A 408,868-nucleotide genomic window follows, 5' to 3' on the forward strand; every position below is an offset into this window, starting at 1 on the left:
CGACCTGTCGTCGGTGGAGGGGTGGCGGGCGGGAATCTTCTCCTACAACCACGACGACGCCTACGTCGACTCGGTGGCTGCCGCCGCCAATGGATACGCCCGCCTGAGCTGACCAGACCGCGCCGGGCGATTCGCGGCGTCGGAACCACGAGGCCGCGAGGATCCTGAGATAATTGTTTAGGGTTTCGGGCGGGACGATCGCCACCCGTACGACGCGCCCGGTTGATGTGCGCATGAAGAGGAATGGCATTTCATGTCCGAGGCACACCAGGACGTCGATGGACGTAGGAGGCACTACTCGCAGTTCTACGGACTGACGGATCTGCCCACGGGAGGATACGGGGTAGTGGCCGGCAACTGCCAGGCCGAGAGCCTGCGCATCTTCTTGGAAGGCGGCGACATGCCGTGGGTGCGGATGCCAGCGATCCACGAACTGGTTGCCGACGACATCCACCGTTTGACCATCGTGTTGGGGCAGGCCGCGGTGCTGGTTTCCCAGCCGATTCAGGACAACTACCGGGGGTTGCCGATCGGCACACGGAATCTTGTGGCGGCGTTGCGCCCGGCTGCCCAGACCGTCACCGTGCCGATCATCCGTTTCGCCGGCCTGTATCCGGCGCAGGTTCTCATCCGCCCCCCTGTCAACCCTTCGCTCTCTCCGCCGATCGTCGCGTACCACGACCTGCGCACGCTCGCCGAGGCTGCCGACCGGCTTCACGGGCTCTCGACACCCGTGCGGCCGATCACCGTGGCTTCTGTTCGCGCGGTCGGGGACCGTTCGCTGCAGGAGCTGCGCTCTCGCGAAGCCCGGCATGACACGGTGGTGGTGTCCGACCTGTTCGAACGCCCCAGCTTCGGACAGATGCGCACCATCAATCACCCCGGTAACCCCGTCTGGACGGACCTAGCTGCTCGGGTCCGCAGCGCACTCGGCCACGAGCCGCACACGGTTGACCCGGGGCGGGAGGTGCTCAACAACGTGCACGCGCCGCGACTGCCGGAAGTGGCTGAGGCCTACGATCTGGCCGCGCCGTCCACCCCGCATTGGGTCGTCGATGAGGTGGATGTCGCAGACGAGGTCGTGCGCGACGCGCACCTCCGCTGGTACGAGAAACACCCGGAGGTCATCGACGCCGGAATCCTCCGTCATCGTGGGGCGCTGGAGTCGATGGGGTTCACCCGATGACGACGCTGCCCTGGTGGGGTGAGGTCGGTGACAAGAACCACGGCGTAGCGCGCTACTCGACCCAGCTCGCTTTCCATCTTGCGCGCGCGGTGGGCATGGACCGCACCATCGGGATCGACGCGGTTTCGGAGTCGGGAGTGGAACGCGTGCACGTGCACTTCACTGACCGCCTCTGGGCTACATCGCCGGAGCGGGCGGCGGAGCGGTTCGAGCGGCTCGCAGCAACCACCGCGGTGACCGTAACGCTCCACGACATCCCCCAAGCGTCTGACGGGCCGGTGAACCAGAGGCGACGGGCGGACTCTTACCAGCGGGTGATAGCCGCAGCCGCAGGGATGTCCTGCAACAGCGAGCACGAGGCATCCCTGCTCGCAGACCTTACCGACACCGCACCCGAGGTGATCCCGCTCCCCGTCGACATGCAGCCCTTGTCGCTTCGCGCGGATCTGCTCGACGGTGACGTAGCGATCGTCGGATACTTCTACCCCGGTAAAGGGCACGCGGAGGCGGTGGATGCCGTAGCCCAACTTGGCCGTGCGTCCACTGGCGTGACGGCGCTCGGGACAGCCTCCGCCGGTCACGAGGCCGACCTCACTGATCTCATCGCCCGTGCCCGCGCACTCGGCGTGGAATTTACGGCCACCGGATTTCTCAGCGACGAGGCGCTCCTGAGCGCCTGCCGGTCAGCGAGCGTGCCGCTGGCGGCCCACCAGCACGTCTCGGCATCAGGATCACTGGCGACCTGGATCTCCGCCGGCCGCAAACCGCTCATTCCCAACACGCGGTATTCCCGCGAGATGCTCACCCTTCGACCCGGCACCGCGACCCTATACGAGCCGCCGCTGCTGAGCGCCGCGATCGACGCAGCGCTGGACGATCCGGAATCCACCTGGCTGGCCAGCGACGCGGTAACCGGCCCCGACAGTGCCGCGACCGCACGCCGCTACCTCGCCTGGTGGGAGACCGTCGTATGGTGACGGGCCAGCCCCTCGTCGGTAACCGCTGGGACACCCTCGATGGCCAGTGGCCGCGCGAACTGCCGACGGTGTCTGTGGTGATCATTCACTATGACCAGCAGCGGCAGCTTGACCGCACCCTGGCCTCACTGGCCGTGCAGGACTACCCGCGCGACCTGATTGAAATCATCGTGGTGGATGACGGAACTCTGCTGGTTCCGACCGTACCGGCGGGGGTGCGGCTGGTACGGCAGGAGGACCGCGGATTCCGCGCGGCGGCCGCCCGCAACCTGGGCGCGCGTCAGTCGAGCGGCGCCATCATCTGCTTCCTCGACGCGGACACCGCCCCAGAGCCGCAGTACGTGCGGGAGAGTACCCGACTTCCCGCGCTTGCGCCCGATGTCGTCACTGTCGGTCACCGTCGGCACGCCGACTTCAGCTCCAGCGAAGCGCCCGATGTCTCTGACGCGGCGAAGTGGGCACTTCCTTCTCCGCAATGGCTCGACGATGCCTACCGCGGCAGTCGGAACTTGCTCGACTCAGACAACCGCTCGTATCGCTACATCATCAGCGCCGTCCTCACCTGCAGCAGGGCACTGTTCGAGGAGACGGGTGGGTTCGACGAGACCTTCCAGGACTATGGAGGAGAGGACTGGGAGTGGGCGCACCGCGCCTGGCTCGCTGGGGGCCTTCTCGCGCACGTGCCGACCGCCGTCGCGTGGCACGACGGCCCCGACTGGGGAAGCCGGGAACTCGATGATCCCGACAAGCGCGCCGCGAAGAACAACGAGATGCTCGTGCTATCGCGCGCGATCCCTCTCACGGGCTCCCGGGGTCGGGCAGTGCGCGGTCCCATCGCCGATGTGGTGGCGGTACTCGACTCAGCGCCCTCCGCTGCCGCTGCATTCATCTGTGTCGACTCGATCCTCGCGGTGCTGCCGCACGCAACGTGCGTCGTCCCACCCGAGTACGGAACCGTATTCGCGTTCGACGACCGTGTGCTCGAGACGGGGACACCACGGGCGAACGAGGTAGCCAACAAGGCACGAGTGGTCATCACTCTTGAGGCGGCGGTGAGAGTGGACAGCCTTCAGGTCGACGCTTCTGTATCCACGTCGGATCTGCTGTCCGCGGTGGAGCGGGTGGGGAGCGGGAGCGAAGGAGCGATCGTCTACGAAAACGCGGGCGCGTCGATAACGATCCAGGCGAGCCGTGCCGTCGCCCGGGGTGCCCGGTGGGGTCGGGATGACCTGTTTACGACATCCGCCATTGATGCCCCGTGGTTGACGTCTCTTGAGAACGAACCTCGTCTCGGTCCCTATCTGGGCGGATGGGGCTAAGCAGAACGCTCTAAACGCGAGCTGCCTGCCGGTAAGCGTGGAGCCGCCGCGATGTGTTCCATTCGCCGCCGCAACCCCTTGCCCCGCGGCACCGCGTGAAATGAGGTTAAGTACCGCGGAAAAAGTCGTGGTCGCGACGGCGGCGAAGGGAGCGGCATGGATGAGCACATGGCGGGTGTGCCCACGAAAGACGCGCACCCCGGTGTGTCCGTCAAAATGCAGCCGCAAACCGGCCCACCGGCGCCTGCCGATCCACCCGCCCCGATGCCGAGCGAACGGCGGGCCCGGAGAGAAGGCGCTCGCGTTCCAGGACGTCAGCGGGCGGAGTGGGGCGGCACCCTGTTGGGTGCCGCGTGTCTCGGCTGGCTTGCCGCCGCGGGCGCCTCGATTTTCATGACAGACTTCGTCGTCGCCGCAGGAACCGCCGTGCGAATAGGAACGGCCACCGCGGTTACCACCCCGGGCGGCATCGGCGAGCTGACCACCAACGGACCGATGGGGATCACGGGCGCCGTGTCCCTATTCGGCATACATTTCCTCGCCTACTGCATGGGCGGCTACGTCGCCGGGAGAATATCCCGGTTCAGCGGCGCAACCCAGGGTTTCCTGGTCTGGGTGGTTTCGCTTGTCGTGGCTGTGCTTATCGCTGCCCTGACGACCACTGCCGGCGGCCAGTACAACGTGCTCGCCGAGCTCAGCGTTTTTCCCCGGCTACCCGTCGGCGAGGGGGTGCTTTCGCCAGCCACCGCGATCACGGTGGTGCTCGTCACCATCGTGAGTCTCGTGGGTGCGGTCATCGGGGGAGCGCTCGGTAACGAGTTCTACCGCCGTGCCGCTCGCCGCGGCGTTCAGTACTGAGCCAGCACCGCGGCGTTCGGTGCTGAGCCAGCACCGCGGCGTTCAGTGCTGAGCCAGCGCTGCACCGCCGCGGCTGCCGTGGCTAGCTGCGTGTGAATTGTGCGTGCAGGCGCCTCGTGTGGTCGACAGTGCGGGTCGCCCCGACGAAGGTGACGGAGCGGGTGAGGCGGATGTCGGCGCTCGACGCCCCGATCCCCAGCACAATCTCTCCTGCCTCCACGATGCGCTGTCCCTTGCGCGACGTGAACGACGCAACATCGGTCGGCACCTCGACCGTGAGCAGCACTGCCTCGCCCGCGGCAAGTTCGACGCGGTGGTAACCCACGAGCCTCTGCACCGGGCGCACCACAGACGCCACCGGATCGTGCAGGTACAGCTGAACAACCTCAACCCCGAAGCGTCCGCTGGTATTGCGCACTGTCAGCTGGATCGTGACGACCCCGTCGGTGGCGACCGTGGCGGCTGCCCTGTCCGCGGCGGCGCCGTCCTCGACCGCGCTGTACTCAAACGTGCTGTACCCGATGCCGTGCCCGAACGCGAACGCCGCAGTCGGGTCGATGTTGGATACACCCGTGGCACGGGCGAGGGGAGCGGCGAGGTAGCTCGAGGGCTGGGCGCCCGGGTGGGATGGAACGCTCACGGGTAGTCGGCCCGACGGGTTGACCCGTCCGCTCAGCACGCCCGCGATTGCTGGTGTGCCCTCCTCGCCCGGGAAGAAGGTCTGCACGATGGCCGCAGCCTCCGTGGTGGCCCGGCCGAGCGCGTAGGGCCGACCGGAGAGCAGCGTCACCACTGTCGGAGTTCCGGCTGCGAGGATCGCGTCGAGAAGCTCTTGCTGCGATCCCGGAAGCTGCAGGGAGGGCGCGTCGCAGCCCTCACCACTGGTGCCGCGGCCAAAGAGGCCGGCGCGGTCCCCGAGCACAACGATGACCACGTCCGCGTCGGCCGCGATCGCTACCGCGTCCGCGAAGCCCTCCGTCTCGCCCCCGTCAACGCTCGTGCCCGCCGCGTACACAACCTCGCTGTCGCCGAACTCGGCGGAAAGCGAAGCGAGAAGGGTGGGCAGCTTGAGCCCGAGAGGAATCTCCGGGTGCTGCACGCCGACGTGCGCGGGGAAGGAATAGCAGCCGAGGACGGCCATGGGGTTGTCGGCGTTGGGGCCGACCACGGCGATGCGGCGCGGGCGCTGCAGGGGGAGGGTGCCGTCGTTCGACAGCAAAATCACCGACTGCTCGGCGAGGGCGCGGGCGACTGCACGGTTGGCGTCGCTGTCGAGATCCACCGTGCCGCGGAGCGCTTCGGCGTCGTGCAGGTCTGCCCCCTCCAGGGCCGACGGAACGGCAGACCAGTCCGCGTCGAGCAAGCCCAGCTCCGCTTTCTGCGAGAGAACGCGCGTCAGGGCCCGGTCGATGACCGATTCGTCGAGGCGACCGTCTGCGATCGCCTCGAGCAGAGGCTCCCCGAAGGTTTTCACTGTCGGAAGCTCGACGTCGACGCCCGCGGTGAGGGCAGCGGCCGCAGCATCCGCCCAGGTCCCGGCAATGCCGTGCAGTGATCGCAAGAACGCAATGCCAAAGTAATCGGCGACAACGGTGCCCGTGAACCCCCATGTGTCGCGCAACAGGGTGGTGAGGAGGCTCTCGTCTGCAGCGGAGGGGACACCGTCGATGTCGGTGTAGGCGTGCATCACCGACCGGGCACCGCCCTCGCGGATAGCCATCTCGAAAGGCGGAAGCAGCACATCCGCCAGCTCCCGCGCGCCGACCGACACCGGTGCGAGGTTGCGTCCCGCCTTCGAAGCCGAGTACCCCACGAAATGTTTGAGCGTCGCGACGATCCCGGCGGCCTCCAGCCCCCGAACGTAGGCGGTTGCGACCGTTCCCACGAGGTACGGGTCCTCGCCAATGGTTTCCTCCACCCGACCCCAGCGGGCGTCGCGAACCACGTCGAGCACGGGCGCGAGGCCTTGGTGTACGCCGACCGCGCGCATATCTGCGCCAATGCGGTTGGCCATCGATTCGACCAGGGCGGGGTTGAAGGTCGCGCCCCACGACAGCGGAACCGGGTAGGCGGTCGCACCCCAGGCGGCAAACCCGGCGAGGCACTCCTCGTGCGCCACCGCGGGAATTCCGAACCGATTCGCCGCGACGATTCGCTGCTGGGTCCGCAGCAAGGACAACGCGCCGAGCGCGGCATCGACGGGTGCGCTGCCGAACGGACGGGTCAGCTGGCCGAGACCCTTCGGAAGGAGCAGATCCAGATCGATCTGCTCGTCCATGTCGTGCTGGTAGGGAGCGACTTCTTCACCGTCGCTGTCGGCGCCGACCCAGACGCCGTACAGCTGGGCGACCTTCTCCTCCAGGGTGAGGACGTCGATCAATGCTGCGACGCGGGCTGCGATCGGCAGGGCGGTGTTGTGCCAGGGACGGGTGTCGGATGACATGGCTACTTTCCTCCCATGCCCATGAGGCCCTGAACAAGGGTCCGACGGGCAAAAAGATAGACGAGGAGCACGGGCAGCATGGAGAGCATGACCGCCGCGAGCAGGGCGGGGACGTTGACCCCGTACTGGGTCTGAAAATTAAAGAGGCCGAGCGTGATCATTCGCGTCGATTCAGACTGGGTAAGGATGAGGGGGAACAGGAAGCCGTTCCACGCCTGCAGCGCCGAAAACACCACGATCGTCGAGATCCCGCCCTTGGACAGGGGGACGACCAGGCGGAAGAAGGTGCGCAGCGGTGAGGCGCCATCCACGGCCATGGCCTCGTACAGCTCTGGGGTGATGTCGCGCATCGACCCGCTCAGGATCAGGGTGCACACCGGCAGCGCGAAGGCCGCGGTGGGCAGGATGACTCCGAGCAGGTTGTCGTAGAGTCCGGCGCTGCTGATCAGGTAAAAGATCGGCACGATCACCGCGGTCGATGGAACAGCGAGGCCGAGAAGGAAGAGCTGGAATACGCCCCGGGTCATGCGGGACTGGCCACGCACGATCGCGTAACTCAGCGGGGGCACGAGCAGCAGCACGATTGCGATCACGCTGAACGTGACGACAAGGGTGTTGATGAAGTACAGACCGAATCCGCTGCGGAACGCGTTCGCGTAGTTGTCGAGCGTGAAGGTCGTGGGCAGCGCAAGCGGCCCGCCCGCGCTGTACCCCTGCTGGGTCTGGAAGCTCGCCGAGACGAGCACGTAGACAGGGATCGCCACCACGAGCAGCCAGAGAGCGGAGCCGAAACCGGCGAAGTAGTTAGTGCGGGTTCTCATCAGATTCCGTCCTGTGCGCTCTGCATCTTGCCGTACCCGGACACCCGCACCAGCACCAGCGAAATCGCGGTCGCCGCGAGCACGAGTACCACGGCGATGGCGCTGGCCTGGCCGAAGTCAAACGCGCGGAATGCTTTCTGATACATGTAGAACGGTGTGACCGTCGTGTCGGTGCCGGGACCGCCGTTGGTGAGGATCAGCACCGTGTCAAACGCGGTTAGCCCACCGACGACCATCAGGATCACCGAAGTGACGATGCTGTTCTTAAGCTGCGGCAGCGTGACATTGAAAAATTGGCTCACGGTGCCTGCCCCGTCGATCTGGGCTGCCTGATAGAGGACCGGGGGGATGGCGCGGGCCGCACCCTGGAAGATGAGCGTGTAGAACGGGGTGAACTGCCACATCGCCACGAAGGTCAGAACGCCGATCGCACTGGACTGCTTGCCGAACAGGTTTCCGTCGCCAAACAGCCAGGGCAATTGCCCCGGGATCCCAAAGTTCGGGTCGAGCAGCGCGCGCCACAGTACCGAGATCGCCGCTGAGGACAACAGCAGTGGAATGAAGTAGATCGCCGAAAGCACGGCGCGGTTTCTCTGGAACCCGGCGGCCCACACCCCGAGCAGGATGCTCAGGGGGATCTGGGTGATCAGCGCGAGCACCACAAACAACACGGTCAGCCCGAGGCTTTTGATCAGGATGGGGTCGTCGAAGATGGCGACCCAGTTGTCGAGGCCAGTGAATTTCGGGTCGCCCAGACCGCTCCACGTTGTGAAGGAGAGGACGACCACAAATACGAGGGGCACGAGGGCGAACAGCCCGAAGAACAGGGTGGCGGGTGCGGCCCAGACGAAGCCCGGGCGGCCCACGGAGGGGCCGCCCTTCAGTCTCGACCGCCTGCGGGGAGCACGCGAATACAAGATCCCGACCCCTAAAGAGCCTGCATGGCGCTGATGAATCCGTCAGCGTCGATCTGGCCATTGAAGAACTGCTGAACAGCTACCTTCAGGGGGGTACCAGCGGACGGCGGGTAAGCCTGGTCCCAGGAGAGCTGGAAGGACGGGGCATCCTGCACAAGCTCGAACTGGAACGTCGAGTAGTCCGGGTTTGCGGCAGTGTCGAGGAATTCTTCGGTGTTTGTGGTCGTCGGCAGGTTGCCGATGGCCAGCTGAGCCTGGACAAACTCGTCGGAGTACATGAGCTTCAGGAAGTCACGCGCGGTGTCGGGGTAGCGGGTCGCTTTGATGACCGAATAAAAGTTGTTGGTGTTTCCCGCGATGTTTGCGGGGTCACCCTTTCCTCCTTCGATCGCGGGGAAAGCCGTGTACCCGAGCGAGGTGGCGGCGAACTCGGGGTCGGCGTCCTGCTGGGTCGCGTATGCCCACGACCCCATCAGTTCGAACGCGGCCTTGCCACTGCGCAATAGGGCGGGCGAGCCACCGTCGGTGAACTTCACCGAATCGAAGTTCGTGCCGAATGCGCCGGCGTCGATGAGGTCGCTGAGCATGCCCAGGGCCTCCCGGCTCTCGTCGCTCTCCCAGACCTCGGTGTCGCCGGCGAGCGCGGTGGCGAAGAGCTCGGGACCGGCGACCCGGTCGTAGACGTACTGGTACCACATCTGGGTGGGCCACTGGTCGGCGCCGCCCAGAGCGATGGGAGTGATTCCCTTGGCGCTGAGTACCTCGACGGCGTCGAGGAGTTCATCCCAGGTCGTCGGGGCTTCGATGCCTGCCTCCGCGAGGACGGTCTTGTTGTGGAACAACATCACCGGCTGGGTTCCGCGCATCGGGACGCCGTAGGGCTTGTCGTCGATGACCGCGGTGTCGAACACGGAGCTGAGGAAGTTGTCTTGGAGGCCCGGATCTTCCTCAATGAAATCGTCGAGGGGGAGCAGCAGGTCGGCGTCAACAAATTCCTGGATGCTTCCGCCGCCCCAGTTGAAGAATACGTCGGGTGCCGAGCTGGTGCTGATCACGGTCTGGAGCTTCTGCTGGTAGTCGGCCCCGGGGATCTTGTCGAGTACGACCTTGACGTCGCTGGTCTCGTTGAACGTCGCGACGATCTGCTCTTCGACCTTGTTCGTCGCGTCGCCGTAAACGGCGACGTGGATCTCGTTTTCCGGGCGGCTCTCGGCGCTCGCCCCACCTGAACATCCGGCCATCGTCACGGCGACCGCGATCGCGGCTCCACCCGCCACAGATCGTTTCAGCCACATACGCTGTTTGTTCTTCATCGAACGCCTCTCGAAAGTTTCGACATCGCTGTCGAAAGTTATTAGGATGGTTGGAGCATACGACGGGAATGATTTGCGGTCAAGCGCAACAAATACGTTCGTGGGCAGAATGTTCGTATGGGTCGTAGTTCCCTGGGTTCCGGGAGACCCTAAATATCTGGTTGTGGATGGAGTTGGTGCGGATGTCGCTCAGCAATGGTGTGTCGCGCGTCACTCTTTCGGAGATCGCCACGGAGGCTTCGGTTTCGTTGTCCACCATCTCGAAGGTGTTGAACGCCCGGAGCGATGTCGCCCCGGCGACGCGCGAACGGGTGGAGTCGCTGCTCGAGCACCACGGGTATCGGCGCCGCGGGGGCGAGAAGAATGACTCCTCGCTGCTGGAGCTGGTGTTTCCCGAACTCGAGAGCGCATGGTCGATGGAGATCATCAAGGGTGTCGAAAGTATCGCCCGCCAGCACGGCCTCAGCGTGGTTCTGACCGAGAGCGGAAGTCGCCATGCCCCCGGTGCGGAGTGGATCGCTGGCGTTCTCCGACGGCGGCCCGCCGGTGTGGTGCTCGTTTTCTCCGATTTGGCGCCGCACTATCGAGAGCAGCTGCGCTCGCGCGTCATTCCGTTCGTCATCATCGATCCGGCGGGCGACCCATCCCCGGGTGTGCCGTCCGTGGGCTCCGCGAACTGGTCGGGGGGAGTGCAGGCGACGCGTCACCTACTCGAGCTCGGGCACCGGCGTATTGCCGCGATCACCGGACCGGAAGACATGATGTGCTCGCTCGCGCGCCTCGATGGATTCCGCTCTGCGATGAACTCGGCCGGAGTGCCGGTCGACCCCGACCTGATCCGTATCGGCGATTTCCACGTCGACGGCGGGCGGCGTGCGGCCATGGAGTTGCTGCAGCTGCAGCATCCACCCACCGCCATTTTTGCCGGGAGCGACCTGCAGGCGCTCGGCGTGATCGAGGCGGCCCGCACCCTGGGAGTGCGGGTTCCGGAGGACGTCTCGGTCGTCGGGTATGACGATGTGCCGCTGGCTAAGTGGGCTAGTCCGCAGCTCACAACGGTGCACCAGCCGCTCCGCGAGATGGCGGAGGAGGCTTCGCGCCTCGTGCTGCGCCTGCGCGACGGGGACTCCGCGGCGGGACAAACCAGGATGGACCTCGCCACCACCCTCGTGGTGCGCGACAGCACGGCGCCGTTCGCGGGCAGCGCTGCTCGCTAACCCCTCGCCTCCGCGTCGCCGTCGGCGTAGCGTGAGCGAAGAGGAGGTTGGCGACGATGCAGGCACAGGTGGGCGAACGAATTCTCATTCACAGCAGACAGGTGGGACTCCCCGCGCACGGCGGCGAGATCACGGAAATCCGCGGCGACGCAGGTGGGCCTCCGTACTACGTGCACTTTGATGACGGCCACGACGCGCTCGTGTTTCCGGGGCCAGATTGTGAAATCGTGCACGAGGGCGCACAGCGCTGAGGTGACACAGATCCAAGGCGACAGACACTCTAGGTGACAGAATCTCTGGGTGACAGAATCTCTGGGTGACAGAATCTCTGGGTGACAGAATCTGCGGGTGACAGTTGAGCGGGCTCCGGCCGCCATGCGGGTGAAGCCCGCGGTATTCATGGTGCTGGCCGCCGCGTTCTGGGCGGGAAACTACGTCCTGGGGTCCGTCGCGGTCGCCACAATGACGCCTTTCGACCTCACCTACCTGCGCTGGCTTATCGCCGTGGTGCCGTTGCTGGTGATCGCGCAGATTGTAGAGCGACCACGCTGGCGCACCGTCCTCCGGGCCTGGCCTCTGCTCACCGGACTCGCCGTGCTCGGGATGCTCGCCTACAACCTGTTTCTCTACGAGGCGCTCAACTTCACGTCGGCCGCCGGGGCCTCCCTGATCAACGCGGCGAACCCGGCGGTGATGGCGCTCCTCGCAGTTCTGCTGGTCAGGGACAGGCTCAGCGGTCAGGCCGTCGTCGGAATCGGATTGAGCCTGCTGGGGGTGCTGGTCATCCTCAGCGGGGGATCCTGGCAGAACCTCACCGCCCTTGACATGAACTTTGGCCAGCTGCTGATGCTCGGGGCGGTCCTGGTTTTCAGCCTGTACTCGATCTGGGGGAGGGTACTGCGTTCGGTTCCGCCGATCACCGCGACTGCTGCTCAAGCCGTCATCGTTCTGGTCGTCATGACCCCGTTCGCGATCACCTTCGGCGTGACGTGGCCCACCGCCGTCGAGCCGCTGTCGGCCCTGCTCTACATCGGGCTCTTCCCGTCGGTCGGGTCGTACGTGCTGTGGAATCTCGCCCTGCGCGACACCCGCGCGAGCGTTGCAGGCATCTACCTCAACCTGATCACCGTGTTCACGGTCGCCGCGGCCATTCTGCTGGGCGAAACGGTGCCGCCGGCCGAGCTGGTCGGAGGAGTTGTCGTGATCTTCGGCGTTGTCCTGACGAGCATTCCGCGAATCACCCTGCGCGCCCGGCGCTCCCCGCTAACCCCGCGCACCCCGCGCTTTCGGCGCCTCCGACGCGGCACCGGAAATACGGAGGCCTCCGCGGTGGTTGTCCCCTCTGACCCTCCACAGAACGGACCCCATGACTGATGTCGACACCACGCTGCCCGCCGCGACCGAGCTGGCACGGTTCCACGAGCGGCGGGAGACCACTGTCGCCGGACCCACCGGTAGCCTCGCGCTGGTGAATACCCAGTGGATCGACTCGGAGCAACCGATCTACGGGGTCCCCGGCATCTGGGCGCCGCTGTCGGCGGGCGAATCGGGCCTGCGCGTAACCGCGACGGCCGCAGACAACATCGTCGTCGACGGAACGCTCGTTGACGGCAGCGCTGTCGTTCGCGGCAAAGACAGCGACAATCCGAGCGAGGTCGTCTTCAGCGACACCGTGCGCGGATTCGTGATCGCGAGCGAGCAGGGCAATTACGCCCTGAGGGTGTGGGATGCCGCGTCCGAAGCAATCCGCGACTTCGGCAGCATTGACCGGTTCGACTACAACCCCGACTGGGTGATTCAGGCCACTTTCACCGAAATCCCCGGCGGCACCACCGTCGGATTCGAGCACCTCCAGGAGAACGGCGCGATCCGCGATCTCGTTGTGCCCGGCATCATCGGGTTCGAGCGCGATGGCCACAGCTATGAGCTCGCGGCATTCTGGTTCGGCCAGCTGTTGCAACTCGTCTACGCGGACGCCACGAACGGCGACAGCACCTACAGCGTCGGGCGCTTCCTCTACGTGACCCCGGAAGCCGACGGCACCATCATCCTCGACTTCAACCGCGGCGTTCTGCCGCCCTGCGCCTTCAGCTACAACTTCAACTGCCCGCTGCCGCCGAAGCAGAACCGCTTTCCCGTGGCGATCGAAGCCGGAGAAAAGAACGTGCTGAAGCAGGACGGCACGCTCCTGCACTGACCTTCCTGCGCTGACCCTCCTTCATTGACGCCGGTGTCGGTCGGGTGCGACAGACTGGAGCGGTGCATGTTGTTCTTCGCCGCGACTCCCAGGGAATTTCCCTCATCCCCCTCGCCGACGACGGAACTGACCTCCCCGGATCGCGCACGATCGTCGCGGCACACCTGCCCGGCGTCGTCGCAGAATACGAGGCCGAGCATCGCCCGCGGTGGGTGTGGGATGACACGTCCCGCTGGTATCCGGCGCTGCTGGCAGCGCGGGTGCGCGTGGAGCGCTGTGTCGACCTCAGGCTCAGCCACACGATCCTCCGCAACTCCGCGCTCACTCGCGACTCCGACCTCGCGCGCTCCCCGCCCAGCGACTGGGACGCGCCGGCGGTAGTACCCCGCGCCGATCCCGACGCCACCCTGTTCGACCTTGCATTCGGCTCTGGCACATCCTTGCGCCCGGCCTCGACTGTCGGAGCGGTTGTTTCGCCCGGTGCGACGCCGGTGGCTCCGTCCGCCGCTGGTTCGGCGGGGCCAGGTAGGGCAGACCCCGACGTGGACCCCGCGACCGATCCGGTGCTGGAGTTCCGAAACCAGAGGGCTGCGATCGCTGGCTCCGGGGCATCCGGCAGTCTCGGGCTGTTGCTGGCAGCGGAGTCCGCCGGGGCTCTGATTGCGGCCGAGATGCGGTTCGCCGGGCTGCCCTGGAGTGTAGAGCGCCACAACACGCTGCTGACGGACCTGCTGGGGGCGCGTCCGGCGCCGGGGCGCCGACCCGCCAACCTTGAGGCGCTGCTGGCCCGGGTGCGTGCGGAGCTGGACAGCCCCGAACTCAACCCCGACTCGCCGACCGAACTGTTGCGGGCGCTGCGACGAGCCGGCCTCGTGGTGACGTCGACCCGATCGTGGGACCTCCAGCGCATCAACCATCCCGCGATACCCCCGTTGCTGGAATTCAAGAAGCTTTCCAGACTCCTCTCCGCGAACGGGTGGCACTGGGTCGATACCTGGGTTGCGGACGGACGATTCCGGCCGGACTACGTGCCCGGCGGCGTCGTGACCGGCCGCTGGGCAACCAGCGGTGGTGGCGCTCTCCAGCTGCCCAAACAGGTTCGCGGGGCGGTTGTGCCCGATGCCGGCTGGAAGCTGATCGTGGCGGACGCCGCACAACTGGAACCCCGCATCCTCACCGGCCTCGCGGGCGACCAGAGGATGGCGGAAGCGGGCAGGGGCGACCTGTACGAGGGCATCGTCGCGAGCGGCGCGGTGGCCACGCGAGCTGAGGCGAAGGTCGCGATGCTCGGCGCGATGTACGGAGCAACGACGGGGGAGAGCGGGCGGCTGCTTCCCCGGTTGGCGCGGGCGTACCCGAAGGCGCTGGCGCTGGTCGAGGCGGCGGCGCGCGCGGGCGAACGCGGGGAGATTGTCTCCACGAGGCTCGGACGCAGTTCCCCGCTTCCCGGAGCGGATTGGCGCCTCGCCCAGCGCGACGCTGCCGATGTGGGCGCGTCAGAAGCTGACCGCAAACGTGCGCTCAGTCACGCGCGCAGCTGGGGGCGCTTCACCCGCAACTTCATCGTGCAGGGAACTGCCGCGGAGTGGGCGCTGTGCTGGATGGGTGCCCTCCGAAACAGGCTGTGGGCGCTGGAGGATGGCAGCGCGACGCTTGTCGAGCGACCGCACCTGGTGTTCTTCCTGCACGACGAGGTCATGGTGCATGCGCCCGCGCACCTCGCCGAGGCCGTGGCGACCGAGGTTCGCGCGGCCGCGGAGGACGCCGGGAGACTGCTGTTCGGCGCGATGCCCGTCAGCTTTCCGGTCACCGTCGCGATAGTCGACAGCTACGCGGACGCGAAATGACTCGCCGAGGGGGCGCGACAGACCTAATGCTGCGGGGGACGTCCGCGCCTAATGCTGCGGGGGACGTCCGCGGCGGGGCGGTTCCGTCTCCAGCGGGATGACGCCGCTGGCGGGCGAAGACTGCCGCATGCGTTGTTCCGCGAGGTCGAGCCAGAGCGCCTCGGCGGTGACCGCGCCGATTTGGGCTTCGACGATCAGCTGGGAAGCGAGCTCGTCACCCGCCTCAAGCGTGGCCCGTCGGGCACGCAGTGCGGCAAGACGATGCTGGGTGGACAGGCGCTGCCGCTCGATTACGTCGATGGCATCGACATCCGCGAGCGTCACCGCAAGCGCAATTTTGGTGGCGAGCTCGTCCCGCGCCGGGGCATCGTCGAGCGGGCGGGCAAACCACTGCGCGGCCTCGGTGCGGCCCTGTTCCGTCAGATCATAGACGCGCTGGCCCTGATCGTTGGGCGCAGCAGCGCTGACCAGGTTGTCCCGCTCGAGGCGGTCAAGGGTCGTGTAGATCTGCCCCACGTTGAGTGGCCAGGCTCCACCGGTGCGGCGATCGTACTCGTGCTTCAGCTGGTTGCCGTAGCAGGGCCCCTGCGCAAGGATCGCGAGGAGCGCGTCACGGATAGCCATGGGCTCAGCCTGCCACGAGTGCGGTCAGTTGCGAGGAGCACTCACGGGCGCACGCGACATCCACCTTCTCGCCAAAAAATCACGGAGATTCGGGCTTCACCCGCCCGAACGGGGTGATGGTGCTGCGGTATTGTCAATTCGCAGATTCGTGGGTCATAATGCAATTCACACGAGATAGTCCGTTCGTCAGGTCGATGGGGAAGTCGCACCTACGGAATGGAGAAATCAGTGGCCGTACCAACCGCACGCGGAGTGCTTTATATTCACTCGGCGCCACGTGCTCTGTGCCCTCACGTTGAATGGGCGGCAGGGCGCGCTCTAGAACGCGCCGTAAATTTTTCCTGGTCAGAACAGCCCGTGCTGCGGGGGTCGCACCGCGCGGAATTCTACTGGGAGGGTGCGCAGGGCACCGGCGCGCGCATCGCTTCGGCGCTACGCGGCTGGGAACACCTGCGTTATGAAGTCACGGAAGATCCCGGCCCCGGTTCCGACGGAGGCCGCTGGATGCACACTCCTGATCTCGGCGTCTTCTACGCCCAGACCGACTCGTCTGGCAACGTGGTGATCCCGGAAGACCGGCTGCGGTACGCCATGGAACTCGCGGGATCGAACACGCTGGAGCTGCACCGCGAGTTGCGGCTCGCCCTGGGGCAGGCATGGGATGACGAGCTCGAGGTGTTCCGTCATGCAAGCGACGACAACCAGGTGATCTGGCTCCACAAGGTCGGGTAATTGCGGGAGGATCGAGTTGATTGGGGGTGGGCCGATCGAGCCTGAACGAGGGTCGGAACATCCAGCCAAAGAACGAGGCCTCCAGCACTGCATTCCCTGGTACGGGAGCGCGGGCGGGAGGCCTCGTTTAGTTCAGATCCTTGTCGTTCAGATCTCTGTAGTTCAGATCTCTGTAGTTCAGATCCCTGTAGTTCAGGTTTCGGCCGCTCAGTTGTAGCTGCGGAACGCTGCGACCGCGTTGTGGCCGCCGAATCCGAACGAGTTGCTGAGGGCCAGGAGCGGCCCGTCGCGCAGCGGCCGTGCTGTGGTGACGACATCCAGCTTGATCGCGGGGTCCTGGTCGGTCAGGTTGATTGTCGGCGGTGCCATGCGCTCATGCAGGGCGAGGATCGTGAAGATGGCTTCCAACGCTCCCGTGCCGCCGAGGAGGTGCCCGGTCGCCGCCTTGGTCGCGGAAACGGCGATGTTGGGCAGGTGGTCTCCGAAGACCCGAAGCAGCGAGTTGTACTCGGCGATATCGCCCACCGGGGTCGACGTGGCGTGCGCGTTGACATGGTCGACGTCAGACGGCACAGCGCCGGCCTGCGCCAGCGCCGCGAGCATCGCGCGGGCGGCAGCGGAGCCCTCGGGGTCGGGTGCGGTGATGTGATACGAGTCGCTCGTGACGGAGCCGCCCGCGAGTTCGCCGTAAATCCTCGCGCCGCGAGCAAGCGCGTGCTCCTCGGTCTCGAGAACCAGGGTTCCGGCGCCCTCTCCGAGAACAAATCCATCCCGCGTCGAGTCGAACGGGCGGGATGCCGTTGCGGGGGAGTCGTTGCGCTTCGACAGAGCCTGCATCGCCGCGAACGAGGCGATGGGCATCGGATGGATGACCGCCTCGGTGCCGCCCGCAATCACAACATCCGCGATCCCAGCCTGAAGGTGGTCATACGCGTTGACGAGTGCTTCGGTGCTAGACGCACACGCGGATACGTCGGTGCGAGCGAAGGCACGTGACGGAATGGTCATGCTGATCGCGGCTGCTGCGGCGTTGGGCATCAGCATCGGGATCGTCATGGGAAGGACACGACGAGGGCCTTTTTCCTTGAGGGTGTCCCACGCGTCGAGGAGCGTCCACAATCCGCCGATGCCGGTGGAGTAGTCGACACCGACGCGCAGCGGGTCAACGTCGGGGGATCCAGCGTCTGCCCAGGCCTCGCGGGCAGAGATAACGGCAAACTGGCTCGAGGGGTCGAGGCGCTTCCACTCCACGCGCTCGAGAACTTCGTGGCCCTGCACCTTGGCCTGACCGGCGAACTTGACCGGAAGGTCGTACTTCTCGACCCAGTCGTGCTCGATGGTGGAAATGCCGGACTCTCCAGCGAGCAGCGCCTTCCACGACTCCGGCGCGGTGCCGCCGAGGGGGGAGGTGGCGCCAATGCCGGTGACAACGATCTTTTTGGTCATATCAACGTCTTCCTGATGGATCTCGGGACACGCGCGGGCGGGCCGACCAGGCTCGAGAACTTAGCCGGCCGCCGCGAATGCTGGTACTAGCCCTGAGCTGCGGTGATGAAGCGGACTGCGTCCCCGACGGTCTTGAGGTTCTTGACCTCTTCGTCCGGGATCTTCACGTCAAACTTCTCTTCAGCATTCACGACGATCGTCATCATCGAAATGGAATCGATGTCGAGGTCGTCGGTGAAGGACTTGTCCAGCTCGACCGTGTCTGCCGCGATTCCGGTCTCATCGTTGATGAGCTCCGCCAGTCCGGCGAGTACTTCTTCCGTGGACAATGCCATTGTGTTATCTCCTTGAGGTGTCGTATGACCGTTGAACAGCTTATTAGGGCAGGACTACTACCTGCGCGCCAAACACGAGGCCAGCACCAAACCCGATCTGCAGGGCGAGTCCGCCGCTGAGCTCGGGATGCTCTTCGAGCAGGCGATGGGTTGCCAGCGGGATGGATGCCGCGGAGGTGTTGCCAGTGGTCGCAATGTCGCGGGCGATCATGACGGACTCGGGCAGCTTCAGCTGCTTCGCGAACTCGTCGATGATGCGCATATTGGCCTGGTGCGGGATGAATGCGGCGAGGTCGTCGGCCGTGATGCCCGCGGCCTCGAGTGCGCGCTTGGCGACCTTTGCCATGTCCCACACTGCCCAACGGAAAACCGTCTGGCCTTCCTGGCGGAGGGTGGGCCATTCGGCAACGCCCTCTCGGAAATCAGCGAGGGTGGCGTTCATCCCGACGGCGTCTGCTCTCGATCCGTCAGACCCCCACACCGCGGCTGCGATTCCGGGGGTCTCGCTCGGCCCGATAACTACCGCGCCCGCGCCATCGCCCAAGAGAAATGAGATGGAACGGTCTGTCGGATCCACCATGTCGGACAGTTTCTCAGCGCCGATCACCAACGCGTAGTGCGCGGCGCCCGAACGAATGAGCGCGTCGGCCTGGGTGACTCCGTAGCTGAATCCGGCACACGCGGCGTTCTGGTCGTAGGCCGCAGCGGGGTTCGAGCCCACCCGGTCCGCGACGACGGCGGCCATGGACGGGGTCTGGCGACCGTTGCTGATGGTGGCCACAATGACTAGGTCGATGAGTTCGGGGGCGACACCGGACTTCGCGATGGCTTCCTGCGCAGCATCCGTCGCCAGATCCACCGCGAGAACGTCGTGAGAGGCGCGGGTGCGGGTCACGATGCCCGTACGCTGCTGGATCCATTCGTCGCTGGAGTTGATCGGACCGACGAGCTCCTCGTTCGGCACGATGAGGTCGCCGCGGGCCGCGCCGTAGCTGTAGATGCGCGTGAACTGGGCGCCATGAGACTGCTGGAGAGTGGGGGTGGTCATTTCGTCTCGTTCATCATGTCGAAAGCGGCGGCCAGATCGTCTGGGGTCTTGACCGTGACCGTGGGGATGCCCTTCAGCCCGCGCTTGGCAAGGCCGGCGAGTGCTCCCGCTGGTGCCAGCTCGATCAGACCGGTAACCCCCGCCTCCGCGAGGGAGGCCATGGTCTTGTCCCACCGTACCGGGGACGATACCTGGCCGACGAGCAGATCGACAAAACGGCGTCCGTCGGTGACGGGGGAGCCGTCGTTGTTCGTCCAGATGGGAAGCGTGGGGTCGCTGGCGGTCACCGTCGTAGCGAAGGCCCGGAGCCGGTCGATCGCTGGCGCCATGTATCGGGTGTGGAAAGCCCCGGCGACCTTGAGCGGAACGACCCGGGTGCCGGGCACGGGGTCGGCCCGGAGGGCAGCGAGGGCATCTGGTGCACCCGCGACCACAATCTGGCCGCCGCCGTTGAAGTTTGCTGGCTCGAGTCCCAACTCATTGAATCGGGCGAGCAGCGCCTCCTCGTCCCCGCCGAGGACCGCGCTCATGGCGGTGGGAGTTAGGGCTGCAGCGTCGGCCATGGCGCGGCTGCGTTCCCGGACGAACGCCATCGCATCGGACTCCGTGAGGATCCCCGCTGCTGCTGCCGCAGTGATCTCACCGACCGAGTGGCCGGCGACCCCCGCGATCTTCGCACGGCCGCCGCCGGCGGTCTGGTCGAACAGCGCCGAAAGCGTGATCAATCCGGAGGCGACGATCAGCGGTTGCGCCACCGCGGTGTCGCGGATGGTGTCTTCGTCACTAGTGGTGCCGTGGGCGACCAGATCGATACCGGCCGTGTCCGACAAGCGAAGGAGCTGGTCCCGGAATCGGTCTTCGGTGAGCCATGGTTCGAGGAAGCCGGGGGTCTGGGACCCCTGGCCTGGGGCGACGACAACAATCATCCGTCTAGTCTGTCAACACTCGGGCCGGAATCCCTGTTGCAACTGACCTAAACATCGGGCGATTCGTTGTTCTGGTCCTCTAAGTCCGTCGCGGGAGCGTGGGGACGCTCCGAACGCGCGCACGAGACGCGCCCATGAGACGCGCGCTGGAGACGCGCGCTGGCCGTTGGCCCGCCGACCGGCGCGCCATTGCGCCATTGCGCTTGGCGCTCGCAAAATTCGAACGCCAGACGCGTGACGCCCGACGCCAGACGCGTGACGCCAGACGCGTGACGCCCGACGAGCCGGAACCTGCACCTTTCGGAAATTCAGGACTTGACGACGAGGGTAGGCCAGCGCGCCGAGAACTTCCGCGGTATCCCGGGCCCCGCCCCGCCGGGCTGACCCGAGGACTTCCGCATCTCCTGAGTTTCCGAAGGGTCTGTCGCGCGTGGCGTGTTTCGCAGGCGTGCGAACGCCCCGGTAGAGCCGCGGTGTTCGCTTGGCCCCTGCGCCGTGCTGAAACTCACGAGATCGCACCCTGAGCTTCCCCTGTCTTTCGGAAACTCAGGACTTCAGGACGCGGCCCAGCAATTTCGGCGCGGACCGCCGCGGTTTCTCGGGTCGGACACCTTCGGGCGCGCTAACGTGCTTACGCATGTCCTGAGTTTCCGGAGGTAAGCGTCGAGGCTGCGCCGCGCGAGGCGTCGGCGCGGCCGTGGCAGCGCTCGTTCTATCCGGCAGGCTCGACCAAGCATTCGGCAGGGCAAACCCGCCTCCGGCAGGCTCGCCCAAGCATTCGGCAGGGCAAACCCGCTTCCCGGCAGGCTCGCCCAAGCATCCAGGAGGGCAAACCCGCTTCCCGGCAGGCCACGCGCCGATGTGCCTACCGCTTACGGGTGGGGTCCGGCTCCGTCATCGAGCCCACAATGAGCGCGGACTGAAGGATGAGTGCTTCGCGCGCGCCGGTCGCGTCCCAGCCGATGACCTCGCTGATGCGCTTGAGGCGGTAGCGGACGGTGTTGGGGTGCACGAACAGCTCACGCGCCGTCGCTTCGAGCGAACGACCGTTGTCGAGGTAGCACCACAGCGTCCCGAGGAGCTCGGTGGAGTGGGCCTGCAGGGGTTTGTAGATGCGGTTGATGAGGGTGGCACGGGCAAGCGCGTCGCCAGCGAATGCCCGCTCCGGGAGCAGGTCGTCGGCCATGACAGGGCGGGTTGCGTTGCGCCAGGCGCGGGCGACGGCGAAGCCGGCGAGGGCGGCCTTCGCGCTGCGGGACGCTCCGACCAGGGACGGGACCTCATGCCCCAGAACGAGGTGGCCAGGACCGAAGCCGGGTTCGAGCTTTCGTGCGATCTCGATGAATGCCAGGGGGACCTTGGATGTCTCGTCGCCGTCGAGCGGCGCGGGCTCTGCTCGGCCGATGACAAGCACGAGCCGGTTGCCCTGCACTCCGATCAGAACGTCTGCATCGAGGTGCCGGGCCGTACGCCGTAGCTGGTCCACATCGAGAACCCTCGGTGTGGTGCCCACCAGGACGCAGACCTCGCCGTGGCCGTTCCAGCCAAGCGCGGCGATCCGGCTGGGAAGCTCATTGTCGTGCTCCCCGCTGAGAATGGAGTCGACCACGAGTGCTTCCAGCCGCGCGTCCCACAGCCCGCGGGCCTCGGCGGCACGGGCGTAGACATCGGCAGAGGCGAACGCGATCTCCCGCGAGTAGAGCAGAATCGCTTCGCGCAGCACGTCATCGCCGTCTTTGACGCGTTGCTCGACTACTTCCACCGTGATGCGGATCAGCTGGAGCGTCTGCTGCAGGCTGACCGACCGCAATAATTCACGCGGCGCGGCACCGAAGACGTCCGCGGCTATCCACGGAGTCGCCTTGGGATCCTCGAACCAGGAGATGAACGAGGTGATTCCCGCCTGGGCGACGAGGCCGACCGCGGACCGCCGCCCCGGTGGCATATCGCCATACCAGGGCAGCGTGTCCTCGAGCCGTTTCAACGTTGCCGTGGCCAGCTCACCAGAAATGGTGCGCAGCCACGCCAGCGTTTGTTCCTTCGTCTTTGGTGCCACGGGCTGCCTAGCTTTCGCCGCCGGCCGATCCCGTCGTTCCTGCGTTCACATCGTGCAGTTGGTACATTTCGATGGCACGAGCGGGAACACCCGGATCCATCTTGCCCTGCTTCACCAGCGCCTCAAGGGTGCGGACCACGAGCGACGGTCCATCAATCTTGAAGAAGCGACGGGCGGCAGCGCGGGTGTCTGAGAAGCCAAAGTCGTCGGCTCCCAGGGTCGCGAAGTCGCCGGGCACGAACTGGCGGATCTGGTCGGGCACAGCGTGCATGAAGTCCGTGACCGCGATGAACGGCCCCTGGGCATCCTGCAATTTGCGCGTCACGTAGGGCACGTGGGCGTCCTCGTTGGGGTAGAGGAAGTTGTGCTCGTCGGCGGCAAGGCCGTCCCGGCGCAACTCCGTCCACGACGTCACCGACCAGACGTCGGCTGAGACGCCCCAGTCGTTCTCGAGCAGCTGCTGAGCCTCGAGAGCCCACGGAACCGCGACACCGGAGGCCAACAGCTGAGCCTTCGGGCCCGGGTTGTAGGCCTCTGAGACGCGGTGGATTCCGCGCAACACGCCCTCTACGTCCAGGTTCTCCGGCTCGGCCGGCTGGATGATCGGCTCGTTGTACACGGTGATGTAGTACATGACGTTCGGGTCGGGGTGCTCACCGCTGTACATGCGCTCAAGACCGGCTCGCACGATCTGGCCCATTTCGTAGCCGAACGCGGGGTCGTAAGACACCACGGCCGGGTTCGTCGAGGCAAGCAAAAGCGAGTGGCCGTCAGCGTGCTGCAGGCCCTCGCCGGTCAGCGTGGTGCGACCGGCGGTCGCCCCGATGATGAACCCGCGGGCCATCTGGTCTCCCGCGGCCCACATGGCGTCACCCGTGCGCTGGAATCCGAACATCGAGTAGAAGACGTACACCGGGATCAGCGCTTCGCCGTGCGTCGAGTACGACGTGCCGGCCGCGGTGAACGCGGCAAACGCTCCTGCCTCGTTGATGCCCACGTGCACGATCTGGCCCTGCGGGCTCTCCTTGTACGCAAGGAGCTGCTCGCGGTCAACGGCCGTGTAGTTCTGGCCGTTCGGGTTGTAGATCTTCGCCGACGGGAAGTACGCGTCCATGCCGAACGTGCGTGCCTCGTCAGGGATGACCGGAACGATGCGGTGGCCGAAGCCCTTGGCTCGCAAGAGGTCCTTGAGCAGACGGGCGAACGCCATGGTGGTGGCGATCTCCTGCTTGCCGGAGCCCTTCTTCGCGATCGCGTACGCCGAGTCGTCGGGCAGGTCGACCTGGGTGTACTTCGAGCGACGTTCCGGAACGTACCCACCGAGCGCACGACGACGCTCGTGCAGGTACTGGATCGCCTCGTCGTTCTCACCGGGGTTGAAGTACGGCGGCTGGTACGGGTTCTCCTCGAGCACGGCGTCGGTGATCGGGATTCGCATCTCGTCACGGAACAGCTTGAGGTTGTCCAGCGTCAGCTTCTTCATCTGGTGGGTGGCGTTGCGTCCCTCGAACGACGGTCCAAGGCCATAGCCCTTGACCGTCTTCGCAAGAATCACGGTCGGCTGGCCGGTGTGCTCCTGAGCTGCCTTGAACGCGGCGTACACCTTGCGGTAGTCGTGTCCACCTCGCTTGAGGTTCCAGATCTGCTCGTCGCTGTAGTCCTTGACGAGCTCAAGCGCACGGGGATCGCGACCGAAGAAGTTCTCGCGAATGTACGCGCCACTTTCGGCCTTGTAGGTCTGATAGTCACCATCGGGCGTGACGTTCATCAGGTCGCGCAGAGCGCCCTCGGTGTCGCGCGCCAGAAGCTCGTCCCACTCGCGTCCCCAGACGACCTTGATGACGTTCCATCCGGCCCCACGGAAGAAGCTCTCGAGCTCCTGGATGATCTTGCCATTTCCCCGCACCGGGCCGTCGAGGCGCTGCAGGTTGCAGTTGATGACGAAGTTGAGGTTGTCGAGCTTCTCGTTGGCGGCCCACTGCAGGGCGCCACGGCTCTCGACCTCGTCCATTTCGCCGTCACCGAGGAACGCCCAGACCTGCTGGTCGGAGGTGTCCTTGATGCCGCGGTTCTGGAGGTATTTGTTGGACTGCGCCTGGTAGATCGCGTTGATTGGGCCGAGACCCATCGACACGGTCGGGAACTGCCAGAAGTCCTTCATCAGGCGAGGGTGCGGGTAGGACGACAGTCCACCGCCCTCGTGTGACTTCTCCTGGCGGAAACCGTCGAGCTGGTGCTCGCTCAGGCGACCCTCGAGGAAGGCGCGGGCGTACATACCGGGGGAGGCGTGACCCTGGTAGAAGATGTGGTCGCCGCCGCCCGGGTGATCCTGGCCGCGGAAGAAGTGGTTGTGTCCCACCTCGTAGAGTGCGGCGGAGGAAGCGTAGGTCGCGATGTGTCCACCGACGCCGATTCCTGGCCGCTGCGCACGGTGCACCGTGATCGCTGCGTTCCAGCGGATCCAGGCGCGGTATCGACGTTCGATATCCTCGTTGCCCGGAAAATCTGGCTCCTCATTCGTGGCGATCGTGTTGAGGTAGTCGGTCGTGGGCACCATCGGAACTCCGAGGTGCAGCTCCTTCGACCGCTTGAGCAAGCTCAACATGATTTCGCGACCGCGTTCGTGGCCCTGCGCTGCGACAAGTGCGTCGAGCGATTCTTGCCACTCTGCAGTTTCTTCCGGATCCTTGTCGGTGTTATTCACCGAGTACGGGTCCTGATCGTTCACCGTCACCCTTGACCTCTTCCTGGTAGAGACAGATCTCGCCTAGCCGCCACAGCGTCGGGGTGCGTCTTTGTGGCATAACGACTAAACATCTCAATTCTAGGTGTCGGTTTCGTTCCCGTGTGCGCACGCGGCTGGCGGGCGTAGTATTACCCCTCGTGTTTGTGCGACCTAAACGGGTCGAATGCGAGAGGATTCCAGCATGGCTTTGGAAAATGACACCCGAGCTCCCGATTTCGAGTTGCCCAACCAGTTCGGCGAGCACGTTCGTCTCAAGGACTTTGCTGGCAAGAAGCCGGTAGCGCTCGTGTTTTTCCCGCTCGCATTTTCGGGAACCTGCACGACCGAGCTGTGTTCGCTGCGCGATAACCTCGCCATGTTCAAGCAGAGCGGCGTCGAACTGATCGGAATTTCCGTCGATTCGAAGGCAACGCTGCGCGCGTGGGCCGAGCACGAGGGCTACGACTTCACTCTTCTCGCCGACTTCTGGCCGCACGGTGCCGTGTCCAAGGAGTACGGGGTCTTCCTCGACCACAAGGGGTTCGCCAACCGGGCGACGTTCATCATCGACACCCGCGGAATCATCCGGGCCAGCTTCATCACCGCGCCGGGCGAGGCTCGCTCGATTCACGAGTACCGCGCTGCCCTCGAAAGCGTCCTGCCGACCCACGTCTAGCTGTACTGCCCAAGCAGGCCGCAGGCCAGGTGTGCACCCGCAGGTGGGATTTTCAGACAGGCCGGGGTTTCCCGATAGCCGGCATTTCTAGACAGGTCGGGATTCCAGATAGCCGGGATATCCGACGGTGGGATTTTCAGGCGGTGGGATGCTGCGGCGCCGGCGCACTGGCGAACCGGTACCCCATCCCCGCCTCGGTGATCAGGTGGCGCGGTTTTGCGGGCTCCGCCTCAAGCTTCTTGCGGAGCTGGGACAGGTAGAGGCGCAAGTATCCAGTGTCCGTCGTGTACTGCGGTCCCCACACCTCGTGCAGGAGCACTTCCTTCGACACGAGCCGGTCGTGGTTGCGCAGCAGCACCTCGAGCAGGCGCCATTCGGTCGGGGTGAGACGCACGGCGACTCCTGCCCGCGTGATGAGGTGCGCGGCGAGGTCGACCGTCACGTCGCCAAAGGTGATCGCCGCCTCTTCGTTCGGGGTGCTGGGCGTGCGCCGCGTCAGCGCACGGATCCGCGCGAGAAGCTCGTCTGCCGCAAATGGCTTGGTGACGTAGTCATCCGCCCCCGCATCCAACGCCTCAACTTTGTCCCAGGATTCGCTGCGACCGGAGACAACCAGAATCGGCACGGTCGTCCAGCCGCGAAGGGCAGTGATCACCTCGAGTCCGGTCAGGCCCGGCATGCCGAGGTCGAGGACGACGGCGTCAGGGTGCTCCGCGATCGCGGCATCGAGAGCGGCCCGGCCGTCGTGGGCGGTGATCACGGCGTAGCCGCGCGCGCTGAGCGTGATCCGCAGCGCTCGAAGGATCTGCGGGTCGTCGTCGGCGATCAGGATCTTCATTCAGCGTGCCTCCGGCAGTTCGACGACCATGGTGAGACCGCCCCCCGGGGTGTCTTCCACCTCGAGTGTGCCATTCATTGCCTCGGTGAATCCCTTCGCGAGGGCGAGGCCGAGCCCGACACCCGAGGTGTTGTCGGTGTCGCCGAGCCGCTGGAAGGGTTCGAACACTTCGCGACGCCGTGCCACCGGAATCCCCGGTCCGGAGTCGACCACACGCAATTGCACCTTTCCGCCGAACTCGCTCGTCGCAATGGTCGGTGCCGTGTCGCTCGGTGAGAACCGAATCGCGTTGGTCAGCAGGTTCACCACTACGCGCTGCAGAAGGGCTGGGTCTGCGTACACCGGTGCAACCGGCTCCAGCCGCAAGGTGACCTCGCCCGGCGCGAGCCCCAGCTCGTCGAGCGCCCCGAGGACTATCTCTTCGCACTCGGTGGCACGGGACGACAGCCCGAGCACCCCAGCCTGGAGCCGGCTGGCGTCGAGGAGGTCAATGACGAGGGTGCTGAGCGATGCGAGGCTTTGTTCGGCCGTCTCGAGCAGTTCGTCGCGGTCGTCCTCCGACAGCCGCACGTCCGTCGCCCGCAGCGCGGTGACTGCTGTCGTCGCGGAGGCGAGCGGGCGCCGAAGGTCGTGTCCGACAGCGGCGAGCAGGGCGCTGCGCAGGCGGTCTGCCGCGGCGATGGGCCGCGCGGCTGCCACCTCGGAGGCGAGCCTGCGCTGCTCGAGCGCGGTCTCCAGCTGCGCTACAAAAACGTCGAGGATCCTGCGGTCCTTGGGAGCCAGGGGCCTGCCTCGCAGCTGGAGGGTCGCCTCGGTGCCCACGGAGATGGATGTCTCCTCGTCCGTGTCATCGAGCGTGCCGGCATCGGTGGAGAGGTACAGAATTTGCCCGTCTTGCCGGAGCATCACGCTGGCCATCCCGAACGCCTCGCGGAGGCGGGACACCAGCTCCTGCAGGGCATCCTCCCCGCCGATCACGCTTCCGGCGATCGTCACCAGCAGGTCCGCCTCGGTGGTGGAGCGGGTGGCAAGGGTGGACCGGCGGGCGGCCTGGTCGACTACCACACTGACGAGCGTCGCGACGAGAACGAATATGGCCAGCGCGATCAGGTGCAGCGGATTGGACACGGTGACGGTGTGCAGCGGCGCGACAAAAAAGAAGTCGAGCACGAGAGCGGACGCGGCTGCTGCAAGCAACGCGGGCCAGAGGCCGCCGACCAGCGCGACGATCACGACGAGCAACTGGTAGCCGAGCACGTCGCTCGTCATGGAGTCGTCGCTGCGCAGGGTGACCAGCAGCAGGGTCAGCAGAGGCAGGCCAAGGAAGAGGGTGGCGAGCCCTGCGAGTTGTCGTCTCCGCGACAGCGCGCCGGCGCTTCGCGGGAGGCGCCGGGCGCCGGCCCGGGGGTGCGACACGATGTGCACATCGATGTCTGCGGCCAGGCGGATGATTGTGGCGCCGGTTCCCGCCCCGCCGACGAGCGCGCCCCACCGGCTCCTCCGGCTCACCCCTATGACGAGTTGCGTGGCGCCTACCCCTCGGGCGAAGTCGACGAGCGCCGCGGGAACGTCTTCGGCCACCACCTGGTGATAGCTGCCTCCGAGGGTTTCGACAAGCGCACGCTGGGAGGTGAGGGCGGCCGGATCGCGCTCGGCCAACCCATCGGAGCGGCTGACGTACACGGCGAAGAGCTGGCCGCCGCTGGTGCGGGCAGCAATGCGGGCGCCGCGCCGCAGCAGCGTTTCGCCCTCTGGCCCGCCCGTCAGGGCCACCACTATTCGTTCCCGAGCCTCCCACAGGGCGTCGATGCCGTGTTCGCTGCGATACGCCTGCAGCGCGACATCCACCTCATCGGCAAGCCACAACAGCGCAAGTTCCCGAAGCGCGGTCAGATTGCCGAGCCGAAAGTAATTGCTCAGGGCGGCGTCGACGCGGGCGGCGGGATAAATGAAGCCCTCCGCGAGGCGGTCGCGGAGGCTTTGCGGTGCAAGGTCGACGAGCTCGATCTGGTCGGCGCGCCGCAGGGCCGCATCCGGAATCGTCTCGCGCTGGGGCACCCCGGTGATCTGTTCGACGACGTCGTTCAGGGACTCGATGTGCTGAACATTGACCGTGGACAGCACGTCGATGCCCGCGTCAAGGAGCGCGGCGACATCCTCCCAGCGTTTGGCGTTCGCCGACCCGGGAGCGTTGGTGTGGGCAAGTTCGTCCACCAACACCAGGTCGGGATTCCGGACGAGCACCGCGGCCAGGTCCAGCTCGTCCAGGCTGACCCCGCGGTGGAGCAGGTGTCTGCGGGGGATCACCTCGAGGTCGCCCACCAGGGCCGCGGTGGCGGCGCGGCCATGGGTTTCAAGCACCCCGATGACGACGTCCTTGCCCGCGTCGCGGAGTCGCCGACCCTCCTCGAGCATCGCGTACGTCTTGCCGACGCCCGGGGCCGCGCCGAGCATCACTCGCAGGCTGCCCCTGGTCATCTGGGTTTTCTGCGCTGGGGGAGAGAAACGGTTGTGGGTCGCCGACGCTCAGCGCACCGCGAGGGCGGCCGCGCCAAGGATTCCGGCGTTGTTGCGCAGCGCCGCGGGCACGATCGGCGCGCGCAGCTCGAGCAGGGGCAAAAACTCGTCGTAGTGCTTCGAGACGCCGCCACCCACGATGAAGAGGTCGGGGCTGAAGAGCATCTCGACGTGGGAGTAGTACCGCTGCAGACGCTTGGCCCAGCGGGGATAGCTGAGTTCGCCGCGCTCCTTTGCGGCGTACGACGCCCGGGACTCGGCATCCTTGCCGTCAATTTCGAGGTGGCCGAGCTCCGAGTTCGGAACCAGCACGCCGTCGTAAATGACCGCGCTGCCGATACCGGTGCCCAGGGTGGTGAGGATCACGAGACCCTTTTCGCCTTTCGCCGCGCCGAACAACACCTCGGCGATGCCAGCTGCGTCGGCGTCATTAACGAAGTGGATGTCCCGGCCGAGAGCCTTCTCGAACAGGGCTTCCGCTTCCAGACCGATCCACTTATCCGACACATTCGCCGCCGACATGGTCGTGCCGTGGATCACTACCGCCGGGAAGCACACGCCAACGGGAACGGTCGGGTCGACATCCAGAGTGGTAATGATTTCGAGTACTGTCGCGACGATGTCCGCTGGCTCCCCGCCTTCGGGAGTGGAAAGCTTTATCCGTTCACTGAGGAGCTCCCCGGTGTCGGTATCGACTACCGCGCCCTTGATTCCCGTGCCGCCGATGTCGATTCCCACTGCCCTAGTCATGTGTCCATCCTAGGCAACTACGGGAGGCCCGACTCTCCGTTGAGTACCCACGCTAGACAACCTCTCCAATGATGAGGCTCGCGAGAAGCGCGACGATCGGCCCAGCCGCCAGGACGATCCCGCCGGCAACGGCGAGTTTGCGTCCGCGGGGTGTTTTGATGCCGGCGACGAGGCAGAAAGCTATGCCGAACAAAATGACAAACGGCAGCAGCGGTAGCACCGTGTCGATCGAGCTGGTGTCTAGCGAACTGGTCTGGCCGGCCGCGAGAACGCAGGCTATTTGGTAGCCGAACGCGGCGACGCAATAGACCAGGGCCGCAAGTCCGAGCCCCCGGCCCTGCGGTTGGACGATCGTTGTCGGTCGTGTCACGGGCGAGGTCATGCGCTCATCCTAGGTAATGCTCAGCACCAAGGCTGCGATACCCAGCCCTATCCCACGGGAAGTGCGCGACGATGTTTCGGGCGGAGCGGATGCGAGGGGGACCGTCATGGCCCCGCCCTACGCAAGAGTGAGGATTTCTACACCTCGCTCGGTCACAACCATGGTGTGTTCGAACTGCGCGGTGAGGCTCTTGTCGCGCGTGGTTACCGTCCAGTCGTCTGCCCACTGGTCCCAGGTGATCCCGCCGAGGGTCAGCATGGGCTCGATGGTGAAGACCATTCCGACCTCGATGACGTCATCGAACCGCGGTGCCGCGTCGTAGTGAGGGATGATCAGGCCGGAGTGAAAGGCCCGGCCGACGCCGTGTCCGGTGAAGTCGCGCACCACGCCGTACCCGAAGCGTTTGGCGTAAGACTCGATGGCCCGACCGATCACGTTGATCTGGCGACCGGGTGCCACGGCCTTGATGCCTCGGTTGAGCGCTTCCTTCGTGCGGTCGACGAGGTCGATTGCTTCCTGGCTGGCGTTTCCGACGACGAAAGTCTTATTGAGGTCGCCGTGCATACCGTTCTTGTAGGCGGTGACATCAATGTTGAGGATGTCGCCGTCTGCGAGTGTTGTCGTGTCGGGGATGCCGTGGCAGATGACCTCGTTGACGGAGGTGCACGACGACTTGGGGAACCCTCGGTAGCCCAGCGTCGACGGGTAGGCGCCGTTCGCGATCATAAAGTCGTGAGCGATTGCGTCGAGCTCGTCGGTGGTGACGCCCGGGCGAATGTGCTCGGCGGCGGCGTCGATGGCGCCGGCGGCGATGGCACCAGACTCACGAATGAGTTCGACCTCAGCCGGGGTGTAGAGGTCATTGCCCGTGTATGGTCGCGGACCCGTCTTGCCGACGTATTCCGGGCGGGGGATCGAACCCGGAACGGAGCGGAGTGGGGAGACGAACCCCGAGGTGAGGTGACCGTGAGAATCGCGAGGCATAGGATCGATTTTATCGATTGCAGGAGGTGGCCATGACCGCATGGTGGTTCAACAACAAGACCGGCGAGGTCGAAGAAGGCCCCAAGTCTCTCGGATCTGACCGGGACGGTCCTTTTGCCTCCCGTGCTGAAGCGGAACGCGCGCCCGAGATCATCGCGGAGCGCGCGCGCAAGTGGGCAGAGGAAGAAGCCGCTGCCGACGCAGACGACCGCTAGCGCCCGCAGAGCACCCGGACGAAGTCATTTAAGAACGTTGTGCGGTCGACATCCAATACAACGTACGTGTCGGGTGCGGGCTCGGTGGGCCAGCTGACCGGGAGTCCCTCTGAGGTTTGCATCAGGTGTGCGCGGGTGGCGAAACCGTCTGTCGTGATGTTCACGGGACCAGAGACTGACTTGGTGACCAGCTCGGGGTACACGAGAATCGCTGCGGCCAATCCGTCGTGCGCGGGGGAGACCCGGCGCCCCCAGGCCACCTGGTAGAAGTCCATGTACGCCTCGAGGATCTGCGCCGAGAAGGTGCCGACCGCGGTACCTGCCCGGTGCATTGCTTGCACGGCCTGTTCGTCCACGATGGTTCCCGCTGTGACGTTGACCCCCACCATCACCAAGTGCTCGCGGGGAGCCGCAAACATGAGCGCGGCGGCGGTCGGGTCGTTGTGGATGTTCGCGTCCACCATCTGCGCCACTCCGAGCGGCGGGAACGGGCCCGAGCCACCCATAATGACGACAGAGCGAAACATCGTCAGCAGGTTGGGTTCGATCTGGAGTGCCAGTCCGATGTTGGTGAGCGGTCCGATGGGAAGCAGGTCGTAGTAGCCGGGCTTGGACCTTGCCATTTCGACAATGAGTTCCGCTGAGCTGAGCGCAGACGCGTTCTTCGGAGCGATCGGCGTCGACCAGACGTCGCCAAGGCCATCGGCTCCGTGGACGTGAGCGGCGATCCGCGGTTCGCCCACCATCGGTCCGGCGGCGCCCTTGGCGACGAGGATATCGTCGCGGTCGAGGAGTTCGAGTACCCGGGCGGCGTTGGTGTACGCCGCCTCGACGGGGGTGTTTCCGAAGACGGTGGTGATTGCGGAGACCTCGACGTTGTCGATGCCGACGAGGTAGATCAGCGCGAGGGCGTCGTCGATGCCGATGTCGGTGTCAAGGATGATGTGGCGCACGGGGTCGGGAAGGTCGTTGGTCACGAGGTACTTTCTGGTTGGGAGGGAAGCGGAACCGGCTGAGCCGAGAGTGAGGGGCGACGGTTGCGAGCGGTGACCCACATGCGCATACCGACAAGCACCGCGATGGTGATCGCGTAGGGCGCCGCGTCGGTGAGCTGCTGAGGAGCGCCGATACCCTGCAGGCGGAATCCGAGCGCCTCTGCTGCGCCGAAGCCAAGGCAGGCGACGGGTAACCAGAGTGGGCGGCCCATGACGAGCATCACCGCGGCGACCGCGATCCAGCCGCGTCCCGCCGTCATGTTTTCGGTGAACACGGTGACGTTGCCGAGCGAGAGCTGCGCGCCGGCGATGCCGCACAATGCACCTCCGGCGATGGTCACCCACATCTGGTAGCTGGCGACCTTGATACCGAGGCTCGACGCGGCTTCGGGGTGTTCACCCACCCCACGGAGCCGAAGCCCCGAGGGAGTGAGTTTAAGCCACAGGCCGATGACCACGATGAACACAAAGGCGAGAGGAACGAGCGCAGTCTGGCCGGCGAATACCGGTCCGAGAACCGGGATTTCGGCGAGAAAGCTCATCTTGTCGAGGCCCTGCAGCCCACGCGGCGAGAACGTCCCCGACACATCGAACAGCACGCGCATCAGGAACCCCGTGATACCCAGCGCAAACAGGTTGGTGCCGATCGCGATCACAATAGGGTCTGCACCCCAGCGGGCCGAGCCCACGGCGAGGGTCACCGAGAAGAGCGCGGTCGTGACGACGGCAATGAGAACACCCGCCCAGGCGCTTCCGGTGTAGAAACTGCCGGCGACGGCAGCGAAGGCTCCCCAGAGCATCTGGCCCTCGAGCGCGATATTGAAGACGCCGACCTGTGACGACAGCGCGCCGGCCAGAGACGAGTAGAGGATCGGGGTAGCAGCCAGGAGGACGGCGGCGACAAAGCCCCATTCGAAGACGTTCATGAGGTTGCACTCCGTCCGGTGCGACGCGAGTCGACGATAGTTCGCAGCGCGAGAACGATGATCACTACACCCTGCAGTACGTCGGAGAGCTGCCGGGGCACGTCGGCGGAGCGTTCCATGCCGCCGCCACCCACCTGGAGGATCGTGAACAACGCCGCGGTCAGCGGCACAAACGCGGGTCGTCCTCCGGCGAGTAGCGCGGCGGCAAGCCCGGCAAAGGTGTAACCGGGCGAGAGCAGCGCGCCGTCGACAAGGCGGTACGGCGGCGACAGAACGATGATCGCGCCGACGACTCCCGCCACTGCACCGGATGCGGCCATGGCGCCGAAAGCCAGTCGCCCCACCCGCACACCGCCGTAGGAAGCAAACCGACGGTTCGCCCCGATGACGCGGAGTTCGAAACCAACCGCGCTGCGGGAGTCGACGAGCCAGAACAGCGCCATCAAGACGATGATCAAGATCAGCCCCATATTGCTATAGGAAAGCGAACCCAGAGCCCACATGTGCGCAGAATCCGGGAACCGTTCGGTCTGCGCCACAGCGGAACCCGCCTCGCCGAGCTGGAACCGCAGCAGGTACGAGACGATCGCGACGGCAACAGGAGACAGGAGCAGGGTACTGATGATGATCGGGATGCCGTACCTGGTAGACAGTGGCGCCGAAATCGCGCCAAATGCACCGGCGACAACACCCGCTGCAACGACCGCGAGGGGAATCAACAGGATCGACGGCAGGTCGAGCTGGCCGGCAATAAACGCTGCGGCCAGACCGCCCAGCACCATCTGACCGTTTCCGCCCAGGTTGAATTCGCCCATCCTCAGCGGGATGGCAGCGGCCAGAGCCATGCCACAGATGAGAGCCCAGACAGAGAAGGTGTAGTCGAGGTTCTCAAGGTCGAGAGCGCCGGCGAGTACCGCCGAGTAGGCACTGATGGGGTTGAGCCCGGCCGCCAGCACGATTGCCGCGCCAATGAGCACCGCAAGAACGACCGCGCCGGTGGGAACTACGGCGGGGTGCCGCACGGCGAGGGTGAGCAGAGCTGACGCGCGGGAGCGTCGCGATAACGGTTCGGGTGCGCGCGGAGCGACGGTGCCCGGTCCGCCGGGTACGGGTTCTATGTTCATAGCCTGCTGGCCTCTGTTGGGATGTCTGTCTCGGCCTGCGCGCCCGCCATGGCTGCGCCGATCCGGGCTGTGGTCGCCTCGCTCCGGGAGAATTCAGCGAAAATCCGGCCCGCGTACATCACCAGGATTCGGTCGGCGAGAGCGAGAAGTTCGGTGATTTCGTGGGAGACCAGGAGGATGGCCCCGCCCGTGGCGCGGTAGTCGAGCAGGCGACCGTGGATCGCTTCGATTGCCCCGACATCGACACCCTGCGTGGGTTGTTCGGCGATAAGGAGGGGAGCGTTGTGCGAGAGTTCCCGCGCGATAACAACCTTTTGTGCGTTGCCGCCTGACAGCGAACCTACGGGGAGTTGTTCCCCCGAGGTGCGCACGTCGTACTCGGCGATGAGATCGCGGGCTCGTGCACGCTCGGCGCGGAGTGAGATCCATCCGCGTCGAAGGCCGCGGCTTGCGCCGACCGGAGCTGTGCGGTGATGGCCGAGGGTCAGATTCTCCGCCGTCGACAGCTGAACCGCACTTCCCTCGCCCCGTCGGTCTTCCGGGATCACGGCGAGGCCGAGCGCACGGCGATCGCGCACGCTGGCGGCGCCGATGTCGCGGCCCAGCAGCTCGATCGTGCCGGACAGCGCCCGCCGGGTGCCGAGTATCGCCTCGACGAGTTCGTGCTGACCGTTGCCCGAGACGCCGGCGATGCCGACGATTTCGCCCGCGCGAACGTCGACCGATACGTCGGTGACCCGAACGGTGTGATGGTCGACCACTGTGAGGTTGTTGACTCGCAGCACGGCGGCACCGACGCTGCCGGACCCGCTGTTGGCCACCGGGGTCACCTCGCGGCCCGTCATAGCGTGCACCAGCTTGGCGCTGGTTGCGTCGGCCCTCTGGAAGCGTCCGGTGACGCGTCCATCGCGCAGCACGGTCACTTCATCGCTCACGGACAGCACTTCGTTGATCTTGTGGGTCACCAGCACAACGGTGGTGCCGGCATCGGCGGCACGCCTGATCACTGCAAACAGCGACGTCACCTCGCCGGGAGTGAGGACGGCGGTGGGTTCGTCGAGGATGAGAATGCGGGCGTCGCGGTGCAACGCTTTGAAAATCTCGACCCGCTGCTGCGTCCCGACCGACAAGGTGCCCACCACTGCGCCGGGATCGACGTCGAGGCCGTATCGCGCGCTGAGTTCGCGAACACGGTCGTGCGCCGCCTTGCGGTTCACTAAGCCGTTGCGGCGAGGCTCTGCGCCGTAGACGACGTTTTCGGCGACGGTCATCGACTCGAACAGTCGGAAGTGCTGGTGCACCATCCCGAGGCCCGAACTGATTGCGTCAAGCGGACCCGAGAAAGTGGTGGGTTTTCCGTCGACGAAGATATTGCCGCTGTCGGGGGACACCAGTCCGAAGAGAATAGACATCAGCGTGGACTTGCCTGCGCCGTTTTCTCCCATTACCGCGTGAACGGTACCCCGCGAAAGCACGAGATCGACGCCATCGTTAGCCACGATGGCGCCGAACCTCTTGCTGATCCCGACCAGGGCTACGGCCGGAACGGTGGTCATCCGGCGGTCAGGGGATCAGCAACGGTGATTTCGCCGGACACGATCTGGTCACGAACCGCTGCGACCTGCTCGAGCACGTCGGGGAAGCCGGCAATGAGGCATTCAGAGTCGGCTACGCCCTCCTCGAGCCCGGTCAGTGACACGCCGCCCTCGGCGAGACCGTAGGACGAGAACCCGCCGGCGTTACCGTCGAGGATCTCTCCGACTGTGTTCACCAACGCGACATCCACCCGCTTGATCGCGTTATCCACCACGGTTCCCGGTGCGTCGAGGCACTGGTTGGTGTCAACGCCGAAGGTGAAGGCACCGGATTCGGTGGCTGCCTCGAAGACACCGAGGTTTCCACCCGAGGAGGCCGCCTGGATGTAGTCCGAGCCACCGTCGACGAGAATCTGGGCCTGCGCCTTGGCGCGGGCCTGGTCTCCGAAGGGGTTGTCGCCGCCGACGTATTGCACGCCCGTAGCAACCCCTGGGTTGACGCTGGCAGCGCCTGCGAAGAATGGATCGATCCAACGGTGAAGGAACGGGGTGTCCAGCGATGCAACAACACCGACGGTGTTTGCCTCGGTGAGCAGGCCGGCTTCGACGCCGGTGAGGTAGGTCGCCTCGTACTCCTTGAAGACCGCGGCCGTCAGGTTCGGGGTGGGCTCTTCCGCCGAGGTGTCGATGAGCAGGAACTGCTGGTCCGGGTAGTCGATGGCGGCCTGGGTGAACTGGTCGAGCACGCTGAACGACACTCCGATGATCACGCTGGGTGCCTCGCGAATGGCGGCGTCCAGGTTTTGCTGGATGCTGGTCGGGTCTTCGCTCTCGTATACATCCACCGACGCGTTGTACTTTTCGCCTGCCTCGTCGGCGCCGTCCACGGCGAGCTGCAGGAAGTTGTTCGAACCGATGGGGGTCGGGGTGATCACGATGAGCGACTCATCGGTCGAGGCGGAGCCCGCATCGTCGCCGGACTGCGCGGAGCAGCCGGACACGGTCGCGAAGAGGCCGACGGCAAGGGCCGCGGTGCCTGCACGGCGCGCGAAATTGTTCATTGGTGGTTCCTATCGGGTGTGATTGCTGCGGGAGTCCGCGCCCGGGCGCGGTCGTGCGGCGCCCTCACCGAACACCGTACCAATCCCGGCAGTGGCGCGCTCGATTCGGAAACACTAGTTAACACAACGGCGTTTTTCAGACTCGCTGGCGCAGTCATCAAGCCCGCCCGGTGACTCACCCGCGCGTGCTCAGTCGTCGTAGGAGTGTTCGGGGCCGGGGTAGATTCCGCCTTCGACGTCGGCGCGGAACGCCAGCGCGGCCTCGCCGAGCACGGCAGCGAGATTCGCGTACTGCTTGACGAACTTCGGAATCCGACCCGTGGTGAGCCCCGCCCAGTCCGTCCAGACCAAAAGCTGGCCATCGGTGTGCGGGCCGGCTCCAACACTGATGGTCGGAATCTCGAGCTCAGCGGTCACCCGTCTGGCGGCTTCCGCCGGAATCATTTCGAGCACCACGGCGAAGGCTCCGGCGTCCTCGACGGCGTGCGCATCCGCGAGGAGCTGCTCAAGCTGCGTTCCGCGGCCCTGGATGACGTGGCCGCCGAGGCCGTGCTCACTCTGTGGGGTGAATCCAACGTGACCCATGACCGGGATGCCCGCGGAAACTATCCGACGGATCTGCTCGGCACTGCGTACGCCGCCCTCGAGCTTCACCGCTTGCGCGCCGGTCTCCTTCATAAAACGGAAAGCGGTGTGCAGCGCCTGGTCGGCGCCGGATTCGTAGGACCCAAAGGGCATGTCGGCAATGACGAAGGCTCGCTTGGCGGCGCTGGCGACGGCGCGGGTCAGGGGGATGAGTTCGTCCACCGTCACCGGCAACGTCGTGCCGTACCCGAGGACGGTATTGCCGGCGGAGTCGCCAACGAGTAAGAAGTCAATGCCCGCCGCGTCGAAAATGGCCGCGCTGAGCTGATCGTAGCTGGTGAGGCCGGTGATCTTGATGCCCTGTCGTTTCGCGTTGTGGAAGTGTCGCGTCCGGACCTTTTTCGGAACGGGGACAGCGTCAGATTGCTCAGCCATGCGTTTAACCCTAGTGCGCGTTGGAGGGTCGGTACGTGATGGGCAGGCGGCGATCGCGCCCGAACGCCATCCCGCTGATCTTCGGGCCGATCGCGCCCTGGCGCCGCTTCCACTCCGAGCGGTCGACCAGGCGGGTGATGAAGTCCACCGTCTCCGGGTCGAACCCGAGAGCAACAACATCGTCGCGACCGAGCGCCCGCGTGACGTACGCGTCGAGAATCGCATCGAGTATCTCGTAGGGCGGCAGGGTGTCCTGATCGGTCTGGTCCGGGCGCAGTTCCGCGCTCGGTGCCTTGTCGATGGAGTTTGCCGGAATCGGCGGCACTTCCCCGCGCGACAGAGCGAACTCGTTGCGCCACCGCGCCAACTCCCAGACGAGGAGCTTCGGCACATCCTTGATCGGTGCAAAACCTCCGGCGGAGTCACCGTAAATGGTCGAATACCCCACGGAAAGCTCGGTCTTATTGCCGGTCGTGAGTACCAGGTGGCCGTCCAGGTTCGATAATCCCATCAGGATGATGCCCCGAATGCGAGCCTGCACATTTTCGGCAGCTGTGCCAGTCAGCTCCAGCTGCGATTCGATGGGCATAACCAGATCCGCAATCGGCTCCGTGGAGTAGTGGAAGCCGATTGCTTCGGCCAACACGTCCGCGTCGGTGCGTGAGTGGTCGGAGCTGTACCGGCTCGGCATGCTGACCCCCCACACGCGATCGGCACCGATGGCGTCGGCGGCGATCGCAGCGCAGACAGCGGAGTCGATGCCTCCGGAAACCCCCAAGATCACGGAGGGAAAACCATTCTTCTCGACGTAGTCGCGCGTTCCGAGCACGAGAGCGTTCCAGACCTGTTCGCGGTCATCCGGCAGTTCCGCAATAGTGGGTGTCTCTACACCGCGTTCTTCGTCCGGCGCGTCCCCGCCCCGCGCCGACAGCGTGACGCGGTGCACGGCATCCGGCAGCGTGACATCTGTTGCCGACGCCGCATCGACGTCCACCACGAGGAGGTGCTCGTCGAACTGGGGCGCTCGCGCCAGAATGGCACCCCTGCCATCGACGACAACGCTGTCGCCGTCGAAGACCAGGTCGTCCTGACCGCCAACGAGGTTGACGTAGGCGACGATGGTGTCGGTCTCGACCGCGCGCCGGGTGACCAGCGGCAGGCGTACTTCATCTTTGTCCCGCTCAAAGGGGGACGCGTTGATAACGATGAGCACCCCGGCATCCGCTTCAAGGACACGGCCAACCGGACCGCCATCACGCCAGAGGTCCTCGCAGATGATCAGGGCGACGTCGACGTCCTTGATTCGCATCACCAGCAGTTCGTCGCCGGGGAGGAACACGCGGTACTCGTCGAAGACGGAGTAGTTGGGGAGGTGATGCTTGGCGTAGCGGGCCTGCACCCGTCCGTGCTGAAGGACACTCGCGCTGTTTTGGGCGATCGCCGTCGGGGCATTGCTCGTGCCGAGCAGCCGAGGCTCGAACGGTCCGTCCGGGTGGCCCACGATCACCACGAGCTCGCCGAGTCCCGCTGCCTCCAGCTCAAGGGCGAGGCTCTCGACGGCGGTGCGCGACGCCGCGAGGAAGCTCGGGCGCGACGCCAGGTCCTCGATGGGGTAGCCACTCAGCGCCATCTCTCCGAGCGCGAGGATGTCGGCACCGCGGGCGGAAGCTGTCGTTGCGGCAGCGAGAATCTGCCGGGAATTGCCGGTGAGATCCCCGACTACAGGATTGGTCTGGGCGAGCGCCAAGCGAAGACGGGGCATAGCCACTAGCCTAATAGCGCGGCGGGATACCCCCTGGTCGCGGCACTACCTGAGGAGCTTGATGGACAAGCAGCGTGACTTCGTTCTTCGTACGATTGAAGAGCGGGGCATCAAGTTTATTCGACTGTGGTTCACAGACGTCGTTGGCACTCTCAAGTCTGTCGCCATTGCGCCCGCCGAAGTGGAGGGCGCATTCGCGGAGGGCCTCGGTTTCGACGGCTCCGCCATCCAGGGCCTGACCCGGTCGTACGAAGCGGATGTGCTCGCCCATCCTGACCCCACCACCTTCCAGACGCTGCCCTGGCGCGGCGAGGTCGACCCGACCGCGCGCATGTTCTGCGACATCACCACGCCGGACGGCCAGCCCGCCGTGGCAGACCCGCGCAACGTGCTCAAGCGCACGCTCGCGAAGGCTGCCGACCGCGGCTTCACCTTCTACACTCACCCGGAAATCGAGTTCTACCTGCTCAAATCGAGCAAGTTCGGGCCGAACGGCCCCGAGCCCGTCGACTCGGCCGGATATTTCGACAATGTGCCCGGCGGTACAGCCCACGACTTCCGCCGCCGCTCCGTGCGAATGCTGGAAGACCTCGGAATCTCCGTCGAATTCAGCCACCACGAGGCCGGCCCCGGCCAGAACGAGATCGACCTGCGCTATGCAGACGCCCTCACCACCGCGGACAACATCATGACCTTCCGTACGGTGATCAAGGAGGTCGCGATCGAGCAGGGTGTCTACGCGACATTTATGCCGAAGCCGCTCTCCGGTCACCCCGGGTCGGGAATGCACACCCACCTCTCGCTCTTCGAGGGCGACGTGAACGCGTTCTACGACGCGAGCGCCCAGTACCAGCTGTCGAAGATCGGCCGTCACTTTGCCGCGGGTCTGCTGCGCCACGCGCCCGAGATCACGGCCGTCACCAACCAGTTCGTGAACTCCTATAAGCGTCTCTGGGGCGGCGACGAAGCGCCGAGCTTTGTGACCTGGGGCCACAACAACCGGTCCGCACTCGTGCGCGTGCCGCTGTACAAGCCGAACAAGGGACAGAGCTCGCGCGTCGAGTACCGTGCCATCGACTCCGCCGCCAACCCGTACCTCGCCTATTCCCTCCTGCTCGCCGCCGGGCTCAAGGGCATCGAAGAGGAATACGAGCTGCCGCCGGAGGCCGAGGACAACGTCTGGACGCTGTCCGATGCCGAACGCCGCGCGCTGGGCTACAACCAGCTGCCCGCGAGCCTCGACCACGCGCTCTCGCTGATGGAGGACTCGGAACTGGTTGCGGAGACCCTTGGCGAGCAAGTGTTCAACTACGTGCTGTCGAACAAGCGCCGCGACTGGGCTGACTACCGCGCCCAGGTCACCCCCTACGAGTTGGCAAGCAACCTGGAGATCCTCTAGGTCAGCTCATGCCCCCTCGCCACCGGACGATGTTGACCGAACTGGCGCGGCTCGGGTTCACCGAGTTGGCGTCAGCGCGGGACCTGCTCGATACCCTTTCCGAGTATCTGGTGCCGCATTTTGCTGCGGCACCGGACCCGGACCAGGCGCTGCGGATGCTCATCCGGTTGCGGGAGGGTGCGGCGGAAGAGACTGAGGCGCTTCTCGCCGACCCCGCGGCCGCGGCGCGCCTGATTCGCGTGCTGGGCGCGTCCGAGGGGCTGGCGGAGTACTTCGTTCGCCGTCCGGCACAGCTTTCGGCGCTCCAAGAACCTCTCGCCGAGCTGCCCTCCGCGGATGAGCTGCGCGCCGACCTCCTCGCGAGCGTCGCAGGGCTCACCGATGACGCCGCCTACACCGCGCTGCGCGTGCGCTACCGGTGCCATCTCGCGCAGCTGGCCGCCTGGGATTTGAAGCACTATGACCCCCTCGACGCCGTCGACTCGGTCACCGCCATGCTCTCCGATTTGGCCGGGGCGGCCCTTGATGCTTCGGTGGATGTCGCGCGGCGAACGGTTCGGTTTCCCCCGGACGACATCGCCCGCACCCGCCTCGCAATTATAGGAATGGGCAAGGCAGGGGCGCGCGAACTCAACTACGTCAGCGACGTGGACGTGATTTTTGTCGCGGAGGCTGCCGACGGTCTGTCCACCGACCGTGCGGTGGAGATTGCGACCCGGATCGCGATGCTCACCTCCCGCGGCATCCAGGAGCTGGCATCGGAGCCCGGCCTCTGGGAGGTCGACGCCAACCTCCGGCCAGAGGGCAAGGATGGCGCCCTCGTGCGCACCCTCGAATCCCACTTGGCGTATTACGACCGGTGGGCCAAGAGCTGGGAGTTCCAGGCGCTGCTGAAGGCACGCCCGCTGGCGGGAGATCTCGAGCTTGGCGAGCGCTACGTGGCAGCGGTGAGCCCTCTGGTCTGGTCGAGCGCATCGCGCGACAACTTCGTCGAGTCCGTGCAGCGAATGCGCGAACGCGTGACCGAACACATTCCCGCCGACGAGCGAGACGTGCAGGTCAAGCTCGGACCCGGCGGGTTGCGCGACATCGAATTCACCATTCAGCTGCTGCAGCTCGTGCACGGCCAGCACGACCATCTGGTGCGCCAGAGCGCGACCCTGCCAGCCCTCGTCGCACTCGCCAGCCAGGGCTACATCGGGCGGGCGGAGTCCGCGGAGTTCTCGCGCGACTACCGGCTTCTGCGCCTGATCGAGCATCGCCTGCAACTCACCAAACTCTCCCGTACCCACCTGATGCCGCGCGATCCGGAGGCGATCCGGGTTCTCGCCCGCTCCACCGGGCTGTACACAGGCGGCAGCGATCTCACCGAGGCATGGCAACGCACCAAGCTTGCGGTGCGGCGCCTCCACGAGCGCCTGTTCTACCGGCCACTGCTGTCGGCCGTGGCGGCCCTGCCGGATGACGACTTCGCACTCACGAGCGACCAGGCAACGGCGCGACTTGCGGCGATCGGTTTCCGTGACCCCAAGGGCGCTCTGAGCCACATCGCGGCGCTCACCGGGGGAGTGTCGCGGCGGGCAACCATCCAGAGCACCCTGCTGCCGGTGATGCTGCAGTGGTTCTCCGAGGGCGCGAACCCCGACTATGGTCTGCTGTCCTTCCGGCGCCTCAGCGACCGTTTGGGGGAGGCGTACTGGTTCCTCCGGATGCTGCGCGACTCGTCCGGAGCCGCCCAGCGACTCACCCATGTGCTCTCCAGCTCGGTGTACGCGGCCGATCTCCTCGAGCGCATACCCGAGGCCGCCGCGTGGCTCGAAAACGACGAACAGCTCCGTCCGCGCACGCGGGACGAGCTGATCGAGGAGTCCCGGGCGACCGTGGCGCGCCACCGCGATGATGCGCAGGCCGCTGCGTCGGTACTGCGTGCCGCGCGACGACGCGAGGTGCTTCGCCTGTCGATCGCCGCGATCGTCGGGGAGATCTCCGTGGAGGAACTTGGGCAGGGGCTCAGTGACATCACAGGGGCGCTGTTGGCCGGTGTCCTCGCGCTCGCCCGGCCAGTGCCGGATGGCATCGAGTTCGCGATTATCGCGATGGGTCGCTATGGAGGCGAGGAGCTGGGCTTCGGTTCTGACGCCGACATCATGTACGTGTACCGGCCGAGTGTCGGCGAGAACACGCCCGTGCTCACCGTCGAGCAGTCTCAGGTTCGGGCAACGCAGATCGTGCAGGCTCTCGGACGTTTCACCGACGACATCCGCCTGCCCCTCGATCTAGACGCAGGATTGCGCCCCGAGGGCAAGAACGGCGCCATGGTGCGCTCGCTCGACAGCTATCGCGCCTACTACGCCCGGTGGTCGCTCACCTGGGAAGCGCAGGCCCTCCTGAGAGCGCGCGGTGCTGCTGGGGACGATGCCCTGATTCGCGACTTTGAGTCTCTCGCCGACACCATCCGATTTCCCACCGCCATCAGCGAGCAGGACGTGCGCGAGGTGAAGAGGATAAAGGCGCGGGTCGAATCCGAGCGTCTGCCCCAGGGCGCCGACCCGGCCCGGCACCTCAAGCTCGGCAGGGGATCGCTCAGCGACGTCGAGTGGTTTGTGCAGTTGCTTCAGCTGCAGCATGCCGCGACCGTTCCCGGATTGCGCACCACCTCGACGCTGAAGGCTCTCGCCGCGGCGACCGCGGAGGGTTTTGTGGACCGCCACGAATCGGCACGCCTCCGGGACGCCTGGATCATCGCGTCACGCGCGCGTTCGGCGCTCACCCTGTGGACAGCGAAGACCAGCGACGTTCTTCCCACCGACCGGCAGCAGCTGGAAGGCGTTGCGCGGCTACTCGAATACCCTCCCGGTTCGGCGTCGCAGCTTGACGATGACTACCTGCGAATGACGCGGCTGGCGCGGCAGGTGTTCGAGCGCCGTTTCTACGGCGTCGCCAAGAAACCCACGCCGAGCACGGGCTAACGCGTTAGCGGTCTCAGTTTCGCGAATACAGCTGCGGCGCCGTGGGGCGATGCAGGCGCCGTAGTGTAGCCCGCCCATCGCCAACTTTCGAAAGCTCGTGGATCTCGCACTTTTACGGCCGAGCGGATACGCGTTTCGATGAATGCAAGTTGAGCATTCTGCGTACTGGCTGCCTTGTCGTCATTCGTGTCAGCGTGACCGGGTATACGGACAGCGCCGGCGAATTGAGCAGGTTTCAGCTCGAGGAAAGATTTCGAGATGTCCTCGTTCTTTCCCCTTTTGCAGGCGCCAGCACAGTATGCTGCGGATACGTTCTGAAAACGTGAATTCCTCGCTTACGAAAGCAGTTCACGTCCCAACGGCACTTTGGGGTTAAGGGAAACCTCGTGTGTCGTCCCGTGTGCCACGGGCAGTGCGACATTGAGGGGGTTTTTTGCCAATGACATTCATGCTCGGACGTGGACCAAGGCGCCGCTGGAGATTTGCTGGAGCACTGCTATCGGGGGTGCTGGTAGCTGGGGTGACGTTCGTCGGCAGCGCACCTGCCCAGGCTGCATTACCCGGCCAAGACTATGCCGCTCGCATGGTCAACAGTGGCCGGGTGACCGGCAATGCTGAGCCGATGGCTCAGCTACGGGCATGGGCAAATGGAGCCCCGCGCGTGGTCGGTGGGCGAACGTGCAACGTAAATGCAGTGCTGTTGCAGGCGCTCGACTACCTCGTCATAACGAAGGGGCATTCGATCGCCATTTCTTCCCTCAATCGATACTGTACTGGCGAGACTCTGGGTGCAGGCGCCGCAAGCTCTCACAATCGTGACGGTGGCGGATACGCGATTGACCTCTACCGAATCGATGGTGTCACATCGACTGGTGCGACTGCCCAAGATCGCGTTCTGATCCAACAATTCGCTTCCTTCATCACAAAGCCAGCTCGAGTTGGCCAATCACAATGCAGGGCAAGCTCGCCGCTCGCCTTGCCGGCCGGGGTATCTCAGTTCCCCGACACATGCAACCACGTGCATCTCGACTATCAGGGCAACCTGACGTCGACGTCCAGTCCTCGTCCAGTTTATGAAGCCGCCAGCAACAACAGCTGGATAAATCTACCGCCGGGCATGTACGGGACCAAGATCTCAGCTATTTCGATGGACGGCGTGAAGTACATCTACACAATCAACGACGGGCTCGTGTATGAGGCTGCCAGCAACAACGGTTGGACTAACCTCTCACCGGGGATATCAGGGAGCGAAGTATCTGCGCTGGCGATGAATGGTGTGAAGTACATCTACACGATTAATAACGGTCAGGTCTATGAGGCTGCCAGCAACAACGGCTGGATGAACCAACCGGTGGGCATCGCCGCGACTGATATATCTGTCATCGCGATGAATGGTGTGAAGTACATCTACACCATCAACAACGGTCAGGTGTACGAGGCTGCCAGCAACAACGGCTGGATGAACCAACCGGTGGGCATCGCCGCGACCGACGTCTCCGCGACCAGCATGAACGGGGTTAAATACGTTTACACCCTGCACGGCGGTCAGGTATACGAGGCTGCCAGCAACAACAGCTGGATTAACCAGCCGGCGGGCATTCAGGGCACAGCGGTCGCCGCGACCAGCATGAACGGGGTGAAATACATCTATACCCTGCACGGCGGTCAGGTGTACGAGGCTGCCAGCAACAACAGCTGGATCAATCAACCTGCTGGGATCCAGGGTACGGTCCTCTCTGCGACTGTGATGAACAACGTCAAGTACATCTACACAATCAACTAGCCGCTGACACCGAGGAATAACGCCTGCCCCGGCATGCGCCCCGTTCAAGCTCGCTCGAGCTTCAGCGGGGCGTTTCAGTGGGTACGGTTATCACGGGCGCAATGATGGCGGCCGGTGCAAAGTCGAGGCAAGATTCGACGTTATGAACGAGGCATGCATCGATAGCTTCGGCGATTCATAGTCGTGAGTCCTAGGCTCGTCGGCCGTTGACGTAGCGGCGTGAGCAGCTGAGAGATAGGCCTCGTGTGCTGCATAATTTCGATCTGTAGCTTGTCTGTCGACACGGAGTGATCGAAGCGTCGGCAAACACTGACCGGCGGGCGGGCAGATTTAACATCCGTCGGCTGAGGATTCGCGCTGGTCGTCTTTATAGGGTGTATCTGCGATCCCGCGAGCGGTTCGGGTAGCGCCGCACGTCACCTCAATTGTTTGCGCGCCGTGGGAACATAGTGCGGCATCGGTGCAGCACGCGTTCACGACGACGAGCACGGGTGGCTCAGCAACGAGAAATCCGCACGAGCGGCGATTGGATCTGTTTTCGCTGCTCGTGCGGACTCGTTGCGGACTAACCCCGCGGGATCCCTGCTATCTAACTAGACCCCGAAGTACAGCTCGTACTCGAAGGGAGTCGGGCGCTGTGCGGCCGGGATGATCTCGTTCTCTCGCTTGTACGAGATCCACGTCGAAATCAGGTCCGGTGTGAAGACGCCACCGGCGATGAGGAACTCGTTGTCGGCTTCGAGGGCGCGGAGGGCCTCCTCAAGCGACGCGGGAACCTGCGGGATCAGCTTCGCTTCCTCGGGGGGAAGCTCGTACAGGTCCTTGTCGACGGGCTCGTGCGGCTCGATCTTGTTCTTGATTCCGTCGAGGCCGGCCATGAGCTGGGCCGCAAACGCCAGGTACGGGTTTCCGGAGGCGTCGGGCGCGCGGAACTCGATGCGCTTGGCCTTGGGGTTGGTACCCGTGATCGGGATGCGGATCGAAGCCGAGCGGTTACCAGCGGAGTACACCAGGTTGACGGGGGCCTCGAAGCCGGGGATCAGGCGACGGTAGCTGTTGAGCGTCGGGTTGGTGAAGGCGAGCACAGCCGGGGCGTGCTTGAGCAGGCCACCGATGTACCAGCGCGCGATGTCGCTGAGTCCGCCATAACCGCTTTCGTCGTAGAACAACGGCGTGCTGCCGTTCCACAGCGACTGGTGGGTGTGCATGCCAGAACCATTGTCACCGAACAGCGGCTTGGGCATAAACGTCGCCGTCTTGCCCCACTGCTCTGCGGTGTTCTTGACGATGTACTTGAACTTGAGGATGTCGTCCGCGGCGTGAACCATGGTGTCGAAGCGGTAGTTGATCTCCGCCTGTCCGCCGGATCCGACTTCGTGGTGAGCGCGCTCCAGGATGAGGCCAGCGTCGATCAGCTTGAGGCTGATGTCGTCGCGAAGGTCAGCCTGCTTGTCGACGGGGCTAACCGGGAAGTAGCCACCCTTGTACGGGGTCTTGTTGGCGAGGTTTCCGCCTTCTTCCTCGCGGCCGCTGTTCCAGGCTCCCTCTTCGGAGTCCACGGAGTAGAAGCTCGTGTTCTGCTTGACCTCGTAGCGGACGTCATCGAAGATGTAGAACTCCGCTTCGGGGGCGAAGTATGCGATGTCGGCGATGCCGGTGGACGCGAGGTACTTCTCGGCCTTCTTCGCAACCTGGCGCGGGTCACGGGCGTAGATCTCGCCGTTGCGCGGGTTGTAGATGTCGAAGATCATGATGAGCGTGCGCTCTGCGCGGAACGGGTCAACGTACGCCGTTGTAACGTCGGGGATGAGCTGCATGTCCGACTCGTGGATCGAGGCGAAGCCGCGGATGGACGAGCCATCGAACAGCTGCCCGACGGAGAAGAACTCTTCATCGACGGTCGAGGCGGGAATGTTGAAGTGCTGCTGCACACCGGGAAGATCGGTGAAGCGAATATCAAGGAACTTGACGTCGGTGTCCTTGATGAACTTGAGCACCTCGGAAGAATCACTGAACATGGAAAGGACTCCAATGAGCTTGGTACCGGGTGGCTGCGAACGCAGCCGTAGTTGAGGCTACGCGGTCGGGATTTCGCGTCGGTGACGCGAATGTTTCCGGGATGTTACGGCTGGCTACACGGCTAGGATTGCGGAATGCCTGATGCCGCCGCCTCGCCCGTCCAATGGCCGGGCCAACGGCTCGGTCTTCCCCGTGCCGGGTCTGGTTCGATCGCACGAGCAGGGCGCAGGATCGCAGCGATCGCGATCGACTGGGCACTGAGCGTTCTCGTGTCGTCAGCGTTCTTCGCCTACGACCCGATCGCAACTCTGCTCGTGTTCGTGTCGATCCAGATCATCTTTGTGGCTTTCACCGGCGCCAGCATCGGCCATCGGCTTCTTGGCCTTCGCGTGGCGGTCCTGGGCGGCGCGGCGCTCGGTTTCTGGCGTCCCATCGTGCGGGCGTTGCTCATCGCACTCCTGATCCCCGCGGTGATCTGGGACCTCGACCAGCGAGGCATGCACGACCGGCTGGTGGGCACGGTGCTGTTGCGCCGCTAGCCTTGCAGGCTAGCGCGGACGCGGCGCGCGGGCCTTGAACGGGTCGACGCCCTTCGGAATCGGAAGGCCGCTCTTGCCCTTGCTGAGTGAGTTCAAGCGCGAGCTCACGGCGACGATCTCGGGCTTGCGCAGCACGGGCTTCAGCTTGCGCAGCGATCCGGCAAGCTTGTGCAGCGGCACGGAATCGGGGTCCGGTCCGACATAGAGGAAGTTCACGGGCACGTTCGGCAGGATGCGGCTCACGTTGCGGCGCTCGTCCTCAAGCATGCGCTTCGTGCGCGACTGGGGGCCTTCGCCGATCAGCGCGACGCCGCCGCGACCGACCGCGCGGTAAACGGCGTCCTGCGTACGCGGGCTAACGGCGATCGGCATCTCGCTGGCCTGCCATCCCCGGCGCAACGAGCTCTTCAGCACCGCGCCCACAGCGCCGGGCTGCCCAGCGATCTGCGAGTATGCGGCTCGCTCAGCACGACGACCCAGGATGATGATGAACGCGAGAACACCGGCAAGAACACCGAGGACGATGTACAGCACCATTCCGAAGATGCTGTCCGACGACAGAACGATGGCGAGACCGACAGCGATGATGATCGGCAGCAGTAGCCCGAGGAGGAGGTACCAGATTGCGAGCGAGTCGTATCGCCGGGTCATCTGGAAGACGTTCCACATCTGACTGATGCGACCGGGTTCTTTATTGGGGTTCTTCGTGCGTGCCATGCTGTCTAGGATACGGCCCCGGCGGGGTAGCGATCGGCATCTTCCTCCCTGACGCGGCGTTCGCTCCACACAGGGCCCGTCGAGGGCGCATCTGTCCACGACCTGGCCCGCTGTCCGTCCGAAGATTCGAGGCGCCCGCGACGATGACCGGATGACCTTTTCAGCTGGCGCGTCCCGTCAGGCGACGGATACTCTCGTAGGCTTCCGTCTGGTGCGCAAGCTCGGGTCAGGGACCCGCGCGGATGTTTTCCTGGCTGTGTCGGATGCCCCGGGGCCGACTGAATCCGTAGCCCTCAAGCTCTTTCACCCCGCGACAGACGCTTCGAGTATCGCGGCGGAAGTCGACGCGCTGGCCCGCGTGGACCACGCGCACTGCGTTCGCCTGAAGGACTTCGCCACCGTGGATGACGGACGTTCGATTCTCGTTCTCTCGCGCGTACCCCGGGGAAGCGTCGCGCGCCTGATTGGACTTCGCGGGCAGCTAAATCCTGGAGAAGCCGTCACCATTGTCGCTCCGATCGCGGGCGCCCTGGCGCACCTGCACGCGCAAGGGGTCGTCCACACGCGTCTCAGTGCGGCGACGGTCCACTTCGGCGAATCGGGCGAGCCGATTCTGCTGGGGTTCGGGCACAGCCGGGTTCTCGCTGCCCCCTCGGCCGGCCGGCCGGACGGTGCGGTCGCGGGGGATCGTGAGGCGCTTGCGGTATTCGCGAAGTTTGTGCTCGCTTCTACCCGGGTGGCGGTGGCGGATGTCGACGTCGTCACCCACTGGATCGACTCCGAGCCGCGCCCGCTCCACCAGAATTTCGCTGTCGACTTGCAAACGCGCCTGTTCGACTTCAGTCCCGGGTCTGCCGTGTCTTTCGACCGCCCCCGGCCCGGCGCCGGCAGCGGCGAGCTCAGGACCTACGCCCACGGTGCGGCGGCTGTCGCAGATCGGTCGGCGGCGAACCCGGCGAGCCGGAAGGTGACAAAATCCCGGGGGACGTGGGTGGATGCCGCGCTCGGGGCGGCCCCGTTCGCCCCCGTCTCGGCGCGCTTACGACTGCTGCTCCGATCGCGAGTTGGTCCCCTGCTGCGGTCAGTCAGGCGCCGGTTCTGGGTGGCCGGGGTCGTGGCAATATTCGCGGTCGGCGGAGCAGTGGTTCTCATGGCGAGTCCAGGCGACGAGTCGATCGAAGCAGCGCCCCGGGAGGCCGCGGAGAAACCCGGCGCCACGCCGCCAGACACGGATCCCGACGGCCTCCCTGGCGGTCCTACCGACGGGACACCTGCAGCAGGCCCTGACGCACCAGTGGACCAGGAAAGCGGGCTCCCGGAGGATCCGGTCGCTGCCCTGCCGTTGCTTCTTGCCGAACGTGCGCGGTGTTTTGAGGACCTGTCGGTGCTGTGCCTGCGCAGTGTGGACCAGGAGGAGGGTGCGCTTCGCGCTGAAGATGGCGCGCACATCCTGGGCGCCGACGAGGGCAGCGCCGACGAGGGCAGCACCGACGAGGGCAGCACCGACGAGGGCAGCACCGAAGTGGGAGGAAGGGCGTTGGGGGAGCCGTTCGCGGTGTCCGCCGACGCACTCGTCGAACGCCTGGGAGACGCAGCGCTGGTGCAGTTCACCGCAAACGAGAAACCGGCCTCGGTCCTGATGATCAGGACCGAGGCCGGTTGGCGTCTCCGCGAACTGTACGGAGAGTGAAGCAGATCTTGCGTTACCTCAGGTGTTGCTGGAGCTTAGATGCCCAGGTTTCCGGCGAAGTCTGCACCCTCGAGGCGCTTCTTCATCGAGACCAGGAATCCGGCGGCATCCGCACCATCAACGATGCGGTGGTCGTACGAGAGGGCCAGGTAGACCATCGATCGAACCGCGATCGCGTCGGCACCGTCAACGGTGACAACGACGGGACGCTTCACGACGACACCGGTGCCGAGGATGGCCACCTGTGGCAGGAACACCACCGGGGTATCGAACAGCGCGCCGCGCGATCCGGTGTTCGTCAGCGTGAAAGTTCCACCGGACAGCTCGTCGGGCTTCAGCTTGTTGTCGCGGGTGCGGGCAGCGAGGTCGGCGATCTCCTGGGCCAGGCCCGCGAGCGACAGGTCGCCCGCGTTCTTGACAACGGGGGTGAGCAGACCGCGCTCCGTCTCCACGGCGATGCTGATGCTCTCGTGGTCCGGGTAGACGATCGTGTCGCCATCGATCGTCGCGTTGACGATCGGGTGCGACTTCAACGCCTCGGCGGCGGCAAGAGCGAAGAACGGGAGGAAAGAGAGCTTGACGCCCGACTTCTCCTGGAACTCGGCCATCACCTTTTTGCGGAAGGCGGCGACGAGCGTGACATCCACCTCAACGACCGAAGTCAGCTGCGCGGACGTCTGCATGGAGACGACGGCACGATCGGCGATGACCTTACGCAGGCGCGACATCTTCACCGTGGTCCCGCGCAGCGGAGACACCTCGACGGCGACAGCCTCGGCGGCCGGAGCGGACGTCTCGGTGACGACAGGGGTGGCCTCGAGAACATCCTGCTTGCGGATGCGCCCACCGATTCCGGTACCGGTCACGGTTGAGAGGTCAACACCGCGGTCGTGTGCAAGCTTGCGCACGAGCGGGGTGACGTAGCCCGCGTTGGAGTTGTCCACCGGTGCGGCTGCCTCTGCGGGCACGGCGGCGGGAGCTGGTGCTGCGGCCGGAGCGGCAGGTGCGGGGGCTGCAGCCGGTGCGGGTGCTGCCGCAACCGGGGCCGGTGCGGCTGCGGGGGCAGCAGCAGGCACGGGAGCGGGGGCGGGGGCCGGCTCGGGAGCGGCGGCGGGTGCTGCCTCTTCCGGCGCGGGTGCCTCGGTCGACGGCACTTCGGCGGCAGGCGCCTCCTCTGCCTGTGCTTCGGCGGGTGCCTCTGCGTCCGGCGCGTCTTCTGCCGGTGCTGGCGCGGAGCCATCACCGATGGTCACGAGCGGCGTGCCCACTTCGACGGTCTCGTCCTCGGCGACGAGGATGGCCTCGATCACACCGGCGATTGGCGAAGGGATCTCGGTGTCGACCTTGTCGGTGGAGACCTCGAGCAGTGGCTCGTCGACCTCTACCCGGTCACCCACGTTCTTTAGCCAGCGGGTCACCGTACCCTCGGTGACACTCTCACCGAGTGCCGGGAGGTTGACGGATTCACTCATCAGTGTTGCTCCTTATTCAAATGCTATTTACGAAACTGAGTTCCGGGAAGGTTTCTCCCGGGGGTGTGATGCCCGGCGCCCGGCGCGAACGCCGGGCGGGCTGTCACATTGCGTGAAGTGGTTTTCCTGCCAGCGCAAGGAATGCTTCTCCGAGTGCTTCGTTCTGGGTTGGGTGAGCGTGGATGAGGGGTGCCACATCTTCCGGGTACGCCTCCCAGCTCACGGCGAGCTGTGCTTCGCCGATGAGCTCGCCTACGCGGGCACCGATCATGTGCACACCGACAACGGGGCCATCCTTGACTCGGACCAGCTTGATCGAGCCGGAGGTTCCGATGATGTGGCTCTTGCCGTTGCCCGCGAGGTTGTAGTCGTAGGAGCTGATCTGATCTGCCCCGTACTTTTCCGCGGCGCGGGCCTCGGTGAGGCCGACCGATGCGACCTCCGGGTCACTGTACGTGACCTTGGGAATGTTGACGTCTTCGATGATGACCGGGTTCAGCCCGGCGAGCTCTTCTGCGACGAAGATGCCCTGCTGGAAGCCGCGGTGCGCGAGCTGGAGTCCGGGGACGATGTCGCCGACGGCGTACAGTCCCGGAATGTTCGTCTCGAGGCGCTCGTTGGTGATGACAAACCCGCGGTCCATCGTGACACCAACTTCTTCAAAACCCAGTCCGGCTGTCGACGGACCGCGGCCGACAGCTACGAGCAGCAGTTCCGCCTCGACGGTCTCGCCGTTCTCGAGAGTGACGACAACACCCTCGTCGTTCTGCGTGACGCTCGAGAAACGGGTTCCCAGCTTGAAGTTGATTCCGCGCTTGCGGAACGCGCGCTCAAACTGCTTGCTGATCGATTCGTCCTCGTTCGGGACGAGGTGGGGCAGCGCCTCGATGATGGTGACGTCTGAGCCCCAGGACTTCCAGACGCTCGAGAACTCGACGCCGATCACGCCGCCGCCAAGCACAGCGACCTTCTTCGGCACGAAGTCGAGCTCGAGTGCCTGCTCCGACGTGATGACCCGGCCGCCGATTTCGAGACCGGGGAGCGAGCGAGAGTAGGAACCGGTCGCCAGAATCACGTTCTTACCCGTGATTGTCTGGTCGCCGACCTGAACGGTGGTGGGGGAGGTGAGTCGGCCGGCGCCCTCGATGGTGGTGATGCCGCGGGCCTTGATCAGCCCCTGCAGTCCCTTGTACTTACTGGTGACGATGCCTTCTCGATAGGCGGTAACGCCCTCGATGTTGATGCCCTCCAGGGATGCGGTGACACCGTACTTCGCTGAGTCGCGCGTTGCGTCGGCAATCTCGGCCGAGTGCAGCAGTGCCTTCGTCGGAATACAACCAACGTGGAGGCAGGTACCTCCGACCTTGCCCTTTTCGATCAGGCCGACCGATAGGCCCAACTGGCTTGCTCGGAGGGCTGCGGCATATCCGCCACTGCCTGCTCCGAGAACTACGAGGTCAAAATTCTGTTCCGACACCCAGCAACTCCTTGTGCATCAGGATTGTGCGACCGACCAACGGGATCTGTCGGCGGTCGATGGACGAGTCTTCCTCGTCGTAAAAACCTTACTACGCGAGGGAAAATTCCTCGGCCAAAGCGAACAATGCGCGCACCGTGACTCCGGTGGGGCCGTGCGGGGTGAACCCGTAGCCGCCGCCGGAGTTTTCTGCGGGGCCGGCGATATCGAGGTGGGCCCACGGAATCGTGCGGGCCGCGTCTCCCTCGCCGACGCTTCCGACGAAGTCCTGCAGGAACACTCCGGCGAGCAGCATCCCGCTGGCAGTGTTTCCGGGTTTGATATTGGCGATGTCCGCGACATCCGAATTCAACAGCGCCCGGAGGTAGGCGGGAAGCGGCATCGGCCACAGCGTTTCACCCACCCGCGTTGCGGTCGCGACGATCTGGGTGACAAGAGCCTCATCACCCATCGCGCCGACGTAGCGGTTGCCCAGGGCAACAACCTGCGCTCCCGTCAGTGTGGCGATGTCGATGATTGCGTCGGGTTGTTCTTCGCTCGCGGCGATCAGGCCGTCGGCGAGAACGAGGCGACCCTCGGCGTCGGTGTTGAGGACCTCGACAGTTTTTCCGCCGCGAAGCGTGAGGACGTCATTCGGGCGGGCGGCGGTGCCCGACGGCATGTTCTCGGCGATGCACAGCCAGGCCGTCACACGCACGGGCAGCGCGGCTTTGGCCACCGCGAGCGTCACTGCGAGTGCGGTCGCAGCACCGGTCATGTCGTACTTCATGCCGATCATCGATGCCGGCGGCTTCAGCGAAAGTCCGCCGGAGTCGAACGTGATTCCTTTTCCGACCAATGCAAGGTGGCGCTCGGCGCCTGCTGGGGAGTAGCTCACCTTGACCAGGCGGGGCCCACGGCTGGAACCGAGTCCGACCCCGAGGATGCCACCGAAACCACCAGCGGCGAGCTCTGCCTCGGCGAGCACCTCCACCTCGACCGGAAGTCCCTCGGCGAGATCGATGCTCGCCTGCGCGAGTGTCTCGGGGTAGAGGTGCGACGGTGGGGCGTTCACCAGGTCGCGCACGGTGTGCACCGCGACCGCGGTCACCGCGGCGCGCGCCACGAGTGCGTCGCTGTCGTCGACGCCGCTCGCCACGACGATGCTGGTTGCTGCCGTCTTGGTGGACTTCAGGGAACTGACGCGGTAGGCGGTGTAGTCATACGCGCCGAGTGCCGCTCCCTCGAGGACCGCGAGGAGGTCGTCCGCGGTTTCGGTGGGAAGCGCGATTGCGATGGAGTCGATGCCGCGAAGTTGCCGAGCCGCGGCACCTGCGGCGTAGCGCAGGTCGTCGGGGGAGACGGTACTGCCGACGCCCACGAGAGCGATGCTGCGTGCCGCGCCGGATGCGGAGGGAAGACGTCGCAGCTCATCCACGGCGCCGGTCACCCCGATCAGGGCCAGCTGGTCCTGAAGTCCCGCCATTCCGGGGTCGTCCAGAAGCAGACGCGGACCGTCCTCCGTCTTCCTCACTCCCACCACAAGCACGTCGACGTCGATGGTTGTGGCGGGCAGAGCGGAAACAGTAAGTACGGGGACAGTCATGGAGCCATGTTACCGAGATGGCATTGGAGGGCTGTTCGCTCTGGGCACCAACGCGGCTGCCCGCGAAGCAGGTTGCCGTGTGCCGGCCGCGATTAGAGTTGAAGGATGCGAGATCCTGCAGGCCTATACGACCTCACCACCGATGTGGCGGAGGTTCCCTCTGGCCTGCACTTGGTTGCCGGACTCACCGGCTTCGCTGACGCGGGCGGCGCGGTTACCCAGTTCAGCGAGTACCTGCTCGACACGCTCGACCACAGCACCGTCGCAGAGTTCGACACAGACGCCCTCCTCGACTACCGCGCACGTCGACCTGTGATCTCGTTTGACCATGATCACCTCACCGACTACCGACCGTCGCGGCTCAACCTTTACCTGGTCCATGACGAACTCGGGCAACCGTTTTTGCTGTTGACGGGTTTCGAGCCTGATTTCCAGTGGGAGCGGTTCACCGCCGCGGTAACGCAGCTGGTCGACCGGTTTGACGTCAAGGCCACGACCTGGGTGCACGCCATACCGATGCCCGTGCCGCACACCCGACCGATGGGTGTCACGGTCAGTGGCAATCGGTCCGACCTCGTCGAGTCTCTGTCTGTCTGGCGCCCGCGCACCCAGGTGGCGGCGAACGCGTTGCACCTGGTCGAGTACCGGCTCCAGGAAACGGGACATTCCACCGCGGGATTCGTTCTGCTCGTGCCCCACTACCTCGCCGAGACCGAATACCCCCTCGCGGCGGTCACCGCGCTGGAGAGCATCAGCGCTGCCACCGGGCTGATCTTCCCGACCGACACCCTCCGCGAACAGGGGCGGGAGTTCGTCACCAAAATCGACGATCAGGTCGAAAGCAACCCGGAGTTGGCCCGCCTGGTGACGACGCTCGAGGAGCGCCACGACAACTACATGCTCGACAACCCGATGCGGTCGCCGCTGACCGATGAAGACGGGGAGCTTCCGTCCGCAGACGCCATCGCGGCTGAGCTCGAGAATTTCCTTGCTATCCGCAGGGATGACGACACCTCTTCGTCCTGAGCCGCGGCCCGCAGCATCCGACCAAAATAAAGGGTGAACCGGGGCCGGTAGACTTCACCGGTGAATTCTCGACGATCGTGGCTTATTTTTTCGTTCGCCACTTTCGCCTACGTAATCGCTGTGATGCAACGCAGCTCGCTAGGCATCGCTGGCGTTGACTCTATCGAGCGTTTCGACGTCTCCGCGGCGGTGCTGTCCACACTGGCCGTCGTGCAGCTGGTCGTGTACGCGGGGCTGCAGATCCCGGTTGGGCTCGCTCTCGACCGCGTCGGCCCCCGGTTTCTCATCACCCTCGGTGCCACGCTCATGGTGCTTGGCCAGGCCAGCCTCGCGCTGGCCCCAGGCATTGGTGTGGCAATCGTTGGGCGCGTTTTGGTCGGCGCTGGTGACGCGATGACGTTCATTTCGATTCTGCGGTTGCTGTCCAACTGGTTCTCGGGCCGGTCGCTCCCGCTGGTGTCGCAGCTTCTCGGCACGATCGGCACGCTCGGTCAGGTGCTTTCGGCGATTCCGCTCTCCGCACTCCTTCACCAGGCGGGATGGTCGACGACGTACCTCGTCGCTTCCGGCGCCTCACTGCTTGGCCTCCTCGGCGTGCTGGCCTTTGTGCGAAACGGGATACCGCCCTCGACGCGGTCCATCGACCTTCCGGGACACCGCGTGTCGATTGTTGCGCAACTCCGGTCCAGCCTGAGTCGGCCAGGCACCCGCCTCGGATTCTGGTCTCACTTCGTGACCCAGTCGTCTGGGACCGTGTTCACGTTGCTCTGGGGCTTTCCGTTTCTTTCTGTCGGGCTCGGGTACGGGCCGGCGGTCGCCTCGGTGCTGCTCACGGTCATCGTGGCGAGCGCGATGGTGACGGGCCCCGTGCTCGGCATGCTCTCCGCACGGTTTCCATCCCGCCGCAGTAATGCCGTGATCGGCATCGTCTGTGCCCTTGCGGTGTCGTGGGGTCTGGTGCTCGGCTGGCCCGGCCAGCCGCCGTTCTGGTGCGCCGTGCTGTTGGTGGTGGTGATCGGCGCGGGTGGTCCCGGGTCGCTGATCGGGTTTGACTTTGCCCGCACCTTCAATCCGCTGCGCAGTCTGGGCTCGGCGACGGGCATCGTGAACGTGGGCGGCTTCCTGGCCGCCTTCTCGATGATGTTCCTCATCGGGATCGTGCTCGACCTGCTCGACAGCGCGCGCGGCGGCACCGGCAACCCGGCGGAGCTCTACTCGCTTGACTCCTTCCGGATCGCCTTTCTCGTGCAGTATCTCGTCGTGGGGACCGGCATGATATTCCTTTTCCGGTCCCGGCGACAGACCCGAAAGCGGATGCACGAGCAAGAGGGAATACAAGTGGCCCCGTTGTGGGTTGCACTAACCAGGGCAATAAAGCACAACACAGGCCGGTAGACAGGCTTGTCGGTGGCGGAAATGCCCGCAAAACCGTGCAATAATTGAAATAAGACCCGGTCAGTTCCTCCCGTGGCATGTGACACCCTCTGGTGTTGCTGCTGAGGACTTGACATGGGTCTTAGTACTGCCCAAAAACCCCGGAAAGGTGTTCGAATGGCAACCCGAACCAAGACCGAGACGCGCGAAACGTCGGCTATCGACGAGGTCACTGTCGACCAGACCACCGCAGCGTCCACCGCAACAGCGAAGGCACCTGCGAAGGCGAAGGCTGCCGTAAAGGCACCCGCAAAGGTAGCTGCGAAGGCACCCGCGAAGGCGAAGCGCGCCACCAAGGCGTCCGATGACGAGACCGAGACCGAAGACGACGCTGAGCCCGAAGTGGTTGTCGTTGAGGTTGAGGCGGATGACACCGTCAAGGAGGTTCCCACCGAGGAGACCGACGATGACGACAGCAAGGCGAAGCCGGTAGAAGAGCTTCCCAAGGGCGCTCTCGTGCTCTCCATCGTGGACGACGACGATGATGTTCCCGTCTACTCTTCAGCGATCACCGGTGCAACCGCTGACCCGGTCAAGGACTACCTGAAGCAGATCGGTAAGGTCGCGCTTCTGAACGCGGCTGAAGAAGTCGAGCTCGCAATGCGTATCGAGGCGGGTCTGTTCGCCGAGGACAAGCTCTCTGAGATGTCTGACGCCGAGCGTAAGACCCCGCTCGGTCGCGAGCTGCAGTGGGTGTCGAAGGACGGCCAGCGTGCGAAGAGCCACCTGCTCGGGGCCAACCTTCGCCTCGTTGTCTCCCTCGCGAAGCGATACACCGGCCGCGGGATGCAGTTCCTTGACCTGATCCAGGAGGGCAACCTCGGTCTGATTCGTGCCGTCGAGAAGTTCGACTACACCAAGGGATTCAAGTTCTCCACCTACGCGACCTGGTGGATCCGCCAGGCGATCACCCGCGCCATGGCAGACCAGGCCCGCACCATCCGTATTCCGGTGCACATGGTCGAGGTCATCAACAAGCTTGCCCGGGTACAGCGCCAGATGCTTCAGGACCTTGGCCGGGAGCCCACCCCCGAAGAGCTGAGCCGCGAGCTCGACATGACCCCCGAAAAGGTCATTGAGGTGCAGAAGTACGGTCGCGAACCGATTTCTCTTCACACCCCGCTTGGCGAGGACGGCGACAGCGAATTCGGAGACCTCATCGAGGACACCGAAGCTGTTGTGCCTGCAGACGCGGTGGGATTCACCATGCTGCAGAAGCAACTCGAAAGCCTGCTCGACTCGCTGTCCGAGCGCGAAGCCGGAGTCATCCGGATGCGCTTCGGCCTCGGCGACGGCATGCCCAAGACGCTCGACCAGATCGGCGACACCTTCGGCGTGACGCGCGAGCGCATTCGCCAGATTGAGTCGAAGACGATGGCGAAGCTTCGCCACCCGTCGCGGTCTCAGTCGCTGCGCGACTACCTCGAGTAGGCCCGCTCTGGCTCTGTACGCGCCGGCCATCCTGGCCGGCCGACTCATTCGAGTGGCCGCCAGGATGCGCAAGCGCGGAGGCGGTTCGGCCGTGCCCGGTCTCGTCGTCAATCGAATTGCACCAGGTTTCCTCGCTGCAACCCTTGGTGGCTTTCCCGACGGACTCGTGGTCGTCACGGGTTCCAGCGGAAAGTCGACGACCACCAAGATGCTCGTCGCCATCCTCGAGGCGCACGGAAAGAGCATCTTCACGAACCCCTCGACCGCGAACATCGCGCAGGGTTTGACCAGTGCTCTGCTTGAGCGCGTCGACCTGCGCGGGCGAATCGATGCTCAAATCGGGGTTCTCGAGATGGACGAGGGCCACGGAGCCCAGATCGCTCCCTCCCTCGCGCCACGGGTGGTTCTTCTCACCAACGTGATGACCGACCAGATCGATCGGTTCCACGATTCGGAGAAGGTCGCCGCGATGCTCGCCACAATCGCGGGTCGCGCCACGCAGAGCGTTGTGGTGAATGCGGATGATGGGATGCTCCTCGATATCGTCGCGGGCCAGCACACCGCCACCGAAGTGGTGCGGTTCGGTGTCAGTCGGAGCGTTCTCGACGCCAACCCGCGAGGGCTCGGGTACACGCGAACCGCTTCCGGCCGGATCGATCCGACGGAGGGGACCGTAGTAACTGGCGTGAACGGGCGCTCCGCCACGGTCAGCATTGCGGGCGAGAGTGTCGAAATCGCGCTTCCCGCCCGCGGCACGCACTACGCGGTCGACGCCGCCGGGGCGCTGAGCGCAGCGGAGGCCGTGCTGGGAAACAGCTTCGACCCCGCGACCGCCGCTGCCGCCGTGAGCGCGGTGGAGCCCGTGTTCGGCCGCGGTGAAGTCGTCACCGTTCGTGGTCAGCGGGTCGAGTTCGTGTTGGTGCAGAATCCCGCGAGCTTCCAGCTCAACATCGACAGCCTCGAACGGGGCCTCGACCAGATCTTCGTTGCCGTCGGATCCGACGTGCGCGATCCCTCCTACCTGTGGCCGGTGGACAGCTCGCCGCTCGGACGGGTGACGATCGTGAGCGGGTCAAAAGCGTACGAGATGGCGTTGCAGCTGAGCTACCAGGGGGTCATGATCGGCACGGTCAATCCCGATCTGCCCGCGGCCCTCGACGAGTTCCTCGCGCTCCCCGCCCCCGAGAAGGGAATCAAGACCGTGGTCTTCACCGCCGATTCGATGCGCCGCAGCCGCGCGCACCTGGGGCTGGCATGAGTCCCGTGTTAGGCATTCTCAGCGTCTTCCCCGAGCTGTTCAACGTCAACGGCGACGCAGAGAATGCCGCCGTGCTGGCTGCCCGTTCCCGCTGGTCGGGGCGCTCCGCGCGCGTCATCCGCCTCGCCCTCGGGGAAAAGGCACCCGAGAGTGCTCCGGGCATGATCGTGATTGGTTCAACGACCGACGCGGTGCTCCCCGAGGCAATTGCAGCGCTCCGGCTGCTTCGCGCGAGCCTGGCCGAGTGGATCGCTGCCGGCGTTCCGCTGCTTGCCGTGGGCACCGGGTGGGAGTTGCTCAGCGACAGCATCGAGCTCCCGTCCGGCACCGTCGACGGGCTCGGGTTGGTTCCTGGGCGTGCCGTCGCTGCCGATACTCGGGTCGCAGACGACCTGGTCATCGCGTCAGCGTTCGGGCGCCTCACCGGATTCGAAAATCATGCGCGCAACTACGAGTTGCCTGCGCAGACCCAGGGACTCGGCTCCATCATCTACGGCAGGGGCAATGGCGGCGGCGTCGGTGCCTCGGAGGGCCTGGTCCTCGGAAGCGTCATAGGCACTCATCTGCACGGACCGGTTCTCGCCAAGAATCCGGCACTGGCAGATCACCTGCTGTCGATTGCGCTGCCCGGGTATGACTCGCGCACCGTTCCGAGCGGTCGTGTGGACGATTTCGCGCGGGCGGCCCGCAACGTCATCGCTACCCGGCTGGAACTCGCGCTCGAAACCGCCTGATCCTCAATCGCCTGGCCGGAGACACAAATAGCCCGGGACTCGAGGTCCCGGGCTATTTGTGGGCAACCGCAAGGTTGCTCGTGACGATCTAGGCGCGTGCGCCTTCGAGGAGCTTGCTCGACTCGTCGTGCCATTCGAGGGCGGTGGCGGAGAGCTTCTCCTTGAACTTCGCTCCGTGGTGCGCGCAGAAGAAGAGCTGGCCGCTGGCCATCGTGACGCGAACGTAGGCCTGTGCACCGCAGCTGTCGCAGCGATCGAGAGCGCTCAGCTCGTTCGGGGCGGCAAGCTCTACGTTCTGCTCGTTGGTGATCTGAGACATGTGTGCTGCTCCTTCGGGCTGAGGTGAATTTTCCCGTTCATCTATACAAGCATGCACTCGTTACAGACGTACGACTTTTGGCGGTATTTCGCTGTACGCGTACGCTGCCGGGTTGCGGGAGTGTTGGTGAACGTCGTGGCGCTTCCGCGTCACTATTCTAGAAAAGCCGTGTTTGGCGCATTTCATTCCCTAAAAGGAGTTTCGTGGCGAGTTCCGACTACTCCGCACGGCATCTGTCGGTTCTCGAAGGCCTCGAGGCGGTGCGCAAGCGCCCGGGCATGTACATCGGGTCGACGGATGCCCGCGGGCTGATGCACTGCCTGTGGGAGATCATTGACAATTCAGTGGATGAAGCGCTGAGCGGTCACGGCTCCCAGATCAGTGTCATCCTCCACGCCGATGACTCCGTCGAGGTGCACGACCGCGCCCGGGGCATCCCCGTTGACATCGAACCAAAGACCGGCCTCAGCGGGGTTGAAGTGGTCTTCACCAAGCTCCACGCGGGCGGCAAGTTCGGCTCCGGCTCGTATGCCGCGTCCGGGGGACTCCACGGGGTGGGCGCCTCGGTGGTCAACGCCCTCTCCGAGCGGCTCGACGTCGAAGTCGACCGCAACGGAAAAACGTACGCGATGTCGTTCCACCGGGGTGAGCCTGGCAACTTTGACGACAAGGGCGGCGAGAAGACACCCGATGCCCCCTTCGCGCCCTTCATCTCGGGCAGCGAACTGCGCATCGCGGGCAAGGCCGCGCGCGGGGTGACGGGTACGCGCATCCGGTACTGGGCAGACCGGCAGATCTTCACCAAGGGCGCCGAGTTTCAGACCGAGGAACTTCTCTCCCGCGCACGCCAGACCGCGTTCCTTGTGCCCGGTCTCACGATCGACATCCTCGATCTGCGCGGCGAGGAGCCGGTGACGGAGACCTTCAGCTTCGCCGGCGGCATCTCGGAATTCGTCGACTACCTCAGCCCCGACGCGCCCATCACCGACACGTGGCGCCTCCAGGGCTCGGGAACATTCACGGAAACCGTGCCCGTGCTGCAGCCGACCGGCGCCATGGTTCCCACCGAATTGACCCGCGACTGTGAGGTCGATATCGCTCTGCGCTGGGGCACGGGGTACGAAACCGTCTTCCGCAGTTTTGTGAACATCATCGCGACCCCGAAGGGCGGAACCCATCAGAACGGTTTCGAGCAGGGGCTGATGAAGTTCCTGCGGGCCCAGGTCGAGGCGAATTCCCGGCGGCTCAAGGTGGGCAACGACAAGCTCGACAAGGACGACATCCTCGCGGGGCTGACCGCGGTACTGACAGTGCGGGTGCCCGAGCCGCAGTTCGAGGGACAGACCAAAGAGATTCTCGGCACGCCCGCCGTGCGCGCCATCGTGGCATCGGTGGTCACCAAAGCTCTCGCCGAACGTTTCGCATCGACGAAACGGGACGACAAGTCACAGACCGCGCTCGTACTCGACAAGATCGTCTCGGAGATGAAATCCCGTATCTCCGCTCGCTCCCACAAGGAGACCCAGCGAAGGAAGAACGCGTTGGAGAGTTCGTCGCTGCCGGCGAAGCTCGTCGACTGCCGTTCCAACGATGTGCTCAATAGCGAGCTCATGATCGTCGAGGGGGACTCGGCGCTCGGGACGGCGAAGCTTGCCCGCGACAGCGAGTATCAGGCGCTGCTGCCTATCCGAGGCAAGATCCTGAACGTGCAGAAGGCGTCGGTGTCGGACATGCTGTCCAACCTCGAGTGTGCTTCGATCATCCAGGTGATCGGTGCGGGGTCTGGCCGTTCTTTCGATATTGACCAGGCTCGCTACGGCAAGGTGATCATGATGGCCGATGCGGATGTCGATGGCGCCCACATCCGCACCTTGCTACTCACCCTGTTCTTCCGATACATGAGACCGATGATTGAGGCGGGTCGGGTGTATTCCGCAGTTCCGCCGCTGCACCGTGTCATCGTCAAGCACGCGGGGAAGAAGCCCAACGAGACTATTTACACGTACTCCGAGCGGGAGCTGGAGGGAGTACTTGCGACTCTCAAGAGGCAGAACAAGGTGTACGAGAATCCGATCCAGCGCTACAAGGGGCTCGGGGAAATGGACGCGGACCAGCTGGCGACCACCACTATGGACCGCCGCCACCGCACGCTGCGCCGGGTGAACGTCAACGACGCGGAGGATGCCGCCCGTGTGTTCGAACTCTTGATGGGCAACGACGTCGCCCCGCGCAAGGAGTTCATCATCGCCGGTGACGGCTTCGACCGGGGCCGCATCGACGTCTGACCTCCCCGCGCCGGCTGCCCGTCCCCACGACGTCTGCCCTGCGGACAGCCTCCGGTCAGAGGCTCTCACCGATGGAGGCCACGACGGCCTCCAGGGGCGTGCCGGAGGCGTCACGCTTGGCGACCGCCTCCGGGAGCTGGCGCAGCGCGCCGTCGGCCCCGAGCGCGTGTGCGGGCGCGGGTCCGGCCCACGCAAGCAGCAGCTGGTCTTCGCCTTTCAGGAACGCGTGCGCACGCACCCCACCCGTTGCCCGCCCCTTTGCCGGGAACTCGTCGAGCGCCGACACCTTGGCCCGGCCGGAGTCAGCCCCGGCAAGAGCGCCGGAGGCGCCGGAAATCGTGGCGACCACAACATCACTCGCCGCGTCCACCGCTCCGAAGAACAACACCTCTGCGCCCGACGACAGGTTGATGCCGGCCATCCCACCCGCGGAGGCGCCCTGCGGACGAACCGTCGAGGCGAAAAACCTCAGGAGCTGGGCATCGCTGGTGACGAACACGAACTCCGTACCGTCAGGAGCCGGCGCGACCCCGACAACCGCATCGCCGGGCTTGAGCGCAATCACCTCGAATTCGGGACGATTGGGATAGTTGCCCGCGGACACGCGCTTCACGATTCCCTGTCGGGTTCCGAGCGCAAAGGGCTCAGTCGTGGTGAGTGAAACCAGACCGATCACCCGCTCCTTGGGGTTACCGAGCGGGATGTAGTCGGTGACTCGAACACCTGCGCCGAGCTGGATCGAGTTTCCGGGCACACTGGGCAGGTCGATCGGTGAGAAACGCACGAGGCGCCCGAGGCTGGTGATGGCACCGACCTCGGTGCGGCTCGTGGTGACCACGAGGGAACGGATCGCGTCGTGCTTCGTGCGTCGCCGCGGTGGCGCTCCCGGGGCGGGCAGCGCGAGGCCGAGCTCGTCCTCAGGTTCCGCGGTCAGGTCGACCCGGAGCATGCGTCCGGTGGTCGACAGATAGACGCGGCAGGGAATGTCCGCAAGCTCGAGCACTGGCGCGTTTTTGCGGGCGGACGCGGTAGCGACCGACGGGCGCGCCTCGGTCAACAGGGTGCGCCTCGGTGTGCCGAAGCGTTCTGCGACGGCGTCGAGTTCGTCTGAGACCACACCGCGCACCCGCGCGGGGTCGGCGAGGATGGCCTCGAGGGCCGCGATTTCCTGGTGCAGTTTGTCCCGCTCGGCCTCGAGCTCGATGAGGCTGAACCGGGTAAGCCTGCGCAGCCGCAGTTCGAGGATGTACTCGGCCTGGATTTCAGTGAGGTCGAACACGTCCATGAGGCGCGTGCGGGCCGTTTCGCTGTCCTCGCTGGCCCGGATGACCTGGATGACCTCGTCGATGTCGAGAATGGCGAGCAGCAGGCCCTCGACCAGGTGCAGGCGCTCCTTCTTGCGCGCGAGCCGGTACTGGCTGCGGCGGGTGACCACCGAGAGCCGGTGGTCGAGGTACACCTGCAGCAGCTCGCGCAGGCCGAGGGTGCGCGGTCCTCCGCCCACCAACGCCACATTGTTGATGTTGAAGCTGTCTTCGAGGGGAGTGAACCGATAGAGCTGTTCCAGAACGGCATCCGGGCTGAAGCCGGTCTTGATGCCGATCACCAGGCGCAACCCATGCGTGCGGTCGGTCAGGTCGGTCACGTCGGAGATGCCGCTCAGTTTTTTGGACGTGACACCGTCCTTGATCTTCTCGATGACCTTCTCCGGCCCCACCAGATAGGGAAGCTCGGTCACCACCAGGCCTGCTTTGCGGGCGGAAATCGCCTCCACCGACACCTTCGCCCGGGTCTTGAACTGCCCCCGGCCGGTCGCATAGGCGTCGCGGATGCCCGCGAGACCACTGATCGTTCCGCCGGTCGGCAGGTCGGGGCCCGGTACGAACGCCATCAGGTCGTCGAGCGTCGCTTCCGGGTGCGCGAGAAGATGCCGCGCTGCACCGATGACCTCGATGAGATTGTGGGGAGCCATGTTGGTGGCCATGCCGACCGCGATGCCGCTCGCACCGTTCACGAGCAGGTTCGGGAACGCTGCAGGCAGCACCTCGGGCTGGGTCAGCTGGTTGTCGTAGTTCGGAACGAAGTTGACGACGTCTTCGTCGAGGCCGTCGGTCATCGCCAGCGCGGCGGCGTCCAGTCGGGCCTCCGTGTACCGGGGAGCCGCAGGCCCATCATCCAACGAACCAAAATTGCCGTGCCCGTCGACCAGGGGAACCCGCTGGATGAAGTCCTGGGTCAGGCGCACCATCGCGTCGTAGATCGAGGCGTCGCCGTGCGGATGGAGCTTGCCCATGACCTCGCCGACGACGCGCGCGGACTTGACGTGGCCGCGGTCGGGCCGCAGCCCCATTTCGGTCATCTGGTACAGAATTCGGCGCTGAACCGGCTTCAGCCCGTCGCGCGCGTCGGGGAGGGCGCGTGAGTAGATGACGGAATACGCGTATTCGAGGAATGAGCCCTGCATCTCGGCGGAGACATCGACATCTTCGATGCGTTCGCCCGCGGCCTCGGCGGTGGGGTTTCGGGGAGTAGTCATAGGATTGCCCCTATGTTACCGGCGCCCAAAACAGACCGGATCAGCCTTGCCGACGTGTTGCCCAGTTGTGTGGCCGCTCTCACAGGCTCGTCCAACCGGCTCGGCCTCCCTCCCGTAAAACGTGCGGTGGTGCTGCTGGTTGACGGCCTGGGGGTCGAGCAGCTGCGCGCACGCGCTGGCCACGCCCGCACACTCACTGCGGCGCTGACCGGTACCTCCGTTATCGACTCGGGATTTCCGACCACAACGGCGGCCGCGCTTGCGACGCTGACGACGGGTGTGCTGCCCGGGCAGCACGGCCTCGTGGGCTACACCGCGCTGGACGCCACTCACGACCGGGTGATCAACCAGCTCACCGGGTGGGATGACCGGCTCGACCCCGCCAGCTGGCAGCGCGTGCAAACGATCTTCGAAAGCAGCGCCGCGCAGGGAGTGCGCTCGGTCGCCATCGGGCCGGAACGTTACCGCGACTCCGGGTTCAGCCGGGCGGTTCTGCGGGGTGCGGAATACATCGCGGCACGAAGCATCCATGACCGTCTCGACGCGGCGCAGGAGTGGATGCGGTCGCCCGGCGACCCGGGCCTGCTCTACGTCTACGTTCCCGAGCTGGACATGGCCGCACACAACCGAGGGTGGGAGTCGCCGGAGTGGACGGACAAGCTGGAGACTCTGGACGGCGCGGTGCGGACGTTCAGCGCGGGCCTGCGAGCGACCGATGGCCTGATCGTGACCGCCGATCACGGCATGGTCGACGTGCCGCAACACGCGCACGTGCTCATCGACTCCGATCCCTCGCTTCTGGATGGGGTGCGGCACGTAGCGGGCGACCCCCGCTGCCTCCAGCTGCACTTTGAGCCTGATCTGGACGCAGGCCAGCGCGAGCTGCTCGTCGAGCGGTGGAGGGTCGCGGAATCGGGCAGGGCCTGGATCGCCACCCGCGCCGAGGCCATCGCGGCCGGATGGTTCGGCGCCGTGGCGCCGGAAGTGGAACCGCGACTGGGCGACCTCCTGGTCGCAGCGCGCAAAAACATCGCCTACTACGACGGGCGCACCGCGAGCGGGCAGGCCCGCACGATGGTCGGCCAGCACGGCTCGTGGTCAACCGCGGAGACCCGCGTGCCGCTCCTCAGGCTCGGCGCCTTCGCGCGCTGAGCGGTGTGGCCTTGGTGTACTGCCTAGGCCAGATCGTCGTCCGAGCGTGCTCCGAATACGATCTCGTCCCAGCTGGGCATGGACTGGCGGCCCTTGCGCGCAGGCTTTGTCGGCTGGGGCGGCAAGAACGGCTGGGGCGCCGTGATGCGCTTTTCGTCGTCGTCGAAGTCGTCTAGGGGGATATCAACGACACGGATGCCGCCGGTGGCGGGGTGAGCCGGCGAGACAGCACCGGGCTTCGCGGAAGCCGACCCGTCGTCCGGGATGGCAGCAGCCTCGCGTTCACCGCGGCGTCGCCGCAGAGCCTCCAGGAGATCTGCCGTCTGGTTGTTGTCGTGCGGCTGCGCCGGGGCGACCACGGGGGCGGGGCGGGGGCCTGACGCTGCGTCTGCGCGCGGCTCAGGCTGGGCCAGGTCTTCGACCTCGAACGCGCCGCTGTCGAACCGACTCGCCGCTGCGTCATCATCCGAGCTGACGGCGCGCAGACGCGGGATGAGAGCCCCGGCCGCTTCGCCCTGTTGGGAGAGGGTTATTGCCTCGCCATTGAGAGGTGACAGCGCCAGCTTCTTCGGGTCAAAGTTCCAGCGGGCGTCGTGATCGATCTGGTCGGCCGTAAAGGAAAGTTTGACGACCCAACCCGAACCGTTTTCTTTCCAGCTCGCCCACCGTTCGTTGATGGCACCGAGGTCGTACAGTCGCTCACGGATGACGGAACCGAAGGTTGATCCCTGCGCGAGCGGGTCTACGTCCTGAGCGGTGTGTACACGAACTCCCAGGGCGGTGCTGACGACGAATTCCCGTTCGGCAAGGACCGGGCCCTCAAACTTTTGGATGTACTCGAGGGGAACACCGGTGATCGAAGACACGTCCTGCGCGGACATGCCCGAACGGATGTGTGCCTGGATCTCACGCGGGGCAAGTTTTCGGCCCGCTCCGGGTTCCGGAAGCGCCTGGCGCAGCCTCGACTGCAGCACTTCGTCAATGGGAATACGGAAGCGAGTTCCCTCTACCGAGGAAACGAGCAGTGCTCCGTTTTCTACACCGATTACACGTAGGTCTTGCATGCTAAAAAGCCCTCCGGCTGTCGCGATTGACGCTAAGAATGCCACGGCTTGACCCCGAATCCCGGGAATACAACGGGCGTGCCGGAAGTTACTTTGACAGCAACAGCAACAGGCGATTTCTCAGGTTTGCTATTCGAGATGGTTTCGTGCAAACTGTGGCCGCCGATTTGGTTTATTTGAGGCATTTTACAGAAGTGGATGGGCATGGCAACCGATTACGACGCACCCCGCAAGACCGACGATAACGACTCAGAGTCGATCGAGGCCCTCAAGGAGCGCGTCCCGGACAAGATGTCCGGTGTCGTTGATGTAGACGACGCAGACAACCCGGGGAGCTTCGAGCTCGCCGGCCAGGATCTCTCCGACCTGGACCTAGACGTAGTTGTTCTCCCGCCCCAGGCGGACGAGTTCACCTGCGTGAGCTGCTTCCTTGTTAAGCACCGCTCGCAGCTCGACCACGAAACAAAGCTCGGCCCGATTTGCATCGAGTGCGACTCGTAGGAATCAGCAGCACGGTCAGCGCAGCGTCTGTGCTTTCGCTACTGCGCTGACCATCGCGGCCGGCTGCCGCGTAGAAACTAGCCAATAGGGTGCCGGATCCCGGTCGTCAAGGATTTCCACCTTGACGACGGGATCCACCCAGCCCCGAATCACCAACCAGGCCCGTGCGTCCAGCACCGGCCCTCGCTGCTGCCGGGCTTCTTCGCCCGTGAACGCCGCGGCGGAACCCACCAGCTCGAGTGGTACGCGGGCGCGGCCCGCTACCAGCGCGGTGTCGGTCACTTCGATCACCGGCGACAGAACCACCAGCGCGACGACGAGCGCGGAATACAGGACTATGGCCGACACAACCCCGACAAAGGCGTTGATCGGAAGAAACACCAGCAGCGACGCGGGAATCACGAGGGCGGTCACAATAAAAGTCCAGGGGCCGGGCAATAGCCGCTCGCGGTAAATCGTCATGGGTCTATTCGATCAGACTTCTGCACTAGCCTCGTCACGTGGTGAATAGCGTCGAAGTTCTGATCAAATCAGCTGAGGTCCCCGCGTACGCGCATCCAGGAGATGCGGGAGCGGATTTAACGGCCTCCGAACCCGTTGTGCTTGCGCCAGGAGCGCGGGCGACGATTGGCACCGGGGTCGCCATCGCGCTTCCCGACGGCTACGCCGCCTTTGTTGTTCCGCGCAGCGGGCTCGCCTCCAAGCACGGCATCACCGTGGTGAACTCGCCCGGAACCGTTGACGCGGGCTACCGCGGCGAGATCCGCGTGACTCTCCTCAACACCGATACCTCGGCGCCCTACGCGGTAGCCGTGGGCGACCGCATCGCGCAACTCATTATCATTCCCGTTACCCGGGCACGATTCATCCCGGTCGAAGAATTACCCGGAAGCCAACGCGGCGAATCCGGCTTCGGGTCCACCGGCTACAGCGCTCCGAAAACCAGCGCAGCCAAGTCAGGAGAACAGTCGTGAGCGACATCACAGAAGCAGCGGGCGAGAGCGAACTCGACCAGACGAAGTCGGCCCCGGCCGACCGCGAAGAAAACGGACCATTCGATGACAGTGAGGCGAACGCTGTTCGTCCCTACGTCGACCTCGGCGGCGTGAAGATCCTTCCGCGTCCCGATCTGCACCTGCGACTCGAGGTGGAAGAAGGCAGCAAGCGCGTTGTAGCGGTCGGGCTGGACTTTGCCGGCTCGACGCTCCAGGTGCAGCCGTTCGCGGCGCCCCGCTCGACGGGCCTGTGGCACGAGATCCGCGAGCAGATCGTCGGCCAGATCCACAAGCAGGGCGGAACGACGAGCATCGTCGATGGTCCGTTCGGTCCTGAGGTTCGCGCCGAGATTCCGGCGGGTCAGGGCGGCACCCGACTCGCGCGGTTCGTCGGCGTTGATGGTCCACGGTGGTTTTTGCGCGGAGTGATCTCCGGCGAGGGTGCAATCAACGCGGAGGCGGCGGCCCAGATTGAAGAACTGTTCCGCAGCGTGGTTGTCGTGCGCGGGGGCACTCCCATGCCGCCCCGTGACCTGATTCCGCTGCACATGCCGGCGAGTGCCACAGACCAGTCCACAACGGTCGTCTAAATGACTGTGCCAGACGGGGGAGGCGACGCGACCCCCACCTTCAGTGAAAGCCTGTCTGCGGCGGCTCGCCAGTCCGGCCTCGGACAGCTCGCCCCCGGAGAGGCGCCGACCGCTGGCGCCCTGCTTGGAGCGCTTGGGGGAGTGCGCGGGCTGATCGAGTCGGTGCTGCCCGGGTTCGCGTTTCTGCTCTTGTTCACCATTACCGGAAGCCTGCCTGTATCGGTGCTGGTGCCGGTCGGCGTCGCCATCGTCTTCGTTGTCGTTCGTGCGGTCACCCGGTCGCCGGTCGCGCCCGCGGTAGCGGGGCTGATCGGCATTGCGCTTACGGCAACGTTGTCACTTGTGACCAATCGCGCGGAAAACAACTTTCTGCCGGGCATCGTGATCAACTCCGCGACGCTCGTTGTGCTGGTGGTGAGTATCCTCGTGCGCTGGCCGCTCGTCGGGATTGTTATCGGCCTCCTTATGGGCGAGCAGACCGATTGGCGGGCGGACCGGGTCAAGCGCCGCGCCTACACGCTCGCCACCTGGATCTGGGTTATTCCCTCCGCGATCCGCGTTGGCGTGCAGGTACCCCTGTACCTCGCCGAGCGAGCTGATCTGCTCGCTGCCACCAAGCTCCTCACCGGGATACCTCTCTACCTCGCAGCCCTGTGGGTCACCTGGCTCCTCGTGCGGGCCGTGCACAACCCCACCGAGTCGCTGCCGAAAGCTCCGCGCGCCAGCTGACTGCCTGCTATATTTATCTTGACGTCAAGATACTTTGGCTGCGGACATTCGTTCCGCTCTCCCTCGCGACTCATCTCACCGGCTTAGGTACACCTTGCTGGTGTTGCGCCCCGCTGGAGACGAAGATGTAAGCAAAGTCAGCAAGGGAGACGGCAGTGGTAGACAGCGCAGTGGCTGCAACAAACAGCTTTGGTTCGAAAGACACCCTCACGGTCGGTTCGACCGACTACGAAGTATTCCGGCTTGATCGGGTCGCGGGCTTTCAGAAGCTCCCGTTCAGCCTGAAGATCCTGCTCGAGAATCTGCTTCGGACGGAAGATGGCGTCAACGTCACCCGTGACCAGATCCAGGCGATCGCATCGTGGGTGCCCACGGCCGACCCCGACACCGAGATCCAGTACACGCCGGGTCGCGTGGTCATGCAGGACTTCACCGGCGTGCCCTGCATCGTCGACCTCGCCACCATGCGCGAGGCCGTTGCCGAACTCGGGGGCGACCCCACCAAAATCAATCCGCTCTCGCCCGCCGAGATGGTCATCGACCACTCGGTGATCGCGGACCTGTTCGGCACCGAGGACGCTCTCGAGCGCAACGTGGAGATCGAGTACGAACGCAATGGCGAGCGTTACCAGTTTCTGCGCTGGGGCCAGACGGCCTTCGAAGACTTCAAGGTCGTGCCGCCCGGAACCGGAATCGTGCACCAGGTAAACATCGAGTACCTGGCCCGGGTGACGTACACCCGCGCGGTCAACGGCGTGCTGCAGGCCTACCCGGATACCTGCGTGGGAACCGACTCGCACACCACCATGGTCAACGGTCTCGGTGTGCTCGGCTGGGGTGTCGGTGGTATCGAGGCAGAGGCCGCGATGCTGGGCCAGCCCGTGTCGATGCTCATCCCCAAGGTTGTGGGATTCAAACTCTCCGGCTCGATCCCCATGGGCGTCACCGCGACCGACGTCGTGCTCACCATCACGCAGATGTTGCGAGCACACGGTGTTGTGGGCAAGTTTGTGGAATTCTACGGATCCGGCGTTGCGTCGGTCCCGCTGGCGAACCGCGCAACCATCGGCAACATGAGCCCGGAGTTCGGCTCGACCGCCGCCATGTTCCCGATCGACGACGTCACCCTCGACTACCTGCGTCTGACGGGGCGGTCCGAGGAGCAGGTGCAGCTCGTCGAGGCCTACTCGAAGCTCCAGACCCTGTGGCACGACCCCGAGGTCGAACCAGTCTTCAGCGAGTACCTCGAGCTCGACCTCGCCACCGTTGTGCCGTCGATCGCCGGACCGAAACGTCCGCAGGACCGGGTGGAGCTCAGCCGCGCCAAGGACCAGTTTGTGCTCGACCTCGACGCCTACGCGTCGGTCGACCACTCGATGGTGGATGACGCGGTCGAGGGAACCTTCCCCGCGTCAGACCCGATCGGGTTCACTGCCCAGGACGAGGAGAGCGCCCACGCGCCATCCCGCAATCATCATTCGAGCCACGCGCCGTCGACCGTGTCCAGCCCCACCCGGGTCACGCTCGAGGACGGTTCAGGATTCACCCTCGACCACGGCGCCGTCGCGATCGCGGCCATCACCTCCTGCACCAATACGTCCAACCCCTCGGTCATGCTCGCAGCGGGTCTCCTTGCCCGTAACGCGAGCAAGAAGGGCCTCAAGGCCAAGCCGTGGGTGAAGACGACCCTGGCGCCTGGTTCGAAAGTTGTCACCGACTACTACGCGAAAGCCGGCCTCACCGAGTACCTTGAGGACCTTGGTTTTTACACGGTCGGCTATGGCTGCACCACCTGTATCGGCAACTCGGGGCCGCTCCTCGACGAGATCTCGGCGGCGGTCAACGAGAATGACCTCGCCGTCACTGCGGTGCTCTCCGGTAACCGCAACTTCGAGGGCCGCATCAACCCCGACGTGAAGATGAACTATCTCGCCAGCCCGCCGCTGGTTATCGCGTACGCCCTGGCCGGGTCGATGAACTTCGACTTCGAGACAGACGCGCTGGGCACCGACCGTGAGGGCAAGGACGTGTTCCTCGCCGACATCTGGCCGGACGCCGCCGAGGTGCAGTCCACGATCGACAGCTCGATCGACACCGAGATGTTCACCCACGAGTACGCGGGAGTGTTCGACGGCGACGAGCGCTGGCGTTCGCTGCCCACCCCCACCGGCGCGACCTTCGAGTGGGACGAGACGTCCACCTACGTGCGTAAGCCCCCATACTTCGAGGGCATGACCATCGAGACCACGCCCGTCACCAGCTTCTACGGCGCCCGGGTGCTCGCCAAGCTGGGCGACTCGGTCACGACAGACCACATCAGTCCTGCGGGCAGCATCAAGGTGGACAGTCCCGCGGGCAAGTACCTCGACGAGCACGGTGTCGGCCGCAAGGACTACAACTCCTATGGTTCACGCCGGGGCAACCACGAGGTGATGATTCGTGGCACCTTCGCCAACATTCGCCTGAAGAATCAGCTGCTCGACGGGGTCGAGGGCGGATACACCCGTGACTTCACCCGGGAGGGTGCCCCGCAGTCGTTCATTTACGACGCGAGCCAGAACTATCAGGCTGCCGGAATCCCGCTCGTCATCTTCGGCGGCAAGGAGTACGGCTCCGGCTCTTCGCGCGACTGGGCGGCTAAGGGCACCAGCCTGCTGGGGGTGAAGGCGGTCATCGTCGAGAGCTTCGAGCGCATTCACCGGTCAAATCTGATCGGAATGGGCGTGCTGCCGCTGCAGTTCCCGGCGGGCGAAAGCTGGGCAAGCCTGGGCCTCGACGGCACGGAGTCGATCACCATCACGGGCGTCGAAGAACTCAACGAGGGGCGCACGCCCGCGACCCTGCACGTTGTTGCCGAGCCGACGGAGAACTCGCCCGCGGGCAAGCAAACGATCAGCTTCGATGCCGCGCTCCGCATCGACACCCCGGGTGAGGCGGAGTACTACCGCAACGGCGGAATTCTCCAGTACGTCCTTCGCAGCCTCGTATGACCCGTCGTGAGGGCACTCCAACGGGGTGCCCTCACGACCCATTCGGGAACCTCAGCTAAGGTCGTATTGTGAGTCTTCTCGAGAACATCCGTGGTCCCCGCGACCTCGATCGCCTGTCCGAGGCAGAGCTTGCCCGGCTTGCCGACGAGATTCGCGACTTTCTCATCGCGGAGGTGTCCAAGACCGGCGGACACCTTGGACCGAACCTCGGCGTCGTGGAATTGACGATGGCCATCCACTCGGTGTTCGATTCCCCGAAAGACGCCATAGTCTTCGACACCGGGCACCAGAGCTACGTTCATAAGCTGCTGACCGGACGCCAGGACTTCAGTATGCTGCGGCTCCGGGGTGGCCTGGCGGGTTACCCCCAGCGCAGCGAATCTCCCCATGACATCGTCGAGTCCTCGCACGCGTCGAGTTCGCTCTCGTGGGCCGACGGCATTTCTCGCGCATTCGAAATGACCGGACAGGTGGACCGTCACGTCGTCGCGGTTGTCGGCGACGGAGCGCTGACCGGCGGCATGACCTGGGAGGCGCTGAACAACATCAGCGACGACAACTCGCGGCGCCTGGTCATCGTGGTGAACGACAACGGCCGTTCCTACGCTCCCACTATCGGCGGAATGGCGCGCTTCCTCAACACCGTCCGCACGCGGCGCGAGTACCGCGACCTGTATCTGGGCAGCCAGAAACTGTTCAACAACCTCGGGCGCCCGGGTCGGGCGATGTACCGCGGGTTTCGGGGTGGGTTGCACGGCTTCCTCTCCCGGGTGACCAACAACGAAGCTCTCTACTCGAACCTCGACATCAAGTACATCGGCCCGGTCGACGGGCACGACCTGGGCGCGATGCGCGAAGCTCTCCAGCAGGCCAAAAACTATGGCGCGCCCGTCATCGTGCACGCCATCACCGAGAAGGGCCGCGGCTACGAACCCGCACGGCTCGACTCGGCCGACCAGTTCCACGCTGTCGGCCAGATCGACCCAGAAACCGGGGAGCCGACCTCGATCTCGAACAAGCCCTCCTGGACCTCCGTCTTCGCCGACGAGATCGTGCAGATCGCAGACGAGAATCCTTCCGTCGTGGGTATCACCGCGGCCATGCTGCGCCCAACGGGCCTGCATCGCTTCGCCGAAAAGTATCCTGCGCGGGTGTTCGACGTCGGCATCGCGGAGCAACACGCGGTGACCTCGGCCGCTGGCCTCGCATTCGGAGGCCTGCACCCCGTCGTCGCGCTGTACGCCACCTTCATCAACCGGGCTTTCGATCAGGTGTTGATGGATGTCGGGCTGCACAAGGCCGGCGTGACCTTCGTACTTGACCGCGCTGGCGTGACAGGACCCGACGGCCCGAGCCACCACGGAATCTGGGACCTCTCGATCCTTCAGGTGGTGCCGCACATCCGGTTGGCCGCCCCCCGCGACGCGGTGCGGCTCCGCGAGGAATTGCGCGAGGCCGTCGCCGTCGACGACGCTCCCACGGTGATCCGCTACTCCAAGGGCAGCGTTGGTGCTGAGATCGTCGCCGTCCGCCGCACAGACGACGGCGTGGACGTGTTGCGCGAAGCCGCGCACCGGGACGTCCTCATTGTCACCGTGGGCCCGATGGCAACCCTCGGGCTGGAGGTGGCTGCCCGTCTGGCCGACCAGGGAATCGGCGCTACCGTGATCGACCCGCGCTGGGTCGTGCCCGTACCGGCCAGCGTCATCGACTTCGCCCGCGATCACCGCCTCGTGGTGTCCATCGAAGACGGTGTCCGGGTGGCCGGAATCGGAACTCGAATCCGACAGGATCTTCGTGACGCCGGCGTTGACACCGCGGTAAACGAGCTGGGGCTGCCCGACGAGTTCCTGGATCACGCCACTCGCGAGGAGATCTTCGCGAGTGCGGGTCTGACGCCGCAGAAGATCGCGCGGGACCTCGTCGCCCAGGTGCTCGGGAGCAAGATCCCGGTCGCGCGCCCTCTGCCGGGAGACGATCACCGACTGGTCGCAGACGAACAGGGCGCCGAGCCCGTCCGAGGCGACGACAACTAGCGCCCCGAGCGGCTGTGCCGGCCCGCCGAGGCGAACGCGGCAGGCATCTCGTCACCCGTCGCGGCGAGAAGTCGGGTCTTAGGGCCCACGCGAGCCGACGATACCCCACGTAGCGTTGAAAACAGAGGGCGCAGCAAGCGCCCCGCAGTCAGAAACGGTAGTGGTTATGTCCGAGGGATCGTCCCCGTCCAAAGTGGTCTCCACCGAGCGGTGGGAGGCGCTGCGGCGCGAGTATCGTCAGCGTTCGGCTTCCCGTGCGCGCACCGCCGCGGCCGCGCGGACGTCCGGGGATGAACCCAGAGCGTCACGCGCCACCGCGACAAACGCTTAGCTGACCCCGCGGATCGGCGGCTCGTGGAACGTGCCGCCGAAGACCCGCTCGGAGGCCCCCGACCGGTCGAGATAGGGCGTGATTCCGCCCATCTGGAACGGCCAGCCCGCGCCGAGCACCATGCAGAGGTCGATGTCTTCCGGCGCTGCGACGACCCCGTCGTCGAGCATCCGTTTGATCTCATCGGCCAGACCGTCCTCGATCCGCCTCAGCAGCTCGGCCCCCGTGATCGGTGAGGTACCACCCGCCACGATCGCCAGCGCCTTCTTGTCGTACCCCTTGACCTTCCCCTTGCTGTCCCGCTCGTAGAACCGTCCAACCTCGGCGAGCTTGTGCAGGTTGTCGCTGTCGAAGAACCGGTCGGGGAAGGCGCCATGATGGGTGTCGAGCACGTGCGCGCCGACCCGCAGCCCGACCAGCTCCAGCAGTTCGAACGGTTTCATGGGCAGGCCGAAGGGAGCGATCGACGCATCGACGACCTCGAACGGGGTTCCGTTGTCTACCGCGTGCATCGTTTCGCCGAGGAGCTTCGCAAGGATACGGTTCACCACGAAACCGGGGGTGTCACTGGTGATGACGGCGTTCTTCTTGAGCGCCGCGGCCGTGGCCATCGCGGTCGCCAGCGCCGCAGCATCCGTTTTCGGTGTTCGCACCACCTCGACCAGCGGCATCACCGCGACCGGGTTGAAGAAATGGAACCCCACCAGCCGTTCCGGGTTGTCGAGTTTCGCGCCGATCTGTTCGACGGACAGCGAAGACGTGTTGGTCGCGAGGATTGTCTCGGGGGAGACGTACCGCTCGATCTCCTCGAAGACGTTCTGCTTGGCGGTCAGCTCCTCGAAGATGGCCTCGATCACCCAGTCGCAATCGGAGAAGTCGGCCTTGTTGGTGGTGCCGGTGACCAGCGCTCGAAGGCGGCTTGCCTCGTCGGACGAGATGCGTCCCTTGCCCAGCAGCGCGTCGATCTCGCCGTGGATATGCGCCACCCCGGCGTCGACGTGGCCCTGGTCGAGGTCGGTGATGACAACGGGCACGCGGAGGCGCCGCACGAAGAGCAGGGCAAACTGCCGCGCCATCAGTCCCGCGCCGATGACGCCCACCTTCGTGACGGGTCGCGAAAGCGCCGCGTCCGGCGCGCCCGCGGGCTTGCGTGCGCGTTTCTGTACCAGGTTGAACGCGTAGATGCTCGCCCGAAATTGGTCGCCCGCGACCAGGTCGGCGAGGGCGTCGTCTTCCGCGGCGAAGCCCTGCTCCCTCGTGCTTTTTCGGGCGGCGGAGAGTAGCTCGAGGGCGACGTAGGGTGCTTTCGCAACCGTGCCGATGCGGCTCTCCAGCGATTTGCGGGCGATGCCGATGGCGATGTCCCACTTGACCGCGCGCTCAAGCCGCCCGGGGACGTTCGGTCGATTCACGACGGTCACCCCCGACACGACGTCTTCCGCCCACTGGATCGACTCCTCGAGGAACCGTGCCGGTCCGAAGATGGCGTCGGCGATGCCCAGCTCAAACGCCTCGTGCCCGCCAAGAGTGCGGTTGTTTTTGAGCGGGTTCTCCACGATCACGCGGAGCGCACCCTCGATGCCGATGAGATTGGGCAGCAGCCACGACCCGCCCCATCCGGGAATGATCCCGAGGAAGACCTCCGGCAGGGCGAGCGCCGCGATCGAGCTGTCGATGGTGCGGTAGGTGGCGTTCAGCCCGATCTCGACACCGCCGCCAAGGGCCAGCCCGTTGATGAAGATAAAACTCGGCACGCCGAGCGTGCCGAGCCGCCCGAGCACCGAGTGGCCAAGCTCCGCCAGTTGTTTGGCGACCGCACGACTGGGTATCTCGCTGACCTTGGACAGGTCGGCGCCAGCGGCAAGGATGAACGGCTTACCCGTGACCGCTACCGCGACGATCTCGCCACGGGCAGCGCGCGCCTGCAGCTCATCGAGCACGGCGGCGAATTCGAAGAGCGTGGCGGGGCCGAGGGTGGAGGGCCGGGTGTGGTCCCGCCCGTTGTCGAGGGTGATCAGCGCGAGCGTTTTTCCTGAGCGAAGGGGGATGTCGCGGACGTAAGAGTGCGTGATCACCTCGTCACCCGCCAGCGCGAGGAGCTCGGGGAACCGGCTGGCCTCGCCAGAAGGAAGCGGCGCGCTCGATTCAGACATGGTGCTGGATGCCTCGTTCAACGTTTCTTCCCCTTGAAGTTCGGGTTCTCCCAGATGACAGAGCCGCCTTGACCGAGCCCGACGCACATAGCCGTAAGCCCGTATCGCACCTCCGGATGTTCCTCGAACTGGCGCGCGAGTTGAATCATCAGTCGCACGCCGGAGGATGCGAGCGGATGGCCGATGGCGATAGAGCCGCCCCACGGGTTGACCCGCGGATCTTCGTCGTCGATGCCGAAGTGATCGAGCAGCGACAGCACCTGCACGGCGAAGGCCTCGTTGAGTTCGAAGAGCCCGATGTCATCGATGGTGAGACCGGCCTTGCGCAGTGCTTTCTCGGTCGAGGGCACCGGTCCGATGCCCATGATCTCGGGCTGCACCCCGGCGAACGCGAAACTCACCATGCGCATCTTCACGGACAGTCCCAGCTCCTTGGCAGCGTCCGCGCTGGCGAGCAGACTGGCGGTTGCGCCATCGTTCAGGCCGGACGAGTTGCCTGCCGTCACCCGACCGTGAGGTCTGAACGGTGTCTTCAGGCCGGCGAGACCTTCCAGCGTGGTCTCGGGCCGCATCGCCTCGTCGCGGGTGGCGAGCGCCCAGCCCGAGTCGGTGTGGGTTGACACGGCAATGAGGTCTGGCTGGATCTTTCCGAGCGTGTACGCGGCGGCGATCTTCTGCTGGCTCGCGAGCGCGAACCTGTCCGCACGTTCCCTGGTCAGGGAGGGGAACCGGTCGTGGATGCGCTCGGCGGTGTTACCCATGTTCAGCGCTTCGGCGCTGACCAGCTTCTCTGCAGCGAAGCGAGGGTTCGGGTCGACGCCCACGCCCATCGGGTGATGGCCCATGTGCTCGACGCCACCGGCGATGCCAACGTCGTATGCGCCAAATGCGATTGCGCCGGCGATGGTGGTGACGCTCGTCATGGCCCCGGCGCACATCCGGTCGATGGCGTAGCCGGGAACCGTGCGCGGCAGCCCCGCGAGTAGCGCGGCCGTGCGACCGAGGGTGAGGCCCTGGTCGCCCTGCTGGGTCGTTGCGGCGATGGCGACGTCGTCTACCCGCTCAGGGGGCAGAGACGGATTGCGCTCGAGCAGGCCCATCATGGCCTTGACTACAAGGTCATCGGCCCTTGTCTGCCAGTACATTCCCTTTTCGCCCGCACGCCCGAACGGAGTTCGGACGCCGTCTACAAACACGACTTCGGTTTTCGCGGCCACATTGCCTCCAACACTTAGGTGTGTTGATTTTAGGATCCGGACAATTTCGCCCCGAATCCTTTGAGAAAACCTACGAAGCGTCCTCGCTCGGCGCGTCGACACTTTGGCCAGCTTCGACAAAGGCCGCGTGAATTGATGGAGCGGTGGCTTCGATCTGCCAGGTGCGCGCACCCATGTCGGCTAGGGCCACAACTATGGAGTCCAGGTCGAGCTCCGCAGGCGGGTTCCAGGCGAGGCGACGCAGCAGTTCCGGCGTGAGCAGGTTCTCCAGCGGCACGTTGAAGTCTGCAGACAGCGCCGCCATGGCGGCGCGGGCTGCCTTGAGTCGCTTGTCTGCCTCGGGATTCTTGTCGCTCCATACGCGGGGCGGGGGGATGACTTCGCCGGAAACGCGCGCCGGTGGCAGGTCTTCGGTTCCCAGACCCACCTGGATGGCATCCCACCACCGGTCCAGCTGCGCCCTGCTGGCGCGTCCGGTGAAATCCTTCATCGCGACGAGATCCCGCTTGGTGGCCGGAAGGGTGCGCGCGGCCGCGACCAGTGCGGAGTCGGGAACGAGCCTGCCGGGCGCGGTGTCGATCTCACGGGCGTAGGCGTCCCGTGCCAGCCACAGCTCGCGAGCGACCGCGAGATTGCGGATCCCCCGAAGGGAATGGAGCCCGCTGAGACGGCGCCACGGTTGTTCTCGCACGGGCTTGAGGTCCCGGGTGAGAACCGCGGCGAATTCCTGCGCGACGATGGCGGTTTTACCCGCGCTCTCGATGAGGTCACCCATGACTTCACGAAGGTCGACGAGCAGTTCGACGTCGAGCGCGGCGTACACGAGCCAGGCCTGGGGGAGCGGGCGGGTCGACCAGTCCGCGGCGGAGTGTTCTTTAGCCAGATGGATGCCGAGAAGCTCTTCCACAACGGTGCCCAGCCCCACGCGGGGCAGACCCACGAGGCGCGCGCCCAGTTCAGTATCGAAGAGTCGGGTGGGATCGAGTCCGACCTCGCGCAGGCAGGACAGGTCCTGGCTCGCGGCGTGGAGAATCCACTCTTCCTCTCGGATCACTGCGTTGAGCTCGGAGAACGAGCCAATGGCGGGGGGATCGAAAAGGAACGTGCCGGCCCCACGGCGGAAGATCTGAATGAGGTACGCGCGCTGCGAATACCGGAATCCGGACGCCCGCTCCGCGTCTATCGCGATCGGTCCGTTCCCGGCCCCGATGGCGTCCACGGCCGCGAGGTATTCCTCACGTGTATCGATCACATTTACCTGCACGTGGGGAGCCTGGACGGCTTCCGGCGTCGGCAGGACTTCTGGACTACTCACGTCCGGCTCGGCGTGCAGACAACAGGCTCACTCCTTCGGCGACCGGGGGAAGCCCGGCCAACATGCATAACAACTCACTCCAGCCTTCCACATGCCGGCCTAGTTCGCCGCCGGTCGGGGTCCAGGAGGCGCGAAGCTCGATCTGTGCGCCGTCGCCCTGGTCGGCGAGTTCCCCGAACCCGTGGGACAGGATCTTGGTCGCGGTGCCGGACGCGGCAATGTATTCGGCCCCGCGCGAGTCGAGCGCGTCGACGAGCCAGGACCACGCGACATCCGCCAGAAAAGGATCTTCCCCTATGTCCGTCTCGAGCGGCGCCTGCGCGAAACAGACCACGCGGAACGGACCGCCCCAGGCATCGGGCTCCGCCGGGTCGTGCAGGAGGATGAATCGACCGGTGCCGAGCACGGAGTCGGTCGCGTGGGCGGAGGGCGTGACGTCTGCCGCCAGAGCCAGCGAGTACGGGGCGAGGTGGCCGGGGGAGGGAATCTCAGACATCGTCAGCTCGGACCGGATTGCGGCACGCCGGATCGAGACGAGCGCCTCGCTGAACGCGGGCGGCACGGGTGGTGCTTCTGGAGTGTCGGGCACGGGGAAAGGTTAGGCTTAGTTGGTATTTTCTCCCGTGAGGCTCGCCGCTTCGTATGGAGCCAGAACGGGGGTCACATCGTGGCAACAGGCAGTGTTTCCGGTGCGCGCGCTTCGCGGGTCGCGGGAGCTGGCGCGCCGCGCAGCGTCCGGCTGGCCCTGCTGGGAACCGGCGTTTTCGCGGGCCTCGGAGTGGTGGCTGGAGGCGCATTCGTCACCGCGGTCGCCCGCAAGGTGGTCACACCACCGGCTGCCGCTGCGGAGGACCTGCGCGTCTTTTCCGTAACGGCAGACAGGATCACCCTGTCTTCCACCGCCGATTCCCGTCTCCCCGGCCTGTACAGCCTGTGGTTCTCGCACGGATCCGGTCATGCGCGGCTGGGGCGAGTGCTGTCGTCCACGAAGGTTGCGGTGACCCGAGAGCTTCTCGGCGTGGACACGGGGCTGCTCGCCCCGGGCACACGCGCCCGGATCGGCGGGTGGTTCTACCTGGGGCCCGACTCGGTGGGGCTGCCGTTTTCTGAGGTGAGTATCGCCACTCCCGTGGGTGCGGCGCCCGCCTGGGTGATCCCCGCCGCGGCGACCGCACCTCACCCTGGCCGCTGGATGATCGGAGTGCACGGCCGCGGGGTCCAACGCGGCGAGACGCTTCGCGCCGTAGACACCTTCCATGAGGCCGGCTACACCTGCCTGCTGGTGTCGTACCGCAACGACGGGGAAGCGCCGGCCAGTAGCGACGGTTTGTACGCCCTCGGCGACACCGAGTGGGAGGACGTCGACGCGGCGATGGACTACGCACGACGGGCCGGCGCAACGGAGATCGTCTTGATGGGATGGTCGATGGGGGGAGCGACCGTGCTGCAGGCGGCCACACGTTCCCGGCACAGTGGGCTGGTGCGCGGCATCGTGCTCGAGTCGCCCGTGGTCGATTGGGTTGCCGCACTGAATCACCAGGGCAAGGCGCTCGGTGTGGCGAACCCGTTCCGGCGCGGTGCTCTCGCTGTTCTCAGCCGCGCCTGGGGCAGCAGGCTGACCGGACAGAGCCAGCCGATCGACCTCAAACGACTCGATTTCGTGGGCCGCTCGGCCGAGCTGACGGTGCCGATCCTGCTGCTGCACAGTGCCGATGACACCTTCGTTCCGCCGGAGGCATCGCGCGCCCTCGCCCAGCTGCGCCCGGATATCGTCACCTACGACGAGTTCTCCGTGTCCGGGCACACCCGCCTGTGGAATCTCGAGCCGGAGCGATGGACGCGCGCGATCCACGGGTGGCTCAGTGAGCTTGCAGCGCCCACCGACCGTACAGGAAGCTCGCCTCGTCGCTCAGTAACTGAGTGAGGGTGAGCCTCCGTTCGGCGAACTCGTGACCGCCGAACAACGGGAGTGCCGCTCCGTTCAGCACCGGGCTGGTCGTGAGGCAAAATTCATCCACCAGTCCGGCATTGACGCACTGGGCCGCGAGCCCCGGTCCGCCCTCGCAGACGATCGACTGGTAGCCGCCGGCGCGCAGGCCGTCGACGATGTCACGCGGTTCCATGCGTCCGTTGTCATCCGGCACCACGATGATCGCGGCTTTCGTCTCACCCAGAGTTGTCGTTACGGTCGACACCGCGGAGGCCGGGCAGACCACGAGCAATGCTCCGCGGTCCTCCCCTGATCGGATCCGATGGCCAGCCAGGTCGCCAGACCCGGTGACGACCGCGAGGGCGGCGTGCCGGGGAACAAAATACCCTTCCGCGCGCACGCTGGCCGCGCCGACGAGCACAACGTCACTAAGGTCGCGGATGATGCGCAGGATCATGCGGTCGGTGGCGTTCGTCAGCGTCTCGCTGGTACCGTCGACGCCCGCGGCGCTGCCGCTGACGCTTCCGATCAGGTTGAGCCGCAACCACTGCGCCCGCGGAGGACGGTAGAGGTCGACCAGACGATCGTGCTCGGCCGCGTCGGCCAGGTCGAGCAAACCATTCTCTGCCGGAAAAACCCGCGTGAGACTCACGCTGCGGTCTTGTCGCGGATCTGACGCTTTGCCCGCGCGAGCATCGCCGTCATTCCCCGCATCCGCAGAGGGCTGACCGCCTCGGAGAGGCCGAGATCCTGTGGATAGTCATCGGGAATCGCGAGCACCTGGTCCACGGTGAGGCCGGCCAGGCCCTGCGCGAGGATGGACGCGAAGCCGCGCGTGGTAGGAGCTTCACGTGGCGCGGTCGCAAACAGGTGCACGATCTGGTTCTCATCGACCTCGAGGAAGATGAACACCGGGGACTGGCACTCTTCCACCCGTTCGAACAGGTCGGGGTGATCGCGGTACCGCTCCGGCAGCTCGGGCAGGTCAAGGGAAAACTCGAGGAGCAGCTCGAGGCGCGTGCGCACCTCAAGCTCCTGAAAATCCTCGCGGATCTGCTCCAGCTGTTCTGGTAACGCTTCGCTCATCGGTCATCCCGGGGTTCGTGGTTCGTGGTTCGTGGTTTTGTCTGGGTTCAGCGACCGGGCACAGCCCCTGGCTCGGTTCCCTTGACGATCGGAACACGCACAGCGCTACCCCACTCGGTCCACGAACCGTCGTAGTTGCGGACTCCCTCAAAGCCGAGCAGGTGCGTCAGGACAAACCACGTGTGGCTGGAACGCTCGCCGATGCGGCAGTAGGCAATCACGCTATCACCGTCCTTCAGGCCTGCGCCTTCGCGGTAGATGTCATTCAGTTCGGCCGCGGAACGGAAGGTACCGTCATCGGCCGCAGCCTTCGCCCAGGGCACGTTCTGCGCGCTGGGGATGTGACCGGCGCGCAGGGCGCCTTCCTCCGGGTATGCCGGAGCCGTCGTGCGTAAACCGCTGAACTCCTCGGGGGACCGAACATCGATGAGCGGGTTGCCGAGGTGGTCGAGCACGTCGGACAGGTAGGCCCGGATGGGCGCATCGTTGCGTTGCACGATGGGATAGTCGACGCTCGGGGCGCTCTCGCGGTCGCGGGTCAGCTCGCGCTCTTCTGCGACCCACTTGGCGCGCCCGCCGTCGAGCAGTCGCACGTCCTCGTGGCCGAACAGGGTGAAGACCCACAGCGCGTACGCCGCCCACCAGTTGTTCTTGTCGCCGTAGATGACCACCGTCGTGTCGCGGGTGATGCCCTTCTGCCCGACCAGGGCGGCGAAGGCAGCGCCGTCGATGTAGTCGCGTTCGACCGGGTCGTTCAGGTCGGTGTGCCAGTCGATCTTGACGGCGCCGGGGATGTGCCCGATCTCGTAGAGCAGCACGTCCTCGTCGGACTCGACGACCACGAGGCCCGGGGTGCCGAGATGATCCTGCAGCCACTCGGTCGACACCAGCCGCTCGGGGTGCGCGTAGTCAGCAAACCGGCGGGAAGGATCAAGTGGCGCGGTCATGGGAACCCATTTCGGTAGAGCGTCTAAGCGGAGGAGAGGTGGATAAGATTTATGCCACACCCGTAATCGAGACTACGAGAGCGGCCAGACAGGCGCTGGGTGGTGGTCAAACTCCGACACAAACGCAAGGTTGCGAATGCCAGACCAGTTGCCCCGCGTCTTCGATGCGCTCGTCGATCACAACCCCACGCTGTCCGGCGAAGAGATCATCGCGCATCTTGTTCCCCCTCGCCAGTTCGAGACCGCAACGTTACAGTCTTACCGGCCGGATCCGAGTTACGCCTCGCAGGCGGAGGCCGTTGCGGCAGTGACGACCTTTACCGGCGCGTGGACCGCTCCGCGCGGAGGATTCTTCTCTCGACGAAAGGCACCGGCCGCACTTCCCGGGCTGTACCTCGACGGGGGTTTCGGCGTCGGGAAGACTCACCTTCTCGCGGCCCTCTGGCACGCCGCCCCTGGTCGGAAGTATTTCGGTACCTTCATCGAGTACACGGCCCTCGTCGGCGCGCTCGGCTATGCACCGGCGGTGAACCTGCTGCACGGGGCATCCCTCATCTGCATCGATGAATTTGAGCTGGATGATCCGGGGGACACTCGCTTGATGTCCCGACTTCTCTCCGAGCTCGTCGCATCCGGCACTCGCATCGCGGCGACCTCCAACACGCCCCCGAACGCCCTGGGGGAGGGGCGGTTCGCAGCCCAGGACTTCCTGCGCGAAATCGACGCGCTCGCCGCGAAGTTCGAGACCATCCGCATCGATGGGCTCGACTACCGCAGGCGCGATGTGGAGGGGCACGCGGTCGCAGTCACGGACGACGAGCTGGAACGGGCGCTCGCGGCGGAGACGGGCACGGTGACCGTGGATGAGTTCGACGGCATCCTCGAGCACCTCTCCCGGGTGCATCCGTCGCGCTACGTGCGGCTGGTCGAGTCGGTCGACACGGTGGCGCTTCGCAACGTGCACCCGTTCAGTCATCAAACCGACGCCCTCAGGTTCGTCGCCTTCGTCGACCGCCTTTACGACGACCAGGTGCGGGTGCTTGCTACGGGAACGCCGCTCGACCAGGTGTTCCCGGAGGAGATGCTTGCCGGCGGTTACCGCAAAAAGTATCTTCGTGCGATCTCCCGGCTGGTAGCTCTGACCGCGGGCGAAGGCGTCTAGCCTTTCGCCCCTTGTAGACGGGCGAGGGGGCATTCGGGCCCTCTGGCAGCAAATGCGGGGCCATCCGAAACATGATGTTTACAAACGGGCAAGCCACGTAACGTCCCCGAAACACGCAAACGCACCCGACGTAACGTCGACGGCCCAAACTGGCTGCTGTACCGCGCGACCCGGCCTCTCTGCGGAGTGCGACCACCCGACGGTGCATCCTTTGCAAACGTAAGAGAGGTATCACAATGGATCAAGGCAACACAGCCTTCCTTCTCATCTGCGCGGCCCTCGTCCTGCTCATGACACCCGGCCTGGCGTTCTTCTATGGAGGACTCGTCAAGGCCAAGAGCGTTATCAGCATGATGATGATGAGCTTCGGAGCGATGGGACTCATTGGAGTCCTGTGGGTTCTGTACGGCTACGCGATCGCCTTCGCGAACGACGGCGTCGGTAACTTCGTCGGAATCGACGGCATCATTGGAATCGACCTCAACGAGCTCGGCCTCAACGGCGTATTCGCCGAGGCGTCCGACCCGGGTGGAGCTTTCCCGCTGATCGCGTTCGCGGCCTTCCAGGCGACCTTCGCGATCATCACCGTTGCGCTGATCTCCGGTGCAATCGCTGACCGCGCGAAGTTCGGTGCATGGATGGTCTTCGCGGGCGTCTGGTCCACCGTGGTCTACTTCCCCGTCGCCAGCTGGGTCTTCAACTTCACCCTCGCCGATGGTGCCGTTGTCGATGGCGGATTCATCGCCTACAACTGGGGTGTTATCGACTTCGCGGGTGGAACTGCCGTACACATCAACGCCGGTGCTGCTGCGCTGGCGCTGGCATTTGTGCTCGGAAAGCGCGTGGGCTTCGCAAAGGGTGCCTACGTGCCGCACAACCCGCCGTTCGTACTCCTCGGTGCTGGCCTGCTCTGGTTCGGATGGTTCGGATTCAACGCCGGTTCCGAGCTCGCCGCTGACGGCGTTGCCGCTATCGCGTTCCTCAACACGATCGCCGCTCCCGCCGCCGCCATCCTCGGCTGGCTCATCATCGAGAAGATCCGCGACGGCAAGCCCACCTCGGTGGGTGCCGCATCCGGTGCTGTTGCCGGGCTCGTTGCCATCACCCCCGCCTGCGCCGTCCTGTCGCCGTTCTGGGCGATCGTGCTCGGACTACTCGCCGGCATCGTCTGCGCCCTGGCGATCAACCTGAAGTTCAAGCTTGGATTCGACGACTCGCTCGACGTTGTGGGCATCCACCTCGTCGGTGGCCTCCTCGGAACGCTCTACATCGGCTTCCTCGGTGAGGGCGTTGGCCTCTTCTTCGGAAACGGTGCGAGCCAGCTTCTTGTGCAGGCCGGTTCTGCCGCTGTTGTCCTCGTTTACTCGTTCGTTCTGTCCTACATCATCGCGTTTATCATCCAGAAGACCATGGGCTTCCGGATCACAAACGAGGACGAAATCGCCGGAGTCGACACAGTCGTTCACGGCGAAGAGGGCTACGTCCTCGCGGACGTGAAGTAACCTCTGTAATATCTGCTGATTGCCGGTGAGGGGCGTCGTCCGAAAGGACGGCGCCCTTTACCTGTGTACCCCGGGTCTTCCGGCGAAAGGGTGGTTCCATGCCTGTTCTCGCCGCCCTCGCATGGCTGGCGTGCATCACCGCTCTTGCGGTGCTCTACCGCGCGCAGCTCTCTTCCCCGGCGCGCGTGCGCGGGGGCCGCGACGACCTCCGCTCCATTGTCGTGCCGTGCGTCGTCAGCGCGGTCGTGTGGGTGGCAGTGAGCGTTGGGGTCACCGGACCGACGGCGTCCCCACTGCGGTGGCCTGTGGCGGCCCTCGCTGCTTTGGCGGGCCTATTGATTGTGGTCGGGGCGCGGGGGTTGAGCGCAAGCAAACCCGGCATGGCTCTTTACGGCGGACTGTGGAGCGCCCTGGTGTTTTCGCCGGCGGCCATTCTTGTCTTCTATCCCGCGACGTTCGGGGTATCGATTGCCGCCGGTGTCTGGGATCTCGGCGGCGCCCTGCCGGTGCACGTTGCCGCTGGCGCCGCGGCCCTCGCCCTGCAACGACGTCAGCGTCGGGCCGGAGAAAGGCCCCTCGGCGAAAGTCCGCGCGCGATCACCACGCTGGTGGCCCTCGCAGTTCTCTGGGTGTGCTGGCTGACCGCGCTCGTCGGTATGGACATGGCCATCGATCGGGCAACTCCCACGATCGTGCTGAACGGGATGTTGGTCCCGGTGGCCTCGGTGAGCGGCTGGTTGATCGTGGTCCGAATTCGTCGTCGGAGAACCACCCTGGCTAACGCCGGAGGGGGACTGGTGGCCGGGTTGGTCGCGGCCACCGCAGTCGGCGGTTCGCTTGGAGCGGTCTGGGCCGTCGCTCTCGGCCTCGTCGTGGGAGTCGCCTGCGCCTCTGGCTCAGCCCGATCGGATGGACTCGCGAGCTCCGGCGCCGGACTGGGCGCAACGCACCTCACTGCCGCCGCGATCGGGCTCGTCTGGGTCGGTTTATTCGGCGACGGGGGAGGCTTCATTTACACGGGGCAGTTCAGCACAGTGCAGGTTCAGATCGCGGCGGCGGTCGCAGTGGCTGGGTGGGGATACGGCGTGACCGTGGCGCTCTCGCCGATGCTTCGGCGGCGATTCAGTCGCGGCGACATCCGCCACACAAGTCCTGACGCACCCGCACAAGGCACTTTTGGAGGGCAGACGCCACCCCGTTGAGATATTTGGTGTGCGATCTAGGCTCATCTGAACGGTTCCCTGTTTCGTGGGGAAGCGAGCGATCAAGGAGGATCACCGTGGCAGGAAACAGAGCAGTTGCCTACAAGGGCCCGGGCAAGGTCGAAGTCATCGACATCGACTACCCCACGTTCGAACTCAAGGACGGTCCGGGGGTGAACCCCGCAAACGTCGGACGCAAGGTGCCCCACGGCGCCATCTTGAAAACAGTCGCGACCAATATCTGTGGTTCCGACCAACACATGGTGCGCGGACGCACCACCGCCCCGTCGGACCTCGTGCTTGGACACGAGATCACCGGCGAAGTCGTCGAGGTCGGTCCCGGCGTCGAATTCATCAAGGTTGGCGACCTGGTTTCTGTGCCGTTCAACATCTCATGTGGACGGTGTCGCAACTGTAAGGAACGCAAGACGGGCATTTGCCTCAACGTCAATCCTGACCGGCCGGGCAGCGCCTACGGGTATGTCGACATGGGCGGCTGGGTCGGCGGGCAGGCCGAGTATGTACTGGTTCCCTACGCCGACTGGAACCTCCTGAAGTTCCCGGATCGTGACCAGGCACTCGAGAAGATCCTCGATCTGGCCATGCTCTCCGACATTTTCCCGACCGGATTCCACGGGGCGGTCACCGCCGGTGTGGGTGTGGGATCGACCGTGTACATCGCTGGTGCTGGCCCTGTCGGGCTCGCGGCAGCCACCGGAGCCATGTTGTTGGGCGCGGCCGCGGTGATCGTCGGCGACATGAACGCCGACCGTCTGGCGCAGGCCCGCAGCTTCGGCTGCGAGACTGTCGACCTCACCAAGGGCGAGCCGGCCGATCAGATTGAGCAGATCCTGGGCGTTCCCGAGGTTGACTGTGCAGTGGATGCCGTCGGATTCGAAGCAAAGGGTCATGGTTCGCACGCGGGAGAAGAGGCGCCCGCGACGGTGCTGAACTCGCTGATGGACATCACCGCGGCGGGCGGCGCCCTCGGAATTCCGGGCCTGTACGTCACCGGGGACCCGGGCGGAATCGATGCGGCGGCCCAGAAGGGGTCGCTCTCCCTCAGCCTCGGCACCGGGTGGGCGAAGTCGCTGTCCTTTACGACGGGTCAGTGCCCCGTGATGAAGTACAACCGCAGCCTGATGATGGCGATCCTGGGCGACAAGGCGCACATCGCGAAGAACGTCAATGCGAAGGCGATCGGCATCGACGACGCGCCTCGGGGATACGCCGAGTTCGACGCGGGTGCCGCCACGAAGTACGTCCTGAACCCCAACGGTTACCTCGACAACCTGTAAGTGACGTCGACCCAGGTTAGCTAATTCAGGTCTCGAAACCGGCAACCTTACGAGCTCACTGCTGCAAGGCATCAGCGGCTCGCGCGGACCGGGCTCCCGAGGCCGCAATGTCCGTTTCCCCGGCTGGAGTGTGGTGGCTGTGAGCCGGGGAAACGGTCATGACGGCACAGGGGCGGAGCGGGCGATGGTGCCGCTCCGCTTCCCCTTGGCTCGACAGAACCGTCCAAGCACCCGCCGAGATGCTCCGATTGTCTCGTACTCTGGGCGCATGCAGGTTGATGCCATCATTCTGGCCGGGGGGCGGTCCTCCCGACTCGGCGGCGAGCCCAAGGGGGGGCTGCTGCTCGACGGAGAGAGCCTTTTGCAACGCACCCTTGCCGCCGCGGTCTCAGCTGCCTCGTGCCGCACCGTGGTCGTGGTGGGTGACGAGCCGCCCGCGGCGCAGGCGCAGCGTGTCAGGGACGTCATATACGCTCGCGAGAGCCCCAACTTCGGCGGACCGGCATCTGCGATCGGAGCAGGCATGGCCGCGGCGCGGTCGACTGCCCGGGCAGGGATGGTCGCCGACTCCGACTTCACGCTAGTGCTTGCGTGCGACATGCCCGACATCGCCGCCGCTGTGGAGACGCTCATCGGTGCCGGTGCGGCCGCGGACGATGTGCTCGACGGGTTCATCGGCGTCGACGTCGCTGGCCACGACCAGTACCTCGCCGCGCTCTATCGAACAGCATCACTGAGCCGGGCCGTCAACCGGTGCGAGTCGGCTGCCGACCCCACCGCTTCCGGCCTCATGGGACTCTCCGTGCGCGCGCTTGTCGCGGATCTTGCTCTCGTTCGGGTGTCGGTTCCGGCAGGATCAACCGCGGATATCGATACCTGGGATGATGTCGATCGCCGCGGGATAAGACGTCCTTAGTGCTGCGGCGACGTCGTCCGGAGACGTAGGGGACGGTGCGTTCAGCGGTGACCGGGCAAACCCTCACAGGCGTCAAGATCGTTGTTGCTGTCAAGTTTGGCGACATCGCCATACAGCGGGTAGTACCTGAGGAACCAGGCCTGCGCTTCGTGCCAGGTGGAGAAGTCGCTGCAGTTCTTAGAGTCGCCCGGGTTCGTCAGCGGTGGGGTAACCGGAGGAACGACAACCGGTGGCGCTGCCTCACAGTCGACGGAGAATTGTTGAGAGGCAAACGTGCCCCCGTTCCACTGGAACAGGATTCTCGTAGTTTGGTCTTCAGGAAGTCGCCACGTGTTGTTGTTTACGTAGGTCGACTCTGCGGCGATCGTTGCCGTCGTCAGGTCCCCGTCTACCCAGCCGTCCGCGTAATTGTCGTAAGACATGCGAACAACCGCCGGGTTTTGGTTGGAATTAGTAACCGAGATATTCAGCCCGGTACTGCAGCTGTAGGTGACAGTGGCCGTGGGGGTTACGTCTGGACGACATTCCACAAGATTCTGCGCTGCGTCCGAAACCGAATTGGGCCCACCAAACACAACTATCCTCTGCGGGCTGAGCGACCGGATCGTCGTGGCAACCGACGGAGTGACGCAGTGGCCCGGTACGAGAAACAATGGTGACTGCCTGCTCCCGGCAAGCACCGCGCCGGTGAGCGCGTCGGGAAAGTTGGTTCCGGTCGCCATATAGACGGTGTCGGCGAAATCGTAGGCTTCCCGGTTGACACTTGCCGCTGCGGTGTACCTGTCCGCCCCAGTGAACCGCTGCGATCCCCCTGGCAATTTCATGTTGACTAGGGATTGTTCAATCCCTGCCGACACTGAGGCAGGCCCTCCCGCGATGGCTGCGTCATGAGGGCCGAGCTCGCTGATGAGAGCTGAAGTGGAGGCGTCGATCGACGTCGCCTTGCCATCGACGAGGATGACGGCAGCTCCCATACCTCCCGCCACGGCGCTTGCCGCGAGGGCATCGGGAAAGTTTCTCCCGGTGGCGAGGTACACGCGGGACGCACCTGCACGGCCGAACGCGTAGTCGACGATGTTGCGCGACGCCTCGTAACGGTCTGCTCCGCCGAGCCTCGTAATGTTACTCGTAAGCGTCGACAACTCGGCGTACACCGCCGCGGACACTGATGCTTCCCCACCAACTACAACGATCTTGGCGGGTTGCAGCCGCACGATCTCGGCCCGCACCTTAGCAAGCAGCGAAGTGGGCAGGGTCAGCAGCAGCGGCCCACCCTCTGCGGCAGCGGCGGGTGCAGCGCTCAAGGCGTCCGGGTAGTCGGTGCCTTTCGCGACGTAGAGGACAGGTACACCGGCGGTGTATTCCGCCGCGACGTTGATGGCGACGTCGTACCGGTCGGCGCCGGAATAGCGGGGTGCGCTCTGGCTGGCCACCGTGGTGTCGGGAGAGCCCTCGGATGCTGCCGACGCCGGCGTGGCGACGGTGAGCCCGAGGAAGGCGATGAAAACGGAAAGCGACAGTGCAATGGCGGAGCGCATCAGGACCAATCCAGTGGGGAAAGTGAGCTAGCTCAAGTTAGCGGGTTCGGCCCCGCCTGGACACACGATCCAGAACCAATGAACTACCCCAAAAAGAGGGGCATCGGAGATGTAGTCTTCGATCGATTCAGGATGCGCGGTCGAGATCTTCTGTTGGACGGCGGAGTGCTGGTGCCGTGGTCGAGAGGGCTGCGCCGTGGATGCTCAATGCGTCTCGAAGTACCGCGGCCAACGCCGATTCATGGGGGTGAGTGCCAAGAAACGGTGTCCCGCGCAGCGACGCGTGTTGCGGGCCTGCCCCAGAATTGCCCCACAGCGCCTGAGTGGCCTGGCAGGGAAAGAGAAAACCCCCGGGATGACCGGGGGTTTCTGTGGTGGGCGATACGGGACTTGAACCCATGACCTCTTCGGTGTGAACGAAGCGCGCTACCAGCTGCGCCAATCGCCCCAACCCCCTTATCTTGCCACATCTTTGGTTGGCGCTGCGCACATGTTCCCCTATCCGGAGACACGCCCGGCCGACACGCTTTACGTCATCGAATTGGTTATGGCGCCGAGTGTGCGTTAGAGTCTCCAAGCACGCAGAAATGCAAGCAATGCGGATGTGGCGCAGTGGTAGCGCATCACCTTGCCAAGGTGAGGGTCGCGAGTTCGAATCTCGTCATCCGCTCGAGTGAAGATTCGCCCCGGGAAACCGGGGCGAATCACCACCACACGGTGGCGTGGCCGAGAGGCGAGGCAGCGGCCTGCAAAGCCGTCCACACGGGTTCAAATCCCGTCGCCACCTCGGAATGATAAACTCCGTAGGTAGTAATACCGATTCACAATTTCACAAGCTTGAGCGATTGGCGCAGCGGTAGCGCGCTTCCCTGACACGGAAGAGGTCGCTGGTTCGATCCCAGTATCGCTCACAGATAAAAACCCCCGGTTCTCCCGGGGGTTTTTTGTTTAACCCCATCGCGTCATTCTCGCGGTCTACTCACGCCGCAGAAAAAGTTGGCAAGTCCGTCCGAAGATTCGTCGCTGTATTTCGAAAACTCAGGATCTGCGGTCGCTAGCGAACGGTAAGGCCCGAGGATGGGCGGGGAACGTGCGGGTGTCGCGTCTGATTTCCTGAATTGCCGAAATAACGGACCCACGGACCCAACGGACCTACGGACCCAACGGACCTACGGACCTACGGACCTACGGACCCAACGAACCCACAGATCGACCGGAGTACCGACGGCGTCAGCTTGCGATCCTTGCGGGCCGGAAACCGGTTTCACCTGTCGCTGGATACCGACCGAATGATGACTTGCGCGATCCACGAGGCAAAGCCCACGAAGAAGGCCGCGAAACACGCGACAAGCACGGTCATTGACTGGTTGGCCCCGGGGAGGCTCGACGCCCATAGTGCTGCGACGAAGAGAATCGGTGCGGAGATAAGTCCGGCTCGAGACAACGCCTTTAGTAATATTTCGTCATGTTTTTGTGTCATGCATCCACTATGGCGTGCGGACTGAGGTCGAGCGACAGGTTGCAGCAGTAGTGTCGCTCGCGCTGGCCGGCAATGGCTCGACGCCCACGACGGCCTTCTGGAAATTCAGGACTTGCGGTGGCGATTGGAGCGCTGCGGCGCGCACTTTCGCGACTTGCACGAGAGCGCTGTGTCTGAGTTCCTGAATTTCCGAACGGTTCGGCCCCGGAGCGCTGCCCCCGGAGGGATTGGCGGTCCCGGTGCGGCACTAAAGTTGTCAGAATGAGTGCCGAGAAAACAGGGTTCGACCTTTTCCCCGAACGAAACGTTGTTGCCATGCGTGTGAATGGCGAATTGAGGGACCTCGCGTCGACGCTGGAATCGACAGACGAAGTCGAAGCGGTCGAGATCACGTCGCCCGATGGGCTCAACATTCTGCGGCACTCCACCGCGCACGTGATGGCGCAGGCCGTCCAGTCGATAAACCCCGAGGCGAAGCTCGGGATCGGACCCCCCATCACCGATGGTTTCTACTACGACTTCGACGTCGAGACTCCGTTCACGCCAGAGGATCTGAAGACGATCGACAAGGCGATGGAACGCATCATCAAGCAGGGCCAGCGATTCACCCGCCGTGTAGTTACCGACGACGCCGCGCGCGAGGAGCTGGCGAACGAGCCCTACAAGCTTGAGCTCATCGGGCTGAAGGGCAGCGTTGACAACGCAGACGGCTCGGCAGACGACAACGAGTCCGTCGAGGTCGGCGGGACCGAGCTCACGATCTACGACAACACCGACCCCAAAACGGGCGAGACGATCTGGAAGGACCTGTGCCGCGGCCCCCACGTGCCCAGCACCCGCATGATCGGCAACGCCTACGCCGTCACCCGCAGCGCCGCAGCCTACTGGCGCGGCTCGGAAAAGAACAAGCAGCTGCAGCGCATCTATGGCACCGCCTGGGCAACCAAGGATGATCTCCGCGCGTACCAGGCGCGCCAGGAAGAAGCCGCCAAGCGCGACCACCGCAAGCTCGGCGCCGAGCTCGACCTCTTCTCGTTTCCCGACGAGATCGGTTCCGGCCTCGCGATCTTCCACCCCAAGGGCGGAATCATCCGTCGCGAAATGGAGAACTACTCGCGGGTGGCCCACGAGAAGGCCGGATACGACTTCGTTTACACCCCTCACATCACGAAGTCGAACCTCTTCGAGACTTCCGGTCACCTCGGCTGGTACGCCGATGGGATGTTCCCGCCGATGCACCTCGACGAGGCTCGCAACGAGGAGGGGGAGATCACTCGCCAGGGTGCGGACTACTACCTCAAGCCGATGAACTGCCCGTTCCACATCCTCGCGTACCGCTCGAGCGGGCGGTCCTACCGCGATCTCCCGTTGCGCCTGTTCGAATTCGGCACGGTCTATCGCAACGAGAAGTCGGGCGTGATCCACGGGCTGACCCGGGTGCGCGGTCTGACCATGGACGACGCCCACATCTTCACCACAAAGGAGAAGATGAAGGACGAACTCACCGGCACGCTCAACTTCATCCTGGACCTGCTGCGCGATTACGGCCTGACCGACTTCTACCTCGAGCTCTCGACCAAGGACCCGGAGAAGTTTGTCGGCGACGACGACATCTGGGAGGAGGCGACGGCCACCCTCGCGGAGGTCGCCGCGGAATCCGGACTTGAGCTCGTTCCCGACCCGGGTGGGGCAGCGTTCTACGGACCGAAGATCTCGGTGCAGGCCCGCGATGCCATCGGTCGTACCTGGCAGATGTCTACCGTGCAGCTCGACTTCAATCTGCCTGAGCGCTTCGAGTTGGAATACACCGCCGCCGACGGCACCCGCCAGCGCCCGGTCATGATCCATCGCGCCTTGTTCGGTTCGATCGAGCGATTCTTTGGTGTGCTCACCGAGCACTACGCGGGGGCTTTCCCCGTGTGGCTGTCGCCCGTGCAGGTCGTCGGCATTCCCGTGGCCGAGGCATACGAGGAGTACCTGGGCGAGGTTATCCAGCTGTTGAAGGATGCCGGGGTGCGTGCCCAGCTCGATGTTTCGAGCGATCGGATGGCGAAGAAGATTCGCACCCACACGAAACTCAAGGTGCCGTTCCAGCTCATCGCCGGCGAGGAAGATCGAGCCGCGGGTTCTGTGAGTTTCCGGTTCCGCGACGGTTCACAGGAGAACGGTGTGCCTATCGCCGACGCGATTGCTCGCATTCAGGACGCGATCGCGACGAAGGCGCAGGTGTAGCTCGTGGAGGTTCGCGACATCGACGGAGAGCTCTATTCCGCCGAGTCATCTGCGGCGTTTGCTGCGGTGCCGGACTCGTTCCAACGACTCTGGACCCCGCACCGCCTCGTCTACATCGAAAACGGCCAGCAACCGGGTGAGGAAGCCTGCCCGTTCTGCGTTGCGCCCACTCTCGACGACGAACAGGCTCTGATCGTCGCCCGAGGCGTCCACTGTTACGTGCTCCTCAACCTGTTCCCTTACAACAGCGGCCACCTGCTGGTGTGCCCCTACCGCCACGTCGCCACGTACGACCTGGCGACGGACGAGGAGGTTGCCGAGATCGCGAGCATGACGCAGACGGCGATGCGTGTTCTCACCGCGGTATCCAACGCTCACGGCTTCAACATCGGAATGAACCAAGGCAAGATCGCCGGTGCGGGTGTGGCCGAGCATCTACACCAGCACATCGTTCCGCGCTGGGGTCAGGACTCCAATTTCTTCCCCATCATCGCGGGGACGAAGGCGATTCCCCGTCTTCTGGGGGATGTCCGTGCGGAGGTTGCTGCTGCGTGGCCAGCATCGGGCGGCCCGACCACCGACCCCACCGAACAGACACGTTAGGTCCGTGTGTCGCCCAGTCGGCGCACGATCACAATGCACTAGTAGAATTTAGGACCATGAGCGACAGCAACACGGCAGAACAGTCCGGCACCAATCGCGTCAAGCGCGGCCTCGCAGAAATGCTGAAGGGTGGTGTCATCATGGACGTCGTCAACGCGGAACAGGCGAAGATCGCCGAAGACGCCGGCGCGGTTGCGGTCATGGCGCTCGAGCGCGTCCCCGCAGACATCCGCTCGCAGGGTGGCGTGGCACGAATGAGTGATCCCGACCTGATCGACGGCATCATGGCCGCTGTATCGATTCCCGTGATGGCGAAGGCCCGTATCGGCCACTTCGTCGAGGCGCAGGTTTTGCAGTCCCTCGGTGTCGATTACATTGACGAGTCCGAGGTTCTGAGCCCGGCGGACTACGTCAACCACATCGACAAGTGGAAGTTCAACGTTCCCTTCGTCTGTGGTGCGACCAACCTCGGCGAGGCGTTGCGTCGTGTCACCGAGGGTGCCGCGATGATTCGCTCAAAGGGCGAAGCAGGCACCGGCGATGTGTCCGAGGCCACCAAGCACATTCGTACCATCAAGGGTGAGATCGCGGCCCTGTCTGCGAAGACCGCAGACGAGCTGTATGTGGCCGCGAAAGAGCTGCAGGCGCCGTATGACCTTGTCGCGGAGATCGCGCGAACAGGCAAGCTCCCCGTTGTTTTGTTCACCGCCGGCGGCGTAGCGACGCCCGCCGACGCGGCCCTGATGATGCAGCTCGGAGCCGACGGAGTCTTCGTCGGATCTGGTATCTTCAAGTCCGGAAATCCCGTCCAGCGTGCGGCGGCAATCGTGAAGGCGACCACGTTCTTCGACGATGCCGACGTCATCGCTCAGGCGTCGCGCGGTCTTGGTGAAGCGATGGTGGGCATCAACGTGTCCGACCTCGCCGCACCGCACCGCTTGGCCGAGCGTGGCTGGTAGTTCCCCAACTGTCGGTGTTCTCGCGCTCCAGGGTGACTTTCGCGAGCACCTCGCTGTGCTCACCAACTTGGGCGCGAACGCCGTGACGGTGCGGCGCCCGGAAGAGTTGGCACGGGTGTCCGGGCTTATCATCCCGGGCGGTGAATCCACCGTGATGGACAAACTAAGCCGCCTCTTCGGCCTCGCCGAACCGCTCCGCGCTGCGATCGATGCTGGGCTTCCCGTGTACGGAACGTGCGCGGGGCTGATCATGCTGGCTGACCGAGTGCACGATTCGATCGACGGCCAACAGACCATTGGCGGGATGGACATCACGGTGCGCCGCAACGCGTTCGGCACTCAGCTGGACTCCTTTGAAACCGACCTGCACGTGCCCGAGCTTGGCGAGCCCGCCGTGCACGCGGTATTCATCCGCGCTCCCGTGGTTGAGGAGATCGGGAGTGGCGTGCGTGCGCTTGCATCCCTTGAGGATGGACGGATCGTCGCCGTCGAGCAGGGCAACCTGCTCGGCACCTCCTTTCACCCGGAAGTGACCAACGACTACCGGTTCCACAGCTACTTCCTCGAAAAGGTGCGCGCCTCGGCCTGACTGTGGCGGGGAAAGTTGGAGTGTCCGGACGGTTGCGGCGTAGCATCCGCTCTGCCGCTGGATAGGATGTTCCTTATGTCAGGCCACTCCAAATGGGCAACCACTAAGCACCAAAAAGCAGTCAAAGACTCGCGCCGTGCCAAGTCGTTCGCCAAACTCATCAAGAACATCGAAGTCGCAGCCAAGATCGGCGGTGCTGACCTCTCGGGTAACCCGACCCTGGTTGACGCCATCCAGAAGGCAAAGAAGACCTCCGTACCGAACGAGAACATTGATCGCGCGGTCAAGCGCGGATCTGGTCAGCTCGGCGAAGTCGTCGACTACAAGACGATCATGTATGAGGGCTACGCCGCCGGTGGCATCGCGCTGCTGATCGAATGTCTCACGGACAACCACAACCGCGCTGCCGCGGATGTACGCACGATCATGAGCCGCAACGGCGGCACCATGGGAGATCCCGGCAGCGTTGCGTACAACTTCAGCCGCAAGGGCGTCGTCTCGGTCATGAAAACTGACACGCTCACCGAAGATGACGTGCTCGCTGCCGTGCTCGATGCCGGAGCCGAGGAGGTCAACGACCGCGGACAGGGCTTCGAGATCATCACCGAGCCGCATGACATGCTCGCGACGCGCACGGCGCTTCAGGATGCCGGGATCGACTACGACTCGGCTGACGTCGAGTTCGTTCCCGGTCTGACGATCGCCGTCGACCTGGAGACTGCCCAGAAGGTCTTCCGTCTGATCGACGCGCTCGAGGACAACGACGACGTGCAGAACGTCTACGGCAACTTCGAGATCCCTGCCGACGTCCAGGCCGCACTGGACGAAGAGTAGGGCGTGTCTCTCCGGGTGCTGGGGATTGACCCCGGCCTCACCCGGTGCGGCGTTGGCGTGGTCGACGTGGAACCGTCCCGCTCGGCGAGACTGGTACACGTCAGTGTCATCCGCACGCCCACCGACATGCCGCTTGAGCAGCGTCTGCTCGCCATTGGTGAGGGGATCGCAGCACTGCTGGACGAATTCGCCCCGGCCGCCGTGGCCCTTGAGCGCGTATTCGCCCAGCACAATGTGCGCACCGTGATGGGCACGGCGCAGGCGAGTGGCGTCGCGATGTACACCGCCTCGAGTCGCGGACTCGCTGTCGGCCTGCACACCCCGAGTGAAGTGAAGGCTTCGGTCACGGGCTATGGCGCGGCGGATAAGAAGCAGGTGGCGACCATGGTGGCCAGGGTGCTCGGGCTCGACTCGCCCCCGACGCCCGCCGATGCCTCTGACGCGCTCGCACTGGCGCTCTGCCATGCCTGGCGCTCGGGTGGAACGCTGCGCGGCGGTAACGGCACTGTCGGACGAAGTGTCAGCGCACTCGGCGGCGCTGCTGCGGCCAGTAGCGGCGGATCGGCGGGTGCAAGCACGGCCGGCTCTCGACTGACGCCCGCTCAGGAGGCGTGGCGGGCGGCTGAGAAGTCGGTAGTCGCTCGTAGGCTGGGAACATGATCTCTTCTGTGCGTGGCACCGTTCTGTCCGTCGCCGGACACCTGGCAGTCGTTGAGGTCGGCGGAGTGGGTCTGGCGATCCAGGTGACCCCGCAGCACGCGCTCGGGTTGCGGGTGGGCGCAGAGGCGACTCTCCGCACGTCGCTGATCGTCCGGGAAGACGACCTCAGCCTGTTCGGGTTCGTCGACGCCGACGAACTCGCCGTGTTCGATGCCCTGCGGGGGGTCACGGGCGTCGGTCCGAAGTCGGCCATGGGAGTGCTTGCGGCCATGGAGCCGGCGCAGATAGCTCAGGCGGTGGCCCTCGAAGATGACTCCGCGTTTCGCAAGGTCAGCGGAATTGGACCGAAGACCGCGAAACTCATCGTGCTTTCGCTCGCCGGCAAGCTCTTCGTCACTGCGCGAACCGCGCGGCCCGCTCCTGTCGCGAAGACCACGAGTGTGGCCGACAACGTGCTCATCGCGCTGGTCGGTCTGGGGTGGAACGAGCGCGTCGCGGCGCAAGCCGTCGATGACGCTGTGGCGGTCGCTTCAGCGGCGGATCGTGCGGCCGTTCCCGCGCTGCTGCGCCTTGCGCTCACCCAGCTCGGGCCCGCACTGCAGACGAACTCCCGTGCCGAAGCCGACTCGGCAGCGAGCACCGTATGAGCCCGGACGCGCTCGACCCGCTGTTGCGGCCCGTTCCCGAGTCCGAGGCCGAACTTGCGTTTGAAGGCGCGCTGCGCCCGCAGTCGCTCTCTGAATTTGTCGGGCAGAGAAAGGTGCGCGGGCAACTCGAGCTGCTTCTGAAAGCCGCCGCGCTGCAAAACCGTACCCCCGACCACATCCTGCTGGCTGGGCCTCCCGGGCTGGGCAAGACCACTCTCGCGATGATCGTCGCGCACGAGAGTGGACGCCCCCTGCGGATGTCGAGCGGTCCCGCGATTCAGCACGCGGGCGACCTCGCGGCGTTGCTGTCTTCTCTCACCCCTGGCGAGATTTTGTTCATCGATGAAATTCACCGCATGGCGCGCTCGGCCGAGGAAATGCTCTATCTCGCGATGGAGGACTTTCGGATCGACATCATGGTGGGTAAGGGTGCCGGAGCCACGTCCATTCCGCTCGAGCTCGCCCCGTTCACCCTCGTGGGCGCCACCACACGATCGGGTCTGCTTCCTAACCCCCTGCGGGACCGATTCGGATTCACCGCGCACCTCGAGTTCTACGACAACGCCGAGCTTGAGCAGGTCTTGCGCCGCGCGGCGCAGCTTCTTGAGCTCCCCATCGACGGCCGGGCTCTGGCCGAGATCGCCGGCCGCTGCCGGGGCACCCCGCGCATCGCAAACCGCCTGCTTCGCCGGGTGCGGGACTACGCATTGGTGCACGGGTCCGATGCGGGGCTGACGGCGGTGCATGCTGCGCTGGAGTTGTATGACGTTGATCCGCTTGGGTTGGACCGTCTCGACCGCGCGGTTATGGAGATCCTGCTCACTCGCTTCGACGGTGGGCCCGTCGGGCTGAACACCCTCGCTGTGTCGGTCGGAGAAGAATCCGAAACCGTCGAGTCCGTGGTGGAGCCGTTCCTGGTGCGAATTGGGTTGATCACCCGCACTCCGCGTGGTCGCGTGGCGACCCGTGAGGCCTGGCAGCACTTCGGCCTCACCCCGCGAAGTCAGGAAGGGCTCTTTGGCAATGATCTATAATTCACCATGGTGCGCCCAGACCGCCTGATTAAACTGGGCCCGCCCAACACATCCCCTCGGAAGGCCTCTTATGGACCAGCTATTTAACATTGCCCTACTCGCGGTACTCGCCGTACTCGTGTTCTTCATGTTCCGGAACAACAGGAAGCGAAAGGCAGACGCCGAGGCACTCAAGGCGCAGATTGTTCCCGGCGTTGAAGTGATGACGAACTTCGGTCTTTTTGGCACCCTGCTGTCGATCGACGAAGCGTCCAACGTGGCTGAGATCGAGACGTCGCCCGGAAACGTCGTTCGCGTGCACCGCCAGACCGTTGCAAAGGTTGTTACCCCTACTGACGCCGTCGCCGGAGACGCTCCCCGCTCAGTTGAGGAAGCCATCGAGCGCGCCAACCGCGAAGAAGCGGAACGTTCGCAGGCGCCGAGTCTCGAGAAGCAGGACGACGTCGCCCCCGAGTTCGGCGAGCGTATCGACCCGAGCCAGCCGGGCACCCCGTCCAAGAAGGTCGACGAGTAACCACTACCCTTGGGTGCGGCCCGCCACAAAGCGGACCGCTATTTCGTGTGCCGGAAACTTCCGTGCGCGCACATTTCTTAGAAAGCTGAGTTCGCAGGTGGCAAAATCGACTCCGGTCAGAAAGGCCTGGCGTTCGCTGTCCTGGCTTTTGGTCATCACTTTGGGGCTGACGGCGCTGCTTGGCGCCGGGGTTCTGTGGGGGACCGCATCATGGGCACCGAAGCTGGCGCTCGACCTTGAGGGTGGCACGCAGATAATCCTGGCCCCGCAACTCGAGGGCGAGCAGGAGGTCACCGCCGATCAGCTCAGCCAGGCAGTGTCGATCATCCGGCAGCGCATCGATGCGAGCGGTGTCTCTGAGGCTGAAATCACCACGCAGGGCAGCGGTAGCGGGCAGAAGATCGTTGTTTCTATCCCGGGTGTGCCGGACGACGAGACCCTCTCGCGGATCGAGGCGTCCGCGAAGCTCGAGTTCCGTCCGGTCCTCGTCAGCGAGGCGGCGGCCACGTCTGCTGTCGGAGAAGACGGAACCGAGACGGCCACTCCGACGCCGGAGCCAACGCCGTCGGTCGCGCTGAACGATGTGCCGACCACCAGCCCGACCAGCGCCAGCGACCTCGCCTATGTGACGGACGCGCTGGCCGACCAGTACACGAACTTCGACTGCGCCAGCGAAGTTGCCGAGACCACAAACGTGGCTCCGGCCGACGAGCCGCTCGTCACCTGTGACGATCTTGGCCAGTTCAAGTACATTCTCGGCCCGGTCGAAGTCTCGGGCGACACCATCAGCGACGCCACAAATTCTCTCGTCACCACGAGTGCGGGCGTCAGCACAGGTGAATGGGGGGTGAACATTGTCTTCGATGACGAGGGCACCGAACAGTTCGCCGAGGTCACCGAGCGGCTGTTCAACCTGCAAGGATCGCAGAACCAGTTCGCGATCGTCCTCGACGGCCGCGTGATCTCCGCGCCGACCACGAACGCGGTCATCAGCAATGGCGAGCCTCAGATCTCCGGTAACTTCACGCAGGAGACATCGAAGACCCTCGCTGACCAGTTGAAGTACGGCGCGCTGCCGATCTCCTTCACCACGGAGAGCACTGAAGTGATCTCGTCGACCCTGGGAGATTCGCAGCTCCGCAGCGGGCTCATCGCTGGAATCATCGGCCTGATCCTGGTGCTCATCTACTCGCTCTTCCAGTACCGCCTGCTTGGCCTCGTCACGATGGCGTCCCTGGTCGTGGCGGGTGTGCTGACCTACCTCGTCATCGCCATCATGTCCTGGCGCTACGGGTATCGACTCTCCCTGGCCGGTGTGGCCGGTTTGATTGTCGCGATTGGTTTCACCGCCGACTCGTTCATCGTCTATTTCGAGCGAATTCGCGACGAGCTTCGCGACGGCCGCAATCTGGTTTCGTCGGTCGAGGCGGGCTGGAAGCGTGCACTGCGCACAATCTATGCCGCGAAGGCCGTCAACCTCCTGTCCGCGATCGTTCTGTATATTCTCGCGATCGGCAACGTCCGTGGATTCGCACTGACGCTGGGACTGACCACAATCATCGACGTCATTATCGTCGTCCTGTTCACTCACCCGATGCTGCAACTCATGGCACAGACGCGGTTCTTCTCGAGCGGGCACAAGCTCTCCGGACTCGACCCTGACGCCCTCGGGGCGGTATATCGCGGGCGTGCCCAGTTCCGTTCACCGGCGATCACCAAAACCACGCCGGGCGCGACCAGGGAAGCCGCTCGTCGCCAGACGATCGCCGAACGCAAGGCCGGAGCCCTCACCGGGGCGGCTCGGGATACACACGTTGATGGGAAGGACTCCTGATGGGCTTCGCCAAATTCGGCAATGACCTTTACACGGGGGAGCGCTCGATCGACTTCGTCGGTCGCCGCAAGATCTGGTACGGCATTGCGCTGCTGCTCTTGCTCGCTTCCATCCTTATTCCCATCGCGCGCGGCGGTTTTGTTCTCGGTATCGAGTTCCGAGGGGGATCGCAGTTTCAGGTCGACAACATTGCCGGCGTAAGCGACGACCCGATCGCCGCGCAGGACCTCGCGACCGACACGGTGAACGCCACCGTCGAAGACGCGTCCCCGCGGGTCACGGTCGTGGGTGGCGACGGCATTCGGGTGCAGACCTCGACCCTTAGCCCGGCGGAGGCGAACGAGGTCCGTGACGCGCTCATCGAGGCTTACGACGTGCCCGCAGCCGAGGTCAACGTTTCGACGATCGGTCCCTCGTGGGGCGCCGACATCACGGAGTCCGCGATCAGGGCACTGGTGGTGTTCCTCGTCCTCGCGGCCATCGTTATGGCGCTGTACTTCCGCACCTGGAAGATGTCGGTCGCCGCGATCGTGTCACTCGTGCACGACCTCGTGATCACCGCTGGCGTCTACGGCATTCTCGGCATTGAGGTCACCCCCTCCGCCGTGATCGGTATCCTCACCATCCTCGGGTACTCCCTGTACGACACCGTCGTGGTGTTCGACAAAATCAGGGAGAACACCGATGAGGTCGGGCCAGACTCGAAGCGCACGTTCCCGGAGGCGGTCAACCTCGCGGTGAACCAGACCCTGGTGCGTTCCATCAACACCTCCGTTGTGGCGGCGCTGCCCGTCGGTGCCATCCTCTTTATCGGGGCGAACGCGCTTGGTGCCAGCACGCTGTTGGACATCGCGCTGTCCTTGTTCATCGGAATTCTGGTTGCGACCTACTCGACGATCTTCATTGCGGCACCGCTCTACTCCCAGATGAGGGAGAACGAGATTCCCCGAAGCCAGAAGAATCCGAAGTCCGACGCGATCGACCGCACGCCTGTTCGTTCCGGATCGGTGCGATAGCGGGATGGCATCCGCTGGCGGCGTAGTGCGCGGGGCCGGCTCTACGCCGCCTCTCGCTTAGACTTGACGCGAGAGGTGGAGACATGACCGAGACAACCACACAATCCACCTCTGCGCTGCGCGCGCTCATTCCGCGAATTTTCTCGCGTGCGCAACCCGCGGGCGCGGTTGACCGGCTGATCAAGACCGTTCGATTGCATCACCCGAAGGCCGATGTCGCACTCATCGAACGCGCTTACGCGGCAGCCGAGCGGGCACATCGCGGCCAGAAGCGTAAAAGCGGCGAGCCGTACATCACGCACCCTGTCGCCGTCGCCCAGATCCTCGCGGATCTCGGAATCGGTTCTGTCACGCTCGCCGCTGCGCTCCTGCACGACACGGTCGAAGACACCGACTACACGCTCGACATGCTGCGAAACGACTTCGGAGACGAAGTTGCGATGCTTGTGGACGGTGTCACCAAGCTCGACAAGCTCAAGTACGGCGACAGTGCCCAAGCGGAAACCGTGCGCAAGATGGTGGTCGCAATGTCGAAGGACATCCGCGTCCTCGTCATCAAACTTGCCGACCGCCTGCACAACGCGCGCACCTGGGGCTTCGTCGAAGAGGAATCCGCCGTACGCAAGGCGACCGAGACACTCGAGATCTACGCGCCTCTCGCCCATCGCCTGGGTATCCAGACCATCAAGTGGGAGCTCGAAGACCTCGCCTTCTCGGTCATCCACCCCAAGTTGTACGTGGAAATCGAAAGCCTCGTTCGCCAGCGCACCCCGCAACGCGAAGAGTTTGTGCAACAGGTCATCGACGCAGTCAAGGATGACCTCAAGTCGTCCAAAATCCGGGGAACCGTCGCCGGCCGCCCGAAGCAGTATTACTCGATCTACCAAAAGATGATTGTGCGCGGGCGCGAGTTCGACGAGATCTACGACCTTGTGGGTATCCGTGTTCTCGTCAACTCGGTGCGCGACTGTTACGCCGTCTTGGGATCCATCCACGCGAGGTGGAACCCGATCCCCGGCCGCTTCAAGGACTACATCGCCACGCCCAAGTTCAACCTGTACCAGTCGCTGCACACGACGGTCATCGGGCCGCAGGGCCGCGCGGTGGAGATCCAGATCCGCACCCCGGAGATGCACCAGCGTGCGGAGTTCGGCGTTGCTGCCCACTGGAAGTACAAACAGCGCGTCAACAGCGGCAAGGGCGCGGAAGCGGTCACCCAGCAGGACTCTGACATGGCGTGGCTCGCGCACATCTCCGATTGGCAGGCCGAAACCAGTGACCCGGGGGAGTTCCTCGAGTCGCTGCGATTCGAGATCGGTGCCAAGGAGGTCTACGTCTTCACGCCCAAGGGAAAGGTCATCGGCCTCCCCGCGGGCGCGACACCCGTCGACTTCGCCTACGCGGTGCACACCGAGGTCGGCCACCGCACGATGGGTGCGAAGGTCAACGGCCGGCTGGTGCCGCTCGAAAGCGAGCTCCAGAGCGGCGACTCGGTTGAGGTCTTCACATCGAAGAATCCCGACTCCGGCCCGAGTCAGGACTGGCTCAACTTCGTCAAGAGCCCGCGTGCCCGCAACAAGATCAAGCAGTGGTTCACCAAGGAGCGCCGCGAAGAGGCCATCGAGCAGGGCAAGGACTCGATCGCACGAGCCATGCGCAAACAGAACCTCCCGCTTCAGAAACTGATGAGTCACGATTCGTTTTCCGCGGTCGCGGCGCAGATGAGATATGAGGATGTCTCTGCGCTCTATGCCGCCGTCGGTGAAGGTCACATCTCGACCCAGTCGGTCATCGAAAAAGTGGTCGCTTCTCTCCAGGCCGAGGTGGACACCGAAGACGCTGAAGTCTCATTTGGCACCAAGGCGGTCAGCCGCCAGTTGCGCCACAGCGACTCGGGCGTGCTGGTGCGTGGTGCACCCGACATCCTCGTCAAGCTGGCGAAGTGCTGCACTCCCGTGCCGGGTGACGAAATCGTCGGCTTTGTGACCCGGGGAGCCGGGGTGTCTGTGCATCGGAGCGACTGCCACAACGTGCAGTCGCTGCTCCAGGAGCCCGAGCGGATGATCGAGGTCGAATGGGCGCCGTCGTCGAAGAGCATCTTCCTCGTGCAGATCCAGGTCGAGGCCCTCGACCGGTCCGGACTGCTGTCTGATGTGACCCGGGTGCTCAGCGAGCATCATGTCAATATCCTGTCCGCGAGCGTTTCGACCTCGAACGAACGGCTGGCGCTCAGTCGCTTCGTTTTCGAGATGGGGGACACCACGCACATGGACCGGGTTCTGAACGCTGTGCGCCGAATCGACGCCGTCTACGACGTCTACCGCGTCAGTTCCTAGCGTCGTAGCCTGTCAGCGCCGTAGCGCCGTAGCGTTCCAGCGGTGGCACGGCTAGGGGGTCCGCCGCGAGCGGTTCCTCGGCGACGGGCAGCTGCTCGGCGCGTGAAGCGGAGTTCTCGAGACGGGTAAGAGCAAGCTTTTTGTTCGGTAGGTTGCGGCGTGTGTCCATCGCCGCCGCGCAGCCGTCGACGGTCAGCTGGCCGATCCGCATCAGCCAGGCGACAACCGTGATGTCGGCGTCGACGAAGTCGCCGACGGAGCGGGCCAAGTCGATTGCGGTGCGCAGGGGAGTCGTGACGCGGATGCCGGCGAACTCGACTGTCTCCGCGTCGGAGATCACCACCTCGCGCACAATCAGCCGCCGCGAGCCGGGAGGGCGCACCCGGGATCGGATGTCGACGCACACGTGGTGGCTGGCGGGCGGATCGGGCAGGGCACCCCATACCCACGCGGCGGTGTGGCGCTCGGCAATGAGCCGATCGGGAAGAACAAGGGCCAACGACCGCGCCCGCAGCGCGGCGCTCGGGTGTTCGTCGATCACACAAAAGCAATCGCCCACACGGTATAGGGTGCCGTCGAGTACCAGCGCACACAGCTCCGCTTCGGAAAAGTCCGCGGTGGTAAACAGGGACGGAAGCCGAGGAGTCATCCCGCAATGGTGCGGGTGCAACGGCGGCGGCGGTCGCTGGTCAGAAACATCTGTGGACGACGAACGCGGCCCACCTTCCGTGAGGGAGGAGGGCCGCGCCGGTCGAACCGAAACTGTCCGGGAGCCGTTACGAACCGAGCGCGTCCAGCCAGATTTTGCGGGCGTTGAGCGCTTCCTCGGCCTCGGCGATCTTTTTGGCGTTACCGCTCTTCTTCGCGTCTTCCAGCTCGCGCTCGAGCTTGGCGATTGCCGCGTGGAGCTGGCTCGCCAGACCCTCACTGCGTGCCTGCTTCTCCGGGTTGCTGCGCTGCCAGTGGTCCTCGTCGAGCTTGCGCACAACGGCCTCGACCTTGCGCAGGCGATCCTCGATGGGCTTGACCTTGTCGCGGGGGACCTTGCCGATTTCGTCCCAGCGGCGCTGGATAGACAGCAACGTCTCCTTGGCCTTGACACGGTCGGTGGCTCCGAGGAGCGGTTCGGCCTCGTCGAGCAGCGCGAGCTTCAGGGCCAGGTTTGCTTCGAACTCGACGTTGTCCTGCGCGTCGACTTCGGACTTCGCCGAGTACAGCGCGTCGCCCGCGGTCTTGAACTTCGCCCATAGAGCGTCGTCGATCTTCTTACCCGCGCGCCCCGCGAGCTTCCACTCGTCCAACAGTGCGCGGTATCCGGGGATCCCATCGACGCCCTTCGGCACCAACGCCTCCGCCCGGGCGACAAGGTCTTGCTTGCGCGTACGGGCGTCCTTGTGGGTGCTGTCCAGCTCGGCGAAGAAAGCCTTGCGGTGCTGGTCGATCGTGCTGCGGGCGGCACGGAAACGCTTCCAGAGATCGTTGCTCTCGTTCTTGGGAAGGCGGGGACCGTCCTGCTGGTGCTTCTGCCAGCGGGCAAAGATGTCGTCGAGGGTTGCGGTGACCTGCTTCCACTGCGCCTTGGCCGGGTCGGCGGCCGCCAGTGTCTCTGCCTCGACTACGAGTGCCGTGCGCTCGGCGAGGGCGGCGGCGACCGCAGCTTTCGCTTCTTCGCTCTGCTTCTCGGTCAGTTCACTCACGGCGCCACCCAGCGCGGCGAGCCGCTCCTGAAGAGCAGCGAGGTTACCCACAGCGTTGGCGCCGGTCACTGTCGCCGTCAGGGAGGAGACGGCCTTGGCGATGTCGTTCGCCGGCGCACCACGCTTGGCGCGCTGCTCCAGCAGGGTCACCTGGCCGGCAAGTTCGACGAACTTCCGTTCGAAGTAGGCGAGGGCCTCTTCGGCGGTGCCGTCGGGATACTGGCCGACAACGCGTTCTCCGGACTCTTCGCGTACATAAACGGTGCCCGTCTCGTCGACGCGCCCCCACGGAGCCTGTTCGTTCGATTCCACGTTGATTTCACCTTGCTGTTTGAGACGACTGGTGCGGGCTACCCGTTTACCAGCCTATTGCACACCGCGATCGGCGGATTTGGTTTTGTTGCGGCCTACTTGTCTTACTGGACAGTAAACCCGCTGATAGTCGTAGCGACCACCGGGCTCCCGTCCTCTGCTCCGTCGACGATCCCGGCGTCTGCGACGGTGGATTGCAGGATGTCGAGTCCGCTGGTCACCGTGCCGATGACGGTGTATCCGCCGCCCTCGGTGGGCAGGACGCTGTCGCCCAGGATGATGAAGAACTGGTGGTCCTGGCTGTACGCGGTACCACCGTTGGCGAGAGCAATGGTGCCGGTGGGGTACAGTCCGTCGGCCGGAGCGTTCTCGATCGGACCAAAGCTGTACGTCGTGTCGATGGCGCCGGTTCCGTCTACAGACCCACACTGCAGGGTCTTCAGGCTTTCCGTGTTCACCAGGCGGTGGCAGGTGGAGCCGTCGTAGTACCCGTTTGCGGCGTCGGTGATGACCGAAGCAACCGCCTGGGGGGCCGCGGCGCCGTCGAGGCTGACAGCGAGCGGGATGTCATTGATGGTGAGAGTTCCCGTCCAGGTGCGCGCTTCCGCGACATCCGGCGACGGCACTTCGCCGACGTTGAGGCTCGCCTCGGGGGTGGATGTCGCGCTGGCCGTCGGTTCGGGAGTTCCTGGCCCGCCCGAGAAGTACAGAACCTGCGCGGTCGTCGCGAGTGCGGCGATGACGACAAGGCCAACCACGGCGATGATGTTGTCGCGGCGGCGGCGCTTGATCCGGTGCGCATTCACGGCCTGTCGCGCGTTGTAGCGGCGCAGGCGATCGCGAGCCTCGCGAACCTCGCGTTCCGTGTTCTTGCTCGGTGCCACGTGTCCTCCAGAGGGCGGGGCGGGATTGCCCTCCTGAACTTTACGGTGCAGGGCAGTTCCGGCCAAATGCTTCCTCGGCGCGGGCACCTCCGCTGCGGCGCTGGCCAACCCGGGCCGCCGATACGATTGGGGGATGGATACGCGGCAGGGCCTACGCGGCGGAGCAACGCCCCTCGCGGTGAGGATGCGTCCGACCAGCCTCGACGAGGTCGCCGGGCAGAAGCATTTGCTCACCCCTGGGTCTCCTCTGGTCAGCCTTGCTTCGGATGTCTCCGGCGAGCAGGGTTCCGTTTCCGTCATCCTGTGGGGGCCTCCGGGTACCGGCAAGACGACGCTGGCCCAGGCAATCGCGCACAGCTCGGGGCGTAACTTCGTCGAGCTGTCCGCCGTGAACGCCGGCGTCGCAGACGTGCGCAAGGCAATGGAACAGGCGCTGTCGAACCGGGATCTCTACGGCCTCACCACGGTCTTGTTCCTCGACGAGATCCACCGCTTCAGCAAGGCACAACAGGACGCTCTGTTGCCCGGTGTCGAGAACGGCTGGGTGATCCTTATCGCCGCGACGACCGAAAACCCGTCGTTCTCCGTGATCTCCCCGCTGTTGTCCCGCTCGCTCCTGTTGACCCTCGAACAGCTCAGCGACGATGACCTCGGAATCGTCATTGATCGCGCGGTTCTTGATCAGCGCGGGCTCGCCGACAAAATCACCCTGAGTCCCGAGGCGCGGACCACCCTCATCCGCCTGGCTTCGGGCGACGCTCGGCGCGCGCTGACCGCGCTTGAGGCCGCCGCGCTGTCGGCAACAGCAACGACGGCGCCAGATTCCGGAGCTTCTGCACCCAAGCCCGTGGTCACCGAGGAGACCGTCGCCCTGGCTGTTGACCGCGCCCTGCTGCGGTACGACCGGCAGGGCGACGAGCACTACGACGTCATCAGCGCGTTCATCAAGTCCGTGCGGGGGTCAGACGTCGATGCAGCTCTGCACTACCTCGCCAGGATGATCGAGGCAGGCGAGGACCCCCGCTTCATCGCGCGTCGGGTGATCGTCAGTGCCGCGGAAGATATCGGAATGGCCGACCCGCAGGCGCTGCTCATCGCCATGGCCGCCGCAGACGCGGTTCAGCTCATCGGCATGCCCGAAGGACGTATTCCGCTGGCGGAGGCGGTGGTGTACCTGGCGACCGCACCCAAATCAAACGCCTCATACATGGCGCTGGATGCCGCGATCGCCGACGTGCGCGCGGGCAACTTCGGACGCGTGCCCAAGCACCTGCGCGACGCCCACTATCAGGGGGCGAAACGGCTCGGTCACGGCAAGGGCTACATCTACGCTCACGACTCCGACCTTGGCGTGGTCGAGCAGCAATACCTGCCGGATGAATTGGCCGGCACCGTCTACTATCGGCCGACCGAGCATGGCAATGAGCGGGATGTCTCGGCCCGCTGGTCAAAGTTGCGACGCATCATCCGCGGCCGCTAAAAAAATCGCGCCCCCAGCACTGCGCAACACGGCCGGATCCCTTCGCCACCGGTCTGCCGTTCGTGCTAGCCTTGACGCTGCCTAACACTGGTTCACCGCGCACGGCTGCTGCGATGAACAGGTCAAGGGAACAGGGTCTGTAGCCGACCGGTTCCCGCGGCAAATCCCTCTGACTTTCACCGGACACCCCGTTGTGCGTTCATGCGTGGACGCGATCGGCCGGGTTGCCAACGTCAATCTAGAGAAAAGGACCCCGTGTCTACTAAGTCACGTACCCGTAGCAAGACCCGCCTCTCGCGCGCGCTGGGCATCGCCCTCACGCCGAAGGCAGCCAAGTACCTCGAGAAGCGTCCGTACGCTCCGGGTGAGCACGGCCGCACCAAGCGCAAGCAGGACAGTGACTACGCCGTTCGTCTGCGCGAGAAGCAGCGCCTACGCGCCCAGTACGGCATTCGCGAAGCACAGATGAAGATCGTCTTCCAGGAAGCGCGCCGCGGCGCCGGCCTGACCGGTGAGAACCTGGTTGAGCTCCTCGAGATGCGTCTGGACGCACTGGTTGTCCGTGCCGGTATCGCCCGCACGACCGCCCAGGCTCGCCAGATGATCGTTCACCGCCACATCATGGTTGACGGCCAGCGCGTGGACCGTCCGTCGTTCCGCGTCAAGCCCGGACAGCTCATCCACGTGCACCCGACCAGCGAGGCCATGGAGATCTTCCAGGTTTCCGCTGCCGGCGCCCACGTCGACGTTCTGCCGAAGCTCCCGACCTACCTTGAGGTCGAGATCGACAAGCTGCAGGCTCGTCTCGTACGCCGCCCGAAGCGCGCCGAGGTTCCCGTGACCTGTGAAGTTCAGCTCGTCGTGGAGTACTACGCGGCTCGCTAGTTCCAACAAGTTTCACCACCTCCTCGCCGGTTTCGGCGAGAAGTGCCAAATGCGGGCCACCTCAGGGTGGCCCGCATTTTTGGTCCCGCCCACAAAGTAAGCTGGAAACGCCCGTTCCGTGACCCACTGGAGGCACAACCGTATGAAGAAGCTGTCCTATCTTGCCGTGGGTGTTGTGCTCGGTTTTGTGGTCGCGCACCTGGTGTCGAGGCACCCGTCGGGTAAGAGATTTTTTGATGACATCGACGGCAAGGTGCGCGAGTTCAGCGGCGCGGTCGTCGATGGCTATCGCGGACGGGAGGCGGAGCTACGGGCTACCGCTGCCGACGCGGAGGCCACGCTCGACAACCTGACCCGTCGGCTCTAGGGCTCGTCCGCTCCAACAGTTTTCTCCTTGCACGACCGGCGGCTTCTTCTAGCCGTTCCACCACACGCACAATCGGGAACCCATGCAGACCGCAGATATCCAAAGCCGCTGGCTCAACTTTTTCGGTGACCGGGGGCACACGGTTGTACCGTCCGCCTCGCTGGTGAGCGACGACCCGACGCTGCTCTTTACGGTCGCCGGGATGGTGCCGTTCGTTCCCTATCTCACCGGGCTCGTCCCAGCTCCGTACCCGCGCGCCACCAGCGTGCAAAAGTGCATCCGCACGCTGGACATCGAAGAAGTGGGCAAGACGCCACGGCACGGCACGTTCTTCCAGATGAACGGCAACTTCTCCTTCGGCGATTACTTCAAGGAACAGGCAATTTCCTATGCCTGGGAACTGCTCACCAGCTCGGAGGCCGACGGCGGCTTCGGGCTCCAGGAGAAGGACCTCTGGGTCACCGTCTACAAGGACGACGACGAGGCGATTCGTCTGTGGAAGCAGGTCGCCGGTCTGCCGGACGAGCGCATCCAGCGACTCGACATGGACACGAACTACTGGTCCACCGGCCAGCCCGGACCCGCTGGCCCCTGCTCGGAGATCTTCTTCGATCGAGGCCCCGCCTACGGAGCCGACGGCGGCCCCGCGACGGACGATGACCGGTACGTGGAGATCTGGAACCTCGTCTTTATGCAGTACCTGCGCGGCGAGGGCAGTGGCAAGAACTTTGAGATCCTCGGCGAGCTGCCGAAGAAGAACATCGACACCGGAATGGGCATGGAGCGCCTCGCGTTCCTGACCCAGGGTGTCGAGAACATGTACGAGATCGACCAGGTGCGACCGGTTCTGGATCGCGCTTCCGAGATCTCGGGTCGCCGCTACGGGGCCAATCACGACGACGATGTGCGGATGCGGGTTATCGCAGACCACGTGCGCTCCTCCTTGATGCTGATGTCTGACGGTGTGCGCCCCAGCAACGAGGGCCGCGGCTACATCCTTCGTCGCCTGATGCGCCGCGCCATCCGCGCCATGCGCCTGCTGGGAGTGGACGCTCCGAGCTTCAGCGAACTGTTCCCCGCGTCCCGCGATGCGATGAAGGCTGCTTACCCGGAGGTCGGCACGGAGTTCGACCGCATCTCCCGCCTCGCTCTCGGCGAGGAAGAGACCTTCCTCCGCACTCTGGCGAGCGGCACAAGCATCCTCGACCTCGCCGTCGCGACGACCCAGAAGACGGGATCGACGCAGCTCGCCGGAGACACCGCGTTCCAGCTCCACGACACCTTCGGTTTTCCGATTGACCTCACCCTCGAGATGGCGGAAGAGGCGGGGCTGAGCGTTGACCGCGACGCCTTCGATACCCTCATGTCCGAACAACGTGCGATGGCCAAGGCCGATGCGAAGGCGAAGAAGACCGCGCTGGCGGACCTGTCGGTGTACGGCGACTTCCGCGCGCTTGGCGAAACGGTGTTCACCGGCTACGAACTTCTCAAGACCGACAGCACGATCCTCGGGCTCATCGTTGATGGCGCCTCCGTTGATCGTGCGGTGGTCGGTGATATCGCCGAGGTCATTCTCGCCGAGACCGCCCTCTACCCGGAGTCCGGCGGCCAGGAAGCCGACGCGGGCAGCATCGTGGGCAAGGGGTTCGACCTCGAAGTGCTCGACGTGCAGCGCCCGATCAAGGGACTGGTCAGTCACCGAGTGCAGGTTCGCAGCGGCGAGGTGGGAGTGGGGGATGCCGCGACCAGCGTGGTCGACCCCGTGTGGCGTCACGCCGCGGCCCAGGCCCATTCCGCGACCCACCTCATTCACGCGGCGCTGCGCCAGACCCTCGGCTCTGACGCGCATCAGGCTGGCTCGTATAACAAGGCCGGCTACATGCGCCTCGACTTCAACTGGAACCAGCCGCTGTCTCCGGCGACCCGCAGCGAGATCGAGAACATCGCCAACAACGCCATCCTCGAGAATCTGGAGGTGACCACCCGTATCCTTCCGCTCGCCGAAGCGAAGTCGCTGGGAGCAATGGCGCTATTCGGCGAGAAGTACGGCGACACGGTTCGCGTGGTTGAAATCGGCGGCCCATGGTCGCTCGAGCTCTGCGCCGGCACCCACGTGTCGCGCTCCGCCGAAGTTGGCCTCATCAACTTGGTCGGCGAGTCCTCAATCGGCTCGACGAGCCGGCGCATCGAGTCACTCGTGGGGTTCGACGCGTTCAAGGACCTCGCGACCGAGCGCTCGATTGTCTCCCAGCTGACCAGCTCGCTCAAGACTCCGCGAGAGCAGTTGCCCGAGCGTATCTCCGACCTGGTGACGAACCTCAAGGCCGCCGAGAAGCGCATCGCCCAGTACGAGGCGGCCGAGCTCGCAGCACGGGTGCCCGCGTTGGTGTCGCGTGTCTCCCACGTCGGCGCGGTTCGTCTCATCAGTGAGAACGTCGGAACGGTCAAAACCACTGACGAACTCCGCTCGCTCGCCACAACGGTGCGGGAGCGGCTCGGGTCGGAAGCGGCCGTGGTCGCCCTCGCGGCCGACGTGTCTGGCAAGCCCGCCGTGATCGTTGCCACGAACGATGAGGCCCGCAAATCTGGCGTGCGCGCCGGCGCCCTGGCGAAGCTCGCGTCCGGCATTCTCGGCGGTGGCGGGGGAGGCAAGGATGACCTCGCGCAGGGCGGCGGCTCCGACCTGACCGCCATCGACACCGCCCTACAGGCGATCAGCGCGAACGTCGCCGGCTAGTGCGAACCGGGGTGCGCGTCGGTGTCGACGTCGGGAAGGTGCGGATCGGAGTAGCCCGTACCGACTTCCACGGCATGCTCGCCACCCCGGTCGAGACGGTGAAGCGGGGAGACGGCGACGTTGCGCGCATCCTGGCGATCGCCGTCGAGCTGGACGCGACCGAGTTCATCGTTGGCTTGCCCCTGTCGCTTGCGGGAACACACACTGCATCGACGGAGGACGCGGAGACCTTCGCACGAATCTTGGCAACCGCGACCGGAATCCCGGTGCGGATGGTGGACGAACGCCTGTCGACCGTGTCGGCCCAGGCTGCCCTGCGTTCAGCCGGGAGAAACAGTAAAAGCTCACGTCCCGTGATCGACCAGGTGGCAGCCGTTATTATTGTCCAACATGCCCTCGACTTCGAGCGCGCCGCGGGACGACCGCCGGGCGTGCTTGTCGAGGCGGACGAAGGATAAACACCCTGTGGCCGACGACCTGAACCGGGACAACCCCGTTCCAGCACAGCCCGATGATGGTGCCCGCGTGCGGCTGCCCCCCGCGGCATCCTACGTTCCGCCCACACGGCGCCAGTTGCGTGAGAGCGAGACACGCGCGAAGGCTCACGAAACGGACTCGTCGCGTGCGGCCGACCCAGCCCAACCAGCGCCCCAGGTGGAGCCCGCTACGGCCTCGCCATCTGCGTCGAGCTCAGGGGTGCCGGCCACAGAGCAGCCAGCCACAGCGATGCCAGCCACAGCCATGCCAGCCACAGAGCGGCCGACCAGCGCCGACGATGAACCGCTGACCGTCGACCAGCTGTTCGGTCCGTCGAGCGCGGACGGCAAACGCGGCACCGATCCCGACTCGGGGGCATCCTGGCCGCCGCCGCCGCACCCTTCCGGGCGCCCGCCGCGTCGTCGGCGCCTCTGGCTCATCTGGCTGTGGGTGCTGGTCGTGCTACTCGCGCTCGTCGGCGGAGCCGCGGCCGCGGTCTGGGTGATGTTCGAGGACCAGGTGCGCCAGGTGCTCGGCATCGAGCTGCCCAACGATTACGAGGGCACCGGCAACGGTGAAGCGGTCACGGTGACCATTGTATCCGGCGACGTCGGCGGGGACATCGCGACGAAGCTGGAAGAGGCCGGGGTCACCATGACCTACGACGCCTTCTACGACCTGCTGGTCGCCCAGGAAGTTCAACCGACCTTTATGCCGGGCAGCTACCCTCTCCAGAAAGAAATGAGCGCCCAGTCAGCCTTGGACGTGCTGGCGAACCCGGCCAACGTCGCGACATCCAGGGTTCTCATCACCGAAGGCTCCACTCTTCCCCAAACACTCGCGTCCCTCTCCGAGGGCACCGGTTTGCCGCTATCCGACTTTGAGGCGGTCGCAGCGAACTACACCGCGTTCGGCGTGCCCGCCACGGCGCCCAGCCTCGAGGGCTGGCTCTTTCCCGCGACCTACGAATTCGAGCCGGGTGTGACGGCGCAACAGATCCTGCAGACGATGGCTGACCGCATGCTGCAATCGCTCGATGCCGCCGGAGTAGCCGTGGCTGACCGCCAGCGCGTGCTCACACTCGCCTCAATCGTGCAGAAGGAGGGCGGAAGCATTGAGGACTTCCCGATCGTCGCCCGGTTGTTCCTCAACCGTTTGGCGATGACTCCGCCGATGAACCTCGAGTCGGATGCGACCGTGAGCTACGGCACAGGCGGCACATCGATTTTCACCACCGACGAAGAGCGTGGGGATGCGAGCAACCTGTACAACACGTACGCGAACCCCGGACTGCCCGTTGGCCCGATTTCCGCTCCCGGAGACGATGCGATCAATGCTGTGCTGAATCCCGCCGTGGGGGACTGGGTGTACATGGTTCTCGTCAACGGCGACACCGGCGAGACCAAATTCTCGGTCACGTTCGCCGAGCATGAAGCCGCGGTGCTGGAGTGGCAGGACTGGATCCGGGCGAACCCGGACTGGGACAACTGATGACGGATTCCGCCGATGCGCGGCAGCAGCTGGCGGTTCTCGGGTCTCCGATCGGTCACTCGAAGTCGCCGGCGCTGCACGCGGCCGCCTACCGTGCCCTCGGCCTCGACTGGCACTACGACGCGGTCGAGGTGACGGTCGACGCCCTGCCCGAGTTCGTCCGGTCGCGGCCAGCGCAGTGGCGCGGGCTCTCCCTGACCATGCCGCTCAAGCGGAGCGTGCTTCCCCTGCTCGACTCGCGTGACGCGATCGTGAACCTCGCCGGTGGGGCGAACACCGTTCTGTTCTCGCCCGAGGGGGACACCCGCGCCATCCGGGGCTTCAACACCGACGTGTACGGCGTCCGCGCAGCGCTCGAGACGAACGGGGTCAATAAGCTCGGCTACATTTACCTCCTCGGTGGGGGTGCGACCGCGGCATCCGCTCTCATCGCCTCAAGCCAGCTGGGGGCTGACCGCGCGCTCATCGTGGTGCGCACACCGCTTAAGGCGCTCGAACTCGCCCAGCTTGGTCGGCATCTCGGAATGGATGTCACGGTGCAGGCTTTCTCCGACGACGCAGCCGACCGTCCGAAAGGGGTGCCCGATGCCGTCATCAGCACGTTGCCCGGAGGGATCTCGCTCGAGGCGGAGCTCTTCTCCGACCGGATGCGGGCGCGCTCGGTACTCCTCGACGTCGCCTACGACCCCTGGCCGAGCGCACTGGCCACCGAATGGCAGGCGGCCAAGGGCACCGTCATCTCGGGCCTTGAGATGCTCGTGCACCAGGCGATCGCGCAGGTGCGTATTTTTGTCGCCGGCGACGCGAGCACACCGCTGCCCGACGAATCCTTGGTGCTGAAGTCAATGCGGGCGGCGCTGACGCCCTAGGGCCTGTGGGAGGATTCTTACATGCTTCGTTGGTTGACCGCAGGTGAGTCCCACGGCCCCGAATTGGTGGCCACTATCGAGGGGATGCCCGCGGGCGTGCCCGTCAGTCTCGACGCCATCCGCGCCGATCTTGCCCGGCGCAAGCTGGGGTATGGTCGCGGCGCCCGGATGAAGTTCGAAGAAGACGAGCTGAACATCTCTGGGGGCGTGCGCTTTGGGTTGACGATGGGCAGCCCGGTCGCGCTGCGCATCGGCAACACCGAGTGGCCTCGCTGGGTCGACGTGATGAGCGCGTCGCCGGTTGACCGGGAGAGCCTGCCGAAGGGCCGAGGTGCTGCGCTCACACGCCCGCGGCCCGGGCACGCCGACCTGGTCGGCATGCAGAAGTACAACTTCGATGAGTCCCGCAACGTGCTCGAGCGGGCCAGCGCGCGCGAAACCGCCGCGCGGGTGGCGCTCGGTGCCGTCGCGCGGGCATTCCTGGCGGAACTCGGCATCACGCTGGTGAGCCACACGCTGTCTATCGGCACGGTTCGGGTGCCCGAGGGCGCAGAGCTGCCGATGCCGTCCGACGTCGCCGCGCTGGACGCGGATCCCCTCCGCTGCTTCGACGCGGGTACCTCCGCCGCGATGGTGGCCGAGGTCGACGCCGCCCAGAGCGCGGGGGACACCCTGGGCGGTGTGGTCGAGGTTCTTGCCTACGGCGTGCCGCCGGGACTCGGCTCCTACGTGCACTGGGACCGTCGACTGGACTCCCAGCTGGCCGCGGCCCTCATGGGCATCCAGGCGATCAAGGGCGTCGAGGTCGGCGACGGCTTCCTCACCACCACCCGTCGCGGCTCGGAAGCCCACGATGAGCTGGTCACCGACGGCGAGGAGATCTCCCGGCTGTCCGACAAGGCCGGGGGCACCGAGGGCGGCATGAGCACCGGCACGATCCTGCGGGTACGCGCCGGCATGAAGCCGATCGCGACGGTGCCCCATGCGCTTCGGACGGTGGATGTCGCAACCGGCGTCGCTGCCGAGGCGCACCACCAGCGTTCCGACGTCTGTGCCGTGCCTGCCGCTGGTGTCGTGGCGGAGGCGATGGTTGCGCTGGTACTCGCGAACTCCGTGCTCGAAAAGTTCGGTGGTGACGCGATCGAAGAGACGAAACGCAACCTCGAGGGGTACCTCGCGGCTATTCCCGCCCGCCACCGCACGGCCCGGGCGGCTGACGACCGTGCCTGATCGACCGCTCCTGGTGCTGATCGGAGCGCCCGCCGCGGGTAAGACGCGCCTGGGTAAGCGCGTGGCGAATCTGCTCGGTGTTCCGTTCGTCGACACGGACAAGCGAATCGTGGCCGCGCACGGCGCGATCAGCGATATCTTCGCGGAACACGGCGAGCCCCACTTTCGCGAGCTCGAGCGCGAAGCGGTTGAGCAGGCGCTGACCGAAGAGGCCGTCGTCGCCCTCGGCGGTGGCGCGGTACTGCACGCCGATACCCAACGGGACCTGGTCGACCAGCGCGTTGTGCTGCTCACCGTTACGCGTGCCGCCGTCGAGGCGCGGATCACCACGGGTAAACGGCCGCTCGTGGCGGGGGTTGACTCGTGGCAGGCGCTGGTTGACGCGCGCCGTCCCCTCTATGAGAGCCTCGCCACCCGCACTTTCGACACCTCGCATCGCCACCTCGACGACATCGCCGCCGATGTCGCACGCTGGATACAGGAGAACGACTCGTGACAGACACCGAGCAGACCACCACCATCCCCGTGGGCGGCGCAGACCCCTACAGTGTCGTCATCGGGCGCGGCCTGCTCTCCGGGCTCGCGGAGATCATCGGGTCCAAGGCGACCAAGGTGATGATCGTCCACGCCCCCACCCTGGGTGCGAAGGCCAATGAACTGCGCGACAGCCTCCTCGATCGTTACGAAGTGGTGCTCGCCGAGGTTCCGGATGCCGAGGCCGCCAAACGGGTAGAGGTCGCAGCATTCTGCTGGCAGGTTCTCGGCCAGACCGACTTCACCCGCAGCGACGTGATCATCGGCCTGGGCGGGGGAGCCACGACCGACCTCGCCGGATTCGTCGCGGCAACCTGGCTGCGCGGCGTGCGACTGATCCAGATTCCGACCACCGTGCTCGGAATGGTAGATGCCGCGATCGGCGGTAAAACCGGGATCAACACCGCCGAGGGCAAGAACCTCGTCGGTGCCTTCTACGCACCGGCCGCGGTGCTCGTCGACCTCGACCTGCTGGCGACGCTCGGGCGCAACGAGATTCTCGCCGGGTCTGCCGAGATCGTGAAGGCCGGGTTCATCGCCGAGCCGGAGATCCTCGACATCTACGAGGCAGACGTCGATCGCGCGGTCGACCCGGCCACGCCCGAGTTCCGCCGACTGATCGAGCTGGCAATCGCCATGAAGGCGAGAGTCGTCGGGGCGGACTTCAAGGAGGCTGGCCTCCGCGAAACCCTCAACTATGGGCACACGCTCGGCCACGCCATCGAGCACGCCGAGCGCTACGCCTGGCGGCACGGCGCGGCTGTTTCGGTGGGCATGGTGTTCGCTGCAGAGCTCTCCCGGATCACCGGGTCCCTCAGCGACGAGGCGGTCGCCCGACACCGCCGCATCCTCGAGTCGCTGACCCTGCCGACCACCTACCCGCTCGGCCGCTGGAAAACGCTGCTCGCCACCATGCAGCGCGACAAGAAGACGCGCGCCGGCATGCTGCGCTTCATCGTTCTCGATGACATCGGTAAGCCAAGCGTGCTGACCGGCCCAGAAGAGGCACTGCTGTTCGCCGCCTACGCCGAGATTGGTGTGTAGCTGATCGCCTCCGCCCCTCCCGATAGGCTGGGCGAGTGAGCACTGTGCTGGTCTTGAACGGACCCAACCTCGGACGACTCGGCAGTCGCGAGCCCGACGTCTATGGAAGCCAGGACATGGCGGCGCTGAAAGCGCTGCTCGAGGCAGAGGCGCCCGCAGGCATCACGATCGACCTGCGCCAGACCAATGACGAGTCTGAACTTATCTCGTGGTTGTACGAGGCGGTAGACACTGCGAGCCCCGTCATCCTGAATCCGGCGGCGTTTACGCATTATTCGTACGCGTTGCGGGATGCCGCGGCGCTTGTCACGAAGGGTGGCGGCATCCTGGTTGAGGTGCACATCTCCAACCCACACGCCCGCGAGGAGTTCCGCCACACGAGTGTGATCTCGGGTGTCGCGACCGGCGTCATCGCCGGTTTCGGATTCGACTCGTACGTGCTGGCGCTCAGCTCCATTGGGCGACTCGCCTCCTAGGCAAGTACACTCGACGGTGCCCGTTTAACCGCGGGCGGCGCGAGACGCCTCTTCTTTCCCTCCACGAAACGGATACACACCGGCATGGCCTCCACCAGCGATATCAAGAACGGCGTCGTTCTCAACATGGACGGCCAGCTTTGGACCGTCATCGACTTCCAGCATGTGAAGCCGGGCAAGGGCGGTGCGTTCGTGCGCACCAAGGTCAAGAACGTCATGAGCGGCAAGGTCGTGGACCGCACCTTCAACGCCGGCGCGAAGATCGAAACCGAGGTTGTGGACCGCAGCGAGTTCCAGTATCTCTACAAAGACCTCGACAGCTACGTGTTTATGAACGTGGCCGACTACGACCAGATCACCCTCACCGAGGCGCAGGTTGGCGACGCCGCCAACTTCATGCTCGAGAACCAGAACGTCACCCTCGCCCTGCACAACGGCGACCCGCTCTACGTCGAGCTTCCCGCCTCCGTCGTGCTGGAGATCACCTACACGGAGCCCGGCCTCCAGGGTGACCGCTCGACCGGGGGCACCAAGCCCGCCACCGTCGAGACCGGCTACCAGATCCAGGTTCCGTTGTTCCTCGAGCAGGGCACCCGCGTCAAGGTCGACACCCGCGACGGCAGCTACCTCGGCCGCGTCAACTAGTGGGCGCTCGGAGTAAAGCGCGTAAACGCGCCCTCGACGTTCTCTACGGCGCCGACGTGCGCGGCGAGTCCATCAACGCTTCGTTGTTGGCGGAGGAGAACCGGCAGCTCGCCGACCCGCTGCGTGCGAGCTCCTGGCAGTACGCAAAGGAGATCGTCGAGGGGGTTGCTGCCCACGGCGACGAGATCGACGAACTCATCGAGACGTACTCGCAGGGCTGGACCATCGAGCGGATGCCCGCCGTCGACCGAGCCATCATCCGCATCGGAATCTGGGAGCTGCTCCACAACGACGCTGTTCCCGACGGTGTCGCGATCTCCGAGGCAGTCGAGTCCGCGACCGTCCTCAGCACGGAAGATTCCGCAGGGTTCGTCAACGGACTCCTGGGTCGGATCGCCCAAATCAACGCGTAACACCTCGTCGCCGCGGACCCCGGTCGGCAGCACACCAGCGAGCGTAGCGAAGATGACTCTTCGTTACGCTCGCATTTCCCTTGGGGCCGGGACGCACCTAGTTTCCTAGTGTGTCCATCAGTCGAACCAGCACAGGCGTCACCGCCCCCGCGCTGCCCGTGAGCCTCACGGGCGTTGGGCGGAGCTTCCCCGGGCAGCGCCCTTCGGAAGCGCACCGGGCGGTACTGAAGGACATCACGCTCGACATCGCCGCCGGTGAGATTGTCGCCCTGCTTGGTCCGTCGGGGTGCGGCAAGTCCACGCTCCTGCGCCAGATCAGCGGACTCGACACCCCCGACGTCGGCACAATTCGAATCGGCGGAACCGCTCTCGCTGGCATCGACCAGCGCTGTGCGGTGGGTTTCCAGGAGCCCAGGTTGCTGCCCTGGCGCACGATCGAACGCAATGTCGAACTCGGACTTCCCCGGCAGACCCAGCGCAGCGCCGGCCGTGCGCGGGTCGCCGAACTGCTCACCCTGGTTCAGCTGGCCGACGCCGCCTCACTTCGACCGCGGCAGGTCTCCGGCGGCATGGCGCAGCGTGCGTCTCTCGCCCGCGCACTGGCGCGGGGCCCAGGAGTCCTGGTGCTCGACGAGCCGTTCGGCGCGCTCGACGCGCTGACACGCCTGACGATGCAGGACCTCCTCCTCGAGATCCACGCGGTGGAGCCGGCGACGATCATCCTCGTCACCCACGACGTCGACGAGGCCCTCTACCTTTCCGACCGGATTGTGCTGCTGGGCGAAGACCCGAACGCGCCGGTGGGTGGCGGAGCCGACATCCGCTCCATCGTCTCGGTTCCCGGCTCCCGGCCTCGTGATCGGGGAGACGCCGCCCTCGCCGCACTTCGCGCCAGGCTCCTCGAGGGGCTCGGGGTGTCCGTGCATCGCTCCGACTCCGACCCGACCCCGTCCGACCCCACCCCGTCCGACCCGACCCCGTCTGACTTCACCCCGACCGACTTCACCCAACCCGAGATCACCCCACAGCAGAGGTAACCATGACCAATACAACACGAACCCCGCGTCTCGGCCGTCGCCGGTCCGCCCCCGTTTTTCTTGCCCTGGCCACCACCGTCGCGCTGGCGCTTACCGGCTGTGTCGCCGGCGAGGGGTCCGCACTCGTCTCGGACGATGAAGAGACCGAGGCCGGGTGGAGCTCAGACGTTCTCAACATCGACTTTGCGACGTACAACCCGCTCAGCCTGATTATCAAGGATCAGGGCTGGCTCGAGGATGAGCTCGGCGGCGACGTCACGGTGAACTGGATTCAGTCTGCGGGGTCTAACAAAGCAAACGAGGCACTCCGCGCTGGCGCGGTCGATGTCGGATCCACCGCGGGATCCGCAGCGCTGCTCGCGGCGTCCAATGGCTTGCTGATTAAGACCATTGACATCTACTCGCAGCCAAATTGGGCGGCGATCCTCGTCCCTGCGGGTTCGGACATCACGGAGGTGAGCCAGCTCGCCGGCCGATCGGTGGCCGCCACCAAGGGCACGGACCCCTACTTCTTCCTGTTGCAGTCCCTGGCCGAAGCGGGGGTCGCGGCGGGCGACGTCGACGTGCAGAACCTGCAGCACGCCGACGGCAAAGCTGCCCTCGAAAGCGGAGCGGTCGACGCGTGGTCGGGACTTGACCCGCTGCTTTCCACCAGCGTCGCCACGGCCGGTTCGACCATCATCTACGACAACATCGACTTCAACAGCTACGGTTTTTTGAACGCGACCGAGGAGTTTCTCGCGGCCTCACCCGACCTGGCTCAATTGGTGGTGAACGCGTATGAGAAGGCTCGTGCGTTTGCCATCGAAGACCCGGAGGCGACCGCCGCGATCCTCGCTGAGGTTGCGGGCATCGATCCTGCAATCGCCACCGCGGTGGTCACGGAACGCACCAACTTCGACATTGACCCCGTGCCCGGTGATGCCCAGCACGACGTGCTCGAGGTGATCGGGCCGATCTTTGTTGAGTCCGGTGACGTAGCCTCTCAGGACGCTATCGACAAAGCGCTCGACTCGCTGTTCGAACCGAGCTACGCGGAGCAGGCCGACCCGTCGGCCCTCGGCTGACCATGAGTGAGCCGCGCGGAACTCAGGTAGGCGATCGTCCCAACTCGGCCGCCGCCCGCCGGAGGAACGCGCCCGGCACCCGGGCCACAACAGACACGAAGGGTGTGCCCGGCAGTGCGGGTGCGCTGGGAAATGCAGACGCGTCCAACACTGCAGTCCCGTCCAGCACTGCGGACGCGTCCAGCGCTGCAGTCGCGTCCAGCGCTGCGGACGCGTCCAATGCGAAGGGCGCACCCAGCCGCGGGGGCCCTGCCGGACGCGGGAGAGGGACAGCGGCAACCCTGTTCCAGTTCTCCAGCAGCTTCGGATTCTCCGCCGCGGGCTCCGCCTTGGGCCAGGCGCGTCGCGGCTCACGTCGGGGCTGGAAGACGACGATCCTGACGATTCTCGGCGGCCTCCTGCTGCCGGGGCTCATCCTGCTCATCTGGCAGTTGATCGCTTCCTCCGGGCTGGTGCCCTCGTATCGGCTTCCGTCGCCGTCGTCGGTCTTTCTCGCTGGTACTGACCTCGCTGCGCGCGGTGAGCTGGGCCTCCACGTCGCCATCTCCACGCAGCGGGTGTTGCTCGGATTTCTGTTCGGCTCGATCGTCGGTCTCGTCGTCGCAGCGACGGTCGGGCTGTCGCGGATTGGCTCCGTCGTGCTCAGCCCCTCCTTGGGCGCGCTGCGGGCGGTTCCGTCGCTCGCGTGGTTGCCGCTGCTTGCCCTCTACCTCGGCTACAGCGAAGACCAGAAGGTTCTGCTGATCGCCATCGGCGCGTTCTTCCCCGTTTACACCACGGTGTCTGCGGCGCTCCGCCACGTTGATGAGCATCTGGTCGAAGCCGGACGCGCCTACGGCTACCGCGGCACCGCGCTGCTGCGAGTCGTGCAATTGCCCGCCGTTGTGCCGAGCGTTGTCTCCGCGTTGCGTCTCGCGCTCGCGCAGTCCTGGCTCTTTCTGGTGGCGGGGGAGCTCCTCGGCTCCTCCCTCGGTCTCGGATTCCTGCTCAACGACTCGCAGAACAACGGGCGCATCGACCGGCTGTTCCTCGCCATCGTCCTCCTGGCTGTCCTCGGCAAGATCACCGATGGCCTCGTCGGAGTGCTCGAGCGCTATCTCCTGAAGCGATGGTCCTGACCCCCTGAACCTTCCGTCTGGAAACTCAGGAGTCGCGGTCACGCTCTTGGAAGATCAGGAGTATCGGTCGCGCATCTGGAAACTCAGGAGTTCCGGTCGCGAAACTCAGGAGTTCGAGTCTCGGGTCTGGCAATTCAGGAGATCCGGCAGTGCCTCGCTGCCGCACCCGCGCCAGCGCTGACCGCCCCGATTCGGCGCGTGTCTCAGTTCCTGAATTGTCAGCGTCAGAGTCAGTGTCAGCGTAGGGGTGGGGCAGCGGAGGGGAGAGGCGGTGCTGCACCTCCGCCGGTGTGGGTTCGAGTCCGGTCCGGACTGGACTGCCGCGTCGATCCAGCCGGTCCGGACTGGACTGCCGCGTCGATCGAGCCGTTCAAGAGTTGGAATCGCGCGTCGGGCTCATCGAGAGTTGTGTTCGTACTTCTGACAATTCAGGAGTTGCGGTCGTGACGCGTGCCCGCACCCGCGCCAGCGCTGACCGCCCCGGATCCGCGCGTGGCTCATCTCCTGAATTGTCGCGGTCGCGGGTGTGGCAATCCAGGAGTTTGAGTCTCCGGTCTGGCAATTCAGGAGATCTGGCAGTGCCTCGCTGCCGCACCCGCGCCAGCGCTGACCGCCCCGATTCGGCTTGTGTCTCAGTTCCTGAATTGCCAGACGCCAGGCCAACCGCCGGTGCCGGAGGACGCGAGCAGCAGTACCGGAGGACGCGCGGACTAGTGCCGGAGGACGCGAGCAGTAGGGCTGGAGGTCCTGACCTGAGCAAGCTCGGGCGGAGCCGATGCTAAGGTGGGGCTATTAGACATCCTTTAAGTTCCGTCCAGAGAGACGGGGAAGGAGGTCATCGTGACTGCACGCACTGTGTTGCAGCCCGCTGACATCTCGCGAGCGTTGACCCGGATTTCCCACGAGATCCTTGAGTCCAATCGCGGTGGTTCAGACCTTGTGATCCTGGGTATCCCCACCCGCGGCATTGAGCTGGCGCGCCGTATCGGGGCGATCCTCGACGAGATCGAACCGGGCTCCGGCTCCGTGGGGTTTCTCGACGTGACGATGTACCGTGACGACCTCGCGGGCCAGCCGACCCGTGCGCCATCTCCCACCCAGATCCCGTCCGGCGGCGTCAACGGCAAAACCGTCGTCCTCGTTGACGACGTGCTCTATTCCGGACGCACCATCCGCGCGGCGCTCGACGCGCTCGGCGACTATGGGCGCCCCCGCGCCGTCCGCCTCGCCGTGCTGGTCGACCGCGGGCACCGGCAGCTGCCGATCCGGGCGGACTTCGTGGGCAAGAACCTTCCCACCTCGTCCGAAGAGCGGATTCGCGTTCGCCTCAGAGACACTGACGGAGTCGAAGAGGTGACGATCGAATCATGAGGCACTTGCTGTCAACCCGCGACCTCGACAGGGCGACCGCCGTGGGCATCCTGGATGTTGCAGAGGACATGGCGGATGTCGCTCACCGCGAGATCAAGAAGCTGCCGACCCTCCGCGGCAAAACCGTCATCAACCTGTTCTTCGAAGATTCGACCCGCACCCGCACCTCGTTTGAGCTCGCCGCCAAGCGCCTGAGCGCGGACCTGATCACCTTCAGCGCCAAGGGGTCGAGCGTGTCCAAGGGTGAAAGCCTGAAAGACACAGCCCAGACCCTCGCGGCGATGGGCGCGGACGCCGTGGTCATTCGCCACTCCGCGTCCGGCGCTGCGCAGACCCTCGCCCGCAGCGGCTGGATCGACGCGGCCGTGCTCAACGCGGGCGACGGAACACACGAACACCCCACGCAGGCGCTCCTCGATGCCTTCACAATGCGCCGCCGCCTTCACGGCTCTGCCTCGCGCGGCAAGGACCTCGACGGACTCCGGGTGACCATCGTGGGCGACATCCTGCACAGCCGGGTCGCGCGCTCGAACGTCTGGCTGCTCCAGGCGCTGGGGGCGACAGTCAATCTGATCGCGCCCGCGACCCTGCTGCCCGTGGATACCAGCGGCTGGCCGGCGACGATCGGCTTCGACCTGGACACCGCCATCGACGACGATCCCGACGTCATCATGATGCTGCGCATCCAGTCCGAGCGCATGAACGCGGCGTTCTTCCCGAACGCGCGCGAATACTCCCGGCAGTGGGGCCTCGACGATGAGCGACTCGCCCGCCTGCGTCCCGATACCATGGTTATGCACCCCGGCCCCATGAACCGCGGCCTGGAAATCTCGGCCAACGCGGCCGACTCCGCGCGGTCGACCGTGCTCGAACAGGTGGCGAACGGGGTCTCGATAAGGATGGCCGTGCTCTACCTCTTGCTCTCCGGCTCGGTGAAGCCATGACGACCCTGCGAGGAACTCAGATGAGTGAAACTAACCCGACACTGCTCGTCGTTGGCGCGGTACTGCCGAACGGCAGTCGCACGGACATCCTGGTCGAGGGTGGTCGCATTCTTCGAACGGGCACCGGCCTTACCGCAGCGGGTGCGACCGTCATCGACGCGGACGGTTTGACCGCGCTGCCCGGCCTCGTCGACCTGCACACCCACCTGCGCGAGCCAGGTTTCGAGCAGAGCGAGACCGTCCTGACGGGATCCCGCGCCGCAGCGCTGGGCGGCTTCACCGCCGTGCACGCAATGGCAAACACGTCTCCCGTCGCCGACACCGCCGGAGTTGTCGAGCAGGTAGCTTCGCTCGGAGTGCGCCATGGCTATGCGACCGTGCGCCCGATCGGCGCGGTGACCGTCGGCCTTGAGGGGCAACGTCTCAGCGAGATCGGTGCGATGGCCCAGTCACGTGCGAAGGTCAGCGTGTTCTCCGACGACGGAAAGTGCGTGCATGACGCCCTGCTCATGCGTCGCGCGCTGGAGTACGTCAAGACCTTCGACGGGGTGATCGCCCAGCACGCCCAGGAGCCCCGACTCACCGAGGGTGCCCAGATGAACGAGGGCGCCCTCTCCGGCGAGCTCGGCCTCGCGGGGTGGCCAGCGGTGGCGGAGGAGTCCATCATCGCCCGCGACGTGCTGCTCGCCGAGCATGTCGGAGCCCGCCTGCACATCTGCCATGTCTCTACGGCCGGCTCGGTCGATGTGATCCGCTGGGCCAAGGCACGGGGCATCCAGGTGACCGCCGAGGCAACCCCGCACCACCTGCTTCTCACCGAGGACCTCGTTCGCAGCTACGACTCGCGCTACAAGGTGAATCCGCCGCTCCGCCGGTCCGAGGACGTGCTGGCGCTTCGCGAGGGTCTCGCGGACGGCACGATCGACATCGTCGCGACCGACCACGCACCGCACCCGGTCGAAGCGAAGGAATGCGCCTGGGCCGAGGCCGCCTTCGGGATGGTCGGGCTTGAATCAGCGCTCAGCGTCGTGCAGGCGGCGGTGGTCGACAGCGGTCAGCTGGGATGGGCGGATGTCGCGCGCGTACTGTCAGCAGCACCCGCAGCCATCGGCCGCCTCAGTGGGTACGCCGCCCCGTTCGCTGAGGGAACGATTGCGAACTTCACCCTGTACGACCCCGCGGTGCGCCGGTCGTTCGGCCTCGAGCACCTCGCCGGCAAGGGAGTGAACACCCCCTACCTCGACCTCGAGCTGCCCGGTCGCGTGGTCGCCACTATTCATGATGGTTACGCCACCGTTCTCGACGGCGCACTGGTCGACAGCTCGGTCGTCGCTGCCAGCGCGGTCGCTGCCAGCGCGCTGGTCGCTACTAGGGCGGCGGTGGCTCGTGGATAGGCCGCTGCTGATGGGCTTCGTGGTGGTGTTGCTCCTGCTCCTGCTGGCTCTGATGCTCTTCGGTTGGCGCGCACGCAAGCGCCGTCAGGCCGGACTCGGGCAACCTGCGCCGGTTCCGGAAGACCTCGGCGCAATTCGGGGCACGTTCGACGGACTGTACGTTGCGACCACACTGGCCGGGGATCCGCTCAACCGCGTCGCGGTTCGGGGCCTCGGGTTTCGCGCGCGAGCCCGACTGACAGTCGCGGAGACGGGCGTCGTGCTGGCGCTGCGCGGGGAGCCCGAGGTCTTCATTCCCGCCGCTGCCCTCCGCGAAGTGACCAGGGCAACCTGGACCATTGACCGCGTGGTCGAACCGGGCGGGCTGGTGCTCGTGGGCTGGACCCTCGGGGCCGCCGACGCGCTCCCGCATGCCGACGCTGGCGCCGCGGCCGATGCGCAGACGACCGTCGACAGTTATTTCCGCCTCGAGGCAGCCAACGAGCTGATCGAAGCCCTCAACCTCATTTTCACCGCACCGACTGGAAGGACGGCCTAGTGGCCCTCGACCCCGCAGTTCTCGTTCTCGAAGATGGCACCCGCTACACCGGCCGGGCCTACGGCGCCCGCGGGCGCACCATTGGCGAAGCCGTCTTCGCCACCGGCATGACCGGATACCAGGAGACGCTCACCGACCCGAGCTACGCCGGCCAGATCGTCGTCATGACGGCGCCCCACATCGGCAACACGGGGGTGAACAGTGAAGACCCGGAGTCCGCGCGAATCTGGGTGGCCGGATTCGTCGTGCGCGATCCCTCCCGCGTTGTGTCCAACTTCCGCGCGAACGGCTCCCTCGACGACAACCTCGTCAAGGAGTCGGTGGTGGGAATCAGCGGGATCGACACCCGCGCACTGACCCGCCGCCTGCGGGACGCCGGCGTGATGCGCGCCGGCGTATTCTCCGGCGAAGACGCGAGGCTGCCCGCCGAAGAGCAGCTTGCTGTCGTGCGGTCGGCGGCATCGATGACCGGCCAGAACCTGTCCGGAACCGTGTCGACAACGGTCGCGTACATGCTCCCGGCCGAGGGGGAGCGTATCGGCTCCGTCGCTGTGCTCGATCTCGGAGTCAAGACCTCAACGCTGCGATACCTTTCGGCTCGCGGCTTCGACGTACACGTGCTCCCGCAGGCGGTCACCTTCGCCGAGATCCAGGCTCTCCAGCCGAGCGCCGTGTTCTACTCCAACGGCCCCGGAGACCCCGGCGCCAGCGACGCACACGTCGAGCTGCTCCAGGCGGTACTCAAAGACGGCCTGCCGTTCTTCGGCATTTGCTTCGGTAACCAGCTCCTCGGCCGTGCTCTCGGCTACGGCACCTACAAACTCCCCTTCGGTCACCGCGGCATCAACCAGCCGGTAGTGGACGTGGTCACCGGACGCACCGAGATCACCAGCCACAACCACGGTTTCGCCGTCGATGCCCCCATCGGAGAGATCTCGACCTCGCCGGCCGGGTTCGGTCGCGTCGAGGTCAGTCACGTCAACCTCAACGACAACGTCGTCGAGGGACTCAACGCCCTCGACATTCCGGCCTTCTCCGTGCAGTACCACCCGGAGGCAGCCGCCGGCCCCCACGACAGCAACTACCTGTTCGACCGGTTCCGCGACATGGTTCTTGCCAACCCGCGCGAATCAGGAACGACCACCGGAACGGAAAGCAAGTAATGCCGAAGCGCGAAGATATCAAGTCCGTCCTGGTCATCGGCAGCGGTCCGATCGTGATCGGACAGGCCGCAGAGTTCGACTATTCGGGAACCCAGGCCTGCCGAGTTCTCCGCGAGGAGGGCGTTCGGGTCATTCTCGTCAACTCCAACCCGGCGACCATTATGACGGACCCCGATTTCGCCGACGCCACCTACATCGAGCCGATCACCTGGCAGGTTATCGAGTCGATCATCATCAAGGAGAAGCCCGACGCGATCCTCCCCACCCTCGGCGGCCAGACCGCGCTCAACGCCGCGATTGACCTGCACAAGCACGGAATCCTCGAGAAGTACGACGTCGAGCTCATCGGCGCGAACTTCGAGGCGATCAATAAGGGTGAGGACCGGCAGATCTTCAAACAGCTGGTGTTGGATGCTGGCGCCGGTGTCGCACGCAGCCACATAGCCCACACCGTGGAGGAAGCAACGGCTTTCGCGGAAGACCTCGGTTACCCGCTCGTGGTGCGCCCCTCCTTCACAATGGGCGGCCTCGGGTCCGGCTTCGCCTACACACCCGACGAGCTCATCCGAATCGTCACAGACGGCCTGCACCAGAGCCCCACCACCGAGGTGCTCCTCGAGGAGTCCATTCTCGGCTGGAAGGAATACGAGCTCGAGCTGATGCGCGACACCGCCGACAACACGGTCGTCGTCTGTTCGATCGAGAACGTCGACCCCGTCGGGGTGCACACCGGGGACTCGATCACGGTTGCTCCTGCCCTGACCCTCACCGACCGTGAGTACCAGAACCTGCGCAACATCGGCATCGACATCATCCGCGCCGTGGGCGTCGACACCGGCGGCTGCAACATCCAGTTCGCGATCGACCCCGCCGACGGCCGCATCATCGTGATCGAGATGAACCCGCGCGTGTCCCGTTCGTCCGCGCTCGCCTCCAAGGCGACGGGGTTCCCGATCGCGAAGATCGCGGCAAAGCTCGCCATCGGTTACCGCCTCGACGAGATCCCCAACGACATCACCAAGGTGACCCCCGCATCGTTCGAACCCACGCTCGACTACGTCGTCGTCAAGGTTCCGCGCTTTGCGTTCGAGAAGTTCCCGTCGGCCGACGCCACCCTGACGACCACCATGAAGTCGGTCGGCGAGGCCATGGCCATCGGTCGCAACTACTCCACCGCCCTGCAGAAGGCGCTGCGCTCGCTCGAGAAGCGGGGAAGCAGTTTCCACTGGAACGGCGAGATCGGTGACAAGGCCGAACTGCTCGCCATCGCCCAGGTCCCCACCGACGGCCGTATCGTCACGGTGCAGCAGGCCCTGCGCGCCGGGGCGACCACCGCCGAGGTGTTCGAGTCGACCAAGATCGATCCCTGGTTCATCGACCAGATCGTGCTGATCAACGAGGTGGCCGAGGAAATCGCCGGGGCTCCCGCTCTCGACGAGCTCACCCTGCGCCTCGCCAAAGACCACGGCTTCAGCGACATCCAGATTGCCGACCTACGGGGAAGCACCGAGGCCGAGGTGCGCAGCACACGCTGGAGCGCCGGAGTGCGCCCGGTATTCAAGACGGTCGACACCTGCGCGGGGGAGTTCCCCGCCCTGACCCCGTACCACTACTCGAGCTACGACCTCGAGACCGAGGTGATCCCGAGCGATCGCCGCAAGGTGATCATCCTCGGCTCGGGCCCCAACCGCATCGGTCAGGGCATCGAGTTCGACTACAGCTGCGTGCATGCTTCGTTCGCCCTCGCCGACGCCGGGTACGAGACGATCATGATCAACTGCAACCCCGAAACCGTTTCCACCGACTACGACACGAGCGACCGCCTGTACTTTGAGCCGCTCACCCTCGAGGACGTGCTCGAGATCATCCACGCAGAGAGTGCGAGCGGCGAGTTGGTGGGCGTTGTGGTGCAGCTCGGCGGCCAGACCGCGCTCGGGCTGGCCCAGGCCCTGAAGAACGCCGGGGTGCCGATCCTCGGTACCTCACCCGAGGCGATCGACCTCGCCGAGGAGCGTGGACTGTTCTCCAAGATCCTCGCCGACGCCGGTCTGCTCGCCCCCAAAAACGGCACCGCCACCAACGTGGGCGAAGCCGTCACGATCGCCGAAGACATCGGGTACCCGGTACTGGTGCGTCCCTCGCACGTGCTCGGCGGCCGCGGCATGGAGATCGTCTACGACACCGAATCGATGCTCGACTACTTCGACCGGGTGAAGGACCAGGCGATCATCGCTCCGGGCTCACCGCTGCTGGTCGACCGCTTCCTCGACGACGCGATCGAAATCGACGTCGACGCTCTCTTCGACGGCACCGAACTGTACGTCGGCGGCATCATGGAGCACATCGAAGAGGCCGGCGTGCACTCCGGCGACTCGGCGTGCACCCTGCCTCCCGTCACCCTCGGCCGCGACGTGATCAACCGCGTGCGCGAGGCCACCCTCGGCATCGCGAAGGGCATCGGCGTGCAGGGCCTGCTGAACGTGCAGTTCGCCATCGGCCAGGGCGTGCTGTACGTGCTCGAGGCCAACCCCCGCGCCTCGAGAACGGTACCGTTCGTCTCCAAGGCGCTCGGCATCCCGCTGGCGAAGGCCGCCTCGCTGATCATGGTCGGCAAGTCGATCCGCGAGCTCGTCGAATCCGGTCTCCTGCCGGTGCAGGACGGGTCGGTCGTACCGATCGACTCGCCCGTCGCGGTGAAGGAGGCCGTGCTGCCGTTCAAGCGGTTCCGCACGAAGGAAGGGCACATCGTCGACTCCGTGCTCGGCCCGGAGATGCGCTCCACCGGCGAGGTCATGGGCATCGACTCGAACTTCCCGCGCGCGTTTGCCAAGAGCCAGGAGGCCGCGTACGGCGGAGTGCCGTCAAGCGGCGCCGTGTTTGTCTCGGTTGCCGACCGGGACAAGCGTGCCGTGATCCTGCCGATCCTGCGCCTCCAGCAGCTGGGGTTCACCCTGCTGGCGACGGAGGGCACCGCGGAGATCCTCGGCCGCAATGGAATCGAAGCCCGGGTGGTGCGCAAGTACGACCTGGGGCAGGCATCGCATGAGGGCGAGCCGTCGATCGTGGACCTCATTAACGCAGGCGAGGTCGACGTGGTCATCAATACGCCGAGCGGTCGCAGCGCTCGTGCGGACGGCTACGAGATTCGTACGGCCACCGTCGCAGCAGATAAGCCGCTGTTCACGACCATCGCGCAATTGGCTGCGGCCGTGGCATCCATCGAGGCAACGGCTTCAGGGTTCGACGTCCGCAGCCTGCAGGATTACGCGCTCGACCGCGCCGCACGCCTGTGAGCGGCTCGTTCGGTGAACGCCTGAGCGCAGCGTTCGAGCGCGCTGGCCACCTCTGTGTGGGGATCGACCCGCACCCCTACCTGCTCGAGCGCTGGGGCCTTTCCGATTCGGCTGCGGGAGTGAGGGACTTCGGGCTGCGTGTGGTGGATGCCGCGTCCGCACGCGCCGGCATCGTCAAGCCACAGGTGGCGTTCTACGAGCGCCACGGCTCGGCTGGTTTCGCGGCCCTCGAGGACGTGCTCGCCGCAGCGCGCTCCGCGGGGCTGCTGGTGATCGCCGACGCCAAACGTGGGGATCTCGGCACCAGTGTCGAGGCCTACGGGCAGGCCTGGCTCACGCCGGGGAGCCCGCTCGAAGCGGATGCACTGACCGTGAGCGCCTTCCAGGGTGTCGGCTCGCTTGAAGCACCCGCCGCCCTGGCGATCGCCGGCGGAAAGGGGCTTTTTGTGCTGACCGCGACCTCCAACCCGGAGTCCGTGGGCATCCAGACCGCCGTAATTGCTCGCGGAGAACAAGCCGGTCGCAGCGTTTCCGCGAGTATCGTGGCAGAGGTGAATAGTTGGAATCGAAAGCCGCTCGGAGACATCGGTGTTGTGATCGGCGCAACGGTGGCTCTGGGTGACTACGGCCTTTCCGACTCCGACCTGGCGGCGACGCCCATTCTCGCTCCGGGATTCGGCCATCAGGGTGTCGGATTCGATGCCCTCCACACTGTCTACGGGAGCGCCGCGCACAACGTTGTGGTGAGCTCATCCCGCGCCATCCTTGATGCCGGCCCCGACGGAATCACGGATGTAATCCGGGCGCAGACCAGACAACTTGCTGAGGTGTTTTCCGCGTGAGTCCCCGTCCCACCCCGCCAGAAGTTGACCGCGTCGCAGCGTCGCGAGCGGCGATTGCCGCCCGACGTGCGCGCGCCGCCGTGAAGAACGCGGTTGCGACCCGCACCCGCACCGCCACCGACGTGGCCGAGACGGCCTGGACCGAGCCTGAATCACCCGAGGCGACCCTGCGGGTGCGCGAGTTGCTGACCAGTGTGCCCACGCTCGGGCCGACCCGCGCAGCCCGGGTGATGGCCCAGCTGGGCATCGCCGAATCCAAGCGGGTCGGTGGCCTGGGCGTACGTCAGCGCGGCAAGCTGCGCAGCTACCTGATGCGACGCGAAGGGGGAGTGGAGCCGCGCAGGCTCGTCGTTCTCGCCGGTCCCACCGCCGTCGGTAAGGGCACCGTCTCGGCGTACATTCGGGAGAACTACCCCGACATCCTGCTCAGCGTGTCTGCTACCACCCGAGCGCCGCGCCCGGGTGAGGTTGAGGGCGTTCATTACTATTTCGTCTCCGACGCCGAATTCGACCGGATGATTGCGGAGCAGGAGTTGCTGGAATGGGCCACGGTTCACAACTCCTACCGCTATGGCACGCCGCGACCGCCGATTGACTCCGCGTTGGCCGAGGGCAAGAGGGTATTGCTCGAGATCGACCTGCAGGGAGCGCGCCTCGTGCGCGAAGCGATGCCGGAGGCCGTGCTGGTGTTCCTGCTGCCGCCGACATGGGACGAGCTGGTGCGCCGGCTGATCGGCCGGGGCACAGAATCCGGGCCGGAACAGACCCGGAGGCTCGAGACCGCAAAGGTCGAGCTGGCGGCGCAGGACGAGTTCGATTACAAGGTTGTTAACCGCGAAGTCGCCCAAGCCGCCCAGGAAGTCGTAGACTTGACGTTGGTGCCTGCTGCCTCTCGCTGATAGGCACCCGATTTCTGTGCAGGCGCCGTGGTATTTTCAGGCACCGCGCCGCACCATCAGTACTTTTCGTAACGAACCAAGGAGTCCCCGTGGCTGACAAGCAGACCGGAATCATCGACCCGCCCATCGACGAGCTACTCTCGAAGGTCGATTCCAAGTACGCCCTGGTGATCTTTGCCTCCAAGCGTGCACGCCAGATCAACGACTACTACGCCGACCTCCACGAGGGAAGCTTGTTCGACAACGTCGGACCCCTCGTCGATTCGACCATCGACGACAAGCCGCTCTCCGTCGCACTGCGCGAGGTCAACGAGGACAAGCTCGTTCTGACCTCGTTGATCGAAGAGTAGTCAGGCACGTCCCTGCACTCTGGTGCTGGTGCTGACAACGGCGCCACCCCCGACTCCGGCGGAACGGATTCCGTGTCCCTGAACATCGTTGTCGGTGTGACCGGGGGAATCGCGGCCTACAAGGCCGTCGGTGTCGTACGGCTTCTGGTGCTGGCCGGGCACCGGGTGCAGGTCATCGCAACCGAGGCCGCCCTGCGCTTTGTGGGGAAGCCCACGTTCGAGGCGATCAGTCGTAATCCCGTGCACACCGACCTGTACGAGGGTGTCGCCGAGGTGCGCCACGTCGCCCTCGGGCAGGGCGCGGACCTCATCCTCGTCGCCCCGGCTACCGCAAACTCCATCGCCAAGCTGGCGGCAGGGCTTGCCGACGACCTGCTCGGCAACACAATCCTCGCGAGCACCGCACCTCTACTTCTGGCCCCGGCCATGCACACCGAGATGTGGCGTAACGCCGCAACCGTCGCCAATGTGGCGCTGCTTCGCCAGCGCGGGGTGCATTTCGTGGGCCCCGGCGTTGGTCAGCTGACCGGCAAGGACTCGGGCGAAGGCCGCATGTCCGAACCCGAAGAGATCGTCGCCGCGGCTGTGGCACTCGGTAATGACGAGGCAGCGCGTTCGAACGGCGACCTCGCGGGCCTGCGGGTGCTGGTCACGGCCGGAGGAACGCGAGAGCCGCTGGATCCCGTACGGTACATCGGCAACCGCTCCAGCGGCAAGCAGGGCGTCGCGTTGGCGACCGCTGCCACCGAACGCGGTGCCACCGTGCACCTGATCGCGGCCAACGTTGAGGTCGATCTCGCTCCTCTGCTTGGCCTGCCCCGCCTGACGGTCACGCGGGTGAGCTCGACCGCCGAGTTGGCCACCGCCGTCCACACGGCCGTGGTCGAGTCCGATGCCGTCATCATGGCAGCGGCCGTCGCCGACTACCGACCCGAGACGGTCGCTGAGGCGAAGATCAAGAAAGACTCCCAGGGCGACCGGCTCGAGCTGACGCTCGTGAAGAACCCCGACATCCTCGCCGACATCGCCGCGGCACGAGCCGAACGACACGCTGGCACCGAGCCGCAACCCGATCTCACGATCATCGGGTTCGCTGCCGAAACAGAAACCGACCGCGACCGCCTGCTCACGCTCGGGCGAGCCAAGGTTGTGCGCAAGGGAAGCGACTATCTGGTCCTCAACACCGTCGGGTGGAGCGCAGGGTTTGCAACGGACGTCAACACCGTAATTCTTCTCAGTAACGCCGGGGATATAGTTGGCGAGGCGTCCGGAGGTAAACGGGAGGTAGCAGATCGCATCCTTGATCTGTTGCGCCTCAAGCACGCGCCACAACCGTGAAATACCCGCTGGAGCCACAGAATGAGCAGTAGTCTGCGCCTGTTTACGTCCGAGTCCGTCACCGAAGGACACCCAGACAAGATCTGTGATCAGATCAGTGACAGCATCCTCGACGCCCTGCTTACCGAAGACCCGCACGCGCGGGTTGCGGTAGAAACTCTCGTCACGACCGGGCTGGTGCACGTCGCCGGTGAGGTAACTACCAGCGGGTACGTCGACATCCCCTCGATCGTCCGAAAGCGCATCTCCGACATCGGATACAACTCCTCCGACGTGTGGTTCGACGGTCGATCCTGCGGGGTCTCCGTCTCGATCGGCGGGCAATCTCCCGATATTGCCCAGGGAGTCGACAACGCCATCGAGAGCCGCGAAGAGTCGAGCGTCGACGCGGACGACCTCCAGGGCGCCGGTGACCAGGGAATCATGTTCGGCTACGCCTCCACCGAAACGCCAGAGTTTATGCCTGTGCCGATCTGGATCGCCCACCGGATGGCAGAACGCCTCGCCGAAGTGCGCAAGACCGGGCTGGTCGACTACCTCCGTCCCGACGGCAAGACCCAGGTCACTGTCGGATATGAAGGAACGCAGCCCCGCACGGTGGAGACCGTCGTTCTGTCCACGCAACACTCGCCACTCATTTCCACGGCAGACCTCCGCGTCGAGATGGAACGTCTGGTCATCCGCCCGGTGCTCGAGCGAATCGGGCTCACCTCCGCCGACGCCCGCATCCTGGTGAACCCCACGGGTATCTTCCACATCGGCGGTCCCCAGGGCGACGCGGGCCTCACGGGCCGCAAGATCATCGTGGACACGTACGGTGGCGCGGCACGGCATGGCGGCGGCGCCTTCAGCGGCAAGGACCCGTCGAAGGTGGACCGCTCCGCCGCGTACGCGATGCGCTGGGTTGCCAAGAACGCGGTGGCTGCCGGGCTTGCTGATCGCCTCGAGGTTCAGGTCGCGTATGCGATCGGTAAGGCTTCGCCGGTTGGTCTCTACGTGGAGAGCTTTGGCACCGGCCATGTCGACGACGAGACCATCACCCGCGTTATTCGTGAGGTGTTCGACCTGCGACCGGGCGCGATCATTCGCGACCTCGACCTGCTGCGGCCCATCTACGCGGCAACCGCGACCTACGGACACTTCGGTCGCGAGCTGCCGACGTTCACCTGGGAAAACCTCGACCGCGTGGACGCCCTCCGCGACGCAGCCAAGCTGTAGCCATGGCCTCGGCATCCATCGCGAGGGTGCTGGTCGATTCGCCGCTGCCGCAGCTCGACCGTCTCTTTGACTATCGAGTGCCGGAAGAGCTCCGCGAGCTCGCTGTGCCCGGCGTGCGCGTGCGGGTGCCGCTTCGCTCCGCCGGACGGGTTGCGGACGGCTTTCTGATCGAGCTGGTGGACAGCGGTGACTACACCGGTGTGCTCAGCGACCTCGAGTCCGTCGTCTCCCCGATTCAGGTGCTCACCCCAGAAACCTATGCGGTTGCGCGCCGCGCCGCAGACCGCGCCGCGGGCTCTGCCACGGACATCGTTCGCCTCGCCGTTCCCGGCAGGCAGGTGCGCGTGGAGAAAGCCTGGCTCACCGCGGGGGAGGCTCCTTCGCTGCCACCGGTGGTCGCCCAGAAGCTCGAGTTTTACCCGCTCGGAGTTCTCGAGAGCGCCGTGGTCGACGGACACCGTCTCGCCGTGGACGCTGTGCCGCTGGTAGCCGAACTCGCGGACAACGTGTGGGTCGGGCAGTGGGCGGTGACCATGGCCGCCGCCGCCGCGCTCTCGCTTGAGGCGGGCAAGTCGGCGATCCTCGCGGTGCCCGACTACCGGGACCAGGAACAGCTGATGGCGGCGCTGCACGCCGTCCTTCCACCGGACCGGGTCGTGCGGATGGACGCGCGGCAGTCGAACCCTGACCGCTACCGCGCCTTCCTGCGCTGCCTCGGGCCCACCCCGCTGGCGATCGTCGGAAACCGCTCGGTGGTCTACGCGCCAGCACCCAAGCTCGGCCTGATCGCGGTCTGGGACGATGGCGATCCGCTGCACGGCGAACCGCTGAGTCCTTACGTGCACACCCGGGATGCCGCGCTGGTTCGCCAGGAGCAGCAGAACTGTGCCCTGCTGTTTGTCGGGCACTCGCGCTCCACCGAGGTGGAGCGACTCGTCGAGCTGGGCTTTCTCACGTCGGTTTCGCCCGTGCCCGCGATACGCCCCCGGGTCATTCCCTCGGCGCAGCAGACATCCACCGACCGGCTCGCGGCGCAGGCCCGCATTCCCTCGATCGCCTGGCGTGAAGCGAAGGCCGCCCTCGAACATGGGCCGGTGCTGGTTCAGGTGGCGCGTCCCGGGTATGCGCCGCGATTGGCCTGTGTGGACTGCGGCCAGTCCGCGCGCTGCCTTGTCTGCGAAGGTCCGCTCGGGCAGAAGTCCGCACGGTCGACCCCCGCCTGTGGGTGGTGCGGAGCCCTTGCCGTCGACTGGAAATGCGACAACTGCGAGGGGGAGCGGCTTCGTTTCGTCGGCGCAACCGCTGGACGCACGGCGGAGGATCTGGGGCGCGCCTTCCCGGGAGTGCGGGTGATCATCGCGGACGGGGAACGCCCGATTCTCACGGTGGGTCCCGAGCCTGCCCTGATCATCGCCACGCGCGGCGCCGAACCCATCGCGGCCGGAGGCTACCGCGCGGTGCTGCTGCTCGATGGCGAGCGGATGGTCGCGCGGGAGAGCCTGCGCGTGGGGGAGGACTGCCTGCGCTGGTGGTCGAACGCGACCGCGCTGGCCGCCAGGGGCGCTCCCACCGTGCTGGTGGGCGTGGGCGGGGCGCTCGCCTCGGCGCTGGCCACCTGGCGGCAGGCGGCGTACGCGAGTGCAGAACTCGCCGATCGCAGACGGTTGCGGTTTCCGCCCGCCGTGCGCGTCGCGACCCTCACCGGCGCGCTCGACGCCGTGACGGGTGCTCTCGGCACGCTCGCGGTCGCACCAGAAGACATCCTCGGCCCCGTCGACACCGAGCCCGGATCGGTGCGCACGATTGTTCGCTTCGACTACGCCGCCGGACAGGCGGTCGCGGCGGCTCTACGCGCGGAGGTAATCCGAAACGCCACATCGCGGCGGCGCGCAGCGGCGGTCAAGGGCCCGCGCCCGCCGCTGCCGCCGTCACTGCGGGTGCGGTTCGACGACGTCGAACCGTTCGCGCAGTGAGCCGCGTACAACGACCCCGCGCGGACAGGGAAGAATGGACGGATGCCGTCCCTCTCCCTCGTTTTCGCCGGAAGCCCCGCTGCCGCCGTTCCGAGTCTTCGTCGCCTCGCAGCGAGCCAGCACACCGTACGCGCGGTGGTGACCCGTTCGGATTCTCCGCAGGGCCGACGGGCCGTCCTCACGCAGACGCCCGTCGCAGACGTCGCGGACGAACTCGGGCTCCCCACGATCAAAGCGAACCGGCTTGCCGGAGAGGCAACCGAGGCCATCGCCGCGCTCCAGCCCGACCTCGGCGTGATCGTCGCCTACGGCGGCCTCGTGCGCGAACCGCTGCTCAGCACGCCCCGCCTCGGGTGGATCAACCTGCACTTCTCCCTGCTCCCGCGCTGGCGGGGTGCCGCGCCCGTGCAGCGCGCCATCATCGCTGGGGATGACCTGACGGGGGCGACCGTCTTCCAGCTCGTTCCTGAGTTGGACGCCGGGGACGTGTTCGGCCAGCTGACGCAGCCGATCGGGCGGGTGGAAACGGCGGGACACCTGCTGGAGTCGCTGTCCGATTCCGGCGCAGAGCTGCTCCTGCGCGTGGTCGACGCGCTGGCCGACGGGTCCGCGCGAAGCGAGGCGCAGTCTGGCGACGTTACCCTCGCGCCGAAGCTCACGCTCGCAGATGGCCAGATCGACTGGGCCAAAGATGCCCACAGCATCGTGAACCTCATCCGCGGGGTGACCCCCGAGCCGGGAGCGTTCACCACCCTCGACGGCGTCCGGGTGAAGGTTCTCGACGCGACGCTCGCCAGGGATAGCGCCCCTCTCGCACCCGGCAACATCCACCTTGATTCAAAGGCAGTCCTCGTGGGGACCGCCACCGACCCAGTTCACCTCGTTGTTGTGCATCCCGCAGGCAAGAAGGCCATGGCGGCCACGGACTGGTGGCGCGGCAGACCCGCGGGAAGCGGAACGGTAGCAGTATGAGCGGCCCCCAGATCCAACCGGCACGGCGCATCGCGCTCGACGTGATCATGGCGGTGCGGGAACAGGACGCGTACGCGAACCTGCTGCTGCCCGTGCGTCTCGAGCGCGCGAAGCTGTCAGAGGCGGATGCCGGGTTCGCCACAGAATTGACCTATGGCACGCTGCGCCTGAGCGGCTACTACGACCGGGTCATCGAGCTTGCGGCAGGTCGGTCGGTCGACAAGATTGACCCCGCGATCCTCGATGTGCTGCGCCTTGCTGCCCACCAGTTGCTGTCGCTGCGCGTTGCGTCGCATGCGGCGGTCGACGAGGCCGTGTCGCTGGCGAAGACGGTCGGCTCCAATTCAGCCACCGGGTTCGTCAACGGTGTGCTCCGCACGATCACCCGCACGGAGCCCGCCGTCTGGCGCGAGCGTGTTCTCGGGTCGGCGAAGTCCGACGACGAACGCCTGTCGCTCGAGTTCTCCCACCCGCAATGGGTCATCCGCGCTTTCCGCCAGTCGCTCACCGCGGAGGGACGGGAGGACGAGCTGCTGGAGCTGCTCGCAGCCGACAACGTTCCTCCCCGGGTGAGCCTCGTCGCGCTGCCGGGCCAGTCGACGGTAAACGAACTGAACGCCTACCCGAGTGTGTTTTCGCCGGTCGGGGCGGCCCTCGACGGCGGAGACCCGGCGAAGCTCGACGCGGTGCGCCACGGAAGCGCGCGCGTGCAGGACGAGGGATCCCAGATCGCCGCACTGGCGCTCAGCCGGTCGCAGCCGGTTATCCCCGGCGAGAAATGGCTTGACCTCTGCGCCGGCCCCGGCGGCAAGGCGGCCCTCCTCGCCGCCGAAGCGCGCGTTTCCGGCGCCACGCTGATCGCCAATGAACTCGTGCCCGCGCGCGCCGAACTGGTACGCAAAGCCCTCGCCGTGTTCTCTCCCGCGCCCGAGGTGTGGGAGCAGGATGGCACCACCATCGGCGAATCCCACCCGGCGGAGTTCGACCGCATTCTGCTCGACGCGCCCTGCACGGGTCTTGGCGCGCTGCGCCGTCGTCCGGAGGCTCGGTGGCGCAAGAAGCCGAAGGACGTCGCGGACCTCGCCGACCTGCAACTGCGGTTGCTCGAGTCGGCTATCGTCGCCCTGAAACCCGGCGGTGTTCTCGCCTACGTCACCTGCTCTCCGCACCTCGGCGAAACGAAAGTCATCGTGCAGAGCGCGATCCGCCGGTCGGGGGTCGTGGAGAAGCTCGACTCGCAGGAGATCATCGCGGGATTCACCCGCGAGCGGCTCGACCTTCCCGCCGCCCAGCACGCACAGCTCTGGCCGCACCGCCACGGCACCGACGCCATGTTCATCCAGCTCCTGCGAAAGGCCTCCCTGTGACCGTGCGAATCAACCCCAGCATCCTTGCCGCCGATTTCGCGAACTTCGAGGCCGAGCTCCAGCGGATTTCCACCGCCGACTACGTGCACGTCGACATCATGGACAACCACTTCGTGCCCAACCTCACCTTCGGCCTGCCGATGGTCGAGCGGTTGCAGCAGGTGAGCCCGCGTCCGCTTGACGTGCACCTGATGATCGAGGATCCCGACCGCTGGGCGCCGGGTTACGCGGAGGTGGGCGCCTTCTCGGTCACCTTCCACGCCGAGGCCGCGCATGACGCTGTGGCCCTCGCGCGCCGCCTGCGCGACATCGGGGCGAGGGCGGGAATCGCGCTAAAGCCAGGCACCGACATCGCGCCCTACCTCGAGCTGCTGCCGGAGTTCGACCAGGTGCTGGTCATGACGGTGGAGCCGGGCTTTGGCGGGCAGTCCTTTATGGAGTCGACGATGCCCAAACTCGTGTCGCTGCGCGAGGAGGCCACCCGCTCCGGCCTGGACGTCTGGCTGCAGGTCGACGGGGGGATCACCGAATCCACCATCGCGATCGCGGCGGGCGCTGGCGCGGACACCTTTGTCGCGGGCTCGAGCGTGTACCAATCCGACTCCCCGGCCGCGCAGATCGCCGCGCTGCGGGCTGCTGCGGGCGCCCACGCGCACTGACCCTCGCGGGACGCCAGAATTGCGCCGCGCGCGTAGTTCGTGTTCACGCGGCAAACTCGCGGCCCCCGGCATCCCTCATCTGCTTGGATGGGTACATGACTGAATCATCCAGGACAAAGCCAGAAATCGAATTCTACGAGGGCCCCGAGCCCACAGACCTCGTGATCATTGACATCGAGGAGGGCACCGGTGCGGCAGCAACCGCCGGCGCTACCGTTGACGTGCATTACCTCGGCGTTGACTTCGAGTCCGGCGAGGAGTTCGACTCCAGCTGGAGCCGTGGGCAGTCCATCAACTTCCCGCTCGCGAGCCTGATCAAGGGCTGGCAGGAGGGGATCCCCGGCATGAAGGTTGGCGGACGCCGCCAGCTGATCGCACCGCCGCATCTCGCCTATGGTCCCGCCGGCGGGGGACACCGTCTCTCCGGGCGCACCCTGATCTTCGTGATCGACCTGCTCGGCGTCAGCTGACACCACCCATCACGCACCTCCGACAGGGGCCGCAGCGCTGAGGCGTTCGGCCCCTGTTCTGCGCCGCCCTCCCACGAGCGTCTGTGCCTCCCCTACAAGCGCCTGTGCCAGCGGCACGAGCGTCTGCGCCAGCGGCACGGGCGATTGTGCCCCGACGCCATCGATGTTAGGCATAGGCCATGGGAAGAATCACCGTGCGACGCCGCGTCACCCGCATCACCGTCGGCGAGCAGTCGTCCCGCCGCGAAGATGTGCTCGCCGTGGAGGAACCGCTCGAAATCAGGGTCGGCGGGCGGGCGCTGGCGATCACCATGCGCACCCCCGGCCACGACTTCGACCTTGCCGCCGGCTTTCTGGTCTCCGAAGGTGTGATCTGGCACGGGCAGCAGTTCGGCGCAGCCCGCTACTGTGCCGGGGCGACCGTCGAGGGCGAGAACACCTACAACGTGCTCGACATCGCGATGGCGCCGGGCGTCGCCGCGCCGGATCCGAGCCTCGAGCGCAACTTCTATACCACGAGCTCCTGCGGCCTCTGCGGCAAGGCGAGCATCGACGCGGTGCGTACCCTGTCGAAATATGCGGTGGCGGATGATCCGTTGCAGGTGACTGGCAGCCTCCTCGCCTCGTTCCCCACCATCCTCCGCGCTCACCAGGACGTCTTCGAAAAGACCGGGGGACTCCACGCCGCCGCCCTGTTCGACGGCAGTACCGGCCGGATGCTGGTGCTCAGGGAAGACGTCGGTCGGCACAACGCCGTCGACAAGGTCATCGGTTGGGCGCTGAAAGAGGATCTCCTTCCGCTCCGCGGCACCGTGTTGATGGTGTCGGGCCGCGCGAGCTTCGAACTTACCCAGAAGGCGTCGATGGCCGGCATCCCCCTGCTCGCCGCGGTCTCGGCCCCGTCCTCGCTCGCCGTCGAGCTGGCGTCGGAAATCGGCCTCACGGTGGTGGGCTTCCTCAGGGGAGCATCGATGGTCGTGTACTCGGCCGACCACCGGGTCACCGACGATTCGCTCAGCGCCGCACCGGCCGGGGTTCATGCTCCGGCGGCGTCGGCCTGATCCGCACCAGACCGGTAGCCTTGATCTTATGAAGACTTTCGACGACCTTTTTGCCGAGCTGAGCGAAAAGGCCGTAACCCGCCCCGCCGGATCGGGCACCGTCGCCGAGCTCGACGCCGGCGTGCACGCCATCGGCAAGAAAATTGTCGAAGAAGCCGCCGAGGTATGGATGGCGGCGGAGTACCAGTCCGACGTCGAAACGGCCGAAGAGATATCGCAGCTGATTTATCACCTGCAGGTCATGATGGTCGCCAAGGGGCTCAGCCCCGCCGACATCTACCGACATCTGTAGGTCCCGCCGCCGCTTCCTTCCCCTCGATCTACGAAAAGACACCGTCCCATGCTGAGAATTGCCGTGCCCAACAAGGGTTCGTTGAGTGAAACCGCCGCCGAGATGCTGTCGGAAGCGGGGTACAGCGGCCGACGCGACCCACGCGCCCTGAACATCGCGGACCCGCGCAACGGGGTGGAGTTCTTCTACCTCCGCCCCCGGGACATCGCGACCTACGTGGGCTCCGGAGCGCTCGACGTCGGTATCACTGGCCGGGATCTGCTTCTGGATTCCGGATCGACCGCCTCCGAGATCGCCAGCCTGGACTTCGGCGGCTCCACCTTCCGCTTCGCGGGCACAACCGGCACGTTCTCCGAGTTGTCCGACCTCGAAGGCAAGCGCGTGGCCACCAGCTACCCGGGGCTCGTGGGCAACTTCCTCGCGGAGCACAGCGTCAACGTCACCCTGGTGAAGCTGGATGGCGCCGTGGAGTCCGCAGTAAAGCTGGGCGTGGCAGACGCGGTCGCCGACGTGGTGTCGACCGGCTCGACCCTTCGCGCACAGGGGCTGGAGATCTTCGGACCGGTGATCCTCGAGTCGAGCGCCGTTCTGATCAGCGCCCGCAGCGACCTGCCGGGAATCGGCACGCTGCAGCGCCGTCTGCACGGCGTGCTCGTGGCCCGGCAGTATGTGCTGATGGACTACGACGTTCCTGTCGCGCTGCTCGAGGCCGCCACGGCCATCACGCCCGGTCTCGAATCGCCGACGATCTCGCCGCTCCAGGACACCGACTGGGTTGCCGTGCGCGCCATGGTTCGTCGCACGGAAACCAACCAGGTCATGGACCAGTTGTATGACCTTGGAGCGCGCGCTATTCTCGTCAGTTCCATCCACGCCGCGCGAATCTGAGATGGCGGAACCGACCATGAGTGTTGCCGTTCGAGTCATTCCCTGTCTTGATGTGGCCGCGGGCCGGGTGGTAAAGGGAGTGAACTTCCTGAACCTGCGCGACGCGGGCGACCCCATCGAGCTCGCGCGCCGCTACTACGAGCAGGGTGCAGACGAGATCACCTTCCTCGACGTCACGGCGACCGTCGACAACCGCGACACCATGTACGACGTCGTGCGCGCAACGGCCGAACAGGTCTTCATCCCGTTGACCGTCGGCGGGGGAGTGCGCACCTCCGAAGACGTCGCGCGCCTGCTCGCCAGCGGCGCAGACAAGATCGGCGTCAATAGCGCTGCGATCGCCCGCCCGGCCGTGATCGGGGAGATCGCAGACCGCTTCGGCGCGCAGGTGATCGTGCTGAGCCTCGATGTAAAGCGCAGCTCCACCACCGAGTCCGGGTTCGTCGTCACCACCCACGGCGGCCGCACGGAGACCACCCTCGACGCGCTCGACTGGGCGCGCGAGGCGATCGAGCGCGGAGCCGGCGAGCTGCTGGTCAACTCGATCGACGCCGACGGCACCAAGGCGGGATTCGATCTCGAGCTCATTTCCGCCATGCGGGAGTTGAGCGCCGTTCCCGTGATCGCCAGCGGCGGGGCGGGAGCGCTTGAGCACTTCGCGCCAGCCATCGCCGCGGGCGCCGACGCAGTGCTGGCGGCATCGGTGTTTCACAATGGCGAACTGACAGTGGGCCAAGTGAAGGCCGCACTTGCGGCCTCAGGAGCGGAGATCCGATGACCGACGAGACCAGCGAACTCACCCCAGAAACCGTGGGAGCCGTCATCGACCGCGTAAAGTTCGACGACCACGGACTTCTGCCCGCCGTCATCCAGCAGGAGGGATCGAACGAGGTCCTCATGCTCGGCTACATGAACGCCGAGGCCCTGCGTCGCACCCTCACTGAGGGCCGGGTCACTTTCTGGTCGCGCAGCAGGCAGGAGTACTGGCGCAAGGGCGACACGAGCGGCCACCGCCAGTACGTGCGCGGTGCCGCCCTCGACTGCGACGCCGACACCCTGTTGCTCACGGTGCAGCAGATCGGCGCGGCCTGCCACACCGGCGCACACGCCTGCTTCGACGTCGACCCCCTCTCCCCGCACATTGGACTAAGCGATGAGTAGCACGACCACCCACGCCGACTTCGAGGAGCGCCTGGGCGCCGGCCACCGCGTTGTGCCGGTGATCCGCGAACTCTTCGCCGACGGCGAGACGCCCGTGGGCATCTACCGCAAACTCGCGGACGGATCACCGGGAAGCTTCCTGCTGGAGTCCGCGGAACAGGGCGGCATTTGGTCGCGCTATTCATTCGTTGGCGTGCGTTCGTTCGGTGTACTCACGCAGACCGGGAACGACACGGTCTGGCTCGACTACGGGTTGAGCGCTGAGCGCGCCCTCGGGGCCGTCCCCGCGGCAACCCCCCTTGAAACGCTCCGGCAGCTGTACGAGCGATGGAGCACCCCCCGCACCGATGGCCACCCTCCGCTGACCGGGGGATTGGTCGGATTCATCGGGTGGGAGGCGATCCGCCAGATCGAGCACCTGCCGAACGTTCCCCCTGCCGACTTCAGCGTGCCAGGCCAGGCATTGAGCTTCGTTGCCGAGCTGGTTGTTCTCGACCACCGCACCGGCTCCGTCCTGCTCATTGCCGCGGCTTTGAACGACGGTGCGGATGATCCGGCCACACTGTGGGCAGACGCACAATCGCGCCTCGACGCGATGCAGCGCTCGCTCGCTCGCCCGAGTGAAGCCTGGTTGGCCGAGGTCGACCTCTCGGTCGCCCCGACACCGATTCCCCGGACGGAACCCGCGGAGTACGCCGAGGCCATCGAGCGGTCCAAGCAGTTCATTCGCGACGGCGACGTCTTCCAGGTCGTGATCTCTCAGCGTTTCGACCACGAAATCACGGCGCACCCACTCGACGTCTACCGTGTGTTGCGCACACTCAACCCGTCGCCCTACATGTACCTGCTGACTCTCCTTGACCCCGAGGGCGAGCCCTACACGATTGTCGGGTCGTCGCCCGAGGCGCTCGTCAAGGTACAGAACCGGCGCGTCACCATGCACCCCATCGCGGGTTCGCGCCCCCGCGGGGACACCGCCGAGGTCGACCTGTTGCTCGGCGACGAACTGCTGGCCGACGAGAAGGAGCAGGCCGAGCACCTGATGCTCGTCGATCTCGCTCGCAACGACCTCCTCAAGGTGTGCACCCCCGGCACGGTCGAGGTCACCGAATTTATGCAGGTTGAGCGCTTCAGCCACATCATGCACCTGGTGTCCACGGTCGAGGGAAACCTGCTCGACCGATCCAGCGCGATCGATGTGTTTCGGGCCACCTTCCCCGCGGGCACGCTCAGCGGTGCTCCCAAGCCCCGCGCGCTGGAAATCATCGACGAACTCGAGCCAGCGCAGCGCGGTGTCTATGGCGGCGTGGTCGGCTACTTCGACTTCGCGGGCGACGCAGACCTCGCAATTGCAATCCGCACCGCCACCATCGTGGGCGGACTCGCCCGGGTGCAGGCCGGCGCTGGTCTTGTCGCCGACTCCGATCCCGCCGCTGAGCATCTCGAGGCGCAGAACAAGGCCGCCGCGCCGCTTCGTGCCGTCGCCGTTGCCAACGCGATGCGTCGGGTGCATTGATGCCGCCCCGCAGGCTCCGCCTGCTGACGATCCTCGCCATACCGCTGTTTTCCGCGCTCACGATGTTGTCCATCACCCAGACGTGGTGGACAGTAGAGGTCGCTGACCGTTCCCTGGAAATTGCCGGCACGGTTGCCTCCCCGGCGCTGTCGGCCCTTGCTCTTGCCGGGTTCGCGCTGACGGCGGCGCTGGCCATTTCCGGTCCGGTCTTTCGGATCGTGATGGGAGTGTTGCAGAGCGCGATCGGAGCCACCGTCGTTCTCGCCGCGTACAACTCAATGAGTGACCCCATCGCGACATCCGCCACCATCATCACCGAGGCGACGGGGGTTGCGGGCACCGAGTCCGTCGCCGCGCTGGTCGACGAGGTGGTGCTCACCGGGTGGCCCTGGGTTGCCGTGATGTCCGGCGTGCTGTCCCTGCTGGTTGGTTTGTTCCTGCTGTTCACCGCCCGCCGCTGGCCGGTTGCGTCGCGCAAGTATCAGGCCGCCCGCCTCGAAGAGCCCGGTGCGCCCCGTGATTCGGTCGGGGACTGGGACGCTCTGAGCGACGGATCTGACCCCACCGAGCGCTAGGCGCGCGGTGACCGACGCTGTCGGGGATCACACCGTCCGGTAGAGTTGGCTCCGCCCCATCCGCCTCGTACTAAGGAGAATCGTGTCAGCTGAGTCACATGACGCCGAGGGAAACTCGCCCGCCGCCTGGACGGCTGTGATCATCATGCTCGTCGCGTTCGCCATCGGCACGATTGCGTTCTGGTTCGACATTCCGTGGGTCGTTTTCGCCTCCGTCGGGCTGCTCGCGGTCGGCCCCATCGTGGGCCTGTTCCTGGCTCGCGCGGGGTACGGCGTGAATAGTCCCCGGCGCGATACCGCAGACTCATAACGTGCTTTCCGATCTCGTAGCCGGGGCCCTGCAAGACGCTTCGGATCGCCGTGGAGCGCGTAGCCTCGCAGACGTCGAAGCTGCTGCCCTGGCGCGTCCCGCAGCGCTCGACGCTCTCGGTGCCCTGTCACCGTCCGAGCGGGTGAAGATCATCGCGGAGGTCAAGCGCGCCAGCCCGTCGCGCGGCGCTCTTGCCGAGATCCCTGACCCCGCGGCACTCGCCTGCTCCTATGAAACCGGCGGCGCCAGTGCGATCAGCGTCCTGACCGAGCGTCGGCGTTTCGGCGGGTCCCTTGCCGACCTCGAGGCGGTGCGTGACGCGGTGTCGGTTCCCGTGCTGCGCAAAGACTTCATCGCCGATCCGTACCAGGTGTTCGAGGCCCGCGCCGCCGGTGCCGACCTCGTGCTGCTGATCGTCGCTGCGCTTGAGCAGCCGGTCATGCAGGAGCTCTTCGACCTCGTCGGCGAACTCGGCATGACCGCACTCGTCGAAACGCACAGCGGCGACGAGGTTTCCCGGGCGCTCGATCTTGGGGCGACCCTGGTCGGCGTGAATGCACGCAACCTGAGCACCTTCGAGCTGGACCAGAACCTGTTCGGCCGCCTGGCCGACTCGATCCCGTCCGGCGTCACCCGCGTCGCGGAATCGGCTGTGAAATCAGCCGCAGACGTTGCGCACTACCGGGCCGCCGGAGCGGACGTAGTGCTCGTCGGCGAAGCCCTCGTAATCCACGGCGACCCGGTCGCCACCCTGAACGAATTCCTGAGGTCCTGATGCCCCTGCGCGATGAAGTCGGCCCCTACTTTGGCGAGTACGGCGGACGTTTTGTTCCCGAGTCGCTGATCGCGGCCCTTGATGAGTTGGATGCTGCGTATCAGGCAGCCCGAGTCGATCCAGTCTTCCAGGCTGAACTGGCGCAGCTGCACGCCACGTACACCGGACGCCCGTCGATCATCACCGAGGTGCCGCGCTTCGCGGAGCACGCCGGTGGTGCCCGAATCATCCTGAAGCGCGAGGACCTCAACCACACGGGGTCGCACAAAATCAACAACGTGCTGGGACAGGCGCTGGTGGCGAAGCGCCTCGGCAAGACCCGTCTCATTGCCGAAACCGGCGCCGGTCAACACGGGGTAGCGACCGCGACCGCCGCAGCGCTCTTCGGCATGGAATGCGTTGTTTACATGGGCGAGGTCGACACCGAGCGCCAGGCCCTAAACGTCGCTCGGATGCGCCTTCTGGGGGCAACCGTGATCCCGGTCATCTCAGGCTCACGCACGTTGAAAGACGCGATCAATGAAGCGCTGCGCGACTGGGTGGCCAATGTCGACACCACGCACTACCTTCTGGGTACCGTCGCCGGTCCCGCTCCGTTCCCCGTGATGGTGCGCGACTTCCACAAGATCATCGGCGACGAAGCCCGCGAGCAGGTGCTCGCCCTGACGGGCAAGCTGCCAGACGCGGTAACCGCTTGCGTGGGCGGCGGCAGCAATGCCATGGGCATTTTTCACGCCTTTCTCGATGATGCGGATGTCGCGCTCTACGGTTACGAGGCCGCTGGTGAGGGCCACCTCACAAAGCGCCACGCCGCGACCCTCACCCGAGGACGGCCCGGAGTACTGCACGGCACGCGCAGCTACCTCCTGCAGGACGAAGACGGCCAGACCGTCGAGTCCCACTCGATTTCGGCCGGTCTCGACTACCCGGGCATTGGCCCGGAACACGCCTGGCTCCACGACATCGGTCGCGCCACCTACCTGCCCATCACCGACGACGAGGCGATGCAGGCGATGCGCCTGCTGAGCCTGACCGAGGGCATCATTCCGGCCATCGAATCAGCGCACGCCCTGGCCGGAACGATCAAGCTCGGCAAGGAACTCGGTCCGGACGCCGTCATCCTGGTCAACCTCAGTGGTCGCGGTGACAAAGACATGGAAACCGCCGGAAAGTACTTCGACATCCTCGACACCGAGGCGCTCGAAGCAGAAATCAGCGAGCCCGCCCCCGACGGTGCCCGCGGGGACAACGCATGAGTCGAGTCGAAGAAGTCATCGCAGCCCGCAAGGCCGCCGGATCCGGCGCCCTGGTCGGGTACCTTCCCGCCGGATTTCCTGACCTGCAGACCAGCATCGAAGCTGCGGTGGCGCTGGCCGAGAACGGCGTCGACGTCATCGAGTTCGGGCTGCCCTACTCCGATCCGGTTATGGACGGCGTCGTGATCCAGGCGGCGACCCAGAAGGCGCTGTCCAATGGGTTCCGGCTGAAGCACGGCATCGAGGCGGTTGCCGCAATCACCAGCCGCGTCGACGTCCCGGTTCTCGTTATGACCTACTGGAACCCCGTCGTGCAATTTGGCGTGGATCGCTTCGCCGACGAACTGCTCGCTGCTGGGGGCGCCGGCATGATCACGCCCGACCTCGTCCCGGACGAGGCCAGAGACTGGCTTGCCGCTTCGGACCGCACCGGACTCGACCGCGTGTTTCTCGCCGCCCCCTCGTCGAGCGCTCCCCGCCTGCACCAGGCCGTGGAGAAGAGCCGCGGATTCGTCTACGCCGTCTCCACCATGGGCATTACGGGAGCTCGTGCCGACGTCGACACTGCCGCGCGGTCACTCGTCGGCAGACTTCGCACCGCCGGCGCCACGAGTACCTGTGTGGGTATCGGAATCTCGACGCCGGAACAGGTGCGAGAAGTGTTCGAATATGCCGACGGAGCGATCGTGGGTTCCCTGCTCGTCAAGGCTCTCGCTGACGGCGGAGTAGACGCGGTCGCGAAAGCCGCCGCCCACCTCGCCACAGCCAAGTAGTCTTACCTCGTTCCGACCCGAAAGGTGACCAGTCAATTGTTCGCCCCGCTCAGCATTCCCAGCCCCGACCCGTCGTGGCAGTCGTTCTCGATTCCGGTGGGGGACTTTTCCCTGACGATCCACGCCTACGCGCTGTGCATCCTGTCTGGCATCATCGCCGCTATCTGGTTGACCTCAGTTCGACTGACCAAGCGCGGAGGTGAGCCCGGCATCGTGCTCGACGTCGCGCTCTGGGCGGTGCTGTTCGGCGTAGCCGGTGGACGTTTCTTCCACGTGATCACTCACCCGGATGACTACTTCGGCGAGGGTAAAGACCTCCTCAAGGTGTTCTACATCTGGGAGGGCGGTCTCGCGATCTTCGGAGCGCTGCTCTTTGGCGCCCTGGGTGTATACATCGGATGCAGGTTCGCGGGTGTTCGCTTCGTGAGTTTTGCAGACGCGCTCATTCCCGGCCTCCTCCTCGCTCAGGCGCTCGGGCGGCTCGGCAACTACTTCAACCACGAACTGTTCGGACAGCCGACCGACCTGCCGTGGGGCCTGGAGATCGAGTTCGACAACCCCGCGTACCCGCTCGGGTTGCCGGAAGGCATCCTGTTTCACCCGACCTTCCTGTACGAGATCCTCTGGAACCTGCTCGGAGTGGTTGTGCTGCTGCTGATTGAGCGCAGGCTCAACCTCCGCTGGGGCAAGATGCTCGGTCTCTACCTCATCTGGTACGGCGTCGGACGCAGCTGGTTCGAGTCGATCCGCGTCGACCCGAGCGAGGCCTTCTTCGGAATCCGCGTGAACGTCTGGGCTGCACTGGCTGCCGTTGTGCTCGGTCTCGTCATCCTCGTGGTGCAGAGTCGACGCCACCCAGGTCTGGAGCCGAGCGTGTACGTGCCCGGCAGGGAATGGTCTGCGGCACCAACTGGGGTAGACTCCGAAGACACCTATTCGGATTCGGACGACACCGGCAATGACGCCAGTCAGCCGCTCGAAAAGCCCGCCACAAGCGGGGCGGGTAGCTCACGCTGAGGAGCCACGGTTCCACAGAGACCGCACCTCACGGGCTCGAAACAAAGCCCGAGAACCCCCGCACCGGAGTAGCTTCGCCGGGCGGTTATCCAAGTCGATGGGCCAGTGACGTCCCCCCGCGTTTATTACGTTTATCGTGAGGACGGTACCTCATGGCTCTCTCGCCACCATTCTCAAACTTCAGTGCGATCCCTGCTGCTACGGGTCTTTACGACCCGAGCAGGGAACGTGATGCCTGTGGCCTTGCCATGGTCGCGACCCTCCGGGGCACGGCCGGGCACGACATCATCGACCTCGCGCTGAACGCACTGCGCAATCTCGAGCACCGTGGAGCCATCGGCTCAGACGCTGGCACCGGAGACGGCGCGGGGATCATCACGCAGATCCCGGATGAGTTTCTTCGCGCCGTGGCAGGCTTCGACCTGCCACCGGTCGGTCGCTACGCCGTGGGCATGGCCTTCCTGCCCACGGACACCGAGGAGCGCGAAACCCTCCAGGCCGCGATCGGCGCGATCGCTGAGGACGAGCAGCTGCGCGTTCTCGGGTGGCGCGCCGTGCCGACCAACCCGGACGAACTCGGAAACCTCGCCCGAGGCGCGATGCCCGTGTTCGAGCAATTGTTCGTCGAATCGGTGCTGCAGGACGAAACCGGGGCCACGAACGCGGAGCTCGCCCTGGATCGTCAGACCTTCCGTTTGCGCAAACGCGCGGAGCGTGAACTCGGGGCGTACTTCCCTTCGCTGTCGAGCCGCACCCTGGTGTACAAGGGCATGGTCACCACGCTCCAGCTTGAGCCGTTCTACCCCGACCTGAGCGACGAGCGTTTCGCCTCCAAGCTCGCCCTCGTTCACTCGCGGTACTCCACCAACACGTTCCCGTCCTGGCCGCTCGCGCAGCCCTTCCGGATGATCGCGCACAACGGCGAGATCAACACGGTTCAGGGCAACCGCAACTGGATGCGCGCGCGCCAGTCGCAGCTCGAATCTGAGCTCATCGGCGACATCCGCCCCATCCTTCCCATCGTCACCCCCGGGGCTAGCGACTCGGCTTCCTTCGACGAGGTGGTGGAGCTGCTTACCCTCACCGGCCGCAGCCTCCCGCACTCGATCATGATGATGGTCCCGGAGGCCTGGGAGAACCAGGTCGACATCGACCCCGTCCGCCGTGATTTCTACGAGTATCACTCCATGCTGATGGAGCCGTGGGACGGTCCGGCCGCACTGGTCTTCACCGACGGCTCGCTCGTCGGTGCAACCCTCGACCGCAACGGCCTGCGCCCCGGGCGCTACCTCGTGACCGATGACGGCCTGATCGTACTGGCGAGCGAGATCGGTGTGCTCGACATCGACCCAAGCCGCGTCGTTCGCAAGGGGCGGCTGCGCCCGGGCAAGATGTTCCTCGTCGATACCGTGGCGGGAGGCCTGATTGAAGACGACGAGATCAAAGCGGAACTCGCCGGATCGAAGCCGTGGGGGGAGTGGCTCGACGAGGGTCGCATCAACCTGGCGAACCTGCCCGACCGCGAACACATCGTGCACACTCCCGCGTCGGTCAGTCGACGCCAGCGCACGTTTGGCTACACCGAAGAAGAACTGCGCATCCTGCTGCTACCGATGGCCGCAGCCGGCGCGGAGCCCCTCGGTGCCATGGGGTCAGACACGCCGATCGCGGTACTGTCGCAGCGCCCCCGTCTGCTCTTCGACTACTTCGCCCAGCAGTTCGCGCAGGTGACCAACCCGCCGCTCGACTCGATCCGCGAAGAAGTGGTCACCTCGATGAGCCTGGGCCTCGGCCCGGAGCTGAACCTGCTCGACGCCACCCCCGCGCATGCCCGTCAGGTCATCCTCGATTTTCCCGTCATCGACAACGATGAGCTCGCGAAGATCCAGCACATCGACCCCACCCCGGGCAGCCACGTCACGACCACCATTCGTGGTCTTTACCGGGTGGACAAGGGTCAGAAGGCGATGGAGAAGCGCCTCGCAGCAATGTGCCGCGAGGCAGATGAAGCGATCGCAAACGGCGCATCCTTCCTGGTGCTGTCCGATCGCGACTCGAACCGGGACTTTGCCCCCGTTCCATCGCTCCTGATGCTTGCCACGGTGCACCACCACCTCATCCGCCAGCAGAACCGCATGAAGGTCGGTCTGATCGTCGAGGCCGGCGACGTGCGCGAGGTGCACCATGTGGCTTTGCTCCTCGGCTACGGAGCCTCGGCCGTCAACCCGTACCTTGCGATGGAGTCCGCAGAGGAACTCGTTCGCAACGGCATGCTGCAGGGCATCACCGCAGAGAAGGCAGTCAAGAACCTGATCAAGGCCCTCGGCAAGGGCGTCCTCAAGATCATGTCGAAGATGGGCATCTCGGTCGTCGGATCCTACGCCGGTGCCCAGGCGTTCGAGGCCGTGGGCCTCGGGCAGGACTTCGTCGACCAGTACTTCACCGGAACCTCCAGCCTGCTCGGAGGCGTCGGCATCGAGGTGATCGCCGCGGAGAGCGCGGCGCGTCACTCCGACGCCTACCCGGAAGACGGTGCCGTCGTCGCGCATGAGCGCTTGAACACCGGCGGGGAATACCAGTGGCGCCGCGACGGGCCGCCCCACCTGTTCAACCCGGACACGGTGTTCCGGCTGCAGCACTCCACGCGCGAGCGCCGCTACGACATCTTCCGCGAGTACACCAAGCTCGTAGACGACCAGGCGGAGAACCTGATGACCATGCGTGGGCTCTTCAAGCTCAAGCACGGGGTACGGCCCGCCGTACCGATCGACGAGGTCGAGCCGGTGTCGTCTATCGTGAAACGCTTCTCCACGGGAGCGATGAGCTACGGGTCGATTTCCCAGGAAGCCCACGAGACCCTCGCGATCGCGATGAACCAGCTCGGCGGTAAGTCCAATACGGGCGAGGGTGGAGAAGACGTCGAACGTCTGCTCGACCCCGTGCGCCGCAGCGCCATCAAGCAGGTCGCCTCCGGGCGTTTCGGGGTGACCAGCCTCTACCTGACAAACGCGACGGACATCCAGCTGAAGATGGCGCAGGGAGCAAAGCCCGGCGAGGGTGGGCAGCTTCCCGCGTCGAAGGTGTACCCGTGGATTGCCCGCACCCGCAACGGCACGGCGGGGGTTGGACTGATCTCCCCGCCGCCGCACCACGACATCTACTCGATCGAAGATCTCAAGCAACTCATCTTCGATGTCAAGCGTGCGAACCCGAAGGCTCGGGTGCACGTCAAGCTGGTCAGCCAGGCCGGCATCGGTGCCGTCGCGGCGGGAGTCACGAAGGCCCTCGCCGACGTGGTGCTCGTCTCCGGTCATGACGGTGGAACGGGCGCGAGTCCGCTGAACTCCCTCAAGCACGCCGGTACCCCCTGGGAAATCGGTCTCGCCGAGACCCAGCAGACGCTGATGCTCAACGGCATGCGCGACCGGGTGGTGGTTCAGGTCGACGGACAGATGAAGACCGGCCGCGACGTGGTCATTGCGGCGCTGCTCGGCGGCGAAGAGTTCGGCTTCGCGACAGCGCCCCTGGTCGTGTCCGGGTGCATTCTCATGCGGGTGTGTCACCTGGACACCTGCCCCGTCGGTGTTGCCACGCAGAACCCGGCGCTCCGGGAGCGTTTCACCGGCAAGCCCGAGTACATCGTCAACTTCTTCGAGTTCCTGGCGCAGGAGGTACGCGAGTACCTCGCCGAGCTCGGATTCCGGAGCATCGACGAGGCCGTGGGGCACCATGAGCTGCTCGACGTCAACGGCGCGATCGACCACTGGAAGGCGTCGGGTCTCGACCTCGCGCCGATCCTGGTTGGCCCGAAGTTCGCAGACGACGAACCGCGCAGCAACAAGCGCGGCCAGGAGCACGAGCTCGAGAAGCACTTCGACAATGAACTCATCAAGCTGAGCCGCAACGTGCTCGACAACGGTGGTTTAATCACTATCGAACGTGCCATCCGCAACACGGAGCGCGCCGTCGGAACGATGCTCGGCCACGAAGTGACCCTGCGTCACGGCGAACACGGGCTGCCGACGGGATCGATCGACGTCACCCTGCGCGGGTCCGCCGGACAATCGCTCGGTGCCTTTATGCCGAGCGGTATCACGCTCCGCCTCGAGGGCGACAGCAACGACTACGTGGGCAAGGGGCTGTGCGGTGGCGAGATCATCGTCCGCCCCGACCGCGCAAGCGTGTTCCCGGCGGAGGAGAACGTGATCGCCGGAAACGTCATCGGCTACGGTGCAACCAAGGGCGTGATGTTCATCCGCGGGATCGTCGGTGAGCGTTTCCTGGTGCGCAACTCTGGCGCCACGGCGGTCGTCGAGGGCGCGGGGGACCACGCCCTGGAGTACATGACCGGTGGACTCGCCGTAATCCTCGGAAGCACGGGTCGCAACCTCGGCGCCGGCATGTCGGGCGGAACCGCCTACGTGCACAAGCTCCGCTCCGAGAACGTCAACCGGGACGCGCTCGCATCGGGCGAGCTTCGCCTTGAGGAACTCGGCAGCGCAGACGTCGAGATACTCCGCGACCTGCTGCAACGTCACTTCGACGAGACGGGCTCCGCGGTGGCCGAGCGGATGCTTGCGAACATCGACGACACCGTGACGGAGTTCGTCAAGGTCGTTCCGCGCGATTACGCGGCGGTCATGCTTACGCGGCAGACCGCGATCGACGAGGGCCTTGATCCCGATGGCGACGTGGTGTGGAACCGCATCATGGAGGTCACTGGTGGCTGAGACATCCCGCACCCTTATGCACGTATTCCCGCCCGAACTGATAACAACGACGATTGACACGGAGGTGACCGGTGGCTGATCCCAAGGGGTTCCTGAAGGTACCCGAGCGCGAACTTCCGCCTCGCCGGCCCGTAGCGCTGCGCCTGATGGACTGGAAAGAGGTCTACGAGCAGGGTGATGCCGCGACCATCCGCCGGCAGGCCGGGCGCTGCATGGACTGCGGAATTCCGTTCTGTCACCAGGGATGCCCCCTCGGCAACCTGATCCCGGAGTGGAACGACCTCACCTGGCGCGACGAGGGACGTGCCGCGATCGAGCGGCTCCACGCGACAAACAACTTCCCGGAATTCACCGGCCGACTCTGCCCGGCACCCTGCGAGTCGTCCTGTGTACTCGGGATCAACCAGCCGCCCGTCACCATCAAGCAGGTCGAGGTTTCGATCATCGACCAGGCGTTCGCGCACGGCTGGGTGCAGCCGCATCCGCCTGAGCGACTCACCGGCAAGACGGTCGCAGTGGTGGGCAGTGGCCCCGCCGGCCTCGCCGCGGCCCAGCAGCTCACGCGAGCGGGTCACACCGTTGCCGTGTACGAACGCGATGACCGCATCGGCGGACTGCTGCGCTACGGCATCCCGGACTTCAAGATGGAAAAGAAGCACATCGAGGCCCGCCTGGCACAGATGACCGCTGAGGGCACTCGGTTCCGTGCCGGCGTCAACATCGGCGTCGACATCAGCTGGGACGACCTGAAGGCCCGCTACGACGCCGTCATCGTGGCCACCGGGGCGACCGTTCCCCGGGACCTACCGATCCCAGGACGCGACCTGCTCGGAGTTCACTTCGCCATGGACTACCTGGTGCAGCAGAACCGTATCGGCGCCGGCGACCACGTCGCCAACCAGATCCGTGCGGAAGGCAAGCACGTTGTGGTTCTCGGCGGTGGAGACACCGGAGCCGACTGCATCGGAACTGCGCACCGCCAGCACGCCCTGTCGGTCACCAACCTGGCCATCGGCAAGCAGCCGCCCGCTGAGCGCCAGTCGCACCAGCCATGGCCGACCCAGCCCACGCTGTTCGAGGTCTCGAGCGCACACGAGGAGGGCGGGGAGCGGATGTTCCTCGCGTCCACGATTGAGTTCCTGTCCAACGACGCCGGCGAGGTGCGCGCGATTCGTGTCGCCGAGACGGAGTACCTCGACGGCCGCCGCGTGCCAAAGGCGGGAACCGAGCGAGAAATTCCCGCCGATTTGGTCCTTTTGGCCCTAGGGTTCACCGGCCCTGAGGCGGAAAATTTGGAAGGACAGCTTCGGCTGCCGATTGACCAGAAGGGCAATGTCAACCGCGACGGCGACTACCAGACCACCGAGTCCGGTGTCTTTGTTGCGGGCGATGCCGGCCGCGGCCAATCCCTGATCGTGTGGGCAATAGCGGAAGGCCGCGCAGCAGCATCCGCAGTTGATCGGTATCTTGAGGGGGAGACACATTTGCCCTTCCCCGTAAAGCCGACCGATCACGCCATCGCAATCTAGGGCTGTCACCCCCACGACCACCACTGCACCGTCACTGCTCCATCACGGCACCACCACCACAAGAAGGAAACCATGAGACGCGCCAAAATAGTCGCGACGCTCGGCCCAGCCACGTCGAGCTACGAAAACCTCAGAGCGATCATCGATGCAGGTGTCGATGTAGCACGGATGAACCTCAGCCATGGATCGTACGACGTCCACGAAGAGGTCTACAAGAACGTTCGTCAGGCAGCGGATGACTCGGGGCGTGCTGTTGCCGTCCTCGTCGACCTTCAGGGACCCAAGATCCGACTCGGCAAGTTCGAGGGCGGGCCGTACAACCTGGCCGTCGGCGACATCTTCAAGATCACCACAGAAGACATCCTCGGAAACAAGGACATCTGCGGCACCACGTTCAAGGGTCTGCCCCAGGACGTCGCACCGGGTGACTTCCTCCTCATCGACGATGGCAAGGTCAAGGTCGAGGTGGTGGAAGCAGACGACACCGTCGTCACCACACGCGTCATCGTTGCCGGGCCGGTGTCGAACAACAAGGGCATCAACCTTCCCGGAGTTGCGGTCAACGTGCCCGCACTGTCCGAGAAGGACGAAGCAGACCTGCGATGGGGCCTTCGTCTCGGCGCCGACCTGATCGCGCTTTCCTTTGTTCGGGACGCAGCCGATATCGACCGCGTACACGAGATCATGGCTGAAGAGGGCCGCAAGGTCCCCGTCATCGCGAAGATCGAAAAGCCCCAGGCCGTCGACAACCTTGAGGCCATCATCAACGCGTTTGACGCGATTATGGTCGCCCGCGGCGACCTCGGTGTGGAGCTCCCGCTCGAGGCGGTGCCGATCGTGCAGAAGCGTGCCGTCGAGCTGGCGCGTCGCATGGCGAAGCCCGTCATCGTCGCAACCCAGATGCTCGAATCCATGATCAACAGCCCCGTGCCGACCCGCGCGGAGACCTCGGACGTCGCCAACGCGGTGCTCGACGGTGCTGACGCCGTGATGCTGAGTGGCGAGACGAGCGTGGGCCTCTACCCCGTCATCACCGTTCAGACGATGGCACGCATTGTGATCTCGACAGAAGAGCACGGGCTGGAGCGTATTCCGGAACTCGGGACCAAGCCGCGCACCCAGGGCGGCGCGATCACCCTCGCCGCGGCCGAGGTCGCTTCGTTCGTCGACGCCAAGTATGTCTGCGTCTTCACCGAATCCGGTGACGCTGCCCGTCGTATGTCCCGTCTCCGCTTCAAGATCCCGATGAAGGCGTTCACGCCGGATGCTGCGATCCGTCGCCGCATGGCACTCATCTGGGGCATCGAGTCGTTTGTGGTCGACCGGGTCAAGCACACCGACCAGATGTTCCACCAGGTTGACGATGTTCTGCTGCGCGAGGGCCTCGCAGAGATCGGCGACAAGGTCGTGGTCATTTCCGGTTCCCCTCCCGGGGTCAGCGGATCGACCAACGATCTGCGGGTTCACCGCGTGGGCGACGCTCACGACGCACCGCAGCCGGAGCGTAAAGACTAGTCAAAACGCTTCGCGGGGGCGTGGATCGGGCCTACGGGCCCGCTTCACGCCCCCTTTTCTGTGCCCGGCGACGGGAAAACGCCCGCCAACGAGGGCGACAAAGCTTCCTCATTCGCGGAGACTTTGGGGTACAAACTGCTCCCGGGTGGATCGGGATGGACGATTAGAGTCGCGGGGCGCCCGCCGCGGGGCGCGCTTGCGTGTCAGGTTGCGGCGCTGCCGTGGTGGGCGGGCCGAGCGTGAATTTGATGCACTGGCCCGCGCCGCACACGGCGCAGTCCGTACCTTTTCGGTAGTGTTCGTGCGCTTCGTGAGCGTGTCCGCAGACGCACAGCTCCGTGCCCGGCGTCGTGGCATCGTGCGTCATAACTCAGTACCTCCGGGCACCTGACGAAAAAAATTTTCTTCACAGCATTCTACTTTGCGCGCATCTCGGTCGCGCGGCGCAACACCTGTGAATTCGCGGATGGGGGACAGCGCGAACGGAATGCACAGATGGCGGTGCAGTTCAACCCCGAGCCGACAGCCTTGTCTGGCCCCGGCAGGGGAGGGTAAATTTCCTCACACCCGCCCGATCTTTTGCTTACCCCAAAAGTTCGAGCGAGTCGTACCTCCGTCAGAGTTGCCGGTGGAGCGCAGCCCAACAGGAAACCCGAATACCTGACAGGAAATGCCATATGCGACGCATAATTCGCCGACCCGAAAAACTCCCACCACGAATTTCTGTTGTGATCCCGGCGCGAAACGAGGCCCGAAACCTCGAAGTAATCCTTCCGGAGTTGCCGCCGGTGCACCAGGTCATCCTGGTCGACGGCAGTTCCGTCGACGACACCATCGCCACTGCCCAGCGGGTTATGCCCGGTATCGAGGTGATTCGCCAGACACGAACCGGAAAAGGCAACGCTCTCGCCTGCGGTTTTGCTGCCGTTACGGGCGATATCGTCGTGATGTTCGATGCGGATGGGTCAGCGGACCCAGCTGAGATCCCCGCGTTTGTGGCCGCCCTGGTGGCCGGCGCCGATGTGGCCAAGGGCAGCCGGTTCTGCGAAGGCGGCGGCAGCGAGGACATCACCGCGTTCCGGCGCCTCGGCAACTACGGCCTCAACACGTTGACGAACGTGCTGCTCGGCACCCGCTATACCGACCTGTGCTACGGCTATAACGCCTTCTGGTCGTACGTGCTGCCCCGGCTCGAGTTGCCGGACACCGCGCTGCCGAAGCACGCAGACGGACGTATGCACTGGGGTGACGGTTTCGAAATCGAGACCGTGCTCAACTGCCGGTTCGCTACGGGAGGGATGCGGATCGTCGAGGTGCCGAGCGTCGAGCGACTGCGCATCCATGGGGAGAGCAACCTGCGCGCCGTGCGCGACGGCCTCAGGGTGTTGAAGACGATCTGGGCCGAGCGCCAGCGCGGACGGCGCGTGCTTCCCGTGGCCGCCACGAGCGCATCGTGGCGAGAGTCCGTCATCACTCTCGACATCCCGGCGCGGCCCGCGGTAACGTCGCTGCCCCACGAGGAGTCGGCGTAATGCCCGCTTTGCCCACGGTGAGCGTGATCATCTGCGCCTACACGCTCCGTCGCTGGGACGACATGATCGCCTCTATCGCCTCGGCCGTCCGCCAGCCGGAGGCCACAGAGGTAATTGTCGTGATCGATCACTCGCCGGAGCTACTGGAATTGACCCAACGGGCCTGGACCGGCCTGACCGTTGTGCCGAACGCGCACCGGCAGGGACTGTCCGGCGCCAGAAACACCGGGTTGGCACTGGCCACGGGTGACATCGTTGCCTTCCTCGACGATGACGCGGTCGCAGCAGACGATTGGCTACGGAGGTTGTTGGATCCGTTCGCGGACGCGTCGGTGGTCGCCGTCGGCGGCAAGGCGGCCCCTGCCTGGCCGGCCGTACGTGCGCCGCGTGCGATTCCGGCGGAGTTGTGGTGGATCGTGGGGTGCAGCTATCGCGGGCTCCCGGAGACGCGGTCCGACGTGCGCAATGTGATGGGCTGCACGATGGCGCTGCGTCGAGCCCCGCTGGTGGCGGTGGGCGGCTTCAACCCCGACACGGGCAGAATCGGCCGTCACCCGCTCGGCGACGAGGAGACGGAGGTGTGCATCCGCCTGCGCGCCGTCGACCGCACGCGACGGATCGTCTACGAGCCCTCGAGCGTGGTCAATCACCGGGTCACCCCCGACCGGGTAACGGTCCAGTACCTGCGATCGCGCTCGTTCTTCGAGGGCGTATCGAAGGCTGCTTTGAGTAAGAGTGTGGGGTCAGGCGACGCCCTGTCCAGTGAGCGGAGCTACACGTTGCGCGTGCTTCCGCGCGCGGTCGGACGTGAACTCGGAGCTGGTAACTTCGCTGGCGCGTTCGCGATCGTGTTATCGCTCGGCGCCGCCGGAGTGGGCTATATCTACGGCTCCGTGCATCGGTACAAGGCGCCGGCAGCGCTTCGCGCGGTGCCCACCGAGGTGGTCTCGTGATGCCCCCGCCCGCCGGTGCGGTGACACGTGCCCAGGAACGCAGCGCCAGCCGCAGGGCACAACCGACGGAGCCCTTCATGATCTCGCCCGCTATGCCCCGCTCTGGCGCACCGGAGTGGCCGAGTGCCCGCTGGGTGGGGGCTGTGGACGCGTCGGATCTGGTCGGTGCGACTCGAGTGCGCCTCCGGGACTCTGATGGGTACGCCCACGCGCGCTTCCTCGTGCGGTCGGGCGTGGTGGTTCACGGCTTTGTGGATGTGCCCGTGGCATCAGGGTGGGTGGATGTCACGGAGCTCACCTCCGCGATCGCCCGGCTTTCTGCGCCCCCGGCAACAACCCGTCCGGCTCTCGACGCGCCGCTGCCGAGCATCACGGTACTCGTGTGCACCCGGGACCGCGCGGACCAGCTCCGAACCTCGCTGGCTGCGATACTGCGGCTGGACTATCCACGGTTCAACGTGGTCGTCGTCGACAATGCGTCCAGGACTTCCGCTACCCGCGATCTTCTCGAAGCGGAGTTTTCGGACCCTCGAATCGAACTCGTCGAAGAACCGGTCGCGGGTCTGTCCCGCGCGCGCAACACCGGGTTGCTACTGGCAACGGGGGACATCGTCGCGTTCACCGACGACGACGTCGTCGTGGACCCTCATTGGCTGCGGCAACTCGCCGGCGCCTACGCTGCTGAGCCCGGCATCGACTGTGTCTCCGGCCTCGTGCCGAGTGGGGAACTCCGTACCCGCGTGCAGGGATACTTCGACGATCGCGTCACGTGGTCGAAGTCGATACAACCCCGCATCTACTCGATTCATGCTCCGCCAGCCGACCTGCCGATGTTTCCGTTCTGTGTGGGCCAGTACGGCACGGGAGCCAATTTCTCGCTGCGGCGGTCGGCGGCGCTGGAACTGGGGGGATTCGACACGGCATTCGGCGTCGGCACACGCACCGGCGGAGGCGAAGACCTCGACATGTTCACACGGGTCCTGCTGAGCGGCCGCTCCCTCGCGGTTGCTCCGTCGGCGATCGTGTGGCACCGCCATCGTGATGACATCACGGAGCTGAAAAAGCAGGCGAAGGGCTACGGCACCGGACTGGGATCCTGGCTGACCAAGCTGATCCTGAGCCCGCGAACATTGCCCATCGTGTTGGTCCGGGCTCCACGCGCGCTCGTGCGGCTCGTGTCGATCGCGTGGCGAAAACCAGCGGTTTCGGTAGTCGAGTCCGCAGGTCCAGCAGACGAGTTCGATCGCGCCATAGCCCGCGTTGGTTGGGTCGAGCTGGCATCGGTGGCCCGTGGACCGTGGCTGTTTCTCCGTCAGCGTCTCGCTGGCGAGCGGACGATGTGATGCGCGGTGGCGCATGACCGAGACAAAGATCCGGATGACGCTACGTGACCGGCTGATGCGTGGCGAGGCCGTGGTCGGAATCGTCGGACCGCTGAAGGTGCCCGAACGCGCCGCCGTCGTGCGGGCGCTCCACACGCTCGCACTGTGTGGTCCCCAAACGCGCATCGGCCTGGGGTTCGATCTGGACGGCAAGAGTTGGCGGTACGACCCTGCGGTGCTCGCCCAGTGGTGTGAAGACATTGTGATCACGCTTCCGGCGGTTACCGCGGAGTCCGTGGTTACCGTAGCCAACCGGCAGGCGTGGCTGTTGGACGCGGAGCACCCGCTGCGCTTCGCGCTCGCGGGGGACTACGTCATCCAGGTGAACGATCACGCGCTCGGGGACGGCGTTCTCTTCGTCGACCGATTGTCCTCGGTGATCCGGATGGCGGGTGGCACGACGGAGCTCCCGTCGTGGGCCACCACGATACCCGGCAAGTTTCCCTTGCGATCAGCCGTAGTCTCCACCTTCGTGCGTCGGCGGGGAGCCGTGCGCGCCCTCGTTGCCGATCGCCGTAAGCAACACGGTCGATCGGATGAGGCCGCGAGCCGGGAGACCCTGTTGTGGCGACCCGACGTCGCGGTTCTGGACGCGACCATCCCCGCAGCGCAGATGGCCAGTATCAAAAAGTGGAGTCGGGAGATCGACCCGGCGCTGTCTATCTCGTCGGCTCTAATCGTGTTACTGCGGCGGAGCCTGCAAGAAGCTGGCGTTCCGCTCCAGCATGACACCACGGTCATTTACAACCTCCGTCGGTATCTCCCGAACACCGAGTGGGTCGTGGACGGCAACTTCATCGCCGGGCTTCCCGTGCGGGTGAAGAGCCCGGACGACGTGCGTTCCGTTGGTGCCGGGATGCTCGGCCAGATTGAGTCCGCCCGCCCGCTCGCGGCGCTCGTCATCGGTGTGGTGCGGGCCGCAATCTTCGGCGTGCCCCTGACGCTATGGCGGGAGGTGACGGCTCACCCGCGCATGGAACTCGTCTTCAACAATCTGGGCAGGGCCAGCCCGCTCGAGATCCTGCCCTGGAGTGCTCCCCCCGGGGGGCGGACCTGTGTGATTGTGACGCGGCCGGGCGGCCCGGAGGAAGCAGTCGCGCTGGTGGCGCTCATCGAGGGTGAGCTGCACGTCACGGTCACCTTCCACGGGAACGTGTTCGATGCCGACAGGGTGAGCAATGCCCTCCGTCTGCTCGCTGCGGACCCCCTGGGGGAGCGGGTCGCCCCGGAGTCCCACGCCGACCCGTCGTCGCCCTAGCGTTCGGCTGTCACCGACGCAGCGGGGTTGCCTGCCGTGTGGGGGCGGTCACTCCGCAAGCGCGGGTTGACCGGGGCACTCCGTCAGTACCCGGTACATCGCGTCGCGCTCGGCCGCGGTCACCCACAGCTGGTAGGCGGCCTTCACCGAGATCTGGCGAGCGACGTACTCGCATCGGAACGACGAATCGCTCGGCAGCCAGGTCGCGGTGTCGCCATCACCCTTCTGCGAGTTCGACTCCCCATCGACGGCAAGCAGATTGAGCGGATCGTTCGCGAAGGCCACCCGGGTTTGCTCACTGAATTGTTGCGCGCCGGTCTGCCACGCGTTGGACAGAGCGACCACATGGTCAATCTGGACGAGAGACGAGGTCGCCTCCCCGCGCACGAAGCTGATCGATTCTCCGGTGTACGGATCGTCGACCACGCCGCGGAGAACACGGCAGTCGTCCCCAAAGACGATCTGGGTGAGGTCACGGGTCAGGATGTCGTTGCGGGTGTCGCAACCATTTCCGTCAACGTCAATCCAGGCCGCCCCGAACTTCGCTTCGCGGTCATAGCCCGTGCGGGGCGCCTTGCCCTTGACCTTGATGGTGTCGAGCAGCTCGACGGCCGATCCTGGCTCGCCCACCACGATGGGGTCGGATCCGGCGTCGGGGTTCGGAGCATCGATCGGCGCCGTGATCTCGTCGGAACTGATCTCGTTGGAGCTGGTCTCGCCGGAGCTCGCGTAAATACCGAACGCGATGAGAGCGAGCAGGCCGAGCAGTGTCACCAGACGCGTGCGCCCTGAGCCCGCGCGCGAACTGCGGCCGCGACGAATTGCGGGGGCTGGGCGTCGTGCCACGGGTGTCTCCTCAAACGGACGGCCGTGGGAACGCGGTTACGGACTCGTGCGGTAGTGCGTATGTTCAGTCGAAGCCGCGGACAGCGGACGCGGTGTTGATCTCCCAGCGTCCCACCGGGCCGTGGGACAGAACTGTTTCAATCTCGCCGCGTTCGGCGAAGATGATCTCGCCCTCTTTGCCGTAGGCGTTGTCGAGGTGCTGGGTGATCGTCTGTAGACGGTACACCAGCGCCGCATAGGTCGCGACGTCGTCGAACTCCAAGCTGAATTTGACCATGATCTCGTTCCTCCCTCCCCGGTCGACAACCACTTCGCCCGGGCGGCCGATGTGGCCGACCCTGGCGTTTCGATTGGTCTATTCTCCGTGTGACGTGTTGCCCGGTGGTTTCCATTGCGTAAAATTACCGAGCTCTGGGCCACCCGCCGGGGCGAGCGGGGCGTGAAAACAGGAGCAGCCCCGTCATCACGGGGATGAACGGGGCTACTTGTCGGTGCCGAATGTGGGACTCGAACCCACACGTCCTCTCGAACAAAGCATTTTGAGTGCTCCGCGTCTACCATTCCGCCAATTCGGCTCGCCACAACCTAAGAAACAATACCGTATGGTTGTCACGTGAGTGAGCAAGAGAACCCCCCTGCAGCACCCCGTCGCGTAGTCGTCGCCGAGGACGAATCGCTGATCCGACTTGACATCGTCGAGACCCTTCGAGATAACGGATTCGAAGTCGTCGGCGAAGCCGGTGATGGTGAGACGGCCGTCGCGCTGGCGACTGAGTTGCGCCCCGACCTGGTGATCATGGACGTCAAGATGCCCCAGCTCGACGGAATCTCCGCGGCCGAGCGCCTGACCAAGAACCACATCGCCCCCGTTGTGCTCCTCACTGCCTTCAGCCAGAAAGAGCTGGTTGAGCGTGCGAGCGAAGCCGGGGCCCTCGCCTACGTCGTGAAGCCGTTCACCCCCAACGACCTTCTGCCGGCCATTGAGATTGCGCTGAGCCGCTACGCGCAGATCATCACCCTCGAGGCCGAGGTTGCCGATCTGGTCGAACGTTTCGAAACCCGCAAGCTGGTAGACCGCGCGAAGGGCCTCCTGAACGAGAAGATGGGGCTGACCGAGCCCGAGGCCTTCCGTTGGATTCAGAAGGCGTCGATGGACCGCCGCCTCACCATGCACGATGTTGCCCAGGCGATCATCGAGCAGCTGTCGGCGAAGAAGTAGCACGTCGTCCCCAGCTTCCAAGACCTGATACTCCAAAAACTCCCCGACGCAGCTTCGCGTCGGGGAGTTTTTGTGTCCGCGGTCGGGCGGGACGAGCGGCTACGGCTGGGCGGTGCGTTCGCGCGGATCCTCGGTGAGGATGTTGGTCATGCGGACGGTCGAGAGACGCCGCCCCGCGGCATCCCGAACCACAATTTCATGGGTCGCCAGCGTGCGGCCAAGGGTCAGCGCCGTACACGTTGCCGTGACGATGCCCGACGACACGGATTTGCTGTGGGACGCGTTGATCTCGATTCCCATGGCGACTCGGCCGGGTCCCGCGTGGATCGCAGACGACACCGACCCGAGGGTCTCCCCGAGCACGACGTGAGCGCCGCCGTGCAGGATGCCAATCACCTGGGTGTTGCCCGCGACGGGCATGGTGGCGACCGAGCGTTCCGCTGACAGTTCGATGAACTGGATTCCCATCGTCTTCGCGAGGGCTCCGCCGCCGCTGGTGATCAGACGTTCGACGAGCTCGGGGTCGAGATCTTCGGGGAAAATAGTCATTCGGTTCCTTGGCTGCGCTCGGGCGCAGTGGTCGCCGTTAGGCTTGCTGCGTGTCGGACATCGAAAAGCCTACCCTCATGGTCATTGACGGCCATTCGCTCGCCTTCCGGGCCTTTTATGCCCTTCCGGTAGACAGTTTTATGAACCGAGACGGGCAGCACACCAACGCAATTCACGGCTTCATCGCTATGCTCATCAACCTGCTCGCGAAAGAGAAGCCGACCCATCTTGCGGTCGCCTTCGACATCTCCCGTTATTCTTTCCGCACTCGTGAATACCCCGAGTACAAGGGCACCCGTGGCGAGACGCCGCCCGAGTTCATCGGCCAGATTCCGCTGCTCGAAGAGGCACTCGCCGCGATGAACATCACGACGGTGACCAAGGAGGACTACGAAGCTGACGACATCCTCGCGACTCTGGCGCACGAGGGTTCGCAGCAGGGCTTCAACGTCTTTGTTGTCTCCGGCGACCGCGACGCGATCCAGATGATCAACGACAACGTCACCCTGCTGTACCCCAATGCGCGCGGCGTGTCCGAGCTGAAGCGCTACGACCGCGACACGGTTTTCGAGCGCTACGGCATCGAACCGCACCAGTACCCCGACATTGCGGCGCTGGTGGGCGAGAGCAGCGACAACCTCATCGGTATTGACAAGGTGGGCGAAAAGACCGCGGTCAAGTGGATCACCCAGTACGGCAGCCTGTCGGCCGTGCTCGAGCATGCAGGCGAGATTAAGGGCGTTGTGGGGGAGAAGCTGCGGGAGCAAAGCGATCGCGCAATTCGCAACCGCAAGCTCAACCACCTCCTGACGAATGTTGAGTTGCCGTGTGGTCCCGCCGACCTCGAACGCAGGCCCATCAACGTTCCGGCCGTGCGCGAGGTTTTCGACAAACTGCAGTTCCGTACTCTTCTCGACCGGGTGCTGAAAATAGCCGCGGCCGAGGGCGCGGAAGATCTCGATGGGTCGGTGCTTGATAAATCGGTGGATGTCGCTGAGCTCGAGCCAGAGCCGGGCACGAGTGTTCCCGTGGTGCGCACGATGGTCGATGAAGAACTCGGGCGTTGGCTCGAGACGGCGTCGGCGAAGGGCACGGTGCCGCTCGGACTCCGCGTCGAGACGACGGGTGCGCTGGTGACCGGACTCGGCATCGCCAGCGCGACGGACTCGGCCTTCGTTCCGTGGGCCGCCGGCCGACCCGACTACACGGCCCTGCAGGCCTGGCTCGCCAGCGACTCGCCCAAGCTTCTCCACCACTCCAAGCGTGATCTCAAGATCCTGAAGAGCGTGGGGCTCGAGCTGAACGGCATCGCCTTCGACACATCGCTTGCTTCGTGGCTACTCAAGCCCTCCGGTAAGGCAGACGACCTGGCCGGACAGGTCTACACGCACCTGGCCGAGACTCTTCCGCAAGCCGATCCGAACCAACTGGTGCCCGACGTTGAGGCGCTGAGCCCGGCGACCGAGGCGTGGTACGTGCTGCGGCTCGCCGAGTACCTCACCGAGAAGCTCGATACCGGTTCCCTCCGTGTACTCGAGGAGATCGAGCTGCCGCTGGTGCCCGTTCTGGCCGAGATGGAGACGACGGGCATCGCCGTCAACGGTGAGGCACTCGCGGCACTGAACGTGAGCCTCACCGAGACCGCAGCCGACCTCGCGACCCGGGCCTACGCGGAGATCGGTCACGAGGTGAACCTTGGTTCACCCAAGCAGCTGCAGCAGGTTCTGTTCGAAGAGCTCAACATGCCGAAGACCCGCGCAAACAAGACCGGGTTCTCTACCGATGCCGCGTCGCTCGCGGACCTGCAGGACTCCCATCCGCATCCGTTCCTCGGGCTCCTGTTGCAGCACCGTGACGCGACGAAACTCAAGCAGATCATCGAAACCCTTGAGCGAGGCATCGGAGCAGACGGTCGCATTCACACCACCTACGATCAAACGGGTACGAGCACCGGGCGCATCTCTTCGAACGACCCGAACCTGCAGAACATTCCCGTGAAGACAGCGATCGGGCGGGAGATCCGTGCGGCGCTGGAACGCGGACCGGAATACACGACGCTGCTCACAGCGGACTATTCGCAGATCGAGATGCGCATCATGGCGCACCTGTCCGGCGACGAAGGGTTGATCACCGCGTTCAACGAGGGCGAAGACCTCCACCGATTCGTGGGTGCGCGCATTTTCGGGGTGGCGACAGAAGACGTTACCGCCACGATGCGCACGAAGGTCAAAGCGATGTCGTACGGGCTTGCATATGGTCTGAGCGCGTTCGGGCTCAGCAAGCAACTGCGCATTGGAACCGCTGAGGCGAAACAGCTGATGGCCGACTACTTCGCACGATTCGGCGCCGTGCGCGAGTACCTTCGCAACGTTGTCGAGCAGGCTCGCACAGACGGCTACACCGAGACCATCTACGGCCGACGGCGACCGTTCGGCGATCTGACCTCCAGCAACCGCGTTTTGCGCGAAAACGCGGAGCGGGCGGCGCTCAACGCACCCATCCAGGGTTCGGCAGCCGACATCCTCAAGGTCGCCATGATCAACATCGCCGGAGACCTCGCTCGGGAGCACCTCGCCTCCCGCATGCTGATGCAGGTCCACGACGAGTTGGTTTTCGAGGTCGCCGCGGGCGAGGAGGAGGCGCTCACCCGCATCGTTCGCGATCGGATGGGCAGCGCCGCAGACCTGCGGGTGCCGCTAAGCGTGCAGGTGGGCGTCGGCGCCAACTGGGACCAGGCCGCCCATTAGGTTCGCGGCGACAGAGTTCAGCTCGAGTCCGAATGAATCGACGCGCGTAACGGGAGTGAGGAAACGATGACAGAACTGAGTTTTGAACGGCTGCACGAACTGCTTTCGGCGGATTCGGTGTTCCTGGAGGCCAGCGCCACCGGGCGCGAGGACGCGGTGCGCCAGGCAGGGGATGCACTCGTCCGGGCCGGTGCGGTTGATCCCGATTACGTCGACGCGATGCTCGAGCGCGAGGGCAGTGTGTCGACCTATGTCGGCGAGGGCATCGCGATGCCGCACGGCACACTCAACGCGAAGCACCAGGTGAAGTCTGACGCCCTCGTCCTGTTGCGCTTTCGCGACGGTATCGACTGGGGCGGCGAGCGGGTCACCGTTGTGCTGGGAGTAGCCGCGCACGGACGTCACTACATCGCACTGATCAGCCAGATCGCCTCGGTGCTTCTCGATCCGGGCCGGGCCGATGCCCTGCGGGCGGCGGAATCGGTAGACGAGGTTTACGCCCTGTTCGGATAGGCCCGGGGCCACACCGAGTACGGCTCAGATCTAAGTCAGCCCCTGATTTACGTCAGCCCCCGAACTACGTCAGCTTCTGATCTAAGTCAGCCCCTAGGCTTCGGGGTATGACTGTCCCCGCACCCGGCTCCGAACCTCGCCAGACAACCGCGATCGACGCCATCGCCGAGCAATGGGTGAGCACCCTCGTCGACCTCGATCCGGATGTGGCGATCTGGATCGGGCTGCCGGGTCGGCTGGACGAGTTCGGGGACCTGTCGCCGGCCGGCCACGCCCGCCACAGCGACGAGGCGAAGAAGGTGATTGCGCAGCTGGATGCGACCGAGGCGACCGACGATGTCGACTGGGTCACGAAGACCGACCTGCGCAGCACCCTTTCCCTCGAACTCGAATCTGCAGCCGCGGGGCTCTGGAAGCGCGACCTCAATGTCATCGCGTCCCCCGCGCAGGGGATCAGGGACACCTTCGACCTGATGCCGCACGCGACGGCAGACGACTGGTCCACTATCGCCCGCCGCCTGGCTAATCTCCCTGGTGCCGTCGACGGCTACATCGAGACCCTCCGTCTGGGCATTAGCGACGGCTCGGTCCCGGCCCGGCGCCAAGTGCGCGAGGTGGCTGACCAGGTCAGCAAGCACGCCGCGGCGAACGGGTTCTTCTTCGAATTCACCGAGGGCGCGGCTGCCACCGACGGCCCCCTGCCGGATTCGCTGCGCACGGACCTCCGGAGCGGCGCAGAAGCTTCCGCTGAGGCATACGGAAAGCTCGCGGCGTTTCTCCAGCAAGAACTCGAACCCGCCGCGACCGAGACCGACGGCGTCGGGCGCGAGTTGTACGCGCTCCAGTCGCGACAGTTTCTCGGCGCCACTATCGACCTTGACGAGACCTATGAGTGGGGCGTCGAAGAACTCGCGCGCATGGTCGAGGAACAGACCCGCGTCGCGTCGGAAATCAGCCCCGGTGCGTCCGTCGAGGAGGCCATTGCGATTCTCGATGCTGACCCGAGCCGCCGGCTTGTCGGCACGGAGGCGCTCCGCGAGTGGATGCAGCAAACCAGCGATCGGGCCGTGGCGGAGCTGTCGGTGTCGTCGTTCGACATTCCGGAGCCGGTTCGCCGCATCGAGTGCATGATCGCTCCCACTCGCGAGGGCGGCATCTACTACACGAGCCCCAGCGACGATTTCTCCCGGCCCGGGCGCATGTGGTGGTCGGTGCCCGAGGGCGTGACCGAGTTCAACACCTGGCGCGAGAAGACCACGGTCTTTCACGAGGGTGTGCCTGGGCACCACCTCCAGCTCGGCCAGGCGGTGTACAACCGCGCGAAGCTGAACACCTGGCGGCGCCAGTTGGCGGGCACATCCGGCCACGCGGAAGGCTGGGCCCTGTATGCCGAGCGATTGATGGAGGAACTCGGCTACCTCGACGATCCGGGTGATCGCCTCGGGATGCTGGACGGGCAGCGGATGCGCGCGGCGCGCGTGGTGCTCGACATCGGCGTGCACCTCGGCAAGCCCCGCCCGGACGGAGGCGGACCGTGGACCGCCGACTACGCGCTCGAGTTCATGGGAAAGAATGTCAATATGGACGACGCGTTTGTGCGGTTTGAGGTGAACCGCTACCTCGGGTGGCCCGGCCAGGCTCCGTCCTACAAAGTGGGCCAGCGCATCTGGGAGCAGATCCGTGATGCCGCTCAGGCCAGCCAGGGTGTCGCGTTCGACATCAAGGAGTTCCACCGCCGCGCTCTCGACCTGGGCGGTGTCGGCCTCGACACCCTGAAGGCCGCGATGGTGAGCCCGAGCGTGAGCCCACGCCCATGATCCGTGAACTGAGTTTCAATCTGTTCGAAATGAACACGGTGGGCCACATCTCCCACGGCATGTGGCGCTCTCCACAGAGCACCCGGCACCGCTATACCGACCTCGAGTTTTGGCAGGAGCGTGCCGCGCTGGCGGAGGCGGGGCTGTTTGACACGATCTTCCTCGCGGATGTGATCGGCGCCTACGACGGGTACCGTGGCGGTCCGGAGACGGCGCTCCGCGAGGCGGTCCAGATCCCCAACAACGATCCGCTTCTGGTTATCCCTGCCATGGCCGCAGTGACCAAACATCTCGGGTTCGTTGCGACTTTCTCCACTACCTACGAACCGCCGTTCACATTCGCCCGGCGGGCCAGCACCCTCGATCACCTCACCAAGGGACGCTTCGGGTGGAACGTGGTGACGTCGTACCTACCGAACGCAGCCCGCAACTTCGGCCTGGACGATGAACTCGACCACGCCCAGCGCTACGCCCGGGCACACGAGTATCTCGATGTGCTGTACAAGCTGTGGGAGGGATCCTGGGACGATGACGCGGTGGTGCGGGATGCCGCGGCCGGCGTCTACACCGATCCGGGCAAGGTTCGCAGGATCGACCACAGTGGCGAATACTTTCGGGTTGCTGGCCCACACCTTTCCGAGCCGTCCCTCCAGCGCACCCCGGTGATCTTTCAGGCTGGCAGCTCCGCCACGGGACGCGCCGTCGCGGCCAAGCACGCTGAGGTGGTGTTTGTCGGTGGCTCGTCGATTGAAGATTTCGCGGCGAGCATCGCCGACATCCACCGCGGTGCGGAAGCGGCGGGTCGTGGTCCTGGAGCGGTGCGAACGCTGGGCAGTGCCGTCCTCATCCCAGGCAAGACACGGGCCCACGCGGAGGCCAAGGCGGCGCAGTACCAGCGCCTGTCCAGTGCGGAAGGATATCTGGCGCACGCCGGTGGGGGTAGTGGCATCGACCTCGCCGCTTACCCACCCGAGACGCTGATTTCCGAGATCATCGCCTCCGGTCTCGTCGGTCACGATGCTGCGACCGCCGCACGGTACACCCCCGGCACGACGGTTGCCGATGCGCTGAGAGAGACAACCCGATTTGATCGTGGCCCGTTCTTCGCCCTGGGCACCGGAGAAGAGATCGCCGACGCGATCGAGGGTTGGGTGCGCGAGACGGGCATTGACGGGTTCAACCTCCGGCAGTTCGTGACACCGGGAACCCTCGAGGACTTCGTGGAATATGTTGTGCCCGAGTTGCAGAAACGCGGGTTGTACCGCACCGAGTACGCCCACAGCACGCTGCGGGAAAACCTCTTTGGAGCGGGACACCCGCGCCTGCCGGAGGGTCACCACGGCGCGCGATATCGCGGCGGACAGAACCTCTGAGTTCCCGCGTGTAATGGTTGCCCGCGATTCCGCCTACCGGCTAAGATCGAACGTCGCGCTTTGTGACATCCACATCCGTATGCCACGGACACATCACCACCGAATCCTCGCCCGTGGCCTGAGCTATGTCCATACTGGAGCACTAACTACATGACAAACGTAACGACCGCCAAGGCACCCAAGCAGGTCGCGATCAATGACATCGGATCTGCTGAAGACTTTCTCGCCGCGGTCGAAAAGACTCTGAAGTTCTTCAACGACGGAGACCTCATCGAGGGAATCGTTGTAAAGATCGACCGCGACGAGGTTCTGCTCGACGTCGGTTACAAGACCGAGGGTGTAATCCCCTCCCGCGAACTTTCCATCAAGCATGACGTTGACCCGAGCGAAGTTGTTCAGGTCGGCGACAGCGTCGAGGCCCTTGTTCTCCAGAAGGAAGACAAAGAAGGCCGTCTCATCCTCTCCAAGAAGCGCGCTCAGTACGAGCGTGCATGGGGCGACGTAGAGAAGATCAAGGAAGCCGATGGTGTTGTCACCGGTTCCGTGATCGAGGTCGTCAAGGGTGGACTTATCGTCGACATCGGACTCCGTGGATTCCTCCCGGCATCGCTCATCGAGCTTCGTCGCGTCCGTGACCTCACGCCGTACCTCGGCCAGGAGATCGAAGCGAAAATCCTCGAGCTTGACAAGAACCGCAACAACGTCGTGCTGTCGCGTCGCGCCCTGCTTGAGCAGACGCAGAGCGAGAGCCGCACCACGTTCCTGAACAACCTGCACAAGGGTCAGGTCCGCAAGGGCGTTGTGTCCTCGATCGTCAACTTCGGTGCGTTCGTCGACCTTGGCGGCGTTGACGGACTCGTTCACGTGTCTGAGCTGTCCTGGAAGCACATCGAGCACGCCAGCGAGGTTGTCGAGGTTGGCCAGGAGGTCACCGTCGAGATCCTCGAGGTCGACCTCGAGCGCGAGCGCGTCTCCCTGTCGCTCAAGGCAACGCAGGAAGACCCGTGGCAGGTATTCGCCCGCACCCACGCAATCGGTCAGGTTGCTCCGGGTAAGGTCACCAAGCTCGTTCCCTTCGGCGCGTTCGTTCGCGTTGCCGAGGGCATCGAGGGACTTGTGCACATCTCCGAGCTGTCGGGCAAGCACGTTGAGCTCGCCGAGCAGGTTGTTTCGGTTGGCGACGAGGTGTTCGTCAAGGTCATCGACATCGACCTCGAGCGTCGCCGCATCTCGCTCAGCCTCAAGCAGGCTAACGAGGGTGTTGACCCCGAGGGCACCGAGTTCGACCCGGCGCTCTACGGAATGCTCACCGAGTACGACGACCAGGGCAACTACAAGTACCCCGAGGGATTCGACTCCGAGACCAACGAGTGGCGCGAGGGCTTCGAGTCCCAGCGCGAGAAGTGGGAGCAGGACTACGCTGCAGCCCAGGCTCGTTGGGAAGCGCACAAGAAGCAGGTCGCGACCGCTGCCGCCGAGGAAGAGAACCCCACTTCTCCTGCAGCTGCCGGTTCGTCCTTCTCCAGCGACTCGACCGGCGCCGGCACTCTTGCCGACGACGAGTCGCTCGCAGCGCTGCGCGAGAAGCTGTCCAGCAACTCCTAAGCATGCGACTCGTACTGAGTCGGTGCGCACGGGTTAATGGTGCGTATCGAGTAACAGTGTGTATCGACTAACGGTGCGTATCGAGTAACAACAACGGCCGGTCCCTCGGGACCGGCCGTTGTTGCGTTACCGCCCCGCTCAGGATGCACCGCGCCCGGAGTCGAGCCGAGGCATCCCGCACCCCCTAGCCTTGGTGCATGCAACTCATTGGTCTCACCGGCGGAATCGCCTCGGGAAAATCCGTCGTCGCGGCGCGGTTAGCCGAACGGGGAGCAGTGGTGGTCGACGCCGATAAGCTCGCGCGCGAGGTGGTCGAGCCGGGTACCCCCGCTCTCGCCGCTATCGCGCGGCACTTCGGTCCCCGGGTAATCAGGGGTGACGGTTCTCTCGACCGGGCCGAACTCGGAGCCATCGTCTTCGCGGACGAAACACAGCGAGAGGCACTGAACGCCATCACGCATCCCGCGGTCGGGGCGCGGGCGCGACAGCTCTTTGACGCGGCGGGCCGCGCCGACCCGGAGGCGGTCGTGGTCTACGACGTGCCGCTCCTCGTCGAGTCTGGCGCCGACCGCGCGAGTCAGTTCGACCGCGTTGTGGTGGTCCACGCCGACGCCGAGACCAGGGTCGATCGGCTTGTCCATCTGCGCGGTATGACCGAAGCCGAAGCTCGCTCGCGCGTCGCGGCGCAGGCCACCGACGAGCAACGCCTCGCGATTGCCGACGTCGTGATCGACAGTTCGGGCAGTCTCGAGCAAACCCTCGAGCAGGCCGATGCGTTCTGGCGCACTCTTGCGCAGTACGGCGCGGCCCCTCAGCGGTAGCGGGTCTCACGCAGGGGGCGGCCAGTTCCGCTGCGGGCGCACTCGACCGCGACTGTCGGTGGTGATCCGTAAGCTTGGAGAATGCAACCGACGCGCTCCGTTCGCCCCTTCGAGGTAGTCAGCGAGTACACCCCCAGCGGTGATCAGCCCGCCGCAATCAAGGAGCTTGCACACCGCATCAACGCGGGTGAAACCGACGTGGTACTCCTCGGAGCAACTGGTACAGGCAAGTCGGCGACGACGGCGTGGCTGGTCGAGCAGGTGCAACGCCCCACACTGGTGCTCGCGCACAACAAGACCCTCGCGGCGCAGCTGGCCACGGAGTTTCGTGACTTGATGCCCAACAACGCCGTTGAGTATTTCGTTTCCTACTACGACTACTACCAGCCAGAGGCCTACGTTCCCCAGACCGATACCTTTATCGAGAAAGACAGCTCGGTCAACGCCGAGGTGGAGCGTCTGCGCCACTCGACCACCAACTCTCTGCTAAGCCGACGCGATGTCATCGTGGTATCGACGGTGTCCTGCATTTACGGTCTGGGCGCGGCGGAGGAGTACCTCGAGGCCATGGTCGCGCTTCAGGTGGGGGAGAGCATCCCGCAAGAAACGTTGATCCGCAAGTTCGTCAACATGCAATACCAGCGCAACGACGTCGACTTCTCCCGCGGCAAGTTCCGCGTTCGCGGCGACACCATTGAGATCATCCCGGTCTACGAAGAGAACGCCATTCGTATCGAGATGTTCGGCGACGAGATCGAAGCCATCTATGCGCTTCACCCGTTGACGGGCGAAGTGTTGCGCAAGCTCGACGCCGTCTCCGTCTTTCCGGCGACCCACTACGCGGCCAGCCCAGACACGATGAAGCGCGCGATCGTCACGATCAAAGAAGAGCTCGCGGTGCGGTTAGAAGAACTCGAGCGCCAGGGCAAGCTGCTCGAAGCGCAACGGCTCCGAATGCGCACGACCTTCGACATCGAGATGATGGAGCAGATCGGCTTCTGCAACGGCATCGAGAACTACTCCAGGCACATTGACGGGCGCCGTCCGGGCGAGGCGCCCAACTGCCTCCTCGACTATTTCCCCGAGGATTTTCTCGTGGTCATTGACGAGTCCCACGTCACCGTGCCGCAGATCGGCGCGATGTACGAGGGGGATGCCTCGCGCAAACGCACCCTCGTTGAACACGGTTTCCGGCTCCCGAGTGCGATGGACAACCGGCCGTTAAAATGGGAAGAGTTTCTTACCCGCGTAGGGCAGAAGGTTTTTCTGTCGGCCACGCCGGGCAAGTACGAGATGGGCATCACCGACTCGGTCGTCGAACAAATCATCCGCCCCACCGGCCTCATCGACCCACAGATTGTGGTCAAGCCGTCAAAGGGACAAATCGACGACCTGCTCGAGCAGATTCGGGTTCGGGTCGAAAAAGACGAGCGGGTGCTCGTCACCACCCTGACCAAGAAGATGGCAGAGGAGCTGACTGACTACCTCGGCGAGTCCGGCGTTCGGGTTCGGTACTTGCACTCGGATGTCGATACCCTCCGCCGGGTCGAACTCCTGAGCGAGCTGCGCGCGGGCGTCTACGACGTACTCGTGGGCATCAACCTGCTGCGCGAAGGTCTCGACCTGCCAGAAGTGTCGCTGGTCGCGATTCTCGATGCAGACAAGGAGGGGTTCCTGCGCTCGTCGACCTCCTTGATCCAGACCATTGGGCGGGCTGCGCGAAACGTGTCCGGCGAAGTACACATGTACGCCGACGTTCTCACCGATTCGATGAAGCGCGCTATCGAAGAGACCGATCGGCGACGCGAGAAGCAGGTCGCGTACAACCTGGAGCGCGGGGTCGACCCTCAGCCGCTGCGCAAAAAGATCGCGGACATCACCGACATCCTCCTTCGGGAGGGCGCGGACACCGCGCAGCTTCTCGCCGGCCGCAACGGCAAGAAGAAGTCGCCGACACCCAACCTGCGTCGTGAAGGTCTCGCGGCTGCCGGCGGCAACAGCCTGGAGGCGATCATCGCGGACCTCAACGAGCAGATGCTCGCCGCGGCCGCCGAGCTCAAGTTCGAATTGGCCGCGCGCCTGCGCGACGAAGTGTCCGACCTCAAAAAGGACCTGCGCCAGATGGAGTCCGCAGGCCACCTGAGGTAGCGCGACGCCACCTGAGGTAGCGACGTGCCTGCCGCAGCGGCGGATGGCCGTCGTTCCTGGGGTCAGCGGGACGTGTTGACCTCGGGGGCCAGGAGCCCAGGGAACTCGTGGATGTCAATGAGCGAGTTCACCATGGTTGCCCACGGAAACTTCGCCGCGCGGGCTCGCGCTTCGCTGCGCCGCTCGTCCACACGGCGGGCGAGCACGCGCTGAACTCCGTCGGCGATCGCGCTCCCGTTGGCGGCAGTGAGTTCTCCGGAGCCCTGCACCACGGAAGCGGCGTCGGAGGTTGCGGTTGCTACCACCGGGGTGCCCGCCGCGAGAGCCTCCAGCGCTCCCATCCCGTCGATGCCTCTGTCCCCGCGTCCGGGACTGAGCGCAACGTCCACGTTTGCCAGCAGCACGGCGAGCTGTCGGGCGTCATCAACCCGCTCAGCGACCGTCACGGGCAGCGTCTCCGCTCGGCGGGCAAGTCTGCCGCTGAGCACGCCCTCGCCCGCCAGCACCAGCCGGGCGTCGACCCCGCGACCTAGGAGCACCCCCAGGGCGTCCAGGCTCAGCGCGGGTGCTCCGCGCCGCGTGAGACCGCCCACGTGAACGAGAAGAACCTGGGCGCCTCCGGAGAAACGGTCCCGGGCGGGCTGTGACCAGCGCAGCGGGGAGAACTCTGCGAGGTCAACGCCGGGCGCCACCGCTGTGTGTCGCGAAGGCGGCAGATCGAGAGAGGCGTTACCGGACGGCGTTGGGGAGCCCGAGGCGCCCTGCGGCGGCGCGACAAGGTCAGAGGACAAAACGACCGTCGGAATGTCCCGTTCCCGCGCCCACTCCTCCACCACGCGGCGAGTCAAACGGTCAGATATCTCAATCCGATCCGGCGCAAGCTGGTTGAGGAGATCGAGGATCGCAAATCCGACGGGCACAAACGAGCGGCGTCCGGCAACCGAGGGCAGGCCTGGCAGCGTGATGTGCGTGCCCGTCGGAGTTGCCCGACGGAGTTCCACGGGGCCTGGCCCGACCAGAAAGAACTCGTGGCCCGCGCGCTGGTAACCCGCTCCGAGATGCCGTAACGCCGTCGAGAAGCCGTCTGACGGGGAACGATAGAAACTCGCGACGTGCACAATACGCATCAGGCCATTATGGCTGCGGGTCAAACGACCGCGCACCCTCGTCCTTCCGCCCCCAGCGGAAACGGTCAGGCAATGTCAGAGGCCCTCCGTAGAATTACTAGAGTGTCGATTTCTTCTGTAGAGGGCTCCTCGAAGCTCAGCGTTCAAGGTGCCCGGGTCCACAATCTCAAGAATGTTGATCTTGACATTCCGAGGGATTCCCTCGTGGTGTTCACGGGGCTGTCCGGTTCGGGCAAATCGTCCCTCGCCTTCGACACCATCTTTGCCGAGGGTCAGCGTCGTTACGTCGAGTCGCTTTCCGCCTATGCCCGTCAGTTCCTCGGCCAGGTGGACCGGCCTGACGTTGATTTCATTGAGGGGTTGAGCCCCGCGGTATCCATCGACCAGAAGTCGACCAACCGCAACCCGCGTTCCACAGTGGGAACGATCACCGAGATCTACGACTACATGCGTCTGCTGTGGGCACGGATCGGCATCCCGCACTGCGCTATCTGTGGCGAAGCGATCCAGAAGCAGACGGTGCAGCAGATCGCCGACCAGCTGATGGGGCTCGAGACCGGCATTCGCTACCAGATCGTGAGTCCGGTCGTCTCGCAGAAGAAGGGCGAATTCGTCGACCTGTTCCGCGAGCTTGCCGCAGGCGGATACTCGCGTGCAATCGTCGACGGAAAACAGATTTCCCTGACCGAACCGCCCACGCTCAAGAAGCAGATCAAGCACGATATCTCCGTCGTGGTCGACCGACTCGTGGCGGCGGACGACATTCTTACCCGCTTGACCGACTCACTCGAGACGGCCCTGCGTCTCACCGACGGACTCGTATCCGTGAACTTCGTCGACGAGACGGGTGACGCCGCATGGCGGAATTTCTCCGAGAAGCTGTCGTGTCCTAACGGCCACCCCGTCCAGCTCACCGAGATCGAACCGCGCACATTCTCGTTCAACGCACCCTTCGGGGCCTGCCCCGAGTGTTCCGGTCTGGGCACCCGGATGTCCGTCGACGCCGACCTGTTGATCGGTGACCCCTCGGTGAGCCTCGCCGAGGGAGTCATCCTGCCGTGGGCCAACTCGGGGAAGGGCGTCTTCAGCTACTTCGAGAAGTTGCTCACCGGCCTCTCGCAGGAGATGGACTTCTCGCTGGATACCCCGTGGGGAAAGCTTCCCGAGAAAGTGAAGACCGCGGTACTCAAGGGCAACAACTTCGAGGTCACGGTGAAGTGGAAGAACCGCTTCGGGCGTGAAATGAAATACACCACGGGTTTCGAGGGCGTCATGCCGTACATCGAACGTAAGTTCCTTGAAGCAGAGACCGATGTGCAGCGTCAGCGTTTTTCCAGCTACCTGCGAGAAATCAACTGCCCGGTCTGCGACGGTAAGCGCCTGAAGCCAGAGGTGCTCGCCGTCACCGTCAACGGCCACAGCATCTCCGATATTTGCGAGCTCAGTTTGGTCAACTCACACGCGTTTATGGACGCCCTCACCCTGACCACCCGTGAGGCCCGCATCGCCGCCCAGGTGCTGCGCGAGATCAGGCTCCGCCTGGAGTTCCTGATCGAGGTCGGGTTGAGCTACCTTGACCTCGCGCGTGCCGCAGCCACGCTGAGCGGAGGGGAAGCCCAGCGCATCCGCCTCGCCACCCAGATCGGTTCCGGTCTCACCGGGGTCCTCTACGTCCTCGACGAACCCAGCATCGGCCTGCACCAGCGGGACAACCGCCGCCTCATCGAGACCCTGGTGAAGCTGAAGAACCTGGGTAACACTCTCATCGTGGTGGAACACGACGAGGACACCATCCGCACGGCCGACTGGGTTGTCGACATCGGACCCGGCGCTGGCGAGCACGGCGGCGAGGTCGTCCACTCCGGATCCTACGAGGGTCTGCTCGCGAACACCGCTTCCCTCACGGGCGATTACCTCTCCGGCCGCAAGTCGATCGCGATCCCACCCAAGCGCCGCCCGGTGGATCCCGATCGCCAGGTCGTCGTCGAGGGAGCCAAGGCCAACAACCTGAAGAACGTCACGGCGAGTTTCCCACTCGGCACCCTGACGGCTGTCACGGGGGTGAGCGGTTCGGGCAAATCATCCCTCGTCAACGACATCCTCTACAAGGTGCTCGCAAACGAGCTCAACGGCGCCCGCCAAATCCCCGCCAAACACACGAGGGTCACCGGACTTCAGCACCTCGACAAGGTGGTGCACGTCGACCAGAACCCGATCGGCCGCACGCCGCGCTCGAACCCGGCAACCTACACGGGCGTCTTTGATCGAATTCGAACGCTCTTCTCTGAGACGGCGGAGGCGAAGGCCCGGGGGTACCTGCCCGGACGGTTCAGCTTCAACGTCAAGGGCGGTCGGTGCGAGAACTGCTCGGGTGACGGCACGATCAAAATCGAGATGAACTTCCTCCCTGATGTATATGTGGCCTGTGAGGTGTGCGGGGGAGCGCGGTACAACCGCGAGACCCTCGGTGTGCACTACAAGGGCAAGAACATCGCCGAGGTGCTCGACATGCCGATTAGCGAGGCTGCGGACTTCTTCGAGGCCATCTCGGCCATCAGCAGGTTCCTCAAGACGCTCGTCGACGTGGGGCTTGGATACGTGCGCCTCGGACAGAGCGCGACAACGCTCTCGGGTGGCGAGGCGCAGCGTGTGAAGCTCGCAACCGAACTTCAGAAGCGGTCGATGGGACGCAGCATCTACGTGCTCGACGAACCGACCACGGGCCTGCACTTCGAAGACGTGCGCAAGCTCCTGCTGGTGTTGAACGGACTCGTCGACAAGGGCAACACCGTCATCGTGATCGAACACAACCTCGATGTCATCAAGTCCGCTGACTGGCTCATCGATATCGGCCCCGAGGGTGGCGCCGGCGGCGGAGAAATCCTGGTCACGGGCACCCCGGAAAAGGTCGCCCGGTCGAAGAAAAGCCACACCGCCGGGTTCTTGAAGGAGATCCTCGCCGCCGGGTAATCGCCGTGTGGCGCCCGCGGTCCCCATCGCGGGCGCGCCGACCACCGGATGCGCGAAAGGATCAGGAAGGAACAGACGCGACATGGCCGACACCGTCAGCTACCGGCCGAGCGCCGGAGAGATACCCACCTCGCCGGGCGTTTACCGTTTCCGGGACGACTCGGGCCGCGTGCTCTATGTGGGCAAGGCGAAGAACCTGCGCGCACGGCTGGCAAACTACTTTGCTCCGCTCGCGACGTTGCACGAACGTACCCGGCGAATGGTCCTGGCAGCATCGTCGGTCAGCTGGACCGTGGTGGGAACCGAATTCGAGGCGCTCCAGCTGGAATTCACCTGGATCAAGGAGTTCAACCCGCCGTTCAACGTCCAATTTCGTGACGACAAGTCTTATCCCTATCTGGCCGTGACGCTGCGCGACGAGGTGCCTCGTGTTCTGGTAACCCGCAATCGCAATCTCAAGGGCGCGCGCTACTTCGGGCCGTACACGAAGGTCTGGGCGATCAAGGACACCGTCGACGTGATGCTCAAGGTATTTCCGATGCGCAGCTGCTCGGACGCCACCTACAAGCGTGCCGCACAGACCGGCCGGCCCTGCCTCCTCGGTGACATCGGCAAATGCGCAGCGCCCTGCGTCGGGCGCGTCAGCAAGGAAGAACACAAGTCGATCGCCCTCGATTTCGCTTCGTTCATGGCCGGTAACGATCGAAGCTACACGGCGTCGATCACAAAAAAGATGCAGGGAGCGGCGGCCGAGTTCGACTACGAATCGGCGGCACGGTACCGTGACCAGCTCGGCGCGATGGACACTGCCCTGTCCAAGAGTGCGGTAGTGCTCGCTGACGGCATCGACGCAGACATCTTCGGCATAGCCCACGATGAACTCGCCGCCGCGGTGCAACAGTTCATCGTGCGCGGAGGGCGTATCCGGGGCGTGCGCAGCTGGGTCGTGGACAAAGAACTCGACGTTGATCTGCCCGAGCTGGTCGAGATTGTTCTCCAGAACGCGTACGAGGACGGCATGTTGCCCCCGCGCGAGATCCTTGTACCGGTGCTCCCCGAGGACCACGCAGAGCTGGAGGAGCTCCTCACTGGCGTGCGGGGTGCTGCGCCGGGTCATGCGGGAATCTCCAACGGGCTGGCAGAGATCGACGATGTTGAAGACGGCGATGAGCAGGTGGATGTCTTGTCCGCAGGTCCCTCTGCCGACCGAGGCAATGTCGACCGGCGTGGAAACTTTGTTCCCGGCACTGACGTGCGTGGCGTCGACATCGACGGCCCGCCCCGGCGCAGCGGGGGACGGGTGAGCGTGCGTGTCGCCCAGCGTGGGGATAAGGCGGCGCTGGCGCAGACAGTGGCGACGAACGCGAAGAATGCCCTCATGCTGTACAAAACCCGACGAAGCGGTGATTTCGTCGCGCGGTCGCAGGCCCTCGCGGACATTCAGGAAGCGCTCGGTATGAGCGAGGCTCCGTTGCGAATGGAATGCTACGACGTATCGCACCTCAGCGGGACGAACATTGTCGCCTCGATGGTCGTGTTTGAGGATGGCCTGCCACGCAAAGACCAGTACCGCAGGTTCAGCATCGCTGATTCGACCGACGACACCGAGTCGATCTATCAGACCCTCTCGCGGCGTCTTGCGCACCTCGAACTCGACACGGCGAAGGTCGAGGGCGCACCGGCGGAGCCCGATGCCACAAAGCGACTCGGCACCCCTCCGGAAACGGGGGTCGGGGGAGAGGCTTTGCTGAGCGCGCATGCGGACGTTGGGGTGGTGACGGAACCGGCGCCGCGTCCGCGTTTTGCCTACCGCCCCAATCTGCTAATCGTCGACGGCGGACAGCCCCAGGTCGCGGCCGCACAGAGGGCATTGGATGACGCCGGTGTCACGGGCATTGCCCTGTGCGGCATTGCCAAACGGCTTGAAGAGATCTGGCTGCCCGACTCCGACTTTCCGGTGATCCTGCCGCGCAACAGCGACGCGCTTTTCCTGTTTCAGCGAATCCGCGACGAAGCGCACCGGTTCGCAATCACGTACCAACGGCAGCGGCGCTCGAGTGACATCACGTCTTCGCTTGCCGACATCCCCGGGCTCGGCCCCGCACGCGTTCGCGAGTTGCTGCGACACTTCGGCTCCGTGACTCGGCTGCGGGCCGCGAAGGTCGAGAATATCGCCGAGGTGAAGGGCGTTGGAGAGCGGCTGGCGAATCAGATCTACGAGAGCCTGCGGTCGTAAGCGCATCGGCGTGGCGCCCGATAAACTAGGCCAACCCATCATCATGCGATCGAAGGCCTGAGAATCATATGAGCGCCGAATCCGAACGGCAGGAAATGCTGATCGTCACCGGGATGTCCGGCGCAGGCAGGTCCACCGTCGGCAACGCCCTCGAAGACCTTGGCTGGTACGTCGTCGACAACCTCCCGCCGCAGATGCTGAGGCCCCTGGTTGATCTCGCCGGCCACGCCGGTACTGCTCTTCCCAAGGTTGCGGCGATTGTCGATGTGCGTGGCGGCAAGCTCTTCGCGGACGTCCGCGAAGCAGTGCAGTGGCTTCGCGACAACGCCCGCGTGCGGGTGCTATTTCTCGACGCCACCGATAGTGCGCTCGTGCGACGGTTTGAGCAGGTACGCAGGCCCCACCCCCTGCAGGGCGACGGAACGCTTCTCGACGGCATCGGCGCCGAGCGGGAACGCATGCAGGAACTCCGGGCGGGTAGCGACATCGTCATCGACACATCCGAACTCAACATTCATCAACTCGCCACAACCATCCTCGAGAAATTCGCCGAGGAGGACACGCCCGGGGTGCAGGTCACCATTTTGAGTTTCGGATTCAAGTACGGACTGCCCGCCGATGCCGACATGGTGGCCGACATGCGCTTCCTGCCCAATCCGTTCTGGCTCCCGGAACTGAAGGCCCACACCGGTCTGGATAACGAAGTGAGCGACTACGTGCTCGGTCAGGATGGGGTCGAGGAATTTCTCAACAACTACACCGCAGCGTTGGCGCCAGTGCTGTCCGGCTATCAGCGTGAGAACAAGAGACACGCTACGATCGCCATAGGGTGCACAGGAGGAAAGCATCGATCCGTGGCTGTCGCCGAGAAACTCGGCGCCCTGGTTCGAAGCCTTCCGGGCGTCGCGGTCAGCGTGAAGCACCGTGACCTGGGCCGCGAATAGCCTGCCTCTTCGGCGTTGTTCGATGTGCGCCCTCCCGAGAATTAGAAAAGGAAACACCCTGTGGCTTTAACCAGTGATGTCAAGGACGAACTTTCCAAGGTTGAGGTGAGCAAGACCACCGTACGGGCGGCCGAGCTCGCCACAATCCTGCGGTTCGCGGGCGGGCTGCACATGATCTCCGGGCGCATCGCCGTCGAGGCCGAACTCGACACCGCCGTGCTCGGCCGTCGTGTTCGCAAGGACCTTGCCGAACTCTATGGCGTCCGCAGCGAGATCTCCGTTGTGTCCCCAACGGCACAGCGCCGTACCAGTCACTTCCTCGTGCGAGTGCTGGAGGGTGGCGAGACCCTGGCCCGACAGACCGGCCTGCTTGACGCACGTCGACGCCCGATTCGTGGACTGCCGAACAAGCTGACCACGGGCTCGCGCGAAGAACTCGCCGCGGTATGGCGTGGAGCCTTCCTCGCCCACGGCACACTGACCGACCCGGGTCGCAGCGCAGCCCTGGAGGTAACCTGCCCGGGCAACGAGGCCGCGATGGCTCTCGTCGGTGCCGCCGGTCGTCTCAAGATCCAGGCCAAGGCGCGCGAGGTTCGGGGTGTGCACCGAGTGGTGATTCGAGACGGCGAGGCAATCGGAGCGATGCTCGTCACCATGGGCGCCGTGCACAGCGTGGTCTCGTGGGACGAGATGCGCCAGCGACGCGAGGTGCGCGCGACCGCCAACCGTCTGGTCAACTTCGACGACGCGAACCTCCGCCGCTCTGCCCAGGCCGCGGTGGCGGCCTGCTCCCGCGTGGAGCGAGCGCTGGAGATCCTCGAGGGACAGGTTCCTGAACACCTCCGCTATGCGGGGGAGCTGCGGCTGCGGTTCCGCGACTCGAGCCTGGACGAGCTCGGCCATCATGCGGAGCCCCCCATGACCAAGGATGCCGTCGCCGGCAGGATCCGGCGCCTCCTGGCGATGGCAGACAAACATGCTTCGGACACCGGAATTCCCGGAACGGATGCCAACCTGCCACCCGACCTGGACGACGTCTAACGGGTCTCGTGCTCCGTCTCAGCGATCTGCGGGCACCCGCGCGGTGCCGAGGATTAGACTGAGCGGGTTCCGCCGTGCTTTGAGACGGTGGATCGGGGCCTACCCCTAGGAGAGATAACCATGGCTGAATACACCCTTCCGGACCTCCCTTACGACTATGCAGCACTCGAACCGCGCGTCAGCGGCACGATCATGGAGCTGCACCACGACAAGCGTCACTCGACCTCGGTAATTGGGGCCGACGCTGCTATCGCGTCTCCGGCTGGGGCCCGGCGGCCACGCCAATCCTCGACTACCTGATTGTCAAAGTCGACTACGTCACAGCATTCCGGAACATCGTGAATTGGGAGAACGTGCAGGCGCGGTTCACCGCAGTCCGCGACAATTCAACCGGGCTACTGGTACTGTCGTAAGTGCAATAAACAGGCTTTGGCCGGGACTTTAGTCCCGCGACCAGCCTCAAATACCATCAAAATACAGCGTCGTAAGGCGCCTGAGCACTGGAGATCCATTGACCGTCAAGATCGGTATCAACGGTTTCGGCCGAATCGGCCGCAACTACTTCCGCGCGGCTCTTGCAAAGGGAAGCGACATCGAGATCGTCGCAGTCAACGACCTCACTGACCCTGCTGCCCTTGCTCACCTGCTGAAGTACGACACGGTCAGCGGACGCATCGCGGCAACGGTTGAGGTTGACGGCGACACCATCATCGTCAACGGCAAGCCGATCAAGGTTCTCGCCGAGCGCGATCCGGCCAACCTGCCGTGGGCAGCTCTCGGAGTCGACATCGTTATCGAGTCCACCGGTCGCTTCACCAAGGAAGCCGATGCGCGCAAGCACATCGAAGCCGGCGCGAAGAAGGTTCTCGTTTCCGCACCCGCGACCGGTGACAACGTCGCGACCATCGTGCTCGGCGTCAACAACGAGGCGTACGACGCCGCGATCCACGACGTGATCTCGAACGCATCGTGCACAACCAACTGCCTCGCGCCCGTCGCGAAGGTCTTCATGGAGTCGTTCGGTATCGAGCGTGGATTCATGACCACCGTTCACGCATACACGGCCGACCAGAACCTTCAGGACGGCCCGCACAGCGACCTCCGTCGTGCCCGTGCCGCAGCACAGAACATCATCCCCACCTCGACCGGTGCGGCCAAGGCCCTCGGTCTGGTCATCCCCGAGCTCGCCGGCAAGCTTGATGGATACGCGCTGCGCGTTCCGGTCATCACCGGATCGATCACGGACCTCACGCTCACCCCGTCGAAGCCCGTCACGGTCGCCGAGATCAACGCCGCGTTCAAGGCAGCAGCCGAGGGCCCTCTCAAGGGAATCCTGAAGTACACCGAGGAGCCCATCGTCTCCAGCGACATCGTTGGGGACCCGCACTCCTCGATCTTCGACGCCGGCCTGACCAAGGTCATCGGCGACCAGGTGAAGATCGCTTCCTGGTACGACAACGAGTGGGGATACTCCAACCGCATGGTTGACCTCACCGAGTTCGTCGCAGCGAGCCTGTAGGTCGTAGCCGTGTCGCTTCGCACTCTCGATAGTCTCGGGCAACTCTCCGGCAAGACCGTTCTCGTTCGCTGTGATCTGAACGTTCCGTTGAAAGACGGAGAGATCACGGATGACGGGCGGATTCGCGCCTCGGTGCCCACTCTGAACGCACTGCTCAACGCTGGTGCTCGTGTTGTTGTGGTCTCCCACCTTGGGCGCCCGAAGGGTGAACCGGAAGCCAAATACTCTCTGGCACCGGTCGCCCTTCGCCTGAGCGAGTTGCTCGGCAAGGCTGTCGTTTTTGCGAGCGACACGGTTGGTCCCTCCGCAACTGCGGCGGTGGCCGACCTCGAGCAGAACGGCATCGTTCTGCTGGAAAATCTTCGCTTCAACGCCGCTGAGACCAGCAAGGTGGACGAGGAGCGCGCAGCGTTCGCCGCTTCTCTCGCCGCCTTCGCTGATGCATTTGTCTCCGACGGTTTTGGTGTTGTGCACCGCAAACAGGCGAGCGTGTTTGAGCTTGCCCAGGCGCTCCCCAGCGCTGCCGGGCTCCTTATCGAACAGGAGCTCTCCGTGCTGGAGCGCCTCACCACGAGCCCAGAGGCGCCGTACGCGGTTGTCCTTGGCGGTTCGAAGGTTTCAGACAAGCTCGACGTCATCGGCGCCCTTCTTCCCAAGGTAAACACTTTGCTCGTTGGTGGAGGGATGCTGTTCACATTCCTCGCTGCTCTCGGCCACAAGGTGGGCGCGAGCCTGCTGGAGGCTGACCAGATCGACAACGTGAAGGGCTACCTCGCGGAAGCGGAGAAGCTCGGCATCGAGATCATCCTGCCGACGGACATCGTTGTGGCCTCCAAGTTCGGGGCCGACGCCGAGTTCGTCACGACAGCAGCGGACGCCATCGAAGAAACACCGTTCGGTGCATCGGGCCTCGGCCTCGACATTGGACCAGACAGCGCGGCGCGATTTGCCGAAGTTATCGCCGGGTCAAAAACGGTGTTCTGGAACGGCCCGATGGGTGTGTTCGAGTTGGCGCCCTTCGCTGCGGGAACCAAAGCAGTCGCGGACGCTCTCACCCGTATGGACGGCCTTGGGGTCGTTGGTGGTGGCGATTCCGCCGCCGCAGTTCGTGCACTGGGCTTCAGTGACGATCAGTTTGGTCACATTTCGACCGGCGGCGGTGCGAGCCTTGAGTTCCTCGAGGGCAAGCGACTCCCCGGACTGGAGGTCCTCGGATGGCAAGCGTAACTTCACCCACTGGCGGACGAGTTCCGTTCATCGCCGGCAACTGGAAGATGAACCTCGACCACCTGCAAGCGATCGCCTTCGTGCAGAAGCTCGCCTGGAGCTTGAAAGACGCAACACACGACTACAGCGCGACCGAAGTTGTGGTGTTCCCTCCGTTCACCGACCTTCGCTCGGTGCAGACCCTTATCTCCGCCGACAAGCTGGAGCTGGGCTTCGGGGCGCAGGACGTGTCCGAGCACGAGTCGGGCGCATACACCGGCGAGATTTCCGCGGCCTTCCTGAAGGCGCTGGAGACCCCGTACGTGATCGTTGGTCACTCGGAGCGGCGTACGCTGCACCACGAGACCGATGAGCAGCTGGCCGCCAAGGTCGCCGCCGCAGTGAAGCACGGGATTGTTCCGGTTATTTGCGTGGGCGAAACGGCCGAAGACCTCGAAAAGCATGGTCCCAGCGCGGTACCCGTCGCGCAGCTTCGCGCCGCCCTGGCGCAGGCCGCAGACGCGAAAGACATCGTTGTGGCGTATGAGCCGGTATGGGCCATTGGCTCGGGCCAGGCCGCAACACCGGAGCAAGCTGAACAGGTCGCTGCGCAATTGCGTATCGTGCTCTCCGAGGTTCTCGGCGAGGACGTCGCGCAGGCGACCCGAGTTCTCTACGGCGGGTCGGTCAAAGCCGCGAACATCGCGGGCTTTATGCGTCAACCCAACGTTGACGGCGCACTCGTCGGTGGCGCAAGCCTCGACATCGCCGAGTTCTCCGGCATCGCCCAGTTCCTCAAGCACGTCGGCGTCTAGGCGTCTCACCGAACCAGCCGGGGCGGCGGGTGCATTTCGATGCAGCCGCCGCCTTCGTGCCGACCGGGGTGCGCTGCGCCAGATATACTTCTAAGCGGTCCAGAACCGTTCGAAAGGTAATTCGTGGAAATTCTTCAGGTTGTTCTTCAGGTTGTGCTTGGCGTTACCAGCCTCCTGCTGACCCTGCTCATCCTTCTTCACCGCGGACGCGGTGGCGGCCTGTCGGATATGTTCGGCGGCGGGGTTACCTCAAACTTGGGCGCATCGGGTGTGGCGGAGCGAAACCTCAATCGGATTACGGTTGTACTCGCTCTGGTGTGGATCAGCACGATCGTCATCCTCGGTCTAATCACAAAGTTTGACGCCGGCGCCTAGGCCCTAGCGCGCCAATCCTGCGCTCCGTAGCGTTTGTTTGAGAAACAGCGGTTGTGGGCGCAGGCTGTGACCCGTAACGTGAGTATTAGACAGGCATGATTGCGCGTCGCCTTGAATCAGCGGCAGCATGAGTGCCTGGAGTTCGGTCCGGTTTGACATGGCCAAATCAAACCGGTGGCAGTACACCACAGCAGGCCAAGTAAAGATCTTTGAAAAGGGGAACCGTGGCATCAGGCGGTAGTGCAATTCGTGGTTCGCGCGTGGGCGCGGGGCCAATGGGCGAACAAGATCGCGGCTACCAGGCCGATCGAATCAAAGTCTCGTACTGGGACGAGCTGGGCAACGAAACTATTCGTTACTTCGCCGCGAACTTGCCCGAGGAAGAGATCCCGGACATCATCGACTCCCCGCCGACGGGCCTTCCCGCCGGACGGGACAAGGCGAACCCGCCTTCGGTCGCCAAGTTGGAGCCCTACAAGACCCACCTTGCGTACGTGAAAGAGCGCCGGACCGAGCAGGAAGCTGCGGACCTTCTGGACGAGGCGCTGCAGCAGCTCCGCGCACGCCGCGGCCGCGTCTCAAGCTAATTTCTGTGGACGGCGTTGTGGCCATCAACGCGGTTCTAGACACCAAAAAGCCGGCCGGTTGCGAGATGAACTCGCAACCGGCCGGCTTTTTGTCTGGGCACGACCCGGACGTTGCGTCCTAGGCGTCTTCCCCTGTCCAGAAGAGTCCCGGGGTGGTGAGGTTCTCAGGAACCTCGGCAGCGGCCTCGTTGTCGACGAAGAACAGCGTTCGTTTGCGCCCCTGGGCGCCAGAAGCCGGCACTTCGTGCACGCTGACATCCGCAAGCGTCAGGCCAAGTGCGGACGCCTTGTCCGCGCCGGCCACGACCAGCCAGACCCGCAGCGACGAGTTGATTGCGGGAAGCGTGAGGCTCAGGCGCTCCGGCGGCGGCTTGGGGGAGTTGCGCACCGCGATGACGCTGAGCGTTTCTTCCAGAATTCCGCCCCGGTTGGGGAAAAGCGAAGCGATGTGGCCATCCGGTCCCAACCCGAGGAACGTGATGTCAAAGATCGGCAGCGTCGAGCCCTCTGCGGCGTGGGACGCCAGCTCGGACGCGTACAGCTGCGACGCTTCATTGAGCTCGATACCCTCGCCGGCAGCGGGAAAGGGATGCACACGCTTCTCGTCCAACGCGATGTGGTCAAGTAGCGCGTCACGCGCCTGCTTTTCGTTACGCTCAGCGTCGTCGCGGGGCAGCCAACGCTCGTCGCCCCACCAGACGTTCACCCGCTTCCAGTCCACGCTGTCGCGTGCGCTGGAGTCCCGGATGGCGGCGAGTATCGAAATCCCCATAGTGCCGCCAGTGAGGACCACGGTCGCTTCACCGCGGTCTTCGATCACGTCGATCATCTTTGTGATGAAGCGCGCCGCTACGGACCCGGCGAGTGAAGGCTTGTCGGGGTGGACAAGCACCCGCCGTTCGTTTGTCACAGTAATTAGCTCTGTTCTTCCGTTGTGGTTGGCGCGTTGCCGTCACTCTGGGCGAGTGCGGCGATGCCGTCCAGCTGGCCGAGGCCATGCTGGATGACCTCTCCAAACAAGATGTCTGGGTCGAGTCGGCGAAGCTCCTCTGCCAAGCAGTCTCGCAGGCTCCGCCTCGGAAGGGAAATGTGATGCACAGGTTGACTGGGCTGGATGAGGGTCGCAATATTGGGGATTGTCCGCTCAAGCTCGACCGGTCCGGACGGACGACTCAGATGCACGCTTTCAATCCCGGTGGCGCCCATTGACGGGCTCGAGAGATGCAGATCGACGGGGACCTCGAGCTGCAGCTGCAGCCACGCGGCGAGCAGCGCCGTCGACGGCGAGTCCGCAGCGCCGCTGACGGAAATCGCCGTGATGTTCTCGAACGGAGGCTGGTCGAGCACCGCGGCAAGCTGGGCGCGCCACAGCGTCAAACGAGTCCAGGCGAAGTCGGTGTCGCCGGGCTCATAGGTGTCGATGAGGTGGTTGAGGGCGACCATCGGGTTGGTCGCCGCGGCAGCATCAGTGATGCGACGCTGAGCGATCCGCCCGAGAGCGGATTGCGACGCGACGTTCGGAGCCTCGCCCGGCCACCACGCGACTACAGGCGCGTCTGGCAGCAGCAGGCCGGTCACCAGGCCCTCCTTGTCGCTCGCCGCATCGCCGTAGGCGCGAACAACGATGACCTCGCTCGCTCCGGCGTCGCCGCCAACGCGAATCTGGGCGTCGAGACGAGCCGCGCTGTGGTCATCAGCGTTGCCGCTGGTGGATACCACGATGACGCGCATCGGGTGCTCGCGGGAGGCGTCGTTCGCCGCTTCGATCGCTTCCTCTTCCTCGCCGAGGCGGGTCGAGATGATGAGGGTCAGAACCCGCCCAAGGGCGACGGCTCCGCCCTCTTCGCGGATCTTCACGAGCGCCTTGGTCATGGCGCTTGTAGTGGTGTTGGGTAGATCGACGATCATGGTCGCCTCCAGGTTCTGCCGTCGCGGGCAAGTAGTTCATCGGCAGATGCGGGTCCCCAGGTGCCCGGACGGTACTGCTCCGGCTGGCCCTGGGTTGCCCAGAATTCCTCGATCGGGTCAAGGATCTTCCAGCTGAGTTCGACCTCTTCGTGTCGGGGGAAGAGAGGTGGGTCACCGAGAAGGACGTCGAGGATAAGGCGCTCGTAGGCTTCGGGGCTTGCTTCGGTGAACGCGTGGCCATAACCGAAGTCCATGGTCACGTCCCGCACCTGCATAGTTGCTCCGGGCACTTTCGATCCGAATCTGATCGTCACACCCTCATCAGGCTGCACGCGAATCACCAACGCATTCTGCCCGAGGTCAGAAGTCTGGCTCTCCTCGAAGAGTGCCTGGGGAGCACGCTTGAACACAACTGCGATCTCCGTCACCCGCCGACCGAGACGCTTTCCTGCGCGCAGGTAGAACGGCACTCCGGCCCAACGGCGCGTGCCGATGTCCAGGCGCATCGCGGCGTAGGTCTCCGTGGGGGACTGCGGATCCATGCCGTCCTCGTCGAGGAACCCAATGACGTTCTCGCCGCCCTGCCAGCCGCCCGAGTACTGGCCTCGCGCGGTGGACTTGCTCAGGTCCTTCGGCAGTCGAACTGCAGAAAGCACCTTCTCTTTCTCGGCACGCAGGTCTGCGGCGTCGAACGAGAGAGGCTCTTCCATAGCGGTGAGTGCGAGCAACTGCAGCAGGTGGTTCTGGATTACGTCGCGGGCGGCACCGATGCCGTCGTAGTAACCGGCTCGCCCACCCACACCGATGTCCTCGGCCATCGTGATCTGCACGTGGTCGACGTGATTGGAGTTCCAGATGGGCTCGAACATTTGGTTCGCGAAACGCAACGCCAGAATGTTCTGAACGGTCTCTTTACCCAGGTAGTGGTCGATCCGGAAGACGCTGTCGGGGGGGAATACCGATTCGACGACGGTGTTCAGTTCGCGTGCGGTCTTCAGATCACTACCGAAAGGCTTTTCGATAACTACGCGACGCCACTGGCCGTCCTTCTGCTCCGCAAGGCCGGAGCGGCGGAGCTGCTCGGTGACCAGCGGGAACGACTTGGGCGGGATCGACAGGTAGAACGCATGGTTACCCATCGTTCCGCGGTGTTCGTCGAGTTCTTCGATCGTTGCTTTGAGGCGCGCGAACGCGTCGTCGTCGTCGAACTCTCCCTGCACGAAACGGATGCCGTGGCTGAGCTGAGCCCACACGTCCTCATCGAATGGGGTGCGCGCATACTGCTTGACAGCTTCGTAGACGACCTTCTCGAAATCCTGGTCTTCCCAGTCTCGGCGTGCGAAACCCACGAGCGAGAATCCTGGCGGCAGAAGGCCACGGTTGGCGAGATCGTAGATCGCGGGCATCAGCTTCTTGCGGGACAGGTCGCCCGTAACTCCGAAAATGATGAGCCCGCTCGGGCCAGCGATGCGGTTGAGGCGACGATCGGATGCCAATCGAAGCGGGTTGTATTCAGGTGTGATTTCCACCGGTGACATGCGGTTGCTCCTGGGTGTCGGAATTGGGGTTGTGGGCTCAGCGCACAGCGCGCGCGAGCACAGCTGCGCTCGACACAGAGTCAGTCAAGGTAAGTGTGAGCACCGGGCGGCCGTGCTCGGCGAGCACGCTCGCGTCACCCGCTGCCTGCGACTGGATGAGCTGACCGAAGGTAAATGGTCTGCCCGGTATTTCGAGATCTTCGACCGGAGCCTGCGTGATTTGCAGGAACACGCCGACAGCTGGTCCACCTTTGTGGAACTGGCCGGTGGAGTGAAGGAATCGCGGCCCCCATCCAAAGGTCACGGGCCGGGACAAGCGCGCGGCGATGAGGTCGCGCAATCCCTCCAGCTCCTGATGGTGGAGCCGATTCACGTAGGCCTGGATCGACACATAGCCATCGTCGCCCACCATTGCGAGCAACGCGTCGATGGCACCGTTCAGGTCGGTCGTTCCCGCTACCACGCTGGCTGTTCCGCGAACCTCGACGGAGTCCTGTGCGAACGCAGGCGACGTAGCCTCCGGTCGGCTGTCCAGTAGTGCGCGGGTCGCGACCTTTGCGGACTCGACATCCGGCTGATCAAACGGGTTGATGCCGAGCAAACGGCCAGCGATCGCGGTCGCGTACTCCCAGGTAAGCATCTGCGCACCCAGGGTGCCCGTGATCTCGATTTCGCCATCGGCTACTTCACGGGTGTCGTCGTAGTCGCCCACGAGTCGCACGATCTGGACGTCCGGAAGATTCAACCCGATCTCTGGCGCGTGTCGGCCCAGAACAACGGGCAATATGCCCTTGCCATTCTTACCGGTGGACTCAGCAAGTAATTGCTCGGCCCAGTCTGCAAAGCCGACAATATGGGTGCCGTCTGCGACGATGCCCAGCTTGTTTTTCAAGGGACGAGTACCGGCAATCGCAGCCGCGAGAATCAGCCCGGGGTTGTCGACACTGTCCTGTGCGAGCTCGAGAGAAACAGCTTCGGCTTCGCGCAACAGCGCTGCGATATCGACGCCGGCCAGCCCCGAGGGAACCAGGCCGAAGGCGGTGAGGGCTGAGAAACGTCCTCCCACTGTGGGATCGGCGTTGAAAACGCGATATCCGTCAGCGCGCGCCGACAGATCAAGGGGCGATCCCGGATCAGTCACGACGACGATCCGCTCGATCGGATCGATGCCCACCTCACGGAAGGCCTGCTCGTAGATCCGCTTCTGGCTGTCCGTTTCGACGGTGCCACCAGACTTGGAGGAGATGACGACGGCAGTTGTCTCAAGCCGATCACGCAGAGCCGCGAGGATTTGGCCAGGATCCGTGGAATCCAGAATGGTCAACTCCACACCGTAAGTGCGGGTGATTACCTCTGGGGCGAGCGAAGAGCCGCCCATTCCGCCGAGCACGATGTGATTTACCCCGTCTGCGTGAAGCTTGTCGCGCAGCGCGAGGATGTCCGGAACCAGGGGCGCCGAGACGACGAGAGACTCAATCCAGCCAAGACGCTTGGCGGATTCTTCCTCGGCCTCGGAGCCCCATAGCGACGCGTCGAGACCCGTCAGCCGGCTCGCGACGAGGTCGCTCACCAGCTGCGGGACAACGCGATCAACGGCCTCAGCGGCCGCACCAGATACGGCTATTTTCACTTAGCAGCCTCAAGTGCTGCGGACACGGTGTCCAGCAGCTCGTTCCAGGACACGATGAACTTTTCCACGCCCTCCTTCTCCAGGAGCGCAGTGACGTCGTCGTAGGAGATGCCCTGAGCGGCGATGGCATCCAGGACGGCGTTGGCGGCGGCATAGCTGCCGGTCACACGGTCGCCCTCGATGACTCCGTGGTCGAAGGTCGCCTCAAGCGTCTTCTCCGGCATGGTGTTGACGACATCGGCGACGGCGAGCTCGGTGACGTAGAGGGTGTCGGGCAGCGACGGGTCCTTCACACCGGTAGAGGCCCACAGGGGACGCTGCTTGTTCGCTCCGGCGGCGAGCAGGCCGGCCGCACGCTCGGTGGTGTATGCCTGCTCGAAAACCTCGTAGGCAAGTTGGGCGTTCGCGACGCCCGCCTTGCTCTTCAGCGCTGTGGCCTCATCGGTGCCCACAGCGTCGAGGCGGTTGTTGATTTCGGAGTCAACGCGCGACACGAAGAACGAAGCCACAGAGTGAATCGTCGAGAGGTCGATGCCCGCGGCCTTTGCCTGCTCGAGGCCGGTCAGGTAGGCGTTGATGACGGCGCGGTAGCGCTCGAGGCTGAAGATCAGCGTGACGTTGACGCTGATTCCCGCTCCGATGGTGGCGGTGATGGCTTCAAGGCCCTCAACCGTTGCGGGGATCTTGATCATCGCGTTCGGGCGGTTGACCTTTGCCCACAGGTCTTTCGCCTGCGCGATGGTCGCGGCGGCGTCGTGAGCGAACCCGGGTTCGACCTCGATCGACACGCGTCCGTCGAAGCCAGCGGTCGAGTCGAACACCGGGCGGAAGATGTCTGACGCCGCGGCGACGTCATCGGTGGTGATCTCGAAGACTGCCTCGGTGACCGTCTTGCCTGCTGCGGCGAGTTCGGCGACCTGAGCGTCATACGCTTCGCCCTTGGCGAGGGCCGCGGCGAAGATCGTCGGGTTGGTGGTGATGCCGACGACGTTGCGCTCGGCGATCAGCGTCTGGATTCCGCCGGAGTTGATGCGCTCGCGCGACAGGTCATCAAGCCAAATGCTGACGCCGACCGCGGAAAGGGCGGCGGTGGGGGTGGTTTCGGTGCTCATGGTGTGTATTCTCCTCTGCCGGCGCCTAGTTGGCGGCCAGCGAATCCTTGGCGGCGGCCACTGCGGCCTCGGTGGTGATTCCGAACTCACGGAACAGGGTCTTGTAGTCGGCAGATGCGCCGAAGTGCTCAATCGAGACGCTGCGGCCGGCGGTGCCGACGTAACGGTCCCAGGTCAGCGCGAGTCCGGCCTCGATAGATACGCGGGCTGTGACAGCCGACGGCAGCACCGACTCGCGGTACTCAGCCGTCTGCTCCTCGAACCATTCGAGGCTCGGGGCGGAAACAACGCGCGCGTTGACGCCCTCAGACTTCAATGCCTCACGGGCCTCCACGGCGATCTGGAGCTCGGAGCCGGTCGCGATGAAGATGACATCGGGAGTGCCGTTCGGCGCCTCGGCCAAAACGTACGCGCCCTTGGCGACATGCTTCGCGGCAGCAAACGTCTCGCCGCTGGCGAGGTCCTCACCGCGCTCAAACACCGGAATATTCTGGCGGGTAAGAGCGATACCGGCGGGGCCGTTGCGGCGCTCAAGGATCGTCTTCCACGCCCACGCCGTTTCGTTGGCGTCTCCGGGGCGCACGATGTCGAGTCCCGGAATCGCGCGCAGGGTGGCAAGCTGCTCGATCGGCTGGTGGGTGGGACCATCCTCGCCGAGGGCGACGGAGTCGTGGGTCCACACGTAGATCGCGGGGGCCTTCATGAGGGCCGCGAGACGCACGGCTGGGCGCATGTAATCGCTGAAGATGAGGAAGGTGCCACCAAACGGGCGGGTGTTTCCATGCAGTACGATCCCGTTGAGGATCGCGCCCATCGCGTGCTCGCGAATGCCGAAGTGGAGGACGCGGCCCGCCGGGCTGGACTTCCAGTCATGGGTCGACCACTTCTCGGGTACAAACGAACCGGCACCCTCGATGGTGGTCAGGTTCGACTCGGCGAGGTCGGCGGAGCCGCCCCAGAACTCGGGGATGACGCCCGCAAGAGCGTTGATTACCTTGCCGGACGCCGCTCGGGTTGAGATGTCCTTGCCAGCCGGGAAGACCGGAAGGGCTTCTTCGACACCCTCGGGCAGATCGCCCGTGAGAACGCGGTCGAGAAGAGCCTTCTTGTCCGGGTTCGCGTCGGCCCAAGCGGTGAAGCCTTCGAGCCACTCGGTGTGCTGAGCTTTACCACGCTCAAGGGCCTTGCGGGTGTGAGCGATTACCTCAGGGTCAACCTGGAAGGTCTGCTCGGGGTCGAACCCGAGAACCTCTTTGAGTCCAGCGAGCTCTTCGGCGCCGAGAGCAGAGCCGTGGATCTTGCCCGAGTTCTGCTTCTTGGGCGACGGCCATCCAATGATTGTCTTCAGGATGATGATCGAGGGCTTCGTGGTCTCGGCCTGTGCAGCCTCGATTGCCGCGTTGAGTTCTTCGACATCCTCGACGTACTCGCCGGTCTTCTTCCAGTCAACAGTCAGAACCTGCCAGCCGTAGGACGCGTAGCGCGCTGCAACGTCTTCGGTGAACGCGATGTTGGTGTCATCCTCGATCGAGATCTGGTTCGAGTCGTAGATGGCGATCAGGTTGCCGAGCTCCTGGTGTCCCGCGAGCGACGAAGCCTCGCTGGTGACGCCCTCCTGCAGGTCGCCGTCGCCGGCAATGACGTAAACGAAGTGGTCGAACGGGCTGGTCCCCGCTGCGGCGGTCGGGTCGAACAAGCCACGCTCATAGCGAGCCGCATAAGCGAAACCGACGGCGGAGGCGAGGCCCTGGCCAAGCGGTCCGGTGGTGATCTCCACGCCATCGGTGTGACCGTATTCGGGGTGCCCGGGGGTCTTCGAGCCCCAGGTGCGCAGAGCCTTCAGGTCCTCGATCTCGAGGCCGTAGCCGCCCATGTAGAGCTGGATGTACTGGGTGAGCGAGCTGTGTCCCACCGAAAGAATGAAACGGTCACGCCCGATCCATTCGTTGTCGGCCGGATCACGACGCATGACCTTCTGGAACAAGAGGTACGCAGCGGGCGCGAGGCTCATAGCGGTACCGGGATGCCCGTTACCCACCTTCTCCACGGCATCTGCAGCCAACACGCGAACGGTGTCGACGGCCTTGTTATCAATCGGGTCCCACTGGAGCACTGACACGGAAGAGATGACCTTTCTTCGAGCACGGCAGCACGACGTATTCGCCGGAACCACAGAGCAATGATTCCTGCCAAGGACTTCATCGACACGACCGAAAGCAGCACGATCCCTCTGGAGGCAATCGTGAGGGGTTTGTGGCCAACGGTTGGCAGGCTTTCCAAGTATAGAGAATGAGCAGTCGCGTTGTGCGCTCGCATGACGGTGCGGAACAACGTGTCGTCGGGCCTCATCGCTTAGGATCGTTTCGGGATGAGCATTGATAGAGGAACCATGGACGTAGCCGTAGCACCACCAGCAAGTCGCGGTCGACTCGGGTTCAGCCGCAAGGCCAAGGCCTATGTCGCTCTCACGAAGCCGCGGGTTATTGAGCTGCTTTTAGTGACGACGGCGCCCGTGATGATCCTCGCGGAAGGCGGCTGGCCTGACTTCTGGCTTGTGGTCGCCACCCTGATCGGAGGCGCCCTCAGCGCCGGTTCAGCGGGCGCCTTCAACTGTTACATCGACCGGGATATCGACCGGGTGATGAAACGCACCCAGAACCGGCCGTTGGTTACCGGTGATCTGACTGACCGTGAGGCGCTCGTGTTCGCGTGGGTTCTCGGCATCACCGCGATCGCCTGGCTGGCGCTGACCACAAACTGGCTGGCGGCTTCGCTGTCGTTGGCGGCGATCCTGGTGTACGTCTTCGTCTACACCCTGTGGCTGAAGCGCCGAACGGAACAGAACATCATCTGGGGCGGGATCGCAGGCTGTTTCCCCGTGGTCATCGGGTGGGCGGCGGTCACGGGCTCGCTTACCTGGGCACCGATCGTTCTCTTCGCCGTGATTTTTCTGTGGACCCCGCCGCACTATTGGCCGCTTTCGATGAAGTACCGCGACGACTATCAGAGCGCCTCAGTGCCGATGCTCGCCGTGGTTCGTGGCCGCACCGTCGTGGGACTGCAGGTCATCCTCTACGCGTGGGCCACCGTGGCATGTTCGCTACTCCTGATCCCGGTCGCCTCGATGGGCGTGGTCTACACCGTTGTCGCCATCGGTTCCGGTGCCTGGTTCATCTACGAGGCGCATCTCCTGTATGGCAGAACGATTCGCCACCTCGAGGTGAAGCCGATGAGGGTCTTCCACAGCTCGATCACCTATCTCACGCTGGTGTTCGTTGCGGTGGGAGTCGACCCGCTTCTGCCCTTCTAGTTCGACGCGTCAGACGCGGGCCGTGGACGGTTCGGGAATCGATGGAGCCCGCACCAGACGTGCGGTGGAACGCTCAGACAGCACCGTTGCGGTCATCGCGGCGACGAGCACAGCCGCGAGAACCATATGGATTCCGACCAGTATGGCCGGCAGGCCAAGGCGCGCCTGAGTCACGCCAACGACGACCTGAAGCATCTCGACCGCCAGGAGCCCCGAAACCCAGGGCCGGACGGGAACCATCTGAGCGCCCCCGGCGAAGACACCAATGAGGAGGACGACTGTCGCCAGCATGAGCGCGTAGGCGGGCCAGCTGTGCAGGTGCTGCAGTAACTCGGAGTTCAGGCCGTTCCTCGGCGTCTCCGAGTCACCGGCGTGCGGGCCGGATCCGGTGGTGAGGATTCCCAGCAGAACTGTTACGGCAACCAGAAACGATGCGGCGTGCGTAAGCGCTGCAATCCATAGGGGCACACGGCGTTGCGTGCCTCGGGGGCCGCGGTACACGCGATACAGCAGCACCGTGGTGAGTGTAACGAGGCAGATCGACACGACAAAGTGCGCACCGACGATGTATGGATTCAGGCCGGTGAGCACCGTTATGCCACCGAGCACGGCCTGGAGCGGGATCGACAGGCCTTGCAGGAGTGCGAGAACAAAGAGGTCACGACGTTGTGCCCGATAGCGCAGAACCGCCAGGAACATCCCGACTGCCACGACGACCAGCACAAAGGTAAGTAGGCGGTTGCCGAATTCGATAATTCCGTGAACGCCCATCTCCTGCGTTGTGGTGAACGATTCCGCGGTGCACCTGGGCCACGTTGGGCAACCGAGACCGGAGCCGGTCAGGCGCACGGCGCCTCCGGTGCCAATGAGGAGTACCTGCGCGGCCAGCGAAAGCCAGGCGAAGATCCGCACGCGGCGGTCTACACCGCGCGGCAGCCATTGGATCATTGTGTCTATCCAGCGAACCGTCACGAACATCCCATCTTTCCGCTCCGCTCCCGCGGGCAGATCCAGTTTATCGAGCGCCCCGATGCCTTATGGACGCGACGATACAATGGAACCCGACTCATGGCGCGCTCGGGTGGCGGGGTGCGCTGTGCCCAATCTGGCTCTTTGCCGACATATCCCGAGTTTCGGTGATCCTCACTGTAGAATTGGCGGGTTCTTAGAACATGCCCGGGAGCCAACGTAGGCAGCGGGATCACCCACCGCGTGTCCGGCTTGACCAAGCGGGTATTCCACGGCTTCACACATCCAATTCTCGCTGGCGTGCCGTGCCAGGGAATGCCATCGCAACCACACCGGTTGTAGAGGGTAGGAAAGAGGTAATTCATGTCTGACGTTCTTATCGATCGACCCGAACTCAACGCGCTCGGCCAGTACGAGTTCGGCTGGGCCGACTCAGACGTCGCCGGCGCCACAGCCAAACGCGGAATCTCTGAAGCTGTTGTCGCTGACATTTCGCGACTCAAGAGCGAGCCAGAGTCGATGCTGAAAAACCGGCTCAAGGCCCTGTCGATTTTCCGGCGCAAACCGATGCCGACGTGGGGCGCCGACCTTTCTGGCATCGACTTCGACAACATCAAGTACTTTGTGCGCTCTACGGAGAAGCAGGCCCAGACGTGGGAAGACCTCCCCGAAGACATCCGTAACACCTACGAAAAGCTGGGAATTCCCGAGGCTGAGCGCAAGCGCCTCGTCTCGGGTGTCGCGGCCCAGTACGAGTCCGAAGTGGTCTTTCACTCGATCAACGCGGAACTCGAAGCGCAGGGTGTCATCTTTATGGACACCGACACCGCGCTCAAAGAGCACCCCGAGTTCTTTGATGAGTACTTCGGCACCGTCATCCCGTCCGGAGACAACAAGTTCGCCGCGCTGAACACCGCGGTCTGGTCGGGCGGATCATTCGTCTATGTGCCGCCAGGTGTTCACGTTGAGATCCCTCTGCAGGCGTACTTCCGCATCAATACGGAAAACATGGGGCAGTTCGAGCGCACCCTGATCATTGCCGACGAGGGCTCCTACGTTCACTACATTGAGGGCTGCACGGCCCCCATCTACACCAGCGACTCACTGCACTCGGCGGTGGTCGAAATCGTCGTGAAGAAGAACGCCCGCGTTCGCTACACCACGATCCAGAACTGGTCGACAAATGTGTACAACCTCGTGACGAAGCGCGCCATCGCTCATGAGGGCGCAACCATGGAGTGGATCGACGGCAACATCGGTTCCAAGGTGACGATGAAGTACCCGTCCATCTACCTGGTCGGCGAGCACGCAAAGGGCGAGACGCTGTCGGTGGCCTTCGCGGGTCCCGGCCAGCATCAGGACGCCGGCGCGAAGATGATTCACATGGCGCCGTACACCACGTCCTCCATCGTGTCCAAGTCGATTGCCCGAGGGGGCGGCCGCGCTGGTTACCGAGGCGAGGTTCGCGTCGACGAGAAAGCGCACCACTCTGCGAACACCGTTCGATGTGACGCGCTGCTTGTCGATAAGATTTCGCGGTCGGACACCTATCCGGCCATCGACATCCGTGTGGATGATGTGCAACTCGGCCACGAGGCGACGGTGTCCCGCGTCAGCGAAGAGCAATTGTTCTACCTGATGTCGCGCGGTATGCCCGAAGACGAGGCCATGGCGATGATCGTCCGTGGCTTCATCGAACCAATCGCGCGTGAACTTCCGATGGAATACGCACTCGAACTGAACAAGCTCATTGAGATGAGCATGGAAGGATCCGTCGGCTAAATGTCCGCCGTTACATCACCACAGCCGCCTGTGCTCGCCGCCGCTGGGCAGCACGGAAATACCGCACACAGTGACGGGGGCTGGGCACTCGTGCCCGTTCAGACTCGTTCGGAGCGGTTCACTTCGGTCGATCCCGCTGCGTTCGACGCGGTCACGGGCCTCGAAGCGGACTGGAAGTTGACCCCGGTCGCGATAGTGCGTCCACTCATCGACGGAGTGCTTGACGGATCGCCGTACCAGTACTCGTCCACGGAGACTGAGGGCACGTCCCTGGAATGGGTCGACCGCTCAGACGTGCGTGTCGGCGCGGCGGGAATGCCAGAAGAGAAGGCATCCGCAAACGCGTGGAGCACCTTTGAGAAGGCACTGTCGATCACGCTCAGTGGCGAGGAGACCGCCCACGTTACAGTGAACCGCTCCGCGCTGGGCGGCCACGCCCGCGCTGCTCACACGCTGATCACTGCGAAGCCGAACAGCAACGCGACCGTGGTACTGCAGAACTCGGGTTCTGCTCTCCTCAGTGAAAATGTGGAGATCGTCGTCGAGGACGGCGCCAACCTCACGGTCATCAGCGTTCAGGAATGGGACGGCTCTGCGGTCCACCTGGCGAGCCACTTTGCCCGGGTCGGACGTGACGCGCGTCTGAAGCACATCGTCGTTTCTCTCGGCGGAAAGGTGGTGCGGGTCAACCCGTCCGTTCACCTCGTCGAGGCCGGAGCAGACGGTCAGCTCTTCGGCCTGTACTTCGCCGACGCCGGGCAGCACCTTGAGCAGCGGGTGTACGTGCATCACGTCGCACCGAACACCATCAGCAGGGTCAACTACAAAGGTGCGCTCAACGGCGCCGGCGCGCGCACGGTCTGGGTCGGAGACGTTCTCATCGGTCCGGACGCTGCCGGAACCGACTCCTACGAGGCGAACCGCAATCTGGTACTGAGCGAGGGCACCCGCGCGGATTCGATCCCGAACCTGGAGATCGAGTGTGGCGACATCGTTGGGGCCGGCCACGCCAGTGCCACGGGTCGCTTCGATGACGAGCACCTGTTCTACCTGCAGGCACGGGGAATTCCCGAGGACAAGGCGCGTCGCCTCGTCGTGCTTGGCTTCCTCACCGAGATCATCCAGAAGATCGGCAAGGGCGATCTGGAGTCGCGTCTGCTCGAAGCGATCGAGATCGAACTCGGGGGAGTGGCCGCATGAGCACCCCAACGAAGGTCTGCGCCAGCGCCGACCTTGAACCCAACCAGGCTCTGAAAGTCGTCGTAGATGGCGTCGCGATTGCTTTGGTCAAAGACTCAGAAGGCGCTATTCACGCGCTCGGGGATACCTGCACCCACGGAGACATCTCGTTGTCCGAAGGTTTCGTCGAGGACGATGCGCTCGAGTGCTGGGCCCATGGGTCCAAGTTCTCCCTTCGCTCGGGAAAACCGATGAACCTACCCGCGTACGAGCCGGTGCCCGTGTTTGTGGTCACCCTCGTCGACGGCGACGTCTATCTCGATCCCAGCGTGACGGTGCCGACCAGCGACACGGTCGCCGGCTAACTTCCGATCCGGCCACCGCGAATTCCCTAACTTTCCAATCGACTAGGAAACTGTTTTTATGTCAACACTTGTTATCAATGACCTTCACGTGAGTGTCGAGACCGATCAGGGCACCAAGCACATCCTCAAGGGCGTCGACCTGACGCTCGAGCAGGGATCGATCCACGCGATCATGGGTCCGAACGGCTCAGGCAAGTCGACGCTTGCGTACACCATCGCCGGCCACCCGAAGTATCACGTCGAGAGTGGTTCGGTGAAGCTGGACGGCGAAGAGGTGCTCGACATGTCCGTGGACGCTCGCGCCCGCGCCGGGATCTTCCTCGCGATGCAGTACCCGGTGGAGATCCCCGGCGTGACGGTGTCGAACTTCCTCCGCACCGCGAAGACGGCCATCGACGGCGAAGCGCCTGCCCTGCGTCCGTGGCTGAAAGAGATCCGCGGCTCGATGGAAGCGCTTCGCATGGACAAGACGTTCGCCGAGCGCAATGTGAACGAGGGGTTCTCCGGTGGTGAAAAGAAGCGCCACGAGATCCTTCAGCTCGAGCTGTTGAAGCCGCGTTTCGCCGTTCTTGACGAAACCGATTCTGGGCTGGATGTCGATGCGCTCAAGATCGTCTCAGAGGGTGTCAACCGCGCCAAGGCAAACACGGGCCTCGGTGTACTGCTGATCACGCACTACACCCGCATCCTGCGTTACATCCACCCCGACTTCGTGCACGTCTTCGTCGACGGTCGCGTGGCGGAAGAAGGCGGACCGGAGCTTGCCGACCGCCTTGAGAACGAGGGCTACGATCGCTATCTCACGGGTACGAGCGTAGGTTAGGGCCATGGCTACAGCTCTTGCTCCGGCGCTCTTCGATCAGGTCGAAGAAGCCTTGAAGGACGTGATGGATCCCGAACTCGGGATCAACATCGTGGACCTCGGCCTGATTTACGATCTTTCGTGGGATGAGGACAACAACGCGCTTCTCATCAGCATGACGTTGACTTCGGCGGGCTGCCCGCTCACCGACGTTCTCGAGGAGCAGACCGCCCAGTCGCTCGACGGAATCGTCGACGCATTTCGGATCAACTGGGTATGGATGCCGCCGTGGGGGCCGGAGAAAATCACGGACGACGGCCGCGACATGATGCGCGCACTCGGCTTCTCGATGTAGGACAAGAGTTCACTGCGCTACTGCCAGCTGTGAGCGGCTTCCCTCGCGGAATCGTCGACTATGTTTCAGACACGGGGGAGACGGATGGGATTGTCCGGCACTGATCGCGATCGCGGTCGACAACGGGACAGGCTGGTGCAATCCGTTGCGCAGTCGCAGCTTCTTGTGTCCGCGTCGGTGTTGCTTCTGGCCGCGTTCGCCCTCGTCGTACGTCCCCATGCGCTGGGGCTACCGCTGTTTTTCGGCGGCATCGGACTGGTCTTTGTAGCGACGGGCCTGGCCGTACTCGTCCCCTGGTCCCTGGCAAATAAGCGATGGGCGGCGGCGCTCCCGCTGCTGGACCTGGTGGCAATCGCGCTGATGCAGGCGGCGGCGCCCGAGCTGTCTGCTGAATTGTTTCTGGTCTTCCCCGTGCTGTGGCTGGCACGGAACTTCCGGCTGTTCGGGGCCATCGGCGGGGTGACCGTGGCGACGCTGCTCCTGTGGGGCGGTTGGGCGATCAGCGGGCGTGCGATAGCGGTCGCGGACTTTCCGACGCTCGTGCTCCTGCCCCTCACGCTCGCCTTTATCTCGGCCACGACCTATGCAACCAGCCGGCGGACCACCGGACAGCGCCTGCTTCTGCGGTCCCAGGTACTGCTGACCGAGGCAGCGTTCGCTCGAGCCCGCGCGCAGGAGCGCAGCCTCGAGGACATCCTCAACGCTGTCGAGTTTGGTGTGCTCGCGTTCGACCGGGCGGGACGGGTCACTCTGGTGAACGAGTCCCATCGTCGGTCGCTGGCCGAGTTCGGGGCGGCACGGGACGCCTTTGTGCATCCCATCGCCTACCAATATGACGGTCTGACGCCGTTTACCGAGGAGGCGCGGCCGTTCTCGCGTGCGCTGAACGGGCAAAGCTTCGAGAACGTCATCATCTGGACGGGCGAGCCCGGCGACAAGCGGGTGGCATTTTCGGTCACGTCCCGCATGCTGACGACCGTCGACGGGGAGCCGGACGGCGGGATCGTGGTGTTGCGGGATGTCACGGCGGAACTCGAGGCGATTAAGGCACGTGACAGCCTGCTCGCGTCGGTCTCGCATGAACTGCGAACGCCGCTGACATCCATCCTCGGTTATCTCGAGCTTGCTCTCGACGACGAGCGCGTCGCCCCGGAAACCCTCCGGATGGTGGACATAGCGCACCGCAATTCCGAGCGGCTGTTGTCGCTCGTGACAGACCTGCTGAACGCGGCGAGCGACGCGGATGAGGCTCTCTCGATGCGTTTTCAGCACTGCAGCATCGCGGAGATAGTTGAGCAGGCTCTCGACGACCAACGGGCAGTGGCCAACCTCAGCGGAATCCGCCTGCGCGGGTCCATTAGCGACCGTGGACCAGCGAGCGCTGATCCGCTGCGGATCCGCCAAGTTATCGACAATCTCCTCAGCAACGCCATCAAGTACAACCGCCCCGGCGGCGAAGTCGTGATTGCGGTCGAGACCGTTGATGCGTCGATCCGTGTCACGGTGAGCGACACCGGAGTGGGTTTGTCCCAGGACGAAATCAGCCATCTGTTCGACCGGTTCTACCGAACGGAGTCGGCGCGCCTGTCTTCCGTCGCAGGATCGGGGCTCGGTTTGGGAATAACCCGCGACATTGTCCGACAGCACGGGGGAGAGTTGGGAGTGAGCAGCCAGCTGGGTGTGGGAACAACTTTCGCGATGAGCCTGCCCACCGCACGTCCCACGGCCGTCGCCTCGCGCTCGGCGCTCCGCGCCCCAACCCCCGTCGACTAAACGTCGCATGACTGAGGTACCCCCATGGTGATTGATACCCAGACACTGCTCCTCGCGCAGGGCGCCGTCGTCGCCATTTGCGGCGTGGCATTCATTCTCAACAACATTTTGCGGCGGAACGACAAGGTTGGGCGCACCTGGAGTATCGCCTTCGTTACGGGCATCCTCACCGCCCTCGCCTACGCAGTCTGGTCGGTGGTTCCCGGAGCGTGGTGGGCAAATGCGATTGGAAATGCCGGCGTCGTCCTCTCGTTGGGCACAATGTGGTCTGGTTGCCGTCAGTACAACGACAGAAGCTCGACGATCGGTGTCGTGTTGGCCGGGACCGGCGTCGTCGCGCTAGCCGCCCTGCTGCCCGGTCCGGAGGGGGGAGACTGGGCGGGATCCTGGGCGGAATTTGTCGCGGCCTCCGTCTTCGCGGGCCTTGCCGGCGTTGAGAGCATGCGGTTCCGGATGAGGCGCAGCGTGACCGCCCGGATGCTCGCGGTCGTATTCTGGGGCGTCGGTGGGTACTTTGCGCTGAGGACCGTTGTTTTTCTTATCGACGGCGAAACCGGACCGGTCTTCCTCGGGTACTTTGGCACGATCCCGACAACCTTCGTAAGTATCGCCCTGGTGACGCTCGCGGCGGTGTCGATGTCGGTCCTGACGACGAACCGGGCGGCGCGGGGCGCACTCGACCTGGCATCGGCGGACGGTCCGCGCCTGCCCGGCGTGCTGTCTGCATCCCAGTTCGACCAGCACGCCGAAGCCTGGCTGTTCCGCGCGCAGCGCGATCGCGACCCGCTCGTCTTGCTCCTGGTCGACATCGCCAACCTCGACCACATGAACACCGCATTTGGGCGCTCCTATGGCGACGAGGCGATTCGCGCCGTGGCGCGCATCTGCGTGAGTACACTGCCGTCGGCGGCGATCGTCGGCCACCGCGGGGGAAAGAGCTTCGCGATCCTGACTACGGCGCCCGCCGTGGGCGATGCGGTGGCTGTCGCAGAGCGCCTGTACACAGCGCTGGTGGAAAGCCCGATCGATCCGGTCGAGGGCATCCGTGCGGCGGCAGCGTGCGGGATCGCGAGTACGCGTGCGAGCGGGTACGCCTACGGTGTGCTTCAGTCGCAGGCGGCTGCCGCGCTCGCCTCAGCGATTGAAGCGGGTTCTGGGGCTATCCGATTGGCCGACCCCGCGACATCCGCCTCACCGCAATAAAAGGCTGGGCTCGCCGTTAGCCTTCAGCGGGCTCTGTTGCGAGTGCGATGGTGAGCGTGTCCGCTGCGGTCTGCTTGGCGTATTCGGTCGACGTCGGAGTGGTCTGCAGCAGCAGTTCATACGTGAAAGACAGTGTCAGCGAGGTGGCTGTTTCATCGACAGCGGGCAGGATAAAGGTCTGGTTGTAGGTGTACGGGTCTTTCATCGGGTAGCCAGGAGACACTGTTGCCAGGTCGCTGATGGTGGGGGGAGCGGCAAGCGGCCCCAGCGGACCGTTGACTCCGACGACCAACGAGACCCGGGAGATGTAGATCTGCTGCCCGTCGTCGGTCAGCAGGGAGCCTTTGAGGTTGAACGTCAGCGGTTTGTTCGCCGCGGCCGTCCACTTATCCATCGTCAGGGTCGAGTAGTAATCGACACTCAGGGCGATCGCGCCCGCGGACAGCGACCGCTGCACGGACCCGGTAGCGAGGTCGTTGACGATCACTTCAATCGGCGCGGGAGAGGTGGCCACGGGTGTCGGAGTGGGCGTGGCGGAAGACTCGGTCCACGGCGGCGCACCGCATGCCGTGAGGCTGCTGACAGCGACCAATGCAACAGCCGCCCACGAGACTATTCTGGTCGTTCTGAGTGCGCGCATGGTCCCCATTTTCTCAGGCGTCAGGCCGATGATGCTCGATGGCGCCAGCGGAAACTGAGCTTCTTGAGCAAAACCTGAGGCAAATCTGACCGAAGGTCGCGCCGATCCTGAGCGATGTACTGCAGACTGACTCTAACAACACGCGCGGTGGCTCATTTACTGCTCGTTATGACTTGAGGAAGTGGGCTGCTATGTCCCCGATCGGCGACGGCTACGTGAGTTCGAATCCCATAGAGAGCAGGATGGACGAGCTGACCCGCGAGTTCATCGAGTCCGTCGACGCCCTTCCGACCTACCGTCCGACCATTGGCTGCGTGATCCCCGCGTACAACGAGGCGGAGTCCATCGCTGCCGTGCTCGACTCGCTTCTCGCGCAGACCCGGCTCCCCGACATCATCCACGTCATCGTCAATAACACCACGGACGACACCGTCAAGATCGCGAGCGCCTACGCGGGCCCGCACGTGCGTGAGATCAACGGCGAGGAACAGTTCACCGAGATCTACGTGCATGACATCGGCAAGAACCGCGACAAAAAGGTGGGTGCGCTCAACTACGGATTCACACTCGTCGAGGGCGCCGACTACCTGCTCGGTGTCGATGGTGACACCACGGCTGCAACCACCGCGGTGGAGCATCTCGAGGCCGAGATCGCGTCGGACACGCGCATCGGTGGCATCTCCGCCATCTTCAGCATCGATGACACCAAGATCACCGGGCTCATCCCCTCATTCCTGATCACCGGCCAGCGCACGCAGTTCGCGGCGTTCAACATGCAGAACATGCTCCGCGGGCGCAACATGGCCGTTCTCGGCGGCCAGTTCTCGATCTTCTCGATCGAAGCGCTGCGTCGGGCGATGGAAGAGAACCACCAGTCGACCCCCTGGGTGAAAGACAGCGAAGTAGAAGACTCGTTGCTCTCACTGCAAATCAAGAGCGCGGGATATCTCACCAAGATCAGTGCGCAGGCGCGCGCGGACGTGGGCGGTATGACGACGCTCCGGGGCCTGGATGCCCAGCAGGTGAAGTGGAACTTCGGCGCGATCGAGCTGATGTGGCCGGGTCAGCGTGGAGACACCAAGGGGCAGCCCTTCCACCCCAACCTGCGTTTGCGCTGGTTGGAGAACTTCTCCATGCTGGTCAACGCATTCACCCGGGTGTTTTTCGTGGTGTTGCTCGTGGCGTCGCTCTCGTTCGGCGCGTTCGTCTTCAGCCCCGTCTGGCTCATCCCGCCGTTGATCGCGGTGCTGCTCAACCTTCGGATCGCGCTGTCGATGAAGAATCGACGGGGACGGGATATTGCATTCGCGGTGCTGGTGTTCCCCGCAGAGATCTACATGTGGGTTCGCCTCGGCCACTTCCTGCGGGCGTGGACCAAGTTCCTCAGCCGCAAGCAGACCGACAACTGGGCAGCGCAAGCAAAAGCGGAACGTGGTTCGGGAAACGGCTATCTCGCCCCCCTGCTGGTGCTCGTGCTCGTCTTTGCCGTGATGGTCTTCGGATGGTTCCAGCTCGACGCCACTATGAAGTCCGTGATCCTCTGGATTGGGTGGCCGATTCTCGGAATCATCACGGCCCTGCAGACCCTGACCATGTTCTCGAAGCTCTTCCAGCGCCACCGCGGCTACAAAGTCTGACCCGGTAGGCCCGCCGATCACCTTGGAGTGAGCCGGTGGGCGCCCGCGGGGGAGGCCCTGCTGGCTTCGGAGTGACCAGGTGGGCGCCCATGAGCGAGGCCTGCTGGCCTCGTACGGAGCGGTTGGGGGCCGGCGGGAAGCCAGCGCGCGGGGCTAGTCGCTGTCGACGGCGGTCAGCCGGTAACCGACGCCGCGAACGGTTTCGATCCAGCGCGGGGATGCGATGCTGTCGGACAGCTTCTTGCGAAGGTTGCCCATATGCACTTCAATGGCCCGCTTATCGGCCTCGCCGATGAAGTGACTCGTGACGTAGCTCTCGCCGCGGAGCAGGAGGGCGAGATCGGCCTTGGTGCGTACTCGCCGAGTGGACTCCATCAGCGCTGCCAGCAGGTCGAACTCGCTGCGCGTAAGGTCGATTTCCTTCGGGCCGACCTTCACCACCCGGGTTTCGATGTTGAGCCAGAGGTCGTTGTGTTCCATCCACCCTGAACCGGCGGGAGTGGCGGCCGGATTGAATGGCTCCAACGCGGTAGAGGGCGCAACCGGAGGGGCCACCGGAGCCGCGGGCCGGGCCTCGGTCGGTGCGGCGGCCGGGGAGTAGATCGGGTCGGCGGCAGCCGGCGCATACGCGGGAGCTGCGGCTATCGGCGCAGCCAGTGGCTCCGCGGTGACGGGCGCGGGCACGACCGGGGAGGCCAGTCCGGGTGCGGCGACGAGCGCAACAGCGGGCGCTGCGACGGGGGGAACGGATGCCGCGTCGCCGACCATGCGCGGACGCCGCAGCATCGCCTCGATACGAGCGCGCAGCTCGCGCGGTCGGAACGGCTTGTTGATGTAGTCGTCTGCGCCAGCGTCGAGCCCTTGAAGGGTGTCGATTTCCTCCGAGAGGGCCGTCAACATCACGATGTACGTCGAGCTGAAGGCGCGGATGCGCCGCGCTGCCTCAAAGCCGTCCATGCCGGGCATGTTGACGTCGAGCGTGGTGACCACCGGCTCGTACCGGCGCACCGCGTCGATGCCGTCCTGGCCGTTGCTTGTGGCGATCACCTGAAAGCCCGCCTGGGTGAGAACAGTGTCAAGCAGGTGACGGATATCGTCGTCGTCCTCGATGATCACTGCTACACGCGTTTCGCCCCCGGTATCCATGGGCATGATCGTATCAAGTCTTGGACCTTGGCGAGAGTGAAACGCCTTCACCTCTCGAAACACCGTCCCATCGGTGTTTTTAGGACGCCCGGACCAACGCCAACGCCCCTGCCTGCCACCATTCACCCGCGGCGGGTCCGCCGTTGCATTTGCCGTCGCTCTCACCCGGATTCTTGATCCAGAGGTTCCCGTCATACGCCCCGCCGTCCTCCACCGCGCCCGGCGTGTCGCCGAGGGCACGGCCGGACGGGTTGCACCATTCCGCCGACGACGTCGAGCCATTGCCGTTGCGCGAAGTGTCGATGACGTAGTGGGCGTTTCCGGTCAGCGAACTCAACTCGTTCGCGTAGGCCACTTCTGATGCGGTGTCGTTGAAATTCGACGTGTTGCTGGCGAAACCCTGCACCTTGTCGATACCGGCGCTGCGAAGGATGCCGGCCATCGTCTGCGCGTCGAGCCACGACGAGTGCCCACCATCGAGATAGATTGCCGGACCCGGAGCGTCGATGAACAGGTTCGTGTCCACCAGTCTGCTGGCCGCGTCACGGACTTGCTCGACCCGCTGGGTCAAGTTGCCGCACTCCGTCGCCAGCGAGAGGGAGTCGGGCTCAAGGATGACGACGCTCGCGTGGTTGAGGAGCCCGGTTCCGATCGCCGAGACCCACGCCGGGTACTCTTCCGCACTCAGTCCACCTGCGGATTCGCTTTGGCAGTCCCGGTCCGGGATGCCGTAGACCACGAATACCGGAGTTGTGTTCTCGGCCTCTGCGGCGAGTGCAACCGAATCGACGAACGCGGCGACCTTGTCGGTGGGGTGAACTTCAGGGAGCACCCAGATGGCCGCGGGTGTGTTTGCGATCTCCGCGATGGCGGCGGCGTCCGCTGAATTCCCCGATTGTGCGGCGAGAGAGGCGGATGATTCGGGGTAGACGTAAAGCTGCTGCCCGCTCAGCGGGTTACTCTCACCGATTCGTGGCACGACGACCACCACGGCCCAGACCGCGACCGCGACCAGAGAAAGAAAGCTCACTATTGCGACCGCGACTAGGCGTTTCTTTCGTGGCGACTGTGACGCCATTACTGTCCCCCATGGATTCTCCGGTGTGCTTCAAAGATAGCTAACCCCGGCTGTGAGCAACCGCCGGTAACGGCGCGACACGTCAATGTGCGGCCGAGCGAAGTAGACTAGCTGGCTGACCCCCTCAAATTCTGTGTGTGCAAACACGCCCCGACGAACTGGACCGCGCCTGTGCTCTCTGTACACGACCTCGAATTGAGAGTCGGTGCACGCCTTCTTATGGACGAGGTTAGTTTTCGCGTCGACCGCGGAGACAAGATTGGCCTCGTCGGCCGCAACGGAGCGGGCAAGACAACACTGACAAAGACCCTCGCCGGCGAGCTTCAGCCGGCCGGCGGCACCATCGATCGCACGGGAGAGATCGGGTACCTCCCGCAGGATCCACGTTCCGGCAATCCGACGGACCTGGCGCGGACGCGCATCCTCGACGCTCGCGGTCTCGGCCAGCTGCTGCTCGGCATGGACGAGTCCATGCAGGACATGGCCAGCACCGACCCCAAAATCAGCGCCGCGGCAATGAAGAAGTACGGCAATCTCGAGGAGCGATTCGTCGCCCTCGGCGGGTACGCCGCCGAAGCCGAGGCGGCATCGATCGCGAGCAACCTCAGCTTGCCCGATCGCATCCTCGACCAGCCGTTGTCGACCCTGTCGGGTGGCCAGCGTCGCCGTATCGAGCTTGCCCGCATTCTCTTCAGCGGCGCAGACACAATGCTCCTCGACGAACCGACCAACCACCTCGATGCCGACTCTGTTATCTGGTTGCGCGAGTTCCTGAAAAACTTCTCCGGCGGGCTGATTGTGATCACTCACGATGTCGATCTCGTTGAAGAGACGGTGAACAAGGTTTTCTACCTGGACGCGAACCGCCAGACGATCGACCAGTACAACATGGGGTGGAAGAACTACCACCGCCAGCGTGCCGCGGACGAAGAACGCCGCAAGAAGGAACGCGCCAACGCCGAGAAGAAGGCTGGCGTGCTCACGATGCAGGCCGCTAAATTCGGGGCGAAAGCGTCGAAGGCTGCCGCCGCCCACCAGATGGTCGCGCGTGCGGAGAAGTTGCTTTCCGGGCTCGACGAGGTGCGTGCCGTGGAGCGTGTCGCAAAACTCCGGTTCCCCGACCCCGCTCCCTGCGGTCGTACACCGCTGATGGCGACCAACCTCAGCAAGAGCTACGGCTCGCTCGAGATCTTTACCGCGGTCGACCTCGCCATCGACCGCGGCTCGAAAGTGGTCATTCTCGGCTTCAACGGTGCCGGCAAGACGACGCTGTTGCGCATGCTCGCTGGAGTGGATGAGCCAGACACGGGTCAGATCGAACCTGGCCACGGTTTGCGTATCGGGTACTACGCCCAGGAGCACGAAACAATCGACGTAAAGCGCACTGTGATCCAGAACATGGTCTCATCGTCGCCGAACATCAACGAGATGGAAGCGCGACGCGTTCTCGGATCCTTCCTCTTTACGGGCGACGACGGAGACAAACTCGCCGGTGTTCTCTCCGGTGGTGAGAAAACGCGACTGGCCCTGGCCATGATTGTCGTGTCCGGCGCTAACGTCCTGCTCCTCGACGAACCGACCAACAACCTTGATCCCGCCAGCCGCGAGGAGATCCTCGGCGCGTTGTCGACCTACACCGGTGCGGTCGTACTGGTAAGCCACGACGAGGGTGCCGTCGAGGCACTGAACCCCGACCGCGTGCTCATCCTCCCCGACGGTGTGGAAGACCACTGGAACAAGGAATACGCAGAGCTGATCAGCCTGGCCTGAGCACTGCCGCACCGACGCTGCGCTGATTTCCCCCGGGGACTCAGCGCAGAGCTGCGTTAACTATCTCGTCCTCGACATCGTTGTCACTCGGCGGCTTGGCGCGGGCCCTGCGTTCGCGCTCTGCGGCACGCTCCTGCTCCTCGGGATCGTCGGCGTTGAGCAGCCGGTACTCGGTGCGCAGGGCGTACCCGAGGCCAAAAAATCCGAAGAGCGCAAAGACCAGCCACTGGAACGCGTAGGACAGATGGGGACCCTCGTCATTGTCGGGGCGGATGGCTGCGGCCGGACGGGCGTCTGCGGGAGCAGGCGTCTCTGCCTCCAGGAGGCCATAGGCACCGGTATAGACGTTGCCGCCCACCAGGTCAGCGACCGTGGGCAAGTTGATCGTCGAAACCTGTCCCTCCGGGGCGGATCGGCCGCGCAGGTTGGGCTCTCCGGGTTTGAGCCGGGCGGTAACCGTCACTTCCCCGGAGGGAGGAGCGGGCACGAAGTCCGGGCTGTCCTGTTCCTCGCCGGTGGGAACCCAGCCACGATCGACAATGAATGTGCGTCCGTCGTCGAGACGCAGGGGAGTGAGTACCTCGAAACCTGGTCGCCCGCCGTAGGGTCGGGAGCGCACGAGCAGCTGGTCCTCATCGAGATAGGTGCCGGTCATCTCGACGGGCGTCCATTCCTGGGTGTCCTCGAATGCCTCGGTGTCGGCGAGGACGTCGGCGAGGGCGACCGGGTCGGCGTCGTAGTTCTGCTCGACCTTGGCGATCTCCGCCAATGCGTCCTCCCGGCGGGCGAACTGCCAATGGCTGAGCAACACGCAGGCGATAGCGAACACGATGGCGAAACCGAGGTATCCGAACCAGCGTCGACCGAACGCAAACCTCCAACGCCGCATCAGGGGCCGTCCGGGGCGGGGGCGTCGATTCCGTCCGGCACCGAGGCGAGCTGGGCTCCCACGACGTCGACGGCAACCGGGAAGTTTCGTGCGAGCAGAAATTCGCGCAGAAAGTCGCGATGCTCATCGCAGGCGAGCCAGACCTTGACCCGGTCCCGCGAATGGATCTTCGGGTTTCGCCAATTGATGGAGGATGTCGCGGGTGCGCCGCATCCCGCGCGCGAGCATCGCGGCTCTGCGATCTGATCGCCGAACCCAATCACTCGCCGTCTCCCGGCGGCGTGGGCTGCGCGTAGCGGACGATGCTTCCTGGGCGGGCGACGACCGTTCGCTCATCCGGCGCAATCGTGTTCGCGAGCACGACGGCGATGTACGGCAAAACGATTGCTGCAACCAGAAGCGCCACCAGCCACCATCCCTGCACGACGAAGCACAGCATGAAGCAGACCAGACGCACGCCCATCGCCACGCTGTATTTGACCACGCGGGAGCGTCGTTCCTGATCCGGGGACGGCGGAAGGGACGTGATCGACTGTTGCGGTTGCTTTTTCATCTGCACGCACAAGCCTACGACGCGTAGCTGGGACATTAGGCTTATTGCTCATGACTACTCCCCGCACCATTCTTGTCACCGGAGGCAACCGCGGCATCGGTTTCGCCATCGCCACCGAATTCCTCGCTCTCGGCCACCGCGTCGCGGTCACCGCCCGCTCCGGAGAGGGTCCTGCCGGGTCACTGACCGTGCGTGCCGACGTAACGGACGCCGGGTCGATCGATGCCGCGTTCACCGCGGTAGAGGCCGAATACGGACCGGTAGAAGTCGTTGTCGCCAACGCCGGGATGACGCGCGACATGCTGATGATGCGGATGACGGATGACGACTTCACTTCAGTCATCGACACGAACCTCAGCGGCGCGTTCCGCGTGGTCAAACGGGCGTCCAAGGGAATGCTCAAGGCGCGCTTCGGCCGCATCATCCTCGTGTCCAGCGTTGTCGGGCTGCTCGGATCCGCGGGTCAGGTGAACTACTCGGCGTCGAAAAGCGGACTCGTCGGACTCGCCCGATCCGTCACCCGCGAGCTTGGCGCACGAGGCATCACCGCGAACGTCGTCGCGCCAGGATTCATCGAGACCGATATGACGGCCGAGTTGCCCGAGGCCCAGCAGGCCGACTATAAGAAGTCGATCCCCGCCGGTCGATTTGCAACGGCGGCCGAGGTCGCCAAGGTGATCGTATGGCTAGCCAGCGACGACGCGGGATACATCTCCGGGGCCGTGATCCCCGTCGATGGTGGTTTGGGGATGGGGCACTAGCCGCGCAGGCCCAGCAGCGGTAGCACCTGACTCAGGTCGCGAACGGTGAGCACCAGGTCAGCCCGGTCGCGCACCGGCGGCTTTGCGTCGAAGCCTACGGACAGTCCGGCGAGCTCCATCATGCGAAGATCGTTCGCGCCGTCGCCCACCGCGACGGTCGAGCCCAGGCTCACCCCGCAGTCGGTGGACCATTCACGTAGCGCGTCAGCCTTCGCGTCCGCGTCGATGATCGGTCCGACGAGTCCACCGGTGAGACGCCCGTCCACGACCTCAAGCCGGTTTGCTCGCCAGTAATCCAGACCGAGTTCTTCGGCGAGCGGCTCGACTATCTCGGCGAAGCCGCCGGATACGACGGCAACCCGCCCGCCGGCGGCGTGAACGCCCGCAATCATCTCGGGGACGCCGGCAGTCACCCGAACGCGTGTGCGCACCTCGGCAAACACCGCCTCGGATAAACCCGCGAGAGTCGCGACACGCGATCTCAGGCTTTCCTCGAAGTCGAGCTCACCGTTCATAGCGCGGGCCGTAATAGCGGCCACCTCGTCGAGCGACCCAGCCCCTTCGGCCAGCAACTCGATCACCTCATCTTCAACAAGGGTGGAGTCGACGTCGAGGATAACAAGGAAGCGGGCCATGGTGGGGAGCCTTTCGGCGCAGGGTGTTGACGGGTGATTCCCGGGGTTCGCCACGCGCGCGACGGTCCTACGAGACGTGAACTCCCTTGCCCACAACGGTGATGCCGCTGTCGGTGACCGTGAATCCACGGGCGCGATCCAGGTCCGCGTCGACGCCCACGCTGGCGCCCTCCGCGACGACCACGTCCTTATCCAGAATAGCCCTCCGCACCGTAGCGTTCGGCGCGATACGCACCCGCTCGAAGATCACGGAATCGACCACGCTAGCGCCGGAATCCACCACACACCACGGTCCTACGACGCTGCGTTCCAAGTGGGCGCCGGAAATGAGCGTGCCCAGCGAGACGATCGAGTCGATAGTCGTACCCAAATTGCCCTTCGCGTCGCGCACGAACTTGGCCGGCGGGGAGTTGAGCTGCTGGCTGAAGATGGGCCAGGCGCGGTTGTACAGGTTGAAGATCGGCAGGGCCGAGATGAGGTCCTGGTGCGCGTCGAAGAAGGAGTCGATCGTTCCGACATCGCGCCAGTAGTACTTGTCCCGATCCGTCGATCCCGGCACATCATTGTGATTCAGGTCGTAGACGCCAGCCTCGCCCCGCGATACAAAGTCGGGAACGATATCCCCACCCATGTCGTGGTCGGAGTCGACGTTCTCGCCATCCCGGATCACGGCGTCCATCAGGATGTCGGCGTTGAAGACGTAGTTACCCATCGAGGCGAGCACCTCGTTGGGGGAGTCCGCCAGACCGACCGCGTCTTTGGGCTTCTCGAGGAACGCCTTGATGCGGTTCGGGTCGTCCGGGTCGAGCTCGATCACGCCGAACTGGTCGGCCAGCGACAGGGGCTGACGGATCGCGGCGACCGTGACGCCTGCGCCTGACTTGATGTGCGCCTCGATCATTTGAGCGAAGTCCATCCGGTACACGTGGTCTGCGCCGACCACAACGACGATGTCGGGCTTTTCGTCGCGCAGCAGGTTCAGCGACTGCAGGATTGCGTCCGCCGAACCGCTGAACCACCGCTTGCCCAGGCGCTGTTGCGCTGGAACGGAGGCGATGTACGAGTTCAGCAAGCCGCTCATGTGCCAGGTCTGCGTGATGTGCCGGTCGAGGCTGTGTGACTTGTACTGCGTCAGCACCACGATCTGGTTGAGCCCGGAGTTGATGAGGTTGCTCAGTGCGAAGTCGATGAGCCGGTACCCACCGCCGAACGGAACCGCGGGCTTTGCGCGATCCGCGGTGAGCGGCATAAGCCGCTTACCTTCTCCACCAGCAAGGACAATGCCGAAAATCTTCTTTGACGCCATAGGTACAGCGTATGGGACCGAGCGGTCCTCGACTAGCGTCTCGCCAGCGGGTCGGGGCTGTACTAGCGTCTATCCCATGCGAGTAGACGTTATAAGCCGGGAATATCCACCAGAGGTATATGGCGGGGCCGGTGTCCACGTTGCTGAACTCGTGCGGGCCATGCGCGACGACGTTGACGTCGTTGTGCGCGCGTTCGGCAAACCGCGTGACGAGCCTGGCGTTTTTTCGTACGGCCCACTGTCGGAACTGTCGGGGGCCAACCCCGCGCTGTCCACCCTCGGCGTCGACCTGCAAATAGCGCAGGATGTCGCTGGTGCCGACGTCGTGCACTCCCACACCTGGTATGCCAACGCGGCGGGCCACGTGGCATCGCTTCTCCACGGCATTCCGCACGTGGTCACCGCTCACAGTCTCGAACCGCTTCGTCCGTGGAAAGCTGAGCAGCTCGGCGGCGGGTACCGCGTGTCGAGCTGGATCGAGTCGACCGCTTTCGCCGGGGCAGCGAAGGTGATCGCCGTCAGCCATGGCATGCGCCGTGACATCCTGCGAAGCTACCCATTCCTCGACGAGGACAAGGTGACGGTCGTGCACAACGGCATCGATCTCGAACGCTGGAAGCCTCTGGATGACCTGCAGACGGTGCGCGCCCTCGGCATCGACCCCGACCGGCCGTCGATTGTGTTTGTCGGCAGGATCACCCGCCAGAAGGGCTTGCCGTACCTGCTTCGTGCCGCCGCTCTGCTGCCGCCGGAGGTGCAGCTGGTGCTCTGCGCGGGCGCTCCCGATACCCCGGAGATTCTGGCCGAGGTCGAGGCGGGAGTCGCGGCGCTGCGTGAACAACGCTCTGGTGTCGTCTGGATTGATCGCATTCTCAGCCAGCCCGAGTTGTCTGCCGTGCTCACCCAGGCAACCGCTTTCGTCTGTCCGTCGGTTTACGAACCGCTCGGGATCGTCAATCTGGAAGCGATGGCCTGTGGCGTCGCGGTCGTGGGAACGGCGACCGGAGGAATTCCCGAGGTTGTTGACGACGGTGTAACCGGTCGGCTGGTACCGATCGAGCAATTGCAGGATGGCACGGGGACCCCAATCGATCCGGAAAAGTTCGTGGCGGATCTCGCACGGATTCTCACGGAAGTAGTTTCTGACCCCGCCGCGGCGAAAGTGATGGGGGCTGCCGGTCGACGCAGGGCGGAGACTGAGTTCGGGTGGGAGCGCATAGCCGTGCGTACGCGAGAAATCTACGCTTCCCTGCTCTAAGCTGGGGTCATCATGGCCAGCGTTCTCCAGCTCACTGACGTCTCCGTCGTACGCGACGGCACCACCATCCTCGACAACCTCACCTGGACCGTCGACAGCTCCGAGCGGTGGGTGATTCTCGGGCCGAACGGCGCGGGTAAAACCACGCTGTTGCAGGTCGCTGCGGCCCTGATCCACCCAAGTTCGGGCAAGGCCCAGATTCTCGACGACACCCTCGGGCGCGTCGACGTCTTTGAGCTGCGTCCGCGAATTGGTTTCGCCTCCTCGGCGATGGCGAAGCGCATCCCCGCCTCGGAGACCGTGCTCAACGTGGTGATGACGGCGGCGTGGTCGGTGACGGGTCGCTGGAACGAAAGCTACGAAGACATCGACGTGCGTCGTGCGGAGCGTGTGCTTGCGGAGTGGAAGCTCGACAGCCTGGCCGAGCGTCGGTTCGGGTCGTTGAGCGACGGTGAGCAAAAGCGTGTGCAGATCGCTCGCGCGGTCATGACTGACCCCGAGATCCTGCTCCTCGACGAGCCTGCAGCCAGCCTTGACCTTGGCGCGCGCGAGGAACTCATCCACCTGCTGGGCGGTTACGCCAGCGCGGAAGAGGCGCCCGGCATCGTCATGGTCACCCACCACGTCGAGGAGATTCCGCCGGGCTTCACTCATGCCCTATTGCTCGTTCACGGCGGCATCTACGCGGCCGGGCCCATCGGCGAGGTGCTGACCGCCGAGAAGCTCACCGGCGCATTCGGCGTCGAGCTTGAGGTCAGCAGCGATAACGGACGGTTCACCGCGCGTTCTCCGCACTGACCGGCCCCACGCAGTGAGGTCTGACCCCGCGGCCAGCTGCCGCGGTGGCTCGAGTGCCGGCGGCGTCCCGGGTACTGCCCGCGACACGCCCCACGGCGTCGACTGCCTGTTCTCCAGGTACATCTGGTAGGCTTCTGATTCGTCTGGGCGCATATCGCGCGTCGTCGACATAATTTTATTGTCTAAACCTGACTATCCAATCCTGAAAACAACAAACCAAGGATCCACCATGAAGTCTGATACCCACCCCGCGTACGCGCCGATCGTGTTCCGCGACCTCGCCTCTGGTGCGACCTTCCTGACGCGCTCGACCGTGACCAGCCAGAAGACCATCGAGCTGGATGGCGAGACCTACCCGGTCATCGACGTCGAGATCTCGTCTGAGTCGCACCCGTTCTACACGGGCAAGCAGCGCATCATGGACTCCGCCGGCCGTGTCGAGAAGTTCAACTCGCGCTACAAGGGCTTCGGCAAGTAGTCCGAACCCACCCACGCTCCACAAAGAAGGCGACCAGCTGAGGCTGGTCGCCTTTTTCTCTGCCAGCAAGCCCGGCGGGAACCAGACCGGTAGTCGATCGGCTGGTGGCTACGGGTTCCTTCGTCGAGCGGACAACTGTCTACGCAGCATCCCATCGACAGGCCACTCCCGTCGGTTGTCGGCCCAAAGTAGGTCGATTGCTGTCCCGTCGGCATGCGGAGTTAGCGCCACGGCTCGACAACTGGCCGCTCGGTAAGACGGCGTCCGCGCGGACCGCACGATCCTAAGACCGGACACGTCACTCTGCCGGCGCGGAGAGCTATGCCCGAGGTCAGTCAGTGGCAATGCGGCGCATCGTGCCTGAGGCGCGTCACCCAACCGGGCGGGAGGGGGTCAGCGCTGCGGCCAGGCCTGTGATGCGCTGAATCCGGGGTCGCGGGTACGGCGCATGTAGTCCTCGAAGCTGGCGGCCTGCTCGGCGAACCAGCCGATTTGCAGAAGATGCAGCTGGGCCGGTTCGATAGCGATCTCGTCCCTGTAGCGGTGTGCGATCGCCTGGGCGACTCGTCCGGCAGCAACCGCATCCGCGGCCGCGTCATGCGCGTCGGTCAGGTCGACGCCGTAGTAAAGCGCAGCGACTTCGAGGGTGCGCTTGCCTTTGCGATAGCGATCGACGGCCTTGTCGAGGACGAGCGGGTCGATCACGGGGGAGGGGTCGGCCAAGGGGACGACGCCGTGGCGGAGCGCCTCACGGTTGAGGAGGCTGAGGTCATAGGGAGCGTTGTAGATCGTGATGGGGATGTCGCGCGCGACGAGCGAGTTCAGGGCCGCAACTATCTCGGCGACGACCTCGCCCGCCGGACGGCCTTCCGCGCGTGCGCGCTCGGTGCTGATGCCGTGTACCGCCGTGGCTTGTTCGGGAATCTCGATGCCTGGGTCGGCCAGCCAGTCCCACCGCTCGACGAGCGCACCGGTCGAGTCCAGGATGCCGACGTGTGCCGACACAATGCGGCTGGTCTCAATGTCGATGCCGGTCGTTTCGAGATCGAATACGCCGAGTCGCTCACACCAGACAGGAACGGCGACGGCGTCGATAACCACCGCGTCGATAACCACTGCCTCGAGAACCACCGCGTCGATAACCACTGGCTCGACGAGAGCAGTTTCGACAACCGCTGACTCAACCGTCGCCGGCTCGTCCAACACTGAAAGGTCTTCGTCGAGCGAGAACAGGGGAACCGAGGTGGTCGCGTCGAGTGCAGTCATGCCTTCACCCTAGGGGCAGCATGCGACACCGCTTCGGAGGCACGCGCGTGCCTCCGAAGCGAGGCTATGCCCGCCCGCCGGTGAAGTGGCTGTCTCCGACGTGGAGCCAGTAGAAGCTGTGGGTTCCGAGCGTCAGCGTGAGGGACCCATCATCCGCCACTGTGGGAAATTGGCTCCCACCGAAGAGATCGAACAGCTTGGCCCCGCCGAGGTCCTCGGTGTCGATTTCGACAGAAACCGGGTTGTGCGCGAAGCTGAACACACACAGGATCTTCTCGGCAGAGTCGCCGAACTGAGTGCCCGAGCCTTCGTACTCCCGCACGAACGCGAGCACCGACTCGTGGTTCGTCTTGAGCACCCGCAACGTTCCCAACCCGAAGGTGGGGTGTGCTTTGCGAATGTGGATGACGTTACGCACCCAGTGCAGCAGCGATCGCGACTGCGCCAGCTGGCTCTCGACGTTCACCAGGTTGTAGTTGTAGACCAGCGACTGAACCACGGGCAGATAGAGCTTGCCAGGGTCTGCGGAGGAGAAGCCCGCGTTGCGGTCCGGAGTCCACTGCATCGGGGTACGGGAGCTGTCGCGGTCGGGCAGCCAGATGTTGTCGCCCATGCCGATCTCGTCCCCGTAGTACAGGAACGGGCTGCCCTTCAGCGCGAAGAGAAGCGCGTGGGCGAGCTCGAGCTCTGCGCGCGAGTTGTCGAGGAGGGGAGCCAGCCTGCGCCGGATGCCGATGTTGGAGCGCATCCGCGGGTCGTACGCGTACCAGCCGTACATCGCCTGGCGGTACTCCTCGCTGACCATCTCGAGGGTGAGCTCGTCGTGGTTGCGGAGGAACACGCCCCAGCCGGCGCCGTCCGGCACCTCGGTGGCCTCCGACAGGATGCGGATGAGTTCCCCGGCCTGCTGGGAGCGAAGCGAGTAGAAGATGCGGGGCATGACGGGGAAGTCGAAGGCCATGTGGCATTCGGGTTCCTCGTTTGTGCCGAAAAACTGCACGACTTCCTGGGGCCACTGGTTGGCTTCGGCGATGAGGACGCGGCCGGGGTAATCACGGTCGACCATCGCGCGCATTTCGCGGATGAACTGGTGGGTCTCCGGCTCGCCCTCACCGTTGCCCTCTTCCGTTTCGAACAGGTACGGGATCGCATCGAGACGAATCCCGTCGACACCCATCTCCATCCAGAACCGCACGATGTCGAGCACTTCCTGGCGTACAGCCGGGTTCTCGAAGTTCAGGTCGGGCTGGTGGGAGAAGAACCGGTGGAAGAAGAACTGGCGGCGGACCGGGTCGAACGTCCAGTTCGACTCCTCCGTGTCGACGAAGATGACGCGGATGTTCTCGTACTTCTTGTCGGTGTCGCTCCACACGTAGTAGTCGCCGTACGGGCCTTCCGGGTCTTCCCTGGACTGCTGGAACCAGTCGTGGGCGTCGGAGGTGTGGTTCAGCGGGTAGTCGATGACGATGCGCATGTTGCGCTCGTGCGCCTTGGTGACGAGATCCTTGAATTCATCCACCGTTCCGAAATCGGGCAGGATCGTGCGGAAATCCGACACGTCGTAGCCACCGTCGCGCAGGGGGGAGTTGTAGATCGGCGGAAGCCAGAGAGCGTCAACACCGAGCCACTGCAGGTAGTCAAGCCGTGAGATGAGTCCGCTGAGGTCGCCTGAGCCGTCGCCGTTACTGTCGACGAAACTCCGCACCATTACTTCGTAGAAGACGGCTCTGCGGTGCCACTGGGGATCCAGTGCGAGCCCGGGTAGTTGGATGGGTGCGGTGAAGGACACTGCGCTCCTTTCGAGCGTGCGGCGGGCAAACTCCGGCACAGCCGGGCAACACTTACCGAGTCTAGGTGGCCCGCGCATTTTTCCCCGGTCGGCGCTGCCTAGAATCTATAGAAATGGTTGCCTTCTCTCCCTACGCGTCTCTCCTGGCCGAAGTCCCCCTGCGCGAAGGCGAGGTCTCGGTGCTGGGCAGCCACACCCGCTATTGGGATTACGGGCCGGTGGATGCCGCGGTCACCGTCATCGCCGTGCATGGTTTCCGTGGCGAACACCACGGGCTCGATCCGATCGTTGCCCATCTGCGGGGCATTCGCGTTCTCAGTCCCGACCTGCCGGGGTTCGGAGAATCCACCCCGATGACGGGAGCCGAGCACAGCATTGCCGGGTACTCGTCGTGGCTGCGCGGCTTTGTGGAGGCGCTGCACCTCGCGGACCAGCCGGTCATCCTCGGCCATTCCTTCGGCTCGATCGTGACCTCCGCAGCTGTGGCCGACGGCTTGCAGACGCCGCGGCTGATCCTGATCAATCCAATCGCCGCGCCCGCGCTGTCTGGCCCGAAGGCAGTGCTCACCTGGTTGACGGTGCAGTACTACCGGGTCGCCGCCGCTCTGCCGGAACGGGTCGGATACGCGTTGCTGAGCAATTGGCTCATCGTGCGTTTCACCAGCGTGGTGATGGTGACCACGAAGGATCCTGCCCTTCGCCGCTGGATTCACTCGCAGCATCAGACCTACTTCAGCCGTTTCTCGGATCGGGCGACGGTTCTTGCGGGCTTCGACGCCTCGGTCACCAGCGACGTCAGCATGGCCGCCGGCCGCATCGCGGTGCCCACGCTGCTCATCGCGGCAGACCACGACCCGATCACCAGTGTGCGCGCCCTGCACCGGCTCGCCGGCCTCTTCGCGGACGCCCGGCTGGTGATGTTCGAAGACGTCGGCCACCTGATCCACTACGAGCGCCCGCTGGAGGCCGCAACGGAAATTGTGGCGTTCCTCGGCAGTGGTCAGGTAGCGACCGAGAGCGCGCGGCCCACCGCGGGTGGTTCCCAGCGGCCAGCCGGAAGCACCCTGTGAAGATTCTCTTCGACTGCCGGTACACCCGTTTGGAGCGGCACGACGGCATCAGCCGCTACACCGCCGGCCTGGTGACCGCCCTCAGCGAGCTGCATCCATTGACGATGATGATCAGCGACCGCCGCCAGCTCACGATGCTTCCGGATCTGCCCTGGGTGATGGGCCCGTCGCCCACGGGCGTCACCGAACCGCTCGCGTCGCTAATGATCAACAAGTTCACCCCCGACGTGGTCTTCACCCCGATGCAGACGTTGGGTCCCTGGGGTCGCAGGTTCGGTCTGGTCTCCACGGTGCACGACCTGATCTATTACTCGAACCCCACGCCCCCGCGCAATTTGTCCTGGCCGATTCGCCTGGTCTGGCGCCTGTACCACCTCAGCTGGGCACCACAGCGCCTGCTCCTGCGCAGCGCGGACGAACACGTCGCGGTATCAGAGACGACTCGGCAGTTGATGCTGCGCCACCGGCTCACTCCTCACGCCATCACGATTGTCTCGGACGCCGTCGAGACTCCCGAGTCTGTGCGCGACGAACCCCCAACCGGCCGCGATCTGGTCTACATGGGTTCCTTCATGCCCTACAAAAACGTCGAGCTTCTGATGCGGGCGATGCACCTGCTTCCCGGCTACCACCTGCACCTGCTCAGCCGGGCGAGTGACGCCGACCAGCAGCGCCTCGCGGTGCTCGCGCCCGCGGGGAGCGTCACCTTCCACGGCGGGGTCACCGACGCCAGGTACCAAGAACTGTTGTTGTCGGCAACCGCGCTGGTGACCGCGTCGCGCGCCGAGGGCTTCGGACTGCCGCTCGTGGAGTCGATGGCGCTCGGCACCCCGGTGGTCGTCAGCGACATCCCGGTGTTCCGCGAGATCGGCGGAGACGCAGCGGGGTATTTCGACCCCGAGTCACCGAGCTCGTTTGCGAGCGCTGTGCGTGCGCTTGAAGACGAGGCAGAGTGGATGTCGCGGTCGCGCCGTTCGGTCCAGCAAGCACAGCCGTATAGCTGGGAGCACTCGGCTCACGCTCTGCTGCAGGTACTCCGGCGTGTCGTAGCCACGCGCGCAACCGAAAAGTAGCCCGCGGGCTCAGGCGCCGGCAGAACTGACTGCGTCGCGCGACTCGAGAGCGTTCTGCTGCTCGATGTCGTCCGTGCCGCAGGCAAGCGACAGCTCGTCGATCGGATCGTCGAATGCGATCAGCTCCAGCGACCCGTCGGCGATGCGCACGCTGTGGATCGATCCGTTGGTGATCGTTCCGTGCGCATTGTCCGGTTCGATCGCGCTCAACACCGCGCGAATCACCCCGCCGTGGCTTACGACGATGACGTTCTCACCCGGGTGCTCGGCAGCGATGCTGAGCAGCGCGGGAACGACCCGCTCCATCACCTCGTCCCGGCTCTCCCGACCGGGAACTTCCTCGCCGTCCGGAAACCGGGTGTCGACCTCCCGGTGATCGAGGCCCTCCGCTGCGCCGTAGCCGCGCTCGACGAGGGTGTCCCGGGTGGTGGGCGCGGCGAGGCCGGTCTCGCGGGCGATGATGCTCGCCGTCTCGTAGGCCCGGGAGAGCGGGCTGGAGATGATTGCGTCCCACTCGCGGCGGGCGAGCAGTGCACCGGTGGTGGCTGCCTGGGCCCGTCCGGTGTCGTTGAGTGGAATGTCCGTGCTGCCCTGGATGCGGCGCGCGCGGTTCCAATCGGTCTCACCGTGGCGAACGAGGTAGAGGTTGGTCATCGCGCGATCCTTTTCGGGGAACGTCGCCGGCGGGCCTCGGTGCTCGTGTTCAGCTCTCGAGTCGCTGCCGCAGTTCGGTCAGCGTTTCGGACGTTCCCGCATCGATCTTAACCGACGCGCGCGAGTCGCCCTTGGTCACCCCTCGGTTGATGATCACGATCGGGAGTTTGCGGCGGATGGCTTGCTCGAGCAGGCGGATGCCGGAGTTCACCACGAGCGATGACCCCGCAACGACCAGGGCGTTCGCCGAGGACACCAGAGCGCTGGCTTCGGAGAACTTTTCCTTGGGGATGAACTCTCCGAAGAACACGATGTCGGGCTTCAGCGTGCCCTCGCAGACCGTGCATTCGGGGATCACAAAGCGGCCGACATCCCTGATTTCGACGTCGCCGTCTGGTCCGAGAGCGGATGCATCGGGCTCGGCCAACCAGGGGTTCGACTGGGCGATTCTCAGCGAGATGTCGGTGCGCGCGTAGAGCTGGCCGCAGCGCAGGCACCGCACGCGGTCCATCGTGCCGTGCAGGTCGACGACCCGACGCGATCCGGCGCGCAAGTGCAATCCGTCGACGTTCTGGGTGATCACGCCGTTGACGTGACCGGCGAGCTCGAGATCGTAGAGCGCCCTGTGGCCTTCGTTCGGGCGCGCAGCGTCGAAGCGCTCCCAGCCGAGTTGGCTGCCCGCCCAATACCGCTTGCGATAGTCGAGGTCGGCCAAAAACTGCTGGAAGGTCATCGGAGTGCGCACGGGCGCGCCCTCGCCGCGGTAATCGGGGATACCCGAGTCGGTGCTGACGCCGGCGCCGGTGAGCACCGCGATCCTGCGGTCACGCAACAGCGCCACCGCTGCGTCGACCTGATCGCTGACGAGAGGGGAAATCGTTGCGGCCGTGGGAGTGACGGGATGCGTCATCCGAACTCCTTTGAGTGTGTCGAGGTGCGACCCCCAGCTTAAGCCCGCGAATTTTCCGATATGTTTCCGGGGGCTGGAAGTGTTGCTCCGCCTACGCACAATCGGAAGCTGTTCAGATGCACCTCGTACCCGTGACCGACCTGTCCGACGAGGGACTCGCCGACTACTCTCGCCTCACCGATGTATCACTGCGGCGGGTGTCGGAGCCCGCGGGCGGACTGTACATCGCAGAGTCGAGCAAGGTGATCCAGCGCGCTCTTGCCGCAGGTCACCAGCCGCGATCGGTGTTGCTTCAGGAGAAGTGGCTCCCAGAAATGGCGGCGATCCTGGCCGACTTCGACGGCCCGATTTACGTCGGAGAGTCCGCGCTCCTCGAGAAACTCACGGGGTATCACATGCACCGGGGCGCACTCGCCGCGATGCACCGGCCGCCGCTGCGCTCGGTTGCCGACGTTGTGGCGGGCGCACGACGAATTGTTGTGCTCGAGGACATCGTCGACCACACCAATGTGGGCGCGATATTTCGCTCCGTCGCGGGTCTCGGGGCGGATGCCGTGTTGATCACCCCTCGCTGTGCCGACCCGCTCTATCGCCGCAGCGTTCGGGTCAGCATGGGCACGGTTCTGCAGGTCCCGTGGACGCGTCTGCCCGACTGGCCGGAGGCAGCGGACGTGCTGAAGAACCTCGGTTTTCACCTTGCGGCGCTCGCTCTCGATGACACCGCCGTGGAGCTCGACACGTTCGTTGCGAGCGCGCCCGAGCGAGTCGCCCTGCTTCTCGGAACCGAGGGAGACGGACTCAGCCGGGATGCCCAGCGCCTCGCAGACACCATCGTGACGATTCCGATGCTGCACGGCGTCGATTCACTGAACGTCGCGTCGGCCAGCGCTGTCGCGCTGTATGCCCTCAGCCCCCAGCGTCGCGGGTGACGTCGCCCCGGATCATCCGCCTCGTTGATCGATCTGCCAGAAGCGTGAACTGTGGGCTGGCTATCATGGCCGAGTGCCTTCTCCAGAACACCCGCTGAACCGCAAGAAGATCTACCGTCGTCGGCGTACCGTCCTTTTCAGTACCGCAGTGGTGGTGCTTGCCGCGGGTGTGTACCTTCCGACCACGCTCCTTGCACCGCTCGAGGTGGTCTCTGCCGAGCTCGCCACGTACACTCCACCCGTCGCGGCGGCGGCGCAGGTCGCCGTGCCGGCCTACGGGGCCAGCGGAATTGCGATGGTCGGCACCGAGGGATTGCTCGCATCCGGCGGAAACACCGCACCCCTGCCGATCGCGTCGGTTACGAAGGTCGTCACCGCGCTCGTGGTGCTGAACGCGAAACCCCTGGCGTCGGGCGAGGAGGGCGAGGACATCGCTTTCACTTCCGCAGACGTGCAGATTTACAACGACTACCTGGCCGACAACGGCAGCGTGAAGCCGGTGGCGGCGGGCGAGGTGCTGACGCAGCGCGAGGTGCTTGAACTGATGCTCGTCGGGTCCGCGAACAATTACGCCCGGTCGCTGGTGAACTGGGCGTTCGGTTCTGAAGCCGAGTACGCCGCTGCCGCGGCAACGTGGCTGACCGAGCATGGCATGACGTCGACATCGATTGTCGACTCGACGGGAATGTCCCCGCTGAACACCAGCACTCCGACCGACCTCGTTGCCCTCGGCGGACTCGCCCTGGCGGATCCGACCGTCGCCGAGATCGTGTCACAGAAGAGCGTGACGGTGCCGGATGTCGGGTCGCTGAGCAACACCAACAGCCTGCTGGGAGTGGACGGCATCGACGGCATCAAAACCGGCACCCTGGATGAGGCCGGAGCTTGCCTGTTGTTCTCCGCGGATGTACTCGTGGAGGACCAGACGGTCACCCTCGTGGGCGTTGTGCTGGGTGGCGAGGATCACGACACCATTGACGCAGCGGTGCGGGAGCTCATTTCTGGAGTGATCTCCGGGTTCCACAAGGTAACGCTGACCACGGCGGGGGAGAGTTTCGGCGCGTACTCGACGGCGTGGGGCGAAACCACGACCGCCGTTGCCAGCGAGGACAGCTCCGTCGTTGTGTGGTCCGACACGCCCGTAACCGCGACGGTTGCCACCGATCCGATTACGGTCGTCACGGAGGGCAGCAATGTGGGAACGGTGACCTTTGTGGCCGGAAGTCAGCAGGTATCCGTTCCGTTGACCGCGACGACGACGATCGAAGACCCCGGGGCCTGGTGGCGCATCACCCATCCTGAGGAACTTTTCTAACCAGAGATTCCCAGTTTTTCGCTTTATGCTGAACACATCTACACCGAGCATCCGCTCCCTCCCACGGCTGGGAAGTCGACCCAAATTTCAGGGGTATCGTGTCGAGCTTGAATCCCGCCGCGCCAGCGCCACGCATCATCAAGACCGGACAACGGGGGCTCACCAATCCCACCTCGGAGTTCTCAGCCCTGCTGAGCACCATTCGTGAGGCCGGACTGCTGCACCGCACGCGGACGTTCTACATCATCAACTTCGCTGTGATCACGCTCGCCATGGCCGGAGCCTGGGTCGGATTCGCACTCCTCGGCGACAGCTGGTTCCAGCTGATAATCGCGGGCGTTCTCGGCGTTCTGTTCACCCAGTACGCTTTCGTGGCCCACGAGGCCGCGCACCGCCAAGTCTTCACCTCCGGTAAGGCGAACGACACCGCCGGCAGGATTGTCGCCGACTTGCTCGTGGGCATCAGCTACTCATGGTGGATGACGAAGCACACGCGCCATCACGCGAACCCGAACACCGTCGGCAAAGACCCCGACATCGAGCCCGACTTCATCATCTTCCAGGAGGAGCACGCCCGCGGCCTCAAGGGCGTCACAAAGTTGATCGCCCAGCGCCAGGGCTGGATCTTTTTCCCCGCGCTCACGCTGGAGGGATTCAACCTCCACATGCAGGCGTTCAAGACGGTCTTCAGCCCGGGCAAGGTCGACAAGCGCTGGCTGGAAATCACTCTGCTGCTCGTACGCAACATCGGGTACATCGCCGTCATCTTCGCGTTCCTGCCCGTCGGAATGGCCTTTGCCTTCATCGGAGTGCAGCTCGCCGTCTTCGGTGTCTACATGGGCGCATCGTTCGCCCCGAACCACAAGGGAATGCCCCAGATCGCCAAGGACAGCCGCGTCGACTTTCTCCGTCGCCAGGTGCTCACCAGCCGCAACATCCGGGGTGGCTTCGGCATGAACATCTTTATGGGTGGCCTCAACTACCAGATCGAGCACCACCTGTTCCCGAGCATGCCCCGGCCGCACCTGCGTCGCGCTGGCAACATTGTGCGCGAGTACTGCGAAGCCAAGGGAATCCTGTACACCCAGGCCAGCCTGCTGGAGTCCTACGGAATCGTGATCGCGTACCTCAACCGTGTTGGCCTGGCCGCGCGTGATCCGTTCGACTGCCCCGCCGCTTCCGGGTTCGGTCGCTAGCAGGTCCTCGCCGCTCGTTGGACGGCGCGTCGGCTGTTAGTCGGACGGCGGGTCGCCCGGGAGTGCCTGCTCGGGGAATCCGGGCCGTTTCGCGACCACCAGGTCTCCCGAGGACTGGTGTCGCATCCGGCGCATCACCCAGGGCATAAGGTGTTCCCGCGCCCAGCCGATGTCTTCCACCCGCGCATGGCGCCAGGTCGCCCGCGGCAGCGGCTCCGGAGCGAAGGGCTCGAGGTCGTTCTCGACGCCGAGCGCAGCCAGTACCATTCGGGCGACCGTGTGGTGGCCCACTGCCGAGAAGTGCAGGCGATCAGGCGCCCACATTCGTGCGTCACGCAATTCGCTCAGCGCCCACATGTCTGCGATGACCGCGTCGTGCCGAAGCGCGATGGAGCGAAGGTTCTCGTTGTAAATCGCGACTTTGCCGCGCGATCGGCCGAGTACCGGCGTCATCCCAATATCCGGTCCAGTGAACAGAACAACGGTCGCGCCGTTCGAGCGCAGCCGACTGACCGCGCCGTCGAGCCGGGACGAAATTTCGTCCGGATCGGTTCCGGGCCGGATGATGTCGTTGCCGCCGGCCGAGATGGTGATGAGATCGGGATGTAGTTCCAGGGCCGGGTCGATCTGTTCATCGATCACCTGTTGTAGCAGGCGCCCCCGGATCGCGAGGTTGGCGTAGGCGAAGTCGGTCGTCTGAAGGCTGAGAACTTCTGCGACGCGATCGGCCCATCCACGAAAGCCGCCCGGACTTTCGGGCTCCGGGTCGCCAATGCCCTCGGTAAAGGAATCGCCAATGGCGACGTAGCGGGTCCACGGATGTTGCATAGTCATGATTCCAGTGTGTCGGATTCCAGAGTTTTCTGCAGCCTGCGCAAAATCCCGAACCGGAGGAGCGCGATCTCACCCTCGACACTCTGTCGGTCAAAACAGCAGGTGAGGAGAGGGGCAGAAGTCAAGCCCCGGCCAACTTCGGCGCGTTATGTCCCCCGAACGGGGGGCATCGCTAGGGTTGTTTTGTTGGGACCGATACTCGGTTTGCGGTAATGACGGCGCAGGGAGTTCGTGATGGGTATCTTCGGCTGGATAATTCTCGGGTTGATCGCGGGAGCGATCGCGAAGGCTCTCCTGCCGGGTACCCAGGGCGGCGGGTGGGTCATCACCCTGATCCTCGGCGTCGTTGGCGCCCTTCTTGGTGGTTTTCTCGGTAGCGTGCTGTTCGATGTGGACCTTGGCGGGTTCTTTGACATCCGCACGTGGCTGTTGGCGATCGGCGGGTCGATCGTGGTGCTGCTGATTTACGGGCTCGTTACCAGAGGCAGTCGGAGCACATGACCGCGCTGTCTCGTGCAGGACGGGAATGCGGTAGATGAGGTGGGGGGACGTCATTTCGGGATGACGCCAGCCCCCATCCAGGACGAGGGACGATGTGGATATCCGCATCGTCCCTCGTTATTTCTCGTCTTATCTGGCGGTTGTCGAACTGTCGAGTTCTGCCGCCAATTGACGGTGGTGCCTGCGAAACTGGCAGGGTGAGTAAACAAGACGGCAGCGGGCGGCAGGTGACCACCAACTTCGTCGACGATGGGCGCGCAAGTATCATGCACGTCGACATGGATGCCTTCTTCGCCTCCGTCGAACTCCTTGAGCGCCCGGACCTTCGCGGTCTTCCGGTCATTGTCGGCCACCGCGGCGCGCGTTCCGTCGTGACCGCCGCGACCTACGAGGCACGCAAATACGGCGTTAACTCAGCCATGCCCATGGCGCTCGCGCTCCGTCGGTGTCCAGACGCCGTCGTACTCGAGCCCCATTTCGACCGCTACACGCACTACTCCCAGCAGGTGATGGCCATCTGTGACGACCTCACTCCGCTCGTCGAAAGACTGGGCATCGACGAGGCGTTTCTCGATGTATCCGGCGCTCGGCGTCTCCTCGGTTCGCCCTACGAGGTCGCTACCCTGCTTCGGCGGCGGGTATGGGATGAGACCGGGTTGCGGTGTTCCGTCGGTGTCGCTGCAACCAAGTTCGTGGCGAAACTCGCGTCGGGGCTGTCGAAGCCGGATGGGCTGCTCGTGGTGCCGCTCGCAGAAACTCTGCAGTTCCTCCACCCGTTACCGATCAGCGCCCTCTGGGGCGTCGGTGCGAAGACCGAAGAGCATCTGGTGCGACTGGGGCTGCGTACGGTGGCGGATGTCGCGCATACGCCGCTGGTATCCCTGCAGAAGAGTGTCGGCGTCGCCACCGGAACCAAGCTCCATGAACTCTCCTGGGCTCGCGACCCCCGCTCGGTCACCGTCGGGGGAGAGGAAAAGAGCGTGGGGCACGAGGTAACTTTCGAACACGACATCACCGACGCAGCCGTCATTCGCCGCGAGCTGCTGCGGATGAGCGACAAAGTCGCCGTGCGATTGCGGCGCGCCCAGCTCGAGGGTCGCACGGTGGTACTCAAGCTGCGTTTCGCGGACTTCAGCACCATCACCCGATCCCGCACGCTGGGGGAGTACACCGACCTCGGGCAAAGGATCTACGACGAAGTCTGTGAAATCTACGAGGGTCTGGGCCACCAGTACAGCAGAATCCGTCTGGTCGGGGTCCGCATGGAGCAGCTCGCCCCATCCGGTGGCGGTTCGACGGCACTGTGGGACACCGACGAAGGATGGCGCGAAGCAGAAAGCGTGATGGACGCCGTAACCGCGCGATTCGGCAACGGGCTCGTGCAGCGCGCTGCTTTCGTGCAGAAGAAACAGACACGCCCGGACGACTGACACGGGTCGGGCATTGTCGGACGCTGCGGGTAATGTCTTCTCAAGTGAATACTCCACCTCTGCCCGGCCCCACAGTCGGAACCTTTGCCGCGGAGCATCTCTCACCCTCGTACCCTGAGCGGGCAGCACGCGGAACCGCGGGCAAGCTGCGTGCCTGGCAGGCGGAGGCGCTCGACCTGTACTTCGAGAAAGAACCGCGCGATTTCCTCGCCGCGGCTACCCCGGGAGCAGGAAAAACTACCTTCGCGTTGCGTCTGGCCACCGAGCTCATCGCGCGCCGCGTCATCGACCAGGTGATCGTTGTCTCCCCGACCGAGCACCTCAAGAAGCAATGGGCCGATGCCGCCCACCGGGTGGGTATCAGGCTCAACCCCGACTTCAAAAACAATGAAGGCTTCGGCGGCCGTCGGTACCACGGTGTGGCGATCACGTACGCGCAGGTGGCGATGAAGCCCAGCCACCACCGCGCGATGGTGGAGTCCGCACGAACGCTCGTCATTCTCGACGAGGTGCACCACGGCGGGGATGCGCTCAGCTGGGGCGACGCCATTCGAGAGGCGTTCGAGGGAGCCACCCGTCGCCTCTCGCTGACCGGTACGCCGTTCCGCTCGGACACCGCGCCGATCCCGTTTGTGTCCTATGTGCGTAATGAAAAGGGCATCCGGCTTTCCCAGAGCGACTACGCCTACGGCTACGGCCGGGCCCTCGCCGATGGTGTGGTTCGCCCGGTGATTTTTATGGCCTACGCGGGCAAGATGCGATGGCGCACCAAGATGGGCGAGGAGATGGAGGCGCGCCTCGGCCAGGGCGACACCAAAGACATCACTTCACAGGCGTGGCGAACCGCCCTCGACCCCATGGGTGAATGGATGCCCGCAGTGCTGCGCGCAGCAGACCTGCGGCTCACCGAAGTGCGTCAGAGCATCCCAGACGCCGGGGGGCTGGTGATCGCGACCGACCAGACGACGGCCCGGGCGTATGCCGCCCTGCTGCAGGAGATCACGGGCACGATCCCGACCGTCGTGCTGTCGGACGAGAAAGAGTCGAGCGAGCGGATTGAAGCCTTCGCGCGGAGTGAATCGCGCTGGATGGTCGCCGTTCGCATGGTGTCAGAGGGCGTGGATGTGCCGCGCCTGTCGGTGGGTGTCTACGCGACATCCGCCTCAACGCCCCTGTATTTCGCTCAAGCCATCGGGCGATTCGTACGCGCCCGCCGCCGCGGAGAAACCGCCTCCATCTTCCTGCCGAGCGTTCCGTCGTTGCTGGCCCTCGCATCCACCCTCGAGTACGAGCGTGACCACGCCCTCGACCGCGACACCAGCGCAGAAGACGGGCTCCTCGACGACGACATGATGGACGAGGCCAACCGCGCGGAAAAGGCATCAGAGACCTTGCCGGATGAATTCGTCTGGCAGGCTCTGGAGTCGGAAGCGAACTTCGACCGCGTGTTCTACGAGGGCAACGAGTTCGGCTTCGCCGCGGAGACCGGCAGCGACGAAGAACTCGACTTCATCGGCCTGCCGGGGATCCTCGAGCCCGATCAGGTGCGCGAGTTGCTGCAGCAGCGCCAGGCGCGCCAGTCGAAACGGTCCGCCTCGAAGCCGCCCTCCGAGACGCCCGAGCCCCAGGCGCTCTACCGAACGCTGAAGGAGCAGCGCACCCTGCTCAACAGCCTCGTCGGAATCCGGGCGAAGCTGAACGGCGAGCCGCACGGGATCGTCCATGCGGAACTCCGCCGGGTGTGCGGCGGGCCGGCCGTCGGCCAGGCGAGCGTCACGCAGCTCCAGGCTCGGATCGACTACCTTCGGCGCGGCATGCGCTCCTGACCGGCGCCCTCGCGCCCGGCAGTGCTCACCTCAAGGGCGACACTCCCGTGCGGCGGGCTTTTTGTCTCGCGTGCGCCTAGTGTGCTGCGTATCCGCCGTCGACCAGGTGGTAGCTGCCGGAGATGAAGGACGCGGCGTCGCTCAGCAGGAACAGCGTGAGGGCGGCGACCTCCTTGTCGGTGCCGAGGCGGCGGGAGGCGTGCTCACCCTCGAGGGCGGTGAGCGCCTCGGGGGAGAGGCTGGAGCGCACGAGCGGTGTATCGATGAAGCCTGGACCCACGGCGTTCGTTCGGACCCCCTGCGCGGTGTATTCGAGGGCGGCGACCTTGGTGAGCCCGGTCAGAGCGTGCTTGCTCGTGACATATGCGGCGTTCTGGGCAATGCCGACCGATCCGAGGACGGACGCCATGTTCACCACGGCTCCGCCGCCGGCGGCGACCATGGCGGGAAGCTGGAACTTCAGACCGTAGAAGACGCCGTCAAGGTTGACTGCGCGAACGCGATCCCATGCTGCGATGTCGTAGTCGCCGATGGTCTGGGGGGCTGCGCCGATGCCCGCGTTGTTCACGGCGAGGTGCAGCGCGCCGAACGTGTCCTGGGCGAACTTGACGGCTGCTTCCGAGTCTTCCCACTTCGCGGTGTTCTGCTCGAAGGCGGCGGCCTTGCCGCCCGCGGCGATGATCTCGTCCGCGACCATTTGTGCGGCGTCGAGCTTGATGTCTGTGACGACGACGGAGGCCCCCTCGGCGGCGAGCTCCCGGGAGATCTCCGCTCCGATGCCGCTTCCGCCGCCGGTGACGATCGCTACCTTGTTGTCGAATCTAGCCATGATGAGCGCTTCTTTCTCGATTGCGTCCGGGGCGGCGTCTGCGCCGCACCGGTCGAGGTCGTCCCTCGATTGAAGATATCTTACGCTTGTTGCGCAGAATAAACTACAAGTGTTGGATAGCTGAGGATGCCTTGTTCATCTCTAACGAAAGTCTCGCGACTTGGTCTGCGGACTCATCCCGAGTACCTCAAAGCGGTCGGCCAGCAGGTTGGTGACCCCCTCTGGTGAGCGCTCCAAGATGCCCCGGATTATCATCGCCGGGGCCTCGCGGGTGATGCGGCGATAGCGGTTCCAGACCCCCACGCTGCAAATCACGTTGACGAGCCCGGTCTCGTCTTCCAGGTTGACGAAGGTGATGCCGCTGGCGGTCGCCGGGCGTTGCCGGTGCGTGACCACCCCGGCCACCTCGATCCGACGCCCGGACTCTGTGGTTGCAAGGTCGGCGGCCGAGAGCACGCCGCGACGCCCCAAGGCTTCGCGCAAATGTCGCACCGGGTGGTTGTCTGCCGACATCCCGGTAGACCAGAGGTCGCTCATCATCTCGTCAACCTCGGAGGGCATCGCGAACAGTGGGGGTTGCACCGCGACCACGGTGCCGGGGAGGTACTCGGCACGGTCCTGGGCTGCGTTGCCGGCATCCCACATCGCTTCACGCCGGGAAAGCCCAAAAACATCAAACGCACCAGAGGCGGCAAGCAGCTCAAGCTGGGCGGTGTTCAGTCCCACCCGACGCACGAGGTCTGCCATGTCGCGGTAATTGCCCCCGCGGTCGCGTTCTTCCACGATCGCGGTCGCCAGCGGCGTGCCGATACCTTTGACCTCGTCGAGGCCAAGCCGCACCGCAAGCGCCCCGTCGCGTCGATGGTCATCCGAGTCAAAAGGTACCGAGCGGTCGAATGGCGGCACCGGGGGTTGCTCGTGTAAACACGACGCGGCTCCCGTGGCGGGTGCGGGCATCGAGGCAGGCACGGCGCCTCCCGGCACGGTATACCGGGGGTCCGTCGCGGCGCCAAGCGGTTCGAGCCCCGCGGTGACACCGGAGCGTTGGATGTCGGGTCGCAGCACCACAACACCGTGGCGGCGGGCGTCGGCCACGAGCGACTGCGGCGAGTAGAACCCCATCGGCTGGGAGCGCAGCAGTGCGGCGAGGAACGCTCCCGGGTAGTGCAGGCGCATCCACGCGCTCGCGTAGACGAGCAGGGCGAAACTGAGGCTGTGGCTCTCGGCGAAACCGAAGTTTGCGAATGCCTGGATCTTGCCGTAGATCTCGTCCGCAACCTCGTCGGAGATGTCGTTCGCTTTCATCCCGGCGTAAAGCTTGTCTTTCAGGGACTCGATCCGCTCGATTCCGCGTTTGGAGCCCATGGCTCGCCGCAGCAGGTCGGCGTCCTCACCGGTGCATCCGCCGACGGCCATCGCGACCTGCATCAGCTGCTCCTGGAATACCGGAACCCCGAGGGTGCGCTCAAGCGGCTCCTTCAGCTTGGGGTGCAGATAGGTGACCGGCTCCTGGCCAAGCTTGCGTCGCACGAACGGATGCACGGCACCACCTTGGATAGGTCCGGGGCGGATCATCGCAATTTCCACCACGAGGTCGTAGAACCGGCGCGGTTGCAGTCGGGGAAGCAAGCCCATCTGCGCGCGGGATTCCACCTGGAACACCCCGACGGCGTCTGCACGGCACAGCATGTCGTACACCCCGGCCTCTTCCCGCGGGATCGACTCGAGCGACCACTCCTCGCCCAGGTGCTCTTTCGCCAGGTCGAAAGAGTGTTGCAGCGCGGCGAGCATGCCGAGACCGAGCAGGTCGAACTTCACCAGTCCCATCCAGGCGCAGTCGTCCTTATCCCATTGCAACACCGTGCGCCCGTCCATCCGTCCGTGTTCGATCGGGCAGACCTCGCCGACAGGCCGGTCGGTGAGCACCATTCCACCGGAGTGGATGCCCATGTGCCGGGGAAATTTCATTACCTCCTGGGCGAGCCCCACCACTGCGGGAGGAATGTCGTGGTCTTCGCTCTGCACAAGCGAGCCCCACCGCTCCACCTGTTTCGACCAGGCGTCCTGTTGTCCCGGGCTGTGCCCAAGGGCCTTTGCCATGTCACGCACGGCGAACTTGGGGCGGTAGGTGATGACGTTGGCGACCTGAGCGGCGTTCAGCCTGCCGTATTTTTGATAGACGTATTGGATGACTTCCTCCCGCCGGTCAGAGTCGAAATCCACATCAATATCGGGCTCCTCCTCACGCATGCTGGAGAGGAACCGCTCGAACGGCAGGCCGTAGAAGATCGGGTCGACCGCGGTGATCTTCAGCAGGTAACAGACGGCCGAGTTTGCGGCCGAGCCGCGTCCCTGGCAGAGGATGCCGCGGCCGCGGGCGAACGCAACAATGTCGTGCACGATCAGGAAGTACCCGGGAAAGTCCTTGGCTTCGATTACCGCGAGCTCCCGTTCGATCCTGGCCCGGTCTTTTTCTGAGAGATTCGGGTACCGCTCCGCGGCTCCCTGCCAGACCAGCCGGCGAAGCCAGCTCATCGGGGTGTGCCCGTCGGGCACCTTCTGTTTGGGCAGGCCGGGTCGGGCCCGACGAAGCTCGAAGCTGAGGTCGTCGGCGATCTCGACCGTACGTTCGATCGCACCCGGGTAGCGCGAGAAGCGGGCTGCCATCTCAGCGCCACTGCGCAGGTGGGCGCTGCCGGAGGACGGCAACCACCCGTCCATGTCGTCAAGGCTGCGGCGGGCGCGCACCGCAGACAACGCGGTGGCCAGGTGGTGCTGTTTCGGAGTCGCGTAGTGCACGTTGCCGGTGGCGACCACCGGCAGTCCCCGGGCGTCGGCGATGCGGGCCAGCACGTCGTTGTGGCTGCTGTCGAGTGGATTCCCCGCATCGAACAGCTCGACCAGGATGTTGTCGCGGCCAAAAAGGTCGACCAGACGGTCGACCTCGCGCGCGGCATCCCGCTCTCCCGTGGACACCCCGCCTGCCACCAACGCCTGACGAACCCTGCCCTTGCGGCACCCGGTCAAAATGTTCCAAGCCCCGTCGGAGCGGTCAGACAACTCGGCAAGATCGTAGAGCGGGCGACCCTTTTCCATCCCTGCCAGTTGTGCCGAGGTGAGAGCGCCGGCGAGCCGGTGGTACCCCTCTTTGCCCCGCGCGAGCACCACCAGGTGGCTGCCCTCCGGCTCGGCCATACCGTTTTGCGGTTTGCTGAGGCCCAGGGAGAGTTCGGCGCCAAAAACTGTTTTGACCGTGAATTGCTCCGCCGCTTCTGCCATCCGCACAATGCCATAGAGGCCATCGTGGTCGGTCAGGGCGAGGGCGTGCAGGCCGAGGCGAGTGGCCTCCTCCAGCAGTGCCTCGGGGGAGCTGGCCCCGTCGAGAAAACTGAAGTTGGAGTGCGCGTGCAACTCCGCGTACGGCACTGAGGCTGGCGCGGCCGCGGTGGCTGCCTCGGGCGGGGACACATACGGCAGGCGTTTGTTCGACCACGCCGGGCTATCGCCGCCGTCCGCGCCGGCCGGGGGAGAACCGGGTCGCCGCCCATCGGACAGCGCGCGTTCAAACTCGGACCAGGAAATGGGTGGGTTGCTGTATCCCATCAGTCGTACCTCGCTTCGGCCCACCAGCTGCTGTCAGAACCCTGAGTTGCGCTGACCAGCACGAGCAGCCACGCCATGCCTGCGGCATCCACCACCTGGAAGCGGTGTGAACGTCGGTGGGTTTCGTTGTCCCACCACCGCTCATCGATTGGCCAGGGCCCAGCCCAGGCTTGGATCTGCCGCATGGTGCGGCCGCTGCCGGTGGGGGAGAACTGCGCAGGGGAAGCGGACAGGGTGCCTCGGTCGTCGACCTGGATTGTGCCGCCCGTCGCGTCGAGTACGTGCACGGGGTGCGGGGTCGGAAAAATGGTGGTGGGTGCCGGTGGCGGCAGTGTGCCCGGCCAGGGCTGGGTCGGCTGCCGGGTAAGCAGCGGGCGATCGCCCCACGGCACAGTGGTTTGCCGGTCGGCGAGGGTGCGTCCGCCGCCAATCACGGCGGTGAGCACCCCGCCATGACCCAGCATGCTCTGCACCCGGGACAGGCCGTGGTGGATGCGTTCGTCTGGGCCCCCACCGAAGAGGCCAACCTCGTGGTGGCCGATGGCGTCGACGGACTCGGGGATGACGCGCACCCGGGTGATCCCGGAGGTCAGGCCGGTGTCGACCTCGCCGCTGCCCTGAAGCTGCCAGCGCACACGGTCTACAACATCGGCCGCGGTGAAGGAGCGCGGATGAAGCCAGCTACGCTCGGACACCTCGCCGGATTCCGAATCGATTTCGATCCGCAGCGCCGTGCAGACCAGCTGCGCTTCGGTCAGCGCCTCGATGAAACGGTCGGACGAGGCGCGAACGCCAAAGGTGACCTGGTCGATCCGGTCCAGCGGGGGTTCGAACTCGACCGTGCTGTCGAGTTCTTCCGGGGGGATGCGCTGGATCACGGGACGGCTGTCGTGCCCGCTGGCAAGGGAATGCAGGTGGGCTCCTGCCTCACCGAATCGCCCGAGCACATCCACTACGGGCAGGGCGGCGAACTCGGCAAGCGTGGTCACGCCCAGCCTGCGCAGCAGGGTAACCAGGGCAGGGGCATCGAGCAGGCTCACCGGCAGCGGGGCCAGGAATTCTGCAGACGCGCCCTCGGGCACTATCTGCACCCGTGCAGACCTCCCCGTCGTGAGGCCCGCCATCCGTGCTGCTTGCTCGGCTGTGAACGGACCGTCGGCGATGCCGACCCGCGCTCCGGGCACACCCAGCTGGTCGAGCAGGGCAATAAGCGCCAGTGCGGACGGCTTCTCGCCGCCGTAGTACCGTGCCGGACCCCTGGCGCGGATCGCACAGGTGCCCGGTCTCAGTAGTTGCACCCCTGGCATCATCGCTTCGATGGCGGTGAGTACCTCTTCGAACGCGCGGTTATCGTGCACGGCGTTATAGGGCTGCACCACAAGCTCGGGACAGCGCGCCTGCGCCTCACGAACCCGGAGGCCGCGCTTGACTCCCTCTGCCCGCGCGGCGGCGGAGCAGGCAAAAACCACCCCGTGTTCGATCAGGGCAAGGGGGATGTCGCTTCGCCCAGCGGCCTGCGCGCGCGAGCCCTGCACCGTCGAGCCCAGTGCAGTCGAGCCCTGCATCGTCGAGCCCTGCGTGGGAAGTCCCTGGGCGGCCGCGGCTTCCCGAAGCGCGGCGATGATGGGCCAGTCCGGACACCACAACACCATGGTGCGAACGATTGGGGCGTTCATCCTGCGGCCCGAAGATGACGCGGTTTCTCGCGCGAATGCATCGCGCCCGGAGAGGCATCCATCGAGCGAGGATCAACATCGCGGAACTTCTGCTCGGGGTCGGGGAGCCACAGCCGGGCGCTGCGGGGTGCTTCGCCCAGGCGCGACGAGACGGTAATAGTCGCCTGCCGGGCGGCGAGGTAGCCATGCCCCTCGCCAATGCCACTCCACACACTCTGGGAGAGGCTGAGCATCGCCTCGCTCTGCGGCCAGGTTCCGAGGACGAGCAGGGTTGATCCACGCTGGCGCAGTCGGCCGGCGAGGCGGGCGAGGCTGGTGTCGGAAGCACGCTTGGGTGGACGGGTAACCACCACGCTCATCACATCGGCGATCGCCGCGGTGACTGCGAGCCATTGGTCGCCCGGGTGCGGAACCAGAACGAGCCGTTCGATGTCTACCCCAAAAGTGGCTGCGGCCTCCACGCCGAACTCGGGGACTCCCACCACCCCACACCACGATCCGGCGGCAGACGGGCCAGCGAGCAGCGCCATCAGCAGCGTGATGGAGTGGTCAACCGAATACGTTGACCCCTGTTTCAGTCCGCCCCCGGGGAGCAGATTCGCGATGGCGGGGTGGGTGGGAATCAGGCGGGTGTCGAGTTTGGTGGCCTGCATGGAGCGAATTCGCGCCTGCAGATCGCTTACTGTTGACGAAGCAGCAGTCGAGGCAGCGGGATTCACTGTCTCGACCGTTGCTGCTGCAGATGCGGGTGCCATGACCCCATATTCGAACATAGTTTCGATGGTGTCAATTGCCACCGACATTTTCGCGGTTCAGGCAATGCCCAGCGGGAGTGTCACCCGGCGAAGGCGCGAGGTCTCAGCGTCGAGTGGTCTCAGTGTCGACCGGGCACCCGGTCGACGGAGGTGAATGCCTAGAGCCGCTCCAGCCGCAGAGCCCGGGCAATGCGCCGAGTACCCTCAAACGATGGCCCCCACTCTTTCCGACCAGCTCGCGGCCCGGGTGCGAAGCCTGCTGCGGCGGGCTGACCACCCGGCGACAGCCGCGGGAACCGCAGCGGGATGGCGCGAACAGCGAGACCAGTGGCTGGACGCGCTGGATCCCCGCTACTCACCCGAGTTCAGCGCAGCCGAGGTGCGTCGGCTCATAGACTTTCTCGCCGAGTCCGGACCCAGTGCCTCTTCCCGGGTCAGCGCAGCGGAATTCAGCGGTGAGGTCGACAGCCTGACCCCCGAATTACTGTTCAGCACGCAGTAGACAAGCAGGCCTAGTGGCCGCTCATGTTGAGCTCGTCGGGGTCGACCTCAACGTCACCCACGTCGTCCGGGCCACCCGTGCCCGGAAGGACTTTGACGTCATCCGCCGGAGTTTTGTCCGCAACAGCGGCGCTTTCGGCGGGGCTGCTCTCTTGCTTGGCGCGGATGTCTCGGTCGTTGGTGTCTGCATAACTCATGCACCGACACTAAAGCCCGAAAGCGGCGCGGTCGAGGGTTAGCGCCCGCCGCCGCGCTTGCGGTTGCGGGCCTGGAGGGCGCCACGGGAGTGTTTTACCTGGCGAGCCTTGGGCTTCTTGGCCGCGCCCGCGGCGGACTTCGCTTGGCCTGATTTGGCGGCACCAGACTTTTCTGACGACGGAGACGAAGACGAGGAACCCGATCCGACAGCGCGATCAGTGTCGGATCCCGCCGCCTCGGACAGGGGAGATCCCGAGCGTGAACTCGCCGCGGTGCGGCCGCGAACGATTCCGATGAACTCTTCCATCTCCGCGGTGAGGTCGTCCTCGATCCAGACGATGGCGATGCCCGTCTGGGGCGCGTCGGTCACGGGCCGGGCAACCACATCTTTGCGGGCGTGCAGCCGGGCAATGGACTGCGGCAAAAGCACTACACCGACTCCGGCAGCGACCAGCTCGACGGCATCGGACACGATCGGCGGCTTTCGCACAATCTTCTCGTCGGCGAGATCGGCGAGGGTGACGGAGTCAAACAGCGCGATCGGATGATCCTTCGAGACCACAACGACCGCGGTTTCCTGATAGAGGGGGATGACGCCGAGCCCATGATCCTTGACCGGCAGCCGCACGAAGCTCACGTCGGCGATGCCGTCGCGGAGCACCGCCACCGAGTCCTCTTCATCCACCGGGCGCACGCGCAGGGCGATCCCCGGGTGGCGGCTCTCCCAGGCGAGGGTCCACTTGCCCACGGTGACCCCGGGAACGAACGCGACACTGAGGGTGCCCGGAAGAGCCATGGTCGCGGCGATTTCTGCCAGGCGCAGCTCTTCTGCCTCGATCAGGGGGCCCGACTCGGCAAGCAGCTGCTGGCCGGTGGCGCTGAGGGTCGTGCGCTCGGCGCTGCGATCAAACAACTCCGCCCCCAGTTCGGCTTCGAGCGCCTTCACCGATGAACTGAGCGCCGGGCGGGAAATCCCGAGGGATTGTGCGGCCCGGGCGAAGTGCAATTGCTCGGCCACGGCGACAAAATGCCGCAGGAGGGTGACGTCCACGGTCATCCTTTCTGCTGTCCGCGCCATTCGCGGTCAAGGTCACAGGTTACGCTGTCGTACATGAGCCAGGAACGATCGCCGCAGTCCATGAAGCCGGCGACCGCCGCACAGAAGTTGGGAATTTACCTCCCCGCCGCCCCAGAAGAATTCCAGAACGGCTCGGTCACCCGCGCCGAACTGAACGAATTGCTGACCAATCCGCCGAAGTGGATCGAGAAGCTGCGCGCCACGGGCCCGCACCCGCGCCAGATTGTGGCAAGCAAGCTCGGCGTCTCCGCCTCGGGGCTCGCTCGTGGCGGCGTCACCGAGGCCCTCACCACCGCAGAGATCCAGGAGCTCCTTGCCGCTCCGCCCGCCTGGCTGGTGCGCGAGCGCGCAACGCAGGCCGGAGTGCGTGAGGAACAGAAGCGCATCAAGGCCGCCGCCGCCGAGAAGGCTGCGAACGCGGAGTAGGCCTCGCCTACACCGCAGGACAAACTCCTGCAACCACCTGCTATTTACGGCGCGGTGATCTTTACTTGTTGAGTCCGCGCCGATAAGGCGGACAGGTGGATGTCGCGGGGCCGAAGTGACCATCGTGCTCCGCGTTTCTCCACCGACCTGGTCACGGCAATGGCGCCGTGGGTAGTCGAATAGGTGGCCCTCCCGTCGGATGACGGCGGGGCCACCTGTTCGATCACACTCAGGCCGTCGGCACGGGGGGGCGCACAATACACGCCGAACCAGAGTGGTGTCTGATCGGCCCGGTCACAGATAATCTGAGCAACTATGCCGACTATCTCCGTTGTGATCCCCGCGCTGGACGACGCCGATTTTTTGAGAACCTGCCTCGCGGCCCTCAGAAACCAGAGCCGGCCCGCGGACGAAATCATTGTGGTCGACAATGGCAGCACGGATGACACGGCCGCCGTAGCGCGTACGGCGGGAGTACGGCTGTTGTACGAGGCGCTGCCCGGGATCTTTCCCGCGACCGCGACCGGATTCGACGCAGCCACCGGCGACATCATCGCGCGCCTGGACACCGACTCGGTGCCGCCGCGGGATTGGCTCGAGCGAATCGAGGCATCGCTGGCGGCGCTGCGGTCGCCCGCAGCGGTCACCGGTTCCGCGGAGTTCTATGGGGGCAACCGCGTGGCGTGCTGGTTTGGGCAGCACGTGTACCTGGGCGGTTACTTTCTCGGCATGACCGTGCTGTTGGGACATCCGCCCCTCTTCGGCTCAAATTTCGCGATGCATCGCGAGCTGTGGGCGCTGACCCGGGACCGAGCCCATCGGGAACTCAAACTGGTTCACGACGACCTCGACTTCAGCATGAACCTGCCCGCGGGAAGCACGGTGCACTTTGATCGGCGGCTACTGGTGGCGGTCTCCGCACGCCCATTCGGCAACGTGGCAGCGCTCGCCAAGAGAGTCAAACTCGCGTATTACACCCTGGCGATCAACGCGAAAGAACGTTCGTACCGCGCACGTCGCGCGGAGTTTCGGCTCGGTTTGCAAGCAAGGGACTCCGCCTCAAAATACACCTCCCGGTGAGCGCACGGGGGAATTGAGGGGAGGGTCGACTTCCGGTATGCGTTGGGCTTAATGTTCCGGAATGGCATTCCTTGAAGCCACCGACCTAAAGAAGACGTACACGCCCCGGGGCGCGCCCGTGGTGCATGCCCTGGATGGCCTCGCCATCTCCGTTCCTCAGGGAACGATCACCGCCCTCCTGGGTCCCAATGGCGCGGGTAAGACCACCACCGTCAAGGTTTTCACCACGCTGACCGTGCCAAATTCCGGGTCGGCGTTCGTGAATGGCATCGACGTGGTCAAACACCCCGAGCGGATTCGTCCGATGATTGGGGTGTCTGGCCAGTATGCGGCGGTGGACGAGAACCTTACCGGGCTGGAAAACCTGGACATGGTGGGTCGGCTGTACCACCTGGGGCCGAAGGAGTCCCGTGCGCGCGCGAAGGAACTGATCGACGTGTTCGGCCTGACGGAGGCACAGAATCGGCCGGTGAAAGGGTTCTCCGGAGGTATGCGCCGCCGGATCGACCTCGCCGGAGCGCTGGTAATCCGGCCGAGCGTGCTGTTTCTGGACGAGCCCACCACCGGCCTCGACCCGCGCAGCCGGCTGGGGATGTGGGACATCATCCAGACGCTGGTGGGCGAGGGTGCGACCGTGCTTCTCACCACCCAGTATCTCGAAGAGGCCGACAGGCTCGCCGACAGCATCTCGGTGATCGACGACGGGCGGGTCATAGCCGAGGGCACCTCGGACGAGCTGAAAGCCTCCATCGGAGGACAGCGGGTGGAGATCAACCTGGTCGACGCGGCAGACACGGTCGCGGCCCGTGACATTCTCGCCCGTCACGGTACCGCAGCACCCACGGTCTCCTCGGACGGCCGCGCGCTTACCGTGAACGCAGCGCACGCACCCGAGGCGCTGCAACAGATCCTCGCTGAGCTGGGGCGCAGCGACATCCCCCTGTACGACGCGGGAATGCGGCGGCCCACCCTCGATGACGTCTTTCTGCGCTTGACCGGCCACTCCGCCGGCGACGACGCCACCGCGTCGGAAGACGCGGCCTCGGGTGGCGAGCAGGAGCAACCCAAAACCCGGCGAGAAAGCAGAAAGCGAGAATCCCGATGAGCAGTATCGAACGTGTTCGCCCCGCATCGCCTCTGCTGGACTGGGTCAGCGACGGCTGGATCACCACGCGGCGCAACCTGATCAAGATCAAGCGCGTTCCCGACATTCTGGTGTTCACCACGTTGCAGCCAATTATGTTTGTGCTGCTGTTCTCCTACGTCTACGCGGGTGTGATCACCATCCCCGGCAGCACCTACGCCGAATTCATCATGGCGGGTATCTTTGCGCAGACCGTCGTGTTCGGGTCGACCTACTCAGGATCCGCGATGGCACAGGATCTCAAGGACGGCATCATCGACCGTTTCCGCACGCTGCCGATGAGCCCGTCGGCGGTGCTTATCGGGCGAACCAACGGAGACCTGCTGATCAACTCCATCTCCATGGTGGTGATGATGCTTACGGGCCTGATCGTGGGTTGGCGCATTCGATCGAGTTTCCTCGAGGGGCTGGCCGGCGTTGTGCTGCTGCTGCTGTTTGCGTACGCGTTTTCCTGGGTGATGGCATTCGTCGGCATGAGCGTGCGCAGCCCCGAGGTGATCAACAACGTCGCGTTCCTGATCCTCTTTCCGCTCACGTTCATCTCGAACGCGTTTGTTCCCGCCGAGAGCCTGCCTGGACCATTGCAGACATTCGCCGAGTACAACCCCGTGTCTGCGCTCGTGGAGTCGGCCAGGCTGCTGTTCGGCAATATCCCTCCGAACACGCCAGAGCCCGACGCCTGGACCCTGCAGAACCCCGTGATCACCGTTCTGATTGGCGTCGCGATCATGCTGGTCGTGTTTGTGCCGCTGGCGATCCGTAAGTTCGCCCAGGTCAGCTCGCGGTAATGGGTTGCTGCGAAAAGGAGAACTGCCATGACTGTCACGAAGGTGACCGAAACGGAACGCAAATATGAGGTGGATGACACGGCGCAGCTTCCCGATCTCTCGACGGTCCCGGCAATAGCGAAAACGGAGGCGCAGGAGCCCTTCACGCTCCGAGCGGTGTACTTCGACACGGCCGGCGGCGCGTTGGCCGCAGCTGGATTCACCCTGCGGCGGCGCGAGGGCGGCTCCGATGAGGGGTGGCACCTGAAGACTCCGGCTCCCCGGGGTCGCACCGAACACCGGGTTGCGCTGGAGCCACCGGGCGATCACACCCCGCCGGCACAGTTCGTTCCGCCGCGCGAGCTGATCGATCTCGTGCTGGCGCGTTCGCGCGGCAACGAGCTCGTCGAAGTTGCCCACATCACGACGGAGCGGTCTGTGACCACGGTCTTCACCGCCGACGCCGACGGAGAGGACGCCGACAACGCGGCCGGTGCGGCCAGTACCGGTGCGGCCAGTACGGCCAGTACGGCCAGTGCGGAGATCGCGGACGACCGGGTGGCGGCCACGGACGTGCAGAACGGCATCCTGAGGCTCTGGCGGGAGTGGGAGGTGGAACTGCTCAACGCTGAACGCGGCGACGTTCTAGACGCCCTGGAGCCGCACCTGCTTGCAGCGGGTGCCTCGGCCTCACGGCATCCGTCCAAGCTCGCGCGCGCCCTGGAACGGGAGGACCACGCGACACAGGCGGCAGCGCTGCCCGACGATAGCGCCACCGCTCTCGGAGCGGCCATCCGGGTACTCTGGCACCTTCGCGACGAGCTCCTCGACGCAGACCCCGGGGTTCGTTCGGATGAGCCGGACGCGGTGCACCAGATGCGGATTGTGATCAGGAGGCTGCGCAGTGTGCTCGCCGCGTTCCAGGGTGTCCTCGACCCCGCGGTGCTCGACGACCTCCGCTACAGATTGGGACAACTCGGGGACACCCTCGGTGTGGTGCGCGACGCAGAGGTGCGGCACCAGCGGGCATCGGCGCTGATCGCTCCCGCCACCGTCGACGCTGTCCACGTGCGGCGGCGGCTGGTCGAGGACGCCTGGGCCGAGTACGAGTCCCTCCTCACGAGCCTGCTCGGCTACCTCTCGTCGGCGGAGTATTTTGCGTTGCTTGACGCCATCGACGCGCTCGTGCTGCGCCCGCCGGTGGCGGGGCAGTCCCTGGCGAAGGCACGTCCGGCAATGCGTCTGGTCGTGCGTCGTGAGAGTCGACGGGCACGGCGCAGACTCAAAAACGCGCACCATGATGACCTTGAGGCGCTGCACGGAGCGAGAAAAGCCGCACGCCGCTTGCGCTACGTTGCCGAGGCTCTCAGCGGGGGAGATACTCCCGTGCTCGGCAAAAAGACCGTAGCGCTGGCTAAATCAGCCGAGTCCGTGCAGGACCTCCTCGGTGAACACCGCGATGCAACCCTGTTCGTCGAACGGTTGCGGCAGACCGCGCTGCAGGCCGAAGAAGCGGGGGAGTCCGCCGCCGACTACGACTCGCTCGCGGAAGCGGAACGCCAGCACGCCAGCCAGGCGGTCGACGCACTCGAGGCGGCTGTGAGCGAGCTTGGGCGCGCAGCCAAAGCGTGAGTCACGGCGGCGGTCGGCTGCCCCGATAGTGGTCAGAGAATGTGAAATCCGGGGCGCCCGCTGGGCAGCCGCTCGGCGACTTCCACCTTCTCGACCTTCGCCCAGGTGGGCCCCACCTTCAGCCAGTCGATAAGGTCTTCGACAGTGGTGTCGTCGCCCTCGACTTCCACCTCGATGGAGCCATCCGCGCTGTCACGCACGTATCCACGCAAACCACGGCGGATTGCCTCGGTCTGCGTGTAATAGCGAAAGCCGGAGCCCTGCACCTGGCCCCGCACCACAGCGTGTTTGCGGATCACTCTTATAGTTTCTTCCCGCCGGGGGTTCTTCGCCATGGGGTTGCGAATCGAGATTGGGAAGGATGCTGATTAGCCTTGGCAGATGTCACTCCCCGAGGTCTGCGTGTGTTACCTGCTCCGCACCACTGACGAGGGTCGTCAGCAGGTGCTGCTTGGGCGCAAGAAGACCGGACTTGGGCAGGGCCGTCTAGTTGGCCCCGGGGGCAAGCTCGAACCCGGCGAAAGCCCATCCGAGGCGATCGTGCGTGAGGTCGCTGAGGAGGTTGGATTGACGGTGGATGTCGCTGACCTCGAGCTGATGGGAGAGCTGACCTACCCGTTTCCTCACACCCCCGCCTGGAGCCAGAAGTCGTGGGTATTTCGTGCCCATCGATGGGAGGGCGATCCGGTGGAATCCGACGAGCTGGAACCACGCTGGGTGAATGTCGCGGAAATCCCCTTCGACCGGATGTGGGACGACGCCCGATACTGGTTGCCCGCGACGCTCGCGGGCGACCCGATCCACGCCACGTTCCAGTTTGGTCCGGATGGCCGGACCGTTGAATCAAGCACCCACCCCGGTTTCGCTGGTGCCGAGCTACCGGGGCGCCCGTAGCTACTGCTTGATCTCGAAACCCTTGTCGCCGCGCGGTGCTAGCTCCGAGACATCCACCGACCGCACAATCGCCCAGGTAGGACCCTCACGAAGCCAGGCAAGCATCCGATCGACGGCTGCTTCCTCCGCCTCGATCTCCACGTCGACGGATCCGTCTGCAAGGTTCTGAACGAAGCCGTTCACGCCCAGTTTGCTCGCCGTTGCCTGAGTGTGGAATCGGAACCCGACGCCCTGAACCTCGCCACGAACGACGGCGTGTTTGCGAATCATCGTCCCATTCTGCAACGGCGGCCGGAAAAACACCCCCCTTCGAGGGTCTACAGTGGGGAACCTTCCTCGCTATCGTCAGCAGAATAACTTCAAGGGGGACATGAATGGCTGGTCCAGGATTCGCTGTGATCGAATTCGAAACGACGGGCATTCTCGCGGGGGACACCGATCGGGTCACTGAAGTGGCCGTGGTTCATCTCAGCGCGGAGGGGCGCGTGCAGGGGCAGTGGAGCACACTGGTCAACCCTGGCCCGCTTCCGGGCGCCCATCGTTTTCGGCGCGTCACCACCTCGCAGCACGCCCCCGTTTTCGCCCAGATTGCCGTGGACCTGCTTGCCCTCCTCGACGGGCGGGTCGTCGTGGCTCATCACGCCGGTTTCCAACTGAGGTTCCTGATTGCCGAGTTGATTCGGGCGGGGCACCCGGTTCCGCGGGATGGTGGCAGCGTGCTCTGCACTATGCAGCTGGCGCGCGATTTTCATCCGGGCGCTACCCGCTCACGCGAGGACTGCCTGGCCAAATTCGGGCTCAGTCGGCGGAAAACACCCGCGTCGGTGGCGACCAATGCCCTCGCGACCGCCGACCTGCTGGCGGCCTACATCGGTTCTAACGAAGACCGTTCGTTCTGGGACCGCTACCTCGGGGATGCCCTCGAAGAGCCATGGTCGCGTGTCGGCCGCGAAGAAGCCGTGTCTGCGCCCCGTGGGTGGGTGCCCCGGCGTGAGCGAGACGTCGATTCGCCCCGCGAGACGCACCCCTTTCTACGACGCATTGCCCACCAGATGCACTCCTACGCAGGGGAGGCGGAACATCTCGATTACCTCGCCTTCCTCGACCGCTGCCTGATCGAGGGATATCTGGCGGCGGGAGGCGCCCTGCAGGCGCTGGCGCAGCAACTGAACATCAGCAGGTTCACCTGCGAGAGCATCCATCACGACTACTTCGTGGAACTCAGCGCGATCGCGGCCCGGTCGGGTTCCCTCGACGAGCATCAGATCGGCGAACTGTGGGCGGTCGGCGAGCTTCTCGATCTGCCCGCCAGTCTGATTCGCGCCGCTCTCGACGCGCCGCGCCCTGCGGGCGTGCCACAGCTGCTGGCGGGCTGAGAGTACTCGCGCCTGCACTGCTCGGGGCTTCGGACGCACTATTGTTCCGTATTAGCCCAATTTTCGAGAGTGAGCGGATGCGCGACAGTTCGACCCCGGCGACGCCGTACGAGGTACTCGGCGTATCCGCCGCCGCAAGCATGGACGAACTCCGTCGCGCCTACCGTCGTCGTCTCCGCGAGACGCACCCCGACACCGGGGGAGAGGCCACCGCGTTTCACGCTGTGCAGGTCGCCTGGGAGGCGGTGGGCACCCCGGAGGGGCGGGCACTGTTCGATGCGGCGAGCGCGTCTGTGACGGAGGCTGCGACCGAGGGTATGGACGGCGAGTTCGTTGCCTCCGCCCGAGCGGACGGGGCGTCGCCGTATGCGTCTGCGCCCACGGAGTCGGAAACGACTCCGCCGTGGGAGCGTTCTCGTCCGCGGCACGCGGAGGCCGAGCCCACCGCGCGGGCCCACGGTCACCCGGGCGGGTGGAACCGTGAGGAGTATTACGCTCTGATGCGCGAATGGGTTGGCCGCGGTGCAATCATCGACCACCCGTACGACTCGGCGATGGTGCGCGCCGCACCGCGCGAGATCCGGCACCTGTTGGCGGACGCGAACGCGGAAGAGGAAACCGCGCGCACCCTGTCTCGTCTGGGAATCTCGTACACGATCTGGCACGACGTGGACTCGGATGGAGCAGGCCCCGGCGCAGAGTCCAAGATCGACCACATCGTGCTCGGGCCCACGGGGCTGTTCGCGATGCTTTCGGAGGACTGGGGCGGAGCGCTTCAGGTGCGTAAGGGCGAGATCGTGAGCGATGTGCTGGCGGTGGGCGAACGACCAGTCAGCTCGCTGTCGCGACGAACACGCTCCCTCACCCGCAGCACTCGCGCGAAATTCACGGCGCTGGTGCTCGTGGTCCCCGACGGCTCCACGGCGGAGTCACTCGCGGTGGTCGGGCGCGAAAGAGGGGTTCCCGTCGTCGTGCTGCAGCAGTCGCGCCTGCAGGAGTTCATAGAGGTCGGCCTCGCGGGCGTGCCGCGTCTGGGTGCGGATGACATCTTCGCGCTGCGTGAACGTCTGCACCAGGTCATCCGCTTCATCTAATCCGTTCTAGTGAACGTCTGGCCACGTTCGGCTCCCACCAACGACGGGCGTCGGGCTAGCCGAGGCGGGCCTGCACCTCGGCCAGCGATGGGTTCGTCGCACTGGAGCCGTCGGCAAACAGCAGGGTCGGAACGGTCTGGTTGCCGCCGTTGACCGCCGCGACAAGCTCCGCGGTGCCGTCGACCTCTTCGATATTGACCTCGGTGTACAGCACCCCGGCCCGGTCCATCTGGCTCTTGAGGTTGCGGCAGTACCCGCACCAGCTCGTGGTGAACATGGTGACGGAACCTGCGGCGGGGGTGAAAGTCTCTGAAGTCATCCTTCTAATCTATGTCTCCGGGTCCGATCCCGCTGGATTGGCCCCCGAGCGCGACCCCTTGCTATTGCGGCTGGGCGTTCCTAGGGTTGCGGTGAACTGAGGAGGCTCTAACGAATGGTCGCCCACAACCCAGCGCGGTTCTCTTCGGTGCCATTTCCTCCGGATGCCCGCGGCAGGGTGCGCTGGGCGGGCGTAGCCTGCGTGTGGGGCGGCGGCCTTGGTGCACTCGTGTCGATAGCTCTGGCCTTCGCTGCCCCTGCGGTTGAGCCGGGCGTCTACAACTACCCGCTCGAGGAATCGACGTTCGTGGTGGTGCAGGCGGCATCTGCCGTGATCTACCTGGTGATGGCGTACGGACTGATGGGCCTGTGGTGGTCGCGTGTTGTTCCGCCATCGATCTTCGGCTCGTCCGGGGCGCTGGCTGCGGCCGGTTCGCTGGTGCTCCTCGCCATCGTGCACCTGGTGTCGATCGCGGCTGCGGGTTTCGTTGATACCGCGCCGTTCGTCGATATCCTGAACGCCAGCTTCGGGGTCGTGACTGCAGCCAGCGGGCTGTCGTTGGTTCTCGGTGGCATTGCGATCATGCGCGGACGCGCTTGGGCGGGTCGCGGTGCCTACGTGCCACTGATCATGGGGATCTACGTCTTCGCACCCCTGATCCCGGCACTACTCGGACCGATCATTCTCGCCCGGATCGCGGTCGCGGGCTGGTGCGTACTGTTCGTTGTCCTGGGCGTGGCTCTGCTGAAATTGGCTCGATCCGGACGAACGGGACGCGCGCAGCCGACACGCGGTGTACTGACGCCCGGTTAGACAACTCCGAGCGGCACGTGCAAACCAGCGGGCAATTCGATGCGCACACCGTCTCCCGCGCGAAGGGGTCCGCTCGCCAGCACGATAGCCATGATTCCTGCTTTGCGGATGATCCGTCCGCCAGTATCCCGGGTGATGCACGCCTTCATCAGGCCAGACTGAAACCGGTTGATGAGCGAGCACGGACTGCGTAGCCCCGTGATCTCCACGACGGCGCTGGGGCCCAGATGCAGCAGCGTTCCCGTCGGAAGAGTGATCAGGTCGATGTCGCTCGTCGTCACGTTCTCACCCAGGTCGCCGGGCCCCACCGTGAAGCCCTCGATGGCAAGGTCCGCGAACAGCTCGACCGCAATCAAATGAACCTGGGTGAGGTTTCGCGCGGTGGGGTCCTTCTTTTTCAGGTACCGGTGTTGCACCGTGGGTCCCGCGTGCGCGTCGCCCTCGATTCCGATACCCGCCACGAGTGTGATCTCGCTGACCGGCGGCTTGCTGAAACGGTGCCGGTCGTCGCGACCGACGGAAACCACCGTCGGAACGACGCTCACGAGTCGAGTCGCTGGGCGACCAGTTCGACTAACAGGTCGGTACGACGGCGCGGGCTCATCGACGCGAGATATGCGCGCACGGCGTTGCGCGTCTGAGTGGCGGTGAGTCCGTCGGTTCGACCGCTGAGCACATCACCGACCTCAGACACCAGGTCTGCACCGCTCAGCGCCCGGGTGGCGGCGGCCCGGCGGGTCGCCCGCACCTGCTTGACCGCAGCCGTTCGGCCCGCCGCCGGTAGCGGAGCGACGCCGACGGATTCCATCGCCTCACGGTAACTGGCACAGACACGCTCTATCGCGGCGGCGCGGTCGGGCGAGGGCAGAATGAATACGCGGTTGGCGGGGTGCCGTGCCTGCCACACGACCAGACTGCGCGCGCTAGAGAACTCAGCGAATCGTTTTTTGGTGGCGAGCAGTTTCATGCTGCGCTGCGCGTCGGAACCGTGAGCCACGACGGCGCGTATCTTCGGGTGCAACTCCAGCATGCGCTTGAGCGGTCCCAGCCCGTCGACGACGAGCTGCGGGGGCAGACCATTCGGATACGACTCGTGCACGTTCCACGGGTAACTGTTCCAGGGCATGACATCCGCGTCGCTCAGCCCGACGGTCGTATAGATCTGGCTCATCCGCTCAGCGGACGGGTCATCGTTCTCGCCGGAAAGAAAGCCTGGCTGCGGGCTTGGGCGGCGTGCGGGTCCGGGATTGGAATACAGCGACAGAATCCGGGCATTCGCCGCGTTGTGGTGAGGCGCAATGTAGGGAACCGTCGAGTCCGGCTTCTCCGCCATCAGCGCGTCGCACAGCTGATTGACCTCTCGTACCTGTGGGGCGAACGCCTGAGACAGCTGTGCGTCGCGGAACAGGGCATCCGCCATTCGTCGAGACATGGCCCCCACACTACGCGGGGCTGCGGCCCTGCCACCCAGCGCAGCGCACGTCGATCATTTTTTGCCGTGGTGTTTGCCGTGTTTGTGTTGCGGCGGCTTCAACGGCGCGAGGAACTGCAGCGCCTCTTCGATATTTGTCACCTGGGCGGGGCTTCCGTCGTCGAGCTGGGACGGGTTCCAGGCCAGGATGACGTCCTGACCTCGCTCGATATACCCCACGATGTAGCCATCGATAAGCACCTGCCAGTCGAGTTTCACGTCGGGCACGCCGAGGCCGAGCCGCCGGGTCTGTGCCGTGGGCATGATGGATGTCGCGTGGCCGTCGAACTCGAAATCGATGCCTTCCGGTCGAAGATCCTGTAAATCGTCCAATGTCACCATGCTGTGACCCTAGTTGCGCGACCGGCATCCGGCTAGGGGAAATCCCGTCAGCTCGCGGAGACCGCGACGCGTTCTTGGGGCCTCGCCACCGGGCGGGAGCGGGTCAGCGCGGCTGGATAATGCGCGTTGCGGCGGCCACGGCCGCCTCGCGCTGCCGGGAGCGTACGTCCGGGTCGTTGGCGACTGCGCCGGGAACCGGTGAGTTGGCCCAGGCGAATCCGAGCGAGAACAGCATGGTCAGGAGCAGCTCGGGATCCCACCGCGTGTCGACCAGACCAAGGCGTTGTGCCGCGCGGAGCGTTTCCACTTTGCCCGCGGGGGCATCACTGCCCGTGGGCGGAGCAAAGGGCACCCCGTCCAGCCTGGCCCAGGTCAACATTCGCAGGTGCTCAGGGCGGTCGAGAGAATGGTCAAAAATGTCGCCGACGAAGTCTGCAACCGCGTCGGCCCGCAGCGCCACGGCGTCGTAGAACTCGCAGCCGTTGAGGTCGAGCACAGCCCGGAAGAGCGCCGCCTTGTCGCTGAAGTAGGCGTACAGGCGCTCCTTGCTGGCGTGTGCATTTGACGCGATGCGGTCGATGCGGGCCCCGGCCAGTCCGAACGTGGCGAACTCGGCGCGCGCCGACAGCAAGATTCGGTGCTGGACGTCCTCATTGACTGGCTTCATGCAGATAGTGTAGACCAAACGAACCAGTTCGTTTGACTTTGCGGGGATCTGTCATCTACGGTGTGGGGTAGCCCTTTTGCCCTTGTTCTCTGGAGCCCCCATTTCTTCGTCACTTCCTTCTGACAACACCACTGTGACCTCAGGCGGCGGCACCCCGCCCGCCACGACGTCCTCCGAACATCCCCGAAGGCGCTGGATCGTTCTCGGCGTTGCCGCCCTTGCCCAGCTGATGGTGGTCCTCGACGGCACCATTGTCAACATCGCCCTGCCCGCGGCTCAGCTTGACCTGGGAATGAGCGACAGCGACCGCAGCTGGGTCGTCACAATCTATGCACTCGTCTTCGGCTCCCTGCTCCTGCTGGGTGGCCGGATTGCCGACTTCTGGGGCCGCAAACGCTCCTTTATCCTGGGCATGGCCGGCTTCGCCGCCGCATCGGCCCTCGGTGGATTCGCCACGACGGGGGAGATGCTGTTGCTTGCCCGGGGCCTGCAGGGGCTCTTTGCCGCGCTGCTCGCGCCGGCGGCGCTCGCCCTGCTCTCCGTGACGTTCCCCTCGGGACCCGACCGCATCAAGGCATTCGCCGTGTACGGCACCGTCGCTGGCTCCGGAGCCGCAGTGGGCCTGCTTCTCGGGGGCGTGCTCACCGAATTCCTCAGCTGGCACTGGTGCCTGCTGGTAAACGTGCCGATCGCCATCATCGCGATCATCGCGGCCGTGCCGCTGGTTCCCGAGAGCCGCGCCGACGGTGACACCCGGTACGACATTCTCGGAGCATTGCTGGTCACCGCCGGCCTCGGTTCAATCGTTTATGGATTCTCGCGCGCCGAACTCGGGTGGGACCGTGGAGACACCGTCGGCTTCCTCGCTCTGGGGGTGTTGTTGATGGTTGCGTTCGTGCTCTGGGAACGCCGCGCCAGCAACCCGCTACTCCCGCTGCGCGTTGTCGTTGACCGCGTCCGCGGTGGCGCATTCCTGGTGTCGGTGATGGTCGGCGCTGCGCTGCTCGGCGGCCTGCTCTATCTGACCTTCCACTTCCAGATCGTGTTGGGAATGACCCCCCTCATGTCGGGGCTGGCCTCGCTGCCGATGACCGCAGCAATCATGGTGACCGCCCCGCTCGCCGCACGGTTCCTTCCCATCATCGGGCCACGCATCCTCATGACGGTGGGGCCACTGATGGCTGCCGCCGGACTGCTCTGGTTCTCCCGCATCACGGCAGATGGCGCCTACGTCACACAGGTTCTGCCCGGGCAGATCATGCTCGGGATCGGCCTGGCGCTGGTTTTCGTTCCGATGCAGAACCTGGCCCTGGCCGGGATCGACGCACGCGATTCAGGAGTTGCCGGCGCGGCACTCACAGCCACCCAGCAGGTCGGAGGCTCGATCGGCATCGCCGTGTTCACCGCCCTCTATGCCGCCGCGGTCGAATCCTCCACCAGTGGAAGCGCCGGCAATCCGCTTCCGGCCTTCGTCGACGGCTACTCAGTAGTGTTCATCGCCGCGGCGGTGGGGCTGATCTTTGCCGCGGTGATCTCGTTCTTCCTGATTCGGGTGCCCAAGTCAACATTTACGGTGAACCCAGAAGCCATTCACGCGGGTTAATTCGGTTCCGTATAACTCCGCGGCCTGTCAGCCGCACGAGTCGGCAGCGCACGCCCATGCGCGCCCGAGGAGGCACCAAGCACACGCTTGGTGCCTCCTTTTTGCGGTGGTCGCCATGGGTTGATTCCGCCGTACGGCACGGTTAGCTTCGGCGGTGATGAGGCAGCGCCCACTGAGGCCGTATCGCAGGATGACATCGATGCGGCTCTCGAGACGCCGACAGAACTCACCTTCTTGACGTGGGTACCCGACATCCAGAACAAAGTTGATCGGGACCGTCACTGCGGCACTTTGACGTCGCGGTGGTGCGGCCGGGTTCCTAGCCACTGTGCGTCGTGGCATGACCGAGGTTTAGGCGCCGTCAAGGTACACCCAGCGCGAGTCCAGCCGCACAAACCGGCTGGTCTCGTGCTGTTCGCTGACCTGTCCGTCGAGCCGGAACTTCGCGACGAACTCCACGGTGCCGGTGCTGTCCAACAGCCCGCCCAGAGTGGTGCGACGTATCTCGAGCCCGAACCAGCGTTGCGCCGGATCGAGCTCAAGCGTGGACGGACGGGTGGACGGATGCCAGCTCTCGAGCAGGTAGCGCTCGTCGCCGACCACAAAGGCGCTATACCGCGAGCGCATCAGGCGTTCCGCGGTAACCGCGCGGGCTGCCGCATCATGGAACGGGGAGTTGTGGAGGCGACCGCAGCAGGAGCCGTAGGTCTCGCCGCTCTGGCACGGGCAGCGGCTCGTGACAACTAAGACGGGCCAGGAGGCTGCGGAGGCAGCAGATGAGGCGGAGGAGGTCACCAGACCAGTATGGGCGAGAATTGCAGGTGAGCCGGGGGAGGAGGGGGAGGAGGGGCACTTGGAACTCGACGAGTACGCGTCCCTTGACGCCACCGCGCTGCGCGAATGTTTAGTGCAGGGGGATGTCGCGGCGCCGGAGCTTGCGGACACCGCTCGCCGTGCGCTCGCTCGGGTCAACGACGCGCTCAACGCGCTCACCATCCCACCGCTCGATCCCGCGCTGGACGCCAATCCGAACGGTCGGCTCGGCAGCGTTCCCTTTCTCCTCAAAGACAGCGCGCCCTTTGCCCGCGGACTTCCGTTCAGCCTCGGTAGCCGAAGCATCTCCGGCGCGGCGGCGGCGGCGGACCACCCGCTGATGCGAAAGTTCCGCGACTGCGGCCTGGCCGCGGTCGGGCAGACCACCGCGCCCGAATGGAGCCTCAGTTTCGCGACCGAGTCGCTTCGGTACGGTGTGACGCGTAATCCCTGGGCTCTGGAGCGGAGTGTGGGCGGCTCCAGTGGGGGAGCGGCGGCTCTCGTGGCCGCAGGCGCTGTTCCTCTTGCCCACGCGAGCGATGGTGCCGGATCGATTCGGATCCCCGCTTCCTGCTGCGGGGTGGTCGGTATGAAACCGAGCCGCGGCCGCACCACGCCGAGCAATCCCGCTCTCAGGCTCCCCGGAAGCTCTGGCCCACCCACCGCGGGCGCGGCCCTCGGCGTTGACTTTGCGGTGACGCGAACGGTGCGCGACACAGCGCTTCTGCTGGAACTCGTCACCGAACCCGGCTTCCCCACACCGGCACCCGCCGGAACCTCGCCCCTCCGTGTCGCTGTCACCACGGCATCCTGGTCCGGCGCCGCCATCAACTCGGAGGTAGCTGCGGCAGTCACCGCCGCGGCGGAAATGCTGGAATGGATCGGGCACCGCGTGACCGCGAGCAGCCCGACTCTCGACGCGGACGACATTCGCGACGGAGCAGCGCTCGGATTTCTCGCCGCGGGCCAACAGATCCTGGCCGCACCGGTGCAACCGCGCCGTGACCTTCTCGAGACGGTTTCGCGGAGCGTCCTGGACGCCACACTCGCGCTGAGCCGCCCACAGGCGGAGGCCAGCCTGGCCGCGCAGGCCCGAGTCACCCGTGCCGTGCAGGGTTTCTTCGCGCACACCGACATTCTGGTCACCCCGACACTGGCCCAGCTTCCACCACCGCACGGCACCCTCGACTACAACCGGCCGCGCGACCGCGGTGGCCCCCCGCTGCAGCAGGTGCAGTCGTGGATTGACGAGATGTTCGAGTTCGGCCCATTCACCGCGGCGTTCAACATCGCGGGTAACCCTGCGATCAGCCTGCCGCTCGGCCACAGCGTGCACGGAGTACCGATCGGTGTGCAGCTGGTGGCCGCCTGGGGACGCGATGAGCTGCTACTCGACGTCGCCGCTGACCTTGAGCGGGCGATGCCCTGGAAAAACCGGTTGCCTCCGATTTTCGTCAGCTGAGGGCAAAGCCCCATTCCGTAGACGGGACGCATGTCGGTGGCCATGGCTACCCTCATTCCGGAGGAACGAATGCCGGAAAATGTCGAGCAGTGGTGGGCGAGGCGCCAACGGTCGAAGTCGACCGCGATACCCTACCCGGTGGGACAGTTCCGCTCGGACTGGGAGCGGTATCCCGTGCTCGTCCGGCAGTACCACCCGGAGTTTAATCACGGCATCACGCTCACTCAGGTTCCCCCGGCTGCCGATGTGTACCTGCTCTGGCAGTGCGACGTCGGGCACCTGTTCGTCGCGACGCCCGAAGAGCAACGGAGCCGTCCGGGCGGGTCCCGTCGCCGCTCCACCTGGTGCCCAGACTGCGCGACGACCGCTGTGAACCGGCCTGCACCAGCCTGTTCCTACGCCGGGGCCCCAGCCAAACGTCGACCGGATGCACCTCGGGCGCCCCAGCGCGCCTCCGCGCCTGCAATGGCACCGGCACTGGCACCGGTACCGGCACCGGTACCGGCACCCTACGCTTGCGGTCACCCGCGCGATCCCGATCGGGTCGAAAAGGACCCGGCTGACGACCGCTGCTACCTCTGCCGCCGGCTGGACTCGTCGCCCCTGACGCGCCAGCAGCTTGAGACGATGGTGGTAGCGCGCTCCCGTGTCGAGCTGTCTAACGAAACTTCAACGAGCTCGAGCTACAGCTGGGAGTGCCCGAGGGGGCACGGGGTATTTGCCGCAAAGATCGAGCGCGTTCTTGCGGGCAAACGCTGTCCGACCTGCGCGCACGCCCGCGTCGCGGCCGACGGGGTGGCCGTGGGGGAGTCGTTTGTGAGTCCGTGGGCGCCTAAACCCGCCTCGGCTGCCGAAGCAGACCTTCGCCAGCGACTCCGCGACGCACTGCTCATCCCGCTTGACCACAATGCCGTGCGCGTTGCGCGGCCTTTTTTCACCCATGTCGAGGTCTGGCCCGACTTTGTGATGCCAGAGTTCCGCGTCGCCATCGAATACGACACCACCGGTCGCGATGGACTCGAACACGTGGGCCGACGGGAAGACATCGACCGGCGAAAAGACCGGCTGTTGCGGGCGGCGGGGTGGGAGGTGATCCGGATCCGCTGCGGCAAGCTCCAACCCCTCGGTCTGCACGACCTGCAGGCCTCGGGCGTCACGAACTCGCTGGTCACTCGAATCGTCGACGAGCTGGCGCAGATTCGGGGCGAGCTCATCGTGCGGTCGTATCTCGCCTAATCGGATTTCCTGATCGATTCGAGTTCATCGATCAGTGTCGGCGCGGCTGCGGTCGTGGATATCGTCAGCCCGAGTTTCGCAGCGGCGCGGCGATATGTGTCGTGGTCGAGAACCTCAGCGATCTTCCTGGCGATGCGTTCGGCGCGCGCGCGCCGGGACACCGTGACTCCCGCTCCCCGTTCGACAACGCGGGTAGCGTTGTCCGCCTGGTCACGTCCGTGCGGCAGGATGACCAACGGCACTCCCGCCGCGAGAGCTTTCATCACGGTGCCGTGGCCCCCGTGGGTGACGATCGCGTCGCACTGTGGCAGCACCTCGCGATGCGGTGCGGAAGCGACGACGGTGACATTCTTTGGAGCTCGGATGGCGTCGGCGCGAATTGCCGGCCCGGTGGTCACCAGACCTCGCACGGGAAGGCCCCCAAGTGCGTCCGCGATCCGCTGAATACACTCTGACTGGTCCTGGAACGTCGACGAGAGCGCAACGAGTACCAGCCGCTCGTTCCCCGGCGGCAATGTCCAGCCGTCATCGGCCGCCCACGTGGGGTCGTCGAGGATAGGGCCGACGTACCTGACGTTTTGTGGCAGCTTTGCTGGGAAGTCAAAGGCAGCAGCCGTGAGCACCAACTCGCGCCTCGCGTGGTGCAGCTGGTCCCACGAGTGGGTGATCGCGTCGAGGCCATGAGTCGCACGCAGGTCGTTGATCGGCGCCAGGGCGTATCGGTCAAACAGGGCGGTGCTCGCTCCCGTCGCGAGCCGATCCCGCACACGCCCGAGCGGCCCGACTGCGGGCTTCAGCCCCGCACCGAAAGGCGGCATGCCCTCAACGGGAAGCGCGTACACGTTCGGGAGCAACACATCAAACGGGATGCCTCGCGACTCGGCCGCGATCATGCAACCCACAGCGGAGAAGGACGCCACTACCAGATCTGGGCGAAAGCGGTCGATCGCGGCGGCCGTATCCCGCGCCTGCGTCGGAGCCGGCCCGACAAACAGCTGGCCCACCATGCCGCGCAACAGGCTGGTCGGCGTGCGCAGGCGCCAGTCCTGAAATTGCCCCCAGCTGACGGAAAACGGGATGAAGTCCTCGGTTACCGAACGCACCTGATCGGTCAGGGTCTCGTCGGCCAGGACGATGACACGATGACCTCGGTCGACCAGTCGACGAGCGACCCCGAGTTCCGGCGGCACCGTTCCTCCGCCATCGATCATTGCAAAAAGGTACGTGTGAGGGTCAGGCGCCCCACTTGTGTGGCCCTCTGGTGGCGTTGGGTCCTGCATCAGTGCGACTCCCCAATAGTGCGAGATTCGTTGGTTCGCTCGGCGGCATTGCTCTCACCCCATAGTGAACACGACTCTCCTAGTCGAGTACCAGCCCACGGGGTGCGTGCCGCGGAAGAGCGCGGGGTACTGGCTTCAAGACGCTTGCCATCGCAGCTAGGAATCAAGCGTTCCGGACAGTCGTCGGTGAAACTGCGAGCTGCGATCATCGAGGCCGTCAAGAACGACGGTGCTTCCGCGCTGGTGGTACTTCGTTGCAATCGAGTCGAGCGCAGCGACCGACGAAGCATCCCAAATCTGAGCCTTCGACAGGTCGATCGTGATCTGCCCTGGGTCGCGGGCATACGAGAATCGGTCGACAAGGTCGTTGCTGCTCCCGAAAAACAGGGGACCGAGCACGGTGTAGTGCACCGAACGGGCGTCGTCTGAGAGCACTCGCTCAACACTGATCACGTGCGCAACCCGGCGCGCAAACAACACCATAGCCAGCAATACGCCCGCGACAACGCCGACTGCAAGATTGCCGGTAATCACCACGGCGACGACGGTGACAATCATGACGAGCGTCTCCGGAATCGGCATTCGCTTAAGGGTCGACGGCGTGACGCTGTGCCAGTCGACGGTGGAGACCGCAACCACCATCATCACCGCGGCGAGCGCCACCATCGGGATCTGGCTCATGATCGAGTTCAGCCCGGTGACCAGGGCGAGCAGAAACAGCCCCGCCACGATCGTCGAGATGCGGGTGCGGGCCCGCCCGATCTTTACGTTCACGACCGTCTGGCCGATCATCGCGCAGCCAGCGATACCGCCGTAGAAGCCCGCAGCAATGTTGGCGACGCCGAGGGCCCACGATTCCCGACCCTTGTTGGAGGGAGTATCGGTGAGGTCATCGACGAGCTTCGCCGTAAGGAGGCTCTCCATGAGTCCGACGAACGCCACACTGAGCGCGGTGGGCAGGATGATCTGCAGCGTCTCGAGCGTGAGCGGCACGAGGAATGGAGTGAGGCCAGCGAGGTTGCCCGTCAGGGGCCCCTCGTCGGCGACATTGGGTACGGAGAGGCCCGCAACGATAACGATCGCGGTCACCACGATGATCGCGACAAGCGGAGCCGGCACGGCTCTCGTGAAGCGCGGGACGACGAAGATGATGGCGAGAGTGAGAGCGAAGAGTGCGTAGGCGAGCCACGGAACACCGATCAGGTGAGGTACCTGCGCCATGAAGATGAGGATGCCGAGGGCGTTGACGAAGCCGATCATGACAGACCGGGGGATGAATCGCATCAGCCGGGCAAGACCCGCCGTGCCGAAGATGATCTGGATGATTCCTGCTAGCACCACCGTGGGCAAAACGTATTGCACACCGTGCGCGTGCACCAGAGGCGCGATCACGAGGGCCACCGATCCCGCCGCGGCCGTGATCACCCCCGGCCGACCGCCGAGAACCGACATCGTGAGCGCGAGCATTATCGACGCAACCAGGCTCACCATGGGGTCGACCCCCGCGACGATGGAGAACGAGATCACCTCGGGCACCAGGGCAAGCGTCGTGACGATTCCGGCGAGAACTTCCCGGGACAACAGCCGCGGCGAGCGCAGAACCGCGCGGACCGTGATCGGGTCGTCGGCAATGGCGGAAGGTGGGGCTGGGATGGGCATAAGGCACCACCGTAGCGCAGAGGACGCGTGTCTAAGCTGGTCGGCGACCCGTCGGCTAAACGGGGAGTTTGACTCGCGCGAGGGATTCCAGCTGACACCACACCCGGTCGGCTTTGTCGGCGTTCAGATTCGCCGTTCGACCCAGCGGATCGACGGCGACAGGGGTTCCTCTGGTGCCGTCCCGCGGCCAAAGCGCCGGAGTGGTTCGCGAGAGCGTGACGCTCGAACAACTGGAACACCTGGTATGCGGAATCGAGCACGCGGTGCGACTCGGGGGACCGGAAGACCGCGAGCCGCTTCTGGAAATACTGATCGCGGGACTGCGCCCGGCCTGAGCTACGGTGTTGAGTCGTTATGGGCTGTACACCAACGACGCTGCATCCCGTCGCATCGTTACCGGGTACTGAGTGGTCGGCATGCCGACGCGAACGAGCATCTGAATCGTTTGACCCTCGGGAGCGTACTTCGCGTGGATCGCGGCGTATGGAACCGCCATAGTCGGGTACTCCTGGAGGACTTGGCTGAGGGGCTGCGTGACCAACCCCAGCGTCCGCGCGCGAAGCGAGAACTGGGCATACATGATCCCGGCCTCGACCTGTTCGGCGCGGGAATTCGCTGCGGTACTGATCAGCGCATAACCGGCGCTGTGGGCAACACCCGCGGCGGTGAGGGCGATCGCGTTCTTGGCTCCAGCCGCGTCATCATTCACGGCGGGGACAATCGTGATGAGGCCCTGCAGGAAATACTTCATAAGGCCGGTGGTTCCCTGACCCTCTACGGCGAAGCCGGAGCGAGCCTCGTTCTTGGCCTGTTCAGTACCCCAAAAGACCGCGTCGCTCTCCTCCGTAGCAGGAAGATACTCGGTCTCGATTCGAGTTCCTTCGATGCCGAGTTCTCCGAGAGCAGTGATGTCCTGTTTGGTGGTGAGGATTGAAAGGGTTGCCGCAGACGAACCCGAAACAGCGCTCAGCGCGTCGGACTGGGCGGCCGTCAGGCGAGCTTCGGTGTAGGGGGAGCGGTTCGTATCGGAGACGAACAATGAGTCGTAGTCATCGGTGGCTGCTGAGGGGTCTTTCGCCAGCGTGATGCGCGCTACCGGTAGCGCACTCATCGATTCTTCGAGATTGGTCTCGTCGTAGGTTCCGTTCGGAAACAGCTCGAACGACGCCGAATACCCGAGATGCTCCGCTGCAACCTGGAGGTAGGCCAGAAAGGCACCCTGGGAGACCATCGTCTGCCGAGCGAACGGGTCGACCGCCGGCGTCAGTCTGGTCGAGTCCGCGTAGAGGTACAGCACGTCCGTGTCTGTCGCGTCGAGCTGTACCGTCCAGGGCTGCATGTTATGGCCGCTCGGCGCGAGCACAGCATGAGCCACGAGCTGCATCCGCGGGTCAGTGAATTGCTGATAGTACGTTGCGCTCCAGGGCTGCAGGTAGGTTGCCGGAACAAAGATTCCGCCGACGGCCAGGACCGTTCCCATTCCGACCAGTACGACCGCGACCACACACGCAACTGTTATCAACGCGATTCGGCGGACACGAGATTTCTTAGACTTTACGATCGCATCCATCAGATTCGCGGTACGTCTCGGACACATTCGAGCACGCTCATGGTCGCCTCCTGGTGGTTTCCTGATCGACTCCAGTGTGGTCGCGCTCACCATCGCCTTCCGAGAGCCAAAAGTCCTCACATCAGGAAAACCAGGGATAGTTGAGAGGGTCCTCCGGCCGCGAATTCCTAGTACTTGACATAATGTGCATTATCAGCGTTATTCAGGGTGCGCGAGAGGCGCTCGAATCGGCGCTCACCGGAGCGTCGTCGCAGTCACCCCGACACGACGCAGCACCGCCGCCTCCATAAGGCCCACGAGCGAGTACAGAGCGATGGACACGATGGTGATTACTGTCCCGAGCGCCCAGACCAAGTCGATCTGTGCTTGCCCGACCGCGGAAACGATTGCTCCGCCGACGCCCTGACCGGTCGCCAGCCATTCCGCGATCAAGGCGCCCGTGATCGCGCCAGGGACGGAAATTTTGACCGCGGCGAATACCGCGGGCAGCGCCGAGGGAACAGCGACCTTTCTCAGGATGGTCATCGGACCGCCGCCGTACACGGCGATGAGATCAACCATCGTGGGTGAGGCCGACCGCAGTCCGAACACGATCGTGATGAGGGCCGGGAAGAGCACAACCAATCCCCCCATCACGGCGAGTGTTGCGGATGTTCGACCGAAGATAAGGATGATGATCGGCGCCATCGCGATGAGCGGTACGGACTGGAGCAGCAACGCGAGAGGCATCACCGCATTCTCAACCCCGCGAACCACCATGAAGATGGCAGCGAGAACGAATGCCGCAGTGAGGCCGGCAACGAATCCGATGGCTGAATCGATCAAGGACTGCGCGACCTGCTGGATTACGAAGGCACGGTTCTCTGCCGCTAACTCATTAGCAAATAGGTACTGCCAGACGTCCAGCGGAGTTTTTCCGACAAATGGCTGGACGTTGAAGACAATGAGAACGAGCCACCAGAGCGCGAGGATCACAACCGCGGCGAGCACACCCAGCCCGACGCGGGACACGTACGGCCGCATGGTCCCGACGAAACCGCTCCGGGATGATGCTGATGCGGGGGCGAGAGATCTTATGAGGGCCACTATCGGTTTCCTTTACTCGGTTTCGGCGCCCACGGGACGACAAAGCGGGAGACCACTGCAACGAGAAAGTATCCGAAACCCGAAACAAGTCCGGCAGCGAGGGCCAGGCCCCAGGCGCGAGGTACCAGAAGCCCCTGTTGCGCGTTGACCAAAGCGGGCCCGATCCCGGCGTCAACTCCGCCGAGGTATTCCCCGATTATCGCGCCGAGGAATGCGGCCGGTGCCGCGATCTTCAGCGAGTTGAGCAAGCTGGGCAGGGCCGCAAACAGCCGTACCTTGACCAGTTGCTTCCACCGTCCGCCGCCGTACACAGTCACTATCTCGAGGCTCGCTGTGTCCGCCGCCTTGAGCCCCAGCAGGGCGCCGATGACGGTCGTGAAGAACACCAGCATGGCGGCAAGGAAGACAGCCGTGCCGGCGGGATCTCCGGACGGCGGCGGTCCGACGACGATGCTGATGATCGGGCCGATCGCGATGAGCGGGATGCAGTAACTCAGGACGGCGATCTGCATCACCAGGCCTTCCAGCCGGGGAATGAGAACCACCATCGCGGCGAGCAGTACGGCCAAGCCGTTCCCCCACGCGTACCCCCGGATCGCCTCCGTCAGGGTGACCGAGACATTCGCGGCGTAGAACGCGGCGCCGTCGTTCAGCATCGTGGACACAACCGTTACGGGACTCGGAATCGAGCCCCCCTCCCCTGTCGGGCTCACGCCGACTTGGCTGAGGTAGGTGTCCGCGCTGATCCACCAAAACGCGACGACCGCGACCAATCCGATGAGGGCGCCGAGCCGAGGATCCATCGCCCGACGCTCGGCCCGTGGCGGTTTTGTGGTGAAAATATCTGTTGTTCGCGACATTAGACCGCCTTGGCGCTTTCGGCAGTATCGCTGAACAGGAGGCTGGATGCGCGGTCGTGGAGAGCATGGAATTCGGGAGTGCGCATCATCTCTGCGGTGCGGGGTCGCGGCAGATCGATCTCCAGCACCTCCTTGATCCGACCGGGACGCGCGCTCATCACGGCGACCTGGTCCGATAGGAAGATTGCTTCGGAGATGCCGTGCGTGACCATCAACGTCGTCGCGGGACGCTCCGTCCAGATCCGGAGGAGCTCGCCGTTGAGGCGCTGACGGGTCATGTCGTCGAGCGCACCAAACGGTTCGTCGAGCAGCAACACCGTGGGGTTCACCGCCAGGGCTCGTGCAATCGACACGCGCTGGCGCATACCGCCCGACAGCTGGCTGGGTCGTGCCTTCTCGAAGCCTCGCAGTCCAACGAGCTCGATCAACCCCGAGATCACACTGTCGTCGACGGCAAGGCCGGCCACTTCGAGCGGGAGGCGGATGTTGGAGTACACGGAACGCCACGGCAGGAGCGCGGAATCCTGAAACGCGATTCCGAGGGTGTGTTCGCGGCGCAGTTCAAGCGGGGACTTGCCATCGACCCGCGCCTCCCCCGCCGTGGGAGTGTCGAGGCCCGCGAGGATGCGGAGAATCGTCGACTTGCCGCAGCCGCTCGGGCCCAACAGGGAAAGAAAGCTGCCCTTCTCGGTGTGGACGTGGACGTCACTGAGCGCATCGACGGTCGTGCGCCCCAGGCGAAACTGTTTGCTGAGGCCTTGGATCTGAATGCCCGTGCCAAGGGGGCTGCTCGCGGCAGCCCCCTCGGAATAAGCGTTTGCGGTAGTCACGTGGTGAGAGCTCCTGGATCAGTTCTTCAGTTCGGGGTGGGCCTCGTACACGTCGGCGAGGATCGACATGTCAAACAGGTCCTCCTCGCTGATGGTCACGCCGGTGGCCGCGATCGTTTCGAGGTTCTGCGCCATGAGAGATTCGGAGATGGTGAACAGGCCGTTCTCTTCTGTCTCGTCGGTCACAATAAGCGGGACGGTGACTTCCGCCTGCTGAAGCTGCTTGGCTGTGTCGAGCCCCAGCGCCTTTCCGTAGTCGTTCACCGCGAGGTCTGCGGAGCCCTGCGGGTCAGCAATCGCGTCCTTCCATCCCAGGATGGTCGCGTAGAGGAACGCCTCAAGCTGCGGCCGCATGTTCTCGATCGAGTCGTCAGAGGCGATGTAGCTCTCGGTTACGAAGGGAAGTCCGTTGTCCGCGTAGGTGAGGTTCTCGACTTCATAGCCCTGCTGTTCGAGGGTCACCGACTCGTTGGTGACATACGCCAGGAAGCCGTCCACGTCGCCGTTGATGAGCGGCGACGGGTCGTACTGAACGGGCACAACGGTCACGTCTGCCTCGTCGATTCCATTCGCGCTCAGGAGAGCGGAGAACAGCGTCTCGTTGCCGGCCTGAACACCGATGCGCTTGCCCACGAGGTCATCCGGCGTGACGATGTTGCCCTTGTCCTTGAGCGACAGAATCGAGAAGGGATTCTTTTGGTAGGTCGTGCCGATGATCTTGATCGGTGCATCTTCGTTGACGATCGCAGGGGCGGCAGAAATCGGGTCGGTGATGCCCACGAGCATCTGCCCGGATGCCACCAGCGATTCGGTCGCGCCCGGGCCGGCGACAAGGTTGACCGAACTGAATCCGGCGTCCTCGTAGTATCCCTTGCTGTCGGCCATGTACTCCCCCGCGAACTCGACATCCTTCACCCAGGAAAGCTGAATGCTGAGCTCCCCAAAGTCGCCGTCGTCAGCGGGCGCTCCGGACGAGCTGCTGCACCCTGCGACCAGAATCGTCACGGTCAGTGCTACGGCGGCGGAGGAAAGGAGGCGGCGAGACTTTCGGCGTGCTGTGCGTGGTGCGGCTGCGGAACGGATCATGGGCATGTGAGTTCTCTCCGTGCGGTCTTCGGGCGTCAAGGTGGTCGGAAATCTAGGTGTTCGGTTCATTCTGACTGAGGTGTACAAAATGGAACCTATACCGAACACTAAGGACGATGTGTTTCGACGGCAGGAGCGCTGTGTTACAGAGAGGTAAACAAACCCGGGAGGGCTATCGCCGCAGCGAGTTCGCCCGCGTAGAGAGAGCTAGTAGAGAGAGCTAGTAGATCGGAGGGGAGCTCATGAACACCATGACGCAGGGAGTCGCTCCGGCGTTGGTGATGCGATGCGGCATGCTCGCGTCGTAGGAGAGGCAGTCGCCTTCCGCGAGCAAAAATTCCTCTGCGCCAAGGGTGAAGGTAAGCGAGCCCGATTCGACCACGATGCTCGATTCCGACGCCCCGCCATAACTCAACATCTCCGGGCCAGTCGTTCCTTTAACCGCGAGGGTGGAGCGGATGACTTGTAGGCGCGAGAAATCGCGCGGCGTCAGCAGCTCCTCCGCCCACTGGCGCTTGGGGTGCACCAAGCGCGGCCCTTCGCCCGCGCGCACGAGGCGGCTGTTGGTGCTGGGGTGTTCGAACAGGCTGCCGATCGTCTGATCGAGTGACTTGGCGATGCGCATCAGGCTGGCGATCGAGGGGCTGGCGGTGCCCCGCTCGACCTGGGAGAGGAAACTCACGGAGACGTCGGACAGGCCGGCGAGCGTGCGCAACGACATAGTGCGTTTGACCCGCAGCTCGCGGATGTACGTGCCGAGTTGCTGTTCGTCGAAACCGCCATCTCCGCCCGAGGGCGATTGTGGGGAAACGGATGCCGCGCGGTCGGCGGCAGGGACGGCGTCGGTTCCGGGCTGATTCACAGCCCGATATTACCGTGACACTGGAATTGGATGCGACCCAGTCAAAGGTGTCCAGCCGGCGGTCAGACGGTCGACGTCGGCCCCAATCGCCGCAGCGTCGACGGTGAGCACGTCGCCGCCCTGCATAACGAGTCGGCCTCCGACCATGACGCGCGCAACGGCCTCGGGCAGCATCGAATAGATGATGTTCTGCGTCGCGGTGCGGCGAGGCCGCAACGAAAGTGCTTCGAGGTCGAGACTGACGAGGTCCGCCTTATAGCCCGTCGCGATGCGGCCGACCGGCATCCGGAGCGCAGCACCGCCAGCGGAGGTGCCGAGTCGCAGCGCGTCCACGGCCGTGATGATGCTCCCATCGCGCGATGTCGCTTTCGCTAGTAGCGCGGCCATACGCATCTCCTCGAACAGCGACTGCCTGCTGTTGGCTCCCCCGGCGTCCGTGCCGAGGCACACCGGGATGCCCAGCTCCCGCATCCTGACCAGCGGTGCAATTCCTCCGCCGAGAAACGCGTTGGTGGATGGATTGTGCACCACTGTTGCCCCAGATTCGGCGAGCAGCTTTAGGTCTGGTTCGTCGACGCGCACGGTGTGCACGGCGAGGAGATGGTCGTCGAGTACTCCGACATCGTGCAGGCGGGCGACGGGGCTGTGCCCAAAACGTTGGTTCGAGACATCCACCTCGCCCTGGCTGTCTGCAACATGCACGTGCAGGGGCACAGAAAATTCGTGCGCTAGGGCTGAGCCAAGCTTCAGCATCTCGGCACTGGTGCCCAGCACCGAGTGGGGTGCAGGATGCACCTCGAGAAGCGGCTCGTTCTCCACCTCGAGGCTCAGCTCCCGGAAGTTCTTCTCGTAGGTTTCGAGGGATTCCTGATAGCGCGTGGGGCCCGGGTTCGCGTCGAACATGCACCGGGCGAGCACGGTTCGCAGCCCGACGGCCTTGCCCGCCTCAAGGATCACCCGGGAGTTGTCATTTCCCTCGTCGTGCAGGTAGAAAAATTCCACCGCCGTGGTGATGCCCATTCGAAGCATTTCGACAAAGTCATAGCGGGCGCCGATGTCCAGCGCACTCGTACCGAGTCCGGCGGCGGTGGGGTGCACCAGTCCACCCATCCAATCACCGAACTTCAGGTCATCTCCGAACCCGCGCAGCAGCGCCTGGAACGTGTGCCCGTGTCCGTTGACCCCTCCCGGGACGATCGCGCTGTCGTTCCAATGCTCGACAGCAGCATCGGGATAGGCCGCCTGGACCGAGCCGATGTCGCCGACGGCCACAATGACGTCGCCAAGGATGGCGATCGCGTGGTCTGCCTTCCAGTCATCGTCGGCGAAAACGAGCGAGGCGGAGATGATGGTTACCGCGCCCATCAGCAGGTGGATGCCGCGTTGAGCAGGCGATCGACGGCGACCTGGTCCGATTCGAAGAAGCGCAGCCGGGCGAGGGTGCCGTCTGTGACGGTCGACACGATCACGCGGAGCCACTCGAGCTTCTCCCCGGCGACTTCGGCGGACGCCTTCGCGTACGTCACGACGTGGTCGTCGCTTGCCAGCAGATCGATGGGCACGAGCCGGAACGTGCGGTCGGTGAGTCGCGCCATGGTGCTGCCGAAGGTGACCACTCCGTCGTGCCCGATGAAGGTGCCGGACGCAGCGTGTGACCCGGGCACAGTAAGTTCCACCGAAGTCGAGTAGAACGGCATTGCAGCCGCCGGGCCGTCGGCCATCGCGTCGAAGTATCCCCGGAGGACGGCGAGATTCTGTTCCCTGGCGGTGCTCACTGGACCGACTCTTCCCGGATGCCGCGTACGTAGTGGCCGGCGCCGGGAGCGCCAACGAGGACGCCGTCGCGGACGACTGTCTCGCCGCGCAGAATCGTGTGGCGTGGCCAACCCGTGAGCGGCATGTCTTCGTAGAGCGAGTAGTCCGACCAGGTGCCGAGCCATTCTGCTGTCGGGGTGCGTTCAAACGTGAGATCGACCAGGGAGAAATCGGCGTCCAGTCCTACCGCGATGTCGCCCTTGGAGTCGGTGAGGCGCAACAGTTCCGCGGGGCGCTTGCTGGTCAATTCGGCGATGCGCTCCAGGGGCAGGCCCCGTTTGTGGTACCCCTCGGAGAGGAGAACCGGCAGGGTGGTCGGGGCCCCGGGGAAGCCCGCGCTGGCGCTCCAGATGGTCCCCTCCTTTGCCGAAAGGCGACGGCCTACGTGATCGGAGCCGAGCGTATCGATCGTGCCGTCCGCCAATCCCGTCCAGATAGCCTCCGGCTGGTCCGGCTGGCGCAGCGGCGGGTTGACCTTACCGACGAGCCCCCGCGGATAGTCGACATCGTGGGTGAGGTAGTGCGGGCAGGTCTCCACGGAGATCGTGAGGTCGCTCAGTTCGGCGCGAGCTGCGCGAACCTGGTCGAGGGAATCCTTTGTGCTGAGGTGTACGAGGTAGAGGTCGCAGCCCACGGTGTTTGCGAAATACGCCACTCGGCGCACCGCCTCAGCCTCTACGAACGGGGGCCGCGCCTCATCCCAGGCGGACAGGTCATCCCGGCCTTCGGCCACGAGCTTGTCGCGAAGCACCCAGACGACTTCGGGGTTTTCCGCGTGGACCAGGAGCAGGTCCTCGTTCGCTCCGACAGCACTGAGGATCTCGAAGAGCTTTCCGTCGTGGGTTCCCTCGACGCCGAGGTACTTGCCCTCGTCACCGCGGAAGTGCATGTAGTACTTGAATGACCGGAGGCCGAACCGCGCCTTGATCTCGTCGAGCTCAGCGAGGTGCTCGTCCGTCATCAGCGTCACGTGGAACCCGAAATCGACCTTCGAGACGGCATCCGCCGCCGCGTGATGGGCTTCCAACATCGGCAGGTAGGAATCCCCGTTAGAGAGCATGTACATCATCGTCGTGACGCCCCCGAGGGCGGCAGCTCCCGTGTCGGTGGCGTACTCGTCCATCCCGCCACCTAAGCCGATGTGGCAGTGCGGATCGATGGAACCGGGGAAAACGTGCAGCCCGGTGGCGTCGATCTCCTCCGTCGCTTCGATGGACTGCCCTGGCTCGAAGATGGCGGCGATGCGGCCGTCGCGCACAGCAACGTCACCGAGAACGGGCGTCTCGCGCGGACGAACGAGGGTGCCCCCACGGATGACGAGATCGAATGGCGTAGTCGTCAGTGTCATTCGGATAGTCCTTTGGTCGGTGGCAGCTCGAGCCCAAGGAGGCTGAGCGGCCGGTCATTGATGATGGATTCGATGAGTTCGGGTTCGAAGGGTGGCATTCCCGCCACGCTCTCCCCCGCGAGGGCCCTGAACTGCGTGATGCAGTCGGCGGGGGTGTAGATGGGGAAGTCGGAGCCGAACAACACGCGGTCGGTCACCCCGTAGTCGAGTAGGTTTCGCAGGATCGCGGCAAGCTGCCAGGGGCGGCCGTACCGGGCCGACAGGTCGGTGAAAACGTTCGGGTTTTTGAACATCACCGCGGTCGTTTCAAAAGTCCACGGCTGTCCCGCGTGGGCGATGATGATCTGGGTGTCGCGAAAGGTGCGCGCGACTTTGTCGAGCAGCGCTGGCGAAGCGAACTCGAGGGCACCGGAACGCAGGAACACCCCACCTTGGTGGAAAGTCATCGCCATTCCGTGTTCCGCGACGGCCTCATAGACCCGCCACGCAGCGTCGCTGTGCGGGTGGAAGCCCTGGTATGGCGGGGACAGTTTGATCCCCCGCAGCCCCAGGTCGGTCGCCGCGTACCTGACCTTGTCCACCGCCTGCGGGTCACTGGGGTCGACGCTCCCAAAGCCGATGATTCGGTCGGGATTTTGTTCAACGAGGCCCGCGATGTACTCGTTGGGAATGTCCAGATCGATGTCGCAGGCGACGAGTCCGAGCACCACGGATACGTCGATCTCGGCATCGTCCATCGCCCCGAGGTGAGACTCCCAGCTGCCCATCTCGCTCGGGGCAGCAGCGACATTCGCATCGAGCTCGGGACCCCAGTGTGGCCCCAGGTGTTCCGGGCGCCAGACGTGGCTGTGCCAGTCCACCCTCACGCGGTATCCCCCGCCGTGATGAGGTGCACCGCACCGGCTGTCGAGATGAGGTCGGCATATTTGCTGCTCAAATCGAAGAGGGATGCCGCGTGCACTGTATCTGTGCGGTCGTACACCGCGTCCGTCACGACACCCACGGTGAACCCGAAGGAGAACGCGTCGACGGCGCTCGCACGAACGCACCCGCTGGTGGTGCACCCGGTGAGGAGGACGGTGTCAATACCCATCTGGATGAGCGCGCTGACAAGCCCGGTGCCGAAGAACGCGCTCGGGTGGTCCTTGGGGATCAGCTGTTCTCCGGGCAGCGGAGCCGCTTCGGCAACGAACTCGTAGGCCGCGGCGTCAGGTGAGGCAAGGCTCGGCGATTTGGCGCGGAAACCGCCGGGCGTCGTCGCCGTTTTGGGCGCAACGTGGGGGAACAGCACGGGGACGCCCTGTGCGCGCGCGGCGGTGAGAAGCAGCGCAATGTTGTCGACGGCTCCCCAGCCGCGGTCGCCGCACGCGGTCGGATATTCGCGCATTGCGTCGGCGATCGGCTCCCGGGTATGACCGACGGTGCGGTACTGCACGTCGATCACCAGGATGGCAATGTTGTCACCGAGCCCCGCGGACCGCCCAAACCCGGCCGCTGCGTACAGGCGTTCGTCGGCAGGGCTGATCGTGGGGAACCAGGGCGAGGGCGTCTCGGGGGTAGTCACAGACCCGACGATAGAGACAGAATGCTGGCGCGTCAACTTATACCGATCATCTTTCTATCTATACAGGAAATACTCACGGTCTGCCCCAGCCGAAACCCGTAGCCGCGAAGGGCAGGTCTTCCGCGGTCGCCGGGGTGAGTACAGCGTGTTGCGTCGCAGTCGCCACGACTACTCCCCCCGGGGTGAGTAACTCCAGATCCGCAACTGCAGCGGTACCCACGGCACGCACCACGATCCGCTGGACAAGCCATTGCGACGCAGTGCGGCGCACAGTGGAGACATCGAGCGACACGGTCGCCACTCGAAAGGGAAGCGCGATGCCCCGTGCCGCAAGGGCCGGACCGATGAGGTCGGCCGCCAGGAGATAGCGGGCGGGGTCGGTCGGGTCGCCGGTCCATCCCCGGAGTCGCAGCCACGAGGTGAATACTTCGGGCCACGGACCCTCCCCCGTCCAGTCGACCGCGGTCCTCCAGTCGACCTGTTGCGCAACCGACGAGCCCGCCCCTTCCGATAGCGCGGACGGCGGGAGCCCGGATGGGTTCGGTGACGAGTGCTGTTCCGGTGCCGGGTGTTGTGTCGGTGACGAATGTTCTTCGACAGTGGACACGGATCCCGCGGGGGCGAAGGTGACGATCATGCTCGCGGTGGTTCGCCCGCCCGACTCGACCTCACAATGCGCCGTTGTGAACGAACGTCCGACTCGAACGACGTCCACGACGATCGTGGCGCGGCCCACCGGAGTGGGGGCAAGGAAGCGAATCGACGTAGCGATCGGGGCCGCATCTGCGGTGCCACAAACGGTTCGCGCAGCCTCAACGCAGGCGACGGCAACCGCGCCGCCGAACATGGACTCGATCGCCCAGGCCGAGTCGAAGTCGACCTCCACCGCGGTGCGGGCTCGACCGGGGGATGCTGCAGCCGCGACATCAGGAATTCGCATCACAACAAAAAGTGTGCTGTATTGGTGTACATACTTCTAGTATAGGTTCAATATCCCGCAACGTTCGAGGAGCCCCATGAAATTCGACTACCTGTTCACCATGGACAATCCCGGCAATGAATACCGCTATGGCGAGCTCCTCGACATGGCCACCGAGCAGATCCTGCACCTCGACGAGTCTGGTTTTGGCACGCTCTGGCAGGGCGAGCATCACTTCGGCGGCGAAGGGTTCGAGATCAACCCCAACCCGATCCTTGCAGGTGCATATGTCGCGGGTATTACGAAGAACCTCCGAATTGGTACCGGTGCGGTCACTCCCCCGTTCTGGCACCCGCTTCGACTTGCGGAAGATCTTGCCCTGCTCGACCAGATGAGCAAGGGGCGTCTGGACATCGGCGTTGCCCGTGGCATCCAGCGGCGCGAGTTCACCAACTTCAACATCGAGGCCGACCGTGGTGCAGACGAGCAGAAGAACTGGCGGTATTTCCTCGAGCAGCTCGAAGTGGTGAAGAAGGCGTGGACCCAGGAGGCACTCGTGCATCACGGCGAGTTCTTCACGTTCCCCCACCCCGGAGTCAAGGATTCGGCCACCTGGTATCCGCGGAACCCGCTCTGGCGCTCCGAGGACGACGAATACGTCGGGATGTCGATCATCCCGAAGCCCTACCAAAAGCCTTACCCGTCGATGTGGAACCTGCTCGATAAAACTCCCGGCTTTAAGACAAGCGCGGAGGAGCGGATGAACGTCATCACCTGGTTGCGATCGCGCGAAGGTCTCCGTGAGGCAATGGACGTGTACCAAGAAAGCTTGTCCGAGACCCTTGGGCGCCCGGCCGCCCGCGGCGAGGGCGTGTCACTGATGCGCATGGTGTACGTGGCAGACACCGACGAGCAGGCCGAGGCGGAAGCCCGCGAGCTGATCGAAGCCCTGTTCAACTACGTCGGCGGCGTGCGACCACGGAACATGTTTGCCAACCCGGGCGAGCCGCTCACCGACGAAGACCAGACCGGCTCATGGTGGAAATTCCTTTTCCCCCGAGAGCACCTCTTTATCGGGTCGCCCGAGACTGTACGTGAGCAGATCGAACACCTGAACGTGGAGTACGGCGTCGACCGCCTCGTTCTCTGGTCCTGGATTCCCGGGCTCACCCAGGAGCAGGTAATGCGCTCGAACAAGCTCTTCGTGGACGAAGTGATGCCTCACTTCGACAGCTCCTTCAGCCCGACGGTAACGCCGTCTATGCCCGAGGGCTTTGGCCCGCTCACCGGAGACTAGGGGCCAGCCATGCGGCGCATCATCCGAGTGCCCGAGGGGCCACAGTACGACGATAGCTACCCACTCTCCCAGGGAGTCGAAACCAACAACCTGGTGTTTGTCAACGGCATGGCCTTTGACAACGAGACACGTACGCGGATGCTGTCTGCGGACTCCATTGCCAATGAGACCCGGATCGTGCTCGACGCGATCGCGGCCATGCTCGCCGACGCGGGTTGCACGCTCAACGACGTGGTCAAAACCACCGTGTATCTCTCCGAGCGCGCGTACTACGACGAAATGAACTCCGTCTACCGCGAGTACTGGGCCCCGGGAAACTTTCCCACCAGGGCGACCATTTACGTCGGCCTCGGCAGCCAGTGCCGGGTTGAGATCGATGCCATCGCAGTGAAAGGCAGTGCCGAATGACGATCGAACTTCCCCCCACACCGTGGTTCCTGATCGGCGCAGAATACGGTCCGCTCGACGGGCTCGACACGGCGCCCGTGTTCAACCCCGCAACGGGCGAAGAACTCGGACGGGTACCGCTCGCCGATGTGTCAGTGGTGGACCGCGCGGTTGCAGCAGCCGCCGAGGCGTTTCCGGGGTGGTCGGCCGTTCCGGCAACAAAGCGCGCGCGACTGCTCGTGAAACTGGCTTCGTTGATCGAACGCGACGCCGATCGGCTCGCTGCGATCATCACGCGGGACAACGGCAAGGCGACCGCCGATGCGCGCGCTGAACTCGCTCGTGCAATCGAACATCTCGAAGCTTCGGCGACTGCTCCTGCTTCGTTGGCCGGGGAGGTGGTTATCGACATTCTTCCCGGGCTCGACTCGCAGCTCGTGCGAGAGGCCATCGGGGTCTGCGCCGTCGTCACGCCATTCAACTTCCCCATCATGACCGGGCTGATCTACTGGACCTGGGCACTCGCCAGCGGCAACACGATTGTGATCAAGCCCTCGGAGCAGGCGCCTTACGCGCCGAGCGCGCTCGCCGAGCTCGTGCGCGAGGCCGGCTTTCCCGACGGCGTGGTGAACATTGTGCACGGCGGCCGGGTCGTGGTCGAGGCACTCTGTGACCACGCCGACGTCGCCTCCGTCTCGCTCGTGGGCTCCTCGGCCACGGCGCTTGCGGTGTACGCACGCGCCGCCGCAACCGGCAAACGCGCGCAGGCCGCGGGCGGCGCACGCAACCCGCTGGTGGTACTGCCCGACGCCGACCTCGACACCGCCGCCGATGCGATCACCGCTTCGGTGTTCGCGATGGCCGGCCAGCGCTGCCTGTCGAGCAGTCTCCTTGTTGCCGTGGGTGACATCCACGATGACCTGGTTGACCGCATTGCTTCTCGCGCTCGCTCGCTGGTGGTCGCGGCGGGAACGGATCCGGCGTCGCAGGTGCCGCCGATGATTTCGCGGGCGGCCGTCGACGCCGTCTCTGCCGCGATCACGGCCGCCGTCGACGGTGGGGCGACCGTTCTGGTCGACGGTCGCACCGCAATCACCCCGGATGGTGGCTACCTCCTCGGTCCGACCGTGCTCACCGACATCGGTCTGGACAACACCCTCGTCGTCGAAGAGACCTTCGGACCGCTGCTCGCTGTGGTGCGCGTCGCCACACTCGACGAAGCGATCGCGTTTGTGAACTCGAGCCCGTTTGGCAATGCGGCATCGCTGTTCACCCGGGACGGAGCATCCGCTCGTCGTTTCGCGGTTCAGGCCGACGTGGGCAATGTGGGCATCAACGTGGGAGTAGCCGCGCCCACCGCCCAGGTCGGGTTCGGTGGACGCCGCAAGTCGTTCGTGGGCACCGTGCACTCGCAGGGCAAACACGCGATCGAGTTCTTCACCGACATCAAATCGGTGTCCACCCGATGGTGATTGCTTCCGCCGACGCCGCCGTGTTGCTCGACCCGGTGAATCTGGGTCCGGCGCGGTTGCGCAACCGCATCTTCGTCGCGCCGCACACCACGAACTTCGGGGAACCCGGGGTGAACCTCATCACTGATCGACACCTCGCGTACCACGGCGCGCGGGCAAAGGGCGGCGCCGGGCTCATTATCACCGAGGGCATCCGCGTGCATCCGACGAGCCTGCGGCGGCTTGGGCTGCACGCCTTCGATGACACCGCACTACCCGGGCTGACGGCTCTCGCGGAGACCGTGCATGCCGAGGGCTCTGCACTGTTCGCCCAGCTCCTGCACACCGGGCGCCATTCCGGGGACGACCACCACGGCAGTTGGGGCGCCAGCTCCACACCGTGGACTACCGGCGCGACGGTTCCGCACGTAATGAACACGTTCGACATCGACACGGTAATCGCTGGCTTCGCCGCCAGCGCCGAGCGTGTGCTCGCCGCGGGGTTCGACGGAATGGAAATCCATCTTGGGCATGGACACCTGCTCCAGCAATTTCTTTCACCACTCACCAATGACCGCAGCGACGGATACGGCGGCTCTGCCCGATCCCGGCTTCGACTCGCCCGCGAGGTGGTGATGGCTGTCACCGACGTCGTCGCCGGCCGCGGCGCCGTGGGGCTGCGTTTGAGCGCCGACGAGTTTCTTCCCGGCGGTCTCGGACCCGACGACGTCGTTCAGGCTGTCGAGTGGTTGCGCGAGGACGTCACCATCGACTTCTTGCACGTGAGCCACTCTGCCTACGTGGGTGCGCCCTCGCTGTCCACCCAAATGGCGGATATGAGCTACCCACGCGCTCCGTTCCGCGCACTCCCCGCGCGGTTCAAAGCAGAGTTTCCCGACATCCCCGTGTTGGCCATCTGCCGGATTGACACCCTCGAGACCGGCTCCGAGATGATCGCTGGCGGCGAGGCAGACCTGGTCGGATTTGCCCGTGCGCACATCGCCGAGCCCGCCCTGACAGCTCTGTCGCTCGGTGACGGTCCAGCACCGAGAAGCTGCATCTCCTGCAACCAGGGGTGCAACGCCAACCTCGAAGCCGTCACTCCCATCACGTGCACGGTCAATCCCAAAGTGGGCATGGAGAAGGCGTGGGATGCCGCGGAGCGCAGCACCGCGCAGCCGCGCCGCGTACTGGTGGTCGGCGCAGGACCGGCCGGACTCGAGGCCGCCGTTACCGCTGTGCGGCGCGGCCACACGGTCGCGGTCGTGGACCGACGCGACGAGCTCGGCGGTGTCCTCAGCGACCTCGTGAAAATGCGTGGCCGGGACGGCTTTGCCATCCTGACGCGCGAACTTTCGGCCGAACTCCGCGCTTCCGCGGCGATCGTGCGCCTCGGTACCGAGGCCACCCCTGCTCTCGTCGCCGAGTTCGCACCGGACTGCGTGGTACTCGCCACCGGGGCGGCACCCGATCCTGCCACCCGGCTCACGCTCTCCGGCAGCACACCGGTCTACGACACCGTGTCAGTGCTGGAGAGTCCTGACGTCGTCGGTAAGCACTGCGTCATCGTCGACGATTTGGGCACCTGGGAAGCGAGCGGGCTCGCGGAGCAGCTGGCTGCAGACGGCGTGCTCGTCGATCTGGTCTCGTCCACGCCAGGATTCGCCGCACGGGTCACGGTGTATTCGCGTCTCGCGCTCGGTTCGCGACTCGGCGCCGCGGGCGTGAGGGTTCACACGCTGAGCAAACTGCGCTCGTCCGAAAGCGGCGCGCTTCACCTCGAGCACACCATCGGCGGCCCCGACGTGTCGCTGGACAACGTCGATTCTGTGGTGCACGTGCGCCCAGCGCGCGCGACCACCGCTCTGTTCGACACACTTCAGGAGGTTGGGTGGCATGGTGAGGTGCACCTCGTCGGTGATGCGTTTGCTCCTCGGAGCGCTCAGGAAGCCGTTTACGAGGGGCGGGCGGTTGGGCTCTCCATCGGCGTCGCGAACACAACCGTGTTAGCTGGCATCTCCGCCCGTGCTCCCTACCAGCTTGGGCGGGGGACGGCAGCATGAGCGCGCGATTGGACGGCCGGATCGCGCTGGTGACAGGGGCCGCCGGCGAGATCGGACGGGCAATTTTGGAGCGGTTGCTCGAGGAGGGCGCCACGGTTGCGCTGGCCGACATCCACCTCGAACCTCTCAATGTCATCCGCGGGGCGCTCACCGTCGATCAACGAAAGCGCACGAGCGTGCATCGCCTTGACGTGCGGTCAGACGATAGCTGCACCACGGTCGTCGCCGAGGTTGTCCAGACCTGGGCCGGGCTGGATATCCTCGTCAACGGCGCCGGAATAATGGTGCGCAGACCTGCACTTGAGACCGATTCCGCGCAATTCCAGGCCATCCTGGATGTCAATCTGACGGGCGCGTACCGCATGGCGCGCGCGAGCCACTCCTTCCTCAGTGCGTCCGGCCGCGGCAACGTGGTCTCCGTGTCGTCGACTCACGCCTTCCTCGCCGCGAAGAACTCGATCGCGTACTCCACAAGCAAAGCGGCCCTCAGCCACCTGACCAGGCTCCTCGCACTCGAATGGGCTGCCGACGGCATACGAGTGAATGCCGTGGCTCCCACCGTGGTTCCGTCGGCGATGACTGCTGATGTGCTCGCGGACCCTGCGTATCTTGCCCGCAAGCTGGGAGCCATACCGCTCGGCAGGCCGATCGAGGCCGCGCACGTTGCCGCCTCCATCAGCTATCTCTGCTCGTCCGATGCTGATTCGACCACGGGCCAGATTTTGGTTCTCGACGGCGGCGAAAGTCTCGCCTGACCATGGGCTCAAGCATGACGACATCCAACATCACAGATACCGACACCACGGATACCGACACCACGGATACCGACACCAACCGTACTAACACCACACGTTCTGCCACCACACGTACCGACACCACACGTATCGACACCACACGTACCGCCGCAAGCACACCTGCCGGCACGAAGTCCACGAAAAGGGCCACGATGACACACTCTCCCCTCGCCGACCCGCGACCGCACGTAATAGTCGTCGGCACCGGCGCCGCCGGGCTCATGGTGGCCGACCGGCTCGCCGACGTCGCCCGGGTCACCGTGATTGAGGCGGGTGCGGATGCGGGATCACCACCCCCGCGGTGGTTGCTCGACGATCTCGCATTTGGACCGGGCGTGGACTGGGGTGACAGCGATGCGGCCACCGGCCTCAGCCTGCCGCGCGGCAAGGTGACCGGCGGGAGTACCTCGATAAACGCTGCCGCCGCACTGCGTGGGCAGCCGTGGTGCTTTGACGAGTGGAACCTGCCCGGGTGGGCCTGGGAAGACATCGCCCCCTCGTTCGAAGCGATCGAGAATGACGCGCAATTTGGCTCGGAGCCCGGCCACGGTTCGGAGGGGCCCATCCCGATCACCCGGCTGTCCTTCAGCCCCATCGACGAGACGTTCGTCGAATGGGCACGAGCACGCGGGCACGCCTGGGTCGACGACCAGAATGCGCCGGGAGCGCTCGGCGTCGGTCACTGGCCCACGAACATGGTCGACAATGGCCGTCGCTGGGGCACCCACGCTGCCGTCCTCCCGGGGCTGCGCGCTCGTGCGACGGTGCGTACGTCGACCGAGGTGACGCGGCTGCTGCTGATAGACGGCGAGTGTGTGGGTGTCGAGGTCAACGGGCCCAACGGACTCGAGGCGCTCCATGCCGATCACGTGGTTCTCAGCGCGGGTAGCTTCAACTCCCCCGCCATCCTCCTCCGCTCCGGCATCGGGCCCGCGAACACACTCGCCGAGGCGAACGTGCCGATGCAGGTCGAGATACCCGGCGTGGGCCGCAATCTGCAGGACCATCCCTGGGCGGTGCTGAGCGTGCGCGCGACGGACCCGAAAGCGCCCGGTCTGCGGCCGGTCAATGGTGCGCTGCTGCGCTACGAGATCGAGCAGGACGACCACCTGGAGGTACACCTGTACCCGCACCAGGCGCTCCCCTACGTTCCCGGATCCGACGAGGCCGAGGTCCTCGTCGGAATCGGCCTGATGCGGGCGACGAGCCGCGGTGCCGTCACGCTCTCGTCTGACGGTGACCTGGAGGTGCGGATGAACCACCTGAGTGACGAGCAGGACAAACGGGCGTGGCGCGCGGTCCTCGCGGACGCGACGCAATACGTCGACGACATGGTCGCGGCGGGGGTCTTCGAACCGCCGGTCTCGCCCTGGTGGACGTCCGACGATCTGGATGGCGCCATCCGCGACCATCAGGACTCGTACGGTCATGCCGTCGGTACCTGCCAGATGGGAACCGATGACAATCCAAGTGCTGTTGTCGACCCGAGCCTCGCGGTGCGCGGCGTGGCCCGTCTGAGCGTTATCGACGCCTCAGTCATCCCCATCAGCCCCCGCGCCAACACCATGCTCGCGAGCATGGCGGTGGGCTGGCGCGGCGGCGAAATGCTCGCCACCCAACTGACCACCACTGAGAACCGATCCACGACAGGGAGACCGACCCATGCCACTTCTTGACCCGGGCACATTCGCCACCGTCCTTCACACCGGCAAGCCCGCACGTGCCGCGCAATCCATGGATATCGTCGAGCCTGCGACGGGAGACGTGCTCGGTCGTGTCGCGACCGCCACCGTCGACGATCTCAGCACCGCGGTCAGCGCACTCACGGAGGGCCAGCGTAGCTGGGCAGCGGCTCCGCCTTCCGAGCGTGCTGCGGTGCTCCGCGAGGCAGGCCGCCTCCTCGAGGTCAACGGGCCCGAACTCGCCGACTGGTTCGTCCGGGAGGCCGGCTGCACCGTGGGCAAGGCCTACTTCGAACTGACCATCAGCGCGCAGGCTCTGTACGCAGCTGCCGGCCTCGCCGCTGAACCCGTTGGAGAGCTCTACCCGTCGGCAGCCGGTCGGATGAGTATGTCGCGGAGGGTACCCGCCGGAATCGTTGGCGTTATTGCGCCGTTCAACTCGCCGCTATACCTCGCACTTCGCTCGATCGCACCGGCGCTCGCGGTGGGCAATGCCGTCATCGTGAAGCCTGACCCGCGTACGGCGATCACCGGCGGCATCATCATCGCCGAAGCGCTGTTCCAGGCGGGGCTGCCGGAAGACGTGCTCGCCGTGCTCCCGGGCGGAAGCGACGTCGGGGCGGCACTCGTTGGTCATCCCCGCGTGCCGATCATCGCTTTTACGGGATCGACCGCGGCGGGCAAGGCCATCGCCGCGCAGGCCGCACCGCTACTCAAACGATTGCATCTGGAACTCGGAGGCAACTCCGCGCTGGTTATCTTTGACGACGTCGATATCGAGCGGGCCGCAAGCGCGGGCGCCTTCGGATCGTTTATGCACTCTGGCCAAATCTGCATGTCCTCGAGTCGCCACTTGGTGCACGCTTCGATTGCGGACGCCTACGTCGAAGCTTTGGCACGGCACGCGGAGGCTCTGCTCATCGCCAATCCCGCCCTCAACCCCGCTGCGATGGTTGGACCGCTGATTGATGCACGGCAACGCGACTCGGTGCATTCAATTGTGACGGATACCGTGGCTGCGGGGGCCACGGTCATCACCGGTGGATCCTATGACGGGCTTTTCTATGCGCCAACGGTCCTCGCCAATGTTCAGCCCGGCACACCGGCGTATGACCGCGAAATTTTCGGTCCGGTTGCTCCGGTGACCGTCTTTCACACCTTCGACGAAGCGGTGGAACTCGCCAACGGAACCGAATACGGCCTCTCTCTCGGCGTCCTCACGTCCAACATCGCGCAGGGGCTCGCCTTCGCCGACCTCGCCGTGAGCGGGAATGTCCACATCAATGACCAGACCCTCGTCGACGACGTCGTTCAGCCCTTCGGAGGGATGGCCGGATCAGGAAACGGCAGCCGCGTCGGATCCACCCGGTACAACGCCGATGCGTTCACCGAACAGCAATGGGTGACCGTCCAGCCCGAGATCGCCCTCTACCCCTACTAGAACCGAAGGAATCACACCATGGCACACATCTATACGGCGAACGCCCACGTTGCAGGCGGCCGCACCGGTCACGGTTCTACCAGCGACGGAAAACTTGACCTTTCCCTCTCACGCCCGGGGTCCAACGGGGAGGGGACCAATCCCGAGCAGCTCTTTGCGATCGCCTACGGAGCGTGTTTCGAGGGCGCATTGGCCACCGTCGCGCGTCGTCAACGGGTCGATGTCGGTCTTACGTCCATCGAGTCGTCAGTCGAGTTGCATTCTGCCGAAGACGGCAGTTTTTACATCGAGGCGGCGTTGGACGTCACCCTGCCTGCGGTCGAGGACCCTAACCTGGCGCTCGCGCTCGTGCTCGAGGCACACCGCGTGTGCCCGTACTCGAACGCGTTGAGGGGCAACGTCGCGGTTGTGTTGACGGCCAACGGGAGCAAAGTTGCGACGAATGACTGAGACAGTGAGTGCCGCGATCTCCGGAATAGATGACCCGGGGGTGCTCCGCCGTGGCTTCACCCTCTACCCTCGTGGGGTGATGGCCGTCGCCTCGCTGATCGACGGGGAACCGGTAGGTCTCGCCGTGAGCGCCTTCGTGTCTGTGTCGCTGGAGCCGCCGCTCATGCTGATCTGTATCGATGCGCAGTCCCGCACCTGGCCGGTCCTGAGAACGGCCGGCGGTATCGGTGTGTCGGTGATCGCCGAGGACCAGGCGTGGCTCGGTCGTCAACTGGCGAGCCGACGCACCGATCGTTTCGCGGGGACGGAATTTGACGCGAGCGAATCGGGTGCCCTGTTGCTGGCTGGCTCAACCGCTCGTTTCGACTGCACAATCGAGAGCGAGTCAGTCGCCGGAGACCATCTCATGGTTCTGCTCAGGGTCACAGCGATGGAGGGCAGCCCGGAGGTGATGCCCCTGCTCTGGCACGACTCAGAATTCCGCCGCGTTCACGAGCTCTGACACGACGCCGCAATCGTGTGGGAATGACGGGAAGCTAATAACGCGGTTGGTGTTATAAAAGCCAGATTGTTACAGAACTCCTGCGCCAGGGGGTAATCTTCGGGGAACAAACATCGGGGCGTCCTTGGTCACAATCTCCTGGTTCAGCAAAACATTGCTGGCCTTCATCACCGTCGGCGCGCTCATGGCAACGGGAACGTCGAGCGCGCCGCCGGCGAGTGCCGGTCGCGCGCCAGCAAGCATCGTGTTGTCGACGGCTTCTGGCCCTGTAGGCACCAGCGTGGTGGTCACGGGCGCGGCGTTCGCGAAAAAGGCACGCGGCACCCTTACCGCCGGCGCCAGCAGCGTGGCGTTCACCACCTCCGTCACGGGAGCGTTCTCCAGCACGATCACCGTTGCACCCACTCAGGGCGCAACCGTCGCTATCCGCGCGACCGATGGGGCGAGCGTCGCGTCCGCGTCCTTCACGGTGACGTACAGCGCCGTGTCCACGGCGCCAACGCCCGCCACAATTGCGCCGATTCCAGCCGTTACGACTCCTTCCCCTTCGTCCGCCACTGCCCAGCCGCCCATCAGCATGGCTCAGCTGCGCTTCGGTGTCTCTACACCGGGTGGCGCCACAGCGAACGCCGAACTCGACGCGGTGGCGTCGCTCGCAGGGGAAAGCCCCTCGATCGTGCTGTCCTACTACGACTTCGGGCAGGCACCACCGATTGCCGATCTCGACAGCGTCGCCGCACGCGGGGCCACGAGCCTGATTACCTGGGAGCCCTGGCGCTGGGGCGGAGGTCTCGACCAGCCCGCGTTCGCGAACAATCGGATCATCGCTGGAGATTACGACCCCTCTCTACGCCAATGGGGCGCCGCTCTCGCGGGCTGGGGCAAACCGGTGCTGCTGCGCTACGCCCACGAAATGAACGGCAATTGGTACCCGTGGGCGGATGGCGCTAACGCCAACGCGCCGGGGTCTTCTGCTGCAGCCTGGCGCCACGTGCACGACGTGGTGGTGGCCGCGGGCGCGACCAACGTGCAGTGGGTGTGGAGCCCGAACATCCCGTACACAGGGTCCACCGCTCTTTCCGGTCTCTATCCCGGCTCGGCGTATGTCGACATTGTTGCCCTCGATGGATACAACTGGGGCACCGCTGCATCCTGGAGTTCGTGGACATCACCGGGAACGCTGTTCGGACCTGGCCTCGCGCAGTTGCGCGCCCTCTCCCCGGGAAAACCGATCCTGATCGCCGAAACGGGGTCCGCAGAATCCGGCGGGTCGAAGGCCGTCTGGAACAGGGATCTCGTCTCCTACCTGAAAGCCCAGGGCGATGTGATGGGCTTCGTGTGGTTCAACCACAACAAGGAAGCCGATTGGCGAATCAACAGCTCCCTCACCTCCGCGAACGCCCTGGCCGCCGCCCTCGCCGAACGACGCTAGGCCGATAGGACGCTAGGACGCGAAGCCGTACCGGGGCGACTATCCCATCCGGTGCGGCATCGACCGGGGTACCACGGGCGGGTTAGCGGAAGTAGCGTGTGAGGCACCCCGTGCGGAAGGTGCTGAGTCATGCGATTTCACTCACCACGCGCGCCCACGGCTCCGTTGCTCCACGCGGAGAACGCGTCGACACCCGCTGCCGTTCCGAGCGTCGCGGTCGTCGTTGTGCACGGGATGGGCGAGCAGCGGGAGGGTGAGACGCTACTCGAATGGGCCGAGCCCATCTTGGGCCGCATCGACTGGGCGCTGAGCCACGACCCGCGGGCGCGTGCCGGTCTGCGGCCCGGAGTGCGGGTCACCTCGTCGACACTGGGCATCGGATCATCCGCCCGCGTCGACGCCGAATTGCACACCGCAAGTGACGATCCAGGCACAGACAATGCTGACAGCGTCGAGCCAGGCACAGACAATCCTGACAGCGTCGATCCAGGCAACGACGAAGGCACCGTCGCCGTGACCTTCCTCGAGGCAACCTGGTCGCGTTCCTTCGTGCCCGTCTCGCGCACGGAGACCTTTCGATGGGGCGCACGGTTTTTGTGGCGGGCCCTGTGGCGACTGTTCTGCCAGCTGAGACGCACCGCGGTGTGGGTTCCGCTCTTTGCGCTCCGCACGAAAAAGCCGTGGGTGCCCACCGTCCGGGACCTGTTCGCGGCGGTCCTTGGCATGCTGTTCGCCGTCCTGGCCTTCGTGCTTGTGCTCGTCGTCGGCACCGTCGGCAGTGTGTTTTTGACCCTCGCCGCTCCCCTGCTGCTCATCCCCGGCATCAAGCTCGTCCTGCAGCCGGTGCTGGACACACTGGTCTCGTACGTTGGTGACGTCGCCACGTATAAACGTCATCCGCTCCGTGCCGCCGCGATGGAGGGCGTGATCATCAAACGGATCACCGAGGCCCACGCTCTTTTGGAGGACGCGCCCGGCTCGCAGTTGATCGTGATCGCACACTCTCAGGGCAGCGCGATCGCCCTCACCGCACTGCTGGGTGGCAGTCTCGGCACGCAGCACTGGAATACGCGGGTTCGGCTGAACACCGTCGGCACGGCCGTGTCCCTCATCACCACGTCGTCTTTCCTCGAAGGCAGGGCGGATGTCGGGTTCACTCCAGTCGCCCGATGGGCCTCCGGGTACCCCGAGATCACCTGGAACAACTACTGGGGTATCTGGGACCCCGTACCGTCCGGCCCCATGGGCGACAACAACGCCCACCGCGACAAGCGCTGGCGCGAGTCGTACACCCGCGAGGCCACCGACGCTTTGGGTCCAGGCGAGCATCCCGTGCACAACACGAGTTCTCCCTTCACCGACCACCAGACGTATGCCCGCAATATCCTTCAGGTCATCGATCCGATCGTCACGCAGATCTCGCCCGCGGCCGGTGATCTGGTCGCGGATCGGATCTCTCGCGGTGCCCAGGCCCGAACGGTCGCGGTGCGACGCACCCGACCACTCGTGTGGGTGATGGCGGTCGTGATCTCGCTCGGACTGGTGCAGTGGTGGATGCCCGGCTGGGCCACCGAGATCGAGCTTCATCCACTGCGCATCGCGCCGGCCGTGGTCGCCGTGCTGCTCGTTCTCGTATTGGTGTGGGTGTACAGCTGGCGTTCGACCTCGGTCGAACGCGCACTCGTGTGGCCGAAGTCGGCCGCACACCCGACCGTTCTGGCCATAGCGATTCCGCTGTTGGCCTACGCGCTGGGTGCGCTGGTCGCGTTGACGTTCCTGCTCGCGCCGGTGCTCGGCAACTGGACGTGGCTAGCGGCGGCCGTTTTTGTGCCGCTGGGGCTCCTGCTCGTCGTTTCGGTGTTTGCCGCTCCCCCGCGACCGCTCCCCGAACGCCGCACGGCCGGGGGTCAACCGCCCACGTAGGCGGCGAGGTGCTTGCCGGTGAGAGTCGACTGCGCGGCGACGAGGTCGGCAGGCGTGCCCTCGAACACCACGGTGCCGCCGTCGTGACCGGCTCCCGGACCAAGGTCGATGATCCAGTCGGCGTGCGCCATCACCGCCTGGTGGTGCTCGATGACAATGACCGACTTACCGGACTCGACGAGGCGGTCGAGCAGCCCAAGCAACTGCTCCACATCCGCGAGGTGAAGGCCGGTCGTCGGTTCATCGAGAACGTAGATCCCACCTTTTTCTCCCAGGTGCGTCGCCAGCTTGAGCCGCTGCCGCTCGCCTCCCGAGAGGGTGGTGAGCGGTTGTCCGAGGCTGATGTATCCGAGCCCGACATCCGCCAACCGCTCCAAAATCGCGTGCACCGCGGGGGTGCGGGCCTCCCCCGTGCCGAAGAATTCCACCGCTTCGCTCACCGACATCCCGAGCACCTCACTGATGTCGCGCCCACCGAAGTGGTAATCGAGCACGGACGCCTGGAACCGCTTGCCCTCGCAGACTTCGCAGGTGGTCGCTACCCCCGCCATCATCCCCAGGTCTGTGTAAATCACGCCGGCGCCGTTGCAGTTCGGGCAGGCGCCCTCCGAATTGGAACTGAAGAGTGCGGGTTTTACTCCGTTGGCCTTCGCAAACGCCTTGCGAATCGGCTCGAGCATGCCCGTGTAGGTGGCCGGGTTACTCCGGCGCGACCCGCGGATCGCTCCCTGGTCGATCGACACCACGCCGTCGCTCTGACGGATCGACCCGTGAATAAGCGAGCTTTTGCCCGAGCCGGCGACACCGGTCACCACCACGAGCATGCCGAGCGGGACATCCACATCGACATTCTTCAGGTTGTTTTCCGTCGCCCCACGAATCTCCAGGGCGCCGGCGGGTTCGCGGAGCGCCTTTTTCAGCATGGCCCGGTCATCCAGGTGGCGGCCGGTGAGCGTGTCGCTCGCCCGGAGCCCCTCAAGTGTGCCCTCGTAGCAGATCGTGCCGCCCGCGGTGCCTGCGCCCGGACCGAGGTCGACGACGTGATCGGCGATCGCGATCATTTCTGGCTTGTGCTCGACCACGAGCACGGTGTTGCCCTTGTCGCGCAGGCGCAGCAAAAGCTCGTTCATTTTCTGGATGTCGTGAGGATGCAAGCCAATGGTGGGCTCGTCAAACACGTAGGTGACGTCGGTGAGGGACGAGCCAAGGTGCCGAATGAGTTTGGTGCGCTGTGCCTCCCCGCCCGAGAGAGTGCCCGCCGGGCGTTCAAGCGACAGGTAGCCGAGTCCGATTTCGACGAACGAGTCGAGGATGTGGCGCAACGCGGTGAGCAAAGGCGCCACAGACGGTTCGTCGAGTGCGCTCACCCACGCCGCGAGGTCGCTGATCTGCATGGCGCAGGCGTCGGCAATGTTGATACCGCTGACCTTCGACGACCGGGCGCCCTCGTTGAGACGGGATCCCCCGCAGTCCGGACAGGTGGTGAAGGTGACCGCGCGGTCGACGAATGCGCGGATGTGCGGCTGCATTGCCTCTCGATCCTTCGACAGGAACGACTTCTGAACTCGGGGGACCAGCCCCTCGTAGGTCATGTTCATGTCCCCGACTCTGACCTTGATGGGCTCCTTATAGAGAAAGTCGTGGAGCTCCTTTTTGGTGTAGTCGCGGATCGGCTTATCCCCGTCGAGCAGCCCCGACCCGGTGTAGATCTTCACGCCCCACCCGTCGGCGGTGTATCCGGGGATGGTCATCGCGCCCTCGTTGAGCGACTTGGAATCATCGAACAGCTGGGCGAGATCGATGTCGTTGACCTTGCCCATGCCTTCGCACCGCGGGCACATTCCCCCCGTGATCGAGAAGCTTCTGCGCTCCTTTGTGGTCGCTCCGCCCTTCTCAATGGTCACGGCTCCCGCGCCCGAGATTGACGCGACGTTAAACGAGAATGCCTGGGGTGATCCTATGTAGGGCTCGCCGAGCCGACTGAACAGGATGCGGAGCAGGGCGTTTGCATCGGTGGCCGTGCCGACGGTGGAGCGCGAATTGGCGCCCATGCGTTCCTGGTCGACGATGATTGCGGTCGTCAGACCCTCGAGTACGTCGACCTCCGGGCGTGCGAGCGCGGGCATGAACCCCTGCAGGAAGGCACTGTAGGTTTCGTTGATCATCCGCTGCGACTCCGCGGCGATGGTGCCGAACACCAGCGAGCTTTTTCCGGATCCGGAGACCCCGGTGAAGACCGTCAGCCTTCGTTTCGGGATGACAACGCTGATGTCTTTGAGGTTGTTGACGCGGGCGCCCTGCACGCGGATCAGGTCGTGGCTGTCGGCGACGGCGATGTGCGCCGATTGCGTGTCTGCGTCCGTGTCTGTGCTCGTGGCAGTGCTCATCGGTGTCTCCATCTGTCGGGCCTGTGGGCGCTCAGCACCATTCAACCAGTCTGGGGGCGGCCTCTGACAGGTGCTCGGGTGCGACAGACGAGCGGTGGAATCAGGTGAGCTGCTGGATGCGAAGCTGGTTGCCCGCGGGGTCGCGCACCGCGCAGTCGCGCAGCCCATAGGGCTGGTCGATGGGTTCCTGCACTATTTCGGCGCCGCTGGCCTGTAGTCGCGCGAACGTGCCATCCAGGTCTGCCGTTGCCAGTTGTACTCCGGCGTAGGTTCCCTTCGCCATCATCTCGGTGATGGTTCGGCGTTCCTCATCGGTGACGCCCGGGTCAGCGGCGGGTGGCTCCAGCACGATGGAAACCCCGGGCTGGCCGTGGGGGCCCACGGTGATCCAGCGCATTCCGCCGTATCCGACGTCTCCGCGCACCTCGAAGCCGAGCGTGTCGCGATAGAAGGCGAGGGAAGCGTCTGGGTCGCTGTGGGGGAGGAAACTCGAATAAATGATGATGTCCATGTTGGTGTCCATGTCTGTCACCGTAGGTCACGCTCCCTCTGGCGCGCTTCTCGATTCCTGACCGGTCTCGTGATCTCTTTCGTCACGCAAGACGGCAGCTCGAGTCCCGGCCGCGGCGTCATCCCGCGGTACACGCTGGGCGACACGCCGACCAGTTCGGTGAAGCGGGTACTGAAGGTGCCGAGCGAGGAACACCCCACCGCAAAACACACCTCCGTGACGCTGAGATCGCCGCGGCGCAGCAGCGCCATCGCGCGTTCGATGCGCCGCGTCATGAGGTAGGCGTAGGGAGACTCACCATAGGCGAGCCGGAATTGCCTACTGAGATGCCCCGCCGACACGTTCGCGCCGCGGGCGAGAGACTCGACGTCGAGCGGGAGGGCATACTCCCGGTCGATCCGGTCCCGCACGCGGCGCAGCTGAGCGAGGTCGCGCAGGCGTTGCGCTGTCGCCGCAGAACTGGTCACGTTCGTGATTATTCCACTCGCATTCGGGCGTGGACAGGCCCAGACTGAAATCGGGCCTGCCCTCCCCCGCTTCGCGGCCGCGCTACGCGACCGTCGCGCTACTCGACCGCGTCGAGGTCCGTCTCGAGCAGGGCAACGAGCTCGTCGAGCGCGGCTTCGGCACCCTCCCCCTCGGCCGCGAGGGTGACCACGTCACCGTGCGAGGCACCCAGACTCATGATCGACAGGATGCTCGACGCGTTGAGCGGCGTGCTGCCGTCCTTGCTGATCGTTACGGCAACTGGCTGCTTGTTGACCGCTTCGATGAACAGACCTGCGGGGCGGGCGTGCAGCCCGACGCTGCTGGCGATGGTGGCGTGGCGTTCGGCCATGGGAATTCTCCTTGCTGGTTGACGACTGCTATGTGAGGTGATGACGCGACTGAGGTTACGCCGCGACCGGAACCGACACGGGTTCGGATGCCTGAGTGCGTGGGGCCTTGACAGCCCAGCGCTTGAGAGCGATCACGATGAGGGCGGTGACGAGCGCTCCGATGGCGATGGCGACGACGAACATTCCGAAGTTACCGATCGCGAAGAAGACAAAGAACCCGCCGTGTGGTGCCTGCGAGGTGACGCCCGTGCCCATGATGATGGCCCCGGCGACTCCACTGCCGACGATGCTGGCCGGGATGACACGCAGCGGGTCAGCAGCGGCGAACGGGATTGCACCTTCGGAGATGAACGACGCCCCGAGCGCCCACGCGCTCACGCCGTTGTTGCGCTCGAGGGCGCTGAACTGCTTGCGGGCCAGGACGGTGGAGGCCAAAGCCATGCCCAGCGGGGCGACCATGCCGGCGCCCATAACGGCCGCCATGATCATCCACGGGGTCTGGTTGTCGAAGCTTCCGGCCCCAAGACCGGCGACAGCGAACGCGTACGCAACCTTGTTGATCGGGCCGCCAAGGTCGGCGCCCATCATCACGCCGAGGATCAATCCCAGCAAGACAGCGGATGCACCCGTGAGGGACGAGAGCCAGTCGCTGAGGCCGGTCATCAGCAGTGCGATGGGACCACCGAGCACGAGCAGCATCAGGCCGGATGCGACGAGCGACGCGAGCAGCGGAATTATCACCACGGGCATAAGGCCGCGCAGCCAGGCCGGAACCTGCAGGCGCCCGATCGCGTAGGCGGCTCCACCGGCGAGCAGTCCGCCGATGAGTCCACCGATGAATCCGGCGTTCATGAGCAATGCGATGGCGCCGACGGTGAATCCGGGTGCGATACCGGGACGGTCGGCGATCGCGTAGGCGATGTACCCGGCGAGTACGGGTACAAGGAAGTTGATCGAGACGTTTCCGATCAGGAAGAGAACCGCGCCAAGGTACTGGCCGAGGCCGCCCTCGGGGAGGTTGAAGAGCGAGTAGTTGAGGGCGAAGTCCCGCGCGGTGTTGGCGATCTCATACCCGCCGAGCAAGAAGCCCAGCGCCATGAGAAGTCCGCCACCGGCCACAAACGGAATCATGTAGCTCACACCGGTGAGCAGCCAGCGCTGCAGCTTCTTGCCGAAGTGCTCGTTGCCCTCCTGGCTTTCCGCAGCCGCTTCCTGCCCGGACGATCCGACGCGGCGGGCGTTGGGGTTGGTCGCGGCGGCAACGGCCTCCGCGATCATGGCGTCTGGTGCGTCGATGCCGCGCTTGACCGGTGACTGGATCAGCGGCATCCCGGCGAATCGGCCTTTGTCGCGCACGTCCACGTCGACAGCGAAGATGACGGCGCCCGCGGCTGCGATGATCGACGGGTCGAGTGGCTTGGCGCCCGAGGAGCCCTGGGTCTCAACCTGAAGGTTGACGCCCGCGCGCTCCGCGGCGGCAACGAGCGCGTCCGCCGCCATGTAGGTGTGCGCGATGCCGGTGGGGCAAGCTGTGACCGCAACCAGGGTTGGGCGCGCTGGTGCCGGCTCGGCGGCGTGTGCGCCGGATGAGGGGGCAGACGAAGCGGATGCCGCTGCCGCCGGCGCCACCGGCTGCGCAGTTCCGGTCGGCGCAGGCTCATCGCTGAGCGCACCTTCCACGAGGGCGACAATATCTTCCGGGGTGGGAGCGCTGCGCAGTGCCGCGACGAAGTCAGGCTTGATTAGCGAGCGGGCGAGCTTGGAGAGCAGCTTCAGGTGTGCCTGGTCGGCGCCGTCGGGCGCCGCGATCAGGAAGATCAGGTCAGCAGGGCCGTCCGGTGCGCCGAAGTCGATGGCGGGGTTGGGACGTGCCATCGCGAAGGTGGGCTCCAGCACCGCGGTGGAGCGGCAGTGCGGAATAGCGATTCCCCCGGGGATGCCGGTATCGGTCTTCTGCTCGCGCGCCCAGGCGTCGGTGAACAACGCCTCGACGTCGGTTGCGCGACCGGCCTCGACGACGCGCGTAGCCAAGGCTCGAATTACGTCGGCGCGGTCTGTGCCGAGGTCCACATCCAGCGTTACCAGTTGTGGGGTGATGAGTGACGACATTGTGTTCTCCTGTCGGGTGTTGCGTAGTTCAGCGATCGGCGCTGATCGGGGTTAGAACGGTGACGGTGGCCGTCTCCGGCCGCGTCTGGGCGGTGGCCGGCATGGTGCTTCCCGGCAGCGATGCCGCCGCGGACCCGTGCGCGACGGCCTGCGCCAGGCGCTGGTGTGGGGTTCCGCCGGCCTCGTCCGAGACGAGGTAGCCCGCGAGCGAAGAATCCCCCGCTCCGACGGTGCTCACGGGGACGATGGGAGGCATCGTGGCCATCCAGCCGCCTTCGGCCGTAACGAGCACCGCTCCCTTTGCGCCGAGGGTGGCCAGAACCGCTGCGCAGCCCCGCTCCACCAGGCTCTGCGCTGCGGAGTACGCCGCGAGCGGGTCGGACTCCAGGGTGTGCCCGTCGCCGATGCCGGTGATCTCGGCAAGTTCTTCGGCGTTGGGCTTGATCAGGTCGACACCGACCCCGGATGCGATCAGCGCGGCCATGGGGGCGCCGGAGGAGTCGACGGCGATGCGTGGCGTGGTTCCCTCCGCGCCAGGACCGGCGTTGCGCACGGCGGTGACCACGCGGGCGTAAAAGTCGACGGGCAGCCCCGGAGGCAGCGATCCCGCCAGCACCAGCCAGGCTGCGTCGCGGGCGCGCGAGACAACGAGGTCGATCAACGCGATCTCATCGCTCTCGTCGAGAGCCGGGCCTGGCTCGTTGATCTTGGTTGTGGTGCCGTCAGGCTCGGTCAGCGTGATATTTGACCGGATGCGACCGGCAATCGCGAGGCTCGCGTGCGGGATCTTCTCCGCTCGGAGCGCGACCAGCATGGGATCGGCGCTGGTTCCGGGCAGCACAGCGATCGTCTCGAGCCCGGAGGCCATCAGCGCACGGGAGACGTTGACGCCCTTGCCCCCGGGCTGTTCCTGCGTCGCGAAGGCACGCTGCACACCACCACGGTCGAGCGCGGAGCCGAGTTCGATGGTGCGGTCGAGGCTGGGGTTGGCGGTGAATGTGACGATCATGCGACCAGCACCTCGACTTCCGCATCGCGCAGCGCTTCGGTCAGATCCGGCGCCGGGGTGGAGTCCGTGATGAGGGTGTCAAGATCACCAAGGTCGGCGAAGCTGACGAGCGTTTCCTGCCCGAGTTTCGAGGCATCGACCAGAGCGACGGCGCGACGGGCGCCCCGGGTGAGTGCGGTTTTCACTGCGGATTCCTCCTGGTCTGGTGTGCTGAGCCCGAACTCGGCGTGCACCCCGTTGGCGCCGATGAAGGCGATGTCTGGGCGCATCCGTGACAGCTGCGCGAGAGTGGATGAGCCAACCGCGGCGCTGGTGATCCCGCGCAGGCGTCCGCCGAGCAGATTGACCTCGACATCGGGGTTTTCCGTCACGATGCTCGCGATGACGAGGGAGTTGGTGATCACCACGAGCGTCTGGTTGGCGGTGCTCGGGTGCCACCGGGCGAGGTGCTCGGCGACAACTCCGGTGGTGGTCCCGGCGTCGAGGGCGACGGCGCCGCTGAACGTGTTCGGAATCAGGCTCATCGCAAGCTGCGCGATGCGCGCCTTGGCTGCGGTATTGCGGCCGCGCCGCGCTGAAACGCTCTCCTCGAGGCGGCTGCTGTTCGACGCAACAACGGCTCCCCCGTGCACCCTGCGGAGAACCCCTCGCGCCTCGAGCTGCGCGAGGTCGCGGCGGATGGTTTCGGTTGTGACGTCGAAGTCGCGGGCGAGCCCGGCCACGGCGACCCGACCAGATGCGGAGACTATGGCCTCGACGCGCTGCTGGCGCTCTTCCGCGTACATACTCACGTCTCCTTTGACAGTGTCGAGCTAGCAATGGTCTATCTGTGTTGATGTGACCTTATCTTCATTCAGACTGGATAGCAACACAAAACCACGTAAAACAACATGTGTAGACGGGGGACTGCTGGGGACCGGGATGTCGCGGTGCGGCTCAGCGCGACAGTGCGAGCTCCAGTGCTTCAACCACGAGGGCATGGTCGTCTGCCTGCGGTAGCCCCGACACGGTGACCGTGCCCACCGGCCCGACATCCCGAACTAAAACAGGGAAACAGCCCCCGTGGTCGCTGTACAGCGCCGCCGGCAGCCCGGTCGCGGTGTTCAGGTCGGTGTTGTTGGCCGCGTGCGAACGCCCGACAAGGAAGGAGCTGTGGCCGAAGCGGCGCACCGTGCGCACCTTGCGGGCCACCCAGTCGTCGTTGTCGGGGGTCGTTCCCGGCAGCGCCGCGTGGAACACCTGCTGGTAGCCCCTGGTGATGTCTATCGTCACGCCGAGCCCGCGCGCCGTCGCCAGCTCGACCAGGCTGAGCCCCAGTTCCCAGGCGTCGGTGTGGGTGAACCGCGCGAACTGCAACCGCTGCTCCTGCGCGTGCAACTCGGCAATTAGGTCAGGCAGCGTGGTCATGAGTGTCCTCTACTTGGGTGGGAGATGCTGGGGTGGGAGCTGCTGAGCCGGGAGATGGGTGCGCACGAGGGCGGGCAGTTCGGCCGGCTCGAACGGCTCCGAGGTCGACTCGAGCTCGGCCAGGCTCCACCAGCGGCTCGCCTCGACGTCGACGTGCTCTTCCGGAGTCCAGTTGGTGTTCACCGGCTCGAAGTTGCCTGTCGTGTGGACGTAGAACTCGGCGTGGCCGGTGCTGTGGTCAGCAGCATCCCACACCACATCAAAATCATGGTTCCAGACCGGATCGCCGACTGAGTCGGCCACCAGCCCGGTTTCCTCGAAGAGTTCGCGCACCGCGGCCTGAGCGTGGTTTTCTCCCGGGTCCACTCCCCCGCCGGGCGTGATCCAGCGCGAGAAGCCGCTGGTGTCCGGAGCCTTGGTGCGAAACAGCAGCACCCGCCCGGACTCGTCGAACAGCAGGATGCGCGAGGTGAGGCGGTGCCCGGCGGTCATCGGTCAGGCCGAAACGAAGTCGCTGATGTCGCCGACGTAGCGGGTGTTGTTCTCGGGAATGGGATCGACCGCGGCCAGCGCAATCTCCGCCGCGAACTCGCCCACGTTGTATAGGCGGCCGGCGGATTCCTTGCGTGCCCCGATCGCTCCGGGGTTCGCGCGCTCCAGCAGGGTGGCGGTGATGGTGCCCTCGATCATGTCACCGGAGACCACGACAAACTCGATGCCCTTTTCCGTCAGGGCCGGGATCAGCGCACGGAGAGCATCTTCGCCCGCCCGCTTGCTCAGCGCAACCGGAAGGTACTCGGGCATCGTTTCGGTGCCGTGAATGAAGTGCGCCTGGTGGCTGGTGATGAACACAACTCGGGAACCGGGACCGAGCAGCGGCAGCGCCGCGGTGAGGAGGTTGACCTGGGCGTCGCGGTTGAGCTGCATCGCATAGTCGGCGGCCATTCCGCCCTCCATGCCCCCGGAGGCGTTCATAACGAGGATGTCGAGTCCGCCGAGTTCGTCCGTGATCGTACTGAACAGGTTCTCGAGCGAAACCGGGTCGGTGAGGTCTGCGCCTACAGCGATGGCGGTGCCGCCGGCCTGCTGGATTGCGGAGACGAGCTTCAGCGCCCTGGCCTCCTTGTTGCGGAAATTGACCACGACACTTGCACCGGCTTTGGCGAGGTAGCCGACCGTGTCGGCGCCGATCCCTCGGGAGGATCCGGTCACGAGGGCGCGCTTGCCGGACAAAGTTCCGGGCTGTAGTGGGTTGCTCACGACAGACGACACTATCAACTCCGGCGTAGCCACACGCTGCACCCCCGAGTACCGTTGTGCCGTGATCCCCTACTTCGCCCCGCCGCGCCCGCGCGTGTTCGCGCATCGAGGCCTTGCCACGGGCATTGCGGATAACACGCTGCTCGCCTTCGAACGGGCACTGCAAGCGGGCGCCGGCTATCTCGAGCTGGATGTGCACGCCAGCAGAGACGGCGTCGCGGTCGTCGCCCATGACGCGGATCTGCGAAGACTGGCGGGTTCTGAGCGCACGATCGCCAGCCTGACCCTCGCAGAACTGCGCACCATCGACCTCGGTCACGCCCAAAGACTTTCCACCCTCGCCGAGGTGCTCGCGGCCTTTCCCACAGCCCGCCTGAATATTGATGTCAAAGCACAGGCCGCGATCCCGTCGGTTGCCAAGGCAATCCGGCGAGCCGGCGCGCTGGATCGGGTGTTGGTCGCATCGTTCAGCGAGCGGCGCCGGAGCGCCACGGTGAAATTGCTTCCGGGCGTCGCGAGCGCGGCCTCGTCGACCGTTCTCGTCCTGGCGGTGGTCGCAGCGACGCTGCGGCTCACTCCGCTGCTGCGCTTCAGCCTGCGCCGGGTGCACGCCGTACAAATCCCCGAGTCTTTCCGCGGAATTTCGCTCGCGACGCGCCGGATGATCGACGCGTTTCACGGCGCCGGAGTCGAAGTTCACATCTGGACTGTCAACGAGCGTGCCACAATGGAGCGCCTCCTCGACCTCGGTATCGATGGTCTTGTGACTGATCGTGCCGACGTGGCGGTCCGCCTGCTCGAAGAGCGATCCCCCACACGCCGATTGTGACTGGGAAGAGCCTGTGAAATATCACAAGGTTGAAAGGATACGTCCAGCCGGCGGGTTTATAACTTTGAATGCATTGCGATTAAGGAGGCCAGACAATGGCAGACCGTAGTTTGCGCGGCATGAGACTTGGCACCCAGAGCTTACAGAGCGAAGAGGGCGTGGAGTTTTCCCCGCGAAAGAAAAGTGTTTACCGCACAGCCGACGGAACGACCTTCGAGGTAGTGTTCTCGGCCGAAGCCGAAGTACCCGAAGTCTGGGAGTCTCCGAAGTCCGGCCAGGAAGGCGTTCTGCTCTCGAGCGACGGCACCCCGGTTGAGACGTCCCACGTTGAGACCAAGATTCCGCGCAGCCACTGGGACATGCTCCTGGAGCGACGCACCCGTCCGGAGTTGGAAGAACTTCTCCAGGAGCGGCTCGATTATCTTCGTGCGCGCAAGGGTCAGAAAAAGGTTGACGCCTAACCGAAACGGTTAACTCGAGCACCTCACACCGGTCACCCGGATGTGAGGTGCTTTTTGTTTACCGCGGCGTGTGACGCCGCTGCACAGCCATGGCCAGCGCGAGAGCCGCCAGCCCGAGGCCCGACACAAACCACTCGATGCCTCGTCCGGCCAGCGATGCAGGCGTCACCGTCGAGCTCAGGGGGACGTCGGCGACCATGGTGTCGGCCGTGTAGGTGTCCAACTGTTCGATGGTCGATCCGTCCGGCGCGATGATCGCGCTGGTTCCCACGGTTGAGATGTTGACGACGCTGCGCCCCAGTTCGATGGCCCGGATTCGCGCGATCGCCAGCTGCTGTACGCTCTCGTCGGTCTGGCCGAAGTCGGCGTTGTTGGTCTGCGCAAGCAGCACCTCGGCGCCATCGCGGACGGCAGCGGTCATGACCGCGTCGTCCGAGATATCGAAACAGATGTTGATTCCGGCCACAGTGCCGTTGATGTCGAACACCGTGTCGGTTGTGCCCGGGGTGTACTCGCGTGCGATCATGCCGATCAGGTCGGGCGCGAAGGGTTCCCAGAACTCCCGGTCGGGCACGTACTCGCCGAACGGGATGGGATGCTTCTTGTCGTAGTAATCGACAGCGCCTTCCCCCGCCTCCCAGAGCAACGAGGTGTTGTAGATCTTCCCGTCGCGTTCGGTGATGGCGCCCGCCACCAGCGGAGCGTCGAGCTGCGTGCTGACGTAGTCGAAGGCCCGTGCGGCGTAAACCGACTCGAGCGGGTTGATGTCGGAGGCGCCTTCCGGCCAGACCACCATGTCGAGGTCGAGATCCTGCTCAAACAGCGGCTCGGTCGCCTCGAACTGGGCGGTGAGCAGGTCGCCCTGCTCACGAGTATCGAAGTAGGCGGCCTTGCCGTTGCCCTGCACCGCTGCGATGGTGCTTGTGCCGGTGATGGCGACCGGGAACGCGGGCACCACGAGAGCCGCGGTGACCGCGGCGACCACAACGACGAGCCGGATCATCCGCCCCACAGCCCCGAAGCGCACCGCCTCGATCGCCAGCGCGACCAGCGCGACCATGACGAAGCTCACCCCCGACACCCCGAGCCAGGGGAACAAATCGGCGAAAGGGCTCTGCGATTGGGAGAGGGCTACCCTTCCCCAGGCGAACCCGCCATAGGGGAAAGTGCTGGTGACTGCCTCCCGCGCTGTCCACAGGCCCGCGATGATTGCCGGCAGAAGCAGGAGTCGACCCCGTGCGTCCGGCCACAGCCGGGCGCACCAGCGGTAGGCCAGGGCGACGAGCAGCACACCCAGCGCGACGAACAGGGACTCGAGAACCGACAGGGCGGTCATCGGAATCGGGCCGAGAAACAGCGATGCCCACTCGATGTGCACGAGATAGAACGCGAGGCCGGAAACGAAACCGAGGAGCAGCGCCGAGCGGGGCCGACGGCCGACCGCACTCACGAGAACCAGCGCGATTCCCACAAAGGTGAGTGGCCAGAGGTCGCGATCGGGGAAGCCGGCGTCCATGATCGGACCGGATGCCGCAGCAAGCACCAACGCTGCCCACAGCGGAACAATCGGACGGGGATCTGGCCTCACCAGCCTGAGCCTACGCAACGCTGGAGTATGCAACGATGCCGCGTCGCACTGCGTCTAGAGCCTTACGGGCGTTCGCCCCGACCGGCGCATCGGCCACCATGGAAAGCTGGTCGAGCAGGTCGATGGTCTGCTTGCTCAGGCGCACAAAGTCTCCGGCTGCGAGGTCGGCGATGGTCAGCGCGCTATCGAGCGATGCGCCCTGTGCCCAGCGGTACATCGCGTGGATGAGCCCGGTGCCGAGCGGCTGGGTGCCGGGCAGACGGTTGTCCCGTTCGAGGTCATCGAGGTTTGCCCACAGGGTGGTGGTGGCATCGAAGGCCTCGCGGAAGGCGCCGCGCGGGAGGTTTCTTTCGTCGGGCGGGCCTTCGTCGCGACGCGGCTCGTAGACCAGGGCGGCGGCCATCGCCGCGAGGGACGCCGGATCGAGGCTGTTCCAAAGCCCCCGGCGCAGCGATTCGGCGACGAGCAGGTCGCGCTCACCGTAAATGCGCTTCAGGGTGCGCCCATGCGAGGTGACGGTGATCTCGCCGTCGGCATCCGCGCTGAGGTAGTCCAGGCTGAGCAGCACGTCGGTGACCCGGTCGAAGACCTTGGCAACCGCTCCGGTGCGCGTGCGGATATCGGACCGGAGGCGATCGTTGTCTTTTTTGAGTTTCCACCAGCGTTCGGCCCAGCGCGCGTGGGCCTCGCGATCGTTGCAGGCGTGGCAGGGGTGCTGCTTCAGTTGCCGCCGGAGGGCTGCGATCTGCTTCTGCCGACGATCCTGGTCGGAGCGCGTCTGGGCGTCCTGGCGCACGCTCGCCTTGCGCTCGAGGTCGGTGAGCTCGCGCCGAATGCCGATGTATTCCCCGAAGTCGCCAAGGTGGCAGGTCATCGACTTGGCGTATCCGTCGAGCGAGTCCTGCTGCGAACGCACCTTGCGGGCGATGTCGACGACGGCGCGGTCGGCCTGGAACTGTGCGAACGACGACTCGAGCACCTCGCGGGTGTGCGCCCGCCCGAACTGGTCGATGAGGTTGACCGCCATGTTGTACGTCGGTTTGAAGCTCGACACGAGCGGGTAGGTGCGACGGGAGGCGAGCGAGGCGACGGCATGCGGGTCGAGGCCTTCTGCCCACTGGATTACGGCGTGGCCTTCGACGTCGATGCCGCGCCGCCCGGCGCGGCCGGTAAGCTGGGTGTACTCCCCCGGTGTGATGGGTACACGTGCTTCACCGTTGAACTTCTCGAGTTTCTCGAGCACCACCGTGCGCGCCGGCATATTGATGCCGAGCGCGAGCGTTTCTGTGGCGAAAACAAGGCGCACCAGCTTCAGCCGGAACAGCTCCTCGACCACTTCTTTGAAGGCGGGGAGCATTCCGGCGTGGTGCGCGGCGACGCCCCGCTCCAGACCATCGAGCCACTCGAAGTACCCGAGGACACCGAGGTCTTCGTCGCGCAGCGTGCGGCAACGCTCCTCGACGATGGCGCGGATCTCATCGCGCTCGTGGGCCTGGGTCAGGCGAACTCCCGCGCGGAGCACTTGACGCACCGCGGCGTCACAGCCGACCCGGCTGAACACGAAGAAGATTGCCGGGAGGAGATTCTTGCTATCGAGGAGAGCCACAAACTCGGGCCGGTCCATTCGGGCGTTGTCGCCACGATTGCCCCTCCCGTTGAATTTGCCTGGGTCCCTGCGGGACCGCGAGTTTGGGCTGCGGGAGCCGACCCGCGTCATCGCCAGCAGCTCTGGGTTCACCCGGTTGGTTGCGGCGACTCCCGTCGTGTCGAACAGGTCGATCATTTTGGTACGGGTGAGCACGTGCTGCTCCAGCGGCACCGGGCGCTCCTCGGAGACGATGACGTCGGTATCGCCGCGCACGGCCTGCAGCCAGTCGCCGAATTCCTCGGCGTTGGACACCGTCGCACTGAGCGCGACCATCCGCACCGTCTGGGGAAGATGGATGATGACCTCTTCCCACACCGCACCCCGGAACCGGTCGGCGAGGTAGTGCACCTCGTCCATGATCACGAAGGCCAGGTTTTCCAGCAGTGCCGAATCCGCGTACAGCATGTTGCGCAGCACCTCGGTGGTCATGACCACGATGCGCGCGGAGGCGTTGATGTTGGTGTCGCCGGTGAGCAGCCCCACCTGGTCAGCCCCGTACTCCGCGGTCAACTCCTGGAACTTCTGGTTGCTCAACGCTTTCATCGGTGCGGTATAAAACACTTTGTCGCGGGTGCCCTGCATTGCAAGATAGACGGCGAACTCGGCGACCACGGTCTTGCCCGCGCCGGTAGGCGCGGCCACGAGTACGCTCTTCCCCTCCTCGAGCGAGATGCACGACGCAACCTGGAACTCGTCGAGATCGAACCGCTGGCGGGCGCGGAACGCCTCCACCCTGGGTTGCGCGGTGCGGGTGCGTGCTGCGGCGTACCGTTCAGCCGGAGACGGTGACATCATCACTAAATCGTGCTCTCTTCAATCAGACTGCGAAGTTTCCGCGCGGCCGCGCGATCGTGCAGCCAGGCGACTCCTGCTGCGAGCAGGTACAGCATCAACATCGGGATCGCCAGCAGGAACATGGTCATAACGTCGGAAGGGGGCGTGGCTAGCGCGGAGAAAAGGGTGATCGCAAGCACGGCGATCCGCCAGCCCTTGAGGATCGAGGCAGCGCTGAGCACACCGATGAAGTTCAACAGCACTAGGAACACCGGAAGCACAAATCCGATTCCCACCGCCAGCACCAGACGAGAGACGAAGTCGACGAAGTCCTTGGTGCCGAAGATCGACGTGGAATCGTCGGGCGCAAACCCGGCCAGGAGCTCGACCGTGTGCGGAAAGATGAACCACCCGGTGGCGCACCCCGCGAGGAACAGCGGGATGGTTGCCCCAAGAAAACCGGCGGCGTAGCGCTTCTCGGTGCGCTTGAGCGCCGGCACGATATAGGCCCAGATCTGATACAGCCAGACTGGGCTTGAAATGACGATCCCGAGAATGACCGTTATCTGCAGCTGGACGTCGAAGGCCTCGGTGAGCCGGGTGTTGTTCAGAACGGCCGTGCGCCCGGTCGACTCGGAAATTTGTTTGAGGGGTACTTGCAGGGCGTCGAGCACAAACGGCACAAGGAAGTAACCGACAACGGACGCCACCACGATCGCGAGAGCCGCACGAAAGAGCCGGTTGCGCAGTTCGATGAGGTGGGCACCGAAGGACATCCGGCCTTCTTCGGACTTGCCCCGGGTTCGAGTGGCCACGGACCCTAGGGCTTAGACGGGAACTGGGGCCCGTCAGGGCTGTCCGACGGGCGAACGACCGGCGCGCCCGGGTCCGGGACGGCTGCGCCGGGCGCCGTTACGTTCGGCGCAGCCTCCGAGGGGGCAGCCGCGTCATCCTTCTTGATCTCGGACTTGAAGATACGCAGCGACTCACCGAGGCCCCTGGCGAGGGCCGGAAGCTTGGTGCCGCCGAACAAGAGCAATACGACAATGAGGATGATCAGTAGATGCCATCCGGTAAATCCACTCAGCATGGGGTCACGTCCTTTGTGTCGCAGAAACTTAAGAAGCCTGTGCCCAGTTTAGCGCGCCGCCTTGGGGCCAACTGCGAAGCACCCGTGTGAGGCGTCAGCGGTAGCGGGCGGCCCCCGCGGCCGCCCATTCGGCCACCGCCGTGCGTGCCTCGGCCGGTTCGACCACGGTCGCCATCCCCGACATACTCGCGAGCAGTCTCTTGAGTCCGTGATAGTGGGACACCCGGATCGTCGTGCGGAACAACCCACCGATCTCGGTGGTCACCGCGCCGGCGGGGATGTAATCCGCAAGCAAGGGCGCGGCCGAGGGCACGACGTCGATGGTCACGAGCAGATCCTCCGGCGAACCCTCGAACAGCGTCTCGGGAAGGGTCACGTCCTGGGCGCGGAAGGTGATCGGCTCCGTCGTGATGACCGGCTCAGAGATGCGGTCCAGCCGGAACGTGCGAACGCCCTGCCGGAGGTGATCCCAGCCACGCAGGTACCAGTCGGCGTCGAACGATTCGATTCGCAGCGGGTCAACCCGTCGGCTCTGAGCCTCGCCCTGCGCACTGCGGTAGCAGAACTCGATCTGCACGCCGGTGCTGACCGACTCACGAATGAGGGCGAGAGTGCCGTCTGTAGCGGTGGCTTCGACCGTCAATGAGCTGGGAACGGCGGATGCTCCGCGGGACAGCTTTGCCATGAGGCTAGCCACCGCGGCCCGGTCGGCATGCTCGGGCAACGCCGACAGGTACTGCAGTCCGGCGATCAGCGCCGCTGCCTCGCGCGCCGAGAACCGCGGGGAATCGTCGATGGCGACCCGATTGGTGAGCACGATCTGGTCGTTCAGCTCGAAGTCGTCCCAGTTGATGTCGAACAGGTCGCCATGCTGGTACTGCGCCGTTTCCCCGGGGATGCCCGATACCCCGATGAGGCGCACCGCATCACGGATCTGGGACTGGGGCACGCCGAAGTGCGCCGCCACTTCTGCGACGCTGACCCGGTCGTGGTCCACCAGGTAAGGGACGAGGGACAGGAGAAACGCGAGCTTGTCTTGCGCGCGGTGGTCAGCCATGGTCAGTCGCCGTCCTCTCGAGCCGGGACCGAACCGCGTCGCGCAGCTCCGGCGGCGAGACCACGAGGACCTCCGGACCGAATCCGGCGAGTTCGTCGGCGAACAGATTGACGTCGGTGTAGTGCAGCAGCAATCTGCCGGCCTCGTCGGTCACGGTGCCCCGACGTTTGTGGAGCCGGGTGGCCGCGTCGGTCGCGGGTTCGACGGCGACGACGGCGGTGCGTTCGCTCCACAGCCGTTCGAGGTCGGCGAGGGCGGCATCCGTGGCATCGGCACTGAAGGGTTCGAATTGCTGTTTGGTGATCTGCACGGGCGTCAGAATCCTCCGGAGCAAGAAGTTGCGAGTGCCGTCTGCATCCTGGTCGAACCCGTGCAGGAGCCAGCGGCCCTGGTGCTGGATCAGCGCAATTGGGGCGACCGTGCGGGTGCGAGCGTGGGTCTCGCCGGGCTTGAGGTAGCCGAAACGGACGACGAGCCGCTTCTCTAGAGCCCCGGTCAAAGGCTCGAACGCGGCATCCCGCACCCTGATATGCGGTGCATAGCCCAGCATGGGCTCGTCAGCGATGACGCCGAGGGAGCGCAGCTTCATCAGCGCACGACGGGACTCCCCCGAGAGGGAGCCCTCCCGCCAGACCATGGCCGCCAGGTTCAGCAGCGTCGTCTCCTCCGGCGAGAAGCTGATGTCGGCGGGGAGCTCGTAGTCGCCGCGCGGGATGCGATACCGCAGGTTCTGGTTGTTGCCCGGATCATCGGGCGCCTCAATCGTCTCGAGGGGTACGCCCAGCTCGCGGATATCGTCCTTGTCGCGCTCAAACTGCCGCTCGAGTCCGGGGGTCACCCCGTCAACCAGGTACCGCTGCCGGTACCCCTGGACCGTAGACAGGATGTCGACCTTCGTCAGGCCGTTCTCCGACGCGAGCAACGCGAGGACCAGGCTGAAGAGTCGCTCTTCGACCGGGATCCGTGGGGTGGCTCGGGCGGCGGTCACGGACGTTACTGGATGCCCAGGATGTCGAGAACAAACACGATGGTCGACCCGTCGGGGATGCTGGTGGGAGCCGAACCCTCCGGGTAGCCGAACTCGGGCGGGATCACGGCGATGACCTGGCTGCCGACGGTCTTTCCGACGAGCGCCTGTGCCAGGCCCGGGATGAGACCCGTGCTGGCGTCGTCTCCGGTCATTTCCACGGCCTCGAAGGTCGAGGGCTGCTTGCGTTCCCAGCTGGAGTCGAAGACGGTGCTCTCTGCGCCGTCGCTGTTCCAGAGAACGCCGGTGTAGTGCACTACGACCTGGTCGCCCTCCTCGACGGTGTCGCCGTCTCCGGTGCGGATGTTGGCGATCCGCAGGTCGGTGGGAGGGTTCTCGTTCGGGATCGTGATGCCGGGCGTCCCGTCCGGAGCGGTGACCACAGCGGGCATTCCGGACACCGGGGAGGACAACGAACCGTTGGCCCGGCCGAGGTAACGAGCGTCGACGTCGGTGACGAGCACGAGGGTGTCGTCGTTGGCGAGGTTCAGGCTGGGGTCGAGGGCATCGGGGCCGTACATCTCCTCGACGGTCAGCACGGTCGCGGCGCGACTGCCCACCGTCTGGCACTGGATCGACTCGGCCATCGCGCTGGAGACATCTCCGGCGGTGAGGCGCACCGGGTTGGCGGGGTCGTAGTCGGTCGAGGTCAGCAGTTCGCCGGAGGACCCGATGAAAAGGCTCGCCTGGATATCGGCGATGTCGCCCTCGTAGACGGTGTCGCCGTCTCCGGAGGTCAGGATCGTGGTCTGCAGCTCCTGCGCAATAACCGGTGTGGGGAAGGACACCGAGGGGGCCTCTCCCAGATCTCCGGTCGCGGAGATGAGGTTAGACGCGTCCCCCGCCGACGTCAGCGGGTCACAGGACGAGGGCTGCGGGATGGAGCTACACCCGGCGGTGACGGCTACAAAACCTGCAGCCATAATCACAGCGACACTCTTACGCACAAAGCCTTCTTTCGATCGAGCTGGAAACACCGGGTTCACTCTAACTGTTATACGTCGGTCGGATTGGGGATAGCACCGGCCACCGGCGCTTCTTCCGAATCGGCCACCGAATCGGCCACCGAATCGGCCACAGAATCAGCTACCACGTCGGCCTCGGGATCATCGTCGGAACTCATCGCGGCCTTGGCTGCGGCGTGGGCCTCGCGCACGGTCTTGCGGAGGCTCTTATCGGTGGGCAGTCGCTCCCCCAGCGCTCCGGGGGTCCACGCCTCAACATCGGCGTCGGAGTAGTCCGTCTTCGACGGGCGGCGCTTCAGCTGCGGTGGGATCGCGCCGGGGGCAAGGCGGCGGGCCGTGAGCAGGAATCCCGTGTGTCCGATCATCCGGTGGTCGGGGCGCACGGCCAGTCCCTCGACGTGCCAGGTACGAACCATGGTCTCGGATGATTGCGGCTCGGTGAACAGCCCGGTGCGGCGAAGGGCCTCGGCGACCCGCGAAAGCTGGGTGACGGTCGCGATGTAGCAGATGAGCACACCGCCGGGCGTGAGGGCGTCGGCCGTGACATCGAGGCACTCCCACGGCGCGAGCATGTCGAGCACGACCCGGTCCACCGAGCCCGGTTCGACCGCGGACGGGAGCGATTCCACCAGGTCGCCGACCGTCACGGTCCAGTTCGCCGGCCGGGCGCCGAGGAACGCGGAGACGTTGCCGATCGCCACATCAGCGAACTCATCGCGACGCTCGAAGGAATGCAGTACGCCGGTGCCGCCGATCGCGCGCAGCAGCCAGAGCGAGAGGGCGCCAGAGCCGACGCCGGCTTCGACCACGGTGGCTCCGGGGAAGATGTCCGCCTGCGCGAGGATCTGCGCCGCATCCTTCGGGTACACGATCGCCGCGCCGCGCGGCATCGACATAACAAAGTCGGTGAGCAGAGGGCGCATGGCGAGGTACTCCACGCCGTTCGAGCTCGTCACAACGGATGCGTCCGGGGCGCCGATGACGACGTCGTGCTGAAGGATGCCGCGGTGGGTGTGGAACTCGCCACCCGCCTCGAGCGTGACGGTGTTGAGATGACCCTTGGGCCCCGTCAGCTGCACGCGGTCGCCCTCGCGGAATGGCCCGCTCTGGCGGCGGAAGGCGTCGTTCATACGGGGTCCTTTGATCGGGGTAATACAGAAGCTGAGAGGGGTGGCGCTGAAGCGTGGAGCTCGAGAAGATCGCCGAGGTCAGAGACCGTGCGCCCGGCGAGGGTGGGCCAGAGGTGGTAGCCGTTGCCCGTGCTGAGCGGACTGTGCAGCGGGATGCCGACCGTGCAGGCTCCGGCGGAGACCGCAGACGCAACTCCCGGAAGCGAATCCTCGATCGCCACGCAGTCGGCGATGTTCACGTCGAGCAACTCCGCGGCACGCAGGTACGCCTCGGGGTGGGGCTTGTTCTCGGTGACGTCGTCGCCGGCCACGATGATGTCGAAGGCGGAGAAACCCATGGCATCGACAACGCCGTTGGCGAGCTTGCGGAGGGACGACGTGACCAGAGCGGTGGGGATACCGTAGTCGCGCAGCTCACGCAGCAGCTCCTGCGCGCCGGGGCGCCAGGTCAAATCTGTTCGCACCTCGCTGTGGACGCGGTCGCTGAGCCAGTCAACGATGTCCATCGCTTCCATCTCGACGCCGCGAGCCTGCAGGATGACGGCCGAGGCCCAGAGTCCATTGCCCACGAGGGTGAGCCCGTCTTCGTGGGTCCAGACACCACCGAAAGACTCCACGAGGGCCGTTTCGGCGCGCATCCAGTGGGGCTCGGTGTCAACGAGAGTGCCGTCCATGTCCCAGAGAACAGCGGCGGGGAGAGTAGTCACAACGAGCGATTCTACCCGGACCCGTTCCACGCCCACGGCGTAGCGACGCTCCGGGGGCATCCTGTCGTTCTATCCTTGAGGAAGAACCTGCGCGGCTCGCGCCGCATAAGCGCGCCGCATAAGAAAGAGGACTATTCGTGCCAGAGACTTCGACATTTACGAGCGGACGAGTGCTCGTTGTTGCCTTCGAGGGCTGGAACGACGCCGGGGAAGCCGCGAGCAACGCGGTACGCACCCTGAAAGACCAGCTCACCGTGCACCCCGTGGCAGAGGTCGACCCCGAAGACTACTTCGACTACCAGTTCAATCGGCCGTCCGTCGCCCTCGATGAGGAGGGCAACCGGGGACTCATCTGGCCGAGCGTCACGATTTTTGGGCCGGATGTCTCGACCGACGTCACGGGATCAAACGTGTATCTGCTGCTCGGAGCAGAACCGTCGCGGGGGTGGAAAACGTTTACGTCCGAGATCCTCGAGGTCGTGGAGGACTCGGAGATCACCGCGATCGTCTTCCTCGGTGCGATGCTCGCCGATGTGCCCCACACGCGTCCGATCTCCATCTTCGTCAGCAGCGAGAACAGCGATGTGCGCACCGGGCTCGGTGTGGAGCGCAGCAACTACGAGGGTCCGGTCGGTATCCTCTCTGTTCTGGGAGATGCCGCCGAAAAGGCAGGCATACCAACCGTCTCAATCTGGGCGTCCGTTCCCCACTACGTTCACAACGCACCATCTCCGAAGGCGACCCTTGCCCTCATTGAGAAGCTCGAGGAGATGATCGGTGTGGTGATCCCGCGCGGCGAGCTCGTCGCCGAATCCGAGGCGTGGGAAAGCGGCATCGACGTGCTCGCGGGCGACGACGAGGATATGGCCGCGTACATCGAACAGCTGGAGCAGGCACGGGACACCGTCGATTCGCCCGAAGCCAGCGGGGAAGCGATCGCGCAAGAGTTCGAGCGGTACCTCCGCCGCCGTGACGGCAAGGACAACCGCGGCGGCGCAGGCGAAGAACCCTGGCGGCCGCCGGGAGTGTGAGCGCGCTCCTGGTGCAGACGCGCTCCTAGTGCAGCCGCACTCCCAGGAGTGCGTCGATCGCGTCCAGGTCGACCACGGTCGCGCCGACTCCGGCTGCAACACTGGCGTCGATTGCGGCCATAGCTCCGGCACTGTTGAGGTCGTCGCCCAGGAGAGCGCGCACTTCTGCGAGCAGGGCCGTTTCGCGCACCACGCGATCGTTCGCGTGCTCAGCCCACCCAAGCCACCGCTCGAGCCGCGCCTGAGCTTCGTCGAGGAGCGCATCCGTCCACTCCCAATCTCGCCGGTAGTGCTGCGCGAGAATGGCCAGACGAATCGCGCGGGGATCGACTCCGGCGGCCGTCAGCTTCGACACAAAAACCAGGTTTCCGAGGGACTTGCTCATTTTTTCACCCTGGTACGCCACCAAACCGGCGTGCGAGTACACCCGCGCCAGTTGAGAGCCGGTCGCCGCAGCGGCGTGGCCTGCGCTGAACTCATGGTGCGGAAAGATCAGGTCCGACCCCCCGGCCTGAACGGTAATCGGCAGGTCGAGGTAGGTCTCGGCGATCACGGAACACTCGATATGCCAGCCCGGACGCCCTCGTCCAAGAACGGTCTGCCAGCTCGGTTCGCCCGCGCGCCCGTTTCGCCAGAGCAGCGGGTCGAGGGGATCCCGCTTACCTACGCGCTGCGGGTCTCCCCCGCGTTCGGCGCTGAGCGCGAGCATGGTGGCCCGGTCGTAATTGCTCTCGTCCCCGATGGTCCAGGGCGACTGCGTCGCGGCGGAGTCACTGTCGAAGTAGATGTCGTCCTCGACGTAGTACGCGATGTCACGATCCAGCAGGGCCTTCACGACCTCCGCTGTGGGCTCGATCATCTCGGTCACGGCCACATAGTGATCCGGCGGAAGAATGGCCAGAGCCTCCATATCCGCTCGGAAGAGGTCGGTCTGCTGCGCAGCAAGATCCTGCCAGTCGACGCCCGTGGCCGTGGCGCGCTCGAGTAGTGGGTCGTCCACGTCTGTGGTGTTCTGCACGTACCGCACATCGAAGCCGGCGTCCAGCCACAGCCTGATCAGGGTGTCGTAGGCGAGGTAGGTCGCCGCGTGACCGATGTGGGTCGCGTCGTACGGCGTTATGCCGCAAACGTAGATTCCCGCGATGCTCCCACCGGAGGCCGTACTCGCACCGGAGGCCGTACTCGGTTTGGTGGTTACAAGCTGGGCCGAGGCGGTGTCCCAGATACGGGGAGCACTACTGGCTCCTGGTAGGGCCGGAACCCCGGGTCGGTTCCATGATTTCACCGGTTCAGCCTACCCGGCGTACTGAACTCCGGTGTTCGTGCTCAGCCGAAGTACAGGTCGTCGAGGGTGCCAGCGGTCTGGTTGAGCTCTCCAGCACTGAAGGGGCTGGCGTGGCTGGACTCGACCTTTCGCCAAATCATGACCGGGTGCTGGTCTTGCGCCGACGGCAACGACTCCCACTCGTCGGTGTCGATGATAATTCGTGCAATGACCTGTGGCATGGGGACTCCTCGTCCGTCGCGTAGATGTCGCGATGCCAAGGTCTGGAGCACCAGACGTTTAGAATACGCCGATGTGTGTCCCTTCACAAGGGCCAAACAGCATCCCGCCAGCTACAGCGTGAGCTTCTGGGACACCACCTGTTCGGCGACTTCACGGAGCCCCAGGTTGTGGCTCCTCGCGTAGGCGCGCAGGATCTGGAATGCTGCGGCCATGTCCACCGAGCGCACCTGGGCCACAACGCCCTTTGCTTGTTCGATAACCACCCGGCTGTTGAGAGCGTGCTGCAGCTGGAGCTGTGCGAGATCGCTCTCCCGCACCGCACGCTCGTGCAAGATGCCGATGGTAGCGACGTCCGCCAGGCCCTGGGCCACCGACATGTCTTCGGAGGTTAGGAATCCGACCTGGGTGCGCAGCAGGGTGAGCGTTCCGATGATCCTGCCGCGCAGGCGCAGCGGAACGACGTGCGCAGACCGGAAGCCCTGAGCGAGTGATTCCCTGCTGAAGTCCGACCAGTCGCCGTCGAGCAGGGCGATGTCAGCGACCGATACCGGTCGACCGGTCAGGAAGCATTGCATCGAGGGACCGAAGCCGCTGTCTGACTGGATGACGTCGACGAGACGACTCTCTTCGCTGGTCGACGCGATGACTTCGAGTTCTCCCGACGGATCCGCCAGGATTATCCCCGCCGCGGACGCGTCGAGGAGATCGGCGCAGGTGTCCACCAGCGTCTGTAGCAACTCGACTATGTCGTATCCGGCAACCAGGGTGTCAGCAAGGGTGACGAACGCGGCAGCGAGCCGTTTCTCTCGCGTTCCGCTCACCATGATCCAATCTTACCGCCGGAGCCCCTCGCCGGGTCTATCATCAGAGCCGCGCTTACCCGTCTTGGGCGGAGAAATCGAGCCGTCTTTCGACGACATCCGTCGCAACATCACGCACGCTTCGCCCGGTTGCAAACGCGTGTGCCCGAAGGAGCAGGGCGGCGTCGTCCGCGCTGACGCCCAGCTGCGCCAGCACCATCCCCGTCGCCTGATGCACCTCGCGGCGGGATGCTCGACCGGTCGCCGCCTCCGCGGTCGCCCCGGCAGCCTCCTCCCCGAGGATGCGCCGTAGCACCTGCCAGGCCGCGACACCCGCGAGAGCGGAGGCGTCGGCGATCTGGCCTTGCGACAGCATCAGATGTTCGGTCGAGTAGAGATCCACTGCCCCGATTTCGAGCGTGCCCACCACGAGCGGAAAGACAAACATCCCCGCGACCTCACGCCCCCGGGTGTCCCCCAAAACCGCATCGGCAAACATCGGCCACTTCGACCGCTGGTCGGCCAGTACCGGAGCGAGCACGGGCTCCTTGCTCGCGAGCGCCGTCCAGCACGGCCCTTCACCAAGGTCAAATTGCAGCTCGTCCAGGCGCGCGGCCGTTTCGTTGCTCGCACAGACGGTGGATTGCCCCACCGGAGCGGAAAGCACGGAGACAGAAGCCCCGGTCACGGGAATCACGCGCAGGAAAGGTTCGCACAGGCTCGACCGGTGCTCGTGCGCGACGGTCAGATCCCGCCTGGCACGCTCGAATTCCGCGTGGCCGCGATCCTTCGCACTGATTGCCTCACCGTCAGACATGTGCCCGGAAAGCCATGAACATCGTCTGCGTCATCATGCCCTTATCCTCGTCGTTCCCTGCGATGGATCCGCGATGTTCGGTGGACAGCCGCATTCCCGATCACGTACCCCAGCACTGCCTAGGATACCCCTGCCTGTACGTGCGCTGCGAGGGTTATGGACGCCGATGCGAACTATGTTTCCGCTAGGGCAGCAGGACACCCGTCGAGAGGAGAATGATCAGCGCCACGCCGAGCAGTACGCGGTAGATCACAAAGGGAAGGTAGGAGCGCTTCGAGATGTAGCTCATGAAGAACGCGATCACGACGAACCCGACGACGCCAGCGACGATCGTGGCAACGATGGTCTCAGCGGGGCCGAATACCTCAGCGGTGGGCTCGTTGGCGCTCTTGTAGACCTGGAATAATCCGCTGGCAAAGACCGCCGGGATCGCGAGCAAAAATGCGTAGCGAGCTGCGGCGCGACGGTCGTAGCCGAGAGCGAGTCCGGCGGTGATGGTTCCCCCCGAGCGGGAAACGCCGGGGATCAGGGCGAGGGACTGCGCGAGCCCGTAGATCAGCGCGTGACCCCAGGTCAGCTCCTTGAGCTGCCGCCGCTTGGAGCCGAGCGCATCAGCGAGCCCAAGCAAAATTCCAAAGCCGATGAGGGTGAACGCCACGATCCACAGCGAACGTAGCGTCGTTTCGATCTGGTCCTGAAACAGCAACCCGAGCACCGCGATCGGCAAGCTACCGACGATGATGAACCACCCCATTCGCACATCGGGGTCCGACTGCGGGAGCCTGCCCACGAGCGCGCGACACCACCGGCCGATGATGCGGGTGATGTCATGCCAGAAATAGATCAGAACCGCGGTCTCGGTGCCGAGCTGGGTGATGGCGGTGAATGCTGCGCCCGGATCCTCGCCGGTGCCCAGCAGCTCGCCCACGATGCGCAGGTGCGCACTCGAGGAAATCGGAAGAAATTCGGTCAGCCCCTGCACAAGGCCGAGCACGATCGCCTCGAGAAAATTCATGTGTGTCCCCGCTGGTAGTTCAGAAGCTAGTAGTTAAGTAGCAGGTCCCCCAGGACCTGCCTGCCAAACACTAACGCGTCGAGCGGCACCCGCTCGTCAACGCCGTGGAACATGCCCGGAAAGTCCAGCTCAGCGGGCAGGCGCAGCGGTGCAAAGCCATACCCCGTGATGCCGAGCAGCGACAGCGCTTTGTTGTCTGTGCCGCCGGACAGGATGTACGGCAGCACGGTCGCCTCCGGATCGTGACTCAGCAGGGAGCCGACCATGGCGTCCACCAGCGGCCCCTCGAACGGATTCTCAAGCCCGACATCACGGTGCGTGATCTCGATCTCGATGTCGTCGCCGATCAGCGCACGAATCTCGGCCAAGACTGCGTCCTCTTCACCGGCAAGGGTGCGGATGTCGACGAGCGCAGTCGCTTCATCCGGAATCACGTTGTGCTTGTACCCACCGCTCAGCAGCGTGGGATTCGTGGTGGTTCGCAGGCTGCCCCGGATGAATCCGCCGGCGGTTCCCGTGCTGAGTACGATCTCGTCGGCGCCGACCTGCTGCGGGTCGCTTCCCATGATTCTCGCGAGTTCGGTGATGAGCTGCTCGGTCGTGTCGGTCAGGTGGATGGGCCACTCGCGTCGGCCGATCTTCGCGACCGCCTCTGCGAGTTTGGTGATCGCGTTGTTCTCCATCACGCGGCTGCCGTGGGCAGCAGTGCCGCGAGCGATCAGCTTGATCCAGATCAGGGCTTTCTCGCCGGTCTGCAGTAGGTACGCGCGCTGTCCGTTCATGGTGATCGAGTAGCCGCCGACTTCGCTGATGGCTTCGGTGGCGCCAGAGAAGAGCTGGGGCTGGGTGTCCACCAGGTGGTGGGATCCGAACACTCCCCCGTTTTCCTCGTCCGCGAAGAAGGCGATCACGAGGTCACGTTTTGGCTGCTTGCCCGCGAGGAGGATGTCGCGTAGCGCGCCGACCATCATCGCGTCCATGTCCTTCATATCCACGGCACCGCGCCCCCAGAGCATGCCGTCCTTGACCTCGCCGGCGAAAGGATCAACACTCCAGTTCGCTGCGTCCGCCGGGACCACGTCGGTGTGTCCGTGCACGACCAGAGCGGGACGTGTGGTGGAGTCCAGACCCTCGTAGGAACCCTCCACGCGGGCGACGACGGACGTGCGGCCGGGGGCCGCGTCGAAGTACTCAGTCTTCAGCCCGAGCTCCTCGAGCTGCGCCCCCAGATACTCCGCAGCCTCGGTCTCGCCATTGGAGCGGCCGTTTCCATAGTTGGTGGTGTCGAAGCGAATCAGGTCGCGGGCAATGGCGGCGGTTTCTTCCAGCATGGGGAACACGCTACCTGCACCGGCGGGCATGTCTCCCTGTGGCCGCGGCGCTACTCGCGGCGGCGGGAGGGCAGGCGGCGCCGACATCCGCCAGCAAAAGACCTGAGAAACGCGACACGCCCGGGTCTTTTTGCGCCGACGCCAGCAATTTCGCGGGAGGGAGGCCAGCGGCGTTCAGACCCTCTTTTGGCGTGCTAATCTCTTACGTCGGCAAGTGCGAGAGCAACTGCCGGATGCGCGCGGATGGCGGAATTGGTAGACGCGCTAGCTTGAGGTGCTAGTTCCTTTACAGGAGTGGGGGTTCAAGTCCCCCTTCGCGCACAGAGGGAAGTTCGGTCCACGGATCGGGCCAGTTATAAAGGGCCAGACAATCGAAGTGTGATTGCCTGGCCCTTTTCTTTGCCCAAAACCACTTCATCGCCCCTCGGTCGTGTGGGGACGAGCTGCTCCTTACAAATGACGCCCGCTGAGTTTTGTCACTAACCGGGTGGGTCGTCATTCGGCGGTCGGTGGCGTCCAGTCGTCAGCGTCCCAGCGATAGAAGGAGTCGGCGACCGAGTCCTTCGGGGACTTCCAGCGGTCCGGCACGTACGGCGAAACGTACGGGCTCAAGTCGGCCATTACCCGGGCGAAAGCCGGCTGGGGAGACTCATGATTCTGGCGCACGGCGACCGCCTTGGCCTTGTCCTGCTCCAGCAGGTGCACGAAGACGTCGTCGATCGAATACAACCAACGTCCCGTCACCCCGGCTTCTTCAGGCAGCGGGCCGGCGTCGGAATCGGCGAACACTCGAGCGATGTCGGACTCTGCATCGGGCTTCATCCTCTGGATGATGACGGTCAATGCCCGGTCCTCGGGGACCTCCCCATCGGGAACCCAGCTGTAGAACTGCTTGGCCACCGAGTGCGAAGGGTTTTCCCAGTAGCTCGGGTACGGCGTGACGTATGGACCGATTTCCTCCGCAATCTGCTGGAACGCTGGCAGCCCCCGCCGCTGCCCGGAGACCTCCGGGTCCTGCTTGCGATCAAGAACGTGGATGTAGAGGTCGTCATGGGACAGCAAAGAACGGCCGATGACGCCGAGGTCTTGCGGTCGAGTGATCTGGTCGTAGTGCCCGAAAACGGCACCGACCTTGTCCTCGCTGCCGGGAACCATGTGACAGACGATCACATTGCGGAAGGGGCGGAAGGTCATGGCTTCTCTCTTTTCGCTCGTTTGCTCGGAAGGTACGTTCAATCGCTCGACTGACCGGCAGTCGGCTGGGCGTCGACGAAGATGTTTTGCAGGTGATCGTTGATTCCGGCGAGCCTCGCCCTCGCGCTTCGATAACCGACATGACCGTCTGGCCGGATCAGGTATGCCGTGATTCCCCGCGGGTCATAGGTGTTTCGGAAGTTGCCGACGCTGTCCCGGAGAACAGAAATATCGAGATGCGCCGGTATCTGGGCATCCGGACTCGCGATCAGATAGGCATCGATCTCGCCCGAAGACTGTCTCCGCACCGCAGCAGCGAGGTTCTCTGCTTCCACGACGTCGTCCTCGACGACCGTCTCGTCGACGTAGAGCAGCAGGGTCGATCTCGTCCCACGCGTGACTTCGAACAGTCGAAGGGGGTGGCCAACTCCGAACCTGGTCAGTCCATGCACGTCCGGTGCCCGCTCGCCCGGCGCCGGACCACGGAGAACCCCGTCAGTACCGATGTCCTCGCCGACCAGGGCGCTGCCGGAGTAGCTCATGGTCATTTGCATTTCGAGGAGGAACTGTGCTTTCTCGTCCTCCATGTCCATCTCGTCGGTGAATGCGAGCGAAACGGCACGGTCGACAATCGCCTTACCTGCGGGCCTCCGCTCGGCATCGTAGCTGTCGAGCAAGGTGGGCGCGGCAAGTCCGCGGACGGCGAGAGCGAGCTTCCAGCCCAGATTCCACGCGTCTTGAATGCCAGTGTTCATGCCTTGCCCGCCGGCTGGTGGATGCAGGTGTGCTGCGTCACCGGCGACAAAGACGCGACCGGTGCGGTACCTGTCGACGATGCCGTGCTTGATGCGGAAGGTCGAGGACCATCGCAGGTTGCTCGCGGTCGTTGGCTCGGGTGCCAAGTCGTCGAGCACGGCTTGGATGTCTGCGAGGGACGGGGGCGTGTACTCCTGCCAGAATCCGGCCGGCACAATCCCCGACCCGATCGTCTTCTGCAGTGGTTGTGGAGCCAAGGTCGCAACCCGGTAGCGTCCGTCGCCCGGCAGCGGAACGCAGACCAGCATCCCGGTGAAGTCGCCGTCGTCCTCGATCCGAACGAAACGCAGGAGATGGCCCTTCGGCATGGTCCAATCGAGTTGGACGTCACCCAACATGAACAGCTGCGGGAACATCGAGAGGCCGCCCTCGAACTGAAGCCCGAGGCCCGCGCGGACCACGCTGTGAGCACCGTCACAGCCAACCAGATACTTCGCTCGCGTCACCGTCGTTTCACCGGAGGCACTCGTCAGCGTCGCGGTCACCCCATCGGGGTCCTGATCGAAGGAGACGAGCTCGACGCCGCGTTCAACGGTGACTCCGAGCGAGGCGAGCCGGTCGCTCAGAATGCGTTCTGTCTCGTATTGCGGCAGGCCGAGGTGCGCATACGGAAGGTCACTCAGCCCCGCCCAGTCAACCTGATGGGTCTGCTTCCCGTTCACGTACACCGTCTGCCCGTGCAACCAGATCCCGTTTCGAATCGCCTCCGCGACGACGCCCTGGTCTTCCCAGATTTCCATCGTCCTGCAGTGGATGCCGATCGCCTTGTCGGCCCGGGCGGCAGCGTCCGGCCGCTTCTCGATCACGCGCACGGCTATTCCCCTGCGGGCCAATTCGATGGCACAGGTCAGTCCCACCGGCCCGCTTCCGACCACCAGTACATCGAGTTCGCTTGTTGCAGTGCCGCCGCGTGTGGTGACATCGTTGGCCGCGGTCGGTGCTGCGGCGACTGCTGCCTCGGGCGGGTCTGACGCGGCTGGCGCTTGTGTTGGTGCTGCTGCCGGTGCCGGTGTGGCTGCCGCTGCGACTGGCGGTACCGGAACGGGCACTTCCGTCGGCCTCGGCGTCGGTGCTTTCGCCCGTCCTGCGACAGTCCGTGCTGCGACAGTCGGGGCTCCGACGGCCGGGGCTGCGACGGTCCGGGATGCAGTGGAGTAACCCACCGCAGGAAATTCCGGCGTGCCCGGGGTTCGTTGGTGCTGAGCTGGGCGCCAGCGAATCTCGAACACCCGCCGCGCGAACTCGACGGACAGCCACCGGGCCAGCGGGCCACTTTGGTCGGCGTGCGACGGATCCTCGACCCAGTTGATGAAATCCTGCTCGGTCTCCCATTCGGCGAAGATGTGGTAAACGAACGATCCTGGCTCTTTGAGCAGTTCTTCGCGGATCAGGCCCGGCGTGCCCGCCAACCGGGAGGCAACGATCTGGTACGCGCGCTCGAACGCCTCCTCTTCTCCCGGGCTGATCCTCGTGGTCAGGTCGACTCGGATCGGCAGCGGCTTCGTCGCCGAGACGGTGCTCACCAGCTCGTACGTGCTTCTGGCCGCGTCCTCACGTAGATCACGCAGTCCCGCGGTCAGAGCCTCACGCTGTTCACTGCGGCCGAACGCATCCACCGCGTCGCGGTCGATCCAGTCGCTGGTGATGACGAACGTGCGTGAGTCGTCGAGATCACGGGAAAGCTCCTGTCGCACGTTGCCGGGCACCCGGCTGATCTCGGCAGCCGCGCTCGCCCAAGCGTCTTGGAACTCGGCCTCCATGCCCTCCCGGGCGCGCATTCGGAGCACCGTTCTGATCGCTGGTTCGCTCACGAGATCGCCTCCTCGGCAACGTCTTCGAGATCGGCGGCGGTGACCTTCCGCAGCACCATTGAGCTGTTAAATCCGCCGAAGCCGCGTGCGTTGATCAGCACGACGTCGAGGTCGAGCTCGCGGGGCACGCGCACGAGATCGAGTCCGTACGCCGGATTGGGCTGATCGAGGTTGCCAACCGCCGGCGCGACACCCTCGCGGATTGCCAGCAATGCAGTCGCCACGCTGAGCGCCGAACCGCCTGCGTTGAGCCGACCGACGAATCCCTGCGGCGCCGTCACCGGTACGGAGCCGATCCGGTCGCCGAACACCCTTCGCAGCGCTGACGCCTCCAGGGCGTCCAGTTCGGCAACTCCCGCCCCATCGGCGATGACCAGGTCGATGTCCTCGGCCGTCAGGCCCGCATCCGCGATTGCAAGGTTCATCGCCCGGGCCATGTGCGTCGCGTCCGGCGCTGGCGCATTGGGGTCGTACGCGTCGTGGGTTGCGGCATAGCCGGCGATTTCCCCATATATCTGAGGACTTCCGCGTTTCACCGCGGTGCGAAGATCCTCGACCAGCAGCACAGCCCCGCCCTCACCGGGTGCGTACCCGTTGGCCTGCTTGTCGAACGGTTTGTAGCCAGCACGTGGGTCGTCCGACGTAGTCAACCTTCCGCTGCTGCCGTAGCAGGTCAAGGCGTAGGGCGACAGCGGGGCTTCGGTTCCGCCGCCGATGACTGCCGTGGTTCCCCGACGAACAACCCGCCGCGCGTGGCCGAGGCTGTCCAGACCGCCGGCACCCTCGGTCACAAGTACGCTGGCGGGACCCTTCGTGCCGTGCCGGATCGAGGACTGCCCGGTACTGGCCGCATAAAACCAGGCGATGGACTGGTAGGCACCGACCGCACGAGGGCCTTTGCTGTACAGGCCCGTCATCTCCCGTTGGCCGAACTCGTTGCCCCCGGAACCGGCTGCGAGAGCCACCGAGGTTGCGTACGGACTGTGGTCGGCAGGGTTGTAACGGGCATCGTCGAGAGCCAATTGTGTTGCGGCCAGGGACATCCAGGTCCAGCGGTCGGTCTGCACCACCAGCCGCGGGTCTACCTGGTCAGTCACGTCGAATCCGTCTACCTGGCCAGCAATCGTGGTGGTGTAGGGCGTCGGATCGAAGGCAGAGATGCGACGCACATTCAGTTCGCCGGCAAGGATGCTCTTCCAGTGCTGATCCGCTCCGATTCCGCTGGGCGCGATTACGCCGATGCCGGTGATCACCACGCGAGTCATGCCGCCACCTCGGACTTCGCGAGCACGATGGCCGACTGGAACCCGCCGAAACCGCTGCCCACCGAAACCACGACGTCAACCGGCATCTCCCGAGCGATCTTGGGAACATAGTCCAGATCGCACTCGGCATCGCGGTTCTCCAGATTCGCGGTGGGTGGGACGACGCCGTGCTCGATGGCGAGGCTGCAGGCGACCAACTCGATGGAGCCGATCGCACCCAGCGAATGCCCGACCATGGATTTGATCGAGCTCATCGAGATGTCATAGGCGTGCGCACCGAGGCTGCGCTTGACTGCGGCGGTCTCGTGTCTGTCATTCTGCTTCGTGCCCGAGCCGTGGGCGTTGACATAGTCGACCGCTGTCGGGTCGATTTTGGCCTGGCCGAGCGCCGCATCGATTGCGGCGCTCATCTCCACTCCGTCAGGCCGCAGCCCCGTCATATGAAACGCATTGCACCTATTGGCGAAGCCGCCAATCTCGCAGTAGATATGAGCGCCCCGCGCCCGAGCGCTGGTGTACTCCTCCAGGACCATCACCGCCCCGCCCTCGCCCATCACGAATCCGTCACGGGTAGCGTCGAAAGGCCGCGAAGCGTGCTCGGGATCATCGTTTCGCGCAGACGTCGCACGAATAGTGTCGAAACAGGCGACAGAGATCGGCGAGATGGGGGCGTCACTTGCCCCGGCGATGACCACGTCCGCGTCGCCGTCCTGGATCAGTTGGGTGCCGTATCCGACGGCGTCGATGCCGGACGTGCAACCGGTCGACATGACCGACGCCGGCCCATGCGCGTGAAACCGGACCGCGAGTTCGGTCGCCGCACTGCTGGGGATGAGCGAGTTGTACAGGAACTTCGACCCGTATGCAGGATCGACCAGCCAGTCCCGACCGTGGTTACTGACGTTTACGTATTCGTCCTCGAGCCGCATGGTTGCGCCGACCGCGCTTCCCACGCTGATGGCGAGCCGGTTGTGATCGACTCCTGTCCCGGAACGCAGGTCCAAACCGCTGTCCGCGACCGCCTCATCTGCTGCAACCATGGCGAACTGGATAAAGCGGTCGTTGCGGTAGATCTCCTGCGGCGTCAGTCCGGAGGCCAGCGGGTCGAAGTCGGCTTCCGCGGCGATCTGCGATCGGAACCGCGCGGGGTCGAAGTGGCTGATCCTGCGGGTGGCGGTGCGACCCTCGGTCAGCAAGTTCCAGAACGCCTGCTTCCCGACGCCACCCGGTGCAACGACCCCGACACCGGTGACGACGACCCTCCGTGAGCTGTTCATCGAACCCCGCCGATGGATCCTGGTGATGGTTCGGTGTCGACGTGACCCAGCTCCGGTCGTGGCGCCAGCGGACCGCAGGTGAAGACGAAGAAAGCGGGTACCGCGCCATCGTTGACAATGCGATGGCGTACTCCGATGGGAATGTGGATCGCTGACTCGCCCACCAGTCGGCGTTCCTCCTTATTGACAGTGATCGAGACGTCACCGGAGACGCAATAGAGGAACTCCTCGGAATAGGGGTGCCAGTGCTCGGTGACAATCTCGCCCGGCGCGAGGGTGAGTGTGCCCATGAAGGCCGCTGTGGCACCAACGGATGCTGGTGACAGGAGGGTGCGGATGTCCCCGCCGCGCCGGTAGTTCGGTTCGGTTTCGCTGCGATGCACGATGGGGCCGCACGTGACTGTCGAGGTGGGGTGCGCGGTGGTGGTCAACGGAACTCCTCAGCTGTGGTGGATCGGGCGGCAGATTGAGCGCCAGCGGGACTGTTTGTGCGCCCGTCGTCAGGCTGTCCGGCGGCGGCCTGCACCTTTTGGGCGATGATGGCCATCTGGATCCGGCTATTGGTATCGATCCGCTTGGTCATCGCGGCTGTGTCGACAGGCGCGGTGGGGCGCATCCGGAAGTCCTGCACCCAACGCATCACGGTTCCGCGCTCGTCGTGACGGTACGTCCAGTCGATGTTCATGTGCTCGAATGGGCCCGGCTCGACCCGCCGCGCACTCACTCGGTGGGCGATCGGGTCAAGGGTCCGCTCCGATACCCAGCTCCAGACTGTCCCGTTGGCGTCGGGATGCATGGTGAGCCGGAACAGGAAATAGCTGTCGTCCCGGTTCTCGAGGATGTCGACCGATGCGTACTCGGTGAACAGGTTCGGCCAGCTGACGAGGTCGTTGGTCATCTGCCACACCAGATCCAGGGGGGCGTCGATGACGATCGAGTTGTCGGTGTGCCCTTCCGTTTCCACCGTCGAGGACTCCGATGGCGTTGCTGTCGAATCCGCGTTCATCGGTCCGACTCCGATTGGCGTAGTGAGTTCATCCCGATCACTTCGCCTGTTCGACGGAACGCATCTCGAGTTGGCCCTGTACCAGGTCGACGATCTCGCCGAACGTGTAGTGCTCGGTTTGATCATCAGGCATTTCCACCCCGTAGGCCTGTGACAGCGCGGTCTGCATCTCGAGAAATGCCAGCGAGTCGAGGCCGACATTGGAGAACCGTGCGGACGGGTCGTCGGTCTGGGCCTCGACGGGCAGACCCGCCTTTTTGGTGAGCAATGTCATCAGATCGCTGATCGTGAATGTGTCATTCATGCTGGGGTGACCTCCGTCTTTGGTGGAGCTTGGGGTACGCCGCGAAGCCGGATCGGCTCCGCGGGGGCTGGGACGGCGCGCACAACATCCGCCGTCAGGGAACGAACATGGAGTCCCTGCTGACTGATCTCGGCCGCGCTGGCGAGCAGGCTGGGCATTTCCCGGTCGAGGAACTGAATATCATGCCGGTCGGCGCGGATGTCGGGGTGCCGGAGCAATGCTCGGTGCAGGTTCGCCGTGGTCGACAAACCTGGGCCGTCTACAGCCATTTCGGCCAAAGCGCGGTCCATTCTGGACAGCGCCTGATCCCGGGTCGGCGCCCACACGATAAGTTTGGCCAGGAGTGAGTCGTAGTGCGGACTGACCTGATCTCCCTCCCGGTACCCGGTATCCATCCGCGTCCATGGCCCTGCCGGCGCCCTGTAGACGTCGAGCCGGCCGGGCGTGGGTGCGAACCCCCGCGCTGGATCCTCCGCATTGATCCGGCACTCGATGGCGGCCCCGTGGCATCGGACGTCCTGTTGGCCGAAGGCGAGCGGCAATCCGTCGGCGATCAAGATCTGTTCGCGGACCAGGTCGATGCCCGTCAACATCTCGGTGACCGGGTGCTCCACTTGAATCCGGGCATTCATTTCCATGAAGTAGGGCCTACCCGAGCCATCAACCAGGAATTCCATGGTCCCGGCGCCGGTGTACCCGACAGAAAGCGCACCACGCACAGCCAAGGCCCCGATTTGTTCGCGCTGGGCGACCGTCAGGCGGGCGGCGGGGCCCTCCTCGAAGAGTTTTTGATGGCGGCGCTGCAGTGAGCAATCGCGCTCGCCGAGAGAGACGCCGTTTCCGTGCTGATCGCACAGCACCTGCACCTCTACGTGGCGCGCGCCGGCCAGGTACCGCTCCACGTAGACGGCAGGGTCGTTGAAGACTGCCCTGGCCACCTCGCGGGTGCTGACATACGCTTCGCCAAAATCCGCCGCGCAATAGACGACACTTATCCCGCGACCACCGCCACCGGCTGCAGCCTTGATGATGACGGGATACCCGATGTCGGTTGCGATCTCCTGCCCCTCGCGTACCGAGCGCACCGGGTCGACCACCCCGGGAAGCATAGGCAGCCCGGCCTTGTGCATGAGCCCGCGCGCCCTGGCCTTGTTACCCATGTCCTGCATGACCGAGGGTGAAGGACCGATGAAGGTCAAACCCGCCGACTCGCAGATCTCCGCGAAATCCGGGTCCTCAGAGAGGAAGCCGTAGCCGGGATGGATGGCGTCCGCGCCGGTCTGCAGGGCCGCCTCGACGATGTTGGGGATGTTGAGGTAGCTCCGTCGCGGCGCCGGCGGGCCGATGTTCACTGCGGTGTCCGCCAGTCGAACGATTTCGGAATCCCGATCGGCGGAGCTGTAGACAGCGACGACCTCGATACCCAGCTCCTGGCACGTCCTGGCGATTCGAACGGCGATTTCGCCTCGGTTGGCGATCAGCAGTTTGCGGATCATGCTGCCTGCTCCTTCGGGTGAAGACGCAGAAGAACCTGGTCGTATTCGACGGATTCGCCATCGCTCACCAAGACCTCAGAGATGACGCCCGATTCGCCGGCCACGATCGCGTTCATCAGCTTCATCGCCTCGATGATCGCCACCGTGGTGCCGGCCTCCACCGCGTCGCCGACCTGAACAAACGGTTCCGCCCCTGGTGACGGTGCGGCGAAGTAGCAGCCGACGAGGGGCGCTCGGACTGCGATGGTTATGTCATCGTGGATCGGCGGAGGCGCCGCCGCCGTCAGGGGGGCTGTCTCACCGGCGTGAGCCGGCCGCCGCCGATCGAGAAGCGGTTCTCCGGTACCCACCTGGACGGACCACTCGACCTCGATCTCGCGGTCGCCGCCGCGGACCCGCAGTCGGCGCACATCGCCAGGCAGCGTGCGTGCGAGTTCGGCCACTTCCTGTCGCAGCTCGAGCATCGATTCCGGGTTGGCGGATGGGAGGATTGCTGCCGGCTGAGGGACATCGCGGTTCGTTGATGCAGTCGAGTCGTCGAGTGTCATCCTGGCCGCCTCAGCTCGCGATTTCGGTCGTCAGGGGGGTCATCAGGGCCGCACCACCGAGCCGGGAGAAGCGTTCCTGCCGACCCGACAAAAGGTCGGCGGGCGAGACATCGTTCAGCTCTTCCAGCTCCCGGACGATGACCTCGCGGAGCGTGCGAGCGCACGCAGCCGGGTCCGCTTGCGCCCCTCCGACCGGTTCGGGTACCACCGAGGTGGCGATGCCGCTGTGCAGCAGATGCGGTGCGCCGAGTTGCAACGCCCTGGCCGCAGCGGGAGCCGATGACGCGCTCCGCCAGAGGATCGCCGCACACCCTTCCGGACTGATCACGGAGAGGAACGCATTTTCCAGCACCAGCAGCCGGTCCGACGTGCACAGCGCGAGGGCGCCACCGCTGCCGCCTTCACCGGTGATCACGGCAACCACCGGAACACGCAGCCGCGAGCTGCGCATAATGGCTTCGGCGATCGCGATGGACTGTCCGCGTTCCTCCGCGTCCGGGCCGGGGTGAGCGCCGGGGGTGTCGACAAAAGTGACCACAGGCATCCCGAACATCTCGGCATGCTCCATCAGGCGCACCGCCTTGCGGTAACCCTCCGGGTGGGCCATCCCGAAATTGTGAGCAACGAGCTCCTTGACCGTATGGCCCTTCTGGCTGCCGATTACCACGACAGACCGCCCGGCGAGCGATGCCACCCCGCCGACAACCGCAGGGTCATCGGCAAACGAACGATCACCGTGCAGCTCAACAAAATCGTCGAAGGCAAGCCGAAGGTAATCCGCTGTCGTCGGCCGATCGACGCTGCGGGCGGCCTGGACCACTTCCCACGAGTCACGCATCGCCGGAGACCCCGTCGACCTCGTCGCCGCAGGCTCGGGAACAGGATCAGCTCCTGTGGTGGAGCTTTCGCCGGCGTGCAAGTCCGCCAAGCGGATCAGGAGGGACCGTAGGTCAGCCCTGTTCTCCACCCGGTCGACCAAACCGTGAAGGAGCTGCGATTCGGCTGCCTGGAAGTCGACGGGTAGCGCCGCACGGATAGTTTCCTGAACGACCCGCGGGCCAGCGAACCCGACGTGAGCGCCTCTTTCCGCGATGACGACCGAACCCAAACTGGCAAAGGATGCGGAGACACCCCCGTATGTCGGATCGGTGAGCACGCACACCGACAGAACGCCCGCCTCGCGAAGCCGCGCAAAGGCGACCGCCGTGCGAGCCATCTGCAGGAGCGAAAAGACGCCTTCCTGCATTCGTGCTCCGCCGCTCGCGCACACGACGATCAGTGGCTTCCGCTCGCGGAGCGCCAGCTCGGCCGCCTCGCTCACCCGGCGGCCGACTTCCAATCCCATGCTCCCGCCCATAAACGAAAACTCCATAACGGCGAGAACCACTTCCCGCCCACCGAGGAGCGCGGCGCCGACGATAACCGCCTCCGATTCCCGGGAGTTGGCGTTCGCCGCTGCCAACCTGTCGCGATAAGGACGCGAGTCGGAGAAGGCGAGCGGATCAGGCATCACAGGGTCTAACTCGGCCTCGCGAAAACTATCTGGGTCCACCAGCAGCTCGATCCGGGCCCGCGCCCCCATCCGCACGTGGTGGTCACACTCGGGACACACCCACAGATTTCGATCGAGTCGCTTGTGGTAAATGAGGGCATCGCAGCCCGGACACTTGGTCCATTCAGCCCGGCCGCCGGGCAACGCCACCGGCTCCGAAGTGTGTGTCATCGGGTCTCCTTATTTGCAGGTACTACAACCAGAACGGCGAAGCGGGGCTCCTGGCGGCTCGACGAACTGTTGGTCGACATCAAGTCGTCCAATGAGTTGGCGGCGCAGGGTGAATTCAGCCTTGAGGGGCCGGCGGCGTCCAATGGTAAAAGCGGTCGGCCATAGCGTCGAGCGGCGAAGCCCAATTTGGGTCGTAGGGCTCGATGTGCGGGCGCAACTCGTCACTGACGGCACGGAAAGATGGCAATCGCTGCGCCGTTCGCATTGCATCTGACGCTGGCACTGCGAAGTCGATCAGGTGCACGTAGATACCGTGAAAGCGATACAGGGAGCGACCGATGACGCCGATCTCCTGAGGCATTGAGGTCGCGTCCGAGCGGGCGAAAATGTCCGCTACTGCCGGGGCATCCTGCGAGCGCATCTTCGCGACGATCATGATCTGTTGCATGACTGACTCCACTTCATCAGGAACGATTGCGGCCGAACAAATGTCATCCCGGACGACTCCGACGAATCGAGAGCCAGCCCCGCGGACATTCCAAACGCTAAAACAACTCACAGTCACAACACACCCACCCGAGGTATGAACTTGGTGCCGTCATCTCCCCCACCCCAGGAGCCAAAGCACCCCCATCCGGTGGGCCATCCCCTCCCATGGGTCGAGGCGTCTCACCCAAAGTCGGAACCCGACCGAGCGCCGTGTCCGGACCGAGTCGGACTGACGACTGGCGAGGCAGTATCTCGATGAACTCCGTGAGCGTGAGCATGGCGGCATCCCGACCCACACGCCGTTCTCAAGCGGATGGCTGTATCGCCGTTTCCTGGACTGTCGTCCCGCACCTGCAGCCCACCTGCAGCCCACCAGCGGGCTACATGCGCGGGGCTACAGAGCAATGTTGTTGTTGACGAAAATAGCCAGCTGGATGCGGCCCCGCACGCCCAGGCGCCGCGAGACCGCGGTGATGTGGCTCTTGACCGTCGCATTACTGACCGACAGCAGGGCGCCGATCTCACCGTTAGTCATTCCCTCGGCGACGAGGAGCGCAACCGCCCTTTGGCGTTCGGTCAGCCGATTCAAGGCACTGAGCTGCGCGGGAGTCTCCGCGGGTCCGGTCGGTTCGGCGGTCAGGAACTGCACGAGATGGCGGGCGAAGGCTGGGTCAAGAACGAGCTCGTCCTTCGCCAACGCGCGGATGCCGTCGACCAGGCGCGGCGCGGCGACCCACCGGGAAAGGTAACCTCTCACGCCGGCTCGCAACGCCTCTGCCAGGTCGAGCTCGGACTCAGTCTCGGCAAGGATCAGTACCGCTCGATCGCGACCGCACAATTCCCGGACGGACTCCTCGTGCACGTTCTGTAGCAGGCCCTGACGGATGACGACAATGTGCGGGTCCACGAGGTCGGCCAGCGAGCATGCCGACGCGACGTCCACCACCTCGCCCACGACGACCAGGTCGGGTTCGAGTTCGATCAACACCCGTAATCCGATGCGGTAGATCTCGTTGTCTTCGCACAGCAACACGCGAACAAATTCCGGCCCGGGGATGGGCGAGGTCTGGTGCAGGGATCGCGATGGATGGGAACCCGCACCCCTGTCAGATTGGAACATCGTCAGGCTCCCTTGAATGGGTAGGACATCGCAAGTGCATCCGTCACCGGACCGCCCGGTCCGTTCGCTCGCCGTCACTCAGGACCCGGCCCCACGAATTTCCCGGGCGGACCGTTTAGTGACGGACACCTGAAGCTAGATCTACAGCTATACAGTGAAAATGCGGACGAATCTACCGATTGTTCCGTGCGAGTGGAGGCTGATTGATAACCGACCGGGAGCACTCGGGCAGTCGCAACGAAGATCGATCGTCCGGTCCCTCATGATGAAACTATGCGCAGTATCGACGTCATCTTCGACGAGTCCCTTGAGGCGGCAGTGCGGACGGACTGGGGCGCTCTCTCCGACGCGGGCCTTCCGAGCCTGACGCAGCATCGTGGAGCGAGCAACCGGCCCCACATCACTGTTGCCGCGGGGAATGAACTCACACTTGACGGGCATCCATCGTTCGAAGCATTCGCGGTTCGCCTCGGGGCCGTCATGTTGTTTCCGCGAAAGTCGGGATTCGTCCTCGCTCGGTCGGTCGTGGCAACGTCTGAGCTGCTGGCGCTGCACCGATCCGTGCACTCGCTCGTGGCCGGAGCGGTAGATCACACGCGCGTCGGATGTTGGAGTCCGCACGTCACCCTGTCGCGGAACCTCACCGCCCAGCAACTCGAGACCGCGCTGCAACTACTCGGCGCACCCAGGGACGGGATGGTCAGCGGGATCAGGTTGTGGGATAGCGTGACGGCCACGGTGACGGAACTCACGGCCGACGACCCAACAGAGCTCGCCTAGCGAACCCAACGGTCGTGAGTTTTCTCACCCAATCCGCGAGGCCACGCGCACTACTTAGCCGAGGGCGCGCTCGCTCTGCGGGGTCGGGCGGCAGACGAGCACAGGGCACGGCGCTGAGTGCTGCACCCGGGACGCCGTGCTGCCGAGCAGGATCGTTCGGCTGAGGCCCCGGCTGCCCGAGGCCATCGTTATGAGGTCCGCGTCGAGGTCTTCCGCGGCGCGAATAATTTCCTGGGCCGGCGAACCGCTGCGAATTTGCTTGTGGATGATGGGTCCCCAGCCATCAAACTCCGCGGCGACGGTATCGACGGCCAGTCGGGCGTCGTCGCTGAAGCTGAGCTCGGTCATCCGAGCGGTCTTCTGCGGACCCAGCTCGTTGGCGAACGGCACGGCGGCGTAGGGGCTGATCACCGCAAGCACGGTGACGTCGGTGATTTCGCGGGAGTCGGCTATCCACTTGAACTGGCGCGCACCTGCGAGGGAAGCGTGAGATCCGTCGGTGGCTACGATGACGTGCATGGCTCAGCGTTCCTTGCTCAGAGGGGGCGGTTCGACCGCTTCGGGCACGCCGCCGTCATCGCCGGGAAGTCGCGCCTTCTTCGTGCCAAAGAACTTCTGGGCGAGGTACAGCACCAGGCCAACAGCCAAGAGGCCTGCCACCCACAAGAGAGCGTCCGGGTCGTCGATCAGGGTGTAGGCCAGAACGGCCAGGTTGCCGATGATCCCGACAATGAGCAAAGGCGTGTTGGCGTGATAGGTGCGCTCGCCTTCGTCTGTGCCGCGCAGCTTCAGGCACGCCACGATCACCAGCGCGTAGATGAAGAGCAGGAACACGACCGTTATCGTCGCCAGCCGGTCAACGATGTCCAGCTGGGTTTCCTCGGGCTGACCAGCCTGGCTCGTGCGAATCGCCGCGCCGATAACCAGAAGGGCACTGACGATCGCGGCTCCGAATAGCAGCGCAACGTAGGGACTCCGCCGCGTGGGGTGCACCTTGGCGAACATCGCGGGCACCACGTTCTCGCGCGCCATCCCGAACAGAATTCGCGATTGTGCAACGACAGTCACCAGTGTGGTGTTGCTGATGGCAATCATCGCGATCACCCCGAAGATCACCAGCATGACTGTTGCCGGAATGAAGAACAGGTCGGCTCGGATGACTTCGAGCAGAGTATTCCCAGCCAGAGTCTCGATGGGCACGGCCAGCGCGGCGGCGATGGAGACCAAAACGTAAACGACCCCTGCGGTGAGCATGCCACCGATCAAAGCGCGGGGAAACGCGCGTTGCGGGTCGATCGTTTCTTCCGCGACGTTTGCGGCGTTCTCGAAGCCCGTCATCGCGAAGAACGCGAGCGAGACGCCCGCGAGTACTGCGAGAACCGCGGATCCAGCCCCACCCTCAGTGTTGAACTGCAGCAGCACAGAGGGGTCGTTGACACCCTCTGCCAGCGCGATGATACCGATGGTCACCACGATGACCAAACCACTGATCTCAATGAAGGTCATGACGACGTTCGCGACGACCGACTCGGTGATACCGATCAGGTTGATTACCGTGATGATCGCAACGAACACAACAGCCACGATGGTCGATACCCAGATCGCGTCCTCTGACAGACCGATCAGCCCGCTGAAGTAGCGCACGAACCCCGCCGCGAGCGATCCCACCGCGGCCATGTTGGCCGACAGCATACAAATCGTGATGAAGAAGGTGAGGACGGGGCTGCGGAAGGCCTTGTTGATGTACAGCGACGCTCCGGCTGCCTGGGGGTACTTGGTGACCAATTCAGCGTAAGCAAGGCCGGTGATGGTGGCGATGGCGACGCCGGCCAGAAAGGCCATCCAGAAAGCACCGCCGACGGCCGCAGCAACCAGCCCCACCAGCACGTAGATGCCCGAGCCGAGTACATCACCGACGACATAAAAATACAGTTGTTTGGTCGTGATCGACCGCTTCAGCTCACCGGGCTGGAGTACGTGTGGTTCGGCTGCGGCTGCCATTCGGCCACGATACGGCAATCGCGGGCTGAGCTCACACTATTTTTTTGTGGAGGACTCCAGCGCCGCGATCAACGCCGCCTTGTTCAACCGCGAATACCCGGTGACGCCCTGCGATTTTGCCCGCTGTCGCAACTCAATGAGCGTCGGTGCCGCAGGCTGCGGCGAGGGCAGCGGCGGGGTGAGGAGCGACGTGTCCACACCCGAACCAGCGGAACGAGCCGACGATTTCTGTCGCGGCTTCACCGACGCGGCTTCGGCGTCGGCTTTCTTTTCCGCCTTCTTGAGTTGGGTCTGAGCCTTCGCGTGCTTGGCCGCGAGCTTCTCGGTCTGCTCCGTCAGCGCAGTGGCTCTCTTGCGCAGCTTTTTGCTCGAATCGCTTACGGCTTTCTTGGCGGCCTGAACCGACTCCGCCGCGAGAGCCAGGGCCTTCTGTGCCTTAGCTTCGACCGTTGCCTTCGGCGTTGACTGCGTCGGGGCGTTTACCTTGTGGTCGGACGTCTTGCTGGTCTTCTTGTTGGTCGTCTCGGACTTCTTGTTGGACTTCTTGTCGGAATTCTTCTGCGCCATGCTGCGCACCTCCAGGGGGATGAGTTCGTCCGGCTGCTCGCACGATCGATAGCCCGATCAGCGGTTCCACCGAAGTGAACGATTAGTAAACGTGGGGTAAACGTTACGAGTTGAACCGGGGTGGAAGCTGAGCGTAGCACCACAGTCCTCGCCGGGATGGGACGGTCCGGCCGCAGGTTCCCCCACCGCATCTCCCCTAGCGTCCCGCCAGGCATCTCCCCTAGCGTCTCGCCCAGCATCTCCCCTAGCGTCCCGCCAAACACCTCCCCTAGCGTCTTGCCCAGCGTCTCCCCTAACGTCGAATGAACCGGAGACAGAGACCGGCCGCGCGCGCCGCGGACCGCAGAACAACGAAGTAGCCTCAGTTACTGCGGCAGTCGCCGCAACCGAGTGAGTGGCCGCAACAGTATGGGTTGGCGCAACCGAATGAGCTGGCGCTACAGCATGAGTCGCCGCAACCGAGTCAGTTGGCGCGACAGTGTGAGTTGGCGAAACCGAGCGATATCAAGCAGCAGCATGACACCGAGCAATAGCGTGATGGGACGACAGGCACCGTTGTGATGAGCACCACAACCGAAAATCGCGTGTTCGACGAGCTGGTTCGTCCGCCAGCGACACCGGTACGAGCGGTTGCAGATGTTCTGCGGCTCCTTGGTGTGCTCAGCATTGCTGTCGCCGTCGCGTTCGTGGGAGGCACCGCCATCCCCCTGTTTGCCCTCGTCCTCCTCGGACAGCTACTGCCCCGCCTTCTCGGACTTCGGCCCGCGCTCGACCTCGCGACCGGCGCTGTTCTCCTGGTTGCCGGGTGGAGCAATCCACTCGATTTGTACCGAAGTATCCCCCACTGGGACCTGCTCGTTCACTTCGCCGCGAACGGGCTGATAGCTGTTCTCGCGTACCAGTTGTTCGTACGGTTCATCTCGCCGGTAGAGCAGGGGAAGACCGTCCTGACCACCGCTTTCGGCATGTCCGCTGGCGTGATCTGGGAACTCGGCGAATGGTTCGGCCACACCTTCATCGACAGCGCCGTCGTTGTGGAGTATGGGGACACCATCGGTGACCTGTCAGTCGGAGCTCTGGGCGCACTCGTCGCCGGGCTTGCTATGCCTTTGCTGACGTCGCGCCCGCGGCATCCGTCTGAATAATCCTTCTTAAGATAGTCGTGGTTCGAATAGTCGTTGTTTCAGCCGTTCTCGTTTGCGAGGTCGTTGTTTGAACAATCGCTGTTTGCGCCAAAACCGTCGCCAGTCGCTCGGCGAACATGGGTGGCACATTGTCGGGAAGGGCATCGACTGGCCACCACGCGACGTCCTCACTCTCCTCGCTCGTAACGGGGATCGCGCCGGGTTGCGCAATTGCCGCGTACCCGATGTCCCAGTGCACCCGGCAGGTGCCGTAACTGCTGCTCAGGGCGTGCCGGTTCACGTCCACCGGGTGTGACCCGAGGGGGGCGAGGTCGACTATTCCGCCCTCCTCGTGGGCTTCGCGAAGGGCTGCGGACGCCACAGACGGGTCTAGCGCCTCGACGTGGCCGCCGAGCTGCACCCAGAACTGACCCTTCCGGTGGAAGCACAACAGCACGTTCGCGAGGTCGGGCGTGAAGACGAAGCAACTGGCGGTGATGTGCTCGGGGCCGCCGGATCGCGCCAGCGGGGCATCCATCGATCCGATAAAGCGCAGGTACTCGTCCCTGAGGTCGCTCTGCTCCAAGGAAATGGGCCTCCATTGAGCGAGGGATGCCGCCAGGCCGACGATCGGGGAGTCGGGAGCGGTCGCGTGCGAAGGGGCCGACGTCATCGTTCAAGGCTAACGTCACGCAGGCCGACCACGCGGCAGCGAAGCGGGTCCGTATGCCGCGCGCGGTCATTCGCACGGCCGCTCGAGATGTTGGGCTCGTCGGCGCACCAAAGTGGTTTTGACCAGGTTTTTTCATGGCAGTTGTCAACCCCCTGCGTCGAATTTCGCCTTATTCCCTCTAATGTCGGGGGCTGGGTGTGATGTGGTGACATGACCGAATCAGACGACCCGCCTGAAGACAATTTCGAAGATCTGCAGCCCGAAGATTTGCCGTCGCGGCTGCCGCAGTCCGAACATGCGCACTCCGAACATGAGGAGCCCGCACATGCGCAATCCGAACATTCGCAGTCCGGATATGCGCAGTCCGGATATGCGCAGTCCGAAGATGCGCAGTCCGAATATGCGCACTCCGGGTACGCGACCCAGGAGGAGCTGGCGGCGCTCAGCGCACTCGTGGCCGAGAACGAAAAGTTCCTTGGTCCGTTCCGCGTCGATGACGCTGACGTTCCCGACGAGGTTCCCCAGGACTGGGCGTTCGCCGATATCGTCAGCGCGTCGGTGTCAGACGCGTTCATCGACCCCAACGAGGCATGGCTCAGGGGCATAGATCGCGCTGGTCTGATCGACGACCTCATTGCCGTCGAGAACGCCGAGGCGGTTCTGCATGCCCGCCGCACGGTGTTGATCGAGCGATACCGAGCGTTGTGCACCAATACCAGCGTTCCTGTGCGCGCTGCCTCGGTGCCCTCGGGGTGGAGCCCCGAGGTGATTACGCGACGGGAGATGATCACCGAGATCGCGACCGCCACCCGAAAGGCGGAAGCCACGGTCGAGCAGCTGTTCGCCGATGCCGAGATTCTTCACTCGTCCCTGCCGTCAACCATGGACGCGATGTTTGAGGGGCGGATCAGCTACCGGCACGCGACTGTGATTGCTTCCCAGGCTCAGGATGTGCCCGAAGAGATGCGTCATAAGTTCGAGGAGACCGTGCTGCCGGTCGCGGCCACGGCGACGGTGCCGCGGTTGAAGCAGCGCGCGCGAATCGTCAGGGAGCGAATGCACCCGGAATCAATCGACGTCCGCGCCAAAAAAGCCGTTCGCGGCCGCTATCTGGAAGTAGACCCAGCTGGCGATGGGATGGCTACCCTCACGGCGAAGCTGCCGGCCGTCGAGGCGGTCGGTATCTACAACCGATGCACCGAAACGGCAATCGCGTTGCAGGGACCGGACGAGGATCGCAGTCTGGGGCAGTTGAGAACCGATGTTTTTCGCGACATCCTGCTCAACGGCGAAATCCCCGTGGATTCTCCCGCACGCACGGTCGACGGTGGAGACGTGTTGGCGGGCGCAGCGGCGACCGGCATACGGGCGACGGTTGTCGTGATGGTGCCCGCGTTGACCCTGCTGAATCGCAGCGACGAGCCAGCGACGCTCGAGGGATACGGCCCGATCGATCACGAGAGCGCGAAGGTGCTTGCGGCGGGAGCGAATTCGTGGATTCGGGTGTTGACCCACCCGGAAACGGGAACGGTGTTGTCGGTGGGCCAAACTCGATACAAAGTCCCCGCATCAATGCGGCTGTGGCTGCGATTGCGAGACCAGACCTGCCGCTATCCGGGCTGTAACAGGTCGGCGAAATACTGCGACCTGGATCACGTTCTGGATTGGCAGTATGGCGGGCACACGAGCACTGAGAACCTCCAGCATCTTTGCCCGGCCCATCACAATGTGAAGGGCTACACGAGCTGGACGGTGCGGCACCTCGACAACGGAATCTTGGAATGGGTGTCCCCCGCCGGTCGCTCCCACATCACTGAACCGGCCATCCCCATCGGCTTCGCCTCGAGTTCAGTCCCGGCTGCGCCGCCGCCTGCCTCTCCGCCCGCGCCCGTTTATGGATTCACCGAGGCGTGGGAGCGCATGGAAGCAGACACCGATGACGACGGCTGGTACGCCCCGCCCACAGGAGAATCCACTCCGTTTTGACGCCTTGCTTCCGACACCACGACGGAGATCTATACACGCACGTATTCGCTGTGCGCACGAGTTGACGGTACACAGGACTTAGCTGTGCGCACGAGATAGCCGTGCACACGAGTTAGCTTCGCGAGGTCGCTATAGGAGCAGGCTCCGCACCTGAGCAGCATCGAGTAGCCCGTTGTGCGCAACGATAAGCGAGATTTGTGCGGCGTCGAAGTACTTCTTCAGGTTGCGAGTGGCATTCTTCTGGTTCTTGGCCTGCGCTGTGGCGTACTCCCGCGCCTCCGTAAGCACGAACTCGATCGTGAGGCGGGTGAAGTCGTCCTCGGTGAGGTCTGCATCAACGTCCTGAGCGGCTTTTCCCTGCTGGCTGCCGCAGCGAAAGAAGATCGTCGCGCGCTGTGCAGCATTCGATCGCGTTGCTTCTGGCATGATCCAGATTGCGTTGGAGAGCACGAAGACCTGCTTTCACCTAAGGGGGCTCAAGCTTACGGTCACACCGGGCCCGGCCAGGCCCGGCCCCGTCACGAACGGAACGGAGCAGCCATACGGCTTGTGGCGCGCGGCTTGTGGCATGCGGCTTGCGCCGCGCGAATTGTGGCACGCGGAGTGCGACTGGAACCGCGCACGGAGTGCGGTGTGCAGTACCGAGCGGGCGGGGCGCGAGGCGCGAGGCGCGGCGCGCGAGACACGGCGCGCGAGACACGGCGCGCGAGACACGGCGCGCGAGACACGGCGCGCGAGACACGGCGCGCGAGACACGGCGCGCGAGACACGGCGCGCAGGCTACGCTCGGTAGCAGAGTTCCGGTCATGCCCAGCGGCGACCGGACGAGCGCTGGTTGAGACGGCGCGTAGGACCCCGGGCGCGAGTTCGGGGTCCTTTTCAATTGTCAGCGAGGATAGTTGCTGGGCGTGTAGCCCTCGCTTCTGTGTCAAGCGCACCTACAGTGGGGAAATGGCTTCCCTCGAATCTGGCAAAACTCCTCCGTCTGCACCCCCTCGCTCGTCAGAACGGTTGAACGTGTTGCTCACCGATCGGATCGGCTGGCTGGGACTGCGAAGTGGACAGATCCTGCTCACCATCGGGCTGGCAACAGCGCTGGTCTTTGCGATTGTGCAGCTCAAGCTCGTCATGATTCCGGTGATGATCGCATTGATCGTGGCAGCGGCGGCGGCACCAGTGATGCGGCTGCTCAAGCGACGGCTCTCCGCTCTCCTCGCAACCACGATCACGCTGCTCGGCGGAGTGGTCATCTTCGGCGGCATTATCACGCTGATCGTTTTCGCGGTGCAGGACCAGTACAAGGAGCTCGTTTCGTCCGCCACCGATGGGCTGGGCCAGTTCCAGGAGTTCCTCACCAACGGCCCGTTGCCGGTCGACCAGGCGATGATCGATGACGGATTCACTGCCATCGGCGACTTCGTCACCAGCAGCCAGTTCGGATCCGGAGCCATCGCCGGTGTCTCGGTCGCGGGTGAGCTCATCACCGGCGCTCTGCTCGCCATAGTCATCCTGTTCTTCTTCCTGAAGGACGGACCGGAGATCTGGGAGTTCTTCCTCAGCCCCTTGCGCGGCGAACGCCTCGATCGGGGCCGTCGCATCGGCGTCACCGCGGTGCGCGTGCTCGGCGGGTACGTGCGTGGCACGGCGACGATTGCATTTGTGGATGCCGCGGCGATCGGTATCGGCCTTCTCGTGTTGCAGGTTCCGCTCGCACTGCCGCTGGCCGTGCTGGTGTTCCTCGGCGCGTTCATCCCGATCGTCGGTGCTACGGCGACGGGTATCCTCGCCGCGCTGGTCGCACTCGTCGCGAACGGCTGGGTGGTCGCCCTGATCGTGCTCGCGATCGTTGTTCTGGTGAATCAGCTCGAGGGCAACTTCCTTCAGCCGACCGTCATGGCCAACTCGCTCAAGCTGCACCCGCTCGTTATCCTCGTCGCCTTGACCGCGGGGACCATCCTCGCGGGCATCGTCGGTGCGGTCCTGGCGGTGCCGATCGCCGCAGTTGCCTGGGCCATCGCAAAGGTATGGAACCCACCCGCTGGCGCTCAGCCTGTTGTGACCGGCGGGTCGGCGCCGCGCGGCGCCAAGGCGAAGCGGGGTCAGGCGCGCACGCAGCGGTAGCCAAGGCGAAACGGCTCGGGTCAGTGCCCGCCGCCGCCCCCGCCACCGCCGCCACCGCCCGCGGACCCGCCGCCCATTGAGCCGCCGGAGGAACTCGCCCCGGTGCTCGCCGCGTAGCTTGCCGCTGTGGCGGCCGACGTGCTGAAGGAATGCATCGACGCGCCAAAGAGCACCGGATTGAACCCGGACGAGCCGACGTACCAGTCTGGCGAGCTATTCTCGTATCTCACCGCAAGCTCGCTCGCCCACTCTCGCTCGATGCCCCATAAAACGGCGTAGGGAAGTAACTTCTCGTAGAGCTTCACGACCTGGTTCTCGTCGCCCGTATCGACCGGCAGTGCCGAATCGACCGGCACTGTCGAGCCAACGCGCGGTGCCGAATCGACGCGGGGTGCCGAATCGACGCGCGGTGCCGACTCGACGCGCAGTGCGCCCTCGGGGCTCTGGAGCATGCGGAATCGATCCGCCTCGGCCAGGGTGAGGTACATCTTGACGCCGAGAAGGTAATCGCGAAGAGTGGCGCCCGCCGTGGTCAGAACAGCCGGAATGTAGGCACATCCCGCGCCCACGATGACGCCGGCGATGGCCACGGGAAGCACGACTATGCCCGATATCGACGGCGCTGGGGACACGGCGAGGTTGAGAATGAAAAGAACCAGCGCCAGCGGAAACATCGCCACGAGCGCCCACAGCAGTGCCAACCCCGGAGCCGACCGCACGGTCCGACGCAATCCGAGCTTTAGCACGCGGGCCTTGGTGTCTGTGGCCACCTTCTGGAGCTTGGTCGCGAACTTGGCGCTCGGCTTTTTGAGGCTGCGAACCTTGCCCCGGCCTGCGTCCCGACCGAACAGCGCGGCCAGCAGGTCCGCTTCCTGCTCATCGGTTCCGGCGCTGTTGAGGTAGCGCAGGGAATACTCGTCTTTTCCGTTGTCAACGATCTGGAGGTTGCCACGCACCGCCAGCGCAACCATGGCCGCCGCCATGGCCTTCTCGGCACGGCCAACGACGTTGCCGGCCACGAGGAGATTGTCCTGCTCGGGCACGCTGTACTCGGGGATGATGGTGCCCCGGCCCGCGGCATCCCTCGGCGCCCGCAGCCGCACGACGACGGCAACCAGCGACAGAACGCCGATCAGGATCATCAGCACAATTGGCAGAGCTATCGCCCAGACCGCGGGCCGTGGCGGGTCGGGGATCACGAAGGTGCCCGCAGTGAACGCGATGGCCGCCGTGACGGTTTCGCCTGGGCCGAGGTCGCTGGCACCCGCGGTGAACACGGGCCCCGAGGCATCCGTCCCCCGCGTCACCTCGCACTGTGTCGTCGAACCGTCGGCGCCGACGTAACAGGATGCATCACCGGTGAGTGCGGTTTCGAGCTCTGGGTCGATGCGGAACCGGGCGCTCACCCGACCGAACGGCTGCGCGAAGCCGGTGCCGTTGGTGTCCCAGTACAGCTCGTCGACGCCGGTGTCCGCGAAGGAGCGCACGACATCGTGCTGGGTGTAGTCGATCACGTACGTCTGTTCTCCGTGCACGTACTCGTCGTCGCCGCCCAGAGTGAGTACAACGAAGTCGCCCTCATCGTCTTGTTCGTACGGAATGTCGTCGCCATTCTGGTCGACCACGGAGTCCACGCGGGTCTCCAGGGGCAGGCCGTTGTACTCGTCCGGTAACGCGCGGACTATGCCGCGGTTCTGGTCCGTTTCGGGAAACTCCGCGACGAGGGTTTCCACGGTGCGCATCACCGCGGAGCCATCGTCGTCGCGACTCAACCAATAGTCGGCGTCGTAGGAGGCGAAGGTGAAGTCCTCGACGTCCGCGTACGCCGGCGTCGCGAGCCCGACCGACGCCGCGGTGGCGAGCAGAGCGCCGGCCAGCAATGTACCCGCCAGAACTGTGCTCGCCTGAACTGTGCTCGCCAGAACAGTGCTCGCCAAAACAGTGCGCGCCAGACCCTTCTGCGCCAGAACAGGGCCAGCCGGACCAGGGCCGACCGACAGGGCTACTGCGACAGATTTTGTTCCGTTTCGCTTCACATCACCGAGCCTAGTGACCGTGCCCCTCTCGCTGGAGAGTGAGTCGCGGTCGGCGTTGAGGCAGCCCCAGCACAATCGCGACCAGAACGAGCACCATTCCCACGACCTGGAGTCCAGCGAGATTCTCGCCCGCGACGACCATGCCCAGAGCAACGCCGGTCAGCGGATTGAGCAACCCGATCAGCCCGACAGTTGCGGCGCTGAGGTGCCGCAACCCCGCGAACCACGCGGCAAAGGCGATCGCCGTCGCGACCACGGTGACGTAGCCGAATCCCACGAGGGCGGGAGGGTCGAGGACCGGCAGTCCTCCCTCGAAGAGCACCGCAAACGGCAAGACGACCAGCCCGCCCGCGATCAGCTGCCACGATGTCAGAGCGAGCACGCTCACGCCTGAATTCCACCTTTTGGTCAGGACGTAGCCGACAGACGACAACGCCATGGCGGCGAGAGACGCGAGCGCACCGGCGAGGTTGGCACCGGGAAGGTTGGCACCTGCCGCGCCCGTACCTGTCAGCAGGACGCAGCAAACCCCGGCGAACCCCGTCGCCGCTCCGATGGATGCCAGCACTCGCGGAGCCTCCCCGAGCAACGGCCAGGCGCACAGCATCATCATGGCTGCAGACAGCGCCATCAGGGTGGAGGCGATGCTCGAGGGCAGCAGCTGCGCCGCGACGTAGACGAGAACAAAAAACGCTCCGACGTTGAGCGCGCCGAGCACCGCGGACTTCCACCACCACGCCCCTCGCGGCCGCGTGCGCACGACGAGAAGGAGAAGCAGCCCGGCTGGCAGCGCGCGTAGCACCGCCCCGTACAACGGGTAGTCGGCGGGCAGGAAGTTGCGTGTCACAAAGTATGTTGAGCCCCATGCGACGGGCGCAATGGCCGTGACGGCGATCCACCGCAAATTAGCTTCCATGGAAGGTACTATACCTTCCGAGGAAGATATCTGGCGAGAGGGCACTATATTTGGAGCATGCCTGATCCCGCCGACCTGACCGATGGTGCCCCGACCACGTCTGTTGACCGAGTGGCGGCGATCCAGCAGGAGTGGCATCGGGAGCGTCCCGAACTGGACGTCTCTCCCCTCGGCGTGATCGGCCGGATTCACCGGCTGGCGTCAGCGCTCACGCCGCAGCTCACCGAGGTCTATGCACGTCACGGACTCAGCGAGGGCGATTTCGACGTACTGGCTGCGCTTCGACGCGCGGGCTCCCCCTTTGAACGGGCACCCGGCACGCTCGCTCGCTCCACCATGGTCACCACCGGCGGGATGACCAAACGTCTCGATCGCCTGGTCGCGGCGGGATTGATCACTCGGCGGGCGTCCACCGAAGACGGTCGCCGGAGGGTCGTTGCGTTAACAACAGAGGGCAAGAGCCTCATCGATCGGGCGTTTGACGACCATCTCGAAAACGAGCGCCGGCTGCTCTCGATGCTCGAGCCGCAGGATGTTGTGCAGCTTGAGCAACTGCTGGGCCGCTGGCTGTCACGGGTCGAAGGAACGTCGTGATCACGGTCCCTACGACAGCGAGTGCAGGCCGAACTTGCCGTCGGGGTCGAGAGTGCCGAGTAGTTTGGCCATAACCCGGTTGAGGTCGGCGACATCGCGCGGCTCAAGAGCGTCGATCACGGTCGCGCGCACGGTACTCACGTGCCCCGGCGCCGTCGCGACCACCTTGTTCCACCCGTCCTCGGTCAGAATCGCGTTGGTCGCGCGGCGATCCTCCGGGCACGGCAGGCGCTGAAGATAACCCCGTTGTTCGAGGCGGGATGCCACGTGGGACAGCCGCGGCAGCGTCGAGTTTGTCGCCGCAGCCAGACCCGTCATCCGCAGCGTTCGGTTCGGAGCCTCCGACAGCATCGCCAGGGTGAAGTACTCGAAGTGGGTCAGGTGAGCGTCACGCTGCAATTGACCGTCGAGCACGCCGGGCAGCAGCTCGACCACCGCTACGAACTTTGTCCACGCCGCTTGTTGCTCAGCGCTGAGCCACCGCACATCTTCCATACCCGCATTCTACCGTTGCTTGACGCTACAACTAAGGCGACTAGAAGCCGGCACCCGGTACGGACAGGAAGACGAGCTGGGCGCCGCCGAAAAAGAACAGCGCGGCCCCGGCCAAGGCGATCAGTGGCACCCAGAACGCCCGACGCCGTCGGCGCAGGCGCACAATCGTCACCACCGCGCCGGCAATAAGTACGGCCGGGGGCGCCAGCATCGCGATGAACCAGCCAAGGTTGAAGCCCTCGTAGTTGCAGCTGTTCACGGCGCAGGTGTCGTACGCGACGACAAGCAACACCGCGACGATGGCCATCGCTATGCCCGCCACGAGGTTCACTACGAGCAATGCGACGGAGAGTACAAGGTCGCCGCGCGCGATGGGTGCAGACGAATTGTGCTCTCGGATCTGCGCCCCCTCGGTCGGTGAGGTTTCAGCCTAGGGCAGAGCGTCCACCCTGTGAGCAGCGCCCGACGCGCGGCATTCAGCTCGCAGCTTCGAATTTGCACTAAATCCCAGCATTCCGGCGTACGCTCGCTTCATGACCGAGACCGGCACCAGCCTGACCGACATCCCCCTGACCACGATCGAGGGCGGCACCACCACCCTCGCCGAGTATGCCAACAAGGTGATCCTTGTGGTGAACGTGGCTTCGCGCTGCGGGCTGGCACCGCAGTACGAAAAGCTCGAGCAGCTGCAGAAGTTCTACGGCGAGCGGGGATTCACAGTGCTCGGGTTCCCCAGCAACCAGTTCTTGCAGGAGCTCGGATCCGAGGACAAGATCAAGGAGTACTGCTCCCTCACCTGGGGCGTCACCTTCCCGATGTTCGAAAAGGTGAAGGTCAACGGTAAGTCCGCGCATCCGCTCTACGCCGAACTGACCAAGACCCCCGACGCCGCAGGCAAGGCGGGGCGTGTCTCCTGGAACTTCGAGAAGTTCGTCATCACCCCCGAAGGAGACGTGCACCGGTTCCGCCCCACCACGCAGCCCGATGCGCCCGAGATCGTGTCGCTGATCGAGTCAGCGCTGCCCGCCTGACTGCTGCTCGCTGCCTGACTGCTCGCTGCTCGACCCGTCACTGCCTGACTCCGCGCTGCCGTGCCCGACCACGATCGTGGGACACTGCAGGTGTTGGACGACGTAGTGACTGACTGATCCGAGCAGGATCCGCTTCAGCCCGCGGAGGTGACGCGTGCCGACCACCACCAGCGCCGCGGTCGTCGCCGCCTCGCGCAGGGCGATCTCCGCCGCTCCCCCGACCAGCTGGGCGCGCACCCGCAGCTCTGGGTAGCGCTCAAAAATCGACGTTGTGGCCGCGGCGAGGATCCGTTCGCCCTGCTCCTCAACCGCCTCCACCAACCGTGGGTCGATCGTGTACTCCTCCGCGAGGGCCGTCGGCTCCTGCCAGGCATGGATGAGAATGAGTTCCTCCTGCCGCCGCACGGCCTCGGCAATCGCGACATCCACCGCCCTGAGCGACTCAGCGGAACCATCGACGCCGACGACGACGCCCGTTCGCCTGCGCGAGCCAGCGGTACCGGTATTAGGCGAATTCGTGGCAGGCGAATTGACAGCGGGCGGGATGATGGCAGGCGGGATGATGGCAACGGGGCCATTGGCCGCCGCCGCGATCTGTGCCGCAAGCGACGAACCGTGCCCGAACGGTGAGCGGTGCCTCTTAGCGGCCCCGACCGCCAGCACCCACCCGGGGTTTGCCTGGCCGATCAGCTCGTCAAGCGGGTCCCCGTGCACGACGGTCGTGGTGATGAAGCACTCGGGCGCAAGCTTCCCGAGCCGCGTGGCCTCCGCGGTCAACTCAAGCTGGGCCGCCTCTATCGCGGACTGGACTGCGGCGTAGTTCGACGAATGGTGGTGGTCGGCCACCACACGGACAAGCGCGATCGTGCCGTGCCGTCCGCGCTCACGCTCGACCGCCCAGGCGACCGCGTCCGCGGCAGCGTCGCCCCCGTCCCAGCCGACCACGGTTCTGTGGTGATTCGCGCTGTCGTGCTGTCTGGGGTTCACGCTGGGGTTCAGGCTGTCGTTCAGGCTGTGGTTCAGTCCGTCGTTCACACTGTCGTTCACGCTGTGCTCCTTCTCCTTCACGCTGTCCTTCACCCAGTGAGAACGTCTGCGAAACGGATTCACGAGTACGCGAGCGTCCTATAACGATTCTCCCCTCGCGGGCGTAAAATTCACTCAGGACATCGCTCTCACCATCGAGGGGTGACTCGCGGAACCGGCAGGGTCGAAAGTCCCTGTGCCGCGAACTTCTGGGGGCACATTGCTGTGACGGCGGGGCGCCAGCCACACAGAAGGGCTCCACATGACCCGCGTGTTTCTCGTCGACGATCATGAGATCGTCCGGCGTGGAATTGCCGACCTGATCAACGCCGAGGACGATCTCGAAATTGTCGGCGAGGCTGCCACGATGCGGCAGGCCCGGGGCCGCGTGGCCGCAACGCTTCCGGATGTCGCGGTGCTCGACGTGCGACTACCAGACGGCACCGGCATCGATCTCTGCCGGCAAATTCGGAGCGCGAACCCCTCGGTGCAATGCCTCATGCTCACCGCGTACAACGACGAAGACGCCAGCTACGCGGCGATCCTCGCGGGAGCAGCGGGCTACGTTCTTAAGGACATTCGCGGGCAGCGCCTGGTCGACAGCATCCGCAGGGTTGCGACAGGGAAGTCTCTGATCGATCGGCGCATGGCCGAGCGCGTCGTCGCCCAACTCTCCGCCCCGAGCGCGGTGACGCCGGAGTCGAATCTGACGCCCCGGGAAAGCCAGGTGCTTGAGCTCATCGCCCAGGGCATGACGAACAAACAAATCGGAGAACACCTGGAGCTCGCCGAGAAGACGGTCAAAAACTACGTCTCTGGTTTGCTCGGAAAACTTGGTTTGGTGCGCCGCACCCAGGCCGCGGTATTCGGCGCGAGGCTTGAGGCGGAACAGGAGGCGGCCCGATCGGAGGCGGCGCGGGCATCCGACATCGATCATCGACGATAGGCGAAGTCCGCCTACTCAGATGCGGCTGTTTTGAGCTGCACTGTTCTGAGATGCACTGTTCTGAGATGCACTGTCCTGAGGTGAGCTGTCCTGAGGTGGCGCCGCTTTGGCCGTGTCCTCGGTGTCCCGCGGGCCCTGGTCCAGGCGGAAGGGAGGGTATTCGTCGCGGAATAGCCCCACGTAGGCCGCGACGCGATAGCCCCAGCGATTGATCCCCATCAGCAGGTTGAACAGCGCAACGGGGTAACGGCTGCGGAACAGCAGGGAGACTCCGACGACCAGCACAAGGAGGCCCACAATCGAGATGCCGCCCACACGGATGAAAGATTCCGGAGACCACTCCGTGGCGGCCCAGTCCCCCCGAGTCCAGTCACCACGACCCCATCCTCCCGCTGGCCGCGCGAACACGATGCTCGATCCGGTGACCGCGCCAATGAGGAGCAGGTGCGGCAACGCCAGGAGCCAGGACTTCACGAAGATGAGACCGCGCGAGAGCCGTTGCGGGTACTCGATGGTGAAGTCCGCGGGGTAGGACGTCGCTGCGAGACTGAACGGCGGATACTTGTCGGTTCCGAGCGCCGAATACGCGTAGAAGCCCACACGCCAGCTCCACCGGAGCACGCCCACGTTGAAATTGAAAAGCGGCCTCGGGTACCGTCCGGTGAACAGGATCGCAAACCACGCCACGACCGAGGCAATCGCAAAGGCAAACCAGAGAAACACCAGCACCACGTAGTGGGGAATAGCAAGCAGCCATTTCACCAGCCACAGCCAGCTGGACGGTGTTCCGATGAGCTCGCCGGTGAGCCGCGCGGGATATCCGACGACATCGGATGGGGACGGGCCGGATGGCAGTCGCCTTCCGATACCGATCACACCCAGGATCAGCAAGGGCAGGCCGATCAGGCACAGCAACAAGCCCGCGATGAACAGACCCGCAGCCAGCGGCCAGAACCAGTCCGACCGAAACCCGGCCTGCAGGGCCACTTGCACCCCCGGCGTCGCATCCGCGTTCATCACCACGATCGCCCAGTCGCCGAACTCCGCCGGTCGCTCCAACTCGACCGAGCCTCTTCCTGTGTCGGACGCGATCCAGAAGTCTTGATTGCCGGGAAGGTCCGGCGTGATCTCGCCGGGATGGTCGCGCAGGCGAGTCACCTGCGGTGCAAGGCGCACTTCGGCAACCTCGGTATGGTGCACACCCGCGAGGTAGGCGTCCACATCGTCTTGGCGCGCCACGCCGATGAACAGTTCGGCTGAGGCCTGCCCCGTTGCGCTCAGTCGAATGGTGCCGATATCGAGCGGCATCTGCGGCACATCGCTGGCGACTGTCTGGTCGGGGGATGTCAGCGCGTACGAGTCAGCGGCAACGCCGACGGCCGGCGAGCTGACGAACCCGTCGTCATCCTGCTGCGCGAGGATCGCGACGATGCTGGCGCCCCCGATCAACGGGCCAATGCCGAGCACGACGAACAGCAGCCCGAGGATGAGCATCGCGATCGACCCGCCCGACGACGAGGCGTGAGGGACGCCGGGCGGCACGCCGTGGGGGTTCGATGCGGAAGTGGGGTTCGATTCGGGAGTGGGGTTGGGCGCTGCCTGTGTCATGTCAACCTCCGGGTGATGCGTGATCGGACTGGATCACATCTCACTTGATAACAACGCTGCGGCATCACCCGGGTTAGGGCCGAAGGTCCCGGCGGCGAGCGTCATCAGTGGGGCATCCAACCGATTCGCCGCTGTCGTCTTCCGCCTTGTCAGACGCCGAAGCACTACACGGCAAATGGGGCGCATGACCGATCCCGCTCGTCGGGACAAGGCCCTCGCTACTGCTGGCCGTTGACGAAGGCGGCGTAATTCGGATTGATCGAGGCCGTCAGCGCCACCCAAGGGCAGGTGCGACGTACTTCACAACCGACTCGAGCAGGCGCGCGTTGTAATCGACACCGAGTTGGTTCGGGATCGTGAGCAGCAGCGTGTCGGCCTCGCGCACCGCGGCGTCCTGAGAGAGCTCTTCGATGAGGCGGTCCGGCTCGCCAATGTAGCTTCGTCCGAAGCGGGCTAAGGAACCGTCGATCCGCCCGACCTGGTCACCCGACTCTGCCTGCCCGCGCAGACCGAAGTAGTGCCGATCCTGGGCGCTGACGAGTGGAAAGATGCTGCGGCTGACCGACACCCGAGGGGTGTGTGTCCAGCCAGCGTCGAGCCAGGCTGCACGGAAGATTGCGATCTGTTCGGCCTGAAGCTCGTCGAACGGAACCCCGGTGTCTTCTGTGAGCAGGGTGGAACTCATCAGGTTCATGCCCTGTTCACCGGCCCACTTCGCCGTCGCGCGGGTGCCGGATCCCCACCAGACCCGTTCGCTCAGACCGGGCGCTTGCGGCTCTATCGCGAGCAACCCACGCGCCGCCGTCATCGCTGGGTTCGCCGGGGCAACACCTTCGCCGGCGATAGCGGAGCGAAACTCCGCGGTGCGGCGGCGGGCATCATCCGCATCGCTCATCCCAGCTTTTGGACGGTAGCCGAAAGCCTCGTACCCGCGGAGGGAGGTCTCGGGTGAGCCGCGGCTGACCCCAAGCTGCAGCCGCCCGCCACTTATCAGGTCGGTCATGGCGGCCTCTTCTGCCATGTAGAGGGGGTTTTCGTACCGCATGTCGATGACGCCCGTGCCCAGCTCGATGCGGCTCGTGCGGGCAGCCATCGCGGCCAGCAGGGGAAACGGTGAGGCCTGCTGCGGAGCGAAGTGGTGAACTCGAACGTATGCTCCGTCGATGCCGAGTTCCTCAGCAGCCACGGCCAGGTCGATCGTCTGCAGCAGGGCGTCGCGCGCACTGCGGACCAGCGAACCTTCAACGGCCTGATAGTGGCCGAAGGACAAAAATCCGATGTTCTTCATACGGGGTGCAGCGCCGGTGGCACCGATCAGATGCCGGGCGCGTCTTCGGCGGGGCGGAACCACGGCGGGTATACGGCGACCTTCGGCCGGTGCGAACCCTCCTGCAGGATCGCTTTGACCGCATCCCGCGCGCGGTCATTGGCAACACCGACGAGCGTGATGCGCTCAAAGGGGAACTCGTCGGCGACGAGCAATTCGGCGTCGAGGATCACTTCGGAGAGCTGGTCTGCACGGAGTTTGCGCAACTGACGCTCCGCGGCCTCCCGTGTGGAGCCGAAACGGGTCAGCGGACTCGCTGCGTCTCCGTCGGTTACGGCGAGCTGCTCAGCCGTTGCGGACTCGGCGGCGGCCCCCTCGAACGCGTGCTTGACGGTGCTGACGAGGATTACAAAGTCGGCGGGGACGACGCCACGAGCCGCAACCGAAAGGCGGTCATCGGCGACGCTGCCCAGAATTCCTTCCCAGACGCTCGACTTCGGCGCCAGAGAAAACGGCACGTAGTGGGCGACGCTGCGACCCCCAGCGACTGCCAGCAGCGCGGCACGGCGGGCCAGACGCGTCTGCTCCGACGAGATGTCGACCGTGGGGCGGGAGTTCCAGCTGTCGTTTGCGTCGGCAAAAAGGCGCCCGGCGCTGAGGATGTCGGGAAGGTTGCTCACGTGGGTCAGGTGATAGATGCGTTGTCCGCCAACATCCTCCGGGGGCAGGCCCGCCGAACGCGAGGCTGACCGTCGAGGAGCAGCCCGTGGGGTGGAACTCAACGATGCTCCGCTCGCCTGGCGTGCACGCGGCGCTCCGGCGGCTTTCGCGACCGGTTCAACCACTACTCGAGCCTTTGGCGTACACAGGTCGCAACGCGCCTTGTCCAGTCCGTGAATGCATTCCTCGCTCAAGACAAAACCTTTCAGTGGGTGGCACGTTCCATCGTCGAAGCCCCGCTATCGAACGCCACTACTCCACGTTACGGCGCTTTTGGTGCCCGCGGTTACAGACGGACCGTTCTACCACCGCCTCTTCGGCGGTGTCTTACCCTCCGATAGCCTGACAACATGACCGCCGAGTACCGAGACATGCCCATCGACGCCGAATCCGAACAGCGCCTCGCCGCCCAAAACCTCTCCTTTGGACTGGTCGATACCACGGACACCGAGACGTTCTCCGCTTGGTTACGCGCCGAATCGCGAGGCTTCCACGAAGCGAACCCCACGGCGGAGCTGCTCGATGTTTCGCTGAAGGGCGTAGCCGACCGACGCACCACGGGTGTCTGGGATCCGTCCGCAGCGGAACCCCTCTCCCCCGTCTCGACAGTCAGTTCGTGGCCGACCGCGCTCACCGTTCCCGGAACACGCACCGTGCCGGCCTGGGCAATCAGCGCCGTGACTGTGTCCCCGACACACCGTCGGCGGGGTATTGCGCGCGCGATGCTCGAATCCGAGTTGCGCACTGCCGCCCGGTTTGGCTCCGCTGTGGCGGTGCTCACCGTGTCAGAGGCGACCATCTATTCTCGCTACGGCTTCGCGCCTGCTGCGATGATGGCCAACTGGCAGATCAACCCGCGCCGTCTTCACTGGACTGGCCCAGACTCAACCGGCCGTGTGCACTTCGTCTCGCTCGAGCAATTGCGCGACGAAGGGCTCGCTCTGGTCGAACGTGTGCGTCTGGACACTCCCGGACAGATTGAGTTCTCCGGACACCTGTGGGAGCGCCTGCTCGGCTTCGGTAGCGATTCGTCGGGGCAGGCCAAGAACTTGCGGGCGGTGCGGTATGACGACGCGGAGGGTGTTTCGCAGGGTTTCGCCGTCTACCGGGTGACGGGAACCGACGGGAGCTTCGACACGAACGTGCTCGAGGTTGACTATCTGGTTGCCGCGACCGACGATGCCTACGCAGCACTCTGGCGGTTCCTCATCGAGATGGACCTCGTCAGCGAGGTCCGGGCGCCGCTGCGGTCGGTCCGGGAGGCGTTTGCCTGGCAGGTCTCCGACTTCCGCGCGGTTCGCAAGACGCTGGAGCGGGACCACCTGTGGACGCGCATCCTCGATCTGCCCGTCGCTCTGGAATCCCGCGCGTACAGCGGTCAAGGACGCATTGTGCTCGATGTCTCGGACCCACTGGGATTTGCGCAGGGGCGATTTTTGCTCGACGTCGATGCGGTCGGTGCGGGAAAAGTGACGCCGTGGGACGCGGTGACGCCTGACGGAGTCGCCGACGTGTCTTTGTCCATTAACGAAGTGAACGCCCTCTACCTCGGCGGGGTATCGGGCGTCACGCTAGCCAGGGCGGGACGCGTCACGGAGAACCGTGACGGGTCCGCGGTCGTGCTGGATTCTTTGTTCCAGTCGGCCGTCTCGCCCTGGCTAAGCATTTGGTTCTAGGCGAACCTGTGCTGTGTTCTGGTTAGCCGTTGTACGTCCAGGCCTTCACCCAGTCGATCAGGATGTGACCTGAGGCGTCTGCCGGCACGGCCTGGCCGTCGAGGTTGGTCTCGGCCTGCAGAGTCCAGCGCATCGGAGCGTCCGGGACACCTTCGGGCACAGTGGTCGTGCCCACGAGTACGTCGTCCCAGAAGAACTTGACGAGTCCAGGCGTCCACTCGGTGGTGGCGGTGTGCCAGTCGGTTGCATCCGTCGCCGAGTAGGTGCGCACCGGCGGGTCGAAGGTCATTCGGCCATCGCTGTAGGTGCCCTTCTGAGCGGAGGCAGGAGACATCACACCGGCGAGGTTGCCCTCGGGCCAGTCGATCTCACCGTCGTTCCAGTCGTCAGAAGTCGGCCAGAGCAGGAAGGCGATCTTGTAGCCGTCGATGTTGTCCGACTTGAAGCGGAGCGAGTAACGACCATAGGTCTGGCCGTTGTAGCCGTCGGGCATCGGAGCGGCGACCTGCGGCACACCGTTCTCGGAGTGCAGGTAGAAGTCGAGCGCGGAGTCATGAACCGACAGCACCTTGTCCGGCGCATAGGTTCCTACGTCGGCGGTGTCGCCAAAGCCGGAGTAGCCAGCCCACTCTTCGCCGTACACGCTGCTGAACTGCCCGAGGGCCGCGTCACGGGAGAAGTCCTCGGCGTAGTTGGCGGTCCAACCCTCGATGTCCTCGGCCGTTTCGCCGCCGGTGGACGCGGGCGTCTCGGCTACGGGAGCCTCGGCTACGGGAGCCTCGGCTACGGGTGCCTCGGCGGGAGTCTCAGCCGCGGGAGCCTCGACGGGTGCCTCAACAAGGGGCGACTCAACAACGGGTGCCTCAACTACGGGCTCCTCGATGGGTGCCTCAACAACGGGCGTCTCAACAACGGGTGCCTCAACTGCAGGCTCCTCGATGGGTGCCTCAACTGCAGGCTCCTCAACAACGGGTGCCTCAACTGCAGGCTCCTCAGTGGGTGCCTCAACTGCGGGCTCCTCAATTGCGGGCTCTGCGGGTGCCACTGTGGGCGCGCCGTTGTCGGCGCCCGTCACGGACACCGAGTCGATGAGGAACGCATCTCCTGCAACGCCGTCTGATTCCTGGATCGCATAGACCTCAAGCGTATTGCCCGAGGCCTTCGCCTTGGTGGAAACTTCAACCTTCGTGAAACCGTCCGCGGAAAGCTCGACGGATTCGGTACTCCAGTTGACGACGGTGCCGTCAGGGGCGCCTTCGCGCAGGACCAGGGTGACGTTCTTGCCAGCGGCGCTGTCAGAACCGGCGGCGACCTGAGCGGAAGCGCGGTAGCGCGAACCCTCGACGGTCGACTTCACGGTGGCGTCGGCGTCATCGATTGAGTACGCGACACCCCCGAGGTTGCTCACCTTGGCAACGAATGCGCCGTCGGGAGCATTCTCTGCCTGGACACGCTCGATGCTCGACTCCCAGCCGACCCATCCGCTCGTGTCCGTTTCGATCGACGGGTTTACCGTCAAGTTGTCTCCAGAGCCCGAGGCAAGTGCCGAACTCGGAACGAGCATTCCGCCGACCGCTACGGCGGCCACGGTGCTGAGTGCAACGACAGTGCGCTGCTTCTTATACCAAATAGTCATTAGTTCTTCAACCCCCCAAATTGGTTACGTGACGAAGCTACACGGGTCGCTCAGCATTGAAAACTCCAAAAAAAGCTTTCTCAGCCCGTTCCCGGATTCACTTTCGTGGCCCGTTTTAGGGGTTGACACACTCCCGAACGCGCGCGGCTTTTCGGGCCTTGCCGCTCACCAGCGGTTTCTCGATTGAGCCGATTTTCTCTCACCTGGCCCAATTCCCCCTGGGTGCTCGGAGCCGAGCGGAACTCACCCAAAAAAAATTGGAAATTTACCCCCGCTCCCAGTGACCGCCCAGCAAACGGACAGCGTGGGGCCTGCGAATACGCCTAGGGCGACGGCCGCTGTGGGCGCTGGTGCTGTCGCTGCCGTGATGGCGCGGTCAGCTGGCCGATCAGTTCCCAGCGGTACCGGGCGTGTACGTCCATGCGCGAACCCAGTCGATGAGAATGTGCCCGGCCGTGTCGTCGGAGATGAGCTGCTCCTCGAGGTTCGTCTCGGCCTGAAGGGTCCACCGCATCGGCAGGGTCGGAACCAGAGCGGCAACGGCTGTCTCGCCTACCAGCTCGCCATCCCAGAACCACTTGACGGAACCCGGGGTCCACTCCGTTGTTGCAACGTGCCATTCGGTGGCATCAGTCGGCGAATACACCCGGTGGGCGGTGTCGAAACTCATCTCCCCGTTCCGCAGGGTGCCCACCTGCGCGGACGCCGGCGACATCGGCCCGGCGAGCTCGCCCTCGGGCCAGTCGATCTCTCCGTCATTCCACGAATCGGACTCCGGCCACTGCATAAAGGCGATTTTGTAGCCGGGGATGTTGTCGGCCTTGAACCTGAGGGAGAAGCGACCGTAGGTCTGGCCGTCGTATCCGTTGGGAAGAGGAGCCGCGACAAGATGCTGGCCGTCGACCGTGTGGAGGTAAAAGTCGAGCATGGAGTCGTGCGCGGACAACACCTGGTCCGGCGCGTACATCCCCCTGCCCGATGTGTCTGCGATGCCGTTGTACCCGTTCCAAGCGGTGCCGTAGATCGCGCCGAAACTGCCCACCGGGGCATCCCGCTCAAAGTCTTCAAAGTAGCTCGGAGTCCAGCCGTCGAAGTCCCCGGTCTTCTCCCTCTCGTGTACGTCTACGCTCTCCTGATCCGGGGGCGTGAGCACCACAATGAGAATCACGATCGCGACGAGGACGAGGCCGAGCGCACTGAGGAGATGCGTTCGCGGGTGCGCCGTGCGTCCCCTCGGGCGGCGAACCGGACGGCTGGGCGCCACACGGCTGCGGTCCGGCTGGCTGTGGTCCGGCTGGTCACGGTCCGGCTGGCTGCGTTCCGGCTGGCTATGGTCCGGGCGCCCTTGGTCCGGACGGCGGTTTTGCAAGCGGCTGCGTTTGGGGTGGCTGCGCTCGGGGTGGCGGTGTTCCGGATGGTTTTGGTCCATACAGGCGCGCTCCCGAGCTTCGTGAGGTGCTGCGGTGACGCGGACCCATGGCAGCCCCCGCGCGGCTCACCGCCATGCCGCAAGTGCTGAGGATCCTATTTCTCTGCCGCGACCGGTGGTAGACCCGCCGAAGAAGGATGCGGAAACCCGCCAGATACCTGCGGCGCTCTTGCCGCGGGCTCGCGCGGGTGGGAGGCCTGCGGGTTGGGCTTCCGGAGTGCGGGCTGGGGTTCCCGAGTGCGGGCTGGGCTTCCCGAGTGCGGGCTGGTCTAGCTGTGCGCGATCAGTTCAGTCCGTCGACAGAAACTACGCCGTCGTGGCGACGCCCGTCAAAGATGATCGTCGGAATCTTGACGGTGTGGATGTCCGTCTCGACGATTTCCTTGTTCTCCGCGATGATGCCGGCTACCTCGTCGGAGGCCGCCGTGTCAGCAACTGTTGCGATCTCCTCGGGGCTCAGACCGAACTCTGTCAGCCATTCCTCGAGGAGCGCCGTCACCTGCGGTTGGTCCATGCTGTTGATCCGGCTCTGGAAGGACACGCCCTTGTCGTTCTCCCCTGTGAAGATGCGTTCAAGCAACTGCCAGTCGAGGGGGACCTCCTCGGCGTCGAGCGCGGCGTCCGCAGCGTTGGCGGAGCCCGGCTGCAGCTTCAATGCCTCGAGGTACTGGGTGACGAGCAGGGAGTTCTCAAACTTGTACCCGTCGGTGCCCGCGATCGGGTACGCGATGTACGTGAGGTTGTACTTGTCGTCGAAACCGGCTTCCTGGATGTTATTGAACAGCTGGCGACAGAAGGTGCAGCCGGGGTCAATGACTTCGAGGGCGGTTTCCTTTTTTTCGTCGTACGCCGCCAGGTAGCTCGATCCCTCGGGCAGGTAATCGGCAGCCTTCCAGTCGCGGAAACGGGCGGGCAGCGCCGAGATGGTCTCCCCCAGGCTGGAGAATTCGTTGCCGAACGCGCCGACCACGTCAAACGCCACGATCGACTCGGCGAACGTTGGCGTCTCGACCGGGATGGAACACGCCTCGGCACCCAGGCTGCAGGACGCCGAGTCCGACTTGTTGCACGTGCCGTACACGTAGAGGTTCAGTCCGCTCTTGACCACCGTGTACCCGCTCCACACGGTCGTGAGAATGACGAGTACGGCAAGCACCTCCAGCGCCACACTGGCCGGACGAACCATCGCGGGAGCTCGCACCGCGATCGGGGCGAGCAGGTGGTCCTTGACGTCCTGCTTGAACGTGGTGTCGCAGGGCCGGAAGGTCACCCGGCGGATCGTGCAGCTCCAGGCCTTGGACAGGTAGCGGCGATAGCGCGCGGACACCGCCCCCATGAACAGCAGAACGATGAATGCGGCGATACAGAACATTTAGGACAGGCCCTTCAGCAGGCGCGCGAAGCATTCGAGCGCCCGGTCGATGTCTGACTCGGTGGTGTGCAGCCCGAGCGAAAAACGCAGCAGCGGAGGAAGTCCGAGCTGTTCTTTGAGGTAGTGGTGCGCACAGAAGTAGCCGCTGCGCACCATGATGCCGCTTTTGGAGAGGAAGACCGCCAGCCGGTGCGAATCCTGACCGTCAACGTAGAGGCTCACAACGGGGCTGGCGGCGGCGTTTACCATCGTCACCCCGGGGAGCTCGCGCAGACCCTCAAAGAGTCGCCGCGACATCCGCTCGATGAAAAGGTCGGGAGTCAGGCCGTCGAGGCGCACCCGTTTCGCCCAGGTGATCGCGGCGTGCAGGGCGATGATCTCGCCCCACGCCTGCAGGCCGGGCTCGAGCAGGGCGCCGGGATCATCGGGAACCAGGTCGTAGGAGTCCTCCCGGACATCGCTGACCATTCCCCCGCCGAGGAAGGAGATGTCGAGCGAGCGAAGCAACACCGTGGTGGCCACAACGACGCCGAGGCTCGCCCCGTACATCTTGTGTGCCGAGAAGCAGACGGCGTCGGCTCCCGTGCCGCGAAGCAGAGCGGCGCTATGGGCTATCGCCTGCGCCGCGTCGACGATGACGATTCCCCCGCGGGCGTGCGCGTCGTCGACGAGGGCGGCCAGGTTCGTCAGCAGCCGGCCGTCGATGTTGGATGCTGCGCTGACCACGATCACCGCATTGTCGAGCTCATGCGGGGCGTAGACGAGCCCGCCGTCGGGAGCACGGTCGAGGACGATCCGCGGTACGCCGAGCCTGGTCGCCGCAGCGATGGTGGGGAGAAAGACTGAGTTGTGCTCGATATGGCTGGTTAACACCCGCTGGTAACGGCCAGTGGGCAGCTGGGTCAGCAGGAGGTTGAGGCCGTAGGTGGTGTTGAGGGTGAAGGACACGGCGTGGGTGCGCGAAGAGAGTCCCAGCAGGTCCAGGACCGCCCGACGGGTGTCTGCCACCTCGGCGTCCACGCGCCTGCCCCAGGCGTATTTCACCCGGCCCCCGCAGGCGTTGTACTGCGTGTAATACTCGGCCAACGCATCGATCACGGGCTGGGGCCGAAGGCTCTGGCAGCCCGCGTCGAGGTAGATGTCGGTCTCGCCCAGGTAGGCGAAGTCCGTCAGTCGCGCGGTGCGGCCGCTGGTTTCTGGCGCATCAGGATCGAATGTTCTCGAGGGTTGGGAGGTTTGGGCGGGCCGGGCGCGCGTGATTCGGCGAAACATGGGACCCACTCAGGTGACAGAACGGCGTGAGCGGAAGCTCATTCTCCACAATGCGCGCACGGTGCGATGTCAGCTAGGGCATTTGGTCACGCCTAAACGACACCGGTGCCGCGAGGCGCGAGCAGCAATCAGCGAGCAGAAATCAGCGAGTCACGAGCAACGAATCACGAGCAACGAATCACGAGCAACGAATCACGAGCAGCGATCCGCCGCTACAGCACGCGCGAGCGCGCATGTTCGTAGGCCCTCTCCAGGTAGTGGGCGAATCGATGCGGATCGGCGGTGCTGAAGGGAATGAGTATCCACGACGGAGGCGCATGGGTTTCACTGCTGCGGAAGGCCGAGCCATGTCCTGTGGTGACGGCGGATGCTGCGGTGTCTGCACCGAGTTTGACCACGAGTGACTCGTCGCGACGAAAAGCAAAAATGCTGCCCTCGAACGCGAGTGCCGGGCCGTCGAGGGAGCGCACCAGTTCCACGCCCTCGTGCGCGAGATATCGCCCCTCGAGCGACGAGTAGTAGACGCTTGGCTCTTCATGATTCGTCATTGATCACGACCTCCGTGGGGCGATCGTAACAGCGCGGGCGGCGCCGCCACAGAGCCAGGTAGCACGGGACGCACAACGCCGCCGTCTCCAGGGGGTAAAGACGGCGGCGCTGTGCGGGTCGGCTTGCGGCGAATCAATCCGCACGATCCGAGAGGCCCCTCCGCTACTGCGGGACGCTTCTGCGGGGCGACCTGAGTTCACTCTGACAGCCGAAACTATGAGACAGCTCGGCGCAACATGCGCGTCCGCTTGGAGTTGTCCGCGCATCGAACTGTCTGGCGCGGAGTAATCCCGGTACAGTGGCGCTGAGATGTCGTTCACCCGTCGAAGTTTCCTGCTCGGTGCCGGTTCCGGCCTGTCGCTCCTTGTGCTGACCGCGTGCACCGACGGCACCCCGACGCCGCGACCCACCACCACCGGCAGCGCGAACCCCTCGCCGTCTCCCGTTCCCCGGCCTGCGGCGCTGGAACGCAGTGCGTGGTCGGCGGATCCGTTCGCCCGCGGCACCCACAGCTTTGTGCCAGCGGGCGGAAGCCCGGCCAGTAGGCTCGCGCTCGCCGCACCGGTTCTCGATCGCGTGTTTTTCGCGGGCGAGGCTACCTCCGCGGATCGCCCGGCGACCGTCCTCGGCGCACAACGCTCCGGCGCTCGTGCCGCTGGCGAAGTTTCTGCTGCGGCCGAACTCGGGGAGCGGGTCGCCGTGATCGGTGCCGGTGTCGCCGGCGCGGAGACAGCGCGGCTACTGAACCTTTATGGTTTCGACGTCGTGATGCTTGAGGCGCAAGACCGGGTAGGCGGGCGCATCCACACGATCGCGTCAGACGACTGGCCGGTGCCGCCGCAACTCGGCGCTTGGACCTTCACAGAACCCGCCGACGCCGAGATCCTGGCCCACCTGGAGCGGCTCGACGTGCAGACGGCCCCCGTCGGCACAGCCGAGTATCGTTCCGCCGCGTCTGTGCCGGCCGGCGACGCCACGGTGCCCGATAACTCCCCCGACGTGGTGACCGAAAACACGGTGGGTGCGACCGCGGTCGCCACTGCGCTCGACTGGGCGTCCCGGCAGACCGCGGACCCGTCACTGCAACGCGCGCTGGACGATTCGGGTGCAACCGACACCGCCGCGGGTCAGAGCCTCGGCGATCTCGACGGCACCCAGCTGCTCGGCCAACAGCTCGCCGTAATCGCCGCGACCTCTGGCGCCGCCGCCTCCGACCTGTCCAGCTGGTACGGAGTACGCGCGCCTTCCGCCGAATCTGCGGACTCCGCCGACTCCGCCGACCCTGCTGAATCCCCCGCCTCCTCTGACGGCCAGGTCGCCGTCGTGGGCGATCTGGCACAGCTTGTGGAGACCGCGTTGGAATCGGTGGAGACGTTCCTGTCGACCCCGATCGTCGGAATCGCCTACAGCGACGACGGAGTGAGTCTGCGGCTCGGCACGGGCGAATCGCTCAGCGTCGACAGGGTGGTGGTCACCGTTCCCCTCGGCGTGCTGCAGAACGACGTCATCGAGTTCGACCCGCTGCTGCCGTTCACGCACCGCGGTGCGATCGCCGACCTCGGCTTTGGCACCGTCAACAGCGTGTGGCTTCGTTTTGATGAACCGTTCTGGACCACGGAGGCCGCCGTCTGGAATGTCGTCGGCACCGACACCGAGATCAGCACCTGGTACAACCTGCAGGCCATCACCGGCGAACCGGTGCTCGTCGGCGTCGTGGGGGGCGCTGCTGCCGTGCGCCTCGAGGGACTGAACGACGATGAGCTGGTGGATGCCGCGCTGGCTAGTCTCGCCCCGTTCGCGGCAACGGCTCCCTAGCAACCAGCGACAGAAACCGGCGCTGCTGCGTCAAGGGTGGCGCCCGCGTTATGCCCACGATCCCGGCCGCCACGCTCGCGAACAACACCAGGGCGAACCCGCAGAAGAACGAGAACTCGCCAACCCCGCTCACCTGTGCCGGATCGAGGAAAAAGTAGGGGTACCAGCCCACGAAGTTGCCCCGCACGAGAGTCACAACTCCCCACAGAATGGGGTACGCCACCACCATGGGGAGTGCTCTCCAGTTGGCGCGCCCACGCCCGGGGGCCGTGGACCAGTCAATCAGTGCAACACCCGGCAGCACAAAATGCAGGAAGACATCCGACCAGGGCACGTCAACGCGCACGCCGCGCGCACCTCCCTGCTGGATCAGAATGGCGAATACGATGCCCGCGGTCACCGTCCAGCTGAGCACCACCGCGCGCATCGTGGTGAGCCAGCGCGGATCCTCGCCGGAGGAGAGGTTCCGCACGCCACTGAGAATGGCCAGCACAACGAAGGCGATATTGCTCTGAATGGTGAGGTACGCGAAGAAGTTCGGCGCGTTGAAGGTCGCGGTTCCGAGTCCCCAGTAAAACCGTGCCACCAGCGCAATGATGCAGACCAGCGCGGCCAGCAATCGAGCCAGACCGAAGGCCGTGCGAACCCTCACGCTGCACACCACCTCCGGAACGACGGTCAATCCAATTCGGGCAATTCGGACTACGCCGCACCAAGAGTCTACGAATCGTTCATTGCAGTGGGGTGGAGACCGCTCGGGTGGAGACCCTTCGCGTGGAGACCGCTCGGGTGGAGACCGCTCGGCTAGCCTGAAGCCATGGCACTGAATCCACCCTCCGCGCCCCGGCAGCCGCAGCAGCGTGAGCACCATGGCGACATGTTCGTTGACAACTACGAGTGGATGCGCCAGAAGGACGACCCCGCGCTGCTCGACTATCTCGCGTCAGAGAATGCCTACACCGATGAGCAGACCGAGCCGCAGGCAGCGCTCCGCACAGCACTGTTCGAGGAGATCAAGGGCCACACGCAGGAGACCGACCTGAGCGTTCCCGTGCGCGAGGGCCAGTGGTGGTACTACTCCCGCACCGTCGAGGGCCAGCAGTATGCCATCCACTGCCGCGCGCCGATCGCCGGGCCGGATGACTGGACACCCCCGGTCGTCGTTGCGACGGGCACGGTCGCGGGCGAGCAGGTGATCCTGGACGACAACCTGGAGGCCGCTGAGCACGAGTTCTACTCGCTGGGCAGTTTTGATGTCAGCGCGGATGGGTCCACCATGCTGTTCGCGACGGACACCGTGGGAGACGAACGCTACACGGTGCGCCTGCGCGACCTCGCCACCGGCGACAGCTTCGACGATCTGATCCCGAACACCTCGTCCGGCGCCCTCTTCGACCCCTCCGGCCAATACGTCTTTTACACAACGGTGGATGACTCGTGGCGGCCTGACACCGTGTGGCGCCACCGCGTGGGCACACCAGCGTCGGACGACATCGCGATCCACCACGAACCGGACGAGAGCTTCTGGGTGGGCATCGGCCTCACCCGCAGCCGCCGCTACCTCGTCATCGAGGCAGGCTCCAGCATTACCAGCGAGGCGCGAATCCTGGACAGCGCCGACCCCGAGGGTGAGTTCCGCATCGTCCGGCCGCGCAAGGAAGGTGTCGAGTACTCGGTCGAACACGCCGTGATCGCGGGCGAGGACCGCCTCCTCCTCGTACACAACGACCACGCCGAGGACTTCATGGTGGTGGACGTGCCTGCCGCCGATCCGCAGGCGCCCGGGCGCGTACTCGTCGCCCACACCCCGGGAAACCGCGTCGAGAGCGTCGACGCTTTCGCCACCCACCTGGTGCTCGAGTACCGGCGCGACGCGCTACCTCGCGTTGCGGTCGCGCTGCTTCCTGCGGCAGCGGAGGCGGAAGCGCCAGAGGCGGAAGCGCCAAAGACAACGGAACCCGCAACACCAGCACCCGAATTCTCCGAGCTCGCGTTCGACGAGGTGCTGTTTTCCGCGGGCGCCTCCGGCAATCCCGAGTGGACCCAGCCCACACTGCGGCTGCGATACTCGAGCTTTGTGACTCCATCTACCGTCATCGATTACGACGTGGTTTCGGGCGAGCGGCGGGTTCTCAAGCAGCAGCCGGTGCTCGAGTACGAGGCATCCCGCTATACCCAAGAACGCCAGTGGGCCGTCGCCGACGACGGCACCCGGGTTCCCATCTCGCTCGTCTACCGCTCGGACCTCCGCGTTGACGGGGCCGCGGCGCCGACGCTGCTGTACGGATACGGATCCTACGAAGCGAGCATCGACCCGAGCTTCTCGGTCGCGCGCGTCAGCCTCCTCGACCGTGGCGTGGTCTTTGCCGTCGCTCACGTGCGCGGGGGCGGGGAGCTCGGACGCCGCTGGTACGAAGACGGCAAGGAGCTTGCGAAGACCAACACCTTCACCGATTTCGTCGCCTGCGCACGCCACCTGACCGACAGCGGGTTCACCAGCGCGGATCGTCTCGTCGCCGAGGGCGGCAGCGCCGGCGGGCTGCTGATGGGTGCCGTCGCGAACATGGCTCCCGATGCCTTCGCCGGGATCCTCGCCGTGGTTCCCTTCGTCGATCCGCTTACCTCGATCCTCGATCCCTCGCTTCCGCTCACGGTCATCGAGTGGGACGAATGGGGTGACCCGCTCCACAACGCGGACGTCTACGCGCTGATGAAGTCCTACTCCCCCTATGAGAATGTGCGGGATGTCGGGTACCCGCCGATCCTCGCCGTGACGAGCCTCAACGACACCCGTGTGCTCTACGTGGAACCCGCCAAGTGGGTTGCGCGCCTGCGCGAAGTCGGGGCTCCGGTGCTGCTGCGCACCGAAATGAGTGCGGGACACGGCGGGGTGAGCGGCCGGTACGAGGCGTGGCACAAAAAGGCGTTCGAGTATGCGTGGGTACTCCAGCAGCTGGGGCGGCCTGAGGCCGACGGAGCGTAGGGCCCGGGTAGGGGGGTGTCCAGCCCTTGTCGTGCTCGCGGCTCGGTCGTTGGCTAGAGCAAACGCGCCAGCGAATCAGAAGGAGCCCCCCGTGAGCGATTCACCCCTCTCCGCGAGTTTTGACGAGACCGGCGCCGGCCGTGCCCGCGAGGGCGTGGCCGAGGCGAACGCAGACCTGGACGTGTTCGAGCAGGACCTGGATGAGACCGACGAGCTGGCTGACGAAGAGCTCGACGACGACGACGAGTTGGATGACGATGAACTCGATGACGACGAACTGGATGACGACGAACTGGATGACGACGAGCTCGACGAGATCCTGAACCTGCCGGAGGACGTCCCCGACCTCGATTACGTGCCGGCCTTTGACGACGAGTTGGCTGACGACGACGACGACTTCAGCGATCTGGAAGACGAGTCGGACGATGATCTCGGCGATGAGGACCCCCTCGCTCGCTGATACGGTCTCGCTTACGCGTTCTCGCTTACGCGTTCCCCTGACTCGTTCCCCTGGCGCGGTCTCCCTGACGCGTTTCCCTGATTAGTTCTCGCGTTCACTGTGGCGGCGACTCATGTAAACCCCTTGCGCAATACGCGTCCACCCGGTCGTATTGCGGGAGTACATTTCCCTGAAGCGTCTCCCTAGGACGCACCCCGAGTCAGTGAGTGCCAACATGTTCCACGATTTATCTAATGCCCTGCCCGCCGTCGCCAATGCTCCTCAGTTATCGCCGTCCCCGCATTCGGCTCAGTCAGTGAGGACGGAGTTCCGACATCGGCCCGCCATCACGGTCGGAATCGACGGAGTGTCGATCAGGGATGTCGTTGCGGTCGCGCGTGAGGACGCAATGGTGACTATTTCCGAGGAATCCCTCGAGGCCATGCGTTCCAGCCGGGCGCTCGTCGACGCCGTCGCTGGACTCGAGCAGCCGCTCTACGGCATTTCGACCGGGTTCGGGGCGTTGGCGACCACGTACATCGAGTCAGACCAGCGCGCGAAACTGCAGCAGGCGCTGGTTCGCTCCCACGCCGCCGGCGCGGGTCCCGAGGTGGAACCCGAGGTGGTGCGCGCACTCATGCTGCTGCGCCTGTCGACACTCCTCACCGGACGCACCGGCGTGCGTCCGCGCACCGCAGAAACCTACGCTGCGGTGCTCAACGCGGGCATCACGCCCATTGTGGGGGAATACGGTTCGCTCGGCTGCTCCGGCGACCTCGCTCCTTTGTCCCATTGCGCCCTCGCGGTGATGGGTGAGGGAACCGTGCGTGATCGCAGCGGGCGCAAGATGCCCGCGGCACAGGCCTTGCGCAACGCGGGCATCACCCCGGTCTCGCTCGCGGAGAAGGAGGGGCTGTCGCTCATCAACGGCACGGACGGCATGCTCGGAATGCTGTGCCTCGCCCTGCACGACCTCCGCATGCTGCTCAGCACGGCGGACATCTCGGCGGCGATGAGTGTGGAGGCCCTGCTCGGTACGGAAGCGGCATTCGCGGCGGACATCTCCGCGTTGCGCCCTCAGCTCGGACAGGCGGCATCGTCCGAGAACCTGAGGCGCCTGCTCGACCACTCCCCCATCGTTGCCAGCCACAAAGGGCCCGACTGCACCCGCGTGCAAGACGCCTACTCGCTTCGCTGCGCTCCCCAGGTGCACGGCGCCGCCCGGGACACCGTCGATCACGCCGCGCGGGTCGCGGAACGCGAACTCGCCTCGGCGATCGACAACCCGATCATCACCCTGGACTGGCGTTTCGCCTCGAACGGCAACTTCCACGGGGCGCCCGTCGCGTACGTGCTCGACTTCCTGGCGATCGTTGTCGCTGACGTTGCAAGCATGTCCGAACGGCGGGTCGACCGCATGCTTGACCCCATGCGCAGCCAGGGTCTTCCCGCATTTCTCGCCCACGAGGTGGGCGTCGACTCGGGTCTCATGATCGCCCAGTACACCGCCGCCGGAATCGTCTCGAACCTGAAGCGCCTGGCCGTTCCCGCCTCGGTGGATTCGATCCCGTCGTCGGCGATGCAGGAAGACCATGTGTCCATGGGCTGGCACGCTGCAAGGAAGCTGGCGACCGCGGTCGACGGACTTACCCAGGTGCTGGCGATCGAAGTGATGACGGCGTGCCGGGCTCTCGCCCTGCGCGCGCCGCTTGTCCCGGGTCCGGCCACCGGAGCGGTCTGCGATCGCATCGGGCGGGACGTCGCGGGACCGGGTCCCGACCGGTTCCTGGCGCCCGAAATCGAGGCGGTCACCTTCGCCGTCCGCCGCGGGGATGTCGTCCGTGCGGCGGAGTGCGTCACCGGCTCGCTGCACTGACGTTCCGCGAGCAGAACCTATTCCGCGACGCCCCGCCAGCGCCCGTCGACCCGCTGCGTGACCATCCAGGTGCGTACTTCTGCGACGGTGCCAGTGACCGCGGCAGTGTGGGCGCCGATCTGGGCGGCCAACTCCGCGTCCTCCGCGGTGTACCGCACGATGACGCGGGGGGCACCCGCGACGATCGTCAACTCGGATGCTTCTACGGTGGTGAGTTCTTTGGCAGCCTGAGCCGCGAGGGGCATCACCGCGGGGGCAGCAGATCCGGGGCGCAGGGCACCAATGGTCATAGTGACGCGATACGAGGGCACGATCCCAGCCTAGGGCCAGTCGGCGACCCGCGCACGAGCGGCCTCAGTGGCCGAAGTACCGCCGGTAATACTCGTAGGTCCACCCGACGAGCGCAATGACTCCGAGGGTCGCGCCGATCACCATCAACCACATTCCGATGGCGAGTCCGAGAAAGAGGAGAGCTGCGCAGGCGGCGAGGACGATGGGCCACCAGCTCCAGGGACTGAAGAATCCCTGTTCCGCATCCCCGTCGTCGACGGTCGCGTTCACCCGGTCTTCGGGAAGCTCGCCGTGCTGGGCACGATGCGACCGGCCGAGGTAGAACGCGATCAGCGCCGCCAGCAGGGAAGTCAACAGCAGCCCGATGGTGCCGACCCACTCCACCGGGCTCGCGGGAGCGGGAAATGCAACCTGCGCGTTGCCCGCGAAGAAAACCGTGTTCCACACGAGATAGACGAGGGCAGCGAGAAGGAAGAATCCGGAGAGGACCCAGAAGAGTTTCGTACTCGCGCCCATAAAGCAATACAAACCGCCGTGCGCCGAAAACAACAGGGCTTGACGCGCGCGATGCGATGTCGCGGAGTCTGATACGACCCACGGTCCTTGCGGGTGGGGACAACTCGGCGAATGATGAAGGTATGTGCGGTCGATTTGTGGTCAACGAAGGCGCCGTCCGACTCCTCGGACTCTTTGAGGGAGCGGATGCCACCGCGGACGACTACAACGTCGCGCCGACCATGCCCGTGCGGATTGTCCGGCAACGGCACGGGGAACGGGAGTTCGTCCCCGCCCGCTGGGGGATGGTCGCGCCTCGCGCGCCCCAGTTCGGCACGGGCAAACCCGTCATCAACGCGCGCATCGAGACCGTGGCATCCAACGGCCTGTTTAAAGGTCCTTTCGAAACCAGCCGCTGCATCGTGCCCGCCTCCGGCTACTACGAATGGCAGCAGCGCGACGATGGGAAGCAGCCGTTCTTCATCCACGACCCCGCCAAGCCGCTCGCAATGGCGGGCGTGGTGCGAGCGTGGTTTGACCCGTCCAAGCCCGAGGACGATCCCGAGCAGTGGCGCCTGTCGATGGCGATCATCACGCGGGATGCGCATGTCGCGCCGGGCGAGGTGCACGACCGGATGCCGGCCTGCCTCACGCCCGAGGACGCAGCGACCTGGTTAGGGGACAGCCTGACTACGCCCGAGCTGTACGACCTGCTGGAGCGCAGCTCCTCGACGGTCGCACACTCTCTGGAGAACTACGAGGTGTCCAGGGCCGTCAACAGCGTGAAGAACAACGGACCGGAGCTAATCGAGCCCCTCTCCGCCATCCGCACCACCAGCGGGGAGCCGACGGCCCATCTCGTTGATTCGACAGAAGGGCGTCATCAATGAGTGCAACCGGCCGCGAGGCTCAACTCGGGTCTATTTTCGTTCGTCTCGCTGACACCATGGTGGACGACTACGACATGGTGGATCTGCTCGACACGCTCGTACAGGAATGCAAGCTCGTGCTGGACGTTTCTGAGGCCGGTCTGGTGCTGGCGGACTCCGACGCCGGGCTTCAGGTGATGGCATCCACGAGCGAACGAAGCAGCCTGATCGAAGCCTTGCAGCTGCGGTCGCACGAGGGCCCGTGCATGCAGTGTTACGCGACCGGCGAGGTCGTGACGATCGAAGACATCAGGAAACTGGGTGACCGCTGGCCCATGTTTGCCGAACTCGCTCTGGAACAGGGCATCCGCTCGGTGCACGCGGTACCGATGCGGTTGCGGGGCCGCACGATCGGAGCGCTCAACCTGTTCAGCGAACGCACCGGGATGCTCGGCGCAGACGACGCCGCCATCGCCCAGGCCCTCGCCGACGTCGCCACCATCAGCATCATGCAGGAGCGGATGAGCCGCGAGCAGGCGATCGTCGGCGAACAGCTGCAGCGAGCCCTCGATGCGCGGGTCGTCATCGAGCAGGCCAAGGGCGTCCTCGCGCAGTCCCACCGAATCCCCGTCGACGACGCCTTCGTGCGGTTGCGGGCCTATGCCCGGGTGAACGATGCCAGGCTGGTGGATGTCGCGTCGCAGGTCGTCCGGCGCCAGATCACAGTCTGATGTCGATGAGCTGATGTCTACTGTCTGATGTCGATGAGGACCTTTCCGACGGTCTGATTCTCGACGGCGCGATGCGCATCGGCCGTCGCGGCGAGGGGGAACCGAGTAGTCGGTAACCCGTGCTCCTCCCCCACCTCCAGTGCCCCGTCGGCGGCAGCGGCGGCGACTGCGCGCACGGCGTCGGCCTTCTGTTGCGGCGTAGTCGTGTAGGTGAGGATGAACTGGTAGCGGATGTTCTTCGTCATGCTCTGCCGCACCGGCACCGGCAGAAACTCCGGTTCCTCCGAGGTATAGATGGCGATGGTGCCGCCCGGAGCGATGACCGCAACCGAGCTGGCGAGGTTTGCGGTCGCGTTCACCTCCACCACCGTGTCGACACCTCCGGGTGCCAGTTCCAGCACCCGCTCCACCACGTTCTCTTCGCGATAGTTGACCACGTGGTGGGCGCCAGCGCGCCGAGCAAGGTCGGCCTTGCCCTGGCTGCTCACCGTTGTCACCACCACCGCCCCGGCCCAGGTCGCGAGCTGGATGGCCGCGTGGCTCACCGCTCCGGCGCCGCCGGTGACCAGCACGGTACGGCCCGCCAGCGCGCCCGGCGCAAGCACCGCCGCACCGCCGTCCACGCAGGTGAGGGCGCGGTGCGCGGTGAGCGCGGGGATGCCGAGCGAGGCGCCGACGTCGAACGAGACGCGATCGGGCAGGGGCACAACCTGGTTCAGGGGAAGTACCACGTAGTGCTGAGCCGTTCCCTCTGGCCGTTCGAACGCGGCATCCCACACCCACACCCGATCGCCCACCGCAAGATCCCGCACACCGCCGCCGCACGCGTCGATGACTCCGGCCCCGTCCTGGTTGGGCACCCGCGGCTCCGGCAGCTGTGCGCCATCGCCGGCGCCAACCCGAGATTTCCAGTCGGTGGGATTCACCCCGGACACCACCATCCGAACCCGTACCTCGCCGATGCCCGGCTCCGGCACGGGACGCTCGACGAGGTGCAGCACGTCGGCGGGCCCGTTATGGGTGTACACGATCGATTTCATGCTCAGAATCTAGCCGACGCCGCGCCGCGAATCGGGATTCCCCACTCTGGTTCGATAGGTTGGTCAGCGACAGCAGCGCTCGCCACCGGCCCGAAAGGACCAAATTTTGATGCTCCCCACCTTGTTTGGAATCGAATTTCTCGACGCGGACTGGCTGGTCCGCTGGTTCGGTCCCTTCATCCTCCTGGGCGTCGCGGGCGTGGTGTTTGTCGAGACCGGCTTCATCGTCTTGTCGTTCCTTCCCGGCGACTCCCTGCTGTTCACGGTGGGGTTGCTCACCGCGACGGGCGTCGTGGACGTTCCGATCTGGGTGACCGCGCTCGTGATCTTCGTCGCGGCATTCGCCGGCGACCAGCTCGCCTACTTCATCGGGCGTAAGGCCGGCCCGGCCGTCTTCAAACGGGAGAAGAGCCGCTTCTTCAACCCGGAAAACGTTGAGCGCACGAATGCCTTCTTCGAAAAGCACGGCGGAAAGGCGATTCTCATCGCCCGATTCCTTCCCGTCTTCCGCGCCTTTGTTCCGGTCGCCGCCGGTGTGGGCCGGATGCGGTACCGCACGTTCATCACCTTCAATGTGATGGGCGCTTTCGCCTGGGGTGTCGGACTTACGCTGCTCGGCTACTTCCTCGGCCAGATCCAGTTCGTCGCGGACTACTCCGAGTACTTCATCATCGCAATTGTGCTGCTGTCGGGCATCCCGATTTTGCGCGAGCTGTACAAGGCGGGCCGCGCCAAGATGGTCGACCGCCGCAATGACCCCGCCGACCGTGTCGCCGACGCCGTTCCGGACTCAGAACTGAGCTAGCGGCAACTCACTCCGGGTTGATGCCGAACGCCGAGGCCAGCTTTTCGATCTTCTGCGCGCGTCCCAGGCGGGGAAGGTCGCTGCCATCGCGGATGACGCGGCCTCTGGCCTCGAAGTCCGCGAGGAAAGTGCGCGCCCAGATGACGTCCGACGAGGTGGGGCTGATCACCTCGTTGATGACGGGCAGCTGCTCGACGTCGAGGCACAATTTTCCGGTCAGTCCGAGGGCGACAGCCATCGCCGACTGCTCCCGCAGAACCGGGTGGCTCATACCGACCGTGGGTCCGTCGATGGGACCGGGGAGGTTTCCGATCCGGCTGGCGAGCACAAGCTTCGAGCGCGGGTACGCCATCGCCAGGTTGTCTGCGCTGGCGCCGGTGTCGCGCCGGTAGTCTCCGCTGCCGAACGCGAGGCGGAAGGCCCCGCGCGCCCGCGCGATCGACGTTGCCTCCTCGATGCCGAGCGCCGACTCGATCAGGGCGAGCACCGGCACCGTGCCGCCGAGCCGGTCGAACGTCTCGGTGACATCGGCGGGAGACTCGGTCTTCGCCAGCATGACCCCGGTCAAACCGGGTAGGCCCGCAAGGGCGTCGACGTCATCGGACCAGAAGGAGCTTGAGCGGTCGTTGATCCGCACCCACCCGTTTCCGGTCGCGCTGAGCCACTCGACGACGTCGTTTCGTGCCGCGGGCTTCAGCTGGGGATCGACGGCATCCTCAATGTCGAGCACAATCTGGTCTGCGTGGGACGCCCGTGCGGAGGCGAATTGTTCCGGACGGGTGCCGGGAACGAGCAGCCATGAGCGGGCGATCTCGGCGGCGATGGCGGGACGTGTTCCGTGGGTCATGCCATCGAGCGTAGTGTGTCAGCCCGGGCGATTAGGGAGCTGAGCGGCTCACTCCAGCGAGTATTGTTCCTCAATCTCGCTGTCCCCGCGGTCGGTGACGCGGATCTGCAGCTTGGCGGGGATCTGCTCTTTCATCGTGTCGACGTGGCTGATGAGCCCAATCGTGCGTCCGCCCGCGCGGAGGCCGTCGAGAGTGCCCATCGCTATCTCCAGCGTGTCGTGATCGAGGGAACCGAAACCCTCGTCGATGAACAGCGTGTCGAGGGTGATGCCTCCGGCCTGGTTGGTCACCACCTCGGCAAGCCCGAGCGCGAGGGCCAGTGACGCGAGGAACGTTTCGCCTCCGGAAAGCGAGTGAGTCGCCCGGGATCGGCCGGTGTGTTCATCGAGGATACGAAGCCCGAGCCCGGACTGGGTTTTGCGGTACTGGAGCGAGTCATCGTGCTCGAGGGTGAAGCGGCCGCTGGTCATGGTGCGCAGCCGCGCGTTGGCCGCGGCGACGATCTCCTCGAGCTGAGCGGCGAGCACGTAGGTCTCCAGGCGCATCCGTTTGGTGTTCGGCTCCTGCCCCTGCAGCGCGCTCGAGAGCTCTCGTAGCTGCTGGCCTTCGTGGCGAAGTTTCGCGGAGCCCGCCTGCTGGGCGAGGGCTTCTGTGACGATGCGTTGCAGGTGGATGCAGCGTTCGTCGAGCGAATTCTGTGTTGCCAGTGCATCATCCCGTCTGAGTCGCGCCGCCGCGAGGGCATCGGCCGCGACTTCCACCTGCACCGGTTCGGCGGGAAGCTCCACGAGTGCTGCCTCAGCGAGCGTCGCTCGCGCAGCGGCGGAAGCCTGCTCGTGGTCTCGGATCTGCTGCTCACGCCTCGCCATTTCGGAGGCGGGCAGGCGCGCGGACACCACCTGATCGTCGTGGGAGAACGCGTGTTCGGCGAGCTGTGTCGCGAGAACCGCGGCGGCGTGCGCGAGCGTCGCTTCGCGCGCGCTCGTCTGCGCACGCGCGTCGAGCAGCGCACGCGCGGCATCGAGTCTGCGACGAAGGGGCGCCATTCGCTCCGCCACGGTTGCGCTCCCCCTCCTGTGCTGCGCGACCCGCTCGGTGACCGCGCGCTCCGCCGCCTGAGCCTCCGCGAGGTGGCGCGCGGCGGCGCTCCGCGAACTGGCCCGAGCCTCAACGGATTCCCGCGCGGCCGCAAGCTCTGCGCGCAAGGTCAGAAGCTGCGCTTCGAGTTGTGCTTGGCGCTGACCGGCCGCGGCGACGGATGCAACGACCGCGGTGGCACTCCGGAGTTGCTGTTCGCAGTCGCCGACTGATGTGTCGTCGGCGCGAGCCTGCGCGTCGGCACGGTGAGTCGCCACGGTTTGGGTGGCCGCGTGGGCGGAGTCCATCGCGCTCCGAAGCGTGGCGAGAGCCGTCCGCGCGGAGAGGATGTCACCCTCGCTTACCGGAGTCGAGGTGTGTGTGGACGGTGCGGGATGCACGTGCGAACCACACACCAGACACGGCTCCCCGTCGACCAGAGCTGTGGCGAGCTCCGCCGCGTGCCCGGTGAGGCGTCGGTCGAGCAGCTCGTCGAGTGCGCGCGCGCCATCGAGGTGCGCCGCGCTGCATTCGCGTTCGTTCGCCTCCGCTGTTCGCAGCGAGTGGGCCAGCGTGTCGGCGAGCCGCGCAGCCTCGAGCCGTCGCTGTGCCCGCTCGAGCGCCAGGGCAGACTCGCCCTGCCGGGACGCGGTGATGCGTACCTCGCTGAGCTCGTCGTTGACCGCGTCGATCTGGCCGGGCAGCTCCTCAAGCAGGGTGGACGCCTCAGCGAATTCCGTCTCCACCCGCTCGGCCGCGCGAAGGGCCGCGCCCGTCGCCGCGGCGAGGGCAGGCAGTTCGGCTTCCTCGGCGCGTGCCTGCTCGAGAACCCCGAGCTCACGGGTGAGTTCGTCGATGGTCACCTCGAGCGTCGCGACGGGTTCGGCGAGGTGGTCGGCGGCGTGGTCTGCGGAGCGGTCGGCAGGGTGGTCGTCGGCGTTGCCGGCGGAGCGGTCGGCAGGGTGGTCGGGGTGCGGCGCGCGAAGATATCGCTCCCGCGCGGTCGCCTCGGTGGTGCGTGCGACCCGCGCCGTGTCATCCGCCTCCCTTTTGAGCGCCAGATGAGGCCAGACGACCGCGGCCCGGCGGGCGGCGTCCACGACGAGTCGGTCGGTGTCAGTCTGGGCCTGTCGGTCGGCGAGAGTTGCGAGCGTCGCGGTGGCGCCATCGCGGCGCTTCTGCATGCGCGCGAGCTCCGCTAGTGCACGGTAAACCTCTTCAGCGGAGGCGACCGCCGCGTTCGCCGAGAGTGCAGCCAGCCGTGCCTCATCGCGCTCCGCCACCAGAGCGCCCAGTGTCTCCCGGAACCACTCGGACGGCGGGTTCGTCGGCGTTTCGTCGAGCCGCAAGAGCGCCGCCGCCTGCTGGGCGTGCAACTGGATCAGGGCGAGCGCGCCGGCCAGCTCGGCGTCGAGCGCCTTCCGCATCTCGGCGACGCTGTCTTCGAGCTGCTCAAAGCGCTCTGTGCCGAACAGGCTGCGCAGCACGCCCTGACGCTCCTCGTTGTTCGCCTTGAGGAACTTCTGGAAACGGTTCTGCGCCAGCAGAATCACCTGGAGAAACTGGTCCTTGGACAGCCCGAGAATACGGTCGAGGTCTCGTGCGACATCCACAGCGCGCGCTGATCGCCCGACCCACGTGTCGCCGACGCGTTCGCTTAGCTCAGCGGTGGCGGCCTGTTTGGTTGTGCCCGTGCCGCGTTGTTTGGGACGTTCGAATTCGGGCGTGCGATGCACGCGGTAATCGATGCCGTTGACCGTGAACTCGAGTTCGACAAACGACGGGTCAGCGCTGTCGCAGTGGTCGCTGCGCAGCTGCTGCTGGGTTCCTTCGTAGCGCGGCACTCCCGCGTACAGGGCGTAACAGATTGCGTCGAGGATGCTCGACTTACCTGCTCCCGTCTTGCCCGTAATGAGAAAGATGCCGTCGTCGCGGAAGCGGTCAAAGTCGACGGACTGCTCGTTCTTGTACGGTCCGAAGCCGGCGAGAGTAAGCCTTCTGATTCTCATGCGACCGAATCCCTCGCGCGCTGGTCCGACAACGCATCGGAGATCAGGGTGCGTTCGAACTCGGTCGGGCCCACCCCGTTGCGGACATACTCGAGAAAGCCGCCGATGATCTCGTTATCGCTCTTCGACTTCACCCGCGCCGCATAGGTCCTGGTTGCGGTGGCGGTGACCACGGGACGGTGCTCGAGCAGCACACAGTGGGGGAAGCGCTGCTGCAGCCGGCGCATGCCGTCCATCGGCCGCACCCGATCCGTGAGGATGGCGGAGACCCAGTCCCCCTCGTAGGCTGCGTAGCTTGGGTCACTCACCAGATCGTCGAGTGTGCCCGTGATCACGCTCAGTCGCCTGGGAACCGGCAGGTCGATCCACTCGACGCTCGAGAGCGCAGCAGTGGACAGTGCGGGGTCGGACAGTGTGGCGTCGGGCAGTGCGGGGTCGGGCAGCGTGGGGTCGGGCAGTGCGGGGTCGGAAAGTGCGGGGTCGGACAGCGCGGTCGCGTCCGGCGCCCCGAGCTCGACCAGCCAGGCCCCGCGCGGTTTGTGCGCCTCGGAGAAGGAATAGTGCAGCGGTGCGCCGCTGTATCGCACGCGGTCGCTCAGCTTTGCGCGCCCGTGGATGTGACCGAGCGCCACGTAGTCGGGGCCGTCAAAGGTCGACATCGGCACGAAGTCGAGGCCTCCGGCGGTTATGTCGCGCTCCACATCGCTGGCCTCGGACGTGTCGGTGGGCGCCGCGACATCCACCGCAAAACAATGCGACAGCACCACAGACCGCCCACCCACAGACCGCCCACCACGGCCGGCCGCGTCGGCGCGAATTCGCCGCATTGCGAAGGTCAGCACCTGCGTGTGAGAGCGCAGCTCGTGGTCGGGGTAGAGGTGCCGCACCAGCGACGGCTCGAGGTAGGGAATGCCGTAGAAGTGCACCGGGCCGTGCGCATCGCTGATCGTGATGGGCTCGCTGTGCTGTTCGGGCCGGGTCAGGATGTGGATGCCGGCGAGCTGGGCGAACTCGGATTGGAACCCCAGCCGCGTGGCGGAGTCGTGATTGCCGCTGGTCATGATCACGGTGGCGCCGGCATCGCGAATGCCGCGCAATGCCTCGGTGAGCACCCGGTAGCTTTCTGCGGCCGGAGTCGCGGAATCAAAGATGTCGCCCGCAACCACAACCACATCGACCTGGCGCTCGACGACGACCGCCACCAGCGCGTGGAGCACCACCCGCAGGTGCTCAAGGGTGGAATGGCCGTGGAAGGTTCGCCCGATATGCCAATCCGAGGTGTGCAGGATCTTCATGACCTTCAGGTTAGTTGTGGCGGCTGACACCGGGCGCCGCGACGCTCCCCTGGGGAAAAGTCCGGGGGTTTACCCCGCACCCGGAGGCTGCAATCGTTGTTGGGGAACGGTGCCCCGTTGGACGCCGAAGAACCCCCAAGCATCAGGATGCGTATCGACGATGAGCGAACTCCCGCCTTCTTCTAGTCCGTCGCCCTCTCCCTCGCAGACTTCCTCGCCCACTCCTTCGCCCTCTGCCTCGCCGACTCCCTCGCCCTCTTCTGGGTCGGCTCCAACCCCCGACCCTCGGAAGCCGCAACCGGGCTCAGGCAGGGCGGGCCTGCCGGTTGGGGTGAAAATCCTACTCTTCGCGGTACTACCGGTGTTGATTGCACTTGTTCTGGTGGTGATCGTGCTCGGCGCCATTGTGCCGCGGGCGACATCCAACGACCAGCAATTTGACCTGTCGGCCGGTGAGGGCGTTTCTGTCGATCTGCGGAATGCGACGCTGCACTTTGTGCCGAGCGACGACGCCGACGTTCACGTGGAGGTGAGCGGATTCAGCTGGGGCGGTCGGGCGCCGTTGCAGACGGATGACTCCGGACCTCTCACCGAAATTTCGGGCGGATGCCGCGGGGGCTGGTTCATGGTGTGCCGGATGACGCTCGTAGTAGAAATGCCCGCGGACCTGCCGCTCACCGTCGAGGGCACGAACGGGAACATCACCGCCGAGGACCTCTCGGGCACGCTGGAGCTCCGCACGACCAATGGCTCGCTCGAGGTGACCAACAGTCTCGGAGAGCTGGATCTCCGAACGACCAACGGAGCGATCACCGTGACAGACAGCAGCTCGGCGCTGGTGGAATCGGGTACAACCAACGGCCGCGTCGCCCTCGAATTCTCCCGCGCACCCCGCACCGTGGAGGCCACCAGCACCAACGGCGCGATCTCCGTTCGAGTGCCGGACGACGGAGAGCAATACAACATCGACGCGGACACCGTGAATGGCGGGGTGGACACGGATTCGGTGCCCGAAGACACCGACTCCGCGCGATCGATCTCAGCCCGAACGACCAATGGCGCGGTCACCATCACGACCACCGATTGAGGCGCGGCCTCGGCGAGGACTAAGGCATGGCCTAGGGCGTGGCGAGGCCTAGGCTTGAGCGGTGACCCACGAGATTACCCATGAGCCTGATGGCAACCGATACGTGCTGCGCGTCGACGGCGAACTTGCCGCGATCATCGACTACCGCGTAAGCGGAGACGCCATCTCCTTCACCCGCACGTTCACGGTTCCGCACCGCCGGGGACAGGGGCTCGCTGCGGAGATCACCGAGTTCGCGGTCAACGACGTCGAAAGCAATTCGACCCGGCGGATCATCCCGATGTGCTGGTACGTCGGCGAATGGTTCGACAAGCACCCCGAACGAGCGGAGCTTCTGGCTCGCTAGCCGCCGCGGTCGCGGCTCGGTTCAGGTTCCGACCCGTCGACCGGAGCTAGTGGCTATTTCGCGGCCGCCGCCAGGTCGCCCAGCAGCAGGTCGAGCACAACTTCTTCTTCGACCTTGAGCCCGGAGACTCCCATCGCGGTCGCGAGGGTGCGGTCCCACGGGGACTCCCCCGGTACACCGGCAAGCGGAGCGGACTGCGCACTCGGGGTCTGCGCGCTCAACGCAAGTGCATCGCCGTACGCGTCGCTGTCGAACCGCCACGGTACCCAGGCCACTCGCCGGGTAAAGGCGCGCGCCGTGGCGAGGCCATCCCAGTCGAAGTCGCCGTGATAGTGCAGCACGGCCCCACCAGCGCTGAGCATTTCGAGCAAAGCGATCACCGCGGCTCCGGGCTGGCCGGCGGTGCACACCACGGGCGGGCACGTGGCCCCGAGGCGGTCCGCGGCAGCGGCAACCACAGCGGCGTTCTCGCACACGAAGACGTGCGGCGGCGTCATCCCGACCCCGTCGGTATTCAGCTGACGCAGGGTGAGGATGGTGGGTTGGCCGACGGGGTGCAGCGCGGCCAGCGCACGAGCGGTCGGCCCGGAGTCATCGCCTGGCAGCCCGATGACCAGCACGGTCGACGACAACTCGTCGACAACCAGTCCGACGCTCTGCCACGCTTCCCGACGCCAGCGCGCGGAATCCTGCACCGCGTCCGTGTGCAACGCGCCCTGCGCGGCGGCCAGCCGGGCGGCGATAGTGCCGAGCGGCGCCTGCGGATCGAGCGCATTCGGATTGGCGAACAGCCGGGTCGCGAAGGCCGCGACTGACTCCCCGGGTGACGGCAGAGCGTTCGCCACGGTGACCAGCTGCTCGGCCAGACGCAGGGCCGCGGGGGCACTGCCGGCGACCCGTTTGAGCGCGCCGGTGCGAATGACGCCGTCAACCCACGCCAGCAGGGGTGGCCGCTGCGCTGAGATCTGTCGAAGAGTGTCGGTGACGCGAAGCCAGGCATCCCGCTCGGCCGACCGATCCTGCCGACTCACCACGGCTCCCGTGAGAGCCACAACGGCCGAGACGAGTCCCTGCGGCCAGACGCCCGTCCGTCTGAGCATTTCGTCGAGCTCATCGAGTGAGACCGACGCCGACTGTCCGGCCCGCACGGCGTGCCCCGCGAGGCGGGACGCTGCCACCCGTTCTGCGGAGGTTGCTGCCGGGCGCACCAGCCAGCCCTTCAGCTCCCCTGAGTTCTCCAGCCGCGTGCGCATCCGGGCCAGGAGCCAGGCAGTGTCTGGTGTGTCGAGTAACCGCCGCAGCCGTCCCATGTCACCCTGCGTCGATTCTTCGTTTGTCACCCTCCCTGTTTATCAGCTACCCACCGCAAACGCGTGAGGTTGACCGGTGCGGGCGAACGGCGGGCAAAAGTGGTGTGTCGAAAGGTGCGGCTATAACGTGCGAGAGCTACGACGTGCGGGAAATGTGCGGCTGTGGCGAGTGGCCCCACCCCTAGTATCGTGAATTAAGGACCATGTGGTCCATCGAATGGAACGACAACATGGATGCTCGACAGAAGCGGACCAACCTCAAGCTGACCGAGGTGATCCTGAGGCTGAGTGCCCAACGCCTCGCCAGCGAAATCACCGTCTCCGAGGTCACGCTGCAGGCGGGCATCAACAGGTCGACGTTCTACCAACACGCGTCTTCCCCCACCGATCTGCTCGAGAACGTGTTGCGCGCTGAACTCGACGAGATCCGCGCCCGCTACCTGGATCCGGAGGCGGCTCCCGTCGACGGCACGGCGCTGCGGGACGTCGTGGTTGCCGTCCTGGAACACGTTGCAGCACACTCGGAGATCTACTCGCGCGGCCTCGGCGTGTCGAGCGCGTCCTCGAGCCTGCACCCGCTGCTCAGCCGGCACTTCGAGCAATCGATGACGGACCTGTTCGCGGCCCACTCCATCGTCATTCCCATAACAGACAACGGCCGAACGGCGGGCAGCTCCTCGCCGACGGACGAGTCGCACTCGGACGCCCGCTTCGTCACGGAGTCGGCGGCGCGCTTCATCGCGGACGGCACCGTGGGCGCGATGGAGGTCTGGTTGCGCACGCCGGCGCCCCGAAGCACCGACGAATTCATGCGCGCCTACCGGATGCTTATGCCGTCCTGGTGGCCCATCGGCGCGGGAAACGACGCCAGCAGCGACGCCAACATTGACCTCGACAACGGCGCAGCACCTCTAATTTCCGTCGCCGAACCCGCCGCGACATAATTGGGAAGCTCCCCGCAACCAAAGGAATTCGAATGAGCTCGTCCCACATCCCCGCCGAAGACGTCGTCCTCGAGTTCACCTACGACGACGGCGACGACGCGACCGTGACCGTCTCCGGGCACCACAAGGGGGTCACTGCCCTGCGGGCACTCATCGAGGTCGGGGACGAGAGCAACCTGGAGAAGATCCAAGCCTCGATCGACGCGGGCGAAATCCAGGACGAAACCGACATCGAGATCGAGTTCTCCTCGGGCGATGACACCTGCACGGTCACCGTCGCCGGCTTTACGAACCCCCAGCGTGGCCTCCAGGCCCTCGAGGAAGCCGGCTCGGAAGAGACGTTCCTCGAGCTGCTCGACGCGATGGCCGCCGACGGCGACGACTCGATCCAGGAGCTGTACGACGAGGACGACGAGTAGCATCCGAAGGCCCTGTCTTCCGAAGGCCAGCAAAACTGAGGATTAGGCAGAGTCGCCTTTTTTGTGGCCTAGAGTTGTTGTTGTACGGGCGGATGTCGCGGACGCGGCGATCGCACAATGAACGCCCGCGCGAGAGCGAAAGCAGGCTTCATGGTTGACGCACACCGACCGGCCCTCGAAATTCAGGGCCTGACCAAACGCTTTGGCGAGAAGGTCGCCGTGAACGAGCTGCAGCTGGTGGTTCCCACGGGTTCCTTCTACGGTCTGGTTGGGCCAAACGGTGCAGGAAAGACAACCACGCTGTCGATGGCGACGGGTCTGATGCGACCCGATTCTGGCGAGATTCGCATCCACGGAGTCAACGTGTGGGAGAGTCTGGTTGAGGCCAAAAGGCTGGTCGGGGTGCTCTCCGACGGCGTGCGCCTGTTCGACCGGCTTACCGGTGCCCAGTTGGTGACGTACGCGGGGCTGCTGAGCGGGATGACGCGCGACGTGGTCGCCGAACGCACCGCGGACCTGCTCGCGTTGCTCGACCTCGACACCGCCGGCGGAACCCTGGTGGTTGACTACTCGGCCGGCATGACGAAGAAGATCGCACTCGCGTGTGCACTGGTGCACGCGCCATCACTGCTGGTGCTGGACGAGCCATTCGAGTCGGTGGACCCCGTGTCATCCGCCAATATTCGCGACATTCTTGACGGCTTCGTGCGGTCCGGAGGCACGGTCATCGTCTCGAGCCACGCGATGGACCTGGTGCAGCGCATGTGTGACCACGTCGCGATCATCGCGCAGGGCCGGGTGCTTGCTGCGGGAACCACCGAGGAAGTGCGGGCGGGCTCGACCCTGGAGGATCGGTTCGTCGACCTCGTAGGCGGACGCCGACACGGAGAGGGACCGGCATGGTTGCGCACCTCGTCAGACTCCGCTTCCTGATCCTCTGGAACGGCCTGCGCCGCAGCACCTGGCAGTTTGTGGCCAGCATCCTTGGCGCGCTGTACGGCCTCGGGCTGCTATTGCTCGTCGTGGTGGGGCTGGTGGGACTCAGCTTTGTGCCCATCGATCTCGCCCGGACGCTGATCGTGATCGGCGGTTCCGCCACCGTGCTTGGCTGGGTGCTCCTGCCGCTGGTGGCTACGGGCATCGACCAGACCGTGGAGCCGTCGCGGCTCGGCATCTTTCCGATTCCTCTGAACACGCTGCTCGTCGCACTGACCGTAAGTGGTGTGCTCGGGATCGCGGGCATCGTGACATCCATCGCCGCCCTCGCCACCGCACTGGCCTGGTGGCAGTATCCGCTGGCAGCGCTCGCGGCCATTGTCTGCGCGGCCATCGGAGTTCTCACCTGTGTCGTCGGCTCCCGGGCCGTGATCGCTCTCAGCACGCGAATCGGAACGGGCAGGCGGTTCCGCGAGGCGAAGACGCTGATCATTCTGGTCCCGCTGATCCTGCTCGGACCGCTGATCGTGGGTCTGACCGAGGCCATCGAGCGCCTCGACGACTTTCTGCCGGACCTTGCGCTCATCCTTGGTTTCACTCCCGTGGGAGCGATCTGGGCCGTGCCCGCCGACATCGCGGCGGGAAATCTGGGCCGTGCGGGAATCGAATTCCTCATCGCCATCGCCACGCTCGCCGTGTTGTTCGCCCTCTGGCGACCGGCACTGCGGCACGCTCTCGAGAATCCCACGGCCTCGGCGCCGACGAAGGCGGGCAAGGATTCGCTCGGCGCGTTCGCGCGATTCCCGGCCACGCCGACCGGTGCGGTGGCGGCCCGCACGCTGATCTACTGGATGCGCGATCCGCGCTACGCGCAGTCATTGATCACCGTGCCCCTGATTCCCGTCTTGCTGTTCTTCTACTCCAGCACCACCGACAGCCCCGCCCTGCTGAACGCGACCGGGCCGATTGTCGCGCTGCTGCTTGCCCTTTCGATCTACGCAGACATCTCCTACGACAACACCGCGTTCGCCCTCCACCTCCAGACCGGGGTTCGGGGCACCGCCGACCGGCTCGGCCGGGTGATCGCACTGGCTATCTTCGCGGTTCCCCTCACCGTGGCACTGACCGTAGGCACCGTCTGGTTCTCGAACACCTGGAGCGCCCTGGCCGGACTGCTCGGCATTTCGTTCGGCCTGCTGCTGTCCGGTTTCGCGGTCTCCTCCGTCATCTCGGGGAGGTTCGCCCTCGCCGTGCCGCTGCCTGGCGAGAGCCCTTTCAAGTCACGCCCGGGCGGGAACATGACGCTGATGCTCACGAGCTTCGCGACCTGGGGCATTCTCACGCTGCTCGTGTTGCCCGAGACGATCCTCGCGGTGATCGGGTTCATCACCGGCGATGCGATCTGGGGCTGGGCGTCCCTACTGGTCGGCCTTGCGCTCGGAGCCGGGCTGCTCGTGGTCGGAGTGCGCTGGGGCGGAGCAATCCTCGACCGCCGGGGCCCGGATCTCCTCGCGCAGCTGCAGGCTCAGAAGTAGGGTGCAGGGCGCGGCTGAAGGGATAGGTTTAGAAAGGAAACTCGCAATGAAGGGAGTCACCTTATGTTCACTCGATCCGACCTCGCCACCCTCACCGCGGAGGCACCGGAACCGGCAGTCTCAATCTTTTTACCCACGCATCCGGCGAGCAGCGACAGTCGTCAGGATCCCATTCGGCTGAAGAACCTCACGGCTCGAGCCCGAGACATCCTGGTTGCCTCCGGACTCGAGCGCAGCCGGGCGGAGTCCATCCTGGAACCCGCCATCGCCCTCGTCGAAGACCACCGGTTCTGGCAAGAACTCGACGAAGGACTTGCGCTGTTCCTCAGCGGCGATGGGCGCCAGCACCGCTTCACCGTGCCGATTGAGCTACCAGAAGACGTGGTGGTGGCAAGTCGCTTTCACATCTCTCCCCTGTTGCCCCTGCTCGAGGGCGACGGCAGTTTCTATGTGCTGACGGTGACGGCGGATCGGGTCTGCCTGTACACCGGCACCCGGTTCGCGCTCGAACACCTGACGGGTGCAGAGCTGCCCGCCAGCATCCTCGACAGCCTCGGCGAGACCGACTACGAAAACCCCGTGAACGCCAGCCCGCCGAATCGTCCGCACACCGGGACCGCGAACATCTCCAACGCGCAGGTATATGGCGACAGCCCCCGGGAATGGCGCAAGACCCGCCTGGTCGAGTTCGCCAGCAGGGTGGGAGCGGCGCTCGACCGCGTGCTCGCCGGATCTCGGCGCCCGGTTGTGCTGGTCGCGGGCGCCGAACTCTCCGGACAGCTCAAGGACGCACACTCGTTTGACGCGACCATCGAACAGAACCCCGAGTCGCTCAGTATCACCCAGCTGCGCGACGCGAGTTATCAGAGCCTTCAGGCGGTGTTGGATGTCGGGCGGGCCCGAGCCCAGGACCGTTACAACACGCTCACGGGGCGAGGTGACTCGCGCGCAACCGGGTCGCTCCGCCAGATCGTGAACCTGGCCATCGACGGGCGCGTCGAGGCGCTGTTGGTAGGGGAAGGGTCCGCAGAGTCGACCGGGTGGTCTGACCCGGCCGGAGCATCCGATCCTGTCGATCCGTCTGCCGAACCGGCGCGCAGCACCGGGGAACTGTTGAGCGCGGCGATCGCAGCGACGCTTCTCCACGGCGGCGAGGTGCACACCGTGAGCGATCCGGACGGCGCGGACCCGCGGTCCGCCGGAGCGGTGCTGCGCTACTGACGCCTGCAGGGCCTGCGGCTATAGCTGACGGGTATAGTCGTGCGAATGAACGAGATCACCCCAGCAGAACTGGCCGCCCGCGGTGTCGTCACCGTCATCGACGTTCGTGAGACCGATGAGTACGAGCTGGGCCACGTTCCCGGCGCGAAATTGATCCCGCTGGGCGAGCTCGCGGCGCGCACCAGCGAGATTCCGACCAGCGGGCCGGTGTACATCGTCTGCCACAGTGGCATGCGGAGTGCGCGCGCCACGGAGTTCCTCGCCGCGGACGGCATCGACGCGGTCAACGTCGTCGGCGGCACGGCGGCCTGGCAGCAGGTCGGCTTGCCGACCACCCGCGGCGCGGCCGCATAACGCGACCCCGCCCCCGTTCAGCCGCGACCAATCCTTCGCCTCGCTAACCCGCGCGGACCGATGAACGGCTACTTACCGGGCAACGAGTAGCTTGTTCATCGTGGACTACTTCGCAACGGTGAACATCGACAGCCCGGCGGCCCCACCGATCAGGTAGCGATCGTCCCCGAGCGCGGTGCCGGCGATGCGGATGGCGTCGGGCGAATAGGACGTCTGCGCCAAAGGCGTTTTGGCCAGGTCACAAGGGAACGTGTCGCTTCCGGCGACGAATTCTCGCTCGCCGCCCGTTGTGTGCGGGTAGTAGGTGACGTAAAACTTCCGCTGTTGCGAGCAGGCAACGGTGCCCTCAGTCACCGGGTCGCCCACAACACCCGTCACCGCGTTAATCGGCACCACGACGCCGTCAACAACGGCAAGTTTGAGAGGGTTCGTCCCCGTCGCGAAACCCACCGCGTAGGACGAAACAGAATTGGCCAGGTCGCCGCCGAGCGGGACCTCCCACTCGATATCACCGGTCGCCATGTTCACGCCGACCAGGGTCATGTCCAGCCCCGTTGTTGTTACCGTGCGCTCGACACCCTCAACGAGGGGCCCAACCTCGGTGGTACCCGCGTTGATGCGGCAGAACGGCTGAACTCCGGGAGACTCCTCTACGTCGATGCGACCAAGGGAGCAGGTAGCAACCCCCGGAAGCGACCAGACGACCGAGCCGTCGTTCGCGTCTACACCCACAAGTTTCTGAGCCGTTTCATCGAGCGTATATGGCGAGTCCGTGCCCCGCGCCGGTTCCAGGTAGAAACCAGATCCCACAATGAGTCCGGTCGCCCCCTCACCGGTCCAGGTGTACCCAGCGTCGGAGGAGTAGCCCTCGCCGAAGATGTCGCTGTACGGCACCTCCCAGCGGGACGTTCCGTCGGAGTTGTACCCGATCATCTCGACGTTGCCGTTTGCCGGCCGCCCCAGCGTGCCATAGATGTTGGCTCCGAGCGGTCGCGCGCCTGCGGCAACGGTTTCATCGTTGAACATCGCGGCCTCACCCGTCGCAACGTCGACCCGGAAGTCGCCTTGGTCGGACGAATAGGTGTCCGCCAGACTACCGACGCCACACACTTTGGTGTCGTCTGCGCACGCGAAGGGGCGACCCAGCGCGAACACGTCGGCGATGGTATGCACCGGCGTTCCGGTGGCGAGATCGGCGATGATCAGCTCGGTCTTCTGCGTACCCATTTCCTGACGAAGGTATGTGGCGTAGCTGGCACCGTCGAACTCAAACAAATCGAGCCAGAATGGCACACCCCGGGTTCCCATTCCGGGATCTGCGATGTCCCGCCACATTTCCTGCCCGGTTGCCGCATCCCACACCACGGCGTTCATGGATCGGTCGGCGGCCTCAACGTAGGATCCGACGTACCCGTCGATCGAGGCGGGATCGCCGAGCAGGTCTGCGGCGACGGTCCACGTCGGTTCAACCTGGGTCGTCAGATCCAGCACCAGGGCCTCGGGGGTGGCTTCTGCCGTCGGGTCATCGGAGGCGTCTGGCGCGGGCCCTCCGGTGCATCCGGCGAGCAGCGCGATCAACGCAATTCCCGCGACGGCGATGGGTACGGTGCGATTCACGATGGGCCTCCAACCACATGGCAGACGGAGCGTTCCACCCACCTATAGTTGACATCCTCTCACGCTTCGACCAGCTCGATGAAAGCACTGAGTTGCGCCAGTGCCGCCGCGTTATTCGGGAGGTACTCCGTAAGGGCGGGCGAGTAGACAAGGTAGGCCGCCCACTGGGCGCGCGAGATAGCGACGTTGAGCCGGTTCGCCAGCAGAAGAAACTCCAGGCCGCGGGGAACCTCGTCGGTGGAGGACGCCGCGAGCGACACCACCGCGACCGCAGCCTCCCTGCCCTGGAACTTGTCCACCGTGCCGACCGCCACCTCGCCGAGTCCGAGCGCGATAAAGCGCTCACGGAGCAGTTCGACCTGGGCGTTGTACGGCGCGACCACGATCAGGTCGGCTTGCTCGAGGGCGCGAACCACACCAGCATCCGTCCAGTCCCGTCCGAGTAGGGAGCCGATAATCTCCACAACGGCGTCGACCTCCTCGGGCGACGATGTCGAGTTGAGTGTGTGGTGCACCGGCACCGGGTGCAGGCCGGGGGCCACCCCATCGAGGTCGCGAGGGCCCGCCTGCGAAACCAATTTTCCTTCGTACGACAGCCGCGAGACCGGGAGGCAGACGGCCGGGTGCATCCGCCAGCTCTTCGCGAGAAAGTACCCGAGCTCGGGCGGGAGGACGTCGTGACCATCCGAGAGCCAGGCGAGCGCCGCGACATCCACCGGCTCCGGGTGTGAGCCCTGGCTTACCTGCGGAAGCTGCTGGGGATCACCGAGCAGCAGCAGGCGAGTGGCCGCGACGGCGGAGGCGATCGTGCTGGCGAGCGAAAACTGTCCGGCTTCGTCGATGACCAGCAGGTCGAGCGATCCCGGTTCGATCTGCGCCGCGTTGCTGAACGCCCACGCGGTACCGCCCACGACAAAACCGCCCTCCTGCGCAGTGAACTCGGCGAAGCCGGTGGCGGATAGCGGAGTCCAGGGTGTCAGCGAGGGCTCATCGCCCGCCTTCGGCTTCTTACCAACCCGAGAAGGATGGAGGCCGGCCTTCACCACGGCGGCCAGCATGTTCTCGACCGTCGCGTGCGACTGAGCCACGACGCCGATGCGCCAGCCGTGATTCTGCACGAGGTCGGCGATCACGCGGGAGCCGGTGTAGGTCTTGCCGGTGCCGGGTGGCCCCTGGACGGCGAGGTAGGAGTGGTCGAGGGTGAGCAGGGTGTCGCGGATCGCCTCCGCGGTCTCGACGACAACGCCCGTACGGGTGAGAAGCGGGGTGACCGTGCCCCGGGGAGGTTGTCGTCGGAGGATGTCGAGGGCCGCATCGGGCATCATCGCGGGAAGCGCATCGAGAACGCGCTGGCCCCAGTCGGCGATCGCGGTGACCTGTGTGCCCGGGGAAGGAGGTGTACCCGGGGTGAGCGCGATGGGCAGATCGCTGTACGGGTCGGCTGCGGTGCGGAGCTTCTCTGTCAGGTAGTAGATATCGCCGCTGCTACTCGAGTCGATAGCGCTGATGGTGGTGCGCTCGTGCGCCACGCGCGAGCCCGGCTCGGCTATTCCGCCGAGGGATGGGTAGGGGGCGTCGTACATCAGGAAGGGTTTCTGACCGACCTTGAACGAACTGCCCGGCGCAGGCGTGCCGCTGATCTCAAGCACCCGGGACAGGCTGCGGTCGCGTCCCACCTTCTCCCAGTCGCGCTCCACCGCCACGCGGGAGACGATCAGCACGTCGCGGGTGTCTGCCCAATCGTCGACGGGGTTGCGCAGCCGGTCGAAGTGCTCCTGCCAGAACTTCTTGCCCTCCCGGCGGTGATAGTCGATCGCCGCGGACGCCAGGGCGAGTGCGGTGTGGTCGGCCGTGCGCTCCCCCGGCGGGATGTCGTCGATGCGCGCGGCGAGCTCGAGATAGACCGGACTGGGTTCACGCACCGGGATGTCGAGCTCCAGGTCGCGCCCGCTCGCCCGGGCAGCTCCTGTCTCGTCTGCCCGGGCCAGGAGCCAGTCGCGCAAACGCAGTGTCGAGAGGCAGTCGTACTCGTTGTAGTCGGCGATCGCGTCGAGCTTCGCCTGGCTCTGCACGAGATCGCCCGCGCGGAACAGGTCCCGGGCATCGGCGTACTCCGTGATCGAATCGGCCGCGTTGTCCACGCCGTCGCGGTGCTGGGCGCCCATGTACAGCGGTTCCAGCTTCTTGATCGAGTAACTGCGCGAGCCCACCCGCAGCGCTTTCTTGACAATGGGGTACAGGTCGACCAGCACGCCCGCGCGCAGCAGGTCGTCGACCGCGTCTTCGCCGACGCCGTGCCGCGCGGCCAGTGACAGCAGGTGCGTGCGCTCGTACGCGGCGTAGTGGTAGATGTGCATCGCCGGGTGGCGTGCACGGCGCCGCTTCACGTAGTCGAGGAAGTCGATGAGGGCCTGGCGCTCCTCCGCGAAGGAGTGCGCCCAGAACGGCACAAACGTCTCGTCGGGCTCGATCAGGCCGAACAGGTAGTCGAGCCCCCACTGTACTGATGAGGACTGTGTTGACCCCACACCCACTTCGCTGTACAGCGGATCTCCCTCGAAGTCGAAGAAGATGTCGCCATCGTCCGGCTCCGGCAGCGCCTCGAGCGCGGAGGGGTCGTAGACCTCGACGGCGGGGGTCTTCGAGCTGCCGGTCTGCAATTGCACGCGGGCCTGGGCGCGGAGTGCGCGCAACGCGGACTCCGACAGGCCGGCCACCACGCTGGAGGACGACGCCAGCTCGTCGATCGTGGTGATACCCGCCTCTGCCAGTTTTTTACGCTGGGTGAGTTTCATTCCTGCGACCAGGAGCACGTCGCGGTGCGCCTCGACCTCGACCGAACACGCTCCACAGCGCCCGCAGGCCGCGTAGCGGGGGTCGCCCCAGGCCGTGGCTTCGTCGGCCTCCACGCGCTCGTCGATCAGACGCTGCAACCGGTCACGCCGTTTGCGATAGACCGGCAGGATGTCGCGGAGCCGATGTGAACTCGTGCGGCCGTCACCGAGGAGCAGATGAACCTGTTCGCCGACGGGTATGCCCTGCTTCACCAGCTGGTCGCCGTAGGCGGCGAGCTGCAGCAGGGCGGTGATTTTCTCCTTGCGGGCAAGTTTCGTGTCGTATACCTCGTAGTCGCCGTCGGCGTTCAGGAGGATGAAGTCGGCGAACCCGACGAAGCGCCCGTCGAAGAAGGTCGCCTGGAAGAGCACGTCTGCCTTGGCGCGGAGGGCATCAGATGTGGCGGATGCCGCCTGCGCGAGCTCCGTCATGGCGGGCCTCGCGAACTCCACGACCGTGCGGGTGCGCTTGAACTCTTCGAGCGTCGCGAGTTCGTGGGCGTCGCCGAGTTTGCCGGCGCGCGCCATCATCGCGTCGCCGTCATCAACCGCCCGCTCGATTCGCCCGAGTTTGCCGTCGAGTTTGCGCATCAGCGCCCACTCGCACTGTGCGGCGGCGGTGAGGTCGCTCGCGCTGTAGACAACAACGGGCGTGCCGGCAACGGGCGTAGTGGAAACGGGCGTAGTGGAAACGGGCGTGCCGGCAACGGGCGCAGCCGCAACGGGCACGGTGGACACGGGCGCCGCAGCAGCGGGGTCGAGCAGAAACACGGGCGCCTTTACCAAGCATCGCGGGAATGAGCATCGTGAGGGATGTACACCGACCCGAAGTACTCGGGATCGTTACGAGGTTACTCGTGGCCGGCGACATCCCCCACGCTGCATCGAATCGCTCTGCGTAGCTTCACGCTGCAGCAACGCAGACGCTTTCGCTGCTACGCCGGTTCGTTCTTGCGCACGTGCGAGACGTTCGCGTGGGCGAGCGCCCAGTCGAGCGCGTAGTCGGCAACGGCCTCCCAACCGGGTTCGCCGCAGGTGAAGTGGGAGCGTCCGGGGAACTCGTGGTAGTCGGTGTGTGCCGCGGACTTGTCGTAGTGCCTCGCGTTGGACTTGCTCACCGAGGCCGGCATGATGTGGTCAGAGCCTCCGGAAATGAAGAGTAGCGGAGCCCGGTCGTCGAACGCGTAGTCGACCCAGGTTTCCTGATGGCCGGGCTTGAAATTGGCGACCAGACCATACGTCCACACCCAACTGCCGGGCGCGGGAATGTGGTACCGCTCGTAGACCTTGTTCGACTCCTCCACGCCCAGGGTGTTGGTGAAGGTGTAGTGAAACTGCTCCGCGGTGAACCCCACCGCCTTGTGCGCGTTGGACGGCTTGCTGAGGATCGGGAACAACGCCTTCAGCTGCGACGGCGGGTTGACCCGCACGCCCTCGGTCGGGGCGGTGTTGATGCAGACGCCCGCGGCGCCGAGACCGCGCGCGATCAACAGCTGGGTGAGCGCGCCGCCGAAGGAGTGGCCCATGATGATCGGCGGCTTCTCCAACCCGGTCACCACCGCGGCGAGGTGGTCGATCGTTTTCGGGACGGTCGCCTCCGCGATCACGTCGGAGTTCTCCCGAAGTGCCTCCACCTCGACCTCGAACCCGGGGTAGGTGGGCGTGAGAACGCGGTATCCCTTCGCCTCGTAGTAGGGCACCCAGAATTCCCAGCTGCGGGGCGTCATCCAGAGGCCGTGCACGAGCACGATGGTGTCGGGTACAAAGGGGGACGTCGAATCGGCGTTCGCCGAATCGGCTTTCGGTGAGTCGGGGTTCGGTGAGTCGGGATTGAGGGCGCTGTCGCTGGTCATCTGCCATTTCCTTCGGTCGGATTCCGGATTGGGGCTGGGCTGAACTCATCTCTGACGGGGCTGAACTGTCGCGACAGTAACGCGGCGTCCGCGCGACCTTCAAGGGGGCAACAACGCACACATCCTGCGAGGGTGGATGTCGCGTGGGTACAGTGAGCGAATGACCCCAGCTGAGGCAGCGCTCCTCCTCGGCGTCCGCAGCGACGCGGACGCTGCAGAGATCATGCACGCCTTCCGTCGCAGTGCGCGTTCGTCGCATCCCGACCTGCTGGTCGGCGCGTCCCGGGCGGAACTCACCGCCGCAGAAGAACGGTTCGTGCGGGTGAGTGCGGCACGTGACATCCTGCTCAAAAAGGCTGCCGCACCGGCGGGAACAGCTTCTTCTGGGCGAGAGCCGCCGGAAACGGATCTCGGTCCCGGCCAGTGGTTCACCTCGCCCAGCACCGGACGCCGCGTGTTCGTGGCCGAGCCCGAACCGGTGCCGCTGCCGCCGAGTACGTGGGCGCTCACCGCGTGGGTGGCGCTGCTCGGCGCCGCGGTCGCGCTCTCGTATTTTGGTGGACCCCTGCCGCGCAATCCCCTCGATCTCGTGCTGCGGATGATCCCGTTGGCGACCTTCGCCGTGGTCTACGCGATCACGGGCCGACGTCCGTTCCTCGTGCTGGGCGTCGTCTGGGCGGCGGCGACCGCGGTGATGACCTTCGCACTCGCGTCGTTCGGGTCGCTGCTGGCGCTCGAGATCCTGCTCGTTCCGTTGCTGGCGTTGGGAGTTATCGGCAACCGCAAGCGGCGGCGGCGGGAGGCCGTGGCGGGGACGTAGTTATTCCCGCTACAACTACCCCGCACCCTCCGGCTACACCGCGGCAGCACGCTCCCGGAACGCGATCATGTTCATGCGGTTGCCGCAACGCACGCTGCAAAACCGTTTCGACCCGTTGCGCGACAGGTCGATGAGCACCCCGTCACAATCCTCGGCCGCGCACTGGCGCAGGCGCGCGGTCTCGTCCGACCGGATCACGTCCACGAGCGCCAGCGCCACCTCCACGAGGATCCGCTCCGCCAGGGGCGCCTCGGGGTCGGTGGCGTGCAGGTGCCAGTCGATCCCGTCGTGGCGCGAGAGTTGCGGAAGCGCGCGCGCCTCCCGCAGCAGAGCATTGATCGCGGCGACCGCGTCGTCCCGCTGCAGTGTCCAGAGTGAGCGCAGCTGCTCCCGCGCTTCGCGCACCTCGGCAAGCTCGGGGTCGGTGCCGTCTATGCGGCCGGAGAACTGGTACGCCTGCATAAATGACACAGCTTCCGCCGGGGTCGACAGCTCATCTACCCCACTCTTCGTGGCTCCGGCGACCGTGTTTGCCAGCGCGACGGCGAAGTCCAGGCTGCATTCGGTGTCAGGGGCAAAATACATTTTGACTCCTTACTCCGGATGACACTAACGTCTCCTATAGGCCCCGCGCAAGCAGCCGCGGCGCCCCGTCATCTTGATACGCCTGGAGCTTCATGAACCGATCGTCCACGTCCACGGGACTGCTCATCGCTGTGATCGCAGCGGTGTCGTTCGGCACCTCGGGCGCGTTTATGAAACCACTGCTCGAGGCCGGCTGGAGTCCGGCAGCGGCGGTCACCTTTCGGGTGCTGATCGGGGGCGTCGTGCTGCTTCCGATTGCCCTTGTGACCCTGCGCGGACGGTGGGCCAGGGTGTGGGAGTCCCGGTGGCGCATCCTTGCCATGGCCGGGGTGGGCGTCGCGGGCACCCAGCTCGTCTACTTCGCCGCCATCCAGCGCATCCCGGTCGGTACGGGAATCCTGATCGAGTACATGGCGCCGCTGCTGCTGGTCGCCGCGGCCTGGGTGCGCACCCGACGCACGCCCCACGCCGTTGTGCTGATCGGGTCCGTGGTCGCCCTGGTCGGCCTGGTGCTCGTCGTCTCGCCCGGTGGCGGCGGCTCACTCGACCCGCTCGGCCTTTTCTTCGCGCTGCTCGCGATGGTCGGCTGTGCGCTGTTCTACGTGGTGTCGGCCCAGCCGAGCAACGGCTTGCCCCCCGTGGCCCTCGCCGCCTTCGGACTCCTCCTCGGCGCAGGAATCCTCGCCCTCGCGGGAGTCACCGGCCTCGTGCCGTTCACGGTGCGTGCGGCCGATGTCGTGATGCTCGGCACCCTGACGCCCTGGTGGGTTCCCCTGATCGTGGTCGGAATCATCGGCACGGCCGTCGCGTACGCCTCGAGCATCACCGCGAGCGAGATGCTCGGGTCGCGCCTCGCCTCATTCACCGGGCTCCTCGAGGTCGTCGCCGCCACCCTCTTCGCCTGGCTCCTGCTCGGTGAAAACCTTGCGCTTCCCCAGTTGCTCGGTGGGGTGCTGATCCTGGTCGGCATCGGTTTTGTGCGTTCGGAAAAGGTGGATGCCACGGCGCCCGTGACGCACAAACTACCTCCGCTTACCCCTGCTCGACCCGGCAGCCGAAGCTGACGGCTAGCTCGAGCTAACGGCGAGCCCGAGGTGAGGGCTCGCCGGCGCTGCGGGCAGTCGTAGCGGACGGCTAGCTCGAGCTTCCGACGTGGGCGTCGCGCACGAGTCGCCGCAGACCGCCGCGGGCGGGCACCAGCACCGGAACAGGCCACCGCGGCTGCAGCGTGTCGCCGAGCGTGGTGCCGCGGATCTTGCGCGCGACGAGCGGAAACACCCAGTCGTGCGTCCACCGGCGCTGTGCGCGCTCCCACTCGCGGAGCGTTCGCCGCGGTTGGGGGTGCTTGTTCTTGAGCCGGATCGAGTGCGTCACCCCGAGGATCTCGAGCACCTGCGCGGAGACGTACTTGTGGCCAGCCTTCGACAGGTGCAGTCGATCCGCCGCCCACATCCGCCGGTCGCTCAGCCCCTCGAACGCCCAGAAATCGACGAGCACTGCCCCGTATTTCTCGGCCACCCGACGCACCTCGGCGTTGTAGAGGTGGTTGCGCCGCTTGAACACGCTGAGCACCGGGCTCACCGACACGTCGTAGCCGGTGAACAACAGCACGGTCGCGCCGGTGGAGGTCAGGCGCGCCACGAAGTCTTCGTACTGTCGCAGCAAAGCGTCAAAGGGGGTGCCCACGTCGAGGATGTCGTTGCCGCCGGCGTAGACCGTAATCAGGGTTGGTTGCATGGCGATCGCCGGCTCAAGCTGTTCGGCCACGATGTGCCGGAGGCGTTTGCTGCGGATCGCCAGGTTCGCATACTCCCAGCCCGGCTCGTTTTTTGCCAGCTGCTCGGCAACCCGATCGGCCCAGCCGCGCACTCCGTTCGGCAACGCAGGGTGCACATCGCCGACGCCCTCGGTGAAAGAATCGCCGAGGGCCACGTACCTGTTCACGATCGCCCTCGCCCTCGCCCGAACCGTCTGACTCCTACACCTTCACGATGTCACACCTTTGCGGGGGTGCGCACCGCCCGGGCCGCCAGAACCTTCGCGATTGCCTCAGCGGCGCGGTCCATCGGAATGCGCTCCTGTTCGATTCGCCGCATCCCGGTCCACCCCGGATCGGCCAGCCGGTCGAACAGCTGCTGCTCCGTCGCCGTCAGGTGCGGCAGCTGCCGTGCGGCGGAGCCCCTCAGCGCCTCCCCCGTGCCGTCGAGCATCGTGCCGTACCGCTCATACCGGTCGAAGGTGGGGAGGTCCATCAGGATCGAATGCACGCTGAGCCCCTCGGCCCGCAGGCGGTTCAGTGTCAGCAGGCTGTGCACGTCGACGTCGCCCCAGTACACAACGTGGCGTGCGTGCTGGATCCACTCGAGCGACGCGAGCGCGGCGGCTCCGGCAAGGCCACTGCCTTCGACGGCGATAGCGAGTGAGAGTGTGGGGATCTGCACCGCTGTCTGCTTGTCTTCGGAGATCAGTACGAAGTCGGGGCGATACGCCGGCGCCGCGACATCCCCCACCGTCACGCAGTCATAACGACGGCCGCCTTCGCTCAGATGATCCGGGTCGAGGTAGCTGAAATGGATGCGTTGCGGCGTCGAACTGACCAGCCCGAGCGCGTCGATTCCGGCGAGGGCCAGCACCAGCGGCTCGTTGGCCTTCAGCCACTTTTCGGAAAAACCGTCGAGCGGAACCTGCCGAGGCGAGAGCCCGCTGTGCCGCTCCTGGCGGAACCAGCGCGCGGTCGTGCAGAGCAGGTCGAAGTCGGTTTCGGTGTGGCGATCGACCGCGCGCACCACCTCGGCGAGCCCGGCAACACCGGGAAACCGCGTGCGCAGCAGGGCGGCATGTTCGCGTCCGCGGAGGATGCGGTGCATCCAGTCTCCGCCGACGAGCGTCGCGGCGCTGTCGAGATCCGGCAGCACAACGTGGGTGGGCAGCGACTCGATGTTGCCGTGCACCCGCCGGAGCGAGGTGGTCAGCTCGACCCCGTGCGCCGCGCTCCAGCGGTGCCACTCGAGAGCCTGCCGCCGAAACTCGTCGAAGTTCTCCTCGAGTTCGGATTGCGACGGGCTGCCCAGATCGAATGAGCAGGGCCAGGCGGATGCTGCGGCGCCCGACTTCTGCGGTGTTCCCACGCTCGGCCCCTCCAGGTGCCAGGTATCGCGCACCCGGTCACGCACGGCCTCGAGTATCTCGTTCGGCTCTCTCACGCTGCGTCCTCCGCAATCAGCGGGGTGACGTACGAATACCCCGTGGTGGTGTTTTTCGTCATCGACAGCACGAGGTCCATGTACGGCTCGAGCGCGGTGACCTTGTCCAACGGCGCCCCGATGATCAGCTGGAACCCGAGGCCCTTCCACGCCGCGACGGACCGCCCGGCGAACTCGGCGTCGGACTTCACGAAGCCCTCGTCGAGAAAGACCGGGGCGAAGCGCGGCCGGGTGCGGCTCTCGTCGCCGAGCTGGAACCGCAGCGCGACCCCCACCACGAACGCGACGAGCTCCTGCGACTCGCCACCGCTCTTGCCTCCGAGTGACGAGTAGGTGCTGACCTCGACCCCGTCGAGCGTGGTGCGCACGGCCGTGATTTCGACGTGCTTGCGGACATCGAGCAGAATGTCGCGCTGCGCGGCTCCCGGAGCCCCATCCTCCGGGCGCCGGATCTGGGCCATAAACGCCTGGAGTCGCTGGAAGCGGCTCTCGGTTTCATCGTCGGACAGCTCCGCGGTGCCGCCGTCCGACAGGGCCCGCAGCTCCTTACGGAACGCCGTGGCATCGTCGCGGTGCAGGCGACGCAGCGAGATCTTCAACCGGTCGCGCCCCGCACCGAACGGCAGGGTGGTGAGGATCTCGTTGATCGGGCGCAGCCGGTCTTCGATCTCCTCGATCGATGTGGTGAACGCGCCGACCAGCGGCACGAGGTCCTGGCCGCTCCACTGCGAGAGGCGGCGCTTCCACTCCTGGCGGCGCTCGTGCAGCCCGAGGGTATACACGGCGTCGAGGATGTCGCGATAGCTCGAGTACGAATCGAGCGACACCCCGATGTTGGGATCGGGCCAGCGATCCTGGAACGTGACAAAGATGCTGACCAGGGAGTCGCGCGCGCTCTGCGCTTTCTGCCGGTCCTGCTGGGACTGCTCGGTCAGCCGCTCGCGCAGCCGCACAAGTCCGGCGCCGAACGCGGCGAGGTCGTTCACCTCGCTGACCGCCGCGAAGTGCGCGTTCAGGTGCTCGGCCTGTTCGTCAGTGAGTTGCTGTTCGCTGAGCTCCGCTTCGCTGGGCTCCGCCGAGGTGTCCCGCTCGATACGGGACAGTTCGCGGCTGACGGCGTCCTGGCGGTCGACCAGTGCGGCCTGCTCGGTGCTGAGGGCCGCGGCATCCCGCTCGGTCGAGTGTTTACGCTTTTGAGCCTCTTCGAGCTCACCCGCGAGACGCTCTTCTTCGTCTTTCAGGGCGCGCAGCACGTCGCTTCCGGCGAGCACGCGGTCCCACTCGGCGCGCTTCTGGTCGATGCGCAGCTGCGCGTCGTCGACGTCGATGGTCGCCCACACGGTGTCGAGCACGAACTGGTGGGCGTCTTTCTTCTGGCGCAGCTCGGCGATCTGGGTTCCGACGACGGCCGCACGCCCCGCGAGCTCGGTGGCACGGGCGGCGAGGGCGTCGAGCTCGGTGGCGATCTCGTCCAGGCGGGCCTGGTTGGAGAATCCGATGATCGACTTCTGGTCGCGGTTGAACCCGTGGGCGCCACGCTTGCCGTTGCGAGTCTGCCCAGACTGCGTGACCCGCGGGCCGGAGCCTTCGAGCTTCGCCGGATCCGAAACGCACAGCGCGTCGAGGTTGTCGGCCTGCACCCGGTCCTGCACCCAGCCGCTGAATGGCGAGTCCCGGTAGACGAGCTTCCCGGAGATGTAGCGGGGGTCGGCGTCGATCGCGCTGTAGGGACGCAGCGCGACTCCCTCGAAGTGGATCCGCACCGGCAGTTGCACCGGATCGATCGCTTCGCTGAGCGCGCGCAGCTTGGTCTCGTCAACCAGCATTACGCGCACGACCGACGCGAGGGTCACCTCGGCGGCACGGCGCCAGGCGTCCTCGCCCGGGGCGATTTCGATCAGCTCGGCGACGAACGGAAGTTCATCGGCGGGAATACCCGCGGCCTCGGCGATCAGCAGGCGCGCGCTGTGCAGGTGCTGCGGAACCAGGCTCTCGCGACCGGTCAGAAACCGTCGCTCCTGCCCCCGCGCGCGGATCTGCTCCTCAAGCGGGTAGGACTCCTTCTGGAACTCCGACCGCGTGTTCTCGAGTTCACGCTCGGCGGACCCGAAGCCCGCGATGAACTTCTCCGCGTGGGTGTGCGCGAGGGAGAATTCCGCCTGGCTCGACACCGCGATCGAGAGCACGTTCACCCGCTCGTCGAACCGCGCGCGCTCCGCCGCAACGTCGGTGGCGCGGTCGCTCAGCCGCGCGAGCTCGTTCTGGAGGCTGACCAGCACGTCGCCGCCGTTGTCGCGCTGCTGGTGCTGGCTGGCCGCGATCCGGGCCTTCAATTCGGTTTCGGCGTCGCGGGCGCGGGTGAACTCCACCTGGTTTTCGCGCCGCGCGATGCGGTTGTTGTCCGCCGCGGTCTCCAGCAGCTCCTCTTCCCTGCTCAGGCTCCAGAGGACAAACGGGCTGTCCCCCGAACGGTTCACGCCGAAGGTGTCGATCAGCTGTGCCTTCGCGGTGGACTCTTCGTACTCGCGGTGCAGCTCGGGAATCCGCTCAAGAACCGCAGCCTTCTGTGCCTCGCTGAGCATGGCGCCGTAGGAGCGCTCAAGGTCTTCGAAGTGGGCGACCGCTTTGTCGGCGGCAGCGTAGGTGGACGGCTCCTCGAGCACCATCGACTTGTAAAGCCCGTCGACGGTCTTGACCTGCTGGCCGGCCTGGATGCGCGCGAGCAGGCGCAGCGCCTTGCCGCCTTCACCGTTGGCTCCGATTCCGAGGCGCGTGTAGAGCGTCTGGGAAAAGGCGGAGTAGGTGTCGAACACATCGATCGAGGGGAACCTGGACTTGAGCACGCGCTTGTCGAACCGAGACTCCACGGTGTCTGCCAACTCCCGCAGGTCGAGCGGCCCGTCGATGGTCGCCATCTTCATGGTGATGTCGGCAAACTTGCTCGCCCCGCGCGGCACGAAGTACGCGCGCAGCACGGTGAAGCGGCGCTGGTTGTCGTCGATGAAGGTCATCGCGACGGCGCCCCAGGTCGCCGAGTCCACACCGCGGAGTACCTGGTCGTGCAGCTCGCCGGTGTCCGCTTCCCGGGTGGAGTCCGTCTTGCCTTTGAGGTAGGTCATCAGGTTGCGCTGGTCGGCGCTGCGGGCACGCCCAGCCCCCGCGTCGTTGGACGCGCCGTTGAACGGGGTGTCCGACGGCATCACAAGGGCGAGGTAGGCGTCCATCAAGCTGGATTTTCCAGTGCCGGATGCCCCGGAGATCAGTGTCGCGGTGGGCGCGATGGCCACCTCGTGGTGACCCTGGAACCCGCCCCAGTTGACCATCTGGAAGCTTTCGGCCCGCCACTGCGTGGTTCCTTCGGTGAGTCCGTCAGCGTAAAAGAGGGGGAAGTCGGTCATACGAGGCTCTCCTGCTCGGGCTCGCGCACGCTGTCGTCGGCGCTTGTGCTGGTACCCGTGTGCGCGCCCGCGTTGGCGCTCACCAGCCACTCGAGCAGCTCCGCGAGGCGCTCGACCGGCAGCAGTACCTCGATCACGGGCGAAATGCGGAAGCGGTCGGGGTCGCTCGTCTTCAGCAGCACGCGCGCCTTGACCAGGCTCTCGATCGCCCCGCCCGCCCGGCGTAGGTCTCCCGAGCGGTCGGTGGCGTGTTCCGGTCGGAAGTGGCCCACGTTGTCGAGCAGGTTGTCGCGATCGACCAGCACGATCTCGTGGCCGTTGGCGCGTTCGCTACGGAATCGTTGGCGCAGCAACACGAGCAGCACCGTCTCCTCGCGGGTGTAGGCGGCGTCATACAGCAGCGTCGGAAACCGGTCACCACCCTCGGCGACGGCCTGACGCTTGAACGCAACCTCATAGTGCAGGTCTACCTGGAGGTCGAGGAACACGTCATTGAGACGGGCCTTCAGCACCCGCGTGGACTCGAGCAGTGTGCGCCACTCGGCCGGCTGCTGCGCCGCGGAGATGTAGCGGTGCTTCATCAGCAGCACGAGCGTCTTGCGCTGCGCGAGGGTTAGGCCGCCCTCGTCACCCTCGAACAGGGAGAGGCTTTCGGCTTCAGCGTCGAGGTGGCCGTCGCGGTCGACGTCACCCTCCAGATACGGCTCCGGGGCGATGCTGGAGTCCGCGACATCCCCCGCACGATTTTTAGTCATTGTGTGTTCCGTCGTCCAGGGCGGCCAGGGCCGCACTCTCGGTAGTGGTCAAAATGATGCGCGGCACGTGGAACGCGCGGCGGGAGCCGTCGGGACGTACCGTCTCGAACCGCTCCAGAAGCCTCGCCGACCGGTTGGGCTCGGCGTCGGCATCCGCATCGGGGTCACGCAGCGGCTCTTCGCTGAGCTGGGTCGCGAGCTGCAGCAACCCGAGGATCTCCACCGGGCGGCGCAGCTCCGGCGAAAGCGAATTGAAGGCGTCGCCGAGGGATGCCGCGGAACCCGACCGGAGCGCCCGCGCAAGGGCCGCGCGCGTCTCCTCGAGCAGCGGCCCTCCCTGGGTGCGCATTTCGTCGAGGCTCGGCGGCTCCGGTGCTTCATCGGAAACATCGTCGAGCGGCGGCGGCGGAACGTGGGCGTCCGGATCGTAGAACTTCTCCCGGAGGTGGTTGATCTCCAGCGTTCCCGGCATCAGCTCCGCGGTCACGGTCGCACGCGGCCCGGCGGTCTCCATCCAGCGCGCGAGTTCCTTGTTCACCTCGCGCAGCAGCCGCTCAAGCTCCCGGTCCTTCACCACATCGTGGTTCACGATGTGTTCGCGGAGCGTCGTCGTCAGCCCGTTGCGCTGGGTGAGCACGTCGTCGATGCCCTTGCGGATCAGGCTGACCGTCGCCATAAACCCCTGGCGCTCGCCGTGGCTGAGCTCGAGCGCGAACGGGTGAAGCAGGATCGTTTCGAGGTCGTTCTTCAGGTCGTGCAGCAGCTCGTCGTTGCGCAGCAGCACCAGCGCGCCCTCGAACGCGCGTCCCTCAGCCGTGGAGGACATGAGGGTATCGGTCTTCGAGAGATACTCGTCGAGCACCTCACTGATCGGGCGTTCCTCACCGCGAAAGTCGTTCACGATCTGCCGGTGCATGCCGGCGACCGACTCCTCGACCCGTTTGAAGTCGCTGGGTAGCTGGGCGATCAGGTCGACAAGGTTCGCGTAGCCCTCGTGCATCTGGCCGTTGGTGGCCGCAGCGATCTCGCCGCCGTCTGCGAGCCGGTCGCGCTCCGCACTCAGCTGTGCGATCTGCGCGTCGAGCCTCCGGATGCGCTGCTCCCGGTCGGGGTTGGCCTCGGTGGCGCGGTTGCGCACGGTGTCGACGATGGTCGTGAGGCGCGACTCGCTGATGAGGGCACGATCGCGGGACAACCCTTCGACCAGCAGCAGTGCTTCCAACGCCGAGGACGTCAGCGAGTACTGCTCCGCGTCGCCCTCCCCCGCTTCGCGGTACAGCCACTGGTCGTTCATCCACTGCACGCAGAGCGCACGGCCGGATCCACCCGGAACCGCGATGCCCGTCGATCGCAGGTCGGCGAGGTACGCGTCGACCTGGCTGTGCAGACGGTCGGCCTGCACGGTTCTGCGGTCGCGGCTGAAGGCCGACTTGAAGACGGCGAGCACAAACGGAGCCCACTTGCGGTCCAGAAGGCGCAGCGTGGGTTTGTCGAAGGCCTCCCGCACGCGCGCCAATTCGGCGGCGATTTCGCTCATGGTGAGTGCCCCTTTTTTCTGAACCCCATCAACCGTAGTTGGTTGTTCGAGGGTGGGATGTCACGGCGCCACGTTGCGCGCTGACATCCGCCACCCCGCACGAGGGCAAAGCCCGGTGACCTAGCTCTGACGCGGCACGAGTCACCACGCAAAACTAGGCCAGCTACCGGGCGAAACTAGTCCGAAACGCTAGCGCACGGACTTGCGCTCGTAGATCAGCATCGACCAGACGTACCCCGCGACGGCGATCACGACGCACCAGCCGATCGCGAGCACCGGGTACCAGCCGAGCGGCGTGCCGAGCAGCAAACCGCGGAGCGTCTCAATGAAGGGGGTGAACGGCTGATACTGGGCGAACCACTCCATCCACGCTGGCATCGAGCCGGTCGGCACGAACCCGCTGCCGAGGAAGGGCAGAAAGATCAACAGAAACGGCAGGTTGCTCGCCGTCTCCACCGACTTCGCCTGCATTCCCATTCCGACGGCGAGCCAGCTGATCGCGTACGAGATGAGCGTCAACATCGCTGCCGCCGCGAGCCACTCGGCGGCATCGGCGGTCGGTCGAAACCCGATCAGCAATCCGACGGCGAGGACAACAACGATGGCGATGAGCGCCTGGATCGTGTTGCCCAGCACGTGCCCGGTGAGCACCGCCGCGCGGGAGATCGCCATCGAGCGGAACCGCGCCGTGATGCCCTGCGTCATGTCCATCGACACTGTCGTCGCGGCCCCTCCGGCGCTCCCGGCAATCGTGATCAAGAGAATGCCCGGCATCACGTACGCCAGGTAAGCTTCCCGCCCTCCCGCGGCGTCGACTCCGGGAAGGCCGGCCCCGAGGGTTCCGCCGAACACGTAGACGAAGAGAAGCAGGAACACCACGGGCCCACCGATGGTGAAGACCGTCAGGCCCGGGTAGCGCACGAGATGCAGCAGGTTGCGGCGCAGCATGGTGACCGAGTCGGCAACGACGTGCGATTGCCGAGCCGTGCCCGTGGCCGGGCGCGCTGCGGTGATTGTGGTCATGATTCGGATCCTTTCTTGTCGGCCCGTCCGGTGAGCGCGAAGAACACGTCATCGAGGTCCGGGGTGTGGATGCTGAGGTCGTCGACGTCGAGGCCGGCGGCATCGAGCCGGTCGAGTATGGTGCGCAACGCCCCGACCCCGCCGTCGCTCGGGACCGTGAGCGCGAGTGCGGCTTCGTCGAGAGCAGATCTGTCGGTTGGGGACCCGCTAGCAGCCGATGATTCGATTGCGGATCCCGCGAACAGACGCGAGGCGGTGTCGAGTGCGGCAGCGCTGCCGAACCGGAGCCGGATGTGGCCGCCGGGCACGAGGCGCTTGAGTTCCTCCGGTGTTCCCTCGGCCACGATGCGACCGCCATCGAGTACCGCAATGCGGTGGGCGAGCTCGTCCGCTTCCTCAAGATGCTGGGTGGTGAGGAGCACGGTTGTGCCGTCCGCGACGAGGCCCCGCACGATGTCCCACATGGTGTGGCGGCTGCGGGGGTCCAGGCCGGTGGTGGGTTCGTCGAGAAAGATTACGCTCGGCGTTGCGACAAGAGTCATGGCGAGGTCGAGGCGGCGCTGCATTCCGCCGGAGTAGGTGGCGAGCGGTTTGCGGGCGGCATCGACGAGGTCGAACTGCTCGAGGAGCTCTGCCACCCGTGCCTTCGAACGCCTCGGCCCGAGATGGCGGAGCCGGGCCATCAGCATCAGATTCTCTTCGCCGGTGAGCAGTGTGTCGACCGCGGAAAACTGGCCGGTCAGTCCGATCGCTGCGCGCACGCCGTCGTGGTCGCGCATCACGTCACAGCCATTCACCAACGCTGTGCCGCCATCGGGTCGAACCAGCGTGCTGAGAATGTGGACCGTAGTCGTCTTACCAGCGCCGTTCGGGCCGAGCAAGGCGGTTACGGTGCCCGCGCTGACGGTCAAGTCGACGTTGTCGAGCACCACCTTTTCTCTGTAGGACTTGCGCAGTCCCTGGACGTCAATCGCTGCGGTAGTCATGAGTGTCCTTCCCTTCTGTTCTTTTTCTCTGTTCTGCTAGTTGGTGCTGCCTGTGGTGGGGTCAGTCGGCCCGGCGGATATTGATGTCGCCGTACTGCGTGCGCGCACGAACCGCGACGGTCTCTTCTGAGGGGTCCGGCGCGCTGTCCCCGACGAGCTCGTTGCGCACCCGGCCTTCTTTCGAAGTCAGATCCAGCCACGCGGGAACCCCGCGCCGCACGCCAATCGTGACCCGGCCAAATCCGCTCTCCACCTGAACGTTGCCCGCCGATACCTGACCGAGCTCGATGCTGCCGTACGCCGTCTTTGCCGACACGGACCCGAGCGCGCGCGTGACATCGAGGTCGCCATAGGAGAGCTTCGCGTCGATGTCGCCGCCGCACTCGTCGATAGTGATATTGCCGTGGGATGCCTTGAGGAGCGCGTCACCGGCAACATCACCGATCCGAATCTGACCGTGATCGGCAGTGACCTCTGCGCCACCCAGCGCGGCACCGAGCGTCACTCTGCCGTGCGATGCGCGCACCCAAAGATCGTCGGTGATATCGACATCCACCGATCCCAACGAGCATTTGATTCGTGTGGCGCCGAGCGCGCCAAATGTACGCACGTCGCCGGCGGAGGTCTGGGCGGTGAGCCGTGATGCGGTGGGCAGCTCCACCTTCACGTCAACGGTCTCTGTTGGCCCGATCCAGTTGAGGCGTGGGCGCGGGCCCAGAATGGTGACTCGCTGGCCATCGAAGTCCACCTTGGTCTCCTCGGCGCCTCGGCGATCGACTGCCTTTGCCGGGTTGCCGGGCGTGATTGTCACCACCGTGTCGGAGCGGTCGCTCGCGACGACCTCGATTCCGCCGACCGGCATGGTGATGGCCAGATCGATCGGGCCGGGTGTGTTGTACGTGGGCATGCTGGCGCCGTCCTTTCGTTTGGGCGTGCTTGATCGTCCCCGCGTGTCGACGGGGCTGAGGGGGAAGCGAGTCGGCTGGCTGGTGGCTGGCAGGCTGCCGAGCTGGCTGGGTAGCTAGCGGGCTAGCGGGCTAGCGGGCCCAGCCTGTGAAGTTGTCGCCGCTGCGCAGGGTTCGCTGAGTAGATCGTCGTTGTTTGGGTTGAAGGGCGGCCGCGATCGCGCGGACCATCCAGGTGTTGACGGACAGGCCGTCCGCTGCGGCGGCCTCGTCCACCCGCGCCTTTACCGCGTCGGGAAGGCGCAGCGTGGTGCGGGACGTGCTTGCATCGTCGAGGTCGACGGTCGCCGCGGGCCGGTCGTCACCGTCGAGCTCGGCGTGCGGCTGGTTGACGACAAACTCGACCTCCCGACCACGCAGTCGAACGTCAACAGATCCGGGCGCAAGATCACGAGTGATCTCGCCCGCCGCGGCCGACAGAACGTCGAGGAGCACCAACCGCGTAGCGGCGTCCAAGCCGCCGGCGAGCCGCTCGGCGACGGCGCGGGTTTCATCCGTGCCGTTCTCGGCGGCCTCAAGCAGCTGGTGCTGCAGATCGCTGACGTAGTGTCCAAGTTCCATGACACCATCGTGACACCACACTGGTGTCACGTCAAGCCTCGATGGTGTCAAGTTGCCAATAGTTTTGCGGGACATGCGCTGAGGGCGAGGCAGGGGAATCTCCGCGCCGTCCCGTGGAAATCCGGGCAGCTGCGTATTCGGTAGATTGAACGCAGGAGGCCGACCCATGACGTTCAAGATCATCGCCACATATGCAACCGCGGCAGCAGTGCTCGGCATACTCGTCGGGTGCGCAGGCGCCGGCGGCAGCGGTAGTGGCAACTCGTCAGCCGACGACAGCAGCGATTTCGCCGACCTGCCCGCTGGCACGGCGGTGGTGCGTGTTGAGCAAACTGGCGGGTTCGTGACACCCCAGACCACGTTCAGTCGGGTTCCCGACCTTGCGGTCTACGCAGACGGACGGACGATCACCCCGGGCCCGCAAATTCGAATCTTTCCTCCGCCAGCGTTGCCGAGTCTGCAAATCTCGGAGTTGTCCGACGCCCAGGTGGAGCGAATAGTCGATATTGCGGATGATGCGGGTCTGCTCAACGCGAGCGTCGAGTACGGCGAGCCCAACATTGCAGACGCGACTACAACCGTGGTCACAATCGTTTCGGAGGGCGAAACGTACGTTCACGAGGCCTACGCGCTGTCGAGCGTGTCGCTCGACGCTCCGGTTGACCCCGACTCGGACGTCAGTGAGGGCGTGACACTGGGCATTGATGCTGCGGCTGCAGAGGCTCGATCAGCCCTCTCGTCGTTCATCGCAGAGGCAACGACGATCGCCAGCAACGCGGAAGCTGAGCAGAGTGCGGTGTGGGAGCCGGATGCGTACTCGCTTCGGGCGACTCCGGCGCAGGCGGCATCCGCCGGTGGTCTTGACGGGACGGACGGCACCGACGTCATCGACGACATCGCTGGTGAGTCGCCCGCGCCGGCTCTCCCCTGGGAGATCGCGGATGTCACTCTCTCAGCCGCCGCGGAGTGTGTGTCTGTCGAGGGCGAGCAGGCGACGCAGTTGCGGGATCAACTCGCTGCAGCGAACGAGCTCAGTCTGTTCAAACAGGCCGACGGTGAGTATCAGGTGTGGATACGGCCCGTGTACCCGGATGAGATTCCCTGCGCCGTCGCACCATGATTGCCCGACTTCGCTGACATGCAGTTGCGTGCTCGCGGATGGTGTTGCGTTGTCGCGCGCATCGCGAGAGTACAAAAGCGTGTTGGAGTTCGTGCAACCAGCTAGGAAGTCCAGATAATGCCGCGCTGTCACGCGGCGTCACGCACTGCAGCTCTTTAGCGTTGCGTTGTAACGCTCTATCTGTTCATGTGGTTGGTGTTGCGGGTGGTGTAGCGGGCTTTGCCGAGGGCGCGCATGGTTTGGGTTGGGTCTAACCATCGGGGTGCCAGCAGGAAGGGTTTGCCGTTGACCATTTTGATGGTGAAGGCAGATCTATGGATTTGCCGGTGATGTTCGGGACAGAGCAGGACACCGTTGTTGATGTCTGTTTTTCCGCCTCGGGACCAGGGAATCACATGGTGGGCGTCGCATTGGCGGGAGGGTGTGGTGCATCCGGTCCAGTCGCAGAACCCACCGCCGCGGACGCTCATGCTTTTGCGTTGAGATTTACTGAATAGCCGCGGTTTGGGCCCGAGGTAGAGGACCTCTCCGCTGCGTCCGAGGAGGACGGGGCGGATGCCGTCGGTGCAGGCGAGTTCCTCGATGGTGCTGAG

At 65.1% G+C, this 408,868-nt stretch carries 366 protein-coding genes, 6 tRNA genes and 1 pseudogene (1 of these 373 cut by a window edge); 197 read left to right on the forward strand and 176 right to left on the reverse strand.

Annotation, left to right across the window (positions count from 1 at the left end):
• From B0I08_RS01945 to B0I08_RS01965, 5 genes are all read left to right on the forward strand, one after another.
• Positions 1-112: the end of a lytic transglycosylase domain-containing protein gene (locus B0I08_RS01945; RefSeq protein WP_106209984.1), read on the forward strand. The gene continues 638 nt to the left of window position 1, outside the view; only the last 112 of its 750 coding nucleotides appear in the window; its start codon lies off the left edge, out of view; it ends in the stop codon at positions 110-112.
• Between the two features lie 141 nt (positions 113-253).
• A complete protein-coding gene (locus tag B0I08_RS01950; protein WP_146134294.1) occupies positions 254-1,186 on the forward strand; it encodes a WcbI family polysaccharide biosynthesis putative acetyltransferase in 933 nt (310 codons plus the stop codon).
• Positions 1,183-2,163 (forward strand): glycosyltransferase family protein, encoded by a 981-nt coding sequence (locus tag B0I08_RS01955; RefSeq protein WP_106209261.1) that lies wholly within the window; start codon positions 1,183-1,185, stop codon positions 2,161-2,163. Before B0I08_RS01950 ends, B0I08_RS01955 begins: the two co-directional genes overlap by 4 nt.
• The gene (locus B0I08_RS01960) at positions 2,157-3,482 is read left to right on the forward strand and encodes a glycosyltransferase family 2 protein (protein ID WP_219905593.1); all 1,326 of its coding nucleotides are present in this window, start codon (positions 2,157-2,159) and stop codon (positions 3,480-3,482) included. Before B0I08_RS01955 ends, B0I08_RS01960 begins: the two co-directional genes overlap by 7 nt.
• 156 nt (positions 3,483-3,638) lie before the next feature.
• Positions 3,639-4,340, forward strand: coding sequence for a hypothetical protein (locus B0I08_RS01965; protein WP_106209263.1), 702 nt, complete (start codon positions 3,639-3,641; stop codon positions 4,338-4,340).
• A gap of 82 nt (positions 4,341-4,422) precedes the next feature.
• Here B0I08_RS01965 and B0I08_RS01970 read toward each other — a convergent pair whose 3' ends face one another.
• The 4 genes from B0I08_RS01970 to B0I08_RS01985 all read right to left on the reverse strand — a co-directional run bounded on the left by B0I08_RS01970 (position 4,423) and on the right by B0I08_RS01985 (position 9,834).
• Positions 4,423-6,783, reverse strand: a complete 2,361-nt coding sequence (locus tag B0I08_RS01970; RefSeq protein WP_106209265.1) for a beta-xylosidase/alpha-l-arabinosidase — start codon at positions 6,781-6,783, stop codon at positions 4,423-4,425.
• Between the two features lie 2 nt (positions 6,784-6,785).
• Positions 6,786-7,604 (reverse strand): carbohydrate ABC transporter permease, encoded by an 819-nt coding sequence (locus tag B0I08_RS17975; RefSeq protein ID WP_106209267.1) that lies wholly within the window; start codon positions 7,602-7,604, stop codon positions 6,786-6,788.
• Complete coding sequence (locus B0I08_RS01980; RefSeq protein WP_245884452.1) at positions 7,604-8,470, reverse strand: carbohydrate ABC transporter permease; 867 nt, start codon at positions 8,468-8,470, stop codon at positions 7,604-7,606. The genes B0I08_RS17975 and B0I08_RS01980 overlap by 1 nt, the downstream gene beginning before the upstream one ends.
• Positions 8,471-8,532: 62 nt before the next feature.
• Positions 8,533-9,834 (reverse strand): ABC transporter substrate-binding protein, encoded by a 1,302-nt coding sequence (locus B0I08_RS01985; protein WP_106209271.1) that lies wholly within the window; start codon positions 9,832-9,834, stop codon positions 8,533-8,535.
• A gap of 182 nt (positions 9,835-10,016) precedes the next feature.
• Between B0I08_RS01985 and B0I08_RS01990 the strand changes: the two genes are divergently transcribed.
• From B0I08_RS01990 to B0I08_RS02010, 5 genes are all read left to right on the forward strand, one after another.
• Positions 10,017-11,051: a LacI family DNA-binding transcriptional regulator gene (locus tag B0I08_RS01990; protein ID WP_106209273.1), complete on the forward strand. Its 1,035-nt coding sequence runs from the start codon at positions 10,017-10,019 to the stop codon at positions 11,049-11,051.
• A 56-nt stretch (positions 11,052-11,107) separates the two neighbouring features.
• The gene (locus B0I08_RS01995; RefSeq protein ID WP_106209275.1) at positions 11,108-11,302 is read left to right on the forward strand and encodes a DUF1918 domain-containing protein; all 195 of its coding nucleotides are present in this window, start codon (positions 11,108-11,110) and stop codon (positions 11,300-11,302) included.
• Positions 11,303-11,399: 97 nt separating this feature from the next.
• A complete protein-coding gene (locus tag B0I08_RS02000) occupies positions 11,400-12,425 on the forward strand; it encodes a DMT family transporter (protein ID WP_245884454.1) in 1,026 nt (341 codons plus the stop codon).
• Positions 12,418-13,248, forward strand: a complete 831-nt coding sequence (locus tag B0I08_RS02005) for a DUF1684 domain-containing protein (RefSeq protein WP_106209279.1) — start codon at positions 12,418-12,420, stop codon at positions 13,246-13,248. Before B0I08_RS02000 ends, B0I08_RS02005 begins: the two co-directional genes overlap by 8 nt.
• A gap of 62 nt (positions 13,249-13,310) precedes the next feature.
• Positions 13,311-15,095, forward strand: coding sequence for a bifunctional 3'-5' exonuclease/DNA polymerase (locus B0I08_RS02010; protein ID WP_106209281.1), 1,785 nt, complete (start codon positions 13,311-13,313; stop codon positions 15,093-15,095).
• 48 nt (positions 15,096-15,143) lie between these two features.
• Here the strand turns inward: B0I08_RS02010 and B0I08_RS02015 are convergent, their stop codons facing one another.
• The gene (locus B0I08_RS02015; RefSeq protein ID WP_106209283.1) at positions 15,144-15,719 is read right to left on the reverse strand and encodes a PadR family transcriptional regulator; all 576 of its coding nucleotides are present in this window, start codon (positions 15,717-15,719) and stop codon (positions 15,144-15,146) included.
• Between the two features lie 216 nt (positions 15,720-15,935).
• Here B0I08_RS02015 and B0I08_RS02020 point away from each other — a divergent pair, with 216 nt between their 5' ends.
• The gene (locus tag B0I08_RS02020) at positions 15,936-16,451 is read left to right on the forward strand and encodes a DUF3145 domain-containing protein (RefSeq protein WP_106209285.1); all 516 of its coding nucleotides are present in this window, start codon (positions 15,936-15,938) and stop codon (positions 16,449-16,451) included.
• A gap of 207 nt (positions 16,452-16,658) precedes the next feature.
• On the opposite strand, the gene B0I08_RS02025 is transcribed toward B0I08_RS02020, so the two are convergent.
• The 6 genes from B0I08_RS02025 to aceE form a co-directional block, all read right to left on the reverse strand.
• Positions 16,659-17,897 carry a beta-ketoacyl-[acyl-carrier-protein] synthase family protein gene (locus B0I08_RS02025; protein WP_106209287.1) on the reverse strand — a complete coding sequence of 413 codons (1,239 nt, stop codon included), beginning with the start codon at positions 17,895-17,897 and terminating at the stop codon, positions 16,659-16,661.
• An 86-nt stretch (positions 17,898-17,983) separates the two neighbouring features.
• Positions 17,984-18,232 (reverse strand): acyl carrier protein, encoded by a 249-nt coding sequence (locus B0I08_RS02030; RefSeq protein ID WP_106209289.1) that lies wholly within the window; start codon positions 18,230-18,232, stop codon positions 17,984-17,986.
• 43 nt (positions 18,233-18,275) lie between these two features.
• A complete protein-coding gene (locus tag B0I08_RS02035) occupies positions 18,276-19,280 on the reverse strand; it encodes a beta-ketoacyl-ACP synthase III (RefSeq protein WP_106209291.1) in 1,005 nt (334 codons plus the stop codon).
• On the reverse strand, positions 19,277-20,206 hold the full coding sequence (locus B0I08_RS02040) for an ACP S-malonyltransferase (protein WP_106209293.1): 930 nt from the start codon (positions 20,204-20,206) through the stop codon (positions 19,277-19,279). Before B0I08_RS02040 ends, B0I08_RS02035 begins: the two co-directional genes overlap by 4 nt.
• An 865-nt stretch (positions 20,207-21,071) precedes the next feature.
• Entirely contained in the window at positions 21,072-22,262 is a 1,191-nt protein-coding gene (locus B0I08_RS02045) for a PucR family transcriptional regulator (RefSeq protein ID WP_106209295.1), read from the reverse strand.
• 7 nt (positions 22,263-22,269) lie between these two features.
• Positions 22,270-24,996 carry a pyruvate dehydrogenase (acetyl-transferring), homodimeric type gene (gene aceE / locus B0I08_RS02050; RefSeq protein WP_106209297.1) on the reverse strand — a complete coding sequence of 909 codons (2,727 nt, stop codon included), beginning with the start codon at positions 24,994-24,996 and terminating at the stop codon, positions 22,270-22,272.
• A gap of 193 nt (positions 24,997-25,189) precedes the next feature.
• On the opposite strand from aceE, the gene B0I08_RS02055 reads away from it, so the two are divergent.
• On the forward strand, positions 25,190-25,663 hold the full coding sequence (locus B0I08_RS02055) for a peroxiredoxin (protein ID WP_106209298.1): 474 nt from the start codon (positions 25,190-25,192) through the stop codon (positions 25,661-25,663).
• A gap of 136 nt (positions 25,664-25,799) precedes the next feature.
• Here the strand turns inward: B0I08_RS02055 and B0I08_RS02060 are convergent, their stop codons facing one another.
• From B0I08_RS02060 to map, 5 genes are all read right to left on the reverse strand, one after another.
• Positions 25,800-26,501 carry a response regulator gene (locus tag B0I08_RS02060; RefSeq protein ID WP_106209300.1) on the reverse strand — a complete coding sequence of 234 codons (702 nt, stop codon included), beginning with the start codon at positions 26,499-26,501 and terminating at the stop codon, positions 25,800-25,802.
• Positions 26,502-28,979, reverse strand: coding sequence for an ATP-binding protein (locus tag B0I08_RS02065; RefSeq protein WP_106209302.1), 2,478 nt, complete (start codon positions 28,977-28,979; stop codon positions 26,502-26,504). It lies immediately after the preceding gene.
• A 48-nt stretch (positions 28,980-29,027) separates the two neighbouring features.
• Positions 29,028-29,768 (reverse strand): polyphosphate--glucose phosphotransferase, encoded by a 741-nt coding sequence (gene ppgK, locus B0I08_RS02070; protein ID WP_106209304.1) that lies wholly within the window; start codon positions 29,766-29,768, stop codon positions 29,028-29,030.
• A gap of 52 nt (positions 29,769-29,820) precedes the next feature.
• Positions 29,821-30,150, reverse strand: a complete 330-nt coding sequence (locus B0I08_RS02075; RefSeq protein ID WP_106209306.1) for a hypothetical protein — start codon at positions 30,148-30,150, stop codon at positions 29,821-29,823.
• 117 nt (positions 30,151-30,267) lie between these two features.
• Complete coding sequence (map, locus tag B0I08_RS02080; protein ID WP_106209308.1) at positions 30,268-31,134, reverse strand: type I methionyl aminopeptidase; 867 nt, start codon at positions 31,132-31,134, stop codon at positions 30,268-30,270.
• 32 nt (positions 31,135-31,166) lie between these two features.
• Here map and B0I08_RS02085 point away from each other — a divergent pair, with 32 nt between their 5' ends.
• Entirely contained in the window at positions 31,167-31,349 is a 183-nt protein-coding gene (locus tag B0I08_RS02085; protein WP_106209310.1) for a methionine aminopeptidase, read from the forward strand.
• On the opposite strand, the gene B0I08_RS02090 is transcribed toward B0I08_RS02085, so the two are convergent.
• The 7 genes from B0I08_RS02090 to B0I08_RS02120 form a co-directional block, all read right to left on the reverse strand.
• The gene (locus tag B0I08_RS02090; protein WP_181243138.1) at positions 31,346-32,326 is read right to left on the reverse strand and encodes a nucleoside hydrolase; all 981 of its coding nucleotides are present in this window, start codon (positions 32,324-32,326) and stop codon (positions 31,346-31,348) included. The genes B0I08_RS02085 and B0I08_RS02090 overlap by 4 nt on opposite strands.
• The gene (locus tag B0I08_RS02095) at positions 32,323-33,270 is read right to left on the reverse strand and encodes an ABC transporter permease (protein ID WP_106209314.1); all 948 of its coding nucleotides are present in this window, start codon (positions 33,268-33,270) and stop codon (positions 32,323-32,325) included. Before B0I08_RS02095 ends, B0I08_RS02090 begins: the two co-directional genes overlap by 4 nt.
• Positions 33,267-34,394 carry an ABC transporter permease gene (locus B0I08_RS02100; protein WP_106209316.1) on the reverse strand — a complete coding sequence of 376 codons (1,128 nt, stop codon included), beginning with the start codon at positions 34,392-34,394 and terminating at the stop codon, positions 33,267-33,269. Before B0I08_RS02100 ends, B0I08_RS02095 begins: the two co-directional genes overlap by 4 nt.
• A complete protein-coding gene (locus B0I08_RS02105) occupies positions 34,391-35,950 on the reverse strand; it encodes an ABC transporter ATP-binding protein (protein WP_106209318.1) in 1,560 nt (519 codons plus the stop codon). Before B0I08_RS02105 ends, B0I08_RS02100 begins: the two co-directional genes overlap by 4 nt.
• The gene (locus B0I08_RS02110; protein WP_106209320.1) at positions 35,947-36,990 is read right to left on the reverse strand and encodes a BMP family ABC transporter substrate-binding protein; all 1,044 of its coding nucleotides are present in this window, start codon (positions 36,988-36,990) and stop codon (positions 35,947-35,949) included. Before B0I08_RS02110 ends, B0I08_RS02105 begins: the two co-directional genes overlap by 4 nt.
• A 189-nt stretch (positions 36,991-37,179) precedes the next feature.
• Complete coding sequence (panB, locus tag B0I08_RS02115; RefSeq protein ID WP_106209322.1) at positions 37,180-38,010, reverse strand: 3-methyl-2-oxobutanoate hydroxymethyltransferase; 831 nt, start codon at positions 38,008-38,010, stop codon at positions 37,180-37,182.
• Between the two features lie 10 nt (positions 38,011-38,020).
• Positions 38,021-39,772, reverse strand: a complete 1,752-nt coding sequence (locus B0I08_RS02120; RefSeq protein WP_106209324.1) for an NAD+ synthase — start codon at positions 39,770-39,772, stop codon at positions 38,021-38,023.
• Between the two features lie 61 nt (positions 39,773-39,833).
• On the opposite strand from B0I08_RS02120, the gene B0I08_RS02125 reads away from it, so the two are divergent.
• From B0I08_RS02125 to B0I08_RS17515, 3 genes are all read left to right on the forward strand, one after another.
• On the forward strand, positions 39,834-41,171 hold the full coding sequence (locus B0I08_RS02125) for a glutamine synthetase family protein (RefSeq protein WP_106209326.1): 1,338 nt from the start codon (positions 39,834-39,836) through the stop codon (positions 41,169-41,171).
• Between the two features lie 8 nt (positions 41,172-41,179).
• Positions 41,180-44,140, forward strand: a complete 2,961-nt coding sequence (locus B0I08_RS02130) for a bifunctional [glutamine synthetase] adenylyltransferase/[glutamine synthetase]-adenylyl-L-tyrosine phosphorylase (RefSeq protein WP_106209328.1) — start codon at positions 41,180-41,182, stop codon at positions 44,138-44,140.
• A gap of 520 nt (positions 44,141-44,660) precedes the next feature.
• A complete protein-coding gene (locus B0I08_RS17515; protein ID WP_146134295.1) occupies positions 44,661-45,923 on the forward strand; it encodes a hypothetical protein in 1,263 nt (420 codons plus the stop codon).
• A 593-nt stretch (positions 45,924-46,516) separates the two neighbouring features.
• Here the strand turns inward: B0I08_RS17515 and glnA are convergent.
• Entirely contained in the window at positions 46,517-47,941 is a 1,425-nt protein-coding gene (gene glnA / locus B0I08_RS02140; protein WP_106209333.1) for a type I glutamate--ammonia ligase, read from the reverse strand.
• A gap of 135 nt (positions 47,942-48,076) precedes the next feature.
• Between glnA and B0I08_RS02145 the strand changes: the two genes are divergently transcribed.
• The gene (locus B0I08_RS02145; RefSeq protein WP_106209335.1) at positions 48,077-48,481 is read left to right on the forward strand and encodes an RDD family protein; all 405 of its coding nucleotides are present in this window, start codon (positions 48,077-48,079) and stop codon (positions 48,479-48,481) included.
• A gap of 9 nt (positions 48,482-48,490) precedes the next feature.
• Here the strand turns inward: B0I08_RS02145 and B0I08_RS02150 are convergent, their stop codons facing one another.
• Positions 48,491-49,198, reverse strand: a complete 708-nt coding sequence (locus B0I08_RS02150) for a DUF4191 domain-containing protein (RefSeq protein WP_106209337.1) — start codon at positions 49,196-49,198, stop codon at positions 48,491-48,493.
• Between the two features lie 151 nt (positions 49,199-49,349).
• Between B0I08_RS02150 and B0I08_RS02155 the strand changes: the two genes are divergently transcribed.
• Positions 49,350-50,888 carry a protein kinase domain-containing protein gene (locus B0I08_RS02155; protein ID WP_106209339.1) on the forward strand — a complete coding sequence of 513 codons (1,539 nt, stop codon included), beginning with the start codon at positions 49,350-49,352 and terminating at the stop codon, positions 50,886-50,888.
• A gap of 35 nt (positions 50,889-50,923) precedes the next feature.
• On the opposite strand, the gene sucB is transcribed toward B0I08_RS02155, so the two are convergent.
• The 3 genes from sucB to B0I08_RS02170 all read right to left on the reverse strand — a co-directional run bounded on the left by sucB (position 50,924) and on the right by B0I08_RS02170 (position 55,422).
• Positions 50,924-52,360: a 2-oxoglutarate dehydrogenase, E2 component, dihydrolipoamide succinyltransferase gene (sucB, locus tag B0I08_RS02160; RefSeq protein WP_106209341.1), complete on the reverse strand. Its 1,437-nt coding sequence runs from the start codon at positions 52,358-52,360 to the stop codon at positions 50,924-50,926.
• 103 nt (positions 52,361-52,463) lie between these two features.
• The gene (gene lpdA / locus B0I08_RS02165) at positions 52,464-53,837 is read right to left on the reverse strand and encodes a dihydrolipoyl dehydrogenase (protein ID WP_106209343.1); all 1,374 of its coding nucleotides are present in this window, start codon (positions 53,835-53,837) and stop codon (positions 52,464-52,466) included.
• A gap of 91 nt (positions 53,838-53,928) precedes the next feature.
• Positions 53,929-55,422, reverse strand: coding sequence for a leucyl aminopeptidase (locus B0I08_RS02170; RefSeq protein ID WP_106209345.1), 1,494 nt, complete (start codon positions 55,420-55,422; stop codon positions 53,929-53,931).
• A gap of 105 nt (positions 55,423-55,527) precedes the next feature.
• On the opposite strand from B0I08_RS02170, the gene B0I08_RS02175 reads away from it, so the two are divergent.
• From B0I08_RS02175 to B0I08_RS02195, 5 genes are all read left to right on the forward strand, one after another.
• Positions 55,528-56,448, forward strand: a complete 921-nt coding sequence (locus tag B0I08_RS02175; RefSeq protein WP_106209347.1) for a proteasome assembly chaperone family protein — start codon at positions 55,528-55,530, stop codon at positions 56,446-56,448.
• Between the two features lie 60 nt (positions 56,449-56,508).
• Entirely contained in the window at positions 56,509-57,843 is a 1,335-nt protein-coding gene (locus B0I08_RS02180) for an MFS transporter (RefSeq protein WP_106209349.1), read from the forward strand.
• A gap of 156 nt (positions 57,844-57,999) precedes the next feature.
• On the forward strand, positions 58,000-59,313 hold the full coding sequence (locus tag B0I08_RS02185; RefSeq protein ID WP_106209351.1) for an RNA polymerase sigma factor: 1,314 nt from the start codon (positions 58,000-58,002) through the stop codon (positions 59,311-59,313).
• Between the two features lie 64 nt (positions 59,314-59,377).
• Positions 59,378-60,571 carry a MurT ligase domain-containing protein gene (locus B0I08_RS02190; RefSeq protein ID WP_106209353.1) on the forward strand — a complete coding sequence of 398 codons (1,194 nt, stop codon included), beginning with the start codon at positions 59,378-59,380 and terminating at the stop codon, positions 60,569-60,571.
• Positions 60,568-61,305: a type 1 glutamine amidotransferase gene (locus B0I08_RS02195; protein ID WP_106209355.1), complete on the forward strand. Its 738-nt coding sequence runs from the start codon at positions 60,568-60,570 to the stop codon at positions 61,303-61,305. The genes B0I08_RS02190 and B0I08_RS02195 overlap by 4 nt, the downstream gene beginning before the upstream one ends.
• Positions 61,306-61,393: 88 nt before the next feature.
• Here B0I08_RS02195 and B0I08_RS02200 read toward each other — a convergent pair whose 3' ends face one another.
• Complete coding sequence (locus B0I08_RS02200; RefSeq protein WP_106209356.1) at positions 61,394-61,624, reverse strand: DUF7455 domain-containing protein; 231 nt, start codon at positions 61,622-61,624, stop codon at positions 61,394-61,396.
• 203 nt (positions 61,625-61,827) lie between these two features.
• On the opposite strand from B0I08_RS02200, the gene B0I08_RS02205 reads away from it, so the two are divergent.
• On the forward strand, positions 61,828-63,909 hold the full coding sequence (locus B0I08_RS02205) for a DNA gyrase/topoisomerase IV subunit B (RefSeq protein ID WP_106209358.1): 2,082 nt from the start codon (positions 61,828-61,830) through the stop codon (positions 63,907-63,909).
• Between the two features lie 55 nt (positions 63,910-63,964).
• On the opposite strand, the gene B0I08_RS02210 is transcribed toward B0I08_RS02205, so the two are convergent.
• Positions 63,965-66,445, reverse strand: a complete 2,481-nt coding sequence (locus tag B0I08_RS02210; protein WP_106209360.1) for a DNA gyrase/topoisomerase IV subunit A — start codon at positions 66,443-66,445, stop codon at positions 63,965-63,967.
• 12 nt (positions 66,446-66,457) lie between these two features.
• Here B0I08_RS02210 and B0I08_RS02215 point away from each other — a divergent pair, with 12 nt between their 5' ends.
• Complete coding sequence (locus B0I08_RS02215) at positions 66,458-67,597, forward strand: alkaline phosphatase family protein (protein ID WP_106209362.1); 1,140 nt, start codon at positions 66,458-66,460, stop codon at positions 67,595-67,597.
• A gap of 23 nt (positions 67,598-67,620) precedes the next feature.
• On the opposite strand, the gene sepH is transcribed toward B0I08_RS02215, so the two are convergent.
• Positions 67,621-68,661, reverse strand: a complete 1,041-nt coding sequence (gene sepH, locus B0I08_RS02220; RefSeq protein WP_106209364.1) for a septation protein SepH — start codon at positions 68,659-68,661, stop codon at positions 67,621-67,623.
• 204 nt (positions 68,662-68,865) lie between these two features.
• Between sepH and B0I08_RS02225 the strand changes: the two genes are divergently transcribed.
• Complete coding sequence (locus B0I08_RS02225) at positions 68,866-69,162, forward strand: DUF4193 domain-containing protein (protein WP_106209366.1); 297 nt, start codon at positions 68,866-68,868, stop codon at positions 69,160-69,162.
• A 15-nt stretch (positions 69,163-69,177) separates the two neighbouring features.
• Here the strand turns inward: B0I08_RS02225 and B0I08_RS02230 are convergent, their stop codons facing one another.
• Positions 69,178-69,624 carry a DUF3093 domain-containing protein gene (locus B0I08_RS02230; protein WP_106209368.1) on the reverse strand — a complete coding sequence of 149 codons (447 nt, stop codon included), beginning with the start codon at positions 69,622-69,624 and terminating at the stop codon, positions 69,178-69,180.
• Positions 69,625-69,662: 38 nt separating this feature from the next.
• On the opposite strand from B0I08_RS02230, the gene dut reads away from it, so the two are divergent.
• From dut to dxs, 5 genes are all read left to right on the forward strand, one after another.
• On the forward strand, positions 69,663-70,136 hold the full coding sequence (gene dut, locus B0I08_RS02235) for a dUTP diphosphatase (protein WP_106209370.1): 474 nt from the start codon (positions 69,663-69,665) through the stop codon (positions 70,134-70,136).
• Complete coding sequence (locus tag B0I08_RS02240; protein ID WP_106209372.1) at positions 70,133-70,747, forward strand: DUF3710 domain-containing protein; 615 nt, start codon at positions 70,133-70,135, stop codon at positions 70,745-70,747. The genes dut and B0I08_RS02240 overlap by 4 nt, the downstream gene beginning before the upstream one ends.
• On the forward strand, positions 70,748-71,476 hold the full coding sequence (locus tag B0I08_RS02245; protein ID WP_106209374.1) for a DUF3159 domain-containing protein: 729 nt from the start codon (positions 70,748-70,750) through the stop codon (positions 71,474-71,476).
• Positions 71,477-71,646: 170 nt separating this feature from the next.
• The gene (gene acnA / locus B0I08_RS02250; protein WP_106209988.1) at positions 71,647-74,466 is read left to right on the forward strand and encodes an aconitate hydratase AcnA; all 2,820 of its coding nucleotides are present in this window, start codon (positions 71,647-71,649) and stop codon (positions 74,464-74,466) included.
• A gap of 68 nt (positions 74,467-74,534) precedes the next feature.
• A complete protein-coding gene (gene dxs / locus B0I08_RS02255; RefSeq protein ID WP_106209376.1) occupies positions 74,535-76,502 on the forward strand; it encodes a 1-deoxy-D-xylulose-5-phosphate synthase in 1,968 nt (655 codons plus the stop codon).
• A 327-nt stretch (positions 76,503-76,829) separates the two neighbouring features.
• On the opposite strand, the gene B0I08_RS02260 is transcribed toward dxs, so the two are convergent.
• The 4 genes from B0I08_RS02260 to B0I08_RS02275 all read right to left on the reverse strand — a co-directional run bounded on the left by B0I08_RS02260 (position 76,830) and on the right by B0I08_RS02275 (position 82,107).
• Positions 76,830-78,986 carry a 3-hydroxyacyl-CoA dehydrogenase NAD-binding domain-containing protein gene (locus B0I08_RS02260; protein WP_106209378.1) on the reverse strand — a complete coding sequence of 719 codons (2,157 nt, stop codon included), beginning with the start codon at positions 78,984-78,986 and terminating at the stop codon, positions 76,830-76,832.
• A gap of 17 nt (positions 78,987-79,003) precedes the next feature.
• Positions 79,004-80,203 carry a thiolase family protein gene (locus B0I08_RS02265; protein ID WP_106209380.1) on the reverse strand — a complete coding sequence of 400 codons (1,200 nt, stop codon included), beginning with the start codon at positions 80,201-80,203 and terminating at the stop codon, positions 79,004-79,006.
• Between the two features lie 70 nt (positions 80,204-80,273).
• Positions 80,274-81,518 carry an HRDC domain-containing protein gene (locus B0I08_RS02270; RefSeq protein WP_106209382.1) on the reverse strand — a complete coding sequence of 415 codons (1,245 nt, stop codon included), beginning with the start codon at positions 81,516-81,518 and terminating at the stop codon, positions 80,274-80,276.
• Positions 81,511-82,107, reverse strand: coding sequence for a DUF3000 domain-containing protein (locus tag B0I08_RS02275; RefSeq protein ID WP_106209385.1), 597 nt, complete (start codon positions 82,105-82,107; stop codon positions 81,511-81,513). Before B0I08_RS02275 ends, B0I08_RS02270 begins: the two co-directional genes overlap by 8 nt.
• 78 nt (positions 82,108-82,185) lie before the next feature.
• On the opposite strand from B0I08_RS02275, the gene B0I08_RS02280 reads away from it, so the two are divergent.
• A complete protein-coding gene (locus tag B0I08_RS02280) occupies positions 82,186-83,442 on the forward strand; it encodes an alpha/beta hydrolase family protein (protein WP_106209387.1) in 1,257 nt (418 codons plus the stop codon).
• Here B0I08_RS02280 and B0I08_RS02285 read toward each other — a convergent pair.
• From B0I08_RS02285 to B0I08_RS02295, 3 genes are read right to left on the reverse strand one after another with little or no spacing between them, the layout of a single operon-like run.
• Positions 83,378-84,100 (reverse strand): dihydrofolate reductase family protein, encoded by a 723-nt coding sequence (locus B0I08_RS02285; RefSeq protein ID WP_106209389.1) that lies wholly within the window; start codon positions 84,098-84,100, stop codon positions 83,378-83,380. The genes B0I08_RS02280 and B0I08_RS02285 overlap by 65 nt on opposite strands.
• Positions 84,097-84,534, reverse strand: coding sequence for a SufE family protein (locus B0I08_RS02290; protein WP_106209391.1), 438 nt, complete (start codon positions 84,532-84,534; stop codon positions 84,097-84,099). Before B0I08_RS02290 ends, B0I08_RS02285 begins: the two co-directional genes overlap by 4 nt.
• 47 nt (positions 84,535-84,581) lie before the next feature.
• Positions 84,582-85,481, reverse strand: a complete 900-nt coding sequence (locus B0I08_RS02295) for a sulfurtransferase (protein WP_106209393.1) — start codon at positions 85,479-85,481, stop codon at positions 84,582-84,584.
• A 136-nt stretch (positions 85,482-85,617) separates the two neighbouring features.
• Here B0I08_RS02295 and zapE point away from each other — a divergent pair, with 136 nt between their 5' ends.
• From zapE to mobA, 5 genes are all read left to right on the forward strand, one after another.
• Complete coding sequence (gene zapE / locus B0I08_RS02300) at positions 85,618-86,643, forward strand: cell division protein ZapE (protein WP_106209395.1); 1,026 nt, start codon at positions 85,618-85,620, stop codon at positions 86,641-86,643.
• A gap of 236 nt (positions 86,644-86,879) precedes the next feature.
• Positions 86,880-88,145, forward strand: a complete 1,266-nt coding sequence (locus B0I08_RS02305) for an ammonium transporter (protein ID WP_106209397.1) — start codon at positions 86,880-86,882, stop codon at positions 88,143-88,145.
• Positions 88,146-88,243: 98 nt separating this feature from the next.
• The gene (locus B0I08_RS02310) at positions 88,244-89,347 is read left to right on the forward strand and encodes an ammonium transporter (RefSeq protein WP_106209399.1); all 1,104 of its coding nucleotides are present in this window, start codon (positions 88,244-88,246) and stop codon (positions 89,345-89,347) included.
• Positions 89,348-89,424: 77 nt separating this feature from the next.
• Complete coding sequence (fdhA, locus tag B0I08_RS02315) at positions 89,425-90,645, forward strand: formaldehyde dehydrogenase, glutathione-independent (RefSeq protein ID WP_106209401.1); 1,221 nt, start codon at positions 89,425-89,427, stop codon at positions 90,643-90,645.
• A gap of 268 nt (positions 90,646-90,913) precedes the next feature.
• Entirely contained in the window at positions 90,914-91,561 is a 648-nt protein-coding gene (mobA, locus tag B0I08_RS02320) for a molybdenum cofactor guanylyltransferase (protein WP_106209402.1), read from the forward strand.
• Between the two features lie 41 nt (positions 91,562-91,602).
• Here the strand turns inward: mobA and B0I08_RS02325 are convergent, their stop codons facing one another.
• Together B0I08_RS02325 and B0I08_RS02330 are read right to left on the reverse strand one after the other, a co-directional pair.
• On the reverse strand, positions 91,603-93,099 hold the full coding sequence (locus B0I08_RS02325) for a cell wall-binding repeat-containing protein (protein ID WP_106209404.1): 1,497 nt from the start codon (positions 93,097-93,099) through the stop codon (positions 91,603-91,605).
• A 372-nt stretch (positions 93,100-93,471) separates the two neighbouring features.
• A tRNA-Val gene (locus B0I08_RS02330) sits at positions 93,472-93,547 on the reverse strand.
• 150 nt (positions 93,548-93,697) lie between these two features.
• Here B0I08_RS02330 and B0I08_RS02335 point away from each other — a divergent pair.
• From B0I08_RS02335 to B0I08_RS02345, 3 genes are all read left to right on the forward strand, one after another.
• Positions 93,698-93,769, forward strand: a tRNA-Gly gene (locus B0I08_RS02335).
• 46 nt (positions 93,770-93,815) lie between these two features.
• Positions 93,816-93,886, forward strand: a tRNA-Cys gene (locus B0I08_RS02340).
• A 52-nt stretch (positions 93,887-93,938) separates the two neighbouring features.
• A tRNA-Val gene (locus B0I08_RS02345) sits at positions 93,939-94,010 on the forward strand.
• Positions 94,011-94,363: 353 nt separating this feature from the next.
• On the opposite strand, the gene B0I08_RS02350 is transcribed toward B0I08_RS02345, so the two are convergent.
• Positions 94,364-94,579, reverse strand: coding sequence for a hypothetical protein (locus B0I08_RS02350; RefSeq protein ID WP_106209406.1), 216 nt, complete (start codon positions 94,577-94,579; stop codon positions 94,364-94,366).
• 261 nt (positions 94,580-94,840) lie between these two features.
• Here B0I08_RS02350 and thrS point away from each other — a divergent pair, with 261 nt between their 5' ends.
• From thrS to B0I08_RS02410, 12 genes are all read left to right on the forward strand, one after another.
• The gene (gene thrS, locus B0I08_RS02355; protein ID WP_106209408.1) at positions 94,841-96,811 is read left to right on the forward strand and encodes a threonine--tRNA ligase; all 1,971 of its coding nucleotides are present in this window, start codon (positions 94,841-94,843) and stop codon (positions 96,809-96,811) included.
• Positions 96,812-96,814: 3 nt separating this feature from the next.
• Positions 96,815-97,414, forward strand: coding sequence for an HIT family protein (locus tag B0I08_RS02360; RefSeq protein ID WP_106209410.1), 600 nt, complete (start codon positions 96,815-96,817; stop codon positions 97,412-97,414).
• A gap of 56 nt (positions 97,415-97,470) precedes the next feature.
• Positions 97,471-98,373, forward strand: a complete 903-nt coding sequence (gene pdxS, locus B0I08_RS02365; protein ID WP_106209412.1) for a pyridoxal 5'-phosphate synthase lyase subunit PdxS — start codon at positions 97,471-97,473, stop codon at positions 98,371-98,373.
• Complete coding sequence (pdxT, locus tag B0I08_RS02370; RefSeq protein WP_245884455.1) at positions 98,363-98,962, forward strand: pyridoxal 5'-phosphate synthase glutaminase subunit PdxT; 600 nt, start codon at positions 98,363-98,365, stop codon at positions 98,960-98,962. The genes pdxS and pdxT overlap by 11 nt, the downstream gene beginning before the upstream one ends.
• Positions 98,963-99,037: 75 nt before the next feature.
• Positions 99,038-99,796, forward strand: coding sequence for a YebC/PmpR family DNA-binding transcriptional regulator (locus B0I08_RS02375; RefSeq protein WP_106209416.1), 759 nt, complete (start codon positions 99,038-99,040; stop codon positions 99,794-99,796).
• Between the two features lie 3 nt (positions 99,797-99,799).
• Entirely contained in the window at positions 99,800-100,456 is a 657-nt protein-coding gene (gene ruvC, locus B0I08_RS02380) for a crossover junction endodeoxyribonuclease RuvC (RefSeq protein WP_106209418.1), read from the forward strand.
• Entirely contained in the window at positions 100,453-101,103 is a 651-nt protein-coding gene (gene ruvA, locus B0I08_RS02385) for a Holliday junction branch migration protein RuvA (RefSeq protein ID WP_106209420.1), read from the forward strand. Before ruvC ends, ruvA begins: the two co-directional genes overlap by 4 nt.
• The gene (gene ruvB / locus B0I08_RS02390) at positions 101,100-102,137 is read left to right on the forward strand and encodes a Holliday junction branch migration DNA helicase RuvB (RefSeq protein ID WP_106209422.1); all 1,038 of its coding nucleotides are present in this window, start codon (positions 101,100-101,102) and stop codon (positions 102,135-102,137) included. Before ruvA ends, ruvB begins: the two co-directional genes overlap by 4 nt.
• Positions 102,138-102,207: 70 nt before the next feature.
• Positions 102,208-102,651 carry a preprotein translocase subunit YajC gene (locus B0I08_RS02395; protein WP_106209424.1) on the forward strand — a complete coding sequence of 148 codons (444 nt, stop codon included), beginning with the start codon at positions 102,208-102,210 and terminating at the stop codon, positions 102,649-102,651.
• Between the two features lie 97 nt (positions 102,652-102,748).
• Positions 102,749-104,485, forward strand: coding sequence for a protein translocase subunit SecD (secD, locus tag B0I08_RS02400; RefSeq protein ID WP_106209426.1), 1,737 nt, complete (start codon positions 102,749-102,751; stop codon positions 104,483-104,485).
• Complete coding sequence (gene secF / locus B0I08_RS02405; protein ID WP_106209429.1) at positions 104,482-105,501, forward strand: protein translocase subunit SecF; 1,020 nt, start codon at positions 104,482-104,484, stop codon at positions 105,499-105,501. The genes secD and secF overlap by 4 nt, the downstream gene beginning before the upstream one ends.
• 83 nt (positions 105,502-105,584) lie before the next feature.
• A complete protein-coding gene (locus B0I08_RS02410) occupies positions 105,585-107,837 on the forward strand; it encodes a RelA/SpoT family protein (RefSeq protein WP_106209431.1) in 2,253 nt (750 codons plus the stop codon).
• Here B0I08_RS02410 and B0I08_RS02415 read toward each other — a convergent pair.
• The 3 genes from B0I08_RS02415 to B0I08_RS02425 form a co-directional block, all read right to left on the reverse strand.
• On the reverse strand, positions 107,827-108,486 hold the full coding sequence (locus tag B0I08_RS02415; RefSeq protein WP_106209433.1) for a type IV toxin-antitoxin system AbiEi family antitoxin: 660 nt from the start codon (positions 108,484-108,486) through the stop codon (positions 107,827-107,829). The two genes, B0I08_RS02410 and B0I08_RS02415, sit on opposite strands and share 11 nt — an antisense overlap.
• 127 nt (positions 108,487-108,613) lie before the next feature.
• Positions 108,614-109,846: a DUF349 domain-containing protein gene (locus B0I08_RS02420; protein ID WP_106209434.1), complete on the reverse strand. Its 1,233-nt coding sequence runs from the start codon at positions 109,844-109,846 to the stop codon at positions 108,614-108,616.
• A gap of 104 nt (positions 109,847-109,950) precedes the next feature.
• Positions 109,951-110,730 (reverse strand): peptidylprolyl isomerase, encoded by a 780-nt coding sequence (locus B0I08_RS02425; protein WP_106209436.1) that lies wholly within the window; start codon positions 110,728-110,730, stop codon positions 109,951-109,953.
• 133 nt (positions 110,731-110,863) lie between these two features.
• Here B0I08_RS02425 and B0I08_RS02430 point away from each other — a divergent pair, with 133 nt between their 5' ends.
• The 51 genes from B0I08_RS02430 (at position 110,864) to B0I08_RS02680 (ending at position 167,914) form a co-directional block, all read left to right on the forward strand.
• Positions 110,864-112,210, forward strand: coding sequence for a replication-associated recombination protein A (locus tag B0I08_RS02430; protein ID WP_106209438.1), 1,347 nt, complete (start codon positions 110,864-110,866; stop codon positions 112,208-112,210).
• Between the two features lie 255 nt (positions 112,211-112,465).
• Positions 112,466-113,095: a 30S ribosomal protein S4 gene (gene rpsD, locus B0I08_RS02435; RefSeq protein WP_106209440.1), complete on the forward strand. Its 630-nt coding sequence runs from the start codon at positions 112,466-112,468 to the stop codon at positions 113,093-113,095.
• A 142-nt stretch (positions 113,096-113,237) separates the two neighbouring features.
• The gene (locus tag B0I08_RS02440; protein WP_106209442.1) at positions 113,238-113,462 is read left to right on the forward strand and encodes a hypothetical protein; all 225 of its coding nucleotides are present in this window, start codon (positions 113,238-113,240) and stop codon (positions 113,460-113,462) included.
• Positions 113,463-113,544: 82 nt separating this feature from the next.
• A complete protein-coding gene (gene alaS, locus B0I08_RS02445) occupies positions 113,545-116,199 on the forward strand; it encodes an alanine--tRNA ligase (RefSeq protein WP_106209444.1) in 2,655 nt (884 codons plus the stop codon).
• Complete coding sequence (gene ruvX, locus B0I08_RS02450) at positions 116,199-116,657, forward strand: Holliday junction resolvase RuvX (protein WP_106209446.1); 459 nt, start codon at positions 116,199-116,201, stop codon at positions 116,655-116,657. Before alaS ends, ruvX begins: the two co-directional genes overlap by 1 nt.
• A gap of 283 nt (positions 116,658-116,940) precedes the next feature.
• Entirely contained in the window at positions 116,941-118,167 is a 1,227-nt protein-coding gene (mltG, locus tag B0I08_RS02455) for an endolytic transglycosylase MltG (protein WP_106209448.1), read from the forward strand.
• The gene (locus tag B0I08_RS02460; RefSeq protein ID WP_106209450.1) at positions 118,167-119,036 is read left to right on the forward strand and encodes a shikimate dehydrogenase; all 870 of its coding nucleotides are present in this window, start codon (positions 118,167-118,169) and stop codon (positions 119,034-119,036) included. Before mltG ends, B0I08_RS02460 begins: the two co-directional genes overlap by 1 nt.
• Before the next feature lie 21 nt (positions 119,037-119,057).
• Positions 119,058-120,266, forward strand: coding sequence for a chorismate synthase (gene aroC, locus B0I08_RS02465; protein WP_106209452.1), 1,209 nt, complete (start codon positions 119,058-119,060; stop codon positions 120,264-120,266).
• Positions 120,259-120,762 (forward strand): shikimate kinase, encoded by a 504-nt coding sequence (locus B0I08_RS02470; protein WP_245884457.1) that lies wholly within the window; start codon positions 120,259-120,261, stop codon positions 120,760-120,762. Before aroC ends, B0I08_RS02470 begins: the two co-directional genes overlap by 8 nt.
• A complete protein-coding gene (gene aroB, locus B0I08_RS02475) occupies positions 120,759-121,844 on the forward strand; it encodes a 3-dehydroquinate synthase (protein WP_106209454.1) in 1,086 nt (361 codons plus the stop codon). Before B0I08_RS02470 ends, aroB begins: the two co-directional genes overlap by 4 nt.
• A 35-nt stretch (positions 121,845-121,879) precedes the next feature.
• Positions 121,880-122,320: a type II 3-dehydroquinate dehydratase gene (locus B0I08_RS02480; protein ID WP_106209456.1), complete on the forward strand. Its 441-nt coding sequence runs from the start codon at positions 121,880-121,882 to the stop codon at positions 122,318-122,320.
• Positions 122,321-122,404: 84 nt separating this feature from the next.
• Complete coding sequence (gene efp / locus B0I08_RS02485) at positions 122,405-122,965, forward strand: elongation factor P (protein ID WP_106209458.1); 561 nt, start codon at positions 122,405-122,407, stop codon at positions 122,963-122,965.
• The gene (gene nusB, locus B0I08_RS02490; protein ID WP_106209460.1) at positions 122,965-123,378 is read left to right on the forward strand and encodes a transcription antitermination factor NusB; all 414 of its coding nucleotides are present in this window, start codon (positions 122,965-122,967) and stop codon (positions 123,376-123,378) included. The genes efp and nusB overlap by 1 nt, the downstream gene beginning before the upstream one ends.
• 110 nt (positions 123,379-123,488) lie before the next feature.
• The gene (locus tag B0I08_RS02495) at positions 123,489-124,415 is read left to right on the forward strand and encodes an ABC transporter ATP-binding protein (protein ID WP_181243140.1); all 927 of its coding nucleotides are present in this window, start codon (positions 123,489-123,491) and stop codon (positions 124,413-124,415) included.
• A 2-nt stretch (positions 124,416-124,417) separates the two neighbouring features.
• Positions 124,418-125,482 carry an aliphatic sulfonate ABC transporter substrate-binding protein gene (locus tag B0I08_RS02500; protein ID WP_106209462.1) on the forward strand — a complete coding sequence of 355 codons (1,065 nt, stop codon included), beginning with the start codon at positions 124,418-124,420 and terminating at the stop codon, positions 125,480-125,482.
• A 281-nt stretch (positions 125,483-125,763) separates the two neighbouring features.
• Positions 125,764-126,600 carry an ABC transporter permease gene (locus B0I08_RS02505; RefSeq protein WP_425432983.1) on the forward strand — a complete coding sequence of 279 codons (837 nt, stop codon included), beginning with the start codon at positions 125,764-125,766 and terminating at the stop codon, positions 126,598-126,600.
• Positions 126,601-127,440: 840 nt separating this feature from the next.
• Positions 127,441-127,971 (forward strand): bifunctional pyr operon transcriptional regulator/uracil phosphoribosyltransferase PyrR, encoded by a 531-nt coding sequence (pyrR, locus tag B0I08_RS02510; protein ID WP_106209465.1) that lies wholly within the window; start codon positions 127,441-127,443, stop codon positions 127,969-127,971.
• Entirely contained in the window at positions 127,968-128,915 is a 948-nt protein-coding gene (locus tag B0I08_RS02515) for an aspartate carbamoyltransferase catalytic subunit (RefSeq protein ID WP_106209467.1), read from the forward strand. Before pyrR ends, B0I08_RS02515 begins: the two co-directional genes overlap by 4 nt.
• A gap of 20 nt (positions 128,916-128,935) precedes the next feature.
• The gene (locus tag B0I08_RS02520) at positions 128,936-130,309 is read left to right on the forward strand and encodes a dihydroorotase (RefSeq protein ID WP_106209469.1); all 1,374 of its coding nucleotides are present in this window, start codon (positions 128,936-128,938) and stop codon (positions 130,307-130,309) included.
• Positions 130,302-130,847: a PH-like domain-containing protein gene (locus B0I08_RS02525; RefSeq protein WP_146134297.1), complete on the forward strand. Its 546-nt coding sequence runs from the start codon at positions 130,302-130,304 to the stop codon at positions 130,845-130,847. Before B0I08_RS02520 ends, B0I08_RS02525 begins: the two co-directional genes overlap by 8 nt.
• Complete coding sequence (carA, locus tag B0I08_RS02530) at positions 130,847-132,010, forward strand: glutamine-hydrolyzing carbamoyl-phosphate synthase small subunit (RefSeq protein WP_106209473.1); 1,164 nt, start codon at positions 130,847-130,849, stop codon at positions 132,008-132,010. Before B0I08_RS02525 ends, carA begins: the two co-directional genes overlap by 1 nt.
• Entirely contained in the window at positions 132,010-135,303 is a 3,294-nt protein-coding gene (gene carB, locus B0I08_RS02535) for a carbamoyl-phosphate synthase large subunit (RefSeq protein ID WP_106209475.1), read from the forward strand. Before carA ends, carB begins: the two co-directional genes overlap by 1 nt.
• Positions 135,300-136,145 (forward strand): orotidine-5'-phosphate decarboxylase, encoded by an 846-nt coding sequence (gene pyrF / locus B0I08_RS02540; protein ID WP_106209477.1) that lies wholly within the window; start codon positions 135,300-135,302, stop codon positions 136,143-136,145. Before carB ends, pyrF begins: the two co-directional genes overlap by 4 nt.
• Positions 136,142-137,044: a guanylate kinase gene (gene gmk / locus B0I08_RS02545; RefSeq protein ID WP_106209479.1), complete on the forward strand. Its 903-nt coding sequence runs from the start codon at positions 136,142-136,144 to the stop codon at positions 137,042-137,044. Before pyrF ends, gmk begins: the two co-directional genes overlap by 4 nt.
• 89 nt (positions 137,045-137,133) lie before the next feature.
• A complete protein-coding gene (gene rpoZ, locus B0I08_RS02550; RefSeq protein ID WP_106209480.1) occupies positions 137,134-137,394 on the forward strand; it encodes a DNA-directed RNA polymerase subunit omega in 261 nt (86 codons plus the stop codon).
• Positions 137,395-137,472: 78 nt separating this feature from the next.
• Positions 137,473-138,732, forward strand: a complete 1,260-nt coding sequence (gene coaBC / locus B0I08_RS02555; RefSeq protein ID WP_106209994.1) for a bifunctional phosphopantothenoylcysteine decarboxylase/phosphopantothenate--cysteine ligase CoaBC — start codon at positions 137,473-137,475, stop codon at positions 138,730-138,732.
• A gap of 21 nt (positions 138,733-138,753) precedes the next feature.
• Complete coding sequence (gene metK / locus B0I08_RS02560) at positions 138,754-139,950, forward strand: methionine adenosyltransferase (RefSeq protein ID WP_106209481.1); 1,197 nt, start codon at positions 138,754-138,756, stop codon at positions 139,948-139,950.
• Between the two features lie 2 nt (positions 139,951-139,952).
• Positions 139,953-141,923 carry a primosomal protein N' family DNA-binding protein gene (locus B0I08_RS02565; protein ID WP_106209483.1) on the forward strand — a complete coding sequence of 657 codons (1,971 nt, stop codon included), beginning with the start codon at positions 139,953-139,955 and terminating at the stop codon, positions 141,921-141,923.
• A 42-nt stretch (positions 141,924-141,965) separates the two neighbouring features.
• Positions 141,966-142,895, forward strand: a complete 930-nt coding sequence (gene fmt, locus B0I08_RS02570) for a methionyl-tRNA formyltransferase (protein ID WP_106209485.1) — start codon at positions 141,966-141,968, stop codon at positions 142,893-142,895.
• The gene (locus B0I08_RS02575) at positions 142,892-144,262 is read left to right on the forward strand and encodes an RsmB/NOP family class I SAM-dependent RNA methyltransferase (protein ID WP_106209487.1); all 1,371 of its coding nucleotides are present in this window, start codon (positions 142,892-142,894) and stop codon (positions 144,260-144,262) included. Before fmt ends, B0I08_RS02575 begins: the two co-directional genes overlap by 4 nt.
• Positions 144,259-144,921, forward strand: a complete 663-nt coding sequence (rpe, locus tag B0I08_RS02580; RefSeq protein WP_106209489.1) for a ribulose-phosphate 3-epimerase — start codon at positions 144,259-144,261, stop codon at positions 144,919-144,921. The genes B0I08_RS02575 and rpe overlap by 4 nt, the downstream gene beginning before the upstream one ends.
• A gap of 95 nt (positions 144,922-145,016) precedes the next feature.
• Positions 145,017-145,391: an FKBP-type peptidyl-prolyl cis-trans isomerase gene (locus tag B0I08_RS02585; RefSeq protein ID WP_106209491.1), complete on the forward strand. Its 375-nt coding sequence runs from the start codon at positions 145,017-145,019 to the stop codon at positions 145,389-145,391.
• 179 nt (positions 145,392-145,570) lie between these two features.
• Positions 145,571-146,452: a formate dehydrogenase accessory sulfurtransferase FdhD gene (fdhD, locus tag B0I08_RS02590; RefSeq protein WP_106209493.1), complete on the forward strand. Its 882-nt coding sequence runs from the start codon at positions 145,571-145,573 to the stop codon at positions 146,450-146,452.
• A 28-nt stretch (positions 146,453-146,480) separates the two neighbouring features.
• The gene (locus B0I08_RS02595) at positions 146,481-146,744 is read left to right on the forward strand and encodes a phosphoribosyl-ATP diphosphatase (protein WP_106209495.1); all 264 of its coding nucleotides are present in this window, start codon (positions 146,481-146,483) and stop codon (positions 146,742-146,744) included.
• A 48-nt stretch (positions 146,745-146,792) separates the two neighbouring features.
• Positions 146,793-147,632: an ATP phosphoribosyltransferase gene (gene hisG / locus B0I08_RS02600; RefSeq protein ID WP_106209497.1), complete on the forward strand. Its 840-nt coding sequence runs from the start codon at positions 146,793-146,795 to the stop codon at positions 147,630-147,632.
• A 16-nt stretch (positions 147,633-147,648) separates the two neighbouring features.
• The gene (gene hisF, locus B0I08_RS02605; RefSeq protein WP_106209996.1) at positions 147,649-148,410 is read left to right on the forward strand and encodes an imidazole glycerol phosphate synthase subunit HisF; all 762 of its coding nucleotides are present in this window, start codon (positions 147,649-147,651) and stop codon (positions 148,408-148,410) included.
• A complete protein-coding gene (gene hisI, locus B0I08_RS02610; protein ID WP_106209499.1) occupies positions 148,407-148,793 on the forward strand; it encodes a phosphoribosyl-AMP cyclohydrolase in 387 nt (128 codons plus the stop codon). Before hisF ends, hisI begins: the two co-directional genes overlap by 4 nt.
• Positions 148,786-150,309 carry an anthranilate synthase component I gene (locus B0I08_RS02615; protein ID WP_106209501.1) on the forward strand — a complete coding sequence of 508 codons (1,524 nt, stop codon included), beginning with the start codon at positions 148,786-148,788 and terminating at the stop codon, positions 150,307-150,309. Before hisI ends, B0I08_RS02615 begins: the two co-directional genes overlap by 8 nt.
• Positions 150,309-150,884 (forward strand): Trp biosynthesis-associated membrane protein, encoded by a 576-nt coding sequence (locus B0I08_RS02620; protein WP_106209503.1) that lies wholly within the window; start codon positions 150,309-150,311, stop codon positions 150,882-150,884. Before B0I08_RS02615 ends, B0I08_RS02620 begins: the two co-directional genes overlap by 1 nt.
• A gap of 82 nt (positions 150,885-150,966) precedes the next feature.
• The gene (locus B0I08_RS02625) at positions 150,967-151,194 is read left to right on the forward strand and encodes a DUF6704 family protein (protein ID WP_106209505.1); all 228 of its coding nucleotides are present in this window, start codon (positions 150,967-150,969) and stop codon (positions 151,192-151,194) included.
• A 1-nt stretch (position 151,195) separates the two neighbouring features.
• Complete coding sequence (gene trpC / locus B0I08_RS02630) at positions 151,196-151,969, forward strand: indole-3-glycerol phosphate synthase TrpC (protein WP_106209507.1); 774 nt, start codon at positions 151,196-151,198, stop codon at positions 151,967-151,969.
• Complete coding sequence (gene trpB, locus B0I08_RS02635) at positions 151,969-153,225, forward strand: tryptophan synthase subunit beta (RefSeq protein ID WP_106209509.1); 1,257 nt, start codon at positions 151,969-151,971, stop codon at positions 153,223-153,225. The genes trpC and trpB overlap by 1 nt, the downstream gene beginning before the upstream one ends.
• Positions 153,222-153,998: a tryptophan synthase subunit alpha gene (trpA, locus tag B0I08_RS02640; protein WP_106209511.1), complete on the forward strand. Its 777-nt coding sequence runs from the start codon at positions 153,222-153,224 to the stop codon at positions 153,996-153,998. Before trpB ends, trpA begins: the two co-directional genes overlap by 4 nt.
• Before the next feature lie 24 nt (positions 153,999-154,022).
• On the forward strand, positions 154,023-155,015 hold the full coding sequence (gene lgt / locus B0I08_RS02645; protein WP_425432977.1) for a prolipoprotein diacylglyceryl transferase: 993 nt from the start codon (positions 154,023-154,025) through the stop codon (positions 155,013-155,015).
• Positions 155,016-155,167: 152 nt separating this feature from the next.
• Positions 155,168-159,745: a glutamate synthase large subunit gene (gene gltB, locus B0I08_RS02650; protein WP_106209515.1), complete on the forward strand. Its 4,578-nt coding sequence runs from the start codon at positions 155,168-155,170 to the stop codon at positions 159,743-159,745.
• A 71-nt stretch (positions 159,746-159,816) separates the two neighbouring features.
• Complete coding sequence (locus tag B0I08_RS02655) at positions 159,817-161,274, forward strand: glutamate synthase subunit beta (RefSeq protein ID WP_106209517.1); 1,458 nt, start codon at positions 159,817-159,819, stop codon at positions 161,272-161,274.
• A 72-nt stretch (positions 161,275-161,346) separates the two neighbouring features.
• Positions 161,347-162,789: a pyruvate kinase gene (gene pyk / locus B0I08_RS02660; protein ID WP_106209519.1), complete on the forward strand. Its 1,443-nt coding sequence runs from the start codon at positions 161,347-161,349 to the stop codon at positions 162,787-162,789.
• 677 nt (positions 162,790-163,466) lie between these two features.
• Positions 163,467-164,321 (forward strand): glycosyltransferase family 2 protein, encoded by an 855-nt coding sequence (locus B0I08_RS02665; RefSeq protein WP_106209521.1) that lies wholly within the window; start codon positions 163,467-163,469, stop codon positions 164,319-164,321.
• Complete coding sequence (locus B0I08_RS02670; protein ID WP_106209523.1) at positions 164,321-165,274, forward strand: glycosyltransferase family 2 protein; 954 nt, start codon at positions 164,321-164,323, stop codon at positions 165,272-165,274. The genes B0I08_RS02665 and B0I08_RS02670 overlap by 1 nt, the downstream gene beginning before the upstream one ends.
• Positions 165,275-165,351: 77 nt before the next feature.
• The gene (locus B0I08_RS02675) at positions 165,352-166,617 is read left to right on the forward strand and encodes a glycosyltransferase family 2 protein (protein ID WP_219905595.1); all 1,266 of its coding nucleotides are present in this window, start codon (positions 165,352-165,354) and stop codon (positions 166,615-166,617) included.
• A 13-nt stretch (positions 166,618-166,630) separates the two neighbouring features.
• Positions 166,631-167,914 carry a hypothetical protein gene (locus B0I08_RS02680; RefSeq protein ID WP_106209524.1) on the forward strand — a complete coding sequence of 428 codons (1,284 nt, stop codon included), beginning with the start codon at positions 166,631-166,633 and terminating at the stop codon, positions 167,912-167,914.
• A 48-nt stretch (positions 167,915-167,962) separates the two neighbouring features.
• On the opposite strand, the gene B0I08_RS02685 is transcribed toward B0I08_RS02680, so the two are convergent.
• The 3 genes from B0I08_RS02685 to B0I08_RS02695 all read right to left on the reverse strand — a co-directional run bounded on the left by B0I08_RS02685 (position 167,963) and on the right by B0I08_RS02695 (position 169,335).
• Positions 167,963-168,760 (reverse strand): HNH endonuclease family protein, encoded by a 798-nt coding sequence (locus B0I08_RS02685; protein ID WP_245884461.1) that lies wholly within the window; start codon positions 168,758-168,760, stop codon positions 167,963-167,965.
• Positions 168,761-168,824: 64 nt separating this feature from the next.
• Positions 168,825-169,037 (reverse strand): hypothetical protein, encoded by a 213-nt coding sequence (locus B0I08_RS02690; protein ID WP_106209526.1) that lies wholly within the window; start codon positions 169,035-169,037, stop codon positions 168,825-168,827.
• Positions 169,038-169,252: 215 nt separating this feature from the next.
• A tRNA-Leu gene (locus B0I08_RS02695) sits at positions 169,253-169,335 on the reverse strand.
• A 38-nt stretch (positions 169,336-169,373) separates the two neighbouring features.
• Here B0I08_RS02695 and B0I08_RS02700 point away from each other — a divergent pair.
• Entirely contained in the window at positions 169,374-169,979 is a 606-nt protein-coding gene (locus B0I08_RS02700; RefSeq protein ID WP_106209528.1) for an ANTAR domain-containing response regulator, read from the forward strand.
• Between the two features lie 99 nt (positions 169,980-170,078).
• On the opposite strand, the gene B0I08_RS02705 is transcribed toward B0I08_RS02700, so the two are convergent.
• Positions 170,079-170,528 (reverse strand): hotdog fold thioesterase, encoded by a 450-nt coding sequence (locus B0I08_RS02705; protein WP_106209530.1) that lies wholly within the window; start codon positions 170,526-170,528, stop codon positions 170,079-170,081.
• A 50-nt stretch (positions 170,529-170,578) separates the two neighbouring features.
• On the opposite strand from B0I08_RS02705, the gene polA reads away from it, so the two are divergent.
• From polA to uvrB, 7 genes are all read left to right on the forward strand, one after another.
• Positions 170,579-173,275, forward strand: coding sequence for a DNA polymerase I (gene polA, locus B0I08_RS02710; RefSeq protein WP_106209532.1), 2,697 nt, complete (start codon positions 170,579-170,581; stop codon positions 173,273-173,275).
• 66 nt (positions 173,276-173,341) lie between these two features.
• The gene (locus B0I08_RS02715; RefSeq protein WP_181243142.1) at positions 173,342-173,788 is read left to right on the forward strand and encodes a PTS mannitol transporter subunit IIA; all 447 of its coding nucleotides are present in this window, start codon (positions 173,342-173,344) and stop codon (positions 173,786-173,788) included.
• Between the two features lie 107 nt (positions 173,789-173,895).
• Positions 173,896-175,605: a DUF885 domain-containing protein gene (locus B0I08_RS02720; RefSeq protein ID WP_106209534.1), complete on the forward strand. Its 1,710-nt coding sequence runs from the start codon at positions 173,896-173,898 to the stop codon at positions 175,603-175,605.
• Positions 175,602-176,978 carry an LLM class flavin-dependent oxidoreductase gene (locus B0I08_RS02725; RefSeq protein WP_106209536.1) on the forward strand — a complete coding sequence of 459 codons (1,377 nt, stop codon included), beginning with the start codon at positions 175,602-175,604 and terminating at the stop codon, positions 176,976-176,978. Before B0I08_RS02720 ends, B0I08_RS02725 begins: the two co-directional genes overlap by 4 nt.
• A 150-nt stretch (positions 176,979-177,128) precedes the next feature.
• Positions 177,129-178,583 (forward strand): 30S ribosomal protein S1, encoded by a 1,455-nt coding sequence (rpsA, locus tag B0I08_RS02730; protein ID WP_106209538.1) that lies wholly within the window; start codon positions 177,129-177,131, stop codon positions 178,581-178,583.
• Positions 178,584-178,780: 197 nt separating this feature from the next.
• Positions 178,781-179,404: a dephospho-CoA kinase gene (coaE, locus tag B0I08_RS02735; protein ID WP_106209540.1), complete on the forward strand. Its 624-nt coding sequence runs from the start codon at positions 178,781-178,783 to the stop codon at positions 179,402-179,404.
• Positions 179,405-179,485: 81 nt separating this feature from the next.
• Positions 179,486-181,552: an excinuclease ABC subunit UvrB gene (gene uvrB / locus B0I08_RS02740; RefSeq protein WP_106209542.1), complete on the forward strand. Its 2,067-nt coding sequence runs from the start codon at positions 179,486-179,488 to the stop codon at positions 181,550-181,552.
• A gap of 62 nt (positions 181,553-181,614) precedes the next feature.
• Here the strand turns inward: uvrB and B0I08_RS02745 are convergent, their stop codons facing one another.
• Positions 181,615-182,679, reverse strand: coding sequence for a glycosyltransferase (locus B0I08_RS02745; protein ID WP_106209544.1), 1,065 nt, complete (start codon positions 182,677-182,679; stop codon positions 181,615-181,617).
• Between the two features lie 72 nt (positions 182,680-182,751).
• On the opposite strand from B0I08_RS02745, the gene uvrA reads away from it, so the two are divergent.
• The 10 genes and pseudogenes from uvrA to B0I08_RS02795 all read left to right on the forward strand — a co-directional run bounded on the left by uvrA (position 182,752) and on the right by B0I08_RS02795 (position 194,372).
• Entirely contained in the window at positions 182,752-185,649 is a 2,898-nt protein-coding gene (gene uvrA, locus B0I08_RS02750) for an excinuclease ABC subunit UvrA (protein ID WP_106209546.1), read from the forward strand.
• Between the two features lie 82 nt (positions 185,650-185,731).
• A complete protein-coding gene (gene uvrC, locus B0I08_RS17980) occupies positions 185,732-187,885 on the forward strand; it encodes an excinuclease ABC subunit UvrC (protein WP_245884463.1) in 2,154 nt (717 codons plus the stop codon).
• Between the two features lie 68 nt (positions 187,886-187,953).
• Positions 187,954-188,829: an RNase adapter RapZ gene (gene rapZ, locus B0I08_RS02760; protein WP_106209547.1), complete on the forward strand. Its 876-nt coding sequence runs from the start codon at positions 187,954-187,956 to the stop codon at positions 188,827-188,829.
• A 60-nt stretch (positions 188,830-188,889) separates the two neighbouring features.
• Positions 188,890-189,870, forward strand: coding sequence for a DNA-binding protein WhiA (gene whiA, locus B0I08_RS02765; RefSeq protein ID WP_106209549.1), 981 nt, complete (start codon positions 188,890-188,892; stop codon positions 189,868-189,870).
• A 120-nt stretch (positions 189,871-189,990) separates the two neighbouring features.
• A pseudogene (locus B0I08_RS18265) lies at positions 189,991-190,143 on the forward strand (superoxide dismutase); the annotation flags it as partial.
• A 238-nt stretch (positions 190,144-190,381) separates the two neighbouring features.
• Entirely contained in the window at positions 190,382-191,389 is a 1,008-nt protein-coding gene (gene gap / locus B0I08_RS02775) for a type I glyceraldehyde-3-phosphate dehydrogenase (RefSeq protein ID WP_106209553.1), read from the forward strand.
• A gap of 9 nt (positions 191,390-191,398) precedes the next feature.
• Positions 191,399-192,616, forward strand: a complete 1,218-nt coding sequence (locus B0I08_RS02780) for a phosphoglycerate kinase (RefSeq protein ID WP_106209554.1) — start codon at positions 191,399-191,401, stop codon at positions 192,614-192,616.
• Entirely contained in the window at positions 192,604-193,410 is an 807-nt protein-coding gene (gene tpiA / locus B0I08_RS02785) for a triose-phosphate isomerase (RefSeq protein ID WP_106209556.1), read from the forward strand. Before B0I08_RS02780 ends, tpiA begins: the two co-directional genes overlap by 13 nt.
• Before the next feature lie 123 nt (positions 193,411-193,533).
• Positions 193,534-193,785 (forward strand): preprotein translocase subunit SecG, encoded by a 252-nt coding sequence (secG, locus tag B0I08_RS02790; protein WP_106209557.1) that lies wholly within the window; start codon positions 193,534-193,536, stop codon positions 193,783-193,785.
• A gap of 224 nt (positions 193,786-194,009) precedes the next feature.
• On the forward strand, positions 194,010-194,372 hold the full coding sequence (locus tag B0I08_RS02795) for an RNA polymerase-binding protein RbpA (protein WP_106209559.1): 363 nt from the start codon (positions 194,010-194,012) through the stop codon (positions 194,370-194,372).
• Positions 194,373-194,490: 118 nt separating this feature from the next.
• Here B0I08_RS02795 and pgl read toward each other — a convergent pair whose 3' ends face one another.
• From pgl to tkt, 6 genes are read right to left on the reverse strand one after another with little or no spacing between them, the layout of a single operon-like run.
• A complete protein-coding gene (pgl, locus tag B0I08_RS02800) occupies positions 194,491-195,282 on the reverse strand; it encodes a 6-phosphogluconolactonase (RefSeq protein ID WP_106209561.1) in 792 nt (263 codons plus the stop codon).
• 5 nt (positions 195,283-195,287) lie between these two features.
• Positions 195,288-196,280 carry a glucose-6-phosphate dehydrogenase assembly protein OpcA gene (locus B0I08_RS02805; protein WP_106209563.1) on the reverse strand — a complete coding sequence of 331 codons (993 nt, stop codon included), beginning with the start codon at positions 196,278-196,280 and terminating at the stop codon, positions 195,288-195,290.
• On the reverse strand, positions 196,277-197,818 hold the full coding sequence (gene zwf, locus B0I08_RS02810) for a glucose-6-phosphate dehydrogenase (RefSeq protein ID WP_106209565.1): 1,542 nt from the start codon (positions 197,816-197,818) through the stop codon (positions 196,277-196,279). Before zwf ends, B0I08_RS02805 begins: the two co-directional genes overlap by 4 nt.
• Before the next feature lie 37 nt (positions 197,819-197,855).
• Positions 197,856-199,448 (reverse strand): glucose-6-phosphate isomerase, encoded by a 1,593-nt coding sequence (locus B0I08_RS02815; RefSeq protein WP_106209567.1) that lies wholly within the window; start codon positions 199,446-199,448, stop codon positions 197,856-197,858.
• The gene (gene tal / locus B0I08_RS02820) at positions 199,445-200,560 is read right to left on the reverse strand and encodes a transaldolase (protein ID WP_106209569.1); all 1,116 of its coding nucleotides are present in this window, start codon (positions 200,558-200,560) and stop codon (positions 199,445-199,447) included. Before tal ends, B0I08_RS02815 begins: the two co-directional genes overlap by 4 nt.
• 25 nt (positions 200,561-200,585) lie before the next feature.
• Entirely contained in the window at positions 200,586-202,679 is a 2,094-nt protein-coding gene (gene tkt / locus B0I08_RS02825) for a transketolase (protein ID WP_106209571.1), read from the reverse strand.
• A gap of 270 nt (positions 202,680-202,949) precedes the next feature.
• Between tkt and B0I08_RS02830 the strand changes: the two genes are divergently transcribed.
• The gene (locus B0I08_RS02830; RefSeq protein ID WP_106209573.1) at positions 202,950-203,870 is read left to right on the forward strand and encodes a heme o synthase; all 921 of its coding nucleotides are present in this window, start codon (positions 202,950-202,952) and stop codon (positions 203,868-203,870) included.
• 9 nt (positions 203,871-203,879) lie between these two features.
• On the opposite strand, the gene B0I08_RS02835 is transcribed toward B0I08_RS02830, so the two are convergent.
• Positions 203,880-204,818 carry a COX15/CtaA family protein gene (locus tag B0I08_RS02835; protein WP_245884465.1) on the reverse strand — a complete coding sequence of 313 codons (939 nt, stop codon included), beginning with the start codon at positions 204,816-204,818 and terminating at the stop codon, positions 203,880-203,882.
• Between the two features lie 384 nt (positions 204,819-205,202).
• On the opposite strand from B0I08_RS02835, the gene sufB reads away from it, so the two are divergent.
• The 7 genes from sufB to B0I08_RS02870 all read left to right on the forward strand — a co-directional run bounded on the left by sufB (position 205,203) and on the right by B0I08_RS02870 (position 212,298).
• Positions 205,203-206,621: a Fe-S cluster assembly protein SufB gene (sufB, locus tag B0I08_RS02840; RefSeq protein WP_106209575.1), complete on the forward strand. Its 1,419-nt coding sequence runs from the start codon at positions 205,203-205,205 to the stop codon at positions 206,619-206,621.
• Positions 206,622-207,821, forward strand: coding sequence for a Fe-S cluster assembly protein SufD (gene sufD, locus B0I08_RS02845; protein WP_106209577.1), 1,200 nt, complete (start codon positions 206,622-206,624; stop codon positions 207,819-207,821).
• Complete coding sequence (locus tag B0I08_RS02850; protein WP_106209579.1) at positions 207,818-208,165, forward strand: non-heme iron oxygenase ferredoxin subunit; 348 nt, start codon at positions 207,818-207,820, stop codon at positions 208,163-208,165. Before sufD ends, B0I08_RS02850 begins: the two co-directional genes overlap by 4 nt.
• Positions 208,166-208,223: 58 nt before the next feature.
• Entirely contained in the window at positions 208,224-208,988 is a 765-nt protein-coding gene (gene sufC, locus B0I08_RS02855) for a Fe-S cluster assembly ATPase SufC (protein WP_106209581.1), read from the forward strand.
• A 4-nt stretch (positions 208,989-208,992) separates the two neighbouring features.
• On the forward strand, positions 208,993-209,322 hold the full coding sequence (locus tag B0I08_RS02860; protein WP_106209583.1) for a metal-sulfur cluster assembly factor: 330 nt from the start codon (positions 208,993-208,995) through the stop codon (positions 209,320-209,322).
• A 135-nt stretch (positions 209,323-209,457) separates the two neighbouring features.
• Complete coding sequence (locus tag B0I08_RS02865) at positions 209,458-211,095, forward strand: sensor histidine kinase (RefSeq protein WP_181243144.1); 1,638 nt, start codon at positions 209,458-209,460, stop codon at positions 211,093-211,095.
• Positions 211,096-211,119: 24 nt separating this feature from the next.
• Positions 211,120-212,298: a GGDEF domain-containing protein gene (locus B0I08_RS02870; RefSeq protein ID WP_106209587.1), complete on the forward strand. Its 1,179-nt coding sequence runs from the start codon at positions 211,120-211,122 to the stop codon at positions 212,296-212,298.
• A gap of 16 nt (positions 212,299-212,314) precedes the next feature.
• Here B0I08_RS02870 and B0I08_RS02875 read toward each other — a convergent pair whose 3' ends face one another.
• Positions 212,315-212,938 carry a hypothetical protein gene (locus B0I08_RS02875; RefSeq protein ID WP_146134298.1) on the reverse strand — a complete coding sequence of 208 codons (624 nt, stop codon included), beginning with the start codon at positions 212,936-212,938 and terminating at the stop codon, positions 212,315-212,317.
• A 191-nt stretch (positions 212,939-213,129) separates the two neighbouring features.
• Here B0I08_RS02875 and B0I08_RS02885 point away from each other — a divergent pair, with 191 nt between their 5' ends.
• The gene (locus B0I08_RS02885; RefSeq protein ID WP_106209593.1) at positions 213,130-214,575 is read left to right on the forward strand and encodes a glycosyltransferase family 2 protein; all 1,446 of its coding nucleotides are present in this window, start codon (positions 213,130-213,132) and stop codon (positions 214,573-214,575) included.
• A 153-nt stretch (positions 214,576-214,728) separates the two neighbouring features.
• Here the strand turns inward: B0I08_RS02885 and B0I08_RS02890 are convergent, their stop codons facing one another.
• Both B0I08_RS02890 and B0I08_RS02895 read right to left on the reverse strand, forming a co-directional pair.
• Positions 214,729-215,721 (reverse strand): response regulator transcription factor, encoded by a 993-nt coding sequence (locus B0I08_RS02890; protein WP_181243146.1) that lies wholly within the window; start codon positions 215,719-215,721, stop codon positions 214,729-214,731.
• A 79-nt stretch (positions 215,722-215,800) separates the two neighbouring features.
• Positions 215,801-216,751 (reverse strand): glycoside hydrolase family 6 protein, encoded by a 951-nt coding sequence (locus B0I08_RS02895; protein WP_181243148.1) that lies wholly within the window; start codon positions 216,749-216,751, stop codon positions 215,801-215,803.
• 219 nt (positions 216,752-216,970) lie between these two features.
• Here B0I08_RS02895 and B0I08_RS02900 point away from each other — a divergent pair, with 219 nt between their 5' ends.
• The gene (locus B0I08_RS02900; RefSeq protein ID WP_106210008.1) at positions 216,971-218,569 is read left to right on the forward strand and encodes an ABC-F family ATP-binding cassette domain-containing protein; all 1,599 of its coding nucleotides are present in this window, start codon (positions 216,971-216,973) and stop codon (positions 218,567-218,569) included.
• Between the two features lie 40 nt (positions 218,570-218,609).
• Here B0I08_RS02900 and B0I08_RS02905 read toward each other — a convergent pair whose 3' ends face one another.
• From B0I08_RS02905 to B0I08_RS02915, 3 genes are read right to left on the reverse strand one after another with little or no spacing between them, the layout of a single operon-like run.
• A complete protein-coding gene (locus tag B0I08_RS02905) occupies positions 218,610-219,458 on the reverse strand; it encodes an SURF1 family cytochrome oxidase biogenesis protein (protein WP_106209598.1) in 849 nt (282 codons plus the stop codon).
• On the reverse strand, positions 219,458-219,721 hold the full coding sequence (locus B0I08_RS02910) for a hypothetical protein (RefSeq protein ID WP_106209600.1): 264 nt from the start codon (positions 219,719-219,721) through the stop codon (positions 219,458-219,460). The genes B0I08_RS02905 and B0I08_RS02910 overlap by 1 nt, the downstream gene beginning before the upstream one ends.
• Positions 219,718-220,011 carry a DUF3099 domain-containing protein gene (locus B0I08_RS02915; RefSeq protein ID WP_106210010.1) on the reverse strand — a complete coding sequence of 98 codons (294 nt, stop codon included), beginning with the start codon at positions 220,009-220,011 and terminating at the stop codon, positions 219,718-219,720. The genes B0I08_RS02910 and B0I08_RS02915 overlap by 4 nt, the downstream gene beginning before the upstream one ends.
• Positions 220,012-220,061: 50 nt before the next feature.
• On the opposite strand from B0I08_RS02915, the gene fabG reads away from it, so the two are divergent.
• Positions 220,062-220,772 (forward strand): 3-oxoacyl-ACP reductase FabG, encoded by a 711-nt coding sequence (gene fabG, locus B0I08_RS02920; RefSeq protein WP_106209602.1) that lies wholly within the window; start codon positions 220,062-220,064, stop codon positions 220,770-220,772.
• On the opposite strand, the gene serB is transcribed toward fabG, so the two are convergent.
• Both serB and B0I08_RS02930 read right to left on the reverse strand, forming a co-directional pair.
• Positions 220,769-221,407, reverse strand: coding sequence for a phosphoserine phosphatase SerB (gene serB, locus B0I08_RS02925; RefSeq protein ID WP_106209604.1), 639 nt, complete (start codon positions 221,405-221,407; stop codon positions 220,769-220,771). The two genes, fabG and serB, sit on opposite strands and share 4 nt — an antisense overlap.
• Before the next feature lie 67 nt (positions 221,408-221,474).
• The gene (locus B0I08_RS02930; protein WP_106209606.1) at positions 221,475-222,713 is read right to left on the reverse strand and encodes a glucose-1-phosphate adenylyltransferase; all 1,239 of its coding nucleotides are present in this window, start codon (positions 222,711-222,713) and stop codon (positions 221,475-221,477) included.
• 76 nt (positions 222,714-222,789) lie between these two features.
• On the opposite strand from B0I08_RS02930, the gene glgA reads away from it, so the two are divergent.
• The 3 genes from glgA to B0I08_RS02945 all read left to right on the forward strand — a co-directional run bounded on the left by glgA (position 222,790) and on the right by B0I08_RS02945 (position 225,247).
• Entirely contained in the window at positions 222,790-223,971 is a 1,182-nt protein-coding gene (gene glgA / locus B0I08_RS02935; protein ID WP_106209608.1) for a glycogen synthase, read from the forward strand.
• Between the two features lie 12 nt (positions 223,972-223,983).
• A complete protein-coding gene (locus B0I08_RS02940; protein ID WP_106209610.1) occupies positions 223,984-224,769 on the forward strand; it encodes an ABC transporter ATP-binding protein in 786 nt (261 codons plus the stop codon).
• Between the two features lie 229 nt (positions 224,770-224,998).
• Positions 224,999-225,247 (forward strand): type B 50S ribosomal protein L31, encoded by a 249-nt coding sequence (locus B0I08_RS02945; protein WP_106209612.1) that lies wholly within the window; start codon positions 224,999-225,001, stop codon positions 225,245-225,247.
• A 393-nt stretch (positions 225,248-225,640) separates the two neighbouring features.
• Here the strand turns inward: B0I08_RS02945 and B0I08_RS02950 are convergent, their stop codons facing one another.
• Positions 225,641-226,513 carry an exonuclease domain-containing protein gene (locus B0I08_RS02950; RefSeq protein WP_106209614.1) on the reverse strand — a complete coding sequence of 291 codons (873 nt, stop codon included), beginning with the start codon at positions 226,511-226,513 and terminating at the stop codon, positions 225,641-225,643.
• A gap of 64 nt (positions 226,514-226,577) precedes the next feature.
• Positions 226,578-228,302: a maltose alpha-D-glucosyltransferase gene (gene treS, locus B0I08_RS02955; protein ID WP_106209616.1), complete on the reverse strand. Its 1,725-nt coding sequence runs from the start codon at positions 228,300-228,302 to the stop codon at positions 226,578-226,580.
• Positions 228,303-228,415: 113 nt separating this feature from the next.
• Here treS and B0I08_RS02960 point away from each other — a divergent pair, with 113 nt between their 5' ends.
• Both B0I08_RS02960 and B0I08_RS02965 read left to right on the forward strand, forming a co-directional pair.
• On the forward strand, positions 228,416-229,372 hold the full coding sequence (locus B0I08_RS02960; RefSeq protein ID WP_106209618.1) for an alpha/beta fold hydrolase: 957 nt from the start codon (positions 228,416-228,418) through the stop codon (positions 229,370-229,372).
• Complete coding sequence (locus B0I08_RS02965; protein WP_106209620.1) at positions 229,369-230,445, forward strand: glycosyltransferase family 4 protein; 1,077 nt, start codon at positions 229,369-229,371, stop codon at positions 230,443-230,445. The genes B0I08_RS02960 and B0I08_RS02965 overlap by 4 nt, the downstream gene beginning before the upstream one ends.
• Positions 230,446-230,454: 9 nt before the next feature.
• Here B0I08_RS02965 and B0I08_RS02970 read toward each other — a convergent pair whose 3' ends face one another.
• Both B0I08_RS02970 and B0I08_RS02975 read right to left on the reverse strand, forming a co-directional pair.
• Entirely contained in the window at positions 230,455-231,099 is a 645-nt protein-coding gene (locus B0I08_RS02970; protein WP_106209622.1) for a histidine phosphatase family protein, read from the reverse strand.
• 49 nt (positions 231,100-231,148) lie between these two features.
• Positions 231,149-232,009 (reverse strand): Sir2 family NAD-dependent protein deacetylase, encoded by an 861-nt coding sequence (locus B0I08_RS02975; protein WP_106209624.1) that lies wholly within the window; start codon positions 232,007-232,009, stop codon positions 231,149-231,151.
• A gap of 116 nt (positions 232,010-232,125) precedes the next feature.
• On the opposite strand from B0I08_RS02975, the gene B0I08_RS02980 reads away from it, so the two are divergent.
• The 3 genes from B0I08_RS02980 to B0I08_RS02990 all read left to right on the forward strand — a co-directional run bounded on the left by B0I08_RS02980 (position 232,126) and on the right by B0I08_RS02990 (position 235,449).
• Positions 232,126-232,938, forward strand: a complete 813-nt coding sequence (locus B0I08_RS02980; protein WP_106209626.1) for a TrmH family RNA methyltransferase — start codon at positions 232,126-232,128, stop codon at positions 232,936-232,938.
• Between the two features lie 73 nt (positions 232,939-233,011).
• Complete coding sequence (locus tag B0I08_RS02985; protein WP_106209627.1) at positions 233,012-234,253, forward strand: D-alanyl-D-alanine carboxypeptidase family protein; 1,242 nt, start codon at positions 233,012-233,014, stop codon at positions 234,251-234,253.
• 98 nt (positions 234,254-234,351) lie between these two features.
• Complete coding sequence (locus B0I08_RS02990; protein WP_106209629.1) at positions 234,352-235,449, forward strand: fatty acid desaturase family protein; 1,098 nt, start codon at positions 234,352-234,354, stop codon at positions 235,447-235,449.
• 36 nt (positions 235,450-235,485) lie between these two features.
• On the opposite strand, the gene B0I08_RS02995 is transcribed toward B0I08_RS02990, so the two are convergent.
• Complete coding sequence (locus B0I08_RS02995; RefSeq protein ID WP_106209631.1) at positions 235,486-236,283, reverse strand: SGNH/GDSL hydrolase family protein; 798 nt, start codon at positions 236,281-236,283, stop codon at positions 235,486-235,488.
• A 234-nt stretch (positions 236,284-236,517) separates the two neighbouring features.
• Between B0I08_RS02995 and B0I08_RS03000 the strand changes: the two genes are divergently transcribed.
• The 3 genes from B0I08_RS03000 to B0I08_RS03010 all read left to right on the forward strand — a co-directional run bounded on the left by B0I08_RS03000 (position 236,518) and on the right by B0I08_RS03010 (position 240,040).
• Positions 236,518-236,784 (forward strand): GlsB/YeaQ/YmgE family stress response membrane protein, encoded by a 267-nt coding sequence (locus B0I08_RS03000; RefSeq protein ID WP_106209633.1) that lies wholly within the window; start codon positions 236,518-236,520, stop codon positions 236,782-236,784.
• Between the two features lie 197 nt (positions 236,785-236,981).
• The gene (gene dinB / locus B0I08_RS03005; protein WP_106209635.1) at positions 236,982-238,214 is read left to right on the forward strand and encodes a DNA polymerase IV; all 1,233 of its coding nucleotides are present in this window, start codon (positions 236,982-236,984) and stop codon (positions 238,212-238,214) included.
• Between the two features lie 32 nt (positions 238,215-238,246).
• Complete coding sequence (locus tag B0I08_RS03010) at positions 238,247-240,040, forward strand: DEAD/DEAH box helicase (protein ID WP_106209637.1); 1,794 nt, start codon at positions 238,247-238,249, stop codon at positions 240,038-240,040.
• Positions 240,041-240,116: 76 nt separating this feature from the next.
• On the opposite strand, the gene B0I08_RS03015 is transcribed toward B0I08_RS03010, so the two are convergent.
• The 4 genes from B0I08_RS03015 to B0I08_RS03030 form a co-directional block, all read right to left on the reverse strand.
• On the reverse strand, positions 240,117-240,869 hold the full coding sequence (locus tag B0I08_RS03015) for an SDR family NAD(P)-dependent oxidoreductase (protein ID WP_106209640.1): 753 nt from the start codon (positions 240,867-240,869) through the stop codon (positions 240,117-240,119).
• 141 nt (positions 240,870-241,010) lie between these two features.
• On the reverse strand, positions 241,011-244,472 hold the full coding sequence (locus tag B0I08_RS03020) for an error-prone DNA polymerase (RefSeq protein ID WP_106209642.1): 3,462 nt from the start codon (positions 244,470-244,472) through the stop codon (positions 241,011-241,013).
• A complete protein-coding gene (locus B0I08_RS03025; protein WP_106209644.1) occupies positions 244,472-246,148 on the reverse strand; it encodes a DNA polymerase Y family protein in 1,677 nt (558 codons plus the stop codon). The genes B0I08_RS03020 and B0I08_RS03025 overlap by 1 nt, the downstream gene beginning before the upstream one ends.
• Positions 246,145-246,903, reverse strand: coding sequence for a hypothetical protein (locus B0I08_RS03030; protein WP_181243150.1), 759 nt, complete (start codon positions 246,901-246,903; stop codon positions 246,145-246,147). Before B0I08_RS03030 ends, B0I08_RS03025 begins: the two co-directional genes overlap by 4 nt.
• A gap of 211 nt (positions 246,904-247,114) precedes the next feature.
• On the opposite strand from B0I08_RS03030, the gene B0I08_RS03035 reads away from it, so the two are divergent.
• Complete coding sequence (locus tag B0I08_RS03035) at positions 247,115-247,405, forward strand: hypothetical protein (protein ID WP_106209646.1); 291 nt, start codon at positions 247,115-247,117, stop codon at positions 247,403-247,405.
• Positions 247,406-247,415: 10 nt separating this feature from the next.
• Here B0I08_RS03035 and B0I08_RS03040 read toward each other — a convergent pair whose 3' ends face one another.
• Positions 247,416-247,601: a hypothetical protein gene (locus B0I08_RS03040; RefSeq protein WP_106209648.1), complete on the reverse strand. Its 186-nt coding sequence runs from the start codon at positions 247,599-247,601 to the stop codon at positions 247,416-247,418.
• 38 nt (positions 247,602-247,639) lie between these two features.
• The gene (locus B0I08_RS03045; protein ID WP_106209650.1) at positions 247,640-248,659 is read right to left on the reverse strand and encodes a LysR family transcriptional regulator; all 1,020 of its coding nucleotides are present in this window, start codon (positions 248,657-248,659) and stop codon (positions 247,640-247,642) included.
• Positions 248,660-248,713: 54 nt separating this feature from the next.
• Between B0I08_RS03045 and B0I08_RS03050 the strand changes: the two genes are divergently transcribed.
• The 5 genes from B0I08_RS03050 (at position 248,714) to B0I08_RS03070 (ending at position 253,729) form a co-directional block, all read left to right on the forward strand.
• Positions 248,714-249,106, forward strand: a complete 393-nt coding sequence (locus tag B0I08_RS03050) for a DUF5997 family protein (RefSeq protein WP_106209652.1) — start codon at positions 248,714-248,716, stop codon at positions 249,104-249,106.
• A 315-nt stretch (positions 249,107-249,421) separates the two neighbouring features.
• On the forward strand, positions 249,422-250,186 hold the full coding sequence (locus B0I08_RS03055) for a glycosyltransferase family 2 protein (protein ID WP_106209653.1): 765 nt from the start codon (positions 249,422-249,424) through the stop codon (positions 250,184-250,186).
• 61 nt (positions 250,187-250,247) lie between these two features.
• Complete coding sequence (locus B0I08_RS03060; protein WP_106209655.1) at positions 250,248-251,291, forward strand: ATP-binding cassette domain-containing protein; 1,044 nt, start codon at positions 250,248-250,250, stop codon at positions 251,289-251,291.
• Positions 251,288-252,118: an ABC transporter permease gene (locus B0I08_RS03065; RefSeq protein ID WP_106209657.1), complete on the forward strand. Its 831-nt coding sequence runs from the start codon at positions 251,288-251,290 to the stop codon at positions 252,116-252,118. The genes B0I08_RS03060 and B0I08_RS03065 overlap by 4 nt, the downstream gene beginning before the upstream one ends.
• 27 nt (positions 252,119-252,145) lie before the next feature.
• Positions 252,146-253,729: a CYTH and CHAD domain-containing protein gene (locus tag B0I08_RS03070; RefSeq protein ID WP_106209659.1), complete on the forward strand. Its 1,584-nt coding sequence runs from the start codon at positions 252,146-252,148 to the stop codon at positions 253,727-253,729.
• 32 nt (positions 253,730-253,761) lie between these two features.
• On the opposite strand, the gene B0I08_RS03075 is transcribed toward B0I08_RS03070, so the two are convergent.
• Positions 253,762-254,028 (reverse strand): acylphosphatase, encoded by a 267-nt coding sequence (locus tag B0I08_RS03075; protein ID WP_219905597.1) that lies wholly within the window; start codon positions 254,026-254,028, stop codon positions 253,762-253,764.
• A gap of 82 nt (positions 254,029-254,110) precedes the next feature.
• Here B0I08_RS03075 and B0I08_RS03080 point away from each other — a divergent pair, with 82 nt between their 5' ends.
• Positions 254,111-254,623 carry an 8-oxo-dGTP diphosphatase gene (locus B0I08_RS03080; protein WP_106209660.1) on the forward strand — a complete coding sequence of 171 codons (513 nt, stop codon included), beginning with the start codon at positions 254,111-254,113 and terminating at the stop codon, positions 254,621-254,623.
• On the opposite strand, the gene B0I08_RS03085 is transcribed toward B0I08_RS03080, so the two are convergent.
• Positions 254,624-254,893: an acylphosphatase gene (locus B0I08_RS03085; RefSeq protein ID WP_106209662.1), complete on the reverse strand. Its 270-nt coding sequence runs from the start codon at positions 254,891-254,893 to the stop codon at positions 254,624-254,626.
• A 125-nt stretch (positions 254,894-255,018) separates the two neighbouring features.
• Between B0I08_RS03085 and B0I08_RS03090 the strand changes: the two genes are divergently transcribed.
• Together B0I08_RS03090 and B0I08_RS03095 are read left to right on the forward strand one after the other, a co-directional pair.
• The gene (locus B0I08_RS03090) at positions 255,019-255,999 is read left to right on the forward strand and encodes a 3'-5' exonuclease (RefSeq protein ID WP_181243151.1); all 981 of its coding nucleotides are present in this window, start codon (positions 255,019-255,021) and stop codon (positions 255,997-255,999) included.
• A 77-nt stretch (positions 256,000-256,076) separates the two neighbouring features.
• On the forward strand, positions 256,077-257,093 hold the full coding sequence (locus tag B0I08_RS03095; RefSeq protein WP_106209666.1) for a nuclease-related domain-containing protein: 1,017 nt from the start codon (positions 256,077-256,079) through the stop codon (positions 257,091-257,093).
• Positions 257,094-257,148: 55 nt separating this feature from the next.
• Here the strand turns inward: B0I08_RS03095 and B0I08_RS03100 are convergent, their stop codons facing one another.
• Positions 257,149-257,412 carry a mycoredoxin gene (locus B0I08_RS03100; RefSeq protein WP_106209668.1) on the reverse strand — a complete coding sequence of 88 codons (264 nt, stop codon included), beginning with the start codon at positions 257,410-257,412 and terminating at the stop codon, positions 257,149-257,151.
• Positions 257,413-257,640: 228 nt separating this feature from the next.
• Here B0I08_RS03100 and B0I08_RS03105 point away from each other — a divergent pair, with 228 nt between their 5' ends.
• A complete protein-coding gene (locus B0I08_RS03105; protein WP_181243154.1) occupies positions 257,641-258,225 on the forward strand; it encodes a hypothetical protein in 585 nt (194 codons plus the stop codon).
• On the opposite strand, the gene B0I08_RS03110 is transcribed toward B0I08_RS03105, so the two are convergent.
• The 4 genes from B0I08_RS03110 to B0I08_RS03125 form a co-directional block, all read right to left on the reverse strand.
• Positions 258,222-258,770 carry an MOSC domain-containing protein gene (locus B0I08_RS03110; RefSeq protein ID WP_106209672.1) on the reverse strand — a complete coding sequence of 183 codons (549 nt, stop codon included), beginning with the start codon at positions 258,768-258,770 and terminating at the stop codon, positions 258,222-258,224. The genes B0I08_RS03105 and B0I08_RS03110 overlap by 4 nt on opposite strands.
• Positions 258,767-259,657 carry a uracil-DNA glycosylase family protein gene (locus tag B0I08_RS03115; RefSeq protein WP_146134299.1) on the reverse strand — a complete coding sequence of 297 codons (891 nt, stop codon included), beginning with the start codon at positions 259,655-259,657 and terminating at the stop codon, positions 258,767-258,769. Before B0I08_RS03115 ends, B0I08_RS03110 begins: the two co-directional genes overlap by 4 nt.
• Positions 259,658-259,711: 54 nt before the next feature.
• The gene (locus tag B0I08_RS03120) at positions 259,712-260,038 is read right to left on the reverse strand and encodes a hypothetical protein (RefSeq protein WP_106209675.1); all 327 of its coding nucleotides are present in this window, start codon (positions 260,036-260,038) and stop codon (positions 259,712-259,714) included.
• Positions 260,039-260,141: 103 nt separating this feature from the next.
• Complete coding sequence (locus B0I08_RS03125) at positions 260,142-260,705, reverse strand: TetR/AcrR family transcriptional regulator (protein ID WP_106209677.1); 564 nt, start codon at positions 260,703-260,705, stop codon at positions 260,142-260,144.
• Between the two features lie 133 nt (positions 260,706-260,838).
• On the opposite strand from B0I08_RS03125, the gene B0I08_RS03130 reads away from it, so the two are divergent.
• Positions 260,839-262,308, forward strand: coding sequence for an MFS transporter (locus B0I08_RS03130; protein WP_245884468.1), 1,470 nt, complete (start codon positions 260,839-260,841; stop codon positions 262,306-262,308).
• A gap of 351 nt (positions 262,309-262,659) precedes the next feature.
• Here the strand turns inward: B0I08_RS03130 and B0I08_RS03135 are convergent, their stop codons facing one another.
• A complete protein-coding gene (locus B0I08_RS03135; RefSeq protein ID WP_106209679.1) occupies positions 262,660-263,103 on the reverse strand; it encodes a YchJ family protein in 444 nt (147 codons plus the stop codon).
• Positions 263,104-263,161: 58 nt separating this feature from the next.
• Here B0I08_RS03135 and B0I08_RS03140 point away from each other — a divergent pair, with 58 nt between their 5' ends.
• On the forward strand, positions 263,162-264,583 hold the full coding sequence (locus B0I08_RS03140; RefSeq protein ID WP_106209681.1) for an amidase: 1,422 nt from the start codon (positions 263,162-263,164) through the stop codon (positions 264,581-264,583).
• A 42-nt stretch (positions 264,584-264,625) separates the two neighbouring features.
• Positions 264,626-265,819, forward strand: a complete 1,194-nt coding sequence (locus B0I08_RS03145) for a zinc-ribbon domain-containing protein (protein ID WP_425432978.1) — start codon at positions 264,626-264,628, stop codon at positions 265,817-265,819.
• Here the strand turns inward: B0I08_RS03145 and B0I08_RS03150 are convergent.
• The 14 genes from B0I08_RS03150 to B0I08_RS03215 form a co-directional block, all read right to left on the reverse strand.
• Complete coding sequence (locus tag B0I08_RS03150) at positions 265,816-267,030, reverse strand: glycosyltransferase (protein ID WP_181243157.1); 1,215 nt, start codon at positions 267,028-267,030, stop codon at positions 265,816-265,818. The two genes, B0I08_RS03145 and B0I08_RS03150, sit on opposite strands and share 4 nt — an antisense overlap.
• A gap of 225 nt (positions 267,031-267,255) precedes the next feature.
• Positions 267,256-268,758: a SulP family inorganic anion transporter gene (locus B0I08_RS03155; RefSeq protein ID WP_106209684.1), complete on the reverse strand. Its 1,503-nt coding sequence runs from the start codon at positions 268,756-268,758 to the stop codon at positions 267,256-267,258.
• Positions 268,759-269,110: 352 nt separating this feature from the next.
• Positions 269,111-270,262, reverse strand: coding sequence for an Acg family FMN-binding oxidoreductase (locus tag B0I08_RS03160; RefSeq protein ID WP_106209686.1), 1,152 nt, complete (start codon positions 270,260-270,262; stop codon positions 269,111-269,113).
• A 300-nt stretch (positions 270,263-270,562) separates the two neighbouring features.
• Positions 270,563-271,414, reverse strand: a complete 852-nt coding sequence (locus B0I08_RS03165; RefSeq protein WP_245884470.1) for an ABC transporter permease — start codon at positions 271,412-271,414, stop codon at positions 270,563-270,565.
• Entirely contained in the window at positions 271,414-272,274 is an 861-nt protein-coding gene (locus B0I08_RS03170) for an ABC transporter permease (protein WP_219905599.1), read from the reverse strand. The genes B0I08_RS03165 and B0I08_RS03170 overlap by 1 nt, the downstream gene beginning before the upstream one ends.
• Positions 272,274-273,104: an ABC transporter ATP-binding protein gene (locus tag B0I08_RS03175; RefSeq protein ID WP_106209689.1), complete on the reverse strand. Its 831-nt coding sequence runs from the start codon at positions 273,102-273,104 to the stop codon at positions 272,274-272,276. The genes B0I08_RS03170 and B0I08_RS03175 overlap by 1 nt, the downstream gene beginning before the upstream one ends.
• 18 nt (positions 273,105-273,122) lie before the next feature.
• On the reverse strand, positions 273,123-274,190 hold the full coding sequence (locus B0I08_RS03180; RefSeq protein ID WP_106210020.1) for an ABC transporter substrate-binding protein: 1,068 nt from the start codon (positions 274,188-274,190) through the stop codon (positions 273,123-273,125).
• A 220-nt stretch (positions 274,191-274,410) separates the two neighbouring features.
• Complete coding sequence (locus B0I08_RS03185) at positions 274,411-275,052, reverse strand: helix-turn-helix domain-containing protein (RefSeq protein ID WP_106209691.1); 642 nt, start codon at positions 275,050-275,052, stop codon at positions 274,411-274,413.
• A gap of 9 nt (positions 275,053-275,061) precedes the next feature.
• Entirely contained in the window at positions 275,062-276,417 is a 1,356-nt protein-coding gene (locus B0I08_RS03190) for an amidohydrolase family protein (RefSeq protein ID WP_106209692.1), read from the reverse strand.
• Positions 276,417-276,827 (reverse strand): nuclear transport factor 2 family protein, encoded by a 411-nt coding sequence (locus B0I08_RS03195; protein ID WP_106209694.1) that lies wholly within the window; start codon positions 276,825-276,827, stop codon positions 276,417-276,419. The genes B0I08_RS03190 and B0I08_RS03195 overlap by 1 nt, the downstream gene beginning before the upstream one ends.
• Positions 276,824-278,215 carry a dihydroorotase gene (locus B0I08_RS03200; RefSeq protein WP_106209696.1) on the reverse strand — a complete coding sequence of 464 codons (1,392 nt, stop codon included), beginning with the start codon at positions 278,213-278,215 and terminating at the stop codon, positions 276,824-276,826. Before B0I08_RS03200 ends, B0I08_RS03195 begins: the two co-directional genes overlap by 4 nt.
• Positions 278,212-279,081: an amidohydrolase family protein gene (locus B0I08_RS03205; RefSeq protein ID WP_181243159.1), complete on the reverse strand. Its 870-nt coding sequence runs from the start codon at positions 279,079-279,081 to the stop codon at positions 278,212-278,214. The genes B0I08_RS03200 and B0I08_RS03205 overlap by 4 nt, the downstream gene beginning before the upstream one ends.
• Positions 279,078-279,779, reverse strand: a complete 702-nt coding sequence (locus B0I08_RS03210) for an isochorismatase family protein (protein ID WP_181243161.1) — start codon at positions 279,777-279,779, stop codon at positions 279,078-279,080. Before B0I08_RS03210 ends, B0I08_RS03205 begins: the two co-directional genes overlap by 4 nt.
• 73 nt (positions 279,780-279,852) lie before the next feature.
• Positions 279,853-280,719, reverse strand: a complete 867-nt coding sequence (locus B0I08_RS03215) for a thioesterase family protein (protein ID WP_106209700.1) — start codon at positions 280,717-280,719, stop codon at positions 279,853-279,855.
• Between the two features lie 76 nt (positions 280,720-280,795).
• On the opposite strand from B0I08_RS03215, the gene B0I08_RS03220 reads away from it, so the two are divergent.
• From B0I08_RS03220 to B0I08_RS03260, 9 genes are all read left to right on the forward strand, one after another.
• Positions 280,796-281,995, forward strand: a complete 1,200-nt coding sequence (locus B0I08_RS03220) for an LLM class flavin-dependent oxidoreductase (protein WP_106209701.1) — start codon at positions 280,796-280,798, stop codon at positions 281,993-281,995.
• 9 nt (positions 281,996-282,004) lie between these two features.
• Positions 282,005-282,403 carry a RidA family protein gene (locus B0I08_RS03225; RefSeq protein ID WP_106209703.1) on the forward strand — a complete coding sequence of 133 codons (399 nt, stop codon included), beginning with the start codon at positions 282,005-282,007 and terminating at the stop codon, positions 282,401-282,403.
• A complete protein-coding gene (locus B0I08_RS03230; RefSeq protein WP_106209704.1) occupies positions 282,400-283,854 on the forward strand; it encodes an aldehyde dehydrogenase family protein in 1,455 nt (484 codons plus the stop codon). The genes B0I08_RS03225 and B0I08_RS03230 overlap by 4 nt, the downstream gene beginning before the upstream one ends.
• Positions 283,848-285,896 carry an oxidoreductase gene (locus tag B0I08_RS03235; protein WP_106209706.1) on the forward strand — a complete coding sequence of 683 codons (2,049 nt, stop codon included), beginning with the start codon at positions 283,848-283,850 and terminating at the stop codon, positions 285,894-285,896. The genes B0I08_RS03230 and B0I08_RS03235 overlap by 7 nt, the downstream gene beginning before the upstream one ends.
• The gene (locus tag B0I08_RS03240; RefSeq protein WP_106209708.1) at positions 285,893-286,651 is read left to right on the forward strand and encodes an SDR family NAD(P)-dependent oxidoreductase; all 759 of its coding nucleotides are present in this window, start codon (positions 285,893-285,895) and stop codon (positions 286,649-286,651) included. The genes B0I08_RS03235 and B0I08_RS03240 overlap by 4 nt, the downstream gene beginning before the upstream one ends.
• 191 nt (positions 286,652-286,842) lie before the next feature.
• On the forward strand, positions 286,843-288,366 hold the full coding sequence (locus B0I08_RS03245; RefSeq protein WP_146134302.1) for a GMC family oxidoreductase: 1,524 nt from the start codon (positions 286,843-286,845) through the stop codon (positions 288,364-288,366).
• Complete coding sequence (locus tag B0I08_RS03250) at positions 288,353-289,813, forward strand: aldehyde dehydrogenase family protein (RefSeq protein WP_106209712.1); 1,461 nt, start codon at positions 288,353-288,355, stop codon at positions 289,811-289,813. The genes B0I08_RS03245 and B0I08_RS03250 overlap by 14 nt, the downstream gene beginning before the upstream one ends.
• Positions 289,814-289,831: 18 nt before the next feature.
• On the forward strand, positions 289,832-290,263 hold the full coding sequence (locus B0I08_RS03255; RefSeq protein WP_106209714.1) for an Ohr family peroxiredoxin: 432 nt from the start codon (positions 289,832-289,834) through the stop codon (positions 290,261-290,263).
• Positions 290,256-290,765, forward strand: a complete 510-nt coding sequence (locus tag B0I08_RS03260; protein ID WP_106209715.1) for a flavin reductase family protein — start codon at positions 290,256-290,258, stop codon at positions 290,763-290,765. Before B0I08_RS03255 ends, B0I08_RS03260 begins: the two co-directional genes overlap by 8 nt.
• A 69-nt stretch (positions 290,766-290,834) precedes the next feature.
• Here B0I08_RS03260 and B0I08_RS17690 read toward each other — a convergent pair whose 3' ends face one another.
• A complete protein-coding gene (locus B0I08_RS17690) occupies positions 290,835-291,056 on the reverse strand; it encodes a hypothetical protein (RefSeq protein ID WP_181243201.1) in 222 nt (73 codons plus the stop codon).
• Here B0I08_RS17690 and B0I08_RS03265 point away from each other — a divergent pair.
• Together B0I08_RS03265 and B0I08_RS03270 are read left to right on the forward strand one after the other, a co-directional pair.
• Positions 291,046-292,197: a glycoside hydrolase family 26 protein gene (locus tag B0I08_RS03265; protein WP_342748150.1), complete on the forward strand. Its 1,152-nt coding sequence runs from the start codon at positions 291,046-291,048 to the stop codon at positions 292,195-292,197. The genes B0I08_RS17690 and B0I08_RS03265 overlap by 11 nt on opposite strands.
• Before the next feature lie 129 nt (positions 292,198-292,326).
• The gene (locus B0I08_RS03270) at positions 292,327-294,120 is read left to right on the forward strand and encodes a hypothetical protein (RefSeq protein WP_106209717.1); all 1,794 of its coding nucleotides are present in this window, start codon (positions 292,327-292,329) and stop codon (positions 294,118-294,120) included.
• On the opposite strand, the gene B0I08_RS03275 is transcribed toward B0I08_RS03270, so the two are convergent.
• From B0I08_RS03275 to B0I08_RS03320, 10 genes are all read right to left on the reverse strand, one after another.
• Complete coding sequence (locus B0I08_RS03275; RefSeq protein ID WP_106210025.1) at positions 294,105-296,507, reverse strand: ATP-binding cassette domain-containing protein; 2,403 nt, start codon at positions 296,505-296,507, stop codon at positions 294,105-294,107. The genes B0I08_RS03270 and B0I08_RS03275 overlap by 16 nt on opposite strands.
• Positions 296,508-296,607: 100 nt before the next feature.
• Entirely contained in the window at positions 296,608-297,030 is a 423-nt protein-coding gene (locus tag B0I08_RS03280) for a VOC family protein (RefSeq protein WP_425432979.1), read from the reverse strand.
• Positions 297,031-297,035: 5 nt separating this feature from the next.
• Positions 297,036-297,485 carry a helix-turn-helix transcriptional regulator gene (locus B0I08_RS03285; protein WP_106209719.1) on the reverse strand — a complete coding sequence of 150 codons (450 nt, stop codon included), beginning with the start codon at positions 297,483-297,485 and terminating at the stop codon, positions 297,036-297,038.
• A gap of 98 nt (positions 297,486-297,583) precedes the next feature.
• Positions 297,584-297,856, reverse strand: a complete 273-nt coding sequence (locus B0I08_RS03290; protein ID WP_106209721.1) for an HPr family phosphocarrier protein — start codon at positions 297,854-297,856, stop codon at positions 297,584-297,586.
• 55 nt (positions 297,857-297,911) lie between these two features.
• Entirely contained in the window at positions 297,912-299,966 is a 2,055-nt protein-coding gene (locus B0I08_RS03295; RefSeq protein WP_106209722.1) for a PTS fructose transporter subunit IIABC, read from the reverse strand.
• A 28-nt stretch (positions 299,967-299,994) separates the two neighbouring features.
• Complete coding sequence (locus B0I08_RS03300; RefSeq protein WP_106209724.1) at positions 299,995-300,975, reverse strand: 1-phosphofructokinase family hexose kinase; 981 nt, start codon at positions 300,973-300,975, stop codon at positions 299,995-299,997.
• Positions 300,972-301,760, reverse strand: a complete 789-nt coding sequence (locus B0I08_RS03305; protein WP_106209726.1) for a DeoR/GlpR family DNA-binding transcription regulator — start codon at positions 301,758-301,760, stop codon at positions 300,972-300,974. The genes B0I08_RS03300 and B0I08_RS03305 overlap by 4 nt, the downstream gene beginning before the upstream one ends.
• Positions 301,761-301,911: 151 nt before the next feature.
• Positions 301,912-302,382, reverse strand: a complete 471-nt coding sequence (locus tag B0I08_RS03310; protein WP_106209728.1) for a heme-degrading domain-containing protein — start codon at positions 302,380-302,382, stop codon at positions 301,912-301,914.
• A gap of 9 nt (positions 302,383-302,391) precedes the next feature.
• Entirely contained in the window at positions 302,392-302,874 is a 483-nt protein-coding gene (locus B0I08_RS03315; protein ID WP_106209729.1) for an NUDIX hydrolase, read from the reverse strand.
• Between the two features lie 3 nt (positions 302,875-302,877).
• Positions 302,878-303,642 carry an SDR family oxidoreductase gene (locus B0I08_RS03320; protein WP_106210029.1) on the reverse strand — a complete coding sequence of 255 codons (765 nt, stop codon included), beginning with the start codon at positions 303,640-303,642 and terminating at the stop codon, positions 302,878-302,880.
• Positions 303,643-303,703: 61 nt separating this feature from the next.
• Here B0I08_RS03320 and B0I08_RS03325 point away from each other — a divergent pair, with 61 nt between their 5' ends.
• Both B0I08_RS03325 and B0I08_RS03330 read left to right on the forward strand, forming a co-directional pair.
• Positions 303,704-304,471: a glycerophosphodiester phosphodiesterase family protein gene (locus tag B0I08_RS03325; protein WP_245884472.1), complete on the forward strand. Its 768-nt coding sequence runs from the start codon at positions 303,704-303,706 to the stop codon at positions 304,469-304,471.
• A 95-nt stretch (positions 304,472-304,566) separates the two neighbouring features.
• The gene (locus B0I08_RS03330; RefSeq protein ID WP_106209731.1) at positions 304,567-304,932 is read left to right on the forward strand and encodes an RNA polymerase-binding protein RbpA; all 366 of its coding nucleotides are present in this window, start codon (positions 304,567-304,569) and stop codon (positions 304,930-304,932) included.
• Positions 304,933-304,990: 58 nt separating this feature from the next.
• Here the strand turns inward: B0I08_RS03330 and lnt are convergent, their stop codons facing one another.
• The 9 genes from lnt to B0I08_RS03375 form a co-directional block, all read right to left on the reverse strand.
• Positions 304,991-306,520, reverse strand: coding sequence for an apolipoprotein N-acyltransferase (gene lnt / locus B0I08_RS03335; RefSeq protein WP_106209732.1), 1,530 nt, complete (start codon positions 306,518-306,520; stop codon positions 304,991-304,993).
• A 10-nt stretch (positions 306,521-306,530) separates the two neighbouring features.
• Complete coding sequence (locus tag B0I08_RS03340) at positions 306,531-308,963, reverse strand: DEAD/DEAH box helicase (RefSeq protein ID WP_106209734.1); 2,433 nt, start codon at positions 308,961-308,963, stop codon at positions 306,531-306,533.
• A gap of 2 nt (positions 308,964-308,965) precedes the next feature.
• On the reverse strand, positions 308,966-309,757 hold the full coding sequence (tatC, locus tag B0I08_RS03345) for a twin-arginine translocase subunit TatC (protein WP_342748151.1): 792 nt from the start codon (positions 309,755-309,757) through the stop codon (positions 308,966-308,968).
• A 5-nt stretch (positions 309,758-309,762) separates the two neighbouring features.
• Positions 309,763-310,032: a twin-arginine translocase TatA/TatE family subunit gene (tatA, locus tag B0I08_RS03350; RefSeq protein WP_106209737.1), complete on the reverse strand. Its 270-nt coding sequence runs from the start codon at positions 310,030-310,032 to the stop codon at positions 309,763-309,765.
• 94 nt (positions 310,033-310,126) lie between these two features.
• Positions 310,127-311,089, reverse strand: a complete 963-nt coding sequence (locus B0I08_RS03355; RefSeq protein WP_106209739.1) for a helix-turn-helix transcriptional regulator — start codon at positions 311,087-311,089, stop codon at positions 310,127-310,129.
• Complete coding sequence (locus tag B0I08_RS03360; protein WP_106209741.1) at positions 311,082-312,077, reverse strand: helix-turn-helix transcriptional regulator; 996 nt, start codon at positions 312,075-312,077, stop codon at positions 311,082-311,084. The genes B0I08_RS03355 and B0I08_RS03360 overlap by 8 nt, the downstream gene beginning before the upstream one ends.
• Before the next feature lie 5 nt (positions 312,078-312,082).
• On the reverse strand, positions 312,083-313,063 hold the full coding sequence (locus B0I08_RS03365) for an FKBP-type peptidyl-prolyl cis-trans isomerase (RefSeq protein ID WP_146134303.1): 981 nt from the start codon (positions 313,061-313,063) through the stop codon (positions 312,083-312,085).
• 47 nt (positions 313,064-313,110) lie between these two features.
• On the reverse strand, positions 313,111-314,211 hold the full coding sequence (locus B0I08_RS03370; RefSeq protein WP_106209744.1) for a tRNA (adenine-N1)-methyltransferase: 1,101 nt from the start codon (positions 314,209-314,211) through the stop codon (positions 313,111-313,113).
• The gene (locus tag B0I08_RS03375; RefSeq protein WP_106210034.1) at positions 314,208-314,885 is read right to left on the reverse strand and encodes an HAD family hydrolase; all 678 of its coding nucleotides are present in this window, start codon (positions 314,883-314,885) and stop codon (positions 314,208-314,210) included. The genes B0I08_RS03370 and B0I08_RS03375 overlap by 4 nt, the downstream gene beginning before the upstream one ends.
• Before the next feature lie 170 nt (positions 314,886-315,055).
• Between B0I08_RS03375 and B0I08_RS03380 the strand changes: the two genes are divergently transcribed.
• Positions 315,056-315,949, forward strand: coding sequence for a proteasome assembly chaperone family protein (locus B0I08_RS03380; protein WP_106209746.1), 894 nt, complete (start codon positions 315,056-315,058; stop codon positions 315,947-315,949).
• Between the two features lie 25 nt (positions 315,950-315,974).
• On the opposite strand, the gene mshC is transcribed toward B0I08_RS03380, so the two are convergent.
• The 6 genes from mshC to B0I08_RS03410 form a co-directional block, all read right to left on the reverse strand.
• A complete protein-coding gene (gene mshC, locus B0I08_RS03385; protein ID WP_106209748.1) occupies positions 315,975-317,234 on the reverse strand; it encodes a cysteine--1-D-myo-inosityl 2-amino-2-deoxy-alpha-D-glucopyranoside ligase in 1,260 nt (419 codons plus the stop codon).
• A 41-nt stretch (positions 317,235-317,275) separates the two neighbouring features.
• The gene (locus tag B0I08_RS03390) at positions 317,276-317,455 is read right to left on the reverse strand and encodes a hypothetical protein (RefSeq protein ID WP_106209749.1); all 180 of its coding nucleotides are present in this window, start codon (positions 317,453-317,455) and stop codon (positions 317,276-317,278) included.
• Between the two features lie 111 nt (positions 317,456-317,566).
• Positions 317,567-318,280, reverse strand: a complete 714-nt coding sequence (locus tag B0I08_RS03395) for a GAF and ANTAR domain-containing protein (RefSeq protein ID WP_106209751.1) — start codon at positions 318,278-318,280, stop codon at positions 317,567-317,569.
• 52 nt (positions 318,281-318,332) lie between these two features.
• On the reverse strand, positions 318,333-319,073 hold the full coding sequence (locus B0I08_RS03400; protein ID WP_106209753.1) for a GAF and ANTAR domain-containing protein: 741 nt from the start codon (positions 319,071-319,073) through the stop codon (positions 318,333-318,335).
• A 184-nt stretch (positions 319,074-319,257) separates the two neighbouring features.
• The gene (locus B0I08_RS03405; RefSeq protein ID WP_106209755.1) at positions 319,258-320,088 is read right to left on the reverse strand and encodes an undecaprenyl-diphosphate phosphatase; all 831 of its coding nucleotides are present in this window, start codon (positions 320,086-320,088) and stop codon (positions 319,258-319,260) included.
• Between the two features lie 26 nt (positions 320,089-320,114).
• Complete coding sequence (locus B0I08_RS03410) at positions 320,115-321,419, reverse strand: M20/M25/M40 family metallo-hydrolase (protein ID WP_245884473.1); 1,305 nt, start codon at positions 321,417-321,419, stop codon at positions 320,115-320,117.
• Positions 321,420-321,656: 237 nt separating this feature from the next.
• Between B0I08_RS03410 and B0I08_RS03415 the strand changes: the two genes are divergently transcribed.
• A tRNA-Leu gene (locus B0I08_RS03415) sits at positions 321,657-321,740 on the forward strand.
• Positions 321,741-321,914: 174 nt separating this feature from the next.
• Here B0I08_RS03415 and B0I08_RS03420 read toward each other — a convergent pair.
• The 12 genes from B0I08_RS03420 to B0I08_RS03475 form a co-directional block, all read right to left on the reverse strand.
• Positions 321,915-322,613, reverse strand: coding sequence for a TcmI family type II polyketide cyclase (locus B0I08_RS03420; RefSeq protein ID WP_106209758.1), 699 nt, complete (start codon positions 322,611-322,613; stop codon positions 321,915-321,917).
• 38 nt (positions 322,614-322,651) lie between these two features.
• Complete coding sequence (locus B0I08_RS03425) at positions 322,652-325,240, reverse strand: FAD-dependent oxidoreductase (protein WP_219905600.1); 2,589 nt, start codon at positions 325,238-325,240, stop codon at positions 322,652-322,654.
• Positions 325,237-326,505 carry a beta-ketoacyl synthase N-terminal-like domain-containing protein gene (locus B0I08_RS03430; RefSeq protein ID WP_106209760.1) on the reverse strand — a complete coding sequence of 423 codons (1,269 nt, stop codon included), beginning with the start codon at positions 326,503-326,505 and terminating at the stop codon, positions 325,237-325,239. The genes B0I08_RS03425 and B0I08_RS03430 overlap by 4 nt, the downstream gene beginning before the upstream one ends.
• The gene (locus B0I08_RS03435; protein WP_106209762.1) at positions 326,502-327,782 is read right to left on the reverse strand and encodes a beta-ketoacyl-[acyl-carrier-protein] synthase family protein; all 1,281 of its coding nucleotides are present in this window, start codon (positions 327,780-327,782) and stop codon (positions 326,502-326,504) included. The genes B0I08_RS03430 and B0I08_RS03435 overlap by 4 nt, the downstream gene beginning before the upstream one ends.
• Positions 327,779-328,213: a cupin domain-containing protein gene (locus B0I08_RS03440; protein WP_219905601.1), complete on the reverse strand. Its 435-nt coding sequence runs from the start codon at positions 328,211-328,213 to the stop codon at positions 327,779-327,781. Before B0I08_RS03440 ends, B0I08_RS03435 begins: the two co-directional genes overlap by 4 nt.
• Positions 328,210-328,788 (reverse strand): SRPBCC family protein, encoded by a 579-nt coding sequence (locus B0I08_RS03445; RefSeq protein WP_106209764.1) that lies wholly within the window; start codon positions 328,786-328,788, stop codon positions 328,210-328,212. Before B0I08_RS03445 ends, B0I08_RS03440 begins: the two co-directional genes overlap by 4 nt.
• A 37-nt stretch (positions 328,789-328,825) precedes the next feature.
• Complete coding sequence (locus B0I08_RS03450; RefSeq protein WP_106209765.1) at positions 328,826-329,092, reverse strand: acyl carrier protein; 267 nt, start codon at positions 329,090-329,092, stop codon at positions 328,826-328,828.
• Complete coding sequence (locus B0I08_RS03455) at positions 329,089-330,588, reverse strand: acetyl-CoA carboxylase biotin carboxylase subunit (protein WP_106209767.1); 1,500 nt, start codon at positions 330,586-330,588, stop codon at positions 329,089-329,091. The genes B0I08_RS03450 and B0I08_RS03455 overlap by 4 nt, the downstream gene beginning before the upstream one ends.
• Positions 330,585-331,136, reverse strand: a complete 552-nt coding sequence (locus tag B0I08_RS03460) for an acetyl-CoA carboxylase biotin carboxyl carrier protein (RefSeq protein WP_219905602.1) — start codon at positions 331,134-331,136, stop codon at positions 330,585-330,587. The genes B0I08_RS03455 and B0I08_RS03460 overlap by 4 nt, the downstream gene beginning before the upstream one ends.
• Before the next feature lie 10 nt (positions 331,137-331,146).
• Positions 331,147-332,859 carry an acetyl-CoA carboxylase carboxyltransferase subunit alpha gene (locus tag B0I08_RS03465; protein WP_106209769.1) on the reverse strand — a complete coding sequence of 571 codons (1,713 nt, stop codon included), beginning with the start codon at positions 332,857-332,859 and terminating at the stop codon, positions 331,147-331,149.
• 115 nt (positions 332,860-332,974) lie between these two features.
• Complete coding sequence (locus B0I08_RS03470; RefSeq protein ID WP_106209771.1) at positions 332,975-333,307, reverse strand: TcmI family type II polyketide cyclase; 333 nt, start codon at positions 333,305-333,307, stop codon at positions 332,975-332,977.
• A 435-nt stretch (positions 333,308-333,742) separates the two neighbouring features.
• Positions 333,743-334,468 carry a LuxR C-terminal-related transcriptional regulator gene (locus tag B0I08_RS03475; RefSeq protein WP_106209773.1) on the reverse strand — a complete coding sequence of 242 codons (726 nt, stop codon included), beginning with the start codon at positions 334,466-334,468 and terminating at the stop codon, positions 333,743-333,745.
• A gap of 273 nt (positions 334,469-334,741) precedes the next feature.
• Between B0I08_RS03475 and B0I08_RS03480 the strand changes: the two genes are divergently transcribed.
• Positions 334,742-335,248 carry a 2'-5' RNA ligase family protein gene (locus B0I08_RS03480; RefSeq protein ID WP_106209775.1) on the forward strand — a complete coding sequence of 169 codons (507 nt, stop codon included), beginning with the start codon at positions 334,742-334,744 and terminating at the stop codon, positions 335,246-335,248.
• A gap of 54 nt (positions 335,249-335,302) precedes the next feature.
• Here B0I08_RS03480 and B0I08_RS03485 read toward each other — a convergent pair whose 3' ends face one another.
• The 3 genes from B0I08_RS03485 to B0I08_RS03495 are packed head-to-tail and all read right to left on the reverse strand — an operon-like array spanning position 335,303 to position 337,816.
• On the reverse strand, positions 335,303-335,767 hold the full coding sequence (locus B0I08_RS03485; protein WP_106209776.1) for a universal stress protein: 465 nt from the start codon (positions 335,765-335,767) through the stop codon (positions 335,303-335,305).
• A 3-nt stretch (positions 335,768-335,770) separates the two neighbouring features.
• The gene (locus B0I08_RS03490; protein WP_106209778.1) at positions 335,771-337,249 is read right to left on the reverse strand and encodes an APC family permease; all 1,479 of its coding nucleotides are present in this window, start codon (positions 337,247-337,249) and stop codon (positions 335,771-335,773) included.
• A 36-nt stretch (positions 337,250-337,285) separates the two neighbouring features.
• The gene (locus B0I08_RS03495; RefSeq protein ID WP_106209780.1) at positions 337,286-337,816 is read right to left on the reverse strand and encodes a hypothetical protein; all 531 of its coding nucleotides are present in this window, start codon (positions 337,814-337,816) and stop codon (positions 337,286-337,288) included.
• 560 nt (positions 337,817-338,376) lie between these two features.
• Here B0I08_RS03495 and B0I08_RS03500 point away from each other — a divergent pair.
• A complete protein-coding gene (locus B0I08_RS03500) occupies positions 338,377-338,961 on the forward strand; it encodes a DUF2238 domain-containing protein (RefSeq protein WP_106209781.1) in 585 nt (194 codons plus the stop codon).
• Here the strand turns inward: B0I08_RS03500 and B0I08_RS03505 are convergent.
• A complete protein-coding gene (locus tag B0I08_RS03505; protein ID WP_106209783.1) occupies positions 338,918-339,613 on the reverse strand; it encodes an NUDIX hydrolase in 696 nt (231 codons plus the stop codon). The two genes, B0I08_RS03500 and B0I08_RS03505, sit on opposite strands and share 44 nt — an antisense overlap.
• A 210-nt stretch (positions 339,614-339,823) precedes the next feature.
• Between B0I08_RS03505 and B0I08_RS03510 the strand changes: the two genes are divergently transcribed.
• Positions 339,824-341,599 carry an HNH endonuclease signature motif containing protein gene (locus B0I08_RS03510; RefSeq protein WP_106209785.1) on the forward strand — a complete coding sequence of 592 codons (1,776 nt, stop codon included), beginning with the start codon at positions 339,824-339,826 and terminating at the stop codon, positions 341,597-341,599.
• A 129-nt stretch (positions 341,600-341,728) separates the two neighbouring features.
• Here B0I08_RS03510 and B0I08_RS03515 read toward each other — a convergent pair whose 3' ends face one another.
• Positions 341,729-342,049 carry a hypothetical protein gene (locus tag B0I08_RS03515; protein ID WP_106209787.1) on the reverse strand — a complete coding sequence of 107 codons (321 nt, stop codon included), beginning with the start codon at positions 342,047-342,049 and terminating at the stop codon, positions 341,729-341,731.
• 501 nt (positions 342,050-342,550) lie between these two features.
• Between B0I08_RS03515 and B0I08_RS03520 the strand changes: the two genes are divergently transcribed.
• Entirely contained in the window at positions 342,551-343,720 is a 1,170-nt protein-coding gene (locus tag B0I08_RS03520; protein ID WP_106209788.1) for an AI-2E family transporter, read from the forward strand.
• A 20-nt stretch (positions 343,721-343,740) separates the two neighbouring features.
• Here B0I08_RS03520 and B0I08_RS03525 read toward each other — a convergent pair whose 3' ends face one another.
• Positions 343,741-345,756, reverse strand: a complete 2,016-nt coding sequence (locus tag B0I08_RS03525) for a DUF2207 domain-containing protein (RefSeq protein ID WP_181243163.1) — start codon at positions 345,754-345,756, stop codon at positions 343,741-343,743.
• A 10-nt stretch (positions 345,757-345,766) separates the two neighbouring features.
• On the reverse strand, positions 345,767-346,672 hold the full coding sequence (locus B0I08_RS03530; RefSeq protein WP_106209792.1) for a DMT family transporter: 906 nt from the start codon (positions 346,670-346,672) through the stop codon (positions 345,767-345,769).
• Between the two features lie 57 nt (positions 346,673-346,729).
• Here B0I08_RS03530 and B0I08_RS03535 point away from each other — a divergent pair, with 57 nt between their 5' ends.
• Positions 346,730-347,266, forward strand: coding sequence for a MarR family winged helix-turn-helix transcriptional regulator (locus tag B0I08_RS03535; RefSeq protein ID WP_106209794.1), 537 nt, complete (start codon positions 346,730-346,732; stop codon positions 347,264-347,266).
• Between the two features lie 9 nt (positions 347,267-347,275).
• Here the strand turns inward: B0I08_RS03535 and B0I08_RS03540 are convergent, their stop codons facing one another.
• The gene (locus B0I08_RS03540; protein WP_106209796.1) at positions 347,276-347,761 is read right to left on the reverse strand and encodes a MarR family winged helix-turn-helix transcriptional regulator; all 486 of its coding nucleotides are present in this window, start codon (positions 347,759-347,761) and stop codon (positions 347,276-347,278) included.
• 40 nt (positions 347,762-347,801) lie between these two features.
• Entirely contained in the window at positions 347,802-348,101 is a 300-nt protein-coding gene (locus tag B0I08_RS03545; RefSeq protein ID WP_146134304.1) for a hypothetical protein, read from the reverse strand.
• Between the two features lie 193 nt (positions 348,102-348,294).
• On the opposite strand from B0I08_RS03545, the gene B0I08_RS03550 reads away from it, so the two are divergent.
• Positions 348,295-348,792: a glutathione peroxidase gene (locus tag B0I08_RS03550; RefSeq protein WP_106209800.1), complete on the forward strand. Its 498-nt coding sequence runs from the start codon at positions 348,295-348,297 to the stop codon at positions 348,790-348,792.
• On the opposite strand, the gene B0I08_RS03555 is transcribed toward B0I08_RS03550, so the two are convergent.
• Positions 348,775-349,839, reverse strand: coding sequence for a universal stress protein (locus B0I08_RS03555; RefSeq protein WP_181243165.1), 1,065 nt, complete (start codon positions 349,837-349,839; stop codon positions 348,775-348,777). The genes B0I08_RS03550 and B0I08_RS03555 overlap by 18 nt on opposite strands.
• 241 nt (positions 349,840-350,080) lie before the next feature.
• Between B0I08_RS03555 and B0I08_RS03560 the strand changes: the two genes are divergently transcribed.
• On the forward strand, positions 350,081-350,764 hold the full coding sequence (locus B0I08_RS03560; RefSeq protein WP_106209804.1) for a response regulator: 684 nt from the start codon (positions 350,081-350,083) through the stop codon (positions 350,762-350,764).
• A 15-nt stretch (positions 350,765-350,779) separates the two neighbouring features.
• Here B0I08_RS03560 and B0I08_RS03565 read toward each other — a convergent pair whose 3' ends face one another.
• From B0I08_RS03565 to B0I08_RS03575, 3 genes are all read right to left on the reverse strand, one after another.
• The gene (locus B0I08_RS03565; protein ID WP_245884474.1) at positions 350,780-352,372 is read right to left on the reverse strand and encodes a DUF4389 domain-containing protein; all 1,593 of its coding nucleotides are present in this window, start codon (positions 352,370-352,372) and stop codon (positions 350,780-350,782) included.
• Positions 352,373-352,640: 268 nt separating this feature from the next.
• On the reverse strand, positions 352,641-353,660 hold the full coding sequence (locus tag B0I08_RS03570; protein WP_106209805.1) for an LLM class flavin-dependent oxidoreductase: 1,020 nt from the start codon (positions 353,658-353,660) through the stop codon (positions 352,641-352,643).
• Positions 353,661-353,686: 26 nt separating this feature from the next.
• Positions 353,687-354,484 (reverse strand): DarT ssDNA thymidine ADP-ribosyltransferase family protein, encoded by a 798-nt coding sequence (locus B0I08_RS03575; protein WP_181243167.1) that lies wholly within the window; start codon positions 354,482-354,484, stop codon positions 353,687-353,689.
• A 225-nt stretch (positions 354,485-354,709) separates the two neighbouring features.
• On the opposite strand from B0I08_RS03575, the gene B0I08_RS03580 reads away from it, so the two are divergent.
• The gene (locus B0I08_RS03580; protein ID WP_106209808.1) at positions 354,710-356,035 is read left to right on the forward strand and encodes a GNAT family N-acetyltransferase; all 1,326 of its coding nucleotides are present in this window, start codon (positions 354,710-354,712) and stop codon (positions 356,033-356,035) included.
• 22 nt (positions 356,036-356,057) lie between these two features.
• On the opposite strand, the gene B0I08_RS17695 is transcribed toward B0I08_RS03580, so the two are convergent.
• From B0I08_RS17695 to B0I08_RS03615, 5 genes are all read right to left on the reverse strand, one after another.
• Positions 356,058-357,671: a glycoside hydrolase family 16 protein gene (locus tag B0I08_RS17695; protein WP_181243168.1), complete on the reverse strand. Its 1,614-nt coding sequence runs from the start codon at positions 357,669-357,671 to the stop codon at positions 356,058-356,060.
• Positions 357,672-358,059: 388 nt separating this feature from the next.
• Positions 358,060-358,935 carry a glycoside hydrolase family 16 protein gene (locus B0I08_RS03595; protein WP_106209811.1) on the reverse strand — a complete coding sequence of 292 codons (876 nt, stop codon included), beginning with the start codon at positions 358,933-358,935 and terminating at the stop codon, positions 358,060-358,062.
• A gap of 448 nt (positions 358,936-359,383) precedes the next feature.
• Complete coding sequence (locus B0I08_RS03605) at positions 359,384-360,472, reverse strand: DsbA family protein (RefSeq protein ID WP_106209815.1); 1,089 nt, start codon at positions 360,470-360,472, stop codon at positions 359,384-359,386.
• Positions 360,473-361,744: an aminotransferase class V-fold PLP-dependent enzyme gene (locus B0I08_RS03610; RefSeq protein WP_106209817.1), complete on the reverse strand. Its 1,272-nt coding sequence runs from the start codon at positions 361,742-361,744 to the stop codon at positions 360,473-360,475. It abuts the gene before it with no gap.
• A gap of 212 nt (positions 361,745-361,956) precedes the next feature.
• On the reverse strand, positions 361,957-362,292 hold the full coding sequence (locus B0I08_RS03615) for a hypothetical protein (RefSeq protein WP_106209819.1): 336 nt from the start codon (positions 362,290-362,292) through the stop codon (positions 361,957-361,959).
• A 310-nt stretch (positions 362,293-362,602) separates the two neighbouring features.
• On the opposite strand from B0I08_RS03615, the gene B0I08_RS03620 reads away from it, so the two are divergent.
• Entirely contained in the window at positions 362,603-364,108 is a 1,506-nt protein-coding gene (locus B0I08_RS03620; protein WP_106209821.1) for a flavin monoamine oxidase family protein, read from the forward strand.
• Here the strand turns inward: B0I08_RS03620 and B0I08_RS03625 are convergent.
• Positions 364,074-364,760: a Pr6Pr family membrane protein gene (locus B0I08_RS03625; protein ID WP_146134305.1), complete on the reverse strand. Its 687-nt coding sequence runs from the start codon at positions 364,758-364,760 to the stop codon at positions 364,074-364,076. The genes B0I08_RS03620 and B0I08_RS03625 overlap by 35 nt on opposite strands.
• A 165-nt stretch (positions 364,761-364,925) precedes the next feature.
• Between B0I08_RS03625 and B0I08_RS03630 the strand changes: the two genes are divergently transcribed.
• The 3 genes from B0I08_RS03630 (at position 364,926) to hutH (ending at position 369,406) form a co-directional block, all read left to right on the forward strand.
• Entirely contained in the window at positions 364,926-367,091 is a 2,166-nt protein-coding gene (locus tag B0I08_RS03630) for a S9 family peptidase (RefSeq protein ID WP_106209825.1), read from the forward strand.
• Positions 367,092-367,182: 91 nt separating this feature from the next.
• Positions 367,183-367,551, forward strand: coding sequence for a DNA primase (locus B0I08_RS17700; RefSeq protein ID WP_181243170.1), 369 nt, complete (start codon positions 367,183-367,185; stop codon positions 367,549-367,551).
• Positions 367,552-367,765: 214 nt separating this feature from the next.
• Entirely contained in the window at positions 367,766-369,406 is a 1,641-nt protein-coding gene (gene hutH / locus B0I08_RS03640) for a histidine ammonia-lyase (protein WP_106209827.1), read from the forward strand.
• A 17-nt stretch (positions 369,407-369,423) separates the two neighbouring features.
• Here the strand turns inward: hutH and B0I08_RS03645 are convergent, their stop codons facing one another.
• The gene (locus B0I08_RS03645; protein WP_146134306.1) at positions 369,424-369,717 is read right to left on the reverse strand and encodes a hypothetical protein; all 294 of its coding nucleotides are present in this window, start codon (positions 369,715-369,717) and stop codon (positions 369,424-369,426) included.
• 43 nt (positions 369,718-369,760) lie between these two features.
• Positions 369,761-370,213, reverse strand: coding sequence for an aa3-type cytochrome oxidase subunit IV (ctaF, locus tag B0I08_RS03650; protein ID WP_106209831.1), 453 nt, complete (start codon positions 370,211-370,213; stop codon positions 369,761-369,763).
• Between the two features lie 122 nt (positions 370,214-370,335).
• On the opposite strand from ctaF, the gene B0I08_RS03655 reads away from it, so the two are divergent.
• Together B0I08_RS03655 and B0I08_RS03660 are read left to right on the forward strand one after the other, a co-directional pair.
• On the forward strand, positions 370,336-371,082 hold the full coding sequence (locus B0I08_RS03655) for an SOS response-associated peptidase (protein ID WP_106209832.1): 747 nt from the start codon (positions 370,336-370,338) through the stop codon (positions 371,080-371,082).
• On the forward strand, positions 371,079-371,792 hold the full coding sequence (locus B0I08_RS03660; protein WP_106209834.1) for a GAF and ANTAR domain-containing protein: 714 nt from the start codon (positions 371,079-371,081) through the stop codon (positions 371,790-371,792). The genes B0I08_RS03655 and B0I08_RS03660 overlap by 4 nt, the downstream gene beginning before the upstream one ends.
• Positions 371,793-371,809: 17 nt before the next feature.
• Here the strand turns inward: B0I08_RS03660 and B0I08_RS03665 are convergent, their stop codons facing one another.
• The gene (locus B0I08_RS03665; protein ID WP_106209836.1) at positions 371,810-372,832 is read right to left on the reverse strand and encodes an NADPH:quinone reductase; all 1,023 of its coding nucleotides are present in this window, start codon (positions 372,830-372,832) and stop codon (positions 371,810-371,812) included.
• Between the two features lie 109 nt (positions 372,833-372,941).
• Between B0I08_RS03665 and B0I08_RS03670 the strand changes: the two genes are divergently transcribed.
• On the forward strand, positions 372,942-373,637 hold the full coding sequence (locus B0I08_RS03670) for a DedA family protein (protein ID WP_106209838.1): 696 nt from the start codon (positions 372,942-372,944) through the stop codon (positions 373,635-373,637).
• A 7-nt stretch (positions 373,638-373,644) separates the two neighbouring features.
• Here the strand turns inward: B0I08_RS03670 and B0I08_RS03675 are convergent, their stop codons facing one another.
• The 3 genes from B0I08_RS03675 to B0I08_RS03685 are packed head-to-tail and all read right to left on the reverse strand — an operon-like array spanning position 373,645 to position 378,866.
• Complete coding sequence (locus B0I08_RS03675; RefSeq protein ID WP_106209841.1) at positions 373,645-374,484, reverse strand: HpcH/HpaI aldolase/citrate lyase family protein; 840 nt, start codon at positions 374,482-374,484, stop codon at positions 373,645-373,647.
• 48 nt (positions 374,485-374,532) lie between these two features.
• Entirely contained in the window at positions 374,533-377,571 is a 3,039-nt protein-coding gene (locus B0I08_RS03680; protein ID WP_106209843.1) for an AAA family ATPase, read from the reverse strand.
• Positions 377,568-378,866 (reverse strand): exonuclease SbcCD subunit D, encoded by a 1,299-nt coding sequence (locus tag B0I08_RS03685; RefSeq protein WP_106209845.1) that lies wholly within the window; start codon positions 378,864-378,866, stop codon positions 377,568-377,570. The genes B0I08_RS03680 and B0I08_RS03685 overlap by 4 nt, the downstream gene beginning before the upstream one ends.
• A 361-nt stretch (positions 378,867-379,227) precedes the next feature.
• Here B0I08_RS03685 and B0I08_RS03690 point away from each other — a divergent pair, with 361 nt between their 5' ends.
• Both B0I08_RS03690 and B0I08_RS03695 read left to right on the forward strand, forming a co-directional pair.
• A complete protein-coding gene (locus tag B0I08_RS03690; RefSeq protein ID WP_106209847.1) occupies positions 379,228-379,953 on the forward strand; it encodes a DUF4097 family beta strand repeat-containing protein in 726 nt (241 codons plus the stop codon).
• A 61-nt stretch (positions 379,954-380,014) separates the two neighbouring features.
• On the forward strand, positions 380,015-380,299 hold the full coding sequence (locus B0I08_RS03695) for a GNAT family N-acetyltransferase (RefSeq protein WP_106209849.1): 285 nt from the start codon (positions 380,015-380,017) through the stop codon (positions 380,297-380,299).
• Positions 380,300-380,352: 53 nt separating this feature from the next.
• Here the strand turns inward: B0I08_RS03695 and B0I08_RS03700 are convergent, their stop codons facing one another.
• Positions 380,353-381,639: a TIGR02679 family protein gene (locus tag B0I08_RS03700; protein ID WP_106209851.1), complete on the reverse strand. Its 1,287-nt coding sequence runs from the start codon at positions 381,637-381,639 to the stop codon at positions 380,353-380,355.
• A 173-nt stretch (positions 381,640-381,812) separates the two neighbouring features.
• On the opposite strand from B0I08_RS03700, the gene B0I08_RS03705 reads away from it, so the two are divergent.
• The 6 genes from B0I08_RS03705 to B0I08_RS03730 all read left to right on the forward strand — a co-directional run bounded on the left by B0I08_RS03705 (position 381,813) and on the right by B0I08_RS03730 (position 387,018).
• Positions 381,813-382,553 carry a TetR/AcrR family transcriptional regulator gene (locus B0I08_RS03705; protein WP_106209853.1) on the forward strand — a complete coding sequence of 247 codons (741 nt, stop codon included), beginning with the start codon at positions 381,813-381,815 and terminating at the stop codon, positions 382,551-382,553.
• Positions 382,554-382,585: 32 nt separating this feature from the next.
• Complete coding sequence (locus tag B0I08_RS03710) at positions 382,586-382,972, forward strand: hypothetical protein (RefSeq protein ID WP_106209855.1); 387 nt, start codon at positions 382,586-382,588, stop codon at positions 382,970-382,972.
• A 150-nt stretch (positions 382,973-383,122) separates the two neighbouring features.
• On the forward strand, positions 383,123-383,905 hold the full coding sequence (locus B0I08_RS03715; protein WP_106209857.1) for an ABC transporter ATP-binding protein: 783 nt from the start codon (positions 383,123-383,125) through the stop codon (positions 383,903-383,905).
• Positions 383,872-385,443, forward strand: a complete 1,572-nt coding sequence (locus tag B0I08_RS03720) for a transporter (RefSeq protein WP_181243172.1) — start codon at positions 383,872-383,874, stop codon at positions 385,441-385,443. Before B0I08_RS03715 ends, B0I08_RS03720 begins: the two co-directional genes overlap by 34 nt.
• A gap of 63 nt (positions 385,444-385,506) precedes the next feature.
• Complete coding sequence (locus tag B0I08_RS03725) at positions 385,507-386,664, forward strand: baeRF3 domain-containing protein (RefSeq protein WP_106209859.1); 1,158 nt, start codon at positions 385,507-385,509, stop codon at positions 386,662-386,664.
• A 45-nt stretch (positions 386,665-386,709) separates the two neighbouring features.
• Complete coding sequence (locus B0I08_RS03730) at positions 386,710-387,018, forward strand: rhodanese-like domain-containing protein (protein WP_106209861.1); 309 nt, start codon at positions 386,710-386,712, stop codon at positions 387,016-387,018.
• Positions 387,019-387,123: 105 nt separating this feature from the next.
• On the opposite strand, the gene B0I08_RS03735 is transcribed toward B0I08_RS03730, so the two are convergent.
• The 3 genes from B0I08_RS03735 to B0I08_RS03750 form a co-directional block, all read right to left on the reverse strand.
• The gene (locus B0I08_RS03735; protein WP_106209863.1) at positions 387,124-388,635 is read right to left on the reverse strand and encodes a hypothetical protein; all 1,512 of its coding nucleotides are present in this window, start codon (positions 388,633-388,635) and stop codon (positions 387,124-387,126) included.
• A 59-nt stretch (positions 388,636-388,694) separates the two neighbouring features.
• On the reverse strand, positions 388,695-392,240 hold the full coding sequence (locus B0I08_RS03740; RefSeq protein ID WP_245884477.1) for a TM0106 family RecB-like putative nuclease: 3,546 nt from the start codon (positions 392,238-392,240) through the stop codon (positions 388,695-388,697).
• A 164-nt stretch (positions 392,241-392,404) separates the two neighbouring features.
• Entirely contained in the window at positions 392,405-393,322 is a 918-nt protein-coding gene (locus B0I08_RS03750) for an alpha/beta hydrolase (RefSeq protein ID WP_106209869.1), read from the reverse strand.
• 160 nt (positions 393,323-393,482) lie between these two features.
• On the opposite strand from B0I08_RS03750, the gene B0I08_RS03755 reads away from it, so the two are divergent.
• Complete coding sequence (locus tag B0I08_RS03755; RefSeq protein ID WP_106209871.1) at positions 393,483-394,142, forward strand: J domain-containing protein; 660 nt, start codon at positions 393,483-393,485, stop codon at positions 394,140-394,142.
• 33 nt (positions 394,143-394,175) lie between these two features.
• Here B0I08_RS03755 and B0I08_RS03760 read toward each other — a convergent pair whose 3' ends face one another.
• Positions 394,176-394,727 (reverse strand): CGNR zinc finger domain-containing protein, encoded by a 552-nt coding sequence (locus B0I08_RS03760; RefSeq protein ID WP_106209873.1) that lies wholly within the window; start codon positions 394,725-394,727, stop codon positions 394,176-394,178.
• Positions 394,728-394,819: 92 nt separating this feature from the next.
• Between B0I08_RS03760 and B0I08_RS03765 the strand changes: the two genes are divergently transcribed.
• On the forward strand, positions 394,820-395,791 hold the full coding sequence (locus tag B0I08_RS03765) for an EamA family transporter (protein WP_106209875.1): 972 nt from the start codon (positions 394,820-394,822) through the stop codon (positions 395,789-395,791).
• Between the two features lie 70 nt (positions 395,792-395,861).
• Here the strand turns inward: B0I08_RS03765 and B0I08_RS03770 are convergent, their stop codons facing one another.
• The 9 genes from B0I08_RS03770 to B0I08_RS03810 form a co-directional block, all read right to left on the reverse strand.
• Positions 395,862-396,671: an SGNH/GDSL hydrolase family protein gene (locus B0I08_RS03770; RefSeq protein ID WP_245884480.1), complete on the reverse strand. Its 810-nt coding sequence runs from the start codon at positions 396,669-396,671 to the stop codon at positions 395,862-395,864.
• Positions 396,672-396,721: 50 nt separating this feature from the next.
• Positions 396,722-397,930 carry a Wadjet anti-phage system protein JetD domain-containing protein gene (locus B0I08_RS03775; RefSeq protein WP_181243174.1) on the reverse strand — a complete coding sequence of 403 codons (1,209 nt, stop codon included), beginning with the start codon at positions 397,928-397,930 and terminating at the stop codon, positions 396,722-396,724.
• Entirely contained in the window at positions 397,927-401,328 is a 3,402-nt protein-coding gene (locus tag B0I08_RS03780) for an ATP-binding protein (RefSeq protein ID WP_106209881.1), read from the reverse strand. Before B0I08_RS03780 ends, B0I08_RS03775 begins: the two co-directional genes overlap by 4 nt.
• Positions 401,325-402,083: a DUF4194 domain-containing protein gene (locus tag B0I08_RS03785; protein WP_106209883.1), complete on the reverse strand. Its 759-nt coding sequence runs from the start codon at positions 402,081-402,083 to the stop codon at positions 401,325-401,327. The genes B0I08_RS03780 and B0I08_RS03785 overlap by 4 nt, the downstream gene beginning before the upstream one ends.
• Positions 402,076-403,620 (reverse strand): DUF3375 domain-containing protein, encoded by a 1,545-nt coding sequence (locus B0I08_RS03790; RefSeq protein ID WP_106209885.1) that lies wholly within the window; start codon positions 403,618-403,620, stop codon positions 402,076-402,078. The genes B0I08_RS03785 and B0I08_RS03790 overlap by 8 nt, the downstream gene beginning before the upstream one ends.
• Positions 403,621-403,809: 189 nt before the next feature.
• Positions 403,810-404,643, reverse strand: coding sequence for an ABC transporter permease (locus tag B0I08_RS03795; protein ID WP_106209887.1), 834 nt, complete (start codon positions 404,641-404,643; stop codon positions 403,810-403,812).
• Positions 404,640-405,629, reverse strand: a complete 990-nt coding sequence (locus B0I08_RS03800) for an ATP-binding cassette domain-containing protein (RefSeq protein WP_106209889.1) — start codon at positions 405,627-405,629, stop codon at positions 404,640-404,642. Before B0I08_RS03800 ends, B0I08_RS03795 begins: the two co-directional genes overlap by 4 nt.
• Before the next feature lie 61 nt (positions 405,630-405,690).
• Positions 405,691-406,536, reverse strand: a complete 846-nt coding sequence (locus B0I08_RS03805; RefSeq protein ID WP_106209891.1) for a DUF4097 family beta strand repeat-containing protein — start codon at positions 406,534-406,536, stop codon at positions 405,691-405,693.
• A 130-nt stretch (positions 406,537-406,666) separates the two neighbouring features.
• Positions 406,667-407,155: a type II toxin-antitoxin system HicB family antitoxin gene (locus B0I08_RS03810; protein ID WP_106209893.1), complete on the reverse strand. Its 489-nt coding sequence runs from the start codon at positions 407,153-407,155 to the stop codon at positions 406,667-406,669.
• Positions 407,156-407,321: 166 nt separating this feature from the next.
• Here B0I08_RS03810 and B0I08_RS03815 point away from each other — a divergent pair, with 166 nt between their 5' ends.
• Entirely contained in the window at positions 407,322-408,275 is a 954-nt protein-coding gene (locus B0I08_RS03815) for a hypothetical protein (RefSeq protein ID WP_106209895.1), read from the forward strand.
• 176 nt (positions 408,276-408,451) lie between these two features.
• Here B0I08_RS03815 and B0I08_RS03820 read toward each other — a convergent pair.
• Positions 408,452-408,868 (reverse strand): HNH endonuclease signature motif containing protein (locus B0I08_RS03820; protein WP_146134307.1); only part of this gene is annotated, 417 nt, incomplete at its 5' end.

Origin of the sequence: Glaciihabitans tibetensis (assembly GCF_003003265.1) — a bacterium.
In the GTDB taxonomy this organism is placed as follows: Bacteria; Actinomycetota; Actinomycetes; order Actinomycetales; family Microbacteriaceae; genus Glaciihabitans; species Glaciihabitans tibetensis.

What these genes read in the sequence shown, in the direction of transcription:
- B0I08_RS02745 (WP_106209544.1), bottom strand. Translation starts at nt 182,679, where the DNA reads ATGCGTATTGTGCACGTCGCGAGTTTCTATCGTTCCCCGTCAGACGGC.
- B0I08_RS02175 (WP_106209347.1), top strand. Translation starts at nt 55,528, where the DNA reads ATGCGAGATCCTGCAGGCCTATACGACCTCACCACCGATGTGGCGGAG.
- B0I08_RS02350 (WP_106209406.1), bottom strand. Translation starts at nt 94,579, where the DNA reads ATGACACAAAAACATGACGAAATATTACTAAAGGCGTTGTCTCGAGCC.
- B0I08_RS02085 (WP_106209310.1), top strand. Translation starts at nt 31,167, where the DNA reads ATGACCGCATGGTGGTTCAACAACAAGACCGGCGAGGTCGAAGAAGGC.
- B0I08_RS02520 (WP_106209469.1), top strand. Translation starts at nt 128,936, where the DNA reads ATGAGTGAAACTAACCCGACACTGCTCGTCGTTGGCGCGGTACTGCCG.
- B0I08_RS01970 (WP_106209265.1), bottom strand. Translation starts at nt 6,783, where the DNA reads ATGTCATCCGACACCCGTCCCTGGCACAACACCGCCCTGCCGATCGCA.
- B0I08_RS02110 (WP_106209320.1), bottom strand. Translation starts at nt 36,990, where the DNA reads ATGAACAATTTCGCGCGCCGTGCAGGCACCGCGGCCCTTGCCGTCGGC.
- alaS (WP_106209444.1), top strand. Translation starts at nt 113,545, where the DNA reads ATGCAGACCGCAGATATCCAAAGCCGCTGGCTCAACTTTTTCGGTGAC.
- B0I08_RS03565 (WP_245884474.1), bottom strand. Translation starts at nt 352,372, where the DNA reads ATGACACAGGCAGCGCCCAACCCCACTCCCGAATCGAACCCCACTTCC.
- B0I08_RS03530 (WP_106209792.1), bottom strand. Translation starts at nt 346,672, where the DNA reads ATGGAAGCTAATTTGCGGTGGATCGCCGTCACGGCCATTGCGCCCGTC.
- B0I08_RS02665 (WP_106209521.1), top strand. Translation starts at nt 163,467, where the DNA reads ATGCGACGCATAATTCGCCGACCCGAAAAACTCCCACCACGAATTTCT.
- B0I08_RS03615 (WP_106209819.1), bottom strand. Translation starts at nt 362,292, where the DNA reads ATGACGAATCATGAAGAGCCAAGCGTCTACTACTCGTCGCTCGAGGGG.
- B0I08_RS03475 (WP_106209773.1), bottom strand. Translation starts at nt 334,468, where the DNA reads ATGTTCCAATCTGACAGGGGTGCGGGTTCCCATCCATCGCGATCCCTG.
- efp (WP_106209458.1), top strand. Translation starts at nt 122,405, where the DNA reads ATGGCCTCCACCAGCGATATCAAGAACGGCGTCGTTCTCAACATGGAC.
- B0I08_RS02705 (WP_106209530.1), bottom strand. Translation starts at nt 170,528, where the DNA reads ATGACTATTTTCCCCGAAGATCTCGACCCCGAGCTCGTCGAACGTCTG.
- B0I08_RS02200 (WP_106209356.1), bottom strand. Translation starts at nt 61,624, where the DNA reads ATGTCTCAGATCACCAACGAGCAGAACGTAGAGCTTGCCGCCCCGAAC.
- B0I08_RS02680 (WP_106209524.1), top strand. Translation starts at nt 166,631, where the DNA reads ATGACCGAGACAAAGATCCGGATGACGCTACGTGACCGGCTGATGCGT.
- B0I08_RS02975 (WP_106209624.1), bottom strand. Translation starts at nt 232,009, where the DNA reads ATGACGCATCCCGTCACTCCCACGGCCGCAACGATTTCCCCTCTCGTC.
- B0I08_RS03675 (WP_106209841.1), bottom strand. Translation starts at nt 374,484, where the DNA reads ATGACCCACGGAACACGTCCCGCCATCGCCGCCGAGATCGCCCGCTCA.
- B0I08_RS02565 (WP_106209483.1), top strand. Translation starts at nt 139,953, where the DNA reads ATGGCCTCGGCATCCATCGCGAGGGTGCTGGTCGATTCGCCGCTGCCG.
- B0I08_RS02065 (WP_106209302.1), bottom strand. Translation starts at nt 28,979, where the DNA reads ATGACCAGGGGCAGCCTGCGAGTGATGCTCGGCGCGGCCCCGGGCGTC.
- B0I08_RS03315 (WP_106209729.1), bottom strand. Translation starts at nt 302,874, where the DNA reads ATGACCGCCGGGCACCGCCTCACCTCGCGCATCCTGCTGTTCGACGAG.
- fmt (WP_106209485.1), top strand. Translation starts at nt 141,966, where the DNA reads ATGCCGTCCCTCTCCCTCGTTTTCGCCGGAAGCCCCGCTGCCGCCGTT.
- B0I08_RS03765 (WP_106209875.1), top strand. Translation starts at nt 394,820, where the DNA reads ATGAACCGATCGTCCACGTCCACGGGACTGCTCATCGCTGTGATCGCA.
- B0I08_RS02020 (WP_106209285.1), top strand. Translation starts at nt 15,936, where the DNA reads ATGGAGAAATCAGTGGCCGTACCAACCGCACGCGGAGTGCTTTATATT.
- sufC (WP_106209581.1), top strand. Translation starts at nt 208,224, where the DNA reads ATGTCAACACTTGTTATCAATGACCTTCACGTGAGTGTCGAGACCGAT.
- B0I08_RS02415 (WP_106209433.1), bottom strand. Translation starts at nt 108,486, where the DNA reads ATGACTCCTCGGCTTCCGTCCCTGTTTACCACCGCGGACTTTTCCGAA.
- B0I08_RS01950 (WP_146134294.1), top strand. Translation starts at nt 254, where the DNA reads ATGTCCGAGGCACACCAGGACGTCGATGGACGTAGGAGGCACTACTCG.
- B0I08_RS03300 (WP_106209724.1), bottom strand. Translation starts at nt 300,975, where the DNA reads ATGATCGTCACATTCACCGCCAACCCCAGCCTCGACCGCACCATCGAA.
- uvrC (WP_245884463.1), top strand. Translation starts at nt 185,732, where the DNA reads ATGGCCGACACCGTCAGCTACCGGCCGAGCGCCGGAGAGATACCCACC.
- B0I08_RS03240 (WP_106209708.1), top strand. Translation starts at nt 285,893, where the DNA reads ATGAGCGCGCGATTGGACGGCCGGATCGCGCTGGTGACAGGGGCCGCC.
- B0I08_RS03450 (WP_106209765.1), bottom strand. Translation starts at nt 329,092, where the DNA reads ATGAATGACACATTCACGATCAGCGATCTGATGACATTGCTCACCAAA.
- B0I08_RS03785 (WP_106209883.1), bottom strand. Translation starts at nt 402,083, where the DNA reads ATGACTAAAAATCGTGCGGGGGATGTCGCGGACTCCAGCATCGCCCCG.
- carB (WP_106209475.1), top strand. Translation starts at nt 132,010, where the DNA reads ATGCCGAAGCGCGAAGATATCAAGTCCGTCCTGGTCATCGGCAGCGGT.
- B0I08_RS02095 (WP_106209314.1), bottom strand. Translation starts at nt 33,270, where the DNA reads ATGAACGTCTTCGAATGGGGCTTTGTCGCCGCCGTCCTCCTGGCTGCT.
- B0I08_RS02060 (WP_106209300.1), bottom strand. Translation starts at nt 26,501, where the DNA reads ATGAAGATCCTGATCGCCGACGACGACCCGCAGATCCTTCGAGCGCTG.
- B0I08_RS03495 (WP_106209780.1), bottom strand. Translation starts at nt 337,816, where the DNA reads ATGGCGCAGAAGAATTCCGACAAGAAGTCCAACAAGAAGTCCGAGACG.
- B0I08_RS03080 (WP_106209660.1), top strand. Translation starts at nt 254,111, where the DNA reads ATGTCACTCCCCGAGGTCTGCGTGTGTTACCTGCTCCGCACCACTGAC.
- B0I08_RS03445 (WP_106209764.1), bottom strand. Translation starts at nt 328,788, where the DNA reads ATGAACGCGGATTCGACAGCAACGCCATCGGAGTCCTCGACGGTGGAA.
- B0I08_RS03720 (WP_181243172.1), top strand. Translation starts at nt 383,872, where the DNA reads ATGGTTGCGCACCTCGTCAGACTCCGCTTCCTGATCCTCTGGAACGGC.
- B0I08_RS01985 (WP_106209271.1), bottom strand. Translation starts at nt 9,834, where the DNA reads ATGAAGAACAAACAGCGTATGTGGCTGAAACGATCTGTGGCGGGTGGA.
- hisI (WP_106209499.1), top strand. Translation starts at nt 148,407, where the DNA reads ATGACCGACGAGACCAGCGAACTCACCCCAGAAACCGTGGGAGCCGTC.
- B0I08_RS02875 (WP_146134298.1), bottom strand. Translation starts at nt 212,938, where the DNA reads ATGCGCGCACTCAGAACGACCAGAATAGTCTCGTGGGCGGCTGTTGCA.
- B0I08_RS02500 (WP_106209462.1), top strand. Translation starts at nt 124,418, where the DNA reads ATGACCAATACAACACGAACCCCGCGTCTCGGCCGTCGCCGGTCCGCC.
- B0I08_RS03715 (WP_106209857.1), top strand. Translation starts at nt 383,123, where the DNA reads ATGGTTGACGCACACCGACCGGCCCTCGAAATTCAGGGCCTGACCAAA.
- B0I08_RS03490 (WP_106209778.1), bottom strand. Translation starts at nt 337,249, where the DNA reads ATGGCAGCCGCAGCCGAACCACACGTACTCCAGCCCGGTGAGCTGAAG.
- B0I08_RS02190 (WP_106209353.1), top strand. Translation starts at nt 59,378, where the DNA reads ATGCGCAAGCGCGGAGGCGGTTCGGCCGTGCCCGGTCTCGTCGTCAAT.
- B0I08_RS02585 (WP_106209491.1), top strand. Translation starts at nt 145,017, where the DNA reads ATGACTGAATCATCCAGGACAAAGCCAGAAATCGAATTCTACGAGGGC.
- B0I08_RS03115 (WP_146134299.1), bottom strand. Translation starts at nt 259,657, where the DNA reads ATGTCTCGACGAATGGCGGATGCCCTGTTCCGCGACGCACAGCTGTCT.
- B0I08_RS03485 (WP_106209776.1), bottom strand. Translation starts at nt 335,767, where the DNA reads ATGCACGTCATCGTAGCCACCGACGGATCTCACGCTTCCCTCGCAGGT.
- B0I08_RS03375 (WP_106210034.1), bottom strand. Translation starts at nt 314,885, where the DNA reads ATGGACGGCACTCTCGTTGACACCGAGCCCCACTGGATGCGCGCCGAA.
- sepH (WP_106209364.1), bottom strand. Translation starts at nt 68,661, where the DNA reads ATGCAAGACCTACGTGTAATCGGTGTAGAAAACGGAGCACTGCTCGTT.
- B0I08_RS03235 (WP_106209706.1), top strand. Translation starts at nt 283,848, where the DNA reads ATGGTGATTGCTTCCGCCGACGCCGCCGTGTTGCTCGACCCGGTGAAT.
- B0I08_RS02260 (WP_106209378.1), bottom strand. Translation starts at nt 78,986, where the DNA reads ATGTCTGAATCGAGCGCGCCGCTTCCTTCTGGCGAGGCCAGCCGGTTC.
- B0I08_RS02960 (WP_106209618.1), top strand. Translation starts at nt 228,416, where the DNA reads ATGGTTGCCTTCTCTCCCTACGCGTCTCTCCTGGCCGAAGTCCCCCTG.
- B0I08_RS17695 (WP_181243168.1), bottom strand. Translation starts at nt 357,671, where the DNA reads ATGACTATTTGGTATAAGAAGCAGCGCACTGTCGTTGCACTCAGCACC.
- B0I08_RS03540 (WP_106209796.1), bottom strand. Translation starts at nt 347,761, where the DNA reads ATGGAAGATGTGCGGTGGCTCAGCGCTGAGCAACAAGCGGCGTGGACA.
- B0I08_RS03220 (WP_106209701.1), top strand. Translation starts at nt 280,796, where the DNA reads ATGAAATTCGACTACCTGTTCACCATGGACAATCCCGGCAATGAATAC.
- B0I08_RS03400 (WP_106209753.1), bottom strand. Translation starts at nt 319,073, where the DNA reads ATGTCTGACGGTGAGGCAATCAGTGCGAAGGATCGCGGCCACGCGGAA.
- zapE (WP_106209395.1), top strand. Translation starts at nt 85,618, where the DNA reads ATGCCAGACCAGTTGCCCCGCGTCTTCGATGCGCTCGTCGATCACAAC.
- B0I08_RS02305 (WP_106209397.1), top strand. Translation starts at nt 86,880, where the DNA reads ATGGATCAAGGCAACACAGCCTTCCTTCTCATCTGCGCGGCCCTCGTC.
- B0I08_RS03460 (WP_219905602.1), bottom strand. Translation starts at nt 331,136, where the DNA reads ATGACACTCGACGACTCGACTGCATCAACGAACCGCGATGTCCCTCAG.
- B0I08_RS02575 (WP_106209487.1), top strand. Translation starts at nt 142,892, where the DNA reads ATGAGCGGCCCCCAGATCCAACCGGCACGGCGCATCGCGCTCGACGTG.
- B0I08_RS03805 (WP_106209891.1), bottom strand. Translation starts at nt 406,536, where the DNA reads ATGCCCACGTACAACACACCCGGCCCGATCGATCTGGCCATCACCATG.
- hisG (WP_106209497.1), top strand. Translation starts at nt 146,793, where the DNA reads ATGCTGAGAATTGCCGTGCCCAACAAGGGTTCGTTGAGTGAAACCGCC.
- B0I08_RS03355 (WP_106209739.1), bottom strand. Translation starts at nt 311,089, where the DNA reads ATGGCTGACCACCGCGCGCAAGACAAGCTCGCGTTTCTCCTGTCCCTC.
- B0I08_RS03010 (WP_106209637.1), top strand. Translation starts at nt 238,247, where the DNA reads ATGTCTTCTCAAGTGAATACTCCACCTCTGCCCGGCCCCACAGTCGGA.
- B0I08_RS03155 (WP_106209684.1), bottom strand. Translation starts at nt 268,758, where the DNA reads ATGCCCATCCCAGCCCCACCTTCCGCCATTGCCGACGACCCGATCACG.
- B0I08_RS02105 (WP_106209318.1), bottom strand. Translation starts at nt 35,950, where the DNA reads ATGACCACCGTTCCGGCCGTAGCCCTGGTCGGGATCAGCAAGAGGTTC.
- B0I08_RS03370 (WP_106209744.1), bottom strand. Translation starts at nt 314,211, where the DNA reads ATGAACGACGCCTTCCGCCGCCAGAGCGGGCCATTCCGCGAGGGCGAC.
- B0I08_RS02015 (WP_106209283.1), bottom strand. Translation starts at nt 15,719, where the DNA reads ATGGCTATCCGTGACGCGCTCCTCGCGATCCTTGCGCAGGGGCCCTGC.
- zwf (WP_106209565.1), bottom strand. Translation starts at nt 197,818, where the DNA reads ATGTCACCGGTGGAAATCACACCTGAATACAACCCGCTTCGATTGGCA.
- B0I08_RS02100 (WP_106209316.1), bottom strand. Translation starts at nt 34,394, where the DNA reads ATGAACATAGAACCCGTACCCGGCGGACCGGGCACCGTCGCTCCGCGC.
- B0I08_RS02950 (WP_106209614.1), bottom strand. Translation starts at nt 226,513, where the DNA reads ATGACTGCACTCGACGCGACCACCTCGGTTCCCCTGTTCTCGCTCGAC.
- serB (WP_106209604.1), bottom strand. Translation starts at nt 221,407, where the DNA reads ATGGCCCGCTTCCTTGTTATCCTCGACGTCGACTCCACCCTTGTTGAA.
- B0I08_RS03725 (WP_106209859.1), top strand. Translation starts at nt 385,507, where the DNA reads ATGTTCACTCGATCCGACCTCGCCACCCTCACCGCGGAGGCACCGGAA.
- B0I08_RS03760 (WP_106209873.1), bottom strand. Translation starts at nt 394,727, where the DNA reads ATGTATTTTGCCCCTGACACCGAATGCAGCCTGGACTTCGCCGTCGCG.
- B0I08_RS02940 (WP_106209610.1), top strand. Translation starts at nt 223,984, where the DNA reads ATGGCCAGCGTTCTCCAGCTCACTGACGTCTCCGTCGTACGCGACGGC.
- B0I08_RS03665 (WP_106209836.1), bottom strand. Translation starts at nt 372,832, where the DNA reads ATGAAATCGATCGTGTACACCCATAACGGGCCCGCCGACGTGCTGCAC.
- B0I08_RS03180 (WP_106210020.1), bottom strand. Translation starts at nt 274,190, where the DNA reads ATGATCCGTTCCGCAGCCGCACCACGCACAGCACGCCGAAAGTCTCGC.
- B0I08_RS03045 (WP_106209650.1), bottom strand. Translation starts at nt 248,659, where the DNA reads ATGACCGTGGACGTCACCCTCCTGCGGCATTTTGTCGCCGTGGCCGAG.
- B0I08_RS03685 (WP_106209845.1), bottom strand. Translation starts at nt 378,866, where the DNA reads ATGAAGATCCTGCACACCTCGGATTGGCATATCGGGCGAACCTTCCAC.
- B0I08_RS03305 (WP_106209726.1), bottom strand. Translation starts at nt 301,760, where the DNA reads ATGTACGCGGAAGAGCGCCAGCAGCGCGTCGAGGCCATAGTCTCCGCA.
- B0I08_RS02970 (WP_106209622.1), bottom strand. Translation starts at nt 231,099, where the DNA reads ATGACCAACCTCTACCTCGTTCGCCACGGTGAGACCGATTGGAACCGC.
- B0I08_RS01965 (WP_106209263.1), top strand. Translation starts at nt 3,639, where the DNA reads ATGGATGAGCACATGGCGGGTGTGCCCACGAAAGACGCGCACCCCGGT.
- B0I08_RS03710 (WP_106209855.1), top strand. Translation starts at nt 382,586, where the DNA reads ATGAGCTCGTCCCACATCCCCGCCGAAGACGTCGTCCTCGAGTTCACC.
- B0I08_RS03245 (WP_146134302.1), top strand. Translation starts at nt 286,843, where the DNA reads ATGACACACTCTCCCCTCGCCGACCCGCGACCGCACGTAATAGTCGTC.
- B0I08_RS02675 (WP_219905595.1), top strand. Translation starts at nt 165,352, where the DNA reads ATGATCTCGCCCGCTATGCCCCGCTCTGGCGCACCGGAGTGGCCGAGT.
- B0I08_RS02395 (WP_106209424.1), top strand. Translation starts at nt 102,208, where the DNA reads ATGGACCAGCTATTTAACATTGCCCTACTCGCGGTACTCGCCGTACTC.
- B0I08_RS02245 (WP_106209374.1), top strand. Translation starts at nt 70,748, where the DNA reads ATGACTGTGCCAGACGGGGGAGGCGACGCGACCCCCACCTTCAGTGAA.
- B0I08_RS02720 (WP_106209534.1), top strand. Translation starts at nt 173,896, where the DNA reads ATGACTGTCCCCGCACCCGGCTCCGAACCTCGCCAGACAACCGCGATC.
- B0I08_RS02670 (WP_106209523.1), top strand. Translation starts at nt 164,321, where the DNA reads ATGCCCGCTTTGCCCACGGTGAGCGTGATCATCTGCGCCTACACGCTC.
- B0I08_RS03050 (WP_106209652.1), top strand. Translation starts at nt 248,714, where the DNA reads ATGAGCCAGGAACGATCGCCGCAGTCCATGAAGCCGGCGACCGCCGCA.
- B0I08_RS03040 (WP_106209648.1), bottom strand. Translation starts at nt 247,601, where the DNA reads ATGAGTTATGCAGACACCAACGACCGAGACATCCGCGCCAAGCAAGAG.
- B0I08_RS03120 (WP_106209675.1), bottom strand. Translation starts at nt 260,038, where the DNA reads ATGGTGACATTGGACGATTTACAGGATCTTCGACCGGAAGGCATCGAT.
- panB (WP_106209322.1), bottom strand. Translation starts at nt 38,010, where the DNA reads ATGGCTGAGCAATCTGACGCTGTCCCCGTTCCGAAAAAGGTCCGGACG.
- B0I08_RS03190 (WP_106209692.1), bottom strand. Translation starts at nt 276,417, where the DNA reads ATGGGCGCGGTAACCATCATCTCCGCCTCGCTCGTTTTCGCCGACGAT.
- B0I08_RS03330 (WP_106209731.1), top strand. Translation starts at nt 304,567, where the DNA reads ATGGCAGACCGTAGTTTGCGCGGCATGAGACTTGGCACCCAGAGCTTA.
- B0I08_RS03215 (WP_106209700.1), bottom strand. Translation starts at nt 280,719, where the DNA reads ATGCGAATTCCTGATGTCGCGGCTGCAGCATCCCCCGGTCGAGCCCGC.
- B0I08_RS02440 (WP_106209442.1), top strand. Translation starts at nt 113,238, where the DNA reads ATGAAGAAGCTGTCCTATCTTGCCGTGGGTGTTGTGCTCGGTTTTGTG.
- B0I08_RS17975 (WP_106209267.1), bottom strand. Translation starts at nt 7,604, where the DNA reads ATGAGAACCCGCACTAACTACTTCGCCGGTTTCGGCTCCGCTCTCTGG.
- B0I08_RS02860 (WP_106209583.1), top strand. Translation starts at nt 208,993, where the DNA reads ATGGCTACAGCTCTTGCTCCGGCGCTCTTCGATCAGGTCGAAGAAGCC.
- B0I08_RS02030 (WP_106209289.1), bottom strand. Translation starts at nt 18,232, where the DNA reads ATGGCATTGTCCACGGAAGAAGTACTCGCCGGACTGGCGGAGCTCATC.
- B0I08_RS03340 (WP_106209734.1), bottom strand. Translation starts at nt 308,963, where the DNA reads ATGATGTCACCGTCTCCGGCTGAACGGTACGCCGCAGCACGCACCCGC.
- B0I08_RS03570 (WP_106209805.1), bottom strand. Translation starts at nt 353,660, where the DNA reads ATGAAGAACATCGGATTTTTGTCCTTCGGCCACTATCAGGCCGTTGAA.
- B0I08_RS03390 (WP_106209749.1), bottom strand. Translation starts at nt 317,455, where the DNA reads ATGCCACAGGTCATTGCACGAATTATCATCGACACCGACGAGTGGGAG.
- B0I08_RS02725 (WP_106209536.1), top strand. Translation starts at nt 175,602, where the DNA reads ATGATCCGTGAACTGAGTTTCAATCTGTTCGAAATGAACACGGTGGGC.
- uvrA (WP_106209546.1), top strand. Translation starts at nt 182,752, where the DNA reads ATGTCAGAGGCCCTCCGTAGAATTACTAGAGTGTCGATTTCTTCTGTA.
- tatA (WP_106209737.1), bottom strand. Translation starts at nt 310,032, where the DNA reads ATGCTGAGTGGATTTACCGGATGGCATCTACTGATCATCCTCATTGTC.
- ppgK (WP_106209304.1), bottom strand. Translation starts at nt 29,768, where the DNA reads ATGACTAGGGCAGTGGGAATCGACATCGGCGGCACGGGAATCAAGGGC.
- B0I08_RS03420 (WP_106209758.1), bottom strand. Translation starts at nt 322,613, where the DNA reads ATGACCTTCCGCCCCTTCCGCAATGTGATCGTCTGTCACATGGTTCCC.
- pdxS (WP_106209412.1), top strand. Translation starts at nt 97,471, where the DNA reads ATGAGCGACAGCAACACGGCAGAACAGTCCGGCACCAATCGCGTCAAG.
- uvrB (WP_106209542.1), top strand. Translation starts at nt 179,486, where the DNA reads ATGCAACCGACGCGCTCCGTTCGCCCCTTCGAGGTAGTCAGCGAGTAC.
- B0I08_RS02595 (WP_106209495.1), top strand. Translation starts at nt 146,481, where the DNA reads ATGAAGACTTTCGACGACCTTTTTGCCGAGCTGAGCGAAAAGGCCGTA.
- B0I08_RS02130 (WP_106209328.1), top strand. Translation starts at nt 41,180, where the DNA reads ATGCCCCCTCGCCACCGGACGATGTTGACCGAACTGGCGCGGCTCGGG.
- B0I08_RS03275 (WP_106210025.1), bottom strand. Translation starts at nt 296,507, where the DNA reads ATGAGCACTGCCACGAGCACAGACACGGACGCAGACACGCAATCGGCG.
- B0I08_RS03655 (WP_106209832.1), top strand. Translation starts at nt 370,336, where the DNA reads ATGTGCGGTCGATTTGTGGTCAACGAAGGCGCCGTCCGACTCCTCGGA.
- B0I08_RS02930 (WP_106209606.1), bottom strand. Translation starts at nt 222,713, where the DNA reads ATGGCGTCAAAGAAGATTTTCGGCATTGTCCTTGCTGGTGGAGAAGGT.
- glnA (WP_106209333.1), bottom strand. Translation starts at nt 47,941, where the DNA reads ATGTTCAGTGATTCTTCCGAGGTGCTCAAGTTCATCAAGGACACCGAC.
- B0I08_RS03505 (WP_106209783.1), bottom strand. Translation starts at nt 339,613, where the DNA reads ATGACGTCGGCCCCTTCGCACGCGACCGCTCCCGACTCCCCGATCGTC.
- B0I08_RS02715 (WP_181243142.1), top strand. Translation starts at nt 173,342, where the DNA reads ATGACAGAACTGAGTTTTGAACGGCTGCACGAACTGCTTTCGGCGGAT.
- B0I08_RS03470 (WP_106209771.1), bottom strand. Translation starts at nt 333,307, where the DNA reads ATGCAACAGATCATGATCGTCGCGAAGATGCGCTCGCAGGATGCCCCG.
- sufD (WP_106209577.1), top strand. Translation starts at nt 206,622, where the DNA reads ATGTCCGCCGTTACATCACCACAGCCGCCTGTGCTCGCCGCCGCTGGG.
- B0I08_RS03145 (WP_425432978.1), top strand. Translation starts at nt 264,626, where the DNA reads ATGGCTACCCTCATTCCGGAGGAACGAATGCCGGAAAATGTCGAGCAG.
- hisF (WP_106209996.1), top strand. Translation starts at nt 147,649, where the DNA reads ATGAGTGTTGCCGTTCGAGTCATTCCCTGTCTTGATGTGGCCGCGGGC.
- ruvA (WP_106209420.1), top strand. Translation starts at nt 100,453, where the DNA reads ATGATCTCTTCTGTGCGTGGCACCGTTCTGTCCGTCGCCGGACACCTG.
- B0I08_RS03065 (WP_106209657.1), top strand. Translation starts at nt 251,288, where the DNA reads ATGAGCAGTATCGAACGTGTTCGCCCCGCATCGCCTCTGCTGGACTGG.
- B0I08_RS02025 (WP_106209287.1), bottom strand. Translation starts at nt 17,897, where the DNA reads ATGACCAAAAAGATCGTTGTCACCGGCATTGGCGCCACCTCCCCCCTC.
- B0I08_RS03295 (WP_106209722.1), bottom strand. Translation starts at nt 299,966, where the DNA reads ATGTCGTCACTCATCACCCCACAACTGGTAACGCTGGATGTGGACCTC.
- B0I08_RS02195 (WP_106209355.1), top strand. Translation starts at nt 60,568, where the DNA reads ATGAGTCCCGTGTTAGGCATTCTCAGCGTCTTCCCCGAGCTGTTCAAC.
- coaE (WP_106209540.1), top strand. Translation starts at nt 178,781, where the DNA reads ATGCAACTCATTGGTCTCACCGGCGGAATCGCCTCGGGAAAATCCGTC.
- fabG (WP_106209602.1), top strand. Translation starts at nt 220,062, where the DNA reads ATGACTACTCCCCGCACCATTCTTGTCACCGGAGGCAACCGCGGCATC.
- B0I08_RS03085 (WP_106209662.1), bottom strand. Translation starts at nt 254,893, where the DNA reads ATGATTCGCAAACACGCCGTCGTTCGTGGCGAGGTTCAGGGCGTCGGG.
- B0I08_RS03610 (WP_106209817.1), bottom strand. Translation starts at nt 361,744, where the DNA reads ATGTTTCGCCGAATCACGCGCGCCCGGCCCGCCCAAACCTCCCAACCC.
- B0I08_RS03020 (WP_106209642.1), bottom strand. Translation starts at nt 244,472, where the DNA reads ATGGGATACAGCAACCCACCCATTTCCTGGTCCGAGTTTGAACGCGCG.
- B0I08_RS02035 (WP_106209291.1), bottom strand. Translation starts at nt 19,280, where the DNA reads ATGACCACCCCCACTCTCCAGCAGTCTCATGGCGCCCAGTTCACGCGC.
- B0I08_RS03250 (WP_106209712.1), top strand. Translation starts at nt 288,353, where the DNA reads ATGCCACTTCTTGACCCGGGCACATTCGCCACCGTCCTTCACACCGGC.
- trpB (WP_106209509.1), top strand. Translation starts at nt 151,969, where the DNA reads ATGCCCCTGCGCGATGAAGTCGGCCCCTACTTTGGCGAGTACGGCGGA.
- B0I08_RS03465 (WP_106209769.1), bottom strand. Translation starts at nt 332,859, where the DNA reads ATGACACACACTTCGGAGCCGGTGGCGTTGCCCGGCGGCCGGGCTGAA.
- B0I08_RS02870 (WP_106209587.1), top strand. Translation starts at nt 211,120, where the DNA reads ATGGTGATTGATACCCAGACACTGCTCCTCGCGCAGGGCGCCGTCGTC.
- B0I08_RS02040 (WP_106209293.1), bottom strand. Translation starts at nt 20,206, where the DNA reads ATGATTGTTGTCGTCGCCCCAGGCCAGGGGTCCCAGACCCCCGGCTTC.
- B0I08_RS02410 (WP_106209431.1), top strand. Translation starts at nt 105,585, where the DNA reads ATGACCGAGACAACCACACAATCCACCTCTGCGCTGCGCGCGCTCATT.
- B0I08_RS02430 (WP_106209438.1), top strand. Translation starts at nt 110,864, where the DNA reads ATGGATACGCGGCAGGGCCTACGCGGCGGAGCAACGCCCCTCGCGGTG.
- B0I08_RS02290 (WP_106209391.1), bottom strand. Translation starts at nt 84,534, where the DNA reads ATGAGCGAAGCGTTACCAGAACAGCTGGAGCAGATCCGCGAGGATTTT.
- B0I08_RS03000 (WP_106209633.1), top strand. Translation starts at nt 236,518, where the DNA reads ATGGGTATCTTCGGCTGGATAATTCTCGGGTTGATCGCGGGAGCGATC.
- B0I08_RS02125 (WP_106209326.1), top strand. Translation starts at nt 39,834, where the DNA reads ATGGACAAGCAGCGTGACTTCGTTCTTCGTACGATTGAAGAGCGGGGC.
- B0I08_RS03055 (WP_106209653.1), top strand. Translation starts at nt 249,422, where the DNA reads ATGCCGACTATCTCCGTTGTGATCCCCGCGCTGGACGACGCCGATTTT.
- B0I08_RS02155 (WP_106209339.1), top strand. Translation starts at nt 49,350, where the DNA reads ATGACCTTTTCAGCTGGCGCGTCCCGTCAGGCGACGGATACTCTCGTA.
- gltB (WP_106209515.1), top strand. Translation starts at nt 155,168, where the DNA reads ATGGCTCTCTCGCCACCATTCTCAAACTTCAGTGCGATCCCTGCTGCT.
- tal (WP_106209569.1), bottom strand. Translation starts at nt 200,560, where the DNA reads ATGAGCACCGAAACCACCCCCACCGCCGCCCTTTCCGCGGTCGGCGTC.
- B0I08_RS03620 (WP_106209821.1), top strand. Translation starts at nt 362,603, where the DNA reads ATGTCGTTCACCCGTCGAAGTTTCCTGCTCGGTGCCGGTTCCGGCCTG.
- B0I08_RS02915 (WP_106210010.1), bottom strand. Translation starts at nt 220,011, where the DNA reads ATGAAAAAGCAACCGCAACAGTCGATCACGTCCCTTCCGCCGTCCCCG.
- ruvB (WP_106209422.1), top strand. Translation starts at nt 101,100, where the DNA reads ATGAGCCCGGACGCGCTCGACCCGCTGTTGCGGCCCGTTCCCGAGTCC.
- B0I08_RS03150 (WP_181243157.1), bottom strand. Translation starts at nt 267,030, where the DNA reads ATGATCGATGGCGGAGGAACGGTGCCGCCGGAACTCGGGGTCGCTCGT.
- B0I08_RS01955 (WP_106209261.1), top strand. Translation starts at nt 1,183, where the DNA reads ATGACGACGCTGCCCTGGTGGGGTGAGGTCGGTGACAAGAACCACGGC.
- B0I08_RS03270 (WP_106209717.1), top strand. Translation starts at nt 292,327, where the DNA reads ATGCGATTTCACTCACCACGCGCGCCCACGGCTCCGTTGCTCCACGCG.
- B0I08_RS02230 (WP_106209368.1), bottom strand. Translation starts at nt 69,624, where the DNA reads ATGACGATTTACCGCGAGCGGCTATTGCCCGGCCCCTGGACTTTTATT.
- B0I08_RS02980 (WP_106209626.1), top strand. Translation starts at nt 232,126, where the DNA reads ATGCACCTCGTACCCGTGACCGACCTGTCCGACGAGGGACTCGCCGAC.
- B0I08_RS03520 (WP_106209788.1), top strand. Translation starts at nt 342,551, where the DNA reads ATGGCTTCCCTCGAATCTGGCAAAACTCCTCCGTCTGCACCCCCTCGC.
- B0I08_RS03025 (WP_106209644.1), bottom strand. Translation starts at nt 246,148, where the DNA reads ATGAACGCCCCAATCGTTCGCACCATGGTGTTGTGGTGTCCGGACTGG.
- B0I08_RS03755 (WP_106209871.1), top strand. Translation starts at nt 393,483, where the DNA reads ATGACCCCAGCTGAGGCAGCGCTCCTCCTCGGCGTCCGCAGCGACGCG.
- B0I08_RS01960 (WP_219905593.1), top strand. Translation starts at nt 2,157, where the DNA reads ATGGTGACGGGCCAGCCCCTCGTCGGTAACCGCTGGGACACCCTCGAT.
- B0I08_RS03070 (WP_106209659.1), top strand. Translation starts at nt 252,146, where the DNA reads ATGACTGTCACGAAGGTGACCGAAACGGAACGCAAATATGAGGTGGAT.
- B0I08_RS03230 (WP_106209704.1), top strand. Translation starts at nt 282,400, where the DNA reads ATGACGATCGAACTTCCCCCCACACCGTGGTTCCTGATCGGCGCAGAA.
- sufB (WP_106209575.1), top strand. Translation starts at nt 205,203, where the DNA reads ATGTCTGACGTTCTTATCGATCGACCCGAACTCAACGCGCTCGGCCAG.
- glgA (WP_106209608.1), top strand. Translation starts at nt 222,790, where the DNA reads ATGCGAGTAGACGTTATAAGCCGGGAATATCCACCAGAGGTATATGGC.
- sucB (WP_106209341.1), bottom strand. Translation starts at nt 52,360, where the DNA reads ATGAGTGAATCCGTCAACCTCCCGGCACTCGGTGAGAGTGTCACCGAG.
- B0I08_RS03225 (WP_106209703.1), top strand. Translation starts at nt 282,005, where the DNA reads ATGCGGCGCATCATCCGAGTGCCCGAGGGGCCACAGTACGACGATAGC.
- B0I08_RS03395 (WP_106209751.1), bottom strand. Translation starts at nt 318,280, where the DNA reads ATGGTGAGCGGAACGCGAGAGAAACGGCTCGCTGCCGCGTTCGTCACC.
- B0I08_RS02185 (WP_106209351.1), top strand. Translation starts at nt 58,000, where the DNA reads ATGGCAACCCGAACCAAGACCGAGACGCGCGAAACGTCGGCTATCGAC.
- B0I08_RS02210 (WP_106209360.1), bottom strand. Translation starts at nt 66,445, where the DNA reads ATGACTACTCCCCGAAACCCCACCGCCGAGGCCGCGGGCGAACGCATC.
- rpsA (WP_106209538.1), top strand. Translation starts at nt 177,129, where the DNA reads ATGACAAACGTAACGACCGCCAAGGCACCCAAGCAGGTCGCGATCAAT.
- tpiA (WP_106209556.1), top strand. Translation starts at nt 192,604, where the DNA reads ATGGCAAGCGTAACTTCACCCACTGGCGGACGAGTTCCGTTCATCGCC.
- B0I08_RS03060 (WP_106209655.1), top strand. Translation starts at nt 250,248, where the DNA reads ATGGCATTCCTTGAAGCCACCGACCTAAAGAAGACGTACACGCCCCGG.
- B0I08_RS03030 (WP_181243150.1), bottom strand. Translation starts at nt 246,903, where the DNA reads ATGGCACCCGCATCTGCAGCAGCAACGGTCGAGACAGTGAATCCCGCT.
- B0I08_RS02005 (WP_106209279.1), top strand. Translation starts at nt 12,418, where the DNA reads ATGACTGATGTCGACACCACGCTGCCCGCCGCGACCGAGCTGGCACGG.
- B0I08_RS02830 (WP_106209573.1), top strand. Translation starts at nt 202,950, where the DNA reads ATGGACGTAGCCGTAGCACCACCAGCAAGTCGCGGTCGACTCGGGTTC.
- B0I08_RS03500 (WP_106209781.1), top strand. Translation starts at nt 338,377, where the DNA reads ATGAGCACCACAACCGAAAATCGCGTGTTCGACGAGCTGGTTCGTCCG.
- B0I08_RS03410 (WP_245884473.1), bottom strand. Translation starts at nt 321,419, where the DNA reads ATGCTGGAAGAAACCGCCGCCATTGCCCGCGACCTGATTCGCTTCGAC.
- B0I08_RS02850 (WP_106209579.1), top strand. Translation starts at nt 207,818, where the DNA reads ATGAGCACCCCAACGAAGGTCTGCGCCAGCGCCGACCTTGAACCCAAC.
- thrS (WP_106209408.1), top strand. Translation starts at nt 94,841, where the DNA reads ATGAGTGCCGAGAAAACAGGGTTCGACCTTTTCCCCGAACGAAACGTT.
- B0I08_RS03200 (WP_106209696.1), bottom strand. Translation starts at nt 278,215, where the DNA reads ATGACACTGACGACTACGCCATTCGATCTCGTCATCCGTGGGGGCACC.
- B0I08_RS03630 (WP_106209825.1), top strand. Translation starts at nt 364,926, where the DNA reads ATGGCACTGAATCCACCCTCCGCGCCCCGGCAGCCGCAGCAGCGTGAG.
- B0I08_RS03435 (WP_106209762.1), bottom strand. Translation starts at nt 327,782, where the DNA reads ATGAACAGCTCACGGAGGGTCGTCGTCACCGGTGTCGGGGTCGTTGCA.
- B0I08_RS03535 (WP_106209794.1), top strand. Translation starts at nt 346,730, where the DNA reads ATGCCTGATCCCGCCGACCTGACCGATGGTGCCCCGACCACGTCTGTT.
- B0I08_RS03290 (WP_106209721.1), bottom strand. Translation starts at nt 297,856, where the DNA reads ATGGCCGAACGCCACGCCACCATCGCCAGCAGCGTCGGGCTGCACGCC.
- B0I08_RS02055 (WP_106209298.1), top strand. Translation starts at nt 25,190, where the DNA reads ATGGCTTTGGAAAATGACACCCGAGCTCCCGATTTCGAGTTGCCCAAC.
- B0I08_RS02995 (WP_106209631.1), bottom strand. Translation starts at nt 236,283, where the DNA reads ATGACTATGCAACATCCGTGGACCCGCTACGTCGCCATTGGCGATTCC.
- B0I08_RS02620 (WP_106209503.1), top strand. Translation starts at nt 150,309, where the DNA reads ATGCCGCCCCGCAGGCTCCGCCTGCTGACGATCCTCGCCATACCGCTG.
- B0I08_RS03800 (WP_106209889.1), bottom strand. Translation starts at nt 405,629, where the DNA reads ATGACTACCGCAGCGATTGACGTCCAGGGACTGCGCAAGTCCTACAGA.
- B0I08_RS02295 (WP_106209393.1), bottom strand. Translation starts at nt 85,481, where the DNA reads ATGACCGCGCCACTTGATCCTTCCCGCCGGTTTGCTGACTACGCGCAC.
- B0I08_RS03015 (WP_106209640.1), bottom strand. Translation starts at nt 240,869, where the DNA reads ATGGCTAGATTCGACAACAAGGTAGCGATCGTCACCGGCGGCGGAAGC.
- B0I08_RS03605 (WP_106209815.1), bottom strand. Translation starts at nt 360,472, where the DNA reads ATGTTCTGTATCGCCGCATTCATCGTTCTGCTGTTCATGGGGGCGGTG.
- trpA (WP_106209511.1), top strand. Translation starts at nt 153,222, where the DNA reads ATGAGTCGAGTCGAAGAAGTCATCGCAGCCCGCAAGGCCGCCGGATCC.
- B0I08_RS02890 (WP_181243146.1), bottom strand. Translation starts at nt 215,721, where the DNA reads ATGGATACCGGGGGCGAAACGCGTGTAGCAGTGATCATCGAGGACGAC.
- ctaF (WP_106209831.1), bottom strand. Translation starts at nt 370,213, where the DNA reads ATGGGCGCGAGTACGAAACTCTTCTGGGTCCTCTCCGGATTCTTCCTT.
- B0I08_RS02120 (WP_106209324.1), bottom strand. Translation starts at nt 39,772, where the DNA reads ATGCCCCGTCTTCGCTTGGCGCTCGCCCAGACCAATCCTGTAGTCGGG.
- B0I08_RS02885 (WP_106209593.1), top strand. Translation starts at nt 213,130, where the DNA reads ATGTCCCCGATCGGCGACGGCTACGTGAGTTCGAATCCCATAGAGAGC.
- B0I08_RS02905 (WP_106209598.1), bottom strand. Translation starts at nt 219,458, where the DNA reads ATGCGGCGTTGGAGGTTTGCGTTCGGTCGACGCTGGTTCGGATACCTC.
- B0I08_RS02805 (WP_106209563.1), bottom strand. Translation starts at nt 196,280, where the DNA reads ATGATCGTCGATCTACCCAACACCACTACAAGCGCCATGACCAAGGCG.
- B0I08_RS02170 (WP_106209345.1), bottom strand. Translation starts at nt 55,422, where the DNA reads ATGACTGTCCCCGTACTTACTGTTTCCGCTCTGCCCGCCACAACCATC.
- aroC (WP_106209452.1), top strand. Translation starts at nt 119,058, where the DNA reads ATGCTTCGTTGGTTGACCGCAGGTGAGTCCCACGGCCCCGAATTGGTG.
- B0I08_RS03260 (WP_106209715.1), top strand. Translation starts at nt 290,256, where the DNA reads ATGACTGAGACAGTGAGTGCCGCGATCTCCGGAATAGATGACCCGGGG.
- B0I08_RS03815 (WP_106209895.1), top strand. Translation starts at nt 407,322, where the DNA reads ATGACGTTCAAGATCATCGCCACATATGCAACCGCGGCAGCAGTGCTC.
- B0I08_RS02690 (WP_106209526.1), bottom strand. Translation starts at nt 169,037, where the DNA reads ATGGTCAAATTCAGCTTGGAGTTCGACGACGTCGCGACCTATGCGGCG.
- B0I08_RS03255 (WP_106209714.1), top strand. Translation starts at nt 289,832, where the DNA reads ATGGCACACATCTATACGGCGAACGCCCACGTTGCAGGCGGCCGCACC.
- mobA (WP_106209402.1), top strand. Translation starts at nt 90,914, where the DNA reads ATGCAGGTTGATGCCATCATTCTGGCCGGGGGGCGGTCCTCCCGACTC.
- B0I08_RS03810 (WP_106209893.1), bottom strand. Translation starts at nt 407,155, where the DNA reads ATGGAACTTGGACACTACGTCAGCGATCTGCAGCACCAGCTGCTTGAG.
- B0I08_RS03750 (WP_106209869.1), bottom strand. Translation starts at nt 393,322, where the DNA reads ATGACCAGCGACAGCGCCCTCAATCCCGACTCACCGAACCCCGACTCA.
- B0I08_RS02375 (WP_106209416.1), top strand. Translation starts at nt 99,038, where the DNA reads ATGTCAGGCCACTCCAAATGGGCAACCACTAAGCACCAAAAAGCAGTC.
- B0I08_RS03580 (WP_106209808.1), top strand. Translation starts at nt 354,710, where the DNA reads ATGACCGCCGAGTACCGAGACATGCCCATCGACGCCGAATCCGAACAG.
- B0I08_RS02515 (WP_106209467.1), top strand. Translation starts at nt 127,968, where the DNA reads ATGAGGCACTTGCTGTCAACCCGCGACCTCGACAGGGCGACCGCCGTG.
- fdhD (WP_106209493.1), top strand. Translation starts at nt 145,571, where the DNA reads ATGGGAAGAATCACCGTGCGACGCCGCGTCACCCGCATCACCGTCGGC.
- metK (WP_106209481.1), top strand. Translation starts at nt 138,754, where the DNA reads ATGAGCAGTAGTCTGCGCCTGTTTACGTCCGAGTCCGTCACCGAAGGA.
- B0I08_RS03790 (WP_106209885.1), bottom strand. Translation starts at nt 403,620, where the DNA reads ATGAGCGAAATCGCCGCCGAATTGGCGCGCGTGCGGGAGGCCTTCGAC.
- B0I08_RS03660 (WP_106209834.1), top strand. Translation starts at nt 371,079, where the DNA reads ATGAGTGCAACCGGCCGCGAGGCTCAACTCGGGTCTATTTTCGTTCGT.
- mltG (WP_106209448.1), top strand. Translation starts at nt 116,941, where the DNA reads ATGCCAGCCACAGAGCGGCCGACCAGCGCCGACGATGAACCGCTGACC.
- B0I08_RS03170 (WP_219905599.1), bottom strand. Translation starts at nt 272,274, where the DNA reads ATGTCGCGAACAACAGATATTTTCACCACAAAACCGCCACGGGCCGAG.
- B0I08_RS03730 (WP_106209861.1), top strand. Translation starts at nt 386,710, where the DNA reads ATGAACGAGATCACCCCAGCAGAACTGGCCGCCCGCGGTGTCGTCACC.
- B0I08_RS03670 (WP_106209838.1), top strand. Translation starts at nt 372,942, where the DNA reads ATGCTCCCCACCTTGTTTGGAATCGAATTTCTCGACGCGGACTGGCTG.
- B0I08_RS02325 (WP_106209404.1), bottom strand. Translation starts at nt 93,099, where the DNA reads ATGCGCTCCGCCATTGCACTGTCGCTTTCCGTTTTCATCGCCTTCCTC.
- B0I08_RS03125 (WP_106209677.1), bottom strand. Translation starts at nt 260,705, where the DNA reads ATGAAGCCAGTCAATGAGGACGTCCAGCACCGAATCTTGCTGTCGGCG.
- B0I08_RS02460 (WP_106209450.1), top strand. Translation starts at nt 118,167, where the DNA reads ATGACGGATTCCGCCGATGCGCGGCAGCAGCTGGCGGTTCTCGGGTCT.
- B0I08_RS02945 (WP_106209612.1), top strand. Translation starts at nt 224,999, where the DNA reads ATGAAGTCTGATACCCACCCCGCGTACGCGCCGATCGTGTTCCGCGAC.
- B0I08_RS03780 (WP_106209881.1), bottom strand. Translation starts at nt 401,328, where the DNA reads ATGACCGACTTCCCCCTCTTTTACGCTGACGGACTCACCGAAGGAACC.
- B0I08_RS03550 (WP_106209800.1), top strand. Translation starts at nt 348,295, where the DNA reads ATGACCGAGACCGGCACCAGCCTGACCGACATCCCCCTGACCACGATC.
- B0I08_RS03405 (WP_106209755.1), bottom strand. Translation starts at nt 320,088, where the DNA reads ATGAATTTTCTCGAGGCGATCGTGCTCGGCCTTGTGCAGGGGCTGACC.
- map (WP_106209308.1), bottom strand. Translation starts at nt 31,134, where the DNA reads ATGCCTCGCGATTCTCACGGTCACCTCACCTCGGGGTTCGTCTCCCCA.
- B0I08_RS03095 (WP_106209666.1), top strand. Translation starts at nt 256,077, where the DNA reads ATGCGCGACAGTTCGACCCCGGCGACGCCGTACGAGGTACTCGGCGTA.
- B0I08_RS03100 (WP_106209668.1), bottom strand. Translation starts at nt 257,412, where the DNA reads ATGACTTCAGAGACTTTCACCCCCGCCGCAGGTTCCGTCACCATGTTC.
- B0I08_RS02225 (WP_106209366.1), top strand. Translation starts at nt 68,866, where the DNA reads ATGGCAACCGATTACGACGCACCCCGCAAGACCGACGATAACGACTCA.
- B0I08_RS01995 (WP_106209275.1), top strand. Translation starts at nt 11,108, where the DNA reads ATGCAGGCACAGGTGGGCGAACGAATTCTCATTCACAGCAGACAGGTG.
- B0I08_RS03560 (WP_106209804.1), top strand. Translation starts at nt 350,081, where the DNA reads ATGACCCGCGTGTTTCTCGTCGACGATCATGAGATCGTCCGGCGTGGA.
- B0I08_RS03455 (WP_106209767.1), bottom strand. Translation starts at nt 330,588, where the DNA reads ATGATCCGCAAACTGCTGATCGCCAACCGAGGCGAAATCGCCGTTCGA.
- B0I08_RS03280 (WP_425432979.1), bottom strand. Translation starts at nt 297,030, where the DNA reads ATGGACACCAACATGGACATCATCATTTATTCGAGTTTCCTCCCCCAC.
- B0I08_RS03795 (WP_106209887.1), bottom strand. Translation starts at nt 404,643, where the DNA reads ATGACCACAATCACCGCAGCGCGCCCGGCCACGGGCACGGCTCGGCAA.
- pyk (WP_106209519.1), top strand. Translation starts at nt 161,347, where the DNA reads ATGAGACGCGCCAAAATAGTCGCGACGCTCGGCCCAGCCACGTCGAGC.
- B0I08_RS03510 (WP_106209785.1), top strand. Translation starts at nt 339,824, where the DNA reads ATGACCGAATCAGACGACCCGCCTGAAGACAATTTCGAAGATCTGCAG.
- B0I08_RS02215 (WP_106209362.1), top strand. Translation starts at nt 66,458, where the DNA reads ATGTTACCGGCGCCCAAAACAGACCGGATCAGCCTTGCCGACGTGTTG.
- B0I08_RS03680 (WP_106209843.1), bottom strand. Translation starts at nt 377,571, where the DNA reads ATGAGAATCAGAAGGCTTACTCTCGCCGGCTTCGGACCGTACAAGAAC.
- B0I08_RS02145 (WP_106209335.1), top strand. Translation starts at nt 48,077, where the DNA reads ATGCCTGATGCCGCCGCCTCGCCCGTCCAATGGCCGGGCCAACGGCTC.
- B0I08_RS01990 (WP_106209273.1), top strand. Translation starts at nt 10,017, where the DNA reads ATGTCGCTCAGCAATGGTGTGTCGCGCGTCACTCTTTCGGAGATCGCC.
- B0I08_RS02615 (WP_106209501.1), top strand. Translation starts at nt 148,786, where the DNA reads ATGAGTAGCACGACCACCCACGCCGACTTCGAGGAGCGCCTGGGCGCC.
- rapZ (WP_106209547.1), top strand. Translation starts at nt 187,954, where the DNA reads ATGAGCGCCGAATCCGAACGGCAGGAAATGCTGATCGTCACCGGGATG.
- B0I08_RS02075 (WP_106209306.1), bottom strand. Translation starts at nt 30,150, where the DNA reads ATGACCTCGCCCGTGACACGACCGACAACGATCGTCCAACCGCAGGGC.
- hutH (WP_106209827.1), top strand. Translation starts at nt 367,766, where the DNA reads ATGTTCCACGATTTATCTAATGCCCTGCCCGCCGTCGCCAATGCTCCT.
- B0I08_RS02835 (WP_245884465.1), bottom strand. Translation starts at nt 204,818, where the DNA reads ATGATCCAATGGCTGCCGCGCGGTGTAGACCGCCGCGTGCGGATCTTC.
- B0I08_RS03705 (WP_106209853.1), top strand. Translation starts at nt 381,813, where the DNA reads ATGTGGTCCATCGAATGGAACGACAACATGGATGCTCGACAGAAGCGG.
- B0I08_RS03480 (WP_106209775.1), top strand. Translation starts at nt 334,742, where the DNA reads ATGCGCAGTATCGACGTCATCTTCGACGAGTCCCTTGAGGCGGCAGTG.
- B0I08_RS03310 (WP_106209728.1), bottom strand. Translation starts at nt 302,382, where the DNA reads ATGACCACGCTGCCTGACCTAATTGCCGAGTTGCACGCGCAGGAGCAG.
- B0I08_RS03035 (WP_106209646.1), top strand. Translation starts at nt 247,115, where the DNA reads ATGGCCCCCACTCTTTCCGACCAGCTCGCGGCCCGGGTGCGAAGCCTG.
- B0I08_RS02310 (WP_106209399.1), top strand. Translation starts at nt 88,244, where the DNA reads ATGCCTGTTCTCGCCGCCCTCGCATGGCTGGCGTGCATCACCGCTCTT.
- B0I08_RS02150 (WP_106209337.1), bottom strand. Translation starts at nt 49,198, where the DNA reads ATGGCACGCACGAAGAACCCCAATAAAGAACCCGGTCGCATCAGTCAG.
- B0I08_RS03430 (WP_106209760.1), bottom strand. Translation starts at nt 326,505, where the DNA reads ATGACTCGCGTGGTGATCACCGGCATCGGCGTAATCGCGCCCAGCGGA.